The 392,743-nt window shown below is 69.8% G+C and carries 350 protein-coding genes, 9 pseudogenes and 2 riboswitches (1 of these 361 cut by a window edge); of the genes and pseudogenes, 171 read left to right on the top strand and 188 right to left on the bottom strand.

What is annotated here, in order from left to right; all coding sequences use genetic code 11:
- Nucleotides 1-53 precede the first annotated feature (53 nt).
- Together AB0M63_RS27635 and AB0M63_RS27630 are read right to left on the bottom strand one after the other, a co-directional pair.
- Nucleotides 54-545 (bottom strand): YbaB/EbfC family DNA-binding protein, encoded by a 492-nt coding sequence (locus AB0M63_RS27635; RefSeq protein WP_366021305.1) that lies wholly within the window; start codon nucleotides 543-545, stop codon nucleotides 54-56.
- A gap of 411 nt (nucleotides 546-956) precedes the next feature.
- Entirely contained in the window at nucleotides 957-2,096 is a 1,140-nt protein-coding gene (locus AB0M63_RS27630; protein ID WP_366021304.1) for a helix-turn-helix domain-containing protein, read from the bottom strand.
- An 87-nt stretch (nucleotides 2,097-2,183) separates the two neighbouring features.
- Between AB0M63_RS27630 and AB0M63_RS27625 the strand changes: the two genes are divergently transcribed.
- Nucleotides 2,184-3,239: a ferredoxin reductase gene (locus AB0M63_RS27625; RefSeq protein ID WP_366021303.1), complete on the top strand. Its 1,056-nt coding sequence runs from the start codon at nucleotides 2,184-2,186 to the stop codon at nucleotides 3,237-3,239.
- Nucleotides 3,240-3,246: 7 nt separating this feature from the next.
- Nucleotides 3,247-4,365 (top strand): acyl-CoA desaturase, encoded by a 1,119-nt coding sequence (locus AB0M63_RS27620; RefSeq protein WP_366021302.1) that lies wholly within the window; start codon nucleotides 3,247-3,249, stop codon nucleotides 4,363-4,365.
- A gap of 104 nt (nucleotides 4,366-4,469) precedes the next feature.
- Here AB0M63_RS27620 and AB0M63_RS27615 read toward each other — a convergent pair whose 3' ends face one another.
- Together AB0M63_RS27615 and AB0M63_RS27610 are read right to left on the bottom strand one after the other, a co-directional pair.
- Nucleotides 4,470-5,972 carry a hypothetical protein gene (locus AB0M63_RS27615; protein WP_366021301.1) on the bottom strand — a complete coding sequence of 501 codons (1,503 nt, stop codon included), beginning with the start codon at nucleotides 5,970-5,972 and terminating at the stop codon, nucleotides 4,470-4,472.
- A gap of 196 nt (nucleotides 5,973-6,168) precedes the next feature.
- A pseudogene (locus AB0M63_RS27610) lies at nucleotides 6,169-6,611 on the bottom strand (transposase family protein); the annotation flags it as partial.
- Nucleotides 6,612-6,768: 157 nt separating this feature from the next.
- Here AB0M63_RS27610 and AB0M63_RS27605 point away from each other — a divergent pair.
- Entirely contained in the window at nucleotides 6,769-7,287 is a 519-nt protein-coding gene (locus tag AB0M63_RS27605) for a proline dehydrogenase (RefSeq protein ID WP_366021300.1), read from the top strand.
- Here AB0M63_RS27605 and AB0M63_RS27600 read toward each other — a convergent pair.
- Both AB0M63_RS27600 and AB0M63_RS27595 read right to left on the bottom strand, forming a co-directional pair.
- Nucleotides 7,227-7,568 (bottom strand): serine hydrolase, encoded by a 342-nt coding sequence (locus AB0M63_RS27600; RefSeq protein ID WP_366021299.1) that lies wholly within the window; start codon nucleotides 7,566-7,568, stop codon nucleotides 7,227-7,229. The genes AB0M63_RS27605 and AB0M63_RS27600 overlap by 61 nt on opposite strands.
- Before the next feature lie 461 nt (nucleotides 7,569-8,029).
- The gene (locus tag AB0M63_RS27595) at nucleotides 8,030-9,478 is read right to left on the bottom strand and encodes an amidohydrolase family protein (RefSeq protein WP_366021298.1); all 1,449 of its coding nucleotides are present in this window, start codon (nucleotides 9,476-9,478) and stop codon (nucleotides 8,030-8,032) included.
- A gap of 272 nt (nucleotides 9,479-9,750) precedes the next feature.
- Between AB0M63_RS27595 and AB0M63_RS27590 the strand changes: the two genes are divergently transcribed.
- From AB0M63_RS27590 to AB0M63_RS27565, 6 genes are all read left to right on the top strand, one after another.
- On the top strand, nucleotides 9,751-10,572 hold the full coding sequence (locus AB0M63_RS27590; protein WP_355909181.1) for an IclR family transcriptional regulator C-terminal domain-containing protein: 822 nt from the start codon (nucleotides 9,751-9,753) through the stop codon (nucleotides 10,570-10,572).
- A gap of 72 nt (nucleotides 10,573-10,644) precedes the next feature.
- Nucleotides 10,645-11,835: a CoA transferase gene (locus AB0M63_RS27585; RefSeq protein WP_366021297.1), complete on the top strand. Its 1,191-nt coding sequence runs from the start codon at nucleotides 10,645-10,647 to the stop codon at nucleotides 11,833-11,835.
- Nucleotides 11,828-12,670 (top strand): citryl-CoA lyase, encoded by an 843-nt coding sequence (locus tag AB0M63_RS27580; RefSeq protein WP_366021296.1) that lies wholly within the window; start codon nucleotides 11,828-11,830, stop codon nucleotides 12,668-12,670. Before AB0M63_RS27585 ends, AB0M63_RS27580 begins: the two co-directional genes overlap by 8 nt.
- A 55-nt stretch (nucleotides 12,671-12,725) precedes the next feature.
- On the top strand, nucleotides 12,726-13,586 hold the full coding sequence (locus tag AB0M63_RS27575; protein ID WP_366021295.1) for a dioxygenase: 861 nt from the start codon (nucleotides 12,726-12,728) through the stop codon (nucleotides 13,584-13,586).
- A gap of 552 nt (nucleotides 13,587-14,138) precedes the next feature.
- Complete coding sequence (locus tag AB0M63_RS27570; protein WP_366021294.1) at nucleotides 14,139-14,738, top strand: thioredoxin domain-containing protein; 600 nt, start codon at nucleotides 14,139-14,141, stop codon at nucleotides 14,736-14,738.
- Between the two features lie 689 nt (nucleotides 14,739-15,427).
- On the top strand, nucleotides 15,428-16,345 hold the full coding sequence (locus AB0M63_RS27565; RefSeq protein ID WP_366021324.1) for an NADP-dependent oxidoreductase: 918 nt from the start codon (nucleotides 15,428-15,430) through the stop codon (nucleotides 16,343-16,345).
- Nucleotides 16,346-17,245: 900 nt separating this feature from the next.
- Here the strand turns inward: AB0M63_RS27565 and AB0M63_RS27560 are convergent.
- The 5 genes from AB0M63_RS27560 to AB0M63_RS27540 form a co-directional block, all read right to left on the bottom strand.
- On the bottom strand, nucleotides 17,246-18,001 hold the full coding sequence (locus AB0M63_RS27560) for a class I SAM-dependent methyltransferase (protein ID WP_366021323.1): 756 nt from the start codon (nucleotides 17,999-18,001) through the stop codon (nucleotides 17,246-17,248).
- A gap of 553 nt (nucleotides 18,002-18,554) precedes the next feature.
- On the bottom strand, nucleotides 18,555-19,328 hold the full coding sequence (locus tag AB0M63_RS27555; protein ID WP_366021293.1) for a maleylpyruvate isomerase family mycothiol-dependent enzyme: 774 nt from the start codon (nucleotides 19,326-19,328) through the stop codon (nucleotides 18,555-18,557).
- Between the two features lie 616 nt (nucleotides 19,329-19,944).
- The gene (locus AB0M63_RS27550; RefSeq protein ID WP_366021292.1) at nucleotides 19,945-20,598 is read right to left on the bottom strand and encodes a helix-turn-helix transcriptional regulator; all 654 of its coding nucleotides are present in this window, start codon (nucleotides 20,596-20,598) and stop codon (nucleotides 19,945-19,947) included.
- Between the two features lie 908 nt (nucleotides 20,599-21,506).
- Complete coding sequence (locus AB0M63_RS27545; protein WP_366021291.1) at nucleotides 21,507-22,298, bottom strand: hypothetical protein; 792 nt, start codon at nucleotides 22,296-22,298, stop codon at nucleotides 21,507-21,509.
- Between the two features lie 363 nt (nucleotides 22,299-22,661).
- Entirely contained in the window at nucleotides 22,662-23,855 is a 1,194-nt protein-coding gene (locus tag AB0M63_RS27540) for a PP2C family protein-serine/threonine phosphatase (protein ID WP_366021290.1), read from the bottom strand.
- A gap of 293 nt (nucleotides 23,856-24,148) precedes the next feature.
- Here AB0M63_RS27540 and AB0M63_RS27535 point away from each other — a divergent pair, with 293 nt between their 5' ends.
- Nucleotides 24,149-24,433, top strand: a complete 285-nt coding sequence (locus AB0M63_RS27535; RefSeq protein WP_366021289.1) for a DUF3618 domain-containing protein — start codon at nucleotides 24,149-24,151, stop codon at nucleotides 24,431-24,433.
- A gap of 57 nt (nucleotides 24,434-24,490) precedes the next feature.
- Here AB0M63_RS27535 and AB0M63_RS27530 read toward each other — a convergent pair whose 3' ends face one another.
- The 3 genes from AB0M63_RS27530 to AB0M63_RS27520 all read right to left on the bottom strand — a co-directional run bounded on the left by AB0M63_RS27530 (nucleotide 24,491) and on the right by AB0M63_RS27520 (nucleotide 26,978).
- Nucleotides 24,491-25,111 carry an NAD(P)H-binding protein gene (locus AB0M63_RS27530; protein ID WP_366021288.1) on the bottom strand — a complete coding sequence of 207 codons (621 nt, stop codon included), beginning with the start codon at nucleotides 25,109-25,111 and terminating at the stop codon, nucleotides 24,491-24,493.
- A 30-nt stretch (nucleotides 25,112-25,141) separates the two neighbouring features.
- The gene (locus AB0M63_RS27525) at nucleotides 25,142-25,960 is read right to left on the bottom strand and encodes an inositol monophosphatase family protein (protein ID WP_366021287.1); all 819 of its coding nucleotides are present in this window, start codon (nucleotides 25,958-25,960) and stop codon (nucleotides 25,142-25,144) included.
- A gap of 118 nt (nucleotides 25,961-26,078) precedes the next feature.
- On the bottom strand, nucleotides 26,079-26,978 hold the full coding sequence (locus AB0M63_RS27520; RefSeq protein ID WP_366021286.1) for a LysR family transcriptional regulator: 900 nt from the start codon (nucleotides 26,976-26,978) through the stop codon (nucleotides 26,079-26,081).
- 107 nt (nucleotides 26,979-27,085) lie between these two features.
- Between AB0M63_RS27520 and AB0M63_RS27515 the strand changes: the two genes are divergently transcribed.
- Entirely contained in the window at nucleotides 27,086-27,418 is a 333-nt protein-coding gene (locus AB0M63_RS27515; RefSeq protein ID WP_355909143.1) for a metalloregulator ArsR/SmtB family transcription factor, read from the top strand.
- Nucleotides 27,415-28,161 (top strand): DUF2071 domain-containing protein, encoded by a 747-nt coding sequence (locus tag AB0M63_RS27510; protein WP_366021285.1) that lies wholly within the window; start codon nucleotides 27,415-27,417, stop codon nucleotides 28,159-28,161. The genes AB0M63_RS27515 and AB0M63_RS27510 overlap by 4 nt, the downstream gene beginning before the upstream one ends.
- A gap of 41 nt (nucleotides 28,162-28,202) precedes the next feature.
- Here AB0M63_RS27510 and AB0M63_RS27505 read toward each other — a convergent pair whose 3' ends face one another.
- From AB0M63_RS27505 to AB0M63_RS27495, 3 genes are all read right to left on the bottom strand, one after another.
- Nucleotides 28,203-28,475 (bottom strand): hypothetical protein, encoded by a 273-nt coding sequence (locus AB0M63_RS27505; RefSeq protein WP_366021284.1) that lies wholly within the window; start codon nucleotides 28,473-28,475, stop codon nucleotides 28,203-28,205.
- 154 nt (nucleotides 28,476-28,629) lie between these two features.
- Nucleotides 28,630-28,809: a hypothetical protein gene (locus AB0M63_RS27500; RefSeq protein WP_366021283.1), complete on the bottom strand. Its 180-nt coding sequence runs from the start codon at nucleotides 28,807-28,809 to the stop codon at nucleotides 28,630-28,632.
- 388 nt (nucleotides 28,810-29,197) lie between these two features.
- A complete protein-coding gene (locus AB0M63_RS27495; protein ID WP_366021282.1) occupies nucleotides 29,198-29,320 on the bottom strand; it encodes a hypothetical protein in 123 nt (40 codons plus the stop codon).
- On the opposite strand from AB0M63_RS27495, the gene AB0M63_RS27490 reads away from it, so the two are divergent.
- Nucleotides 29,308-29,607: a hypothetical protein gene (locus AB0M63_RS27490; RefSeq protein ID WP_366021281.1), complete on the top strand. Its 300-nt coding sequence runs from the start codon at nucleotides 29,308-29,310 to the stop codon at nucleotides 29,605-29,607. The two genes, AB0M63_RS27495 and AB0M63_RS27490, sit on opposite strands and share 13 nt — an antisense overlap.
- A 69-nt stretch (nucleotides 29,608-29,676) precedes the next feature.
- On the opposite strand, the gene AB0M63_RS27485 is transcribed toward AB0M63_RS27490, so the two are convergent.
- The 12 genes from AB0M63_RS27485 to AB0M63_RS27430 form a co-directional block, all read right to left on the bottom strand.
- A complete protein-coding gene (locus tag AB0M63_RS27485) occupies nucleotides 29,677-30,303 on the bottom strand; it encodes a DUF1349 domain-containing protein (RefSeq protein WP_366021280.1) in 627 nt (208 codons plus the stop codon).
- 17 nt (nucleotides 30,304-30,320) lie between these two features.
- Nucleotides 30,321-30,776: a hypothetical protein gene (locus AB0M63_RS27480; protein ID WP_366021279.1), complete on the bottom strand. Its 456-nt coding sequence runs from the start codon at nucleotides 30,774-30,776 to the stop codon at nucleotides 30,321-30,323.
- A gap of 133 nt (nucleotides 30,777-30,909) precedes the next feature.
- Nucleotides 30,910-31,671, bottom strand: a complete 762-nt coding sequence (locus tag AB0M63_RS27475) for a class II aldolase/adducin family protein (protein WP_366021278.1) — start codon at nucleotides 31,669-31,671, stop codon at nucleotides 30,910-30,912.
- A 42-nt stretch (nucleotides 31,672-31,713) separates the two neighbouring features.
- Nucleotides 31,714-32,640: an alpha/beta hydrolase gene (locus AB0M63_RS27470; RefSeq protein WP_366021277.1), complete on the bottom strand. Its 927-nt coding sequence runs from the start codon at nucleotides 32,638-32,640 to the stop codon at nucleotides 31,714-31,716.
- Between the two features lie 2 nt (nucleotides 32,641-32,642).
- Nucleotides 32,643-33,458 (bottom strand): aldolase/citrate lyase family protein, encoded by an 816-nt coding sequence (locus AB0M63_RS27465; RefSeq protein ID WP_366021276.1) that lies wholly within the window; start codon nucleotides 33,456-33,458, stop codon nucleotides 32,643-32,645.
- A gap of 55 nt (nucleotides 33,459-33,513) precedes the next feature.
- Nucleotides 33,514-35,781: a hydantoinase B/oxoprolinase family protein gene (locus AB0M63_RS27460; RefSeq protein WP_366021275.1), complete on the bottom strand. Its 2,268-nt coding sequence runs from the start codon at nucleotides 35,779-35,781 to the stop codon at nucleotides 33,514-33,516.
- Nucleotides 35,782-35,798: 17 nt separating this feature from the next.
- Nucleotides 35,799-37,919: a hydantoinase/oxoprolinase family protein gene (locus AB0M63_RS27455; protein ID WP_366021274.1), complete on the bottom strand. Its 2,121-nt coding sequence runs from the start codon at nucleotides 37,917-37,919 to the stop codon at nucleotides 35,799-35,801.
- Nucleotides 37,920-38,014: 95 nt separating this feature from the next.
- Nucleotides 38,015-39,184 carry a DUF3500 domain-containing protein gene (locus AB0M63_RS27450; protein ID WP_366021273.1) on the bottom strand — a complete coding sequence of 390 codons (1,170 nt, stop codon included), beginning with the start codon at nucleotides 39,182-39,184 and terminating at the stop codon, nucleotides 38,015-38,017.
- Nucleotides 39,184-40,224, bottom strand: coding sequence for an amidohydrolase family protein (locus tag AB0M63_RS27445; RefSeq protein ID WP_366021272.1), 1,041 nt, complete (start codon nucleotides 40,222-40,224; stop codon nucleotides 39,184-39,186). The genes AB0M63_RS27450 and AB0M63_RS27445 overlap by 1 nt, the downstream gene beginning before the upstream one ends.
- Nucleotides 40,221-40,790: a 4-carboxy-4-hydroxy-2-oxoadipate aldolase/oxaloacetate decarboxylase gene (locus AB0M63_RS27440; RefSeq protein WP_366021271.1), complete on the bottom strand. Its 570-nt coding sequence runs from the start codon at nucleotides 40,788-40,790 to the stop codon at nucleotides 40,221-40,223. Before AB0M63_RS27440 ends, AB0M63_RS27445 begins: the two co-directional genes overlap by 4 nt.
- 80 nt (nucleotides 40,791-40,870) lie before the next feature.
- On the bottom strand, nucleotides 40,871-41,740 hold the full coding sequence (locus tag AB0M63_RS27435; RefSeq protein ID WP_366021270.1) for a hypothetical protein: 870 nt from the start codon (nucleotides 41,738-41,740) through the stop codon (nucleotides 40,871-40,873).
- Nucleotides 41,741-41,807: 67 nt separating this feature from the next.
- Complete coding sequence (locus AB0M63_RS27430) at nucleotides 41,808-42,947, bottom strand: 4,5-dihydroxyphthalate decarboxylase (RefSeq protein ID WP_366021269.1); 1,140 nt, start codon at nucleotides 42,945-42,947, stop codon at nucleotides 41,808-41,810.
- Nucleotides 42,948-43,638: 691 nt separating this feature from the next.
- On the opposite strand from AB0M63_RS27430, the gene AB0M63_RS27425 reads away from it, so the two are divergent.
- From AB0M63_RS27425 to AB0M63_RS27365, 13 genes are all read left to right on the top strand, one after another.
- Nucleotides 43,639-45,012 carry an ABC transporter substrate-binding protein gene (locus AB0M63_RS27425; RefSeq protein ID WP_366021268.1) on the top strand — a complete coding sequence of 458 codons (1,374 nt, stop codon included), beginning with the start codon at nucleotides 43,639-43,641 and terminating at the stop codon, nucleotides 45,010-45,012.
- 19 nt (nucleotides 45,013-45,031) lie between these two features.
- Nucleotides 45,032-45,973 carry an ABC transporter permease gene (locus AB0M63_RS27420; RefSeq protein WP_366021267.1) on the top strand — a complete coding sequence of 314 codons (942 nt, stop codon included), beginning with the start codon at nucleotides 45,032-45,034 and terminating at the stop codon, nucleotides 45,971-45,973.
- Nucleotides 45,970-47,919 carry a dipeptide/oligopeptide/nickel ABC transporter permease/ATP-binding protein gene (locus AB0M63_RS27415; RefSeq protein ID WP_366021266.1) on the top strand — a complete coding sequence of 650 codons (1,950 nt, stop codon included), beginning with the start codon at nucleotides 45,970-45,972 and terminating at the stop codon, nucleotides 47,917-47,919. Before AB0M63_RS27420 ends, AB0M63_RS27415 begins: the two co-directional genes overlap by 4 nt.
- The gene (locus AB0M63_RS27410; protein ID WP_366021265.1) at nucleotides 47,912-48,730 is read left to right on the top strand and encodes a dipeptide/oligopeptide/nickel ABC transporter ATP-binding protein; all 819 of its coding nucleotides are present in this window, start codon (nucleotides 47,912-47,914) and stop codon (nucleotides 48,728-48,730) included. Before AB0M63_RS27415 ends, AB0M63_RS27410 begins: the two co-directional genes overlap by 8 nt.
- Nucleotides 48,731-48,784: 54 nt before the next feature.
- Nucleotides 48,785-50,044, top strand: coding sequence for an alpha/beta hydrolase (locus tag AB0M63_RS27405; RefSeq protein ID WP_366021264.1), 1,260 nt, complete (start codon nucleotides 48,785-48,787; stop codon nucleotides 50,042-50,044).
- A gap of 26 nt (nucleotides 50,045-50,070) precedes the next feature.
- Nucleotides 50,071-50,871: an SDR family oxidoreductase gene (locus AB0M63_RS27400; protein WP_366021263.1), complete on the top strand. Its 801-nt coding sequence runs from the start codon at nucleotides 50,071-50,073 to the stop codon at nucleotides 50,869-50,871.
- Nucleotides 50,872-50,892: 21 nt separating this feature from the next.
- Nucleotides 50,893-51,282: a Rieske 2Fe-2S domain-containing protein gene (locus tag AB0M63_RS27395; RefSeq protein WP_366021262.1), complete on the top strand. Its 390-nt coding sequence runs from the start codon at nucleotides 50,893-50,895 to the stop codon at nucleotides 51,280-51,282.
- A gap of 139 nt (nucleotides 51,283-51,421) precedes the next feature.
- Entirely contained in the window at nucleotides 51,422-51,856 is a 435-nt protein-coding gene (locus tag AB0M63_RS27390) for a VOC family protein (RefSeq protein WP_355909072.1), read from the top strand.
- Between the two features lie 6 nt (nucleotides 51,857-51,862).
- On the top strand, nucleotides 51,863-52,654 hold the full coding sequence (locus AB0M63_RS27385) for an alpha/beta hydrolase (RefSeq protein ID WP_355909069.1): 792 nt from the start codon (nucleotides 51,863-51,865) through the stop codon (nucleotides 52,652-52,654).
- Nucleotides 52,655-52,722: 68 nt separating this feature from the next.
- Nucleotides 52,723-54,015: an MFS transporter gene (locus AB0M63_RS27380; RefSeq protein WP_366021261.1), complete on the top strand. Its 1,293-nt coding sequence runs from the start codon at nucleotides 52,723-52,725 to the stop codon at nucleotides 54,013-54,015.
- Between the two features lie 146 nt (nucleotides 54,016-54,161).
- Nucleotides 54,162-55,121, top strand: a complete 960-nt coding sequence (locus AB0M63_RS27375; RefSeq protein WP_366021260.1) for a LysR family transcriptional regulator — start codon at nucleotides 54,162-54,164, stop codon at nucleotides 55,119-55,121.
- Between the two features lie 312 nt (nucleotides 55,122-55,433).
- Entirely contained in the window at nucleotides 55,434-57,104 is a 1,671-nt protein-coding gene (locus AB0M63_RS27370) for a carboxylesterase family protein (protein WP_366021259.1), read from the top strand.
- Nucleotides 57,105-57,187: 83 nt separating this feature from the next.
- On the top strand, nucleotides 57,188-58,585 hold the full coding sequence (locus AB0M63_RS27365; protein WP_366021258.1) for an alpha/beta hydrolase-fold protein: 1,398 nt from the start codon (nucleotides 57,188-57,190) through the stop codon (nucleotides 58,583-58,585).
- Between the two features lie 71 nt (nucleotides 58,586-58,656).
- Here the strand turns inward: AB0M63_RS27365 and AB0M63_RS27360 are convergent, their stop codons facing one another.
- A complete protein-coding gene (locus tag AB0M63_RS27360; RefSeq protein WP_366021257.1) occupies nucleotides 58,657-59,397 on the bottom strand; it encodes a class I SAM-dependent methyltransferase in 741 nt (246 codons plus the stop codon).
- 402 nt (nucleotides 59,398-59,799) lie between these two features.
- Between AB0M63_RS27360 and AB0M63_RS27355 the strand changes: the two genes are divergently transcribed.
- Entirely contained in the window at nucleotides 59,800-61,506 is a 1,707-nt protein-coding gene (locus tag AB0M63_RS27355; RefSeq protein WP_355909048.1) for an MFS transporter, read from the top strand.
- A 741-nt stretch (nucleotides 61,507-62,247) separates the two neighbouring features.
- On the opposite strand, the gene AB0M63_RS27350 is transcribed toward AB0M63_RS27355, so the two are convergent.
- Entirely contained in the window at nucleotides 62,248-62,769 is a 522-nt protein-coding gene (locus tag AB0M63_RS27350) for a hypothetical protein (protein WP_355909045.1), read from the bottom strand.
- 85 nt (nucleotides 62,770-62,854) lie between these two features.
- Nucleotides 62,855-63,835 carry a helix-turn-helix domain-containing protein gene (locus tag AB0M63_RS27345; protein ID WP_366021256.1) on the bottom strand — a complete coding sequence of 327 codons (981 nt, stop codon included), beginning with the start codon at nucleotides 63,833-63,835 and terminating at the stop codon, nucleotides 62,855-62,857.
- A gap of 407 nt (nucleotides 63,836-64,242) precedes the next feature.
- On the opposite strand from AB0M63_RS27345, the gene AB0M63_RS27340 reads away from it, so the two are divergent.
- Nucleotides 64,243-65,472 (top strand): SpoIIE family protein phosphatase, encoded by a 1,230-nt coding sequence (locus tag AB0M63_RS27340; protein WP_366021255.1) that lies wholly within the window; start codon nucleotides 64,243-64,245, stop codon nucleotides 65,470-65,472.
- 174 nt (nucleotides 65,473-65,646) lie between these two features.
- Here the strand turns inward: AB0M63_RS27340 and AB0M63_RS27335 are convergent, their stop codons facing one another.
- Both AB0M63_RS27335 and AB0M63_RS27330 read right to left on the bottom strand, forming a co-directional pair.
- Nucleotides 65,647-66,225 carry a cysteine dioxygenase family protein gene (locus AB0M63_RS27335; protein ID WP_355909034.1) on the bottom strand — a complete coding sequence of 193 codons (579 nt, stop codon included), beginning with the start codon at nucleotides 66,223-66,225 and terminating at the stop codon, nucleotides 65,647-65,649.
- Entirely contained in the window at nucleotides 66,222-67,121 is a 900-nt protein-coding gene (locus tag AB0M63_RS27330) for an amidohydrolase (RefSeq protein ID WP_366021254.1), read from the bottom strand. Before AB0M63_RS27330 ends, AB0M63_RS27335 begins: the two co-directional genes overlap by 4 nt.
- A gap of 142 nt (nucleotides 67,122-67,263) precedes the next feature.
- Between AB0M63_RS27330 and AB0M63_RS27325 the strand changes: the two genes are divergently transcribed.
- From AB0M63_RS27325 to AB0M63_RS27305, 5 genes are all read left to right on the top strand, one after another.
- Entirely contained in the window at nucleotides 67,264-68,280 is a 1,017-nt protein-coding gene (locus tag AB0M63_RS27325; RefSeq protein WP_355909028.1) for a LacI family DNA-binding transcriptional regulator, read from the top strand.
- Nucleotides 68,281-68,374: 94 nt separating this feature from the next.
- Nucleotides 68,375-69,532, top strand: a complete 1,158-nt coding sequence (locus AB0M63_RS27320; RefSeq protein WP_366021253.1) for a sensor histidine kinase — start codon at nucleotides 68,375-68,377, stop codon at nucleotides 69,530-69,532.
- On the top strand, nucleotides 69,532-70,191 hold the full coding sequence (locus AB0M63_RS27315) for a response regulator transcription factor (protein ID WP_366021252.1): 660 nt from the start codon (nucleotides 69,532-69,534) through the stop codon (nucleotides 70,189-70,191). Before AB0M63_RS27320 ends, AB0M63_RS27315 begins: the two co-directional genes overlap by 1 nt.
- Nucleotides 70,192-70,307: 116 nt before the next feature.
- Nucleotides 70,308-70,937 carry a GPP34 family phosphoprotein gene (locus tag AB0M63_RS27310; RefSeq protein ID WP_366021251.1) on the top strand — a complete coding sequence of 210 codons (630 nt, stop codon included), beginning with the start codon at nucleotides 70,308-70,310 and terminating at the stop codon, nucleotides 70,935-70,937.
- A gap of 15 nt (nucleotides 70,938-70,952) precedes the next feature.
- On the top strand, nucleotides 70,953-72,515 hold the full coding sequence (locus AB0M63_RS27305; RefSeq protein WP_366021250.1) for a carboxylesterase family protein: 1,563 nt from the start codon (nucleotides 70,953-70,955) through the stop codon (nucleotides 72,513-72,515).
- A gap of 507 nt (nucleotides 72,516-73,022) precedes the next feature.
- On the opposite strand, the gene AB0M63_RS27300 is transcribed toward AB0M63_RS27305, so the two are convergent.
- Nucleotides 73,023-73,964 (bottom strand): EamA family transporter, encoded by a 942-nt coding sequence (locus AB0M63_RS27300; protein ID WP_366021249.1) that lies wholly within the window; start codon nucleotides 73,962-73,964, stop codon nucleotides 73,023-73,025.
- 359 nt (nucleotides 73,965-74,323) lie between these two features.
- Between AB0M63_RS27300 and AB0M63_RS27295 the strand changes: the two genes are divergently transcribed.
- The 3 genes from AB0M63_RS27295 to AB0M63_RS27285 all read left to right on the top strand — a co-directional run bounded on the left by AB0M63_RS27295 (nucleotide 74,324) and on the right by AB0M63_RS27285 (nucleotide 76,975).
- On the top strand, nucleotides 74,324-74,839 hold the full coding sequence (locus tag AB0M63_RS27295; protein ID WP_366021248.1) for a SigE family RNA polymerase sigma factor: 516 nt from the start codon (nucleotides 74,324-74,326) through the stop codon (nucleotides 74,837-74,839).
- 17 nt (nucleotides 74,840-74,856) lie between these two features.
- Nucleotides 74,857-75,225: a cellulase gene (locus tag AB0M63_RS27290; RefSeq protein ID WP_366021247.1), complete on the top strand. Its 369-nt coding sequence runs from the start codon at nucleotides 74,857-74,859 to the stop codon at nucleotides 75,223-75,225.
- An 82-nt stretch (nucleotides 75,226-75,307) separates the two neighbouring features.
- Complete coding sequence (locus AB0M63_RS27285; RefSeq protein WP_366021322.1) at nucleotides 75,308-76,975, top strand: phospholipid carrier-dependent glycosyltransferase; 1,668 nt, start codon at nucleotides 75,308-75,310, stop codon at nucleotides 76,973-76,975.
- A 77-nt stretch (nucleotides 76,976-77,052) separates the two neighbouring features.
- On the opposite strand, the gene AB0M63_RS27280 is transcribed toward AB0M63_RS27285, so the two are convergent.
- A complete protein-coding gene (locus AB0M63_RS27280) occupies nucleotides 77,053-78,324 on the bottom strand; it encodes an RNA-guided endonuclease TnpB family protein (RefSeq protein WP_366021246.1) in 1,272 nt (423 codons plus the stop codon).
- Nucleotides 78,325-78,482: 158 nt separating this feature from the next.
- On the opposite strand from AB0M63_RS27280, the gene AB0M63_RS27275 reads away from it, so the two are divergent.
- Both AB0M63_RS27275 and AB0M63_RS27270 read left to right on the top strand, forming a co-directional pair.
- Nucleotides 78,483-79,025 carry an NAD(P)H-binding protein gene (locus tag AB0M63_RS27275; RefSeq protein ID WP_366021245.1) on the top strand — a complete coding sequence of 181 codons (543 nt, stop codon included), beginning with the start codon at nucleotides 78,483-78,485 and terminating at the stop codon, nucleotides 79,023-79,025.
- Between the two features lie 408 nt (nucleotides 79,026-79,433).
- Complete coding sequence (locus AB0M63_RS27270; RefSeq protein ID WP_355908999.1) at nucleotides 79,434-79,985, top strand: hypothetical protein; 552 nt, start codon at nucleotides 79,434-79,436, stop codon at nucleotides 79,983-79,985.
- Here the strand turns inward: AB0M63_RS27270 and AB0M63_RS27265 are convergent.
- Both AB0M63_RS27265 and AB0M63_RS27260 read right to left on the bottom strand, forming a co-directional pair.
- The gene (locus tag AB0M63_RS27265) at nucleotides 79,975-80,334 is read right to left on the bottom strand and encodes a hypothetical protein (RefSeq protein WP_355908996.1); all 360 of its coding nucleotides are present in this window, start codon (nucleotides 80,332-80,334) and stop codon (nucleotides 79,975-79,977) included. The genes AB0M63_RS27270 and AB0M63_RS27265 overlap by 11 nt on opposite strands.
- A gap of 237 nt (nucleotides 80,335-80,571) precedes the next feature.
- Nucleotides 80,572-82,014, bottom strand: coding sequence for a hypothetical protein (locus tag AB0M63_RS27260; RefSeq protein ID WP_366021244.1), 1,443 nt, complete (start codon nucleotides 82,012-82,014; stop codon nucleotides 80,572-80,574).
- A 202-nt stretch (nucleotides 82,015-82,216) separates the two neighbouring features.
- Between AB0M63_RS27260 and AB0M63_RS27255 the strand changes: the two genes are divergently transcribed.
- Together AB0M63_RS27255 and AB0M63_RS27250 are read left to right on the top strand one after the other, a co-directional pair.
- A complete protein-coding gene (locus AB0M63_RS27255) occupies nucleotides 82,217-82,510 on the top strand; it encodes a WXG100 family type VII secretion target (protein ID WP_355908990.1) in 294 nt (97 codons plus the stop codon).
- Nucleotides 82,511-82,641: 131 nt separating this feature from the next.
- Nucleotides 82,642-87,012: an FtsK/SpoIIIE domain-containing protein gene (locus AB0M63_RS27250; RefSeq protein ID WP_366021243.1), complete on the top strand. Its 4,371-nt coding sequence runs from the start codon at nucleotides 82,642-82,644 to the stop codon at nucleotides 87,010-87,012.
- A gap of 87 nt (nucleotides 87,013-87,099) precedes the next feature.
- Here the strand turns inward: AB0M63_RS27250 and AB0M63_RS27245 are convergent, their stop codons facing one another.
- Both AB0M63_RS27245 and AB0M63_RS27240 read right to left on the bottom strand, forming a co-directional pair.
- Complete coding sequence (locus AB0M63_RS27245; RefSeq protein ID WP_366021242.1) at nucleotides 87,100-87,780, bottom strand: hypothetical protein; 681 nt, start codon at nucleotides 87,778-87,780, stop codon at nucleotides 87,100-87,102.
- A complete protein-coding gene (locus tag AB0M63_RS27240; protein WP_366021241.1) occupies nucleotides 87,777-88,070 on the bottom strand; it encodes a hypothetical protein in 294 nt (97 codons plus the stop codon). Before AB0M63_RS27240 ends, AB0M63_RS27245 begins: the two co-directional genes overlap by 4 nt.
- Nucleotides 88,071-88,323: 253 nt before the next feature.
- On the opposite strand from AB0M63_RS27240, the gene AB0M63_RS27235 reads away from it, so the two are divergent.
- The 6 genes from AB0M63_RS27235 (at nucleotide 88,324) to AB0M63_RS27210 (ending at nucleotide 93,881) form a co-directional block, all read left to right on the top strand.
- On the top strand, nucleotides 88,324-88,935 hold the full coding sequence (locus AB0M63_RS27235; protein ID WP_366021240.1) for a hypothetical protein: 612 nt from the start codon (nucleotides 88,324-88,326) through the stop codon (nucleotides 88,933-88,935).
- A 14-nt stretch (nucleotides 88,936-88,949) separates the two neighbouring features.
- Entirely contained in the window at nucleotides 88,950-89,696 is a 747-nt protein-coding gene (locus tag AB0M63_RS27230; RefSeq protein ID WP_366021239.1) for a winged helix-turn-helix domain-containing protein, read from the top strand.
- Entirely contained in the window at nucleotides 89,588-90,298 is a 711-nt protein-coding gene (locus AB0M63_RS27225) for an SDR family oxidoreductase (protein WP_366021321.1), read from the top strand. Before AB0M63_RS27230 ends, AB0M63_RS27225 begins: the two co-directional genes overlap by 109 nt.
- Nucleotides 90,299-91,162: 864 nt before the next feature.
- A complete protein-coding gene (locus tag AB0M63_RS27220; protein ID WP_358849621.1) occupies nucleotides 91,163-92,806 on the top strand; it encodes a putative T7SS-secreted protein in 1,644 nt (547 codons plus the stop codon).
- A 172-nt stretch (nucleotides 92,807-92,978) separates the two neighbouring features.
- Nucleotides 92,979-93,380: an alcohol dehydrogenase catalytic domain-containing protein gene (locus tag AB0M63_RS27215; protein WP_366021238.1), complete on the top strand. Its 402-nt coding sequence runs from the start codon at nucleotides 92,979-92,981 to the stop codon at nucleotides 93,378-93,380.
- Between the two features lie 6 nt (nucleotides 93,381-93,386).
- Entirely contained in the window at nucleotides 93,387-93,881 is a 495-nt protein-coding gene (locus AB0M63_RS27210) for a zinc-binding dehydrogenase (protein ID WP_366021237.1), read from the top strand.
- 105 nt (nucleotides 93,882-93,986) lie between these two features.
- On the opposite strand, the gene AB0M63_RS27205 is transcribed toward AB0M63_RS27210, so the two are convergent.
- On the bottom strand, nucleotides 93,987-95,051 hold the full coding sequence (locus AB0M63_RS27205; protein WP_366021236.1) for an aldehyde reductase: 1,065 nt from the start codon (nucleotides 95,049-95,051) through the stop codon (nucleotides 93,987-93,989).
- A 55-nt stretch (nucleotides 95,052-95,106) separates the two neighbouring features.
- The gene (locus AB0M63_RS27200; protein WP_366021235.1) at nucleotides 95,107-95,727 is read right to left on the bottom strand and encodes a TetR/AcrR family transcriptional regulator; all 621 of its coding nucleotides are present in this window, start codon (nucleotides 95,725-95,727) and stop codon (nucleotides 95,107-95,109) included.
- Between the two features lie 648 nt (nucleotides 95,728-96,375).
- Here AB0M63_RS27200 and AB0M63_RS27195 point away from each other — a divergent pair.
- The gene (locus AB0M63_RS27195; RefSeq protein WP_366021234.1) at nucleotides 96,376-96,906 is read left to right on the top strand and encodes a sigma-70 family RNA polymerase sigma factor; all 531 of its coding nucleotides are present in this window, start codon (nucleotides 96,376-96,378) and stop codon (nucleotides 96,904-96,906) included.
- Nucleotides 96,907-96,933: 27 nt separating this feature from the next.
- Here the strand turns inward: AB0M63_RS27195 and AB0M63_RS27190 are convergent, their stop codons facing one another.
- The 3 genes from AB0M63_RS27190 to AB0M63_RS27180 all read right to left on the bottom strand — a co-directional run bounded on the left by AB0M63_RS27190 (nucleotide 96,934) and on the right by AB0M63_RS27180 (nucleotide 99,916).
- On the bottom strand, nucleotides 96,934-98,181 hold the full coding sequence (locus tag AB0M63_RS27190; RefSeq protein WP_366021233.1) for a cytochrome P450: 1,248 nt from the start codon (nucleotides 98,179-98,181) through the stop codon (nucleotides 96,934-96,936).
- 115 nt (nucleotides 98,182-98,296) lie between these two features.
- Complete coding sequence (locus tag AB0M63_RS27185; protein ID WP_355908953.1) at nucleotides 98,297-99,235, bottom strand: SCO0930 family lipoprotein; 939 nt, start codon at nucleotides 99,233-99,235, stop codon at nucleotides 98,297-98,299.
- Nucleotides 99,236-99,382: 147 nt separating this feature from the next.
- Nucleotides 99,383-99,916, bottom strand: a complete 534-nt coding sequence (locus AB0M63_RS27180) for a helix-turn-helix domain-containing protein (protein ID WP_355908950.1) — start codon at nucleotides 99,914-99,916, stop codon at nucleotides 99,383-99,385.
- A 174-nt stretch (nucleotides 99,917-100,090) separates the two neighbouring features.
- On the opposite strand from AB0M63_RS27180, the gene AB0M63_RS27175 reads away from it, so the two are divergent.
- Together AB0M63_RS27175 and AB0M63_RS27170 are read left to right on the top strand one after the other, a co-directional pair.
- A complete protein-coding gene (locus tag AB0M63_RS27175; RefSeq protein ID WP_366021232.1) occupies nucleotides 100,091-100,450 on the top strand; it encodes a nuclear transport factor 2 family protein in 360 nt (119 codons plus the stop codon).
- Nucleotides 100,451-100,511: 61 nt separating this feature from the next.
- Nucleotides 100,512-101,354, top strand: a complete 843-nt coding sequence (locus AB0M63_RS27170; protein ID WP_355908944.1) for an SDR family NAD(P)-dependent oxidoreductase — start codon at nucleotides 100,512-100,514, stop codon at nucleotides 101,352-101,354.
- A gap of 20 nt (nucleotides 101,355-101,374) precedes the next feature.
- On the opposite strand, the gene AB0M63_RS27165 is transcribed toward AB0M63_RS27170, so the two are convergent.
- Together AB0M63_RS27165 and AB0M63_RS27160 are read right to left on the bottom strand one after the other, a co-directional pair.
- On the bottom strand, nucleotides 101,375-102,127 hold the full coding sequence (locus tag AB0M63_RS27165; protein WP_366021231.1) for a hypothetical protein: 753 nt from the start codon (nucleotides 102,125-102,127) through the stop codon (nucleotides 101,375-101,377).
- Nucleotides 102,128-102,660: 533 nt separating this feature from the next.
- Entirely contained in the window at nucleotides 102,661-103,560 is a 900-nt protein-coding gene (locus tag AB0M63_RS27160; RefSeq protein ID WP_355908938.1) for a LysR family transcriptional regulator, read from the bottom strand.
- 116 nt (nucleotides 103,561-103,676) lie between these two features.
- On the opposite strand from AB0M63_RS27160, the gene AB0M63_RS27155 reads away from it, so the two are divergent.
- The 3 genes from AB0M63_RS27155 to AB0M63_RS27145 all read left to right on the top strand — a co-directional run bounded on the left by AB0M63_RS27155 (nucleotide 103,677) and on the right by AB0M63_RS27145 (nucleotide 108,720).
- Complete coding sequence (locus AB0M63_RS27155) at nucleotides 103,677-104,381, top strand: SDR family NAD(P)-dependent oxidoreductase (RefSeq protein ID WP_366021230.1); 705 nt, start codon at nucleotides 103,677-103,679, stop codon at nucleotides 104,379-104,381.
- Nucleotides 104,378-105,319, top strand: coding sequence for an NAD(P)-dependent oxidoreductase (locus AB0M63_RS27150; RefSeq protein ID WP_366021229.1), 942 nt, complete (start codon nucleotides 104,378-104,380; stop codon nucleotides 105,317-105,319). The genes AB0M63_RS27155 and AB0M63_RS27150 overlap by 4 nt, the downstream gene beginning before the upstream one ends.
- Nucleotides 105,320-105,870: 551 nt before the next feature.
- Nucleotides 105,871-108,720, top strand: coding sequence for a BTAD domain-containing putative transcriptional regulator (locus tag AB0M63_RS27145; RefSeq protein WP_366021228.1), 2,850 nt, complete (start codon nucleotides 105,871-105,873; stop codon nucleotides 108,718-108,720).
- Between the two features lie 359 nt (nucleotides 108,721-109,079).
- Here AB0M63_RS27145 and AB0M63_RS27140 read toward each other — a convergent pair whose 3' ends face one another.
- From AB0M63_RS27140 to AB0M63_RS27125, 4 genes are all read right to left on the bottom strand, one after another.
- Nucleotides 109,080-110,885: a hypothetical protein gene (locus AB0M63_RS27140; RefSeq protein ID WP_366021227.1), complete on the bottom strand. Its 1,806-nt coding sequence runs from the start codon at nucleotides 110,883-110,885 to the stop codon at nucleotides 109,080-109,082.
- 546 nt (nucleotides 110,886-111,431) lie between these two features.
- The gene (locus AB0M63_RS27135; RefSeq protein WP_355908923.1) at nucleotides 111,432-111,782 is read right to left on the bottom strand and encodes a helix-turn-helix transcriptional regulator; all 351 of its coding nucleotides are present in this window, start codon (nucleotides 111,780-111,782) and stop codon (nucleotides 111,432-111,434) included.
- Between the two features lie 4 nt (nucleotides 111,783-111,786).
- On the bottom strand, nucleotides 111,787-112,059 hold the full coding sequence (locus tag AB0M63_RS27130) for a tyrosine-type recombinase/integrase (protein WP_355908920.1): 273 nt from the start codon (nucleotides 112,057-112,059) through the stop codon (nucleotides 111,787-111,789).
- A complete protein-coding gene (locus AB0M63_RS27125; RefSeq protein ID WP_355908917.1) occupies nucleotides 111,993-112,928 on the bottom strand; it encodes a hypothetical protein in 936 nt (311 codons plus the stop codon). The genes AB0M63_RS27130 and AB0M63_RS27125 overlap by 67 nt, the downstream gene beginning before the upstream one ends.
- Before the next feature lie 152 nt (nucleotides 112,929-113,080).
- Here AB0M63_RS27125 and AB0M63_RS27120 point away from each other — a divergent pair.
- A pseudogene (locus tag AB0M63_RS27120) lies at nucleotides 113,081-113,530 on the top strand (SDR family NAD(P)-dependent oxidoreductase); the annotation flags it as partial.
- A gap of 43 nt (nucleotides 113,531-113,573) precedes the next feature.
- On the opposite strand, the gene AB0M63_RS27115 reads toward AB0M63_RS27120, so the two are convergent.
- Nucleotides 113,574-114,116 (bottom strand): ATP-binding protein, encoded by a 543-nt coding sequence (locus AB0M63_RS27115; RefSeq protein ID WP_366021226.1) that lies wholly within the window; start codon nucleotides 114,114-114,116, stop codon nucleotides 113,574-113,576.
- Between the two features lie 201 nt (nucleotides 114,117-114,317).
- On the opposite strand from AB0M63_RS27115, the gene AB0M63_RS27110 reads away from it, so the two are divergent.
- A complete protein-coding gene (locus AB0M63_RS27110) occupies nucleotides 114,318-114,548 on the top strand; it encodes a DUF397 domain-containing protein (RefSeq protein ID WP_355908911.1) in 231 nt (76 codons plus the stop codon).
- A 98-nt stretch (nucleotides 114,549-114,646) separates the two neighbouring features.
- The gene (locus AB0M63_RS27105) at nucleotides 114,647-115,567 is read left to right on the top strand and encodes a helix-turn-helix transcriptional regulator (protein WP_355908908.1); all 921 of its coding nucleotides are present in this window, start codon (nucleotides 114,647-114,649) and stop codon (nucleotides 115,565-115,567) included.
- A 47-nt stretch (nucleotides 115,568-115,614) separates the two neighbouring features.
- Here AB0M63_RS27105 and AB0M63_RS27100 read toward each other — a convergent pair whose 3' ends face one another.
- The 4 genes from AB0M63_RS27100 to AB0M63_RS27085 form a co-directional block, all read right to left on the bottom strand.
- Nucleotides 115,615-116,433: an SAM-dependent methyltransferase gene (locus AB0M63_RS27100; protein WP_366021320.1), complete on the bottom strand. Its 819-nt coding sequence runs from the start codon at nucleotides 116,431-116,433 to the stop codon at nucleotides 115,615-115,617.
- Between the two features lie 160 nt (nucleotides 116,434-116,593).
- Nucleotides 116,594-120,760 carry a beta-galactosidase gene (locus AB0M63_RS27095; protein ID WP_366021225.1) on the bottom strand — a complete coding sequence of 1,389 codons (4,167 nt, stop codon included), beginning with the start codon at nucleotides 120,758-120,760 and terminating at the stop codon, nucleotides 116,594-116,596.
- Between the two features lie 176 nt (nucleotides 120,761-120,936).
- Entirely contained in the window at nucleotides 120,937-124,260 is a 3,324-nt protein-coding gene (locus tag AB0M63_RS27090; protein ID WP_366021224.1) for a lectin, read from the bottom strand.
- 917 nt (nucleotides 124,261-125,177) lie between these two features.
- Nucleotides 125,178-125,957, bottom strand: a complete 780-nt coding sequence (locus tag AB0M63_RS27085; RefSeq protein ID WP_366021223.1) for a class I SAM-dependent methyltransferase — start codon at nucleotides 125,955-125,957, stop codon at nucleotides 125,178-125,180.
- A 221-nt stretch (nucleotides 125,958-126,178) separates the two neighbouring features.
- Here AB0M63_RS27085 and AB0M63_RS27080 point away from each other — a divergent pair, with 221 nt between their 5' ends.
- The gene (locus tag AB0M63_RS27080) at nucleotides 126,179-127,885 is read left to right on the top strand and encodes a carbohydrate binding domain-containing protein (protein WP_366021222.1); all 1,707 of its coding nucleotides are present in this window, start codon (nucleotides 126,179-126,181) and stop codon (nucleotides 127,883-127,885) included.
- Nucleotides 127,886-127,903: 18 nt separating this feature from the next.
- On the opposite strand, the gene AB0M63_RS27075 is transcribed toward AB0M63_RS27080, so the two are convergent.
- Complete coding sequence (locus AB0M63_RS27075; RefSeq protein WP_355908893.1) at nucleotides 127,904-129,301, bottom strand: DEAD/DEAH box helicase; 1,398 nt, start codon at nucleotides 129,299-129,301, stop codon at nucleotides 127,904-127,906.
- Nucleotides 129,302-129,446: 145 nt separating this feature from the next.
- Here AB0M63_RS27075 and AB0M63_RS27070 point away from each other — a divergent pair, with 145 nt between their 5' ends.
- From AB0M63_RS27070 to AB0M63_RS27060, 3 genes are all read left to right on the top strand, one after another.
- On the top strand, nucleotides 129,447-130,220 hold the full coding sequence (locus tag AB0M63_RS27070; RefSeq protein WP_355908890.1) for a DUF2071 domain-containing protein: 774 nt from the start codon (nucleotides 129,447-129,449) through the stop codon (nucleotides 130,218-130,220).
- Nucleotides 130,221-130,433: 213 nt separating this feature from the next.
- Nucleotides 130,434-130,865 (top strand): DUF485 domain-containing protein, encoded by a 432-nt coding sequence (locus tag AB0M63_RS27065; RefSeq protein WP_355908887.1) that lies wholly within the window; start codon nucleotides 130,434-130,436, stop codon nucleotides 130,863-130,865.
- Nucleotides 130,862-132,469, top strand: coding sequence for a cation acetate symporter (locus AB0M63_RS27060; protein ID WP_355908884.1), 1,608 nt, complete (start codon nucleotides 130,862-130,864; stop codon nucleotides 132,467-132,469). Before AB0M63_RS27065 ends, AB0M63_RS27060 begins: the two co-directional genes overlap by 4 nt.
- Nucleotides 132,470-132,529: 60 nt before the next feature.
- Here the strand turns inward: AB0M63_RS27060 and AB0M63_RS27055 are convergent, their stop codons facing one another.
- From AB0M63_RS27055 to rutA, 3 genes are all read right to left on the bottom strand, one after another.
- Entirely contained in the window at nucleotides 132,530-133,393 is an 864-nt protein-coding gene (locus AB0M63_RS27055; RefSeq protein ID WP_366021319.1) for a lysozyme, read from the bottom strand.
- Nucleotides 133,394-133,489: 96 nt separating this feature from the next.
- Nucleotides 133,490-134,119: an isochorismatase family protein gene (locus AB0M63_RS27050; RefSeq protein WP_366021221.1), complete on the bottom strand. Its 630-nt coding sequence runs from the start codon at nucleotides 134,117-134,119 to the stop codon at nucleotides 133,490-133,492.
- Nucleotides 134,120-134,141: 22 nt separating this feature from the next.
- Nucleotides 134,142-135,215 carry a pyrimidine utilization protein A gene (rutA, locus tag AB0M63_RS27045; RefSeq protein WP_355908878.1) on the bottom strand — a complete coding sequence of 358 codons (1,074 nt, stop codon included), beginning with the start codon at nucleotides 135,213-135,215 and terminating at the stop codon, nucleotides 134,142-134,144.
- Nucleotides 135,216-135,574: 359 nt separating this feature from the next.
- Here rutA and AB0M63_RS27040 point away from each other — a divergent pair, with 359 nt between their 5' ends.
- The gene (locus AB0M63_RS27040) at nucleotides 135,575-138,499 is read left to right on the top strand and encodes a SpoIIE family protein phosphatase (protein WP_366021220.1); all 2,925 of its coding nucleotides are present in this window, start codon (nucleotides 135,575-135,577) and stop codon (nucleotides 138,497-138,499) included.
- A gap of 301 nt (nucleotides 138,500-138,800) precedes the next feature.
- On the opposite strand, the gene AB0M63_RS27035 is transcribed toward AB0M63_RS27040, so the two are convergent.
- A complete protein-coding gene (locus tag AB0M63_RS27035) occupies nucleotides 138,801-139,766 on the bottom strand; it encodes a zinc-binding alcohol dehydrogenase family protein (protein WP_366021219.1) in 966 nt (321 codons plus the stop codon).
- Between the two features lie 98 nt (nucleotides 139,767-139,864).
- On the opposite strand from AB0M63_RS27035, the gene AB0M63_RS27030 reads away from it, so the two are divergent.
- Nucleotides 139,865-140,350 (top strand): MarR family transcriptional regulator, encoded by a 486-nt coding sequence (locus AB0M63_RS27030; protein ID WP_355908869.1) that lies wholly within the window; start codon nucleotides 139,865-139,867, stop codon nucleotides 140,348-140,350.
- A gap of 127 nt (nucleotides 140,351-140,477) precedes the next feature.
- On the opposite strand, the gene AB0M63_RS27025 is transcribed toward AB0M63_RS27030, so the two are convergent.
- A complete protein-coding gene (locus tag AB0M63_RS27025) occupies nucleotides 140,478-141,479 on the bottom strand; it encodes an AsnC family transcriptional regulator (protein ID WP_366021218.1) in 1,002 nt (333 codons plus the stop codon).
- Nucleotides 141,480-141,566: 87 nt separating this feature from the next.
- Here AB0M63_RS27025 and AB0M63_RS27020 point away from each other — a divergent pair, with 87 nt between their 5' ends.
- Nucleotides 141,567-143,015: a carboxylesterase family protein gene (locus AB0M63_RS27020; RefSeq protein WP_366021217.1), complete on the top strand. Its 1,449-nt coding sequence runs from the start codon at nucleotides 141,567-141,569 to the stop codon at nucleotides 143,013-143,015.
- Nucleotides 143,016-143,025: 10 nt separating this feature from the next.
- Here the strand turns inward: AB0M63_RS27020 and AB0M63_RS27015 are convergent, their stop codons facing one another.
- Nucleotides 143,026-144,261 carry a hypothetical protein gene (locus AB0M63_RS27015; protein ID WP_366021216.1) on the bottom strand — a complete coding sequence of 412 codons (1,236 nt, stop codon included), beginning with the start codon at nucleotides 144,259-144,261 and terminating at the stop codon, nucleotides 143,026-143,028.
- Nucleotides 144,262-144,474: 213 nt separating this feature from the next.
- Here AB0M63_RS27015 and AB0M63_RS27010 point away from each other — a divergent pair, with 213 nt between their 5' ends.
- Complete coding sequence (locus AB0M63_RS27010; RefSeq protein ID WP_366021215.1) at nucleotides 144,475-144,897, top strand: response regulator; 423 nt, start codon at nucleotides 144,475-144,477, stop codon at nucleotides 144,895-144,897.
- A 14-nt stretch (nucleotides 144,898-144,911) separates the two neighbouring features.
- Here AB0M63_RS27010 and AB0M63_RS27005 read toward each other — a convergent pair whose 3' ends face one another.
- The 3 genes from AB0M63_RS27005 to AB0M63_RS26995 form a co-directional block, all read right to left on the bottom strand.
- On the bottom strand, nucleotides 144,912-145,634 hold the full coding sequence (locus AB0M63_RS27005) for a response regulator transcription factor (protein ID WP_366021214.1): 723 nt from the start codon (nucleotides 145,632-145,634) through the stop codon (nucleotides 144,912-144,914).
- Nucleotides 145,631-147,460 carry an ATP-binding protein gene (locus tag AB0M63_RS27000; RefSeq protein ID WP_366021213.1) on the bottom strand — a complete coding sequence of 610 codons (1,830 nt, stop codon included), beginning with the start codon at nucleotides 147,458-147,460 and terminating at the stop codon, nucleotides 145,631-145,633. The genes AB0M63_RS27005 and AB0M63_RS27000 overlap by 4 nt, the downstream gene beginning before the upstream one ends.
- 179 nt (nucleotides 147,461-147,639) lie before the next feature.
- Nucleotides 147,640-148,059 (bottom strand): RidA family protein, encoded by a 420-nt coding sequence (locus AB0M63_RS26995; RefSeq protein WP_355908851.1) that lies wholly within the window; start codon nucleotides 148,057-148,059, stop codon nucleotides 147,640-147,642.
- Nucleotides 148,060-148,190: 131 nt separating this feature from the next.
- Between AB0M63_RS26995 and AB0M63_RS26990 the strand changes: the two genes are divergently transcribed.
- From AB0M63_RS26990 to AB0M63_RS26960, 7 genes are all read left to right on the top strand, one after another.
- On the top strand, nucleotides 148,191-149,015 hold the full coding sequence (locus tag AB0M63_RS26990) for a fumarylacetoacetate hydrolase family protein (RefSeq protein WP_355908848.1): 825 nt from the start codon (nucleotides 148,191-148,193) through the stop codon (nucleotides 149,013-149,015).
- Between the two features lie 2 nt (nucleotides 149,016-149,017).
- Nucleotides 149,018-149,503, top strand: a complete 486-nt coding sequence (locus tag AB0M63_RS26985; protein WP_355908845.1) for a cupin domain-containing protein — start codon at nucleotides 149,018-149,020, stop codon at nucleotides 149,501-149,503.
- The gene (locus AB0M63_RS26980) at nucleotides 149,500-150,438 is read left to right on the top strand and encodes an acyl-CoA thioesterase domain-containing protein (RefSeq protein WP_366021212.1); all 939 of its coding nucleotides are present in this window, start codon (nucleotides 149,500-149,502) and stop codon (nucleotides 150,436-150,438) included. Before AB0M63_RS26985 ends, AB0M63_RS26980 begins: the two co-directional genes overlap by 4 nt.
- A gap of 70 nt (nucleotides 150,439-150,508) precedes the next feature.
- Complete coding sequence (locus AB0M63_RS26975; RefSeq protein ID WP_366021318.1) at nucleotides 150,509-152,149, top strand: AMP-binding protein; 1,641 nt, start codon at nucleotides 150,509-150,511, stop codon at nucleotides 152,147-152,149.
- Nucleotides 152,146-154,515, top strand: a complete 2,370-nt coding sequence (locus AB0M63_RS26970; protein ID WP_366021211.1) for a bifunctional salicylyl-CoA 5-hydroxylase/oxidoreductase — start codon at nucleotides 152,146-152,148, stop codon at nucleotides 154,513-154,515. The genes AB0M63_RS26975 and AB0M63_RS26970 overlap by 4 nt, the downstream gene beginning before the upstream one ends.
- Nucleotides 154,512-154,940, top strand: coding sequence for an acyl-CoA thioesterase (locus AB0M63_RS26965; protein ID WP_355908836.1), 429 nt, complete (start codon nucleotides 154,512-154,514; stop codon nucleotides 154,938-154,940). Before AB0M63_RS26970 ends, AB0M63_RS26965 begins: the two co-directional genes overlap by 4 nt.
- Before the next feature lie 12 nt (nucleotides 154,941-154,952).
- On the top strand, nucleotides 154,953-155,795 hold the full coding sequence (locus AB0M63_RS26960) for a PaaX family transcriptional regulator C-terminal domain-containing protein (protein WP_366021210.1): 843 nt from the start codon (nucleotides 154,953-154,955) through the stop codon (nucleotides 155,793-155,795).
- A 21-nt stretch (nucleotides 155,796-155,816) separates the two neighbouring features.
- Here AB0M63_RS26960 and AB0M63_RS26955 read toward each other — a convergent pair whose 3' ends face one another.
- Entirely contained in the window at nucleotides 155,817-156,437 is a 621-nt protein-coding gene (locus AB0M63_RS26955) for a hypothetical protein (protein WP_366021209.1), read from the bottom strand.
- Nucleotides 156,434-157,021 carry a sigma-70 family RNA polymerase sigma factor gene (locus AB0M63_RS26950; RefSeq protein WP_366021317.1) on the bottom strand — a complete coding sequence of 196 codons (588 nt, stop codon included), beginning with the start codon at nucleotides 157,019-157,021 and terminating at the stop codon, nucleotides 156,434-156,436. The genes AB0M63_RS26955 and AB0M63_RS26950 overlap by 4 nt, the downstream gene beginning before the upstream one ends.
- An 89-nt stretch (nucleotides 157,022-157,110) precedes the next feature.
- On the opposite strand from AB0M63_RS26950, the gene AB0M63_RS26945 reads away from it, so the two are divergent.
- Together AB0M63_RS26945 and AB0M63_RS26940 are read left to right on the top strand one after the other, a co-directional pair.
- Nucleotides 157,111-157,572 carry a MarR family transcriptional regulator gene (locus AB0M63_RS26945; RefSeq protein WP_355908825.1) on the top strand — a complete coding sequence of 154 codons (462 nt, stop codon included), beginning with the start codon at nucleotides 157,111-157,113 and terminating at the stop codon, nucleotides 157,570-157,572.
- Nucleotides 157,569-159,290 (top strand): MFS transporter, encoded by a 1,722-nt coding sequence (locus tag AB0M63_RS26940; protein WP_366021208.1) that lies wholly within the window; start codon nucleotides 157,569-157,571, stop codon nucleotides 159,288-159,290. Before AB0M63_RS26945 ends, AB0M63_RS26940 begins: the two co-directional genes overlap by 4 nt.
- 370 nt (nucleotides 159,291-159,660) lie before the next feature.
- Here the strand turns inward: AB0M63_RS26940 and AB0M63_RS26935 are convergent, their stop codons facing one another.
- Nucleotides 159,661-160,374, bottom strand: a complete 714-nt coding sequence (locus AB0M63_RS26935; protein WP_366021207.1) for a TetR/AcrR family transcriptional regulator — start codon at nucleotides 160,372-160,374, stop codon at nucleotides 159,661-159,663.
- Nucleotides 160,375-160,813: 439 nt separating this feature from the next.
- Here AB0M63_RS26935 and AB0M63_RS26930 point away from each other — a divergent pair, with 439 nt between their 5' ends.
- Entirely contained in the window at nucleotides 160,814-161,854 is a 1,041-nt protein-coding gene (locus AB0M63_RS26930) for an alpha/beta hydrolase (RefSeq protein ID WP_366021206.1), read from the top strand.
- 202 nt (nucleotides 161,855-162,056) lie between these two features.
- Here AB0M63_RS26930 and AB0M63_RS26925 read toward each other — a convergent pair.
- Nucleotides 162,057-162,176 (bottom strand): annotated as a pseudogene (locus AB0M63_RS26925) (TetR/AcrR family transcriptional regulator); the annotation flags it as partial.
- 194 nt (nucleotides 162,177-162,370) lie between these two features.
- Between AB0M63_RS26925 and AB0M63_RS26920 the strand changes: the two are divergent.
- Complete coding sequence (locus AB0M63_RS26920; RefSeq protein ID WP_355908813.1) at nucleotides 162,371-163,624, top strand: YncE family protein; 1,254 nt, start codon at nucleotides 162,371-162,373, stop codon at nucleotides 163,622-163,624.
- Between the two features lie 206 nt (nucleotides 163,625-163,830).
- Here AB0M63_RS26920 and AB0M63_RS26915 read toward each other — a convergent pair.
- A pseudogene (locus tag AB0M63_RS26915) lies at nucleotides 163,831-164,463 on the bottom strand (IS5 family transposase); the annotation flags it as partial.
- 303 nt (nucleotides 164,464-164,766) lie between these two features.
- Nucleotides 164,767-165,612: pseudogene (locus AB0M63_RS26910) on the bottom strand (hypothetical protein).
- Between the two features lie 282 nt (nucleotides 165,613-165,894).
- On the opposite strand from AB0M63_RS26910, the gene AB0M63_RS26905 reads away from it, so the two are divergent.
- Nucleotides 165,895-166,245, top strand: a complete 351-nt coding sequence (locus AB0M63_RS26905) for a PRC-barrel domain containing protein (RefSeq protein WP_355908810.1) — start codon at nucleotides 165,895-165,897, stop codon at nucleotides 166,243-166,245.
- Between the two features lie 89 nt (nucleotides 166,246-166,334).
- Here the strand turns inward: AB0M63_RS26905 and AB0M63_RS26900 are convergent, their stop codons facing one another.
- Nucleotides 166,335-166,913, bottom strand: a complete 579-nt coding sequence (locus tag AB0M63_RS26900; protein ID WP_366021205.1) for an ABATE domain-containing protein — start codon at nucleotides 166,911-166,913, stop codon at nucleotides 166,335-166,337.
- Nucleotides 166,914-167,047: 134 nt separating this feature from the next.
- Between AB0M63_RS26900 and AB0M63_RS26895 the strand changes: the two genes are divergently transcribed.
- On the top strand, nucleotides 167,048-168,343 hold the full coding sequence (locus AB0M63_RS26895) for an MFS transporter (RefSeq protein WP_366021204.1): 1,296 nt from the start codon (nucleotides 167,048-167,050) through the stop codon (nucleotides 168,341-168,343).
- A 181-nt stretch (nucleotides 168,344-168,524) separates the two neighbouring features.
- Here the strand turns inward: AB0M63_RS26895 and AB0M63_RS26890 are convergent, their stop codons facing one another.
- Nucleotides 168,525-169,415, bottom strand: coding sequence for a helix-turn-helix transcriptional regulator (locus AB0M63_RS26890; protein WP_355908802.1), 891 nt, complete (start codon nucleotides 169,413-169,415; stop codon nucleotides 168,525-168,527).
- A 186-nt stretch (nucleotides 169,416-169,601) separates the two neighbouring features.
- Between AB0M63_RS26890 and AB0M63_RS26885 the strand changes: the two genes are divergently transcribed.
- Complete coding sequence (locus AB0M63_RS26885; protein ID WP_355908800.1) at nucleotides 169,602-170,579, top strand: aldo/keto reductase; 978 nt, start codon at nucleotides 169,602-169,604, stop codon at nucleotides 170,577-170,579.
- Between the two features lie 46 nt (nucleotides 170,580-170,625).
- Nucleotides 170,626-171,654 carry an alcohol dehydrogenase catalytic domain-containing protein gene (locus tag AB0M63_RS26880; protein ID WP_366021203.1) on the top strand — a complete coding sequence of 343 codons (1,029 nt, stop codon included), beginning with the start codon at nucleotides 170,626-170,628 and terminating at the stop codon, nucleotides 171,652-171,654.
- Nucleotides 171,655-171,835: 181 nt separating this feature from the next.
- Here the strand turns inward: AB0M63_RS26880 and AB0M63_RS26875 are convergent, their stop codons facing one another.
- A complete protein-coding gene (locus AB0M63_RS26875) occupies nucleotides 171,836-173,104 on the bottom strand; it encodes an APC family permease (RefSeq protein ID WP_366021202.1) in 1,269 nt (422 codons plus the stop codon).
- Nucleotides 173,105-173,281: 177 nt separating this feature from the next.
- On the opposite strand from AB0M63_RS26875, the gene AB0M63_RS26870 reads away from it, so the two are divergent.
- The 3 genes from AB0M63_RS26870 to AB0M63_RS26860 are packed head-to-tail and all read left to right on the top strand — an operon-like array spanning nucleotide 173,282 to nucleotide 178,336.
- A complete protein-coding gene (locus tag AB0M63_RS26870) occupies nucleotides 173,282-174,223 on the top strand; it encodes an ABC transporter ATP-binding protein (protein ID WP_366021201.1) in 942 nt (313 codons plus the stop codon).
- The gene (locus AB0M63_RS26865) at nucleotides 174,220-175,569 is read left to right on the top strand and encodes an ABC transporter permease (RefSeq protein ID WP_366021200.1); all 1,350 of its coding nucleotides are present in this window, start codon (nucleotides 174,220-174,222) and stop codon (nucleotides 175,567-175,569) included. The genes AB0M63_RS26870 and AB0M63_RS26865 overlap by 4 nt, the downstream gene beginning before the upstream one ends.
- A gap of 13 nt (nucleotides 175,570-175,582) precedes the next feature.
- Nucleotides 175,583-178,336, top strand: a complete 2,754-nt coding sequence (locus tag AB0M63_RS26860; protein ID WP_366021199.1) for an alkaline phosphatase family protein — start codon at nucleotides 175,583-175,585, stop codon at nucleotides 178,334-178,336.
- Nucleotides 178,337-178,374: 38 nt separating this feature from the next.
- Here the strand turns inward: AB0M63_RS26860 and AB0M63_RS26855 are convergent, their stop codons facing one another.
- Nucleotides 178,375-179,529 (bottom strand): MFS transporter, encoded by a 1,155-nt coding sequence (locus AB0M63_RS26855; protein ID WP_366021316.1) that lies wholly within the window; start codon nucleotides 179,527-179,529, stop codon nucleotides 178,375-178,377.
- Nucleotides 179,530-179,681: 152 nt separating this feature from the next.
- Here AB0M63_RS26855 and AB0M63_RS26850 point away from each other — a divergent pair, with 152 nt between their 5' ends.
- A complete protein-coding gene (locus tag AB0M63_RS26850) occupies nucleotides 179,682-180,002 on the top strand; it encodes a hypothetical protein (RefSeq protein WP_355909217.1) in 321 nt (106 codons plus the stop codon).
- A 217-nt stretch (nucleotides 180,003-180,219) separates the two neighbouring features.
- On the top strand, nucleotides 180,220-181,371 hold the full coding sequence (locus AB0M63_RS26845; protein WP_366021198.1) for an acyltransferase: 1,152 nt from the start codon (nucleotides 180,220-180,222) through the stop codon (nucleotides 181,369-181,371).
- A gap of 13 nt (nucleotides 181,372-181,384) precedes the next feature.
- Here AB0M63_RS26845 and AB0M63_RS26840 read toward each other — a convergent pair whose 3' ends face one another.
- Together AB0M63_RS26840 and AB0M63_RS26835 are read right to left on the bottom strand one after the other, a co-directional pair.
- On the bottom strand, nucleotides 181,385-182,644 hold the full coding sequence (locus AB0M63_RS26840) for an MFS transporter (protein WP_366021197.1): 1,260 nt from the start codon (nucleotides 182,642-182,644) through the stop codon (nucleotides 181,385-181,387).
- Nucleotides 182,645-182,850: 206 nt separating this feature from the next.
- Nucleotides 182,851-185,487, bottom strand: a complete 2,637-nt coding sequence (locus AB0M63_RS26835; protein ID WP_366021196.1) for an alpha-L-rhamnosidase C-terminal domain-containing protein — start codon at nucleotides 185,485-185,487, stop codon at nucleotides 182,851-182,853.
- Nucleotides 185,488-185,674: 187 nt separating this feature from the next.
- Here AB0M63_RS26835 and AB0M63_RS26830 point away from each other — a divergent pair, with 187 nt between their 5' ends.
- The gene (locus AB0M63_RS26830; protein WP_366021195.1) at nucleotides 185,675-186,166 is read left to right on the top strand and encodes a GNAT family N-acetyltransferase; all 492 of its coding nucleotides are present in this window, start codon (nucleotides 185,675-185,677) and stop codon (nucleotides 186,164-186,166) included.
- Here AB0M63_RS26830 and AB0M63_RS26825 read toward each other — a convergent pair.
- From AB0M63_RS26825 to AB0M63_RS26805, 5 genes are all read right to left on the bottom strand, one after another.
- Complete coding sequence (locus AB0M63_RS26825; protein WP_366021194.1) at nucleotides 186,163-187,239, bottom strand: P1 family peptidase; 1,077 nt, start codon at nucleotides 187,237-187,239, stop codon at nucleotides 186,163-186,165. The two genes, AB0M63_RS26830 and AB0M63_RS26825, sit on opposite strands and share 4 nt — an antisense overlap.
- 57 nt (nucleotides 187,240-187,296) lie before the next feature.
- Nucleotides 187,297-188,295: a type I glyceraldehyde-3-phosphate dehydrogenase gene (gene gap / locus AB0M63_RS26820; RefSeq protein WP_355908767.1), complete on the bottom strand. Its 999-nt coding sequence runs from the start codon at nucleotides 188,293-188,295 to the stop codon at nucleotides 187,297-187,299.
- A 112-nt stretch (nucleotides 188,296-188,407) separates the two neighbouring features.
- Nucleotides 188,408-189,364 (bottom strand): helix-turn-helix domain-containing protein, encoded by a 957-nt coding sequence (locus tag AB0M63_RS26815; RefSeq protein ID WP_355908764.1) that lies wholly within the window; start codon nucleotides 189,362-189,364, stop codon nucleotides 188,408-188,410.
- A 57-nt stretch (nucleotides 189,365-189,421) separates the two neighbouring features.
- Nucleotides 189,422-189,799 carry a toxin Doc gene (locus AB0M63_RS26810; protein WP_366021193.1) on the bottom strand — a complete coding sequence of 126 codons (378 nt, stop codon included), beginning with the start codon at nucleotides 189,797-189,799 and terminating at the stop codon, nucleotides 189,422-189,424.
- Entirely contained in the window at nucleotides 189,799-190,035 is a 237-nt protein-coding gene (locus AB0M63_RS26805; RefSeq protein WP_043662961.1) for a hypothetical protein, read from the bottom strand. The genes AB0M63_RS26810 and AB0M63_RS26805 overlap by 1 nt, the downstream gene beginning before the upstream one ends.
- 70 nt (nucleotides 190,036-190,105) lie before the next feature.
- Between AB0M63_RS26805 and AB0M63_RS26800 the strand changes: the two genes are divergently transcribed.
- Nucleotides 190,106-190,885: an SDR family oxidoreductase gene (locus tag AB0M63_RS26800; protein ID WP_355908758.1), complete on the top strand. Its 780-nt coding sequence runs from the start codon at nucleotides 190,106-190,108 to the stop codon at nucleotides 190,883-190,885.
- Between the two features lie 28 nt (nucleotides 190,886-190,913).
- Here the strand turns inward: AB0M63_RS26800 and AB0M63_RS26795 are convergent, their stop codons facing one another.
- From AB0M63_RS26795 to AB0M63_RS26770, 6 genes are all read right to left on the bottom strand, one after another.
- Nucleotides 190,914-191,708: an ABC transporter ATP-binding protein gene (locus tag AB0M63_RS26795; protein ID WP_366021192.1), complete on the bottom strand. Its 795-nt coding sequence runs from the start codon at nucleotides 191,706-191,708 to the stop codon at nucleotides 190,914-190,916.
- Nucleotides 191,705-192,718: an iron chelate uptake ABC transporter family permease subunit gene (locus AB0M63_RS26790; protein ID WP_355908752.1), complete on the bottom strand. Its 1,014-nt coding sequence runs from the start codon at nucleotides 192,716-192,718 to the stop codon at nucleotides 191,705-191,707. The genes AB0M63_RS26795 and AB0M63_RS26790 overlap by 4 nt, the downstream gene beginning before the upstream one ends.
- A complete protein-coding gene (locus AB0M63_RS26785; protein WP_366021191.1) occupies nucleotides 192,715-193,776 on the bottom strand; it encodes an ABC transporter substrate-binding protein in 1,062 nt (353 codons plus the stop codon). Before AB0M63_RS26785 ends, AB0M63_RS26790 begins: the two co-directional genes overlap by 4 nt.
- Before the next feature lie 53 nt (nucleotides 193,777-193,829).
- Nucleotides 193,830-194,043: riboswitch (cobalamin riboswitch) on the bottom strand.
- 18 nt (nucleotides 194,044-194,061) lie between these two features.
- The gene (locus tag AB0M63_RS26780; protein ID WP_366021190.1) at nucleotides 194,062-194,922 is read right to left on the bottom strand and encodes a CbtA family protein; all 861 of its coding nucleotides are present in this window, start codon (nucleotides 194,920-194,922) and stop codon (nucleotides 194,062-194,064) included.
- Between the two features lie 36 nt (nucleotides 194,923-194,958).
- The gene (locus AB0M63_RS26775) at nucleotides 194,959-195,174 is read right to left on the bottom strand and encodes a CbtB domain-containing protein (protein WP_355908743.1); all 216 of its coding nucleotides are present in this window, start codon (nucleotides 195,172-195,174) and stop codon (nucleotides 194,959-194,961) included.
- 57 nt (nucleotides 195,175-195,231) lie between these two features.
- A riboswitch (cobalamin riboswitch) is annotated at nucleotides 195,232-195,305 on the bottom strand.
- A 47-nt stretch (nucleotides 195,306-195,352) separates the two neighbouring features.
- Nucleotides 195,353-195,712, bottom strand: a complete 360-nt coding sequence (locus AB0M63_RS26770) for a hypothetical protein (protein WP_355908740.1) — start codon at nucleotides 195,710-195,712, stop codon at nucleotides 195,353-195,355.
- 264 nt (nucleotides 195,713-195,976) lie between these two features.
- On the opposite strand from AB0M63_RS26770, the gene AB0M63_RS26765 reads away from it, so the two are divergent.
- A complete protein-coding gene (locus tag AB0M63_RS26765; protein WP_366021189.1) occupies nucleotides 195,977-197,074 on the top strand; it encodes a hypothetical protein in 1,098 nt (365 codons plus the stop codon).
- A gap of 7 nt (nucleotides 197,075-197,081) precedes the next feature.
- Here the strand turns inward: AB0M63_RS26765 and AB0M63_RS26760 are convergent, their stop codons facing one another.
- Nucleotides 197,082-197,891: a hypothetical protein gene (locus AB0M63_RS26760; RefSeq protein ID WP_366021188.1), complete on the bottom strand. Its 810-nt coding sequence runs from the start codon at nucleotides 197,889-197,891 to the stop codon at nucleotides 197,082-197,084.
- 95 nt (nucleotides 197,892-197,986) lie between these two features.
- The gene (locus AB0M63_RS26755; RefSeq protein WP_366021187.1) at nucleotides 197,987-198,811 is read right to left on the bottom strand and encodes a DUF427 domain-containing protein; all 825 of its coding nucleotides are present in this window, start codon (nucleotides 198,809-198,811) and stop codon (nucleotides 197,987-197,989) included.
- A 208-nt stretch (nucleotides 198,812-199,019) separates the two neighbouring features.
- On the opposite strand from AB0M63_RS26755, the gene AB0M63_RS26750 reads away from it, so the two are divergent.
- Both AB0M63_RS26750 and AB0M63_RS26745 read left to right on the top strand, forming a co-directional pair.
- Nucleotides 199,020-199,997 carry a winged helix-turn-helix domain-containing protein gene (locus AB0M63_RS26750; RefSeq protein ID WP_355908729.1) on the top strand — a complete coding sequence of 326 codons (978 nt, stop codon included), beginning with the start codon at nucleotides 199,020-199,022 and terminating at the stop codon, nucleotides 199,995-199,997.
- Between the two features lie 231 nt (nucleotides 199,998-200,228).
- Complete coding sequence (locus AB0M63_RS26745) at nucleotides 200,229-201,149, top strand: aldo/keto reductase (RefSeq protein WP_366021186.1); 921 nt, start codon at nucleotides 200,229-200,231, stop codon at nucleotides 201,147-201,149.
- On the opposite strand, the gene AB0M63_RS26740 is transcribed toward AB0M63_RS26745, so the two are convergent.
- Entirely contained in the window at nucleotides 201,130-201,573 is a 444-nt protein-coding gene (locus AB0M63_RS26740; RefSeq protein ID WP_366021185.1) for a MarR family transcriptional regulator, read from the bottom strand. The genes AB0M63_RS26745 and AB0M63_RS26740 overlap by 20 nt on opposite strands.
- Nucleotides 201,574-201,643: 70 nt before the next feature.
- On the opposite strand from AB0M63_RS26740, the gene AB0M63_RS26735 reads away from it, so the two are divergent.
- Together AB0M63_RS26735 and AB0M63_RS26730 are read left to right on the top strand one after the other, a co-directional pair.
- Nucleotides 201,644-202,291 carry a maleylpyruvate isomerase family mycothiol-dependent enzyme gene (locus AB0M63_RS26735; protein WP_355908720.1) on the top strand — a complete coding sequence of 216 codons (648 nt, stop codon included), beginning with the start codon at nucleotides 201,644-201,646 and terminating at the stop codon, nucleotides 202,289-202,291.
- The gene (locus AB0M63_RS26730) at nucleotides 202,291-202,656 is read left to right on the top strand and encodes a hypothetical protein (protein ID WP_366021184.1); all 366 of its coding nucleotides are present in this window, start codon (nucleotides 202,291-202,293) and stop codon (nucleotides 202,654-202,656) included. The genes AB0M63_RS26735 and AB0M63_RS26730 overlap by 1 nt, the downstream gene beginning before the upstream one ends.
- A 103-nt stretch (nucleotides 202,657-202,759) precedes the next feature.
- Here the strand turns inward: AB0M63_RS26730 and AB0M63_RS26725 are convergent, their stop codons facing one another.
- From AB0M63_RS26725 to AB0M63_RS26710, 4 genes are all read right to left on the bottom strand, one after another.
- Nucleotides 202,760-203,434 carry an HAD family hydrolase gene (locus tag AB0M63_RS26725; protein ID WP_366021183.1) on the bottom strand — a complete coding sequence of 225 codons (675 nt, stop codon included), beginning with the start codon at nucleotides 203,432-203,434 and terminating at the stop codon, nucleotides 202,760-202,762.
- Between the two features lie 19 nt (nucleotides 203,435-203,453).
- Complete coding sequence (locus tag AB0M63_RS26720; RefSeq protein ID WP_355909214.1) at nucleotides 203,454-204,419, bottom strand: LLM class F420-dependent oxidoreductase; 966 nt, start codon at nucleotides 204,417-204,419, stop codon at nucleotides 203,454-203,456.
- 44 nt (nucleotides 204,420-204,463) lie between these two features.
- A complete protein-coding gene (locus AB0M63_RS26715) occupies nucleotides 204,464-204,808 on the bottom strand; it encodes a hypothetical protein (protein WP_355908712.1) in 345 nt (114 codons plus the stop codon).
- Nucleotides 204,809-204,921: 113 nt separating this feature from the next.
- A complete protein-coding gene (locus AB0M63_RS26710; RefSeq protein WP_355908709.1) occupies nucleotides 204,922-206,076 on the bottom strand; it encodes an AI-2E family transporter in 1,155 nt (384 codons plus the stop codon).
- Nucleotides 206,077-206,169: 93 nt separating this feature from the next.
- Between AB0M63_RS26710 and AB0M63_RS26705 the strand changes: the two genes are divergently transcribed.
- Nucleotides 206,170-206,658 (top strand): flavin reductase family protein, encoded by a 489-nt coding sequence (locus tag AB0M63_RS26705; protein WP_366021182.1) that lies wholly within the window; start codon nucleotides 206,170-206,172, stop codon nucleotides 206,656-206,658.
- 8 nt (nucleotides 206,659-206,666) lie between these two features.
- Here AB0M63_RS26705 and AB0M63_RS26700 read toward each other — a convergent pair whose 3' ends face one another.
- The 7 genes from AB0M63_RS26700 to AB0M63_RS26670 form a co-directional block, all read right to left on the bottom strand.
- Nucleotides 206,667-207,680: an SDR family oxidoreductase gene (locus AB0M63_RS26700; protein ID WP_366021181.1), complete on the bottom strand. Its 1,014-nt coding sequence runs from the start codon at nucleotides 207,678-207,680 to the stop codon at nucleotides 206,667-206,669.
- The gene (locus tag AB0M63_RS26695; RefSeq protein WP_366021180.1) at nucleotides 207,677-209,491 is read right to left on the bottom strand and encodes a glycoside hydrolase family 15 protein; all 1,815 of its coding nucleotides are present in this window, start codon (nucleotides 209,489-209,491) and stop codon (nucleotides 207,677-207,679) included. The genes AB0M63_RS26700 and AB0M63_RS26695 overlap by 4 nt, the downstream gene beginning before the upstream one ends.
- A gap of 23 nt (nucleotides 209,492-209,514) precedes the next feature.
- Entirely contained in the window at nucleotides 209,515-210,642 is a 1,128-nt protein-coding gene (locus tag AB0M63_RS26690; RefSeq protein ID WP_366021179.1) for an enolase C-terminal domain-like protein, read from the bottom strand.
- Entirely contained in the window at nucleotides 210,639-212,471 is a 1,833-nt protein-coding gene (locus AB0M63_RS26685; RefSeq protein ID WP_366021178.1) for a thiamine pyrophosphate-requiring protein, read from the bottom strand. Before AB0M63_RS26685 ends, AB0M63_RS26690 begins: the two co-directional genes overlap by 4 nt.
- Before the next feature lie 11 nt (nucleotides 212,472-212,482).
- Nucleotides 212,483-215,557 carry an FAD-linked oxidase C-terminal domain-containing protein gene (locus AB0M63_RS26680; RefSeq protein WP_366021177.1) on the bottom strand — a complete coding sequence of 1,025 codons (3,075 nt, stop codon included), beginning with the start codon at nucleotides 215,555-215,557 and terminating at the stop codon, nucleotides 212,483-212,485.
- Nucleotides 215,558-215,677: 120 nt separating this feature from the next.
- On the bottom strand, nucleotides 215,678-216,229 hold the full coding sequence (locus tag AB0M63_RS26675; protein WP_355925290.1) for a type 1 glutamine amidotransferase domain-containing protein: 552 nt from the start codon (nucleotides 216,227-216,229) through the stop codon (nucleotides 215,678-215,680).
- Nucleotides 216,230-216,231: 2 nt separating this feature from the next.
- Nucleotides 216,232-216,891 (bottom strand): diguanylate cyclase, encoded by a 660-nt coding sequence (locus AB0M63_RS26670; RefSeq protein WP_366021176.1) that lies wholly within the window; start codon nucleotides 216,889-216,891, stop codon nucleotides 216,232-216,234.
- A gap of 166 nt (nucleotides 216,892-217,057) precedes the next feature.
- On the opposite strand from AB0M63_RS26670, the gene AB0M63_RS26665 reads away from it, so the two are divergent.
- The 9 genes from AB0M63_RS26665 (at nucleotide 217,058) to AB0M63_RS26625 (ending at nucleotide 222,329) form a co-directional block, all read left to right on the top strand.
- Complete coding sequence (locus AB0M63_RS26665) at nucleotides 217,058-217,213, top strand: hypothetical protein (protein WP_355925294.1); 156 nt, start codon at nucleotides 217,058-217,060, stop codon at nucleotides 217,211-217,213.
- Between the two features lie 170 nt (nucleotides 217,214-217,383).
- Nucleotides 217,384-217,566 carry a hypothetical protein gene (locus AB0M63_RS26660; protein ID WP_355925297.1) on the top strand — a complete coding sequence of 61 codons (183 nt, stop codon included), beginning with the start codon at nucleotides 217,384-217,386 and terminating at the stop codon, nucleotides 217,564-217,566.
- Nucleotides 217,563-218,015 carry an MrpF/PhaF family protein gene (locus tag AB0M63_RS26655; RefSeq protein ID WP_366021175.1) on the top strand — a complete coding sequence of 151 codons (453 nt, stop codon included), beginning with the start codon at nucleotides 217,563-217,565 and terminating at the stop codon, nucleotides 218,013-218,015. Before AB0M63_RS26660 ends, AB0M63_RS26655 begins: the two co-directional genes overlap by 4 nt.
- Nucleotides 218,008-218,268, top strand: a complete 261-nt coding sequence (locus AB0M63_RS26650) for a DUF4040 domain-containing protein (protein WP_355925302.1) — start codon at nucleotides 218,008-218,010, stop codon at nucleotides 218,266-218,268. Before AB0M63_RS26655 ends, AB0M63_RS26650 begins: the two co-directional genes overlap by 8 nt.
- Nucleotides 218,265-219,011, top strand: coding sequence for an MnhB domain-containing protein (locus AB0M63_RS26645; RefSeq protein WP_366021174.1), 747 nt, complete (start codon nucleotides 218,265-218,267; stop codon nucleotides 219,009-219,011). The genes AB0M63_RS26650 and AB0M63_RS26645 overlap by 4 nt, the downstream gene beginning before the upstream one ends.
- Complete coding sequence (locus AB0M63_RS26640; RefSeq protein ID WP_355925308.1) at nucleotides 219,011-219,358, top strand: sodium:proton antiporter; 348 nt, start codon at nucleotides 219,011-219,013, stop codon at nucleotides 219,356-219,358. The genes AB0M63_RS26645 and AB0M63_RS26640 overlap by 1 nt, the downstream gene beginning before the upstream one ends.
- A complete protein-coding gene (locus AB0M63_RS26635; protein WP_366021173.1) occupies nucleotides 219,358-221,106 on the top strand; it encodes a complex I subunit 5 family protein in 1,749 nt (582 codons plus the stop codon). Before AB0M63_RS26640 ends, AB0M63_RS26635 begins: the two co-directional genes overlap by 1 nt.
- 58 nt (nucleotides 221,107-221,164) lie before the next feature.
- Nucleotides 221,165-222,151, top strand: a complete 987-nt coding sequence (locus AB0M63_RS26630) for a YihY/virulence factor BrkB family protein (protein WP_366021172.1) — start codon at nucleotides 221,165-221,167, stop codon at nucleotides 222,149-222,151.
- Between the two features lie 58 nt (nucleotides 222,152-222,209).
- Complete coding sequence (locus AB0M63_RS26625; protein ID WP_328833325.1) at nucleotides 222,210-222,329, top strand: LPFR motif small protein; 120 nt, start codon at nucleotides 222,210-222,212, stop codon at nucleotides 222,327-222,329.
- A gap of 122 nt (nucleotides 222,330-222,451) precedes the next feature.
- On the opposite strand, the gene AB0M63_RS26620 is transcribed toward AB0M63_RS26625, so the two are convergent.
- Together AB0M63_RS26620 and AB0M63_RS26615 are read right to left on the bottom strand one after the other, a co-directional pair.
- Nucleotides 222,452-223,513 carry an enoyl-CoA hydratase/isomerase family protein gene (locus tag AB0M63_RS26620; protein WP_366021171.1) on the bottom strand — a complete coding sequence of 354 codons (1,062 nt, stop codon included), beginning with the start codon at nucleotides 223,511-223,513 and terminating at the stop codon, nucleotides 222,452-222,454.
- Between the two features lie 115 nt (nucleotides 223,514-223,628).
- A complete protein-coding gene (locus AB0M63_RS26615) occupies nucleotides 223,629-224,873 on the bottom strand; it encodes a 4-hydroxybenzoate 3-monooxygenase (RefSeq protein WP_366021170.1) in 1,245 nt (414 codons plus the stop codon).
- A 148-nt stretch (nucleotides 224,874-225,021) separates the two neighbouring features.
- On the opposite strand from AB0M63_RS26615, the gene AB0M63_RS26610 reads away from it, so the two are divergent.
- Nucleotides 225,022-225,255, top strand: a complete 234-nt coding sequence (locus AB0M63_RS26610) for a DUF5133 domain-containing protein (protein WP_366021169.1) — start codon at nucleotides 225,022-225,024, stop codon at nucleotides 225,253-225,255.
- Nucleotides 225,256-225,274: 19 nt separating this feature from the next.
- Here AB0M63_RS26610 and AB0M63_RS26605 read toward each other — a convergent pair whose 3' ends face one another.
- Both AB0M63_RS26605 and AB0M63_RS26600 read right to left on the bottom strand, forming a co-directional pair.
- Nucleotides 225,275-226,057 (bottom strand): maleylpyruvate isomerase family mycothiol-dependent enzyme, encoded by a 783-nt coding sequence (locus AB0M63_RS26605; protein ID WP_355925326.1) that lies wholly within the window; start codon nucleotides 226,055-226,057, stop codon nucleotides 225,275-225,277.
- 70 nt (nucleotides 226,058-226,127) lie between these two features.
- The gene (locus AB0M63_RS26600) at nucleotides 226,128-226,490 is read right to left on the bottom strand and encodes an STAS domain-containing protein (protein WP_366021168.1); all 363 of its coding nucleotides are present in this window, start codon (nucleotides 226,488-226,490) and stop codon (nucleotides 226,128-226,130) included.
- 171 nt (nucleotides 226,491-226,661) lie between these two features.
- On the opposite strand from AB0M63_RS26600, the gene AB0M63_RS26595 reads away from it, so the two are divergent.
- The 4 genes from AB0M63_RS26595 (at nucleotide 226,662) to AB0M63_RS26580 (ending at nucleotide 230,851) form a co-directional block, all read left to right on the top strand.
- Nucleotides 226,662-227,153 carry an ATP-binding protein gene (locus tag AB0M63_RS26595; RefSeq protein WP_355925332.1) on the top strand — a complete coding sequence of 164 codons (492 nt, stop codon included), beginning with the start codon at nucleotides 226,662-226,664 and terminating at the stop codon, nucleotides 227,151-227,153.
- A gap of 100 nt (nucleotides 227,154-227,253) precedes the next feature.
- On the top strand, nucleotides 227,254-228,102 hold the full coding sequence (locus AB0M63_RS26590; protein ID WP_366021167.1) for an EamA family transporter: 849 nt from the start codon (nucleotides 227,254-227,256) through the stop codon (nucleotides 228,100-228,102).
- A 300-nt stretch (nucleotides 228,103-228,402) separates the two neighbouring features.
- Nucleotides 228,403-230,181 carry a thiamine pyrophosphate-requiring protein gene (locus tag AB0M63_RS26585; RefSeq protein ID WP_366021166.1) on the top strand — a complete coding sequence of 593 codons (1,779 nt, stop codon included), beginning with the start codon at nucleotides 228,403-228,405 and terminating at the stop codon, nucleotides 230,179-230,181.
- Nucleotides 230,182-230,278: 97 nt separating this feature from the next.
- A complete protein-coding gene (locus AB0M63_RS26580) occupies nucleotides 230,279-230,851 on the top strand; it encodes a DNA starvation/stationary phase protection protein (protein WP_355915475.1) in 573 nt (190 codons plus the stop codon).
- 163 nt (nucleotides 230,852-231,014) lie between these two features.
- On the opposite strand, the gene AB0M63_RS26575 is transcribed toward AB0M63_RS26580, so the two are convergent.
- Nucleotides 231,015-231,500 (bottom strand): MarR family transcriptional regulator, encoded by a 486-nt coding sequence (locus AB0M63_RS26575; RefSeq protein WP_355915472.1) that lies wholly within the window; start codon nucleotides 231,498-231,500, stop codon nucleotides 231,015-231,017.
- Between the two features lie 115 nt (nucleotides 231,501-231,615).
- Here AB0M63_RS26575 and AB0M63_RS26570 point away from each other — a divergent pair, with 115 nt between their 5' ends.
- Together AB0M63_RS26570 and AB0M63_RS26565 are read left to right on the top strand one after the other, a co-directional pair.
- A complete protein-coding gene (locus tag AB0M63_RS26570) occupies nucleotides 231,616-232,767 on the top strand; it encodes a PP2C family protein-serine/threonine phosphatase (protein ID WP_355915495.1) in 1,152 nt (383 codons plus the stop codon).
- 66 nt (nucleotides 232,768-232,833) lie between these two features.
- On the top strand, nucleotides 232,834-234,024 hold the full coding sequence (locus tag AB0M63_RS26565; protein WP_366021165.1) for a PP2C family protein-serine/threonine phosphatase: 1,191 nt from the start codon (nucleotides 232,834-232,836) through the stop codon (nucleotides 234,022-234,024).
- Here the strand turns inward: AB0M63_RS26565 and AB0M63_RS26560 are convergent, their stop codons facing one another.
- The 5 genes from AB0M63_RS26560 to AB0M63_RS26540 form a co-directional block, all read right to left on the bottom strand.
- Nucleotides 234,025-234,480: a MarR family transcriptional regulator gene (locus AB0M63_RS26560; RefSeq protein WP_355915466.1), complete on the bottom strand. Its 456-nt coding sequence runs from the start codon at nucleotides 234,478-234,480 to the stop codon at nucleotides 234,025-234,027.
- A gap of 85 nt (nucleotides 234,481-234,565) precedes the next feature.
- Complete coding sequence (locus AB0M63_RS26555) at nucleotides 234,566-235,192, bottom strand: PAS and ANTAR domain-containing protein (RefSeq protein WP_366021164.1); 627 nt, start codon at nucleotides 235,190-235,192, stop codon at nucleotides 234,566-234,568.
- Between the two features lie 52 nt (nucleotides 235,193-235,244).
- The gene (locus tag AB0M63_RS26550; RefSeq protein ID WP_355915460.1) at nucleotides 235,245-235,697 is read right to left on the bottom strand and encodes a response regulator; all 453 of its coding nucleotides are present in this window, start codon (nucleotides 235,695-235,697) and stop codon (nucleotides 235,245-235,247) included.
- Nucleotides 235,694-237,355: an ATP-binding protein gene (locus tag AB0M63_RS26545; RefSeq protein WP_366021163.1), complete on the bottom strand. Its 1,662-nt coding sequence runs from the start codon at nucleotides 237,353-237,355 to the stop codon at nucleotides 235,694-235,696. Before AB0M63_RS26545 ends, AB0M63_RS26550 begins: the two co-directional genes overlap by 4 nt.
- Before the next feature lie 85 nt (nucleotides 237,356-237,440).
- Nucleotides 237,441-238,667, bottom strand: a complete 1,227-nt coding sequence (locus AB0M63_RS26540) for a fused response regulator/phosphatase (protein WP_355915454.1) — start codon at nucleotides 238,665-238,667, stop codon at nucleotides 237,441-237,443.
- A gap of 313 nt (nucleotides 238,668-238,980) precedes the next feature.
- Between AB0M63_RS26540 and AB0M63_RS26535 the strand changes: the two genes are divergently transcribed.
- Nucleotides 238,981-239,241, top strand: a complete 261-nt coding sequence (locus AB0M63_RS26535; RefSeq protein WP_366021162.1) for a hypothetical protein — start codon at nucleotides 238,981-238,983, stop codon at nucleotides 239,239-239,241.
- Nucleotides 239,242-239,418: 177 nt separating this feature from the next.
- Here the strand turns inward: AB0M63_RS26535 and AB0M63_RS26530 are convergent, their stop codons facing one another.
- Both AB0M63_RS26530 and AB0M63_RS26525 read right to left on the bottom strand, forming a co-directional pair.
- On the bottom strand, nucleotides 239,419-240,210 hold the full coding sequence (locus tag AB0M63_RS26530; protein WP_355915492.1) for a SigB/SigF/SigG family RNA polymerase sigma factor: 792 nt from the start codon (nucleotides 240,208-240,210) through the stop codon (nucleotides 239,419-239,421).
- Between the two features lie 338 nt (nucleotides 240,211-240,548).
- Complete coding sequence (locus tag AB0M63_RS26525; protein ID WP_355915449.1) at nucleotides 240,549-240,926, bottom strand: winged helix-turn-helix domain-containing protein; 378 nt, start codon at nucleotides 240,924-240,926, stop codon at nucleotides 240,549-240,551.
- 182 nt (nucleotides 240,927-241,108) lie between these two features.
- Between AB0M63_RS26525 and AB0M63_RS26520 the strand changes: the two genes are divergently transcribed.
- Nucleotides 241,109-241,816, top strand: a complete 708-nt coding sequence (locus tag AB0M63_RS26520) for an anti-sigma factor antagonist (RefSeq protein WP_355915446.1) — start codon at nucleotides 241,109-241,111, stop codon at nucleotides 241,814-241,816.
- A gap of 71 nt (nucleotides 241,817-241,887) precedes the next feature.
- The gene (locus AB0M63_RS26515; RefSeq protein ID WP_366021161.1) at nucleotides 241,888-242,844 is read left to right on the top strand and encodes an LLM class F420-dependent oxidoreductase; all 957 of its coding nucleotides are present in this window, start codon (nucleotides 241,888-241,890) and stop codon (nucleotides 242,842-242,844) included.
- On the opposite strand, the gene AB0M63_RS26510 is transcribed toward AB0M63_RS26515, so the two are convergent.
- Both AB0M63_RS26510 and ligD read right to left on the bottom strand, forming a co-directional pair.
- Entirely contained in the window at nucleotides 242,808-243,866 is a 1,059-nt protein-coding gene (locus AB0M63_RS26510) for a Ppx/GppA family phosphatase (protein WP_366021160.1), read from the bottom strand. The two genes, AB0M63_RS26515 and AB0M63_RS26510, sit on opposite strands and share 37 nt — an antisense overlap.
- A gap of 29 nt (nucleotides 243,867-243,895) precedes the next feature.
- Nucleotides 243,896-244,858, bottom strand: a complete 963-nt coding sequence (gene ligD, locus AB0M63_RS26505) for a non-homologous end-joining DNA ligase (protein ID WP_366021159.1) — start codon at nucleotides 244,856-244,858, stop codon at nucleotides 243,896-243,898.
- A 135-nt stretch (nucleotides 244,859-244,993) separates the two neighbouring features.
- Here ligD and AB0M63_RS26500 point away from each other — a divergent pair, with 135 nt between their 5' ends.
- The 3 genes from AB0M63_RS26500 to AB0M63_RS26490 all read left to right on the top strand — a co-directional run bounded on the left by AB0M63_RS26500 (nucleotide 244,994) and on the right by AB0M63_RS26490 (nucleotide 247,447).
- Nucleotides 244,994-245,560, top strand: a complete 567-nt coding sequence (locus AB0M63_RS26500) for a carboxymuconolactone decarboxylase family protein (protein WP_366021158.1) — start codon at nucleotides 244,994-244,996, stop codon at nucleotides 245,558-245,560.
- On the top strand, nucleotides 245,557-246,423 hold the full coding sequence (locus AB0M63_RS26495) for an RNA polymerase sigma-70 factor (protein WP_366021157.1): 867 nt from the start codon (nucleotides 245,557-245,559) through the stop codon (nucleotides 246,421-246,423). The genes AB0M63_RS26500 and AB0M63_RS26495 overlap by 4 nt, the downstream gene beginning before the upstream one ends.
- Nucleotides 246,424-246,784: 361 nt before the next feature.
- Nucleotides 246,785-247,447, top strand: coding sequence for a TMEM175 family protein (locus AB0M63_RS26490; RefSeq protein WP_366021156.1), 663 nt, complete (start codon nucleotides 246,785-246,787; stop codon nucleotides 247,445-247,447).
- Nucleotides 247,448-247,469: 22 nt separating this feature from the next.
- Here AB0M63_RS26490 and AB0M63_RS26485 read toward each other — a convergent pair whose 3' ends face one another.
- The gene (locus AB0M63_RS26485) at nucleotides 247,470-248,132 is read right to left on the bottom strand and encodes a ScbR family autoregulator-binding transcription factor (RefSeq protein WP_366021315.1); all 663 of its coding nucleotides are present in this window, start codon (nucleotides 248,130-248,132) and stop codon (nucleotides 247,470-247,472) included.
- A gap of 181 nt (nucleotides 248,133-248,313) precedes the next feature.
- Here AB0M63_RS26485 and AB0M63_RS26480 point away from each other — a divergent pair, with 181 nt between their 5' ends.
- Nucleotides 248,314-249,177, top strand: a complete 864-nt coding sequence (locus AB0M63_RS26480; protein ID WP_366021155.1) for a ScbA/BarX family gamma-butyrolactone biosynthesis protein — start codon at nucleotides 248,314-248,316, stop codon at nucleotides 249,175-249,177.
- 85 nt (nucleotides 249,178-249,262) lie between these two features.
- Here AB0M63_RS26480 and AB0M63_RS26475 read toward each other — a convergent pair whose 3' ends face one another.
- On the bottom strand, nucleotides 249,263-249,799 hold the full coding sequence (locus AB0M63_RS26475) for a TetR/AcrR family transcriptional regulator (protein ID WP_355915423.1): 537 nt from the start codon (nucleotides 249,797-249,799) through the stop codon (nucleotides 249,263-249,265).
- A gap of 75 nt (nucleotides 249,800-249,874) precedes the next feature.
- Here AB0M63_RS26475 and AB0M63_RS26470 point away from each other — a divergent pair, with 75 nt between their 5' ends.
- The 11 genes and pseudogenes from AB0M63_RS26470 (at nucleotide 249,875) to AB0M63_RS26420 (ending at nucleotide 258,659) form a co-directional block, all read left to right on the top strand.
- The gene (locus AB0M63_RS26470; protein WP_366021154.1) at nucleotides 249,875-250,924 is read left to right on the top strand and encodes an aldo/keto reductase; all 1,050 of its coding nucleotides are present in this window, start codon (nucleotides 249,875-249,877) and stop codon (nucleotides 250,922-250,924) included.
- On the top strand, nucleotides 250,921-251,640 hold the full coding sequence (locus tag AB0M63_RS26465) for a DUF998 domain-containing protein (RefSeq protein ID WP_366021153.1): 720 nt from the start codon (nucleotides 250,921-250,923) through the stop codon (nucleotides 251,638-251,640). The genes AB0M63_RS26470 and AB0M63_RS26465 overlap by 4 nt, the downstream gene beginning before the upstream one ends.
- A gap of 34 nt (nucleotides 251,641-251,674) precedes the next feature.
- On the top strand, nucleotides 251,675-252,697 hold the full coding sequence (locus AB0M63_RS26460; RefSeq protein ID WP_366021152.1) for an NAD-dependent epimerase/dehydratase family protein: 1,023 nt from the start codon (nucleotides 251,675-251,677) through the stop codon (nucleotides 252,695-252,697).
- 114 nt (nucleotides 252,698-252,811) lie between these two features.
- Nucleotides 252,812-253,330, top strand: a complete 519-nt coding sequence (locus AB0M63_RS26455) for a hypothetical protein (RefSeq protein ID WP_366021151.1) — start codon at nucleotides 252,812-252,814, stop codon at nucleotides 253,328-253,330.
- Nucleotides 253,331-253,527: 197 nt separating this feature from the next.
- Entirely contained in the window at nucleotides 253,528-254,928 is a 1,401-nt protein-coding gene (locus AB0M63_RS26450; protein WP_366021150.1) for a glutamate decarboxylase, read from the top strand.
- 413 nt (nucleotides 254,929-255,341) lie between these two features.
- Complete coding sequence (locus AB0M63_RS26445; RefSeq protein ID WP_366021149.1) at nucleotides 255,342-255,548, top strand: hypothetical protein; 207 nt, start codon at nucleotides 255,342-255,344, stop codon at nucleotides 255,546-255,548.
- A 239-nt stretch (nucleotides 255,549-255,787) separates the two neighbouring features.
- Nucleotides 255,788-257,029 (top strand): serine hydrolase domain-containing protein, encoded by a 1,242-nt coding sequence (locus AB0M63_RS26440; protein WP_366021148.1) that lies wholly within the window; start codon nucleotides 255,788-255,790, stop codon nucleotides 257,027-257,029.
- Nucleotides 257,030-257,114: 85 nt separating this feature from the next.
- Nucleotides 257,115-257,354 (top strand): annotated as a pseudogene (locus tag AB0M63_RS26435) (VanZ family protein); the annotation flags it as partial.
- Nucleotides 257,342-257,437 (top strand): annotated as a pseudogene (locus AB0M63_RS26430) (response regulator transcription factor); the annotation flags it as partial. The pseudogenes AB0M63_RS26435 and AB0M63_RS26430, both read left to right, overlap by 13 nt.
- Before the next feature lie 9 nt (nucleotides 257,438-257,446).
- Nucleotides 257,447-257,587 (top strand): annotated as a pseudogene (locus AB0M63_RS26425) (response regulator transcription factor); the annotation flags it as partial.
- Nucleotides 257,580-258,659: a HAMP domain-containing sensor histidine kinase gene (locus AB0M63_RS26420; protein ID WP_366021147.1), complete on the top strand. Its 1,080-nt coding sequence runs from the start codon at nucleotides 257,580-257,582 to the stop codon at nucleotides 258,657-258,659. The pseudogene AB0M63_RS26425 and the gene AB0M63_RS26420, both read left to right, overlap by 8 nt.
- A 234-nt stretch (nucleotides 258,660-258,893) precedes the next feature.
- On the opposite strand, the gene AB0M63_RS26415 is transcribed toward AB0M63_RS26420, so the two are convergent.
- Together AB0M63_RS26415 and AB0M63_RS26410 are read right to left on the bottom strand one after the other, a co-directional pair.
- On the bottom strand, nucleotides 258,894-259,466 hold the full coding sequence (locus AB0M63_RS26415; protein ID WP_366021146.1) for an XRE family transcriptional regulator: 573 nt from the start codon (nucleotides 259,464-259,466) through the stop codon (nucleotides 258,894-258,896).
- Nucleotides 259,466-259,978: a metal-dependent hydrolase gene (locus AB0M63_RS26410; protein ID WP_366021145.1), complete on the bottom strand. Its 513-nt coding sequence runs from the start codon at nucleotides 259,976-259,978 to the stop codon at nucleotides 259,466-259,468. Before AB0M63_RS26410 ends, AB0M63_RS26415 begins: the two co-directional genes overlap by 1 nt.
- 429 nt (nucleotides 259,979-260,407) lie before the next feature.
- Here AB0M63_RS26410 and AB0M63_RS26405 point away from each other — a divergent pair, with 429 nt between their 5' ends.
- The 5 genes from AB0M63_RS26405 (at nucleotide 260,408) to AB0M63_RS26385 (ending at nucleotide 263,428) form a co-directional block, all read left to right on the top strand.
- Nucleotides 260,408-260,911 carry a hypothetical protein gene (locus AB0M63_RS26405; protein ID WP_356053921.1) on the top strand — a complete coding sequence of 168 codons (504 nt, stop codon included), beginning with the start codon at nucleotides 260,408-260,410 and terminating at the stop codon, nucleotides 260,909-260,911.
- A 337-nt stretch (nucleotides 260,912-261,248) separates the two neighbouring features.
- Nucleotides 261,249-261,479, top strand: coding sequence for a glycerophosphodiester phosphodiesterase family protein (locus AB0M63_RS26400; RefSeq protein ID WP_366021144.1), 231 nt, complete (start codon nucleotides 261,249-261,251; stop codon nucleotides 261,477-261,479).
- Nucleotides 261,427-261,747: a hypothetical protein gene (locus AB0M63_RS26395; protein ID WP_366021325.1), complete on the top strand. Its 321-nt coding sequence runs from the start codon at nucleotides 261,427-261,429 to the stop codon at nucleotides 261,745-261,747. Before AB0M63_RS26400 ends, AB0M63_RS26395 begins: the two co-directional genes overlap by 53 nt.
- On the top strand, nucleotides 261,731-262,528 hold the full coding sequence (locus AB0M63_RS26390) for an inositol monophosphatase family protein (RefSeq protein WP_366021143.1): 798 nt from the start codon (nucleotides 261,731-261,733) through the stop codon (nucleotides 262,526-262,528). Before AB0M63_RS26395 ends, AB0M63_RS26390 begins: the two co-directional genes overlap by 17 nt.
- A 123-nt stretch (nucleotides 262,529-262,651) precedes the next feature.
- Nucleotides 262,652-263,428, top strand: coding sequence for an SDR family oxidoreductase (locus AB0M63_RS26385; protein ID WP_366021142.1), 777 nt, complete (start codon nucleotides 262,652-262,654; stop codon nucleotides 263,426-263,428).
- Between the two features lie 21 nt (nucleotides 263,429-263,449).
- Here the strand turns inward: AB0M63_RS26385 and AB0M63_RS26380 are convergent, their stop codons facing one another.
- The gene (locus AB0M63_RS26380) at nucleotides 263,450-263,746 is read right to left on the bottom strand and encodes an antibiotic biosynthesis monooxygenase (RefSeq protein ID WP_366021141.1); all 297 of its coding nucleotides are present in this window, start codon (nucleotides 263,744-263,746) and stop codon (nucleotides 263,450-263,452) included.
- A gap of 112 nt (nucleotides 263,747-263,858) precedes the next feature.
- Between AB0M63_RS26380 and AB0M63_RS26375 the strand changes: the two genes are divergently transcribed.
- Entirely contained in the window at nucleotides 263,859-264,821 is a 963-nt protein-coding gene (locus AB0M63_RS26375) for a helix-turn-helix domain-containing protein (protein WP_366021140.1), read from the top strand.
- A gap of 20 nt (nucleotides 264,822-264,841) precedes the next feature.
- Here the strand turns inward: AB0M63_RS26375 and AB0M63_RS26370 are convergent, their stop codons facing one another.
- Complete coding sequence (locus AB0M63_RS26370) at nucleotides 264,842-265,774, bottom strand: NADP-dependent oxidoreductase (RefSeq protein WP_366021139.1); 933 nt, start codon at nucleotides 265,772-265,774, stop codon at nucleotides 264,842-264,844.
- Nucleotides 265,771-266,226 carry a MarR family winged helix-turn-helix transcriptional regulator gene (locus AB0M63_RS26365; protein WP_366021138.1) on the bottom strand — a complete coding sequence of 152 codons (456 nt, stop codon included), beginning with the start codon at nucleotides 266,224-266,226 and terminating at the stop codon, nucleotides 265,771-265,773. Before AB0M63_RS26365 ends, AB0M63_RS26370 begins: the two co-directional genes overlap by 4 nt.
- Nucleotides 266,227-266,327: 101 nt before the next feature.
- On the opposite strand from AB0M63_RS26365, the gene AB0M63_RS26360 reads away from it, so the two are divergent.
- Nucleotides 266,328-266,984 carry a maleylpyruvate isomerase N-terminal domain-containing protein gene (locus AB0M63_RS26360; protein ID WP_366021137.1) on the top strand — a complete coding sequence of 219 codons (657 nt, stop codon included), beginning with the start codon at nucleotides 266,328-266,330 and terminating at the stop codon, nucleotides 266,982-266,984.
- 62 nt (nucleotides 266,985-267,046) lie between these two features.
- On the opposite strand, the gene AB0M63_RS26355 is transcribed toward AB0M63_RS26360, so the two are convergent.
- Together AB0M63_RS26355 and AB0M63_RS26350 are read right to left on the bottom strand one after the other, a co-directional pair.
- Nucleotides 267,047-268,828: an FAD-binding dehydrogenase gene (locus tag AB0M63_RS26355; protein WP_366021136.1), complete on the bottom strand. Its 1,782-nt coding sequence runs from the start codon at nucleotides 268,826-268,828 to the stop codon at nucleotides 267,047-267,049.
- 136 nt (nucleotides 268,829-268,964) lie between these two features.
- Complete coding sequence (locus AB0M63_RS26350; RefSeq protein WP_355915356.1) at nucleotides 268,965-269,663, bottom strand: SDR family NAD(P)-dependent oxidoreductase; 699 nt, start codon at nucleotides 269,661-269,663, stop codon at nucleotides 268,965-268,967.
- 87 nt (nucleotides 269,664-269,750) lie between these two features.
- Between AB0M63_RS26350 and AB0M63_RS26345 the strand changes: the two genes are divergently transcribed.
- A complete protein-coding gene (locus tag AB0M63_RS26345) occupies nucleotides 269,751-270,635 on the top strand; it encodes a helix-turn-helix transcriptional regulator (RefSeq protein WP_366021135.1) in 885 nt (294 codons plus the stop codon).
- Between the two features lie 5 nt (nucleotides 270,636-270,640).
- Here the strand turns inward: AB0M63_RS26345 and AB0M63_RS26340 are convergent, their stop codons facing one another.
- The 5 genes from AB0M63_RS26340 to AB0M63_RS26320 form a co-directional block, all read right to left on the bottom strand.
- Nucleotides 270,641-271,561, bottom strand: a complete 921-nt coding sequence (locus tag AB0M63_RS26340; RefSeq protein ID WP_366021134.1) for an expansin EXLX1 family cellulose-binding protein — start codon at nucleotides 271,559-271,561, stop codon at nucleotides 270,641-270,643.
- 166 nt (nucleotides 271,562-271,727) lie between these two features.
- Nucleotides 271,728-272,321 (bottom strand): hypothetical protein, encoded by a 594-nt coding sequence (locus tag AB0M63_RS26335; protein ID WP_366021133.1) that lies wholly within the window; start codon nucleotides 272,319-272,321, stop codon nucleotides 271,728-271,730.
- Nucleotides 272,322-272,364: 43 nt separating this feature from the next.
- Nucleotides 272,365-272,664 (bottom strand): hypothetical protein, encoded by a 300-nt coding sequence (locus tag AB0M63_RS26330; protein WP_366021132.1) that lies wholly within the window; start codon nucleotides 272,662-272,664, stop codon nucleotides 272,365-272,367.
- 79 nt (nucleotides 272,665-272,743) lie between these two features.
- On the bottom strand, nucleotides 272,744-274,180 hold the full coding sequence (locus AB0M63_RS26325) for a carboxylesterase family protein (RefSeq protein WP_366021131.1): 1,437 nt from the start codon (nucleotides 274,178-274,180) through the stop codon (nucleotides 272,744-272,746).
- Between the two features lie 86 nt (nucleotides 274,181-274,266).
- Nucleotides 274,267-275,553 (bottom strand): MFS transporter, encoded by a 1,287-nt coding sequence (locus AB0M63_RS26320; RefSeq protein WP_366021130.1) that lies wholly within the window; start codon nucleotides 275,551-275,553, stop codon nucleotides 274,267-274,269.
- 139 nt (nucleotides 275,554-275,692) lie between these two features.
- On the opposite strand from AB0M63_RS26320, the gene AB0M63_RS26315 reads away from it, so the two are divergent.
- From AB0M63_RS26315 to AB0M63_RS26285, 7 genes are all read left to right on the top strand, one after another.
- Entirely contained in the window at nucleotides 275,693-276,946 is a 1,254-nt protein-coding gene (locus tag AB0M63_RS26315) for an ROK family transcriptional regulator (protein ID WP_366021129.1), read from the top strand.
- 565 nt (nucleotides 276,947-277,511) lie between these two features.
- Nucleotides 277,512-278,519, top strand: a complete 1,008-nt coding sequence (locus tag AB0M63_RS26310; protein WP_366021128.1) for a LacI family DNA-binding transcriptional regulator — start codon at nucleotides 277,512-277,514, stop codon at nucleotides 278,517-278,519.
- A gap of 266 nt (nucleotides 278,520-278,785) precedes the next feature.
- Entirely contained in the window at nucleotides 278,786-280,120 is a 1,335-nt protein-coding gene (locus AB0M63_RS26305) for an ABC transporter substrate-binding protein (protein WP_355915329.1), read from the top strand.
- A 7-nt stretch (nucleotides 280,121-280,127) separates the two neighbouring features.
- Nucleotides 280,128-281,075: a sugar ABC transporter permease gene (locus AB0M63_RS26300; protein WP_366021127.1), complete on the top strand. Its 948-nt coding sequence runs from the start codon at nucleotides 280,128-280,130 to the stop codon at nucleotides 281,073-281,075.
- Nucleotides 281,072-281,929, top strand: a complete 858-nt coding sequence (locus AB0M63_RS26295; protein ID WP_356053963.1) for a carbohydrate ABC transporter permease — start codon at nucleotides 281,072-281,074, stop codon at nucleotides 281,927-281,929. Before AB0M63_RS26300 ends, AB0M63_RS26295 begins: the two co-directional genes overlap by 4 nt.
- A gap of 29 nt (nucleotides 281,930-281,958) precedes the next feature.
- On the top strand, nucleotides 281,959-284,682 hold the full coding sequence (locus tag AB0M63_RS26290) for an alpha-mannosidase (RefSeq protein WP_366021126.1): 2,724 nt from the start codon (nucleotides 281,959-281,961) through the stop codon (nucleotides 284,680-284,682).
- Nucleotides 284,683-284,688: 6 nt separating this feature from the next.
- On the top strand, nucleotides 284,689-287,733 hold the full coding sequence (locus AB0M63_RS26285; RefSeq protein WP_366021125.1) for a glycoside hydrolase family 2 TIM barrel-domain containing protein: 3,045 nt from the start codon (nucleotides 284,689-284,691) through the stop codon (nucleotides 287,731-287,733).
- A 60-nt stretch (nucleotides 287,734-287,793) separates the two neighbouring features.
- On the opposite strand, the gene AB0M63_RS26280 is transcribed toward AB0M63_RS26285, so the two are convergent.
- The 4 genes from AB0M63_RS26280 to AB0M63_RS26265 are packed head-to-tail and all read right to left on the bottom strand — an operon-like array spanning nucleotide 287,794 to nucleotide 292,086.
- Entirely contained in the window at nucleotides 287,794-288,852 is a 1,059-nt protein-coding gene (locus AB0M63_RS26280; protein WP_366021124.1) for an ABC transporter substrate-binding protein, read from the bottom strand.
- A gap of 41 nt (nucleotides 288,853-288,893) precedes the next feature.
- The gene (gene purU, locus AB0M63_RS26275; protein WP_366021123.1) at nucleotides 288,894-289,799 is read right to left on the bottom strand and encodes a formyltetrahydrofolate deformylase; all 906 of its coding nucleotides are present in this window, start codon (nucleotides 289,797-289,799) and stop codon (nucleotides 288,894-288,896) included.
- Nucleotides 289,796-290,668, bottom strand: a complete 873-nt coding sequence (locus AB0M63_RS26270) for a methylenetetrahydrofolate reductase (RefSeq protein WP_355915310.1) — start codon at nucleotides 290,666-290,668, stop codon at nucleotides 289,796-289,798. The genes purU and AB0M63_RS26270 overlap by 4 nt, the downstream gene beginning before the upstream one ends.
- Before the next feature lie 32 nt (nucleotides 290,669-290,700).
- Nucleotides 290,701-292,086, bottom strand: a complete 1,386-nt coding sequence (locus tag AB0M63_RS26265) for an aminomethyl transferase family protein (protein WP_366021122.1) — start codon at nucleotides 292,084-292,086, stop codon at nucleotides 290,701-290,703.
- A gap of 279 nt (nucleotides 292,087-292,365) precedes the next feature.
- On the opposite strand from AB0M63_RS26265, the gene AB0M63_RS26260 reads away from it, so the two are divergent.
- Complete coding sequence (locus AB0M63_RS26260) at nucleotides 292,366-293,640, top strand: helix-turn-helix domain-containing protein (protein WP_366021121.1); 1,275 nt, start codon at nucleotides 292,366-292,368, stop codon at nucleotides 293,638-293,640.
- Entirely contained in the window at nucleotides 293,637-294,527 is an 891-nt protein-coding gene (locus AB0M63_RS26255; protein ID WP_355915301.1) for a methylenetetrahydrofolate reductase, read from the top strand. The genes AB0M63_RS26260 and AB0M63_RS26255 overlap by 4 nt, the downstream gene beginning before the upstream one ends.
- Nucleotides 294,528-294,563: 36 nt before the next feature.
- Here AB0M63_RS26255 and AB0M63_RS26250 read toward each other — a convergent pair whose 3' ends face one another.
- The 11 genes from AB0M63_RS26250 to AB0M63_RS26200 all read right to left on the bottom strand — a co-directional run bounded on the left by AB0M63_RS26250 (nucleotide 294,564) and on the right by AB0M63_RS26200 (nucleotide 307,135).
- Nucleotides 294,564-295,544 carry a sugar kinase gene (locus AB0M63_RS26250; protein WP_366021120.1) on the bottom strand — a complete coding sequence of 327 codons (981 nt, stop codon included), beginning with the start codon at nucleotides 295,542-295,544 and terminating at the stop codon, nucleotides 294,564-294,566.
- Nucleotides 295,541-296,188: a bifunctional 4-hydroxy-2-oxoglutarate aldolase/2-dehydro-3-deoxy-phosphogluconate aldolase gene (locus tag AB0M63_RS26245; RefSeq protein WP_366021119.1), complete on the bottom strand. Its 648-nt coding sequence runs from the start codon at nucleotides 296,186-296,188 to the stop codon at nucleotides 295,541-295,543. Before AB0M63_RS26245 ends, AB0M63_RS26250 begins: the two co-directional genes overlap by 4 nt.
- Before the next feature lie 30 nt (nucleotides 296,189-296,218).
- Entirely contained in the window at nucleotides 296,219-297,037 is an 819-nt protein-coding gene (locus AB0M63_RS26240) for a hypothetical protein (RefSeq protein ID WP_366021118.1), read from the bottom strand.
- Nucleotides 297,034-298,179: a galactonate dehydratase gene (gene dgoD, locus AB0M63_RS26235; protein WP_366021117.1), complete on the bottom strand. Its 1,146-nt coding sequence runs from the start codon at nucleotides 298,177-298,179 to the stop codon at nucleotides 297,034-297,036. Before dgoD ends, AB0M63_RS26240 begins: the two co-directional genes overlap by 4 nt.
- Nucleotides 298,176-298,937: a FadR/GntR family transcriptional regulator gene (locus AB0M63_RS26230; protein ID WP_355915286.1), complete on the bottom strand. Its 762-nt coding sequence runs from the start codon at nucleotides 298,935-298,937 to the stop codon at nucleotides 298,176-298,178. The genes dgoD and AB0M63_RS26230 overlap by 4 nt, the downstream gene beginning before the upstream one ends.
- 34 nt (nucleotides 298,938-298,971) lie before the next feature.
- A complete protein-coding gene (locus AB0M63_RS26225) occupies nucleotides 298,972-299,745 on the bottom strand; it encodes an SDR family NAD(P)-dependent oxidoreductase (RefSeq protein ID WP_355915283.1) in 774 nt (257 codons plus the stop codon).
- A 51-nt stretch (nucleotides 299,746-299,796) separates the two neighbouring features.
- Nucleotides 299,797-301,860: an alpha-galactosidase gene (locus tag AB0M63_RS26220; RefSeq protein ID WP_366021116.1), complete on the bottom strand. Its 2,064-nt coding sequence runs from the start codon at nucleotides 301,858-301,860 to the stop codon at nucleotides 299,797-299,799.
- Nucleotides 301,857-302,705, bottom strand: a complete 849-nt coding sequence (locus AB0M63_RS26215; protein ID WP_355915278.1) for a carbohydrate ABC transporter permease — start codon at nucleotides 302,703-302,705, stop codon at nucleotides 301,857-301,859. The genes AB0M63_RS26220 and AB0M63_RS26215 overlap by 4 nt, the downstream gene beginning before the upstream one ends.
- A complete protein-coding gene (locus AB0M63_RS26210) occupies nucleotides 302,705-303,640 on the bottom strand; it encodes a sugar ABC transporter permease (protein WP_355915275.1) in 936 nt (311 codons plus the stop codon). The genes AB0M63_RS26215 and AB0M63_RS26210 overlap by 1 nt, the downstream gene beginning before the upstream one ends.
- Nucleotide 303,641: 1 nt before the next feature.
- Nucleotides 303,642-304,931, bottom strand: a complete 1,290-nt coding sequence (locus tag AB0M63_RS26205) for an extracellular solute-binding protein (protein WP_366021115.1) — start codon at nucleotides 304,929-304,931, stop codon at nucleotides 303,642-303,644.
- 74 nt (nucleotides 304,932-305,005) lie between these two features.
- A complete protein-coding gene (locus AB0M63_RS26200; RefSeq protein WP_366021114.1) occupies nucleotides 305,006-307,135 on the bottom strand; it encodes a glycoside hydrolase family 27 protein in 2,130 nt (709 codons plus the stop codon).
- A gap of 223 nt (nucleotides 307,136-307,358) precedes the next feature.
- Between AB0M63_RS26200 and AB0M63_RS26195 the strand changes: the two genes are divergently transcribed.
- Nucleotides 307,359-311,429, top strand: coding sequence for a discoidin domain-containing protein (locus AB0M63_RS26195; RefSeq protein ID WP_366021113.1), 4,071 nt, complete (start codon nucleotides 307,359-307,361; stop codon nucleotides 311,427-311,429).
- A gap of 30 nt (nucleotides 311,430-311,459) precedes the next feature.
- Here AB0M63_RS26195 and AB0M63_RS26190 read toward each other — a convergent pair whose 3' ends face one another.
- On the bottom strand, nucleotides 311,460-311,906 hold the full coding sequence (locus tag AB0M63_RS26190) for an SRPBCC family protein (protein WP_366021112.1): 447 nt from the start codon (nucleotides 311,904-311,906) through the stop codon (nucleotides 311,460-311,462).
- Nucleotides 311,907-312,109: 203 nt separating this feature from the next.
- Here AB0M63_RS26190 and AB0M63_RS26185 point away from each other — a divergent pair, with 203 nt between their 5' ends.
- Both AB0M63_RS26185 and AB0M63_RS26180 read left to right on the top strand, forming a co-directional pair.
- A complete protein-coding gene (locus tag AB0M63_RS26185; RefSeq protein WP_366021111.1) occupies nucleotides 312,110-313,078 on the top strand; it encodes an ATP-binding cassette domain-containing protein in 969 nt (322 codons plus the stop codon).
- Nucleotides 313,075-313,866: an ABC transporter permease gene (locus AB0M63_RS26180; RefSeq protein WP_355915257.1), complete on the top strand. Its 792-nt coding sequence runs from the start codon at nucleotides 313,075-313,077 to the stop codon at nucleotides 313,864-313,866. The genes AB0M63_RS26185 and AB0M63_RS26180 overlap by 4 nt, the downstream gene beginning before the upstream one ends.
- Here AB0M63_RS26180 and AB0M63_RS26175 read toward each other — a convergent pair.
- The 4 genes from AB0M63_RS26175 to AB0M63_RS26160 all read right to left on the bottom strand — a co-directional run bounded on the left by AB0M63_RS26175 (nucleotide 313,847) and on the right by AB0M63_RS26160 (nucleotide 320,443).
- Nucleotides 313,847-316,993, bottom strand: a complete 3,147-nt coding sequence (locus tag AB0M63_RS26175; RefSeq protein WP_366021110.1) for a BTAD domain-containing putative transcriptional regulator — start codon at nucleotides 316,991-316,993, stop codon at nucleotides 313,847-313,849. The two genes, AB0M63_RS26180 and AB0M63_RS26175, sit on opposite strands and share 20 nt — an antisense overlap.
- 9 nt (nucleotides 316,994-317,002) lie before the next feature.
- Nucleotides 317,003-318,277, bottom strand: coding sequence for an MFS transporter (locus tag AB0M63_RS26170; RefSeq protein WP_366021109.1), 1,275 nt, complete (start codon nucleotides 318,275-318,277; stop codon nucleotides 317,003-317,005).
- A 271-nt stretch (nucleotides 318,278-318,548) separates the two neighbouring features.
- Nucleotides 318,549-319,130, bottom strand: a complete 582-nt coding sequence (locus AB0M63_RS26165) for a response regulator transcription factor (RefSeq protein ID WP_366021314.1) — start codon at nucleotides 319,128-319,130, stop codon at nucleotides 318,549-318,551.
- A gap of 50 nt (nucleotides 319,131-319,180) precedes the next feature.
- The gene (locus AB0M63_RS26160) at nucleotides 319,181-320,443 is read right to left on the bottom strand and encodes a sensor histidine kinase (RefSeq protein ID WP_366021108.1); all 1,263 of its coding nucleotides are present in this window, start codon (nucleotides 320,441-320,443) and stop codon (nucleotides 319,181-319,183) included.
- Between the two features lie 133 nt (nucleotides 320,444-320,576).
- Here AB0M63_RS26160 and AB0M63_RS26155 point away from each other — a divergent pair, with 133 nt between their 5' ends.
- Genes AB0M63_RS26155 through AB0M63_RS26135 form a run of 5 tightly spaced genes read left to right on the top strand, consistent with a single transcriptional unit; the run spans nucleotide 320,577 to nucleotide 324,071 of the window.
- Nucleotides 320,577-320,981, top strand: coding sequence for a hypothetical protein (locus AB0M63_RS26155; protein WP_355915245.1), 405 nt, complete (start codon nucleotides 320,577-320,579; stop codon nucleotides 320,979-320,981).
- A 17-nt stretch (nucleotides 320,982-320,998) separates the two neighbouring features.
- The gene (locus AB0M63_RS26150; RefSeq protein WP_366021107.1) at nucleotides 320,999-321,439 is read left to right on the top strand and encodes a MarR family transcriptional regulator; all 441 of its coding nucleotides are present in this window, start codon (nucleotides 320,999-321,001) and stop codon (nucleotides 321,437-321,439) included.
- A gap of 28 nt (nucleotides 321,440-321,467) precedes the next feature.
- Nucleotides 321,468-323,225, top strand: coding sequence for an MFS transporter (locus AB0M63_RS26145; protein ID WP_366021106.1), 1,758 nt, complete (start codon nucleotides 321,468-321,470; stop codon nucleotides 323,223-323,225).
- 58 nt (nucleotides 323,226-323,283) lie between these two features.
- Entirely contained in the window at nucleotides 323,284-323,502 is a 219-nt protein-coding gene (locus AB0M63_RS26140; protein WP_366021105.1) for a hypothetical protein, read from the top strand.
- Nucleotides 323,499-324,071 (top strand): YbhB/YbcL family Raf kinase inhibitor-like protein, encoded by a 573-nt coding sequence (locus AB0M63_RS26135; RefSeq protein ID WP_366021104.1) that lies wholly within the window; start codon nucleotides 323,499-323,501, stop codon nucleotides 324,069-324,071. The genes AB0M63_RS26140 and AB0M63_RS26135 overlap by 4 nt, the downstream gene beginning before the upstream one ends.
- Nucleotides 324,072-324,324: 253 nt before the next feature.
- Here AB0M63_RS26135 and AB0M63_RS26130 read toward each other — a convergent pair whose 3' ends face one another.
- On the bottom strand, nucleotides 324,325-325,212 hold the full coding sequence (locus AB0M63_RS26130; protein WP_366021103.1) for a sugar phosphate isomerase/epimerase: 888 nt from the start codon (nucleotides 325,210-325,212) through the stop codon (nucleotides 324,325-324,327).
- Nucleotides 325,213-325,345: 133 nt separating this feature from the next.
- On the opposite strand from AB0M63_RS26130, the pseudogene AB0M63_RS26125 reads away from it, so the two are divergent.
- Nucleotides 325,346-325,796, top strand: a pseudogene (locus AB0M63_RS26125) (transferase).
- A 33-nt stretch (nucleotides 325,797-325,829) separates the two neighbouring features.
- Here the strand turns inward: AB0M63_RS26125 and AB0M63_RS26120 are convergent.
- The 3 genes from AB0M63_RS26120 to AB0M63_RS26110 form a co-directional block, all read right to left on the bottom strand.
- Entirely contained in the window at nucleotides 325,830-327,056 is a 1,227-nt protein-coding gene (locus tag AB0M63_RS26120) for a cysteine desulfurase-like protein (protein WP_366021102.1), read from the bottom strand.
- Between the two features lie 100 nt (nucleotides 327,057-327,156).
- A complete protein-coding gene (locus AB0M63_RS26115; RefSeq protein WP_366021101.1) occupies nucleotides 327,157-327,978 on the bottom strand; it encodes a LuxR C-terminal-related transcriptional regulator in 822 nt (273 codons plus the stop codon).
- 189 nt (nucleotides 327,979-328,167) lie between these two features.
- Nucleotides 328,168-328,662, bottom strand: coding sequence for a PaaI family thioesterase (locus tag AB0M63_RS26110; protein WP_355915221.1), 495 nt, complete (start codon nucleotides 328,660-328,662; stop codon nucleotides 328,168-328,170).
- Nucleotides 328,663-328,754: 92 nt separating this feature from the next.
- On the opposite strand from AB0M63_RS26110, the gene AB0M63_RS26105 reads away from it, so the two are divergent.
- The gene (locus AB0M63_RS26105) at nucleotides 328,755-329,237 is read left to right on the top strand and encodes a helix-turn-helix domain-containing protein (protein ID WP_366021100.1); all 483 of its coding nucleotides are present in this window, start codon (nucleotides 328,755-328,757) and stop codon (nucleotides 329,235-329,237) included.
- Here the strand turns inward: AB0M63_RS26105 and AB0M63_RS26100 are convergent.
- Nucleotides 329,226-331,283: a GH92 family glycosyl hydrolase gene (locus tag AB0M63_RS26100; RefSeq protein ID WP_366021099.1), complete on the bottom strand. Its 2,058-nt coding sequence runs from the start codon at nucleotides 331,281-331,283 to the stop codon at nucleotides 329,226-329,228. The genes AB0M63_RS26105 and AB0M63_RS26100 overlap by 12 nt on opposite strands.
- A gap of 329 nt (nucleotides 331,284-331,612) precedes the next feature.
- On the opposite strand from AB0M63_RS26100, the gene AB0M63_RS26095 reads away from it, so the two are divergent.
- A complete protein-coding gene (locus AB0M63_RS26095) occupies nucleotides 331,613-331,876 on the top strand; it encodes a DUF5133 domain-containing protein (RefSeq protein WP_366021098.1) in 264 nt (87 codons plus the stop codon).
- Between the two features lie 78 nt (nucleotides 331,877-331,954).
- Here the strand turns inward: AB0M63_RS26095 and AB0M63_RS26090 are convergent, their stop codons facing one another.
- Nucleotides 331,955-332,425 carry a DUF6479 family protein gene (locus AB0M63_RS26090; RefSeq protein WP_366021097.1) on the bottom strand — a complete coding sequence of 157 codons (471 nt, stop codon included), beginning with the start codon at nucleotides 332,423-332,425 and terminating at the stop codon, nucleotides 331,955-331,957.
- A gap of 145 nt (nucleotides 332,426-332,570) precedes the next feature.
- Here AB0M63_RS26090 and ctaD point away from each other — a divergent pair, with 145 nt between their 5' ends.
- Together ctaD and AB0M63_RS26080 are read left to right on the top strand one after the other, a co-directional pair.
- On the top strand, nucleotides 332,571-334,244 hold the full coding sequence (ctaD, locus tag AB0M63_RS26085) for a cytochrome c oxidase subunit I (protein WP_366021096.1): 1,674 nt from the start codon (nucleotides 332,571-332,573) through the stop codon (nucleotides 334,242-334,244).
- Nucleotides 334,241-334,642, top strand: a complete 402-nt coding sequence (locus AB0M63_RS26080) for a cytochrome c oxidase subunit 4 (RefSeq protein ID WP_355915203.1) — start codon at nucleotides 334,241-334,243, stop codon at nucleotides 334,640-334,642. Before ctaD ends, AB0M63_RS26080 begins: the two co-directional genes overlap by 4 nt.
- Here AB0M63_RS26080 and AB0M63_RS26075 read toward each other — a convergent pair.
- Together AB0M63_RS26075 and AB0M63_RS26070 are read right to left on the bottom strand one after the other, a co-directional pair.
- Nucleotides 334,560-336,026 carry a ubiquinol-cytochrome c reductase cytochrome b subunit gene (locus AB0M63_RS26075; RefSeq protein WP_366021313.1) on the bottom strand — a complete coding sequence of 489 codons (1,467 nt, stop codon included), beginning with the start codon at nucleotides 336,024-336,026 and terminating at the stop codon, nucleotides 334,560-334,562. The genes AB0M63_RS26080 and AB0M63_RS26075 overlap by 83 nt on opposite strands.
- A gap of 246 nt (nucleotides 336,027-336,272) precedes the next feature.
- Nucleotides 336,273-336,905 carry a type III effector protein gene (locus AB0M63_RS26070; protein WP_366021095.1) on the bottom strand — a complete coding sequence of 211 codons (633 nt, stop codon included), beginning with the start codon at nucleotides 336,903-336,905 and terminating at the stop codon, nucleotides 336,273-336,275.
- Between the two features lie 128 nt (nucleotides 336,906-337,033).
- On the opposite strand from AB0M63_RS26070, the gene AB0M63_RS26065 reads away from it, so the two are divergent.
- From AB0M63_RS26065 to AB0M63_RS26055, 3 genes are all read left to right on the top strand, one after another.
- Nucleotides 337,034-337,465 (top strand): Hsp20/alpha crystallin family protein, encoded by a 432-nt coding sequence (locus tag AB0M63_RS26065; RefSeq protein ID WP_355915197.1) that lies wholly within the window; start codon nucleotides 337,034-337,036, stop codon nucleotides 337,463-337,465.
- A gap of 96 nt (nucleotides 337,466-337,561) precedes the next feature.
- On the top strand, nucleotides 337,562-337,957 hold the full coding sequence (locus AB0M63_RS26060) for a DUF2267 domain-containing protein (RefSeq protein ID WP_355915194.1): 396 nt from the start codon (nucleotides 337,562-337,564) through the stop codon (nucleotides 337,955-337,957).
- Nucleotides 337,958-338,015: 58 nt separating this feature from the next.
- Complete coding sequence (locus tag AB0M63_RS26055) at nucleotides 338,016-338,453, top strand: DUF2267 domain-containing protein (protein ID WP_355915191.1); 438 nt, start codon at nucleotides 338,016-338,018, stop codon at nucleotides 338,451-338,453.
- A 25-nt stretch (nucleotides 338,454-338,478) separates the two neighbouring features.
- On the opposite strand, the gene AB0M63_RS26050 is transcribed toward AB0M63_RS26055, so the two are convergent.
- Nucleotides 338,479-339,129 carry a TetR/AcrR family transcriptional regulator gene (locus AB0M63_RS26050; RefSeq protein WP_355915188.1) on the bottom strand — a complete coding sequence of 217 codons (651 nt, stop codon included), beginning with the start codon at nucleotides 339,127-339,129 and terminating at the stop codon, nucleotides 338,479-338,481.
- Between the two features lie 151 nt (nucleotides 339,130-339,280).
- On the opposite strand from AB0M63_RS26050, the gene AB0M63_RS26045 reads away from it, so the two are divergent.
- A complete protein-coding gene (locus AB0M63_RS26045) occupies nucleotides 339,281-340,318 on the top strand; it encodes a medium chain dehydrogenase/reductase family protein (RefSeq protein ID WP_366021094.1) in 1,038 nt (345 codons plus the stop codon).
- A 6-nt stretch (nucleotides 340,319-340,324) separates the two neighbouring features.
- Here the strand turns inward: AB0M63_RS26045 and AB0M63_RS26040 are convergent, their stop codons facing one another.
- A complete protein-coding gene (locus AB0M63_RS26040; protein WP_366021093.1) occupies nucleotides 340,325-340,759 on the bottom strand; it encodes an NUDIX domain-containing protein in 435 nt (144 codons plus the stop codon).
- A 200-nt stretch (nucleotides 340,760-340,959) separates the two neighbouring features.
- Between AB0M63_RS26040 and AB0M63_RS26035 the strand changes: the two genes are divergently transcribed.
- A complete protein-coding gene (locus AB0M63_RS26035; RefSeq protein WP_355915180.1) occupies nucleotides 340,960-341,814 on the top strand; it encodes a chitosanase in 855 nt (284 codons plus the stop codon).
- Between the two features lie 751 nt (nucleotides 341,815-342,565).
- Here AB0M63_RS26035 and AB0M63_RS26030 read toward each other — a convergent pair.
- Together AB0M63_RS26030 and AB0M63_RS26025 are read right to left on the bottom strand one after the other, a co-directional pair.
- Complete coding sequence (locus AB0M63_RS26030) at nucleotides 342,566-343,933, bottom strand: carotenoid oxygenase family protein (RefSeq protein WP_355915177.1); 1,368 nt, start codon at nucleotides 343,931-343,933, stop codon at nucleotides 342,566-342,568.
- Nucleotides 343,934-343,956: 23 nt separating this feature from the next.
- Complete coding sequence (locus AB0M63_RS26025; protein ID WP_355915174.1) at nucleotides 343,957-344,532, bottom strand: hypothetical protein; 576 nt, start codon at nucleotides 344,530-344,532, stop codon at nucleotides 343,957-343,959.
- Between the two features lie 256 nt (nucleotides 344,533-344,788).
- On the opposite strand from AB0M63_RS26025, the gene AB0M63_RS26020 reads away from it, so the two are divergent.
- On the top strand, nucleotides 344,789-345,385 hold the full coding sequence (locus AB0M63_RS26020; protein WP_355915171.1) for a PadR family transcriptional regulator: 597 nt from the start codon (nucleotides 344,789-344,791) through the stop codon (nucleotides 345,383-345,385).
- Nucleotides 345,386-345,419: 34 nt separating this feature from the next.
- Here AB0M63_RS26020 and AB0M63_RS26015 read toward each other — a convergent pair whose 3' ends face one another.
- Entirely contained in the window at nucleotides 345,420-346,106 is a 687-nt protein-coding gene (locus AB0M63_RS26015; protein WP_366021092.1) for a helix-turn-helix domain-containing protein, read from the bottom strand.
- Between the two features lie 162 nt (nucleotides 346,107-346,268).
- Here AB0M63_RS26015 and AB0M63_RS26010 point away from each other — a divergent pair, with 162 nt between their 5' ends.
- On the top strand, nucleotides 346,269-347,294 hold the full coding sequence (locus tag AB0M63_RS26010) for a LacI family DNA-binding transcriptional regulator (RefSeq protein ID WP_366021091.1): 1,026 nt from the start codon (nucleotides 346,269-346,271) through the stop codon (nucleotides 347,292-347,294).
- On the opposite strand, the gene AB0M63_RS26005 is transcribed toward AB0M63_RS26010, so the two are convergent.
- Nucleotides 347,277-351,221 carry a glycosyl hydrolase gene (locus AB0M63_RS26005; protein ID WP_366021090.1) on the bottom strand — a complete coding sequence of 1,315 codons (3,945 nt, stop codon included), beginning with the start codon at nucleotides 351,219-351,221 and terminating at the stop codon, nucleotides 347,277-347,279. The genes AB0M63_RS26010 and AB0M63_RS26005 overlap by 18 nt on opposite strands.
- A 220-nt stretch (nucleotides 351,222-351,441) precedes the next feature.
- Between AB0M63_RS26005 and AB0M63_RS26000 the strand changes: the two genes are divergently transcribed.
- Nucleotides 351,442-352,731, top strand: coding sequence for an MFS transporter (locus AB0M63_RS26000; RefSeq protein WP_355915159.1), 1,290 nt, complete (start codon nucleotides 351,442-351,444; stop codon nucleotides 352,729-352,731).
- A 32-nt stretch (nucleotides 352,732-352,763) separates the two neighbouring features.
- Nucleotides 352,764-354,233, top strand: a complete 1,470-nt coding sequence (locus tag AB0M63_RS25995; RefSeq protein ID WP_366021089.1) for an L-fucose/L-arabinose isomerase family protein — start codon at nucleotides 352,764-352,766, stop codon at nucleotides 354,231-354,233.
- 14 nt (nucleotides 354,234-354,247) lie between these two features.
- Here AB0M63_RS25995 and AB0M63_RS25990 read toward each other — a convergent pair whose 3' ends face one another.
- From AB0M63_RS25990 to AB0M63_RS25955, 8 genes are all read right to left on the bottom strand, one after another.
- Nucleotides 354,248-357,901 carry a helix-turn-helix domain-containing protein gene (locus AB0M63_RS25990; RefSeq protein ID WP_366021088.1) on the bottom strand — a complete coding sequence of 1,218 codons (3,654 nt, stop codon included), beginning with the start codon at nucleotides 357,899-357,901 and terminating at the stop codon, nucleotides 354,248-354,250.
- 115 nt (nucleotides 357,902-358,016) lie between these two features.
- Nucleotides 358,017-358,442, bottom strand: coding sequence for a hypothetical protein (locus AB0M63_RS25985; protein ID WP_355915150.1), 426 nt, complete (start codon nucleotides 358,440-358,442; stop codon nucleotides 358,017-358,019).
- A gap of 1 nt (nucleotide 358,443) precedes the next feature.
- The gene (locus tag AB0M63_RS25980; protein WP_355915147.1) at nucleotides 358,444-358,683 is read right to left on the bottom strand and encodes a hypothetical protein; all 240 of its coding nucleotides are present in this window, start codon (nucleotides 358,681-358,683) and stop codon (nucleotides 358,444-358,446) included.
- A 345-nt stretch (nucleotides 358,684-359,028) separates the two neighbouring features.
- Complete coding sequence (locus tag AB0M63_RS25975; RefSeq protein ID WP_366021087.1) at nucleotides 359,029-359,415, bottom strand: hypothetical protein; 387 nt, start codon at nucleotides 359,413-359,415, stop codon at nucleotides 359,029-359,031.
- Between the two features lie 497 nt (nucleotides 359,416-359,912).
- The gene (locus tag AB0M63_RS25970; protein WP_355915141.1) at nucleotides 359,913-360,395 is read right to left on the bottom strand and encodes a hypothetical protein; all 483 of its coding nucleotides are present in this window, start codon (nucleotides 360,393-360,395) and stop codon (nucleotides 359,913-359,915) included.
- Nucleotides 360,396-360,400: 5 nt separating this feature from the next.
- Nucleotides 360,401-366,820 carry an RHS repeat-associated core domain-containing protein gene (locus tag AB0M63_RS25965; RefSeq protein WP_366021086.1) on the bottom strand — a complete coding sequence of 2,140 codons (6,420 nt, stop codon included), beginning with the start codon at nucleotides 366,818-366,820 and terminating at the stop codon, nucleotides 360,401-360,403.
- Nucleotides 366,821-366,914: 94 nt separating this feature from the next.
- Nucleotides 366,915-370,571, bottom strand: coding sequence for a LamG domain-containing protein (locus tag AB0M63_RS25960; protein WP_355915135.1), 3,657 nt, complete (start codon nucleotides 370,569-370,571; stop codon nucleotides 366,915-366,917).
- Nucleotides 370,572-370,982: 411 nt separating this feature from the next.
- Nucleotides 370,983-372,221, bottom strand: a complete 1,239-nt coding sequence (locus AB0M63_RS25955; protein WP_355915481.1) for an IS701 family transposase — start codon at nucleotides 372,219-372,221, stop codon at nucleotides 370,983-370,985.
- 210 nt (nucleotides 372,222-372,431) lie between these two features.
- Here AB0M63_RS25955 and AB0M63_RS25950 point away from each other — a divergent pair, with 210 nt between their 5' ends.
- Nucleotides 372,432-372,764: a type II toxin-antitoxin system PemK/MazF family toxin gene (locus AB0M63_RS25950; protein WP_139580846.1), complete on the top strand. Its 333-nt coding sequence runs from the start codon at nucleotides 372,432-372,434 to the stop codon at nucleotides 372,762-372,764.
- Between the two features lie 101 nt (nucleotides 372,765-372,865).
- On the opposite strand, the gene AB0M63_RS25945 is transcribed toward AB0M63_RS25950, so the two are convergent.
- Complete coding sequence (locus AB0M63_RS25945; RefSeq protein ID WP_366021085.1) at nucleotides 372,866-373,747, bottom strand: hypothetical protein; 882 nt, start codon at nucleotides 373,745-373,747, stop codon at nucleotides 372,866-372,868.
- 281 nt (nucleotides 373,748-374,028) lie between these two features.
- Here AB0M63_RS25945 and AB0M63_RS25940 point away from each other — a divergent pair, with 281 nt between their 5' ends.
- Nucleotides 374,029-374,418 carry a flavoprotein gene (locus tag AB0M63_RS25940; RefSeq protein ID WP_366021084.1) on the top strand — a complete coding sequence of 130 codons (390 nt, stop codon included), beginning with the start codon at nucleotides 374,029-374,031 and terminating at the stop codon, nucleotides 374,416-374,418.
- 116 nt (nucleotides 374,419-374,534) lie between these two features.
- Here AB0M63_RS25940 and AB0M63_RS25935 read toward each other — a convergent pair whose 3' ends face one another.
- The gene (locus AB0M63_RS25935; protein WP_366021083.1) at nucleotides 374,535-374,987 is read right to left on the bottom strand and encodes an ATP-binding protein; all 453 of its coding nucleotides are present in this window, start codon (nucleotides 374,985-374,987) and stop codon (nucleotides 374,535-374,537) included.
- A gap of 403 nt (nucleotides 374,988-375,390) precedes the next feature.
- On the opposite strand from AB0M63_RS25935, the gene AB0M63_RS25930 reads away from it, so the two are divergent.
- The 4 genes from AB0M63_RS25930 to AB0M63_RS25915 all read left to right on the top strand — a co-directional run bounded on the left by AB0M63_RS25930 (nucleotide 375,391) and on the right by AB0M63_RS25915 (nucleotide 378,201).
- Nucleotides 375,391-376,260: a helix-turn-helix transcriptional regulator gene (locus AB0M63_RS25930; protein WP_366021082.1), complete on the top strand. Its 870-nt coding sequence runs from the start codon at nucleotides 375,391-375,393 to the stop codon at nucleotides 376,258-376,260.
- A complete protein-coding gene (locus tag AB0M63_RS25925) occupies nucleotides 376,257-376,487 on the top strand; it encodes a DUF397 domain-containing protein (protein WP_355915119.1) in 231 nt (76 codons plus the stop codon). Before AB0M63_RS25930 ends, AB0M63_RS25925 begins: the two co-directional genes overlap by 4 nt.
- Before the next feature lie 80 nt (nucleotides 376,488-376,567).
- Nucleotides 376,568-377,371, top strand: coding sequence for an SAM-dependent methyltransferase (locus tag AB0M63_RS25920; RefSeq protein WP_366021081.1), 804 nt, complete (start codon nucleotides 376,568-376,570; stop codon nucleotides 377,369-377,371).
- 326 nt (nucleotides 377,372-377,697) lie between these two features.
- A complete protein-coding gene (locus AB0M63_RS25915) occupies nucleotides 377,698-378,201 on the top strand; it encodes a winged helix-turn-helix transcriptional regulator (protein ID WP_366021080.1) in 504 nt (167 codons plus the stop codon).
- A 189-nt stretch (nucleotides 378,202-378,390) separates the two neighbouring features.
- Here AB0M63_RS25915 and manB read toward each other — a convergent pair whose 3' ends face one another.
- Nucleotides 378,391-379,755, bottom strand: coding sequence for a phosphomannomutase/phosphoglucomutase (gene manB, locus AB0M63_RS25910; protein ID WP_366021079.1), 1,365 nt, complete (start codon nucleotides 379,753-379,755; stop codon nucleotides 378,391-378,393).
- A gap of 161 nt (nucleotides 379,756-379,916) precedes the next feature.
- On the opposite strand from manB, the gene AB0M63_RS25905 reads away from it, so the two are divergent.
- Entirely contained in the window at nucleotides 379,917-380,438 is a 522-nt protein-coding gene (locus tag AB0M63_RS25905) for an NUDIX hydrolase (protein WP_366021078.1), read from the top strand.
- Here AB0M63_RS25905 and AB0M63_RS25900 read toward each other — a convergent pair.
- The 12 genes from AB0M63_RS25900 to AB0M63_RS25845 form a co-directional block, all read right to left on the bottom strand.
- The gene (locus tag AB0M63_RS25900) at nucleotides 380,419-381,603 is read right to left on the bottom strand and encodes a UDP-N-acetylglucosamine--N-acetylmuramyl-(pentapeptide) pyrophosphoryl-undecaprenol N-acetylglucosamine transferase (RefSeq protein WP_366021077.1); all 1,185 of its coding nucleotides are present in this window, start codon (nucleotides 381,601-381,603) and stop codon (nucleotides 380,419-380,421) included. The two genes, AB0M63_RS25905 and AB0M63_RS25900, sit on opposite strands and share 20 nt — an antisense overlap.
- Nucleotides 381,604-381,672: 69 nt before the next feature.
- Nucleotides 381,673-382,395, bottom strand: coding sequence for an NTP transferase domain-containing protein (locus AB0M63_RS25895; RefSeq protein WP_366021076.1), 723 nt, complete (start codon nucleotides 382,393-382,395; stop codon nucleotides 381,673-381,675).
- The gene (locus AB0M63_RS25890; RefSeq protein WP_366021312.1) at nucleotides 382,392-383,465 is read right to left on the bottom strand and encodes a DegT/DnrJ/EryC1/StrS family aminotransferase; all 1,074 of its coding nucleotides are present in this window, start codon (nucleotides 383,463-383,465) and stop codon (nucleotides 382,392-382,394) included. Before AB0M63_RS25890 ends, AB0M63_RS25895 begins: the two co-directional genes overlap by 4 nt.
- A 47-nt stretch (nucleotides 383,466-383,512) precedes the next feature.
- Complete coding sequence (locus tag AB0M63_RS25885; protein ID WP_366021075.1) at nucleotides 383,513-384,223, bottom strand: WbqC family protein; 711 nt, start codon at nucleotides 384,221-384,223, stop codon at nucleotides 383,513-383,515.
- Between the two features lie 36 nt (nucleotides 384,224-384,259).
- A complete protein-coding gene (locus AB0M63_RS25880) occupies nucleotides 384,260-385,372 on the bottom strand; it encodes a UDP-galactopyranose mutase (protein WP_366021074.1) in 1,113 nt (370 codons plus the stop codon).
- Nucleotides 385,373-385,395: 23 nt separating this feature from the next.
- The gene (locus AB0M63_RS25875; protein ID WP_366021073.1) at nucleotides 385,396-386,580 is read right to left on the bottom strand and encodes a radical SAM protein; all 1,185 of its coding nucleotides are present in this window, start codon (nucleotides 386,578-386,580) and stop codon (nucleotides 385,396-385,398) included.
- Nucleotides 386,581-386,607: 27 nt separating this feature from the next.
- Nucleotides 386,608-387,783, bottom strand: a complete 1,176-nt coding sequence (locus AB0M63_RS25870) for a radical SAM protein (protein WP_366021072.1) — start codon at nucleotides 387,781-387,783, stop codon at nucleotides 386,608-386,610.
- A 187-nt stretch (nucleotides 387,784-387,970) separates the two neighbouring features.
- Nucleotides 387,971-389,098 carry a hypothetical protein gene (locus AB0M63_RS25865; RefSeq protein WP_366021071.1) on the bottom strand — a complete coding sequence of 376 codons (1,128 nt, stop codon included), beginning with the start codon at nucleotides 389,096-389,098 and terminating at the stop codon, nucleotides 387,971-387,973.
- Nucleotides 389,095-389,244: a hypothetical protein gene (locus AB0M63_RS25860; RefSeq protein ID WP_366021070.1), complete on the bottom strand. Its 150-nt coding sequence runs from the start codon at nucleotides 389,242-389,244 to the stop codon at nucleotides 389,095-389,097. Before AB0M63_RS25860 ends, AB0M63_RS25865 begins: the two co-directional genes overlap by 4 nt.
- A gap of 40 nt (nucleotides 389,245-389,284) precedes the next feature.
- On the bottom strand, nucleotides 389,285-390,100 hold the full coding sequence (locus tag AB0M63_RS25855; RefSeq protein WP_366021069.1) for a hypothetical protein: 816 nt from the start codon (nucleotides 390,098-390,100) through the stop codon (nucleotides 389,285-389,287).
- Nucleotides 390,101-390,409: 309 nt separating this feature from the next.
- Complete coding sequence (locus tag AB0M63_RS25850) at nucleotides 390,410-391,252, bottom strand: hypothetical protein (RefSeq protein WP_366021068.1); 843 nt, start codon at nucleotides 391,250-391,252, stop codon at nucleotides 390,410-390,412.
- A gap of 153 nt (nucleotides 391,253-391,405) precedes the next feature.
- A protein-coding gene (locus AB0M63_RS25845; protein ID WP_366021067.1) for a glutamine synthetase family protein crosses the window boundary here: on the bottom strand, nucleotides 391,406-392,743 show its 3' portion. It continues 63 nt past the right edge of the window; 1,338 of the gene's 1,401 nt are visible here — the last part of the coding sequence; its start codon lies off the right edge, out of view; its stop codon occupies nucleotides 391,406-391,408.

Below are 392,743 nucleotides of genomic sequence, written 5' to 3'. Positions count from 1 at the left end.
GACACGACTGCCGTTGACGATCTCCGCCGGGTCCGACGTGTAGGAAGGACCCGTCATACGGTGCCTCCATCTTCCTCGACATCACCGATCTCGTCATGCAGCCGGGTGCGTGCAGCGGACCTGGCGGAGCTGCTCCGGGCAGGGGCGGACGGGCCCACGAACCTGGCCCAGTCGATCTCGAGTCCGGCGAGTTCGGGCACCTGCGGGCCGGGGGTGTCGAGCGGCCGGAAGTGGCGGGCCGCCTCGCGCCGTGCCTGCGCGCGGCCTGCCGCGGTCGCCTCGACGATCGCCGCGCCCAGTTCCGCGCCCGACATCTCGCGGTACTTGCCACCCAGGAACCGCAGGTCGCTCAGTTCGCCCCGTGGTCCGACGGTGACCTCGACGGAGACGTCCCCGGAGACCGTGACCGAGGAGTAGTCACCCATGTCGGCCTCCGCGCGCGCCACGTCCTGCTCGGCTGCGGCCAGTTCGGCTCTGGCCCGAGCGAGGCGTCGCTCCAACTGCTCCGCGTAACCGTCCGGGCCTAACTCGGGCTCCTGAGGCATCCCGTCCCACCTTCCTCACACCCAACGGGCCCGTATCACTCGCCCTGCGGCAGGACGCGTACGGCTCGGGCCCACACATGTCCGATCATGGCCAGGCTGGTTGACGTCCACCCCAACGGCATATGACGCGCAAGGGATGAGGATCCGCATCCGCGTTAACTTCGCCCCCACCAGGGCGACTTGAAGTGGCGGCGCAGCTTCAGGCTCCGCAGGGGGTGGTGGTTCGTGACTCATCCGATCGGGGTTGCGTGCGGTGCGGGCAGCGGACGGGTGACCGACGCCGGGCTGCGTTGGTGCCCTTCCGAAGGCATGGGCTGTCATGGCGGCCTGGAGACACTCCTCGCTGGTCCACCGGGCGCCGACTACCCCGACCAATTCGGTGACGATGGTGCCAGCCGGGGCGAATACGCCTCAGCCGGCCCTAAGACCGACCGCCAGCGTCAGTTCAAGGACCCGGTGTGGCGATGCGAGATCCGGAAACAGCTCCCGCAGCTGCGACATCCGGTACCGGACCGTCTGGGGATGGACGAACAACGCCGCCGCCACCTCGTCCCGCCTGCCCTGGTGCAGCAGCCACTCCCGCAACGTCTCCTCCAGCCGCCGTGCGGTCGCGACAGGCAAGGTCCGCAACGGTGCGAGGGCTCGGGCACGCAGGTCTGCGAACGCGTCCACGTCGGCGCTCAGCACCAGCTCGGGCAGGTGGTCCTCGGTGTCGCGAATATCGGAGGAGAGGGAGCGCGCGCGTACGGCTCGTGCGTACGAGGCGGACGCACGAGTCCATGGCCGAGCCGGGCCGACCACAGCGGTGCGGTCGGTCAGCTGCCGCAAGAGACGTGATCGGTCGGCATCGGGGACGAGCAGCACCCCGGTGGCGTCCGGCAGATCGTCGAGGACGAGGGTGCTCGGGTCGAGCGTGCGGTAGGCAGGCCGGGCCTCGGCGGCGGGCAGCAGGACCGCGGTCAGCGAAACCGGAGGCTGCCACCCGGCTCGTTGAGCAGAGGCCAGCAGCACGTCCGGGTTCGCGCCGGCGAGGAGGTCGCGGGCCAGGTGTTCCAGGTGGCGCTCGTGGTCCCTGCCCCGGGCGGCCAGTTCGTCGGCGTGGCCCGCGGCGCTCGCGGCGGAGAGCTCGTCGATGTAGGCGAAGGTCAGCTCGGCGAACTTTGCGACCTCTGCGGCGGGCAGCCCTGCGGGTACGGCACCCGCTGCCAGGCATCGCCAGGCCACACGGGCGCCGACGCGGTAGGCGCTGAGGAGGGCGTCCATCGAGCGGCCGTCGCGCACCTCGCCGCGGCCCAGCTCGTAGGCCGCGTCACCGGCGTCACCGCCTGTGGCGTTCCCGCTGGCGAGCTCCAGGTAGTGTCCCAGGGCGGTGCGGACGGCTCGGCGGATGGTGGCGCCCATGTGGCCCGACAGCGCGTTGGCGTAGGGAGGGACCTCGTCGATGATCGCCTGGACGACCTCGTCGGCGGTGGTCTTCAGCGCGGCCCGAAGTGCAGTGACCGTTGTCTCATCCAGGACCGGTTCGCCGGCCCTTCGAATTGCATGACTCATGTTTTTGTTCCCTGCGAACAATTCAGCCGACCAGATTCACGTCCTGCGGTCAGGACTTTACGCCTTGAGGCACAGCAAGCTGGAGTCATGACGAGTACAGCCCTCCGCAGCAAGGCGTGGAAACTGCTGGAGATGGTCACGACGCCACTGCTGCCGTCGGACTACCTCGACCTGATCAGCCCCCTGCGCGCGGGCGCCGACCTGCGTGGGCGCATCGAGGCCGTGCACCCCGAGACGGGTGACGCCGCGACCATCGTGATCAGGCCGGGACGGGGCTGGCGCGGCCACACGGCCGGTCAGTACGTGCGGATCGGCGTCGACGTCGACGGGGTGCGCCTGTGGCGTGCCTACTCCATCACCTCGCCGACGAACCGCCAGGACGGCCACGTCACGATCACCGTGAAGGCGATCCCGGACGGCAAGGTCAGCAACCACCTGGTCCGCAGGGCCAGACCGGGCACGCTGATCCAGCTCGACCAGGCGACCGGTGACTTCGTGCTCCCGCAGGCCAGGCCCGCCAAGGTGCTCTACCTGACGGCCGGCAGCGGCATCACGCCCGTGATGGGCATGCTGCGCGACAGCGAGTTCGACGACGTCGTCATGGTCCACTGCGCGCCACAGCCGCAGGACGTGATCTTCCGCGACGAACTCCACGACCTGGTCGCGGACAAGAAGCTGCGGCTCACCGAGGTGCACACCGACACACACGGCATGCTCGACATCGCCCGTCTCGACGAACTCGTGCCCGACTGGGCCGAGCGCGAGACCTGGGCCTGCGGGCCCGCGGGCCTGCTCGACGCCGCCGAGGAGCACTGGAGCGAGCACGGCGTACAGGAGCGCCTGCACACCGAACGCTTCCGCCCCAGCATCGTCGCCGCCGGCGACGGCGGCGAGGTCACGTTCAGCGCCACCGGCAAGACAGCCGACGCGGACGGCGCCACGCCGTTGCTGGACATCGGCGAGGCGGTCGGCGTGCTCATGCCCTCCGGGTGCCGCATGGGCATCTGCTTCGGCTGTGTCACGCCGCTCAAGGCGGGCGCCGTCCGCGACCTGCGCACCGGCGAGATCACCGAGGCCGAGCCGGGCGTCCTGATCCAGACCTGCGTGTCCGCCGCGGCGGGCCCCTGCGACATCGAACGGTAGGAACACCTTGACCGCCATCGACCCCACCGCCCACCTGACCGCGGAGCAGATCGAGGAGCTCGGCCGCGAGCTGGACGCGATCCGCGACGACGTGATCGCCGGCCGCGGCGAGAAGGACGCCGCCTATATCCGCAAGGTCATATCGGTGCAGCGCAAGCTCGAACTGGTCAGCAGAGGGGTGCTGCTGTTCTCGCTCTTCCCGCCCGCGTGGGTGCTCGGCACCGCCGGTCTGTCCGTGGCGAAGATCATGGACAACATGGAGATCGGCCACAACATCCTGCACGGCCAGTGGGACTGGATGCGCGACCCGAAGATCCACTCCACCACCTGGGAGTGGGACCACGTCTCGCCGGCCGATCAGTGGAAGCACTCGCACAACGAGCTGCACCACACCTACACCAACGTGATCGGCAAGGACAACGACCTCGGCTACGGCATCATGCGCGTCGACGAGGACCAGAAGTGGCACCCGTTCCACCTCGGCCAGCCGCTGTGGAACTTCCTCAACGCCTGTTTCTTCGAGTACGGCATCGCGGCGTACGACCTGGAGCTCGGCAAGAACCTGCACAAGCGCCGCCGCAAGAACCCGGAGTTCCGCGCGCGGGCCCGGGCCGTGGGCCGCAAGATCCGCAAGCAGGTGCTCAAGGACTACGTGGTCCACCCGCTGCTGTCGGGCCCGTCGTTCCTCCCCACACTCGCCGCCACGTTCACCGCGAACCTGGTCCGCAACATCTGGACCCACTCGGTGATCATGTGCGGGCACTTCCCCGAGGGCGTGCAGGTCTTCGAGCGCCGGTCGATCAAGGGCGAGACGCGCGGCCAGTGGTACCTGCGCCAGATGATGGGCTCGGCGAACATCAGCGGCAGCAGGGCGATGCACTTCATGACCGGCAACCTCTCCCACCAGATCGAGCACCACCTGTTCCCGGACCTGCCGAGCAACCGGTACGCCGAGGTCGCGGTGAAGGTGCGCGCGCTGTTCGAGAAGTACGAGCTGGAGTACGTCACCGGGCCGCTGCCCAAGCAGGTGTTCTCCGCGTGGCACAAGGTCTTCCGGCTCTCGCTGCCGAACAAGAAGCCCAAGGTCAAGACGCCGGACCGCGAGCAGGAGCTCGTCGCGGCCTGATTCCCGGTATCGGTTCAGATCTTTCGGCCCTACCCGCAGCACCACCGGTTTCGGCGAGATACGCACCGGGTCCAGGTGCTCGTTGCTCCCCCTGTTCGGGCACTTCATTTCTCGCTCGGGTGCCGCTTTCGACGTCGGCGGAGCGCGGCGGCGGCCAGGAGCAGCAGGCCGAAAGCGATGGCCGCCGTGGCGTAGAACGATGCCGTGGCCCATCCGGGTCCTGGCCAGATCCGCACGGCGACACCAGCCGTGTCGTTCCCGTGCCGGTCGTCGTGGTTGGGGCGCTTCGCATCGGCTCCCCGTACGGTGACCTGGCCGCCGCGCTCCGCCATGTCCTGATCGATACGCAATGTGAAGGGGAAGAGGGTCAGTTGACCGGCTTTGCCGCCCGGAGCCGTGCACGCGTAGCGGCGGGCGGAGGGCTGTTTGTCGCTGGCCGACTCGGTCAGCGGGGCGCCGTCGGGGCCCAGGGCCCGGCAGTCCTGGTCGAGTACTTCCTCGTCCCGGTAGGGATCGTAGGGGGACTCTACGACAGTCGTGCCCGCCGGCACGGTGAAGCCGACCGTGACGGGTGCGTCACGCGGTGACCCCGGACCGTGTGTACGAAATCCGATCCGCAGTTTCTGCCGGCTGCCGACGGGACCTTTGACCGTGGCCCCCACGGCGGCCAGGTCCGCGTGACTGGAGACGGCGACGCGGAGGTCGGGGCCCGGCGGATCGGCTGCCCCGGCGACCGGGACCAGCCGGAGGTCGGGGCCCGACCCTGATCTGAAGCGCGCCAGAACCTGGGGCGGCGCGACATAGTCCCTCGCGAGGGCACTGGCGGAGTAACTGACACCGGGGTACATCGCGTCGGCCGATGCCCGCAGCCGCTCCGGAGCGTCGAGTGCATACGCCTCTCCGGGCGCGATGACGGCTTCGGACTCCGGCAGCGGGCACCAGGCAGAACCGCCGTCGTAACGGCAGTTGCGGTGGGTGCTGTCGAAGGAGAACCCGTCCCTCGCCTCCATCCGCAGGACCACACCCCGCGCGGGCACGTCGCCGGTGTTGCGTACGACTACCCGGACACCGACTGTCCCGCCCGGAGCCACGGTCGTCCGCTCCGGCTGCTGCGAGACCTTCAGTTCCGGGGTGCCGACGACGATGGTGGTCCGGCCTGTGACAGCCGGGACGCCCGGTGCGCGCACGGTGTAGCGCACGACGCCGGAGTCACCGGCCTTGCTGCCCTTGGCCGGCACGACGTGGAAAAGCTGCGACGCCGAGTTCAGCTGGTCCGTGCGCATGGTGCAGCCGAAGACCGGCCGACTGATATGCGCGATCCGGCACCGCTCCGCGCCCTTCTTGAGCTCGGCGACTCCGGCGAGGTCCCGGACATCGAACGTGACCGAGAGGTCGGCGGGTCCCTCGCCGGTCAGTTTCTGGCTGATGCTGAGATCGTTCTCGGAACTGTGGGCCCGGGCCGCGTCCATTGAGACGTAGACAACCGCCGGCGCGTCCAGCTTCAGCCGCGGTTCGTCGGACGCGGCATCACAGCCGCCGAGCAGCGCGACAAGGACCGCGGTCACCACAGCGACTGCCCAACTGCCCCTGGAACAGTTGACGTTCATCCGGCCACCCTGCCGCACACAGATCACGACCGAGCAACGGAGCGGCGGCGGGCCCCGGCGCCTGCCGCTCCGCACATCCCGAGCAGCGCGACCGTCCCTCCATGATCCGGGTGGCCCTGGACCGTGCCGTGAGACCCATGGCCTGTTGCAAGAGGCCGCGAATAGGCAGTCCGAGTCCGGCTGTTGGCGTGTTCGGTCATGCGGCGAGAGCGTGGTTGTGCGGGCGGGCGACGGCCTGTCCGGCGTGGTGGAGGCCGTCGCCATGTTGCCGGCAGTCGCCGAGGATCCTGTAGTTATTCATCCGGCCGATCACGTGCTCGACGCGGGCGCGGACCTTGCGGTGCGCGGCGTTGTCCTCCTCCAGGCCCTTCAGCAGTGGCCGTCCGGGGCGTTTCGGTGCGGCACGATCAGGCCGGTGTTGATGTAGGCGCCGTCGCCCGGCACGGTGACGCCCTGGCAGTGCTCGGCCAGGCCTGAGTCGCGCCGTGCCTTGGCATCCGCGGTCGTGCCAGGCACCGGGCGGGCGGCAGCCACCACCGGGCGCATGTCCGCGTCCACGATGCCCTGCGCATTCGCCGAGAACCGGTAGTTGCGTGAGGACGTGCCCACCGTGCGGTCGCGGACCGGAATGAGGGTTCCGCTTCTTCTGGTGCCGCGTCAGGCAACGTTCGCCCTGTCGATCGCACGACCCCGCACCCGTTCAGCCACGTGATCATTCCGGCCCTCCGGTTCCGGACTACGCCAGGCCGCAGACCTGGCTGCTGACGGAGCATCAGGGCAAGACAGAATGGGAATCATGGATGCCGGACTCGCCGCACTGCTCGGCGCCGCGGTAGGTTCCCTCGCCACCGTCGGCGCGGCGTTGGTGAGCGGGCGTACGACGGCACGCTCGCAGTTCGACCAGTGGCGCAGGCAGCACCGCAGAGACGCCTACGCGAACTACCTCGGTGCTCTTCACGACCGGGACATCGCCATGGACGCGGTGTTGGACGCACTCCAGCCGGAGACTCCTGACCTGCGGGATGTGGACGAGAAGGTCCGCCGTTTCGTCGCGCTGGCCCGGGAGGTCCACCGTGCCGCGGAGGTCGTCATCCTCGAAGGTCCGCTCTCCATCGTGGAGGCAGCCGACCGTGTGGCGCGCGCATCCGGTGAACTCTCCAGCGTGATGCGTCGGATGGTGCAGAACGCCCATGCAGGGGACTCCTCCCAGAAGGCAGCGGACACCGCTCTCGCGACCGGGCGAGAGCGCGCCCTCTACCGGGCCGTTACAGACTTCCGCGCGGCAGCCAGCGGCGTCCTCGGCAACCCGGACTGACAACCAGACGGTGCGTCACGTCGGGACGAACGTTGCCTGATACGGCACCAGGCACACGCGGAGAGGCATCTGACCAGGCATCCATCTGTCAGACCGAGCGGCTCGAAGACCCGCTCGGCCAGGAACTCCGGCAGCCCGCGCCCCGCCGCCCGTACCACCAGCACGCCTTGTACGTCGGAGCCGGCGTTGCGCAGGAACGCCTGCCCGGGCCGGCGCAGCAGCGGAACGCCGGCGAGAGCGGCGGACCCACTCGTCCGGAACCAGCGGCGACCGGGGACCACAGTTACACACGGCCACGTCCGCGAGGAGGGCCGGAGGACGCGCACGGCGAAGCCGGTCCCAAAGCCCCGACCCGAGCCCGAGGACAGGACGTCTTCGACCGTGAGGAACGGGCAGCCGGCGCGCGATCGGCGCGTCCAGGGTGAGCCCGGCGGCGGCGGTGATGGGCTCGGTGACCGAGGAGAGCCAGAGGAGGGCGTAGGCCTTCATCGGCGCCGTGCCTGCGGGCTCCGTCGTTCCCACGGCCGCGATCTCCACCTCGCCGGAGCGGTCCACGACGGCGACCGCTGCGGGGAAGGCTCCTCCGGCGACGTACTTCTCCATCAGTGCGGTGAGGTGGCTCATCGGACGCTGCCCTCATGTCGTCGCGGAGGGCGGATACGTTTCAGGACCGGCCGTCCGCCCGCACCTCATCGGCGCTCACCCGCACGCGCTCCCGCGGCCCGTGCCGGTCGCGGGCGGTTCAGCGGCCGTGGGTCGAGGTGCTGCGGTAGTCGGTGTACGTGTAGGGGTTGTCTAGGACCTTGGCCTCGGGGACGTCCGGGTTCATGCCCTTCGCCCAGGCGTCCTCGCCCATCGTCGACCGCAGATGGTCCACGGTCCGCTCCACGGTGCGCCGCACCGCGGCCAGGTCGGTGGCGAGCAGCCGGTGCTCGTACTTGACCACCCGGCCGTCGACGATCACGGTGTGGACGTCGCCCCGCTGGGCCTGGAAGGCCACGTGGCCGTACGGGTTGAGCATCGGGAACGAGACCGGTGACTGGTCGTTCTTGAGCAGGACGAGGTCGGCCTTCTTGCCCACCTCGATGCTGCCAAGGTCGTGTTCGCGGCCAAGTGCCCTGGCCCCGCCGCGAGTTGCCCACTCCACCACCTGGTCGGCGCGGAGCGCGCAGTGGGTGACGGTCTCGCCCTGGGCGTGGGCCTCCAGGTGCTCGCGGGCGCGGTCGGCGCCGAGTGTGGTGCGCATGGCGGAGAACAGGTCTCCGCTCCACCACACGCTCGTGTCCATCGACAGGGAGACGGGGATGTCGTGGGAGCGGACCGCCCAGGTCGTCGGATAGCCCTGGCCGGCGCTCTGCTCGCTCTCGGTGGAGACCGAGACCGAGCCGCCCGTGGCCGCGATGCGGTGGTAGGAGTCGGCGGACAGCGTGGAGGCGTGCACGTAGACCGTCTCGGGGGTCATGAATCCGTGCTCGTGCATGAGCCGGATGCCCTCGTCGTTGGTGGCGCCCCAGACTCCGGCGTGGGTGGTGACGGCGACGCCCAGGTCGCGCGCGACCTCGAAAGCGGGCTTCTCGGGGAAGGCCGGATCGCCGGTGACGTCGAAGGCGATCTGGAAGCCGAGCATGTCGTCGCCGGTGATACGACGGCGCACGAAGTCCCGGAACTGCGGTGCCGCGGTCCATTCCGCCGGAGCCTGCTGGATGTTGCCGTAGGCGAGGACGAACCGGCCGGGCACGGCGCGCAGCGCGTCCACCACCGCGTCCGCGTGGTCGACCGTCTGCAGTCCGTGCGACCAGTCGACGACCGTGGTCACCCCGGCGTCCAGCGCTTCGACGGCGGCCAGGAGGTTGCCGGCGTGCACGTCCTCGGGCCGGAAGGCGGTGCCGTGTTCGAGGTAGTACCAGACGAAGTACTGGGTCAGGGTCCAGTCGGCGCCGTAGCCGCGCATCGCTGTCTGCCACATGTGCCGGTGCGTGTCGATCATGCCGGGCATCACGATGCCGTCGGACGCGTCGATCTCCGCGGTCCCCTCCGGCACTGCGAGCCGTGAGCCGACCGCGGTGATCCGGTCGCCCGTCACGAGCACGTCGGTGTCGCTCAGCACCCGCCGGGTGCGGTCCATGGGCAGGACGGTGCCGCCGCGCAGGACGACGGGTCGTCCCGCCTGGAACGGGGTGGACTGGCTCATCACTGGATCTCCCACTCGAAATCGGACGACTGTCCGTATGGCGGCTCCCGGTTGATGACCGATCGTTGTCAGGGTGTTGTCCGGTGTCAATACTCCGTAGATTCCGACTTTCAGCAGGGAATGGCTGTAAGTGTCCGTCCTGCGGTCGCTGCATGGCTGTTGCGCCCGAGCCGTGGCTACGAAGGCTCGTTCTGCTGCGTAGAGTGCGCTCGACGGGGTGTCCGTAGGGCGGACACCCTGGAGCACAGCCGACCGCGACCGAAGGAGCCACCATGCCGCGCGAAGGAACCGGACCCGACTTCATCGAGGCGCTGGCGCGGGGCCTGGAGGTCATCACCGCCTTTCGGCCCCGGCAGCCGGTGATGTCGCTGTCCGACGTGGCGACCGCGACGGGGCTGGCCAGGCCGACCGCACGCCGGATCCTGCTCACCCTGTCCGAACTGGGCTATGTGCGCCAGCAGGCCGGCGGCTTCGTGCTGACGCCGCGCGTCCTGGACCTCGGCGTCGCCTATGTCCGCTCCATGGGGCTGTGGGACGTGGCCCGCCCGCACCTGGAGTGGCTGGTCGAGCGCACGAACGAGTCCTGCTCGATCGCTCAGCTCGACGGCTCGGACATCGTCTACGTCGCCCGGGTCTCGGTGCCGAGGATCGTGACCCTCGCCGTGCAGATCGGGACTCGCTTCCCCGCGCTGCCCACCTCGCTGGGCAAGGTCCTGCTGGCCGCGCTGCCGCCCGCCGACGCGGCCCGGGTCATCGCCGAACCCAGCCGCTCGGGCCTGGAGTCCGTGTGGCGTCCCGGCCGGACCGAATGGGAGGCGGAGCTGCGGGAGGTGCGCGCCCGGGGCTGGGCGATGACGGACGAGCAACTGGCCAGGGGCATCCGTTCGGTGGCGGCTCCGCTGCGCGACGGCTCCGGCCGCGTGATCGCGAGCGTCAACGTGAACGCGCACGCCGCCGAGACCTCGATGGAGGTGCTGCTCGACGACTATCTGCCGCTCCTCCTCCAGGCCGCCGGCGAGATCAGCGTGGACTTCGCCCGGCTGGAGTCCGCGCCGCACGCCGTCCGGCCGGCCGGTGCGATCGTGACGTCTTGACGCCTCCGCCGTCCGGGACGCAGAATCGCGATCCGGACGACTGTCCGTCGTACGGACAGAAAGGCAAGGTCGATGTCGCAGAGCGCCAAGCCCACTCCTCCGGGCACCGCGGGCCCGCTCTCCGGGGTGCTGGTCGCGGACTTCTCACGGATCCTTGCCGGGCCGTACGCCACGATGCTGCTCGCCGACCTGGGGGCCGACGTCGTCAAGGTCGAGGGACCGGGCGGCGACGACACCCGCGCCTGGACTCCCCCGACCCGCAACGAGGTCTCGACCTACTACCTCGGGATCAACCGGGGGAAGCGCTCGATCGTCCTGGACCTTCGTGACGAGAGCGACGTCGAGGTCGCCCGGAACCTCGCCCGCCGGGCGGACGTCCTGATCGAGAACCTCAAGCCCGGCGGCATGGCGAAGTACGGGCTGGACTACGACTCGGTCCGGCGAGACAACCCCGGTCTGGTCTACACGTCGATCACCGGCTTCGGCGCGGGACCCGGTCGGAACGTCCCCGGCTACGACCTCATGGTGCAGGCCGTCTCGGGGCTCATGAGCCTGACGGGCGATCCGGACGGGCCGCCGTACCGGGCCGGGATCTCCGTGTTCGACGTGATGGCCGGCAACCACGCCACGATCGGCATCCTCGCCGCACTGCGCCACCGGGACGCCACCGGGACGGGCCAGCTCGTCGAGGTGAACCTGCTGTCCTCGGCCCTGACCGGACTGGTCAACCACAGCTCGGCCTACGTCGCCGGCGGCACCGTGCCCTACCGGATGGGCAACGCCCACCCCAGCGTCTTCCCCTACGAGCCGCTGCCCACCGCCGACAACGACCTCATCGTGACGGCCGCCAACGACGGCCAGTTCCGCAAGCTGTGCGAGGTCCTCGGCATACCGGAGGTGGCCGACGACCCGCGGTTCGCGCGCAACGCCGACCGCACCGCCCACCGGCACCTGCTGCGTCCGCTGCTGGCCGAGCGGCTGAAGACGCGTGGCGCCACCGAATGGTTCGACGCGCTGGTGGAGGCCGGTGTACCGAGCGGACCGATCAACACCATCGACGGCGGCTTCGCCATGGCCGACCGCTTCGGACTCGACCCCGTCGTCACCGTCGGCGAGGGAGAGCGCGCGGTGCCCACCACACGGCACCCGATCCGCTTCTCCGCCACCCCCGCCTCCTACCGGTTGCCACCGCCCGAACTCGACGAGCACGGTGCCGAGTTGCGCGCCTGGCTGGCCGGACCCGAGGAGACGTCCCATGTCTGAGCCGACACCGCGCCCCGCCTACCCCACGGCCCTCGGCTCCTCCGACCTGAGGACCATCACCCTGCTCGGGCACGACCTGGCCGACGACATCATGGGCTCGGTCGGCTTCGGTGAACTCGCGTTCTGGCTCGCCACCCAGCGGCGGCCCACACCCGGCGAGACACGTGTCTTCGAGGCCGTGCTGGCGGCACTGGCCGACCACGGCTTCACCCCCACGGCCATCGTCACCCGCCTGACCTACCTCTCCGCTCCCGACTCCGTCCAGGGCGCACTCGCCGCCGGACTGCTCGGCGGCGGCTCCCGGTTCCTCGGCGTCACCGAGGACACCGGACGCTTCCTGCACGACGTACTGGAGTCCCTCGACGGAGACCTGCCCACCGACGAGGCCGGCTGGGACGCGGTCGCGCTGCGCACGGTCGAACGGCGGCGCGCGGCCGGGGAGTTCATCCCCGGGCTGGGGCACCACGTGCACAAGGAGGGCGACCCCCGTACGCCGAGACTGATCCGGATCGCCGAGGAGGAGGGCGTCCTCGGCCCGCACCTGAACCTGTTCGCAGCCATCGGCCGGACGCACCCGCGAGTGCTGCACCGGACGCTTCCCCTCAACGGAGCGGGGGTGTGCGGCGCCGCCCTGGCGGACCTCGGCCTCCCGCTCCAACTCCTGCGCGGCTTCGCCCTGTTGGCCCGTACGGCCGGACTGATCGGACAACTCGCCGAGGAACTGCGCCACCCCGTCGCACAGGACGTCTTCCTGTCCGTCGACCTCAACAACACCCCTGTCCGGCCCGAGCCCTTCACCCCGGACCCGCTCACGAAGGACCGGCGCGAGGACTGACCCCGCGACCGCCGTCCCACCGTCCACCCGCACCACAGACCAAGGAGCCGCAACCGTGTTCGTCGACGAGGACAACCTCACCGAGCTGGCCGTCGAGCGGTGGGCCACCGCGCACTCCCCGCGGCTGGGCGAGCTGATGACCGCGCTGGTCCGTCATCTGCACGCCTTCTCGCGCGAGGTGCGGCTCACCGAGGACGAGTGGATGGCCGCGATCGAGTGGCTGACCGCGGCCGGCCAGATCAGTGACGCCAAGCGCCAGGAACTGATCCTCACCTCCGACGTGCTCGGACTGAGCACGCTGGTCGTCCAGTTGAACAACACGTTCACACCGCGGGCGACCCCCGCCACGGTGCTCGGACCGTTCCACATCGACGGCTCACCGACCGCGCCCCACGGCTTCGACATGTCGGACGGCATCCCCGGCACACCGCTCTTCTTCACCGGCAGGGTCACCGACACCGAGGGCAAGCCCCTCCCGGGCGCCGTACTCGACGTCTGGCAGGCCGACACGGAAGGCGCCTACGAGGCCCAGCTCCCCGAGATCGACGAGGCACGCCTGCGGGCCAAGTACCGCACCCGTGAGGACGGCACCTACTGCATCCGCACCATCGCACCTCGCGGTTACGCCATCCCCATGGACGGCCCCGTCGGCGACCTGATGCGCAGGACGGACATCAGCCACTTCCGGCCGGCACACGTCCACTTCCTGATCGACGAACCGGGCTACCGGAAACTGATCACCCATCTGTTCCAGGCGGGCAGCGACTACCTCGACTCGGACGTCGTCTTCGGCACCAAGAACGTACTGATCATCCCGTTCACCGAACAACCGGCCGGTACCACCTCCCCGGACGGCGGCACGCTCGAAGTGCCCTACCTGCACGCCGAATACGACTTCGTCCTCCAGCCTCACTGACCCTCGGGCACAGGGCACGGCAGCGCGACCGCCGCACCATTACCGCGCAGCGCTTCGAGGTTCCCGTACGACTTCTCCGGACCCCGCACACGCATCGCCGGACCGGCAATCGATCGAGCCACCATGGTCACCTGCCTCCTTTGCGGAGCTGTTCATGCCGAACTGTCGCGCACAAAACCCGCCAATCCACCTGAACAGAGGCGCGCGCGATTGTCAGCGACACGTGAATCGCGGTCCTGGATCATTTCGGACTATGTCGCCGATTTGGGGTGTGTTGCCGAGTCTCCAGACACGATGTCGTACCCGCAACGGCCAGCAGACAGCGAGCTGTTGAACCCCCTGCCGCGGTTCTGCAGCGGATGGCCTACTCTCCCCACAAAGACTACGGGGGGCATGATGCGGTTGAATCGTGGGAGAAGACGGCTGACGGCAGCCGTGTTGACAGTCGTACTCGGTACGGCCCTGGTGAGCTGCGGGTCCCGGCACCAGGTTGCCGCGACCGGCGGCGGGCGGCAAAGCCAGGCCCAGACCGATTACCCCCGGCTGGCTGACGTGCCCGAGCAGGTGGAATCGGACGGCACGAGCATTCTGGTGGGCGATCCCCAGGCGCGGGTGACCGTGCACCTCTACGAAGACCCGCGATGCCCGTACTGCAGGGAGTTCGAGACCACGGGCGGTGGCCCGGTCCTCACCAAGTGGGTCCTGCGGCACAAGGTCAAGGTCGAGTACACGATGGCGTCGTTCCTGGACCCGCGGCTGGGAGGAAACGGGTCGAAGAAGGCCGTCAACGCGCTACGCGCGGCGGTGGAGAGCGGAAAGTTCGCCGAGTACCACTCCGTCCTCTACCGGAACCAACCTGCCGAAGAGGTGGACGGCTTCACCAACGCGCGCCTGCTGCAACTGGCGAGCAAGGTGGCGGGGCTGCGGAGCCCGTCCTTCGACACCGCGGTGACGTCCATGAAGTACCAGGACTTCGTGGATTCCGCCGAGAAGGTGTTCGCTGCCGCTGGGCATTACAACGGACACGCCGGGCCCGGCACGCCCACCGCCGAGGTGAACGGGTACCGGATCCCCGTCAAGTACAGCGGGCTTCTCTACAAAGCGGATCTTTTCGACCAGTACCTGGCAAAGGTGATCGATGCGGCGGCGTGAGGGGTGCTCTGCCGGGAGGTTCGGGCTCGGCCTCTCCTGAGGTGTGGGTGGTGGCCGGAGCGGCAGGTACGGCTGCTAGGTCGCGCTGTTGGCGCCGGCCGAAGTGCGGAGGTCTCGCTGCACGTCGAGGCGGACACCGGCTGGAATGGTCCCGGGTTCGGTAGGGGCGCAGGTAGCGGCGGACCGTGTTGACGCCGCCGCGGCAACCCCACTGCTGGATCCCCCCCGGGTGAGCGCGGCGACGTTGGCACAGTCCTCCATCCAGCGGTGATGCAGAGGAGAGCCGATAGTCGTCGATCACGCTCGGGCGACGGGGCGCCGCGACGTTCGATGCGTTCATGGATCTGCTCTGAGGCTCGTGGCTGGGGGCGACCGGCGGCCGAGGCCGTCTCTCCGGGTCCAGTTCGCCCAGGGCGGTGGGGTGGACACCCACCGGTTGGCAGGTGTCGTCCTGATCGACTTGGACGGCTGGGCGACATTGCCGGCCTCAGCGGACCGCTTCCCGCAGCGCCTGCGTGAGCCCTGTGCCCGGGCCTGGCCCGGTCGGCTCGGCATGCCGGCTGAACCCCGGAGTGGCCCGAGGAGTGGCCCCGGCCGCGTCCTGTCATCCGCGCCGAGAGGATGCGAACGGCCTTTCCAACCCTGCAAAATTTCCACCAAAGAGAGAAATGACGGAGGAAGGGGTTCCCATGAAAGCGATCGTGGTGACGGACCAGTCTGCGGGAACGGCCGGGATGACCCTGGTGGAGCGACCCGAGCCGGAACCAGCGATAAACGATGTCGTCGTTCAGATTCACGCGTCGGGATTCGTCCCGACCGAGATGGAGTGGCCATCGACCTGGACCGATCGCGCCGGCCGTGACAGGACACCGTCGATCCCCGGCCACGAGCTGGCAGGAGTGGTCACCGCCCTCGGCTACGGCACGACGGGGCTGTCGGTCGGACAGCGGGTGTTCGGCCTCGCCGACTGGCATCGTGACGGCACCCTCGCGGAGTACGTGGCGATCGAAGCACGCAACCTCGCACCGCTGCCCGGCGACGTCGACTTCACAACAGGCGCGTCCCTGCCCATCTCAGGCCTGACCGCGTGGCAGGGGCTGTTCCAGCACGGCCGTCTCCAGGCCGGCCAGACCGTCCTCGCCCACGGCGCGGCGGGAGCAGTCGGGACGATGGTGACCCAGCTCGCACGTGAGGCCGGCGCCTACGTCATCGGCACCGGACGCGCCACCGACCGTAAGAAGGCACTCGACTTCGGCGCTCATGAGTTCATCGACCTCAAGAACGACACGCTGGAAGACGTCGGCAGCGTCGATCTGGTCTTCGACGTCATCGGCGGCGACATCCAGAAACGGTCCGCCGCCCTGATCAAGACCGGAGGAACGCTGGTGTCCATCGTCGGACCGGTCGAGGCGCGACCCGCCGCCGGCCTGGCGGTGGACTTCGTCGTCGAGGCCGATCGCGCCGAACTGGGTGAGATCATGCACCGGGTGCGGGACGGACGACTGCGGACGAACATCGACATCGTCTCGCCCCTCGACGACGCCGTCACCGCTCTCAACCCGACCGAACGACGCAAGGGAAAGACGATCATCCGCGTTCATCCGTGAGGACAGGTTCTCTCCACTCACGTCGTCGGCGGGGCCTAGTCCCGCTCTGCCCTGCAATCGTCCAGGATCAGCCGCACCCGCTCGTCATGGGGATACTTGCGCTCTTCCTCGGCTCGTTCCTTCGGCGAGCAGGCAGCCCTCCCTGGCCAGACCAAGGTGCCGGTCTCGTCCGGGTGGTCGGCTCGGACCGCACCATCGGCTTCAACTCGGTTCGCTACTCGACGCCACCGGGATACACCGGTGCCCGGGTCTGGTGCCGGATGGTGGGCAGGGGCCTGTCCATCACGGCCCGCACCAACTCCGGTGATCCACCGGACATCCGGCACGGCGGCCGCAGCGTTCACCGGCCCCGCCCGCAGCCACACTCGACGGCCGAGATCGCGTTCTTGGGCTCGGCCCGGGAGCCGGACGTTGACTCAAGGAAGGCGGAACCTCCCAGATCCGCGCCACGCCGACGGCCCATCAACCGCGTGAACAACGCTGCGGGTCAACACACCTGACGCGCCGGCCGTGGACATCCCGCAGCACCAACCCCTCGTCGTACAGCCGGCCGAGGGTGGCATGCCCCGTGTTGTCGGCGTAGGCCGCCGCCCAGAGAGCGGCCAGGACCGCAGTCTGGTTCTGTCAGTTGTTGGTGACGTCAGTTGTTCGTGAGAGCTGACGGCACGCGATGGCATGTCGAACCGGGCCTTGCAGTGCAAGTACGGCGTCACCTGGAGCACGGTCAACAAGGTCCTGCCCTCGGCTTGGCCGCAGCCACGCACGACAACCGCTTCGGCGCGGCCGTCGTGCACTCCTCGTCCGAGGCGTTGCGTTGACCACTTGAACCCGCACCGATGAGAGAGCGCAAGCGTCCTGCGAGCAACCGCGCGGTCCGGCCAGGCACTGAGAGTCCGGTGTTTATACCTTGCTCGCGACCACCATGTAGTTCTCGGCCTCAAGATCGAACGTGCTCAGTTCCGTCTGGAGTCCGACCCGGTGCAGCTCGACTTCGAGTTCCTCGTACCGGTAGGGCCAGCAGGACAGCAGTTCCGAGCGGACAAGAACCAACCCGGTCGCATCAACTTGCGCGATCGCAATCTCGATGTGGTGCTCCTCCTCCCAATGCGGCGCAATCTCCCAGCGGTAGACCACGACGGCATCGCGACCGTTCCGGCGGACGAGTCGGTCACCGATCTCCAGCCGGGAACCTCTGGCCCTCACGAGTTCCCAAGTGCGGGATGTGAGTACCAAGCGCCCGCCGGGGCGCAGAAGCCGTGACATCGACTCCAGAGCAGCACCCCTGCCTTTCGCGCCCGTGGCATGGTGAAGCGAGTTGCCAACGCAGAACACCATGTCGAACGTGTTGTCCTGGAAATGGTCGGGCAGCTCTTCCCAGTTCGCCCGTACGGCCCGGACGGATGCCCCGAACTCCTCAGACAACTCTGCAGTCCGACGAACCATCGCCTCGCTGGCGTCAGTTGCGACAACCTGCAGGCCACGACCGGCGAGACCAACCGCCAACTGTCCGGTTCCGCACGAACAGTCGAGGACGTGAGCGTTCGACGGCAGAAGATTGAGGACGTCGTCGAACGACGCAGCGAACTCGGCTGGAGGCAACTTTGCATCCGAGATGAGCCATTCGTACACCTCGGCAAGCACGCCATAACCTGTCACAACCACTACCTCCGTCACGCGGCAGACTCACGGTAGGACGTCAGTCCATCAGCGGAGTAAGCCGGGCACCAATGGTTTTCGCATGGATGGCGCCGACGGTGTTTGTGGGTTGTCGGCGGACTGTTCAGAAGGCACTGAGTTCGGCGTGGCCGCAACCTCGGGAACCGTACGCGCCTCGCCGTTCCCAGCTGGACCCGTTCAAGCCGGTGATCGACCAGATGCTGCTGGCTGATCTGGATGCGCCGAGGAAGCAGCGTCACACGGTGGTCCGGATCTATCGCCGGTTGATCAACGAGCACGCAATGGAAGACGTGTCCTACCAGGTCGTGCGCGCCTACGTCGCCAAGCGGAGGCCGGAGCCACATCATCCGGTGCGACTCGCACCAGCCCTGACTTCGGGCCCGTTCGCTGGCCACCAGGGCCCAGCGCAGTCACCCCATCGACAAGCGCCTGCCGGACGCGGTCGATACGCAGGCCCCGCACCACGGCACATCTACGGCCACCAGGCCGAACACGCACAATCCACCGTCCTGCCGGCACCAGCCGCGCGCCCTCACGGCGCCGTGAACAGCCCCGGGAAACGCGGACCCAGCCACGGCCTGCGGCCCCAGACCGCGACCTTGCCACGGGCCATCACACCGGGGGCCGTCCAGCGGCCCAGAGCGAGCAGGAGGAATGCGACCGGGTCGATGGCGATCGTGCAGTCGGGGCGTCGGGGCGGGGTGTCGGTGACCGTGGGCACACCCGCCGCGAACGTGACCGCGAAGCGCTCGCAGCCCGTCCGCACCGAGTAACACGCGTCATGACCGGCCGCACCCGCGTTCACGACACGCGGCATCGCCAGCCGCAGGAACGGCAGCGTGAACGCGACCACCTCCCGGTCGACCATGTGCGGCCCGCGCAGCGCAACCGCGATGTCGTAGCCGTGCCCGAGCAGATGCGTCAACAGATACGAGCCCAGCGTGGCCACATCCATCGGCCCCATCGGCGTCACCACCGCCTCCCGCGGACCACGGCCGGCCGCGGCCGCGACGAACGCCCGCGCCTGGTCGGCGATCTCGACGCCGAGCACTGCCGGGTCCCGCTGCGGGAAGGCGGCCAGGGACACGCGGTTGGCGGCCGCGAGACCGCCCGGCGTCCCGTCACCGTAGGAACGGTCCTTGCCCGCCCCGATCTCCGCCATCAGCCGGCCCGCCAGCGCGAGATGCGCCGCCGCCTCCCCCACCGTCCACTCCGCACCCCGCAACGGCGTCCCTGGGTCGGCGCCCGCCCCCAGCAACGCCGCGATCCGGTCGGCGGTGACGACGATCGCATCCTCGGGTGTCATGAACGTGATCGTCCACGCACCGTGACGCCCTGTCCAGAGCCTTGTCGGACCGCCGTGCACAACGGCACTTCACTTCCGTACACCACCCACCCCCAGCGCCCCGGAGCCGGGACGATGAAAGGCACACCGAATGAAAACGACCCCCGATGGGACAGGGCGGCCGTTGTGAGGTGCGGCGTACAGCCCCTAAGCCAGCGTCCCAGCGCACTGACGGACGGGGCGAGCAATGACGCGACAGAGCGACGCCGTCTCCAACAGGCCGCCCCGGTTCGGGAGCTGTTCCCAAGGAACCACTCCCTGACAGGACCGACCGCCCAGTCAGCCGAAGATGGTGCACTGGTCACGCGCGTACCCGGCTGCCGGGTTGGGGGTGTCGCCGCAGGCTCGAAAATGCCAACCCTGGCGCAGCAGATGCGCGGGAGTGGTCCGGGAGGGGGGGCGGTGAGCGGACCGCACTGCGTCCAGGTCTTGCCGTCGTCGTCGGTCCAGTCCGTCCACAGGCGGTCGCCGAAGTGCGCCCCGGCGATCTCGGCCCATGCCATCCGGCGGCCGTTCACGGTGCCGTCCTCCAGGCGGACGGTGGGACTGTGGTCGGCGCCGTGGACCTCGACCGGCGCTACCTCGACCTGGCCATCGGCGCCGGAGGGTGGCCACGCCCATCCGTTGCAGAGCTGTCCTGCGTCGAAGTCAGGCCGGTGCGCACGTCCTGAGCGGGGGCGAGTTCGAGGCCCAGCCACACGCCGAGGCCGCCGAACACGAGGGCGGTGACCAGCATCAGCGTGCCGACGACCACCGCAGGGCGACGGCGATGCCCGGTCGCCCGGTCGATCCGCGCCCCCTGCGGCGTCGGGTTCGCAGCAGGGGGCGCGGACGGCGGTGGGAACTCCAGGACGGGCACGCACCGCCCCTTGCGATGGTCGTCCCGCTGTAGGTGATCCCACAGCGGGCGCAGTCCCGCAGGGTCCTCGTGCGCCGCTTCGCCGAGCCGCTGCACCACGTTCCACGGTGGCACTATGCGGCCGGACAGGTAGCGGGACAGCGACGAGTCGCTGGCATGCACCGAGCCCCGGAGTTCCTTGAGGCTTCTTCCGGTCCGCTCCCGCATGACCCGTAATCGCTCCGCCAGGAGATCGCACGCCCCTCGGCCTGATCCGATGTTCCGGAGAGGCAGAACCCCGTGGGCGCGACCCCGGCCGGCCGAAGTCCCTCCGAGCAGCAGTACGGTTGACGGCGGAGCTTTGATGACCGCGCCGCACAACACCGTGATCATGGACCTCGGAAGCTGGTTGCAGTGGTTCCCTCATGGACTGCCCTGGCCGGGGCGGCAATCTTTTCTCTGCTGGCCACGCGGGCCTGGCGCAGGGCCGTCCGCCCCTGGACCGGCTCGCTGCCGCCGACCTATCCCTCAGTCTTCGCACGGTTTCTGACGCCAGAGCAGCGTACGAGGATCGAAAGCGCCCCTGTCCCGGGGGCAGTCTGCCTCAGTGGTATCGCCGTCCTGCTCCTCAGTGGCGCATGGCTGCGGCCCGGAATCGGCGCGGGCCAAGCGAATCCCCTCCTCAAGACCGTGGCCATCGCAGGGCTAGCGGCCTTCCTCCTCGGACTTCTGACTGAGCTCTCGGTCGCCTTCACCGGGCGGCCCGGCCTGCTCATGCGCAACTCGCCTCCGACCCCCGCACCACCGGATTCCTGCCGCTCCGCGGAATCCGGTGGTGCCGAGGCCGGTCCGGCCGGTATCTCGGTGCTCCGGGACGACGAGGATTCGTACGCACGCCTGCGGCGGTACGACGTCTTCCTCGACGGATCACGGGTAGGGCGGTTGCGACGCGGGGAAAGGTGTCTGACACAGGTGTCGGGTGGACCCCATACCCTCCAGGTCAAGATCTCCTGGTGCTCAAGTCCCATGCTCTCGCTGCTCCTTGCCGACGGTGAGCGAAAGGCCTTTGTCTGCCGGGCCCGACCGGGAGCGGCATCGGATCCCGTCGGTGCCGTGATGGAGCGCCACGAATTCCTCGTCCTTCACGAGATCCAGCAGAGCGGGCCCGGCAGCCGAGGCAACCGACCCCGGGCACGCCAGACGGACGTACCCGCAGAACCACCCCGCACAACGCCCCAACACCGAGAGGACATCCGCGCGCGAGGGCCGAGACAGCCCTGACTTTCCAGAGGACCGGTCCATCACCTCACATCGACGAAGTCTCCCGCTGCTGTCGACGGGCCCGTCGTGGCCGTGCCCGTGAACACGAAGCGGAAATACCCGTCGCTCCCGGCCTTGGTGGTGGCCTTCAGCTTCCCCCCGGCGCCACTGGTGACGCTCCTCAGCGTGGTGTAGACGGAGCTGCCCTTCTTACGGAACTGCAACCGGACCGCCTGGCTTTGGTAGCCGGTATACGTTCCGGTGTCCCAATTGGCGCGCGTCAGCTTCCCGTTGACCGTGATGGTCCGGCCCTTTCTCACCGGCTCGGGCGAGGCGTTCACCGTCACCGTGGCATTCCGCTTGAACTGCGCCGTGCCGGTGACATCGGTCTCCGTCCAGTCGTCGTGGGTGTCCTGTGCCGCGCCGAGCACCTTCCAGGCACCGGCGAGACCGTTGTGGTCGAAGTCCCGCGCGGCGTCCACACCGAAGCTCACCTTGCACGCGGAGGTGGTCGGGTCGGCGGCCGACACAGTGCACGCACCCGCCGGCGGATACAGCGGCAGGATGCCGTCGGCGTCGTCGGTGTTCGGACCATGCCACAGGTAGGCCCAGGACGCCGCGACGCCGTCCGGGTCCCGGACCGTCCAGGTGATCGTGACGGTCTTTCTGGTGGTCAGACCGAGCACGATGTCCTTGCCGCCGTTCACCACGACGTTCGAGAACGTGGCATCGCTCGACGCGGCCCGTTCCGCGCCGTGGGCGGTTGCCGGAAGCACCGATGCGGACAGGGCGGTCGTCAGGGACGCGACGGCGAGGGCCGAGCGAATGCGCATGGAGTCCCCCTTCGGGACGACAGGTTCGCCGTCACTGGCCACGGCGATTCCTGATGGTGTGTCAACAGTGGCTAGACACACGAGAAACGCCCCCGGTTGCCCCGTTCTTCGAACGATCCTGAACCCTTGCGGAAGACTCGGCATGGTGGCGTCGCACCGCGCGCCCTCCGCCCGTGGAAGCACCTACACGGATCCTCGTCACTCCACGACGGACCTGTGATGCCGCCCTATAAGGCCTTCCGATGCCCCGTACCCCCAGTCGCCGGCGTGGTGATCCAGCTCATCACGCCGACGGCCGAGGGGCTTTGTCGCGGGTCACACTTCGTGGCGCAGCCGTTGAGGCGGAGGGTCCCACCCCGCAGTTCATTCGTGCGGAGCTCGCCCGGTCTCGGCCGGTCGGCAGCGATTGCTGTGCCAGTCCAGTATCAGGACCGTGGCGTCGTCCCTGAGATTGCCGTGACAGGCGGCGAGCACAGCGGCGGTCAGGCTCCGGACCGCTTCTCGCGGGTGCAGTGCGCGGGTGCCGTGGACAAGCGAGGCCAGGTCGACAGCCGCGGCGCCGCGCTCCTGCATTCCGTCGGTGAGCAGGACCAGGCGGTCTCCTGGACGCAAGCGCAGTACCTGCAAGCGGTACGGGCTGGGGGCCGCCACGCCGAAGGGCAGGTTGACGGCGAGTTCGACCTCCGCGACGGCTTCATCGCGCAGCAGCAGGGGCCTGGGATGGCCGGCGTTGACCAGGTCGACCCGGCCGGTGTCGAGGTCGACGCACAGCAACTGGCCCGTGGCCAGGCCGCGGCTGTGAGCAAGCATGGCCTGGTGGGCGTGCTGCGCCTGCTTGAGGGGATCACAGCCGCTGCGGCGCGCCCGGCGCAGTGCGCCGACCAACAGGGTGGCCAGCAGGGCTGAATTCGTGTCGTGCCCCATGGCGTCCGTGACGGACAGGTGCAGGGTGTCGCGGTCGAGGGTGTAGTCGTAGGTGTCGCCGCCGATGTCGTCTGCCGGAACCAGGCCCGCGGCGAGGGTGAACTGCTCCGCCTCGCAGCAGGGCGCCGAGGGAAGCAACTGATGCTGGATCTCCGCGGCCAGGCTGGTCTCGGTGGTGCGCCGGCCCAGGTGGTACAGATCGGTGAAACGGCGGTCCGTGACGATGATGTAGGCCAGCGCGTGCGCCGCGTCACGGACCTGCCGCAGCACTACGTCGTCGGCACACTGCAGAGTCACCTCCAGAACACCGATGCAGTCTCCGCGGTTGGTGACCGGCGTGATGACGCACTGCCCGCCCTGGCCGTCCTCCTCCACCTGCTGTCGCTGGCTCTTCAGAACTCCGTCGTACACGCTGCCCTGCAGATCCAGCGACTGGACAGTGTCGTCGGCCTCGCCGCCGGCCGCGGCCAGGCGTACGAGCCGCTGCCCGATGAGGTCGACGAACAGGAAGGACACACGCTCCGCGCCGAACCTCTTCTGCAAGTCGTGTGCCACGACGTCGACAGACTCACCGGGCGGGGCCGCTTCCGCAGCGGCCAGCAACTCGCCCAGTTCCAGATCTCCACCCTCCACGACAACCTCCTATCGGCTGTCGCACCTTCTTCCCCGACTCCGCGCAATATTGCCTGTTGTGCCCATCCTCACGGGTCAAGGCGGTCGGCCCGACCGATGCGAGCCGGTGTCGACGCGGATCAAGCATCTCGCCGACACGATCCGGGCCTACGGCCGTCTGCGGGGCCGCGTCGACACACGCCAGAGCCGCCGCCGGTCGGTGAGCTGGTTCAGCATGCCTCGCGACAGCTCACCGAGGTGGTACGGAGCGAAATGCGACTGGCGCAGGCCGAGACGAAGGAGAAGGCCAAGCGATGACCCAACCACCCGACGACGAGCCGACCGCCACAAGCACGGAAGAACTGCGCGAGCAGGTCGAACAGACCCGGCACGAACTGGGCGACACCGTCCAGGCCTTGGCCGACAAGGCCGACGTCAAGGCCCGCGCGCAGACGACTACCAGGGCCGCGGAACTGACCGGACAGGCCAACGAGAAGACCAAGGCGCCCGAGCCCATGCGGAACCACCGCACCGCGCTGACCAGTGCGGGCGCGGCATTCCTGGCTGTCTTCGTACTGCTGCGTCGCAAGAAGAAGTAGGGGTACGGCCACGGTCCCGGCGCACATCACAGTCAGAACCACCCACACCCGGCAGCCTCACTTCTCCAGCGGGACGACCGTCTGGCCGAAGTGCTTCGGGGCTTCGGCCTCGTCGAGCATGGCCGCGGCGACTGTGGCCCGGCTGATGCGGGCGGGGAACATCCGGTGGCGCACCTCGCCCAGGGTGAGAGTCCGTCGGCGGTCGCTCAACGCGCCGTTCGAGTAGGGACCCGCGTGAAACACGGTGCCGCCCGCGTCGAGGGCCGTGGTGTCCGCCCCGACCCGGTCGGGAATCTCCTCCCGCATGAACCGCCCGAGGAGTGTTCTCGTCAGTCCTCCCGCCACGGGTGCGGACTGCCCGGTGCCGAAGGCGCCCACCCACACGACGTGAACCGGTGTACCGGCCACCGCTGCCCGCGCCCCGGCCGTGAGGGCGCCCGGCTTCTCGCCCTCGGCGATGCCGAGCCCTGAGACGATCGTCGCCCCCGTTCCCACTGCGGCGGACATCGCGTGCGGGTCGTGGACGTCCGCGGCGACGCGGTACAGCCGGTCCGAGTCCGGGACGGTGATGCGCTCGGGGGTGCGGGCCACGGCAACGACGTCGTGCCCGCGTTCGAGCGCCTGCTGGGTGAGCTGAAGGCCCAACGCGCCGGAAGCCCCCAGGACAGTGATCTTCATGGTGTTCCTTCTCCTACGTGGGTGGGCGCGTCAGATGATCGGCGACAGGACCGCAAGTGCCGCCGCGTGCAAGCCGGGCGCGGAGATGAGCACGTCCCGGCTGCCCGGGGTCCAGGGCCGGCCCCGCAGGTCCGTGACGATCCCTCCCGCCTCGCTGACCAGCAGGGAACCGGCGCTGACGCCGGGCAGGTCCGGCTCGTACTGCCAGAAGACGTCGTACTGGCCGGAGGCGACCGCCAACAGCGGGAAGGTCGTCGGGATGGTGTTGCGCACCAGCAGCGCACACTGGGACAGGGCAGCCACGGCGCGACCGAACCGCTCGCTGACGTTCACGTCGCCGCCGGCCTGGCTCGCGGCCACGATCGCCGCTTCGAGCTCCGCCTTGCCGGACGCGCGGAGCGACCTTCCATTGAGCTTGGCCCCGCCGCCCTGGACGGCCGTGTAGGTGAGGTCTCCGACGGGCTGCCGTACGACGGCCAGTACGGGCGCGTTGTCGCGGATCAGTGTGATGGTGACACCCCACTCGGGCAGCCCGTGCACGTGGTTCACGCCGCCCTCCGCCCCGTCGACGACCCACCAGTCACCCTTGGGCAGCAGGCTGCCCTCCTGTTCCTCCTCGACCCAACCGGCGCCGGGCAGGGCGTCGTTGAGGACGGTTCGTGCGGCGGTCGCCGATTCGCTCTCTATCTGCATGCCGAGCTTGTACATGGCGGCGCGGTCCGTGGGACGGGAGTCGGGGGAGAACGCCTTCATCAGGCGGTCACCGGCTTGGGTGGCAGCGTGTATGACCTGCGGGAGCAGTTCCGCGAGGTCGGTGGTGGCGGCTTGTCCGGTGGACGCGGTGTTCATGGCGGACTCACTTTCCTTGGAGGGTGCCGGGAAGGTTCCGGCGAGGACTCCATGGAAGTGAGCCGCTCATACGTGCGTCAAATGCACGTTTTGGATGCCAGGGGTTACTCAGACGCAATCATTGGGGCGCTACGACAGTCCTCACCACCCTGCGCACTTGCTCGCGGAACCAGACGTGCGCGGGGTCGGTGTCGTAGAGCTGGGGCCAGGCCAGGATCAACGGAGCGGTCGGCGCCTCGAAGGGCAGGGGCCAGGACCGGAGTCCGTACCGGGCCACCGTCGAGGCGCTCGTTCGCTCGGGTACGGTCACGACACCCTTGGTGGCCACGGCCAGGGACAGAGCGGTCCCCAGCGTCGGGGCCGAGGCCACGACGTGGCGGGCGAGTCCCTCCGCCCGCAGCACGTCGTCGATCGGATCCCGGAGCCGGCCACGGCGCGAAACGATCACATGGCGGGCTTGTGCATATTGTTCGATCGTCAATCGCCTGTGGCGCCCGTCCGGTTGGCGTACGACCACCAACCGGTCCCGCCCGACGATCTCGCTGCGCACCTCCGGCGAGGCAGGCTCGCTCGCCCCCACCTCCAGGTCGACCCGTCCGTGCCGGAGATCGTCGGTGTCGGTGCCTGACTCGGCCAACAGCCTGAGCCTCACGCCGGGGGCCTCGACGAGCAGCATTTTCAGCAGGTCAGGGCCGATGGCCGCCGTGATGGCGTCGTGGAACTGGACCGTGAAGGTGCGGTCCAGCGTGGACAGGTCGAGTGTCCGCTGCGGCGACAGCAGCGCGCCAGCCGCCTGCACCAGCCGGTGGACATCGGCGCGGACGGCCACGGCGTACGGAGTCGGGGTCATCGACCGGCCGGTGCGCACGAGGATCTGATCGCCGGTCACCCGCCGGATGCGGCCGAGCGTACGGCTCATGGCGGGAGCGGACAGGTTCAACCGGTCGGCGGCTCCGACGACACTGCCCTCTTCGAGCAGCGCGTCCAGCGCGGTGAGCAGATTCAGGTCCAGTTGCATGGGAGTAACTCTAGGGCTGCATCCAGTGCATCATCGGTCATGTCCGAGAGAGGGTGGAGGCCACAGACTCCTTGTTAGGTATTTAGCTAATGTGCTAAATAAAGTGCATGACACGAGCTCAGGACGAAGCGAGCGCCTTCCGGGCCCTCGCCGATCCGACGAGGCGCCAGATCCTGGAGGAGCTGCGGGGCGGCGAGCTGGCTGCCGGACAGATCGCGGGCAGGTTCCCGATCAGTGCGCCGTCCGTCTCGCGCCATCTCGGTGTACTCAAGGAAGCCGGCCTGGTCACCGAGCGCCGGGAGGGCAACAGGATCCTCTACACACTGGCCGAGGACCGCCTGGCGACCAGCATCGGACGTTTTCTCAGCGCCGTCTGCCCCGAGCAGATCGTCTTGCGCCACACCACATGGCGCCCGGGGGCGCAGAGCGAGGGATCATGAGGCAGCCGTTGCTGTCCAGCGTCATCGAACGACGGCTTCTGGTGAACTACCGGGTGGCCCCGGACGTCGCGGCCCGGCAACTCCCCGAGCCGCTGCGCCCGCACCTGGTGCACGGCTACGCGGTCGCGGGCATCTGCCTCCTGCGCCTGGGAAGCGTGCGGCCGTCCTGGGTACCCGAGGCGCTCGGGCTGCGGAGCGAGAACGCGGCGCATCGGATCGCCGTCGAGTGGGACGGGCCGGACGGTGTCGAGACCGGTGTGTACATCCCGCGCCGCGACACCGGCTCGCGGCTCAATGTCTGGGCCGGGGGCCGTGTGTTCCCCGGCGAACACGACCGCGCGGATTTCGAGGTGCACGAGACGCCCGACCAGGTGCGTGTCGCGTTGGCGACCAGGGACGGCGGCACGCGAGTGGACGTCACCGTCGAGCTGGACGACGAGTTGCGGGGCAGCGAGCTGTTCGCCGATCTCGGGGAGGCTTCCCGTTTCTTCCGGGACGGGACGAAGGGCTTCTCGCCCATCGGATCGAGCCACCAGTTGGACGGCATGGAACTGCGCACCGACGCCTGGCACGTGGAAGCCGGCCGGGTCCGATCCGCCGCGTCGTCCTTCTTCGACGACCTGGACCGGTTTCCGCCCGGGAGCGCGACCCTGGACTGCGCTCTGGTCATGCGCAACGTCCCCGCCGACTGGCGACCGCTCTCGGCCATGACCACGAACCGGAACGGTCAACTCGCAGGCTGAAGCGCTCAGTCACAACAGCCGGCAAGGGCCGACCCGCTCACCTAAAGGGTGGTGATCAGGCCCCCGTCGACGACGAAGCCCGCCCCGGTCACGGTGGCCGTCCGATCGCCGGCCAACAGCAGGACGAGGTCGGCGAGCCCACGGTCACGATCGCGCCGGAGCCCCGCTCCGGCATGAGCCGGGTCGAGGCGCTGCAGGGCCCCGTGTGTGGTGCGGAGGTAGTGGTCGAGCATGCGGCGAACAGCGCTGTGGAGATCCGCTTCGTTCTCCTCCTCCAGGGAGAGTTCGCTCGCGTACGCACGCAGCAGCAGCACGGGGCTGCCGCACGGAAGCCGACATCGGGCCCCGGTGCAGGGACAACAGGTGGAACAGTCGGGCCGCTTCCCTGGTGAGAGCCCCGTAGGACCAGCCGAACGCCGAGCGCACGTCGGTCGTCGCGTCCGGGTTGGTGAACGCATCGAGCGGCAGTCAGCCGCACAGCGTGATGATCTCCTCGACCGCTTCCGGCTCGGCGGCCACCCGGTCCGCACCGAGCCGCCGCGCGAGCAATTCCCTGGCCTCGCTGTAGGACAGCAGGTCCAGGGTGAGGGGGTGTGCACCGTCGGACACGACCAGGCCGGCGAACTGGGCTCGGCTGGTGATCAGCACCAGCCAACCGGCCGCGGCGGGCAGCAGCGGGCGTATCTGCTTGGCGTCGCGGGAGCCATCGGCAGTACCGGCAGCCGCCGGCCGACCAACAGGCCACGGTAGAAGGCCACTTGAACATCGATACCACGTCCGGGATCTGCTGAGGACCGACACCGAGCGCCTCCAGGAAAGCCCGCACCGCCTCGGCTGGATCCATCGCGGAACCCCGGAGATCGAATCCGCGCAGACCGACATAGAGCTGACCGTCCGGGAACCGGGGAACCACCGTTCCCGGACGCGGAGCAGGACCGCGGACGCGCCGTCCGGCGGTCGGTCGAGGGTGCCGCAGGGGATGCCCGGCAGGCGCATGGCCAGCGAGTCACGGTCTTCCACAGCGTCAGCTCCGGCTTCATCGGGTGTCTCCCCCGGCCGGGGCCGTCAGGGCGGGGACGAGCGAGGTCTCGTCCCCGTGCAGTCCGGCGCCGTCGAACGGCAGCAGGTCCTGGTTGGCCACGGCGAGTGCGACCCGCACACGTACTGGCCGCCCTCGGCGAAGACCAGGCCGAGGGCGGCCAGCGCGCCGGCAGGTCGGTGGCGTGCTCCCCCGTCACCTCTTCGACCGACTCCCGGGCGACCGTCCTGCGCGGCAGTGCCGCCGGGCCGTGCGGTGTGTCGAGCAGCCGGAACACCGCCACTTCGAACGGGTCGGTAAGGCCGGGGAGCCGCCAGGAGCAGTCCGGCCGGGTGTCGACCAGGACGATGTACCCGCCGAGGTCGCTGTGGGTCAGGCGGCTGCGCGGGTACGCCCGCGTGCAGTGAGAGAGAGCCGCCTACGCCGCCCACTGGCTCTTGGTCCGAGCGTCGGGAATCGAGCCCGTTGGGACCGAGTCACGAGCCGTCGCGCAGTTCGTGGAGGCGCTCGCGGGTGAAGTGGATGTCGTCGAAGGTGACCACGCATCCGTCACCGGTCGGCGATTGCGCCTCGAAGCCGATGGCCGCAGACGTGGACGTGCCGTCGAGGGCGAAGAAGCGGATCATCCGCCAGGTCTTGCCGTCGAGGGATGCGTGGTACGCGAAGGCGTGATCGATTCGGGCGACGCGCAGCCACACGGTCCGGCCGTCGACAGCGAAGGCGTTGGCGTCGTCCGCGACGCCGCGGGCCACCACTGAGACGATCATGGGGTTCCGGTCGGGAGAGTACTCGAAGCAGAGCTTGCCCCAGTGGCGGTCGTCGATCCACAAGAGCAGCACGCCGGCATCGAAGGTGGACTTGAAGTCGACGGTGACGCGGGCGCTGAACTGGAAGTCACCGTCCGGGGGGACGCCGAGCAGGGTCGCGGCGTTGAGCATGGACTCGGCGTTGAGCTGAGAATCCGCTCCCGGGTCGATGAAGATGTCGCTATGAGGGGCCGCTGTGGCTGTCACCGTGTCGGTCGCCTCGTCGACGGTCCACGCCTCGCCGGGCGACGGTGAGAGGGTGAAGGGCAGTCCAGGCACGTTGCGGGTGATGGTCATGTCGCTACTCCTACGGTTCAAGGTGTGCGGACCTGTGCGTCGGGGATGAGGTCGTGGAGCGTGTGGCGCACGATGTCCTCGGTGAACTCCGGTGGCAGGAAGTACTGTTGCAGGCCGATGCCTTCCTGTACGACGTCGATCCCATGCCCGCTGACGCTGTGGATGTGGCGGGAAATGGTGCCCTTGGCGCGTGGCATCCCCTGCCGCATCAGCTCGGCGTAGCGTTCGTCGCGGATCGCCAGAACGTACGGCTCGGCCAGCAGCACCATGTCGCGCCCGCGGTCGCGGGAGTCCGCGACGGTCACCTGGACGAGCCGTACACGATCCTCGAAGGCGAGACCGAGTTCACCTTCCGCGGCGAGACACACCGTATGGGCCGGATCCACGATCAACACATCGGAGATGCCGTCGCGGGCAAGGACGCGCCGCCGCCACACCTCTCGCCGGACCAACTCGCCGAACGCCGCCGCCACGCCCCCGAGTTGGTCCCGACCTACCGAAGCGAGTTCCTGTAGCCCGCAGGGCCGGTGACCGCACCGATCTGCCGTTGGCCGAAGGCAGTCGAGCGGCATGTGCGTCCGTGTCGCCGCGCAGTGCCCCCGGTCCTCAGGGCGAGGCGCGACGGGCCTCGGACTGTGCAGCCCACCATGCCCAGTGGATCGACACCGGATCACCGCGGTCGACCTCGAAGCCGTTGAGGAACACGGGGTCCCCCAGCTTCAGCGCCTCGATCTCCGCCCGTGCGTTGACGCGGGTGTAGACGGCCCGGAAGACCGCGTCGTGGATGGTCGGCCCGACGACGGTCATGCCATGGCCGCGCATGAGCACCATGGACCGGTCCGCCAGGGTGCGTGCCAGGGCCGCACCCGCGACGGGGTTGTCGACCAGCATGGTGTTGTCCTGGCCCATCGCCTCACGGATGTCGAACACCGGAGCCGGATCGCTCCCGAGGAAGTAGGCCGTGTGGAGCACGGCCTTGAGCGGTGCCCCGGTGAGCCCGAACGGGAGCACGGCGTCGGTGTGGCTGTGCACCACCGCCATCACGTCGGGGCGCGCCCGGTAGATCCCGGCGTGGATGTAACGCTCGCTCGGACCCGTGCGGCCACCTGCCCGGTACGGCTCGCCGTTGTCGTCGTACTCGATGACGTCGTCGGCGGTGACGTCGTCCGGGACCACTCCGCCCCGTTGCATGAAGAAGTGCGCGGGGTCGGCCGCGGACCGGACGCTCAGGTGGCCGAAGCCGTCCAGGACGCCGTGGTCGTAGAGGATGTGGTGGGAGGTGACGAGCTCGGCGATCCGTTCCTGGTCGGTGTGTGGGATCGTCCCGTCGGCCCGTCGTGAGGTGTTCGGCGGGCTGTGCTGTTCCATCGGTTCACTCCCTGATGGGTGTTGTGTCGGCTCGGGACGAGGTCACATGAGGTGGTCCGCCAGGAAGGCCACCGCCCGCTCGATCAGCGGGCCTTGGTCCACGCCCTCGAACATGTGCCCCGCCCCGTCGACCAGTTGCAGGGTCACGGGCGCTCCCCCGGCCGCCATGGCCTCGGCGAGCACGACGCTCTGCCGGTAGGGCACGTACGGGTCCAGCGTGCCGTGCATCAGGAGGAGGGGCGCGGGGCCGGGCGATGCCGCGTAGTTGAGCGGGCTGGCGGCTCTGGCCGCGTCGGGGTTCTTCTGCAGCGGGCCGCCGATGAGGAGCGACTCGGGTGATCCGGGGTCGTCGTGGGGATGGATCGACCGGGCGCCCTCGGCCTGGGCGTCCATGGCCAGGAAGTCCGTCGGGGGGTACCAGGCGACGGCCGCGCGGACCTCGGAGGACGGGCCGGTCACGCCCACCTCGCCCTCCAGCGCCCGCTGGCGACCGTCGAGTGCCAGGAAGGCCGACAGGTAGCCGCCCGCGGACTCGCCCCACGCGCCGATCGCGTCGGGCAGCAGGCCCAGGTCCGGTCCATGCCGACGCAGCCAGCGCACGGCGGCCTTGACGTCGTGCACGCAGGCGGGGAACCGTTCCTCGAAGGCGAAGCGGTACTCCACCACCGCCACCGCGATCCGGCGGGCCAGCAGCGCGTCCCACGGGGGGCCCGCGAGGGCACTGCGACGGCGTGACCCCATCAGGAACCCGCCGCCGTGCAGCCACAGCACGACGGGAACGGGCCCGGCCCCCGCCGGCACCATCAGGTCCATGCGCAGCGGGCGGTAACCGATCTCGTTGGCGTAGACGATGTCGTGGTGGACGCGTGTCCCGTCGTCGCCGGCCGTCGGCGGGGGCAGGGTCGAGGGGGTGTCCGGCGGGGGTGCGCTCAGTTGCGGCACTGGCGGTTGTTCACCGGCGATACGCATGTTCACTCCGAGGCTCGGGCGCTGATGGAGGGCACTGTGGCGGGGGCGGCGCCCCGTGCGGTCTCCAGTGCGTGGCGTGCGGCGTTCTGGAGATGGTCGATGTCGTCGGAGACGGAGGCGAAGGTGAATCCGTCGGCGAGGGCCCGGGCTGCTGCGGCTCCGGTGTTCGTGTGCAGTCCGCATCCTCGTCCGGCGGCCCGGGCGGCAGCGCGTACCCGGTCCAGGGCGTCGGCGAACCGGGGTGCGGGCCGGTCGGCGACGGGCGGGAAGTCTCCGAGAGCCAGGGAGAGGTCCGAGGGCCCGACGTAGAGGGCGTCGACTCCGGGGACCCGGGCGATCTTGTCGACGTTGTCGAGGCCCTCCCGGGTCTCGATCATGACGACGCAGGCGACAGCCCGGTCCGTCTCCTGCGGTTCGGGGCCGATGCGCAGGGCGGAGCGGACCGGTCCGTAGCTGCGGGTTCCGGTGGGCGGGTAGCGGCAGGCCCGGACGGCTGCGGCGGCCTCCTCGGGAGTGTTGACCAGAGGGACGATGACGCCCGCGGCTCCCAGGTCCAGGGCGCGGCCGACGTGCTGGGGTGTGTTGGCGGCGACGCGGACCATCCCGACGGTGGTGCCGGTGGTGCCGGCGTCGATCGCGGTCAGGTTGCGCAGGCAGCCGGTGTCGTCAAGGAGTCCGTGCTGCGCGTCCAGGCACAGGTAGTCGTAGCCGAGCCGGGCGAGGCGCTCGGTCATCGGGGGGTTGTCGGTGCCGATCCAGAAGCCGACCAGACCGGCCCGGGTGCGGATCCGTTCGGCGAGGCCGGCCGACGCGGTCATGTCGTCTCCTTCGGTCGCGGGGTCCGGGGCGGCCGTGGCGGAGTCCGCCGCGTCGTCACGGGGTGCCGTCCGCCGGCTCAGGTGTGTGCGGGGCCCGGGTGGGGAAGAAGCGGCACTCCGCGCGGACCGGTTCGTCCCGGTGCGTGACGTCGGTGACCAGCAGGACACCGCAGCCGGGGCAGTAGAACTCCCGGGCCACGAACACGTCGGTGCGGCAGCGCTTGTTGAGCCCGGTCAGGGAGGTCAGCGGCCTGTCCCTGAAGACCAGGCTCTGCTTGTAGTCCTCCTCGTAGTCACCGAGGTCGCGGTGGCATTCCGTGCAGCGGATCCGCGCACCGGTCGCGGTGCGGACGGCTTCCACGGCGTCGGCCACCGGGTGCAGGACCTCCGCGTCCGCCACCACGGCGGGCCCGGTGGCGGTCGTGCCGTCGAGCGGCCTGGCGTCGGCCAGTCGCTCCTCGCGGACGGCGGCGCGCCGCCGCTCGGTCGCCGCCCCGTCGACGGCTCCGTCGGTCAGGACGACGCCGTAGTTCTCATGGGCCGACCACGCCGACACATGGCCCTCGCGGACGTCGCGGGCCACCGCCGCGGGATCGCGATGCAGCGGGTCGCCGTATCCGGAACCGGCGTTGGTGACGCCGGTGACGACGTCGGCGTGCCCGATGGTGGTGAGGTCCTTGGCCGCGAGGGCCTGCACGGTGCCGCCGGTGACCTCCTCCTCGGTGCGCGGCAGGTGTCCGTCCCCGAGCCGGGACCAGATGTCGCTGTCGCGGACGACGACGTTGGAGACCGCCGCGCCGGGCGCGCCGCCTGCCAGTCCCATCCCGCCGGGCATCTCGACTCCGGAGGACAGGGTGAGGACCGTGACGTCGCCGCGCTCCTTGTGGGGCACGCTGCCGAAGGCGACGCACACGCCGCCCCGGTAGCGGCCCGCGCCACCGGAGTCGCAGAGTTCGGTGCGGTACAGCTGGAGGAACGGCCGCCGGTCCTCGCAGGTCTCGGCGTTGGCCAGCCGGGAGCCCATCGAGTGGTAGATGCCGCCGCTGTCGATGCCGTCGGCGAAGGTACGGGCTCCGCCGCCGCCGGCGAAGGTGTCGGTGATGGCGCCGACTGCGTACTCGCCGTCGCGGCCGGTCGCGGCCATCGCCGCGCCGGGGTGGCCGGCCGCCCAGGTGGCCTGGGCCTCGGAGCGGAACCGCTCGGAACTCAGCAGCATCTTGGCGATCGCGCTCGCGGTGACGTCCTGGGTGCACAGGGTGCCCTGGATGGAGGACAGGCTCACTGCGGCGGTACTCGCGGCGTTGTTGATGCTGCCCTCCTCGGCGCGGATCTCCACGATCCGCCGCAGCGCCCCGACCGACCAGGGCAGGTCGTAGCAGAGGGCGAGCAGCAGGCAGCCGACGACGGCGCCCTCCATGGCGGGGCGGGCGCAGTTGACCGGGCCCTGGGCCTCGGGAGAGGTGCCCTCGAAGTCGATGACGAGGTGGTCGTCGCGCTTGGTGACCCGGCAACAGATGCGGTAGACCTCGTCGTTGGTGCCGTCGTGGTCCAGGTAGCCCTGGGCGAACCAGGTGCCGTCGGGGATCTCCCTCAGCCGGCCGCGCACCACCCGCTCGACATAGTCGATGATGCCGTCCTGGCCGGCCAGGAACGCGGGCAGGCCGTAGCGGTCGATGAGTTCCTTCATCCGCTCCTGCGTGGCGCGGAGCGCGGCGATCCGGGCGCGCATGTTGAGCGCGTTGACCTGCGGGGTGCGGCTGTTGCGCAGCCGGGCGCGCTCGATGTCCCGCTTGAGTTCCCAGTTCTCCACGATCCGCAGGGCCGGGAACAGCGGTGCCTCGCCGAACCGGTCGGTGGCGCCCAGTACGAAGCTGGACGGCACCGGGCCGCCGACGTCGTCGTCGTGCATGACGATCCCGGTCCAGGCGACCAGCTGCCCGTCGTAGAACAGCGGGGAGGCCATGATGCCGTCGTTGGCGTGCAGCGCGCCCCACCACGGGTCGTTGGTGTAGAACATGTCGCCCTCGTGGAGGTCGTCCGCTGGCCAGTCGGCCAGCAGCTTGCGCACGAAGTCGTCCAGGGCCGCACCGTGGTGCATGATGTACACCCCTGTGACCAGGCCGCGGCCGTCCGCGGTGACCAGTGCCGCGTTGAAGTCGAAGCCGTCGTACACCACCGGCGACGCCGACAGCCGGGCCGCCATCCGCGCCTGGTCGTCGTTGATCGCCCACAACCGGTGCCGGATGACTTCGAACGTCACCGGGTCCAGTGCCGCCTCCGTACCCGTCGGCGCCCCGGAGGGTATCTGTGCCGTAGTCGTCATCTCGTCTTCCCCGCTCTCTACTTGTCCACCGCGGCGCCGGCCGGGGCCGGTGGGGTCAGTCGAAGGCTGAGCTGGTCGTCGACGCGCGCGGTGAATCCGGGCGGTACGACGACGCTGTCGCCCATCCGCTGGATCACCGCGGGTCCCTCCAGCACGTTGCCGGGCCGCAGGGCGCTGCCGCGGTACACCGTCGTGTCCGTGCGGCCGAGGTCCTCGAAGTGGATCGGCCGCACCCCGCTGACCGCGTCGGCGGTGAGCGACGAGGGTGCGACCTCCGGTGCCGCGGCCGGGCGCGGGACGCGGCGTCGGCCCACGACCCGGTGCAGGTCGATCTCGATCCCGCCGCCGTCGAGCAGCGCCCCGCCGCCGTACAGGCGGCCGTAGCGCTCGGCGAACCGGTCGATCAGTCCCTGGCCGCCGGACGTCCGCAGCAGGTCGTCGTCGACGGGGACGACCAGTGTCTGCGGCTGCATCCGGAAGCGGACCCCGGCGTACCGGGAGATCTCCACGTCCTCGTCGGTGCCCGACTCCGCCGCGAACTGGGTCCGGACCCGCCGCTCCAGCGCCTGGAAGGTGCCCTCCATGGCCTGGATCTCCCGGTCGGCCAGTGGAGAACGCAGGCTGTGGCTGGCGTCCGCGGTGTGGGTGATGTCGCAGGCCAGCATGCCCTCGGCCGAGAACGCCGTGGAACGCGCCGGGACGATCAGCTCCTTGGCGCCGATGTCGCCGCCGAAGAAGGCCGCGTGAGTGGGGCCCGCACCGCCGTACGCGGCCAGGACGCAGTCCCTCGGGTCGTTGCCCTGTTCGATCGTCAGCTTCAGGATGAGGTCGGCCATCTGGGAGTTGATGATGCGGAAGATCCCCGTCGCCACCTCTTCCGGCTCCATGCCGAGCTGGTTGCCGAGCCGGCTCAGCGCCTTCAGCGCCAGGTCCCGGTCCAGCTTCATCCGGCCGCCGAGGAACGCGTCCGGGTCCAGATAGCCCAGGACCAGGTCGGCGTCGGTCACCGTGGCGTCGGTGCCGCCCAGCCCGTAGCAGGCCGGGCCCGGGCGGGAGCCGGCGCTGTGCGGGCCGACGCGCAGCAGACCGCCCTCGTCGATCCAGGCCATCGACCCGCCGCCGGAGCCGATCGACTCCACCAGGACCTTCGGCAGCCGCAGGCTGTAGCGCGCCACGACCGGGTCGGTCGCCAGCGGCACCTCGCCGCCGAGCACCAGCCCCACGTCGAAGGAGGTGCCGCCGACGTCGGTGCAGATGACGTTGGACTCGCCGTACAGCTCGCCCATCGCCCGGCTGCCGATGATGCCGCCGGTCGGGCCCGAGTCCAGCGTCACCACCGGGCGCGCGGCCGCGTCCCCCACCGACGTCAGTCCCCCGCTGGCCTGCATCACCAGCAGCGGTGAGCTGAAGCCGTTCGCCCGCAGCTTGGCCTCCAGCGCCTCCAGATAGACCGTCACCCGTGGCCCGACGTAGGCGTTGACCGCAGTCGTCGCCGTCCGCTCGTACTCGCCCAGCACGGGAGCGACCTCGGAGCTGACGGACACGAAGACGTGCGGCGCGCGCTCCTTGACGATCTCGGCCGCCCGCCGCTCGTGGGCGTCGTTGGCGAACGACCACAGCAGGGAGATCGCGATCGCCTCCGCACCGCCTTCGACCAGTTCGTCGACGGCTGCCGCCACCTCGTCGTCGTCGAGCGGGACCACCACGTCGCCGTCGCAGTCCATCCGCTCGTTCAACCCGATGACCAGCTCCTGGGGAACCAGCGCCGCCGGCTTGCGCAGCCGCGTCGAGTGCACCAGTTCGCGCTCGGCGAGCCCCGCGATCTTGGAGTACACCCGCCCGATCCGCAGCACGTCCTCGTGCCCGCGGGTCGCCAGCAGGCCGACCCGCACGCCCGAGTGCGTCACCAGCGCGTTGGTCGCCTGCGTCGTGCCGTGCACGAACGTCCCGGTCCGGGCCAGCAAGTCCCGCAATGACAGCCCGAGTTCGGCGGCGACGACCTCCACCGCCTCCAGAACACCGTCCTCCAGAGCGCCGTAGCGGGTCAGGGCCTTGGAAACGTGGCGGTGGTCCTGGTCGTCGACGACGACGCAGTCCGTGAATGTCCCGCCGATATCAACTGCTATCCGATACGACACTCTCGCTCCTCGGTGGGCTGTCCCGCTGTCCCGTGTTCCCGGGCTGTTCACCACGGACCGGTCACGGGGTGCTGCCGTGAATTCCTCAGGGCTTTTCATTTCCCGGCATGGAAACGCTCATGGTGCTGACGCAGACAGTCCTGGCCGTAGTCGTTGCCGTTGGGCGTCCGCACGATGGTGTGAATGTGGTTCCGCGCGTGGTGGTCGTTGTCGAACATGATCCCGTGCGAGTGCTCGAACTCGATGAGGATCACCGGGCTGTGCACGCGGTAATAGAAGACACCGTCAGGATTCGGATGTCCCACCCACGCGAAATGGGTTTCGCCGAGATGGTCGACGACCTCGGCCATTCTCACCTCGGCGCTCTCCTTGCGTTCACGCCCCACATACACGCCGATCAGGTCCACGGCCAGGGCGAGTTGGGACGGGGTGAAGGCCGAGAACGGGACGCCCTGGTAGTCGAGTTCGTAGTTGTCGCGGCCCGCGCCGGTGAACAGGTCGGGCGGCATCTCGGTGTGCAGCGTGGCCGCCGCCCGCTGCGCATCCGTCAGTGACGCGTACAGCGCGCTGCCGATGTCCTGCTCGGCCTGCAACGCCCAGATGCCGGCGAACTTCCCGCCGAAGGCCGCGACGGGCTCGGCGCCCAGGAAGGTCGGGGTGGTGACCAACCGACCGTCGACGACCGTGCAGTTGACGTTGACGTGGTGTCCGTCCAGCTGCCAGGCCCACGGGCTGCCCGGCGCCGGGTCGCCGTACAGGCTGAACCAGTACATCAGTTCGTTCAGGTCGGCGATCTCGTCGCGGATCTCGCCGATCGTGCGGTTCAGGCGCATGCAGTTCAGCACCGTCTGGAACCCGCTCTCGCTCAGGCTCTCCCGCACCAGGCCCAGCGCGCGGTCCCGCGCCGTCGTGTCCAGGTCCTCCAGCAGCAGACCGTGCCGCAGCAGGTTGACCGCCGGATTCGCCCATTGCCGCCGTGACGGATCGTCCAGCGGGAATCGCGTCGCCTCCCGCTGCCCGCCGCTCAGCGCTTCCAGGTAGGTCCGTGCCGCGCCGTCCACCGCCGACAGGTCCGCCGTCCCGCGCGTCCGGTCGTAGAGGCCGGTGACCGGTCCGGCCGATGTCGTGACACCCCGGAAGGGCTCACGGCTCGCCGCCTCCAACCGCTCGCGGTCGCGCACGATGTTCGGCTGGGCCACCGTCCGGACCCGGCTGCTCAGCCCGCTCCGGTCCCGCAGGCCCGAAGGCCAGTCCTCGTGCGGCATCAACGTCCGCTCCCCACTGGCTCGTCGGCCGTCCGCCTCGCCAGCCGGGGGTAGACGCGCAGCGCGTTTCCCGCGTAGATCGCGGCCCGGTCGTCCTCGTCCAGTCCCGGGGCGGCATCGACGTACCGCCTGGTGTCGTCGTAGGCGTGTCCGCTGACGGGGTCGGTTCCGCGGACGGCGCCGACCATCTCCGACCCGAACAGGATGTTCTCGACCGGTACGACCTCGGTCAGCAGGCGTACGCCCTGGTATCCGTACAGACACGTGTCGAACCAGAGGTTGTTCAGGACGCCTTCCTCCAGCGGCGGGAGGCCCAGGTCCTGCGCCAGGCCCCGGTAGCGGCCCCAGTGGTAGGGCACCGCCCCTCCTCCGTGGGGAAGGATCAGCCTCAGCGTCGGGAAGTCCTGGAACAGCCGTGAGGAGAGCAGGGTCATGAACACCGTCGTGTCCGCGGCCAGGTAATAGCCCCCGGTGGTGTGGAAGTTGGGGTTGCACGAGCCGCTGACGTGGATCATCGCCGGCACGTCCAGCTCGACCATCGCCTCGTACAGCGGGTACCACGACCGGTCCGTGATCGGAGCCCCGGTCCAATGTCCCCCGGACGGGTCGGGGTTGAGGTTGCACCCGACGAACCCCAACTCCTCGACGCAGCGCCGGAGTTCGGAGACGCACTCCCCCGGAGCCGCCTGCGGCGACTGCGGCAGCTGGCACACCGGCACGAACCGGTCCGGGTAGAGCCTCGACACCTGGTGGATCAGGTCGTTGCACGCACGCGTCCATGCGGCACTGACCTGCGGGTCACCGAGGTGGTGCGCCATCGCCGAGGCCTGCGGCGAGAACAACGTCATGTCGATCCCGCGCTCGCGCTGCAACCGCGACTGCTCCGGCTCGATCGCCTCCCTCACCTGCTCGTCCGACAGGCCCCGCGGGCCCGTCGCCGACAGAGCCGCGATGTCGGCGCCCGGCGCCAGCAGCGCCTCGTGGAACTCCGCCAGCCCCGGCGGAGCCGTCGTGAAGTGCCCGTGACAGTCGATGATCACCGCGCGTCCCTCTCCAGTCCGGCCGTCATCGGCCGCAGCCCGCCCAGTCCGACGCCCTGCTCGCCTGCGGCGAACCTCGGCCGGACGGCCTCCTCGTTCTCCGTCCGCGCCTTCGCGTTCGCCAAAACCCCTACGGTGTCGGCCCGTTCGACCACGCCGACCCCGCCGTCGTCGGCGACCACGACATCCCCGGGGTTCACCACGGCCCCGCCACAACTGATCGGGACGTTCAACCAGCCCGGCGACGCCTTGCCCGTCCCGCGCACGGCGGCCGCCCGCGCCCACACCGGGAACTCCATCTCCCGCAGGGACCGCACATCACGCACACCGGCGGCCAGGCCCACGCCCGCCAGGCCCAGCGCCCTGGCCGACGTCGCCGGCAAGTCGCCGAACATCCCGTACTCAGAGGGCGCGCTCAGCCCTGGGGTCACCGGGCGGATGCCGTGCATCGCCCCGGTCCGCGCGTTGGCCTCGTGGACGGTGGCCGCCCCGAACGCGCCGAGGGCCTTGGCGACCGTGCCGCCGGTACGGTCGATGCTGGTGGTGATCCGCGGCCGCAAGGGCATGTCGCTTCATCCTTCTCAAGTCGTCGTCAGATGCTTCTCAATGGCTTTCAGGCGTTTCCAGTGCCCCTCAAGAACGGAACTCAGAGCGCGAACAGGTCGTCGACATCACCGACAGGACGGCTGATCAGCCGTTGCCTCAGCGCGGCCCGGCAGGCCAGCTCCACGGCGGTGCGGACCGCGTCCCTGCCGTGGCGGACCGGCGAGGGCACCTGTCCCCCCGACCCGTCGGCGGGAGGCAGTTCGGCCTGGTCGATCCCCGCGGCCAGGCACTCGTAGACGGCGGCCACCGCCTCCGGTGCCCGCTCCAGCACCGACCCGGTCACGACGACCATGTGGTTGACCGGGACGGTCTCGTGGCGTGTGTACCAGCGCAGTGCCGCCGCGACCGGGTCGGCGACCACCGGCTCCAGGTCCGGGTTCTCCTGACCGTTCAGGACCGCGGCCCTCAGCCCGCCCGCCAGCAGCTCCCGCTTCAGGTCCCCGGTGGTGCGCACCACGTTGCCCGGCTCGGCGTACTCCGCGACGTGCGGGTCCTCGGTCGTCACCCAGGTGACGTCGCCCGCGCCGACGCCGTACTCCTCGTCCAGCACCGACCGGGCCCACATCCCCATCGTGGTGCTGTACGCCCGCACCCCGACGCGCTTGCCGACCAGGTCCTGCGGCTTCCACGCCGGACCGCCCGGTGCACGTCGGATGTTCCCGTGATGGAAACCCCCCACCATCACCACGGGCAGCAGCAACAACGGCTTCCCTGCCTCCCGCGCCTGAAGGTAGGTCGCCAGCGCCATCTCGCACACGTCGTACCGCTGCCGGCGCACCATGTCGTGGAACGCCGAGTGGACCGGGGAGATCGCCGGGAACGACACCCCCACCGACGCCAGTTCCGTCCTGGACCTGATGAGTTCGGTGTGCGGGTGGTTCCCCAACACGATCGAGATGGAAGGGGTCATAGGTCTGGCGTGTCACTTCCTGTGCTGGCCGGCTGCCGGCACAGGGCCGGGTCCGGGACCGGTCGGGCTATTCGACGAAGAGGTCCTCGACGGCGGGACGGGAACGCAGGATGTTCTGATCGACGGCGGCGTCAAGCAGGGCATCGATGCTGGGCAGGTTCGCCTCGATCCCGTACGGCAGCGGATCGTCGCCGACGATCGAACGCATCCGCTGGAAGTGCTCGAACTCCTTGCCCGCGCCCTTCGCTTCGGCTTCCGCTTCGGCTTCGGCTTCGCGCAGGCTCGCCAGGAACGGCTGCTTCGCCGCCTCCAGCGCTTCCCGCAACGTCCCGCAGAAATCCGGGTGTTGACGCACCACCGAGTTCTTCACCACGACGACCCCGTGCAGGGGATACACACCGGTGGTGCGGTAGTAGGCACGCGCCAGTTCGTCGGTGTTCTCGAACAACGGGTAAGCGACGCGCCCCACCGGGCCATCGGCACTCTCGTCCCAGCCCTCCCGCGGAGGTCCCGACCGGCCGATCCCCGCCGGACCCGTGAACGCCGCGTCGATCTCCCCGGCATCGAACAGATCCGCCAACGAGACGCCCGCGGGCGCCTGCCGCACGTTCCCCGGCAGCTCGAACGACTCCACATGTTCCTCGTCGTCCACGATCCACGTGATCAAGTTCGCGTCCATCCCGTACTCGGTCCGCAGCAACGACCGCGCCCACACCCCCGTCGAGACCGTGTACGCCCGCACCCCGACCCGCCGACCGCACAGGTCCGACGGCTTCTCGATCCCGCTTCCCGCACCGCACACGATGTTCGTGAAATGGAACTCGCGCCCCAGGAACACCGGCAGCGCGGTGATCTCCACCCCCGCCTCCCTGGCCACCATGTATGTCGTGGGCGCCAGTTCGCACACGTCGAACTCCAGCCGCCGCACCATCCTCCGGAACGCGGCGATGATCGGTGACACGTCGACGAATTCCAGGGCATATCCCGGCACCCCGACCTCGCAGGAGACAAGGCGCTTGGTGTGCTCATGGGAACCCACCGCCGCGGAAAGACACGGCGGTTTCTCAGTGGCGGACATCCAGACCCTTCCGAGTTCACGCAGACAAATAAACCGTCGGCTGCGGCGTTCCCCTTTCATCGAAGGTAACAGTCGGAATTCACCGTGAGTAGCCTCGCCGTCCGAATCCGAGTGATGCCCGATCTGCATCACCCCAGCCGCAGAAACTCGACGGGCCGGGACCTCGGAGGGTGAGGGCGTGGCACCGGCCCACGAGGTCTCCACCGTGGGCCGACGTCGTGGACCTGGCCGAAGAAGCACGCCCCGCGCGACTCCCCGGGGATCGGTCACGTGGGCCGGTCCGGTCGAAGAGGCGCCGGGGCGCCCATCCGCCTCCGACCAGGCCGGACGCAGCATTCGCGAACCACTCCGGAACCCTCGCCGGCCGACCGCCCGCAGCCTCGGACGGCCGGCCTCTGATGCAAATCCCACAACACTCGGATTCGACTGACGAGGGCTACTCAGGCCACATACCCGCTGTTACCTTCTACGCAGACGAGCGACATTGATTGGCCCTTTTCTCAGCAATGACTGAAGCCCGCACTTCGCACCGTGCACTGGATTATCCGGGCACTGGATGAGCGGTCCATCGGCTCGAATGTCACGGAATTCACCCAACACAGTGGGAGGTGTACAGATGTCGATAAATTTGCCCGCCTCAATGACGAGAGGGCAACGAGCCGGCGTTCCGGCTCTGGTGAAAGTGTCGGCGAAGATCGCGCTGGCGGTCGTTCTCGGTGCCGGCTTGATTTCCTGTGGCGGCGCCGCGAAGCAGTCGTCGAAAGGCGACGGCTCGACGCTCACGGTCTACGAAGGCAGCGCTCCCCCGACGCTCAACCCCATGCTGCAGTCGAGCAAGCAGGTGACGAACAACCTCGCCTACGACAGCCTGTTCGTCCAGACCGGATACACGACCTTCCAACCCGAACTCGCCAAGGCCTTCGAGTACGTCGGCACGGGCAATCGAGAGGTCCGGATCTCACTCCGCGAGGGCGTCCGGTTCTCGGACGGCAGCACCCTGACCGCGCAGGGCCTGGAAGCCTATATGAAGGCGGTGATCCAGGCCAACGCCATCTCCACGGACACCTTCCCCGTGTCCGGGTGGTCCACCCCGGACCCGACCACGCTCGACATCACATTCTCGCGGGCCTATCCCGACGCACAGCTGCAGTTCGACCAGAGCGGCGCTTTCGGCACCCCGGTGAGCGCGAAGAAGCTGACGTCCAAGGATCTGGGGGTCGCCACGTTCGGGGCGGGCCCCTACACGCTCGACGCCGGCTCGACCGTGGCGGGCACGACCTACACCTTCGTACGCAACCCCGACTACTTCAACCCGGCGCTCCAGCACTGGAAGCGGGTCGTGGTCAAGGTGATCGGGAACAACGCCTCAAGGCTGGAGTCGGTCCAGGCCGGCAGCCATTCAATGGAGCAGGGCACGCCCTCGGAGGACAAGACCGCCCGAGCGGCAGGGCTCAACACGGTCAGCAATCCCGCGACGAGCATCTACGGCGTCATCGTCCTGGACCGTCAGGGCAAGCTCGTACCGGCGTTGGGCAACCTGAAGGTGCGTCAGGCGCTGAACTACGCGATCAACCGGCCCGCGGACGCGAAGGCCGTCGCCGGGACGCCCACCGAGCAAGTGGCCGCCGCGGGGTACTCGGGGCACTACGACACGCACGTCTACTCGTACGACGTGGCGAAGGCCAAGGAGTTGCTGACCGAGGCCGGATACCCGCACGGTTTCACGCTGCCGATCATGTACGAATCGACCGACCCCCTGTCGTCGACCATCGCCCAGGTGCTCGCTCCGCAGCTGAAGGCCATCGGTGTGAGCGTGAAGTTCACGACGGCCCCGAGCATCCAGGCGTACGGCAGCGAGATGGGCAGCGGGAAGTATCCCGCGGTCATCCAGCAGATGCAGGGCATGGCGTTCACGGTCACCACGGCCCGCATCTTCACGCCGGGCGGTCTGTTCAACCCCATCGAGACAGCCCCGCCGTCGGCGAGCTATCAGAGCCAGTACCTTGCCGCGAGCGCGGCGAGCGGCGCGGCGGCGGCCACCGCGTGGGCGAAGCTCGGCCGCTACATCACCGAGAACGCCTGGCTGGTGGACGTCGTCGGCCTGCCGAGCACCTACTACGCGAGCAAGGACCTGAAGGTGCCCGCCGCCTGGGGCGTGTTCCCCGATCCGGTGTACATGACTCCGGCGAGCTGAGACAGGGGAGACAATGTTCTTGGTTCTCGCACGACGCGCCGCGATGGGGATCGTCGTCCTGCTGGTGGTGTCGGTTCTGACCTTCACCCTGGTGGCACTGACTCCGGGCAATGCGGCGCAGTCGATCCTCGGTTCGACCGCCACCCCCACGGCTGTCGCCCAGCTCACGAAGAAGCTGCACCTCGACGAACCGCTCCCCGTCCAGTACTGGTCGTGGCTCAAGGGCGCGCTGCACGGTGACTTCGGGACCTCGCTGACCACCGGTGAGCCGGTCACGCACATGATGGCGAGCCGCTGGCAGCCGACGTTGTCCCTGGTGTTCCTGTCGACCCTGGTGAGTGTGGTGATCGGCATCTTCCTCGGTGTCGTCTCGGCATTGCGCGGTGGCTGGGTCGCCAGGGTTGTCGACATCGGCGGGCTCGTCGCGTTCGCGGTTCCGGGATTCCTGATCGGGATCATCCTGATCTACGCGTTCGCGCTCAAGCTCGGGCTGCTTCCTCTCAACGGTTACGCCCCGCTCGACGAGGGGGTGAGCCCATGGCTCAGGACGCTGGTCCTGCCGGTCGTCGCGCTGTCGTTCGGCATGGTCGGCTTCATCGCGAAACAGGTCCGGCAGTCCATGACGGATGTGATGCACAGCGAGTTCATCTTCACCTATGTCACGAACGGGTTCTCGCGCCGGTCCGTCATCTACAAGCACGCGTTGCGCAACGCCATCGTGCCGGCGATGTCGTACATCGGCGTCCAGCTCGTCTCGGTCGTCGGAGCGACGGTGCTGATCGAAACCGTCTTCGCTTTTCCCGGCGTCGGCAGCCTCGCCGTATCCGCGGCGACTCAGCACGATCTGCCGGTGGCACTGGCGGCGGTGCTGTTCTTCACCGCGTACGTGATTCTCGTGAACATCCTCATGGACATTCTGTACGTGGTGCTCAATCCGAAAATCAGGATGGCGTCGTCATGACGAACGCGGTGAGCGAAACGCTGCCGACCGGGCGCCACAGGCCCGCTCGCAAGGCTCGTACGGTGACTTGCTGCGCGTACGCGTGGATCGCCGTCGTGGCATTGACCGCCGTTCTCGCTCCGGTCATCGCGCCGCGGGGAAGCGACGTGCAGAACCTCTCGGCACCGTTCCGGGGGCCTGGCGGAAGTCATCTCCTCGGTACCGACGAACTCGGCCGCGAGCTGCTGGTGCGGCTGCTGTACGGCGCCCGTCCGACGCTCGTGGCCACGGCGATCGTGGTGGTACTCACCGTCGTCCTGGGCGGCTCGGCGGGCCTGGCGGCGGGATATCTCCGGGGGCGGTTCGACGACGCGGTGTCCGCGGTCTTCGACGTCCTGCAGTCCGTGCCGCCGGTGCTGATCAGTCTCGTCGTGTTCGCCGTCTTCCCCTACGACCTCTACGTCGTGATGGCCGCCACAGCGGTCTTCCTGAGCCCGATCATCTACCGCGTCGTCCGCGGGGCAACCTTGACCTTGGGCGGCGAACTGTACGTCACATCGGCGCGCGCGACCGGCTTGTCGCACCGGGCGGTGGTGCGGCGGCATCTCGCGCCACGCCTCGCCGACCTGATCAGGGTGCAGGCTTCGATGATCGCGGCGGTGGCGCTGACGACCGAGGTCGGCCTCGGGTTCCTCAGCCTGGACGTCGCGCCGCCCGCGCCCAGTTGGGGCGGAATGCTGAGCGACGCGACGCAGTATCTGACCTCCGATCCGTGGATGATGCTTCCTCCCCTCCTGGCGATCGCGGTGACCATCGTCGCGTTGGGCGTGCTCGGCGAGGTCGTCCAGAGCCCAGCCGGTGCACGGCGCCGCTCGCGCCGGCTGCGGCGTGCGGTGCGCGGCGTGGTGCTGGTGCCTCGTCAGCGGGTGGGAGGTCGAGCTGACGGTCTCCCGGCGGGAGATGTCGTCGGGACGGACGAGGACGATGTGTTGCTCCGCGTGCGGGACCTGACGGTCTCGACGGTCGGTGCCCAGCCCGTGAAACTGGTCGACCACGTGAGCTTCGACGTCCGTCGTGGCGAGGTCCTGGGACTCGTCGGGGAGTCCGGAGCCGGGAAATCCGTCATGGTGCGCGCACTGGTACGCGTCTTCCGCAACACCGTGGTCGAAGGCACCGTGCTCCTCGGCGGCGTCGATCTGGTAACCGCAGGCGAAGACGTTCTGGCCGGGATCCGCGGCAAGCGCATCGCGTACGTCGGACAGGATCCGATGTCGGCGCTCGACCCGATGTTCCGGGTCGGCAACCAACTGGTCGAGGCCGTCCGCCGCCACCGCGGTCTGGGCAAGCGGCAGGCGCGTGACGAGGCGTTGCGGCTGCTTGAGGCGGTTCGTATCCAGTCCCCGGAAGAAGCGTTCCGGAAGTATCCGTTCGAGATCTCCGGCGGCCAGGCCCAAAGGGTCGCGATCGCCTTGGCGTTGGCGGGGGAACCGGACCTGCTGATCGCCGACGAGCCGACGACCGCGTTGGACGTGACGATCCAGAAGGAAGTCCTGGGGCTGTTGAAGGAACTTCGGCGACAGCGCGAACTGGCGATCGTTCTGGTGACCCACGACTGGGGTGTGGTCGCGGACATGTGCGATCGGGTCCTGACCGTGTACGCCGGCGAGATCGTCGAGATCGGCGAGACCCGCGACGTCCTCAAGCATCCGGCGCATCCCTACACGGCGGCCCTGCGTCGCGCTGACCCGCATCTGCAGCCGAAGGGGTCGAGGCTCCTGGTCATCACAGGAAGGATGCCGTCGGCTCACGAACGGCCACCCGGCTGCCGGTTCGCGGAGCGTTGCCCGATGGCCGCGGACGAGTGCGGAGCGCACCCGCCCCTGTCGTATCTGGACGTGGACGAGACCGGGCACGCGAGCCGGTGCGTGCACGGCACGGAACTGCGGCAGGGGGTGACGCATGTCTGAAGTCCCAGTCCCGGACGAGCAGTTGCTGTCGGTCCGCGATCTGGTGGTCGACTACGGCATGAGGCACCGCAGGCCGCCGTTCCGCGCGGTCGACGGAGTGACGTTCGAGATCGGGCGCGGTGAGACGCTCGGTCTGGTCGGTGAGTCCGGGTCGGGCAAGACGACGATCGCGCGGACGATCCAGGGACTGGTACGACCGACGAGCGGCACCATCCGGGTCAACGGCTCTCCCGTCACGACCCGCCACCTGGCCGACCGCAGGGAACTGGCGTCCGTCGTCCAGACCGTCTTCCAGGATCCCTTCGGATCCCTGAACCCGTCCCGGCGCATCGGCTCGATCGTCGAGGAGGGGTTGCTGGTTCACGAGCGGGGACTTACCCGGGTCGAGCGGCGGCGTCGCGTCGCCGAGGCGCTGGAGCGGGTGGGGCTGCCGCCGGAAGCGGCGCACCGCCGTCCCGCGGAACTCTCTGGCGGACAGCGGCAACGAGTCGCCATCGCGCGAGCGGTGATCACGCGACCCGCGATGGTGATCTGCGACGAGGCCGTCAGCGCGCTGGATCTCTCCATCCAGGCACAGGTGCTCAACCTCCTCGCGGATCTGCAGGCGGAGTTGGGGATCAGCTATCTCTTCATCACCCACGATCTAGCGGTCGTGCGGTACATCGCGCGACGTGTCGCCGTACTCGAACAGGGCCGGATCGTCGATCTGTTCACGAGCCAGGACGACGACCGCATGGCCTGGAGCCCCTACACGCAGCGGCTCTTCGACGCCGTTCTGATTCCGGACCCCGACGTGCGACGGGCCCGCTGAAACGCGGCCGCCTCGGCGCCGCACACACGATCAAGACGGGAGATTCACAAAGACATGGAGCACAACGCCACTTTGATCCGGCTGGCCCACGGAGTGCCCGGCGCCCTGTACCGACCACGTCCCGAGGTCAGGGCCGGGGTCGCCGTCCTCGTCATGCACTCCGATTCGGACTACCTGTCGTTCTCGGCCGGCGACGAACTGAGTGCACGGGGGTACCACGTCCTGTGCGCGAACGTCGCCGACAAGAATGCCGGCCTGGACCGCAAACTCGTCGATGTCAGCCATGCGATCCGCTTCCTGAGGAGCTTTCCAGGTATCGAGAAGATCATTCTGCTGGGCCACAGCGGCGGCGGAACGCTGCTGAGCGCGTATCAGAACCTCGCCGAGAACGGCGCCAAGGCCTTCGCGGGCCCGGAGAAGCTCGTGAAGTGCACGACCACGCTCGACGGCCTGCCGCCCGCCGATGGCCTCATGCTCCTGGACTCCAACTGGGGCAACGGGGCGATGCGGTTGTTGAGCCTGGATCCCGCGATCGTCTCGGAGGACGGAGGTGTACGGATCGACGCGAGCCTCGACCTGTTCAATCCCGCGAACGGCTTCTCCCCTGACGGTTCGACATATCCGGACGAGTTCATCCGCGCGTTCCAGCGCGAGCAGGGCGCACGGAACAACCGTCTGATCGACGAGGCGTTGCGGCGGTTGCGGCTGATCGAGAGCGGCGCCGGTCGTTATGCCGACGACGAGCCTTTCATCGTCCCGGGCGCGGCACACGGCTTCCGCAACAACAAGCTGTATCCGCAGGACACGCGGTTGATGTCGCGGTCCAGGGAGGCGCGCGATCTGCTCCGGGCGGACGGATCGCTGTCCCGGGAAGTGATCAGGTGCGTTCGGCCGCCCCAGAACGACCGGTCGTACACCGCCTCGTACCACTCCGGCGCACTGGCCACGACTGTGCGAACCTTCCTGGACTCGTACGCCGTGCGGACCACCGACGCCTACGGATACGACGAGTCGAGTCTCTACGGAGTCGACTGGTCGTCGAGCTACAACACGGCCGTCGGCAATGTCCGTGGCATCGCCGCACCGCTGCTCGTCATGGGAATGACCGCCGGCTGGGAATTCGCCGCGGCCGAGACCATCTTCGAGAGCACGACCAGCGAGGACAGGACACTGGCGTTCGTCGAGGGGGCCAACCATCAGTTCAAGCCGATGACGGCGCTGGAAGACCATCCCGGACAATTCGGCGACACCATGAGGACCACCTACGACTTCGTCGACCGGTGGATTCAAGGAAGGCCTGGGATTTCCGACTGATTCCGGACCGACAGGGAGTGGGACAGATGTTGACCGTCAAGGGCAAAACCATGATCATCTCGGGTGGCGTGGGCGCGAAAGGACTGGCCGTCGTACGGATGGCGCTCGAAGGCGGAATGCAGGTGGCGATCCTGAGCGGATTTCACCAGAAGGCCCTCGGTGCCATCGCCGAACTCGATCCGAAGTACGGGGACCAGGTCGTCGGCTTCGCACAGGATCCGCAGTTCAGGCTCGCCGACAATCTCGCCGACGCACCGGAGCTCTACACCGAAGAGAGCACACAGGAAGACGTGTTGAACTGGATCAGTGATCGATTCGGTGGCATAGACGTCGTCGTGAACGGCACGGGCTCGCACGAACGTCACAACCTCGAAGACACCGACAGGAAGATCTGGCGCCATTCCATGGACGTCATGGAGGACGCCTTCTTCAACACGAAAGCGGCACTGCCGCACCTCAAGAAGAGTGACTCGCCGCGCGTCATCAACCTGACCACGTGCGACGGCAGATGCGGGGGGTGGGACCTCAACCCGTCGTTCGCCGCCGCCCGAGGAGGACTGATCTCGCTGACCTACGAGATGGCCAGGGAACTGGGGCCTTTCGGCATCACGGTCAACGCGGTGGCCACCGGGCACATCGAGGAGGACGTGCCCGACCTGGACACCCTCCCTCCGCTGGTGCGTGCCGACCTGCTGGCGAGGACCCCGCTGGGACGCGTGTGCGCTCCCCCTGACGTCGCCGGCGCGATCATGTACCTGGCCAGCGACGAGGCCTCGTTCGTCACCGGGACGGTCATCGACGTGAACGGCGGGGTCGTCACCGGTTGACCCGAGAGAGGACCAGCGACAATGACCGACTGCGGCCGGGACCGCGCCGACACGGACGCGGCCGTCGAACAGCTCGTAGGCGTCGGCTCCGTCAGGGAGCTGCTCGACGGGGGCCGACGCGTCGTCACCACCGTCGGCGAGCACGAGATCCTGACGCTGGCCGTCCGTGGCCAGATCTACGCCGTCGCCAACATCTGCACCCACGGGACGATTTGGCTCGACATCGGCGACGTGCACCCGGACACCCTGGAGATCCAGTGCCCGTTCCATGCCGGGCGCTTCTCCCTGGCCACCGGAGAAGCGACCAAGCCGCCGTGCCGAATCCCGCTCCAGACCTACGACGTGGTCGTCCGCGGGGACGAGGTCCTCGTACGGGTACCGGCGGACACGGATCGGCCCACCCGCCTCTGATGCAGATCGCACATCACTCGGATTCCGATAGACGGGCTACTCAGTCGGGATTTCGACTGTTACCTTCGACAAAGAGGGACAACATTAGCCACTCCCTCACTTCGAAAAGCAGAAATTCTTCCGGATGCAAAGGACGGAAATGAGCGAAGAATCAGACGCGAAGAAGGTTGTGCTCGCGCACAGCATTCACCACACCAACGTCCCGGTGACCGACCTCAGGCGAACCGCGGAATGGTACGGGAATGTGTTCGGCCTGACGCCGATCAACGTCAGCAAGTGGGTACCGGACGCCACCACGCTGCTGATGAGCAACGGCAACTTCCACCTCCATTTCGAGCTCTACCCCTCGGTCGAGATCCCGGTCTCGACGGTGGACCACCGGCGCGGCGAGCACCTCTTCCACACCTGCGTCGAGGTCGAGGACTGGGACACCTTCGTCGCCAACCTGGACCGGCTCGGCATTCCGTACGAGGACTACAAGGAGCGCCCGCAGGACAAGTCCAGGTCGGCGATGATCATCGATCCAGACGGGCACGGCCTGGAGATCGCCTGGCACGGAAACCGGGACTGGTGACCGGACATGCCCTATGCGACGACGGACGAACTCGACGTCTACTACGAGTCCCACGGCGAGGGCCGCCCGCTCGTGCTCCTGCACGGCGGAGGCGGCAACCACCTGGCCTGGTGGCAGCAGGTTCCCCACTTCCAGGACCGCTACCGGGTCATCACGATCGACTTCCCGGGCTACGGCCTCTCCCGGTCCAAGACCGGCGAGTACGACAACGCCCAGTACGCCGACGCCATCCTCGCGGTGCTGGACCACGCCGGCGTCGACCGGGCGCTGCTGCTCAGCCAGTCGGCGGGCAGCTACGGCTCGCTGAAGCTGGCCGTCACCCACCCGGAGCGGGTCGCGGGCGCGGTGATGGCGAGCAACCTCAGCCCCGTCGGCGACGAGATCTCCGCCCTCGACGACATCGGCCGCGCCGCGGTGCGGGACCTTCCGGTGAAGGACTTCCTGCTCCTCAAGGAATTCCAGGAGAAGGAGCCCGAGAAGGTCTTCCTCTTCTTCCAGATGGGAAGCATCAACACGACCGGCCCCGGCCGCGCGACACCGAGCCGGAACTCCGTCAAGAACTCGATCCGGGTGCAGCAGATCCGCGACGCGATCAATGCCGGCGTGCACATCACCTTCATCCAGGGAACCGCCGACCTGATGATGTATCCGCCCGCCTACGACCGCCTCAGGGAACTGTTGCCCGAAGCGAACGTCGAAATGGTCGAGGGCGCACCGCACTCGGACTACTGGGAGAACCCGAAACGCTTCAATTCCGTGGTCGACAACATTCTGGAGCGGTTCTACCCCCAGGGATGAGAAGGAAAGCCGGCTGACGGCCAGTCGTCGGGGACGAAAGTATTCACGGCACCGGCGGGAGGCGGACAATGCCGAATGGTGTCACTTTCCGTCACACATTCGCCGCGCTGTCGGTGCCGAACTTCCGACGCTATCTCGGCGGTCAGTCGGTGTCGCTGGCGGGCGGCTGGATGCAGGGGACCGCGCAGGCGTGGCTGGTCCTGACGCTCACACACTCGGCCACTCTGGTGGGCGTGACGGCCGCCGTGCAGACGCTGCCGGTCCTGCTGCTCGCACCCTACGGCGGGGTGGTGGCCGACCGCGTCGACAAGCGCCGGCTGATAATGCGGCTGCAATATCTGCTGGCCTTTCAGTCCCTGGTCCTGGGGCTGATGGCGGTGCTGGGCACGATCCGCCTCTGGGAGCTGCTGATCTCCGGTCTGGTGCTGGGAGTGAGCAGCGCGTTCGAGAACCCGGCCCGTCAGTCGATGCTCCTGGAACTGGTGGGCGCCGAGCACGTGGGCAACGCCGTCTCCCTCTACGCGACTTCGGTCAACCTCGCGCGGGTGGTGGGGCCGGCGGTCGCCGGGGTGCTGATCGCGGCGTCCGGTGTCAGCGGCTGCTTCCTGGTCAACGCCGTCAGTTTCGTGCCGGTCATCCTGTCGCTGGCCCGGATGGACGTGACCGATCTGCGGGGCGGGTCGTCACACCGTGGGGCGCGGAGCGGCGGATTACGCGAAGGCCTGGCCTACGCCGCCCGGACTCCTGGGCTGGCGGTGCCGCTGGCGATGATGGGCCTGGTCGGCTGTCTGGCGTTCGAATGGCCGGTCTCACTGCCGTACATGGCGGACCGCGGGCTGCGGGTGGGCTCGGCGGGGTTCGGGTTCATGACCGCGGCGATGTCGCTCGGCTCGGTGACCGGCGGCCTGGTGGCGGCGGGCCGCCGGTGGACGGGGCCCAGGTATCTGGTCCTGTCCTCGGCCGGCATGGGCATCGCGCTGGTGCCCGCGGCGCTCGCCCCCGACCTGGCCGTGGAGTTGGTCGTGCTGACCCTGGTGGGTGCCGGCACCGTGATGTTCATGTCGGGCGGGAACGCCACACTGCAGTTGACGGCCGGTCCGGAGATGCGCGGTCGGGTCATGGCGTTGTGGACGGTGTGCTTCCAGGGGTCCACCCCGATCGGCGGCCCGCTCGTGGGCGCCGTGATGAGCGCGGCCGGGGCCCGCGCCGGACTCGGCCTCGCCGCGGCGGCGTGCCTGGTGGCAGCCGTCGGCGGAGCCCTGGCGCTCCGTACGTTCCGTCCGCCGGATGCCGCCTTCGACCGACCGGGAGGACATCGGGTGAGCGACCGCGCCCCGCTCCCCAGCACTGATCCGCCGTAGGACCGACCACCGGTGAAGCCAAGCCGAAGGGGCCTGCCAATAGTGCATTCAGAAGATGCGCCACCGGTAGGTCCCTCGTGTTGACCTGGAAATCGGGGAGATGGTCACATGACGAAAGATGTCCTCATGGGCGAGGAGGGAGTGGGATGGACCAGCTGACCATCATGCGCAGCTTCGTCGGCGTGACGAAGGCCCTCAGTTTCCGCCAGGCAGGCCGTGAGTTGGGAATCTCGGGTTCGCTTGTATCGCGTCATGTGGCCGAGCTGGAAAGGAAGTTGGGAGTACGGCTGGTCAACCGTACGACCAGGGCGATCAGTCTGACTCCCGCCGGCGTACGGTATGCGCAGTTCGCGAAGCGCATCATCGAAGAGATCGATCACGAACAGGCCGCACTGGGCGACATGCACGACAAGCTCGAAGGTCCCCTCGCGATAATGGGGCCCAAATGGGTGGGCAGCAAAGACGTGGTCGACGCCGTCATCGAGTTCTCCGCCCGATACCCGGAGATTCATATCCGGTTCGAGGTCAACGGACTGTCCGAGCGCGCCTACGACTTTCTTGAGCACGGCTTCGACGTGGCGTTCCACACCGGCGATGTGACGTTTCCGACCCGCCATGTGCGTAACCAAAATGTCGTCCTGCGGAAGATCGCCGACCTCGACTTCAGGCTGTGCGCGTCACCGGGCTACCTGCGGCGCAAGGGACAGCCCGCCGAGGTGACCGACCTGACCGACCACGACTGCCTCGTGAACACCAACTACCAGATCTGGCATCTGAGGCACGACGGGCACGACGTCCACCTGAAAATCAGTGACCCGGTCTACTCGGCCAACAGCTACCTCAGCCTCCGCAAGGCGGCCCTGGCCGACCGCGGGATCGCGCTGCTGCCGGTCGGCCAGATCAAGGACGATCTCGCCGACGGCTCCCTGGTGCGCGTGCTGCCGGGAACCGAGGTACCGGAACGGCTGTTGTACGCCCTGCGGCTGCCGGACGATCAGAGCCCGGCCCGGGTCCGGCTGTTCGTGGATTTCCTCGCCGAGCGCTTCCGCCGCAAGGACACCCCGCCGGCTCTGCCCGCGTCAAAGATCATGCAGGACATCTCCTGAGCGGACCAGGCGGACACGGTCCACGCGCTACGACGGCCCGCGCGGCCGGATCGGCCGCTCCCAGAGATTGCTGAAAATCTCGTCGCACATATTGCTCACAATCTTGCCCGGCGGTTAGGTTCTCGTAGACACACGGGCACACCCGGACAGCAGTTGGCGCTCGCGGCACACGTTCCGCACCGGGCTCACCAGTTGGCAGCCGCCCCGGTGCACAACGCCGATGCCATGACCGTCGAGGTCGCCTTTCGCTCAAGTCCCCTTCTCTCCGACGCAGTTCACCGTTCCCGATCGCAGAGTCAGGAGCTGGGAACCATGACCACTACGAGACCGTTCAACAAATCCGCCATCGCCTTCGCGGCCGTGGGTGTGCTCGGCCTGGGGCTGCTGTCCCCCGTCGCAGCGGACGCCCTGCGCACCGGAGCCGGTCCCGTCGCCGCCACACACCCCTCCTCGCTGGTGGTGCGGACAGATGCGGGCAAGGTCCGGGGCGACAGCCGGACCGGCTACGACGAGTGGCTCGGCATCTCGTACGCCGCCGATCCCTCCGGCGCCAACCGGTGGAAGTCCCCGCAGCCCGTGGCCAAGTGGTCCGGCGTGCGCAATGCCACCGCCTTCGCCAACCGGTGTGCACAGAACAGCGGTTGGGACCCGGGCTACGAGAAGACCATCACCAGCGAGGACTGTCTCGCCCTCAACGTGTACGCCCCGGACAAGGCCAAGGCGAACGCGCCCGTCGTGGTCTGGATCCACGGCGGCGGCAACACCGGCGGCGCCGGCCAGGACACCGACCCGCGCAAGTTCGTCGACCAGACCGGCGCCGTCGTCGTCACCATCAACTACCGCCTCGGCGCCCTTGGTTTCCTCAACCTGCCCCAGCTCCAGATCGAGAACAAGAACGGCCCCGGCAACTACGGCCTGCTCGACCAGCAGGCCGCCCTGCGCTGGGTCCACACCAACATCTCCCAGTTCGGCGGCAACCCGAAGAACGTGACCATCGCCGGGCAGTCCGCGGGCGCGAGCGCGGTCTGCGACGAACTGGCCTCACCCACCGCCAGGGGCCTGTTCGCGCACGCCGTCATCGTCAGCGGCGGCTGCAGTCTCCAGACGGCCGCCGCGGGGCAGACACAGAGCGCCGCGTTCGTGAAGACCGTCGGCTGCGACACCGCCTCCGACGTCCTCGCCTGTCTGCGCGCCAAGCCCTCCGCCGAACTGCTCGCCGCGCAGAAGACGGCGGGCATCTCACCGTCCGTCGGCGGCACGGCGTTCCCGCTCAACCCCCAAACCGCCGTCCAGACAGGGAACTTCAACCGCGTCCCGGTGATGCTCGGTCAGACCAACAGCGAACGCGGCCTGTTCACCTTCCAGAACTACGACTACCTCGGCACCCCGATGACGGCCACCGTGTACGAGCAACAGGTGCGCGCGACATACGGCGCCAACGCCGACAAGGTCCTCGCGGAGTATCCGCTCAGCGCCTACAAGACACCGGACGAGGCCTGGACCGCCGTCCAGAACGGCTCGACCTCCTACACACGGCAGCAGTTGTTCACCGCGCTGTCCCGGTATGTGCCCACCTACGCCTACGAGTTCGCCGAGAGCGACACCCCGCACTTCACCTCCATCTTCCGCCTCCAGCAGAAGAGCGCCACGGCGCGCGACTTCCCCTTCGGCGGCGCCATCCACGTCGACGACCTCGGCTACATCTGGGACTACCTCGGCCAGACCCTGCCGTACGACGACGACCAACTGGAACTGTCCCGGCAGATGATCACCTACTGGGGCGACTTCGCCGCTTCCGGCGACCCCAACGGAGCACGGACGCCCAACTGGCCGACGTACAAACCCGCTACGGGCGCGCTCATGTCCCTCAAGGCCTGCGACACCGACCCGGCGAGCAACAAGGCGCCGGCCGCTTGCTCCAAGGTCAGCGACGGTTTCGCCGCCGAGCACGACCTCGACTTCTGGGCGAGCCTGCCGAGTTGACGGTGGCCCACGTCCGGCCTCCCGCCCCTCCGATGGGGCGGGAGGCCGCCAACTCCCGCCCTGCCCCTGGAGGTTCCACCGCCATGCTCTCCTTCGTCACGGGCCGCGGAACAGCGGCGCTCCGCACCCTCGCGGTCCTGGCCGCCGCACTCGTCCTCACGGCGGGCGGCGGTCCGGCACACGCCGACAAGAGATCCGACACCGCGCACGGCCTCGCCCCGCAGGTCGTCCACACCGGTACCGGACCCACCGGCTACCAGGTCACGTTCCGCTACAAGGACCCCGACGCCAGCAGCGTCCAGATCAAGGGTGAGTGGTACTTCGCCAACCCGTACAAGCTCTCCGCCCTGGCCGGCGACAAGGACACCACCATCACCACACCCGGGCTGCTGCCCGCGCAGTGGGAACCGGGTGACATACCCATCGGCTCCCCCAACTCCTCCGCGGCCAACTGGCCGGTGGCCACGATGACCAAGAACTCCCGTACAGGCGTGTGGTCGTACACGGTCCCGCTGCCGTCCGGTGTCTTCAACTACGGCTTCTACGTGGACTGTTCCAGCTCGACGCAGACCGGCTGCACCCAGGTGCCGGATCCGGGCAACCCGCCGTGGAACACGAACAACGGCCGGACCACCGGCTCGGTCCAGGCCCTCAGCCAGGTCTACGTTCCCTCGGACCCCGGGTTCGGGACGGTCGACTACGGCTGGCAGGCTCCCGCCGAGGGACGACACGGCAAGCTGGCCGACTTCAGCTACCCAACCTCCAGCCCGATCATCCCCGCGGGCACGAACCGCCTGGCCGTCTACACCCCGCCCGGCTACGACGCGCACCGGTCGAAGCCGTACCCGACGCTCTATCTGTTCAGCGGGGGTGACAACGAGACGGACTGGAGCACCCAGGGCGATGTGTCCAACATCCTGGACACGCTCATCGACACCGGGCAGATCCAGCCGATGGTGGTCGTGATGCCCAACTCCCTCGGGGAGACGGACGACTCCAGCGGATATCCGGCCTTCGACGCCAACTTCACCGACACCATCGTTCCCTACGTCGAGTCGCACTACCGGGTCTCCACCTCCCCCGCCCAACGGGCCGTGGGCGGACAGGGCTTCGGTGGTTCGGTCGCGATGTCGCTGCTGTTCCAGCACACCGACCTGTTCGGCTTCTACGGGGTGTTGAGCCCCGGCGTCATCGCTCCCTTCACCGTCCCGGACGCGCCGGACATCAGTGACGCGCAGGTGGCGGCGATCAAGAAGGCGGGAGTCTTCGTCGGCGGCGGCTGGCAGGAACCGAGCGTCACGCCCAGCGGCGTGCACGGAGCGGGCCACTCCTACCACGCCCGCGTGGTGTCCACCCTGGCCGAGAAGGGCGTAGGGCTGAGCGCGGACTTCGTCAACGGCGGCCACGAGTGGTTCGTCTGGCGCCAGTTGATCAAGGACTTCCTCACTCGCACCGCCTTCTTCCCGCCCGTGACGGGGTGAGTCGGCGCCCGCCTCGTCGCCGGCAAGGACCGTCGGCGGGCACGGCTTACGGTGACGTCCCGTGCCCGGCCTCAGGTCGGCTTGCGCCATACGGAGATGTGCTGTGCGGAGTCCTGGGTGAACGGTGCTCCGTCCCAGTCCGCGACGCGCCGCTCCAGTTCGAGCCCGGCGATCCGTGCCATCAGGTCGAGTTCCGCCGGCCAGGCGTACCGGTGACGGGAGTTGTCGCGGCGGTAGCGGCCGTCGTCGGCGTCGCGGGTGAAGTGGTGCGAGACGAGAATCTGCTCGACCAGGTCGAAGGTGTCGAACCCGAGATGCCCCTCGGAAACGTCGAAAGGCACCGCGACCTGGCCGGGCGGCAGGAACCGCAACGGCGGCACGCCCAGCTCGATGACGAATCGACCGCCGGGCCGCAGATGACGCGCGGCATTGCGGAAGCACTCGACCTGCTCGTCCTGAGTGAGCAGGTTCGAGATGGTGTTGTAGACGAGATAGACCAGGGTGAACTCGCCGGGGACGACGGTGGTGGTCATGTCCCCGACGACGACCGGGAGCATGCTCTCGTCGATCTTGCGCCGCAGGACCGCTGCCATGTGCTCGGACAGTTCGATGCCCACCACCGGCACGCCGTGCTCCCTCAGCGGGACACCCACTCGTCCGGTCCCGATGGCGAACTCCAGTGCCGGGCCGTCTCCGGCGAGGTCGGCGAGGAAGTCGAGAGTCGGTCCGAGAACGGCGGCCGAGGTCATCTCGGTCTCCTCGGCGTCGTAGCGGTCGGCGGTCGCGCGGGTCCACAGTTCGCTGCTCGTCACGGGCGGCCACTCTGCCGGGTGCGGCGGAGCGCTGTCGACGCATTTACCTTGCCCCGGCCCTGGCTTCTCAGCGCGGCGTTCACCGCCCGCAGCCCGTCATCGGCTTCCCATCGCGCCGGCGCCCAGACCACAGACAGACGTCGGTGACCTGACCGGGTACTGCGTCGGCGAGCTGTCCTGAGCCGTCCCGCGCGGGCACGCGGACGCCGACGGCACATGGACGACGAGGGCACATGGACGATGAGGGCACATGGACGATGAGGGCCTTGTTCGACCAGGACATGCAAAGCGGTGTTGCACATCTAGCCATACCGACTAGTCGGTACTAGCCTCCGCTCGAACGGAAGGAACCCCCAGCCTCCCGCCGTCCGCTCCGTCCCCGCCCTTTCCACAAGGAGCCGTATGTCCTCCGCCTCCGCACCATTCGACACGAGAGGCGACGGTGCCGACGCGCCCGGCGCCGGCGCTCGTGGCTCGCTCGCCCGGCTGTACCGCCGTGAACTGACGGCATATCCGGCCACCGGGCGGCGCATGTCGTATCTGGCGATCGTGGTGGTCACGACCGTCGTGCTCTACTACATGCTCTATATCCAGTACGCGGTGGCGACGTCGATCATCACGCATTTCGACATGACCTACCGCTACTTCGTGTGGGTCTCGGTGATCGGCAACGCGGTCGGGGCCTTCGCCTCGCTCGTGGCCGGCCTCGCGGACCGCTGGGGGCGGGCGAACCTCGTGGTCTACGGACTGCTCATCGCCGCGCTCCTGGTCTTCTTCGGACTGCCGAACGCGGGCGGCAAGACGACGTACTTGGTGCTGTTCGCCGTCGTGAGCTTCATCGAGGGCATCGTCCTGGTCGCGACCCCGGCGCTGATCAGGGACTTCTCGCCGCAGCTCGGCCGCGCGACCGCGATGGGCTACTGGACGATGGGCCCGGTCATCGGCAGCCTGGTCGTCACATCGGTGACCAGCAACACGCTCTCCTCCGCCACCTGGCAGGACGAACTGCGCTACTCAGGAGCGGCCGGGCTGATCGTGTTCGTCGTCACCCTGTTCGCCCTGCGCGAGCTGTCGCCCGGGCTGCGCGACCAGATCATGGTGAGCCTGCGGGACCGGGCCCTGGTGGAGGCGCGGGCCAAGGGACTGGACACGGAGGCGCTACGGCGCGGCGAGTGGCGGCAGATGCTGCGCCTGGACATCCTCGGCTCCGCCTTCGCCATCGCGGTCTTCCTGCTCCTCTACTACTCCGCCGTCGGCAACTTCGTCGTCTACTTCTCGACCACCTTCGGCTACAGCGAGCAGCGCACCAACGGCCTGGCCAACTGGTACTGGGCCGCGAACGCCCTCGCGCTGATCGTGGCCGGCCTGCTCTCGGACCGGCTGCTGGTGCGCAAGCCCTTCATGATCGTCGGTGGGATCGGCGCCATCGCGGCGACCGCGGTCTTCGCCTCCCTGGCCACCCACGCGACGACCGGCTACTACACCTTCGCCTGGCTGTTCGTCGCGATCGGTGTGTTCAGCGGGGTCGCCTACGCCCCCTGGATGGCGAGCTTCACCGAGACCGTGGAGAAGCGGAACCCGGCCGCGACCGCCGCCGGCCTCGCGGTCTGGGGCTGGACCGTACGGATCGTGGTCGCCGTGTCGGCGGCCTTCATCCCCGTGCTCGTCACCTCGGTCACCCCGCTCGTCGAACACGGCGCGGAGGTGGCGACCGCGCAGAAGCAGGCCGCACCGGCCCTGGCCATCGTCGACGCCCACCCCCAACTCTTCGCCGAACTGGGCAAGTACACGCCCACCACCACTCCCCCCGCCCTCGCCGCCCGCGCGGTCAAGGAGGTCGGCCCCGCCGACCTGGCCGTCGTACAGAAGGCCCAGCCCCAGCTCAAAGTGCTCAACGAGTACGGGACGAAGGTGCAGAAGGCCGCGAAGGACGGCCCCGGTGAGTGGCGCACCTGGTGGTGGATCTGTGTGGGCGGCCAAGTCCTCTTCCTGCCCTTCGTGTTCGTGATGGCCGGCCGCTGGAGCCCGAAGAAGGCCCGCGAGGACGCCAAGACCCACCAGGAGGCCGTCGACCGCGAACTGGCCGCACTCGCCGCGAGCGACGCCTGACCTGACGGAAACACCGAGGTTCGCTGCGGCCTGGGCCCAACTGCCGGGCCGCAGCGTGTCGGTGATGCTCCGTCAGCGAAGCTGAGGCTGGGCCGCGTAGATGTGGTCTCGTACCTCGGCGCCGGGGGGGGCGATGCGTATGCGGCCTGCGGTCCGGCCGGTGTGTCCGCTACCTCCCTCGCCCACCCCGTCGTAGGAGTAGCCCCGGCTTCTCGCGCTGAGCGTCCTCTGGATGCCGCTCAAACTGTCCAGGCCGTCTCCCAAGTCGCCATCAGTTCGAAGCACGCACCCGCCCCGAGGTCCACGCGCGAGAGGCCGTCGCTCTCACATGCGCCGCTCGGGCAGTCCAGCAGTCCATACGTCAAGGACGCCGACGCCGTATGCGGGAGCCCAACGCCCATACGGGTCAAGGCCGTTGCCGAGCCGATCGCGTACGGTACTGGCGCCCCGCCACACCCCGCCCCGGCACGGTCTTGGCCCGCCCCCGTCGACCGCGACGACGAGCAGACGCAGCCGGGGCACTCTGTCTCTGCCCGTACGCCCACCGTACGACGGGCGATTTCTCCAGCGGATCCGGTCGAGGCGACGAGCCCCTGAACTGCGTCAAGAGACCAATCGGCTTGTCATGCAAGGACCAGGGTTCCTCGGCCGACCCGGTTGTTCGTGGCTTGCTGCAGGACCACGGTTACGCGCGCTGTGGGCCAGCACAGGCGCGGCCCTCGAACCACGTGAGAGAGGGGATCAGAAGCCGCACGGCCATAGATAGTCGTACGGATACGGATTGAACGAATACGGCACATTGTTGGCGGGGATGTACTCCCACGTAGTTCCGTCCGCGCTCGTGAAAAATGCGGATGCATCGCCGGTTTGGTTGTTGGTGACGCCGCCGGCGTCGATGAAGGCACCCAGCGTCCGCTCGGCGCAATAGTAGAGCTGGAAAACGGTGTGCAGGCCGTCGCCCTGTCCAACCGAGATGCACAGATACCCGCGCGGACAGTTGTTCAGATAGTAGCTCCGCTGGGCGTTGGTCTGATTGCGGTAGACGTGCTCTGCGGGAAGCGAGTTGGTGTACAGCGGGGACACGGTGGGCGTCCAGGCGGCGATCCCGACGTCGCTCGCAGGTGAAGGTAACTCTCCTGTCGCTGCGGCTGCAGTTGTTGACGACTGGGCCGTCAACGTCATCACCACGAGCAGGAGCGCCGCAGCCATGAGCGCCAGCACCCCCTTTCGCGCAGGGCGGTGTCTATCCATGAGAACTGTCATCTCTCTCGCTCCTCTGCTGACTCCGCGACGAGAACAGAGTGCAGGCCGCGGCCGGGGCTGTCGTTACGGCTGCGTGCACGGTTCTTTAGTCTGCGCGCACTGTCGCGCTCTGCTGGCGGAACTGGCGCGGGGAGAGGCCGTAGGCGCTGCGGAAGGCCTGACTGAAGTGCGCGGGGCTGGTGAAACCCCAGCGAGCGGCGATCGCGTGGATCGGGCGGGCGGCCAGCTGGGGGTCGGCGAGGTCGCGTCGGCATTGCTCCAGGCGGCGTTCGCGGATCCAGCCGGCGACGGTGTGCCCCTCCTGCTGGAACAGTTTGTGCAGGTAGCGCAGGGAGATGTGGTGGGCGGCGGCGATCACGTCCGGGCCCAGCCGATCATCGCCAAGATCGTTCCGGATGAAGGCGCGGATCTGGGCCATGAGCGCGCGCTGCCGGGCGTGGGGTGGCACCGTGCTCCGGGTGTCCAGTGCGTCGGCCAGTGCGGTGGTCAGCACGTCGAGGGCGAGGGTGGACAGCCTGGCGGTGTCGGGCGGGCTGAGTTCGTGCATGTGCCGGGCGAGGTTCAGCAGGAATTGTGAGGCCAGTGCTCCGATGCCCTGGGTGCCCGGGATGCGCGCGGCGCTCAGGCGCCGCAGGTCCCGGGCGGGCAACGGCAGCAGCGAGCGGGGGAAGCGCAGGAGCAACAGCTGGCTCACGGGCAAATCCGGTGCGAACTGGGCCTGATAAGGATGCGAGAGGTCGTACAGAGTCATATCTCCGACTCTGAATTCTGCGTGCTGGCCGTCTTTCGTCATGGCGCCGCCGCCGCGCACGATGCAGCCCACCTTGAAAATATCGGGGTCGGCCTGACGGATGAGTTTGGGCGTGCGGTGGATCGAGTGCGGCATCGTGGTGATCAGCGTCGTCTGCACAGGGCCGAACTCGCTGATCCCGACTTGAGCCTCAAATCCGCTCTCCACCTGCGAGCTGCAGCGTAAATCCAAGGGCGTCCATAGCTTGGAGTGCATGTCGCGCCAGAAGCCGAACCGCTCTCCCGCCGCCACCTCGGCGGTGCTGACCATGTCCATGAGCCCAGTGTTGGTGGTGAGGGGCGGACCAGCATCGACCGAACAAGCCGAATACGTGGACGCGCGAACAGCCACCGAAGCGATAGGGCCCTGGCCTTGTGCCGGATCCGCTCCGGCTGCCGGCGGCATGCGGCACACACGTCCGCACTGCGGGCGTGGTCTGGCTGCTGGTACTGATCACCCTGTGGCCGATGCTCTACCAACGACGGCCGACGAAGCCGTCGCAGCGGGCGGTGATGACCGGGGCCTGAGCGACGGGGCCCGCAAAGGCCAGCCACTCGGTCGGGTGACGGCCGGCGGCATCGTCGCTGCTCGTCGGACCGAAAAGAGCCGTTTCCGGGCCTCGTGGCCAGATCCCTCCTATCGTGGAAAGACACAGTGACCCTCGGCGTCGAAGCGGGCAGGCCATGCAGGATCCGGAGATCGACTATGCGGCGGTCTTCCACGCCCTGCCCGGGATGGTGGCGCTGCTCACCCCCGACCTCGTCTACGTCGATGCCAATGAGGACTTCGAGCGGCTGTCGGGCCGCAAGCGCGAGGAACTGGTCGGCCGCTACATCTTCGACGTCTTCCCCGAGAACCCCAAGGATCCGGCGGCGGCCGGCATGCGTGAGACCCGGGAGTCGATGCAGCGCGCGGCGAGGACCGGCGAGCGCGACACCATGGCCCTGCTCCGCTACGACATCGAGGATCCCGACGGAACCGGCCGCTGGGTGGAGCACTTCTGGAGCCCGGTCAACGCGCCCGTCCTTGGCCCGGACGGCGAAGTGACGCTGATCGTCCACCGGGTCGAGGAGGTCACCGAGTTCATCCGGGCCTTCGGAGGCAAGGCCGACGACAGACGCGCCCGGGTCCTGGAGGCCGAGCTGTACACCAGGGCCCGTGAGCTGCAGGAGGTCAACGAGCGGCTGCGCAAGGCGCACGCCCATGAGCGCGAGGTGGCCCTGACCCTGCAAGCCGCGATGCTGCCTCCGCCGCGGCCCGTCGGCCACCATCGGGCTGCCGTCCGCTACCAGCCCGCCGTGGGCGCCCTGAACGTGTGCGGCGACTGGTACGACCTGGTCGATCTGCCCGACGGTGGAATGGCGGTCGCGGTCGGTGACGTCGTCGGGCACGGTCTGGCGGCGGCCTGTGCCATGGGGCAACTGCGCAGCGCCCTGAGCGCGGCCTGCCGGGTCGCCGACGGACCGGGCTCCGCCCTGGAGGCCCTCGGTCTGTACGCGCGTTTCGTCGAGGGCGGCGAGTCGGCCACCGCGGTGACGACGTTCATCGACTGGGACGACCACACCATCACCTACAGTTGCGCGGGCCATCCTCCCCCGGCCCTGCTCGATCCCGACGGCACGGTGACCTTCCTCGACCAGGCCACCGACCCGCCCCTGGGTGCCAGGCCCGAGCATGTCGGCCGACCCGAGACGAGCGTCCCCTTCGCCGAGGGCGCCACGCTCGTGCTGTACACCGACGGCCTGGTCGAACGTCGTACGGAGGACATCGACCGCGGTCTGGCCCGCCTCGCCGGCTCTCTCGCCCGGCACCGGCACGCGGAACCCGAACCGCTGGCCGACGCGCTGCTCGCCGACCTGCTCCCCGCCGAGGGCAACACCGACGACACGGCCCTCATCGTCCTACGTCTTTGACGGCGGCCCCCGGCAGAAGGCTCCGGCACGTCCCGTCCACAGCTTCCCCGGCCGATTGTCAGTGATCGCCACCAGCGTGCCGCATGTCGTCGCACAGACGCCGGGACGGCCCGGCTGAACTGTGCTTTCTCAAGGCTGCCTTGATGCGGTAGGCACCGGACCAGCGCGCTCGCGTCAGATCATGTCGTCCAGCGGACGCAGCTCGTCGGCGTAGGAGACCGAGGTGCGGCGGAGAATCCCGTTGCGGGCGACCGTGTACTGGCCCATCCGCCACAGCGGCGGGGAGTAGGTGTGGATCGACACGCTGCCGGCATCGCGTCCGGTGAGCCGGTGGATGTGGTCCGGGCCGAAGCAGAAGACCTGTCCGGCCGGGACCTCGGTCGCCAGGCTCGGCACGCCGACGGCCAGGTTGTGTTCGACGAGTGCCCCCTCGGCGACCGCCACGGCGCCGGAGGAAATATCGTGATCGTGCCAGCCGGTGTCGTTCTGCGGGGTCCAGCACAGCACCCAGACGTCGACATGGGCGTCGCGGTACAGCGAGACGTAGTGCCGCTTGTCGTCGTCGAAGGCGACGTGCTCTCGCCACCTGCCGGGGTCAGCGGCCAGCGACGAGGCCAGCTCAAGCAGCTCCCGCTTGTCCAGGTCCCGGCCCGGGAGCGCGTCGAGCGTGACGGCCGCCCGCACCCGGTGCCACGGCTCGGCGTCGCGGGCGGCGGCGGTGTCGAGGTCGGGGGACGGAAGCGGTGCGGTCACGGTCGTACTCCTTCGAGCAGGTGGCATGGATTGCTGACGTGTACGGCGTGCTCCGCCGCCGCGCCGAGTTCGGGGGCGCCCGGGGCGGCACAGGGCCGATCGCTGCCCAGTACCAGGGCGTCGATGCCCAGGACGCGAGCCACCGCGTCCAGCGCCTGGCGGCCGTACGACGAGGTGTCGACGAAGACGCGCGGGTCGAGCCGGAGTCGGCCGCCGCCGTGCGTCGTGAAGCGCTCGTGGTGGACGGGTGCCAGGCCGGCCGCGGCGGCGAAACAGATCCGCAGCCGGGGCAGGAGCGCGCGTCCGGCCGTGTACCAAGACCACCACGCGGCGTGCATCTGACCGACGTGTCCGACGACCGCCGGCCACCACGGTGGCGTCGGTTCCTCCGACGGCTGCCGCCGACCGGGGTGTACGAGCACCGGCTTCCCGGCGGCCTCGGCGACGGCCAGCAATGGCGCGAGCTTCTCCAGGGCTGTCGGTGTGGCCAGCGCGGTCGCCGGGAGCTGGAGCCCGATCAGCCGATCGCGGAGCAGTGCGGTCAGGCCGTCGTGGTCGGGTTCGGCCAGGTGCGCGGAGGCCCACCCGACAAAGGGCTCGGGCAGTTCTCGGACGCCGTGGTGCCAGGCGTCCAGCAGCGGAGCGGCTTCGCCGGGTTGCAGGTGCTCGATGCCCAGGGAGCCGGAGAGCGAGACGGCGATGCGCCGCAGACCGGGATCCAGGCAGGCGCGGCGCAGCGGGTCGTGGTCCTCCGGCCGTACCGCGATGGGTGGTTCACCGGGCAGGTGCAGCGTCCAGCCGTCGAGTCGGGGCGGGCGCTTACGGGTCCGCAACCGCTCGACGAGGGCCTCTGGCCACAGGTGCTGGTGGATGTCGGTCGCACCGCGTTCGCACATACCACCTCTTGACTTAAGCGGTTCAGTGATGCGCTCCAGTGAAGCGCTTAAGCTGAGCCGGTGTCAATGCGTGCCCGGAGGCCGCTCCGCGCCCAAGCGACAGGAGCAGCAACCCAATTCATCGAGTCGTTACACTGACCAGGTGCCAAAACAGCCGCGGCGGATCACCCTGCGCGACATCGCGGAGGAGACCGGTCTCTCCGCCGCCGCGGTGTCGTACGCGCTGCGCGGTCTTCAGGTGCCGCCCGAGACCCAGCGACGCGTCCGCGAGGTGGCCGACCGGCTCGGTTACCAGGCCGACCCGATCGCCCGCGCCCTGGCCTCGGGCCGCACGGGGTACGTCGGGGTGCTCTGCGGATCGCTCGCCGACGTCTGGCAGCAGGACATCGCCGCCGCCCTGGGCCGCAGGTTCCTCGGCGTCGGCCGGCACGCCCTGATCGTCGACGCCTCGAACGACCCCGAGCTGGAGGCCACCCTCGCCTCCCAACTGGCCGACCAGCGGGTGGACGCCCTGATCGTGCTGCCGGTCGACCCGGCCGCCGGGCACTGGAAGGAAGTCGCCCGCCGGACGGTGCTGACGTCCATCGGCGACGGCTTGCCCGGCGCGGCCACCGCCGCGGAGGTCGTCTTCGACAACGAGGCCGGGGTCACCGACGCCCTCCACCGACTCGTCGACTGCGGCCACCGCAGGATCGCGGTCATGACCCCCAGCCGCCCCACCACCCCCGACCGCCCTGCCGAGGCGATCGCCCACAAGGTCGCGCAGAGCCTCGGTCTTGACGTCACCCTCCACCCCTCCCCGCACGACCTGGACGGCGCCACCGCGGTGGCGCGCACCGTGCTCAGCTCGGCGAATCCGCCGACCGCCTTCCTGTGCCTGGCCGACTCGATGGCCTACGGCGTCTACGCCGGAGCACGCGAACTGGGACTCGACGTACCCGACGACGTGTCGGTCATGGGTTACGACGACCACCCGCTGTCACGACTGCTGACGCCCCCGCTGTCCAGTTACCGCTGGCCTGCGGAACTGCTGGTGGACCTGGTGGTCAAGCGCACGGTCAAGGCGATCGACGAGGACAGGCTCAGCCGCCGCAAGGTACTGGCCCCGGCGGCGAAGCCACGCGGTTCGGTCGCGGCGCCGAGGACCGCGGGTCCGTAGAACCGCGCCCTCGCAGCGGCGGCCAGCACGTACTGGGCGCCGTGCGGAGCGCGGCCACCGCCGCCCAGGTGTTCCTCCTGGATAGGGTCGGAACGTGACCCGCAGCAGCAGACTGCCCGAGGACTCGGCGGCCAAGGACGAGTTGTCGCCCCGGGCAGCCCGCGCGCTGTGGTGGGGGACGGCAGGCGGGGTTCTCTGCGTCCTCGGCACCCCGGTGCTCGTCGCCGGTTCGGAGCACGGCTGGCGACTGCCCGTGGCCGTCGCTCTGGTCCTCACGCAGGTCTACGCCCTCAGGTGGCAGGTGCGCGCCCCGGTCGCCGTACTGGCCGCGAACACGGCGACGGGGCTGGCGGTATGGGCGCTGCTGCCCGCGGTGACGTTGACGGGTGCGCTGCTCGCGGCGCAGTTCACCTTGTGCGTGCTGTCGGCCACCAGGCCGCGGCGGGTCTCCGTACGGGCGCTGGTGGTGATGTGCCTGCCCGCGGCGTTGGCGCACTGGGTGGGTGGCGTCACGGGGTTGGCGGTCTATCTGTTGACGGTGGTCCTCGCGTGGACCGCGGGCCAGTGGCGCAGGGCGCAGCAGGCGCGGACGGCGGCGGAGACGCGCCGGGCCGTGGTGGAGGAGCGGGCGCGGATCGCGCGCGAGGTGCATGACGTCGTGGCGCACACCCTGTCGGTGATGGTGGTGCAGGCGAGTGCCGCCGACGACGTGTTCACCGAACGCCCCGAACAGGCACGTCAGGCGCTGCGGGCCATCGAGACCGGTGCCCGCTCCGCGCTCGGTGAACTGCGCCTGCTGCTGCGGGCGTTCCGGCCCGACACGGAAGAGGAGGGGGCCGGGGAACTGTGGGAGCCCGCGCCCTCGCTCACGCGCCTGGACGAGTTGGCCGACACCGTACGAGCGACGGGGATGACCGTGCACCTCCAACGCGTGGGAACCACCGAAGGACTGCCGGCCGCGGTGAACCTGGCCGCGTACCGGATCGTCCAGGAGGCCCTCACCAACACGCTGCGCCACGCGTCCGGTGCCACCGAGGTGCGGGTGTGCCTGACGGCCGGGGAGGAATGCGTGCAGGTCAGCGTGGTCGACAACGGGCGTACTCCGTCCGGGCGTTCGGCCTCGGCGGGCGCGGGACGCGGTCTGGTGGGGATGAGGGAGCGGGCCCGGCTCGTGGGCGGCAGCCTGCGCGCGGGTCCGCTGGCAGATGGCGGGTTCGAGGTGGCGGCGCGGCTGCCGGTAGGAGGCGCGTGATGACGCTGCGCGTGGTGGTGGCCGACGATCAGGCTCTGGTGCGTACCGGATTCCGCATGATCATCGACGCCCGGGACGACCTCGAAGTGGTCGGCGAGGCGTCGGACGGTCAGGAGGCGGTGCGGCTGACGCGGGAGCTGTCGCCCGATGTCGTGCTGATGGACGTCCGTATGCCCGTGGTGGACGGCATCGAGGCGACCCGGCAGATCGCGGAGTTCGGGAGTCCGGCCCGGGTGCTCGTGCTGACCACCTGGGACGTGGACACGCATGTGGTCGCCGCCCTGCGGGCCGGGGCGAGTGGCTTCCTGCTGAAGGACATCCGCCCCACCGAACTCGTCGACGCGATCCGCCTCACGGCACGCGGCGACGCGCTGCTGGCGCCGACCGTACTGAGCCGGGTCCTCGACCGGTTCCTGCGCACCACACCCGACCCGGCACCGCCACCACCCTTGCGGGACCTCTCCGGCCGCGAGCGGGAGGTGCTCACCCTGATCGGGCAGGCACTGTCGAACGCTGAGATCGCCCAGCGGCTCGGTCTGTCGGAATCCACCGTCAAGAACCATGTCACCGCGGTGCTGCGCAAGCTCGGCCTGCGAGATCGCGTCCAGGCCGTCGTCGCCGCCTACGACCACGGCCTCGTGCGACCGCGCCCCTCCTGAGGGAGCAGTGCCTCCTCCTCAAGGATGAGGCCGAGTCGCCATCCTCCCGCGTTCCCAGTGCCGGTCCACTCCTCCGGCCGATCCGGGGCCGGGCCACCCGGCCGTAGCGTCGAAGCGTGACCGACGACCTGGCCTGCCTCATGTATCTGCTCGCCCACGACGAAGCCGCCGAGGGCCCCTACGACCGTTCCCGGACGGAGTTCCTGGTCCGTGCCGCCGCACTCGTCGACCTCGCGTTGCGCGGCCGACTGCGGGAGGAGGGCGGCGCGGTCGCCGTGTCCGGGGCGGAACCGGTCCGCGACCCGGTCCTGGACAGCGTGCTGCGGGACGCCGCCGGGCACGGGTGGAAGGCTCTCGTACGCCGGCACCGCAGGCGGACTCTGACGCAGGTGGAGGACGGGCTCGCGACAGCGGGACTCCTCACCGTGCGGAGGCCCCGCTTCGGCAAACGGCGGCTGACCGTGACGGACCGGGCCGTGCCGGCCGCTCTCCGCGCCCGCGTGTCCACGGCGCTGCACGGGGACGGACCCGTGCGGGAGATCCCCGCAGCCGACGCCGCGCTGCTTGCGCTGGCCTCGGTCGGGGGCATCCGCTCGGTCGTGTCACGGCAGGACCAGAAGACCTACCGGGCTCGTATCGACGCCTGCACAGGGCGACTTGGCGCGCTGGCGCCCGGCCTGGAGAAAGCAGTACGGACCCTGCCGATGACCATGATCGCCGCTCGGGGCGGAATGGGCGGCAGTTGACCGAACGGGGAGAAGATGACCATGCACCGCCTCCTGACCACCGCCCTGGGCTGCGCCCTGGCCGCCGTCCTTACGACGGCCTGGTCCCCGGCACCACCGACCAAGCCCGACCCACCCGCGGCCACTGTATTCACGTACGACGGCCCGGTACGGGGCGCCGTGCACGACGGCTACCGCACCTTCGAGGGCATCCCCTACGCCGCTCCCCCGGTCGGCAGCCTGCGCTGGGCGCCGCCCCAGCCAGCAGCCCCCTGGTCCGGCGTACGGGACGCGACGCGGCCCGCGAGCGCCTGCCCGCAGCCGGCCGGCGAGGTGCCCGGGGGCAGCACCGACGAGGACTGTCTCCATCTCAACGTCACGACGCCCGACGGCGCGGAACCGTCTCGCCCCCGGCCGGTGATCGTGTGGCTGCACGGCGGCGGCTTCACCACCGGAGCCGGTGCCTCGTACGACGCCCACCGCATGGCCACGCGCGGCGATGTCGTGGTCGTCACCGTCGACTACCGCCTGGGAGCCCTCGGTTTCCTCGCGCACAGCGGGCTGCCCGGCTCCGGCACGTTCGGCCTGGCCGATCAGCAGGCCGCGCTGCGCTGGGTCCGCGCCCGGATCGGCGCCTTCGGGGGCGACGCGCACAATGTGACGCTGGCCGGTGAGTCGGCGGGCGGCTACAGCGTCTGCGCCCAACTCGCCTCGCCCGCCGCCGCAGGTCTCTTCGACCGGGCCATCATCGAGAGCGGCCCCTGCACCGGCCGCCCCGACCGGCCCTTCGCCCCGTCCTCCGTCCCCCTGTCCACGGCGCGTGCCACCGGCGCGGACCTCGCGGCCAAGGTCGGCTGCGGCTCCGACCGCGATGTCCTGGCCTGTCTACGGCGCGTGGACGTCTCCCGTCTCCTCGCGGACCAGGACACCGAGCAACAGCCCGCCTACGCAACCCCGTTGCTGCCCAGCGATCCCGGGGCGGCGATCGCCTCCGGCCGCTACCACCACGTCCCCGTCCTCATCGGCAACAACCACGACGAGGGCAACGGCTGGGCCGCCGGGATCATCCAGGCCGGCAACCCGGTCACCCCCGACACCTGGCCCGACGTCGTGGCCGCCTTCTTCCCCTCACCGGGGGAGGCGAAGGCGATCGTCCACGAATACCCGGTGCACCGCACGGACGGGGGTCCCGTGTTCGGCGCGGTCATCGGAGACGCCGACTTCGCCTGCCCGACGGCACGCACCGACGACCTCCTCGCCGACCAAGTCCCCGTATGGCGCTACGAGTTCGCCGACAAGAACGCCCCGCCGCTCACCTCGGGCACACCACCGTTCCCGCTCGGCGCTCCGCACGCGAGCGAACTGCCCTACCTGTTCGCCCTGGGCGGCCGCCCTCGCGAACTCACCGCCGCACAGCATCGCCTGGCCGACACCATGATCGACTACTGGACCCGCTTCGCCGACACCGCCGACCCGAACGACCCGTCGTCACCGCACTGGTCGCGGCAGACGGTCCAGTCCCTCGCGCCCGACCACATCGCCCCCACCGACACGGCGCAGACCCGCCACCACTGCGCGTTCTGGAACGCCCTCGGTTAACTTCCGCGCGGCAGAGGTGACTCAGGCGCTCCGGTCCGGCCCCGGAACATCCGGTACCGGACCGGAGCGCATCCCATCGGCAAACGTTCCCGATGCCCGGCGCCGACGGACGTGGTCAGCAGGTCCAGGCCCAGCGCAATCACCAACACCCCCGACCCGGAAGACCCCAGACCCGCCACCACTACGCACTCCGGAACACCCTCGGTCAACTCCCGTGCGACAGAGGCGATTCAGACACCCGGTCCGGCCCCGGGACATCCGCTACCGGACCAGGCGCATCCCATCGGCAAACGTTCCCGACACCCAGCCCCGACGGAGACGGTCAGCAAGTCCAGGCCCACCGCGATCACCAACACCCCCGACCCGAACGACCCCACGTCACGCACAGACCCCGCCACCACTACGCACTCCGGAACACCATCGATCAACTCCCGCGCAGCAGAGGCGATTCAGACACCCGGTCCGGCCCCGGAACATCCACTACCGGACCGGAACCCATCCCATCGACTACCGTTCCCGACGCCCAGCGCCGACGCGAACGGTCAGCAGGACCAGTCCCACCGCGAGGACACCCAGCTCGCACCACGAAGCGACGGGAAGACGTTCGCCGAGGAGACCGACCCCCAGAACCGCCGCGACCGCGGGCTCGACCAGGGTCAGCGCCGTGGCGGACGACGCGGGTGTACGGCGTAGGCCGTGTCCGAAGAGCCGGTAGGCCAAGTAGACGGTGAACAGGGCGAGATACCCGGCCACCGCGGCGCCGCGTGTGGTGGCGAGCCAGTGCATGTCGACGAACAGTACGAGTGGCACGACGAGCAGTCCGGCCGCGCCGAAGAGCACGCCCATCACGGCGTCGGAGGCGTGCCCGCGGGTGATGAGCCAGCTGCCGATGAGTGAGTAGGCGGCGTAGGACAGTCCGGCGCAGGCGGCCAGGGCGACGCCTGTCGGGTCGATCGGTGTGGCGTGTCGGGTTAGTTGGGGGCCCAGGACCAGCAGGGTGCAGCCCAGCACGGCGGCCGCTGTCGCGCCGGTCCAGCGTGCGGTGGGGCGGGCCTGTCCGGTGAACCAGGACAGCAGTCCGGCGAAGACCGGTGCGCTGCCCAGCGCGATCACGGTGGCCACCGCCACGCCGGTCCGTGCCACCGCCGGATAGAAGGTGATCGGATACCCGGCGACGGCCGGCGCGCCGAGGACGAGCAGCCACCGCTCGGCGCGGGTGCAGGCGACGGGCAACGAGCGGGCACCACGGGAGGTGAGGTACAGCAGGATGCCGCCGAGGGTGAGACCGGCCGAGCCGATGGCCGCGGCGGGCGCGTCGGCCGGTGCCAGGGAGCCGGTGGTCCCGGTCGTGCCCCACAGCACCGCCGCGGCGATGATCGGTGCGGGGCCGCTGAGGAGAGCGGTGCGAGAAGGGCGTGCGGGAGTCGGATGGGTGGTGCGGTTCGGCACAGTCGTGTTCTTCCGTCGTCGAATGCGTCAGGGACTCGATTCGAAACGGGCGCACGACCACTCCCCCAAACCACCTTGTCGCGGATCGGTCGGGGTCAGGAATCAAACCGTCGGTGTCTGCGCCCGGTCAGGCGCGGAGCGGCGGCAGAACGACGTGCCAGTAGGTGTTCACTCGGTGAGGCTACCGGGTGAGGATGTGGGCGCTGGATCCCGGCGGACGGCTGCCGCCCGCCGCCGTAGGGGATAGCGCATGTGACCCACACCACACGACACGGGTGCATAGCCAGGCCGATGCCAGTGCCTTTCTAAGAGGTGAAGGGGCGCGTGCGTGCTCGACAGGGAGGTAAGGGGGAACGCTGATGGGGCAGTTGCGGGCCGATGAGTTCGACCGGTTCGTGGCGGCTCGGTGGTCGGCGTTGCTTCATCTGGCGCGGCTGCTCACCGGCGGGGACCGGCACCGGGCGGAGGATCTGCTGCAGGAGGCGCTGGTCAAGCTGTGGTTCGCCTGGCCGAAGGTGGCCGAGCAGGCGCCGGAGGCGTATGTGCGCAGGATCCTGGCCCGTGCCGCGGCTCGGTCGGCACGGCGCCGCTGGTGGGGCGAACACCCGGTGGACCGACTGCCCGACCCGCCCGAGGCGGGCGACGAGACCGCCGCCGTGGACGAACGGACGCGCCTGGAGGCCATGTTGGCGTTGCTGCCGCCGCGCCAACGGGCAGCCGTGGTGCTGCGCTACTACCAGGATCTGCCCGAACAGCATGTCGCGGAGGTGCTGGGGTGTCCGGTGGGCACCGCCCGTTCGCTCACGGCGCGCGGCGTCGCCCGCTTGCGGCAGCTTCTGGCCGATGCGGTCGAGCCGGTCGAGGCCGTCGAGTGAGGAGCGAAGAAGGAGCCATGGATCACTTCGAGCAGGAACTGGCGCGCATGATGCGTGACAGTCAGGAGGACACGCCCTACGAGGACCGGCACCGACTCCGCCTGCGGGCCGGCGTTCGCTCACGCCGGCGGACCCGGACGGCCTGGACGGCGACCGGATCGGTGCTGACCGTCGCCGGGCTCGGGGTCGGGCTGGTGATCCTGGCGAACTCCTTCGCTCAGGGTGGGCCCACCGGTCCTCAGCCCCGCCCGGTCACCTCGGCCGAGTCCGTCCTCCCGAGGCCGGCGACCGCACGGCCCGCGTCCAGCGAGGCCGGGGTGCCGTCGCCGTACCGGGTCTCGGTTCCCGGACAGGGACCGATGCCGGGACCGACCTCCGCCAGGTAGCTCCACACGTCAGAAAGCTCCCCACGTGATCCCTCACCACGCGACCCCGTCTGTCGACGACCCACAGGAGGCGCCGAACAGCCTGCCGCCATCCTGGGAGCGGCGACTGCGCCACCTCGGGTACGTCGCGCGTCCGCGTACGTCCGTGCGCGACCGCCTGGTCGTGCCGTTCCCCGAACCCTCGACACGGCTGTGGCGTGTGCTCGGGCTGTCTCCGGACCTTGCCTGCCGGCTCGCGCGCCGGTCGGGATGGGGCGGGCCGCTGCTGGTCGCGTTTCTCGCCGGGCTGCCGCGCTTCTGGCGGCTCGACAACCCGCGGGCGATCGTGTTCGACGAGACGTACTACGCCAAGGACGCCTGGTCCTTGCTGCGGTTCGGATACGAGGGCACCTGGCCGAAGAGCAGCATCGCCGACCCGCAGGTCCTGGCCCATCCCCAGGTGATCCCGCTCTCCGACGCCGGGGCCTTCGTCGCGCACCCGCCGACGGGCAAGTGGGTGATCGCCCTCGGCGAGTCGGTGTTCGGCCTCACCCCCTTCGGCTGGCGCTGCATGACGGCGCTCCTCGGCACGCTGTCGGTGCTGATGCTGTGCCGAATAGGGCGCCGCCTGTTCCGTTCGACACCGCTGGGCTGTCTGGCCGGAGCGCTGATGGCGATGGACGGCCTCCACTTGGTGATGAGCCGCACCGCTCTGCTCGACCTCGTCGTCATGTTCTTCGCGCTGGCGGCGTTCGGATGTCTGCTCATCGACCGGGACAGGGCGCGGGCCCGGCTCGCGGCAGCCCTGCCGGCCGACGAGGACGGCCGGATACGTCCGGACCGACCAATCGGTGACCGTGCCGGTACGGGAGCACGTCCCTGGCGGCTCGCGGCCGGCGTCTTCCTGGGACTGGCCGCCTCGACCAAATGGAACGGCCTGTACTTCCTCGCCTTCTTCGTGGTCCTCACCCTGCTGTGGGATGTCGGCGCCCGCCGCGTGGCCGGGGCGTACCACCCCTACCGCGCGGTGCTGCGCAAGGATCTCGGCCCGTCGGTGCTCTCCCTCGTCCCGGTCGCCGTCATGACGTATCTGGCCACGTGGACCGGCTGGTTCCTGTCCGGCGACGGCTACGGACGCCACTGGGCGGACGGCCGCGGCGGCACCTGGTCGTGGATCCCGGCCCCGCTGCGCAGCCTGTGGCACTACGAGCACGCGGTGTACCAGTTCAACGTGGGGCTGCACACTCCCCACAAGTACCAGTCGAACCCCTGGAGTTGGCTGGTCCTCGGCCGCCCCGTGCTGTTCTCCTACGAGTCGCCGAAACCCGGGACGGACGGCTGCCACACCGCGACCGCCTGCTCCCAGACGATCCTCGCCCTGGGCACACCGCTCCTGTGGTGGTCGGCGTGCTGTGCGCTCGTGTACCTGCTCTACCGATGGGCGCTGCGCCGCGACTGGCGCTCGGGCGCCGTCCTGTGTGCCGTGGGTGCCGGTTACCTGCCGTGGTTCCTGTACCAGGACCGCACGATCTTCTCCTTCTACGCGGTCGTCTTCGTGCCGTACCTGTGCCTGGCGGTGACGATGATGCTGGGGGCCCTCATGGGTCCACCGGGAGCAACTGACAAGCGCCGCACACGAGGTGCGGTGACCGCGGGCGTAGTCGTCCTGCTCATCGCCTGGAACTTCATCTACCTCTTCCCGATCTACACCGACCAGACGATCCCGTACGCCGACTGGCACGCCAGGATGTGGCTCGACACCTGGATCTGAGCCCGAGCACACTTCAGCGCACCGTACCGACGCGCCCGGCGACTCCCGCCTGCTCGTCCTGGGGATCGGCGCCGGTTTCAATACCCCCGGCGTGATCCCACCGCACAGGAAGTGATGCCGACCTTGACTTCCTCCCCCGCCCTAAGGCGGGGGATTCCAGCGGTCGCCCGCTGGGGTTCCTGCTTCACCGACGACCGCCCCGTCCGGGAGGATTCCCGTTGAGGTCTTACACCGTCTCCACAGGCAGAGGCCGCCAGCCCGGCGGCGAGAATGTTGCGTGCCGCGTTCACATCGCGGTCATGCACCGCGCCGCAGTCGCACGTCCACTCGCGGACGTTGAGCGGCATCTTCGCTGCGACCGTGCCGCAGGCTCCGCACAGCTTGGAACTGGGGAACCACCGGTCGATCACGACGAGTTCACGCCCGTACCAGGCGCATTTGTACTCCAGCATCATGCGGAGGTCCGTCCATGCCGCATCGGAGATGGCGCGCGCGAGCTTGCCGTTCTTCAGCAGGTTGCGGACGGTGAGGTCCTCGATCACGACCGTTTGGTTCTCGCGGACGAGTCGAGTCGACAGCTTGTGCAGGAAGTCGCGGCGCCGGTCGGCGATCCGCGCGTGGACCTTGGCGACCCGGCGTCGGGCTTTCTCGCGGTTCGCCGAGCCTTTCGCCTTGCGGGACAACTCCCGCTGAGCACGGGAGAGGCGAGTACGGTCACGGCGCTCGTGCCGGGGATTGGCGATCTTCTCCCCGGTGGACAGGGTCACGAGAGAGGCGATTCCGGCGTCCAGACCAACCGCCGCAGACGTGGCGGGTGGAGAGGCGACGGTGTCCTCGCACAACAGGGACACGAACCAGCGGCCCGCCGGGTCGCGGGACACGGTCGCCGTGGTCGGCTCCGCCCCCTCGGGGAGCGGACGCGACCAGCGGATGTCCAGGGGCTCGGCCATCTTCGCGAGTGTCAGGCGCCCGTCGCACCATCGGAAGGCGCTGCGGGTGTACTCGGCCGACGCGCGGGACTTCTTCCGCGACTTGTAGCGCGGGTACTTGGCCCGCTTGGCGAAGAAGTTCCCGAACGCCGTCTGAAGGTGCCTCAGCACCTGCTGGAGCGGGACCGAGGACACCTCCGAGAGGAAGGCCAGTTCCTCGGCCTTCTTCCACTCTGTCAGCGCGGCCGACGACTGCACGTAGGAGATCCGGCGCCGCTCGCCGTACCAGGCCCGCGTGCGCTCCTCCAGCGCCTTGTTGTATACGAGGCGGACGCAGCCGAACGTGCGGGACAGCTCGGCTGCCTGCTCGTCCGTGGGGTAAAAGCGGTACTTGAACGCCCGCTTGACCTGCTCCCTCACGTCTCACACGCTATCAGCCCCCGTGTGAGGGGCGGGTATCGGCCGGTGGCCGCAGACGCCGAATCGCCCTGGAGGCGATTCACCTTTCCCTGCCCCACTCCGCAGGGGCTTCGTTTCCTCCCCGGCCCGAAGGCCGGGGTATCCACGAAGGAATCCCGATGACCGAACCGCAGGAGCCCTCCGTGCTGGTGACCGGGGCGACGGGCCGCCTCGGCGGACGCGTCGCCCGGCGTCTCGCCGAACAGGGCGTGGCGCAAAGGCTGTTGACCCGGAACCCCGAGCGGGCCCCCGAACTGCCCGGCGCCACACCGGTGCGCGGTGAGTACGGCGACTGCGAGGCTCTGCCACGCTGTCTCGCCGGTGCTCGGACCGTGTTCATGGTGTCCGCCCCCGAGAGCGCCCAACGGCTCGCGCAGCACCGGGAGTTCGTGGATGCCGCGGCGAAGGCGGGCGTAGCGCATCTGGTGTACGTGTCCTTCTTCGGCGCCGCCCCCGACGCGACGTTCACGCTGGCCCGCGACCACTTCCACACCGAGGAGCACATCCGCGCGAGCGGCATGGCGTACAGAAGCCGACAGGTTCGTGGATTCCTGAAGGCCCAAAACCGTGAACTGGCTGGCCATTTGGGGTCGGGACGGCGATTGTGCAGCCGGTTCGAGCAGCAGGTGCTCGTACGGCCGACGCTCGGGAGGGTGTGGTGAAGGAGGCGGTCTTCCTCCACGTGAGGCTCCGTCAAGGCGAAGGGCTCGCCGAGCTCATGGAGGTGATCGAGCGGTTCACCCCGCTCGCCCAGGCGTTGGCGCCGACGGCGGCTGTTGCCCAGGTGGGCGGCGCTCTGCAACTGTTCGGCGTCGGCCCGGTCGGTCTGGCGCAGCGACTGCGGCTTCAGGCGGCGGCTCTGTGCGGCCTGGGCACGGTCGTGGGGATCGGCCCGTCCTGGAACGTTGCGGCCATGGCGTCCTCGCGTACGGGGGGTGAGCGGCGTTCTTCACGTGACGGCGTCCGACACCGCGGATTTCCTCGGGCCGCTTCCGGTAGCCGAGTTGTATGGGATCCGGCGTGCGCAGGCCACGGCGCTTCGTTCTCTGTGAATCCAGACGATCGGCCAGTTGGCCGCGCTGCCCGGCGCGACGGTGCTGCGGATCCTGGGACGGCCGGGGCGCGCGCTGCAGGAACGCGCGCGGGAAGTGGATCATCGGAAGGTGGTGCCGGGCCGTGCGGCGGAGATGGTCAGCGTCCGGGAGGACTTTGCCGTCGATGTTCTCGACGGCTTCGAGGTCCGCTCCGCGGCTCTGCGGCTGGCCGCAGAGCTCGGGGCCCGGATGCGGGCGGGCGGTGGGGCGGCGCGTTCGGTCACGGTGGTGGTGTGGATGGCTGACCGGGCGCAGGTGTCGAAGACCTGCACGTTGGCTGCTCCTTCGGCGCATACGGACGATCTTCGCCGTGCTGTGTACGGCGTCCTGGACGGCTTCGGACTGCAACGCGCCCGCATACTGCGCCTCACGCTGGTCGCGGAGGCCGTGGACGGAGGGCTTGCCCACACGCAGTTGACACTGGACGGCGCCCGCGAGGCGCGGCTGCGGGTTGAGCCGGTCATCGACCGGCTCAATGACCGCTACGGACCGGGGACGGTGGGCCCCGCGCCAGCTCTCACCGGATGAGGTGGCTCTCTGCGCTGTCCGGTGTTTGCGTGCGCTGCGCGTCTGGGACTTCGGCGCAGCGGGCGCGGAGGGCACGAACCTGCTCGTGCCGGCGGCCACTGGCGTGGGCCGGAAACTGTGCGGCGGGTCCGCCGCACGACGGCCGTGATCCGGCCGGGGTTACCGCGACGACGGTGCCCCGTGGCCAGTTCTCGGGTTTGCAGTTGATGCGCACATGGCCGGTGGTGCCCTGGAACGCGCTGCCGGAGGAGGACGGCGACGGAGGCGGGCCGGACTGGCCGAGGGTGACCTTGGCGTACCGGTACCAGGTCGTGCCGTTCTCGTCGCCGCGGTGCTGCCGGCCGACCATGATCTCCCCCGGACCCGCCTTCGAGGCTGCGTCGCTCTGCCGCAGATGAGTTGGCCTTCAGCGTGCCGCGTGTCCATGGTCAGAACCGGTGACATCCAGGTGTCCCTCGGCGCAGGGCCCGCGCAGGACCGGGTGAGACGTGCGCACGCTCGTCGTCTGACCGACCTGCTTGGCGTGGGCACTGCCATCACGAGGCGGGCTCTCGACCCTGTTGCGGCGGACCGCCGCGCATCCACGTCAGGTGGGCACGGTCAGGCGGAGCGGCAGAACGGGGACTGTGACGCAGCCTTCGTCATCGGCGTGCCATTGCCAGTGGGCGCTGGTGGCGTCCCCGTACACGAATCCCGTCCATCCCGCGCCCCGTGGTCCGCAGAGAGCCTCCAGTTCGGCGGTCTCTCGCGGCCCGGGGGTGCCGGCGACCACGACCAGGCCGACTACGGGGTGCCGGTGCGCGGGGGAGCGTACAGCGCCCGGTGTCGCCGTGTCCATCCTTGCCGTGTCTGCCCTCGCGGTGGATGGTTCGACGCGGGTGAGGTGGTTGAGGCCTGGTGGTACGGCGGGCAGCGGTGAGCCGTCCGCCCCGGCCAGTACGGTCACGGGGGTCTGAGGCCGGTTGCGGGCGACCTCGGCCAGCAGGTTCTGCACGACGTCGCGGGCCACCGCGGCGTTTCCGGTGACGCTGAGGACGCCGTCGAGGCGGCTGAGGTCGACGAAGACCGGGCAGTCCTCCTGGTCGGTGCCGACCCGGACGAGGAGGGCTTCGCCCGGGTCGGCCGGTGTGGTGGTCTCGGGCCGGTTCAGCCAGTCGGTGGCGGAGGCGGGGCGCTGCCAGCGCGGGCCGTCAATGTGGGTCCAGGTGGGGTCGGGGGCCTGCGTCGTGTCGAGCCACGCCAGTACGCCGGTGTCGTCCACCCGCAGGGCGTGGACGGGTACGGCGTCCCGCAGGGGGGTGGCTGCGAAGTCGGCGAGGGTGTCGTAGGCGCGTCGTACGGAGTCGGCGTCGGTCGCGAAGCGGAGGCCGGTGGAGCGCCGGACGGCGAGTCGGCGTCGGCGGCGGGCCGGATCGCCGAGTCGGCGCACCGCGCGGCCGACGGCGGCGGCCCAGGATGTGATGCCGCGTCGGCTCGCGATGGCGGCTGTCACCAGGGCGAGGAGGAACGCGCCGGCTACCGCGATGGCGGAGGCCAGCGGGATGGCGAACACCGCGGTCTGCCCGGTGGGCGAGCCGCTGCCTGTCGGCGCGGCCGTGCCCTGGCCTTGGTCCCCGGAGCCGGTGGTCTGTCCGGCCGAGGTGTCTCTGGCGAGTTGTACGTCGGGGCCCGAGGCGTCTTGGGGCAGCCGCAGGATCCAGCCTGGATGCAGAGTCTCGTCGGGGCTGTTCAGGCTGTCGCCGTCCTTCTGTGCGAGGCCGCGGTTGAGGGTGAAGATGTCACCGGCCCGGGTCTCGTCTCCGAGGGTGGCTTGCGCGATCTCTGCGAGCGTGACCGGGGTGCCGCCGGTCTGCCCGGGGTCCTGCACGACGAACACCTTGACCAGGTCTCCGTCGGCGGCCACTGCGGCGGTGGTCATACCGAGGCCGGTGAGACACGCGATCAGCAGTGCGATGAGGGCGTGGTGCGGGCGGCGCACCGCGGCCGGTCGTGCGCCGCTCCCGGGCCTGGATCCGGGGCTGTTGCTCATGGGGTCCACCTAGGTTCTGCGGCGTTGGCGTGTGCCGACTACACGGGGCAGCCCGCCGGAAAGGTTCGACGAACCGGTGTGCTTTCTCACGTCGGCGGGTGAACCTTCCGGGCGGCCGGCCCCGTGTAGTCATCGATGCCTGTCGGAAACCCACGGATCGTGGCGCGGCGGCTCAATACCCACACGCACAAGGAGCACTGTCATGCCCAATTTCAACGTCAACTCCGATGAGACGGCCAGCACGTCGCAGGCCCTGCTGAACGACTTCTCGCAGCTCACGGACAAGCTCTCCGAGGTCAGGAACAAGATCCAGAGCCTGCTGTCCAACGGGTACAGCACGCCGGCGGCCCAGCAGAAGTTCTCGCCGTTCTTCGACGAGTTCGCCAAGGGCTTCCAGCAGGTCAACGACTCGCTCCAGGGCATCGGGAACTACGTGAAGTCGGTCGGTGACGCGTTCGACCAGACGGACAGCTCGCTCGGGAACAACCTGAACTGACCCCGGCCGCGGCCGTCACCCCCGGGCTCTTCGAAGCCCGAGGCGAACCGGTGCCCCACCGCCCCTCCACAGAGAGAAGACGACGAGCAGTGCGATTGACCGTCAGTGTTCGAGAACCGCAGGACGACGGGGTGTCGACCACCGTCGCAGTCGAGACCGGACCGTCCGTGCCGGTGGGCCGGTTTGCCGCGGAGCTGGCACGGTCGGTCGGCGCCGCGTCGACGTGGCCGGCGGAGGGGACGGTGGGCGCCGAACCGGCGCTCTATCTCGGCCCGGCCCTGGCGGATCCCGCCGCCACCATCCAGGAGGCGGGTATCCGCGACGGCATGGACCTCGGCCTGGGCGCTCCCGTGCCCGGCGGGCCGGCACCCGAGGGACGGACCGAGGTCCGTGTGGTGTCGGGACCGGGGGCGGGCACCGTGTTCCGCCTGGTGCCGGGCGACTACGACATCGGCGGTGCACCGGACTGCCCGATCCCGCTCACCGGCGACGCACCGCCCAGGGCGGCCCGGGTGAGGGTCCGGGTCGACGGGAGTGCGGAACTGACCGCGCGGGAGGGCGTGCTGCTGGACGGCAAGCCGGTGCCGGACTCCTCGCCGTGGCAGGCGGGCAGTCAGCTGGAGGTCGGGGCACACCTGTTGGAGCTGACCGTCCCGTCCACGCGGCGGGCGCCGCTGACCGTGGCGCCCGATGGCATGGGGCTGGAATTCAACCGGCCGCCGCGCTTCCTGCCGCCGGCGGCGGGCGCGAAGTTCCGGCTGCCCACACCGCCGAGCAAGCCGGAGAAGCGGCCGATCCCGCTGCTGCCGATCCTGCTGCTCCCGGCGGGCAGCGCCGCGGTGGCCATCCTGGTCACCCATCGGTGGTCGTTCGTCTTCATCGCGCTGCTCTCCCCGATCGCCGCGCTGGCCAGCCAGTTCAGCGGGCGCAAGCAGGCGATGGTCAAATACCTGGAGCAGATGAAGGAGTACGAGCAGACGCTGAGTCGGCTGAAGGCCGACATCAACGCGGCCGTCCTCGCCGAACAGCACAACCTCCGCCTCTCCCTGCCCGACCCGGCGGCACTCCTGCAGATGGCGGCCCAGCCCTCCGAGCGGCTGTGGGAACGGCGGTGGAAGGACCCCGACTTCCTGTCCGTCCGCGTCGGCACCACCGACCTGCCGTCCTCCCTGACCGTGGACGACCCGACCCAGGACGAGCACCGGCGCACCACCGTGCCACGGCTGAACCAGGTGCCGGTCTCCGTCTCGCTGCGCCGCTCCGGGGTCGCGGGCTTCGCCGGCCCGGACGCGACCTCGATGGCGAGCTGGGTGACGGCCCAGGCCGCCGCCCTGCACAGCCCGGGCGACCTGCGGATCGTCGTCCTGGCCGGTCCGGACGGCGAGCGGGACTGGTCCTGGACCCGCTGGCTGCCCCACGCCCAGGCACAGGGCGAGGACGCCTACGCCCTCGTCGGCAGCACCGCGGAGTCCCTGGCCCGCCGCGTCGGTGAACTCGGCCAGCTGGTCGCCTCCCGTATCGCGGCCGGTCCGGAGCTGACCCGCGGCGGGGTGACCGGCCATCCCGACATCCTCGTCGTCCTGGAACAGGCCCGCCGCGCCCGCTCCCTGCCCGGGGTCATCGCGCTGCTGCGGGACGGCCCGTCCGTCGGCGTGTACACGCTGTGCGTCGACCGCGAGGAGCAGCTGCTGCCGGAGGAGTGCGGCGCCGTCGTCGTCCTCACCCCCGGCACGCGGTCGCTTCGCCTACGGACCGACGGCGGCGGGCAGTTGGACGGCGTGCGCGCCGACTCACCCGATCCCTTCTGGTACGAGCACTTCGCGCGGGCGCTGGCCCCGCTGCGCGGCGTCGGCGACAACGACGAGAGCGCCTTGCCCGCCTCTGTACGGCTGCTGGACCTGCTGGGCATCGAACCCCCGACCCCGGACGCGATCGTGGCCGGCTGGTCACTCGGAGGCCGCAGCACCCGGGCCATACTCGGCACCGGCTACGACGGCGACTTCGCCGTCGACCTGGTCCAGGACGGCCCGCACGCGCTCATCGCCGGCACCACTGGCAGCGGCAAGTCGGAGCTGCTCCAGACCCTCGTCGCCACCCTCGCGGTGGTCAACAGACCGGACGAGATGACGTTCGTCCTCGTCGACTACAAGGGCGGCAGCGCGTTCGCGGAATGCGCCGAACTCCCGCACACCGTCGGCCTCGTCACGGACCTCGACACGGCGGAGGTGGAGCGCGCGCTCGTCTCGCTCGGGGCCGAACTCAGGCGCCGGGAGACCCAGTTGGCGCAGGCGGGCGCCAAGGACGTCGTCGACTACCTCGACAAGCGCTCGCGCGGCGGTGACGTACTGCCGCCGCTGCCCCGGCTCGTCCTGGTCGTCGACGAGTTCGCCTCGATGGTGCGCGAACTGCCCGACTTCATCACCGGGTTGGTCAACATCGCCCAGCGCGGACGCTCGCTCGGTATCCACATGGTGCTCGCCACCCAGCGCCCGGGCGGCGCGGTAACCCCGGACATCCGGGCCAACACCAACCTGCGCATCGCGCTGCGCACCACCGACACCTCCGAGAGCCGGGACATCATCGACGCCCCCGACTCTGGCGACATCTCACCGGCCAACCCCGGGCGCGCGTACGCCCGTCTGGGCCCCTCGGCCCTGCTGCCGTTCCAGTCGGGCCGGGTCGGCGGCCGGCGCCCCGGCGGACAGGTAGCGGCCGACACCCCCGTCGCGGTGAGCGCGGCACCGATCTCCTGGCACACCCTCGGCGGCCCCCTGCCCGCGACAACCAGGCCAGGCTCCGGGGCGAACCAGACCGAGGCCGTCACCGACCTCGCCGTCCTGGCCGCAGCCATCGCCCGCGCGGCCGAAGTCCACGGCACCCCACGCCAGCCCAGCCCCTGGCTCCCACCCCTGCCCGACACCCTGGCCTGGACCCCACCGCACCCGCCCGAGCCCATCGCCGACCGCGCCCCGGCGCTGCCCTCCGTCACGTACGGCCTGGTGGACCTCCCGGCCCAACAGGCCCGCACCGCCCTGACGTTCGACGTGGACAGGGCGGGCCATCTGCACATCGTGGGCTCACCCCGCAGCGGCCGCTCACAGACCCTGCGCACCCTGGCCGCCGCCCTGGCACAGGCCCACGGAGCCGACGACGTGCATCTGTACGGCATCGACTGTGGCAACGGCGCCCTCAACTCCCTGGCCGCGCTTCCGCATTGCGGGGTGGTGGTCGACCGGGGCCAGACCGAACGCCTCGGCCGCCTCCTGGACCGCCTCAACTCCGAACTCACCGCCCGCCAGAGCATTCTGGGCACCCGCGGCACCGCCGACCTGACAGAACTGCGCGCCGCCCAGGCACCCGGCGAACGGCTCGCGCACATCGTCCTGATGGTCGACCGGTTCGAGGTCTTCGAGCGGGAGTTCGGCACCTACGACAACGGCAGCTACATGGAACGCCTGCTGCGCCTCCTGCGCGACGGAGCGGGCGCCGGCATCCACGCCGTCCTCGCCGGCGACCGGGTCCTGGGCGGAAGCCGCTTCTCCAGCACCACCGAAGACAAGGTCGTCCTACGGCTCAACGACCGCCAGGACTACTCCAGCGTCGGCATCCCCACCAAGTCCGCCCCGACCGCGCCCGCCCCCGGGCGCGGCATCCGCGTCCAGGACCTCAGCTCCGTACAGATCGCCGTCCTGAACGAGGACCTGTCCGGCACCGCACAGGCACAGGCCCTCACCGACCTCGGCCACGAACTCACCGTCCGGGAGGAGCCGGTTCCCGGGCACCGGCGCCCCCTGCGCCTGGACCTCGTCCCCGACCGGATCTCCTACGACGACGCCATCACCCTGCACACACCGGGCGGGCCGATGCGGCCGCTGGTGGCCGTGGGCGGCGACACCCTCACCTCGCTCGGACCCGACCTGTCCGACGTACCGTCGTTCATCATCGGCGGGCCGCCGCGCACCGGCCGCAGCACCGCCCTGCTGACCGCGTCGCAGTCCCTGCTCGCCGCCGGCACCGGGCTCCTCGTGCTCGCGCCCCGCCGCTCGCCGCTGCGGGCGCTGAAGGGCTGGGCGGGGGTGGCGGACGTGATCACGGACGCCGAGGTGTCCTCGGACGACTTCCGGCGCACGCTCGGTCAGATCGGCGAGGAGCACGGAGTCGTCGTCATCGACGACGCGGAACTCTACATGGGCTCCGAGATCGACTCCGACCTCGCACTGCTCGCGCGCGGCGGCGCCGGCGCGGGATGGGGCGTGCTCGCGGCCGGCAACGCCGAGTCGCTGGCGTTGAGCCTCGCCGGCTGGATGGGCCAGATGAAACGCAACCGCTGCGGCATGCTCCTCTCCCCCCAAGGGCTGGCCGACGGCGAGCTCCTCGGGGTCAGGCTGACCCGGGGACTGGTCGGCGCGGCCCCTCAACCCGGGCGCGGGCTGCTGCACCTGGGCGACGGAACCCTGCGCGGAGTGCAGGTGCCCTTCGCCGAGACCGAGCCCGGCATGTAGCGGGCTGCTGAGGCTGAGTCCGGCTGCCTGATGTGAGTGGAGGCGCCCCCCCGGCCCGGGGGGCGCCTCCACTCACACCTGCACCCGTCAGACGGCGACGCTCTCCTCCGCGAAGCGGAAGGTGCCGGAGATGGCGTCGAACAGGTCGTAGACCTCGTTCTTCAACGGCAGGTTGGGACTCGCAAGAGTGACCACGAGGAACTCCTGTGCACTGCCCGGCACCGGCATCATCGTGTGCATGACCAGCAGCTTCACGTCGACGTCGGCCGTGATCCGGGCGGTCTCCGTCCCCGTGACCCGGGCGACGGTGCCCACGTGGGGTACCTGCGCCGTCGTGACGAGTCGGTCCGCGGGCACCGCCCCGTCCGTGGAGGTGCCGAGCTGGGCGGACAGCACGGGCAGCGTCAGCTCCTGCCCGACCGGCATGCTCACCGCGAACACCATGCCGTAGGCCAGGAAGAGCCAGTCGGCATACATGTCCGCCGTGCCCACGGCCAGCAGCGCGCCGTGACGGCGGGCCGACCGGGCCAGTTCCCTGCCCTGGCGGAACATGTCGTTGATACGGGCCTGCTCGCCCGGCGTGGCAGCGGCGGCCAGCGCACGCGCCCGCACCTCGGCCATGGCCGCGCCGGTGAGGTCGGCCTGCTGCCACCGGTCGGGGATGTCCAGCAGGAAGCCGCGCGCGGGTGCGGTCCGCGGCTCGGTGCGGCCGGCGTCGTCATGGTCGTGGCCGTCGTGGCCGTCCTGGAAACTGAGGGCAGGTGTCATCCGCCGCTCCCGTCATCGAGGTTCGCCACCGCGTCCTGGTCGGTCTTCGCGAACGAGTCCAGGACGTTCCCGATCGCGTCCTGGACATCCTTGACCTGCTTCTTCAGCTGGTTCTTCCCGTCCTCCCACTTGTTCTCGAAGTTCTGGGCGGAGCCCCGGGACAGCTCCCGCCCGAACATCGCGTCGAAGTCGAACGTGTGATGACCGATGTCGATGAAGTCGTGGACGAAACCCAGCGTTGAGCGGGCCTCCTCCAACTCATCGCCGGGGATGACTATGTGTGATGCCATGTACTTCCTCGTTGTTCATGGTCGGCGAGAACAGGTCCACATCCATCGGAAACACGGGGCCGTGGTCCCGGATCGTTCACCGCCGCGCTGCTTCCGGGAGCGGCGGGCGAAAGTCGGCGGATCGCTGAACTCCGGGCCGGGGCTGTCTCGTGTTTCAGGCATGACGTTCTCCACCGGCCCGATGCCCCCTCACACAACGCGCAGCAGAGTGCTCCGGCGCGCTGTCGTCGTTCCCGCGCTCGCGCTGTGCTGCGTGACCGCACTGTCGGGCTGCGGCAAGACCATCGAGATCGGCGACACATCACAGCCGGCGTCCTCCAGCCCGGCATCCTCCACGCCGACCGCGGCCACGACCGACGGCGCCGCATCGACCCCGGCCGCGACCGCCGGCAACGCGGCGTTGCAGGTCGTCGACTCCACGGCAGCGCAGGCCGGCCTGCACGGCAACGGCGGAACCGTCGTCGGTGTCGCCGTCCAGGAGGCCCCGCCCCGATGGGTCCAGCTCTCCGCCGTCACCAGCGACCAACTGCCCGCACAGCACCTGATCAACATCAACCAGGCCGCGCTGTACCGCTTCGACGACGACTCGGCATCCCCCTCGAAATCGGCCTGCACCGGCGCCTGCACCGGCAAGTGGCCGCCGGTCACCGTCGAGGAGGGCGGCAAGGTCTACATGGCCGGCGTGGATCCCAAGGAGGTCGGAGCGATCCGCCGCGAGGACGGCCAGATCCAGATCACGGTCGGCGGCTGGCCGATCTACCGCTACTCGGGCGACAGCAAGCCCGGCGACCTCAACGGCCAGGGCGTGGACGCGAAGTGGTTCGCCGTCGGCCCCAAGGGCGAGAAGGTCACCGGCAAGGGATGACGTTCACCACTTGAGTGGGCGCAGTGGCTTTGCGTTCCGTGTGGCAGTGGCAGGTGGAGCGGGGCACGTTGGCGCACGGCTGGGACCAGGAGCGCGGCTCGACGCTGGTGCGGATCCGGGCGCTGGTCATCCGCTTGTCCGGGGTGGAGTACACGGTGCAGGGGGTGCGGCGGCACGGCTGGGCTGCGCAGGTGCCGGCGAGGCGGGCACTGGAGCGGGACGACGCCGGTGCCGGGCGGTGGCGGAGTGAGGTGGGGAGAGACGGTAGAGCCACTGCGGCGGCCCGGGATGCCTTCATCTGCTTCGAGGACGAGGCGGAACAAAGGGCTGAGGCCGTCGAAGGGCACACGTGGGCGCCGCGTGGGCAGACGCCCGTGGTGCGCGGCTCGAACCGGGGACGGGTTTCCGTGGCGGACGTGGTCTGTCACAGGAGCGGCGAACGGTTCCGCCTGGTCTGCCGGTTGCACGGGAACCGGGGACGGAAAGACGAGGTGAAGACCGTCTTCACCTGGCGGGATTACCGCGACCTGATCGTCGTGGAGCACAACCAGCTCAAGACCTCCGTGGTCTGGGTCTGGGGCCAATCTGCACGGCCACCTGGTCGACGAGCTCGGAGGCAGCGGCGCTTTCTCTTCACGACAAGGTCGTCGCAATCACCGGAGCGAGCAGCGGCATCGGCGAAGCCACGGCCCGCCTGCTCGCACAACGCGATGCCGCAGTCGTCCTCGCAGCGCGCCGCGGTGAGCGGATCGACGCGATAGCGCAGGACATCCGAGACGAGGGAGGCCGCGCTGTTGCCTGCGTCGTCGACGTCACCAAGCCCGAGGACCTGCGCCGCCTGGTCTCCACCACCGTCGACCAGTACGGCCGGATCGATGTTCTGGTGACCAACGCCGGCATCGCCCCCCTCAGCCGCCTGGCCGACCTCGACACCGACGGCTGGTCGGCCATGATCGACGTCCACCTGCGCGGCATGCTGAACGGAGTCGCCGCCGCCCTGCCCGTCTTCCGCAAGCAAGGCTCGGGACATCTGGTCACCATCGCCTCCACCGCCGGCATGGTCGCAGCCCCCGCAATGGCCGTCTACGGAGCGACCAAGAACGCCATACGCGCAGTCCACGAAGGTCTCCGCAAAGAATCCACCGACGGCGTCGTGCGCACCACAGTCATCTCACCCGGATACGTCATCACCGACCTCGCCGACTCCATGACAGACCCCCACATGAAAAACGAGATCCGTACGCACATGAACGCCATCGGCATCCCCCCAGCCGCCATCGCGCGCGCCGTAGCCTTCGCCATCGAACAGCCTCACGACGTCGAGATCGGCGAGATCAACGTCCGCCCAACCGTCCAGGGATAACAACCACCCCACCCACCCCACCGAAATCCCCCGAGGATGCCACCGCCACAGTCCGCGTCAACACTCGCGACCATCCAACCGCCCGTCGGCATACAGACGTTGCACCCAAACGCAATCCGCGCACTCCCTCTCACTCAGACGCGCCCGTGAACCGGCGTCCCGCGCAGCTAAAATGGCACGGACATGCCAGGACCCCTGCCAGCAGAAAGCGTGCCGTTCGCGCACGTGGCGGTCGATTCCGATCACCAGTGCGCCGTACGCCGGCGTCGTTCGTCGCGCATGGCCTGGGGCGGCCGGGGGGGAGTCCACCCGCGTGCTGGTCTCCTGTTCTCGTCGCGCGGCATCCGTGCTCTTGTCCGCGACCTGCGCCGCGCTCAGTCCCGTGCCCTGCCGATGGACCGAAGCCCGCGCCACATCCTCCGCACTCCACATCACCCCCCCGCCCCTCCTTTCACACCGCCCAGTCGAGGCCGAGCCCGGCGAGCGCGGCGAGTGTGTCGACGGTGAGCTTTGCGCGGCGGCCCTGGGGCCACGCCCCGCTTCAAGGCCCCCCACAGGCGTAGTGGACGGCTGGGGTCGGTGAGTAGCCACACCTCGGTGCGTGGTTCGTCGCGTTCCTGCTCCCGCTCGCTGTCCTGAACGTCCTGCTCAACGCGCCGGATTGCCCTCCAGATGCTCGGGCTGATGGTGAACTCTGCGGTCGTTCCGTTTCGTGTAACGGGTGGTGCGGGGTGCCGAGGCGGCCTTGCTTGCCGTCCGGGCCCGGAACGGAGACGTCGTACGGGCAAGCGACTCAACGTCTCAGGGGAGGGGATCGGTATGGCGCGGCGGCATGCGAGTCAGCAGGACTTCGAGACGGTCGGGATGGACAGCGACCCCACGCCTGGTGATCCGGATCTGATGCAGGGTCTGATCACCCGGTATCGGGATGTGGGGGATGCGGCGGAGAAGGCGCTCAACGTCCTGAAGCGGGATGGTGACATCTCGCGTGGCCGTGGTGAAGCGATCGACGCGTTGAACAAGAAGATCGGGGATGATCTCCCGGACAAGCTGCGGAAGACCGCGACCTCGTACCACGATGCGGCGCAGGCGTACACGGACTACGCTCCGCGGCTCCGGGAGGCGCAGGAGACCTTCGACAGGGCGGTCGACCAGGCCAACAGCGCCGCACCGCAGGCGAACCAGACCCCCACGAAACTCTCCGACGCCCCGACGGACGACGAGCGCGCGGCGGCGACGCGTCAGCAGAACGAGATCGACGCGGGCAAGTCGGCGCTGGGTGCGGCGAAGAGTCTGGCGGAGCAGGCGCGGCAGATGCGGGAGAGCGCGCAGCGCCAGTGCGAGGACGTCCTCGACCGGGCCGCCCGCGAGGCGATCCCCGAACGGAACGTCTTCCAGAAGATCGCCGACTTCTTCAAGGACTTCCCCTTCGTCAAAATCCTCCTCGGTGTCCTGGCGGGGATCGTCGCCCTGATCTTCCCTGTCGTCGGAGCCCTCCTGGGCGGTGCCCTGTTCGCCATCGACCAGATCAGCGCGATCGCCTCGGGCCACTTCAGTCTCGGCGACTTCGCCGTGGGGCTGCTCAGTTTCATCCCGGGCGGATCGATCCTGAAGGGCATCGGCGGCGGCGCGGCCAAGTTCCTCCCGAACATCACGAAGAACGTCGACGGCTCGATCAAGAACATCAAGTCGACGATCGACTCGACGAAGACGGTGGGGGGTCCACTGGGCGGGTCCTTCGGCAGCGCGATCAAGCATGCCGGTGGGGACTTCGCGGAATCGGCGGCGGGGGAGGCGGCGAACCAGGCGATCAGCGGGGACGGCTTCGACGCGGGGGCCATTTTCGGGGCGGGCGCAGCCGGGGCAGCCGGCGGAGCCCTGACCGGAGGCGGCCGCGGCAAAGGGAAAGGCAATCCACCGCCCATCCCCATCAAGAACGGCTCTAGGGGCTTCGACGTCGACGCGGGCAAAGGCGGCAACGGCTCTGGCCTCGGGTCCGTCGGCGGCAAGGGCGGCGACATAGGCGTCGACAACTCCGACGGCAGCGGCGTGAGCCTCACCACGAGCACTGGCGATGTCAGCAAAGTCAACACGGGCCGCGGCGGCGACGGCACCAAGGGGGGCAAAGGCGGCAGAGGAGGCGACGTACAGCTCAGCGTCTCTGGTGACGGCACCACGAACGTCACCTTGGGCGACGGCGGCGACGGCACCAAGGAGGGCAAAGGCGGCAGAGGAGGCGGCCTAGTGCTCGGCGTCTCTGGTGACGGCACCACGAACGTCACCTTGGGCAAAGGCGGCAAGGGCATCGGCGGCGATGCCGGCAGCGCAGTCATCAAGATCCATGGCAACGGCCCCGTGAACGTCACCCAGGGCCCGGCCGGCCCGCCCTCCAGCGACGGGTCCAACGACGGCAAATCCAGCAGCGTCGTCATCGTCAAGCACTTGGGCAACAACCGCCCGAGCTCCACCACGGGCGACGGCGGCAAGGGCGACGGCAGCGACCTTTAGAGACTGTCACCGCGTAAGTGTCTTTGCTGAGAGGGCGGTTGGAGTGGGAGGAGCACGGCGCCCGCCGTCAGGGCCGGACTCGCTGCTGCCGCTGCCCACCAGCCGGAGGTCCGCCCTGCGGAGCACTCTCAACGATGTTGCACGACATCATGGACTTCCCGACGGAGGAAACATGCCAAAAGCGATCAAACTGACGGACTTCGGCAATCCTGACGTATTGCAGTGGGCTGACGTGCCCCTGCCTCAGCCGAGCGAGGGGCAGATCAGGGTGAAGGTGAAGGCCGCAGGTGTCCGGCCGACCGATCTAGCTCTGCGGTCGGGGAGGCTCAAGGCCTTTTCGCTGCAGCCCAACGCTGTCCTCGGCTTCGAAGTGGCCGGCACCGTCGACGCGGTGGGGCCCGGAGTGAACGGAGCGCAGGTCGGCGACGAAGTGGCAGCGCTGCTTTTCGACCTCGGTGGATACGCCGAATACGCGGTCGCCTCGATGTGGGTCGAGAAGCCTCCGTCCGTCCCGTGGGCGGCCGCGGCCTCTCTCCCCGCCTCGGCGGAGGCGGCGGCGGGGGTTGTGCGGTAGTTGGGGGTGAAGACGGGCGACACGCTGCTGGTGCTCGGTGGTGGCGGAGCCGTCGGCTTGATCGCCACGCAGTTGGCCGTCGCTCAGGGCATCAGAGTGATGAGTGCCGTAGCCGCGCGGGACGACGCACTGGTCACGTCCCTGGGTGCCACGCCCGTACGCTACGGCGCGGAACTGGTTGACGCGGTCCGGAGTGTCGGGGACGTCGACTTCGCGTTCGACGCGTCCGGCAAGGGAGTACTGGCGGACGCGATCGCGTTGACCGGCGCCGCCGACCGGGTCATGCCCCTGTCCGACCCCGCTGCGGCGGACTTCGGTGTCGCACTGTCACATCCGACTCCAGAGCGGGCTCCTCACGCGTTGGAGGACACCATGCCCCTGCTGGCGCAGGGGCGGCTCCGGCTGCGGGAGTACAGAACCATGCGCATGCAGGACGCCGCCGAGGCGCACCGTCTGCTGGAGAGCGGTCAGGTGCACGAGCGCGTCGTGCTGACTCTCTGATCGCGATTCCTGAACTGCTGCTCCCGATCATTCATGAGTCCCCGTCAGTTCACTGGCGGGGGCTCTGTGCGCAGAGGGCGTCCCGGATCGGTCTCCGGCTTGCGCCTACGCGGGATGCGCCACGGGCAGAAGTCCGAGCTCCAGGAGGCTCTCCGCAGTGGCCGCGACGGCGTCCTCGCTGCTGCGGGGGCTCCAGCCGAGGACCTTGCGGGCCTTCTCGTTGCTGACGTGGCGGACCTTGCCGAGGTTGGGCAGCATGCCCTTCAGCGCCGGGTTGGCCTCGGCGACCCTGCGTACCGTCTCGTCCGGGAGTTCGACGGCCGGGACGGCGCCGGCGGCGTCGCCGAGCCGGTCGCGGATGGCGAGTGCGATCTGGTGCAGGGAGACGGCGTCGCCGGCGGCGGCGATGAAGCGTTCGCCCGCGGCCCTGGGGTCGGTCATGGCCTTCAGGTGCAGGTCGGCGGCGTCACGGACGTCGACGACGGCGAAGTACAGGCGGGGCGTGCCCGGCATGGCGCCGCCGAACAGGCCGGTGATCATGTCGATCGAGGAGGAGTGGTCGCTGCCGACGACGGGGCCGAAGATGCCGACCGGGGCGACGGTGGTGAGCTGGAGGCCCTTGCCCTCGCGTTCGGCGAAGCCCCAGGCGGCCCGCTCGGCCAGCACCTTGGACCTGATGTAGGCGGGGACGTCGCTGTCCGGGTCGGTCCAGTCGTCCTCGGTGAAGGGCTGTTCGGTGGCGGGCCTGCCGTAGCCGACGGCGGCGAACGAGGAGGTGACCACCACGCGTTCGACGCCTGCGTCCCGGGCCGCGCGCAGGACGCGCAGCGTGCCTTCCCTGGCCGGAACGATCAGGTCGTCCTCGTGGTCGGGTTCACCGCCGGGGAAGGGTGAGGCGGTGTGCAGGACGTAGCGGCAGCCCGCCACCGCCTCGGCCCACCCCTCATCGGCGGTGAGGTCCGCCGCCACGAAAGTGAGCCGCTCACCCGCATCCACGCCCATGGTCGCCATGTCCTTGCGGACCTGGGTCTCGCGGCTGAGGGTCCGCACCGTGGTGCGGACCTGGTAGCCCTCACCGAGCGCCTGGGCGATCACACGGCCGCCCAGGAACCCGGAGCCTCCGGTGACCAGGACGGTATCGGTCGACGTGTCGGGCGAAGTGCTGTTCATGGCCGAGCTCCTTTGTCTTTGTCTTTCGGTACGCGTAATGGGGGTCCGCCTGACGTCAGCCAGAGGAGGAAGGGGGCGGCTGCGACTGACTGGTCAGCGCCGGCAGCAGCAGGGCGTCCATGACCGCGATGAGTCGGTCGGCGTCGGCCTCGGTGCCGGTGAAGAGCTTCTCCACGAAGACGCTGCCCATCAGGAACATCTCGACGTGCGCCAGGGCCGGGTTGTCGGCACGGATCGTTCCGCGCTCGACGTGCCGGGCCAGGATGGTGCGCAGCGCGTCGAGGTAGGGGGCGAACAGGACATCCCGCAGCGCTTGGGCGAGGGCCGGGTCGGACACGACCGCGTGCCAGATCCCCAGGGTGGGGGCACCCTGCGGGTGCGGCGCCGGCATCATGCGAGCCAACGCCACCAGGTCATCGCGCAGGCCGCCGGTGTCGATGCGCGGCAAGGGCGGGTACTTCCGTGCCGTCATCGCCGTGATCACGAGCCTGGGCTTGTTCTCCCACCGCCGGTACAGCGTGGCCGTGCTCGCCTGCGTCCGCCTGGCCACCTCGTCCACGGTCGCCTGCTCGTAGCCGACCTCGGCGACCAGGTCGAAGGTGACGTCGAGGATCTTCCGCTCGCGCTCCTCCGTCAGCCGCTTGCGCCGGTTGGAGGCCGGTGCCTGCTCGCTCATCAGTAACTCCCGCAGTCCAAGTCGCCGGTCCATGCCCGTCCGCCCGGACGAGCAGAATAGAAAACTCGTTTTCGACAATACGTTTTCGATAAGCGCTTGGCAAGTCGGACGGCAAGAGCGTCGGCCCGGTGGTCTCGGCGCCGCCCGGGAGGGCCTGGTGATCGGCGACCCGCCCACGCACCGCGTCGTCCAGCCGAGGAACCGACTGCTGACCGGGGCTGCCCTCTCTCGATGCCGCGGCCGCGCCCGGCAGTCATGTGTCGATGCGCCAGATGACCTGACGGCCAGCAGGGGCCAGGGCTGTAGATCGCCGTCGCCGACCTGCTCCTGGATCATCTTGAGTCCGCTCGCGCGACAGCTCGCTCCACAAGGTCCGCGGCATCGAGAACAGGCGTTGCCGCCCCGCGATGGCCATTTCTGCCTCGCCCTCCCCGACAAGCTGCCGCAGCGCTCGCGCACGACGAAACCCTGTTCGCCGACCCTCCGCTTGAGCTGATGTGCTCTCCGGTTCCTTCGGCACTCTTTCGGCACTGGTGGCTGTCTACTCTCGCCGCTCCCTCGACCGAGAGCCGGACGGATCCGGGGCCAGTGGGCCTCGCCCTCGCGGAACGGACCGCCGGTACCGCACAGAAGCAGGAAGTTCGCACGATGACGCCGCTTGTGGCCACCGACGAAACAGCGCCCTCTTCAGCATCACGCGCGTTGGACGACCTGATAAAAGAGCACAATTCCGCGCTCTTCGCCTACGCACGGACCATGCTGACGGACCATCACCTTGCCGAGGACGTCGTCCAGGAGGCGTTCATCAAGGCCTGGCACCACGCCGACCGCCTGCTCAACCAGGAGGGATCCGTCCGGGGGTGGCTGCTCAAGGTGACCAGGAACCTGATCATCGACCGGATGCGCAGTGCCTACGCCCGCCGGGAAGCCCTCACCCGCGACATTCCCGATACGGCACTGCGCGACGAGACCGACTCGCTCCTGCTCTCCCTCGACGTGGCCTCTCTCCTGCGCGACCTGTCCCCGGAACACCAGGAAGCGCTCGTCCTCATCTACATCTACGGGCGTACGGCGGACGAGGTGTCGCACCTCCTGGGCATTCCGGCGGGCACCGTGAAGTCACGCCATCACTACGCGCTGCGCGGTCTGCGCAAGATGCACGCGGGCTACCGGTCCTGACACGGCTCACGCCGGTGGCCCGGGCCGTCACCAGCGGACGGGCAACTCCTCCAGACCGCCGACCAGAATCCCCGACCGGCGCTTCAACTGCTCGGCCGGTACCGCGAGTTCGAGGGTCGGAAGTCTCGTGAGCAGGGTGGTGAGAACGGTCCTCAGTTCGTTGCGGGCGAATTCACGGCCCACGCAGATCTGAGGACCGTAGCCGAAGGTGAGATGGGGGTTGGGGGCGCGCCGCAGGTCCATCCGGTCCGGGTGCGGGAAGACGGTCGCGTCGCGGTTGGCCGCGGCGATCTCGGCCATGACGGTGCAGCCGCGGGTGAGCGTGGTGCCGCCGAACTCGATGTCGGCGGAGAGGTAGCGGGGCAGTGCGAAGCCGTGGTTGGCGTCGAAGCGCAGTGCTTCCTCCACCGCGGTGGGGACGAGCCCAGGGTCGGCCAGCAGTTCGCGCCAGCGGTCGCGATCGGCGAGCAGCATCGCGGTCATCTTGCCGATCATCTGGGAGGTGGTCTCGTGTCCGGCGACGAGCAACCCGATTCCCGCGCTCGCGAGTTCGGGTTCGTTGAAGCGTCCGTCGTCCGCGTCGACGATCGCGGTGAGTTCGCTGATGACGTCGTCGCCGGGGGTGGCGCGCCGGTTCTCGATGTGCGCGATCATGTACTCGTAGAAATCGCCTCCGGCCTGGTCCATCTCGCTCTGCGTGTGGCGGGTGAGGCTGAGCAGGATCGTCGACCAGCGCAGAATCCGGTCGTGGTCCTGGTGTGGGATCGCGAGGGCCTCGCAGATCACCCACAGGGGCAGTGGCCTCGCGAGGGCACTGATCAGATCGGCGGGTCCCGGGCGAGCGGTCATGGCGTCGATGAGCTCGTCGGCCTTCGCGGCGATGCGGGGGCGCAGTGCGTCGAGCCGCCGCCCGGTCAGGGCCCGGGTGAGGACGGCACGCCAGCGGGTGTGATCGGACCGGTCGTCGCGGTCGGCGTCCGATATCCCCTCTCCGCCGGAATCTGGGTTGTAGAACAGTCCGCCGTCCTCGGCATCGCCCAGTCGGGCGGTGTCCTCCGCGGCCAGGTTCCGGCGGAATCTGCGGTCGGCGAACAGCTTGCGGACGTCTTCGTAGCGGGTCAGCAGCGCGGTCTCGTCACCGCCGGGTGTGCGTACCCATGTCACGGGGCACTTCTCGCGTAACCCGGCCCACTGGGCGGGCGGTTCGAGGGCGCTGGCGCCCTCGAAGGGGTAGTCCTGCGGGTCTGCGTCAGCGTGGCCGGCGGCCGAGGTCATGTCGTGGTCCTGCCTTTCTGGGCGGCGACTTTCGTCACCGGTGGAATCGACTGGAATGAAATGCGGGCCCAGAAGACCGGGCTTCCGGGCCGTGTGGCTCTGCTGGTGCCGGAGGTCAGTACTGGCTCCGTCCGGCTGCGGGAACTGTCTTGCCCCGGTCGCTCTTGGGGATGTCGGCCTTGATCGCGAACCAGACTCCGTTGACGCCCTGGCCGTTCGTGTCGCCGGGCTCCTTGTCCCCGTTGAAGGTGTAGGCGGGCCAGCAGTTGAACGATTCCTGCGCGGTTCCGCCCGGTGTGGTGAACGTGAAGAGGATCTTCGGGCTGAGTCCGGCGGCCTTGGCATCGGCGGCGGTGACCGGGGCGCTCGGTGTCCACTTCTGGAGGCATTTGGCGTCGCAGGCCGTGGTCATCGGCCAGGGAGTGTCCTTGGTGAAGAGGTAGAGCGTGCGGCCGTTCCTGTCCTGGAGGACCTTGCCGAGCTTCGGGCTGTCGAGGACACCCAGAGCCGGTCTGCCGGCACCTGCCCTGGCGCCGTCCGGGGCCGCGGCGTACCACGCCTTCTGGTACCCCTGCCCCTTGGTGTCGCCCGGTTCGTCCTTCGCGTAGGTGTAGAGCGGCTTCCCCGCCAGCGTCAGCTGCTTCGATCCGTCCACCCGGGTGATCGACCCCAGAAGGTCCTCATCGACGCCTTTGCCCGAGGTGGCGGCGTCGGCGGGAACGGGCCGCATCGTCTTGGCGCATTCCGCGACGCAGTTCGACCTGCCCGGAGTCGCCTCGTCCTTGTCGAAGACGTAGACGGTCTTACCGCTCCCGTCGACCACCACGGACTTGAGTTCGTCGTCGACCCGCACGGACACACCCGTAGGAGTGGCTGCCTTGACGTTCCCTTGCGAAACGTTCAAGGAGGGATCGCCGGTCGGGCTGGTCGGGAGCAGGCTGACCTGCTGTGTCTTGCTCGGCTGGGTTCCCTCCGCAGAACCGCACGCGGACAGAAGGAAGGACAGTGCAACTGCCCCCGCCGCGATCCGCAACCCTTGTTCAAGCCTTGTCACGACAGTCCTCACGCTCGGTACTGCCACATCTGACGTGACAGCATCGCCATACACACGATGCAGACATGCCACCGCGTTCGACGTGCCAGGCGCTCCGCGGTGAGGAGGCCCGGCTCGGAGGCCGGCCCGGGGTGGGGGGCGGTGCGGTTACCTCGCGCCCGTCTCGGGCCCGGCGCTTCGTGATCGCCGCTGCCGGTCCAGTTCGTCGTAGCGGGCCCGCATCGCCTCGCCGGCGGCCGGTCCGGCGGTGAACACGTAGGCGTCGCTGTCGTCGAGGCGCTTTCCGGTACGGGCGTCGACCAGGACAGGTTCGGCCTCCTGGCCGGTCTCGGCGTCGACAAGGATCATGGAGCGGTCCGACGGGTCGAGGTGCCGGTTGCCCCAGGCGGCCAGAGCGACGATCACAGGGCGCAGGGAATGTCCCCGCTCGGTGAGGACGTACTCGTGGCGGACTGGGTTCGCCTGGTAGGGCCGGCGTTCCAGCAGGCCGTCGGCGACCAGGGTCTTCAGGCGTGCGGTGAGCATGCTGGTGGAAATGCCCAGGCTCTGCTGGAACTGGTCGAAGCGTGTATAGCCGTCGAAGGCGTCGTGGAGGATCAGCAGCGTCCACCACTCGCCGACGTGCTGCGCCGTGGTCGACAGCGGACACGCGCGGTCCTCCAGTCGGATCCTGCTCGGCATGGCACCCTCCGGAGTTCCTGCTAAAGTCGAAGCCACTTGCTTCTATTTTAGCAGTCACCCGCGGTGCCCATCGGGCCCCGGCCGGCGGGACCGCCCGTACACGGCCGTCCTGCGTCCACGCCGGGAGCGGGCCCCGCCCGGGCTGCCACCATCCAACGCACCTGCGAGGCAGACATGACCGATCACCACGACCTTGTCGACGTCGCCGACCTGCCGGAGGTCGTCCGACGCTATCTGCGGGCCCACGACGCGCGGGACAGCGCGGCCGCCAGGGCCGTCCTCGCGCCCGAGGCCACCGTCACGGACGACGGCCACACCTACCGAGGTCCGGCCGAAATCGGGCGCTGGCTGGAGCGGGCCGCCTCCGAGTACACCTACACCACCACGCCACTCGGGGCCGAGCGCCACGGTCGCGACGGGTACACCGTCGTCCAGCAGCCCGAAGGCGACTTCCCGGGCGGGAAGGTCGATCTGCGCTACCGCTTCGACCTCGACGCGCACGGACGGATCAGCCGGCTCGTCATCGCCCCCTGACGGCCGCCGGCCTGCCGCCCGACTCACCGATCCGTCTCCCTCCCTCAGATCGCGAGGACGCATGAAGACCTGGTTCGTCACCGGCGGGACCCCGGGCGGTTTCGGCCCGGCCTACGCCGACCTCGCCCTGGAGCGCGGTGACAACGTCGTCCTCACCGCCCGCCGCCCGCAGTTGCTCGACGACTGGGCAAGTCCCCACGGGGAGAGGGCACTTGTCCTGCCGCTGGATGTCACCGACACCCAGCAGATCCGTGCGGCCGTCCGTGCCGCCGAGGAACGGTTCGGTGGTATCGATGTCCTGGTCAACAACGCCGGCCGGGGCTGGTACGGCTCCGTCGAGGGCACGTCCGACGCCGATGTGAGGCGGTCCTTCGAGCTGAACTTCTTCTCCGTCACCGAGATGCTGCGTGCCGTCCTTCCCGGCATGCGGGCCCGCGGCAGCGGATGGATCGTCAACATGTCCTCCGTCGCCGGACTGCGGGGCGTGCCCGGCTTCGGCTACTACAGCGCCGCGAAGTCCGCTGTGGAGGGCCTCACCGAGGTACTGCGGCGCGAAGTGGCCCCGTTCGGCATCAGGGTGCTGGCCGTCGAGCCCGGCGCCTTCCGCACCCGCGCGTACTCCTCCTTCGCCGAGGAGCCCGTGTCCGAGATGGTCGACGCCTACCTGCCGCTCGTCCGGTCCGTCCGCGCCTCCATGATCGACCAGGACGGCCGGCAGCCGGGCGACCCCTGCCGGGGGGTGCGGGCCGTCCTGAACGCGATGGACCAGGACGAGCCTCCGCACCGCCTCGTCCTGGGCACGGCCGGCTACGACGCCGTCCGCGGCCAACTGACGGATATGGTCGAGGAGTTGCGCACCTACGAGGCTGCCTCGCGCAGCGCGGACTTCCCTGCCGCGCCATAGGCCGCACTCGGCGGTGCGGGTCAGCTACCTCTCCGGGGCTGTTCCCCGGTACCCGGTTCTCGATCGGGGAACGCCCGCAGTCTCAGCTGTGGAGCCCGGTAGTCGGCGAGCCACCGCATCCGGCGGTCGTCCGCCGCGATCCCGGCGCGTGCGGTCCGGGTCCACTCCTCCCGGTCGAGTATGTCCCCGTACGTCGCCCGGAGCGTTTCCTGCTGGGCCGCGGTGCACCCGACAGCTTCGGGAGATTCCGTGGCCAGGTGCTGAGTGAGCACCGCGAGCGTGAAGTAGCGCGCGATGGTCGGACGGAGCGAGCCCGCATGCCGGGCGTGAGCTTCCAGAACCGTCCCCGCATGAGGGTAGAGAGCAAGCGTGCGGCCCATCCCGCGGCAGCCGCTCATGACATGGAGGAGCCGGCCGATGTGATCGACCATCTCGTGGTCATGGTCGAGGGCTCCCAGTTCCTCGTGGAGTCTGGTGACCGTGGCGACCTTCCCGGCGAAGTATCCGTTGAGGAGGTCGCCGTCGCAGGCCCGGCGCAGCAGCCATGCCCGGACGACCGGGTCGTCGTCGAGCCAGCAGAGCGCGTCGACGACGTAGACGCGCCCCCAGCCCGTCACGCGCTCGGCGAGCCACAACAGGGCCTCAACGCCTCCCGGCCCCGTCTCGAAAGCGTGCACCGCCAGTGGCCCGAACTGATGGGAGAGCAGCCCGATCGTCTGGATCAGCGGGATGTCGGCGGCCGTACCCACCGCGGCCAGCAGGGCGAGCCCCACGGTGACCGCACATCGGTCGGTCCCGTGCCGGACGAGCCAACGCCCCGTTCGGCGAACACGTTCCCGGTCGGCCCGCTCGGCCGCCGCGGCGGTGTGCTCGTTGGGCGAGAGGGGACGTAGACGTCGTGGAACGCGTCGGCCAATTCGTTAGGAAGGGCGGCGAGTTGAGCGAAGTGCGTGTCCAGGACGAGCGCCGCGTCCTGGCCGGCCAGGGACCGGTCGACCGGTGACCTCGGGCCTCGCCGACCACGGTGGCATCCGTCGTCGGGATACGGTTCCCCGTTGCGCGCAAGCGGCTTGCCCGGAGTCAGCCGATGCAGCCGGAGCGCGTGCTCGAACAGGGTCGTCGGTGATCCGGGCAGCCCTGGCCCGGCCGTCTCGCTCATCGGCGGACGGAGCACTCGATTCTTCCGATCATGACCCGCAGCATGCCATCGCCGTCGACACCGGAACAAGCCCCTGTGCGCGTCAACTCCCGCGCACGCGGCGGCAGCCGAGACCGACGCGATCCACGCTCGCCGCACCGTCCGGGCTCAGAACGACCCGTCGTCGCGCGTGTAGTTGGGGCTGAGGTGCAGCAACGCCGCTACGGCGGGGCTCGGTTCGCGTCCCGCGCGGACCGCGAACGACAGGGTGAGCGAGGGGACAGGGCCGGACACCGGCTTGATGACCACCCCAGTCGTATCTGCCTGATCGTAGCGCGGGACGACCGCCGCACCGCCGATGGCCCGCACGTACGACGCGGCCGAGGCGATGTCCGTGATCTCGACGGACACCCGGCGCGTGATGCCGAGTTCACCGAAGGCACGGTCCATGGCGGCGCGTGAGCCGAAGCCGTTCGCACCGGAGACGAAGTTCTCGTGGGCGAGGTCCTTGAGCGCGACGCGTTCCCGCCGCGCCAGGGGGTGCTCGGACGGCAGGATCGCCACATACGGGATGGTCGCGAAGTGCCTCAGCTCCAGATCGTGCGCGTCGGCGGCGGCCAGGGCCACGACGCCGACGTCGAGACGGCCGCGTCGCACGTCCTCGGCGATCCCTCCCGCGCCGGACCCGGAGACCTGGATCTGTATGTCCACCAAAGGGTGGCGCTGGCGGAAAGCCCCCACCAGGCGCGGCAGATCGAGAGCCGTCATGCGGGTCATCGTGCCGATGCGCAGGCTGCCCCGCAGGGTGCGCGACGCCTCGCCGACCACCTCCCTCGCCCGCTCCGCCGCCACGACGACCGCCTTGGCCTCGGGCAGAAACGCCTCACCCGCCGCCGACAGGGCCACCGTCCTGGTCGACCGGTCGAAGAGCGACACCTGAAGCTCGTCCTCCAGGGCGCGGACAGCCGCCGACACGGTCGACTGAGCTGCGAAGAGGCGGGCCGCGGCGCGGGTGAAGCTGAGCTCCTCGGCCACGGTGATGAAATAACGCAACTGCCTTAATTCCACCGGCCAATTATCGATTTCCTCGATAACACATGTCAATGTTTTTCGTTGGACTCGATATGCCTTCTGCGCCAGGCTTTCAGCGGCAGCAACTCCCGCTGCCCGATGAAGGGATGGTCATGAGCAAGCAGGTTCTGATCGTTGGAGGCACCTCGGGCATCGGCCGCGAGCTGGCCGCGGCGTATGCCCGCCAGGGTGCCTCCGTGATCGTCGCCGGGCGCGACGGCGCCCGCGCGGAGAGGACAGCCGAGGAGATCAACTCCGAGACGGATGCCGGCCATGTGCGGGGGATCGCGGCCGATCTCGCCAAGCCCGAGAGCCTCGAACCGTCGCTGAGCGGCATCGAGCATGTCGACGCGATCGTGCTCGCGGGCATGCGGCGCGACAACAACACGATCGCGGGCTACGACATCGCCGGGGCAACGGAGTTGGCCATCGCGAAGGTCGTCGGCTACACCACGGTCGTCCACACCCTGCGCTCGCGTATCTCCCCCACCGGCTCCGTGCTGCTCTTCGGCGGGCTCGCCAAGGACGTGCCCTACCCCGGCTCCACCACCATCACCACGGTAAACGCCGGGGTGACGGGCCTGGTGGCGACGCTGGCGAAGGAGCTCGCGCCGGTCCGCGTCAACGCCATCCACCCCGGCATGGTCGGCGACAGCCCCTACTGGGCCGGCAACCAGCCCGCCGTCGAAGTGGCACGCGCGCGGATCCTGACCGGCGTCGTCCCCACGATGCGCGACATCGTCGAGGGCTCCCTGTTCCTGCTGGAGAACCCGGCCGCGAACGGCGTGAACCTCGATCTCAACGGCGGCCACGCATGATCCACGCCCTGCCCACACTGGCCGTCATCGGCATCGGCCGGATCAGCCGCCCCATGGTGGTGCGCCTGCGCAGGGCAGGGCACAGCGTCACCGTCACCAACCGCACCCCCGGACGCGCCCTCGACGTGGCGGGCGAGACGGGCGCGTGCGTGGTCGGTTCCCCGCGCGAGGCGGCCTCGTCCGCCGACATCGTCATCGTCTCCCTGACCGACGACACGGCGGTCGGCGAGGTCTACGACGGGCCCGACGGCGTCCTCGCCGGACTGCGCGAGGGAGCAACTGTCCTGGAGACCAGCACAGTTGCTCCGCAGACGACCCGGGACCTCGCACCCCGGGTCCGCGCACGCGGCGCCACGCTCCTCGACGCCCCGATGTCCGGCTCCGTCGAACTCGCCACCCGCGGCGAACTCACCTTCCTGACCGGCGGCCCCAAGGAAGCACTCGACCGGGTCCGTCCCGTCCTGGACGTCCTGGCCACCCGCATCCTCCACTTCGGAGAATCGGGCAACGGCAACATCATGAAACTGGCCATCAACTCCCTCCTCCTGTCGCTGGCGACAGCACTGGCCGAAGCACTCGTCCTCGCGGAACGCGCCGGCATCGACCGCGCCGACGCCTACGACGCCTTCACCCAGAGCCCCGCCGCGGCCCCCTTCGTCCTCTACAACCGCGACAACTTCGTACGACCACACGACGCGGCCATCCACATGACCCTGTCCCTCGTCGCCAAAGACCTCACACTCATCGACGCCCTGGCAGCATCCGTGGGCGTGCCCATGGCCCGGCTGGACGCAAGCCACGGGCTCATCGACCAGGCCATGGCCGCAGGACTGGGCGATCGTGACGGCGTCTCCGCCCTGGCCGAACTCCTGCGGCACAACGCCACAACCCGACCGGGACAGACCCCGGGGCAGATCCAACAGCCCACCACTCCGTGACCCGCTGAACACCGTCACCCGACCACGGGCTCGCTCCCTTTGCCGGTCCACCGGGCCGCGCGTCCGACCGGCCGGCGCACTCGGTCGAGTCGCGCCCGCCGCCCACGTGGCCGTGGCCGGCCGCCAATCCGGATGACGGGCGGGCGTACCTGCACACGTCTGAAACCGACCGGGGCCGCGGCCACTCCCCGCTGTCCCGGAGGAAATCCCCCCGTCAAGAGGTGTCGCCGACGCAATCTGTGTCGACACCCCTTGACGGCGCCCAACTGCCATACGTGGCAACGCCGTTGGACCCTTGCGATGTTTGCGCACTCAGCACACGGCCAGAGGCCCGCGCCGACGCGCAGGCCGCCCTGGCGGCGAACGCATGCGGCAACCCCGTCGTCGCCCTGACCGGCCGCAGGGCAAGTCCCGTGCATGCACATCAGCAGTCCGCGCCGGCCGCAGCGTCACATCGCGCCGCTGCGCCCGCCGCACGGAGATCCACACGAGTACCGCCATGATCCTCCGCCAACACCCCAACCCCTTCGCTCCACTCGGGAGGTGCGAAAATGAAGCCAGAATCGGCGCCCGCGACAGAGCACCCGCTGCGCTTCTCGATCCTCGGCCCGCTGCGAGCCTGGTACCGGGACACGGAGCTGCACCTCGGACCTCCCAAACAGCAAGGCGTGCTGGCGTTGCTGCTGGTGCAGGCGGGGCAGCCCGTGCCGCTGCATCACCTGGTCGACGCGTTGTGGGGCGACGACCCTCCCGGGCGGGCCGTCAACGTGGTGCACCGTCATGTGGGCGCCTTACGGAGGCTGTTCGAGCCCGGTCTCACACAGCGAGGCAGGGCGCAGGTGCTGGTACGGGCCGCCGGGGGCTACCGGCTCAACCTCGGATCCGATGCCTCGGATCTCCTGCAGTTTCGACAACTGCGCGACGCGGGCCAGGAAGCCGCCGACGACGGCCGACCGGAGGAGGCTGCGGACCTGCTCCTGAAGGCGCTTTCGCTGTGGCACGGCCCTACGGCGGCCGGCCTGCCACATGAGCTGCGCTCGCACCCCGTCTTCGCCGCGGTCGACTCGGAGTACTACCGCGCCGCCCGGGCCGCCGCCGAGGCATCCCTCGCGGCCGGACGCACCAAGGCCGCCCTCCCGCTCCTGCGGCAGGCCGCCCAGGGCGACCCCCTCAACGAACTCCTCCAGGCCGGCTTCATCCGTGTCCTGGCGGCCGAGGGACATACCGCACAAGCCCTGGAGCACTACCGAAGCGTCCGCGCACGGCTGGCCGGCGAACTGGGAGTCGACCCGGGCCCCGAACTCCGCGCCGCGCAAGCCGACGTCCTGCACGGAACAGACACAGCCCCGGACACGACTCCCAGCACCACGGCGTCCACAGCGTCTCCCGAACAGAGCTGGTCCTCGGTCCGGCCGGCCCAACTACCCGCGACCTTGCACGTGTTCACCGGACGACGTGAGGAACTGGAGCACCTGGACTCGCTGCTGCCGGCCGACGCCCACACAGCCGTCGCCATCGGGGGAGCTCCCGGCGTCGGGAAGACCACGCTCGCCCTGCACTGGGCCCACCGCAACTCCCACCGGTTCCCGGACGGCCAGCTCTACATCAACCTGCGGGGCTACGACCCCGCAGGAGATCCCCTGACCCCGTCCATGGCGATCTGCTACTTCCTGGAATCGCTCGGCATACCGAGCGAACGCATTCCCCCGAGCCTCGACAGCCGGATCGCGCTCTACCGCAGCATCCTGGCACGACGCCGCTGCCTGATCGTTCTCGACAACGCACGAGAAGCAAAGCAGGTACGCCCGCTCCTGCCCGGAAATCCAGACTGCTTCACGGTCATCACCAGCCGCGAGGAAATGACCGGCCTGACGGCCTCCGCAGCAGCGAGCCTCCTCAACGTGAGCACACTCACCGCGGCGGAGTCACTCGATTTTCTTTCCAGAAGACTCGGGAAGTCACGAGTGGAGCGAGAACGCGGCGCAGCAATCGAAATCGCCGCGCACTGCGGCGCACTTCCTCTCGCCCTCGCCATCGTCTGCGCACGCGCCAGCAGCCGGCCGGCCGTTCCGCTGTCAGACATCGCGGCCGAACTCGCGGCAAGCCGCGACAGCCTCCGCGCGTTCACACTGACCGGCGAGAGCGACCCCGCCACGGATACCCGCTCCGTCTTCTCCTGGTCATACCGTGCACTCACCGAACAGGCCGCCGGTGCATTCATACGCCTGTGCCTGAGCCCCGCGCACAGTGTGTCGATCCACGCCGCGGCAAGCCTGACCGGACTCACCGTGAAAAACACCCGACGCGTGATGTCGGAACTTCACCGGGCCAACCTGTGGACTGAATACAAGACCGAGCAATACATCACGCACGATCTCCTCAAAGTATTCAGTCAGGAAATCGCCCGCACCACGTCCGGAAACACCCTCACGGCCGCACGGCGTCGCCTCTACGACCACTACCTACACACGGCACATCACGCATCCAGCGCCATCAACACACACCGGGAACACCCCGCGCTCACGGCCGCCGCACCCGGAACGCACGTCGTCTCCTTCACCAGCACGGAGTACGCAGCCGAATGGCTGCACCAGGAGCTGCCCGCACTCCAGGCCATCGTCCTCGGCCACGACCACTACGGCGCAGGCGCACAGGTGTGGCGCCTGGCGGCTGTCCTTGAGCTGGTATTTGATCGCAGCGGCCGGCGCCAGGAGCAGATCGCCATTCAAAGCTCCGCGCTATCAGCCGCCCAACAGGCCGGCGACACCGAGGGGCAGGCACAGATGCACAGATCCCTCGGTTTCGCACTCGGCCGCACCGGCGACGATTCCGCTGCCGAAACCCACCTGCACGAAGCACTGACAATATTTTCCACCGCCGGCGACCTGCTGGGAGCGGCACTCACCCATCGCTACCTCGCCTTTCTCAGCAACGCCAGAAACCGGCATCACGAAGCCCTGTCACATTATGAAGCCGCCTCATCCCTGTATCGGAGCGCAATGTACGAGGTCGGGCTGGCCGCTGTAACCAACGAGGTCGGATGGACCTATATCCTTCTCGAAGATTTCGAAGGCGCGGCAGCATCCTGCCGTCACGCCGTTGGCATCGCCCGCGAGGTCGGAAACCGGAATATCGAAGCAGCATCATGGGACAGCCTCGGCGTCGCCTACCACCGCCTCGCACGGCACTCGGAAGCGCTTGAGGCACTCCACCGGGCGCTGGCCCTCTACCGCGAACTCAACGACGCATACCTGATCGCCGACACACTGATACACATCGGCGACGTGCACTCCCCCGACTCCCCGCACGAAGCCCATCAGGCATGGACCGACGCACTGAAAATACTCGATTCACTCGGCCACCCCGAAGGCGACCTGCTCCGGGACCGAATCAGCAAGTGAGACGACGACCGCGTCCCATGGCCCCGACCGGGCTCCGGGCGCGGGCGCGTACGAGGCGGCGGGGACGTGGCCGGGCTGCACGCAACCCGGCACGACTGAAAGAGCGGAGTTCACCACCGGTCGGCACTCCGGCTCGCTGAACAGGACGTTCAAGGAAGCCGGGAGTCGCGGGAACACGCCGAGCAGCGCGCCGGCGCCATCAACCGGCACACCGCACTGCGGCCGGAGCGTCGGGATGTCCGCGACGGACTGCGGACCGAGGACTGGCTGTCCGCTGGTCCCAGCCGCCGCAGGCACTGGCCTCGCGGTCGGGGTTCACAGACAGGCGGATCGGGGCGCCGTTGGTGAGGGCGGGTGGGTCATCCGGAGATGGGATCGGGGCGTGTGCCCGCGGGGTGGGCCGCCCGGAGGTATTTCATGGCCGTGATGGGGGACAGTCCGAAGAGCCGGATGAGGTGGAGCGGGTCCCGGGTGTGTTTCGCTTCGTCGAGGATGCGGTCCGCGCGCAGGCTGCTGATCTGCAGGTTGAGGCGGTGCAGGGTCTTGGTGATGGCCTGCGCGTTGACCGGGGGGTGGGTGTCGTCCGTGGCGGTCCGTGCGGTGACCAGCAGGTGGGGGTTGGTGGTGGCCGGCCATCTCCGGTGCCGTTCGGTCAGCCACCGGGTGAGGAGGTGGAAGGTGATGTCGTCCAGATAGACGGTGTGGTGGAGCCGTCCGGGGCGGCGGACGGTGAGGTGGCCCCGGCTGCGGTCCACATCGTCGAGCAGGAGTCCGCGCTGGTCGTGGGTGCTCAGGGCGTGGACGGCGGCCAGCACGAAGCTGAGCTGGTTGCGTGAGTCGGGAAGCTGGTCGAGGACACCGTGGAGGCGGTGGTCGGGCAGCGGGACGGGCAGCTTCCGGCTGGTGGACAGCACGATGGAGCGGGTGGGGTCCCGGAAGATCAGCTTCTCGCGTTTGAGCGCGCGGAAGAGCGAACGCAGCGGTGTGGCAAGGGCCTTGGCGTCCTCGCCCTTCAACGCCTTCAGTGTCTCCCGGACGTGCTCGCCCGTCACTGCGCGCAGATCGCCGATGCCGGTCTCGTGCCAGGCGCGAAGACACGGTGAGACGCGGCGTACGTAGGCGCAGACCGTCGTCGGGGCCAGCGGCACGCTGGGCCGGGTGGCCTGGCCGGAGAGGACATCGATCCACCGGTGGACCGCGGAGCGGAAGGGCTGCGGGGCCGTGTCGGCGAGGCGGCGGGCGCGGGCCGAGGCGGCATCGGAGCGGCGGTCGGGCAGGAGCCGGCCCGTCACTCGCAGGTAGTTGACGACCCGGGCGCCGTTGAAGTGGTGGCGGCGGGCGAGGAGGCGGATGTCCTCTTCCCGCAGGGGTGCGTCGGCGCCGAGGTGGGCGAGCAGGACCCGCAGGGTGCGGATGCTCGTGCCGAGGGCCTTCCGCGTCCAGCCGCGCTCGCGGATGTGGGCGACGAAGCCGTCCAGGACCTCCTGCGCCTTGGGAGTCAGCGCCGGAAGACGCCGGTCCTCGACGCGGGACCAGTCGCGTGCGAGGGGGAACAGGTCCAGCTGGCCGGGGAGTGCGAGATGCGGGGAGACGGGGCGGGCGGCGCGCGAGGTCTGGATGGCGGTGCGGCGTTTGGCCTGCAGCCGGCGCCGGCCGTAGAGGCCGTCCGGCTCGTCGGCCCGGTCGGGGTCGACCCGTAGGTGGGGGGGGGCGAACGGTCCGCCGAGCCAAAGTTGGTCGCCGCCGTCCAGGGCGATGCCGTCGAGGTCGTACTGGGTCTCGGAGAGGAAGAGGACGCACCGGCGGCAGTGGTCGTCGCGCAGGGGCAGGACACGCCCGCAGCGATGACACGGCCCGTCGACGCGGTCCGTGCCCCAGTTGAGGCAAGGTGCGCAGCGTTGTTCCCGCTCGTTCGTCCAGGCCAGGCACTCCCGGCAACTGCCGTGTCCCCGCGCCATCCAGGACGGTACGAGTCGTGGCCGCCGCCGCGTCAGCAAGCCGGCCCGGTCCAGGGCTTGCAGCAGTGTGGGGCGCATCTGCGGCAGGTCCGCCAGCGACTCGGGCCGTACCAGGTCTTCGTCCGGTGGCCGGGAGGCGAGCGCGAGACGGGCGCAGTCGCCGGTGTGGAACATCCAGGTCTCGCCCACCCCGCGTTCGGCGGCCATCTCCTCAAGGACTGCCAGGAGGCGCGGCAGACCCGCGATGCTCCGGCCGCGGAGCCGGCGCCCGTGCTCGCGGGTGAAGGACCGCGGCCACGGCGCGAACAGCCCCAGCTGCCCCGGAACTTCCTCGACACAGACCCGCGGATCGTCCAGAGGGGCCGGCGCCGGGGCGCGTACCCGCCGGGGTACACACTCACGGACTCGCCGCCCCGTACGAGTGTGGTGGAGCGGGAAGCTGGAGAGCCGTACGCCGTCGATGTGCAGGGCCAGCTGGAGCGGCCTCCCGGACGGGGAGCGCGCGCCCCTCCATCTCGGCGCGCATCCATGCGTCGTCCTCGCCCAGGCGCAGGGCGATGCGGCAGCCCCGGCAGGTGCCGTCCGCGCCCACGACCGCCGGCCAGCCGCACCGGCGACAGACGTCGTCGTGAAGCCGTCCCTGCGCGACCCGGTAGCGGCCGTCGCGGCAGCCGGGGCACAGGCCGCGGGCGGTGACCGGTCCCCAGCCGGCGCACAGGGCGCACGACGCCGGCAACTTCGTTGCCTGCAAGGTCAGTTGGGCGGCAGCGGGCGGCGCCGACCGACCGCGCCGCCCGTCTGCATCGGTACGGGACGGCCGCCGCTGCCCGCGTGCGGATGTTCACCCACGGCCTGGGGCCGCTCCCCTTGCCCGGTGTGCTCGGCCGCGAGCGGCTCCGCCGTCATCAGGTCCGCGACTGTGCAGTTGAGGGCGGCACAGATCATGTCGAGATCATCGAGCCGTACGGTCACCGGCTTGCTCGACCACAGCGCGCACACCTTGCTCAGCGAGGGCGTGAACCCGACCTGCTCGAACGCGGTCTTCAGATCACTGGGCCGCCAGATGTCCCGCTTCGCCGCCACCCAGCGCAGATTCCACTTCACGGCCTCACGCCTCCCCGCTCAGCCGGCGTACGGCGCGCCGGGACGACTCCAGACTCGCGCGCTCCGGATCCCCCTTCGCCGTCGCCAGGTACCCCACCGTGGTGGTCGGACACTCGTGCCCCAGAAGCACCTGAACATCCCAAAGCGGCATTCCGTCCTCGTAGTTGTGGGTCGCGCACGCGTGGCGCAGCAGATGCGGGAAGAGCACGGTCACCGTGCCCTTGAGGTGCGCGAGCGAGGCCCGGCGCAACGAGCGGCGGAAGGTGTCGGCACACATCGCCGGCGCGATCGGCAGGTCCGCGCCCAGCGCGGTCGGCAGCCGCTCGGACGGGAACAACGGGGCATACGGATCAAGGCAGTTGTCCGGGAACAGGCCCCGGACGTTTTCGACGTACCACCACAGCAGAGCGCGCCCCTCGGCGAACATGAACGCCTCCCGCTCGCGCCCTTGCCCCGGACCAGGAAACGGCCCCACTGGCCGCTGTCCCAGTGCAGGTCCCCGAGCCGGACCAGGCACAGTTCGGTGGCGCGCGCCCCGGAGAGGTAGGCCGTCTTCGCCATCACGTAGTTGCGGACGGCCACCGGATACTTGCGCGCCGTCTCCAGCTCCTGGCGCCAGGAGGCGAAGAACGCCTTCATCTCAGCCCGCGACGGAGGAATCCGCAGCCCGAAATCCCCCCGGTGGCGCGGCCGGTTGAAGGCGTCGACCGGCGACTCGACCGCCGTACCGAACCTGCGCAGGATCTCGCCGGCGTACCGCTGTTCCAGGAATGCGAAGTACTGGTCGATGCTCGTGATCTTCTTGCGGACCGTGGAATGGGCGCGCTTGCCGGGCCCGGCGAAATACTGGTCCAGCATCCGCGAGGACAGCTCCCACGGCAGGACGCCGTGGAAGGTGCAGATCTCGATCACGGGCTGCACCAGCTGGTTCAGCGTCGTCGCCGCGAGTCCGGCAACATCACGGGCCCAGCAGTACTCGGCGAGGGTGTCCTGGTAGAGCGCCTCCTCGGCCTCCCGGGACGAGGGGTGGAAACTGCGGCGCTGCAGGGTGAGGACGTCCGCCAGGCCCTCTTCCTGCCCAGCGGTCCCGCTCGGCTCGCCGCGTCCACCAATCAGCGTGAAGCGACGGGTATCGGAATCCACCACGGACATGCAAATTGCGGAACTAGATCCTGAAATCTACGAGTTACTCGCATATCTTCACCCATTCGAGTGGTCGACGAGCTGGCGCGGTCAGCCTGGGTGAACAGCTCGAACACCCGCAGGCCGTCCGCCGACGAACCCGTCGACACTCCACTTCGTTCCTGCGCGACAACTTCTACGCGGAACTCGTCCCCGAACTGGTCGGCGAGGACGGTGTGATCCGCGGTCCCGCCGGGAGCGGGCGGACCGCGTTCGTCGGTCAGGACGACATCGCCGACGCGGCCGCGGCGGTGCTGACCCGGCCGGCCGACCACGCCGGGGCGGTGTACGACCTGACCGGCCCCGAGTCCCTGACGCTCGGTGAGGCCGCCGCCGTCCTGTCCGAGGTCCTCGGCCATGCCGTCACATACCAGCCCGAGACCGTCGAGGAGGCCTACGCCTCACGCGCCTCCTACGGCGCCCCTCAGTGGCAGCTCGACGCCTGGGTGTCCACCTATACGGCCATCGCCGCCGGCCAACTCGACGGCGTCACCGATGCCGTACCACGCCTGACCGGCCGTCCCGCCACTCCGCTCGCGGAGATCGTCGCCGGGACCCGGGGCTGACCCCGGGCACCTTCCGCGAGGAGCAGCGCCGAGGTGCCCGGGGTCAGGTCCGAGGGCCGGTCGCCAGCATGGCCCATACGGTCTTGCCCGCGGGGCGGGTCCCGCCCGCTCGGTAGCGCTTGGTCCAGCCCCAGTGTTCGGACAGGGCGTCGACGATGCGCAGGCCGCGGCCGTCCTCGTCCAGGGGGTCACCCGTCCGCCGGTAGACGGGCGGGCTGTCGCTCGGGTCGATGACGGCGCAGACCAGGTGGTTGGCCCGCTGGGTGAGCTTGACCCACACCTCGGCGTCACCGTCCGGGGTGTGCGGCAGGGCGTGTACCACAGCGTTGGCGGCCAGTTCAGCGATGACGGCGAGGGCATCGGCGCGGCAGTGGTCCAAGTCCCAGTTGCCCAGGGTGAGTCGGGTGAAGTCGCGGGCCCGGGCGCATCCCTGCGCGGTGCCGGGCAGGCGCAGTGCGGCGGTCCGGGATGAACTGCGCGTCGGTTTCTGGTGCAGGCGCCTGGGGGCGTCGAGCGGTGCGGTGGGGTCCGGTGATGGCGCGGCCGTGCCGGAAACTCGGGGCACTTGGTGCGCGGGTGAGGACACAGCGTCTCCCTGATGGGGCGTCAGCTTGTGGGCGTCGACACGCCGGTTGACGCCACGGGCTATTCTCCACAACTGAAGGCGCTTCCGTGCAATTTCACGAGGAATTGCACGCACATGGCTTGAAGCGCGCGGCACGCGATGCGGTCCGAGCCGGTGGGTGGCGGGGTCGCGGGCGTGGCGAACGTGAGCGAGGAGACTGCGATGTCATCAGTTCCGAACGGAGTACGGGCGAGTTCACTGGCCGCCCGATGGATCAAGAGCCGGCGCAGCACCGCCGAAGGCAACTGCGTCGAGGTGGCCGTCCTTGACGAGGGCGGCATCGCGGTACGCAACTCCCGTGATCCCGAAGGCCCGGCGCTCGTCTACACACCGGCCGAGATGGCCGCTTTCGTGGCGGGCGCGAAGGACGGCGAGTTCGACCACCTGCTGTGAAGCGGAGCGGGTCGTTCTCACTTCTGTAGACGCCTGCAGCCGGGGTGGGCGGGGTGCGATACTGCGGTTTGTCGTCTGCCGGTTCACGGGGAGTCAGGATGTCCGCGGAGTCACCTCGTATCGCGCGCCTCGAACCGTATCTGAGTCGGACCGAGCCCGCTCCGACCCTGCTGAAGATGCTGGTCGGTGTCCAACTGGCGGGTATGCGCGAGGACTTCGGCCTCGCTCAGGACCAGGCGGCGCGGGCCGTGGGATTCAGCCCGCCGAAGCTGTCGCGCATCGAGTCGGGCAAGGGCCGCCGCCCTCCGGCCGACGCCGACGTCCGCGCGCTGCTGGAGCTGTACAAGGCCGACGAACACGAGGCGCGGGTCCTGCTCGAACTGCTGCGGCGCGCCGGTGAGCCGGGCTGGTGGCAGCGCTACGACAAGCGGCTGATGCCCGAGTGGTTCGACAGGCTGGTCGGCCTGCAGGAGGCGGCCACCGCGATCCGTACCTTCGAAATCCAGTATGTTCCGGGCCTGTTGCAGACCACGGCCTACACCCGGGCGGTCGTGGAACGCGGTCTGCCGACGGCACCGGCCCGCGAGGTGCAGCGCCGTCTCGAACTGCGCACGCGCCGCCGGGAGTTGCTGGACCGCTCGGAGGCCCCGCAACTGTGGGCGATCATCGACGAGTCCGTCCTGCTGCGTGTCCTGGGCGGTCCCGAGGTGATGCGCGAGCAGCTCTTGCACCTCGTCGAGATGGCTCAACGCCCGCGTGTGACCGTGCAGATCGTGCCCCTGGACGTGACGAACGCGTCCGCGCCGGCGATCCCGCTCACCTACCTCCGCTTCGGCGGCCTCGACCTGCCCGACATCGTGTACCTGGAGCACATAAAGAGCGCCGTGTTCCTGGAGGACCGCGACGAGACCGAGGAGTACCGGCTGGCCCTGGACCGGCTCGGTGACGAGGCGCTCAGCCCGCGCGAGTCCCTGGTGCGGCTGCGCGACACCCTGCGCGCGCGTTACGGCACCGGCTGATCCGATGCCGTAACGCGCGGGGAGCCGGCGTGCGGCCCTGGTCTGGTCTATCGGACGCGGCCGACGCCGCCGAACTCGATCCACTCCTGGGTGGCCTGACGGGGAGCCACCTCGCTGTCCGGCCGCCAGGTCGACACCTCCACCAGACCCGGATCGAGGATGTCGAGGCCCTCGAACCACTCCGCGACGTCCTTCTCCTGGCGTACGCGGCCCCAGTGCCCCTGCGTCGCCTTGTCCATGAAGTCGGTCACGAAGTCGCGGACCTCGGGGTCCTCGCTGACCAGTTGGCACATCACCATGCAGCTGCCGGGGACCAGTTGCTCGGAAACCCGGCGCACCACGGCCTGCGGACCGTCGGTGTCGCTGTCCGGGATGCAGTGGAAGACCGAGTTGAACAGCAGGGCGACCGGCTGCGAGAAGTCGATCAGGCGCTTGGTGTCGGGATGGGAGAGGATCCCGTCGGTGTCCCGCATGTCGGCCTGGATGACGGCGGTGCGCTCGTTCTGGTCCAGCAGGGCCCGGCCGTGCACCAGGACCATCGGGTCGCTGTCGACGTACACGACGCGGCTGGCCGGGTCGATCCGCTGCGCGACCTGGTGCACGTTGTCCTGGGTGGGCAGACCTGAGCCGTGGTCGAGGAACTGCCTGATGCCGTAGTCGGTGGCCAGCGTCGCGACCACCCGCTGCAGAAAGCGCCGGTTGTTCACCGCGAGGGCTCGCGTGCTGGGCACGACCTTGTCGAGTTCCTCGCAGGCCGCCCGGTCGGACGCGTAGTTGTCCTTGCCGCCCAGGTAGTGGTCATACATGCGTGCGGCCGTCGGAACGGCGGCATCGATCTTCGTGGACACCTGCTTGTCAGGCTGCATCATTCCCCCAGATCCAAGCCGCGCCGGGTGGACCGGCTCGCCAGGCCACACATCCTAGTGCGGAGACGGCCCACATTCGCCCCGTCAATTACGTTAAGTAGGCGCCGAGTTGCCGAAAGGATGGCTCCGTCGGGTGCTGTACGGCGGATCGTGCCGCTTTTCAACCGCACGTCAGCGTCGGCGTCCCCCAGTCGCCGTGGTCGTTTCCGTTGCCGTCGCCCGCGTCACCGACCTTGAGGTCGACCACCTGGGCGCCGCTGATGTCGACGTCGATCGGTACCGCCGCCTGTCTGCCGCTGATCGTCGGTGTGGTCACCAGGGTCCTGCCGTCGGCGATCACGGAGAACGTCACGGTGCCCGCACCACCTGTCTCGTCGTCGACGCCGACGTCCGCCGTCAACCGGGAGCAGTTTCCGGCGAGGTAGAGGCCGACGTCGCTGACCGAGTTGGTGCCCAGCCCCTTGGCGTAGCCGACGCCGGCGATGGTGATCGGACGGCCGTCACCGGCCGCCTGCTCGCCGACGCTGGTGTCCCGTTCCACCGGGCCCCACCCGTTGGTGGACGACAGGAACGGCAGGTCGCTCACCTCGCTCTCCCCGGCCGGTGGAGCCGGTGGGATGCCGCCGACGATGCGCTCGTCGTCGCCGGCGGCCGGCCGTCCGTTCTGCCGGTAGTGGACCGTGGCGATGAGTGCCGAGGCAGACGGCAGGGTTCCGGTCGGCGGCTGTACCTGCCAGGTGAAGGTGGCGGTGGCGCCAGGTTGCAGGCGCTTGACGGAAGTTGGGCTCGTGGCGCTCGCACTCCAGCCGTCGGGCGTGGCGAGCGACGCCGTCAGTTGGGATGCGGACGGGCGGTCCTCGGGTACCCGTACCGTCGCCCGGGCCGTGAAGGCCTGTCCCGGCTCGGCGGTGTCGGGCACGTTCAGGGCGACGTCGGCTCCCGGGCGCTTCGGCATCGCGTAGCTCCGGGGGTCGTAGCGCGGGCTGTCGTTCTGCGCGACGCGCAGGGAGGAGGCGTAGCTGCCGTAGTTGGTCAGGGAGACCTTGCCGAGGCCGCCCGTGCTGCCGTCGAGGTTCCAGACGGCGATGGCGATGCTGTTGTGGCCGTTGGGGTTCAGGATCCCGTCGGGGACGGGGAACGTGTGCTGCGGGCCGAGGTAGTTGACGTAGTTGCCGACCTGCCAGCCGTTCACGAAGATCGTGGCGCGGTACTTGCGTGACGGGTCGTCGGTGAACGTCAGCCCGAGCGAGGTGTCCTGGCCGTGCGGCAGGTTCAGGGCGGCGTCGGTGCGGTACCAGGAGACCCCGGGGGTGGTGTCGGTCGTCGGCAGGGACACCGGGTTCCAGGTGGCGTCCGGGTAGCCCGGGAGGGACCAGCCGGCCCGTTCGCCGTACAGGCCGCCCGTCGACAGCGGGCCGCGCACGGTGTCCTGGAGGTCCTCGCCGCCGCGCACGCCCTGGAGACGCCAGGTGACGGTCGTCAGCGGGGCGCCGACGAGGGAGGCGCTGGTCAGGCCGCGCGCGGTCTTGTTGCCGTTGGTGGAGTTGTAGTCCTCCTCGTGCCCCATGTTGACGGTGAGCACGGAGATCACGTTGTCGCCCGTGGACTTCACCGAGCCCGCCGGGAAGGCGAAGTCGGCGCTGCCCGTGGTGGAGCTGCCCAGGAATGTGCCGTTGAGCCAGGCGGAGAACGCCTGGGCACCTCCGCCGGAGTCCGAGACCAGGTGAATGCCGCTCTCCTTGCCGGTGGCGCGGAAGCGGCCGCGGTACCAGGTGTTGCCGGTGTGGAAGTCGTAGTCGTCCGCGTAGAGCACCGGCAGCGAGTTGACGCCGGAGACGCTGTTGGTGGTCGACTTGTCGGCGACCTGCCAGGTGGAGTCGTCGAAGCCCGCTGCCGCTTCGGGGGATTCCTCGGCGTGCTTCCAGTTGGTCAGCGTCGGGAGGTGGATCGGTGCGGCCACCGGGATCTTGCCGGTGAGGCTCCCCGTGCCGGTGGCGTTGGTGCCCAATGTCCTGCCGTTCCAAGTAACTTGGGCGGCGGAGGTGAACACCTCGATGTTCTTGTCGTCGGCGTTGTCACCGGTGAGGGCCAGGGTGTGACCGCCATGCGAACTGGTCGCCGTGCGCAGCAGGTGGGTGCCGCGTACGAGCACCGGACCGCTCGCGGTGTCCTGGCGCCAGAAGGTCTTGGCCGTGGCCTTGTCGCCGACGAGCAGGAGCAGCAGGCGCTGTCCGGCGCCGCTGATGGCGACGCGGATCAGACCCTTGTGCGTGTAGTTCAACCGCAGGTCGCCCGTGGCCGCGTCCCAACTGGTCGTGACCGTACCGCCGGTGGCGGTCACGGTGGGCTTGGCGGCGTAGCGCAGGACGGTCTCGCCGTCGCTGCCCTCGTCGCCGTAGAGCACGCCGACGTCCCGGTTGCCGATGGTCGCGCTGGTCATGATCTCGGAGGTCGAGTACTGCAACTGGGCTTCACCGACGCGGTAGTTGGCCACGATCACATGGGAGTCGCGGCCGTCGAGGGTGATCGCGGTACCCGGCTGCTGTGGCACGACCGGGTAGGTCGGTTCGGCGGTTGCGGCCGTGGGCACGTCGATGGCGTCGACGGCCACGTAGTCGTCCGTGGATCCCGAGCTGTGGTTCCCTGCTACGACGATCTTCAGCGTGTGCGCGCCGGGTGCCAGGCCGGTCTTCTGGAAGATCACCGCCTGGCTCTCGCTGCCGGAGTCGTCGACCGTGGCCACCTTGGTTCCGTCGAGGTAGACGTCGGCGTTGCCGTGGTTGTTGGTCTTCGAGCCGATCCAGCGGATCGCGGTGCCGTCGAAGGGGACGGTGAGCGAGTCGCCGGCCTTGTTGGAGAACGACTCGGTGTGCTGGTAATCACCGCCGGTGTAGCTCGTGTTGGCCACATGGGACCACGAACCGCCGTACTGCAGCGCGGAGTCGGGGTCGTCCCACGTGTAGGTGGTGTCGGCGGTCGGCTGGGCGTTGAAGTCCAGCGAGATATGGGTCTTGTCGACTGCGGTGGAGGTGGAGTCGCCGTGCCGCAGGACGTGGAACTGCGTCTTGGTGTCGGGGTTCATGCGGGCGGTGTCGACGATCGCCGAGTCGTCCGGCGGTGTGGCCCTGATCGCCTCGGTCTTGGTGAGCGGGGCCACCGACTGCGTGAAGTACCCGATGAGTTTGTCCTCGTCGTACTTCGGATCGAGCTGGCGGGTCTCGCGGATCGCGGCCCCGTAGTCGTACGACGTGTAGTTCTCCGGCATGCCCAGCCAGCCCCAGTTGGTGCCGCCGTAGGTCATGTAGAAGCTCTGTGCGGTCGCGCCGACGGCGATGTTCTGCTTGTAGAAGACGTTGGCGAACTGGTCGTTGATCAGTTGGGCGCACTTGTCGTAGCCGGGGCCGCCCCAGGGGTCGAAGGCGCCGCCCTGGAACTCCGGTGAGTACAGGGGTTTTCCGGCCGGGTGGTCGTAGCTGATGTCGGGAACGCCGTTCCACGTCGAGGGGTTGGAACAGTCGAAGCCCTGCGGGTAGGAGTCGGGGCCGTCGACGTCCAGCGCGCCGGTACCGGAGTTGAAGGTGCCGTTGTTGTTGCCGGTCAGCGGGACGGTGATGCCGTCGGCGCGGGCCTTGTCCTCCAGGTGCCGCATGTAGGAGCGGCCGGCGTCCGAGCCGTTGTAGTACTCGTTCTCGACCTGATAGGCGATCACCGACCCGGTGCCGTTGGTGAGTTGGTGGCGGGCGATGATGCGGTCGATCTGGGTCAGCCATTCGTCGGCGTACTTCAGGAACTTGGGGTCGTCGCTGCGGTTGTTGCCGGCCTTGGTGGTCAGCCAGCCGGGCAGGCCGCCGCTGTCGACCTCCGCGTTGATGTAGGGCGCCGGGCGGGCGATGACGTAGAGGCCGGCCTCCTGGGCCATGTCGAGGAGCTTATCGACGTCCCGGACGCCACTGAAGTCGTAGACACCCGGCTTCGGCGAGTGGTAGCCCCAATCGAAGTACAACGAGGTCGAGTTGAAGCCGGCGGCCTTCATCTTCTGGAAGATGTCGCGCCACAGGTCCGGGCTGGGGAGGCGGAAGTAGTGGAACTCGCCGGACCACAGATAGGTGCGCTTGCCGTCGACGAGGAAGGAGTAGCCGTCGAGACTCACGGTGTGCGCCTGCGGGCTGACGGCGGGCGTCTGTTCTCCGACGTCCTGTACCGCCGCTCTGGCCGGCGCGGTCATGCCCGCCGCCAGGGCGAAGGTCGCGGCCGTGGCGAGGATGGCCCGCCACCACCGACGGCGACCGGGTCTCGCACCTTCTGAACCGATCCGACTTCCCCGCACTGCGGCCTCCAGACCGACTGGGCGAACAGCATCAAACAGACTCAGGCAAAGCCGAACAGTAAGGGTGTGACAGGCACACCACAATGGGGCGGGAGAACTCGGTCGAGGGGCCGGTTCCCGGGCTCACGTCCGGGAACCGGCCCGGCGTCGTCAGGACCGCCGGCACATCGACTGCGTCATTGACCGAAGCCGTACGCGAACAGGTGGTCGGCGCCCGAGGAGCCCGTCACCGGCAGGGTGATCGAGGCGACCTGCTTGGACGCGTCCAGCGGGACCTTCGTGGCGAAGACATAGGCCTTGACGGTGTCCCGGCCCCCGCTCCCGGTGTTCCGGTAGGCCGTCGTGACAGCGGTCGTGTCCCCCGGGAGGGGCTTGGTGCCGCCGCCGTTGAGCGTCCAGTCCGAGAACCCGATCGTCGCCTGGGCGGTGGTGCCGTCGGTGTAGGTGACGGTCACCGTGCCCGAGACCCCGCTGCCGTCGGTCGGCGCGTTGGTCGCGGTGCCCAGCAGGCCCAGCGAGGCGCCCGATGTGCCGGCCGGCATCGTGATGGTCTGGCCGCCCATCTCCAGGTTGTCCAACTGCCCGGACGTCACCGTCGGCCAGGTGTAGGAGATGCCGTCGGCAGTGACGGTCGAGCCGCTCGTGACGCCCGCCGCCGACAGGGCGTTCTGGGAGAACGCCCAGCCTCCGTTGTCGAAGCCGCCCGAGAAGGTGGTGCCGTCCGGGTAGATGCCCTCGTTGGTGTCGTACGGCCACAGGGCGCCGGCCTTGGCGACGGCCACGCGGAGGGTCGCCCCGCTCAGCGCCGCCCCGGTGCTGTGATCGGTCAGCGCGAAGGTGACCGGGTAGGTTCCCTCGCTCGCGCCCGCCGTGACCTGGACCTTCGCCTCGGCGCTGCCCGTCGCGGGGACCGTCAGCGAGCCGGACGACGTGTCCACCGTGACGCCCGAGGGCGCCGTCGCCTTCCAGTCGACCGTGACTGCCTTGCTGCCGAGGTTGGTCAGGTCGAGCGTGCTGTCACCGGACGCGCCCGGCTGAAGGACCAGCCCGTTGCTGGGACCGGTCGCGGCCAGCACCCGGCCGCCGCCCGTGGTGTCCGACGGCGGTGCCGCCGAAGTGCCGGACGCCCAGGAGGTGTTGGGCCGGCTGCCGAGCGTGAAGTCGAGCGTGCCCGCGCCCTGGAACTGCTGATAGCTCAGCCAGGAGTTGTCCCACGCCTTGCCCTTGACGGCGAGAGCCTGCACGTACGGCGCGTCCGGCGCGGCCTGCGGAGCGTTGATCCCCACGGTCTTGCCGTTGCCGAGGGTCACTTTGGCCACCGGGAACGCCGGGCTGCCGAGCGCCAGGGTGTCCGTGCCCGGGGTCTCCGGGTACATGCCGAGTTCGGACCAGACGTACCAGGAGCTCATCGCGCCGAGGTCGTCGTTGCCGAACGAGCCGACCGGCGCGTTGAAGTACAGGTCCTGCTGGGCCGCGCGGACAGCAGCCTGGGTCTTCCACGGCTGGCCCGTGTAGTCGTACTCCCAGGGGATCTCCACACTGGGCTCGTTGCTCAGGTCGGCGTCGGTGTTGCCGGGATGCGTGATGTCGTCGAGCAGGCTGTCCAGGTAGGACGAGTACGCCTTGGCGCCGCCGCGGGCCTGGATGAGCTGCTGGAGGTTGAAGGGGACCATCGGCGTGTACTGGGCGGAGGTGCCCTCCACGAAGCCGTTGGAGGTGCCGGGGGTGAAACCGCTCGCGAACTGGCCGTCGCTGTTCTTGGCCTGCATGTAGCCGGTCTGCGGGTTGAAGACGTTCATCCAGTCCTGGGCGCGGGTGGCGAACTTCTCGTAGACGGCCGTCTTGCCCAGCGACTTCGCGAACGCGGCCACGGCGTAGTCGGCGGAGTCGTACTCCAGTTGCGTGGAGACCGGGCCGTAGAAGTTGCAGCAGCCGTAGTCGCCCTCGTCCAGCGGGAGATAGCCCTTCGCGTCCCGTACGGACTCGCCGGGGCGGTCGTTGTTCGGGACGGTGGCCTCGTGCTGGAGGGCGGCGAGCGCCTTGGCGGTGTCGAAGTTCGTCGCGCCGAAGGCGTACGCGTCGGCGATGATCCCGGCGGCCGGGTCACCGACCATCACATAGCTCTCGCCGTTGTTCGAGGCCCACTTGGGCAACAGGCCGGTCTGGTCGTATCCGTTGAGCATCGATGTGACGACGTCACCTGCGACCTTGGGCTCGACCATCGCCATCAACTGCGTCTGGGAGCGGTAGGTGTCCCAGCCGGAGTAGTTGGCGTACTGGGCCTTCTGCCCCTTGGCCAGCTTGTGGACCTGGTTGTCCATGCCCATGTACTGCCCGTCGTCGTCGGAGAAGACGTTCGGGTGCAGCAGTGCGTGATAGAGCGCGGTGTAGAACTGCGTCTGCTGGTCCGAGGAGCCGCCACCGACCTGAAGCTTCGTCAACACCCCGTTCCAGGCATCGTGGTTGGCCTTCTCGACGGCGGCGACATCCCACTTCTTGATCTCGGTGGAGAGGTTGTTCGCCGCTCCCACGTCACTCGTGTACGAGATGCCGACCTTCGCGTTCACCGTGGGGTTCGCGGCGGTGTCGAAGGTCAGATACATGCCGTTCGCGCCGGTCGTGGGGGGCTGCGCGGCCTTGGTCGCGGCGGAGGAGCGAGGTGCGGCGCTCGCGGAGGGGGACGGAGTACCGGACTTCTTGTTCCCGCTCGCGTGGATCGTCGGGGCCGGTTTCGCCGGGACGGTGAAGTGCTTCTCCTTCAACGGCGCCGACTTCGAGGTCTTCGGGGCCTGTTGGACCTTTCCTGCCTTGAGCGAGGTCGCGTCGGGGTTGATGGTGCCGCCGACCCAGGTGCCGCTCGCGGTGAACGGCTGGTCGAACTTGATGTCGAAGTGCAGGGTGTACCTGTTGGCGGCACCGCAGAAGTGGCCGCTGTCGATCGCGCCGCTGATCTCCTTGTCGTTCACCACCTGGACGCGGGTTCCGTCGACCTGCGTCGCACCGCCGCTGAGCTTGAACAGCAGGTTCGCCTGCTGCCCCGCGGGGAAGGTGAAACGCCCCAGACCGGCGCGGGTGGTGTCGGTCAACTCGGTCTGGACGCCGTTCGCGTCGGTGACCTTGTAGGAGCCGATCCCCGCCTGCTCGTCGTCGTGGCTGAAGCCCGCGGACGCGTCGCTGAGGTTGCCCGACAGTGCGCCGGTCACCGGCAGGATGGGCAGGTCGCCCGCGACGGGACAGCCGGGGCCCGACACATGGGTGAGGCTGAAGCCGGAGATCTTCTTGTCGTTGTACTCGTAGCCGCCGCCGTCGGGCCGGTCGGGCGTCGTGTCGGGACCCCACTGGACCATGCCGGCCGGCATGTCGGGCCCGGGGAAGGTGTCCACGGCACCGGAGGTGCCGATGAGGGGGTTGACCAGGGCCGCGGGGTCCGTCACCAGAGCCGGCGTCGCGGCACTCGCGGCGGCGGCGCTGCCGATCGCCGGAAGCGGAAGGGCTGCCATGCCCAGAACGCAGATCACGGCGAGGCGTTGGCGGAATCTTGCGCGGTCGGGTCGTGCGGCTGAACGTCGGGGTCTCACCATCGGTTGCCTCCGCAGCAGTTCGTGCTTCGCACATCAGATGCCGGCGCACCGAAAGACACCGGAGTGCCGGCGACAGGCAACGGTTCCGGTCACTCCCACGGCCGGCCTGACAACGTTGCCATGCACGAGTGTCGAGTGAAACGCGTGTGTTGATGGCATGTCAACGAGGTCAACGGGACTTTCTGAAAGCGAAGTTCGCGGGGAGGGGTGGGGGCGGGGCGGCACGGCTCCGGGTTGGAGGTTGAGCTCAACCATCAGCAAGCCTGCGGGAGTTGCGGCCTGCTCGCGGCCACTCCCGCCGCATTACCCAGGACACGCACCGCCACTCGCCGACAACGCACCGTTCACGGATTCCCGTCACACCCGCCCCGCTCACCCTCGGGCGCAAACCCCATCGCAAACGCGCCCCAGAGACGGGGTCCGGCCCGGGAGACGCACCTGTGCAAGACGTGCGGTAGCCATTCCGCCAAGACTTTCCCAGCACTAGGTCAACCCGACGCCGGGAGACGCACGTTACCCGGGTCGACAGCCTTCGACCCTCCGCCGAACCGGGCCTCGGCGGGCAGGGCTCGGGACCGATGGATCCACTCCGTGCGGTCGCGAAGTACGTAAGCGCCCGGAGTCACCCGGGACAGCTCGACGCCAGTCGGGTAGATGTCGGCTACCGGCACTGGAGGTCCAAGTCGACGTGCGCCCAGGTGAGTTACCGACTCGGAAGCCAGCACGCCAGGACCACGCCGTACGACAATCGCGCCGTCCGCTCCGAAGAATCCACCCTCGCTGCAGCCATCAACAGACCGCTGCGACAAACCAGTCCACGAAGTCCACCGGCCCCCTCACCACCCCTTCGCCGCACGCACCGAGTACACCTGCGGGACCCCCAACCCCTCAGGAAGCCGGAAGTGCCCATGGCCGTGCTCGTGCAGGAACTCCACTCGAAGGCCGGCGGCAGCCAGCGCGCTGACCACATCGCCGATGCCATGCCGCCACTCGACAGTCAGCGTCGCGGAGGTCAGGGCACCGGGGTCGGCGTACGTGCCGGGCTCGTCGACGACGATGGGGGCGCGCCGGAAGTAGTCGCCCTCGATGGAACGGCCGTCCTCGGCCAGGACATCTGCGAAGGGGTGGAACTCCGCCAGATAGAGAAAGCCTCCCGGCGCGACGAGCGCGGCCGCCGTCTGCGCCCACCGGGTTATGTCCGGAAGCCAGCACAGCGCGCCGAATCCGGTGTAGACGGTGTCGAAGGTCTGCCCGTCAAGCGCGGCTACGGCGTCGTACACGTCGGCGGTCACGAAGCGGGCATCGGCGGCAGCGCCGATCCGCGCGGCGAGGTCCCTGGCCACGTCGACGGCGGGCGCGGAGAAGTCGAGGCCGGTGACGACGGCTCCGCGCCGATACCAGGAGAGCGTGTCCAGGCCGATGTGGCACTGGAGGTGAAGCAGCGTCCTGCCGGCGACATCACCGACCTCGGCGAGTTCGAAGTCCCGGAGCGTGTCCCCGCCCGCGACGAAGCCGGGAAGGTCGTAGAACGGGCCGGCGACGTGAATCGGAACGCGTTCGTCCCAGTTGGCGCGGTTGGCCGCGCGCCAGTCGGCGGCGTCCGGGGTGATCGTCATGGCGGCCAACGTAGTCAGGCGGCTGGATCGCGATCAACGCGTTTTAGCGCTGCGGGAGTTGACCCGGGCCGATGCGAACGGAGCCCAGGGCGGGCCCAGTTGGTCTAGTCCTCTTGACGGAGGGTTCTGCGAGCTGTTTGGTATGTACCAATACCCTTCACGGCTCTCACCTCCACCCCCACCACTCCGCCCCGACGGGCATCCCGAGAGGTGTCACTGTCATGCACCTTGCAAGACTGGCGGCTTCCGTGTCCGCCCTCGCGCTCTCGCTCACCGGCGCCACCGTCGCCCTGGCCCCCGCGAGCAGCGCCGCAGCGAGCAGCGTCTACTCCGTGGCTCCCTACGTCGACATGTCGAACAGTCAGGAAGGTCTGCTCGACACCGCCATCACCGGACACCACCTGAAGGCGTACACAGCGGCCTTCGTACTCGGCGTCGGCTGCACGCAGATATGGGGCGACACGCTCCCCATCGGCAACGACTCCTACACCGACCCCGAGATCGCCAGGGCGAAGTCCGAGGGCGCCTCCGTCATCGTCTCCTCCGGCGGAGCCAGCGGTGAGCCGCTCGCCTGGACGTGCTCGAACCAGAGCAGCATCGACGCCGGATACCAGGCCATCATCAACGACTACGGCGTCACCCAGCTCGACTTCGACATCGAAGGCGCCGCGATCGCGGACACCGCGGCCGCGGCCCGCCAGATGCAGGCGATGAAGGACCTCAAGGCGTCCAACCCCAACCTGCAGTTCTCCATGACCCTGCCGGTGCTGACGAGCGGGCTCACGGGTGACGGCGTCAACATCCTCAAGGCCGCGAAGAACGCGGGCGTCAAGATCGACGTGGTCAACATCATGGCCATGGACTACTACGCGGGCACCGGCACCGAGATGGGCCAGGGCGCGGTCTCCGCGGCCAAGGCCACCCTGGCGCAGATGCAGTCCGTCGACTCCGGTTACACCTACGCCAACCTCGGCATCACTCCGATGATCGGCAAGAACGACGACGGTTCCACCTTCACCCTGGCGGATGCCCAGACGGTGGAGAGCTTCGCCGCGCAGAACGGTGTCGGGCGGCTCGCGTTCTGGGCGATCACCCGGGACCAGGCGTGCGGCGGAAGCGCCAACTCGCTGCCCACGTGCAGTGAGATCAGCCAGAACAGCCTCGCGTTCACCGACGCGTTCGTGCCCTACGAGGGCAGCTCGGGCGGCGGCGGAGGCACCACCACCGACTTCTCCCTGTCCCTGTCACCGGGCTCCGCCTCGGTCGCCCAGGGCGCTTCGGCGACCACGGCCGTGTCCACCGCCGTCACCTCCGGCAGCGCCGAGTCCGTCGGCCTCTCCGCCTCGGGCGCTCCCTCCGGCGTGAGTGTCTCCTTCAGCCCGGGATCCGTGACATCCGGCGGGAGTTCGACACTGACGGCGACGGTCGGCTCGTCCGTGGCCGCCGGTACCTATCCGATCACCGTCACCGGCACCGCCGCGAGCGGCAGCCACAGCGCGACCTACACGCTCACGGTCACCAGCAGTGGAAGCGGCGGGGGTGGAGGGGGCTCGCTGGCCAACGCCGGCTTCGAGACCGGCAGCCTCAGCCCCTGGACCTGCACGGGCGGCAGTGCGGTGGTCTCGACGCCGGTCCACAGCGGCAGCCACAGTCTCCAGGTCACCCCGAGCTCCAGCGGCACCGGCGAATGCGACCAGAGCGTCGCCCTGTCCCCCAACACGACCTACACGCTCACCGCCTGGGTGCAGGGCCCGTACGCCTACCTCGGTGTCACGGGCGGCGCCTCCGCGAGCACCTGGTCGAACAGCTCGACCTGGAACCAGCTCAAGGTCAGCTTCACCACCGGCAGCAGTGGCGCGGTCAGCGTCTACGTCCACGGCTGGTACGGCCAATCCAACGTCAACGCCGACGACTTCACCCTCGCCTGAGGGCACCGAGGACGAGATCTAACGGCTCCTGCGCACCCGGGCCGCCGCGCGGGCCTCCGCGGCCTTACGGGCCTCGGCGGCCTTGCGGGACTCCTTGGCGGGGCGGCCCGGACGGGTGCCGATGCCTCGGAAGGGGGCGTTGCCGCCGCTGGCCTTGGGCGCGGTCGGCGGGCGTTTGGCGCCGGTGATGGCGGTCAGCTTCTCCTCGCCCGAGCGCACCTGTGTGGCGGTCGGACGGATGCCGGCGTCGGACATCATCCGGTTCACCTCGCGCCGTTGGCCTTGGGTGACCAGGGTGACCACGCGCCCGGACTCCCCGGCGCGTGCCGTGCGGCCGGCCCGGTGCAGGTAGTCCTTGGCGTCGGCGGGCGGGTCGACATTGACGACGAGGTCGAGCGCGTCGATGTGGATGCCGCGGGCGGCGACGTTGGTGGCCACCAGTACGGTGACCTCGCCGTTCTTGAACTGGGCGAGCGTGTGCGTGCGTTGGGGCTGCGACTTGCCGCTGTGCAGGGCGGCGGCCCGTACCCCGCTGGCCCGCAGGTGGCGGGTGAACTGGTCCACACCGGCCTTGGTGTCCAGGAACATCAGCACCCGGCCGTCCCTCGCGGCGATCTCGGTCGCCGTCGCGTACTTGTCGGCGCCGTGGATGTTCAGCACGTGGTGTTCCATCGTCGTGACCGAGCCCGCGGCCTGGTCGACGGACGCCACGACCGGGTCGTGAAGGTAGTTCTGGACCAGTTGGTCGACATCGCGGTCGAGCGTGGCCGAGAACAGGAGCCGTTGCCCGTCGGGGCGGACCTGGTCCAGGATCTCCGAGACCTGTGGCAGGAACCCCAGGTCGCACATCTGGTCCGCCTCGTCCAGGACCGTGATCCGCACCTGGTTGAGGTGGCAGTCCCGGCGCGACACGAGATCGGCCAGCCGTCCCGGCGTCGCGACGACCACCTCGGCGCCGGTGCGCAGCAGCGCGGTCTGCCGGTTGATCGACAGGCCGCCTACCACCGTCGCCAGCCGCACACCCATCGTCTGCGCGTACGGCGCCAGCGCGTCGGCCACCTGCTGTGCGAGCTCCCGGGTCGGCACCAGGACCAGCGCGAGCGGTCGCTTCGACTCCGCCCGCAGGCCCGCGGTCCGCACAAGCAGCGCGAGCCCGAAAGCCAGCGTCTTGCCGGAGCCGGTGCGCGCCCGGCCCAGGACATCCCGGCCGGCCAGCGCGTCGGGCAGAGTCGCCGCCTGGATCGGGAAGGGCTCCGTCACCCCGAGGCCGGTCATCGTCCCGACCAGTTCGGGCGGCAGCCCGAGCGCGTCGAACGAAGCGGCGGGCGGCCGACCCGCCGGTGCCGTCCCCGGTGCTGCCGGAGACCCGTGCTCGTCGGCACGGGAGAATCCGGACGCCGGCGGCTTCGCGTTCATGGAGAACCTTCCTCGGTCTGATGGCCACAACGCGCCGGGGCCCGTACCCCTTGGTACGGGCCCCGGCTGCGTCGAAGCGTTGCCCCATTTTACCAGCGGACGCCCGGGGCACCGGCCGCTCAGGGGGCTTCGCCATACTGGCCCCATGCCGCAGCCGCAGCTCGCCGTGGAACCCGAACCGATAACGGCCGATCCCCCGCACACCGCGGACCGGCCCCTCCTCACCCAGTCCTGGCTCGATCTGGCCTTCCTCCACTGGGCCGCCGACCCGGCGGACGTCGCCCCGCTGCTGCCTGCCGGTACCCGGCCGGACACTCTGCACGGCACCACCTACGTCGGTCTCGTCGCCTTCCGGATGCACCGCGTCGGATGGTTCCGTCTTCCCGGTGTCCCCTACCTCGGCACCTTCCCGGAGACCAATGTCCGCCTCTACTCGGTGGACGCCCACGGCCGACGCGGCGTGGTCTTCCGCTCCCTGGACGCCTCCCGCCTGATCCCCGTCGCCGTCGGCCGGACCGCGTTCCGGTTGCCGTACGTCTGGTCGCGGATGGAGATCCGCCGCGAGGGCACCGCGGTCACCTACACCAGCAGGCGGCGCTGGCCCGGTCCCCGCAGTGCGCACAGCAGCCTCGCGATACGGATCGGCGAGCGGGTGCAGGATCCGACCGAACTCGAACACTTCCTCACCGCCCGCTGGGGCATGCACAGCGCCTTCTTCGGCCGCTCCCGCTATCTGCCGAACACACATCCCCGCTGGCCGCTGCACCGGGCCGACCTTCTGCACTGCGAGGAGAACCTCGTGACCACGGCCGGCCTGCCCGCCCCGGCCGGGCCACCGGTCAGCGTCCTCTACTCCCCCGGGGTCCCGGTCCGCTTCACCCGCCCACCCCGCGCTTCGGCCGGCATCGCCACGCCTTGAGGTCCGGGTCCCACGCGGCACTGCCGTGAGCTCGCATCACACCCTGCACATCCACAACATCCGAGGTCAGAGCGCCGTAGCGGCCCTCACCAGGAAGTTCTCCGGAACTCCTGCGCACGGTCCGGCACCCGCATAGCGTGCGGATGCCGGACCGCACACGCGTTCCCGCGGTCCACACCTTTTGGGGCCCACGACCCGCTAGGAGACCTTGGGATGTCCTCCGACAGTTCCGAGTTATACCCGCTTCAGCACCGGTCCGGACGGCACGCCTCCCCCACCCCTGCACCGCGGTCGCCGACCCCGGAGATCGAGCGTCGACCGGTGGTCCGCGCTCGTTCTTGGACGGGACCGCACCGCGATCTGCGGCTGCTGCGCCGGGCCTGCCGCTGGCAGCGGCGGGTGGCCGCGTTCGCCGCGCTCGGCTACTTCGCCGTCTTCCTCACCCTCACCGTCGAAGTCCCCTCCGTGATGACCCGTCCAGCCCCTGGCGGTCTGCCCGCCGGGCTGTTCCTGGCGCTGGTGCAGGTCCCTGTCACCTGGTTGGCCGTCATTTTCTACGAGACCACCGCGCGCCGGTTCGTCGATCCGCTCGCCCGCCGGGTGCGCCGACAGGCCGCCCAGGCTCGTGAAGGGGAGGCGTCGTGACGGACTTCAAGGGCGCCGCGCAGTCCTGGTCCCTCGTGGCGTTCTGCAGTGTCGTGACCCTCACGCTCCTGCTGTGTGTGATCACCGGTCCCGACCGGGAGGACCTCGACGAGTTCTACACCGGCTACCGCTTCCTGTCGCCGCTGCGCAACGGCCTGGCCATCGCCGGTGACTACATCTCCGCGGCCACCGTCCTCACGGTCGGCGGGATCATCGCGCTGTGCGGCTACGACGGTGTCGTACTGGCCCTGAGCACCCTGCTCTCGCTCCTACTCCTGATGTTCCTGCTGGCCGAACCGCTGCATCACACGGGCAGGTTCACGATGGGTGATGTGCTCGGGCGCCGTATGCCCGGCCGCGCGGTGCGTATCACCGCGTGCCTGGTCACCCTCGCGGCGCTGGTGCCCATGATGGTGGTGCAACTGGCCGGTGTGGGGCAGCTGTTGGCGTTCATCCTCGGCTTCGACGACAGTGCCATGCGCACCGGGTGCGTAGTGGGGGCCGGCGCGTTGATGATCACGTATGCCGCCATCGGGGGCATGCGAGGGACCGCGCTGATCCAGATCCTGAAGACGGTGATCCTCCTCGGGTCCGGGCTGGTCGTCGCCGCACTCATCCTGCACACCTTCGGCTGGAGCCCCCGGACCCTCTTCCAGAGCGCCGCGGAGAACAGCGGCGCCGGCCCCAACTACCTGCGCTACGGCCTCCAGTTCGCGGGCGGCGAGCATCCCGCCCTCGACATGGTGAGCACGCAGTGCGCGATCGTGCTGGGCGGCGCCTGTCTGCCGCACGTCACCATGCGGATGTACACCGCCGGCAGCACCCGTCAGGTGCGCCGGGCGATGTCCTGGGCGGTCTCGGCGGTCGCCCTGTTCATGGCGGTCATGACCGTCGTGGCCGTGGGCGCCACCGCCCTCATCGGCGGGAAGACCATCGCGGCGGCGGACCCGCGCGGCAACACCGCCTATCTCCTCGGGGCGCGGGCCGCGTTCGGTACTGATCTCTCCCGCGCGGAGGGCCTGTTGTTCACCACCGTCACCACGGCCATCTTCCTGACCCTGCTGGCGTCCGTGGCCAGCATGACGCTGGCGTGCGCCAACTCCCTTGCCCACGACGTCGTCGCCCGCACCGGCACGCCGCCGCTGCGTGAGATGGCGCTGGCACGGCTGGCCGCGCTCGCTGTCGGCGTCCCGGTGATCGGGCTGGCGGTGCTGGCCCAGCACCGCAGTCTGCAGCCGCTCGCCATCGTGTCCTTCTGCCTGGGCGCCTCGGCCATCGCCCCGGCTCTGGTCTACGGCCTCTTCTGGCGCCGCTACACGCGGACCGGCCTGCTGTGGACACTCATCGGCGGCAGCGTCAGCGTGCTCGTCCTGATGACCGGCACCAACCTTGTCTCCGGCTCACCTCAATCGGCTTTCCCCGAGGCCGACTTCAACTGGTTCCCGTTCACGACCACGGCTCTGGTGTCGGTCCCGGTCGGTTTCCTGTGCGGTCTGCTCGGAACGGTCCTGTCGGGCCGTAGGGCCACCGCGCGCGAACGCAACCGCTACGAAGCCATCGAGCCGGTCCTGCTGGCCGGGCCGTCGCATCCTCGGAGCGGATGACGGCGGTGACGCCGGGTCCGGGTCCCGGAGGCCGTTCCGGGAGCCCGGTGCCCGGCTCGGTCATCCGGTGGCGAACTCCCGCAGTGTGTCCGGGGATCCGTTGAACCTGTCGTGGTCGCCGACCGTTGCCCCGGAAGAGGTGTACTGCCACATCGTGTACGCCGACCAGCCCGCCGGGAGCGTCCCCGCCGAGGAGGCGTACCGGGCGACCCAGAGCGGGTTGGTGGAGCCGAAGCCGCGGTAGCCGCCCGTGCAACTCGTCCACCAACTGGTGGAGGTGTAGATGACGGCGTCGCGGCCGGTACGGGCCTTGTAGCGCTTCAGGAAGTCACCGATCCAGCTGACCATTCCGCTGGTGGACTTGCCGTAGCAGGAATCCCCGTAGGGGTTCCACTCGATGTCGAGAGCCCCGGGGAGGGTGCGGCCGTCGCCGGACCAGCCGCCGCCGTGGTCGACGAAGTAGTCGGCCTGCGCGGTGCCGCTGCTGGAGTCCGGCGTGGCGAAGTGGTACGCCCCGTGGACCATGCCGACGCCGTACGCGCCGCCGTACTGCCCGGCGAAGTACGGGTTCTGGTAGGAGGTGCCTTCGGTGGCCTTCGTGTAGGCCCATCTGGTGCCGCTGCTCCACAGGGTGGACCAGGCGACGTCGCGCTGGTGGCTGGAGACGTCGACGCCCTCGGTCTGCCCGGCCCGGGTGGCCGGGGGTATCGCGTCGGGCGTACCGGCTGTGCCTTCGTGGGCCATGACGCCCATGCCCATGTAGGCGCTGCCGCGTATCGGCGTGGGGGCGGTCGCCGCGGGCGCGGCGGGCACGGCGGCCCCGGTGAGGAGGAGTCCGGACAGGATCACGGTCAGGCGCAGGCGTGAGCGGCTGTACCGGGAACGGGATGACGTGTTTGATATGGATCTTCGCACGCCCTCCATCTGACCGTCGGGCGTGCGGTGTCGCACGTCATGTACCGCCAATGGCACCATTCCCGTCCCGGTGACGGCGACCGCTGTCCGGGCAACTGGTGGCTGTCAGCCGGGCGGTGCGAGGTACTCGCGGACCCGCCCGATGGACCAGACCTCGCCGATCTTGTGGCCGATGTCGAAGAGGTTCGCCGCGTGGACCGCCGGATCGCGGTCGCCGACGGCCTCCTCGACCACGACGGGCACGAACCCGTGCTGCATGGCGTCCAGGGCGGTGGCGCGGACGCAGCCGCTCGTCGACAGTCCCCCGATGACGAGGGTGTCGATCCCGATGGCCGTGAGACGGGCGGCCAGCCCGGTGCCGAAGAAGGCGCTCGGGCTCTGTTTCGTCACGGTCAGTTCGTCCGCCGCCGGGGCCAGCCCTTCGATGAAGTCACCGAAAGGGCTGCCCTCGACGAACGCCCGCAGGGCCGGCACCTTGCGGAGGAAGACGCCGCCGTCGCTGCCGTCCGCCCGCAGCCGCACCCGTGTGACGATCACCGGAATCCCGGCCCGGCGCGCGTCGGACAGCAGCACCTTCATCGCGTCGACGGCCGCTTCGACGCCGGCGTAGAGCGGGCACTCGGGATCGACGTAGGCACGGGCGGGATCCACCAGGAGGAGAGCGGGGGCGGAACCGGGGGTGAGCCGCCCGCCGAGCCCGGCGCGCTCGTAGTCCTCCTCCTGGGAACCGGCCATGATGACGCCTTTCGTGCGGTGCCTACCGGGGAAGCGAGCGGGACTTCATCAGGGGCTGGATGCGTGTGCCGAAGTTCTCCAGTCCTTCGAGGAAGTCGTCGAAGACGAGCATGATGCCCTTGGTGCCCGCGACCTCCGCGACTTCGTCGAGCATCTTCGCGACGGTCTCGTACGAGCCCACGAGCGTGCCCATGTTGAGGTTCACCGCGCCCTCGGGCAGCACGATGGTCCGGGCCGTGGACGTCTCGTCGGCGGTGGTGTCGGTGGCCGACTCCCCGGCCATGTACGCCAGCGCGGCGAGGTCCGCGTTGTCGTGGTAGTCCTGCCACTTCGCCCGGGCGGCGTCGTCGGTCTCGTCGGCGATGACCATGAAGAGGGAGAGCGCGCCGACGTCACGGCCGGTCTCCGCCGCCGCGTCCACGAGCGTGGCGGTGGTGTCCGACAGGGCGAGCGGGGTGTTGACGCCGCTGCCCAGGATGAAGTTGTACTCGGCGTGCTCGGCCGCGAACCGTATTCCGGTGGTGCTCTGTCCCGCCGCCACGATGTCGATGTGCCCGTCCGCCGGGCGCGGCGACAGCACACAGTCGTCCATCTCGTAGAACTCGCCCTTGAAGTTGCTGACGCCCTCGCTCCACAGCTCCTTCATCACGGTGACGTACTCGGCGGCGCGGGCGTAGCGGTTGCCGAAGTGCTGGTCGCCGGGCCACAGGCCCATCTGGGAGTACTCGCCGGGCGCCCAGCCGGTGACGATGTTGATGCCGAAGCGGCCGGGGGCGATCGAGTCGATGGTCACCGCCATGCGCGCGACGATGGCGGGCTCCAGCGCGAGGATCGGTGTGGAGGCGTACAGCTTGATGCGTTCCGTCACGGCGGCCAGGCCGGCCATCAGCGTGAACGATTCCAGGTTGTGGTCCCAGAACTCGGTCTCGCCGCCGAACCCCTTGAGCTTGATCATGGACAGCGCGAAGTCGAGCCCGTGCTCCTCGGCCTTCTGCACGATGGCCTTGTTCAGCTCGAAGCTCGGCCGGTACTGGGGCGAACTCTTCGATATCAGCCAGCCGTTGTTGCCGATCGGGATGAATACGCCGATGTCCATGCCGCTCCTCGTGGGCAGGGGAAAAACCTGACGGTGTGACAACGTGCGTGTGTGATCAAGGGGTTCCAGGATGCCTGCGGATGTGGTCGGGCGCCATGAGGCAGGTCTTCCGAACGGCACCGGCCACCACCTCCGCGACCGCCCGGACACCCGGCCCTCGCCGGACCCTGATTTCCGGGGTCCGGTTCCCCCGGATGCCGAGTATTGTCACCCGGACGTCCGAGGCGACACCGGCGGAACGCCGATGCAACTCGGCCTGGAATGCTGCCTGTTGGGAGCCCTGCCCGGCAGTCGGCGCAAAAGGTGTGAATCGTGCGCAGCACCGCGTTACATGAGGCGGGAACGGTAAAATTTACGGTATGAACGCACGTCTGGCCCTGCTCGGAGCTGTGGACCCCGGCGTCACCGAGAGCGAGGTCTTCCGGCTGGCACTGCAGCACGCGGTGGCCGAGCTGGGCGCCCTCGGTGGAGCGATCCACCTGCGTGGTCCGATGTCCGCGCTGCGGCTGGTCTCGTCGACGGGACTGCCGCCCGCCCTCACCGGCCCCTGGGAGATCATCGACCAGGAGGGCCCGACGGCCCCGGCGCGGGCGCTGCACCAGGGCAGTGGTGTGTGGGTGCAGGCGGTGGGCCGCGACCCTGTGTGGCCCGGCACCGGTCTGGCCGCCGTACCGCTGTCCAGCGGGGACCGGAGCATCGGCGCGCTCACGGTCCTGATGGGCGAGCAGGGCGAGCCCACTCCGCGTCAGTGGGACTTCCTGCGGGATCTGGTCGCCTGGGCCGAAGAACGGCTGAGCCAGGCTCCGCCGCCCGTAGGGCCCTCCCAGACGGAGTCGGCCGGCGACCGTGACCGCCTTCGGCAGGCTCTGAAGGAGGTCAGTGTCGGTTCGTGGGACTGGAACATCCAGACCGGCGACCTGCTGTGGGACGAGGCGGCCCTGGAGCTGTACGGCACCAGACCGGAGGACTACACCGGCAGGGTCGAGAACTGGATGAGGATCGTCCACCCCGACGATCTGGCGCCCACCCTGGACGCGGTCGGCAGGGCGATCCGCGACCACGGCGTGTTCGACGCCGAGTACCGGGTACGGCGCCTGGACGGCACGTATGGCTGGACCCGGGCCCGCGCCCGGGCGACCTACGACGAGCACGGCGAGGCCGAGCGGATGATCGGCGTCGGCTGGGAGAGCAACGAGTCCCGCTCCGCCCGGGATTCGCTCAGCCGCGCCCTGCGCCATATGAGCGACGGTTTTCTCGCGGTGGACGACGAGTGGCGGATCACCTTCGCCAACCTGGAGGCGGAACGCATCCTCGGCCTCTCCGAGGAGGAGCTGTTCGGACGCCTCCTGTGGGAGCTGCCCACGGCGCGGGAGGTCCCGGGTCTGGAGGACCGCTGCCGGAAGGCCGCCGCGGAGGAGAAGCCCGTCGGTTTCGACGCCCAGGTGGGGGACGCCGGCCGCCGCTACCACCTGCGGCTGGTCCCGGGGCCCGACGGCGTCACGCTCTATCTGACCGATGTCACCGAGAAGCGGCAGCACGAGGAGGAGCGCCGGGCGTCCGAGCTGGCGGCGGCCCGACGCGCCGTCCGGATGGGCGAGTTGACGGCGGCTCTCGCCAAGGCGACGACCTCGCGGGACGTGGTGGCCGCGGTCGCCCGCCGGGTGCTGCCGCCGTTCGCCGCCACCGGGCTCCTGGTCCAGGCCGTCGAGGGCGACCGGCTGCATACGGTGGGGGCGGACGGCTATCCGGACGACTTCCTGGCCACCGTCGACGGCCGCGCCCAGGGGCCCGGTGAGCCGTCCTGGGACGTGATCGCGTCCGGTCTGCCGATGTTCCTCTCCTCGGTCGAGGAGTACACGGCCCACTACCCCGAACTGGCCGGCCGACCGTCCCGGGCCGCCAAACAGGCGTGGGCGTTCCTGCCGCTGACGGCGTCCGGACACACCTTCGGCGTCTGCGTCGTGGCCTTCGACCGCGCCCGCCGCCTCACCGACGAGGAACGCACCCTGCTGACCACGATCAGCGCCCTCGTCGCCCAGGCTCTGGAACGGGCCCGGCTCTACGACGCCGAGCACACCCGGTCCCGCGAACTCCAGCGGAGCCTGCTCCCCCGGGCCCTGCCCGAGCTGCCGGCGTGCACCGCGGCGGCCCGTTACCTCCCGGCGGGCCAGGGCATGGACGTGGGCGGTGACTGGTACGACATCATCCCGCTCTCGGGCGGCCAAGTCGCCCTGGTGGTGGGCGACGTGATGGGCCACGGTCTGCCGGAGGCGGCGACCATGGGCCGGCTGCGCACCGCGCTGCACACCCTCGCCGACCTGGAGCTGCCGCCCGACGAGATCATGAGCCACCTCAACGAACTCGTCGCCGGTATGGGCGAGGAGTCGTACGTGACCTGTCTGTACGCGCTCTACGACTCGACGACCCAGATCTGTTCCATCGCCGGGGCGGGTCATCCGCCACCGGCCGTGGTCCACCCGGACGGCACGGTGCACTTCCCTCAGCTGTCGGCCGACCCGCCGCTCGGCGCCGCTGAACCCCCTTTCGAGACGGTCGAGTTGAAGGTGCCGGAGGGAAGTCTCCTGGTGCTCTACACCGACGGCCTGGTGGAGTCGTCGAAGCGCGAGATGGACGAGGGCATGGCCGACCTCGCGCGTCTGCTGAGCACGGCGCACACCACCGGCACCGGCGGACCGGCGGACCTGGAGCAGCTCTGCGACACGCTCACTGCGGGCCTGCTCCCCGCCGAACACCCGACGGCCGACGACGCCGCGCTCCTCGTCGCCCGTCTCCACGCCCTGACGGGCGACCGGGTGGCCTCCTGGCCGCTGCCCGAGGATCCACGAGCGGCGGGGCAGGCCCGCCGCCACGTCCGGGAGCAACTGCGCACGTGGGGTCTGGAGGACCTGACCTCGACCACGGAACTCCTGGCCAGCGAGCTGGTGGGCAACGTGGTCCGTCACGCCAAGGGCCCGGTCAGTCTGCGCCTGCTCCACGGCGCCGAGTTGATCTGCGAGGTCTTCGACGGCAGCCTGACGATGCCCCGTATCCGGCGGGCCACGGACACGGACGAGGGCGGCCGCGGCCTGCAACTGGTCACCGCGCTCTCCCAGCGCTGGGGCACGCGCTACACACCGACCGGCAAATGCATCTGGACGGAGCAGTCACTGCTCACCTCGGGCGTCCGGGAGGAACTGCCTTCCGACGCCCTGGAGTTGATGTTCCCGAAGGTCGAGGACTTCACCGGGGACCTCGACGCGCTGCCCTTCGGGGACGAGGGCTGAGAGACGCGCGACCGGGCCTGCTGGCCGGTGCCGTCCGTCCGGAGGGGCCGCCGGCCGGGAGATGCCCTCGACGGCGGGTTCGGCGAGGTGCGAGCGCGTGACGATGACGGCGGACCGCCGTGTCCGTGGACGGGTTCTCAGAGCGCGCTGGACGTGGCGGGAGGGCCGGTGCAACTCGCGCTGGCCGATGGGGAGTCGCCGCTGGGCGGCGCCGCGGACCCGGCGACGCTACGGCTCCACGGCATGACGCTCCCTCAGTTTGGTCGCTTCCGGCATGAGTTGGCTGGTGATCGCGCTGGGTTCAGGGCACCAGGACGGTGCGTATGCCCGGGACGTCGGGTGCGTTCCACGCCGTTTCGACGTCGGCGAGGGGGACCGGGTCGGCGGTGACCGCGAGGCCGCCGTTCTCGATCTCGTCGATGAGGGACGGCAGTTGCTCCAAGTACGTCCTGGGCGACACCGCGCCCTGACCGACGCCCTGGAGGCGGAAGTTCGCCGAACGCAGTGCCACTGAGGGCAGTTCGACGCTCGGGCCGGCCATGGCGCCGATGTGGATCCAGTCCAGGGCACGGCCGCGGTCGGCGCGGGCCTGCAGCAGCGCCATGATCGCGTCACCGGCGGGCTTGCCCCACAGGTAGTCGATGACCAGGTCGACCTCGGCGGCCTCCTCGGCCAGGGCGGCCGCGGTGGCGTCGGCGTCGTCGGTGAGCGCGACGGTCGCGTCGGCGCCGAGTCCGGCGAGGGTCGCCAGGCGGGCCCGGTCGCGGCCGGCGCCGACGACCCGGCCGGCGCCGAGCCGCTTGGCGACCTGGACGGCCATCTGCCCCGCGTTGCCGGTTGCGCCGAGGATCAGCACCGACCGCCCGGCAGCGATCGGGACCCGCCGGCGCAGCGCCACCCAGGACGACATGGCCGGGTTCATCGCCGCGGCGATCTTCACGACGTCCACGCCCTCGGGCAGTACGACGCTGCGGCGGCTGTCGATGACGGTCCTGGTGGCCATCGGGCCGACGAGTTCCTCGTCGGCGACGAAGTAGACCGTCCGGCCGTCCTCGCGCCTGCCGACCCCGTCGACGCCGGGCACCATGGGCAGCTTCCCGGTGCTGGTGTAGTGACTGCCCGATGCTCCGCTGCGCACCCGGGGGTGCAGGCCCACCGCGAGGACGTCGACGAGCACCTGGTCCTCGTCGCGGGGTTCGGGCAGGTCGAAGGGTTCGTAGCGGGGCGGGTTGTCGAACGAGCTGACGACGGCGGCGTGCACGTCCATGGGGTTCTCCTCGAAGTTGGTACGCGACCCAAAGGTTTTGGTACGTGGCACAAATTAAAATAGTAGGTGCCACGTACCTTTACAAGTAGAATCCGCACATGACGTCACCCAAGGAAGAGGATCTCGGGCTGGTCGACGCCCTTGCTCAACTGTCGTTCCTGGTACAGAACGGCCTGGCCGAGATCGCGGGACGGTACGACCTGTCGATCACCCAGACACGGCTCCTGGGGATTCTGCGGGACCGCGAACCGACGATGAACCAGCTCGGCCGCCACCTCGGCCTCGACAAGTCCTCGATCACCGGCCTCGTCGACCGCGCCCAACGCCGCGGGCTGGTCACCCGCACCGCCAGCACGGTCGACCGCCGCTCCTTTCAGGTGTCGATCACCGACGACGGCCGCCGCCTCGGCGAGGAGATCGGCGCGCGGTTCGCGGAGCTGATCGAGAGATCCGTCGCGCCGTTGTCGGAGGCCGACCGGAAGCGGCTGTCGCGGCTGGCGACGCGGATCGTGACCTCCGACGCCGACAACCACGGGATCGACCTGAGCACACTCCCCGATCGGGACGCGTCCTCGGGATCCTGATCCACGGCGGGCGAGTCACGGGACGCCACCGCCTTGAACCGGCTGGTGCGCGGTGGCGGTGTCCGCGCGTGCTCAAGGGCGCCGCCGAACCCGCCGATTCCGGTGGCACCTCGCCAGTTGGGCCAGGTCAGAGACTGCCAGGCCGCACCAGACCGGTTCTCTTGACGCCGCTCAGGATGGGGGTGACCTCGACGGTGGTGATGTGGGTGAGGGCGCCGAGGGTGTCGCTCAGGAAGTGGTAGAGCGCGTCGAGGTCGGCGGCGGCGACGGCCACGAGGAGATTGGCCGCGCCGGTGGTGGCGGAGGCGAAGCGGACCTGCGGGTGGCGGCTGAGTTGCCGGCCCGTCTCCTCCAGGCCGCCGGGTGCCACGGTGATCCACAGCAGTGCCTCGGCACGGATGCCCAGCCGGGCGAGGTCGACCTCGGTCGCGAGCCTGAGGACCTGGTCGCCGACCAGCGCCTCCAGTCGGCGCCGGGCGGTGAGGGGGGTGGTGTCGGCGCGTTGGGCGAGGTCGGTGTAGGAGGCTCGGCCGTCCTCGACGAGAGCGGTGATCAGCGCCTGGTCGAGCGGCTGGAGGGCCGAGCGGGCGGCAGGGGCGGAGGTGTCCGGTCTCAGGCTCGCCAGCTCGGCCTCCGTCAGCAGGCCGCCGCTCCAGTCGAAGGCCGCCGGGAAGACCCGTAGCAGGACGTGCGAGGTCCACGACTGGATCGCGGGGGTGGCCGGAAGATCGCGCAGCAGCAGCGAGTTGCGCGCGTCCGGCCCGTCCAGGAACAGGATGGTGCAGATCTCGTCGCCGCCGCCCAGGACGTCCACCCAGACGGTGTCGGCGCGGCGGGCGAGGGTGGCGGCGATGGCGCTGATCTGGTTGGGGCGGCACCGGATGCGCAGGGCCAGCGGAATCAGGTCGGGGAACCACACGGGGTTGCGTACGGCGGTGGCGCGCAGGGTCCTGTCGTGGAACAGCGGTGCCGCGCGCCGCACCACGGTGCGCTCCGAGATGCCCAGGACGCGTCCGAGGGTGCGCCACGAAGCCCGCGGGGAGGCCAGCAGCGCGGCGGCGATCCGGCTGTCCGTCTCGTTCAACGGATGGCTTGCTTTCGCCGTATTCCTGGGACTCTTGTCCTTCATTCTCGCTTTCAACTCCTCTTTCTGGCTCGGATCAATACTCAGGGATAGAAACGTGTCAGAGCAACCGGAACGAGAGAGGTGCGCATGATGGCGGCTGTCGCGGAGACGGATCGGGGCAAGGTCAGGGGCATCACGCAGGGCGAGGCGATCTCCTTCAGGGGAATCCCGTACGCGGCGTCGCCGGTCGGTGAGTTGCGCTTCGCGCCGCCGCGACCGCACGCGGGATGGACCGGGGTGCGGGATGCGGTGCAGGCCGGACCGGCCGTCCCGCAGGGCGCCTCCCGCCTGGAACAGGTGATGGGGCACCGGGTGCCGGACTGGGACGAGGACGGCAGCCTGACCGTCAACGTCCACACTCCTCCACGGGCGTTCGAGGACAACGCGTCCCTCCCGGTCCTGGTGTGGTGGCACGGGGGCGGCTTCACCAGCGGCTCCGGCGGTTGGGACTGGTACGACGGGGGCCGACTGGCCGCGCTGGGCGACATCGTGGTGGTCACCGCCAACTACCGTGTGGGTCCGCTGGGTTACCTCTACATGCCGGAGATCGGCGCGGCCAACCTCGGTCCCCAGGACCAGGCCGCCCTGCTGGCCTGGGTGCGGGACAACATCGCCTCCTTCGGCGGCGATCCGCGCAGGGTGACCGTCGGCGGGCAGTCGGCCGGAGCGTATTCGGCGCTGTCGCTGGCACTCGATCCGAAGACCTCGGGATGCGTGAACCGGGTGCTGCTGCAGAGCGGTCCCTTCGGTCTGGTGCCGCAGGACCCGCAGAGCGCGACCGAGAACGCCGAGGCCTATCTACGGCTGCTCGACGTGCCGGCCGGAGCGGATGCCGCCAAGGCACTGCGCGCCCTGCCCGCCGAACAGTTGCTGTCCGCCTACGGACGGCTCGCCGGCCAACTCGCGCGTCCGGGCAACGCCGCCCCGCCCATGTATCCGGTGCTCGGTGGCCCCGGCGTCCCCCAAGACCTGCTGCGGGCGCTCACGGACGGTGCGCTGGAGGGCAAGGGGCTGCTGATCGGTACCACCCGGGACGAGGCGACGGCCTTCACCACCTTCGACCCGCACATCCAGAACCTCACCCCCGCCGGTGCGTTGGACCTCCTGACCGGCCAGGTCGGCGACCGGGCCACCGAGATCTATCAGCGGTACGCCGCCCGCCTTGAGGCGCCCACCGCCGCGCAGGTCTTCACGGCGGTGCAGACCGACGAGCTGTTCCGCGACGGCTCGTTGCGGATCGCCGACCACCACGCGGCGGGCGGCAACGCGACCTACGTCTACCGGTTCGACTACCGTCCGACCGAGGACGAGCACGCCCTGGGCGCCACCCACTGCTCCGAACTGCCCTTCCTCTTCAACACCTTCGACGCCTACCCGGACAGCCCGATGCTGGGCCGCCCCACCGACGCCGTACGGGCGCTGGGCCGCACGTTCGCGACCGCGGTCACCCAGTTCGTCACGACCGGTTCGGTCGACGACTGGCTGCCTTACACACCCGAAACTCCCGCGCGCATCCGGCACTTCGGCCGAGTCCGGTGATCGTCGGTCCTCAGCCGGTCGGTGTGGCATCCGAAGGCGTCGGCGAAGGGCTGTCGGTCGCGGTCCCGGTGTCCGGGCAGTCGGGAAGTGACAGACCGTCGGGGCCGCCGGCGAGCGCAGTGGCCGTGACCCAGCCGGTGCCGCCGGCGCTGAGGAGCAACTCGGCCCACAGGTCGCTCGTGTAGCCGTGGGCCTGCACCGTCTCGCCGTGGGTGACGCACACCGCGTTGTACTCGCCTCCCGGTTCGATGTGGCTGGTCTGGTCCCCGGCGGTTCCAGGGGCAGTGCGGACGGGCGCGTACGCGGCGCCCTCCACCGGTGTGGTCCCCGGCACGGCAGTGTCGGAGGGCTGCTCCGAAGGCTGGTCGGAGGGTTCGTCGGTGTCGCTCGGCGAAGGCGAGGGCGCCGTCGCCGCGACATACACCGTGGCCGGCGATCGTCGGCTCACGGTCACGTGGTCCCCCGGCTTCGGGGCGCCCTCGTCGACCGGGGGCAGTCGCACCGGGTCGGCCGAGCCCTCGGTGGGGATCACGACCCGCGAGACGGTGCCCTCCGCCGTACCGTCGGCCTGCTCCGCCGCGTACTGCACCTGAAGGCAGTCGGCCGTCAACTGGGCCACGGTGTCGGTGACTTCGGCTCCCGCGGACACCTCGGGGAGCGTGATGCCGATGGCGTCGGTTCCCGCGCACGAGGACGCCGTACTGGTCGGCACGGGCGAGTCCTGTTCCTTCGGGGCGTCGGCTATCCGCAACTGGGTCACGCTGCCCGACCGTGTCCGCGTGGCGTCGACGACGATCGTGCCGCTCTGCGCCAGGGCGAGGGGCTGTCCGTTCAGCGCGGGCCGGACATTGCGGCCCTTCGCCTCGATCCTGTAGAGCGAGTAGACCGAACTTCCGCTCTCTTCGGCGTAGTTGGCGTATCCCGCGGACGCGACGTGGACCGGCCCCGTGGTCCGGTCCACGTACGCGCTCTGGTCGGCTGCCGTACCCCGCGTCAGATGCCGGATGGCCGCCACGAGGTACGGCTTGGGGTTGCCCAGCTCCTGCTGGAATCCCGACACCGACACCTCGCCCAGCGGTGTGACGATCGACGCGTCCGCGGTGACGCTGATGTTGCCCGACGAGTCGATCGTGAACGTCACCGGCAGGAAAGCGGGTTTGAAGGAACCCGTCACCTCCTGGGCCGGCTTCTTGCAACCGGTGGCCAGCAGCGCCGCGAGCAGTACCGGCACGGATAGCCTCACCATGGAACCCCGCATACGTTCCCCCCGAAAACGAATCCCGATCCGCGGGTCGTACGCCGGGCTGAGCACACCGGGTCGCGCCCGCGTTCGTGGGCTGTCCGACCAGTGTGATTTCGAAGCGGGGTCCGGGTCTTCGGGGCAGCCACCCGTCCCTGGACCGGTGTTCTCGGTGCTGGCCCTGATGCCCTCGCCCATGGAGTCCGCCAGCATGAGGTCATGGGCCGCAGCGTGCTTGTCGTGGACGACGATCCCGCCTACCGAGCCGCCGTGCGCGCCTTGTTGGAGGCCGACGGTGCGTACGCCGTGTCGGAGGCCGCTTCGGCGTCGGCCGCCGTCACGGAGATCACCCGGGGCAAACGGCCCGACCTCGTGCTCCTGGATCTGGGGCTGCCGGGCGAGGACGTGTTCGCCGCCGCCCACGAGCTGAAGGCGCTGGCGACGGACGTGGTGATCGTGCTGTGTTCCGTGCGCGAGGCCGACGAGTTCGGCGGGCGGATCGCCTGCTCTCCGGCGGCCGGTTTTCTGCCGAAGGCGCGGCTGTCGGCCGCCGCGCTGGCCCGCTTCGCCGCCCCGGACGGCGCCGGTCACGGGCAATCGCGCACGGGCGGCGAGACTCCTCACCTCGGCCCGGAGTTCTGAAGACGCGGTGGCGGTCAGACGGCTCGGTCGGACTGCAGATACGTCAGAACGGCGAGGACCCGCCGGTGGTACTCGCCCTCGCTCTCGTCGGGGAGTGCGAGTCGTCTGAAGACGCTGCCGACATGGGTCTCGACCGTCTTGACGGTGACCACGAGCTGACTCGCGATGGCCGGGTTGGTCAGCCCCTGCGCCATGAGCTTCAGCACCTCCAGTTCCCGGGTGCTGAGCCTGGCCAGACCGTCGTCCCGGTGGGGGCCGTTGAAGAGCAGGCGCAGGACCTCCTGGTCGAACTCGCACTCTCCCTGGGCGATACGGCGCACCGTGTCCAGGAAGTGTTCGTCGGCCACCCGTTCCTTGAGGAGATAGCCGACGCCCCTGACGCCGGAACCCGTCAGTTCGGTGAGATGGGTGACCTGGACGCTCTGGGAGAGCAGGAGGATCCCGACACCGGGATGGGACTGCCGGATGTCCACCGCGGCCCGCAGGCCTTCGAGCCGTTTCGTGGGCGGCATCCTGATGTCGATCACCGCGAGGTCGGGTTCGGTGCGGGCGACCGCCGTGCGCAGTGCGTCGGCGTCGCCGACCTGCGCGGTGACTTGGTGCCCTCTGCTCTCCAGCAGCGCGGCCAGCGCGGACCGGAACAGCCTTTCGTCGTCGGCGAGCACGATGTTCAAAGGGCGGGCCGCCGGCTCGTCTCCTGGCCGTCCCCCTTCCGGCGGCGTTCCCGAAGCCGTCATCCTCGTCCGTCCTCCCCCTCGGCCGAAGCCGCCCGCCCGGAGCGCGCGTCCTCGGAACCTGGCTGCCCGGAGCTTCCGGTCACCAACGTGGCCGACACGACCGTCCCTCGACCCGGCGCGCTGCTGACCGTCATCTCGCCGTCGAACACCGCGACCCGGTCCCGAAGACCGAGCAGTCCGGTGCCCCCGTCCGGGTCGGCACCGCCGACACCGTCGTCGGCGACCGTGAGCCGCAGCACGCCGTCCTCGTACCGGACGTCGATGCCGATGGCCGTCGCGTGGGCGTGCTTCAGGGCGTTGGTGACCGCTTCCGCCGCCACGAAGTATGCGGTGGCCGCGAGGGGCCGCGGCAGCTCGGGCACCGCTGCCGCGCTGACCTGGACCGGGCACGGAGACCGGGCGGCGATCATCTCCAGGGCGGCCACGAGTCCCGTCTCGCTGAGGACAGCCGGGTGGATTCCGTGCGCGAGGTCGCGTAGCTGGTCCATGCCCTCGCCCATCAACTCAGCGATACGGTCGAGCAGTTCGGCCAGGTCCTGGTCACGCGTGGGCTGGTTCGCCACCTGTCGGCGGGCCAGCCGGAGCGTGACCAGCGCGGTGACGAACCGCGACTGCGCGCCGTCGTGCAGATCGTGCTCGATCCGTCGGCGTTGCTCGTCGCCCGCTTCGACGATGCGGGCGCGGGAGGCACGTACCTCGGCCAACTGCGCGCGCACCTCGGCGGCGAGCCGCTGGTTGTCCAGTTCCAGGGCCACCGCCGACACGACCGCCTCCAGCACATACCGGTCCTCGCGCAGCGCCGGGTCATGGAGGAGGACGCCGACCCGCCGGCCGTTGCGTTCCAGCGGGCTGACCTGCTGTCCGGGCTCGGCGGTGAGCGTACGGCCCCGGCTGTCGACGTATCCGGTCTCGTCCGGGGCAGGGAAACCCACCTCTACGGAGCTGTCGCCGAGCGCTTTCGCGAGCGCGTCCCGCAGGTCTTCCTCCGACGCGAGCGGCATCCGGCGGAGCAGGTCGGCCACGGCGGTCCGGCCCATCCGGACCCGCCACACCCCGGCCAGGAACGCCAGCGGCAGCAGGAGCACGGACACATGGGCGATGTTGATGAGAGGGGTGTGCGTCCAGGAAGGCCCGGTCCCGAGCATCCCGTCCAGCGCGGAGGCGAGACCGCCCACCAGGCCGACGGCGAAGAGCGGGGCGAGCACCCGCCGGGCCGGGCGGGTGGCGGTCGCCCAGCGGACCAGCAGGACAGCGACCACCGCTCCGCTCATGACGAACTGCACCACGTCCGTCGCCTGCCGCAACCAGTCCACGGGGTGCACCAGCAGCAGGTTCCGTACGACCGAGGTGGAGAACAGCACGCTCACCGGCATCAGCCCGAAAGCCGTCAGATATCCGGCGCCGGCCAGTACCCGGTCGATCCGGGACCGCAGCAGGCCGTCCGGGAACATCAGCAGCAGCGGGACGAGGAACCCGCTGGACGCCGAACGGACGAGCAGTCCCACGGTGTGCACGACCGGATCCGGGCTGATCTGCAGGTCCTCCGCGAACCAGCCGATCCCCACGAGCAGCATCATCAGCCCGACCCGGTTGCCGGGCCGCCGCAGCCGCGCCAGCAGCCCCGCGCCCAGGTACAGGCCGCCGACGGCTCCCGAGAACAGGATCGTGGTCGTGGTGGTGTACCGGCCCGGCGCCGTCACGATCAGTACGTACGTCCCGAACACCGCGCCGGACACGGCCAGGACAACGGCCTCACGGCGGGCCGGCAGTCGTCGTATCCGAAGCCACGAAGGCGAGACCCGCCGCCCTCCCCTGGGCGTCGTCACGACGGGCACCGCGCCCGGGGACGGCACGTCCGCGGCACCAGACAAGTAAGCCGCCCCCTCCCCCAACGACGCGACTACTCACCGTAGCGCCGAAGTGACGGCTCTCGTGGCGGAATCCTCGCATTCCGGTAACTCCGTCCACAGACGGGCGAGTTGCGGCGGCCCCGTACCGCCAGGCGCTATAGCTCAGGACTGAGCCGCTCCTCCGGGATCACCGCGACGCCGAGGATCTCGATCATCGCCTCCGGCTGCCAGAGCGCGGTGGTGCCGATACCCGCCATCGCCGGGTAGACCGGGCCCGCGAGCTCGCGCCAGACCTTGCCGATCTCCTTGCCGTGCGCCTGGTAGTCGGGGATGTCGGTGAGGTAGATCGTCAGGCTCACCAGGTCCTCGGGGATACCGCCGGCCGCCCGCAGTGTGGTGAGCACGTTGCCGAACGCCTGCCGGAACTGCTCGACGATGCCGCCGGGGACGATCCGCATGTCCGCGTCCAGGGCCGTCTGTCCGCCCAGGTAGAGCGTGTTGCCGCTGAGCGTGCCGTGCGAGTAGCCGCTCGGCGCGGGGAGCGAGGGCGGGTTCACCGGGATCGGAGTCGTCATTGCGGGTTCCTCCTCGGACGGGCTGGTGCGGTCAGCCTAACCCATCTATTGACTGTTTTCGACGGTCGTGAAAATCTCGCTATATCGCAGCCCGGCCGCTCCGGCCGCCGCCAGCCCGAGGGAGATCACCCATGAAGCTCGCCACCGTGGCCCACGAAGGCCGCACTACGGCCGCCGTCCTCGACGGCGACCGCTGGCGGGCGCTGCCGGCCGATGACCTCTCCGCGCTGCTGGCGACCACCGCACCGGAACGTGTCTCGGGCCTCGCGGGGCCCGAACTGCCCGGCGCCATCCCGGTGTTGCCGCTGCCGTCGCCGCGGAAGGTCGTGTGCTGCGGGCTCAATTACGCGGACCACATCACGGAGATGGGCCGCGAGCTGCCCGCCCACCCCACGCTCTTCGCCAAGTACGCCGACACCCTGACCGGCCCCGAGGACGACCTCGTCCTGCCGCACGGCCTGGACGTGGACTGGGAGGCGGAGCTGGCGGTCGTCGTCGGGGCCGAGCTGAGCGGGGCGGACCGGGACACGGCCGGGCGGGCGATCGCCGGGTACACAGTCGCGAACGACATCAGCGTGCGGGACTGGCAGAAGCGCACGCTCCAGTGGTTCCAGGGCAAGGCCTGGGACCGCACCACCCCGCTCGGGCCGGTGGTCGTCACCCCCGACGAACTGGACCCGGTCGCGGGCGTCGAGGTGATCTGCCGGGTCAACGGCGTCGAGCGGCAGCGCGGCAACACGCGCACGCTGGTGTTCGACGCGGCCGATCTGCTCGCCTATGTCTCCACCTTCACGGTGCTGCGTCCCGGCGACCTCGTGCTCACCGGCACCCCCGGCGGTGTGGGGTCGGGCATGATCCCGCCGGTCCATCTGGCCGACGGCGATCTCGTCGAGACCGAGATCCCCGGCATCGGCACCCTCCGCAACCGTCTCCGTCTCACCGACTCCAGGAGCTGATCATGGAACCCGATTTCTCCAAGTACGTCCTAGAGGGCGACAACTCGGTCTACGCCAACGAGTCCGGCCTTGTCGTACCGGTCGTGACCCGCGCCGGTCTGGAGGTCGGTGCCACCGGCCAGTCCGCCGGCGCGAGCCGGATCTCCGGGGTCTCCGTCCAGCACACGCCGGCCACGAAGCTGTGGTTCGGGAAGGTGAGCAACGAGTCGGGGTACCGATCCGTCCCCCACCACCACGGCGAGGCCGAGACCGGTGGCTATGTCCTCTCGGGCCGGGCCCGGATCTACTTCGGCGAGCGGTTCGAGGACTACCTCGACCTGTCGGAGGGCGACTGGGTGTTCGTCCCGCCGTTCATGCCGCACGTCGAGTGCAATCTCGACCGGAACAACCCGCTGACCTGGATGACGACCCGCACCCCGGAGAACATCGTGGTCAACCTGGAACAGGTGGCCGACGCCGACCTGCGCGACTGGCTGGACCGGCCGTGACCGACTCCCGATCCACCAGCACCGGCGCCGACGTCCGCTCCGACCCGACCTCGGCGACCTTCACCGACGCGATCGCGCTGACCCCCGTCGAGCCCGAGCACTTCGACCTCGCCTTCACCGCGACCACCCAGCCCTGCCCATGGCCGAAGGCGTACGGCGGCGACATGGTGGCCCAGGCCACGGCCGCCGCGATGCGCTCGGTCGAGGGCAAGACCCTGCACTCGATGCACTCCTACTTCCTGCGGCCGGTCGACATCGGCGCTGAGGTCCGCTACGAGGTGGAGCTGCTCCGTGACGGCCGGGGCTACGCCACCCGGCAGGTCCGCGGCTTCCAGAACAGCAAGCCCGTCTACACCTGCCTCGCCAACTTCGCCGCGGGCGAGCCGGGAGCGACCTTCGCCGCCGAACCCCCCGTCGGCGTACCTGAACCCACCGAACTGCCCAGCTCGGCCTCGTACTTGCGCGACACCGCAGCGCCCCGGGGCACGATGACCGATACCTCCGAGGAGTACTGGAGCGGCGGCCGCAGCTTCGACATGCGGCACGTGCCCGGGCCCGTCTACCTCACGGTCGAGGGTGAGCGCGTGCCCCAACAGGCCGTGTGGGTAAGACCGTTCGACACGCTGCGCCCCGTCGAGGGCCTGACCGACGAGCAGCGCGACCTCGCCGCGCTCGCCTACGTCTGCGACTACACGATCCTCGAACCGGTCCTACGCGTGCTGGACCTGCCGTGGGCGCTGCCGGGACTGGTCACCGCCAGCCTCGACCACGCGATGTGGTTCCACCGGCCCGGCCCCATGGACGAGTGGCTCCTCTACGCCCAGGAGGCCGTCGCCGCCGACGCCGGTCGCGGCCTCGCCGTCGGCCGTTTCTTCACCACGACCGGTACGCACGTGGCCACCGTCGTTCAGGAAGGCCTGATCCGCAGCTCCTGATTCCCGCACGGCCCACCCTCAACCTGCGGAAAGGAACCTCCCGATGGACCACAAGGATCACCCGGACCCGATGGGCCTCGCGCCCTCCGCCTATCCGGACACGTTCGCCCGCGACCACCTTCCACCCCGCGACCTGTGGCCGGTACTGGAGTTCACCACCGACGAACTCCAGTACCCGGAGCGCCTGAACGCCGGCACCGAACTGATCGACGTCCCCACCGCCGCCTTCGGCCCCGACCGTCCGGCCCTGCGCACGCCGGACGGCGAGGTGTGGACCTACGGCGAACTGCTGTGCCGCGCCAACCAGATCGCCCACGTCCTCACCGAGGACCTCGGCCTGGTCCCCGGCAACCGGGTCCTTCTCCGCGCCCCCAACAACCCGTGGATCGTGGCGTGTTGGCTCGGCGTCCTCAAGGCCGGCGGCATCGTCGTCACCACCATGGCGGCGCTGCGGGCCCGCGAGCTGACCCCCGTGGTGGAGAAGACCCGCCCGGCCGTCGCCCTGGTCGACCACCGGTTCATCGCGGACGTCGAGGCCGTACGCGACGCCGTACTGCCGGACCTCAGGATCGTGGCGTACGGCGGCGACACGCCCGACGACCTGACGCGCCAAGTGGCCGCGAAACCGGCGGAGTTCAGCGCGGTCGACACCGCCGCCGACGACGTCGCCCTCTTCGGACCCACTTCGGGCAGCACCGGCGTACCGAAGATCACCACGCACTTCCACCGGGACATCCTGTCGATCGACAACACCTTCGGCCGGCACACACTCCGGCTGCGGCCCGACGATCTCGTGTCGTGCACGGCGCCGCTCGCGTTCACGTTCGGGCTCGGCATCCTCGTCGTCTGCGCGCTGCGGGCCGGGGCGTGCGCGCTGCTGACGGAGGCCGTCGCGCCGGAGCCGCTGGCCGAGCTGGTCGCCGAGGCGGGGGTCACCGTACTGGCGACCGCGCCGACGGCGTACCGGCAGATCCTCAAGGCCGGGAAGGCGGACAGGCTGCACGGTCTGCGCGGTGCGGTGAGCGCCGGGGAGCACATACCGGAAGAGGTGTGGCAGCAGCTCCACGAGGAGACCGGCATCAAGGTCATCGACGGCATCGGCGCCACCGAGATGATCCACATCTTCATCTCCGCCGCCGGTGACGACATCCGGCCCGGCTCGACCGGCAGGCCGGTCCCCGGATACCGGGCCACCATCCTCGACCTGGACGGCGAGGAGGTCGGCCCCGGTGTCGAGGGGCGGCTGGCCGTGATCGGCCCGGTCGGCTGCCGCTATCTCGACGACCGGCGGCAGGAGAACTACGTGGTGCGCGGCTGGAACGTCACGGGCGACACCTTCGTCCGCGACGAGGACGGCTACTTCTACTACCGCACCCGCACCGACAACATGATCGTGTCCTCCGGCTACAACATCGGCGGTCCCGAGGTCGAGTCCGCGGTCAACACCCACCCGGACGTCGTCGAGTCCGCGGTGGTCGCCAAGCCGGACCCCGAGCGCGGCTCGGTCGTGTGCGCCTTCGTCGTGCTCCGCGAGGGGGTCGTCGGCGACGACGCCAAGGTCAAGGACATCCAGGATCACGTCAAGGCTCAGCTGGCGCCCTACAAGTACCCGCGTGCGGTGCGGTTCTGCGACGAGCTGCCCCGCAACACCAGCGGAAAGCTCCAGCACTTCCTGCTGCGCCGGATCGTCGAGAAGGAGAACCAGGCATGAGGATCGCGATCGTGGGCGGCGGGCCGGGCGGTCTGTATCTCGCCGCGCTGATGAAGCAGTTGGACCCCGGTCACGAGATCACCGTGTGGGAGCGCAACGCCCCCGACGACACCTTCGGCTTCGGCGTGGTCTTCTCCGACGAGACCCTCGGGGGCATCGAGAACGCGGACACCGTCGTCCACGACGCCATGGAGAGCCGGTTCGCCCGGTGGACCGACATCGACATCGAGTTCAACGGCCACCCCTTCACGGTCGGCGGCCAGGGCTTCGCGGCGATGGCCCGCAAGGACCTGCTGCACATCCTCCAGGACCGGGCCGCCGAACTGGGCGTCACCGTGCACTACCGGACCCTCGCCCCGGACGTCGACGAACTCCGCAGGTCCTACGACCTGGTGGTCGCGGCGGACGGCATCAACTCGGCCGTACGCACCAAGTACGCCGACGCCTTCGTCCCCTCCCTCGACCAACGCACGAACAAATACATGTGGCTGGGCACCGACCGGGTCTTCGAGGCCTTCCAATTCCTCGTCAAGCAGACCGAGTTCGGGACCATGCAGATCCACGGCTACCCCTACTCCGACGCCGGCTCGACCTTCATCGTCGAGATGGCCGAGGATGTGTGGCGCAAGGCAGGCCTCGACGCGACGGAGGGCACCCAGTTCCCGCCCGGCGTCAGCGACGAGGAGTCGATCGCCCGCATCCGCGAGATCTTCGCCGGGGAACTCGCCGGCCACAAACTCCTGACCAACAACTCCCGTTGGCTCAATTTCACGACGGTCCGCAACGAGCGCTGGCACCACCACAACGTGGTCCTGCTCGGCGACGCCGCCCACACCGCCCACTTCTCGATCGGCTCCGGCACCAAACTGGCCATGGAGGACGCCCTCGCCCTCGCCGCCTGCCTGCACGAACACCCCACCGTGGACGAGGCGTTGACGGCGTACGAGACCGAGCGCCGCCCGGTGGTGGAGTCCACCCAGCGTGCCGCCCAGGCCTCGCTGGAGTGGTTCGAGAACATCGGCCGCTACGCCGGGCAGGATCCCGCGCAGTTCTGCTTCAACCTGCTCACCCGCTCCCGCCGGATCACCTTCGACAACCTCAAGGACCGCGACCCGGGCTTCGCCGACCTGATCAAACGCGGCTTCGCCGAGTCCCAGGGCCTGGCCGAGTCCGCCCCGGCGATGTTCCAGCCGTTCACCATCGGCGGCCTGGAGCTGAAGAACCGGATCATCGTCTCCCCCATGGACATGTACTCCGCCGCCGACGGCGTGCCGGACGACTTCCATGTCGTCCACCTCGGCTCCAAGGCGCTCGGCGGCGCCGGTCTGGTCATGACGGAGATGGTCTGCGTCTCCCCCGAGGGGCGCATCACCCCGGGCTGCACGGGCCTGTGGAACGACACACAGCGCGACGCGTGGGCGCGGGTCACCTCGTTCGTCCACGACCGCAGCACCGCGAAGGTCGGCCTCCAACTCGGCCACTCGGGCCGCAAGGGCTCGACCCGCCTCATGTGGGAGGGCATGGACCAGCCGCTCGAAGAGGACAACTGGGAGGTCGTAGGCCCGTCCGCCCTGCCGTACGGCACCGGCTGCCATGTGCCGCGCGAGATGACCCGGGCCGACATGGACGCGGTCGTCGCCGACTTCGTCTCCGCCGCCCGGCGCGGCGCCGACGCGGGCTTCGACCTGCTGGAGGTGCACGCGGCCCACGGCTACCTCCTCTCCTCCTTCCTCTCCCCCATCGCCAACCACCGCACCGACGAGTACGGCGGCGACCTGCCGAACCGGCTGCGCTTCCCGCTGGAGGTCTTCGACGCCGTACGGTCCGCCTTCCCCGCCGACCGCCCGGTGACCGTCCGGATCTCCGCCACCGACTGGGCCCCCGACGGGAACACCGAGCACGACGCGGTCGAGATCGCACGGGCCTTCGTCGCCCATGGCGCGGCGGCCGTCGACGTGTCGTCCGGTCAGGTCACCAAGGACGAGAAGCCTGCCTACGGCCGCTCGTACCAGACCCCGTTCGCCGACCGGATCCGGCACGAGGTCGCCGCTCCGGCGGGCGCGGCCGTGATCGCCGTAGGAGCGATCTCGTCGTACGACGACGTCAACTCGATCCTGCTGGCCGGCCGCGCCGACCTGTGCGCGCTCGGCCGCACCCACCTCTACAACCCGCAGTGGACCCTTCAGGCCGCCGCCGAGCAGGAGTACCGGGGCCCGGGTGCCGACTGGCCGACGCAGTTCGCGGCCGGCCGCCGCAAGCCGCCCACATCGCGGACGGACGCGGTCCGCCCGCGTCTCGCGCTGCTTCGGGACACTCCGCGGGACGCCGTGCACCTGCGGTGGACTCCCGGCCGGGCGCCGGAATGAGCGGCCCCTACGGCGTCCACCGGGCCCGGGTGGAGTGGATCGACACGGACGCGGCCGGGATCTACCACAACACCACGGTCGTCCGGTTCGCCGAGGCGGCGGAGGCCGAGCTGATGCGCGCGTACGACATCCCGGGCTACTTCCCGGTGGCCCCCCGGGTGCGCTACGAGGTGGAGTTCGAGGCGTCCATCCGCTTCGGCGAGGAGGTCGAGACGCGGGTCGAACTGATCCGTCTCGGCCGGTCCTCGATGACCTTCGGCTTCGAGGTGTGGCGCGACACCTCCGGCGAGAGGCCGCGCCTGCGTGCCGCCCGGGGCAGCTATGTCACCGTGCACGTCCCCGACAAGGAGACCGGCGGCAGCGCGCCCTGGCCGGCCGCGTGGCGCGCGGCGCTGGGTGCGGCCGATGTCTCCGAAGCGCACTGAAATACTACGATCGTGACGGCAAGCGACCTCGTTGACGACAGCCCGGGCCAGCCCGCACCGCCGCGATCCCTGATCGTGACGGTGTACGGCCTCTACGCGCGCGAGGTCGGCGGCTGGATCAGTGTCAGCACCCTGATCCGGCTGCTCGCCGAACTCGACGTCGACGCCCCGGCCGTCCGCTCGTCGATCTCCCGGCTCAAGCGCCGCGAGATCCTGGTGGCCGAGCGCCGGGACGGCCGCGCGGGCTACGCGCTCTCGCCGTACGCCCGTGCGGTCCTGGAGACCGGTGACCGGCGCATCTTCGAACGCAACGACGCCACCGACGAGGGCTGGGTCGTCGCCGTGTTCTCCGTGCCGGAGAGCGAACGGCAGCACCGCCACCAACTCCGTTCACGACTGGCCTGGTTGGGCTTCGGCACGGTCTCGTCCGGGGTCTGGATCGCCCCGGCCCACGCACTCGACGACACCCGCGACCACCTGCTCCGGCACGGCCTGGACCAGTACGTCGACCTGTTCCGCGCCGACTACGTGGCCTTCGGTGACCCCGCCGAACAGGTGGGCCGCTGGTGGGACTTGGACGCGCTCCAGAAGCTCTACGACGATTTCGTCGCCGAGTTCACGCCGATGGCGGCGCGCTGGACCGAAACCGGGAAGCAGCAGGACGCGTTCGTCGACTACGTCCACGTCCTGACCGCCTGGCGCCGACTGCCCTACCTCGACCCGGGCCTGCCCGGCACCCTCCTCCCCGCCACCTGGTCCGGCACCACCGCGGCGGACCTCTTCTCCACCCTGCGCCAGGCCCTGGCGGCACCGGCGCACGAGTTCGCCCGACGCCTGCTGGACGAATCCCCTTGATCCGGCGGTGAGTTCACGCGCTCACTTGCCGAACGCCTGCCGGAACTCGTTGACGGTCCCGGCGGACGCCGCGTTCGCGCCGCACATCGGGACGACGCCGTCCTTGGCAGCCACGATGTAGCGCTCACCGTTCAGGAACGTCAGCCTCTCCGGCTGGTCCGTGCCGCTGTCGAGCACGACCGTCTCCGTGCCACCGCCCTTGAGCCAGTACTCGACATGGAAGGTGACCATCTGCCCCTTGATGGAGGTGACCGTTCCCGCGAAGAGGGTCGGGTACGGGCGCAGTGTGTCGGGGCTGGGCTCCGCGCACTTCGCGTTGGCGGAGCCGCTCGCGGTGGTGAGAGTCAGGGGGCCGGCCGAGGTCGAGTGACCGTTGTCGTCGTTCGCCATGATTCCTCCGGCGATACCGCCGCCGAGCATCAACAGGGCGGCAGCCGCCGCGAGTCCGAGGAGACGGCGGCGTCCCTGTCCCGCCACCGTCTTCGCGGGGCGGGTCGGGCTGTCGGCGGCGGTCGCCGACGGGAGTGCGGTAGCGGTGTTCAAGGTGGCCTCCACAAGACGGTCGACGTCGGGCAGCGGAGCGTTCGGGGTCAGTGCGGGGTCCGCGGACTTCAGCAGCGCCAGCAGCTCGTCGTCGTTCACTGACTGCTCCTTCCTTCATCACTCTTGTGTCCGGCGTGTTCGGCATCCTTTCGCCCCAACTGTGCGGCGAGTTTCCTCTTCGCCCGGTGGAGCCGGATGCTCACCGCGTTGGGCGTCATCCCGGTCGCCTCCGCGATCTGACGCGGCGCCAGCCCCTCCCACGCCCACAGGCGCACCACCTCACGGTCCTGCTCCGCGAGGGCGTCGAGCGCGGCATGCAGTTCGCCGTGATCGGCGGCATCGGCGGGAGCCCGCTCCTGCGCCCGGCCCAGCCGCTCCACCAACCGGAGCCTGCGTCCGTCGGCACGGCGGGCGTTCGCCAGACAGCCACGCGCCACCCCGTAGCACCACGGCAACACGTCATCGGGATCAGGACCGGGCCCCGAACCGGACATGGAGCCTGTTCCGAGCCCGGGGACATCGTCGATACGACGCCACAGCACCAGCATCGTCTCCGACAGGACGTCCTCGACCAGGTCGACGCCCGTCCGTCGCAGCAGGTACCGGTGCAGCGGCTCCACCACCACGTGCGCCAGGCTTTCGAAGCGCGCGCGCCGCATCCGGCTCGCTTCCTGTTCCGTCATGGATTCCACAACCCGTACTGTCCGGCACCGGCCGGTTCCTTTCCGCACCACATCTTGTTTCACGCTACACGTAAGTGCATAATGCCGTTATGCATAAGCGGGTTATGGATCCGACGTCCTCCGAGACCTCGTCGGAGGACCTGATCATCGCCGTAGAACGGATGGTCCGCTACGTCCGCCAGAGCGCCGTCACCGGCGGCTTGAGCATGGCCGCCTCCGCCGTCCTCGGACGCCTGGGCCGTGAGGGCCCGTGCCGCCTCACCGATCTGGCCCGGGCCGAGGGCGTCTCCCAGCCGAACATGACCCAGCTCGTCACGCGGCTGGAGCGCGCGGACCTGGTGCGGCGCACCGCGGACCGGAGCGACGGCCGGGGCGTCCTGGTGGAGGTGACCGACACGGGTCTTGAGGTCTCCCGGCAGCGGCGCGCGGAACGCGCCCACGCCCTGCACCTGCTCATCGAGGAGTTGACCGGTCCGGAACAGCGGGCGGTGCGGGTAGCCCTCCCGGCCCTGGCCAGAGCGATCGACACCCAGGAGGACAAGCACACATGAGCGCACCACACGGAACTGCCGCCAGCCCGTTCCGGCAGCCCAAGGCCGTCTGGGCCGTCGCGTTCGCCTGCGTCATCTCCTTCATGGGGATCGGGCTCGTCGACCCGATCCTGCCCGCCCTCGCCGACAGCCTGCACGCCACGCCGAGCCAGGTCTCCCTGCTGTTCAGCAGCTATCTGATCGTGACGGCGGTGGCGATGCTGTTCGTGGGCTGGTTCTCCAGCCGCTTCGGCGCCAAGCGCACCCTCGTCATAGGCCTCGCGGTCATCGTGGTCTTCGCCGCGCTGGCCGGCACGTCCGGCTCCATCAACGGCATCGTCGGCTTCCGCGCGGGCTGGGGCCTGGGCAACGCTCTGTTCATCGCCACGTCGTTGGCCGTCATCGTGGCCTCGGCCAGCGGCGGATTCGGTGGCGCGATCATCCTGTACGAGACCGCGCTGGGTCTCGGCATCGCCGTAGGACCGCTGCTCGGCGGCGAGTTGGGCGGCATCAGCTGGCGCGGCCCGTTCTTCGGCGTCGCGGTCCTCATGACCGTCGCGCTCGTCGCCACCGCCCTGTTCGTGCCGAGCCTTCCCAAGCCGGAACGTGTCACCTCGCCCCTCGCACCCCTGAAGGCGCTGCGCCATCGCGGACTGCTGACGATGGGCATCATGGCCCTGCTCTACAACTGGGGCTTCTTCACCATGCTGGGCTACGCGCCCTATCCCATGGAACTGAGCGCCCATCAACTCGGCCTCGTCTTCACCGGCTGGGGCCTGCTCGTCGCCGCCTTCAGCGTCTTCTTCGCCCCACGCCTACAGGCCCGTTACGGCACCGCGCCCGTCCTCTACGCCAACCTGGCGGGCCTCTCCGTCGTGATGGCCGTGATCGCCGCGGGCGTCGCCACGCCGACCGTGGTCATCGTGGCGGTCATCGTCTCCGGAGCCTTCATCGGCATCAACAACACCCTGACCACCCAGGCCGTCATGCTCGTCTCGCCGGTGGAACGGCCCGTGGCTTCCTCCGCGTACGGCTTCCTGCGCTTCATCGGCGGCGGCCTGGCCCCGTACGTGGCCGGCAAACTCGCCGACGCGACCGACCTGAGCGTCCCCTTCTACCTCGGCGCCGTCACCTTCCTGCTCGCCATCCCGGTCCTCGCCAGCGGCCACCGCCTGCTCCGCGAGGCCGAACAGGGCGTCGGCGAGGGCGAGTCCGTCACCCCCGCCCTCATCCCCGTCGGCAAGGTCCCGAGCGGGAGCACCTCACCGGTCATCGTCGCCGTCGCCGCCCATGACCGGGCCCCCGCCATCGTCGACGCGGCGGCCCGGCTCGCCCGCGACACGCAGAGCCCGCTGGAGGTCGTGCACGTCCAACTGACCGCCGTGGTCGAAGAACAGGCCGCCGACACCGAAACACCCGACCAGGCCCGCGCCGCCGTGACCGCCCACCTCGACCGCCTCGCCCGGCAGGGCATCGCGGCGACCGGTCAGATCCTCACCACGGTCGGCGACCACGCCGCAGCCGGCCGCGTACTGGCCCGCCACGCCACCGACACGGACGCCCGCGTCGTCGCCGTCGGCCGCTCACCGCACGGCCCCCTCACCCAGTTCGCGGAAGGCAGCCTCACCACCGCCCTCACCCACGCGGCCACCTGCACGGTCGTCCTCGTCGACCCCGACAGGACACCTCGTCCCCTCACGTCCGCGACACTGCCGGCGCTGCGCGACGGCGGGGCCTGAGCGTCCCTCGCCGTAGGGCGAAGTCTGTGTTTTCCGGCATGTGCGAGACGGACATCATCCGTACGATCCGGGCGGCAGGTACATCAACGTGGCGCAGGGCGCTGAAGCGGACCTTCGTGAATTGATCAGGGCCCGCAGGGCCGAACTGGATGTGCAGGCAGAGAAGTTGAGCCAGCAGGTGCCGCAGAAACCGCGACGTGCTGGAGGAACTTGCTGTCGCCGACGGGTTCGCGCGTCGGCCGGTCGAGCAGGCGCGCGCCGAGGCCGCTCGGCCGGCGGCTTGCCGCGGGCCGAGCGGGTCGCCGCGCCGTGCGGTACTGGCGGTACCGCAACGCGAGCGGGACGTGGACGAGACGGTTCTGCCCGTGGACTACAAGTCGCGCGGTGGGCCCTGGACATCCGCGCTCGGTGGCGGCGGCCCGATCCAGTTCGATCCCTGCGTATCCAGCCGCTTGCCGTAGTCCTCGCCGGGCAGCGGTTCCGTGCGCTCGGGGCCTGCCCGCAACCCGTCCAACAGCAACCTCAGATAGCGCCGCCACAGCTCCGGCTGTCCACTTCGCTCGGTCACCGCGGCCAGCATCTGCTGGACCACGACCAGGTCCCAGGGCTCCGCGTCCGCGCGTAGAACGCCCTGCTCCTTGGCTCGCTCGACCACGAGATCGACGTTCCGCCTGATCTGTTCCCGGTGTCGCAGCCCGGCCGGCACCGCACGGTCGCTGTGGAGCACGACCTCGCGCAGGCCACGGTCGAGCGCCTGCAGTTCGGCCACGCGCTCCAGACTGACCGTCAACCCGCGCCAGGCGTCACCGTCCTCCGCGCCCTCCCGGGTGGCTTCCTCGACGCGGGCGAACATGTCGTCGACCAACTCGTCGATCAGAGCCTGCTTGTTCGGGAAGTGGCGATAGGCCGTCCCCACGCCGAGCCCGGCATGGCGGGCGACATCGTCCAGGGTCGCCTTCAGGCCGTGATCACGGAACACCTCTCGGGCGGCGGCGAGGAGCTTGCCGCGGTTCGCCTCGCGGTCGCGCCGCGGCCTGGGTGCACGCGCCTCGCCGGTCGCGCCGGATGCGGAGGGAGTCGCCACGCAGGGATCTCACTTTCATCAGAGGCGGTGATCGTTCCGGCCATCGTATGACCGCACCCCCCACCCCAACCGGAGATTGAATCTCCGCTTTGTGTTACGGTGCCGCTCAGCGAAACGGAGATGCAATCTCCGGATTCACCTTCACACGGACACGGCAGCGGCAGGAGAAGACTCGATGCATGGACACGACGCGATTACGGGCCACGACCAGGGGAAGCATGGGCGACGGCCTCGACACCCGAGGCGGATCGCCGCCCTGGCCGCGGTCACCCTGGTGGCCGGTCTCGGCCTGACCGGCTGCGGGTCGGACGACAATGCGGCCGGATCGTCCGCCACGTCGGCATCGGCATCGGCGTCGGCCTCCGCCTGTCCGACATCCACCCCGGGAGGCACCGGAGGGACAGCATCGAGTGGCGCCTCCACCGGCACGCCCGGCGGCATGCCGTCCAGCGGCTCGGACGGCGGGGGCCTGAAAATCGTCGAGGCCAAGACGATCAAGAAGACCGACAACAGCACGAGCACGGTGATCGACCCCGACGGTCCGGCGATCACCTGTGACACGTCGGCGGTCACGACGACCGACGACATCACGTACTCCTCACCGACCACCCACGGCAAGAAGACCGACCTGAAGCTCGACATCCAGATACCCAAGTCCTCGGGCAAGAAGCCGCTGGTGGTCTACCTGACCGGCGGCGAATGGGTCCTGGCGGAACGGACCGGCAACCTCGACCAGCGCACATACATCGCCGACCAGGGTTACGCGGTCGCCAGTGTGCAGTACCGCACCACGGCCAGCGGTGCCACCTACAAGGACGCCCTCGCGGACGTCAAGTCCGCCATCCGATACCTGCGCGCCAACGCCGACACCTACGGGATCGACACGGACCACGTTTACGTTTGGGGCCAGTCGGCGGGCGGATACCTGGCGGCCATGACCGGTGTCACCAACGGCGACAAGGCGTACGACGTCGGCGACCACCTCGACCAGAGCAGCAAGGTCCAGGGCGTGGTGGACGAGTTCGGTCCCGCCAACCTGTCGGAGATCGCCTCCGACTACGACCAGGTCGCCAAGGACAGCAACTACGCCGCGGGCAACTCGGCCGCGCAATGGGTCTACGGCCCCGGGACGACGAAGTCCATCAAGACGTACACCAGCCAGGTGGCCGCCGCCGACCCGGCCACCCGCATCTCCTCCTCGACGCCGCCCTTCCTTCTCCTGCACGGCAGCGCCGACCCTCTGGTCTCACCCAGCCAGACGCTGAACCTGTTCACGGCCCTCAAGGACAAGGGCGTCGACGCCAAGCGCGTCGTACTCACCGGCGCAGGCCACGGTGACCTGAGCATCCCGACCAACTCCGGCGCCTCACCGAGCACTTCCTCCGGCGCCGAGGCTTCGTCCGACGGCGCCGCGAAGCCCTGGTCCACCAAGAAGACGATGGGCTACATCACGAACTTCCTCGCAGGGCACACCGGTTAAACGCGGGCCGGCGCAGGAGCAGGCCTGCGGGCCGCCACAGGGCGAAGGCCAGGCCGAGACCGAGCGGGATCTGCGGGAACCGCTGGATCACCGGCGGCCCCGGCTTGCCCCCGCCTGAGCGGGGCAGCGCCCTGTGGATCGACGGTGACCGTGTATGACGTCATCCCATTTGGATCAGTAGCTTGCCGGTCGTGGTTTCCGCGGTCCCGCGGTAGCCGGGCCCGCCGCCGAACAGCCGCAGCGCCGCGTCCAGGAATCTTCCCCGGCACTCGGCCTGCCGCTATTCGGCCGACTTGCCGCCGTAACCGCCGGTCGGCGCTCTGGGGCCTGCCCGTCACTGGCCCTGCCTCGTCGGCCCGTGCCCCCCGCCGCCAATTTTGTCGTGCACGGAGTCTTGTGGCGTAGGGCGCCTCGAACTTACTTTCCAGTAAGTCAATCTGAACGCAACGGTGTTCAGTCTCGGGCGGCCCTTCCGCCCTGCCCCCACGCCTTCAGCCACCCAGAGGAGAGAGCAGCATGCCTGCCTTCAGATCGAGGCACCTTTGCTCCGTAGCCGCCGCCCTCATCCTGATCGTCGCCGCCCCGGCGACCGCCGCCACCGCCGCCGACGCCTCGACCGCCGCCGCCCTGCGCGAGGTCCTCTTCGTCGGCAACAACTGGGACGGCACCGCCGACGTCGTCAAGTCCAGCGGTGACTTCGCCAAGGTCGGCCGGATCAACGTGATCCCCGACAAGGCCGCCCGGATGGCGGAGATCAACGCTGACCCGATCAAGTGGATCTACTTCATGGCCATCCGCAACGGGGTCGGCGAGGGCCACGACCAGTTCGCGGACGACATGTACACCACGCCGGACGGCGCGTCGGTGGTCGTCTCGCGGCCGAGCTTCGCCGACGTCGTCTCCATCGACCTGGCCACCGGGAACATCAACTGGCGTTTCCCGGTGTCCGGTTACCGTTCGGACCACATGGCCGTCTCACCCGACGGGAAGCGGGTCGCGGTCTCGGCGTCGACCTCGAACACCGTACACGTCCTGGACATCGTCACCGGTAAGCAGCTCGGGTCGTTCGCGACCGGCGACAAGCCGCACGAGAACATCTTCACCAAAGACGGCAAGTACATCTACAACATGGCGATCGGCGACGTGAACACCTCGCAGGACGCCCCGTGGCAGGACTTCACCAAGGGCGACCGGCACATCACCGTCGTCGACGCGACCACCTACAAGCAAGTCAAGATCATCGACATGCGACAGCGGCTGGACGCCATCGGACTCACGGACTACTCGGACGCCGTGCGCCCGGCGGTGTTCTCGCCGGACGAGTCCAAGCTGTACTTCCAGGTCTCGTTCTTCAACGGCTTCTTCGAGTACGACCTCGCCTCGGACCGGATCACCCGGACGAAGACCCTGCCGAAGAACCCGGCGACCAGCGACGACCGCACCACGTTCGTCAACGACTCGCGCCACCACGGCCTCTCGATGAGCCCGGACGGGGCGAAGCTGTGCGTGGCCGGCACGATGGACGACTACGCGACGGTGGTCGACCGGGCCACGCTCCAGGAGGGCCCCCTGGTCAGCGCCTCCAAGCCCTACTGGGCCACGGTCAGCGGCGACGGCAAGGACTGCGTCATCTCCGAGAGCGGCGCCGACCAGATCACCGCGATCGATTTCGCCACCGGACAGAAGGTCCTCTCCGTGCCGGTGGGCGACCATCCGCAGCGGATCCGGCTCGGCCATGTAGCGGCGGACTGGACCGGCACCGGCAGCTGACGACCGCCCGGCACGACAGGACACGCCAGGGCACGGCGGGGGGCGGGCGACGGTGACCGCCGCCCGCCTCCGCGCCGTCTCCTTCGCGGTCATCCCGCCTTCCGCGCCACCCACGCCGACAGTTCGGTACGGGCGATCGCCAGCAGAGTCGCGGACGGCGCGGTCGCCCCGTTGGTCACCAAGGCATCGTAGGGGTCATCTCTTTTGGTGAGCGTGCGGTAGCGGATCAGGGGGCAGGCGATGCTGATGAAGGCCAGGAAGTGGTCGGCTTTGCGTTCGTAGCGGCGGTGCAGGCGTCGGCACGGCGAGCCAGAACCATGGTGCGTTCGATCGTCGAACGGTGGCGGCCGAGCCGTTGCGAGCGATACCTGCGGGCGATGCGGTGCCGGATCCCCCGGCTGGATATCCACCGCCGCAGGTGGTTGTAGTCATAGCCCTTGTCGGCGTGGAGTTTGTGGGGCCTGCGCCGCCGGGGCCCGCGGCGGGAGCGGATCGGAGGAATGCCCTTCACCAGCGGGATCAGCGCCTGGCTGACGTGTGTGTTGGCAACCAAGAGACCAACGTACAGGGGTAGCCTGGCCCGCTCCGTGATCAAATGGATCTTTGACCCGTACTTGCCCGGTCTACAGGATTCGGACTTATCAGCTCCCCCTTTTCAGGGCTCGCATGTGGACCGAGTCGATCGCGCACCGGGACCAGTCCAGCTCTCCACGGGATCGAAGTTCGTCGAGCACGAGGCGGTGGAGCTTGGCCCACCCCTGGCCCTTCGTTCACTTGGTGAACCGTCGCGTCGACGGCCCGGACGACGCGGTCGGCAACTGCCACCACGTGCAGCCCGAGGCGTCACGGACGCGCCACGGGCCTGACCGTCGGCGGACTCGTCGCCTACGTCGGCCACCGCTGACGCGCGACACCGAGCCGGCATGCTCGTCCATTGGCTCCAACAGATTCTCAACTCACCGGGGCGGCCTGAAAAGCTCTTCCGGGGGCACTCGGTTCTTCGCGGCGCCGATGGGTGCCGTTGCCCGAACGAAAGGGAAAACCGTGTACATAGGTCTGGGTACCATCGTCGTCATCATTGTCATCGTCGCCATCGTCATGATGTTGCGCCGCGGCTGACATTTACTCCTCGTACCGCATGGTCAGATCGGGAAGTGGTCGGAGTCGGCGGCCTTCCAGTCGGAGGGCGGCTCAAGGAGCAGTTGTCCGGGGTCGGTGACTCCCATGGAGGCCATGATCTGGAGTGCGCTGTCGACGGTGGCCTTCTGGAGGCGCCGCACCCACGCGGCAGCGCTGGGCCTGGATACAGCGGACCGCGAATATCATGGCGCGGGCCGCGTTGCCGTAGTCGGCGCCCTGGATCAGGCGCGGTGTACCGACGCGCTCGGCGAATTCGAGCAGTGCCGCACCGGTGCCGCCCTCCGCGCCGTCGACGATGAAGTCGGGTGCGGTGCCCAGGGCGATCTCCGCGTTCACCTTGGCCCCGGGCCGCACACCTCCGACACCGGGTTTAGCGCCCTGAGACAGCTTGAGCGACACACACCTGACGCTGTCGCCCGACGCCTTCTCGGCGAATTCCCCGTCCCGGGTCCGGCAGCCGAAGTAGCCGGCGTCGTGTGCGAAATCGCCTGCCGCGGCCCCCTGGTTGAGGGCCAGTACGGCGTTGGCCGACAGCGAGCCGAAGGGTGGGGCGCCATCGAGGACACCAGGCACTCGTAGCCCGTCCGGTACACGTCGCGTTCGGTCTCGAACGGCTCCTCGGCGGCGGTGCCCTGGCCCGCTCGTAGACGATTGGACGATGCTGCGCACGTCCGGGTCGAAGGGTCGTCCGTCGAAGTTCCGCTCGACGAAGTACTGCTGCAGTTCGGGCGGATGCGTTCCAGCAGGTAGCGGGCGTGCCCGGGCACCGGGTAGTTGCGCAGCACCGAGTGCCGCCGCTGGGTCAGGTCCCCAGACACGGCAGCAACGACCAGTGCGGGGGGCGGCACCCACGACCACCGCGATCATTCCGGTCCGGTTCTCAGCACTCCCCCCTCGAGTAACCCGGATGACCCGTCGCATGCGCGAGGCCAGAAATCATCCGTATGTCATACGGCAGTGCGGGTATGACGGCCTTTCGGAAAGGTGAATCGCGATATTGGATCGCGCTGAAGTCGAAATTTCAAATTGTGTGGGACCGAAAACGGTGGGAACTCGCTTCACCGAGGAACGTCCACCGGAATACCGGACGGGCTTCCTCGGTGTTCATTCACTACAAGGGGAGGTTTCGCATGACGGACAACATGTGGGGTTATCAGGCCGAGGCGGGCCACCAGACAGGAATGGACCTGACCGGGTTCAAGGTCGAGGCGAGCGACGGCTCGATCGGCAAGGTCGACAAGCACTCCGAGGACGTCGGAGCCGCGTACATCGTCGTCGACACCGGTGTGTGGATTTTCGGCAAGCAGGTTCTGCTTCCTGCCGGTGTCATCTCGTCCATCGACGTCGCCGAGCGGACGGTCCACGTCGGCCGCACCAAGGAGGAGATCAAGAACTCCCCCGAGTTCGACAAGGACAAGCACATCGGTGACCCCGGCTACCACGAGCAGGTCGGCGGCTACTACGGAGAGCACCGAGCCTGACCGTCACCCCGCAGGGGCGGGCACCGGCGTTCTGCCGGTGCCCGCCCTTCGCCGTACGGACCGACCGCCGACGCCGTGAACGGGTCCGGCTACTCGTCCGGCCCTGCGACCAGGCCACCCAACGACCCGTGCTGCGAACGGCGTTGGCGGTAGGCCGCCGCGTTGGCCCGCCCGCCGCAGGTCGACTTGTCGCACCAACGGCGGCTCCCGGACCGGGAATGGTCGACGAACAGCCGGGTGCACCGCGCGTCCGCGCACGCCCTGATGCGCCGGTGATCGGGGCCGCCCAGCAGGACGCACGCCTGGTGGGCGACGGTGGCCAGGGCCTGGTCGACATTGCCGCGCCACACCGCGTGGCCCAACTCCCCCAGCACCGGGGTGACTTGCTTGCCGCCCGCCGTCCTGCTGATGAGCCGCAGGTCTCCGGCGCGGGGTTGCCGCTCCAGCGGATTCGCGGACGCCGTGCGGTAGATGGCCTCGCGCAGCTCCCGCGTCCGCTCGACATCGGCATCGCCGACCCGCCCGGCCACGTCCACCAGCCCTGCCTGCACGATCCACGCGGACAAGTCCCGTGGACCGGCGAGCAGTTCGATCGGGTACGTGCTGCGCCACGTCAGCGTGGCGGCCAGGTCCAGGGCCAGATGGCCGCTGACGAAAGTGAACTCCACCGAAGCAGTGTCGCTCACCCCGGCATACATCGGCAAGATCGTGGAATCAGACCCTTGACCGATGACGCTTCAGACCTCTGACCGATGACGCTCAGGGAATCCGGGGCCTGCTCCCTACCCTCGCCGGCCCCCTGATGACGGGCAGGTTTCCGATGGCCACCGCCTCCGTCGCCGCGCCCACGGCCTGCTATCTCGGCGTCGCCGTACCGGCGCGTCTGGCCGACGAGGGAGCGCGCGTCGCACTCGTTCTGCTGGCCTTGGCACGCGAACACAGTGCGAGCCTCGGCGGCCTCCCGGTCGCCGGGCTGATGGTGCCCCACGTGGTCGCGGCTCCGGTGGCCGGTGCCCTCGCCGACCGGGTCCGTCACCGCAGGCTGTTCCACGGTCTGGGTCTGGCCGCCTACGGCACCGGCCTGGCCGCGACCGCATGGGCGCTGGGCCGTCTGCCCACGGCCCTCGTCCTGCTCCTGGTCCTCGCGGCCGGCTGCTGCGCCCCCTTGGTCACCGGAGGACTCACCAGCCTGCTCGCCGAGCTCATCCCCCAGCGGGCCCTCACGCGGGCCTTCAGCGTCGACTCCACCACCTACAACCTGGCGGGCGTCCTCGGCCCCGCGCTGGCGGCGATGCTGGCCGCCACGATCGGGCCGGGCGCGGCGCTCTTCACCCTCGGCGCGGCCGCGCTCACCGGTGCCTCCGCCGTTGCCCTGCTGCGACTGCCCGTTCGCTCTGCCGCCCAGCACCACAGCGGTGCGCTGCGACCCGCCGTGCTCGTGGCCGGTGCCCGGGAGATCGTGCACAACTCACCGCTGAGGTCCGTGACTTGGGCCAGCGGCATCGGCCAGATCGGCATCGGGGCGCTGCCCGTCATCGCGGCCCTGCTGGCCGGTGAACGCCACGCCGACTGGGCGGCAGGGGGCCTGATGACCGCCTTCGCCGCAGGCGCGATGGCGGGCTCCCTCACCTACGCCGTCAGACCGTGGACCCGTACCCGGCCCGAACGGGTCGTACTGCTGTGCCTGCCCCTCACCGCGCTCCCCCTGGCCCTGGCCGCCTGCGTGTCCGGGATGGCAGTGACCACGGCGCTGTTCGCCGTCGCGGGCTGGACGACCGGTCCGCTGTTCAGTGCCCTGCTCACCGCGCGCGAACGGTACGCGCCACCGGAGCTGCGCACACAGGTCTTCACCCTCGGTGCCGGTCTGAAGAGCACGGCGGCCGCGGCCGGAGCGGCCGGGATCGGCGCCCTGGGTGGATGGGGTGCCGCTCCCCTGCTGGGCATGGCGGCCGGCGCGCAGATCGTGGCGGCAGGCTTCGGAGCCGTCCTGCTGACGTTCTCGCCGAGACGTTCCCGGCGAAGGGGCCAAAACCCCGGCCATGGCCTCCGGGACGGCGCGTCAGCGGAACACTCCGCCCCAAGGACGCCACCGAACTGACGGTGCCCCTGCTGACGTACTCGCCGAGGCCTGCCCGGCGAAGGGGCGGAAAGCCTGGCGGTGCCGTCCGGGACGCCGTGTCAGGAGAACACTCCGCCCAGGGGGCGCCACGGGACTGACGGTGCCCACTGCCCGGCCGACCGCCCGTCAGCCATGCCAATAGCCCTGCGCATCAACACGTCTAGGTCGGTTGCGTGGGGCGTCGCACCGGTCGCGGTGCGGTCATGTCGAGCAGGAGCAGGGCGTCGTGCTCGGGGCTGCCGGGTTCGGCGGTGTAGACACCGATACGCTGGCCTGGGCTGCCTTCGACGTGCAGGGACTGGGAGGTGAGGGTGAGCGTGCCGACCTGGGGGTGGTGAAAGGTCTTGTCGACGGGTTTGCGTCCGGTCACCTCGTAGCGCTCCCAGAGACCGGCGAACTCCGGGCTTTTGAGGAGGAGTTCACCGACGAGGTTGGTCAGATCGGGGGCGTCGGGGGCGGTACCGGCGACGGCGCGCAGGCGGGCTACGCAGCCGGTGATCTGCCGGTCCCAGTTGTCCGCGAAGAGCTCGCGGGCCGCGGGGTGCAGGAAGAAGTAGCGGGCCAGGTTGCGGTGCTTGACCGGCCAGTCGTCGAGACCGGCGTAGAGGGCGAGGCCGCCGGGGTTCCAGGCGAGCAGGTCCATGCTGCGGCTGATGATGTACGCCGGGTTGGGGCGGAGGGATTCCAGCAGCAGCTTGAGATGGGGGCGCACTGCGCGGCTGGGCGCGGGCGGCGGTTCGGCGACGTAACGGGCGGCGCGGGCGGCGAGTTCGCGCAGGTGCTGGTGCTGCTGGTCGTCCATGTGCAGGGCGCGGGCGAGTGCGTCGAGGACGGCGGGGCTGGGGCGGGTCTCCTTGCCGCGCTCCAGGCGCACGTAGTAGTCGATGCTGATGCCGGCGAGGGTGGCCAGCTCCTCGCGGCGCAGACCGGGCGTGCGGCGGATGCCGGTACCGATGGTGAGGCCGACGTGGTCGGGGCTGGTCTGGGTGCGGCGGGCGCGCAGGTAGCGGCCCAGCTCGGCGCCCTCGCTGTGCGCGCTCTCGGATGGCATGACTCCAGTCTCGCCCGACCGGTAGCTGCCGCGCGGCCACGAGGGAGGCCCTGTCATTACCCCCGAAGAGCCCGCCCTGCCGCAGCGATGCCCAGCCGGGCGAGAGTGAAGGGGCAGGACGCCGGCCCCTCCCCCACACCACCGGAGTGAGGGTGCTGGGCGTCACCACGTATCGGAGAGGGCGGAATGCGTTACATCAAGCTGCGTGACCTGGAGGTCTCCCGGATCGGCCTCGGGGCGATGGGCATGTCCCACGCCTACACCGGCTCCGGCACCGATGAGGCCGAGTCGATCAGGACCGTGCACCGGGCGCTGGAGCTGGGCGTCACGCTCATCGACACCGCGGAGATCTACGGCCCCTACACCAACGAGGAGTTGTTGGGCCGGGCGTTGAAGGGGCGCCGGGACAAGGTGGTGCTGGCCACGAAGTTCGGCCTGGTCTCCCACGCCGGCGACGGGGCCTGGAAGCTGGACTCCGGCCCGGCGAACATCCGGACCGCCGTCGAGGGCTCACTGAAGCGGCTCGGCACCGACCACATTGACCTCTACTACCAGCACCGGGTGGATCCGAACACGCCGATCGAGGAGACCGCCGGCGCGGTCGGAGAGCTGATCTCCGAGGGCAAGGTGCGCGCCTTCGGTCTCTCGGAGGCCGGCCCGGACACTATCCGGCGCGCGCACGCCGTCCAGCCGGTCACCGCGGTGCAGTCCGAGTACTCGCTGTGGACCCGTGGGATCGAGGACCGTGTCCTGCCCGTCCTGCGGGAACTGAACATCGGCCTGGTCCCCTTCTCACCGCTCGGCCGAGGTTTCCTGACGGGCACCGTGCGCTCCACCGACCAGTTCGACGCCTCCGACTTCCGGCGCGACAACCCGCGCTTCACCGGCGAGAACTTCCGGCGCAACCTCGCGATCGCCGACGAGGTGCAGGCCCTGGCCACCGGGGTCGGTGCCACACCCGCCCAGGTCGCGCTGGCCTGGCTGCTCGCCCGGGGCGACGACATCGCCCCGATCCCCGGCACCAAGCGGGTCGGCCGCGTCGAGGAGAACACCGCCGCCGACGCGATCACGCTGACCTCGGACCAGCTCGACAGGCTCAGCAGCCTGCCTCCCGCCGCGGGCGACACCCACACCGAGGCCCAGGCACGGATGCTCGAACGCTGACCATCCGCAGCTCTCGGCACAACCCCCGTTTGGAGTAGTTCCTCTCATGCGTGCAGCAGTGATGTACGGAGCCGGCGACGTCCGCGTCGAGGACCGGCCCGACCCGAAGATCGTCAAGCCGACCGACGCTGTGGTGCGCACGGTGGCCGCGTGCGTGTGCGGCAGCGACCTGTGGCCGTACCGTTCGATGCCCGCCACCGGCACCGGCCGCCCGATGGGGCACGAGTTCCTCGGCGTCGTGGAGGAGACCGGCACGGACGTGACCGGGCTGAAGGCGGGCGATCTGGTCGTCGCCCCGTTCACCTACAGCGACAACACCTGCGACTACTGCGCCGAGGGCCTGCACATCTCCTGTCGCAACGGCGGCCGGTACGGCTTCGACGGCGTCGACGGCGGGCAGGGCGAAGCCGTCCGCGTCCCGTACGCGGACGGCACCCTGGTCCGACTGCCGGTGGCCGCCGACTCCGCGCTGCTGCCGTCCCTGTTGGCCCTCTCGGACGTGATGACGACCGGCCACCACGGCGCGGTCACCGCCGGCGTCGGCCGCGGCGACACGGTGCTGGTCGTCGGGGACGGCGCGGTCGGCCTGTGCTCGGTGATCGCCGCCGGACGACTCGGCGCCGAGCGCATCGTGCTCGCCGGCCGCCACGAGGCGCGCACCGACCTGGGCCGCGCGTTCGGGGCGACCGACGTCGTCGCCGAGCGGGGCGAGGAGGGCATCGCCAGGATCCGCGAACTGACCGGCGGCGTGGGCAAGGTGATCGAGGCCGTCGGCACCCTCCAGGCCCTCGAAACCGCCCTCGGCGCGGTCCGGGACGGCGGCATCATCAGCCGCCTGGGCGCCCCGCAGTACGAGCAGGGGCCGATCGGCCGGCCGCCCTTCATGCGCAACATCACCCTGACCGGCGGCGCCAGCCCCGCCCGTGCCTACATCGAGCACCTGCTGCCCGACGTCCTGGACGGCACCATCACCCCCGGCCGCGTCTTCGACCGGCCCTTCACCCTCGACCAGGCACCGGACGCCTACCGGGCCATGGCCGACCGCAAGGTCCTGAAGGCCCTCGTCACGCCGTGACGGCCCCGGCCGCCAAAGCAGCTCCGGTTCATCGACGGGCTGCCGCGCGAACGTCCGATACGTGGTAGCCCCTGGCGGAACCGGTCCGTGAACCGCTTCCCGCCGACGACCACTCCCGCCCCCGGCCTGTCGCGGGAGTGGACGACGGGACCTCGCGAACACGAGCCGGCCGGACACCCCGTCAGGCGCGGCCGGCCGCATACCGGCGCACGCCATAGACGCCCGCCCCCGCCGCGATCACAGCGGCTCCGGCGAGAACGGAGTCGAGGGGCAGGGCGAAAGCCAGGACCAGACAGCCGACCAGGCCGATGACCGGCACGATCCGGGCCGGGCGGCCCTCGGCCGGGGACAGGGTCCAGGCGGAGGCGTTGGCGATCGCGTAGTACGCCAGCACCCCGAAGGAGGAGAAGCCGATCGCGCCGCGCACGTCCGCCGTGGCGGCCAGGACCACGACGACGGCGCCGACGGCGAGTTCGGCGCGGTGCGGCACCTGGAACCGGGGGTGGACGGCGGCCAGCGCATGCGGCAGGTGCCGGTCGCGGGCCATCGCCAGGGTGGTGCGCGAGACACCGAGGATCAGTGCGAGCAGCGAGCCGAGCGCCGCGACAGCCGCGCCGATCCGCACGACCGGGACCAGTCCCGGCACGCCCGCCGCACGTACGGCCTCGGCGAGCGGGGCGGCGCTGTGGGCCAGCCGCCCGGGGCCCAGGACCAGCAGGACGCAGACGGCGATCGCCGCGTACACGACCAGGGTGATGCCGAGCGCGAGCGGGATGGCGCGGGGGATGGTCCGCTCGGGCTCGCGCACCTCCTCGCCCAGGGTCGCGATGCGCGCGTACCCGGCGAAGGCGAAGAACAGCAGACCCGCCGCCTGGAGCACGCCGCCGATGGAAGCGTCCGTACCGATGTCGAGGCGGGCCGTCTCGGTGGCGTTCGAGGTGAGGCAGGCGACGAGCACGGCGGCCAGCACGGCGAGGACGACCGCGACGATCGCGCGGGTCAACAGCGCGGACTTCCGCACCCCGCCGTAGTTCACCGCGGTCAGCGCCACCACCGCCGCGACGGCCACGGCGTGGGAATGGCCGGGCCACACATAGGAGCCGACGGTCAGGGCCATGGCCGCGCACGAGGCGGTCTTGCCGACCACGAAGCCCCACCCGGCCAGATAGCCCCAGAACTCGCCGAGCCGCTCCCTGCCGTAGACATAGGTCCCGCCGGACCGCGGGTACCGGGCGGCCAGCCGCGCGGAGGAGGTCGCGTTGCAGTAGGCGACCACCGCCGCGAAAGCCAGGCCGAGGAGGAGCCCGGATCCGGCCGCCGAGGCGGCGGGGGCGAGAGCGGCGAAGATCCCGGCCCCGATCATCGAGCCGAGCCCGATCACCACGGCGTCGAAGACCCCCAGGCGCCGCTCAAGCTCCCTGGTACCCCCCGCCGCCGATGCCCCGCCCATGGCCCGCTCTCCCGTGCGTATCACACCCGAGTGCCCAAGTCTGGCCGAATACTGGCCATTTGTGCACATGGACTTGCCGACGCCTTGACGATCCGTTCCCTACCCGTTCAACCAGTCATCTGTGCCTGTGTTGTGTGCCGCCCCTAAGGTCCCTGAGGGTTTCGAAGGAAGGCACTCATGGACGCACTCTTCGCGGTCCGGGCTCGCGGGATCACCAAATGCTTCGGCGACATCGTCGCACTCGACGGCGTCGACCTGGATGTGACGCAAGGTCAGATCCACGGTCTGGTCGGACCGAACGGTGCCGGCAAGACGACACTGCTCGGCCTGCTGCTGGGGCTGGCGGTCACCGACGGCGGACGGCTGGAGATCCTGGGCGCACCGGTCGAGCGGGCGCTCGCCGCTCCCGACGGTGTCGCCGGCTTTGTGGACGCGCCCGGCCTCTACCCCTCGCTCACCGCCCGGCAGAATCTCGCCGCGCTGGCCGCGCTCCGTGGCCTCGACGCGGGAACGGCGGGCATCGACGACGTGCTCGGCGAGGTCGGGCTCACCGATGTCGCCGACGACAAGACCCGCGGCTTCTCCCTCGGCATGCGCCAGCGACTCGGTCTCGCCTCCGCCCTGCTCACCCGCCCCCGGCTGCTCGTGCTCGACGAGCCGTCCAACGGCCTCGACCCGGCGGGCAAGAGACATGTGCACGGTGTCCTCACCCGGCTGGCCGCGGAAGGAACCGGCGTGGTGCTCTCCAGCCACCGTATGGACGACCTGGAGGCACTGTGCTCCGAGGTCACCATCCTCGCCACCGGACGTGTCGTTTTCTCCGGCCCGCTGAGCAAGCTGGCCGCCGAGAACCGTGAACTCGACTACCGGCTGCGCACCTCCGACCCGGAGACCGCGCGCCGGGTCGCCGCCGACACGCCGGGCATCCGGATCGTCGACGACAGCGGCATACGGCAGGACGCCGACGTGCTCGTCGTACGCGCGCTGACACCCGCCCTCGACGAACTCGTCGCCAAGGTCGTGCGGTCGGACGTCGCGGTGCGCGAACTCGCCCCCGTCGTATCGCCGTTGGAAGCCGCGTTCCTCGCCCTCACCGAGCAGCAGGAGGCCGGCCGATGACGGCGACCGCAGCCGAAGCCCGCGTCGCCCCCGCCCGTCTCGTCCCGGTCTCGCGCGGCTACCGCTTCGAACTGGTCAAGCTGGTCTCGCAGTGGCGGATCCGGCTGCTGGTGCTCGCCTGCTGGATCGCGCCAGCGCTCTTCGTCGCCGGGGTCGGCCAGCAGAGCACGCTGCCCTCCGACACCCTCTTCGGCCGCTGGATGCACGCCACCGGGTGGGCCGGACCGCTGGTGATGCTCGGTTTCGCGGGCACCTGGGCGCTGCCGCTGCTGACGTCGGTGGTCGCGGGTGACGTGTTCGCCGCCGAGGACCGGCTCGGCACCTGGCGGCATCTGCTGGTGGCGGTCCGCTCACCCACGCGGATCTTCGTGGCGAAGGTACTGGCCAGCCTCACCGTCATCCTGCTGCTGGTGGCCGGTCTCGCCGTCTCCAGCGCGGTCGGCGGGCTGCTGGCGGTCGGCAACCAGCCCCTGGTGGGACTGGACGGGCACCAACTGGCGCCCGGAGACGCGGCGTTCCGCGTCCTGCTCGCCTGGGTCGCGGCCCTCGCCCCGACCCTCGCCCTCGCCGCGATCGGACTCCTCGGCTCGGTCGCGCTCGGCCGCTCCCCGATGGGGCTGCTGCTGCCTCCGATCGTCGCGCTCGCGATGTCGGTCGCCCAGATGCTGCCACTGCCCGTTTCCGTGCGCCTCGCCCTGCCCACCTACGCCTTCATCTCCTGGAACGGCCTGTTCACCAGCCCGTCCCAGCTCGCCCCGCTCCTGATCGCCGTCGCGGTCAGCCTGGCGTGGGCCGTGCTCGCGACCGCCCTGGCCCATGTGCTGCTCGTACGGAGGGACTTCACCAACCCGGCCTACGACGGTTCCGGCCGCCGCGCGATCATGCTCGGCGTGCTGCCGCTGGCCGCGCTGACCGCCGTCACCGTCGGCGCGGTCGCCGTGGCCACCCCGTCGACGGGCTCCGGGATCCAGCAGGCCAAGGTTCAGAAGTCCCTGGCCACCGCGTTCGGGCACCTCTACCGCCTCCAGACGCGGGAACTCCACCGCCCTGCCGTGACGGAGGCGCAGTTGCGGGCCACGGCAGCGTGCACCAAGAGCGACGGCCAGGCCGCCCAGGAGGGGGCGGGCAACGACTGGCGTTGCGTCGTGAGCTGGCATCTCCCCGGCGTCCCGGTCACCGGCACGGCCATCTACCAGCTCGACATCACCTCGGACGGGCGGTTCGTGGCGGACGGCGACGGTCCCAAGGAAGTGAACGGCTACTTCCTCGTACGGACGTCGACCGGAGACGCCCCGAATCCGCTGTGGCAGTTCGACGGCAACGTCGACCTGCTCGACATCCACTGAAGGGAACAGCTCCGTGCAGGTAACACGCCAGCGTCGGATCAACGAGAAGAATGACGTCAACCTCTTCGGCAGACGCGTGGGCCGCCGCGCCCTGCTGGTGACCGCGGGCATCACCGTCGCCCTCGGCGTCACGGGCACCGCGGTCGCCTCGACCTACCAGTTCGGCACCCAACAGGTGGGCCAGACCACCGCCAACGGCCAGGTCGTCTCCGCCGACCAGTACATCAAGCCGTACGGCAGCCGCACGGTCATCAACGACGGCAAGATCATGTCGTCGACGGTGAGCCCGGACGGCACCCACCTCGCGGCCTCGGTCACCGACGGCGACGCGTCCCTGGTCGTCATGGACCTCGCGACCGGTCAGGTCAAGCAGAAGGTCGGCACCAACGCGGCGGACGACCTGCGCATCAGCACCGCCGCGGTCGGCCAGGAGGGCCCGACCTACTCGCCCGACGGCAAGCAGCTGTGGCTGGGCCAGGCCAACGGCTACACCAAGTTCACTGTCAACGCCGACGGCACCCTCGCCAACCCGACGGCCGTCAACATCGCGGCCGACGGCACAAAGCAGGCGCTGGTGGGCGCGGCCGTGTTCTCGGCCGACGGCTCGACCGTGTACTCGGCGGTCAACGGCCAGAACAAGGTGGTCGCCATCGACGCGGCCACCGGAACCATCAAGCAGACGTGGGCCGTCGGCAACGCACCGCGCGGACTCGCCCTGGTCGGCGGCAAGTTGTACGTCAGTAACGAGGGCGGGCGCCCGGCCAGGGCCGGCGACACCACCATCAACTCCTACGGCACCGACGTCGTCGCGAACCCCAAGACGGGCGCCGCCACCACCGGCACGGTCAGCGTGATCGACACCGCGAGCCCGTCCGCCGCCGTGGGCACCATCGCCGTGGGCCTGCACCCGACCGCCGTGTACGCGAGCAAGGGCGCGGTGTTCGTCACCAACACCGCCGACAACAACGTGTCGGTCATCGACAGCCGCAAGGACAAGGTCGTCCAGACCATCTCCACCCAGCCGTGGCCGGAGGCCTCGGTCGGCTACGAGCCCAACGCGGTGACGCTCACCGACGACGGACACCTGCTGGTCACGCTCGGCCGCGCCAATGCCGTGGCCGTCTACCGCTACAGCTCCCCGCAGATGCCGGCCCGCTACGTCGGCCTGCTGCCCACCGACTACTTCCCGTCGGGGATCACCGCCCTCGGCAAGAAGGTCGTCGTCGCCAACACCCGTGGTGTGGACGCCCTGCGCCCCGACGCGGCCGGCCACAACACCCACGACACCACGTCGAGCCTGACGCAGTTCACGCTGCCGAGCGACCTGGTCATCAGGTCGCAGACGGCCAAGGTGTTCAAGCAGAACGGCTGGACCGCCGGCTCGGTCCAGACGGCGAAGAGCAAGAGCAACACGAAGGCGGTCCCGGTCCCCACGCGCATCGGCGACCCTTCGACGATCAAGCACGTCTTCCTGCTGGTCAAGGAGAACCGCACCTACGACCAGCAGTTCGGCGACATCGCGCAGGGCAACGGCGACTCCTCGCTCACCCAGTTCGGCGAGAACGTGACGCCCAACCAGCACGCGCTGGCCGAGCAGTTCGGGCTGTACGACAACTTCTACGACATCGGCACCAACTCCGCCGAGGGCCACAACTGGCTGATGCAGTCGGACAACCCGGAGTACACCGAGTCGTCGGCCGGTGAGTACACCCGCAGCTACGACACCGAGAACGACGTCCTCGGCCACCAGAAGTCCGGCTTCATCTGGACCGGCGCGCAGGCGGCCGGCAAGTCGGTCAAGGACTTCGGCGAGTTCCAGTCGCTGGAGACCAAGCCGGCCGGCGCGAACTGGCAGAACCTGTACTGCGACAGCAAGACCATGGCCTCGACGGGGGCGCAGACGCAGTACCCCATCAAGACGGGCTCGGCGATCCCCTCGCTCAACGACGTGTCGGTGCAGGGCTTCCCGCTGTTCGACCTCGACGTCCCGGACATCTACAAAGAGCAGATCTGGCAGCAGGACTTCGAGAAGAACGGTCCTGCCAACCTGAACATGTTCTGGTACTCCAACGACCACACCGGCGGCCCCGCGAACGCCGCCGCCGAGGTCGCCGACAACGACCTCGCGGTCGGCCGGACGGTCGACGAGATCACCCACAGCAAGTACTGGAAGGACTCGGCGATCTTCGTCGTCGAGGACGACTCCCAGGCCGGCCTCGACCACGTCGACGGCCACCGCGCCCCGGTCCAGGTCATCAGCCCCTACGCCAAGCACGGCACCGTCGACAGCCACTACTACTCGCAGATCACCATGGTCCGCACCATCGAGCAGATCCTCGGCATCCACCCGATGAACCAGCTCGACAGCGCGGCCACCCCGATGTACGGCGCCTTCACCTCGAAGGCGGACACCACGCCGTTCACGGCGGTGCCCAACCGGACCTCGCTGACCCTGGGTGTGAGCCCGCAGCCGTCCTGCGGCTCGGACACCCCGGCGGCCCAGGCCGCCGACGCGGCACCCGCGCCGACGTCCACGGCGGTGCCGGCGGCCGAGAAGGCGCTCGCGGCGCAGTGGCAGACGTGGGCCTCGCACCAGCGCCTGACCGGCCCGAACGCCGTACCGGACTACGCCAACCCCACCCAGATGAACCGCTACACGTGGTACCAGACCCACAACTGGACCAAGCCGTACCCCGGTGACAAGAAGGTCTACGCACCGAACGACGTACCCGGCGCCTACCTCCCGTCCTCGGAGAACGACGGCTGACGCAGGCTGATCGACTGGTCAGGGGCCCCTGGTCGGCGTCACCGCCGGCGAGGGGCCCCTGCCGTTGCCACGCGACGGCGTACGAACGCGAGGACCGCCCCCGCCCCGATCAGAACCGCGAGCGCCCCGTAGCCGTAGGTGAGCGTGGTGAGTGAGGCGACTACGGCGACCAGCAACGGGCCGCCCGCGTCGCCGAGTTCACGGCCGAGTTCCGCCGCACCCATGGTCTGTCCCAGGCGTTCCGGCGGGGTCGAGGAAGCGAGCGCGGCGAACCCGAGGGGCGTGATCAGCCCGGTCCCAATGCCAATGAGGGCGGCGCCGAGGAGGATTCCGGTCAGGCCCGGCAGCATGGCGCAGGCCAGTCCCGCGGCGGTGGCCGACAGGCCCGCGGCCAGGCCCGTACGTGTGCTGAGGCGACCGTCGTCCCGTGCCCGCCCGGCCCGCGGCTGGACGACGGCCGCGCAGGCGGCGAGCACCGACACCGCGGCGCCGGTGGCGACCGCGCCCAGCCCGGCTGTGCGCCCGGAGACCGGCAGGAAACCGACGCCGACGGAGAGCGCCGCGGTCGCCGCCGCGAGGGCGGCGGTCGGAGCGAGGAAGACGGGGTCGGCGAGCCGCCGGGCCAGGTCGAGCACCGTCTGCCGGACCTTGGGCAGCGGCGGTACCACGGGGACGGCGACCATCGACCACACCGCGACCACCGCGCCCAGCACCGCCAGGACGATGAAGAGGAGCCGCAGGCCCCCGGCCCAGACCAGGACACCGCCGAGCAGCGGGCCGAGGGTGTAGCCGATGGATTTGTAGAAGCCGTAACTGCCGAACGCACGGCCGTGCTTGGCGGCCGGGTTGAGCCGGGCGACCAGGGCGGATGCCGAGGGGGAGAACGCGGAGGCCGCCGCTCCCTGCCCGAGCCGCGCGGCCCACAGCCAGCCCGGGCTGTCCGCGACGGCGTACACCGCGGACGCGGCGGCGAAGGCGAAGAGTCCGCCGAGCAGTACCGGGCGGGCGCCGATACGGTCGGCGAGGGTGCCGAAGACCGGCTTGAGCAGGACCTCGGCACCGTCGTAGAGGGCGAGCAGTCCGCCCAGCACCAGCAGTGAGGTGACCGCGTCGTCGGTGTCGGCGCCGAGGCTGGCGGCGATGCCGTGCGCGCCGAAGGCGGTGGTGAACCCGGCCGCGTACAGCGGCCGCATCTGCCGGACCGGAGCGGACATGAGGTGAATGTAGCCCAGCGGGTCACCAGGGCACGAGGAGCCCGGATATCCCGTTGTGAGGGCCGGGATCACGACCGTAGGGTCCCGGCATGTCCCTACGTGTTCGGATGCGTCAAGCCCTCCCCGAAGCGATGCGCGCCCGCGACAAGGTCGCGGTCAGTGCCCTGCGCGCGACGCTCGCCGCACTGGACAACGCGGAGGCGGTGCCCGTGGACGAGGGCGGGACCCGGAGCCCGGCCCTCGAACTGTCACCGGTCGGTGTCGGTGCCACCGAGGCGGCGCGCCGTGAGCTGAGCGAGAGCGGTGTGGTGGACATCGTGCGGGCCGAGGCCGGCGAACGGCTGGAGGCGGCGGCGCAGTTGACCGCGCCCGCGCACGCCGACCGGGTCGCGCGGCTCCGCGCCGAGGCCGCCGTGCTGCATCGCTTCCTCGACGGGCACGACACCCCGTAGCGGACGGCTCTCCCGTCGGCCGGATCGCGACGCCCGTCTGAGCGGAGCATGAGAATTTGTGTGATCCGGGTTCGCCTGGGCAGACGCCGCCGTTATGAGCACCCTCCATCGGAACGCGGTAGACGAGGCCCCGGAGCAGCGCCCTCATGTGCGAGCGACGGCGCCACCCGTCACCCCCTCACGGGGCTTTTCCTCGGCGCCGCGCGGCGGTGGGCGGGTGGCGGGGCTGGACGGTCTACGCACGGTCGCAGTGGTGCTGGTGATCGTCTACCACGTGCAGCCGGACCTGGTGCCCGGTGGTTCGGTGGGCGTGGACGTGTTCTTCACGATCAGTGGTTTCGTCATCACCCGCGTGCTGGTCGGCGAGTACGCCCGTACGGGTGGCATCGGGCTGTGGTCGTTCTATCGGCGGCGGTGGACGCGGCTGATGCCCGCCCTGCTGGTGATGTGCGCGGTCACCGCCCTGTTGTCCGTGACGCTCCCACTGCCGCTGTTCCGCGGGGCGTGGGTGGCGGCGGTGCTGGCCGCGGGATCGGTGGTCAATCTCGTGCGGGCCGGGAACCCGGGGACGTACGCGGATCTCACCGCGCCGCTCAGCCACACCTGGTCGCTGGGGGTGGAGGAACAGTTCTATCTGGCCTGGCCGCTCCTGCTGCTCGTACTGCTGCGGCGCGCGTCGGCGCGGGCGGTGCTCATCTGGGTCGCCGTGCTGTGCGTGCTGCCGGTGCTCTGGCGGTGGGCGCTCTGGGATCCTTCGGCGGCGCACCGTATCTACAACGGGCCCGACACCCGCGCCGACCAACTCCTCGTCGGCGCCCTGCTGGCCCTCGTCCTGGCCCGGCTGCGCGCCGACGACCCCCGGCTGGCGCTGCTGCGTCGCTGGGCGGGACGGCTCTGCTGGCCCGCGCTCGGGCTGCTGGCGCTGATCGCCTGGCAGATCCCGATCACCGAGACCAGCGGGTGGAACCCGGTCTGGTACACGGTCGGGTTCCTGGCCGCCGCCCTGCTGACGGCCTGTGTGGTGGCCGCACTGGACCTGTGCCCCCGGTGGTGGCCCACCCGCCTGCTGTCGCTGTCCGCTCCGGCCTGGGTCGGACGCAACCTCAGCTACGGGATGTACCTGTGGCACTACCCCGTCATCCGGCTGCTGCACGACCTCGGTGTCCCCGCCGACCACCTGCTCTCCGCCGGTCTCGCGGCGACGTTCGCCGCGGCCCTGGCCTCGTACGCCTTCGTCGAACGGCCCCTGCTGCGAGGCGGCCGGTTCCGCGTGCGCCGGCCGAGGCCGGTGGAGTCGGTGGTGCCGGTGAAGCCGCTGGATTCGGCTGTCGGCGAGGACCGAACGCTCCTGAGCCGGGTGAACGTGTGACGCGCCCCGCGTTCTAGGTGTCGGCCGCCGCCGTGCTCGGCGCCTGCGCCCCCGTGCTGCCGAACCGTATGCCCTTGGCCTCCTTGCCGATCGCGCTCAGCACGATCACCAGGGCCAGGGCCGGTGTCACCGTCCATGCCATCGCCGCCGGATAGCCGTGGCGCTCGGCCAGGGCTTCCTGGAGCGGCAGGTTGAGGGCGGCGATCAGATTGCCGAGCTGGTAGGTGACGCCCGGGTAGAAGCCGCGGATCGTGTCCGGGCTCATCTCGGTCAGGTGCGCGGGGATGACGCCCCAGGCTCCCTGTACGCACAGTTGCATCAGGAAGGCGGAGAGCATCAGCCAGCCCACGGCGGTGGACAGGACGAAGAAGGGCACCACGACCAGGCCTCCGGCCGCCGCGATCATGATGGTGCGACGGCGGCCCAGGCGCTCGGAGTAGGCGCCCAGCACCATGCCGCCGATGATGGCGCCGATGTTGTAGACCACGGCGATGGCGATCGAGGTGTCCGGGGAGAGGCCCAGGCCCTTCTTGACGAAGGTGGGGTAGATGTCCTGGGTGCCGTGCGACATCCAGTTGAAGGCGGTCATCAGCGCCACGAGGTACACGAAGCGCCGTAGGACGGCAGGGTTCTTGAACACCTGGTAGGCGGGGGTGCGGTTGAGCCGGACGCTCTTCTCCCACACCTCGCTCTCCTCCACCCGGGTGCGCACCCAGAGCGCGACCAGTGCGGGCACCAGGCTGAAGGCGAACAACCCCCGCCAGCCGAAGGAGGGTTCGATGCCGAAGAACGCCACCGCGGCGAGCAGATAGCCCAGCGAGTAGCCGCTCTGCAGGAGGCCCGACCAGAAGCCGCGCCGGTCGGCGGGGATCTTCTCCATGGCGAGTGCGGCGCCGAGGCCCCACTCGCCGCCCATGCCGATGCCGTAGAGCAGGCGCAGGACGAGGAGCACGGTGTAGTTCGGGGCGAAGGCGCAGGCGAATCCGACGACCGAGTAGAAGGCCACGTCGACCATGAGCGGGGTGCGGCGGCCCTTGCGGTCCGCCCACAGGCCGAAGAGGAGGGCGCCGACCGGCCGCATGACGAGGGTGGCCGTGGTGAGGAAGGCCATGTCGGTGAGGGAGACGTGGAAGTCGTCGGCGATCTCGCTGTAGACGAGGACGACGAGGAAGTAGTCGAAGGCGTCCATCGCCCAGCCCAAGTAGGCGGCGACGAACGCGTTGCGCTGATCCTTGGTGAGTCCCGCTGCCTGTTCCCGGACGGTCTTCAGCATGCCGACCCTCCCTTCGTCCGCCGGTCAGGTTAGGTCGGAGCGGTGGAGCGGACAACGCATGCACCGGCAAAACACCCGCAACAATTGGCCAAAGCCGACGCACAGTTCGCCCAGTTCACAGGCTGTCCTCCGACAGATGGACTAGTTCCCGGCTGCCACGGAGTAAACCGCTCCGGGCCCGACGAAGTCCCGGAGCGGTATCGAGGTCACTGGCCCAACTGCTCGCACACGAACCCGTGATCGCCCCCTCCGAGGCCGGAGACGGTGACCGTCCCGTCGGTCACCGTCACGTCGCGGGTCGATGCCCGGCGCCCGTCCCAGACCGTCCGCCGGCCGACGGACACACGCTGATGGCGAGCGTCGCCGGGAAGCGTGACCGAGCCCCGGGTGTGCCCTGGTGCGTGGACGGTGAGGCGGAAGACCTGTGCGCTGTTCTCCCACTCGACACCCAACGGGCCGTGCGGTGTGGGGAGTCGGCCTGTTGCCCAGGCGACGCCGCCGGGCTGCGGGCGTACCTCCCAGGTGGCGTATCCGGGTGCGGTCGGCCGGGCGCCGAGAAGGTGGTGGGTGAGGGCGGGCAGGACACCGGTGGACCAGCCGTGGGCCATGCTGGTGTAACCGTCCTCGTACAGGGACCCGTCGGGGCCGATGCCCTCCCAGTGGGTGATGCCGGGGTCGTTCCTGTCCATCCAGCCGTAGGTGCGGCGGATCTGGTCGAGCGCGGACTCGGCCCGACCGCTCAGGAAGCGGGCCTCGATCTCCGGATAGGAGGTGAACGCGTAGACGCGCTGGGAGGCTTGGGCGAAGAGGGTGTCGTTGTCCATGAACGCGTTTCCGTACGGCCGCCTCGTCGTCGCGTCGAGGTGGGCGAGCGCCGAGCCGGCGCGGTCCGCGTCGGCGATGCCGGTGACGACGGCCAGGGAGTTGCCGTCCTGGGCGTGCCGCACCGCGCCCGTCGAGGAGTCCAGATAGGCGCCCGCATCGCCGTCCCACAGCAGGGAGTTGACGGCCTGCGCGACCTGGTCGGCCCGCGCGCTCCAGCCTGTGGCGTCGGCCTTCTGCCCCAGCAGCCCGGCCAACCGGGCCGCGTCCTGGAGGGCTTGGACATAGAGCGCGTTGTAGTAGGTGACGCGGCCCGTGCGGCCCAGGAAGGCGTAATCGCCGTATGTGCCCGTGCCGTTGAGGCCCTTGCTGAGCAGGCCGGCGTCGTCGGTGACGCTCGGGTACCAGGTGTCCAGGACCTTCAGCAGTGTGGGGTAGTAGCGGCTCGCGTACTCGCGGTCCCCGGTGTAGAGGACGTAGTCCCAACTGCAGGTGACCCAGTACAGCGGATAGTCGAAGAGGGGCAGCGTGTAGTCGCCGATGGAGGCGGGCGGGATCCAGCCGTCGGCGCGCTGGTGGTCGGCGAGGTCGGCCAGGACGTTGCGGGCCGCCGCCGAGGCGTCGTCGTGGGTCAGATAGAGGGTGCGCGCTGAGACCGCGAGGTCGCCGACGTAGGGGTCGCGGTCGCGTTTGGCACCGTCCTGGAGGACCAACTTCCCTTCCAGTGTGGCGCTCCAGGCGTTGCGCGGGTCGACGTCGTCCTGGCGGAAGGTGTCGGTGACCAGTTCGTTGGTGTATGCGGCCCCGTACCAGAAACGATTCAACTCGTCGTCGGAGCACAGGAACCAGCCGCGGTAGGTGCTCGGTGTGCCGAGATACGCCGTGAACTGGAGCGCCACGGAGTCGATTTCGACCGTCCCCCAGGGCTGGGCGGCGGGACTGTCGGCGGCAAGCGCGTCGAGGCTGATCCTGAGGTAGCGGAACCCGTGCAGTCCGTCGGCGAACACCTTGTCGCCGGCCTGGAAGCCTTTGTGGTCGGTCCAGTTGGCGCCGCCCTCGGGGACCGCGAACTGGTCGGTGCCCTGTCCGGCGCCGCCCGCCTGGTCGGAACGGGTGAAGTCCGAGCGGTCCGTGAGGAATTGGCGGGTCTCGGAGAACGCCACGCGTACGCCCGGGGAGTTGGCGGAGGCGGAGGTGAACCGGATCTGCGGATATCCGACCACGACCTTGCCGAAGTCCACGGTGACGCTCGGTACGGGGATCGGCTCGACCGGTGCGGGCCAGACCTCGTTGATCCGGGTGAAGTAGCCGTGCGAGGTGTCCTGCGCGTCGGTCACCGTGATGCGTACGCGATCGGTGCCGACCTCCTCCGTGAACGGAACGGCCCGCTGGACCGCGTCGTTGCCCGTCACCGTCGCCGCCGTGTGCCAGTCGCCGTCGCGCCACACGTCGACGGTCCAGTCGGTCGGCACGCCGTCGCTGTCGGAGATCACCGTGATGCCCCGCAGGGTGGTGACCTGCGGTGCGGTGATGGTCAGGACGTCGGGGAACACGCCCAGGGTGTCGTCGTTCCAGAAGGTGTCCGGGTTTCCGTCGATCGCGTTGGCCGCGTCGTACGTACGCGGCTGCCCGTCGTTGCCGTTGTTGCCCGCGTGCGCCGACGAGGCCTCCGCCGTGGTGCCGTCGGGCCAGCGCGGCGCCGCCTCGGGCTGCGGACGCCGCAGGACGGTTCTCGCTCCGCCGGGCTTGAGCAGCGCGTCGGGGTCCCGCACGTCTCCGCTCGCGGAGACGATCCGGGGCGGCCGGACCGTGCGCGAGGACGGCCCCTGGACGTATCGGTGCCATCCGCCGGCCCGCCGCGACGGACCGCCGGCGCCCGAAGCGGAGACCCCCTCGGCGGGCAGCGCCTGCGCCGAGGGCAGCCCGGTGGAGTGGGACACCGCGGCGAGTCCGGACGTGCCGGCCGCGGCCAGAGCCGTACGACGGGAAATGCCTTTGTCCGGTGTGCTGTTCGACGCCATGCCGTCCCCTTGCGCGCGAGCGGATTGAATCGTTTCACTCCTCAGGTGCGTGGTGACAGTATCTCGAACACGGGGCGCCCGTACAGCGTTGGGACAGAAGTGAGTTGAGGCAGAAGCAGCCGGCTCGTCCGTCATGGGCCCTGAATCGGGAAGGCACTCCCCCGGCCGTCCTGGATACAGTCTGGCCATGCCCGAGTTGCAGCGGCTGCGTGCCGACCATGCCCCGGCGGTCCTGGCCTTCGAACTGGCGAACCGTGCCTACTTCGCCCTCTCGATCTCCGACCGGGGCGACGACTACTTCGACAAGTTCACCGAAGGCTACGACGCGCTGCTGGCCGAGCAGGAGGCCGGTATCTGTGCCTTCTATGTGCTCGTCGACGAGGACGGCTCGGTCCTCGGCAGGTTCAACCTGTTCGACATGGTCGAGGGAGGCGCCGCGGACCTCGGCTACCGGGTGGCCCAGGATGTCGCCGGGCACGGCGTGGCGACCGCGACCGTCGAGGAACTGTGCCGGCTGGCTGCCGAACGGCACGGTCTGCGCACGCTCAGAGCGGCCACCTCGCACACCAACATCGCGTCCCAAAAGGTGCTGACCAAGGCCGGGTTCAGCCCGGTCGGCCCCGCCGGCCCGGCCGACCTCGGCGGCAAGCACGGCACTTGGTACGAGCGCGATCTCTAGCTTCCCGGACCGCCGCCCAGCAGGGCGAGGAGCGGTGCCGCGGGCAGCGGATACCGCGTGTGCCCCTGCGGGCCGGTGACCCGGGTCGCGGTCAGCAGCGAGTTGAGGACCGCTTCCTCCACGGCGTCCAACACGGCCAGGAAGAGCGGGTCGAGCACGACGTCGGGGACCACTGCCGGACCAGCGGCCGTACTCAACTGCCGGGTGCCCAGGGCGAGTCCGTAGTCGCCGCTGCCGTGGCCGTAGCCGGCGCCGACCCGGGCCAGTGCGTAGACGGAGCGACGGGCGAGCCGGGTGAGCTGGCGGGCGTCGAGGGGTGCGTCGGTGGCGGTCACGATCATGCAGGAGCCGGTCTCGGGGCCGGGATCTCCGGCAGGGACACCTACGTCGGCGGGGCTGATCGTACGGCCCGAAATGCGCAGCGTCCCCGCGAAGTTGGCCTGCACCAGCACGCCGAGCAGCGCCTCCCCGCCCGCGAGCGGCACCCGTCGCGACGAGGTGCCGATGCCGGCCTTGAAGCCGAGCGCGGTCATCCCGGTGCCCGCTCCGACCGACCCCTCGGCGACCGGCCCGGCGGACGCGGTCTCAAGTGCCGCGCGCACATGGGCTTCCCGGATCGGCCGGGACCGGATGTCGGAGAGGAGCCCGTCGTTGCACTCCCCCACCACCGGATTGAGGCTCCGAACATCGGCCCCCTCGGGCCGTTCCAGGATCCAGCCGACCAGGGCGTCCGCGACCCGGAAGGCGGACAGGGTGGAGGTGAGCAGCACAGGTGTCTCGATCGCGCCGAGTTCGGCGAGCTGTGTGGTGCCGAGGAGTTTGCCGTAGCCGTTGCCCGCGAACACCCCTGCGGGGAGTGGGGTGTTGGGGCCGACGCCGTCGGGCACGATCGCGGTGACGCCGCTGTGCACGCGTGGCGGGTGGATCAGTGTGGTGTGTCCGACGCGGATGCCGGGGACGTCGGTGATCGCATTGTGCGGTCCGGTGAGCAAGTCCCCTACCCCGAGCCCGAGTTCACGTGCTCGGCGGGGCGTGGTGGGCCCCGGCGGATCGGGGCTGGGCGACACGGGCATGGCCAGACACTACGGCACCACCGGTCGCCCGCCCCTTGACACTCACAACCGCCTCGGTCAGCCGGCGGCGAGGAGTTCGAGTGTGTCGATCACCCGGTTGGAGAAGCCCCACTCGTTGTCGTACCAGGCGACGACCTTCACATGACGGCCGTCGACCCGGGTGAGCGCGGAGTCGAAGATCGACGAGGCGGGGTTGCCGGTGATGTCGGAGGAGACGAGCGCGTCGTCGGAGTATTCGAGGACGCCGGCGAGGGGTCCCTCTGCCGCGGTGCGGTAGGCCGCGAGGACGTCCTCGCGGGTCACGTCGCGGGCGACGGTGGTGTTGAGTTCGACGATCGAGCCGACCGGCACGGGCACCCGGATCGAGTCGCCCGACAGCTTGCCGTCGAGGTTCGGCAGGACGTGGCCGATCGCCTTGGCGGCGCCGGTCGTGGTCGGCACGATGTTGACCGCGGCGGCCCGGGCGCGGCGGGCGTCCCGGTGCGGGCCGTCCTGGAGGTTCTGCTCCTGCGTGTAGGCGTGCACCGTGGTCATGAAGCCGTGCTCGATGCCGGCGAGTTCGTCGAGCACCGCGGCGAGCGGTGCCAGCGCGTTGGTCGTGCAGGAGGCGTTCGACACGATGGTGTGGGTGGCCGGGTCGTAGGCGTCGTTGTTGACCCCGTAAGCGAGGGTGACGTCGGCACCGTCCGACGGCGCGCTGACGAGTACCTTCCGCGCGCCCGCGTCGAGGTGGGCGCGGGCGGCCTTGGCGGAGGTGAAACGGCCCGTGGCCTCAAGGACGAGGTCGACTTCCAGCTCGGCCCAGGGCAGGTCCGCCGGTTCGCGCTCGGCGAGCACCTTGATGCGTCGGCCGTCGACGACGAGGGTGTCCCCGTCGACGGTCACGGGGCGGCCGAGCCGGCCGGACGTCGTGTCGAAGGCGAGCAGTCGCGCCAGGGTGGCGGGCTCCGTCAGGTCGTTGACGGCGACGACTTCGAGGTCGCTGTCGCGTTCGAGCAGGGCGCGCAGCACATTGCGTCCGATGCGGCCGAATCCGTTGATGGCAATGCGAGTCATGAGTGATGTCCCTTCGGTTCGACACCAGGCTCGCGCGCGGCGACCGTCGGTGACAGTGGCGTGATCGCCACGGTTCAAAAGGATGTCGCCAAGCCGCTCGGCGGGGCCGCGGCTACTCGCCCTGGGCGAAGGTGCGCCGGTATTCGCTCGGTGTGGTGCCGAGGAGGCGGTGGAAGTGCAGCCGGAGATTCGCGCCGGTGCCGAGACCGACGTCGGCGGCGATCTGCTCGACGCTGCGCTCGGAGCGTTCGAGCAGTTCGCGGGCCATGTCGATGCGGGCGCGCATGACCCACTGCATCGGCGTGTAGCCGGTCTCGTCGACGAAGCGGCGGGAGAACGTGCGCGGTGAGACCGCCGCCTGCCGGGCCAGCGTTTCGAGGGTGAGGGGCTCGCCGAGCCGGTGCAGTGCCCACTCGCGGGTGGCGGCGAACCGTTCACCGAGCGGCTCGGGCACACTGCGCGGCACGTACTGCGCCTGCCCACCGCTGCGGTAGGGGGCCGCGACCAGCCGCCGGGCCGCGTGGTTGGACGCGGCCACGCCGAGGTCGCCGCGCAGGATGTGCAGACACAGGTCGATGCCGGAGGCGGCGCCCGCCGAGGTCAGCACGTCGCCCTCGTCGACGAACAGCACGTTCTCGTCGACCTTGACCAGCGGGTACTTCGCCGCGAGCGCCCGCGTGTAGTGCCAGTGCGTCGTGGCCCGCTTGCCGTCGAGCAGGCCCGTGGCGGCGAGCGCGAAGGCACCGGTCGAGATCGCGGCCAGCCGCGCACCCCGGTCGTGCGCGGCGATCAGCGCGTCGACGACGGCCCGCGGCGGGTCCTCGCGGTCCGGGAACCGATAGCCCGGCAGGAAGACGATCTCGGCCCACTCCAGCGCGTCCAGCCCGTCCGCCACGTGGTACGACAGCCCGTCGCCCCCGGTCACCAGCCCGGGCGCCGCACCGCACAGCCGCACCTCGTACGGCATGCTCGCTCGCGTCGTGAACACCTGCGCGGGGATACCGACGTCGAGCGGCTTGGCGCCTTCGAGCACGAGGACGGCGACACGGCGGAGGCGGGCGGCTGACACGTCAACAGCCTACGCAGCGCTACGGCCACCCGACCGCCGGGACCCGGAAGGACCAGGTCAGACCCTCCAGGACCGCAGTTGGTCGGCGACGGCGAGGACACCGACGCCGGTGTCGCGGATCTTGCGGACGAGGTCGGACAGGGCGCCGTAGGGCGGGTCGATGCCCTCGCCGGACTGGCCCATGTACTGCGCGGCGACGAACGCGGCGTACAGGCTGTTGCGGTGCGGCAGCGGCTCCAGGCGCACGATGGTGTGCATGAGCGCGGCGGCCCGCCAGGCGGCGTCCGGGTCGGCCGCGGCGAGCGTCGGCAGCTTGGTCTTGTGACGCGCTACGGCGGCCACGAGCGCGGAGTAGTCCGAGACCGACATGTCCTCGTCGGAGAGGGCGGCCTCCTGGACGTCGAGCAGCCAGGAGACGTCGATGTACAGGTGCATCAGGCGGCCGCGGCCCCGTCGCGCTCGGAGGGCGGCACCTCGTCGGGGAAGGCGTCGTCGAACTCGCCGCGCAGCCGCTCGGCCCACGCGGACGCACCCGCGACGAACTGGCCGCGCTGCATCTCCCGCACACCGAGGTCGTGCAGGTACTGCTTGAGGCTCTTGCCCTCGGCCGCGGCGGCGGCGCGGACTCCGTCGAGTTCCTCTTCCGTGAAGGACACATTCAGCGATGGCATACATCGATGGTACCTAGTTGGTGCCATAAGTGGGAGGTGTCCTCCTGGACCCGGCGTCTAGGCTGCGGGAATGATCTCTCGCGACTACCTCTTCGACATGTTCTCGCTGGACGGCCGGGTCGCCGTGGTCACGGGCGGCAGTTCCGGCATCGGCCGGGCCGCCGCCGGGGCGCTCGCGCGGGCCGGGGCCTCCGTGGTCGTCGTGGCCCGCAAGGAGGCGGAACTGGCCGCCACGGTCGACGAGTTGACGGCGGAGGGATGCCGGGCGGCCTGGGTGAGCGGCGATTTGGGAACCCGTGCCGGGGTGCGGTCGGCGGCGGAGGCCGCAGCCGGGGTATTCGGTGAGCCGGACATTCTCGTGAACAGCGCCGGCATCAACCTGCGCCCGCCGATGGGCGAGTTGAGCGAGGAGGTGTGGGACACCACGATGGCCCTGAACCTGGAGGCGCCCCACCTCCTGGGCCAGCGCTTCGGCCCGGGCATGGCCGAGCGGGGCTTCGGCCGCATCATCCACATCACCTCCCAGCAGGCGCACCGGGCGTTCGTCCAGAGCGGCGCCTACGGGGTGTCCAAAGGCGCCTTGGAGTCACTGGCCCGCTCCCAGGCCGAGGCATGGTCGCCGCACGGCGTCACCTGCAACACACTGGTCCCGGGTTTCGTGATGACACCGCTCAACAGGCGCCTGTCCTCCGACCCGGAGAAGGTGGCGGCACTGGCCGCACGCACACTGGTCGGGCGCAACGGTCTCGCCGAGGACTTCGCGGGCGCGGTGGTGTTCCTGGCCGGCCGGGCCTCGGCCTATGTCACCGGGCAGTCGGTCTTCGTGGACGGCGGGTTCTCCGTGCACTGAGGCCGGTCGAGAGAGCAGTGGTCGTCGTCTACGGCAACCCGCTCCCCCGGCGCAGGAACCGGATCACGGGGTGCCCGGGGTCGTGCGTGACCTCGGCCTGGACACCGTAGACGTCCTTGATGAGGGCCGGGGTCAGGACGTCGGTCGGGGTGCCCTCGGCGATGGTGCGGCCGGTGTTCAGGATGAGCAGGCGGTCGCAGTACATGGCGGCGAGGTTGAGGTCGTGCAGGGCGATCACGGTGGTGACCGGGAGGTCGGCGATCAGGTCGAGCAGGTCCAACTGGTGCTGGATGTCGAGGTGGTTGGTCGGTTCGTCCAGCAGGAGTTCGCGGGGTTCCTGGGCCAACGCGCGGGCGATCTGGGCGCGTTGACGCTCGCCGCCGGACAGGGTGTGCCAGGACTGGGCGGCGCGGTCGGTGAGGCCGGTGCGTGCCAGGGCCTCGCTGACGGCGCGGGAGTCGGCGGCCTGCGCCGGTGACCAGGCGCAGCGGTGCGGGATGCGGCCGAGGGCCACGACCTCGCGGACGGTCAACTCGGTCTGGGTGTGGGTGTGTTGTTCCACCGAGGCGATACGGCGGGCGGTGGCGCGGCGGCCGACCGCCGGCAACGGGCGACCGTCCAGCGTCACGACACCGGTCGAGGCAGGCAGGACACCGGCGAGCAGGCGCAACAGGGTTGATTTTCCTGACCCGTTGGGGCCGAGCAGGCCGACGGTCTCGCCTGGGCGCAGGACGAGGGTGACTCCGTCGACGATGAGCCGGCCGTCGGTGCGGCGGGCGACACGGTCGGCGCGGAGGCCGCCGTCAGGATCGAGGGCGGTCATGTCCTCCTCCGGCCCCGGTGCAGCACGACCACGAACGCGGGTACGCCAATCAGGGATGTCACCACGCCCACCGGCACCTCCTGCGGATCGACGACCGTACGGGCGAGGGTGTCCACCCACACCAGGAACACGGCCCCTGTCAGTGCGGTGACCGGCAACAGACGTACATGCCCGGAACCGGTGAGTGCCCGCGTGACATGCGGCAGGACCAGCCCCACGAAGCCGATCGCGCCGGCGCAGCTCACCAGGACCGCCGTGAGGAGCGCGGTGGCGCACAGCAGGATCAGCCGGGCCCGGACGACGTTCACACCGAGCCCGGCGGCCGCCTCCTCGCCGAAGACGAACGCGTCCAGGGTGGTGGCGTGGCCGAGGCACACGACGAGGACCGCGGCCAACGCGACCGCGCACAGCAGTACTTGGCCCCAGTCGGCGCCGGAGAGCGACCCGAGCAGCCAGAACAGGACGCCCTTGGTGGTCTCCGCGTCCGCTGAGGTCAGCACGGTGAACGAGGTGAGCGCGGAGAAGAGTTGCATGGCGGCCACGCCGGACAGGACGACCCGGTCCATGCTCGCGCCGAGGCTGTGGCTGAGCAGCATCACCAGACCGAACGACACGAGTGCGCCGACGAAGGCCCCGGCCGACAGCGACACGGCCCCGCCGCCCACGCCGAGCACCACGACGGCCACCGCCCCCGTGGACGCCCCGGAGGAGACGCCGAGCACGAACGGATCCGCCAGCGGATTGCGCAGCAGTGACTGCATGACCGCGCCGCACAGCGCGAGCCCGGCCCCGCAGACGGCGGCCAGCAGGGTGCGGGGCATCCGCAGGTCCCAGACGATGCCGTCCCGCAGCGGGGCGAGCGTGCTGTCGCCGCCGCCGAGGTGTGACGCGACGGACGCCCATACGTCGGCGGTGGAGATGTCGGCGGGTCCGATGGTCACGGCGAAGGCCACGGAGACGGCCAGCGCCGCGAGTCCGCCGCCCGTCAACAGCAGGGTGCGGACGGTCACTTGGCGAGTCCGAAGCCGCGCAGGCCGGCGGCGACCTGCTCGATCCCTTCGACGGTACGGATGGAGGGGTTCATCGCCTGGCCGCTGAGCAGGATGTACCGCTTCTTCCTGACGGCGGTGAGGTTGCGGGTGGCGGCGTTGGTCTCCAGGAAGTGGATCTTCGCCTTGGCGGTCTCGGCGGTCTGGGACTTGCGAGTGAGATCACCGAGGACGATGACGTCGGGGTCGCGGTCGGCGACCGTCTCCCAGTTGATCTGGGGCCATTCGTCGTGGGTGTCGGCGAAGGCGTTCTTGGCGCCGACTGCGCGGGTGATGGCTCCGGGGGCGCCGCAGCAGCCGGCCAGGTAGGGCGACTGGGAGTTGGCGAACCAGTACATGAGGGAGGTGCCGGAGGCGTCCAGGCCGGTGGTGGCTTTCCGTACCCGTTCCCTGAGTTGGCCGATGAGCTTGTCGCTGCGTTCCTTCACACCCAGCGCACGGGACAGGTCGCGTATCTCGCCGTAGACGGTGTCGAGGGTGAGCGGTGTGCTGCGCGAGCCGTCGCCGCCGCCGTCGTTGTCCTTGCCCGCGCAGTCGGCCGGAGAGACGTACGTCGGCACGCCCAGCTTCCCGAACTGTTCGCGGGTGGCGACACCGCCCCTGCCGAGGGTCGACACGAACGAGGCGGTGACGAAGTCGGGTTCGGCGTCCAGGACCTTCTCGAAGGAGGGGGCGTTGTCGGCGAGGCGCGGCACGGTCGCGTTCGCCTTCTCCAGACCCTTGAGCACCGGGTCGGTCCAGGTGGCGGTGCCGGCCATGCGGTCGGCGAGACCTAGGGAGAGCAGGATCTCGGTGGTGCCCTGGTTGAGCGAGACGACCCGCTCGGGGGCCGACTTCAGCGTGACCTTGTGTCCGCAGTTGTCGAGGGTGAGCGGGAAGCCCGCGGCGGACCTCTCCGCCCTGCCGTCGGTACTGTCCTCGGCGGAGCCGCCGCACGCGGTCAGCAGCAGGGCGGGCGCGAGGAGAAGGGTCGCGGTACGGCGGCGCGGTGGAACGGGGGCGGTACGGATCACGGGCATGCCTTGCCTGTCGGGGCTCGAACGCGGAGCCTGGCCTACGAACTCCCCCTCGCCGAGGGCGAGAAGGCGCCAGCAGGTCTTCGGACTCGGGTTCGTCCGGGCGGGGCGCCTTCCCGGCGCGTCACGCACCGGCTCCTTCGGCCGGCCCGCGTCGCCCCAGTGGCGTCGAGTGCCCCGCCCGTCCCCCTCACCGCTGCGCGTCAGTTCCGGATTTCCACCGGATTCCCTGGCCTCGGTTGTGGCACGACTGGCCCGCACAACGTATCAAGATCGACCATCGGGTGGTCAGGCCGGGACCGGGTCCTGCGAGGGGGCGGTGACGTCCGGACGTACGGGATTCAGCAGTCGTTCCGCCAGGGGACCGAAGACCAGGCCGATGACCGCCCACAGGATGAACTGCGCGGCGACGGAGTAGAAGCGGAAGTCGAAGAGCACGTCGGCCGGGAAGCCCGGGTAGACGATGGTGCCCTTGGAGTCGGTCAGCGGCAGCGGTGTCTCGGTGGCGTGGTCGCCGAAGTTGGCCTGGTTGTACGAGAGATGGCCGAGCTGCGGCAGGAGCAGCATGACGATCCCGATCGCGACGACGAAGGCCCCGGAGGCGAGCAGCGTGGCGTTCCAGTTGCCGAACCGCGCCTGGAGGTGCTTGCCGAGGTAGACGGCTCCGGCGAGGAAGGCGACGGAGCACACGACCATGATCAGGTACAGGGCGCTGCGCTGCTGGATGGTCTCCTCGTGGCCGATCGCGGGCGGGTTGGCCGGGTACTTGAGGAACGGCACCAGGTACATGCCGAGGAAGCCGCCGCCCGCGACGAGGAGCGCCAGGTTGCGGGCCCGCAGACCGCCGGTGCGGCCCAGGCAGACGGTGTAGGCGACGGCGAACAGGGCGCCCATCGCCATCCCGAAGAAGATCATGCCGACGCCGACGCCGACGTTGGCCTGGATGGTCCGGCTGAACAGGTCGGGGTCGGCGGCCTCGACGGGCACGCCCGCCGCCTTGTCCAGGGCGTTCTGGGCGGCGTCACGGCCGCTCTCGTAGTCGATGGCCTTCGCGATCTGTGGCTCGGCGAATATCCGCGCGAACACGAACGCGAGCAGCCCCGCGACTGCGCCGGCGAGTATGCCGCGCAGTATGAGCTTCTTTTCCATGTCGAGTTGTCCGTACGTCCGGGTGCCGGCGGAGGGTCAGTGGCAGGGGAAGCCGAGGAAGTGGCGGGCGTCGTGGACGAACTCGTGGATGTGCATGTCGTTTCCGAACACCGACACGGCACCCTGGTCGACACCGATGAAGTAGTAGACGGCCAGCGCGATCAGCGCGGTGCCGACCAGCCAGACGATCGACTTCGAGACCGGCAGGACAACCGGCGTGGACACCGGGCGGGTTGTGGAAATGCTGCTCAAGGTGAGCCCTCCTTCGGGATCGTGCGTCCCTTGCGTGTACGGGCGAGTGAGGGTTCAGTGTCTGACTCGCCTGCCACCTTCCGGCGGCGGGCTCACAGTGGCGCGACCGTGCTGGAATCTCACCAGCTTCCTTATGCCATCACTACACGGGGAGCGTACGGCGCGGCTCTCCAGGCCGTCAATCAGGCCTGTTGTCACGCTTGCTGGTGAGGCGTAGGTCGACCTCCTGTTCCTGGTCGCCGGATGCCGTGCCCCGCTCTTCCACGGCGAACGCGACGTTCAGGGCCTCGCGGAGCTGGTCCACGGCGACGTAACCGCCCTGGAGTGTGGCGGAGACCGAGCCCTCCAGGGGGACGGGATCGGTGGGGATCCATTCCTGTGTCGGCTCGAACTCCGCTGTCCACACGGCGGATTGGCCGCCCGGCTGTTCCTGCGGCACGTCGTCGACGACCCGGTCGGTGGGGAACGCCGTCCGCAGCACGTCGAACACGATGGCGGCGTCCTCCTTGGACGCTCCGGTGAGGGACACGGTGGCCATGGGGTCACTCTCCTTGGACAGGGCGGGGCATGGGGGCCGGGCCGTGGCCGACGCCCCACACGTTTTCGGACGATTTCCCAGGTACCCGCCGTCCGCTGCTCCTCACCCGGCCCGTAGAACGCGTTGCCCCGGCGGCGGGGCGGAGTCACACGGGTGGCGCATTCACGTGGCGTGGTGGCGGGCGGCCGCCTAGTAATGGACTGGATCAGCTTGTTCATCGCGCTTCGAGGGCGATAGCAGCATCAGTCTCTTCAGGAGCCGAGCATGACCACCAGCTCTTTCTCGCCCAGCCCGGACCGACCCGACATATCTCGCGACAGCGCGGCCGACCCGCTCGTGCCCGCCGAGGGCGCGTACATCGATCCGATGCACAGCCTGGTGCATGCCGCCGTAGCCGACCGGCCGCTCGACGAGGTGCTCCAGCTCATCACGCTGCTGGAGCAGTCGCCGAAGTACGCGCAGGCCACCGTAGACGCCCTGCGGGCGGTCGGTGTGAACCGGTCCGTGGAGGACGTGACGCGCCTCGTGACCCTCCTGACCCGGCCGCCGCGCGATCCCGACTGCGCCGACGAAACGATCCGCGCGGCCGCTGAGAACCGGCCCGTGGAGGACGTCACCCGGCTCATGGCCCTGCTGCACCGGGCACCGCTGGAGCCGCACTGCGGCGAGGAGGCGGTTCGGGCCGCGGCCGCCAGGCCTGTCGAGGAACTCGTCCAGTTGATCGGCCGCCTGGCCGAGGAACAGAGCGCGCCCGCCCGCGCCCTGGGAGTGGCCCCGGTTCAGTCCACCGCCCCGGACGCGCCACCGCCCGAGCCACCCAGGCACGCCCCGGCGGACCCGTACGGTCCGGAGGGCACCGACGACCGTACGGCCCGTCAGCGCCGTCCGCGACGACGCCCGAGTACGACGCCCCGGCGCGGCGCTCCTCCGGTGTGGCCGCGGCTGATCGCGGCGGTGGCGCTCGTCCTGTGCGGACTGTCGTACTTCCCGCTGCACCGCGACGGTGCCTCCGCCGACGCCTACGGGTTCGCGCTCGGTGTCTCGATCCTGTGCGTTCTGCTCGCTCCGGCGCTGATCCTCCACGGCAGCCTGGCCGTGCTCGGCCTGTCCATGGTGGTGCCGGCCGCGCTGGCCGCGATCCAGTTGTTCAACGGGCGGTTCCATTCCACGCGGCTGTCCGAGGCGCTGCGGATCACGGCCGCGCCGCCCTGGTTCGCGGGGCTGATGGCCGTCCTCGCCGCACTGGCGGCGCTCACGGCGCTGCTCGCGCTGCTCGCCTCGCGGAGGTTCGGCAGGCAGCTCGGCCTTCCCGATCCTCCCGACCACCGGCCGCTGGCCGGGGCTGGCCGGACACCTCAGTAGCTCACGATCAACGAGCGGTGGTGTCGGAGCTGCTCACGGCACCGCCGCTCGCGGACGGCACACTGGATGCCGAGGATTCGGGGCTGGAGCCGGTGCTGGTGCTCGGGCTCGTACCGGTGCCGGTACTGGTCTCCGGTGTCTCGCTCGGCGACGTTGAGGTGGCGCCGCCCGACTGCGACTGCGCGCTGCCGGACGTGAGGGGCGTGGGTGTCGGGCTGGGTGCGGGAGTGTGCGTGCCGGCCGAGCCGCCGCCCATCGAAGTGCCGTTGCCCGATTCGTTCTTGACCACGGCGGCGATCGGCTTGCCCATGATCAGCTCCCCCGCGGTGACCGTGACCATCGCCAGCGCGAAGATCAGGCCTGTCGCCAGCGCGTACTTCTTCCAGCGGACGGACTTCCATAAGGACGTCCATGAGGAGCCGCTCCGATAGACGGTCACCGACTCCTCCTCGGAGGCGGCGCCCGGCGGTCCCGCGTCATCGGTCGTGGCGTCGGCCGGTAACGCGAACGCCGCCCGGGCGTCCGCGCGTTGGGCCGCCCGTTCCTCGCTCGGGGTCAGTGCCATCGCCACCGACGGCACCCGCTTGCGGATCCCCTCGCCCGTCCGGTGGAAGGCGTGCTGGAAGACCGCCGCGCCGGTGGTCGCACTGGCGCTGACCACGGCGGCGCCGATGATCGTCCCCGCCACTCCCAGCAGGGACGCCAGTACGGCTCCCACCACGGTGGCCAGCGCACTCGCCACCACCTGCACAGCGGTCAGATCGAGCACCTTGCGTTTCGGCGCCTGCTTCTTCACTTCCTTTGTGTGAGTCTCCATCAAGGTCCTTCGACGTCCTTCGACAGTTCCGGAACACGACAGCCGTCGTGACGGCATGTGCAAAGGGACGACTGCCCTGCCGGGGCTGTTTCACCTCAACTCGGCCTGAGCGTCTCGGTGAACGGGGTCACGGGGCGCTCCTGGAGTTCGCCGTCCACGGTGATGTCGACCGCCTCGTTGTAGAAGGCCAGGAGATCCTTGACCACGCCCACGGCGGGCAGCGGCTCCGGATAGCTCCAGACGATGTTCGGCGGAACACCGGGAACGCCGGGGGCCGCGGGCTCGGCCCGCCACGACCAGTAGGTGGCGGTCCCCTTGTAGGGGCAGCCGGTGCTGTGGTCGGTCGGTTCGAACAGGTCCAGGCGGACGTCCTCGCGAGGGATGTAGTACCGGGTCGGCAGGCCGGTCTCGAAGAGGAGGACCGGGCGGTGGGTGTCGGCGACGACCGTGCCGTCGATCTCCACGCGGACATGCCGGCTGCCGGCGACGGCGTCGACCCGTTTGTGCGGGTCGCGGGGGTGGATGAAGATCTCTTCCTCCTCCTCGTACCAGTGGTCCAGTCCCCGGCCGACACGGCGGAACCACTCGAAGGCGATGTACCCGGCCAGGTCGTCCGCGGGGAACGTCCAGGCCGCGTTCTCCACCAGCCCGCCGTCCGCTTCGAGGTCGTAGAAGATCCGTGATCCGGTGTGCGTGCCGGTCGCGGGGTTCTTCGCCGGGTGGAGCAGGTCCTGGCGGACCTCGTCGCGCGGGAAGGCGTACAGCGGTACGGGGACTCCGGGCTCCCACACGAGGACGGGATGCCTGCTGTCGACGACGGTGACCTCGCCCTTGCGGCCGCGTACCCACCGTTGACTCGGCTCCCACAGGAGTCCTTCGGGGGTGGTCCTGACGTCTCGCGCGGTGGGGAACGTGCTCATGTCCGGCTCTCCTTCGAGTTGGTCCGAGGCGGCCGTTCCATGGAAGCGCACCGACCCACCGCGGCCTCGCTGCGACGCGATCCAGCCCTCTGTCCCCCCTTCGACAACCATGCGCGGCCCTCACTCGTCACCATGGGTGGCGCGCATGTTTCGCGCGGCCGCACCCCCACCGACACTGCGCACCGGCACCGCGCAGGAATGAGGCCGTATGCTCCGCGTTCACTTCACCTCGCAGGATCTGCAGAACATCCGAGTCGCTCGCCAGCCGCATGCTCTCTGGGAACTCGTGTGCGGAGTCTGCCGGTTGGACGCGCGGCAAGGAGCACTCGAATTCGGACACTGGCGCCGTTCGGTGCGCGACGGGCTGGCCAGGGATCCGGTGGCCAGACGCGCCCTGTTGCCCCTGCAGACCCTGATTCCTCCTGTCGGCTACATTCCCGACTTCCTCACGCCCTCGGTCACGAGCGGCGGTCTGGCGGGCGGCCTCGACGAGGTACGGGCCACTCCGCGCGGTCGGCTGACCCGCGAGCTGACCCGGCTCGCCGAGTCCCGGCCACTCCCCTCGTGGGTGTCCACCCTCAACAGGCCGGGTACCAAGGCCCTGGGGGCGTTGACGCGAGCCCTGGAACTGTCCTGCAAGACACTGCTCGAACCGTACTGGCCCCGCGTCCAGACGGCCGTCGCCAACGATGTCGAACTGCGTTCCCGCACACTCCTCGACGGCGGCACCTCCGCCCTGCTCAACACGCTGCGCCCGCACGCCCGTTGGCACGCTCCCGTGCTTGAGGTGGAGTATCCCGTCGACCGCGAACTCCATCTGGAGGGACGCGGTCTGCTGCTCATCCCCTCCTACTTCTGCTGGCGCAGGCCCACGGCCCTCGCGGACCCCGCGCTCGGTCCGGTGCTGGTCTTCCCGGTCACCAAACAGCCCTTGGAGATCGTCCGCGCCGGCAAGGACGGGCTGGAACGGCTTCTCGGGCGCACCCGGACGGTCGTCCTGGCGCATCTGGCCACCCACGGGGCGCGTACGACGTCCGAGGTGGCGTCGGCGGCCAACATCGCGCTGCCGAGCGCCAGTTACCAGCTCGGGGTGTTGCGCGACGGGGGCCTGATCGCCAGCCATCGGGACGGCCAGTACGTCCGGCACTCGGCGACGCCTCTGGGGTTACGGCTGCTGGACCGATAGGCCGGGGAAAAGGGACGGGCGCCGCGCACATCTCGGCCACTTCGCGAACATCCTTGCTGCCCTGCTAGATTGCCGACCACCACATGAGCCTTCTCGGCGCGGACTCCGATCCGCCGAGGAGGCTTTCTTCATGCCCTGGGGCCGCTTGCCCCGGCACTGGTCGACCCACCGTGAGGCGCTCGCCCCACCCGTCGGGTCCCCGTTCCCCACCCGCCAGAGGAGATCCATGTCATGAGCCCACGAACGAACACCGCGGCAGCAGCGGGTACTTGGCGACTCGGTGACCTGACCGTCAACCGCGTCGGGTTCGGCGCGATGCGCCTGACGGGGACCGCGCCCTTCGACCGCGGGGTGCCGCGGGACCGCGATCGGCCGATCGGCGTGCTCCGGCGGGCGGTCGAACTCGGCGTGAACCACATCGACACCGCCGCGTTCTACTTCTCGGCGACGCGTTCCGCCAACGAGCTGATCAACCGCGCGCTGGCGCCGTACCCGGAGGACCTGGTCATCGCCACCAAGGTCTGGCCGGGCCGCGATCCCTCGGGCGCGTGGTGGTGGGCCGAGCCTGCGCAGTTGCGCGGCCAGGTCGAGGAGAACCTGCGCCAACTCGGCCGCGATCACCTGGACGTGGTGAACCTGCGTGTGCCACCGAGCCGGCGGACCAGCCCGATCGGCGAGCACTTCGGTGTGTTGGCGGAACTCCGCGATGCCGGGCTGATCCGCCACCTGGGCATCTCCAACGTCACGCCTGAGCAACTGGCCGAGGCCCAGGCCATCGCCCCGGTCGTGTGCGTGCAGAACCCTTACGGGATCGGTGCGCCGAGCGAGGACCAGGCGCTCCTGCGGCTCTGTGGTGAACTCGGCCTTGCCTTCGTCCCGTTCTTCGCGATCGCCGGTCCCGGACGCGAGGCCGGTCCGGCCGCGAATGACAGCGAGGAGGTGTCCGCCGTCGCCCGTGCGCACGGTGTGTCCGTCGCGCAGGTGCGGCTGGCCTGGACTCTGCAGCAGGGACCGCATGTGCTGGCGATCCCGGGGACCGGTGATCCGGACCACCTCGCGCAGAACACGGCGGCCGGCGCGCTGCGGCTCTCGGAGGAGGAGATGGCACGCCTCGCCACACCGTGGCCGGCGGTCAGCGGTGTGGATCGGTGATCTCCCGCAGTGCTTCCAGCGCCTGTCTCAGCTGACGGGTGCGCGCGGGGCCCAGGTGGGCCGTCCACTTCGCCTGGATGTCGCGGACGACGGGCAGGCTCAGTTCGACGAGTTCGTGGCCCTGGGCGGTGAGTGTGACCAGCCGGGCTCGTGCGTCGCGCGGGTCGGGTACGCGCCGGACGTAGCCGGCCCGTTCGAGCTGGTCGACGATCGACCCGATGGTCTGCTTGCTGACCTGTGACGCCTCGGCCAGCTCGGCCAGTCGTGAGCCCTCCGGGCCGATCCGCTGGAAGACCCGTGCCTGGGTGAGCGAGATGTCGTGCCCGGCGGACTTCAGGGCGGCCATCACGGCCGACTCCATGAAGCGGTACGGGATGAACATCAGGAGTCCCAGGTTGAGCTCGTCGGTGTCGTCGTCGGTCATGCCGCCATCATTGCAGAAGGTCCGAACCTCGTACTAATATGGTCCGAGGTTCGGACTTTTGGAGGCTGTTATGGGCGACTCTGACCCCTACTGGTCCGCTGTCCGCGCGACCCGTCTGCGGATCGCCGACCTGCTGGAGGAACTCGGCCCGGCCGAATGGGAGCAGGAGTCGCTGTGCCGGGGCTGGCGGGTGCGGGACGTCGCCGGACACCTCGCGCTGGTGCCCACCATCACCACCTGGGACATGCTCGCGGTCGCACCGCGCGCACGGTTCAGCCCCGACCGGATCAACACCGTGCTGGCCCGCCGGCACGGCTCCCGCGATCCCGCGGACCTGGTCGCCGCCATCCGCGGCCACGCCGGCACCCGGCGCACGGCGAAGGTGCTGGACACCCGCAACGCGTTGTTCGACGCGATCGTCCACAGCCAGGACATCGCCCTCCCGCTCGCTCGACAGCTTCCCGTCCCGGCCGAACACAGCCGGGAAGCGCTGCGGCGGGTATGGGCGATGGGCTGGCCGTTCCACGCCGAGCGCCGCCTGGCCGGCTTCACCCTCCGGGCCACCGACACCGACTGGACGGCGGGCGACGGGCCGGAGATCGCCGGGCCCGCCCTGGCCCTGCTGCTGCTCTCGACCGGACGCACCGCCTGTCTGCACACCCTGCGGGGCGACGGCGCCGACCGGCTCAAGTCCTCGCACGAGAAACGGAGCACCTGATGCGTCGCACCATAGGAATGACCCTCTGCGCAGTTCTTGCCGTAGTCGACCTGGTCGGCATCATCGGCCTCTGGCAGCATGCGGGGCCGCCGCCCGGCGTCGCCATCACCGGCGCGGTGCTGGGTGCCGTCACCCTGGCGGCCTACCGGCCCGCAGACCGGGGCGACATCCGCGCCCTGCGGGTCGTCGTCGGCTCGCGGGTGGTCTCGGCCCTCCTCGGCATCCCGGTGTTCTTCACCTCGGACGCGCCCAACTGGGCCCGGACCGTCGTGGCGGTCCTCATCGCCGGCACCGCCGTAGCCGTCGCGATGCTGGCGCCCGTGCTGTCACCCGCCGCCCGCCCGGCCAAGGCCGAGCATGCCTGACGCCACACCGGCCACATCACCTCGCGGGCGCGGTGGCCACCGTACACAGGGGGACGGTGGCCACCGCGGCCTCGGGTCGGCCCGCCCGCAGGGACCCGGTACCTCACTCCATCTCGGCGAAGACGCTGGAGTCCAGGTGCCCCAGCAGGTCGGCGGGGTCCCGGTACACCGCGTGGGCGCCGGCCTCTTCCAGGTCGGCGCGTGGGATCCCGCCGGACAGGACCGCCACCGGGACCACCCCGTCCCGTACGCCTGCCTGCATGTCCCAGACGGTGTCGCCGACGAACACGGCTCGTTCGCTCGGTACGCCGGCGAGTTCTCTGGCCTGATGGACCGGATCGGGGGCGGGTTTGCCGTGGGTGACGTCGTCCGCGCTGGCCGCCTGGCGGATGACGTCGTCCGCGTCGATGGCTCGCCGTAGCGCGGAGAGTTCCGCCCCGCTCGCCGAGGTCGCCAGGACGATCTCCCAGCCCCGCCCGGCCAGGGCGCGCAGCAGGTCGCCGGCCGCGTCCAGCGACGGGAGCCGCTCGAAGTACGTGGCGTAGAGGGCGTGGTGGGCCGCGGCGAGTTGCTCGTCCTCGTCGGGATCCCGGTCGACGTCGCCCAGCAGGTGGTCCAGCAGGTCGTCGCCGCTGAGGCCCACCGCGCGGTGGATGTCCCGCATGGGGACGTGGTGGCCCGCCTGCCGGAACGCCTCCCACCAGGTGACGACGTGCAGGTGGTTGGTGTCGACGAGTGTTCCGTCGACGTCGAAGATCGCGGCGCGTTTCGTGGTCATGACGGATGCCCTCGCCCTCTCACAGTTCCCGGAGGGCGGGGAGCAGCTTCTGTTCGGCCCATTCCAGGTACGGCTCCTGCTGGTCGCCGCCGATCTGGACGAGGGCCACCTCGGTGAACCCCGCGTCGACGTAGGGGCGTACGGCCTCGACGACCGCCTCGACGTCGTCGCCGCAGGGGATGGACTCGGCCACGTCCTCGGGTCGTACGAACCGGGTGGCGGCCTCGAACGCGGCGGGCCCCGGGAGTTCGGAGTTGACCGGCCAGCCGCCGCCGAACCAGCGGAACTGGTCGTGCGCGCGGGCGATGGCCGCGTCGCGGTCGGTGTCGTAACTGATCGGCAGTTGGCCGACCTTGGGCTTGCCCGTGCCGCCGTGGTCGTCGAAGGCGGAGACCAGTTCCGGCTTGGGCTCGGTGGCGATCATCAAGTCGGCGGCGTGACCGGCGAGTTCGCAGGAGCTGTCACCCGAGACGGCGACACCGATCGGCGTGGCCTCGGCGGGCAGATCCCACAACTTGGCGTTCTCCACGTCGAAGTGGGCGCCGTGATGGTTGACGTTCTCCCCCGCGAAGAGGGACCGGATGATCTCCACGGCCTCCTCCAGCATCTCAAGGCGGACGTGTGCGGCGGGCCAACCCCCGCCCACCACATGCTCGTTGAGGTTCTCCCCCGAGCCGAGTCCGAGACGAAAGCGGCCTTGGGAGAGCAGCTGGAGGGTGGCGGCCTTCTGGGCGACGACCGCCGGGTGGTAGCGGGTCGTCGGGCAGGTCACGTAGGTCATGAGGGGGATGCGTTCGGTGGCCTGCGCCGCCGCGCCGAGCACGCTCCACGCGTAGGAGGCGTGGCCCTGGGACTCCAGCCAGGGGAAGTAGTGGTCGGACGTGACCGAGAAGTCGAAGCCGGCCCGCTCGGCGCCGACCACGTGGTCGACGAGTTCCCGGGGACCGGTCTGCTCGGTCATCATCGTGTACCCGATCTTCGCCATGTCGCTCATCTCCTCGTCGTGGGTCGCGGGTGGACGGTCTTCCGTCACCGCCTGGTGGTGAGCCGCAGGTCGACCTCCTTCTCCTGGTCTCCCGACGCCGCGCCCCAGTGGTCCACGGCGAAGGTGGCGCTCAGGGCTTCGAACAGTTGGTCCACGGCGAGGTAGCCGCCCTGGAGTGTGGCGGAGACGGAGCCGGTGAGGGGCCTCGGGTCGGTCGGGACGCGCTCGCGTGTGGGCTCGAACTCCGCGGTCCACACAGGGAATTGGTCGCCCGGCTGCTCGTGCGGCACGTCGTCGTGGGGTCGGTCGCCGGGGAACGCCGTCCGCAGCACGCCGAAGACGGTGGCGGCGTCCTCCCTGGACGCTCCGGTCAGGGACACAGTGGCCATCAGGGGCTCTCTCCTGGGTGGGGGCAAGGTTCGTGTGAACCCGTACGAAGTCGATCTGAGGCGCGAGTACCCAGGACGGCGATGTTGACGCGGACGGACGTGTGCCGTGGCCCTCAGGTGCGTTCCTTCTTGGGGAAGACGTACTCGTCGAGGACCAGGCCGATGGCGACGGCGGCCGGGATCGCGACGAGGGCGCCGATGATGCCCAGCAGCGCTCCGCCGACCAGCACCGCGACGATGGTGACCAGCGGGTGGACGTCGACGGCGAACTTCATGGTCCTCGGCACGATGAGGTAGTCCTCCGCCACCCGGAAGACGATGTAGAAGACGGCGGTCGCGATCGCGATGGGCAAGGACACGGAGAGGGCGACGAGGCTGACGACGATTCCGGCGAGGGTGGAGCCGACGATCGGGATCAGGTCCATCAGAGCGGTGAAGATGCCCAGCGCGGCGGCATAGGGGACGCCCGTCGCCAGACACCAGCCGAAGGTGGCGGCTCCGGCGATCCCCGAGGTGATGAGGTTCCCGAGCATGTACTTGCCTATCCGGCTCATGACCTCTTCGGCCACGCCCTCGACGCGCTCACGGCGGCTGACGGCCACGAAGCGGTAGCAGAACTGTTTCATGGCCGGCAGCGCTGCCATGCAGTACAGGGTCACCGTGATCACGATCGCCGTGGACGTGAGGGTGCTGAGGACCATCTGGCCGGCGCCCAGGACGCCCCCTGCGAGGCCGCTCGCGCTGCCTCCTGAAGCGATCTCCTGCTTGGCCCTCTCGACCACGTGGTAGCGGTCCTCCAGGCGGCCGATCGTCGACTGGTGGTTGTGGAGCTGCTCCAGCCAGCCGGGCACCGCGTCGACCAGTGAGCTGATCTCCTTGGTCACCGGCGGAATGACCAGGGCCAGGAAGCCGCCGAGTACCACGATGAACCCGGTGAGGACGATCGTGACGGCCCAGCCACGCCGTAGACCCCGGCGTGTGAACCACACGACGAGCGGTTCCAGGCTGATGGCGATGAACACGGCCAGCAGGATCAGGGTCAGCATCGAGCTGACCCGCAGCACGGTCTGCACGGCGAGCCACGCCAGGCTCGCGCCCAGACCCAGGGCGAAGCCCACCCGCGTCCAGGACCGCCGGCGTCCGCCGCGTGCTTCTCGCCGCGTGGGCTCCAGGATGTTCCCGGAGCCGGGCGCGGAGCCGTTCACACCGGCCTGCTCCGGCGCGCCGTGCTCCTCCCGAGCGGACTCGGGCTCGGACTGGGCAGACATCGCGACGCCTCTCACGGGTAGGTGGCACCGTTCCCGGGTACCCACGCACTTCGCTCGTATCGCATCGATCTCTTCCGGCGGGAGTCACTCAGCGTGATCGATCTGGATCCCTTCACCGACCTGCTCGACTACCCGATGTACGTGGTGACCGCCGAGGCCGACGGGGAGAGATCCGGCTGTCTGGTCGGATTCGCCTCGCAGTGCTCGATCCGGCCCGCCCGGTTCATGGTGTGGCTGTCCAGGGCCAACCGGACATACAGGGTGGCGGAGCGTGCCGAGCGGCTCGCGGTCCATCTGCTCCGCCGTGACCAGGACCGGCTGGCCCGGCTCTTCGGCGGGGAGACCGGCGACCGCACCGACAAGTTCGCGGCGGTCGCCTGGCATCCGGGGCCCGGCGGGCCGCCGGTCCTCGACGAGGCTCCCGCCTGGTTCGTCGGTCGTGTGCAGAACCGGGTCGACGGCGGCGACCACGTCGGCTTCCTGCTCGCGCCGGAGGCGGCGGAGAACCTCGTGGGAGGCGACACGCCTCTGCTGACCTTGGCCGACGCTCTCGACATCGCCCCGGGTCATCCGGCGGACTGAGCCGCCGGCTACCGCGCGCGCCGGTGCCGTAGCACCGCCCCGAACGCGACCGCCGCCGCGCCCGTCGCGGCGCCCAGCACGAGGCCGGGGTGGCGCGCGAGTGCCGCCTCCGCCGAGCGGGGGTGGGCCGTCGCGTCGAAGGAACCGTGGGCTCCGTAGTCGTGTTCCGGGGCTTCGTCCGCCGGGTGCCATAGGTTGGCCGGCCGGGCGGCCGAGGCGCCGTCGTCGGTCTGCTGCGAGGCGTAGCCCGTGCGCGCGAGGTAGCGGTCCAGCAGGCCGGGGGCGACCTTGTTGGCGAGGACGGTCGCGGCGGTGGACGCGCCCACGTAGTACTGCTTGCGGTGCGGATGGTCCGCCGCGTTGACCACGGCCCGGGCGGCCACCTCCGGCTGGTAGATGGGTGGTACGGGCTGCGGGTTCTTCGGGAGCCGGGACAACACCCAGGAGAACTGCGGGGTGTTGACCGCCGGCATCTGCACCACGGTGATGTTGACGTGGCTGTGCTGGTGCATGAGTTCGGTGCGCACGCTCGATGTGAAGCCGTTGACCGCGTGCTTGGCGCCGCAGTAGGCCGACTGGAGCGGGATGGACCGGTCGCCCAGCGCCGAGCCGACCTGCACGATCACGCCGGTGTCCCGGGGGATCATGCGCTGGAGCGCGGCCCGGGTGCCGTTCACGAAACCCAAGTAGCTGACTGCGGTGACCCGTTCGTACTCGGCGGGCTCGATCTCCATGAACGGCGCGAACACCGACGTGAACGCGTTGTTGACCCACACGTCGATCGGCCCGAAGGCCTCCTCGGCGGCGACGGCCGCGGCCTCGACCTGTGTCCGGTCGGCCACGTCGGTGGGTACGGCGAGGGCGTGGCCGCCCCCGTCCTCGACCTCGGCGACCGTGGCGTCGAGGCCCGCCTTGCCGCGTGCGAGGAGGACGACGTTCGCGCCCCGCTCGGCGAAGAGTCGTGCGGTCGCCCGGCCGATTCCGGCGCTGGCGCCGGTGATGACAACGGTCTGCTGGTTCATGCTCGTCCTGTTCGTCGCGGAAGTGAAGAGGGCTCGGCGAGGGTGGCGGCGGTTTCGAGCAGGAGGGCGTGGACGAAGGCCTGCGGGAGGTTGCCGCGCAACTGCCGTTGGGCGATGTCGTACTCCTCGGAGTACAGTCCCGCCGCTCCGCACGCCTGCCGGTTGCGCTCGAACCAGCGGAAGGCCTCGACCTCCCGTCCCTGGTGGTGTTCGGCCAGTGCCGTCACGAACCCGCAGAGCAGGAAGGCTCCTTCGGCCTCCTCCAGTGGGCGTTCGTCGTGCCGGAAGCGGTAGGCGCAGTAGTCCTGCGTGAGGTTCTCGGTGTAGGCGCGGAGGGTGGCGCGGGTGCGCCGGTCGTCGGCCGGGAGCAGTCCCCGTACCGGGGGCAGCAGCAGGGCCGCGTCCAACCCGGTGTCGTCCGGGGCTCGTTGCCAGTGTCCGTCGGGGTGCGTCGCGTGGGCCGCGGTGTGCGTGAGGATCATGTCGGCCAGCTCGGTCCACTCGCGCCTGCGGGCCGCGTCGGGCGCCACGTCGGCGATCCTGCGCAGTCCCGCGGCGCAGATCAGCCGGCTGTGGGTCCAGGCCCGTTCGTCCAACTCCCAGATGCCCGCGTCCGGTTCGCTCCAGCGGGCTCCGATGGCGGCCACGGCGATCTCGGCGGCCCGGCGCCCGGCGCGGTCGAGCCGGCCTTGTCGCGCGGCGGCCGAGAACAGCAGCAACGCCTCACCGAACACGTCGAGTTGGAACTGGCGGTTGGCCTGGTTGCCGATCCGGTCGAAGCCGCCCGGATAGCCCGGAAGTCGGAGCGTGCGCTGATCGGGCACGGGGCCGCCGTCGACCGTGTACGCCGGTCTCAGTTTCGGACCGTCCTCGTGCAGCCGTGCGCCCACGAAGCGAACCGCCTCGTCCAGCAAGGGGTGTTGGCCGGCCGCGGCCGCGGCTTGGCCCGCGTAGCACTGGTCGCGGATCCACGCGTAGCGGTAGTCGTAGTTGCGTCCTTCCTCGGCGCGCTCGGGGAGACTGGTCGTCGCCGCGGCGACCATGCCTCCGTCCGCGCTGGTCATGCCCCGCAGTACGGCGTAGGCCTGCCGGGCGTCGCGGACGGCGACGGTGCGGTCGAGTGCGGGCACGGCGTCCGACCAGGCTCGTTCGGTCCGGGACCACGCCATGGACGCGACGGGAAGGGGGACGTCGGACAGCGGGGACCCGCCGAGTTCGAGCACCAGGTCGTGCTGCTCTCCGGCGTCCAGGGCCAGGTCGAGGGTGAACTGCCCGCCCGTGGAGGGGGTTTCGGTGAGCGTTGCGTCGCTGCCGCCGGTCCAGCGCAGGTACTGGTCGCCGATTCGCGCGGTCCACACGCCGTCGTCGTCGCGGTGCGTCTCGTGCAGGGGCTGGGCGCCGTACTCGGCGAGGGGGTGCAGCACCACCCGGACCCGGGCCGGTCCCTCGGTCGCCGACACGCGCCGCAGCAGGACGAGCCGGTCCCGTTCGCCTGGATACGCCAGTGCTTCCCGGCACTCCACGATCCCGTCCTCGGTGACCCAGCGGCCGCGCCAGATGAGGGAGCCCTCCTCGTAGTGTCCGCCGGGTACGAAACGGCCCCTCGGTGTGACGGCGTAGAGACCGGCTCCGCCGATGAGGGCGGAGAAGACCGCCCCACTGTGCCAGCGGGGCGCGCACAGCCAGCCGATCTCGCCGCGCGGGCCGACCAGCGCCCCGCGTTCGCCGTCGGCGAGGAAGGCGTAGTCGTGCAACGCCTGGGGCGGGTAGGCGTCGTGCTCGTCGATCTCCCGCGTGTGCGGCGTGTTCATCCCAACTCCCTTCCTGTCCCGGCCTATCCGGTGCGGTACTTCTCCGCACGGTCGGTGCGGAGCGTCAGGCCGTGACCGGGGGCGCCGTCGGCGCCCGGGCGGACGCTGCCGCCCTGGGGGTCGAGGGTGCCGTCGAAGAAGAGGTCCTCGATGCGGGTGTGGTCGTGGAACCACTCCAGATGGCGGAGGTTGGGGATCGCGGCCGCCGCGTGGGCGTGGACGTGCGGGGCGCAGTGCCCGGAGAGTTCCAGTCCGGCGGCCTCCGCGAGGGCTGCCGCGCGGAGCCAGACGGTGATGCCGCCGCAGCGGGTGACGTCCGCCTGGAGGCAGTCCACGGCTCCGGCGCCGAGCATCTGACCGAAGTAGGCGAGGGTGTAGCCGTACTCCCCCGCCGTCACCTCCGGGGCGACGGCGGCCCGGATCTGTGCCAGCCCGGCCGGGTCGTCCGAGGAGACCGGCTCCTCGAACCACGTCACCCCGTGCTCGTCGAGGTGGCAGGCGATCCGGATCGCCTGTTTGCGCCCGTAGCCGCCGTTCGCGTCGACGTACAGCTCCGGCGCGTCGCCGATGGTGTGGCGGGCCCGGGCGATCCGCTCGCGGTCCCGCCGCTCGGCCCGGCCCCAGGACTCCCCGATCTTGATCTTCACCCGGGGGATGCCCTGTTCCTCGGTCCAGTGGCGCAGTTGACGATCCAGTTGGTGCCGGTCGTAGGTCGTGAAGCCGCCGCTGCCGTACACGGGCACGTCGGTGCGGCTCGCTCCGAGCAGCCGGGTCAGGGGCAGGTCGAGGAGGCGGGCCTTCAGGTCCCACAGGGCGATGTCGACGGCCGAGACGGCGCCGGCGACGAGACCGGGCCGGCCCGCGTTGCGGACCGTCCTGGTCATCGCCTCATTGGCGGCGGGGATGTCCCAAGCGCTCAACCCGGTGACAGCGTCGGCGAGTTGCTCGGCGACGACCTGGGCGGTCGCCGCCGCGCCGTACGTGTAGCCGAGGCCGGTGACACCGCCCGCCCGGACCTGGACCACCACCATGGTGGTCGAGTCCCAGGCCAGCGTGCCGTCGCCCTCGGGTGCGTCGGTGGGGACCGTGTACACGGCGGTCTCGACGCCGTCGACGAGCGGCTCACTCCCCCGGGCGGTGCGCGGGTTCATCGGTCCTCCCGGCCCTCCCCCGCGTCGGGCTTGTCCTCACGGTGCTTCCCGCCGGGCAGCATCTCCTGCACCTTGGCCTTCAGCCCCTGCCGGATCATGCCGGCCCGATCGCTGTCGCCCTTGAGGACGGAGGAGGCGGCGGCCTCGATCTGGTCGAGGCTGGCGTGCGGCGGGATCGGCGGTACGGCCGGGTCGGTCCGGAAGTCGATGACGAACGGCCGGTCGGCGCCAAGGGCCCGCTGCCAGGCGTCGGCCACCTCCCCGGGCTTCTCCACCCGCACCCCGCCGAGGCCGATCGAGCGGGCGAAGTCGGCGTAGGGCACGTCCGGGATCGACTGGGAGGGCAGGAACTGCGGGGCGCCGGACATGGCGCGCATCTCCCAGGTCACCTGGTTGAGGTCCTGGTTGTTGAGGACGGCGATGATCAGCCGCGGGTCCTCCCAGTCGGGCCAGTACTTCGCGGCGGTGATGAGTTCGGCCATGCCGTTCATCTGCATGGCGCCGTCGCCCACGATGGCGAGCGCGGGTCGGTCGGGGTGGGCGAGCTTGGCGCCGATGACGTAGGGCACGCCGGGCCCCATGGTCGCAAGGGTGCCGGACAGGGAGCCGCGCATGTTCCCGCGCATCCGCAGGTGCCGGGCGTACCAGTTGGCGGCGGAGCCGGAGTCGGCGGCCAGGATCACGTCGTCCGGCAGCAGGGCGTCGAGGGCGTGCACGACGTACTCGGGGTTGATCGGGTCCGCGTCCACGGCCGCGCGCCGCTCCATGACCTCCCACCAGCGCGCCGTGTCCTTCTCGATCTTCTTGCGCCACTTGCCGTGCTCCTTCCGCTTGAGCTGCGGCAGCAAGGCCTTGAGCGTCTCCTTCGCGTCGCCGACGAGGTTGACCTCGAAGGGGTAGCGCAGCCCGATCATGAAGGGATCGATGTCGATCTGCACGGCCCGTGCCTGGCCGAACTCCGGCAGGAACTGGGTGTACGGGAAGCTGGAACCGATGACGAGCAGGGTGTCGCAGTCCTGCATCAGCTCGTACGACGGCCGGGTGCCGAGCAGGCCGATCGAACCGGTCACGTACGGCAGGTCGTCCGGCAGCGCGTCCTTGCCCAGCAGAGCCTTGGCCACCCCGGCACCGAGCACGTCGGCGATCTCCTCGACCTCGGCCCGGGCACCGCGCGCGCCCTGTCCGATCAGGATCGCGACCTTCTCCCCCGCGTCCAACACCTCGACGGCACGGGCGAGATCGGACGCGGCCGGGACCGGAGCGGAATGCGTCAGACCGAGACTGGACGGCACCATCTTGAAGGCGTGGGTGGGTGCCGAGTAGTCCAGCTCCTGCACGTCGGCCGGGATGATGACCGCGGTCACCGTGCGCTTGGCGTACGCGGTGCGCAGTGCCCGGTCGAGGACGTTGGGCAACTGCTCGGGGACGGTCACCATCTCGCAGTACTCGGAAGCGACGTCCTTGTACAGGCTCAGCAGGTCGACTTCCTGCTGGTAACTGCCGCCCATGGCACTGCGGTTGGTCTGTCCGACGATGGCGACGACGGGGACGTGGTCGAGCTTGGCGTCGTAGAGGCCGTTGAGGAGGTGGATGGCGCCGGGGCCGGAGGTGGCGGCGCAGACGCCGACCTTGCCGGAGAACTTGGCGTAGCCGACGGCTTCGAACGCGGACATCTCCTCGTGCCGGGACTGGACGAACGTCGGCTTGTTCTCGGATCGTCCCCAGGCGGCGAGCAGACCGTTGATGCCGTCGCCCGCGTAGGCGAAGACATGGTCCACGTCCCACTCGCGCAACCGCTGGAGAACGTAGTCGGACACCTTGGTGGACACGGGAGTTCCTTTCATCGCGTTGATCGCCGGTTGCGGATCCAGTGGGTTCCGGCCGCCGCCGCCCCGAGGACGGTGGCCGCGGCGCCCGCCGTCAGCAGACGGCCGTCACGGGCGGAGCGCTCGGGGCGGGCGGCGAGCTTCTCGGGGTGGTCGGCGGGCAGGTGCTGACCGTCGAGGCCGAGCGCCAGGGCCTCGGCGAGGTGCAGGGCGCGGCGGCCGGTGTCGCCCTGTTCGATCTGCGTACGGCAACTGAAGCCGTCGGCGAGGACCAGCGCGCCGGGGGCGGTCTCCCGCACCGCGGGCAGCACCCCCTGCTCCGCCACGGTCATGGACAGGTCGTAATGCCCTTGTTCGAAGCCGAAGTTGCCGGCCAGGCCGCAGCAGCCGGCGTCCAGGACGTCGGCGTCGATCCCGGCGCGGCGCATCAGTTCACGGTCGGCGTCGTCCTTCGTCACCGCGTGCTGGTGGCAGTGGGTCTGCACGGTCGCGGTCCTGGTGAGCGACGGGGGTCGCCAGCCTTCGGGGGCGTGGTTGAGGAGTTGCTCGGCGAAGGTCCTGAACTGCCCCGCCAGGCGCCGGACATCCTGGTCGTCCGGCAGCAACTCGGGGGCGTCGGCGCGGAAGACGGCCGTACAGGACGGTTCGAGCCCGACGACGGGTGTACCGGCTTCCAGCCAGGGCCGCAGCACATCGAGCGTACGGCGCAACACCCGTTCGGCGGTGGTGAGTTGGCCCGTCGAGATCCAGGTGAGGCCGCAGCACACCGGGCTGGTGGGGACGGCGACGTTGAACCCGGCGTCCTCCAGGACCCGGACCGCGGACTTCGCGACATCCGGGTGGAAGTAGGTGCTGAACGTGTCCGGCCAGAGCAGGACGGTGCGCGGGTCGCCCGGATCGGGTTCCGTGCTCCCCCGCGCCCGCCACCACTCGACGAAGGACTCCTCGGCGAAGACCGGTGCGTCGCGCTCCACGGCCACGCCCGCCAGGCGTTTGCCGAGGTCCGCGATGCCGGGTGCGGCGAGCGCGGCGTTGACCAGGCGCGGTGCCAGTCGGGACAGCCGCGCCCACACCGGCAGCCAGCCCATGGAGTAGTGGGCCGCGGGCCGCAGCCGTCCCTCGTAGTGATGGGACAGGAACTCGGCCTTGTAGGTCGCCATGTCGACGCCGACCGGGCAGTCGGACTTGCAGCCCTTGCAGGCGAGGCAGAGGTCGAGGGCGTCGCGGACCTCGGTCGAGCGCCAGCCGTCGGTGATCGCGGAGTCGGCGTGGCCGTCGAGCATCTCGAACAGCAGCCGGGCCCGGCCACGCGTAGAGTGCTCCTCCTCGCCGGTCGCCCGGTAGGACGGGCACATCACACCGCCCTCGTGCGTACGGCAGTTGCCGATGCCGACGCACCGCAGCACCGCCCGGTCGAAGGAGTGGTCGTCGTCCGGGTAGCTGAAGTGTGTGGAGTGGCTGTCAGGCCGCCACAGGGGTCCAAGGCGCAGGTTCTCGTCCACACGGTACGGGTCGACGACCTTGCCGGGGTTCATCCGGTTGTCGGGGTCGAACAGGGCCTTCATCTGCCCGAAAGCGGTGACCAGTTCCTTCCCGAACATGCGCGGCAGCAGCTCGCCGCGGGCCTGCCCGTCACCGTGCTCGCCGGAGAGCGAACCGCCGTAGGAGGCCACCAGATCGGCGGCCCGCAGGAGGAACTCCCGGAAGTGCGCGACGCCTTGGGCGGTGGTCAGCTCGAAGGGGATGCGGGTGTGGACGCAGCCCTGCCCGAAGTGCCCGTACAGGGATGGGTGGTCGTAGCCGAACTCGGTGAAGAGCTTCTTCAGGTCGCGCAGATAGTCGCCGAGCACCTCGGGTGCCACGGCCGAGTCCTCCCAGCCCTCCCAGGTCTCCCGGCCGTCGGGCGGCCGGGCGGTGACCCCGAGGCCGGCCTCGCGTGCCTTGAGCATCTTGTGTTCGCGCGCGGGGTCGTCGGAGAAGGCCACCGTGGGATCGTCCGCCTCGCGTCCGAGGGCCCGGATCAACTGGTGGGCCTGCTCGTCGACTTCGTCCTGACTGTCCCCGGTGAACTGCATGAGCAGCCAGCTCTCGCCCTCCGGAAGCTCGTGCAGCGAGTCGAGATAGGCGCCCTCCTCGCGCATCAACTGGGCCATCCGCCCGTCCAGCGCCTCCAGTTGGGTCGGCTTGCTGTGCTTCAGCAGCCGGGGCACGTCGTCGGCCGCCGCGCAGATGTCGTCGTATCCGAGGACGAGCAGGGCCTCGCACGGTGGCAGCGGGACCAGGTCGAGTTCGGCGCGCAGGACGGTGGCGAGGGTGCCTTCGCTGCCGACGAGTGCCCGGGCCACGTCGAATCCGTTCTCGGGCAGCAGCGAGTCCAGGTTGTATCCGGAGACGCGGCGCGGGATGCGGGGGAAGCCGCGCCGTACGTCCGCCAGGTTGCGGTCGATGATCTCGCGCAGTCCCTGATGGATCTCGGCGCGCCGGCCGCCCGCGGCGATGATCTCCGCGTACTCCTCGTCGGAGGTGGGGCCGACCCAGCAGCGGGTGCCGTCGTAGGTGAGGATCTCCAGACGGCGGACGTTGTCCACGGTCTTGCCGTAGGCCTGGGCGGATCCGCCGCACGAGTTGTTGCCGATCATGCCGCCGAGCGAGCAGTGGCTGTGGGTGGACGGCTTGGGGCCGAACTGGAGCTTGTGGTCGGCGAGTTGGCGGTTGAGTTCGTCGAGTACGATCCCCGGCTCGACCACACAGGTGCGTTGCTCGGCGTCGATCGACAGGACCTGGTGGCAGTACTTCGTCCAGTCGATGACGACGGCGGTGTTGGTGCACTGGCCGCCCAGGCTCGTCCCGCCGCCCCGGGAGAGCACCGGGGCGCCGAAGTCGGCGCACACCGCGACCGCGGCGGCTCCGGCGTCGACGGTGCGCGGGACGACGACCCCGATCGGTACCTGTCGGTAGTTGGATCCGTCCGTCGCGTAGGCGCCCCGGCTGCCGTTGTCGAACCGCACCTCGCCGTCGACCCGCTCGCGGAGCGCCTGCTCCAGGGCACGTACGTCCAGCGCCGTCTCGACTCCACCTGCCTGGACCACCACTGAATCCCCTCTGCGAGGGCCCCGAGCGAAGGGGCCGTACGGATGCACCAGGACGGGTTCCCGGTGATCTAGATGGCTAACGTCCCTATCCGGGTGCCCGTACTCGGTGACTGTCGGTCACCGGAAGTCCTTCCGGGCCTTGGCGAACTCGGTGAGGAGGGTCTCGCGGAACGCCTTCAGGTCATCGGGCTTACGGCTGGTGACCAGCGTGTTCGGCCCGTGGTCGCAGACGCGGACCTGTTCGTCGACCCAGGTGCCGCCCGCGTTACTGATGTCCGTGCGCAGACTCGGCCACGAGGTCAGCGTGCGGCCCTCCACCACGCCCGCCTCGACCAGCGTCCACGGTGCGTGACAGATCGCGGCGACCGGACGGCCCAGGTCGAAGAAGGCACGCACGAACGACACGGCGTCCTCGTCGGTGCGCAGCAGGTCGGGGTTGGCGACCCCGCCCGGGAGGACGAGGCCGTCGAAGGTCTCGGCCGACGCCTCGCGCACCGTCGCCTGCACCGGGAACACGTCCGCCTTGTCGAGATGGTTGAACGCCTGGATCTGACCCGGTTCCGTCGAGACGAGGACCGGTTCGTGGCCCTGGTCGGTGACCGCCTGCCACGGGTCGGTCAGCTCGATCTGCTCGACGCCCTCGGGCGCCATCAGGAATGCGATACGCATGGTCATCGATCTCCTTGCTCGGCCTGCCAGGTGGTCTCGTCCGGGGACGGTTTGCGCCGCGCCCGGGCCGCTCGGCGGCAGCGCAGCAGCTCCTCCCCGTACGGCAGCAGCACGCACGCTCCGATGCCGGCGGCGATGCCCGCGAGATAGCCGCGCGACAGCGGTCGCCGGCGTGGCACGAGCCGCCACGCGTCCGGGTCCGAACGGCCGCCGTTCACCAAGGACTTGACCTGGTCGCTGTGCAGGCACATCAGGGAGGTGAGCGCGGCGAAGGGCAGGGATTCGAGGAAGCTGTGGATGTGCTGCTCGATCGGATTGACCTCCCGCTCGCTGCGCACCGCGGTCCGTACGTCCCACAGCGCGGTCGCCTCGTGGACCGCCGCCCCGCCGAGCTGCACCGCGAGGAGCAGCGGGTTGACCTCGTAGCGCAGCGTCAGCGCGATGGGGATGCCGACCTCGGTCATCATCAGCGCGTGGATCAGGGATTCCTTCGTGCCGGAGGTGTCCTCGATCCTGGTGCGCCGGTGCATCACCCAGTCCGCCAGGCCCGGCGCGAACCAGCCGGGCAGGAGCCCGTACAGGAGGTAGCGGGTCGTCGCGTCGCCGACGTCGGTTCGCTGCTGCCGGACGGCCGGTCGGGTGAAGGGGCGGAAGGCGGTCACACGGTTCTCCTCGCCGTTGGGGGGTTCGGGGCGGGCGGTGCCGCACCCGGATCTTCGGGCGTGGCCACCGCGTACCCGGAGACCGGGGACCGACACGGAGGTTTGTCCGGTCGCTCCGGGGAGACCCGCATATCGCCCCGCGCACCTTTCTGACGAAGGACACGCCATGGCACTGCTCGCGGTGCTCATCCCGCCCCTGATGCTCGGCCTGGTGCTCGCGTTGGGCAGATACGAGGAACTGCTGCTGCCCCGGCAGGACACCGACCTCCCCACCCCGGCCGTGACACCGCAGCCCCTCGACGCCGGCCTGCCGCGCGGCTGACCCTGTATGCCCGGCAGGTTCGTCGGCCGGTTTCCTTTCGCCCTACCAGGGCACTTCGGTTGCCAGGTCGTCGCGCGTCGCCCCTTGGCGGTGGAGTGGCGATGCTTTGATGACGTATCGGAAATAGCCAGTCAAACAGGGCGAGTTGCTCTCCTTCACGGAGGTGTCATGTGAACCGGCGTACAGCGCTCCTCGGCGTGGGCGAGGTCCTGGCGTGGTGGGCCGCGCTCGCCCTGCTGTGGCTGGTGTTCATCAGCGCGGTGGACACGCTGGAACTCGTCGTCGGCGCGTCCGCCGCGTTGCTCGGGGCGTTCGCCGCCTGGGGTGCGCGCCGGGCGGTGAGCGGGTGGTGAACGGCTGGACCGTCGCCGCGACGGCCTCGCTCGCCGCGGCGGTCGGGGCCACGGTCTGGGGCGTCGCCACGGGCCCGCTGCGGCGCCGGGTCGTGGCGCAGAACCTGTGCACCTCGCTGGCCTGTCCCGCGCTGCTGCTCCTGTCCGAGGGCTACGACCGGCCGGCCTATGTCGATGTCGCTCTGCTGCTGGCCCTGTTGGGTCCGGTCGGCACCCTGGTCTTCGCCCGGCTGCTCGCGGAGGAACTGGCGGACGATCCACCGCGGGCTTGGGGCCTCACCTACGCGGTCGCGGCCTTCGGGGCCGCGGTCGTGGTCGCCGTGGGCGTGGCCACGGGTCCGGGCCGCGCGCTGGTCAAACTCCTGGTGATCGGCGCCCTGTTGATCGGCGGGAACCTCACCGCGTCCCGTGCCCTGTCCGGTGGCTTCGCGGGGAGCCGGCGTGGATGATCCGCTGATCGTCGTGGCGTTGCTGCTGGTCGCCGCGTCCGCGACCGCCGCCGTGGCCACCCGTGATCCCTCGCGGCAGGCGCTCGTCCTGGCCGTCCTCGGGACGGTCCTGGCCGTCCTGTTCACCGTGTTCCAGGCCCCTGACGTGGCGCTGTCCCAGCTCGCCGTGGGCTCCGCCCTCACTCCCCTGCTGCTGATGCTGTCCGTGCGCAAGGTCCGGCGGCCGAGACGGCGCAAGGAGACGGACCGATGACCCGGCGGGCGCGGCTGCTCGTCATGGCCGTCGGCGGTACGGGGCTCGCCGTACTGCTGGTCGCCGCCTGCTTCGACCTGCCGGGCTTCGGCGGCCGCCAACACCCGTACGGGGACCGGGTGGTGCGCGCCTCCCTCGCCCGGCACACCGCGAACACGATCGCCTCCGTCAACTTCGACCTGCGTGCCTTCGACACCCTCGGCGAGATGAGCATCCTCTTCGCGTCCGTCCTCGGGACCGTCGTCCTGCTGCGCGAGACCCGCGACGAACACCGTGACGCGCCCGAGCCCGAGCGGGTCGCGCTCCCCGTCCGCCGATACGCGCTCCTGGTCCTCCCCGTCGCCGTCGTCACCGGCCTGTATGTGATCGCGCACGGCCAACTCAGCCCGGGCGGCGGCTTCCAGGGCGGTGTCGTCGTGGCGACCGCCCTGCACCTGCTCTACCTGGGCGCCGACTACCGCGCCCTGGAACGCGTCCGCCCGGTCTCCACCTACGAGATCGGCGACGCCCTCGCCGCCTCCGCCTATCTCGTCCTCGGCCTCGCCGGACTCCTCGCCGGCACCGCCTACCTCGCCAACTTTCTTCCCTACGGCACCTTCAACACCCTGTCCTCGGGCGGCACCGTCCCCCTGCTGAACGCGGCCATCGGCATGGAGGTCGCCTGCGCGGTCGTGCTCCTGCTCGCGCACTTCCTGGACCAGGCCGTGGAGATCGAGAAGACCGGGAAAGGGGGCGGGAAGTGATGTCGGTGCTGCCCTACCTCGTCGCCGCCTGGGTGTTCCTCGTCGGCTGCTACGGCCTGGTGACCAGCCGGAACCTCATCCACGCCGTGGGCTGTCTGGCGGTCTGCCAGTCCTCCACCTACGTCCTGCTGCTGGCCGTCGGTTACCGCGACGGCGGGACCGCGCCCGTCTTCTCGGACATCAAGCCCGGCTCCCGGCCCGTGGTCGACCCGGTGGTCCAGGCCCTCGCTCTCACCGACGTGGTCGTGGGGGCCACGGTGACGGCGGTGCTGCTCGCCCTCGTGCTGCAGATCTCCAAACTCCACGGCACGGTCGATCCCGACGAACTCTCGGAGCTGCGCGGCTGATGCACCACCTGCTTCCGGTACTCGTCGCCGTCCCGCTGCTCGGAGCCGCCCTGCTCGTCGCCAGTGGACGCCACCTCTCCCGCGCCGCCGCCGAGTCGGTGGGCTGTGTCTTCGCCGCCGGTACGGCGGGACTCGCGATCGTGCTCCTCCTCAACTCCTCGCCGCCCATGACCGACTGGGTCGGCGGGTGGACCCCCCAGGGAGGCGAGAGCGTCGGGATCGTCCTCGTGGGGGACGGTCCCGGCCTCGGTATGGCGGCGCTCGCCTCGCTGCTGACGGTGGCGGCGCTGGCCTACTCCTGGCGCTACTTCGACGAGCCGCCCCGTCGCCACGCGGGCGCCTTCCCGGCCCTGATGCTGCTCTTCCAGGGCGGTATGTGCGGCTTCGCCGTCGCGGGAGACCTGTTCGACGCCTTCGTGTTCTTCGAGTTGATGAGCGTCGTGGCGTACGCGCTGACCGGCCATCGCGTCGAGGAACCGAAGGCCGTCCAGGGCGCGTTGTCCTTCGGCGTCCTCAACTCCCTGGGCGCGTATGCCATGTTGATGGGCATCGGGCTGTTGTACGCGCGCACCGGCGAGCTCGCCATGACGAAGATCGGCCAGGGCCTCGACCGGCACGGCGGCCCCGACGCCCTCACTCTCGCGGCGTTCGCGCTGGTTCTGACGGGCCTGTTGGTGAAGGCCGCGGCCGTGCCGTTCCACTTCTGGCTGCCGGACGCGCACGCGGTGGCCCCCACCCCCGTGTGCATGCTGCTGTCCGGGGTCATGGTCGAGCTGGGCGCCTACGGCGTCTGGCGGATCTACCGCACGGTCTTCTCCGGCCCGGGCGGCATCCCGGCGTCCGACCTGGAGCGCGCCCTCGTCGTCCTCGGTGTGCTGACCTGTCTGGTCGGCGCGGTCATGTGCTGGTACCAGCGGCACATCAAACGGCTGCTGGCGTACTCCACGGTCGCCCACATGGGGCTCTTCCTCATCGGCATCGGTCTGCTGCGCCCCGAGGCCACCGACGGGGTCGCGCTGTACATCCTGGGCCACGCGGGGGTGAAGGCCGCCCTGTTCGCCTGCACCGGCGTCCTCCTCGACCGGTACGGCTCGGTGGACGAACACGCCCTCCACGGACGCGCCCGCGAGCTGCGTGGGGTCGCCGTGCTGTACGTAGTCGGCGCGCTGAGCCTCGCCGGTCTGCCGCCCTTCGGCATCGGGCTCGGGAAGGCGGTGCTGGAGGAGTCGGCCGGCGGCCCGCTGACCGTGCTGTTCGTCGCCGTGTCAGCGGTGACCGCGGGCGCGGTGCTCCGGGTGGCAGCGCGGGTCTTCTTCGGCCTCGGCCCCGAGCCCGGCGACGAGTCGTCGTACGAGACGACGGGCGTCGACGAGGAACCGGAGACCCGGCACCGGCTGAGCCGGGTACCGGACACCATGACCTCGGTGCCGGCCGTGCTGCTCCTCGCCGCCCTCGCCGTGGGCGCGGTCCCCGGCTTCGCCACCGTGCTCGGCCACGCCGTGTCCGGCGAGGAGACCCCCTCCCCGCACTGGACGCTCGCCGGACTGCTCCTCGGTCTCACCTCGACCCTGCTGGCCCTCGGCCTGGCCGCGCTCGCCGTGACCCGCCCGAAGCCGCTCGGCGACCCGTCCTGGACGACGGGGCTACGACGCCTGCAGTCCGGCCACATCGGCGACTACGTGGCGTGGCTGCTGCTGGGCACGACCCTGCTCGCGGCGCTGGCCCTGCCCACGCTCCTGGACGGCTGAGCGCACCCGGCCGACGCCGACGACGCATGGTCCGGCCGGGCGGGGATACCCCTGTGTTATGCCACGGACACCGGGACCCCGACAGCACACGGAGCGCAGCACGCCGGACAGGCCCAGCAAACTTCCGAAGCGGTCCTGGTGGGCGGTGCTCAGGGGCACGGTCAGGGAGTTCCAGAACGACGAACTCGCCGACCGGGCCGCCGCGTTGACGTACTACGGGGTACTGTCCCTCTTCCCCGCGCTGCTGGTCCTGGTCTCCCTGCTCGGCATCGCGGGCAGGTCGGCGACCCAGCAGGTCCTGGACAACATCGAGAAACTGACGCCGGGTTCGGCCCGGGACATCATCAGCGAGGCGGTACGGCAACTCCAGGCGACCGGTGGCCTCGGCTCGATCGTGGCCGTCGTAGGCATCGTGGTGGCGGTGTGGTCGGCCTCCGGCTACATCGCGGCGTTCATCCGCAGCGCCAACGTGGTCTACGACATTCCCGAGGGCCGCCCCGTGTGGAAGGTGCTGCCGATCCGGGTCGGTGTCACGGTGGTGCTGCTGGTCCTGGCCATGGTCAGCGCGCTGATCGTGGTGTTCACCGGCGGCCTGGCCCACGCGATCGGTTCCGCGTTCGGGATCGGGGACGCCACGCTGAGGGTGTGGTCCATCGCGAAGTGGCCGGGGCTGGTCGTCCTGGTCACGATCATGATCGCGATCCTGTACTGGGCGGCACCGAACGTGAAGGGCCGGGGCTTCCGCTGGGTCACTCCGGGCAGCGTGCTGGCCCTGCTGGTCTGGATGACGGCCTCGGCGGGGTTCGCGTTCTACGTGGCCCACTTCTCCTCGTACAACAAGACGTACGGCACGCTCGCCGGCGTGATCGTCTTCCTGATGTGGCTGTGGATCAGCAATATCGCGATCCTGCTCGGACTCGAGTTCGACGCGGAGCTCGCCCGCCAGCGAGCCGTCGTCGGTGGACACCCCAAGGACGCGGAGCCGTACCTCCCGCCCCGTGACACCCGCGCGTGGAGCGAGCAGGACCATCGCCGTATGGAGTGACGCCTCACGGGGTACCCGGTGTCGACACCCATCCACGACACATCCCCTGGAGGCCTTCATGTTCCGTGCCATCGCAGACGTGCTCCGCAGCATCGGCAGCGCGATCGCCACCGTCGTGACACTGCCGTTCAGGGCGCTCGCCCGGCTGTTCGGCGGGGCGTCGCGCTCCGCGCACTGACGTCATGACCACGGGGGGCGACTCCTCCGGCACACGGTCCGGACCGGAAGAGCCTGACCATCACATTCCCCCGGGGGACAAGGCGACGGCTGAGGGACGAGTGCCCACATATCCACGGCCTATCAGTCGTCGTTCGTCATTCGTCCATCACTTTCTCGCTTGCCCGGCGGAGCGAAGAAGCGTTCGACGTCCGCGTCCGTGACCTCGGTGAGCGTGCGCGGCGACCAGTGCGGGGTGCGGTCCTTGTCGATGATCTGGGCGCGGATGCCCTCCACCAGGTCGGGCGAGGTCAGGGCGTGGCAGGAGACCCGGTACTCCTGGTCAAGGACGTTCTCCAGTGAGCCCAGCCGCCGGGCCCGGCGGAGTGCGGCGAGGGTGACCTTGAGGGAAGTCGGTGACCTGGTCAGCAGGGTTTCGGCGGTCTCCTTCGCCTCGCCTGCGCCGTGGTCGAGGAGGCCTCCGAGGATCTCCTCCACGGTGTCGGCGGAGTAGCAGGCGTCGATCCAGCCCCGCGCCGAGGCGAGTTCACCGGGCGGGGCCGGTCGCGCGTACCGGTCCAGGACCTCGGGCACCGGTGCGTGGGCGAGGTCGTCGAGCAGCGACGGCAAGGACCCGGAGAGCGTGTAGTGATCGGCGAGGCCGCACAACAGGGCGTCGGCCGCGCCTACTTGAGCGCCGGTCAGCGCGAGGTGTGTGCCGAGTTCGCCGGGTGCGCGGGCGAGGAGATAGGTGCCGCCGACGTCCGGTACGAAGCCGATGCCGGTCTCGGGCATGGCGACACGCGAGCGTTCGGTGACGATCCGCACGCTGCCGTGCGCGGAGAGGCCCACGCCGCCGCCCATGACGATGCCGTCCATGACGGCGACGTACGGCTTCGGGTAGCGGGCGATCCGCGCGTTGAGCCGGTACTCGTCGCGCCAGAAGGCGACCGCCGCCGACCCGTCCCCGTCGCGCGCGTCGTCGTGGATGGCGCGGATGTCGCCGCCCGCGCATAGCCCCCGCTCCCCCGCGCCGCTGATGACGACGGTCTCGACGGCCGGGTCGTGCTCCCAGTCCGTCAGCGCCTCGTCGATCCGGCGGACCATGGCGTGGGTCAGGGCGTTGAGCGCCTTGGGACGGTTGAGGGTGAGGTACGCGGCGCGTCCCTCGGTACGCAGGAGTACGGGGTCGTCGGCGCCGCGCATGATCTCGTGGGTTCCTTCCAGGATCCGGTGGACCCCTGTGGTCCCGGACGATCTTCCTCCTACCGTATGCGCTCGGAGGGCGGGGAAAAGAGTTGGATGCCTGGGAGAGCGGGCTTCAACGGGGCGTCGGCGACGGCGCTCCCGCGTCGCCCGTGAGATCCATCCCCGTCATCAGTTCGGCGAAGGCGCGGGCGGCAGTGGGGGACGTGAAGAGCCGGTCGAGCCGGGCGCGGGCCAGGCCGCGCTGGAAAGGGCCGCAGTGGGTGGCGTCACCGGCGTCGTGGAGCATGCGGGTCATCCAGTGGGAGAGCTCCTGGTCGTTCCAGACGCGGCGCAGGCACCGTTCCGAGTAGGTGCGCAGAGCGGTGTCGTCGCGGTCGTGGACGGAGTCCCGGACGGCTCGGGCGAAGAGGTCGGCGTCGTAGAGGGCGAGGTTCATCCCCTTGCCGCCCATCGGCGAGACGATGTGGGCCGCGTCGCCGACGAGGAAGAGGCGGCCGTATCGCATCGGGTCGTGCACCAGGCTGCGGAGCCGGAAGATCTCGCGGTCGGTGATCGGGCCGCAGACGAGGGCCGGGTCGCCGAGCCGGGTGCGCAGGGCGTCCCAGACGCGCGCGTCGGACCAGGCGTCGGGGTGGTCGTCGGGCGGGCACTGGAGGTAGTAGCGGCTGGTGTACGGGCCCCGTGGGAAGTGGGCGGCGAAACCCTGCGGGCTGACGGCCAGGAGCGGGTGGGCCGGCGGCGGGGCGTCGGCCAGGACCGTCAGCCAGCCGATGCCGTGATCGAAGGCGTACGGGGTGAGGGCGCCCTCGGGGACGGCGGTACGGCTGATGCCGTGATCGCCGTCGCAGCCCGCGACGAAGGCGCAGGTGATCGCGCGGAGGCTGCCGTCCGGGGCGCGGTAGCGGACGGTGGGGCGCTCGCCGGTCAGGTCGTGCAGGGAGACGTCCGCGGCCTCGAAGCGCAGGTCGCCGCCGTCCGCGAGATACGTGGCGGTGAGCTTCTGGACCAGCATCTGCTGGGGGCAGAGGCGGGCCGTAGGGCCGTGTGAGCCGTCGTTGTCGGAGACCAGGTGGGGCTCGCCGTCGACCCGGATCTCCAGGATGCCCTCGTGCGGGACACCGCCCAGGACGCTGTCGGCCAGGCCCCAGGAGTCGAACATGCGCACGGCGCGGGTCTCGACGATGCCGGCGCGCTGGCGCTGTGCCACGTACTCGCGGGTCTGCCGTTCCAGCACGACGCAGTCGACGCCGCTGCGTCGCAGCAGGTTCGCGACGGTCAGACCGGCCGGGCCCGCACCGATCACCACCACGGTCGTGGATTCCGGTGACGTGCTCAACTCCCGTGCGCTGTCGACCACTTGCCCACCTCCGCAAGCACCCTAGCCGAGCCGGTCGGGTACCCGGATCTGTTTCGGATCGCGAGGACGGGGCACAAGCGAGCGCAGTCCGGTGCTTCGGTCAGTAGGCACGCGTTCTTCCCGTTCTTGTCATGCGAGGAGTGTCATCGTGCCCCGTCCTTCCATCGTGCCCAATCCGGAAGTGCTGCGACAGGCAGTCGACCGCTATCTGGCCCTCGCGGCCGACGGAGACATCGCCGCCGTCCCTCTCCAGAACGCCGCCTACACCCTGTGCGTGCTGACCGGCACCCGCACGGTGGAGGAGGCCATGGCCGCCGTGGAGCTGCTGTGTTCCGGGGTCCCTTCGGGCGGGAACGCGCCCGGGGAACGGGAGTTGGTGTAGCGGCGCACCCGGTCGCTTCCTACGCGTCCGGGTCCCAGGCCTGGAGCTGGTCGAAGAGGCGTCGGTCGCCGTCGACGTGCAGGGAGTCCATCGGGATCCGGTCGTACAGGGCGAGGACCAGTTCACCTGCCGTGCCGCGGGCCGAGGCATCGGCCGCGGGTGTCGTCACGGGCCCGGGGAGCGGGGTGGACCGCGCGCCGTCGGCGGAGAGTGTGACGCGCCAGGCGCGGCCCTCGGTGGCGTGGTACTCGACGACGGCGGGCTCGTGCGGCCAGGGGCTCGTCGTGGTCGCGCAGCAGGTGGACAGGAACTCGTCGACTCCGTCGAGTGCGGCCTCCGCCGGCAGCGGCTGCGGGGTGCCCGCGGTGATCTGGGCGTCGTAGGTGTGCACCGCGGCCTCCTGGACCTGGTGCCGGGCCACGGCGCCGCTGGTGTGCGGCGACTGCGATCCGTCCCACCATGTCCAGCAGCCGCGATCCGGGCCCGACTCCCGCAGAGCACCCAGCAGTTGCTCCGTGGACTCGGCCGACCAGGCCAGCAACGCCTCGGGTTCGTTCGGCGCGGTCGAGGCGAAGTCCGAGGTGTTCCCCGCCGGAGGAGCCTCGGCGGGCCCCGTGGCGATGATCGCGGCCCAGCGGCGGTGGACCCCGCCCAGATGCAGCACCAGATCCCGCAGCGTCCACTCGGGACAGGTCGGGACCTTCGCCTCAAGGCCGGGCGCCGAGGCGACCGCGGCCCGGAACGCGACCGACCGCTCGTCGATCAGCCGGAGCAGGGCAGGGAACTCCAGAGTCTGTGTCACGTCGACTGTCTATCACCGTGCGCGGGCGGACTCACAACGGTTTTCACCGCCGCCGCATCCAGCCCAACGGTCAGCCGTCGAGGGCCTTTTGGACCGTCGGGTAGCAGTCGATGATCCCGTCGATGCCGACGAGCTGGATGATGCGCAGCACGGGTGGGGTGGCTCCGGCCAGTCGCAGCCAGCCGTCCGCCTCGGTGAGGGCGCGGTGGACCGCTATGAGGACGTTGATGCCGCTGGAATCCATGAAGGTGACGTCACTGAGGTCGAGGACGACATGCGGTGCGATGCCGCCCGGCGGCTCCAGTGCGTCCCGCAGTGAGCCGCAGCTCTCTTGGTCGATCTCGCCGGCCGCGGCCACGACCAAGGTGTCGTCGACGGTGTCGGAGCTGACCGCCAACCGGCCCGGCTGTCCCGCTTGTTCGGTGTCCGCCATCTGTCCTCATACACAGGTCGGTGAGCGCTACGGATCAGGATTTTCATCCGGAGTGCTGCCCCGCATCGTACGGTTGATGCCTTCGTCCGGTGGAGTCGGCGGAAATTGACGGAGTGGTTGTTACCTCACGGGGTATGCGCGGGGCACGCAGAAGGCGGTGAAGAGATCCGGATGGAACCAGATTCGTCGGAGGACGCCGACATAGCGCCGCGGGCCCGTGCCCAGGCCATACGCTCCACCGTGGCGCTGGACGGGGACGGCTCGTGCATCGCCGAGGCCCGCCGGCTGGCCGCGTCGTTCCTCGCTCGGGTCCGGGCCGAGTACGGGCTGCCGGTGTCCGCCCGTGCGATGGATCTCACGCAGTTGGTGGTCAGCGAGCTGGTGACCAACGCCCGTAAGTACGCGCCGGGTCCGGTGCTGATGGACCTGCGGATCGTCGGCGCGCTGGTCCAGGTGGAGGTCTGGGACTCCGACCCGGTTCTACCGGTCGCCCGTGCCGCGGATGCCCAACGCGTGGGCCAGCACGGTCTGGAGATCGTGCGGGCCGTCGCGCGCGGCTTCGAGGCACGGCGAGAACCGGTGGGCAAGCGCATCATGGCCCGCATCGCCCTCACGGACAGCCCGGACGGGAGCGTCGGCAGCGAGGGTCCGCTGCGCGCGTGAACAGTGTCAGTGCGACAGGAGTCGGGCCGTCACCGTCCCGTCCCGGTACATGGCTGATCGAATGTGGGGCAGCCGCACTCCATGTTCTCGGTGATGCGGCATGGGTGAGTCCCTCGCCCTGGTGTCCGCCCTGTGTTTCGGGGTGACCCACTTCGTCAACGGGCTGCTGTCCCGCCGGGTCGACGGCATGACCGTCGCCCTGCACGCGCAGGTGGGCGGGACCGCGCTGGCCCTGGTCCTCGCGTCGAGTCTGCCGGGTGGTTCCACCTCGCCGGCGGACTACAGGTGGGGAGCGTTGTCAGGCGTCGGAACAGGGGTGGGCGTCGCGTTTCTGTACCGGGCGATGTCGCAGGGCGCGATGAGCGTCGTCGTCCCGGTGAGCGATGTCGGAGCCGTGGCGCTGCCGGTGCTGGTGGGTGTGCTTCTCCTCGGGGAACGCCCGACGGCGCCCGTGTGGGTGGGTATGGCCGCCGTGCTGCCCGCGCTGTGGCTGGTCTCGCAGAACACTCCGGGCGCGGGTGACGCGAACGGCGGCGCCGCCTCCGACGGGGTGCCCAGCGCGTTGGTGGCCAGTGCGGGGATCGGGCTGCAGTTCCTGGCCATGGCCCAAGTGGACAGCGGAAGCGGCCTCTGGCCGGTCGTGCTGAGCCGGGTGGTGTCCGTCGTGGTCATCGCCTGCGTGCTGGTGCCCTACGGCGGCCGGTGGAGGATGCCGGTCCGGCTGTGGGCGGTGGCCGTCGCGGCGGGCATGGTGGGGACGGCCGCCATCGTGCTGTATCTGGAGGCGACCGCCCGGCAGCTCATGGCCGTGGCGACAGTGCTCTCGTCCCTGTATCCCGCCGTCCCCGTCGTGCTCGCCCTTCTGTTCCTGGGCGAACGTCTGAGCCGTCGGCAGACCGTCGGCCTGGTGTGCGCGGCACTCGCCGTCGCGCTGATCGCTCTGCGCTGACTTTGGGCGCCACGCCGTTTGAACCCGGCGCCGGAGGTAACCCGGACGACTAGCTCCAGGAACCACACATTTCCACCACACACAGAGAGAGAAGTTGAAGCGCTGTGACCGCGCGCACCGACAAGAGGAAAGCCGTGCAACTGAGGACACCAGCATGACGCCCCCGCCGTGCACGCTCCCCGAGGGCAACATCGTCAGAGGAGACGACTGACGCGACGGAGAACGGGCCGGAGGCCGAAAGCCTCCGGCCCGTCGCATGTCCTCGCTCGGGCGGACCGCCGTTCAGTAAGGAAGCCGACCATGTCCACCAAGGTGTCCGACTACGTTCTCCAGCGGTTGCGCGAGTGGGACGTGGACCATGTCTTCGCCTACGCGGGCGACGGCATCAACGGTCTGCTCGCCGCCTGGGGACGATCCGAGAACAAGCCGACGTTCGTCCAGTCCCGGCACGAGGAGATGTCCGCGTTCGAAGCCGTCGGCTACGCCAAGTTCTCCGGCAAGGTCGGCGTCTGCGCCGCCACCTCCGGCCCCGGCGCCATCCACCTCCTCAACGGCCTCTACGACGCCAAACTCGACCACGTCCCCGTCATCGCCATCGTCGGCCAGACCAACCGCAGCGCCATGGGCGGCAGCTACCAGCAGGAAGTCGACCTCCTGAGCCTCTACAAGGACGTCGCCTCCGCATACTGCGAGATGGTCACCGTCCCCGAACAACTGCCCAACGTCCTCGACCGCGCCCTGCGCACCGCCTACGCCAAACGCACCGTCACCGCCGTCATCATCCCCGCCGACGTACAGGAACTCGACTACTCAGCCCCCACCCACGCCTTCAAGATGGTGCCCTCCAGCCTCGGCCTGCCGCAGTACACGGCGGTGCCCAGGGACGACGATCTGCGGCGGGCCGCCGAGGTGCTCAACTCCGGTGGCAAGGCGGCCATTCTGATCGGGCAGGGGGCGCGCGGTGCCCGTACGGAGGTGATGGCGGTCGCCGACCGGCTCGGTGCCGGGGTCGCCAAGGCGCTGCTCGGCAAGGACGTCCTGGACGACGATCTGCCCTATGTCACCGGCGCGACAGGGCTGTTGGGGACCCGGCCGTCGTACGAGATGATGCGTGAGTGCGACGTCCTGCTGGTGATCGGTTCGTCGTTCCCCTACACCCAGTTCCTGCCGAAGTTCGGGAAGGCGCGGGCCGTGCAGATCGACATCGATCCGCACATGATCGGGCTGCGCTACCCGTTCGAGGTCAATCTCGTCGGCGACGCCGCCGGGACTCTGCGTCGGCTGCTGCCGCTGCTGGAGCAGATGGAGGACCCGGCGTGGCGCGAGAAGATCCAGGCCAACGTGGCCCGTTGGTGGGAGGTCATGGAGCGGCGGGCCACCGTGGACGCCGATCCGGTCAACCCGGAGCATGTCGTGCACGCGCTGAGCGCGCTGCTGCCGGACGACGTGATCCTGTCCGCCGACTCCGGCTCGGCCGCCAACTGGTATGCCCGGCACCTCAAGTTGAGCGGTGCGATGCGCGGCTCGCTGTCGGGCACGCTCGCCAGCATGGGGCCCGGTGTGCCGTACGCCATCGGTGCCAAGTTCGCGCACGGTGACCGGCCGGCGATCGCGCTGGTGGGCGACGGGGCGATGCAGATGAACGGCATGGCCGAGTTGATCACCGTGGCCAAGTACTGGCAGGAGTGGCGGGATCCGCGGCTCGTCGTCGCCGTCCTCAACAACCGGGACCTCAACCAGGTGACCTGGGAGATGCGCGCCATGTCCGGCGCCCCGCAGTTCCTGCCCTCCCAGTCGATCCCGGACGTGCCCTACGCCGACTTCGCCCGCTCGATCGGCCTGAACGGTGTCCGCGTGGAGAGGCCGGACGAGGTGACCGGCGCCTGGGAGAGCGCGCTCGCCGCCGACCGGCCGTGCGTGCTGGACTTCGTGACCGACCCCGCCGTACCGCCGATCCCGCCGCACGCCGGTCTGGACCAGATCGAGGCCGCCGCGTCCGCCGTCCTCAAGGGCGACAGCGACAGCGCGGCCATGGTGCGGCAGGGCTTCAAGGCCAAGGTCCAGGACTTCCTGCAGTGACGCATCACGCAGAAACGGGATGTCTGACCATGCCGGACACGGGCACCCGTGACCAGGTAAGGAACCGCACGCCCTACCGAACGACCAGAGGTGAACCATGACCGAGGAGATCAAGAACCTGACCCCGAAGTACACCGTTCCCGGCATCCGGCGCGAGGACGCGGGCCGGCTGATCGGCGTGCTGCGGCTGCGGCTCCACTCGCTGAACGACCTTCACCTGACGTTGAAGCACGTGCACTGGAACGTCGTCGGGCCGCACTTCATCGCCGTGCACGAGATGATCGACCCGCAGGTCGACCGGGTGCGGGAGATGGCCGACGACGTGGCCGAGCGCATCGCCGCGCTGGGCGGGGTGGCGCCGGGCACACCGGGCACGCTGGTGGCCGAGCGCACGTGGGACGACTACTCCATCGGCCGGGCCGACGCCATCGCTCACCTCGGCGCGCTCAACATCGTCTACACGGGGTTGATCGAGGACGTCCGCGCCGCGATCAAGGAGGCGGGTGAGATCGACCCCGCCACCGAGGACCTGCTCATCGAGCAACTGCGCGACCTGGAGCAGTTCCAGTGGTTCGTGCGGGCGCACCTGGAGAGCGCGGGCGGCACGCTCGCCACCGGTGACGCGCACTCCGAGCAGGAGGCCGCCGCCAAGGGCGCCGAACTCGGCTGAGTACCTGACGACAAGGACATCCCAGGTCCTGAGGCATCCCCGAAACTTGCCGTTTGACAACTATGGCCATGAGGCAAGAAAGTAGCGGGTGTCATCGCACCAGTGGGGAAGGATCTGGGATGTCCCGGTCGGCGGAGGCCACTCCGTGCACCGGGCGGCTCGGTCAGGCGGTCCGGCTGCCGGAGGACTCGTCAAGGTCGTGTATCTGCGCCGACGCCACCGCACAGAACGACTCAAGGCCGGTGAGCAGCGCGTTGCGCCCGGCGGTCGGCATCTGCGCCAGGACCGCCCCCAGCGCCTCCTCGCGACGGGCCCGCAGGTCCGAGAGAAAGGCCCTGCCCAGGCCGCTGAGGTACAGGCGGACCTCGCGCCGGTCCGTGGGGCTCACCTCGCGGTCGACGAATCCGGCGGCCTGCAGACGGTCGCACAGCCGGCTGGTCGACGGCGGTGTCGAGGCGAGGTGGTCGGCGAGCGTGCGCAGGTTGATTCCCTCGTGGTGCTCCAGGATGAACAGGACGCGTAGCTGCGAGGCGGACGCGGGCGCTGTCGAGGCGCGCCCCCACAGGACTTCCAGCAGCTCCGCGGCAGTGGACGTGACGCGCGCGACCTCGTCGGGTTCGGGGCGGGGGTGGAAGGACGTCACGGTCACACTCTCGCAGGCGCAGGGACGGCCCACAGCCTACTAGCACGCGCAACGGACCCGGATGGACAAGACCCACACGCGGCACACCAGAGAATGGCATACCTACTTCGTGAACAGATTCATGGCTGTCGAGCGGGCGCTGCGCACGGCGGCGCCCCATGAGCTGCCCGACGTCGTCGGCCGGGAGCTGGGCCGGCACTACGCGGCGGACTCCGTGGACCTGCTCATGGCCGACTACGGCCTGACCGTGCTGCAGCCCGTGACCGACCTGCCGCACGTCCTGCCTCCGGTCTCCGTGCACAACACCCCGGCGGGGCGGGCCTTCGGCGCTCAGGAGCCGTTCGTGGAGGGGAACCTCGGCGACGGACACGTACGCGTCCATCTGCCGATCAGCGTGCGCGGGGATCGGCTGGGCGTGCTCTCGGTGACGCTGCCCGGCGGTGACCACGCGCGCGACCGCCTGCCCGAACTGACGGAACTGGCCGAGGTGTTGGGCCACGAGGTGCTGGTGGCCGAGCGCGACACCGACCTGTATCTCCGGGCCCGGCGCAAGGACCGGCTGACGCTGGCGGCGGAGATGCAGTGGCAGTTGCTCCCCGGCCGCGCGTGCTCCCGCCCCGAGTTCGACCTCGGCGCGCAGTTGGAGCCCGCCTACGCGATCCACGGTGACAACTTCGACTGGTCCGCCACGGCCGACCACCTGACGCTCTATGTCTCGAACGGCATGGGCGAGGGCATAGAGGCATCGCTCCTGACGAACCTCGCGATCAACGCCCTGCGCAACGCGCGCCGGGCCGGCATCCCCCTCGCCGACCAGGCGGCCCTCGCGGACCAGGCGGTCTACGCCCACTACCAGGGCGGCCGCTACATGTCCGTGTTGATGTTCGACTTCGACCTCACCACCGGGCGTGCCCGGGTGGTGGACGCCGGATCACCGCAGACGCTGCGGCTGCGCGACGGGGTGGTGGAGCGGATCGCCTTCGACGCGCAGTTGCCCCTGGGCATGTTCGAGGAGACCGACTACGTCGAGCAGGACTTCCGGATCGAGCCCGGGGACCGGGTCGTCTTCGTCAGTGACGGGGTGTACGCCGTCGCCTCGCCCAAGGGTGAGGCCTACGGGGACGCGGCGCTTGCACGGGCGATCCAGCACACGAGGCTGCTGCCCGCCGCCGAGGTGCCGAGGGCGGTGCTGCGGGAGCTGACCGGCCACCGCGGCACCCCGACCCCCGACGACGACGCCTTGGTGGTGTGCCTGGACTGGCGGGGTCGGTGAGGTGCGTCCCCGGCGTCCCCCGCCCTCACGGGCGTGGCGCTAGTGTGAAGGCACTGAGCCGGAAGGGTGAACGCCGTGAGCACCTCTGAGCCGCTCCCGTCCGTGGAGAGCGAGTTGCGGTCGGCCCCGCCCAACGCTCTGGTGGAGACGGCCCGGCGCCTGCTCGGCGACCGCGCCGGAGCCCAGGACGTCACCCTCCTCCTCGTCGACTACGGCCTGCGCGTGCTGCGTCCGGTCGCCCCGGGCACCGGCGAACCCCTGTCCGCCTACGACGGCCCGGCGGGACGGACGTTCACCGCCCAGACGCCCGTCGTCGAACCGTCGGGAGACGACGGGACGGCGACCGTGCATGTGCCCGTCACCGTGCGCGGCGACCGGCTCGGCGTCCTGACCGCCCGACTGCCCGCCGTCGGCGCCGATCCGGCCGGGGTGCGCCAACTCGCCGAGTTCGCCACCGCGTTGGGGCACGAGGTCGCCACGGCGGAGCGCGACACCGACCTGTACCTCCTGGCCCGCCGCACCCGGCGTCTCACGCTCGCCGCCGAGATGCAGTGGCAGCTCCTTCCGGGGCGCGGCTGCGAAGGCCCGGAGTTCGTGATCGGCGCCCATCTGGAGCCCGCCTACATGGTCGGCGGGGACAACTTCGACTGGAACACCGACGGCACCCACCTCACCGTGACGGTCACCGACGGCATGGGCCGCGGCATCGACGCCTCCCTGCTCACCGGCGTCACGGTGAGCGCCCTGCGCAACGCCCGCCGCGCCGGCCTCGGCCTCGCCGACCAGGCCCGGCTTGCCGACCAGGCCGTGTACGCCCAGTTCGGCGGCAAGGTGTACGCCTCGACCCTGCTGCTCCGCTTCGACCTCGCGACCGGCAACGTGCAGGCCGTCGACGCGGGCTCGCCCCGGCTCTACCGCCGACGCGGCGACACGGTGCGACAGATCGAGCTGGAGGCACAGCTCCCGCTCGGCATGTTCGAGGAGACGGCCTACGAGGAGCAGATCTTCGCCGTACGGCCAGGGGACCGGCTCGTGGCGGTGAGCACCGGCGTGCACGGGACCCGTTCGCCGGAGGGCACCCTGTTCGGCGAGGAAGCGCTGCGCCGGGCCCTCGACGCGGCGCCGACGCGGGCTCCGCAGGAGGGGGCACGCTCGGTGGTGGCAAGTCTGATCGAGCACTTCGGCAGCAGCGAACTGGCGGCCGACGCCGCCGTGGTCTGCCTGGACTGGAACGGGCGCGGTTCCGTGGCACCGTGATCATCCGCTCTCGGCGGGCGGCCCGTACTTCTGCGCCGAGGCGAACGCCCGCAGGCCGCGCTCCAGCGCCGCGCGCTCGTCCGGTGCCATGGCGTGTACGACCTCGGTCAGCGCCCGGGCCCTGAGTTCGGCGACCTCCGCGAGCACGTCCCGTCCGTGCGCGGTGAGACTCAGTTGGATCTCCCGGCGGGTGTGCGGAGCCGCGTCCCTGAGCAGCAGCCCGGCCGCCTCCAGCCGGTCGCAGAGCCGGCTCACGGTGGGCAGGCCGGCGTCGAGCCGGTCGGCCAGCATGGTCAGGTTCGCGCCCGGTGCGGCCTCCAGGGCGTGCAGGGCGCGCAGTTGATGCGGTGACAGGCGCACCGACGCCTCGGCCGCCGCCAGGGTCCACAGGTCGGTCAGGCCGTCCACGGCATCGGCGATCCGGCCCGCGACAGGGTCCGTGCCGTGCGTTGCCACGAGTTCGACACCTCAAGGAAGTCGGCAGTGTGGTGATTCGCCGCTCATGGGGTTGCTCTACCCGAGATTCCCGCGCCCACGCAACTCAGTCGCGGTCGGGGTACAGCACGGCGGAGACCCGCTGGTGCAGGTCGTGCTGGGGGCGGCCGGGTGCGGTGGGCGCGGCCTCGCGCACGGACTGGGCCAGCGCGCGGAGCTTGACGTTGGCGTACTGGGAGTGGCGGCGCAGGACGCGCATCGCGATGTCCGCGTTGATGCCGTAGAGGGCCATGAGCACACCGCGTGCCAGGTCGATGTCCTCCTGCGAGGCGCGGGCCCGGTCGATGTCGGAGTCGGCGGCACGCCGTGCCTCCTGCCGTACGGGCTCCGTCACGTCGACGGCGAACCCGCGCACCACCACCACCTCACCGTCGTCACCGGTCCGTCCGTCGCCGACCAGCACCACGTTGCGTTCCGTGTCTGCGTTGCCCACCACGCGGAGATAGCAGCTGAAGGGGGATCCGGTGGCCCTGCCGTGCTCCAGCGCGCTGTCGAGCCGGGTCTGGTCCTCGGGGTGGATGTGTCCGCGCAGCAGCTTGCCGGTGGGCGTGACGGAGTCGGGTTCGTGGCCGAGCAGCCGGAACATCTCGTCCGACCACCACCAGGTGTCCTCCGGCAGCCGGTGCAGGAACACTCCGGTCACGTCGTCGGCACGGTCGTCCTGCGACACCATGGTCCTCACCAACCCGCCCGGTCCGTTCCCCCGTAAGCCTGACCCTAGCCCCTCAGCCGGAGCGGTGGGGCAGCCGGACGACCTGCACGAAGAAGTCGTCGATCTGCCGGACGGCGGCGATGAACTGGTCGAGGTCGACCGGCTTGGTGACATAGGCGTTGGCGTGCAGTTTGTAGCTGCGCAGGATGTCCTCCTCGGCCGAGGAGGTGGTCAGGACGACGACGGGGATGTGCACCAGCTCCGGGTCGGACTTGATCTTCTCCAGGACCTGGCGGCCGTCGTACTTCGGGAGGTTGAGGTCGAGCAGGATGAGGTCGGGCTGCGGGGCGTCGGTGTGCTCACCCCGCTTGTAGAGGAAGTCGAGCGCCTCCTCGCCGTCCCGGACGACGTGGAGGGTGTTACCGATCTTGTTGTCCTCGAAGGCTTCCCGGGTCATCAGTTCGTCGCCCGGGTCGTCCTCGACGAGGAGGACGTCGATCGGGGTCGCGTCAGGGAGGGTCGTCATGTCAGGGCCTTCTCGTCCGTGGGGGTGGTGTCGGTGCCGTCCGCGGCTTCAGCGACGTCGGTCGTTTCGGTGGGCTCGGCGGGCTCGGTCGCTTCCTCACCGGACGGGAGCGTGAAGCAGAAGCGGGTGCCCTCGCCGACCGTGGAGTCGATCCAGATCCGGCCGCCGTGGTGTTCGACGATCTTCTTGCACAGGGCGAGTCCGATGCCGGTGCCGCCGTAGGCGTCGCGGCTGTGCAGCCGCTGGAAGATGACGAAGACCTTGTCCGTGAACTCCTCGGGGATGCCGATCCCGTTGTCGGCGACGCTCACCCGCCACATGCCGGGGTTGTCGGGGTCGGCGTCGCAGGTGACGGACACGTGCGGGACACGGTCCGGGTGGCGGAACTTCAGGGCGTTGCCCACGAGGTTCTGCCAGAGCATGGTCAGCAGGGTCGGGTCGCCGACGATCTCGGGCAGGGTCTCGGGCCGGTCGATCCGGGCTCCCGACTCCTCGACGGCCACCGAGAGGTTCCGCAGCGCCTTGTCCAGCGCCTCGCCGAGGTCGACCGGCTCCCGGGTGTCGTCCAGACGCCCGACGCGGGAGAAGGTGAGCAGGTCGTTGATGAGGACCTGCATACGTTTGGCGCCGTCGACGGCGAAGTCGATGTACTGCTGGCCGCGCTCGTCCAACTGGTCGCCGTACCGCTTCTCCAGGAGCTGGCAGAACGAGGCGACCTTGCGCAGCGGCTCCTGCAGATCGTGCGAGGCGACATAGGCGAACTGCTCCAACTCGGCGTTGGACCGGCGCAGTTCCACCGCCTGGGCATCCAGCTCCGCGGCCTGCCGGCCGAGCGCCTCCTCCTGTTCGCGGGAGGCCTCCAGTTCGCTCACGATCCGTTTGCGCATGCCCTCGACGGCTCCGGCCACCGCGATGAGGTCGGCCGGGCCGTCCCCGACGATGCGGTGCGCGAAGTCGCCCGCCGCGACCTGTTCCGACGCCGTGCTCAGCGCCTCCAGGGGACGCGTCACCAGCCGTCGTACCAGTACGGCGAGGGCGAGGCCGGTGAGCAGGAAGGCGGCGATCATGCCGCTGAGGACGGTGTCGCGCACCGTGCGCTGGTGGGCGAGGTGGGCCCGGCCGTCCTTCACGGCCTGCGCGAGGTCGGTGTTCTGCTTCGCCCAGAGGGTGCGCAGTCGGTCGAACTCGTGCTTGCCGCCGTCCAGGGTGGCCTGGTCGACGGTGTCCGGCCGGCCAGGGGTGACGGCGGCGGCCAGCGGCTCGGCGTAGGCCCGCCGCCAGCCGGACGCCCCGCGCTCCACCGCCCGGAGATCGGCGAGCAGGTCGGGCCGGTCACTGAGGAGTTCGCGCAGCCGTGCGGCGGAGCGGGCCTCGTCCTGCTTGCCGCTGGTGTACGGGGTGAGGAACTGCCGGTCGGCGGCGATCGCATAGCCGCGGACACCGCTCTGCTGGTTGACCAGGGCGGTCTGCAGTCGGTACGCCTCGATCTGGGAGGGCTGGATCCGCAGCAGCAGATCGTCGCTGACCCGGGCGGTCTGGTTGAGCAGGTTCGCGCCGATCGCGGTGCCGATCACCACCAGCAGGACCATGAGCGACAGTGCCAGGAAGAACCATCCCTGCACCGTCAGCCGGCGCCCGATCCGTGTTCCGCCCGTCATGTACCTCACCGTTCGTCCCGTCCCGTCGGCCTCTCGTCCCGTCTGCTCGGTTCCGGCGCAGTGAATCACGTCCGGGGCAGTCGTCTCACGTCCAGTGCAGGTGCATCACGGCCACGTCGTCCGCCAGGCCGCCCTGGGTCTCGGCCAGGTTCTCGGCGGAGGCGATGAGTTCGTCGACGAACTGCTCCGGGTCCAGTGCGGCCCGCTCCCGGGCGAGCCGGAGCAGCCCGTCCTCCCCCAGCCGCTCCGCGCCCCGTCCGACATGCCCCTCGAACAGTCCGTCGGTGAACAGCACCACGGCGGCGTCCTTCGGTACGGCCAGTTCCGTGACCGGCCAGTCCGCGACGCCGGGCACCACGCCCAGCGCCGGACCACCGGGCACCTCCACCCACTCCACGGCGCCGCCGTGCCGCATCAGCAGTCCGTGGTGCCCGGCCCGCACCACGCGGGCCGTGCCTTCGCCGGGTACGGCGGTGAGGCAGACGAGGGTGGCGAAGACCTCGCTCCGGGCGCGCTCGGCGACCAGGAGTTCCTCCAGCCGGGCCACCTGTTCGGCGCCGGTGACGCCGCTGAGCACCAGCGTGCGCCAGGCGATCCGCAGGGCGACACCGAGGGCGGCCTCGTCGGGCCCGTGCCCGGACACGTCACCGACCACCGCGTGGACCGTGCCGTCGCCGCTCTGCACGATGTCGTAGAAGTCGCCGCCGAGCAGCGTCTGCGCGCGCCCGGGGCGGTAGCGGGCCACCGCTTCCACGCCCTCGCCGCGCAGCAGGGGTCTGGGCAGCAGTCCCCGCTCCAGGCGGGCGTTCTCCTGGGCCTGCATCCGGCTGGCCTGGAGCGCGACCGCCGCCCGCTCGGCCTGCTTGCGCTGGATCGCGTAGCGCACCGCGCGTCCGAACAGCTCCGGCTCGACCCGGCCCTTGACCAGGTAGTCCTGTGCGCCGGCGGCGACGGCGGCCAGTCCGGTCTCCTCCTCGGCGAGGCCGGTGAGGACCACGACGGCCGCCCGCTCGGCGCCCGCCCGTACCCGGGAGAGCGCCTCAAGTCCTTGGGCGTCCGGCAGGTGCAGATCGAGCAGGACGCAGTCCGGCACGTCGTCCGCGAGGACCTCGGCGGCCTCGGCCATCGACCGCACCCACCGCAGACGTATCTTCAGCGCGCTGTCGGCGACCAGTTCCTCCACGAGCAGCGCGTCGCCGGCGTCGTCCTCGACCAGCAGGACGGCGGGCTGCCAGGTCAGCCACGCGTCCGGCCCGGTCCCTTCGTTCCCCACCGGCAGCAGGTCATCAGCCCGCGCCTGTGGCACCACCATGGCCCTGTCCTCCCCACCGCACGGTTTCCCCCGACCATAGTTGCCGTCAGACAACAGTCGAGAGCATACCGGTCCGCAGGGACGTCCCGTACGCACTCCGCACGACCGTCGGCCGATTCGCCCAACGCACCCTGCGTTCAGCGCTGTTGAGGGTACGACGGACCGCTTTGAGTCGGCGACGAGGCGACCGGATCACGTCGGACTCCCGTGGGCCTCTCTGTCGTAGTAGTGCACCGTTCGCGTTTCATGTCCCCCTCCCCCCGGTACCCGCAGGAGCACCACCGGCCGACCGAACAGAGAAGGGAAGAGTGGCGTGAACGACTACCGTGCGGAGAATCCCGGGGACGAGGAAGAGCGGACGGCCAAGCCCGTGCCCAGGGACATGCCCGATCAGCAGGCGGGCGCCGACGAAGATCCCTGGGAGGCCGGCGACGACTCACCGCGCCGGGCCGAGGACGAACGGCCGGACCCCGGGGTCCCCGACACGGACGAGGCCGGCACGGGACGCCTCGGCTCACCCCACTCGGGAAACCCCAGGCCGGAGCATCCCGTGCCCGATGAATCGTCCGCGTGAGGCCGCATGCGAAGGCTCCGCTCCGTGGGGCGGTTGTTGTTTGAAGCGGGCCCAGCCCGGTAGTCCGAAAGAGAGGCGGCCGGCTGTCCAACCGCTCCCGGGAGGGTTCGGCAGTGAGCCCGCCACCGGCCGCCCGGGGACTTCTCCCAGGGCGGCCGGGTCCACCTCCCCCATCCGCTAGGCCGCGTCGGTCAGCACCCTTTCCCGCACGGAGGCACAGGAGTTGGTGATGAGCCGGGAGACGTGCATCTGGGAGACGCCGAGTTGCTCCGCGATGCGGCTCTGGGTCATGCCCCGGAAGAAGCGCAGGTAGAGGATGGTGCGTTCACGCTCGGGCAGTTGCTGCAGGGCGGGCTTGACCGCCTCGCGGTCGACGACCAGGTCGAACCCGGAGTCGCACTCCCCCAGCAGGCCGGCCAGTGTCATGCCGGAGTCCTCACCGGGCGACTCGGCGTCCAGCGAGAGCGCGGTGAAGCTGTCCAGCGCCTCAAGACCGGCGCGGACGTCCTCCTCGCTCAACTGCGTGTGCTCGGCGATCTCGGCGATGCTCGGGCGCCGGTCCGCCCCTGCGGCGGACAGCTCACGCAGGGCGATGCGCACCCTGTTGCGGAGTTCCTGGACGCGCCGCGGGACGTGCAGGGCCCACATGTGGTCGCGGAAGTGCCGCTTGATCTCGCCGGTGACGGTCGGGACGGCGTAGCTCTCGAAGGCGTAGCCGCGTTCGGGGTCGTAGCCGTCGACGGCCTTGACCAGGCCGAGGGCCGCGACCTGGCGCAGATCCTCGAAGGGTTCGCCCTTGCCCCGGTAGCGGCCGGCGATGCGCTCCGCCATGGGAAGCCAGGCGCGGACGAGTTCGTCCCGCAGGACGTCCCGTTCGGGTCCGTCGGGCAGGTGCGAAAGGCGGTCGAAAGCCGCGGCGGTACGGGGGGCATCGTCGTGCGGATGGCGCTTCCTGGTGGCCGTGTCCATGGTGCTCACAACTCCCTCATGGGGTTGTCCGACGGACGGTCCCATGGGAGTGAGCACACGCTGACCAGGTGAAACACACCCGCGATCCGGTGTACACCAGCTCCCACGGACGTGCCTCCTGTCCGAAGCACTCATTCCAGCGCCTTCCCCCGCGAAGAGCCACGAAACAAATACGCGGCCACCATCACACCCGGCGGCCAGAACGTTACCAAACGTGACAAATCGACCAGCGCGGGAGTCGACGGAAGCCGTGACGGACGGGTCCGGCGGACCGCCGTCCAACACCTGGGTGAGACACAGGGGTTGACGATCCGGTACCGGTTCGTCAACCCCCGCCGTCACTCGGCGGGTTCGTGGTCGCGCTCGCCGGACGTGACCGACCGCGCATGCTGGTGCACGCCGTCGCGCTTCGCGTCGTGCTGCGCGAGAGCGGAGAGCAGCATCTCGACGGTCATTCCGACCTCGGCCTCGGCGGGATGCCGCAGGATGGCCCCCGACTCGATCCGATACGCGTTGCTCCGGCCCTCCCGCGTGTGGGTGAGGTAGCCGTCCTGCTCCAGATCGGAAATGATCTTCTGGACCGCTCTTTCGGTGAGCCTGCACCGCACGGCGATGTCGCGGATGCGGGTGCGGCGGTCCTCGGCGATCGCGGCCAGCACCCGGGCATGGCTGGTGAGGAACGTCCATCCCGTGTGCGTCTCGGGTACTCCATCCATACCTCCAGCATAGGGCCCACCTTTCACGTATCCCAAGACACGAAATAGATTTCATGTATATCTTGACGTGCTAGATACGGGGGGTGAGACTTGGACAGGCAGAAAACAGGGTGGACGGCTCGGGAGCGACTGCCATGTCAGAACACGAGCGTTGCGCCACTCCCACGAGTGGAGTCCGGAGTGTGTGTGCGGTATCACCCGTCGTCGCGGTGGACCCCTCGTCGGCCTCGCTGATGATCGTGTCGCACCGGGCGGGAGACCGGACGGTCGTGACCGTCTCCGGCGAGATCGACATCGATACGGAACAGACGATGCAGCGCGCCCTTCGGCTCGCCCTCGCCCGGTCGCCCGCGGGCGTGGACCTCGACCTGACCGGGGTCGGTTTCTGCGACTGCTCCGGCCTCAACGTCCTGCTCCGGGTCCGCCGGCACGCCCTGGCGGACGGCAAGACCCTCGGCATCCTGACCGCCGCTCCGGGGGTCGGGAGACTGCTCGAACTCACCGACACCACGTCGCTGTTCACCCACGCGCGTGCGCCCGCGAACGGGGTCGTCCACGCCTGGCACGAGCATTCCACGACAACGCACGACCTCATGGAGGAGAACGGGGTGTCCGACGACGCCGAAGAGCTGCGCACCGAGGTGGTCCAGCTCAAGCGCGCCATGCTGACCCGGCCGGTCATCGACCTGGCCCGCGGAGTCCTGATGGCCTCCTTCAGCCTCACCCCCGAGGACGCCTGGAACGTACTGGTCGACGTCTCCCAGCACACGAACACCAAGCTCCACCAACTGGCCGAGGATCTTGTCGATTCGGTGAAGGGTGCGCCGCTGCCCGACCATGTGCAGCGGCGGATCTCCATCGCCGTCACCGAGATCGCCCGCCCGGCATAGAAACGGACGTTTCCCGGTGCGCTCCACGGCCACCCGGAGGGCGGACGATCCACTGCCCCGAGGAGAGCGCCATGACGGAGTTCGGTTACTTCCTGTCCTGTGAGGAGCACGATCCCGCCGAGCTGGTGGAGCAGGCCAGGATGGCGGAACAGGCCGGGTTCACGTCCTTGTGGATCTCGGACCACTACCACCCCTGGAACGACGAGCAGGGACAGAGCCCGTTCGTCTGGTCGGTGATCGGCGCGCTCTCACAGGCCGTCTCGCTTCCCGTGCAGACCGCCGTCACCTGCCCCCTCATCCGCATGCACCCCGCCGTCGTCGCCCAGGCGGCGGCCACCAGCGCCGTACAACTGGACGGCCGGTTCCGGCTCGGCATCGGCAGCGGCGAGGCGCTCAACGAGCACATCCTCGGCGACGCCTGGCCCGAGGCCGATGTGCGCCTGGACATGCTGGAGGAAGCGGTGCATGTGATGCGCCAACTGTTCACCGGCGACCAGGTCAGCCATCGCGGCAAGCACTACACGGTGGAGAACGCCCGCCTGTACACGGTGCCCGAGGAACCGGTACCCATCGACGTCTCGGCGTTCGGCCCGCACGCCGCCGAGGTCGCCGGCCGCATCGGGGACGGGTTCATCACGATGGCGCCGGACACCCCCGCCATCGAGAGGTTCCGGCGCAGCGGCGGCGGCACCAAACCCGTCTCCGCGGGCCTCAAGGTGTGCTGGGGAACCGACAAGGACGAAGCCGTCCGTACGGCGCACCGACTCTGGGCCAATGAACAGCTCCCCGGCGAACTCGCCCAACTCCTGCCCACCCCACGCCACTTCGAGCAGGCCTCGGAGCTCGTCGGCCCCGATCGAGTCGAGGCCGACGTCACCTGTGGCGACGACCCGGACGCCCACGTGGAGGCCGTCGAACAGTACGTCGAGGCAGGGTTCGACACCGTCTACGTCAACCAGATCGGGCCGGACCAGCAGGGCTTCTTCGACTTCTACCGCTCCAAAGTGCTGCCCCGCCTGGGAGACTGACGGCTCGTCAGAGCCTGCCGCGGCACCGGTGCGATCCGCAGATCGGCCCTCGCGGTGGGCTCCGCCTCGTCACTGCGCCGGGTCAGCTCCGTCCACCACGACCCGCCGTCCTCGATGTACCGCAGCAGTACGCCTTCGCGGATGCCCCAGGGGCAGACGGTGACGGTCTTGATGCCGGTGAGCTTCATGGCCGTGTGCCCGACGACGGCTCCGGCCAGGCTCTGCGCGGACCGGGGTGCCGAGACACCGGGTAGCAGGGCCCGTTCGGACGCCGTCAGGGCGGCCAGCCGGTCGACGCCCACGCGAAGCTGCGAGCGCGCCAACTGCCGCTCCACGAAGGGCCCTTGGCGCCCGGGAGCCGCTCCGCAGAGCCGGGCCAGTTGCTGGAAGGTGCGGGATGTCACGACGGTGGTCCGCGGCCCCTCCCAGCGGATCCGCGCGGCCACGTCCCGCAGTTGGTGACGGACCTCGCGGCGCAACGCCCTGACCGCCTGCTCGGGCGGCGGGTCCTGGCCGTGGAAGAAGTCCCGGGTCAGCCGGCCCGCGCCGAGCGGCAGCGAGGCGACGAAGTCGGGCAGCCGGCCGCGCCCGAAGGCGACCTCGAAGGAACCGCCGCCGATGTCGAACAGGGCGAGCGGCCCGGCCCGCCAGCCCATCCATCTCCGGGCACCGAGGAACGTCAACTCGCCCTCCACCTCCCCCGGTAGCGTGCACAGCCGTACGCCGGTCGCGGCCCGCACCGAGCGCAGCACGTCGAGCCGGTTCGGCGCGCCGCGGACGACCGCCGTCGCGAAGGCCAGTGGCCCCGCGGAACCCCACCGCCGGGCGGTCTCGGCAGCGGCGGACACCGCCTGCACGAGTTGGCAGACGGCTTCCTCGGGGATCTCCCCGCACGGTCCGACGCGTTCGGAGAGCCGTAGCTTCCACTTGGCCGTGTGCACGGGCAACGGCACACCGTCCCCCACGTCCGCCACCACTAGCCGCACCGTATTCGACCCCACGTCCACCACGCTCATTCGCATGAGCCGGTGAGTACCCAGAGGGGAACCGGTCAGTCGTCCTGGTCGATCTTCGGATGCGTGGGTCGACGGGTACGCAGGCCGTCCAGTCGCCGTGCGGCCGGGCCGAGGGCGCGCCCCCGGCCCATCAGTCCCGCCCACGGGTCGGTGCGAGCCTGTTCCACGGCGTCGGCGATGGTCCAGCGGCGTGCGTCGAGGTCAGGATCGTCGAGTTGGTCCCAACTGATGGGGACGGCGACCGGAGCCCCGGGTTTCGCTCGGACGGCGAAGGGCGCCACGGCGGTCTGCGCGTAGCCGTTGCGCTGCACATCGAGATAGAGGCGCTCCCCGCGGTCCTTCTTGCGCGCGGCCGTGGTGAGCCGGTCGGGGTGTGCTTCGGCGAGGTGGTCGGCGACGTCCTTGGCGAAGCCGCGTACCTCGTCGAAGTCCTGATGCCCGTCGAGGGGCACGACCAGATGCAGACCGCGCGAGCCGGTGGTCATCGGCGCGGACCGCAGCCGCAGTTCGTCGAGCAACTCGCCCAGCAGCAGGGCGGCTTCGCGTACGGCGGCGAAGTCGTCCCCGGCCGACGGGTCGAGGTCGAAGACCAGCCGGTCGGGCCGGTGCGGCTGCCCGGACCGGGACAGCCAGCGGTGCGGGGTGATACAGGCCTGGTCGGCGAGGAGGACGAGGGTGGCGACGTCGTCGCAGACGAGGTGCGTGACGGTGCCGCCCTCCTTGGACACCTCGACGCGTTTGATCCAGTCCGGATAATGCTCCGGGACGTTCTTCTGCATGAACCGGGGGCCGTCGATCCCGTCCGGGTGCCGCTCCAGCATCAGCGGGCGCCCGCGCAGGTGCGGCAGCATGAAGGGGGCGACGGCCCGGTAGTACGCGACGAGGTCGCCCTTCCTGTACCCGCCGCCGTCTCCCTCGCTCGGGAACAGCACCTTGTCGGGCCGATGGATGTCGAGACTGCGGCGGCCCGCACGGACGGTCAGTGTCCCGGTCGTCATTGCGGTCGAGTACCCGTGCGCGAAGTGCCCAATCCGAGTCCACGACCGAAGGAACCGGTATCCGTGTCACATCGGCGCGCCCGCCGGTGTCTTCATGTCCGACCGCCCAACAGGGACACGAACTAGGAGAACACCGTGACGCTACGTATCCCGAAGGCCGAGCTGCCCGTCGACCTCCGCGAGACCATGATCAAGCAGTTGGGGTCCGTGCCCGAGCCCGTCGAAGTGCTGTGGCACCATCCCGAACTCGCCGCCGCCAACCAGGAGTTCACTGCGAGGGTGGGCACCTGGGACGCGGTCGACGCGAGCCTCAAGACCTTCGCGCACATGGCCGTCGCCGCACAGGTCGGGTGCAGTTGGTGCCTCGACATCAACTATTTCCTCGCGCTGAACCAGGACATGGACCCGACGAAGGCCAGCCAGGTGCCGCGCTGGCGGGAGTCGGAGGTGTTCTCGCCGCTGGAGCGGGACGTGCTGGAGTTCGCGGAGGCCATGACGAACACGCCGACCACCGTCACCGACGAGTTGTCGAAGAGTCTGCTGGACCGGCTCGGCCCCGCCGCGCTGGTCGAACTCACCGTGTACATCGGCTTCGCCAACCTGGCGGCCAGGTGCAACACCGCGCACGGGATCACCTCGCAGGGCTACTCCGCCGCCTGCGAGATCCCGCTGGCCGCACGGGCGGGGAAGACGACGGCATGACCGAGGACCCCTTCGTCGCCCACCGCGGCCTGCTGTTCACCGTCGCCTACGAGATGCTCGGGTCGGCCGCCGACGCGGAGGACGTGCTGCAGGAGTCCTGGCTGCGATGGGCGGACGTCGACCGGTCACAGGTGCGGGACCCGCGGTCGTATCTGATCCGGATCGTCACCCGGCAGGCGCTCAACCGGCTGCGCGCCTTGTCGCGCCGGCGCGAGGAGTACGTGGGCGAGTGGCTGCCGGAGCCCCTGCTCACCAGCCCCGATGTCGCCGAGGACGTCGAGCTCGCGGAGAGCGTGTCGATCGCGATGCTGACCGTGCTGGAAACGCTCGGGCCCACCGAGCGGGCGGTGTTCGTGCTCCGCGAGGTCTTCGAGCTGCCGTACGGCGAGATCGCCGAGGTCATCGGGAAGTCCGCGGCGACGGTACGGCAGGTGGCGCGGCGGGCCCGGGAGCACGTGGCCGCCCGGCGGCCACGGGTGCGGGTGAGCCGCTCGGAGCAGCAGGCCGTGGTGGAACGGTTCCTGCTCGCCCTGCGGACCGGGCAGTTGCAGGAGTTGATGGCGGTGATGGCACCGGACGTGGTGCTGGTGACCGACGGCGGAGGGGTGGTCGCCGCCGCGCTCACGCCGATCCTCGGGGCCGAGACGGTGGCGCCGATCCTCGCCCGCGCGCACCAGTTGGTGGCCGCGTTCGACACCGTGCCCGTGTGGCTCAACGGCGAGCCCGCGGGCCGGATCGAGATCGACGGCGAGCCGTCCGCGATCAGTGTCGTGGTCGAGGACGGCCGGGTCACCCGGATCTACGTGGTGCGCAACCCACGGAAGCTGACGCAGTTGGACAAGCCCACCGAACTCGTCAGGTGAATCGGCCGACGCCCCGAACGTCGCGTTGTAGAGGGGGAGTTGAGGCATTCGAGCACTACGACCGACACGGCCGTCAGCGGGGCGTACGAGGGGATGGCCAAGCCGATCCGTTTCCGGCCAGGCCCCGATCGGTTCCCGCCCGCGTGCGCCGATCTGCCGGAAACATACCGGCGACGAGATTGCGCTCGTCCCATGCTCGGGCTGTGCGAGGTAGGCCACGGCCATGTGGCTGTCCGTTCTGCGCGATCGCCGTCATTCGATGATCCTCTTGACGGCACGCCGACGACCAGCCGTGCGGCTAGGACCCGCAGTACCACTCCCCCGGCCGGGCCCCGCGTCGCTTGTGGCATCCTCTGCTGCCATGGATGTCTCGACTGATCAAGAACTGCCGTCCGGGGAACAGGACATGGAGATCCGGGCGGTCTCCGCCGACCGCCTCACGTTCTTCGGGGACGCGGTGGTCGCCATCGCGCTGACGTTGCTCGCTCTGGAGCTGCCGGTACCGGAGGGGAAGACCAACTCCGAGTTGTGGCACTCGGCCACGTCACACCGCGAGAGCTATCTGGCGTTCATGATCAGCTTCGTGGTGATCGCCGCGCACTGGCGCTCGCACCACCGGGTGTTCCGCTACGTCACGGCGACGAACACCCGGCTGTCGTCCCTGACCATGTACTGGCTCCTCATGCTGGTGATCACCCCGTTCGCGACGGACGTGATCGGTGGCGAGGGAGCGTTCCAGGTCCGGTTCGTCTTCTACGCCGTCGTGCAGTTCGCGGCCTGCCTCCTGTTCATACTGATGGTCCGCGAGGTAGCGCGTGACGACCTGTACCGCGTGGGCACTCCGACCGAGGTGTTCTCCCGGACGATCCGCCGGATCGGCATGGTGGCGCTGGGCTTCGTGGTCTCGATCCCGGTCTCGCTCCTGACCGGCTGGGCGTACCTGTGCTGGATCGTGGTACCGGTCGTCGACTCGATCGTCGACGCACGCCGAAGCCGCTCCGGGCAAGAGCCGTCGGAGGACTGAGCGGCCGGCGGTTCGTATCACGTCACGTCACACTCGGCGTCGCCCACCCCAGAGACTCCGCCAGCAGTCCCCTGGCCCCCGCCAGACACTTCACCGGGTCCGTGGGCGAAGCCTGTAGGCCCGGCAGCAGCAGCATCCACAGATCGCTCACCGCCTCCTCGATGTTGCGGCGGTCGTTCAGCGCGTCGGAGACGGTGTGGGTGCCGAAGAAGCTGGAGACGAGGACGCGCGCGGTGCGCTCGACATCCGTGGCGGGGGCCAGTTCTCCCGCTGCGTCGGCGGCGGTCAGGATGCGTGCGGTGGCGTCGATCCACCCCACGAAGGGCCGGGGCAGGGAGACCGGGATCGTCCCGCGCTCGCTCCAGAGCCGGTTGCCGGCACGGACGATCACGTTGTCGCGAAATTCCCGGGCCACGGCGAGGCTGAGACCCACCAACCGGTGGAGAACGGGCGCGTCCCGAGATTCCCAGTGCTCCACGAATCGCGGCCATTCGGCGAAATGGGCTTCCAGAACGCTCCGGGCCAGCCCCTCTTTACTGCCGAAATGGAAATAGATCGCACCGCTGGTGTAACCGCTCGTACGCGCCACGTCGCTGATGCTCGTACCGACGTACCCGTGCTGCTCGAACAGCACCGCGGCCGTCGCCAGAACAGCTCGCCGGGTGACTTCCGCACGTTCCTGCATTTTCTCGGTCGCCCCTGTCCTCCGTGTCGGATCGTCTTTTCCGGTGAATCTAGCCGACATGCGGTCGTTTCCCGGACGCATGCCAAAAAGCCATAGCTTCTATTATTTAATGACCGAATCACATCTTCCCGCACCTCCCGAAGCCGGTCCGGAACGGCTGACACTGAGCTGGGACAGGTGCGTGTCCCGGACTCTCGTGCACCGGAAAGCGGTCGCCGAAGTACTGCTCACCGACGCCCTGGCGCTGGCCGACGGCCGTTTTCTCCTCGCCGCCCAGTGGCCACGCTCATACGCCACGCCCGGTACCGGATCCGACGAGCGGCACGATCCGATGCTGGCCGCCGAGACCATCCGGCAGGTCGGCCTGTACCTCTGCCAGCGTTTCCTGGGCGCCCCCGGCACCAGCAGGCCCGTCATCAGGAGCGTCGGTTTCCGGCTCGACAGCAGCGCGGAGCCGGTGGTCGGTTACGGGGCCACCGATGTGGTGTGCCACGCGGAGGTGTACGACGTCCGCCGCGTGGTCGCCGTGCCGTGGCCGGTCGCGCTGAGCGTGCGGATGCAATTCTCCGCCGCCGGGCGGGAGTTCGGCTCGGCCTTCGGACGGGTCCGCGTCCTCTCCGAGGAGGAGTACGACACCTTCCGCGGACCGTACGCCGCCGCCGGCCCCGTACCGGACCACGTACACCGGCGGCCGTCGCACACCGAGGTGTCAGCCCCGTCCCCCGGTGGCGTGATGCTGGTCCAGGACCCGTCCGGGACCCTGCTGGTGGCGCCCGCCGATCTTCGTCACCCGCGGTTCTTCGACCACCCGAGTGACCACGTCCCCGGCATGGTGCTGCTGGAGGCCGCCCGACAGGCGGCGTGCCTGGCGGGCGCCTCCGCCGGGCGGCTGAGCGGCTGCTACATGCGGGCCCTGCGCTTCACCGAATGGGACTCGCCCGCGCACATCGAGTGCGGACGGGCCGAGGACGGCTGGGCCTTCCAGGTCACCCAGGACGGCGATACGACGGCCGCCGGCACACTGTCGTTCGCGACGGAGGCGTAAGTCCTCGGCAGCAGCACCGAACGACATGAACCGGCCGTCGGTGCCTGCTCCCGAACCCCGGCGCGGAGCGAGGCCCGCGCGCCGTTCACCGGTGCGCGCGGAGTCCGTCGAGGATGAGCGCGAGCATGTGGGGCGCCCGGTCCTCGGGGCTGGACGCGGCGCGCCACAACGCGCCGGTGAGTTGGAGGAAGTCGCCGGGGTCGGCGTCCACGCGGATGCTTCCGTCCTTCTTGCCGGCATCGAGGAGCTCTGTGATCGCGGCGATGACCGGCCCGTAGCTCTGCTCACTGATCGTCTGGTGCGCGCCCGGGCCGAGGGCGTCCCCGAGGCCGTGCTTTCTGCGCATGGCCTCGACGAGGTCGAGCGTCCAGTCGCGGAGCGCTTCCAGTGCAGGCAGCCGGGCCAGTAGGCCGGGCACGGTGCCGACGATGCGGGCCACCTCGTCCTGGTAGACGGCCAGGACCAGCGACTCGCGGGTGGGGAAGTTGCGGTACAGGGTGCCGGCGCCGACTCCCGCGCGCTGGGAGATCTGGTTCATCGACGTACTGCCGTCCGCCGCGAGCGCTTCGCGTGCGGCGGCGAGGATGCGCGCCCTGTTCTCACGGGCGTCTGAGCGGACCACAGGACCTCACCTTGCTAAGTGGAGAGTTCTCCACTACGTTATGCGGAGAGCTCTCCACATACTCTAAGGAGCGTCATGCGATACATCAAGCTCGGCATGACCGGTCTCGACGTGTCCCCGATCGCGATCGGCGCGATGACCTACGGCGAACCCGACCGCGGGCACCCCGTCTGGTCGAAGGGCGAACAGGAGGCGCGCCCGCTCATCAGGCACGCGCTGGAGGCGGGGATCAACTTCTTCGACACCGCGAACATGTACTCCAACGGCTCCAGCGAGGAGATCCTCGGCCGCGCGCTCAAGGACTTCGCCGACCGCGATGCCGTGGTGATCGCCACGAAGCTGCGCCATCCGATGCGGCTGGGACCCAACGGACGCGGCCTGTCGCGCAAGGCGATCATGACCGAGGTCGACCACTCCCTGCGCCGCCTCGGCACCGACTACATCGACCTCTACCAGATCCACCGCAACGACCGCTCCACCCCATGGGAGGAGACCCTGGAGGCGCTCAATGACCTCGTGAGGGTCGGCAAGGTCCGCTATCTCGGTGCCTCGTCCATGCACGCGTGGGAGTTCGCGAAGGCGCTGCGCCTGCAGAAGGAGAACGGCTGGGCTCGGTTCGTGTCGATGCAGGACCACTACAACCTGCTCGCGCGTGAGGAGGAGCGGGAGATGATCCCGCTGTGCCTGGACGAGGGCGTGGGCACGATCATCTGGTCGCCGTTGGCCCGCGGCCGCCTCGCCCGCGCGTGGGACGATGCCCGCTCGACGGCGCGCTCCGAGACGGACGGCGACTACGCGGACCTTCTGTACTCGCCCGAGCAGGAGGCGTCCAACCACGCGATCCTCGACGCCGTCGGGCAGGTCGCGGACGCCCACCGCGTCAGCCGCGCACAGATCGCGCTGGCCTGGCTGCGACGCCAACCGGTCGTCACCGCGCCGCTGGTCGGCGCCGGTTCGGTCCGGCAGATCGACGAGGCCGTCGCTTCCCTCGACATCGAGCTCACCGACGACGAAGTGCGCGCCCTGGAGGCCCCCTACACCCCCCGCTACGACTGGCAGGGCATCTCGGACGAAGCCGAGATGGAGGCCATCCGCCGACGCGTCCCGGGCATGGCCCTGGCGTGAACCCCATCGTCCGCTCGGGTGCCGCTGCCCGCGCCGGAGCCCTCCTCATCCTTCTCGGCCCGCTCGTGTCCTGGGTCGCCGAGTTCATCACCGCCGCGGCATGGCAGGACCCGCCGTACTCGCCCCTGTACAACTGGGTCAGCCACCTCGGCCTCACCGGTCCGCCGCAGACCGCGTTCGGACAGGTCGCCAACTCCCCCCTCGGCGCCGTCATGGACACCGGCTGGGTGATCTACGGCAGCCTCCTGATCACCGGCGCGTTCCTCTTGTTCGATCCGCGCAAGGGCACCCGCGCGATCAGCATCGTGATCCTCTCCGTCCTCGCCGGCGTCGGGGTCTCACTCGTCGGCATCTTTCAGGGCTCCAACGCCAACGTCGACAACGGCCTGATCGCCTTCCACACCTTCGGCGCGCAGGGCGTCATGCTGGCGGGCAACATCATGGCGATCGTCGTCGGAGCGAGCGGAACGCGCATCGGTCTCACCAAGGGCCGGTCGATCGCGAGCATCACCTTCGGCACCGTAGGACTGGTCGCGTTCCCCCTCTTCATGACCGACGTGTTCACCGGCTGGATGTGGAACGTCGGCCTCTTCGAACGCGCCGTGATCTACCCGATCATGATCGGCCACGCCCTCCTCGGAAGCAGTGTGGCCGCTGCCCAGCGGCATTGTGCGACGCACCCGCCGACCCCTCTTACCGCACTGGTCGAGAGCTGAGGAGACACACATGACACAAGTAGAGGAGACACGCATGACACGCGTACTGGTCACCGGAGGAACCGGATTCATCGGGAGCTGGTGCGTTCAGGCCCTGCTCGACGCCGGGTACACCGTCCGCACCACGGTCCGCGACCTGCGGCGCGAGCCGGACTTGCGCTCCTGGCTGCACTCGGCCGCGCCGTTCGACGACGACCGGCTCACGGTCGTACGCGCCGACCTCGAACGCCCCGACGGCTGGGACGCCGCCGTCGCCGACTGCGACTTCGTCCTCCACGTCGCCTCGCCGACCCTGCGCCATACACCGACGAACGACGACGACCTGGTGGGACCGGCCCGCGAGGGCGTCCTGCGGGTGCTGCGCGCCGCCCGCGACGCCCGAGTGCGCCGAACCGTCCTGACCAGCGCCTTCGGCGCCATCGGGATCGGACACCCTCCGCGCTCGACCCCGTTCACCGAGGAGGACTGGACCGACGTCGACAGCGACATACCGCCCTACCAACGGTCCAAGACACTCGCCGAACGCGCGGCCTGGCAGTTCGTCCAGGACGAAGGCGGCGGTCTGGAACTGGCGGCGGTTCATCCCGTAGGGGTCCTGGGACCGCTCCTCGGCCCGGACGACCCGCCGTCCCTCCGACTGGTTCGCAGAATGCTTGAGGGACGGGTTCCCGCGTGCCCTCCTTTCGGGATGGGCTTCGTCGACGTGCGCGACGTCGCGGATCTGCACCTGCGCGCGATGACCGATCCGGCGGCCGCCGGCGAACGCTTCCTCGCCATCGCCGGACACAGCCTGCGCGTCATCGACATCGCACGCGTTCTGCACGACCGCCTGGGTGAGCGGGCCGCGAAGGCCCCGACCCGTGAACTGCCCGTATGGGTCGCCCGCACCCTGGGCATCGTGAATCCGGAACTGCGCCTGCTCAAGCACCAGCTCGGCCAGGATCTCGACGCCACGAGCAGCAAAGCGGAGAAGCTCCTCGGGTGGCGAGCGCGTCCCATCGAGGACACCATCGCGGAGACCGCCGAGAGCCTCCTCGCCCACGGCATCGGGACCTGACCGGCCCGCAACCGACAGCTGCGACAACATGCCCTCGGCCAGACGGAACAGCGAGTCCCAGGCACTCAGTCTGGGCCCACAACACGTCGCGCAGGACAGTCCTCCTCTCGCAGGATGACAGCCACGCAGCATGTCGAGTTCCTGAACTACCCCGACAATGAGCGGCCGTTGGACCTCCAGTGGGGTGTCCGTATCGACGGCAGGGATCTGCGCGCGCACGCCGCCGACGCCACTCGCGGCCTCTGGCGTCAGGAGATCGAGGACGAGGGCCCGGCCGAGGAGGAACGCTTCCTGCTCGCCCAGCACGGCGGTCTCAGCGTCTCCGAGATCGACGACCCCGTACGCCACTTCCTCGGCGCCCCGGCACCGAGCTTCGCCGATCCCGCCGCCGGTACGACCCCGGTGCTGGGCTGCTCCTGCGGTATCTGGGGCTGCTGGCCCCTCCTGACGGTCATCAACGGCACTCCCGACGCCGTCACCTGGTCCACGTTCCGGCAGCCCTTCCGCAAGGAGTGGGGCGAACTCGCCATCGGCCCCTTCACTTTCGACCGCCGTGCCTACGAGGCCACGCTAACCGAGCCGACCCTCCTCACCTCGGATCCGTTGCGCACGCTCGACGAGACCATGCCGTGAAGGTCGGCGTGCGCGTCTCGCCGCCCACCCGAAATCACCGGAAAAAGTAATGGCCAGTATGTACCAGGGAAAATCCAGTTCATCAGTCCGCAAATCGATCACTGGATCGGTGTAATCGGCACCTACGCCGTACCGCCTGGCGATCTAGCGTCGGAGTGCACGGGGGCCGCACGGACCAGAAAGGCATCCAGACACTCATGCCCATCCCGCATACCGACGTCATGCCCGAAGCCGAGTTCGACGCCCCGGCCGTTTCGCGCGGCATCGGGCAGCCGCCCGCCGTCGACCTGCTGCTGCCGGTCGACGAACTGCCCGAGTCGTCGTCGGCGCCCGACCTGGTCTGCCGCCGCGTACGCGACGAGCTGATGCTCGACGGCAACGCGCGTCTCAACCTCGCCACGTTCGTGACGACCTGGATGGAGCCGCAGGCAAGGGAGTTGATGGCCGAGACCGCCGAGAAGAACCTCGCCGACCGCGCCGAGTACCCGCAGATCACGGCGATGGAGGAGCGCTGTGTACGGATGCTCTCGCGGCTCTGGCACGCGCCGCACCCGGAGCAGGTCCGCGGCTGCTCGACCACCGGTTCGAGCGAGGCCGCCATGCTCGGCGGACTCGCGCTCAAGCGCCGCTGGCAGGAGCGCCGGCGCGCCCAGGGCAAGGACACCGCGCGCCCGAACCTCGTCATGGGCGCGAACGTCCAGGTGTGCTGGAAGAAGTTCGCCAACTACTTCGAGGTGGAACCGCGTTACGTCCCGATGGAGCCGGGCCGCTACCACCTCACCGCCGACACGCTCACCGCGTACTGCGACGACAACACCATCGGCGTCGTGACCATCCTCGGTTCGACGTTCGACGGTTCCTACGAGCCGGTCGCCGACATCTGCATGGCGTTGGACGGATACCAGGCGGCCACCGGCACCGACATCCCCGTGCATGTCGACGGCGCGTCCGGCGCCATGGTGGCCCCGTTCCTCGATCCGGAACTCATGTGGGACTTCCAGCTCGAACGCGTCGCGTCCATCAACACCTCGGGACACAAGTACGGGCACGTCTTCCCCGGCCTGGGCTGGGCGTTGTGGCGCGACGCCGAAGCCCTCCCCGACGACCTGGTGTTCGAGGTCGACTACCTCGGCGGCAGCTCGCCCAGCTTCACCCTCAACTTCTCCCGCCCGGGCGCGCATGTCGTCGCGCAGTACTACAGCTTCCTTCGCTACGGCTTCGAAGGGCTGCGGAATCTGGCGTCCCAGAGCCGGACCACGGCCCGCGCACTCGCCGCTCGCATCCGCGCGATCGCCCCCTTCGAACTGATCACGGACGGCTCCGAACTCCCGGCCTTCGCCTTCCGGTTGGCCCCCGGCACCCAGGAATTCACGGTGTTCGACATCTCCCACGCCATGCGCGCACGCGGCTGGCATCTGCCCGCCTACAGCTTCCCCGCACCCTGCCAGGACGTCTCCGTCCTACGCCTGGTGGTACGCACCGGGTTCACCGCCGAACTCGCCGGCATGTTCATCGCCGACCTGACCGAAGTCACCAGGGGCCTCCACACCGCCCGACCGACACCGACGGCTCCGCGCCAGTCCCTCGTCATCGCCTGACAACGACGGTCGGCACCAACTTGCCCTGACGCAACGGGAGTTCGCCGGTCACGCCCGTACCGCAGCGCACGGTATCCCGCCCCGTGGCTGTGGTATGGGTGCGCCCAGGCCGTGGCTCACTGACAGACAGCACGGGCCGGGGTGGTTGTGCCGGATGCCCGAACAACGCGCCGCGGAAACCGCGACCGTGCCGCCGACGATGCAGAGGGCGGCGGACGGGCGGGCGTGGGGTGCTGCTGGTCCCGCGCCGTGGGGCCTGCGTGGACCGGGACGCGCTGCCGTCGGAGTACCAGCGCATCCTGGCCATCGTGCGCAACGCGGGCGGGACGGGCGGTCACGGTCAGGCAGGTCGGCGAGGTCCTGGGGCTGGAGGCGGCGGTGAGGGGCAAGCACGGCCGCTTCACCGTGCGCCTGTGACCAGCACTGCGCGTTCCCACCTGAAGGCGATCGACTCCCCGTTACGGTCGCTGCCGCCGGGGCGGATCGCGGTGCTCGTGCCGGCGATGCTGCGGCACGACCAGCGCCTGCTCGCCGCGAGGGCCTCACGGCTGGGCCGCGCACTGCGCAAGATGGCCAGGCGGGGCGGGGAGGTTGTGCTCATCAAGGGCGCCCTGACTTGAAGGCGGTCGGTCTCGCCCCTGTCGAACACAGCCTCGCGCATCTGAAGAACTGGCGGATCCTCGACAGGACCTCCGAGACAGCCGCCCACGACCAGCACATTCGAGGATGGCCCAGGCTCCCTATATCGCGGGCGTATCGAAAATCGCATACGCCGGCGCAACAGCCGTACGCCTTCAGTGGAAGCATGAACCAGAGCGCATCACTGTCAGCGCCAGATCCGTCCGACCGGGAAAGGACCGTGTTCTTAGACACGGATTCGGTGCAGGGCGTCGACCGGCGGCGGCTGTTCGGATGGGGCGGGCTGGCTGCCGCCGGCGTAGTGGCGGCAGGCGTGCCACTGGTGGGCGCCGGCATCGGCCACGCCGACTCGGCCGGGGACGACCGGGTCCCGCCGGACACCCTGCCCGGCGGAGCCTACGACCGATACGTGGCGCAACTGGCCGACGAGGGCAAGTTCTCCGGCGTGGTGCTGCTGTCACACCGGGGCCGCACGGTCCTGTCTCGCAGCTACGGCATGGCCGACGAGGAGAAGGGGATCCCCAACCGCGAGGGCATCGCGTTCAGCCTCAGTTCGGCGGGCAAGCCGTTCCACGCCGTGGCCGTCCTGCAGCTGGCGCAGCAGGGCAAGCTGCGGCTGTCGGACACGGTGGGCGCCCACCTGACCGGCTTCGCCGAGGACATCGCCGAGCAGGTGACCATCCACCACCTGCTGTCCGGTACATCAGGGCTGGATTCCCCGGATGAGGACGTGCAACGCGTCTTCCAGAGCCGGGACGAGGTTCGCGAGTACTACGAGCAGCGGGCCCGGCAGGCGAAACTGGTAGGCGTCCCGGGCACTCCCGACTCCGCCCACGCGGAGGCGGAGGTCACCATTTCCGCGCTGATCGTGGAGGCCGTGGCCGGCACGACGTACTGGGACTACGTCCGGGAGAACATCTTCAAGCGCTGCGGCATGACCAGCTCGGCGTTCTGCACCAGGCCGCAGTGGCTCACCGACCCGCACATCGCGCACCCGTACATGGAACTGGCCGACGGCAGCGTGGTGGACGCGCTCCGCAACCTGGACCAGGGCAGCCCCTACCCGGACGTACTCGGCAAGAACCCGGGTCGCACCTTCATCGACGCCCCCGGGGACGGCGGCTTCGCCACCGCGCCGGATCTGGCCCGGTTCGCGCGGGCGCTGACCGACGGCACGGTGCTCGACCGGCCCTGGGCCGACGTGCTCTTCGGGGCCAAAATCCCCCACGGGCCGACATCGTTCGGCGCGTACGGGCTCGCGATCGACATCGTCAACGGCCAGTGGGAGTACCAGCGTGCCGGTGGAAACCCTGGTGTCGGCGCCAACTGGAGCATCTACCCGTACACCGGCTGGGTCGCCGTCACCCTCATCAACCGCGACTCCGACAGCCTGGCCGACATCATCCAGCGGCAGACGCAGGCCATCACCGGCGCCGCGCCCTCCGGTGGGGCGGGCGGCTGAGGTGGAGAACATGAACCACAGCCCCTCCCCGTCAGCACTGCCCAGCCGGACCATGTTCGCCGGCCGGGTGGGTCTGTTGCCGCTGCGGATCCTGGTACTCGGGGCGAGCTGCTCGGTCCTGGTCGAGACCGCACAGTACGTCCTGCGGCTGGACAGGGTGTCGTCCGTGGATGACGTACTGGTCAACGCCGCCGGCGCCGTGCTGTCGGGGCTGGCGTCGCGCCGCCGGTGGCGCACTACGGCGGAGATGCCGTCGGACCAGCCTCTGCGCACCCGTCGGCGCCGATTTCGTGATGACAATAGGCTTCACGCATGCACGTACTGATCGTGGAGGACAAGCCCTACCTGGCCGAGGCGGTCCGTGACGGTCTGCGGCTGGAGGCGGTTGCCGCCGACATCTCCGGCGACGAATACCACTTCGCCAACGCCGTGCACATCACCGTCTCCGCACTGCGTGAACGGCTCGGCGAACCATGGATCATCGCCACGGTGCCCGGCGTCGGCAACCGGATCGACACCGGTATGCACACCGTCGCCCCCGGCAGTACGTATGCATAGACGCCCAGGGCTCAGCGCTCGACTGAAACTCGCCCTCAGCTACGCCGGATTCGTTCTGCTCGCCGGCGTTCTCCTGCTTGCCGTGGTGTGGGTGTTCCTGCTGCGCTACGTACCGGACAGCGATGTTGGTCTTCTCAGGATCGCACCCAACCGCTACGTCCTCCTGCAAGTCTTCGTCCCCGCCGCAGCCGCGGCGATGGTCTTCCTGCTCGTCTTCGGACTCCTCGGAGGATGGATCCTCGCCGGCCGGATGCTCTCACCGCTCACACAGATCACGGATGCGGCCCGGACGACCGAGAAGGGATCGCTGTCCCACCGGATCCGCATGAAGGGCCGCCAGGACGAATTCCGTGAACTGTCCGACGCGTTCGACTCGATGCTCGAACAACTGGAGTCCCACCTCGCCGAGCAGCAGCGATTCGCCGCGAACGCCTCCCACGAACTGCGCACCCCGCTGGCGATCTCGCGGACGCTCCTCGACGTCGCCCGCAAGGACCCCACGCGGGAAGGGGATGAACTCATCGAACGCCTGCATACGGTCAACCAGCGGGCGACCGACCTCACCGAGGCCCTCCTGCTGCTCAGTCGCGGCGACCGCGGAATCCTCACCCGCGAGAGCGTCGACCTCTCCCTCATCGCCGAAGAAGCCGCCGAAACGCTGCTTCCCCTCGCAGAACAGCGCCGGATCACGCTGGACGTCACCGGCGGACCGGCTCAGACCAGCGGCTCCGCGGAGCTCCTGACGCGGATAGTGACCAACCTCGTCCAGAACGCCATCGTCCACAACCTCCCCGCCGATGGCGCCGTAACGGTCCACACCGAGGCGCACGGCGACACGAGCGTGCTGCGCGTCGAGAACACGGGTCGCCGGCTCCCACCGGAACTGGTACCGACCCTCATCGAACCCTTCCAACGCGGAACAGAACGGGTACGCACCGACGAATACGCCGGCGTCGGCCTCGGCCTGGCCATCGTGCACAGCATCGTCCGCGCCCACGACGGGACCCTCGACCTCGTCCCCAGCCCCGCCGGCGGCCTCCTCGTCACGGTCAGGCTTCCCGGCACGCCGTAGGCGTCGTTCCCCGAGCGGGCCCGCTCGGGCCGGCGCCGTTCCTGGCAATCAGGCCGAGCGCCGACGTCGACCTCCGGAGCGAACACCTGGAGCCGAAGCACTGTCGGCGGCCTCGTGCCCGCCAACGCTGCGGCCGGCCGGCCCGGTCGTCAATCATGCGGTGCCGTACGGCAGGACCTGCCCGGCGGCCGCATCGGCGACGGCCTGCGCCATCTGCACGGGAGTTCATCGGTCTCAGGTGCTGATGGGGGAAGCGATCACCACGGTGATATCGACTTCCTCGGCATCGGTCCGGTAGAAGTGCGGCGCATCTCCGGCAAAGGCGAGCATGTCGCCCGGACCAAGGTCCTGCGGCGCTTCGACCGGCCCCGCCGTGACGTTCCCGGTGGCGACCAGCAAATGCTCGACAGTGCCGGTGGCATGCGGTACCCCCGCCAACTCCGTCTCCGGCGGAATACCCAACCGCCAGATCTCCAGACTGTTGCCACTGCTGATCCGACGTAGCAACTCCCTGGAGAGCTCGCCCGGTTCGATGTCCGTGCCGCGGCGGAAGACCGGCCCGGTGTCCGCGTCACGCGCCAGCAGGTCGGCGATCGGGATCCGCAGGGCGATGGCGATGGCGTCGAGGGTGTCGATCGTCGGATTGCCGTTGCCGGCCTCCAACTGCGACAGCGTCGCCTTGCTCAGCCCGGCGCGCCGCGCCATCTCCGCGGCGCTCATCCCGCGCTGCTGACGGCGCAGCCGGATCTTCGCGCCGACGGCGGCCGCGGTGCTGCTCACCGGTTGGCGGCCGGACGGAGGCGTCATCAACGGCTCCGGTGGGTCGCGGTGTAGGACACGCGGATACGGCCCTTCTTGACCTTCAGCGTCGGCAGCCCTACGTCGGCCAAGTCCCCGAGGCTGCGGACATGCGTGCCCCCGCAGGGCGCGGAGTGCAGCGCGCCGAGACGCACCACGCGCCGCCCGTCGGAGAAGTGCCCAGCGGCGACCGGCAGATCATCGGCGACCGCGTCCGCCACCGCGGAGCGCAGGACGGCGGTCACCTCCTCCCGTCCCTCCGGGTCGGCCAGCCGCGCGTCCGTGTCGGGCGCCTGGAACTCGATCCGGGCCTGGCCGGGAAAGTGGATGCTCCCGGCCATCTCCCACCCCTGCGCCCGCCCGACCGCCTCGACGAGATGCCCGGCGGTGTGCAGCGCGGCGTGCAGCATCCGGGTCCTCAGGTCGATGCGGGCCCGCGCCCGCTCCCCCACGGCGAGGGACGGCAGGCCGCCGTCCCCGGCCGCCGTCACCACGACCAGTCCGGACTCGCGGTCCCGCACCGGAACGATCTCCGTGTCCTCCAGCCACCCCCGGTCCGCGGGCTGGCCCCCGCCCTGCGGATGGAACGGACAGTGTTCGACGGCAGCCCATGGCGTTCCGTCCCTCTCGCCGACCGCGATCACCCGCGTATCGACCTGCTCCAGGTAGCGTCGAACGCATCGTTCGTTTTAATCAACGCATCCGATCGCCCGCTATCGCGCCAATAGTGGCGCCGACTCCGCCACAGCCCGAGGACACGCCTCCGCCCCCGCGAGCCCCGCATGCCCTCCCTGTGCCGTGCATCTATCCGACCCTGCGCTCACTTCACACACTCCCCGCACCCCTGTCACACGAGAAACACATCAAGCCGATCCCGAACGGGGCGCCGGCCATGGGGCAGACGGGGTGCGCGCCAACGCCTAGCCTCCCGGGCCATGCGATCACCACGTATGAGACGCCTCGGTCTCGCCACCGTCCTCGGTCTCCTCCTCGCCGTCTTCGGCCTGGCCCCGAGTGCGAGCGCGGCGGACGCCGACCTGACCTTCGCCACCGACTCCGCCACCACGACGCCCGGCGGCGCGGTGCAACTCTCGATGACGCTGACCAACAACAAGACCTACGACATCCTGTTCGTCTACCAGACGCTGGAACCCACCTGGCTGACCACCCAGCGGCCCGACCTCAAGTACAGCTTCACGAGCTGCGCCCTGACGACGGACACCGGCAGCACCCCCTGCTCCGGCGTCGGACCCACCGACATCGGCCCGGACTACGGCGCCACCATCCCGCCCGGGCAGAGCCGGACCGTGACCCTGACGCTCCAGATCGCCGCCGACTCGGCCTGCAACGGCGACATCGGCTTCTACTCGTACTACTACTCCGAGTTCAGCGACTCGACGAACGTGAGCGGCGGCCCGGTCTACACGCCGGAGACACGCGTCCTCTGCGCCTGAGGCACCCGTTTCGCCCCGCCGATCGCCCGACCGGTGGGGCGAAGTGCCTTGTCCGGCAGGCGTGTTCGCGAAATAGGACCGGACCGACATCCGCACCGCGCCCGCCGAAGTGTCGTCCGGAAAAAAGTCCCTGTTCATTCGGTTGTTCCCGAACCCCACCGGCACCCCTGCCTATCGTGCGCCGGAACAGATCGTTCCGCCCCCGATCCAGAGTGCCCGGAGCAACCACCATGTCCTTCCGGACGTTTGGCCGTTCCCACCGTCCCGCCCTCCTCGCCACCTCCACCCTGTCCTCCCGGTCCGCGCGGAGCGCCGCCGTCATAGCAGCGGAGACGTCATGAGCACGCGGCCCACACTGGCCGTGGCACACCGGGGCGACCCGTGGGCCGCGGTGGAGAACACCCTGGACGCCGTACGACGAGCGGCGGGCGCGGGTGCCGCCGCGATCGAGGTGGACCTGCGACGCACGGCGGACGGCGTCGTCGTACCGCGACTACCGGGACCCGGAGGTCGCGGTGGCCATGTTCTGCGGGGCGGCGGAGGCGATGGCCGCGGTCCGCGAGCGTGACGAACGGATCTCCCTGTTCCTCTCCTGGTACGGCGAACAGCCGCCGTCCGAGGGCGTGTTGGGGACCGTACGCCCGCAGTACTTCAATCCCGAGCACCGGTTCCTGAGCAAGGAGTCGGTGGCGTACTGGCCTGCGCGCGACGTGCTGGTGAGCTGCTGGACGGTGGACGACGCGGACCGGCGTGCCGAACTGCTCGCCTGGGGCGCGGACGCGATCATAAGCAACGACGTGAACGGAGTGGTGAAGAGCTGTGGCGAACGGACATGACCTGGACGGGGCTCTGCGGGTGGCCGTGGAGTTGGCGGAGTGGGCCTCGGCGGCGATCCGGGACGGGAACGCGGGAGGCGCGGGTCCGGTCCGGCAGAAGGCGAGCCCGGCCGATATCGTCACGGACACGGACGAGGCGGTGGAGCGGCACGTGCGGGCGGTGCTGCGGCGGGAGTTCCCCGGCTGGGGCATCGACGGCGAGGAGTACGGCGCCGAGGACGGCGCGTCGGACGAGGCCCCGCACTGGGTGATCGACCCCGTGGACGGAACGACCAACTACGCCCACGGACTTGGCTGGTGCTCGTTCTCGCTGGGCCTGGCGGAGCCGGACGGCACACCCTTGCTGGGGCTGGTGGCGGACCCGTGGCGGCGCGAGGTCTTCACCGCGGTGCGCGGCAAGGGCGCGCACCTGAACGGAATCCCGATCCACGCGGCGGACCACACCACACTCACCGGCCATGTGTTCCTGACGGAATGGGCGGCCCACGCGCACTGGCCGGGCCTGGACGCCCTGCTCACCCAACTCGCCGCCCGGCACTGCACGGCCCGCGTCATGGGCTCGACCGCCCTCTCCCTGGTCCAGGTCGCGGCGGGCCGGGCGACGGCCGCCGCGATCGGCGAGTTCCACCCCGTGGACGGCCTGCCGGCCCTGCTGATCGCGACCGAGGCGGGCGCGGTGGCCATGCCCCGACTTCCGGCGTACGACGAACCGTTGCTGCTCGCTGCACCACACGCGGCGGCGGAGGCACAGGAGTTGTGGCGCACGACGGTCGGACGGTAGCGGGTTGGTGAACACCGCGACCGTCACGTGCCTCAGGAGCGGCACCCCGACGCCGGTCGCGCCTCTCCTCGCCGTTCGAAAGGCAGTTGCCGATCCGGTGCCGGTCATGAACGATCTCGGATCATGACGACGAGCACTGGCCGCCCACCTGCCCGCCCCCTCGCGCTGATCACCGGAGTAGGGCGGACCGTCGGCATCGGTGCGGGTATCGCCGATCGGCTGGCAGCCTCCGGCTGGGACATCGCCTTCACCTACTGGTCTCCCTACGACGAACGCATGGACTGGGGCGTCGAGCCCGGCGCCACCGGCGCGATCGCCGATGCCCTCGCCGAACACGGTGCCGCCACCACGGCCGTCGAGGCGGATCTCGCCGATCCGGACACTCCGGCCCAGGTCTTCGACGAGGTCGAACGGCGACTCGGCAAGGTCACCGCCCTGGTGATGTGCCACTGCGAGTCGGTCGACTCCGGTCTGCTGGACACCACCGTCGAGAGCTTCGACCGGCACTTCGCGGTCAACGCGCGCGCCACCTGGCTGCTGATCCGCGAATACGGCCGGCGGTTCGCCGCCACGCCGGGAAGCGGGCGGATCATCGCCCTCACCAGCGACCACACCGTGAACAACCTTCCGTACGGCGCGAGCAAGGGTGCCCTGGACCGCATCACCCTCGCCGCGGCCCATGAATTCGCCCACCTCGGTGTCACCGCCAACGTCATCAACCCGGGCCCGGTGGACACGGGTTGGATGACGGACGAGGGGCGTGCGCACATGGTTCGCCAGACGCCGCTGAACCGTCTCGGCACCCCGCGGGACACCGCTCACCTCGTCGACTTCCTCTGCTCACCGGAAGGCCAGTGGGTCAACGGCCAACTCCTCATGAGCAATGGCGGTTTCGCGTAGCGGCACCCCCGCGTACCGGCTTCAGGAGACCTTGACCCCCAGCAGGTCGACCGGGGCGATCACCGGCGGCGCGCTCAGCTTGGTCTGCGCGGCCTCCCCCAGTGCCGCGGCGATCCGACCCATCAGGTGTGCCTGGCGTCCCTGCTCGTCCTCGAAGGTGTCGAAGACCCCGAAGGTGGTGGCGTTCTCACGGAACGCGAACCACGTCACCGTGCCCTCCTCCCGCTCGGCCAGCTCCTGCGCGCCGCGCAGCATGGCCTCCACCTCGTCGGCGAATTCGGGCTTGGCCTCGATGCGTACCAACAGACCGACCTTCACTGTGACCACTCCTTGCCTACGAACCGCCGGGCTCCCGGCGCACGACGAACCTATGGCGGCGACCGGTGATCACATCAGCGGCAGAAACGACACGGTTGATACCGTTCCCGCCATGGATGTAGCGGTCGTCGTCTACGACGGAGTGTTCGACTCGGGGCTCTCGGCCATCCTCGATGTGCTGAACTACGCCAACGCGCTGGGCGGGCGGATCCACGAGTCGTCGCCGATCTGGAACGTGACACTGGTCGGCCCCGCCCCGCAGGTGCGGACCGGTTCCGGATTCCTCGTGGCGCCCGAGCCGCTGGAGGTAGCCGAGACGGCGGATCTGCTCGTCGTTCCGGCGCTCGGGCAGAGCGACGCCGCCGCGCTGCTCGACCAGGTCGGCGGTGAGGAGTCCCGTCCGGTGCGGGACCTCGTGGTGCGAACCCGCGCCCGGGGTGCGCCCGTTGCCTCGGCGTGCGCGGGTACCTTCCTCCTGGCCGAGGCGGGAGTCCTGGACGGGCTGCGCGCCACGACGACCTGGTGGTTGTCGCCGGCGTTCCGGAGCCGCTATCCCAAGGTGCGCCTCGATCACAGCCGGATGGTCATCGCCTGCGACGGCATCACCACCGCCGGCGCGGCGTTCGGCCATGTCGATCTCGCGCTGGCGATCGTCCGGACCGGAAGCCCCGCGCTCGCCGACCTGGTCGCCCGCCATCTCGTGGTCGACGAACGCCCCTCGCAGGCCGCGTACACCATTCCCAGCGCACTGGCCCAGAGCGATCCCACCGTCGCGGCCTTCGAACTCTGGACTCGGGAGCACCTGGCCGAGCCCATCACCATCCCCGAGGCGGCCGGCGCCATCGGTGTCAGCGAGCGGACGCTGCAGCGTGCCGTGCAGCGCACCATGGGCACATCACCCATCCGCTTCGTCCAGGACCTGCGGATCGAGCGCGCCTCCCATCTGCTGCGCACCACCGGTCTGTCCCTGGAGACCATCTCCAGGAAGGTCGGTTACGAACACCCCAATACCCTGCGGGTGTTGCTCCGCGAGCGCACCGGGAAGACCACGTCGGCCCTCCGCGGCAGCAGGTGATGTCAGGTCGTCGGGTCGGTTCAGGGGATGAGCACGATCTTCCCGCGCGTGTGGCGCTGTTCGAGTTCTGCGAACGCGTCGCGGACGCGGTCAAGCGGGTAGGCGGCGGCGATGGGGATCTCGATACGGCCGGAGGCGACGAGGTCGGCCATTTCGGTGAGGACCTCGCGGGTCGAGGCGTCGACGCTGCCCGCGCTCCTGGTGCCGAGTTCCTGTGCCTTCTGGAACGAGATGATCGTCTCGATCCGGTCCACGGGGATGCCCAGATCGGCGGCGAGTTGGACGTACTGGGGACCGAAGAGGTCGATGAAGGCGTCGATCCCGTCGGGTGCGGCGGCGGTGAGGGTCTCGGCGAGCCGGTCGCCGTACGGGACCGGGGTCGCGCCATGGGCGGTCAGCCAGTCGGCGTTGGCGGGTGAGGCGATGCCGAGGACGTGTGCGCCCCGTACGGCGAGGAGTTGGACGACGACGGTGCCCACACCACCGGCGGCGGCCGAGACGGCGACGGTCTCACCGGGCTTGGGGGCCGCCGCGTCGACGGCGGCCCAAGCGGTGCAGCCGACGACGTAGAGGCAACCGGCCACCTCCCAACTGAGGGCGGCCGGCTTGGGGATGAGCTGCGACGCCGGTACGACAGCGTGGGTGGCGTGGCTGGAGCGGCCCCAGGAGAAGCCGAGGACCTCGTCTCCGAGGCCGAAGTCGGTTACGTCCGCGCCGAGTTCGGTGACGACACCGGCGAGGTCGCTGCCCTGGCCGGACGGGAACGTCGCGGGGAGCCGCTCATGCATCGCGCCCGAACGGATCGCCGCCTCGCCGGGGTTGATGCCGGCCGCCCGGACCTCGACGAGGACCTCTCCGGCGGCGGGGTGGGGCATCGGCACCTCGTCGACGTGGAGGACGTCACGGTCGCCGTACTGGTCGAAGCGCACGGCTCGTGCTGCTGCGGGGCTCATCGGGTCTCCTTCGTCAGGGGTGTTGGCGCCGGCGGGGTGGCGGTGCGGAGCACGGCGAGTGCATCGGCGAGGTGACCGAGTGCCGCGTCCGGGAGTGGAGCGGCCAGCCGGGTCCTCAGTTCGCGGTCGAATACCGGACCGGCCTCAGTCACCAACTCCTCTCCAGCCGCCGTCAGTTCGACGATCGAGGAGCGGCGGTCGGTGTCGTGGGGCCGACGGGTGCAGTGGCCCAGTCTCTCCAGCCGGTCGACGGCCTGGCTGGCGCCGCCGACGGTGATCGAGAGGGCGGCAGCTATGTCGTTCACCCGGCAGGAGCCCGCGCGTTCGACGACGAGCAGCACGTTCAGACCGCCCAGAGTCACACCGCACTCGTCCCGGAGCCGGGCATCGATCCCGTTCCACAGGTCCGTCTCGAAACGCACCAGGTCGTCGAAGACTTGCCGCAGGTCCACGGGCGGGGCCCCTTTCCGCTAGATGCATTAGCTCTAATCATCTTAGCTCTAATGCACTGGCCCCCTTGCGGGCCGCCGTGACGTCGCCCTAGCGTTCCGGGATGGATCTCTTCTCACGCTCCTGGACCGCGCTGCTCACGGCGGTCGCCGGCCTTGAGGACGAGGACTTCACCCGCCCGTCGGGCTGCGCCGGCTGGCTGGTGCGGGATCTGGTCTGTCATCTGGTCCTCGACGCCCAGGACGTGTTGATCACCCTCGTGACTCCGGCCGACACGGAACCGACCCGCGACGCGGTGACGTACTGGACGGTCACGCAGACGCCCCCCACCGGCGAGGACCCGCTCGACGCACTGATCGTCCGGCTGGCCGCCGCGTACGAGGAGCCCTGGCTGCTCAAGTTCCATCTGGACGACGTCGGTTCGGCCGCCGGCCGGGCCGCCCGGCTCGCCGATCCGGGCCTGCGGGTCGGCACCCAGGGCGAGGTGCTCACCGCGGGCGACTATCTCTCCGCGTACGTCTTGGAGTGGGCCCTGCACCATCTCGACCTGGTCGCACACCTCCCGCACAGGCCGGGGCCGCCCGCGGAAACGCTCGCCGGGGCACGCGAGTTGCTGGAGAGGATCGCCGGGGCCGCGTTCCCCGCTTCGTTCTCCGACCGGGACGCGTTGCTCGTCGGTACCGGTCGGCGCGCTCCGACGGATGCGGAGAGGGCCCACCTGGGCGCTCTAGGCGTCAAGTTGCCACTCGTCCTCGGGTGACTTGTCGGCAACTCGGGGTGGATGCAGCCGAGTTGCCGACGTGTCGAGAGCGGCCGTGTCACTCAGATCGCGGCGGCCGCCGCGCGTCCCGCCTGGCGGCCGGAGAACAGGCAGCCACCGAGGAAGGTGCCCTCCATCGAGCGGTAGCCGTGCACTCCCCCGCCGCCGAACCCGGACACCTCACCGGCCGCGTACAGACCGGGAATCGGTGTGCCGGAGGCGTCCAGGACGCGGCCGGAGAGGTCGGTCTGGAGCCCGCCGAGGGTCTTGCGGGTGAGGATGTTGAGGCGGACGGCGATCAGCGGTCCGGCGCTCGGGTCCAGGATCTTGTGGATCGCGGCCGTGCGGCTGAGTGAATCCCCCGGGTAGGAAAGGGCGTTGCGGATGCCCATCACCTGGGCGTCCTTCGAGTACGGGTTGTCGATCTCCCGGTCCCGTGCCTCGATCTGCCGCTGGAGGTCGGCCAGTTGGATCAGGCCGTCGCCGGTGAGCTTGTTCATCCCGAGGACCAGTTCGGAGAGACTGGAGGCGGTGACGAAGTCGACCCCGTTCTTCCTGAACTTCTCGATCGGCTCCGGCGTCTGCCAGATGCGCGAGAGCAGCATCAGGATGTCCTTGTTGGTGAGGTCCGGGTTCTGCTCGGAGCCGGAGAGGGCGAACTCCTTCGCGATGATCTTGCTCGTGGTAACGAACCAGGAGTAGTCGTAACCGCTCGCGGTGATCGAACCCAGAGTGTGGAGCGTGTCGTAGCCCGGCATGTCGGGGGCGGAGAACCGCTTGCCCTTGGCGTCGAACCACATCGACGACGGTCCCGGCAGGATGCGGATGCCGTGGTTGGGCCAGATCGGGTCGTAGTTCCTGAGGCCCTCGGTGTAGTGCCACATCCGGTCGGGGTTGACGATACGGCCGCCCGCCGACGCGGTGATCCCGAGCATCCGGCCGTCCACGTAGGCGGGTACGCCGGTGATCATGGTCTTGGGCGCGTTGCCGAGCCGGGCCGGCCAGTTCTGCCGTACGAGATCGTGGTTGGCGCCTATGCCGCCCGAGGTGACGATGACGACCGGGGCGCTGAGTTCGAAGTCGCCCACCACCGTGCGGGAGGTGGCCTTGCCGCGCTGGGCCGTGCTGGGTTCGAGGATCGCGCCGCGTACGCCGGTGACGGCGCCGCCGGTGCGGACGATCTCGTCGACGCGGTGCCGGAACTTGAAGGTCACCTTCCCGCTGGCGACCCCGGCCCGCACCTGCTTCTCGAACGGCTCGACCACGGCCGGGCCGGTGCCCCAGGTGACGTGGAAGCGGGGCACGGAGTTGCCGTGCCCGTCCGCGAGGCCGCCGCCGCGCTCGGCCCAGCCGACTATCGGGAACCAGCGGATGCCGAGGCCGTAGAGCCAGGACCGCTTCTCGTTGGCCGCGAAGTCCACATACGCCTCGGCCCACTTGTGGGCCCAGTAGTCCTGGCCGGTCGGGTCGTCGATGCCGCGGTCGAAGCCCGCCGTGCCCAACCAGTCCTGCCAGGCCAGCTCTTGGGAGTCCTTGATGCCCATGAGCCGCTGCTCGTCGGAGTCGATCAGGAACAGGCCGCCGAAGGACCAGAACGCCTGGCCGCCCAGGTTGGACTCGGGTTCCTGGTCCAGGAGCAGCACCTTCTTGCCGGCGGCGACCAGTTCGGCCGTCGCGACCAGTCCGGCGAGGCCGTGGCCGACCACGATGGCGTCGGCGTCCGAGGTGTCGGCCGCGAACGCCGGTACCGCGTGCGCCGCGAGGGCGGCGCCGGCGGCGACACCGCCGGCCACCGTCAGGGCTCTTCGTCTGCTGATCACCGTGGGGGACGGCGCACTTTCCATGGGGTGCCTTCCGAAGAGGTACGGGAGGTGCGGGAGGTGCGGCGGACACGTGGAGCGTGGCCGCGACACCTCTGTTGTTACCGCCGGTAGCACCCAGGGAAACCAAGCCGTGTCGGGAGTGTTGCGGAAGTGGGGTTCAGGCCAGGTCGAGCGGGCCGTCGCGATCGACAAAACGGCCCGAACCGGCACCGGGTCCCTCGGTCGCGAGACGCACGATCGCATCCGTCCCCTCGGTGACGGTCTGGGGACCGCTGTGCCCGTTGAGATCGGTCGCCGTGTAGCCGGGATCGACGGCGTTGACGCGAACGTCCTTGAATGCCTTGGCATATTGGGTGGTCAGCATCGTGAGGGCCGCCTTGGACGCGGTGTACAGGGGCGCTACGACGGAGGACTCGATCCGCGACGGGTCGTGGGTGAGGGCGAGCGACCCCATGCCGCTGCTGACGTTGATGACGACCGGGTCCGAGGACCGGCGCAGCAGCGGGAGGAAGGCGGTGGTCGTGCGGACCACGCCGAAGACGTTGACATCGAAGACGCCGAGCGCGTCCGCGCCGGTCAGGTCGGTGGGGTCGCCGTGCGGCCCGTGCACACCGGCGTTGTTGATCAGGACGTCCAGGACGCCTTCGTGTGCCGCGACATCGGCCGCGGCGGCGGTGACGGAGACGTCGTCGGTGACGTCGATCCGGACGAACCGCGCGCCCAGCGCGGCGGCGGCCGCCGCGCCCCGCTCCTCGTCGCGGGCTCCGACGATCACGGTGTGGCCGAGGGCGAGGAGGCGGCGGGCGGTCTCGTGGCCGAGACCCTTGTTGGCTCCGGTGATGAACGTGGTGGTCATGCGTCGATCGTCCCCACGGGGCCGGTGCCGTGCCAGGGACGCCACGACCGTAGGAACGGCATTACCAGGATCGGGAGTTGGGGCAGGATGGAGGACATGGCGACGAACGAGGGGCTCGGTCTGGGTGCGACGATCCGGGCCTGGCGGGAGCGGCTGGCACCGTCGGCCGTCGGGCTGCCGTCCGGCCGGTCCCGCCGCGCGGCCGGCCTGCGCCGCGAGGAACTCGCCGAGCGCGCCGGTCTGTCGGTCGACTACGTCGTACGACTTGAGCAGGGGCGGTCCACGGCGCCCTCGGCCCAGGTCGTCGCCTCGCTGGCGCGCGCCCTGCGGCTGACCGCCGTAGAGCGGGACCACCTCTATCGCATGGCCGGGCTGGTCCCGCCGAACGACGAGCCGATCCCCGACCGCATCCCGCCGGGCGTGCGGCGCGTCCTGAGCCGGCTCGCAGACGTGGCGGTCGCCGTGTTCGCCGCCGACTGGCAGTTGATCTGGTGGAACCACGGATGGGCGGCGCTGCTCGGCGACCCCTCCACCAAGCCGCCCGAACTCCGCAACTTCGCCCGCGAGCGATTCCCGATCGGATCCGGCGACGACGTACGCATCGCCTCGTGGCCGGTGCTGGTGCGCGACGGCGACAGCTCGGACCTGGCCGTCGTCTCCGACCTGCGCCGCGCCACCGGTCGCTTCCCCCACGATGCCCGACTGGCCGAGCTGATCCGTCAACTGACCGCGGGCAACGCGACGTTCGCCCGGTTGTGGGCGAGCGGCACAGTGGCCGCACACCGTGAGGACCGCAAGACGGTCGATCATCCCGGGGTCGGGCCCGTGGACGTGGACTGCGATGTCCTGACGGACGGCGACTCCGACCTGAAGATCGTCATCCTGACGGCGGCGCCGGGCAGTTCGGACGAGGCAAGGCTACGGCGGGCCATGGCCGACGCGAGCGACAGCACTCCCGCGCCTGTCCTCTGACCGGGTCAGTGGCGGGCGAACTGGACCCGTGTGGACTGTGTGACGTTCGGTCGCACCGCGAGGGCGCCGACGGTGAGTTGTTCGCCGTAGATGTCGGTGAGCCTGATCTCGCCGCCGCAGCCGGTGCCGTCCTCGGAGAGGAAGTAGTTGTAGTCCGCGCGCGCCAGTTGACGCCAGCCACCACCCGAGCGGACCTCGAGGCGGGCCAGCGGATTGCGGTGACCGATCGCCTGGATGCCGCACCAGTAGCGGGTGGAACCGGTCTTGTAGCGGATCGAGATCGTGTCGGACGTACTGGGGCTCACCAGGTTCCAGGTGATCGGGATCCGCCCGGCGGACGGGCTGGCGAGCTTGGCGAAGGCCTGGGCGCTGAGGTCGATCTGGCCGGGCGCGCAGTCTCCCGGGCACTCGTTGGTGATGCGGACCGTCACGGTGGCGCCGTTTGCCGCGTGCACGAGTACGTACGCCCCGCACGCCTTGGACGACTCGTAGTCGGCGGTGTTCATCGCGCCGGTCAGGACGTCGCTGCTCGGGTCGTACAGACAGGCGCCGCTGCCGTCCGCGTCGTAGAAGGTGGCGACTCCTCGGTAGGTGACACCGGGCCGGATGCGTCCCGCCAACGAGGCGGTGCTGGAGACCTGTTGGCGGGCCTTGGTGGGCGACGGTGCGGCCGAGGTGGCGGTCGCGTGGCTGGTCGGCGTCGTCGACGGCTTCTTCGACGCGTCGGTCGGTCGCGCGGAGGCGGTCGAAGTGCCGCTCGCGGACGGCGAGTTGGTCGCTGAGCCGGTGACGGTGGGTTCGGACACCGCTCGTCCGGCCGCGGCTGTGACCTCCTCGCCGCTCTTGTCGCCGGGCAGAAGCACCAACGCAAGTGAGACGACGATGAGTACTGCGGCCGCCGACAAAAACAGCCACCGCTTCGACACCGGACCTCCTTGACGGCCGCCACCCGCTGCTCGGAGTGAGGGAGGCAGCGATCGTGTCAGGCCCGGGGACACAGCGGCAAGCCCTTTCCATGAAGGCGCAGTTGGGGGCGGGTGTTGCCTCCTCGGGCCGCTGGGTCTCATGGGGCGCGCTTGCGGTGAGGGTCGGTCAGTGAGAATCGAAGCCGTTGGCCCGGCTCCACCGCAGAGTTGTGTTCCTGCCGAAGACGACCCGTTGACCGTCCGCGGAGACGGAGACCCGTTCCCAGCCGTCGAAGTTCTTCGTGACGTCGACGCTCCACTCGGTCAGGCCGCCGGTGGCGACCGCGGCGATGGACTCGGTCGGAGGCTCACCGTCGTAGCAGTACGGGCCGAAGTCCGCGATCGCCGCGACGGTGCCGTGATTGGCGCGCAGTTCGATGCCCTGGCATGCGTCGGTGCCGGTGCGGTAGATGACGGACGGTTCGGTCCAGGCCCTCTCCCGGGGACTGTAGTGCTGCTCGACGAGTCCCTTGCCCCGCCGGTAGTGCAGGGCCACACGGCGGCCGTCGTCGAGTTTCACCTCCGCGTTGTACGGGCTCGGACTGCCGCTCCAAGGGAGGTCGCTCTTCTCCAACTCGGAGGCGTACACAGAGGAGTTCGGGGTGGGGCTCGCCGTAGGGGCTTGCGTCGCCGACTCCGGGTGACCGCATGCCGGCGCGATCAGCATCACCAGCGCCGCAGCCGTTGTTCTGGCCAGCGCCTGGATGCGGGGCTTGGGCATACGGGCCTCCTGTCGCCTCGTCGCAGGCAGCATAAGCGTCGGTCTAACTGCCGCCGTGGGCTGCCCGTTGCTCAGCAGGTCCCTCGCGGCTTGGAGGGTGTCGTGTTCGGAGGCTACCGGCGGTGATCTGCTCGGCCGGCCAGTGGGCGAGGGCCCATTTGGCGGCCGTGGGGTCGGCCGGTGGCTCGAAGAACAGGCCCAGCTCGTCGACTACTTGGTCGAAGAGCTCAGGTGCGTCGGGCTCCTCCCGTCGTGCAAGACCGGCCAGGAGGGGGACGGACGGACTGTCGACGTCCGCGAGGAGTGCGTCCAGCCCCGCCTGGATCAACTGGTCGGATCCCACGTGCCGACCGAAGGCACGGGTTTCCCCGGCGCCCCGCAGATCAAGTCGTCGGCGGGGCAGCCAGTGCCGCACTACCGCTTCACGGTGTGGCCGCTCGTGCCGTCCAGATGCGGCGTTCCGCGCTCAGTGGGTCGTCGAGGGTGTGCGGGGTGGTGTCCCAAGTCATCGTCGTGCGGCGCTTGTTGGTGTAGCGGGGCCAGTCGGGGCCGGGGTCGAGATCGCGGATGAAGGCGACCCAGGCGGCGTGCATCGCCTCGGCGAGGGGCTGGGGCGGGTGTGGGCCCGTCACGGCCGTGACGCGTTCGGCGTTCAGGAGGTCGAAGGCGAAGGGGATCTCGATGCAGTGGGCGGCGCTGCCCCAGGTGAAGTGGTAGAGCCAGGTGGGGAGTTCGTGGTGGGCGCGGGCCTCGGCGAGGGCGAGTGAGGGGCCGCGGAAGATGGCGTCGGTGAGGGCCTGGCCCATGCTCTGCGCCGGGTCCTCGTCGGCGCGGAGGGCGAGGTACTCGCCCACTGCGGTGGGGTCGAGGCCGTGATTGCCCAGCATGGCTTGTACGGCTTCGGGCGGTGCGGGAGGCGGGGTGGTGCCGGCCGGGGGGTTGAACTCGTGGCGAGTGAAGCCGAGGAGGAGGGGGACGGGGGCAGTGGTGCCGGCCGCGAAGGCGTCGGGGACGGGGAGTGGTATCAACTCCCCGTCTGCGAAGGGGGCGAGGGCCAGTCCTGCGTCGGGGGTGGCGAGGGCGTCCTGGAGTGCGAGCAGTTCGTCGTCGGTGAGGTCGCGGAGCGCTGAGGCGAGGGCGGGGACGCCGGTGCGTTCGGTGAGGCGGGCCGAGTCGGCGAGGGCGTCGCGCGGGAGCTGGGGGGACCTGACCGCGCCGGACTGGGAGATCGCGGCGCGGAAGAGTCCGTGTGCGGAGGGGGTGGCCATCAGGGTCTGCGCGGCGCCGCCGCCGGCCGACTGACCGGCGACGGTGACTTTCCCGGGGTCGCCGCCGAAGGCCTCGATGTTGTCGCGGACCCAGGTCAGCGCGGCGATCCAGTCGAGCACACCGCGGTTGTCGGGGGCGTCGTCGAGGTGGAGGAAGCCCTCGATGCCGAGCCGGTAGCCGATCGACACGAGGACGACTCCGTCCCGGGCGAAGGCCGCGCCGTCGTACCAGGGGCTGGCGGCGGATCCGGCGACGTAGCCGCCGCCGTGGATCCAGACGAGAACCGGCAGGTCGGCTCCCGGGCGCGGGGCCGGGGTGAAGACGTTGAGGTTCAGGACTCCGTCGCCCGGGATCGTGGGTTCGGGGATGGTGGTGGGGCCGTCGAGGACGAAGGGGCGGCGTTGTGCGGTGGGCCCGTACCGGGTGGCGTCGAGTGGTTCGGTCCACGGCCTGACCGGAACGGGTGCGGCGAAGCGGAGTGCGCCGACCGGGGGTTGGGCGTAGGGGATGCCGAGGAAACGGGCGGTGGTGTGCTGCCACGTCCCGAGGACGGGTCCCTGGGACGTGGCGGCGATCACGGACTGAGGCACGGAGCGACTTCCTTGTGGAGGTGGGGGAACGGGTGGTCGTGGAGGTCTCTCGGTGACCTCTGTCCGCGGTCCTACTTCCTACGTCATTACTTCACTCCCTTGATCGGCCTGATGGCGAGCGCGCTGATCAGCACGACGGCCATGGCGAAGGCGAACAGGACGCGGTAGCCGGGGAGTTTGTCGGGTCCGGCGGCGAAGGAGGTGATGAGTACGGAGGCGATGATCGGTCCGAGCGCCTGCGGCACGTTGGTGGCGATGTTGAGGATGCCGAGGTCCTTGCCGGCCGCCGAGCCCTTGGGCAGGACCTCGGTCATCAGGGCCATGTCCAGCGACATGTACGTACCGAATCCCATGCCGCTGATGAGCGCGTAGGCGTACATCGCGGGCAGCGTGGGACTGAGCAGCGGAATGGCCATGGACAGGGCGAGCAGGACCGACGCGCCGATCACGAAGATCTTGCGGCGGCCGGTGCGGTCGGAGATCTTCGCCGCGGGGACGGCGCCGGCGAGGGTGCCGACGAGGGCGAGCACGGACATCGACTGCTGGGCGCTGTCCACCGCGTCGGCGTCCAGGCCGACGTAGTCCTGGAGGGCGTACCGCTGGTAGGTGGCGACGCCCCAGTAGCCGAGGATGAAGGTCATACGGGCCACGAACGCCCAGGCGAAGTCGGGGTGTTGGCGCGGCGAGACCCAGAAGCCGGTCAGGAACTGGCGCCAGGAGAAGGGCTCCGGGGCCTCGGGGCGGGTCCGGTCGCGGTTGAGGAGGACGAAGGCGAGCACGGTCGCGAGGACGATCGCGGCGATGACGCCGTAGCCGAGGCCGAGCCGTCCGGCGTAGCGGGCGGCGACGATCACGCCCAGGGTGGCGCCGAGGTTGGAGCCGAGGCCGACGAAGGCGGAGACCATGCCGAAGCGGCGAGGGGCGACGCGATCGGCCATGACGGCGGTGAGCGGGGCCTGGATCACGTTGAGCAGTACCTGGACGGCGACCCACAGCAGCGTGAGCCAGAGCAGGGTGGTGGCGTGGGAGATGGCCAGCAGGGTGAGGACCGCGCCGACGGCGCCGAACAGCATCCAGGGGGTGCGGCGGCCGAGGCGGCCTCGGGTGCGGTCGGAGATCGCGCCGATGATCGGCTGGGCGAAGAGCGTGACGATAGACGAGGTCATCGTCACCAGTGCGAGGTTCGATTCCTTGGCGGCGGCGTCGAGGTTCTGGATCTGGGTGGGGAGCAGGACCACGACGAGACCGGCGTAGGCGGTGTAGAGAGCGGCGAATCCCGCGCCCATCGACCACATCAGGACGTTCACCTGGGGGCGGCCCAGGGTCTCGTCCGTTCGGGCGGTGGCGGGGGCGGAAGAGGTCGAAGCGGACAAGGACGCCTCCACGGGGACGGACCGGCGTCGTTGCCGGTGCCGGGAGTATGGCCACGCGGATTTATTTATTTCAAGGCTCGAAAAATAATGTCCTGGCCACCTTGACCGGATCCCGTCCGGCCGGGGCACAATCGTCTGCGTGAACGCACCCGCCGACTCGGCCGACGTACGACGTCGCAATCTGGCCCTGGTGCTGCGGTACCTCGACGCCCATGGCCCGTGCGCCCGGACCGAGGTCGCCGTCGGCACCGGGCTGGTGCACGCCACCGTCACCGCGCTGGTCGCGGAACTCATCGACCGCGGCCTGGTGCGCGAGGAGGGCTCCGTGCCGTCCGGCGGCCGGGGCCGACCGCGGCGACTGCTGGGGCTCGTCCCCGAACGGGTGGTCGTCCTCGCCGCCCAGGTCAGCCTGGAGTCCGTGCATGTCATGGCGGCCGACTTCCAGGGCCGGGTCCTGCACCGCGAGTCGGCGCCCCACCACGCGCCGTACGGCGATCCGCGCGCGCTGGCCGCGGTCATCGGCTGCGTGGTGCGGACGGCCGAGGCGGCGGTACGGGACGCGACACCGCACGCCCACCTCGCCCAACTCGCCGTCGCCATGGCCGGACCGGTCGTCGGCCCCTCCCAACTGGTCGCCGCCGCCATCGACTTCGGCTGGCGCAGCACCGATCTGCGCGCCCTGGTCGCCGCCGAACTCCCCTTGCTGGACTGCCCTGTCGAGGTGGTCAACGACGCCAACATGGCGGCGCTGGCCGAGTACCACGCCCTCGCGGCCGAGGGCGTGCAACATCCCGACACCGTCGCCTACATCAAGGCGGACACCGGCGTGGGCGGCGGGCTGCTCGTCAACGGCCGTGTGCACAGCGGGAGTCACGGCATGGCGGGCGAGATCGGGCACCTGCCGATCGCGCTCGACGGTCCCGAGTGCCGCTGCGGGGCGCGGGGTTGCCTGGCAACCTACATCGGTCCCGAACCCCTTCTCCACGCCGCCGGGTTGGACCGCGTCGCCGAGACACAGGGCGGCGAACCGGCACTCGCCGAACTGGACCGTCGCCTGCGCGCGGGCGATCCCGACGCGATCACCGCACTCGGCGCCGCCGGGGACGCGCTGGGGGCAGCGATCCTCGGCGTGTCCGGTGTCACCGACGCCGGCGAGATCATCCTCGGCGGATACCTCGCCACCTGGGCTCCCTGGCTCAGGGCGAGCCTGGACGCACGCCTCGCCGGACGCCACACCCTGGCCCCCGACATGCAGCCACTCGTCACCTTCGGCGTCCTTGGCGGCGAGGCTACTCTGCGCGGTGCCTTCCAGACCTGTCGCGATGCTCTGCTCGACGATCCGACCAGCGTTCCGGCAATGCCCCGGGCCACGGTCGCCTCGCCGACGCCGTAGAACCTTCCCAGTCGAGCATGCTGCGGGCGCGAGGCCGGAAGCTACATCGGCCACGCGCCGACACGCCGACGTGCGGCCACTCATTGGCGGCGAGGCGGCCGGGCGAGGCGCGTTCAGGACCTGCCGCGACACGCCGCTGGACGACCCGACAAGCGCTCCGGCGATCCCCCGAACACCGGTCGCCCCGCCGACGCCGTAGAACCCCCTCCGAGGATCGCACCGTTGACGCGAGGCTCAGCGCGCACAAGCGTGACGGCCGGACACCACGCCCTGGCACAACCCGCAGCCACCCATCACCCCCAGCACCCACCGCCGTGAAGCCACCTTGCGCAGCGCCTTCCACACCCGCCGCGACACCCCCACCACCGTTCCTGGCATCCCCCGAACACCTCACCCCCCACCCCCGGTCCACCCCAAGACCCCACCACCGAAGCCCAACCGAACCCACCCCCAGCACCCGTACCCCCGCCAAAGCCGGAGGCCACCGCTTCATCCCCCCGCCCCCCTGCATGCATACTCGGGCTCTGCGCGCGCACCGGCGTTCGCGAGAAGCGGGAGGTGGGCGATGGTGGTGCCGTCGGCGGCGGGGACCGAGCCGCGGAAGGTCACGATCAACGATGTCGCGGCGTCGGCGGGGGTGTCACGGCAGACCGTGTCACGGGCGCTGAACGACAAGGACGAGATCGACAGCGAGACGAAACAGCGCGTGCTGGACGCGGCGCGGGCGCTGGGCTACCGGCCGAGCCGGTTCGCGCGCGGGTTGGTGCGGCAGGACACGATGACGATCGGGCTGGTCATCCCGGATCTGCTCAACCCGTTCTTCACGGAGGTCGCGGCCGCCGCGCTGGAGGCGGCCCGGACCCGTGGCTGGCAGGTGGTCGTGTACGACACCGGGGACCGGGCGGAGGAGGAACTCGGCACGCTGCAGGTGATCAGTTCGCAGGTGGACGCGGTGATCGGCTACTTCAGTTGCCCCGAGGGCGAGTTGGAGAAGTTCACCCGCGGCATGCCGGTGGTGCTCATCGGGCGTGAGCAGCGGACGCGGTTCAGCGCGATCCGGATCGACGGCGCGGAGGGGGTGCACGCGGCGGTCGCGCACCTGGTCGCGACGGGGCACACGCGGATCGGCATGCTCGACCACCACACCCGCGCCGAACCGAGCATCCGGCACGAGTGGTTCACCACGGCGGCGAGGGAGCACGGGATCGACGCCGACATGGTGGTCGGCGCGGACCAGACGGCGGACGGGGGCGGGGCGGCGCTCAGGTCCCTGCTCGGCGAGCACCCCGACATCACCGCGGTGTTCACGTTCAACGACATCATCGCGATCGGCGCCCTGCGCGAAGCACGCCGGCTCGGCCGGAGCGTGCCGCGGGAGCTGGCGGTGATCGGCTTCGACGGTCTACAGCTGGGCGCACTCGTCGAGCCCCCGCTCAGCAGCGTCGCCCTCGACACCCGGCAGCTCGGCGTGCTCGCCATCGAGCAGGTCGCCCGTCTGCTGTCGGGAGGCGAAGCGCTTGCGGCCGACGACCTGGTCGTGCGGGCCGAACTGCGGCTGAGCGGCTCCGCCTGACCGCCGCGCACGCGTCCGGTCCGAATGTCTTGACACCCGCCCACGCCGAAGCGCAAACTTCCGAGCATTCACAGCCCATTCAAGAGGTCTATCTGCAAGCAGTCCCGTGAGCGCTCACGGGAGCGCTCACGGGACGCTCTTAGACCCCACGACAACCCCGCAACAAATGGTGTGCCCACGTCCCTTCCACCCAGAAGGCATCCCGCCCGAGGGATCAGCATCGAACCGCCTAGCACCGCCGCTAGTCGTTGTCTGGAACGGAAACCATGAGCAGCACAGTCAAGCGCATCCGCCTCGCCTCCGTCGCCGTGGCCGCCAGTGTCGCCGTACTCGCCGGATGTTCGTCGTCCACGCCGTCGGCCAAGACCTCCACGGCCTCCTGCGCACCGGCGAAGGGCAAGGTCACCCTCCAGTACTGGAACACCGTTCCGGGCATGGACAAGGTCGCCGCCCTGTGGAACAAGAAGAACCCGAACATCCAGGTCGAGACGAAGAACATCTCCAACGACCAGTACGGCACCCTCGGCAACGCCCTCAAGGCGGGCAAGGCGCCGGACCTGGCGCAGGTCGGCTACGACGAACTCCCCAACCTCCGCAGCCAGAGCGCCTTCGTCGACGCCTCCGCCTGCTCGGCCGCCACCGCCGCCAAGTCGAAGTTCGTGCCGTGGACCTGGTCGCAGACCAGCTTCGGCGGCACCGGCGTGTTCGCCATGCCGCAGGACACCGGGCCGATGGCCCTCTACGTCCGCAGCGACATCTTCAAGAAGTACAACATCGCGATCCCCACGACCTGGGACGAGTACGCGGCCGCCGCGCAGAAGCTGCACAAGGCGGACCCCAAGCTCGACATCACGTTCTTCGACCCGAACAACGCCGAGTGGTTCAACGGGCTCCTCTGGCAGAACAACGCCCAGATGTACAGCTACTCCGGCAACAAGTGGCAGGTCACCGTCGCCTCGGACCAGAGCAGGCAGGTCGCCGACTACTGGCAGAAGCTGATCTCCGGCAAGCTCGTGCGCACCGACCTCGCGAACGGTTCGACGCAGATGTACGCCGCGTACCAGAAGGACCAGATCGCCAGCTACGTCGGCGCGGCCTGGGGCTACAGCATGTTCCGCGACAACCTGCCCAAGCAGGCCGGCAAGTGGACCATCGTCCCGATGCCGACGTGGGGTACGAACGGCGCCTCCGGTGACTGGGGCGGCTCGACCGTCGCGTTCATGAAGGGCGGCAAGCACCTCTACGAGTCGGTCAAGTTCAACACCTGGCTCAATACCGACCCGGAGGCCCTCGCGCTGGAGAACCAGTTGGGCGGTCTCTACCCGGCGGCGAACGCGGGGCTCCAACTGCCCGCGCTCTCCAAGGGAGTTCCGTACTACAACAACGAGAAGATCTTCGACGTCTTCGCCGACTCGTCCAAGAAGATCAACACCAGCTTCGCCTGGGGGCCCACCCAGAAGACGGTGAACCTCGCGCTCCAGGACGCGATGGCCAAGGCGGCGGCCGGTGACGGCACGCTCTCCGACGCGCTGTCGGCGGCCCAGGCGTCCGCGCTGAAGTCGATGAAGGACCAGGCGATCCCGGCCGCGGCGGGCAAGTGACCGCACGATGACCGACATCGCAACCCGCGCGACCCGCGTGGTGGCGTCTCCCGGCGGCCGCCGTCGACTCAACGGCGGCGGCCCCCGGGCGGGCACCATCTTCGCGTTCGTGATCCCGTTCTTCCTCCCCTTCGTGCTGTTCTACCTGGTGCCGGTCGGCTACGCGCTCTGGCAGAGCGCTCGCGTCGTGCGCCGCACCGGCGGGCAGTACGGCACCTCGTACACGACCTTCGGTGGCTTCGAGCAGTACGGGAAGGTCTTCCAGAACACCGAGTTCTGGTCCAGCGTCGGGCGCATCGGGCTCTTCGGCATCGTGCAGGTGCCGGTCATGCTGTTCGTCGCCCTTGTCATCGCGCTGCTCCTCGACACTCCCCTGCTGCGGCTCAAGTCGGTCTTCCGCATCACCGCGTTCATGCCGTACGCCGTGCCCGGTGTCATCGCCGCGATCATGTGGTCGTACCTCTACTCGCCCCAACTCAGCCCCGTCGTGGACCTGTTGAACAACGTCGGTCTCAAACCCGACTTCCTCGGGCCGGGCGCCGTGCTGTGGTCGGCGGCGAACATCTCCACGTGGCTGTGGACCGGCTACAACATGCTGATCATGTTCTCGGCGCTGCAGTCGATCCCGCAGGAGCTGTACGAGGCCGCCAAGCTCGACGGCGCCAACAACTGGACCATCGCCTGGCAGATCAAGGTCCCGATCATCGCCCCGTCCATCGTGCTCACCACGGTGTTCTCGATCATCGGCACGCTCCAGCTCTACGCCGAGCCGGCCGTGCTCCGGCAGATCTCCTCGAACATCTCCAGCACGTTCACGCCGAACATGCTCGCGTACGCGGTGGCCTCCGGGAACAACTACCAGCAGGCCGCGGCGATCTCCGTGGTCATCGCCGTCATCACCTTCGTCCTGAGCTTCGGGTTCATGCGACTGACGTCGAAGAGGGCCGGACTGTGAGCAACCCTTCCGTCAATCGTGAAAGCCAGGTCAGCCGTACGGCCGCCATGGCCCTGATGCTTCTCCTGGCGGTCTACTTCCTGCTGCCGATCTACTTCCTGATCGTCGCGGCCACCAAGCCGCAGGGCGACCTCGCCGCCACCAACGGCTTGACGTTCTCGCACTTCAACCTGTTCGAGAACCTGCGTGTCCTGTTCACCCGCAGCGACGGCATCTTCGGCCGGTGGGCCCTCAACACCGTGATCTACGCGGTGCTGGGCGCGGCCGTGGGAACACTGATCTCGGCGCTGTGCGGCTACGCGCTCGCCAAGTTCCGCTTCCGGGGCCGGGAGTTCCTGTTCTCCGTCATCCTCGGCGGGGTCCTCGTCCCCACTACCGCGCTGGCGCTCCCGCTGTTCCTGCTGTTCTCGGCGACGGGCATCGTCAACACGTACTTCGCGGTGTTCCTGCCCAGCATCGTCAGCCCGTTCGGTGTCTATCTCGCGCGGATCTTCGCCAACGCGGCTGTTCCGCAGGAGCTGTTGGAGTCGGCGCGGCTGGACGGGGCGGGTGAGTTCCGTACGTTCTTCTCGGTGGCGTTCAAGCTGATGACGCCGTCGCTGGTGACGATCTTCCTGTTCCAGTTCGTCGCCATCTGGAACAACTTCTTCCTGCCGATGGTGATGCTGCAGAAGGAGTCCCTCTTCCCGATCACGCTCGGCCTCTACGAGTGGAACGGCCAGACGGCCCGCGCCCCGCTCCTCCAGGAGTCCGTGATCACCGGTTCGCTGGTGTCGATCGTGCCCGTGATCATCGTGTTCATCCTGCTCCAGCGGTTCTGGCGCACCGGACTCGCCGCCGGTTCCCTCAAGTGACCGCCCCCGCACGGAAGGTGCCGCCCGCCATGACCGACTCCGCCGTCTTCGTGCCCCATTTCCACTGGGACCGGGAGTGGTACGAGCCCTTCCAGGTCTTCCGGCACCGACTCGTCGCCGCCCTCGACACCGTGCTGGAGACGGCCGAGACGGACCCGGACTTCCGGTTCACCGTCGACGGCCAAATGGCCGCGATCGAGGACTACTTGGAGATGCGGCCGGAGAGCCGCGCCCGAGTCGCGGCCCTGGTCGGGGAGGGCCGGCTCGCCGTCGGGCCGTGGCTGATCCTGCTCGACGAGTTCCTCTGCTCCGGCGAGACCATCGTGCGCAATCTGCGGATGGGCTGGGCCGCCGCGGAGGAGCTCGGCGGCGCCATGCCCATCGGCTATCTGCCGGACATGTTCGGCCATGTCGCGCAGATGCCGCAGATCCTGGCGCGGGCGGGGATCGAGCACGCGGCGCTGTGGCGCGGGGTGCCCGGCTCCGTCGGCGGTCATGCCTTCAAGTGGCGTGCGCCGGACGGCTCCGAGGTCCGTACCGAGTTCCTCTTCGACGGCTACGACAACGGCCTCGACGTCCTGCTGGTGCCCGACCGGATCGGCCGTGCCCTCGGTGACTACGCGGAGATGACGGTCGAGCGGTGGGGCGGCGATCCGGTGCTGGCGATGGCGGGAACCGACCACAATGCGCCCGACCCACAGCTCGCGTCCTGGCTGCGGCGGGCCTCCGGGGAGGGGCGGGCCATCACCGTCGCCACCCTGGACGAGTACATCCGCAAGCACGTCCGCGACGAGGTGTCCACCGTCGTCACGGGTGAGCTGCGCAGTCACGCACGCGGCAACATCCTGCCGGGTGTGCTCTCCGTGCGGCTCGGGCTCAAGCAGCGGATGGCCGTCGCCGAGCGCACGATCGACCACGCCGAGCGCATGAACGCGCTGTGGTCCCGGCGCGACGACTCTCCGTTCCTCGATCTCGCCTGGCACAAGATCATCGAGTCGACCGCGCACGACTCGGTCGTCGGCTCCGGCACCGACGAGACCTGCGACCAGGTGGCCGCCCGGCTCGCCGAGGCCGCGCAGACGGCCCGTGCCGTACGGGACGCGGCGCTCGCCGAGCCCGCCTCCCGGGTGTCGAGCGACGCCTACCTGGTCGCCAACCCGCTGCCGTCGGCACGTACCGCACTGGTCGAGGTGGATGTCGTAGCCCCGCCGGAGGGGACCGCGCTGGTCGCGACCGCCGCCGACGGCTCGACGGCTCCGGTGCAGTTGGTCTTCCAGGCCCCGACCGTTCTCAGCGACGAGCGCATGGACGCCTCGCGGTTGGAGCGCGTGCTGCGCCGTATCCACCGTCGCGAACTGTTCGGACGGCTGATCGACCACTATGAACTCGCCCCCGGTGAACTCGTCTTCCACCTCGCCGAAGTACCGGCGGCCGGGCCCTTCGACCTGCTGATCCTGCGCCGCGAGGTCGCCGCCGCGGCCGCCGCGCATCCCGGCGAGTGGCGCGTGCTGACGGTGGAGGAGCCCCGGGCCACCGCGCTCGTCCCTGTGAACGTGCCCGCCTCGGGGCTGGCCGCCTTCCGGGTCGAGCCGAGCGAAGCCACGGCGTCGGCCTCGTACGCCCCCGCCACGGCGACCGACCGTACCCTCTCCAACGGCCTGGTCGAGGTCGCGGTCGCCGCCGACGGCACCCTGGACATCACCGGTGCGGACGGCACCGTGCTGTACGGCGTCGGCCGGCTCGTCGACGGCGGGGACCGGGGTGACAGCTACAACTACGCTCCCCCGGCGCAGGACGTGCTCGTGTCGGAGCCGACGGAGATCGCCGTCGAACTCCTCGAAACCGGCCCGCTGCGTGCACGGCTGCGGGTGACGCGTGTCTACGCGTGGCCGGCCGCGCTCTCCGCCGACCGCGATGTGCGCGGTGAGCGGACCGTGCCGACGCCGGTGGAGACGCTGGTGGAGGTGCGCGTGGGCGAACCCTTCGTACGGGTCTCCACGTCCTTCCTGAACCAGTCCGCCGATCACCGGCTGCGCTTCCATGTGCCGCTGCCCGAGCCGGTGTTGACGTCGGCATCGGCCGGGCAGTTCGCCGTGACCGAGCGCGGGCTCACCGCCGAGGGCGGCTGGGGCGAGTACCCGCTGCCGACCTTCCCGGCCGGTTCGTTCGTGTCGGCCGGTGCCGCCAACGTCCTGCTCGACCACTCCGGCGAGTACGAACTCGTCGCCGACGGCTCCGAACTCGCCATCACACTGCTGCGCGCGATCGGCTCGATCAGTGTCAACATCCATCCCCTGCGCGACGAACCGGCGGCGAGCGAGATCCCCGTACCCGGTGCGCAGGATCTCGGGATGCGGATCGAGAACCGGTTCGCCGTCGTGCCCTCGGCGGACGGCTGGCGCGGTGCGCACGCGGTGGCGCTCGCGGAGGAGTTCCGGGGCGACGTCCTGGTGACTCGTGGCACCGCGCCCGCCGGGCGTCAACTGCCGCCCGATACTGCCGGGTTGCTGGTCGACGGGACGGACGTCCTCGTCTCGGCCGTCCGTCGGGTCACCGACGACGAGTACGGGTCCGGCATAGAGGTGCGGCTGACCGCGATGCGCGACACCGCGTCGACGGTCCGCGTGACGGGGTCCTTCACCGAGGTCGCCACCGTCGACCTGCTGGGCCGGCCGATCTCGCACACCCAGGTCCGGGACGAGCTCGAACTCGCCCTCGGTCCATGGGAGATCCGCACCGTCGTGCTCCGGTAGACGTCCATGATCGAATGCAGTACGCCCGTTCTGTTCTCACGAAAGCGTTGTGACCTCTTGCTCCCCGAGTCGCTCCCCGAGTCCTCCCCCCATGTTTCCGACATCGCACCCGGGCACGGCGCGCTGCGCCCGGCCCGCTCGTGGCTGCACTCCGACGCGCCGTCCCGCTCGCTGAACGGGTCGTGGCGTTTCCGCCTCTCCCCCACGGCGTCGGCGGCGGAGGACTTCGCGGCCGAGGGCTTCGACGATCACGAGTGGGACAGCATCCCCGTGCCCTCCCACTGGGTGCTGGAGGGCGACGGAGCGTACGGCCGCCCGATCTACACGAACATCCAGTACCCGTTCCCCATCGATCCCCCGTACGTCCCGGACGAGAACCCGACCGGCGACTACCGCCGCGCCTTCGACGTGCCCGCCGACTGGTCGGACGCCGAGCGGGTCGTGCTGCGCTTCGACGGTGTCGAGTCGCTGTTCAGGGTGTGGGTCAACGGGGTGGAGGTCGGCGGCGCGAGCGGCAGCCGGCTGGCCCACGAGTTCGACGTGACGTCCGTGGTGCGCGCCGGCGAGAACGTCGTCGCCGTACGGGTGCACCAGTGGTCGGCGGGCAGTTATGTGGAGGACCAGGACCAGTGGTGGCTGCCGGGCATCTTCCGTGATGTCACCCTGGTCGCCCGGCCGGCCGGGGGCATCGAGGACGTCTGGCTGCGGACCGGTTTCGACCAGGGGCGCGGCCGGGTCGACGCGGAGATCACCGCCGACGCCACGGCGTTCCCGGTCACCCTGCGCATTCCCGAACTCGGCGTCGAGCGGGTCTGGGCCACGCCCGCCGACGTGGCTCCCGTCGATATCGCGGACGTGGAACCCTGGTCCGCCGAGCTGCCCCGCCTCTACGACGCCACGGTGTCGACGGCCTCGGAGACCGTCACCCTGCGCGTGGGTTTCCGTACGGTCGAGATCCGCGGGGACCAGTTCCTGGTCAACGGTCGCCGGGTCGTGTTCCACGGGGTGAACCGGCACGAGACCCACCCGGAGCGCGGCCGGGTCTTCGACGAGGCGCACGCCCGCGAGGACCTGGCCCTCATGAAGCGGTTCAACGTGAACGCGATCCGCACCAGCCACTACCCGCCGCATCCCCGGCTGCTCGACCTCGCCGACGAGCTCGGGTTCTGGGTGATCCTCGAATGCGACCTGGAGACCCACGGCTTCGGCAAGGTCGACTGGGTCGGCAACCCCAGTGACGACCCGGCCTGGCGCGAGGCGTACCTCGACCGGATCCAGCGGACCGTCGAACGGGACAAGAACCACCCCAGCATCGTGATGTGGTCCCTCGGCAACGAGTCGGACACCGGCAGCAACCTCGCCGCCATGTCCGCGTGGGTGCACGCCCGCGACGCCGGACGCCCCGTCCACTACGAGGGCGACTACACCGGCGAGTACACCGACGTCTACTCCCGGATGTACGCGTCCGTGCTGGAGACCGAGCAGATCGGCACCGACGGCTCACGTGCCCCGCTGCTCAACTGCACGCCCGCGCAAGGCGCCCGGCAACGCACCAAGCCTTTCCTGCTCTGCGAATACGCCCACGCGATGGGCAACGGACCCGGCGCGTTCGACCAGTACGAGGCACTGGTCCACGAGTATCCGCGCCTGCACGGCGGCTTCGTCTGGGAGTGGCGCGATCACGGCATCCTGACCACGGCCCCGGACGGGACGCCGTACTACGCGTACGGCGGCGACTTCGGGGAGGTCCTCCACGACGGCAACTTCGTGATGGACGGCATGGTGTTGAGCGACGGCAGCCCGACGCCCAGCCTCCACGAGTTCAAGGCCGTCGTGGCGCCGGTCGACTTCGCGTTCGACGGCGACAAGGTCGCGATCACCAACCTGCGGCATACGGCCGACACGTCCGACCTGCGCTTCCGCTGGCGAGTCGAGCATGACGGAACGCCAGTGGATTCAGGGGAGTTGGAGGTTCCCCGGGTCGCGGCGGGCGATTCGGGCTGGGTGTCGCTGCCGCGGATCGCGGTGTCGCCCGACTCCGAGACATGGCTGACGATCGAGGCCGAGTTGGCGACGGAGACCTCTTGGGCGCCCGAGGGCCATGTGCTCGCAACTGCCCAGATCGACCGCTCACTTCGCCGTCCTGTTCCCGGTGTCCGGCCCCGCTCCGGCTGGCGGTCCGGCGACGGAACACTGACACTCGGCATCGCCAGGTTCACCGGCGGGTCCCTGGTGCGCCTCGGCGAACGCGCCGTCGCGGGACCGAGGTTGGAGCTGTTCCGCGCACCGACCGACAACGACGAAGGCGCGTGGGGCGAGGTCGCAGAGAGCGACGCGAGTGTCTCCGGGGTCTCCAACGCAGAGCTGTGGCGCCGTGACGGACTCGACCGGCTGACCTCGCGACGGGTGTCCGTGGAGCAGACCACGGACGCACTGCGCACGGTCGACAAGATCGCGGCCGCCGACTCGGGTCTGTCGGTGATGGTGGAGTCCGTCTGGTCGCTGGAGGACGACGGCGAACTCCAACTCCGGGTGGAGGTCCAGCCCTCGCGCGGCTGGCGGACGGTGTGGCCGCGGATCGGGATCCGTTTCGACCTGCCCGACGGCACCGCTCCCGTCGACGGCGCAGGCTGGTTCGGCCTCGGCCCGCTGGAGTCCTACCCCGACAGTGTGCGCGCCGCCGTCACCGGCCGTTTCTCCGCCACCGTCCACGACCTCTCCGTCGACTACGCCCGTCCCCAGGAGACCGGGCACCGCTCCGCACTGCGCCAACTGACCCTGACCAGCGGTGACATGGAAGTGCTGCACATCGTGGCCCTGCCCGACACCCACGGACGCCGCCCCGGCTTCACCCTCAGCCGCCACACCCCACAGGAGATCGCCCGGTCCGGACACCCGTTCCAGCTACCGCGGTCGACGACGAGCCACCTGTTCATCGACGCCGCCCAGCACGGGCTCGGCTCCAGGGCCTGCGGCCCGGACGTGTGGCCCGAGTTCGCGCTGCGGCCCGAAGCCCGGACGATCAAGCTCCGGATCACGGCACCGCAGTAGGCCGGTATGCCCGAGGGTGCGGTCCCGCACGGCGCGGACCGCATCCTCGGCTGCCCTCGTCTACGGCAGGTACTTGTTCGTCCAGTTGTCGGAAGTCACCTTGGCCGTGGCGGGCAGTGTGTCCAACGAGTTGATGAACGCCAGCGTCGTGTTCCAGCCCGACGTTCTCATCGCGCCGTCGGCCGGCCAGTCGACCAGCGGCAGGCTCGACCTGATCACGTTCGCCGGCACTCCCGGAAGCGCCTTCTGTGCCACGCTCTGCACTTCCGCGGAGTCGAGGTGGGCGTGCATGTACGCGGTCGCCTGCTGCACCGCGGTGACGAACTTCTCTGCGGTGTCGGCGTGTTGGGCCAGAAAGCTGTTGCGGGCCACCACCAGGATCGTGTACCCCGTCTTCGCGTCGGACCAGGCCGGGACCTTCGTCGCATCCGCGACCACCACCCCGTCCCCGGAGTCCTGGATCTCCAGCGGGGTCGGCTCGGAGGTGGTGAACCAGTCGATCTCGTTGCTCTTCAGCGCGGCCTTGTCCGCGCTCGCGCTCAGCAGGGAGATCCACTTCACCTTGTCCGGGTCGACGCCGTACTCCTTGAGGAAAAGGCCTGCCTCCGCCTTGGTGTTGGCCGAGCTGGAACCGCCGGTGGAACCGGCCAGCGCCTTGGCGACCTCCGCGGCAGGTGTGTCGGCGGTCAGGTGGTGTTCCTCGGCGAACTTGGTGCTGACGATCAGTCCCAGCGGGTTGCCGGCGCCGTCGGTGGAGATCGCGGTCTCCGGGAGATGCTTGCCGATGGCGGACAGGAAGTCGGTGGGGCTGTCGTTGAGGAACTGCACCGAGCCCGACTGGAGCGCCGAGGTGTCGGTCGCGGCGGTCAGGGTCACGAACTTGACCTTCAGGCCCTGCTTGGCGAAGTAGCCGTTGGCTTCGGCCAGGCGGATCGGCAGGTCGAAGATGTTGCCGCCGACGCCCACGGTGACCGTGCCGTCCGTAGCGGAGTCGGTGCCGCCACAGGCGCCCAGCAGCGCGGCACCGAGCGCAACGTTGGACGCCACCGCCAGGACACGGTTGCCACGGGACAGGTGGAACATGCGCGGAGCGCGGGCTTGCGGGGTGGGATGCGTCATCGGATCTCCAGTCGCCGTGCCTCGTCCAGGGGGTGTCGTCCTCAGGTGAAGACGATGGTGTGCTTTCCGTCGCGGATGACGCGGTCCTCCGCGTGCCACAGCACCGCACGGGAGAGCACCGCGCGCTCGACGTCCGCGCCCCGGCGGGCAAGATCGGCGGCGGTGTCGGCGTGGGTGACCCGCACGACGTCCTGCTCGATGATCGGGCCCTCGTCGAGGTCCTCGGTGACGTAGTGCGCGGTGGCTCCCACCAGCTTCACTCCACGTTCCTTCGCCTTGGCGTAGGGGCCGGCGCCGATGAAGGCGGGCAGGAAGGAGTGGTGGATGTTGATGATCGGGACGCCGACGTTCTCGATGAAGTCTCCCGACAGGATCTGCATATAGCGGGCCAGGACGACGAAGTCGACGTTGCCCTTGAGCAGCCGCAGGTGTTCCGCCTCGGCCGCCGACTTGTCCGCCCCCATGGAGGGGACGTGAAAGAAGGGGATACCGAAGCCGCGTACCTCCTCCGCGGTGTCGGGATGGTTGGAGATCACCATGGCGATACCGACCGGGAGTTGGCCCCGACGGTGACGCCACAACAGGTCGAGCAGACAGTGGTCGGACTTGGACGCGAAGATCGCCACCCGCTTCGGCACCGACAGATCGCGCAGCGTGTACGTCAGGGCGTATTTCTGGGCCAGTTCGTCCAGGGAGGCCCTGATGCCGGGGAGGGCGGCGCGGAGGCCGTCCATGCCGAAAACCGCACGTTGGAAGAAGGCGCCGCCCTGCGGGTCGTCCGAGTACTGGTCCAGGGACACGATGTTGGCGCCGCGCTCGCTGAGCCGGGAGGTGATGGCGGCGACGATGCCGGTGGCGTCGGCCCCCTGCACGATCAGTGAGGCCTGGTGTCCGGCTCCCCCGCTCTTCTTGGCGGTAGCGGTGGGCGCGGCCTGCGTGACAGTCATACGACGGACTCCTTCCTGAACCCGGCGATCCACTCGGCGGTCGTCCGGAGCCCACCGAACGTGTAGAAGTGCACCTTCACCTCGCCGTGGCGGCCCGGCTCGTAGCCGTCGGCGAGGGCGCGCAGGAACCGGTCGGGTCCGGCCGTGCCCAGCAGACCGGTGAGCGACAGGCCGTACTTCTTGGCGATGGAGGCGCCGGCACCGACTCCGAACCGGGCGGCGTAGGACATCAGACGCCGTACCCCGGCAGGGCCGGGGACACCGATACGGACGGGGAGGGTGACATCGCGCTCCCGCAGGTCCTCGATCCAGGCGAGGACAGGGTCGACGTCGAAGGCGAACTGAGTGATGACGCTGCCGCTCAGGCCCTGTCCGGTGAGTTCGGTGGCCTTGAGGTTCAGGGCGGACCACAGCACGCCGGCGGGGATGGCGGGATGGCCTTCCGGGTAGCCGCTCATGCCGACGTGGTGGACGCCGTACCGCTGGAGCAGTCCGGTCCTGATGAGCGACAGGGAGTCGTCGTAGGGGCCTTCGGGTGTGTTCGGGTCGCCGCCGACGACGAACACGTTGTCGCAGGTGCCGTCTGCCTGGAGACCGGCGAGGAAGTCCTCGAACTGCCGTTGCGAGCCGAGCCGTCGGGCCGATATGTGCGGCACGGGCACGAACCCGAGGCGCTTGACCGCGCGGGCGGCCGCCAGTCGCATGGTGAGGTTCTCGTTGCCCAGGAAAGTGACGTTGATCCGGGTCCCCTGCGGGATCGTGGTGGCGGCCTCCTCCAGTCCGGCCACGTCCTTGCCGGTCATCTCCAGGGAGAAGTCGTCCAGCAGTGAGGTGCTCACCGCTGCGGGTGCTGTGCTGCCGAAACTCATCGTGCTCCTCGTGTACGACGCTCCGGGGACGGTCAACTCTGCGGAGCGGAGCGGTACTTGGTCCGCGCGAACGGGTCGAGCGGCGCTGACTCGACCGTGGCGCGGATCTCGGTCTGCTCATGCGGTTCGACTCCGGGCTTCACCGAGCGCGGGCTCTCCCCCCACACCACGCGGACCTCGGTTCCCGGGCGCGCGACCGCCTCGTCGACGACGGCCAGCGAGACCACGGCCTGGTCTCGCACGACGTAGCCGCAGTCCATCGAGATCCCCACCTGGCGGTCCTCGGACAGCACCGTGTCCATCTGGAACTGTCCGTAGCGCGCCTTGGGGATGTTGAAGTACTTGTACGTCGGTCCGGGTGTCCAGAGCGAGGCGAGGACCTTGGCGATGTCGTCGGGGTGCCACACGAGGGTGACCTTGTGCCGGTGCGGTTCGTCGGCGCGGGCGCGCAGGGCTTCGCGGCCCACGAAGTCGTGGTCGAACTTGACGAGCCGTTCGTAGCCGAGGTCGTAGGGCGTCACGTAGTAGTCGGTGATGTCCCGCGAGTACAGGCTTCCGCCCAGCGAGCCCGCACTGGTGGCCGGCAGCCAGTCGCGGTAGGCCGCGAGGTCGGCGCCGGTGAAGATCGCGGGCATCGGGCCGGGGATCCAGCCGGACTCCAGGTTGGCGGTGGAGTAGGCCACGGCGCCGACCTGCTTGATGCCGAACTCCTCGCCGGACGTCCGGATCGCCTCGTAGATCTCGGCTCCCTCCTCCCATGGGCCGAACAGTTCGAAGCCGACCTGTCCTGCCATTCCGTGGCGAAGGGCCCGGACCTCCCGGCCGGCGATCGTCAGGGTGGCCATGCCGAAGAACTTCACGTCCGGTATCGGCTGTCCGGTGAGCTTCTCCACCAGCGGGCCGGCCGAGGGTCCCTGGATCTCGAACCGGTAGAGCCTCGGCGGCCGACCACCCCGCTGGACCGACTGCGGGTCTCGGTCGACGGTCACGTCCCAGTCGCCGCTGCGCGCGTTGAACTCGACCCAGTCGATCACGGTGCGCCGGCCCACGAGGTCGGCGGAGTCGTCGTCGAGGCCGAACAGCACCGAGTCACCGATGTAGAAGCCGTCGTGGTTCACGGCCACGAACTGCTTCGCCCTGTCCTTGCCGAATCCGGTGAAGCTGTTGACTCCCAGATGCTCCAGCATCCGGACCGTGTCCGGGCCCTCGATGAACAGGTCGGTCATGTGGTGGGACTGGTCCAGCAGCGCGCACGAGTTGTGCCAAGCCAGCGCTTCCTCGCGCCAGTTGGTGAACTCGGCGGGGACGAAGCCCAGGCCGTGCGAGAACGCCCTGGTCGACTGGTTGCGTATGACGTCGACGGCGTTCCCGGCCCGGTCGATCGCTGTCTGGAGACTCTCGGTTGTCGCCCTGTCCACGTTGTTGTGCCTTCCGTACGACGAACGGGGGGTGCGGTCGGGACCGGAACCCGGCGGGGCTCACGATCTCGGCGCTCGCAAAACGGTCGCAGAGCGCGGGCGGGCCTCGCGCGGTCGCCGACCCCAAAGCGACGGGGCCGATACTTGTGGTGCACCACAGGGCTGCCGCTGCCGGGTTGGCAGCGGGCGACCCCGGGCAGCAGGATGAACAGGATGTGACTCCCGCGACGGAACAGCCGTCGAGGGCGGCCTTGTTCAGGAAGTGGGCCCTCGAAGCCGATGACGACCTCGCGCGACGAGTTCGCCGACCTCCGTCAGGTGGTGGCCCTGTGCGGTGAACTCTCCAGCCTGGCGACGACCGACTGCGACCTCGAACAGATCGTCACGGTCGTCGCCGAACGCGCCGGTGTGTGGGCGGCGGTGGTCGACGATTCACTCTCGGTGCTGGCACTGTGCGCGGGCGCGTCCGGTCGTGCGGGTGAGGAACGGCTCGCGAGTGTGCTGACCAGCGACCCCGAGGCGGTCTCCCAACTCGTCGCCGCGGCGGCCCATATGCGCCGCGCCCTGTCGCTGCCCGCTTCGGGCGCCTCGGCGGTGTCGCTGGTCGTGGCCCCCATCCTCGTCGGCGATGACTCGGTGGCCCATCTGGTGACCGCCGGTCATGACATCGACGAGACCGGCGAGGATGCCCGGATCATGGTGACGGAGCACGCGGCCATGGTCTGCGCGGTGGTCCTCGGCCGCCGTCGGGTCGTCGCGATCGCCGCCGGCCGCGCGCGTCGCGAGCTGTTCGACGGGCTGGTGTTCGTCGGCGACCGCACCGAAGCCGACGTCAAGGCGTGGGCCCGCCACCTCGGTATCGAACCGGACGAACGCCATCGGGTGCTGGTGGCGGCGCCGTTCTCGCCCACGGGCGCACCCGCGCCCGCCGCCACCGACGTGGTCGAGCACATGATCACCACGCGCTGCCCGGCCGCGACGGTCGTGAACCGCGACGCCGAGGTGGTCGCGCTCGTCCCCGGTGACAACGACGCCGGCCTCAACCGCCAGCTCATCGCCCTTGCCCGGCTGTGCCGCGAGGTCGTGACGGCACGCTTCCCCGACGTACGGCTCTACGCCGGGCTGGGTGACGCGCACACGGGAGCGGTGCAGATCAGCACCTCGTACGCGGAGGCACGGCGTGCCGTGGACGTCGGCCGGCTGATGACCGGGCTGTCCGATGTGACCGTGTTCGCCGAACTCGGTGTTCACCGACTGCTGGCCCAGGTGCGCGACCCCGCCGAACTTGCCCGCTACGCCCGCGACCTGCTGGGGGATCTGATCGACCACGACCGCACCAACGGCACCGACTTCTGCGCGACGCTGACCGCCTACTTCCGTCAGAATGGCAGCCTGCAACGCGCGGCCACCTTGCTGCACACACACCCGAACACGGTGGCCTACCGGGTTCACCGGGCCGAGAAGATCACCGGGCTCGACCTCGGTTCCTACTCCGACCGGCTGGCGGTTCAGGTGGCACTGGAGATCGTCAACGGACTGGGAGGCAACGCGTGAGGGATGTGCTGGCCGCGCGAGGTGCTCCGCTCCTTGGCGCCTACGTCGTTCCGCAGGCGGGCGATCGGGAGTCCGCCGCCGATGCCGGTGCCGCCGTGCGCGCCGCCGGCGCGGATCTCGTCGTCACCGCGACCTCCGGTCCCGAACGACCGCGGTACACCAGCACCAACCAGTCGATCGACCTGGCGGCGGCCTGCCAGAACCGCGCCGGGGTACCGGCCCTCGCCACGGTGACCACCTGGAGCCGGACCGTCATGGCGCTGCAGGCGCATCTGCTCGGTGGTCACGCCCGTGGCGTCACCCGGCTGATCTGCGGGAACGGCAGCCCGCCACCCGCCGGGGACCGATCGAAGATCGACGGCCGGTGGGCGGTCGACGCCGTCGGGCTCATCGAACTCCTCCGTGGACTGAACGAGGGCGTGGACCGCTACGGCCTGCGACTGGAGGGGGCCACGAACTTCGACATCGGGGTCCGGATCAGAGCGGCGCCCGTGCTCTCGACCGCGGCCCGCGCCCGAACCCGCCGCAAGATCGCGGCCGGAGCGCATTTCATCGTCACGAGCCCGGTCTACTCGCAACACTCCCTGGACACACTGCTCAAGGTCATCGACGGCGATGTGCCGGTACTCGCCACCGTGCATCCGTTGCGCTCCCTCGCCGAGGCGGAACTCCTGCGGCGCGAGCTTCCGGACGGGTGTGTTCCCGCGGCGCTGATCGAGCGCCTCGACCGTGCCGGGGAGGGGGCAGCCGACGAAGGGGAGCGGATCGCGGTGGAACTCGCCGCGCAGTTCGCCAACTGCACTCAGGGCATCATCCTGTCCCGCGTCGACCGCCCGGAACTCGTCTCCCGCGCGCGAGCAGCACTGGCCCGCCCAGTCGTCGGTTGAGGCGGTGAGTACGGGCCGTCGTCGCGACGCGCCCTCTCAGAGAAGGCCGACCGCCCACTCGTCAGCCGAAAGCCCGAGGAGCTGTTCGATCCGGGCATCGTCCGGCAAGGGGCCGTGGTCGGCCGTCACCTTGAGTGCCGACGCGGCCGTGATGTGCCCCAGTCGCAGCGCACGCTCCACACCGTCGCCGCGCAGCAGTCCGGCGAGAACGCCGGCGGCGAACGCGTCGCCCGCCCCGACCGGCTCCACCACGTCCGTGCGCAGGGCGGGCACGGTCCACGTGCCTTCGTCGCTGAACGCGGTCGCCGCACGGCCCCCGTCCTTGACGACGAGGAGGCGCGGTCGCGCCAACAGCTTCCGTACGTCGGCCGGTTGAAGGTTCGCGTCCCACAACTCCTGCGCCTCGTCGAGCCCGACGAAGGTGATGTCGGCGAGGTCGGCGAGATCGCGCAGCACGGTCGAGGCCGTGCCGGGCGGCCACAGCGCGGGGCGGTGGTTGACGTCGAAGCTGATGGCATAGGGCCGTTCGCCGGCCGGGACGGTCAACGCCGTTGCCACCAGGCTCCGGCAGGACGGGGACAGCGCCGGAGTCACTCCCGTGAGGTGGAGGACGGAGGCCGACCCCACCCTGTCGTCGTCGAGTACGTCGGGGCCCATCGCCGAGGCCGCCGAGTCGCCGCGGTAGTAGTGCACGCGGGTCCCGGCACCGTTCGGCTCCTTCACTAGCAGGCCCGTGGGTCGCTCCGGGTCCCGGCGCACCCCGCTGACGTCGACACCGGCCGCGCCGACCTCCGCCCGCACCCGCCGCCCCAACGCGTCGTCTCCCACTGCCGAGAGCCAGGAGACGGGGACCCCCAGATCCGCGAGATACATGGCCACGTTGGACTCGGCGCCGGCCACCGATACCGTCAACTCGGCGGCGCTCTCCAGCGAGGCGTTCGGAGCGGGAGCCAGGGCCGCCATGGTCTCGCCGATACAGACCACGGACCCGTCCGCCGGCCGCCACCCGTTCGTCATGACGCCTCGCCCACGGACGGGGTTTCGGCTACGACGGCGAGGAAGTCACGGGCCCTGGCGCGCAGTTCGGTCAGGCTGCCGCCGTCGGCCGCGTCGCCGACCAGGGGCGAGCCGACGCCGACGGCGGTCGCTCCGGCGGCCAAGTACGCCCGGGCCGCCGCCTCGTCGACACCGCCCACCGGCACGAACAGCTCGTGCGGGAACGGTCCGCGCAACGCCTTCAGGTAGGAAGGCCCACCTGCCTCGCGCGCCGGGAAGATCTTGAGCGCGGCGACACCGAGGGAGCGTGCGGCCAGGATCTCGGTGGGGGTCATCACCCCGGCGAGCACCGGCAGTCCGAGTTGGCGAGCCGCGCCAACGCCCTCCCCCAGTGCGGGAGTCACGGCGAAGTTCGCGCCGGCCCGGTGCGCGCCGCGGGCGTCGTCGGCGGTCAGGACCGTACCGGCGCCGAGGGGCCGGTCGGGGCCGAACTCCTTGCGGGCCCGGGCTATGACGGACAGGGCGTCCGCACCGCTGAGGGACACCTCGATCAACTCGACGCCCTCCTCGGCCAGGGCCAGTACGGTACGCACCGAGGCTTCGGGATCGGTGCCGCGGACGATCGCGACGAGGCGGTGGGCGGCCAGGGCCGCTCGCAGATCCATGTGACGAATTCCCTTTCCGTACAGGTCGGTTCAGGCGCAACGGCAGTGCGTGGCGAGCGTCAGTCGCCACCGCACCTCGCCGGAGGCAGGTACCCGGGCGGCGTCACCGGGACCGGCCTGGGCGAGGTCGAAGACGCGGCCGAGCATCGGTTCGACGCCGGTGCTGCGGTAGGGATGCGGGGTGGGAAAGCCGCCCAGGTTGCGCCACAGGGCGATGGACATGGGCTGTCCGTCGGCTTCGAGGGCCAGTGACAGCCGGTCCACATCGTCGTGCACGCAGCAGTGGGGAGAGTCCACGACCGCTCCTACAGCGGTGCCGTCGTACGGCCCGAACCGGTCCAGGCGCAGCCCGCCCGGTGCGGGCCAGTCGCCCTCCACCCATGGGGCACCGTCCGGCCACGCCCGGTCCAACAAGGGCGCTGCTTCGGGGAAGAGGCGGGTGGGCGCTCCCTCACGGAGGCGCAGAAGTGCCCGGTCGGAGAGGTCGAGCAGGGCATGGGCGGCCCATACGAAGCGGAAGCCCGCGTCGGCCGTCAGGACGTAGTCGGCCTCGGCCCCGTCGGCGGTGGCGCGCAGCGTGCGTGCCAGGGTGAAGCGGTCGCAGTGCAGGACGTCCGCTGCTCCCTCCCGTGTCCACGGCCGCGACCAGGCGTCCCCGTGGTCGGGGGTGCCCCGGACCGTGGGGACGCACTCCTCCAGTCCGCCCGCGTCCACGAAGGCGTCACCCGGGGAGACGCTGTCCCGCTCGAGTGCCGTACGCCGCCACAGCCATTCGCGTCCGGCGCCGCGCAGTGAGGTCCAACGGCCGCCGTGGGCAAGGTCGGTGACGATGTCGAGCGGCACGCTCACCACTCCGCGAAGGAGCCGTCGGGGTGCCGCCACACGGGGTTGCGCCAGGCGTGGCCGGTGCGGTCGGCGGCGCGTACGGCGGATTCGTCGATGGTGATGCCGAGGCCGGGGGCGTCGCCGCGCAGGGCGTGGCCGTCGACGAAGCGGAACGGTGCGGGGTCGACGAGGTAGGACAGCAGGTCGGCGTCCTTGTTGTAGTGGATGCCCCGACTCTGTTCCTGGATCAGGAAGTTGGGGGTGGCGAACGCGATCTGGAGGCTGGCCGCCAGGGCGATCGGGCCGAGCGGGCAGTGCGGGGCGAGCTGGGCGCCGTAGGCCTCCGCGAGTGAGGCGATGCGGTGGACCTCCGAGATGCCGCCGGCGTGGGACAGGTCGGGCTGGACGACGGCGACGCCCGCGGTGAGCGGGGGCAGGAACTCGGCGCGTCCGTAGAGACGTTCACCGGTGGCGAGCGGTACCGGGCTCGACGCGACCAGGCCGGCGAGCAGATGGCCGTGCTCGGGCAGGACGGGTTCTTCGACGAACAGCGGGTGCAGCGGGGCGAGTTCGGCCAGGACGCGGCGGGCGGCGGCCGCGGTGAAGCGGCCGTGGAAGTCGACGGCGACGTCGCGGTGCGGGCCGAGTGCCTCGCGGGCGGCGGCCACGCGGGCGACGATCGCGGCGGTCTCGGCGGGGGTGGGGATCGGTGAGGTGGCTCCGGCGCCGTTCATCTTCACCGCGGTGAAACCCGCCTCGACCTGGGCGGCTATCTGCTCGCCGAGTTGGGCGGGCTCGTCGCCGCCGACCCAGGCGTAGACCCGGACGCGGTCGCGCACCGGGCCGCCGAGCAGGGCGTGCACAGGGGCGCCGTAGGTCTTCCCGGCGATGTCCCACAGGGCCTGGTCGAGGCCGGCGACGGCGCTGGAGAGGATGGGGCCGCCCCGGTAGAAGCCGCCCTTGGACATGACCTGCCAGTGGTCCTGGACGCGCAACGGGTCCTGGCCGACGAGGTGTTCGGCCAGGACGTCGACAGCGGCGCGGACGACCTCGGCGCGCCCCTCGACGACCGGTTCGCCCCAGCCGATGACGCCCTCGTCGGTCTCGACGCGGCAGAACAGCCAGCGGGGTGGGACCAGGAAGGTCTCGACACGGGTGATCTTCACTGGGAGCGGGAGCCTTCCGTGTCTGCGGAGTTCTCTTCGGACGTGTCCTCGGAGTCGCCGAGGCGGTCCAGATCGCGGCCGGCCTGGTCGAGCAGGGCGCGCATCGCGGCCTCGGCGGCCAGCGGGTCCTGGTCGCGTACGGCGTCCAGGACGGCGCGGTGGGCCGGGACCGGGTCCTCGCTGTGCGGGGAGCTGTGCACGATGCGGTCGCGGTGGGCCAGGCCCGACTCGATGACCATCTCCATGCGTTCGAGGAGTTCGTTGTGGGTGGCGGCGAGCAGCGCGCGGTGGAAGGCGAGGTCGGCCTCGACGGCGTGGGCGGCGTCGGAGCCCTGCTCCCCCATCGCCTCGATGGCGTCGTCCAGGGCTGCCAGGTCGGAGTCCGTGCGGCGCTGGGCGGCGAGGCGGACGGCTGCGGGTTCGATGATGGCGCGGACCTCGGCGAGGTTGTGCAGCAGTGCCCGGTCGGACTCGGTGGTGGAGGCGCCCTCGAACTGCCAGCGCAGTACGTCGGCGTCGAGCAGGTTCCACTCGGCGCGGGGGCGCACGAAGGTGCCGCGTCGCTGCCGGGCGTCGACCATCCCCTTGGCGGCGAGCACCTTCAGCGACTCGCGCAGTGCGGTCAGGCTCACGTCCAACTCGCTCTGCAGCGCGACCAGATCGAGTGTGGCCCCTTCGGGGATCTCGCCGCCCAGGATGCGACGGGCGAGGAGTTCCACGGTCTGGCCGTGCACGCCGCGACGGGCATAGGGCGTCATGTCGTACAGCCTTTCTGCTGGTTGGGGAGCGTGGTCATGCGGAGGCCTTGACGACGCTCCAGCCGCCGTCCACGACGAGACTCGTACCGGTGATGAAGGCGGCTTCCTCGGCGCTGAGGAACGCGATGGCGGCGGCGACCTCCTCGGGCGTGCCGAAGCGCCGCGCCGCCGTCTCGGCGATGCTGCGTTCCCGGTCCTCGGGCGGGACCCGGTCCCAGGCGGCGGTCAGTACCGGTCCGGGCAGGACGGCGTTGACGCGCACCTCGGGCCCGTACTCGACGGCGAGCTGTCCGCACAGGGAGAGCAGGGCGCCCTTGGCGGCGGCGTAGGCCGGGTGCCCGGGAATGCCCTTGTGCGCGTGCACGGACGAGGTCAGCACCACCGCGCCGCGCCGGTTCGTCAGATCGGGCAGGACCGCCCGGAAGCCGAGGAAGCTGCCGGTCAGGTTGACGTCGAGCTGCCGTTGCCAGGACGTCAGGGACATCTCGTGGGCGGGCGTAACGTCCACGGTGAAGGCGTTGCTGACGAGGACGTCGACGGGCCCGAAGGTGTGCGCCTCGATGACGATCCGCGTCCAGTCGTCCTCGGAGGAGACGTCGGCGGACACGAAGCGGGCCCGTCCGCCGTCCTTGCCGATGCGCGCCGCCACCGCCTCGCCCCGCTCCTCGGCGATGTCGACGAGCACGACGGCCGCTCCCTCCTCGGCGAGTCGTACGGCCGTGGCGGCTCCGATGCCGGAGGCCGCTCCGGTGACCACGGCGGTGCGGCCGGTGAAGCGGGCGCCGTGCCGTCGTACGGGCTGGTCCATCGTGGGGTTCGACTCCTTCGCGAGTAAGGGCTTGCTGAGAACATAAGGGGCTCACTCCCGCACCAGCACGACCAGGTCGGCATCGTGATCGGCACTCCACGCGAACGGCAGCCCGTAGTGCAGCAGATGGGCTCCGGAGTACGACGTCCCGGTCGCCGTGTCCCGATAGCGCGCCGCCGGTCGAAGTCCCCGCAGCCGGAGCCGGTCCGGGCGCCCCGGCAGGAGCGGGGCACCGTCGAGCCGCCCGGTGCTCAGCGCGGCGACGACCGTGCGGTCCCCGGCGTCGTACTGCACCCCGCAGCTCGGATCCCGCGGTGTGCCGAGGAGCCGTGCCTCGCCGTGGTGGATGACGTCCCGCACCTCCTTGTACCGGGCGATCCACCGGGCGGCCTCGGCCCGCTGGTCCGGTGTCCAGGTTCGCAGGTCGGCGCCGATGCCGAGCACTCCGCACATGGCGTTGACGAAGCGGAAGGCGAGGCTGCGCGGGCGCGGGTCGAAGACGCCGGGCGCGTCGGTGACCCAGGAGCTCATGACGTGCGGGGCGTGCGCGTGCAGGAAGCCGTACTGGATGGCGAGCCGGTCCAGCGGGGCGGTGTTGTCGCTGGGCCAGACCACGTCGGTGCGCGCGAGGGTGGTGTGCTCGATCCGTCCGCCGCCGCCCGCACAGCCCTCGACGGTGACGTCGGGGTAAGCGGCACGGAGGTGGTCCAGGACGCGCAGGTATCCGGTGACGTGCTCGGCGTCCAGGTCGACGCGTCCGGCGCCGGGGCGTCCGCGTTCGGTGGGCGGGCGGTTCATGTCCCACTTGAGATAGCTGATGTCGTACCCGCCGAGGAGCCTGTCCAGCGTCCCGATCACGAAGTCCTGGACGTCGGTGCGGCCCAGGTCCAGGAGGAGCTGGTTGCGGACGAGCCGGCCGGGGCGGCCCTCGACGCGGTAGACCCACTCGGGGTGTTCCGCGTACAGGCGGCTGTCCGGGCTGACGGACTCGGGTTCGATCCACAGTCCGAAGTCCAGGCCCAACGCCCGTACGTCCGCGATGAATTGGTCGAAGCCCTGCGGGAAGGCGGCCGGGTCCGGCCACCAGTCGCCGAGTCCTCCGGTGTCGTCGGCGCGTCCGGTGAACCAGCCGTCGTCCACGACGAACAGTTCGGCGCCGATGTCGGCGGCCGTCTTCGCCAGCTCCAGTTGGCCGGCCGCCTCGACGTCGAAGCCGGTGGCCTCCCAGGAGTTGTAGAGGACCTTGCGGGGGCGGTGCAGGCGCTCGCCGGTGAGCCGGCGCTCATAGCGGTGCCAGACGCGGGAGAGCCCGTCGAGGCCGTCCGGGCTGAAGGCGCAGGCGAGTTGGGGGGTGGTGAGGGTTTCGCCGGGGGTGAGGAGCACGGCTCCCTCGTGGGGTACCCGGCCCGCCCGCACGCGCAGCAGGCCGCCGGGTTCGGCCTCCGCCGTGATGTGCCAGTTGCCCGGCCAGGCGAGGGCGATGCCGTACGCGGCCGGGTTCTCACCGTCCTGCACCGCGAGCCAGGGCGCGTACGCGTGGCCCGGTGCGCCTTGGAGGCTGCCGATGGTGAACGTGCCTCTGGGCAGATCGAGTCGGGTGTGCTGGAACTCCTGCGACCACTGGCCCGTGAGGTAGGTCAGGCGGGCGGTGCCGCTGACAGGGATGTTCACGGCGGCCGAGTCGAGCCGCTCCAGGCGGAGTTCGTCCTTGGCTGTGAACTCTGTCCAGCGAAGGATCACGTCCGTGCCGGGGACGGTCTCGTAGTGGAGGACGGTGCGCAGGCCCAGCAACTCGTCGCGGAAGGCGAGCCGCAGCGTGCCCTCGTCGCCGGACTCCGCGCCGTCGAAGTCCCACCACACGCCCCGGTCCTCACCCGGACGGGACGCCACCAGCTCGGATCCGGTGAACGGCCGTAGCCCGTACGGCAGATACTCGGCGGGGGCCGCGTCGGCGGGTGTGATGAAGTGCGTGCGCCGCGACCAGTCCAGGGCGGAGGGACCGTTCTCGACGCCGTGCGGTCCCCAGGCGTCCAGTTCGGCCCAGGGGCCGTCCGGGGACAGACGCACGGTGTAGCTGGTGTTCTCCGTGCGCAACGTCCAGCGCTGGTGGGTCACTTCACCGCCCCGAGGTTGAGGCCGGCCACGAAGTGCCGCTGGAAGCGCAGGAACACGGCGACGGTGGGTGCGGCGGCGATGATGGAACCGGCCGCGATCACGTTCCACATCGACACGAACTGTCCCTGAAGTCCGATGAGGGCGGCGGTGATCGGCATGTTGGTGTCGCTGCGCAGCACGGTGATCGCCCAGAGCAGGTCGTTGAAGATCCAGGTGAAGGACAGGGCGCTGAGCGCGGCCAGGGCGGGGCGGGTCAGCGGGAGGATGATCCGCCAGAAGATCTGCCAGGGGCCGGCGCCGTCGACGACCGCCGCCTGCTGGATCTCCGCCGGGATCGACCGCATGAACCCGTGCAGGACGAAGACGTAGAAGCCGACGCCGAAGCCGATCTGCACGCCGATGAGGGCGGGCAGGGTGTCGTAGACGCCCATCACTTCGCTGAGCTTGGACACCGGGATCAGGAGGATCTGCGGTGGGAGCAGGTTGCCGCCGAGCATGAGGAGCAACAGGGCACGGCGGAAGGGGAGTTCGTAGCGGCTGAGGGCGAAGGCGGCCATCGCGGCGAGGGCCAGCGTGATCAGGACGCAGGGAATCGTGACGATCAGGCTGTTGATGAGGGCGCGCTGCTGGCCGCCGTCGACCCAGGCCTGGCGGAAGTTGCCGAACGTGAAGGAGTGCGGCCAACTGCCCAGGCCGTTCGCGGCGATGTCGTCGAAGGAGCGCAGGCTGGTGACCACGACGAGGACGATGGGCAGCAGCCACAGGATCGCCAACGCGCCCGCGCCCAGGTGGAATCCGGCGGTCGCGGCCCGCTTGCGGCGCAGGGCCGTGGAGTTGGCGGACATCAGTCGGCCTCCCGGAACGCGCGGACGAGGTAGGAGCAGATGACGCCGAAGGCCAGCACGAAGATCACGACGGCCAGTGCGGAGCCGTAGCCGAGTCGTAGGGACTGGAAGGCGGTTGAGTACATGTAGGTGCTCAGCAGCTCTGACGAGTGGTAGGGGCCGCCGCGGGTGAGGGACCACACGACGTCGAAGGAGCGCAGCGAGTCGATGATGATGACGGACAGAACGACCGCGTTGACACTGCGCAGTTGGGGCAGGGTGACGTGCCGGAAGCGCTGCCAGGCGCTCGCGCCGTCGACCTTGGCGGCCTCGTACAGGGCGGGGTCGATGCCCTTGAGGCCGGCCAGGTAGAGCACCATGACGTAGCCGATCTGGCGCCACAGCGCGGGCACGATCACCGCGTAGAGGGCGGTGTCCTGGTCGGCGAGCCAGGCGTGGCGGAGGCTGCCGAGGCCGACGGACTGGAGGAGTTGGTTGAGGACGCCGTCGGGCTGGTAGATGGCCTGCCAGACGAGGGCGGTGGCGACCAGGGAGAAGACGACGGGCAGGAAGAGGGCCGCGCGGTAGAAGCCGACGCCCCGGCGCTCCTGTTGGAGGAGCAGTGCGGCGGCGAGGCCGAGCAGGGCGGAGAGGCCGCCGAAGAGGACGAGCCAGAGGACGGTGTGGCCGGCCGCGCTGCGGAAGACGTCGTCGTGGGCCATCTCCCGGAAGTTGTCCAGGCCGATGAACTGCGGTGGGGAGACGCCGTCCCAGCGGGTGAGGGCGAGGTAGAAGCCCTGGACGGCGGGCCAGAACACCCACACCGACTCGGCGAGCAGCGGGATGAGGACGAAGGCGAGCACCAGCGGGGGTGTGCGCCGGGGGCCCCGGGCCCGCTTGCCCTTGACGGGCGTGCGGGCCGGGGACTTCCGGTCGGGCGCGGTCAGAACAGCCATGTCAGGCGTTCCAGATCTTCTCGGCGTCGCGCTGCCAGTCGGTGAGGATGGAGTCGATCGACTTGGGCTTGGCCAGGAACTTGATCAGCGCGTTGTCGGCGGTGGGCTGGAGGGCGTCGCTGGAGTCCCGGTTGAAGAACTGGGTGATCTCGGCGGCCGACTCGACGTGTGCGCGGCCCTTCTTGACCAGCGCGGTCCCGGAGTCCTTCGCGGCGGGGTTGCAGGGCAGGACGGTGCCGGAGGAGCCCTTGATGTAGGTCTCCTGGGCCTCGGCGGTGGCGAGGTACTTCATCAGGTCGACGACCTGCTCCTTGCGGCCGGTGCGGGCGCTGGCGAAGTAGCCGTCCGTGGGCGCCTCTTCGGCGATCGGGACCTTCTGGTCGATGATCGGGAAGCGGAAGAAGTCGACGTCGTCGAGGGCGTTCTTGGGGGCCGCGTCGGCGAAGAAGGTGCCGATGAGCATCATGCCGCTGCGGCCGTTGAGCAGGGAGGTGGAGGCGTCCTGGAAGGCGACGGCGGCGCCGTCCGGGTCGAAGTACGGCAGCACCTCCTGCCAGCGGTCGAAGACCTTGCGCACCTGGGGGTCGTCGAACCGGTGCTTCCCGGCGAGGAGTTCACGGTGGTACGGGGCGCCGTTGATCCGAATGTTCAGGTAGTCGAACCACGCGGAGGCCACCCAGGCGGTGCCGCCGCCCGCGCCGAGTCCGATCGGGGTGACACCCTTGCTCTTGATCTTGTCGCAGAGGTCGAGGAACTCGTCCCAGCTCTTGGGCTCGCTCACTCCCCACTTGGCGAAGTTGGACTTCCGGTAGAACATGCCCCACCAGTAGTAGGTGGTGGGCACGAAGACCTTCTTGCCGGAGGACGCCGTGCACAGCGTGTTCAGTGCCTTGGAGTACCGCTTGAGGTCGGGCGAGGAGGACCACGCCTCGTCGAGGTCGAGCAGCAGGTTCTTCTTGGCGTAGGCGTCCGCGACGGAGCCGGGGTACCAGGTGTAGACGTCCGGCGGGTTGGCCGAGGTGAGGTAGGTCGGCAGTTGGGTGCGGAAGGTCTCCGCCGCGACCGTGTTGAGGCTCGCGCGCTCGGAGCCCTTCTTGGCGTAGGCGGCGACGAGGTCCTCCATCGCGGCCTTGGCCTGCGGGGCGGAGAGGTTGGACTGGAGGGTCACCGCACCCTTGGAGGAGGTCTTGCCGGAGGAGGTGGAGGTGACACAGCCACTGAGCAGCGTCGCCGCTCCGGCGGCGCCGAGTCCGGCGAGGAACCGGCGTCGGTCCGGCTGATGGTTCGTCATGGATGGCTCCCTGTGGATCCCGTGCGGATCCAGATTCACGTGGCGTCCCCACCACGTCAAGAATAATTACTAATTTAGTTGAACTGGGTCAGGTGAACGCGTCCGTCGACGCCTCGGTACACCGCGTCGACCGTTCCCCCCGGCCCGGCCACCGCGCCGAGCGCGCCGTCGAAGGCCGCGCTCGGGAACTCGTCCCGCTTGGTCCACCCTTGCCAGGCACCGTTCTCGTACCGCTGCTGCCAGAGCGTGTAGTCGGCGGCCCGCGCGTACAGCACCACGGCGTCCCCGACGGCGACCAGCGTCGGACTCCCGCTGACGGTCCCGCCGAGCGAGGTCCACGGCGACCACTCCCCCGACGCGTCCCGGTCCCGGGTCCACACGTCGTCGGCCGCGCTGCGGACGGCCACATGCACCCGGCCCTGGGTGTCCACGACCGCGGACGGCCGCCCGTACACCGCCCGGCCGCCCGGCGCCCCGAGCGAGGACCAGCCGGTCGACGGTCCGCGCTGCACGACCTGCCCGTCCGAACCCGTGGCGAACAGCGTCCAGTGCGCGGGGTCGGTGAACGCCACCGACGGCGCGTCGGTCACCCGGCCGCCCAGGCTCTGCCACGCGCCCCAGCGGCCGTAGGTGAAGGACCGCCGGTAGACCCGGGAGTCGGTGCCGCGCACGAAGACGTCGATCCGGCCGCCGGCCGAGGCGTACGCGGCGGGCTGGCCGAGGATGCGGCCCTTCGTGGGACCACCGAGGTCCCGCGCCTTGCCGCCGGCCTGCTGGACGAGCGAGCCGTGCGGGCCGCGCAGGAAGGTGGTCGGTGTGTCGCCGTCGCGCACGACGGCCGGGCTCGCCGTGGTCTGCGTGCCCAGACTCGTGCCGGGCAGGGCGTCCGCTCCGGTCAGCTTGAGGAACGCGGTGCCGTGCGCGGGGACCTCGACGGTGTACGACCCCGTGTGCGTACCCCGGGAGGCCCGTGCCCGCAGATCCCGGACCTGGACCGCTCCACCGAGTCCGGTGTCCGCGAACTGCACGGTGCGCAGGGCGGGTTGGTCGGACCGGTTGAGCAGGACGACCGCGCGCCGCCCGTGTCCCTCCAGCACCTTGCTGTACACGTCGCCGACCGAGTCGGAGGCCACGCGCACGCCCTGGATGGCGAGCGGGTCCTGGTCGACGGCGATGATCTCCGGGTTGCGCAGGGTGGCGAGCATCGAGTCCGACAGGGTGCGCGGGTCTGAGCCGAGGACGAGCGGCGAGCCCATCTCGGCCCACATCACGAACTGGCTGGTGGACTCCTCCTGGTTCAGTTCGTACGACCCGTCGGTCATCTTCCGCATCGGGATCAGGTAGTCCGGGTCGTTGTAGTGCCCGGGTCCCTGCGCCTCGGGGTGCCAGGCGTTGGCGTCCATGTTGCGCAGGACGGTGGGCCATTCGCCGGCGGTCGGCGTGCCCCAGGCGATGTCGGTGCCGGTGCGCCAGGAGTCGGCCGTGGTGGGGCCGTAGACGTAGGTGTTGTGCGCGTCCTGTTCGGGGGTGTGCGGCAGGCCCCAGTCGTCGGTGAGCGGGTTGCACAGGTTCAGCAGCATCTTGCGGCCGGACTTGGCCACCGCGTCGCTGAACTCCTTGAAGGCCGGGCCCGGATCGAGCTTGGCGCCGATCCCGCACAGGAAGTCGACCTTGACCGCGTCGAACTTCCAGTTCGCGAACTGCCGGGCGTCCTGGTCGTAGTAACCCCTGCTGCCGAGCCCGCAGCTCTTGCCTCCGTCGTAGGTCCCGGCGTCGGTGTAGATGCCGGCCCTCAGGCCGCGCTTGTGCAGGTAGCTGACCAACGCGGGGATACCGGAGGGGAAGCGGTCCGGGTTGGCGACCAACCGGCCTTTCGCGTCACGGGGGTTGTCGGCCTGCCAGCCGCCGTCGAGCCACACGATGTCGTAACCGGCGTCCCGCAGACCGCTGCTGACCAGCTTGTCGGCGACGGACCGCACCTGCTGTTCGGTCGGTGCGCCCAGTCCGTAGTAGGTGTTCCAGCCCATGTAGGGCGTCGGCGAGAGGCCGCTGTCGTAGTAGTCGGGGGCGCCCTGGTCGACGCCCGTCTGCGCCACGGCCACCGGGGCGGCGGTCGCCGCCAGCACGGTCGCGATGGCGACCGCGGTGGCTCGGCGCGTCAGTCTGGACGCCGCGGGTGTGCGGACCTGCGGGGGTGAAGTCACTTGCCTCTCCCGAGGGTTGGGAAGCAGGAGGACGTGACGCGGGCCGCGCTGCGAGAGGGGGCTACCGGCGTCACGGCGACGACTGTGGCGTGCGACCGAAACCCTGTCAATATTAATTCCTAATTTATTAGAACGGTGCGCCAGGGGTTGACATGACCCCGCATGCGTCACAGCCTTTGGCAACGTTGTCAGCGCCACTGGTTCTTGATGGGACATCACGCTCATGACAGATCAGCCGAGCTCGCCACACCTGTCGCGACGCTCCCTCGTCACCACGGGCTCAACTCTGCTGGCGGGGTTCGGCCTTGGTTCCCTGCTGCCCGCGTCGACCGCATCCGCCGCCGGGGCCGCCGCGCCCGCCACCCCTGGTGAACTCGCGCTCTACCGCCCGGTGTCCGTCTCCTCGACCGCCTACGCGCCCACTCCGGGTGAGTTCGTGGTGGACCGGCTCACCTCGCCGGGTGTGCGGGGCAGCGGCTGGCGGGCCGTCGCGGGCGACCCGCAGTGGATCTCGATCGACCTCCAGGCCGCCTGCGAGGTCACCTCGATCCGCCTCACCTTCGCGGCCGACGCGAGCGACCCGGTGTTCACTCCCCCGACCTCGGGCAATCCGGCCGACGGCACCACGGGCAAGGAGATCCAGTCGAGTTACTCGGTCGAGTTCGTCGTCGAGACGTCCACCGACCACTCGTCCTGGACCAGCGTGTACCGCACCACGTCGGGCACCGGCGGCGTGGTGACCGTCCAGCCGCCCCACCCGGTCACCGCGCGCTGGGTCCGGATGACCTCGCAGCGGCGCTCCAACCCCAACCCCCTGGGACTCAACGGCTTCGAGGTCTACGGCACCGCCAAGGGACACCGGCCGTCGGCCACGGGCTGGACGGACTGGGGCACGCACTCCGGACCGGCACCGAAGCTGGCGGTGGCCGAGGACGGCACGGTGCCGGTGGAGTCCGGCTGGCGGCTGACCCTCGACGACTGGGCCGGCGCCGACGGCGCGGGGCTGTCGAAGCCGTCCGTCGACACCAGCGGTTGGCTGCCGGCCACCGTGCCCGGCACGGTACTCGGCTCACTCGTGGACCAGGGCAAGCTGCCCGACCCGGTAGCCGGCCTCAACAACCTCCACGTCCCCGAGGCGCTTTCCCGTCATTCCTGGTGGTACAAGCGGGACTTCGAGCTGCCGCGCGGTCTGCGCACCGGGGCCGGGCGCCGGGTCTGGCTGGAGTTCGACGGCATCAACCACACCGCCGACATCTGGCTCAACGGCCACCACGTGGGCGGTCTGACCTACCCCTTCGCCCGCTCGGCCCACGACGTGACCGAGGTGCTCGCGACGGGCGGCGCGAACGCGCTCGCGGTGAAGATCACGCCCATGCCGGTGCCCGGCAGCCCCGGCGACAAGGGCCCCGCCGGTGAGTCCTGGGTGGACGCGGGCGCCAATCAGATGAACCTCAACTCCCCCACCTACCTGGCCTCTTCGGGCTGGGACTGGATGCCGGCGGTACGCGACCGGGCCGCCGGCATCTGGAACCATGTCCGGCTGAGATCGACCGGCCATGTCGTGATCGGCGATCCGCGCGTCGACACCGTCCTGCCGAACCTCCCGGACGTGTCGGTCGCCGAGCTGACCGTCGTCGTCCCGGTCCGCAACGCCGACACGGCCGACCACCGGACGACGGTCTCCGCGTCCTTCGACAAGGTTCGCGTCAGCAAGGTCGTCACCGTGCCCGCGGGGCAGAGCGTCGACGTCACCTTCACCCCGGACGCCTTCACTCAACTCCGCCTGCACAAGCCGGAGTTGTGGTGGCCCAACGGGCTGGGCGACCCGACCCTGCACCAGCTCACCCTGGTCGCGTCGGTGGACGGTTCCGAGAGCGACCGCCGCACCACGCGGTTCGGGATCCGTCAGTTCGGTTACGAGTACGAGGTGCCGCTGCCGTTCGCCAACTCCGGTGACTCCTATACCCAGTCCGTCACCTTCGACCGGCAACAGGCCCGGTACGTACGTATCAAGTGCCTGACCCGGGCCTCCGGTTGGGGCTACTCCCTGTGGACCCTCGCCGTACGCGACAGCGCCCGGCCCGCCACCGACCTCGCCCTGCACGCGACGGCCGACGCTTCGAGCACGGACTCCGGCGACCACGGCCCGGCCAACGTGACCGACGGCGATCCCGGCACCCGCTGGTCCTCGGCCTACGAGGACGACCAGTGGATCCGGGTCGACCTGGGGTCCGCCCAGTCCTTCGACGGCGTCGACCTGGTCTGGGAACAGGCGTACGCGAAGACCTTCGTGGTGCAGGTCTCCACCGACAACACGACCTGGACCGATGCGACCTCGGTGGACAACAGCGCGGTCCCGCTGCCCTTCAACAACGGCAGCGCGAGCCTCCAGGTGGAGGACTTCGCCGCTCGCACCGCGCGCTATGTCCGGATCGCCTGCGGGCTGCGCAACACCAGTTGGGGCAACTCCCTGTGGTCCCTCGGTGTCATCGACAGCGCCGCCCCCGGCACCGACCTCGCCCTCCGTCGTACGACAACCGCCTCCACCGAGGATCCCGACCACCCGGCCGCACAGGCCACGGACGGCGATCCGGGCACCCGCTGGTCCTCGGCCTACGAGGACAACCAGTGGATCCAGGTCGACCTCGGGTCCTCGAAGCGGTTCGACCGGGTCGCCCTCCTGTGGGAGTCGGCCTACCCGAAGACGTACGTCATCCAGGTGTCGGACGACGCGGACACCTGGACCGACGTGAAGTCCGTGTCCAACACCCCCGACCCGTTGAAGATCAGCGTGAACGGGGTGCGGGTTCTCGCGCGCGGCGGCAACTGGGGCTGGGACGAACTGCTGCGCCGGATGCCGCCGGAGCGGATGGACGCGGCCGTGCGGATGCACCGCGACATGAACTTCACCATGATCCGCAACTGGGTCGGCACCTCCGACCGCGAGGAGTTCTTCGCCGCCTGCGACGAGCACGGAATCCTGGTGTGGAACGACTTCCCCAACGCCTGGGGCATGGACCCGCCGGACCACGACGCCTTCAACTCGATCGCCCGGGACACCGTCCTGCGCTACCGCATCCACCCCAGCGTGGTCATCTGGTGCGGCGCCAACGAGGGCAACCCACCGGCCGCGATCGACCTCGGCATGCGCCAGGCCGTGGAGGACCAGGCCCCCGGCGTCCTCTACCAGAACAACTCGGCCGGCGGCATCATCACCGGCGGCGGGCCCTACGGCTGGGTCGAGCCGGAGAAGTACTTCGACCCGTCCACCTACGGCAGCAAGGACTTCGGCTTCCACACCGAGATCGGCATGCCCGTCGTCTCCACCGCCGCCAGCATGCGGAACATGACCGGTGACGAGCCCGAGTGGCCGATACGCAGCGCCTGGTACTACCACGACTGGAGCGAGCACGGAAACCAGGCACCGCAGACGTACAAGGCAGCCGTGGAGGCGCGGTTGGGGACCGTCACCGACCTCGACGACTTCGCCCGCAAGGCCCAGTTCGTCAACTACGAGAACACACGGGCCATGTTCGAGGCCTGGAACGCGAACCTCTGGGACAACGCCAGCGGTCTCATGCTCTGGATGTCCCACCCGGCCTGGCACAGCACGGTCTGGCAGACCTACGACTACGACTTCGACGTCAACGGCACCTACTACGGCGCCCGTTCGGCCTGCGAGCCGCTGCATGTCCAGGCCGACCCCGAGGGGCAGGTCCTGGCGGTCAATCACACCCGCGACCGGCGCCAAAAGGCCGTCGTATCCGCCCAGTTGCTCGACCTGTCGGGCCGTCGGCTGGGGCAGAGCAGGAGCACGCGCGTGGACGTGGCACCGGCCACGACGACCAAGGCGTTCACCGTCCCCTGGACCGACGGCCTGCCCGATCTGCACCTCCTGCGCCTGACGCTGGAGGGTGGTGACGGCCGGGTCCTGTCGCGCAACACCTACTGGCGCTATCGCACACCGGCCGCGATGCGGGCCTTGAGCACGGCGCCGCGCACGAAGGTGTCCGCGACGCCCGGGCGCCTGTCCCGGTCCGGCAGCCGGACCGTGCTGACCGGCACCGTCCACAACGACGGTCCGGCCGTCGCCGCGATGGTCCGGCTCTCCCTGACGAACGGCGCGACCGGGCAGCGTGTGCTGCCGACGCTGTACAGCCACAACTACCTGTGGCTGCTGCCCGGCGAGTCACAGGACGTCACGTTGTCGTGGCCGAGCCGGGCCCTGTCCTCGGGCCATCCGGTCCTGGCCGTGGAGGCGTACAACAGCCGCCCCTCGACGGCCCGTTACTAGGCGGACCGGTCGTCCGGAGAGACCGGCAGTTCAGGAGGCCTCCACCGCCGTCTTGATCCGTTGCCCGAATCCGGGCGCGTCCTTGCGTGCCGCACTCAGCGCGAAGCCCACGAGCAGCTTTCCGATGCCGTGGCCTTCGAGAACGTTGAAGATCCTCACCTTGGTCGTGCCCGGACCGACGATTTCGAGGTCGTAGCCGCCTTCGTCCGCCGTGACGGCGTTCTTGGAGATCTCCGACCAGCGGATCCGGTGAGGTGCCTCCACTTCGGTGATCTTGAACTTCCGGCCCGTCTTCATACCGGCGTCCTTGACCGTGCTCGTGAAGACCGTACCCACGGCCGTCGGCCCCTCCGGGGTCTTGGTGATCTCCTGGACCCTCGGGCTGAACTTCGGGTCGTTCGTGCCGGCGGCGAGGAAGGCGAAGACCTCCTCGATGGGGCGGTTGATCTCGGCTGTCGCCTCGAACTGACCGGCCACGATGCCTCCTGTGCTGCGGTCGCTGGGTTTCCGGCTGGGGTGCGCCGATGTGCGGGACGCGCTGCTGTACCGAGCGCTCTCAGCCTATCGGCGCGGCTCCCCGCGTGCTCCTTGTGGACATGAGCCCGCCGAAGACCCCGGTTCCAGGGCGCTGAAACCAGCGTGAAACCGCGCTGAATGCGCCGGGCCGCAAGCTCTGCGGCATGACGACAACGACCGACGAACTCGCGATCTCAGCCACCGGGCTGCGCAAGGCCTACGGGGACAAGACGGTTCTCGACGGTATCGACCTGGCCGTGCCGGCCGGGACCGTCTTCTCCCTGCTCGGTCCGAACGGGGCCGGCAAGACCACAGCCGTCAAGATCCTCTCCACCCTCGTCAGCGCCGACGCCGGCGAGCTGCGGGTCGGCGGCCACGACCTTGCCCGCGACCCGCAGGCCGTACGCGCGGCGATCGGCGTCACCGGACAGTTCTCCGCCGTCGACGGCCTGATCACCGGCGAGGAGAACATGCTCCTCATGGCCGACCTGCACCACCTCTCCAAGCAGGAGGGCCGCCGGACCGCCGCCGAACTGCTGGAGCGCTTCGACCTCACCGAGGCCGCGAAGAAGCCCGCCTCCACCTACTCCGGCGGTATGAAGCGCCGCCTCGACCTCGCGATGACCCTGGTCGGCGACCCCCGCATCATCTTCCTCGACGAACCCACCACCGGCCTCGACCCCCGCTCCCGCCACACCATGTGGGGCATCATCCGCGACCTGGTCGCCGCCGGCGCCACCGTCTTCCTCACCACCCAGTACCTGGACGAGGCCGACGAACTCGCCGACCGCATCGCGGTGTTGCACGACGGCGAGATCGCCGCCGAAGGCAGCGCCGACGAACTCAAGCGGCTCGTCCCCGGCGGACACGTACGGCTCCGCTTCACCGACCCGGCCGCCTACCAGTCCGCCGCCACCGCCCTGCGCGAGGCCACCCGCCACGACGAGACCCTCGCGCTCCAGATCCCCAGCGGCGGCAGCCAGCGCGAGCTGCGCTCCATCCTCGACTGGCTGGACTCGACCGGCATCGAGGCGGACGAACTCACCGTGCACACCCCCGACCTCGACGACGTGTTCTTCGCCCTGACCGGCGGCGCCAAGGTCCCCCACCAGTCCAAGGAGAACGCCCGATGAGCACCCTCGCCCTCGCGGTCCGCGACTCGTCCACGATGCTCCGCCGCAACCTGCTGCACGCGCGCCGCTACCCGTCCCTCACCCTGAATCTGCTGCTCACGCCGATCATGCTGTTGCTGCTCTTCGTCTACATCTTCGGCAACGTGATGAGCACGGGCATCGGCGGCGGCGGCGCGGACCGCTCCGACTACATCGCCTATATCGTCCCGGGCCTCCTGGTGATGACCATCGGCAGCACGGTGATCGGGTCCGCGGTGTCCGTCTCCATGGATATGACCGAAGGTCTCATGGCCCGCTTCCGTACCATGGCGGTCTACCGGGGCTCCGTGCTCATCGGACACGTCGTCGGCAGTGTGCTGCAGGTACTCGCCAGCCTGGTCCTCGTCGGTGCCGTCGCCGTGGCCATCGGTTTCCGGTCCACCGACGCCACGCCCCTGGAGTGGCTGGCGGCCTTCGGGCTGCTGGCACTGTTCTCCCTGGCGCTCACCTGGATCGCCGTCGGGATGGGCATGGCTAGCCCGAACCCCGAGGCCGCCAGCAACATGGCGACGCCGCTGATCCTCCTGCCGCTCATCTCAAGCGCTTTCACCCCGGCCGACACGATGCCGGGCTGGTTCCAGCCGATCGCCGAGTACCAGCCGTTCACCCCGGCCATCGAGACTCTGCGCGGCCTGCTGCTCGGCACCGAGATCGGCAACAACTGGTGGATCGCGATCGCCTGGTGCGTCGGTCTGACCGTGCTCGGCTACCGCTGGTCGACGGCGCTGTTCAACCGCGACCCGAAGTAGCCGGGACGACCGTGCGTGCCGCGTCCCGCAACTCGTCCCGCTCCAGGGCGGCGTACTCCGACACCGCGTCGGCGTACGCCGCCCTGGCAGCGTTCCCGGCGTCCGCGACCGCCTTCCGGGCGCGGTCCGCCGACATCGTCGGCTGGAACTCGCGCAGCACCCGCAGCCGTTCGGCCAGGGCGATCATCCGTACGGCGGAGGCGTCACCCGATGCGAGCCCCGCCATGCCGAGGGCGTGCAGCGCCGTCCCGAACAGAGGGAGCTCCATCGGCGAGCCGGACGGGCCGGAGAGCAGGGCCCGCAGCCGCTGCCGCAGCCGATCGACCACCTCCGCGACGAGCCCGAGCCGGCCGGCGTGCGCGTGCGCCGTCACCGCCACCGACTGGATCTGCAGCACCCACCGGTCGAAGAAGGGGTCTCCGCTGCGCATCGGGCCGGCCTCGGGCATCCGCTCCACGTTGTCCACGTTGCGGCGCCACAGGCCGAGCCCGACCTCCGTCAGTCCGCGGGCGAGCGCGATCTCGGCGCGGACGCCGAAGTCGGCGTTGTAGACGTCGTCCTTGTGCGGGGTGTTGACGTTCTCCGCCTGCCGCAGCCAGTACTCGGCCTCGTCGGGGTCGCCGCGCTGCAGGCAGGCGAGGACGAGGCCCCCGCGGACGCCGATGGAGTCGTGCTCGTCACCGAGCCGCGGCAGCACCTTGAGCGCGGCCTTGAGGTGCCCGTACGCGGTCTCACCCTGCTCCATCTGCAAGCACAGCTCACTCAGCCTGGCGTGTCCCATGACCTGTAGGAACGGGTTGTCCACGGGCGCCAGCGCGGTGATGCTCCGGCGAGCAGAGGCGAGCGCGCGGTCGATGTCGTGCTCCTGCTCCCATACGTAGGTGGCGACGCACTCGGCGACGCCGGCGAGCAGCGGCTGCTCGCTGTCGCAGAGCCCTCTCAGCACGTCGTAGTCGGGAGGCAGCATCTCAGGGACCGCGCTCAGCACTACCGCGATGGCGCGCAGCAGCGTGTCCGGCGGGGCCGGGGGCAGCCGCCGGAGGGTGACGAGGTGGCGTACGACGTGCGGGCCGTAGCCCATGAACAGGATCGCCGTGCACATCACCGCGGCGGCGCGGGCGACTTCGACGTCTTCGGGTTCGGGGTGGTAGTGCGACAGCGGCGGCCCGGTGTCTGCGGCGAGGGCGGCGAGTCGTGGGTAGTTGGAGCCCGTGGACCACAGGGCGGAGAGGACGGCGGTGAGGGCGGCGATGGTGGGACCGTCCGTACGGGCCAGGGCGTGGCGCAGGGCCAGTACGAGGTTGTCCTGCTCGACCCTGATCCGCTCCCAGGCGGCCCGCGGTTCCGGGCCGAAGAACCAGTCGTGGTGCGCGACCCCGAAGTCCCGCGCCCAGGCGAGGAATTGGTCCACTGCCTCCTCGTCCCCGCCGGCCGCCGTGCGCCGGGCCGCGCTGAACTCCCGTACGGTCTCCAGCATGCGGAACCGCACGCCGGCCGGGGTGTCGGCGACGGTGAGCAGCGACTGGTCGGCCAACTGCTCCAGCAGGAACAGCGCGTCGTCACCGAGCACCTGTTCCGACGCCTCGCCGGAGAAGCCGCCGGGGAAGACGGACAGCGTGCGCAGCGCGGCCCTGGCGTCCTCGGCGAGGAGGTTCCAGCTCCACTCCACGACGGCGTGCAGGGTGCGATGGCGCTCCGGCGCGTCCCGGGCCGCGCCGCGCAGCAGCGCGAACCGGTCGCCGAGACGGCGGGCGATGTCCGGCACCGACAGGACGCGCACCCGGGCCGCCGCCAGCTCCACGGCGAGCGGCAGCCCGTCGAGGTGGCGGCACAGCTCGGCCACCGCGTCCGACGGCAACTCGACGCTGCTTCTGGCGGCCCGGGCCCGCTGGGTGAACAACTCGACCGAGACGTCGAGACCCAGCTCCGGCAGCGCGTACACCGCTTCCGAGCTGAGGCCCAGCGGGGACCGGCTGGTGGCGAGCACCCGCAGATCTCCGGCGGACGACACGAGGGCCTGTACGAGGTCGGCGGCGCCCCGGACGACCTGCTCGCAGTTGTCCAGGACCAGCAGCGCGGGTCCGGTGCCGAGCACGCCGAGGATGCCGGACACCGGGTCGTGGCCGCTCAGCGCGCCCGGCCGCCCCTCGCCCGCGCCGAGCGCGGAAGCCACCTCGGTGGCCACGTCCTGGTCCGCGGTGACACCGGCGAGGGGCACGAAGTACACCAGGCGCTGCTCGGCCCGGCGGCTGACGGCGTGCGCGAGCCGGGTCTTGCCGAGACCCCCGGGGCCTACGACGGTGACGGCGCGCGAGACGCGCAGCAGCCGCTCCACGGCGTCGATGTCCTCGTCCCGGCCGAGCAGCGGATTCGGCTCGTGCGGCACCCCGTGCCGTGCCACGGGCGCCTCACCGCCCAGCAGTTCCTGTTGTACGGCCTTGAGCGCGGCGCCGGGGTCCGTGCCGAGTTCGTCGCGCAGCTCACGGCGGTAGCTCTCGTACCGGGTCAGCGCGGCGGACGGGCCGGCCGTCTTCGCCTCGCCGCGCAGCAGTTCGGCGAGCACCTCCTCGTCGCGCGGGTGCTCCGCGGCGGCCAGGGCCAGCGGTCCGGCGGCCTCCGCGTGCCGCCCGAGGCGGGCGAGCGCGAGGGCCTGCGCGCGGACGAGCGCGTCGCGGACGGGGGCGCGTTCGGCGCGCAGCGCGGCGACGGGGTCGTCGGTGTCGCCGCTCTCGTCGGGGGTGCCTTCCCACAGGGCGAGTCCGGCCTCGGCCGCGGCCAGTGATCCCGCGTGGTCCCCGGCCCGCGCCCGGTCAGCGCAGGCGGCGGCATGCAGCAACAGGGCGGAGCTGTCGACCTGTTCCTCGCTGAGGGCGAGCCGGTACCCGATCGGCGTGCTGACGATGAGGTCCGCGCCCAACTGCGCCCGCGCCCTGGACACGAGGACCTGGAGCGCCTTGCCCGGCCGCTCCGGCAACTCGTCCGGCCACAGCCCCGCCACCAGCCGCTCGGTGCCGCAGCCCGTGCGCAGGTCGCCCGCGAGCAACGCCAGGAGTCCGCGCAGCCGGGGCGCGGTGACCTCCTGTCTTTTGTGGGCGACACGCGGCAGCAGGGTCAGGTCGATGGTCACCGGTGCAGGTTAGCCAAGGTTCCGGCCCAGGCGTACAAGGGGAGACAACGCCATCAGCGCCGGGGACAGCATCATGCCCGCGGCGGTCGCCAGGAGGCTGGTACGCAGCCCCAACTCCTGGGCGAGGAAACCGCCGAGGAGCGAGCCCAGCGGAGTCAGCCCCATCCCCACGAACGTGATCGTCGCGGCCGCCCGCCCCTGCATCCCGTCCCGGGTCACGGCCTGCCGGACCGCCATGACGGTGACGCTCACGAGCTGTCCGCCGGTCCCGAACACGAAGTTGACCGCGACGAGGACGGAAACCGTCATCGCGGACGGCCCGTGCAGCGCGGGCACGCCCAGGTACGCGCCGTCGCCGAGAACCGCCGCGACCACGAGCACCCTGCCGTATCCGAACCGCCCCGGCAGCCGGGCGGCCAGGATCGAGCCGACGAGCGCGCCCGGCCCCGTCGCCGCGAGCACCAGACCTACGGCGGTGCCCGACAGGTGCAGTTCCCGGGGGAGGAAGACCAGATAGACGGTCATCGTGGCAGCGAGCGAGAACTGGAAGGCGGCCGAGGCCAAACACACGGTACGCAGCGAGGGATCGCCGGCGACGAAACGCAGGCCCTCATGAATCCGCCGCCATACCCGGGTCGGACGCTCCGAGCACACCGGGATCGCTTCGGTGCGGCGGATCCGTCGCACCGACAGGAAGGAGAGCGTGAAGAACAACGCGCCGGAGGCGACGGCGACCGGAGCCGACAGCAGGGACACCAGCGCGCCGCCGAGGGCGGGGCCACCGATCTGGGCCGCGGACCGGCTGCCCTCCAACGCACTGTTGCCCCGCACCAACTGATCGCGTGTCACCAGCCGGACCAGAGAGGCCTGATAGGCCACATCGAAGAACACGGACAGACTCCCGGCAGCGAAAGCGACCACGAACAACACGGGCAGACCGAGCCAGTTGAGGAGTCCGGCCGCCGCGGCGGCGCCCAGCAGCAGGGTCCGGCCGACGTCCGCACGCACCATCACCGTGCGGGTCCGCCATCTGTCCACCCACGCGCCCACGAAGAGCGAGAGCAGCAGGATCGGCGCCTGCCCCACCGCGCGCAGGACGCCCAACTGTCCGGCACCGATGCCGAGTGTCAGGACGGCGAAGAGGGGCAGCACCACCAGGCTTGTGTGTTCGCCGAGTTGGGAGGCGGTCTGGCCCACCCAGAGCCGGCGGAAGTCCGCGTCCCGCCACAGGCTCGACGGAACGGCCGGACCGGAAGCGGATGCGGCGGAGGAAGAAGACGGCACGGGAACCCTTTGAGTCGCCGACAACGAGATCCGCGAACCGGCGCGCGGAAGGCGCGCCCACGGTTCGAGCGGGGGAAGGCTCGCTGTGCCGCAGCTTCGAGGGCGGCACGCGATGACGGGCCGGTCAGGCCTACGACGTCAACGCGCGCCCGGACGACCGGGCATCTCCCTGCTCCAACTCCTCGTCGGCGACTGGCTGTTCGGACACTAGCCCGCAGGTGCCCCGGCGGCAAAGCCGATTACCGTCGCCCACGGATCGCGGCGGCCCCGGTCACCCGGCGCTCAGGAACCGCAGTACGGCCAGCACCCGGCGATGGTCGCTGTCGACCGACGGCAGGTCGAGCTTGGTGAAGATGCTGTTGATGTGTTTGGCCACCGCGCTGTCGCTGACGACCAGTTGGTGGGCGATGCCGGAGTTGGAGCGCCCCTCGGCCATCAGAGCCAGTACCTCGCGCTCACGCGGGGTCAGTCGGTCCAGGGGGTCGCTGGCGCGGCGCAGCAGGAGTTGGGCCACGACCTCGGGGTCCAGGACGGTGCCGCCCGCGGCGACCCGGCGCAGGGCGTCGACGAAGTCCTCGACGTCGGCGACGCGTTGCTTGAGCAGATAGCCGACGCCACCGGTGTTCGTCGTCAACAGGTCGGCGGCGTACCGCTCTTCGACGTACTGGGACAGCAGCAGCACCGCGGTCGTCGGCCACTCGCGGCGGATCACCAGGGCCGCCCGCACTCCCTCGTCGGACTGGGCGGGCGGCATGCGGACGTCCACGACGGCTATGGCGGGGCGGTGTTCGGCGACGGCGGCGAGCAGGGTGTCGGCGTCACCGGTCTCGGCGGCGACCTCGTAACCGGCCATCTCCACCACCTTGACCAGGCCGACCCTGAGCAGCACCGAGTCCTCGGCGATCACGGCGAGACGGCGCACGGCAACTCCACGGTGATGACGGTCGGGCCTCCGGCGGGGCTGCTGATCGCGAAGGCGCCGTCCACCGAGGCCGCCCTGCGGGCGAGTCCGGCCAGGCCGGAGCCGTGGGCGGGGTCGGCGCCGCCGGGACCGTCGTCCGCGACGGTCACCCGGAGCCTACCGTCGCGGATCTCGGCGCTGACGTCCGCCCGGGAGGCGCCGGGGGCGTGCTTGGCGACGTTGGCCAGCGCCTCGGAGACGGTGAAGTAGGCGACGGCCTCGACGGTCGGGGCGAGCCGCCCGGGTAGGTCGACGCGCAGTCGCACCGGGAGCGGGCCGCGGGCGGCGATGCCGGAGAGGGCCGCGTCCAGGCCCCGGTCGTCCAGGACGGCCGGATGCAGTCCCCGTACCAGGGTGTTCAGCTCGTCTATCGCCTCCTTGGCGTCCCGATGGGCCTGGTCGATCACTGCTCTCACCTCGTCCGGCAGGTCGGTGAGCGTCGCCCTGGCGATACCGAGGTTCACGGCAAGGGAGACCAGGCGTTGCTGTGCCCCGTCGTGCAGGTCCCGTTCGATCCGCCTGCGTTCGGCGTCGGCCGCGTCCACCGCCCCCGCCCGGCTCTCGGCGAGGTCCTCGACCCGGCGCGCCAGCCGTTCGCTGCGGCTGGGGCCGAGCAGTAGCCGGGCGGCGCGGGTGTCGAGGCGGACGAGGACGAAGGTGAGCCACAGGGCGAGCAACAGGGCGGCGATTCCCGACGCGTTGACGGGCAGGGCCTCCGTCGTGGTCCGGAGGAACTTCGGCCGCTGCTCAGGGGGCACGACCCACATCCAGGCCAGGGCGGTCCCGGCCGACGCACCCCAGCCCCACAGCACGACGGTGGCGATCGTCCCGCAGGACACCAGCGGCGCCACCAGCAGGTGATAGGCGCCCTGCCGCCAAGTCGCCCCGGCACGCAGCCACTTCACCGCCCCACGACGCGTGGGCCTGCGCTGCGCGACGGGAAGCCGCGGTATGTCGACACCCGCGAGCGCGGCGAACCTGCGGCGCTGGGCGGCGGTCAGTGCGCCGACGGCGTAGAGCACGACCAACAGCGGTACGCAGACGGCCAGTTGGATCTCCGGCACGGCACTCGTGTCGGGGAAGAACAGCCACGGTTCCGCGAGCAGCAGCAGGGGGATCAACTGCAGCGGCAGGCCGACGAAGTTGAAGAGCATCGCACGGCCCACGCGTGCGAAGACGCCGCGCAGCGCGGTGAGAAGGGGCATGCGCACACCGTAGGCCGCGGGCGGACCGACGGACCATGCGGCTGGCTCCAGCTTCGGGCTGTACCCAGCACCACCCTCAAGTCGGAAATCCTCGTTACCGACCCCAACACCCCTCCCGACCAGGCTTGTTCGCATGACGACGACAACGTGCTGGACGTGGCCCTCCCGTGTGCTCACCGCCGCCGGGGTTGCGCTGATCCCCTGGATCCTCGTGCTGTCGCGGGTGGCCGGCGCATACCCCGTGGCCTGGATCGGCCTGGACACGATGGAGGCCATCGGCCTCGTCGGCACCGGCCTGTTACTGGCCCGCCACGACCCACTGCGGGTCGCCGTGGCCCCGGCCACCGCCGTCCTGCTGACGGTCGACGCCTGGTTCGACGTACTGACCGCCGGCCCCGGAGTCCTCATGGCACTGCTGATGGCCGCGTGCCTCGAACTGCCGCTCGCCGCACTGTGCGCGGCGGTGGCGTGGAACGCGCTGCGCGAGCTGCCCCCAGCGGACCAGAACCACCGAAGCGGATTCCCTAAGGCAGGTTGATAAAGTAGCCTTAGCATATGAACGACGATCTGGACCCTGAGGCGGTCGCCTCAGCCCTGCTGTCGAGCATCGGCCTGCTGGTGCGACGAGCACGCCAAGTGCCGCTCGTGGGCGGGCTCACGATGCCCGAGCGGTCCGCGCTGGCGCAGCTCGACCGCACGGGCCCCACCACCTCCTCGGCGCTGGCCCGGGACGCGCAGATCACCGCGCAGGCCATGGGGGCGACGCTGGGCTCGCTGCGGACGCGCGGCCTGGTCGAGCGTCGTCCGGATCCGGACGACGGCAGACGTGTGGTGCTGTCGGTGACCAACGCGGGGCGCCAGGCGCTGCGGAACAAGCGGAACGAACGGGCCGAACTCCTTGCCCGGGCCCTGACCAGCGGCGCGTTCACACCGACGGAGCTGGAGCAACTCGCGGCGGCGGCACCGCTGTTGGAGCGACTGGCCCAGACCATCTGACGCCGACGGATCCGGAGGAAACAGGCGGATGACGAACGCTCCCAGGACACGTACCCCGCGCCGTCCGGTCGGTGACGACCGGTACAAGTGGACCGCCCTGACGAACACGACCGCCGCGGTCTTCATGTCCGCGCTGGACGGCTCCATCGTGCTGATCGCCCTGCCGGCGATCTTCCGTGGCGTGCACCTGGACCCGCTCGCACCGGGCAACATCGCCTACCTGCTGTGGATGATCATGGGGTACCGGCTGGTCCAGGCCGTCCTGGTGGTCACGGTCGGCCGCCTGGGCGACATGTACGGCCGGGTCCGGATCTACAACTCGGGGTTCGCGGTCTTCACGTTCGCCTCGATCCTGCTGTCCTTCGACCCCTTCGACGGCGGCCACGGAGCGATGTGGCTGATCGCCTGGCGAGTGGTGCAGGCCGTAGGCGGCTCGATGCTGACCGCGAACTCGGCCGCGATCCTCACCGACGCCTTCCCCGAGGAGCAGCGCGGCTTCGCCCTGGGCATCAACCAGGTCGCCGCCCTGGGCGGGATGTTCATCGGCCTGGTGGCCGGCGGTCTGCTGTCGGCCTGGGACTGGCGGGCGGTGTTCTGGGTGAACGTGCCCGTCGGCGTGTTCTTCACGCTGTGGGCCTACCGCACCCTGCGCGAGACCGTCCGGCGCGACGGCGGCCGGATCGACTGGTGGGGCAACATCACGTTCGCGGTGGGCCTCAGTGCCACCCTGATCGCGATCACGGCCGGCCTCCAGCCCTACGACGGGCACACCATGGGCTGGACCAACCCCCTGGTCGACGTACTGATCGCCGGCGGGCTGCTCCTCCTCGCGGCGTTCGTCGTCATCGAGAACCGCGTCTCCGCGCCGATGATCCAACTGAGTCTCTTCCGCCAACGGGCCTTCACCTTCGGCAACTTGGCGGGCCTGGCCATTTCGATAGGCCGGGGCGGGATGCAGTTCGTGCTGATCATCTGGTTGCAGGGCATCTGGCTTCCGCTGCACGGCTACCACTACAGCGACACACCGCTGTGGGCCGGCATCTTCATGCTGCCGCTGACCGCCGGGTTCCTCGCGGCCGGGCCCGTCTCCGGCTATCTCTCGGACCGGCTCGGCTCCCGGGGCCTGGCCACCGGCGGCGCGCTGCTGTTCGGCGCCAGTTTCCTGGGTCTGATGTCCCTGCCGATCGACTTCGGTTACCCGGTGTTCGCGGTGCTGATCGCACTCAACGGGATCGCCAGCGGCATGTTCGCCTCCCCCAACTCCTCCTCGATCATGGGCAGTGTGCCCGCCCGGTCGCGCGGTGTCGCCTCCGGTATGCGCGCCACCTTCCAGAACTCCGGCACCGCCGTCTCCATCGGTGTGTTCTTCTCCCTCATGATCGCCGGACTGGCCAGGAGCCTCCCGCACACCCTCACCGCCGGCCTGCAACAGCAGGGCGTCCCGGCCCACGTCGCAGCGCAGGTAGCGGGCCTGCCCCCGGTCTCGTCGCTGTTCGCCGCCCAGTTGGGCGTCAACCCGATCCAACACCTGCTCCAGCCCACCGGCGCCCTGACCCATCTGACCGCGACACAGCAACAGACCCTCACCGGAAGCGAGTTCTTCCCGACCCTGATATCGGGGCCCTTCCACTCCGGCCTGGTCATCGTGTTCGCCTTCGGCGCCACGCTCGCCCTCCTCGCCGCGATCGCCTCCCTGCTGCGCGGCACCGGCACCCGCCCCACGGCCAGGACCCCGGCACCGCGCGAGGCCGCCACCGGCGACGCCCTCGCGCGACCGGAGAAGTAGGCGACGGCTGAGACCACGGCACCCCGAGCCCGGCAACCCCAGGAGGAGCGACCCCCCCATGTCACCGACAACGATCGACCCGCGGAAGGGCACCGACGATCCGGTGAACCTCTCCGGACGCGTGCCGGGACGTACCGACACCCGACGAGAGCTGAACACCGTTGCCCAGCCGACTGGCTGGGACGACCTCATCGACGAACGCGACGGCGTCTCCCTCAAGCTCGGCGATACCGCCACCGCCACCGAGGTCGTCGCCACGGTGAAGGCGACGCGATGACCTTGCTCGGCCGACTCCTGGCCAACCGCAGAGCGGGTGAGTCCCACACCGCGTGGAACCTTCCCAACCTACGCGGCCCCGAGCAACTGACCCTCACCAGCGAGGACTTCGGCGACGGCGATGCCATTCCGCTGAAACACTGCGCGAAGAGCGTCGGCGGCGCCGACCTGTCGCCCCACCTGGCCTGGTCGCAGCTCCCCTCCGGCACGGCACAACTCCTGCTGGTCGTCGAGGACATCGACGTCCCGATCGCCAAACCGGCCGTGCACTGCCTCGCGTTGATCGACCCGACGGCCGGACACCTGGAACCCGGCGCCCTGTCCGCCCGACAACCGGCCCCCGGCGTACGGGTGTTGCGCTCCACCATCGGCCGCGGCTACCACGGCCCCGCACCCATCAAGGGCCACGGCCCCCACCACTACGTCTTCCAACTGTTCGCCCTCCCGGCCGCCGTGGACAACACCCCCGGCCCCACACCGATCGACCGGGCCCGGCCCCGCGCCCTCCTGCCCACGATCACCGCACCCGTCCTCGACCGCGCCCGCCTGACCGGCGTATACGAACGCTGACCCCAACACGGTTCAGCGCGCCCCCACTTCAGCCGACGACCGGCGCGGTCGGTGCTCCCGGCCGGTGGTGTCCAGGCCGTCGCTGTCGGTGACATCCATAGTGGTTTCGCCCCGCCACCCCTGTGGCTCCTACTTCACCAGCGCCGCCGCACTCCGGGCAGCGGCTCGACCCCGAGCCGGGCGCCCACCCGTCGGGGCCGATCTTGAAAGTGACCGTCGGCCCACCAGTCGGTCAGCAGCTCCAGCTCGTAAGCTACGCGACGCCGCGCAGCACCGAGCGCAGGTGCTCGGCGCTGGCCCACACGTCCTCGACCGGCCCCTTGGCCTTGGGCTCCTCGGTGAGGATGGTGTCCTGTTCGAGGACGTACCAGCCGTCGTAGCCGCGGGCGCTGAGGTGCGTGACGATGGCCTGGACGTCGACGTCTCCCGCGCCCAGCGGGCGGTACATGCCCTTGCGGACGGCGTCGGTGTAGCTGAGCTGTCCGGACTGGACCTTGGCGGCGATGGAGGCGTCCACGTCCTTCATGTGGGTGTGGGCGATGCGCTCGGGCGCCTGCCGGGTGAGTTCGGCGGGGTCGGTGCCGCCGATGAGCAGGTGGCCGGTGTCCAGGCAGAGGGAGATCGCCGAGTCCTCCAGGACGCGCCGGACCTCCTCGCCGTTCTCGATCATCGTGCCGACGTGCGGGTGCAGGACGGCGCGGACGCCGCGTTCGGCGGCGAGCGAGGCGAGCCGGTCGAGGTTGGACAGCAGCAGCTTCCAGCCGTCGGCGTCGAGATCGGGCCGGGAGTCGTAGCCGTCCTGGCCGGTGACGGCGGACAGGACCAGCACCTCGGCCTTCGAGGCGTCGTAGCCCTCCAGCAGCTGTTCGGCCTCGGGCAGCGGGTCGTGGCCGGGCACGTGCAGCAGCAGCGGGGTGAAGCCGCCGACCGCGTGCAGGTCGTGGTCGGCGAGGGTCCGGGCCATGGCGTCCGGCGCGGCGGGCAGGAAGCCCTCGGGGCCGAACTCGGTGGCGGCCAGACCGACCTCGCGCATCTCCTTGAGCACCTGCTCGGGCGTCAACTGGTAGCCCCAGCCGGGCACTTCGCACACACCCCAGGAGATGGGCGCGCCGGCGATCCGGTTCAGGGAGGAGGTGGTCATGCTGCGGCCTTTCTGAGGTTCGGGTGAGCGGTGAGAACCACCCTGATCAGATGACGGCCAGGGTTTACACGGACGCAACGGTAGGGGCGACGCGGGGCATTACTGAAGGGGGAAATCCATCATTTTCCCTTCATTGGATACGTCTTTTTTCCTTCATCAGCGCCGGCAGTACGCACACCCATCCGAGGTGGGCTTCAAGTGGAGCTGCATTCCCGAGGTAGGCAGGCTGCTCAAGCTGGCCGCCGCCTCGAAACCGCACGGAGTCGTCGCGGAGAGCGGCACCGGCATGGGCGTGGGTACCGCCTGGCTGCACAGTGGGCTCGGCGGCGGCGCCCGGCTGATCACCGTGGAACATGACGAGGAGCTGGCCCGTCGCACAGCCGATGCCTTCGCGGACGACGACCGGGTCACCGTCCTCACCGGGGACTGGCGGCTGGTTGACCACCACGCCCCGTTCGACGTGTTCTTCTGGGGAGGAAGTCGACGACCTGCGCGTCCGCTACCTCACGCACCCGGCCCTCGACGCCACCGAAGTACTCACAACACCGGCCAGTTCAGCGATTGTTGCCGCTCGTCGAGTCTAGAGGTCCACAGATCATCGACTTCAAGCAATTTCGTCAGTGAGCCCCCCGCTTCAGGAACAACTCCAGCCCGGCCAGCAGCCGTTCGACGTCCTCGGCGCTGGTGTAGGGCGCGAGGCCGATGCGCAGGCCGCCCGAGTCGCCCAGGCCGAGTCGGCGGGAGGCTTCGAGGGCGTAGAAGGAGCCGGACGGTGCGTGGACGTCGCGTTCCGCCAGGAAGCGGGAGGCGTCCTGCGTGCCGTGTTCACCGAAGGACGCGTCGAGGGTGAGCAGCACGGTGGGTGTGCGGTCGGCCGCCTTCGAGTGGACGGTGATCTGGTCGAGCGCGGCGAGGCCCTCGTCGATGCGGGTGCGCAGGGTCTCCTCGTGCCGGTGGAGTGCGGCCAGGCTTGCGGTAAGGCGCTCACGGCGGGTGCCGGTGGCGTCGCTGTCGAGGCCGGCCAGGACATCGACGGCGGCGCTCGTGGCCGCGAGCAACTCGTAGGGCAGGGTGCCGAGTTCGAAGCGTTCGGGTACCGCGTCGGAGGACGGCAGGAGCTTGTCGGGACGCAGGGTGTCGAGCAGTTCGGGCCGGGCGGCGAGGACGCCGTGGTGCGGGCCGAGGAACTTGTACGGCGAGCACACGAAGAAGTCCGCGCCGAGCTGCCCGATGTCGACCAGGGCGTGCGCGGTGTAGTGGACGCCGTCGACATGGAGCAGGGCGCCCGCCTCATGGGCCAGGCGGGATATCTCGGGGATCGCGGGCCGGGTACCGATCAGGTTGGAGGCGGCGGTGACGGCGACCAGCCGGGTGCGGTCGGACAGCGCGGCGCGGAGGTGGTCGAGGGTCAGTTCGCCGGTCGCGGGGTCGAAGTCCGCCCACCGGACGGTGGCGCCGACCCGCTCGGCGGCCTGGATCCAGGGGCGGATGTTGGCGTCGTGGTCGAGGCGCGTGACCAGGACCTCGTCCCCGGGCGACCAGGTCGTGGCGAGGGTGCGGGCGAAGTCGTAGGTGAGCTGGGTGGCGCTGCGGCCGAAGACGATGCCGGAAGGCCGCGCGCCGAGGAGGTCGGCCATGGCAGCGCGGGCCCGGGTGACGATGGTGTCGGCGTTGCGCTCGCCCGAGGTCACCTGGCCGCGGTTCGACAGGGGATTCGCCAGCGCCTGGGTGATGGCCTCGATGACCGGGCGGGGGGTCTGGGTGCCGCCGGGGCCGTCGAAGTGGGCGGTCCCCGCGTCCAGGGCGGGGAACAGGGCGCGCAGGGCGGTGATGTCGTACGTCACGGAAGTGAGCTCCTGTCGGTGCCGGGTGCGGGTCCTGGTGATCCGGGGGTCCAGAGCGATCATCGGGCATCGACGGGGTTCGGGGCAGTGGCCCTGCGGCTCAGCGTCCCGTTCGCCGTGGCAGCAGCCCGATCTCCTGCGCCCGCAGCACCGTGCTCACGCGGTCGCGGGTGCCCAATCTCCGGTACAGGCTCTCGACGTGCTTGTGCACCGTGCGGACGGAGATGCCCAGGCGATGGGCGATGGCCGAGGCGGTGAGCGCGTCGGCGAGCAGGAGGAGGACGGTGACCTGGCGGGGAGTGAGCCCGGAGTCCGCCGTCACCTCCGCCGCCTCGGGCGGTGTCGTGGTCGCGCGCCAGCGTTCGAGGAGTTGCCGTTGCTGTTCCACGCCGGCCAGCAGGGGCTGCATCTGTTCGGCGATCCGGACGTGGTCCTCGGTGAAGTCGCCGCCCGCGCGGTAGACCATGCAGCCGGTGACCGGGGTGGCCGTGCCCGGCAGCGGGAGCGCGAGCACATGGTCGGCGTCCATCAGCCTGCTGATGGTGCACGCGGTGCGGCTGTCCGCCCAGCCCTTGCCGGCCATCCGTCGGGCGGTGCCGGGTCGACGGGCGGCGCCGGCCGTGACGTAGTGGTCGGCGAAGGGGTAGCCCCGGCGCAGCACCGCCATCGCCTCGTCCCCGACGGCCCCGATGCCGTCGATGTCGTCGAGCCGTCCGAAGTGTGCCGCGGCGGCGGGCGAGAGCCCCATCGCGCCGGTCCGGTCGGTCCATTCGCCGAGCTTGTAGATCAGCGCCTCTCCGCCGATCAGGCCCGGCAGGGCCTCGGCGACCATCGGCCACAGCCGCTCGGGGTCCCGTTCGTGCAGAGCGGCCACCGCCACCGCCAGCATGCGTTCGTACGCCCCGGCCGGCCCGCCCGTCATACGCCTCACGATCCCGCGTGCCTCATTTCCACGTGCGCACGCACGTACGCACTTCTCCCCATATCACCACGGCCACGGCGCCAGGCAGAATTCACAGCGTTCCGGCAGCGCCTTCGACCTTGTGGATCAAGGGAGTTGACGGTACGGATCCGCCTGCGCGGGGGACAGGCGGATTTTCGCCGTTCCGGGTCACGCACCCGGGACGGGAAACAGCAGACAACTGCTGGTGGCGTGCGCGAGCAGCCGGTCCTTCTCGTCGAACAACTCGGCCTGGGCGAGCGCGGTGCGGCGTCCGCCGTTGAGGACGGTACCTACGGCGCGGACCCGCCCGGTGTCAGCGGTGATCGGGCGCAGGAACTTCACGGTCAGGTCGAGCGAGGTGTAACCCATGCCCTGCGGCAGGGTGGACTGCACCGCGCAGCCGGCGGCGGAGTCGAGCAGGGTGGCGTAGACCCCGCCGTGCACGCTGCCGATGGGGTTGTAGTGCTCCTCCCCCGGTATCAGGGAGAACACCGCGTGTCCGTGCTCCACCTCGTCGAGGGTGAAGTTCAGGGTGGCTCCGATGGGCGGCGCGGGCAGCCGTCCGCCGATCAGCTCCCGCAGGAACTCCAGACCCGTGGCCTGTCCTACGGCGGCTGCCGAGACCCCCGGGTCCTCCCACTCGTATGTGCGTGACCGTCCCATGCGGCGCTACCTCCCAGCTGGCTTCTCCCATGAAAGCTAGATCCCGTGACGGCTGGCTGTCAATGACAGAGTCAGGTGGCTATGGTGGCGGCATGGAATGGCTCGATGTGAGCACGGAGAACTGTCCAGTCCAGAGCACGCTCGATCTCGTCGGCGAGAAGTGGACCCTGCTGATCCTGCGGGACGCCTTCATCCGGGTCCGCCGTTTCGACGACTTCCGGCGCCATATCGGGCTCTCGGACGCGGTGCTCTCCGACCGGCTCCGCAAGCTGGTCGCGGCCGGCATCCTGACGACCGTGCCCTACCAACAGGCGGGCAGCCGGACCCGGCACGAGTACCGGCTGACGGCCAAGGGCCGTGATCTGTGGCCGGTCCTCATGGCCCTGCGGCAGTGGGGCGAGACATATGCCGCCGATCCAGCGGGCCCGGTCCTGGACGTCCGGCACACCGGGTGCGAGGCCCCGGTGCGGGTGGTGGTGGAGTGCGACGGGCCGCACGGCGCACTCGCACCGACCGAGGTGACGGCCGCGCCCGGTCCCGCGGCCCGTCCCGTACGAACTTCCCTACCGGAGTGAGTGCCTGGGCGACGCGGCACCGACCGTCAGCGAGGTGCCGTCGCCCCGGTGGACGGTGGCGGTGGGGAACAGCGGTGCGCTGCGGGTGAGTTGGGCACTGCCGGGCACCTCGGGGTACAGGCCGAGGCTCGCCCAGACCGCCCAGGACGACATGGCACCGAGGTCGTCGTTGCCGACGAGTCCGCCGGGGGTGTCGCTGAACAGGGTGGACAGGGCGCGCTGGACGACGGCCCCGGCACGGTCGGCGTGGCCGACGTGGGTGTAGGCCCAAGGGGTGCCGAACGAGGGCTCGTTGCCGAGGTAGGCGTAGGGCTCGCCGGCGCCGGCGTTGAGGCTGGTGAAGAAGGTGTCGAGGCGGGCGGTGACGGCCGCGTCGCCGCCCATCGCGGCGAACAGGCCGGGCAGGTCCTGCGGAACCATCCAGGTGTACTGGGCGGCGTTGCCCTCCACGTACTCCGTCTTCTGGGCCGGGGTGAAGGCCGGCCAGGTCCCGTCGGCGGCGCGGGGCTGGAGGTAACCGGTGGCGGGGTTGAAGAGGTTGCGCCAGTTCCCGGAGGCGCGCAGCAGGGTGTTGTACGTCGTCAAGTCGCCGAGTCGGTGGGCGAGTTGGGCGAGCGCGTAGTCGGCGACGGCGTATTCGAGGGTGGTGGAGACCGAGCCCCAGACGCCCTTGGTGCCGGCGGGGACGTAGCCGAGCGTGTCGTACTGCAGATGTCCGGGGCGCTGGCGGTCGTCCTGTCGGTCGGCGACGGCCGTGCGCAGCAGTTCGGCCGCGTCGAAGTCGGTGGCGCCGAAGGCGTGCACGGCGGAGGCGATGGCGGGCAGCGGGTCGCCGACCATGACGCCGCTGCCGCCGTTGGCGAGGGTCCAGCGGTCGTAATAGCCCGCTTGGAGGCCCTGGTTGAGGACGGACTGCGCGATGTCGGAGGCCTCGCGCGGGGCGAGCAGGGCCAGGAGCTCGACCTGGCAGCGGTAGACGTCCCAGCCGGAGAAGTTCGCGTACTGCACATGCCCGGCCCGGGTTTGGTGGACGGTGCCGTCCATGCCGGTGTAGCGGCCGTCGGTGTCGCTGAAGACGCTGGGGTGCAGGAGGGCGTGGTAGAGGGCGGTGTAGAAGACGCGGCGCTGGGCGTCCGTGCCGCCGTCGACGGTGATGCGGTTCAGCCACTGGTTCCAGTCCGCGCGCACGGCCTGCTGGACGGTGTCGTAGGGCTGCGCCTTCTGCTCCGCCAGTGCGTTGCGCCGCGCGCCCTCGACGTCGACGAAGGAGACGCCGACCCGGGCGGTCACCGTGCGCACGTCGGGGGCGAAGGTCACCATGGCCGCACCGGCTTTGCCGTCGGGGTGGGTGGCCTGGGCGAAGGGCTGGTCGAAGGTGGCGTGGAAGTAGAGCCGGTAACGGTTCTTGGACTTGCAGAAGGCGCCGCTGTCGCTGTAGCCGGACAGGGTGTTGGTGCCGATGTCGACCGTTCCGGTGGCCGCGGTGAACGCCTTGGCCGCGTCGATGCTCACGGCGGCGGGGCGGGTGTCGGTCGCCGGGTAGGTGAAGCGGGCGATGCCCGAGCGCTGGGTGGTGGTCAGGTCGGTGCCGATGCCGTTGTCGAAGGTGACGTGGTAACTGCCGGGCGCCGCCTGCTCGTTGGCGTGCGAGAAGGTGGCGTACGCCGGCGGTGCGGCCTCCTGGGTGGGCATGAAGGGCACGTTGCCGTAGGCGGCGCAGCCCGCTCCGGAGATGTGCGCGAGGCTGAAGCCGCGGATGCGGTTGTCGCCGTAGGAGTAGCCGCCGTGCTGGTACGTCACCGTGTCGGGGCTCCACTGCACCCCGCCGAGCGGCGCCGAGGCCCCCGGGAACGTGTTGCCGGCGCCGCCGCCGTGCCCGAAGTCGGTACCGCCGGGGGCGGTACCGACGAACGGGTTGACGTATCGCGCGAGGTCGTCGACGGCCCGGGGCCGGGGCGTGCCGTCGGCCCGGACCGGGGCGGCGGCCGCTCCGGACGCCACGAGCACCGAGGCCGCCAGGGCAGCCCGAAGCAGGGGAAGTCGCACCACGTTTCTCCAGCCAGAGGGGGAACCCGCCGCCCGCGCGGCGCCGGACCGCGAGTGTCCCCAACGCGACCTCCGCTCCCGTGCCGCCACACCGGCCGGGCGCGAGGACCAGCCGGTCGGGTTATCGCTCCCGCAGGCCTCGGATGTACGGGCGGCGATGGCGGTCGGCGAAGCTCCCCGCCGCGGAGGCGTCCGGGAAATGCGGCGGCGCCGCCCACCAGCTCGTGTGCGGCGCCGGCACGGACGGCAACCGCCACACGGTCAGGCATAAGACGTGCTTGGCGGGACACCCGGGGAACGAGTCACTTCAGAACGAGGAGCCCCTTCGCATGGTCACTCCCCCTCCCCAGATCCTGCGCGTGCTGCTGGCCCGCTACGCCGAAGCGTGCGTACGGATGCTCGAACACGACACAGCGGCAAGGCGGAACACCCTCAAGGACATCGCGAACACGCTGTGCGTCGTCACCGGGACGGGCGAGATCAAGGACGCCCTCACCACGGCGGACCGTCTGCTCGCCGAGGAGCAGGCGCGCGCGGCGGCCCGCCGACATGGAGCGGGCCCGCTTCGGAACGGCCGGTCCCTGGCGGCCTGAACCGTCAACGCCAACTACGGGCGGCCGCCGCCAGGGACCGGCCGGGTGGCCTTCTCGAAGAGGGACAGCCCCACCCGGCTACTTCCTGCCAGACCCCCCGCTCCCGAAGGAACCGCTGGAACCCGGCTCCCACTTGGGAACATCCTGATTTCGACCGCGTCGGCTCCCTGAAGCGTGGAGGTTGCTCGGCCTGAGCCGCTCGCTCTCGTCGGCGGCACGGGGGACCTCGTCCGGCTCCCGCACCTCACGCACTTCCCGTACGGGTCCGGACTCCGGCAGCGTGGGGTGTTCGTCCGCCCGGGGCGGCCGCGGCTCCCGCCGCCGCACCTTCATACCCAGCCAGACCGCCCACGTCAGCAGACCCACGACAACGAGGCCGCCGACGAACGCGCCGATCGCCCCCCTCGCCGCGTCGGACGCGGCGAGGTACTGCAGTGCGTTCTGTAGTCCGTTCTGTGTAGTCATGGTCGCCGGGTACCCGGTCGGCGGGGTGATAAAAAGCCTCCTCCGGTCGCGTTCGTTGCTCCGAACGTCGCTGTCGTCGCCCACGCCCTCGTGGCACGGGCGGATCTCGCCGGTCCCGGCGGTACCGTCGCCGCCCGGAGCCCCCTTCGGCCGTCGTGGCATCGCCCGTTTCCCAAGGGGCCGCCGGGGCACTCGCCCGGGGCGCTTTCGCCGGAGCCGGAGGAGGAGCATGACCGAACTGTCGGAACGCAGCGACGACACACGGCAGCACGAGACGGGCACACCCTCTCTGGGACGTGCGCTGCTGCGCTGGGCCTCGACGACCGATCACAAGGTGATCGGCAAGCTCTACATGGTCACGGCCTTCTGCTTCTTCCTGTTCGCCGGACTGCTGGCGCTGGGGATGCGGGCCGAACTCGCCCGTCCCGGGCTGCAGTTCATGGGTGAGCACACCTACAACCAGCTCTTCACGGTGCACGGCACCATCATGATGCTGCTGTTCGCCACCCCCATGTTCGCGGGGTTCGCGAACGCCGTGATGCCCTTGCAGATCGGCGCTCCCGACGTCGCCTTCCCGCGCCTCAACGCCCTGTCCTACTGGATGTACCTGTTCGGCGGCCTGATGGTCGTGTCGGGATTCCTGGTGCCCGGTGGCGCCGCGGCCTTCGGCTGGTTCGCCTACGCGCCGCTGAACAGCGCCTACCACTCTCCCGGCGCGGGCGGTGACCTGTGGGTGATGGGGCTGGTGGTGACGGGTGTCTCGACGACCCTCGGCGCGGTCAACTTCATCACCACCATCCTGTGTCTGCGCGCGCCCGGAATGACGATGTTCCGGATGCCGATCTTCACCTGGAACATCCTGTTCACCTCGATCCTGGTGCTCCCCGCCTTTCCCGTCCTCACGGCGGCCCTGCTCGCCCTGGAGGCGGACCGGAAGTTCGGGGCGCATGTCTTCGACGCGGCGAACGGTGGCGCCCTGCTGTGGCAGCACCTGTTCTGGTTCTTCGGACATCCGGAGGTCTACATCGTGGCGCTGCCGTTCTTCGGGATCATCTCGGAGATCCTGCCGGTGTTCTCCCGCAAACCGCTCTTCGGGTATCTCCCGCTGATCGGCGCGACGATCGCCATCACCATGCTGTCGTCGGTCGTGTGGGCGCACCACATGTTCGCCACCGGGGCGGTGCTGCTGCCGTTCTTCTCCCTCATGTCGTTCCTGATCGCGGTCCCCACCGGCATCAAGTTCTTCGCGTGGATCGGCACGATGCGCAAGGGATCCCTGTCGTTCGAGACCCCGATGCTGTGGTCAGCGGGATTCCTGGTGTCGTTCCTGCTGGGGGGCCTCAGCGGCGTCCTGATCGCGTCCCCGCCGCTCGACCTCCATCTCACGGACTCCTACTTCATCGTGGCGCATCTGCACTACGTCCTGTTCGGCACCGTCGTCTTCGCGATGTTCGGCGGCTTCTACTTCTGGTGGCCCAAGTTCACCGGGAAGATGCTGGACGAGCGGCTCGGCAAGCTGCACTTCTGGCTGCTGTTCCCGGCCTTCCACCTGACGTTCCTGGTGCAGCACTGGCTCGGCGAGACGGGGATGCCGCGCCGGTACGCGGACTATCTGCCCGCCGACGGATTCACGGCCCTCAACACCCTTTCGTCCATCGGGGCGTTCCTGCTCGGGATCTCCACCCTGCCCTTCCTGTACAACGTCTGGCACACCGCGAAACACGGGCGTCGCGTGGAGGAGGACGACCCGTGGGGCTACGGGCGCGCGCTGGAATGGGCGACGTCCTGTCCGCCGCCCCGCCACAACTTCGTGGCCCTCCCCCGGGTGCGTTCCGAATCACCGGCCTTCGACCTGCACCACCCCGAGATCGTCGAGCTGACCGAGGCGGAGGGACCGCGATGAAGGTGGAGGCACTGCTCTTCGGCGGTGTGGCGGCGTTCTTCGCCGGCGCCGCGGCCCTGTACGGCTGGTGGGCCGCCGACCCGGCCGGAACAGCGGCGCTGGCGGTCGCCTTCCTGATGGCCGCGCTGGTCTCGTTCTTCTGCGCGGTCCAGTACCGCCGCAAGGGGCGGCGTCCTCAGGACCGCCCCGACGCCGAAGTGGCCGACGGTTCGGGCCCGTTGGAGTTCTTCCCGGCGCAGAGCCCCTGGCCGCTGATCACGGCCCTGGGCTTCGCGGTGGTGTGCACGGGCGTGGTCTACGGGCTGTGGCTGCTCCTCATCGGCTTCGGTGTTCTGGCCCGGGGTGTTCTCGGGATGGTGTTCCAGTACGCGAACCGGGGCGTGGACCAGGAGGACTGAGGGCTGCGGGTGTCCTGGGCGCGCCCGGCCGGAACTTCTCGACGGGCAGATGGCCGCTCTCGTATCCGCCGTCCACGGACTGCCGTACCTCGCCCGATTCGTCACCCGTCGCCAGGCGCTCCCGTTCCGTCTCCAGGAGGGCACGGCACAGGGTCCGGGTGAGGACGAACGCGATCACCGGCGCGACCACCACGGCGACCCGCAGCACCCAGGTCAGCGCGTTCAGGGAGATCCGGAACGTCTGCGCCACGACGTCGTTGCCGCCGGCCAGCAGCAGCACGCCGTAGAAGACGATCCCGGCGACGCCAAGGCCGGTGCGGACAGGGCGTTCGCGCGGGCGGTCGCACAGGTGGTGTTCCTGGTCCCGCTCTCCCGTCAGCCGCTGTTCGACGAACGGGTAGGCGTACAGGGCGAGGAAGAACAGGCCAGGCAGGACGACGGCCGGGAGCAGGACGTTCCACATGACGGTGTGTCCGGCGATGTTCGTCTCCCAGGGCGGCACCAGCCGCAGTGCGCCTTCCAGGAAACCCACGTACCAGTCGGGCTGGGAGCCCGTCGACACCTGGTCGGGGCGGTAGGGGCCGTACGTCCACACCGGGTTGATCTGGGCGACAGCGGAGAGCACGGCCAGCACGCCGAAGACCATGAGCGACAGGCCGCCGGAGGCCGCTGTGAACTGGGGGTAGAGGGGTTTGCCGACGACGTTGCCGTTCGTCCTTCCCGGCCCGCGCCACTGGGTGTGCTTCAGATAGAACACGAGGATCAGGTGCACGGTGACGAGCCCGATCAGGAGACCGGGCAGCAGCAGGATGTGCATGCCGTACAGCCTGGGGACGATGTCGTGGCCGGGAAACTGGCCGCCGAAGACGAACATGCTCACGTAGGTGCCGACGACGGGGATGGACGCCATGATGCCCTGGGCGATCCGCAGTCCCGTCCCGGAGAGCAGGTCGTCGGGGAGCGAGTAGCCGGCGAAGCCCTCGGCCAGGGCGAGCACGAACAGCGTGACGCCGATGACCCAGTTGGCCTCGCGCGGCCGGCGGAAGGCGCCGGTGAAGAAGATCCGGAGCAGATGCAGTCCGATCGCGCCGATGAAGACGAGCGCCGCCCAGTGGTGCAGTTGCCGGATCAGCAGTCCGCCGCGGACGTCGAAGCTGATCCGGAGGGTGGAGTCGAACGCCTCCGACACACGGACGCCGCGCAACGGCCCGTAGCTCCCGGCGTACACCACTTCATGCATGTCGGGCGTGAAGAACAGGGTCAGCCACACGCCGGTGAGCACCAGGACGATCAGGCTGTACAGGGCCAGCTCCCCCAGGAGGAAGGACCAGTGGTCGGGGAACGCCTTGCGGAGAAGTCTCCCCGCGCCGTCGTACGACGGCAGCCGCGCGTCGACGGCGTCCGCGAGACGTTCTCCGGGCGGACGCCCGGGACGGTCTTCGACGGGCTCCCTGCCAGCTCTCCGGCCCACGGACCGCCTCCTTCTGTACCGACTGCACCGCCCGGCTCAGCCCATGCCTTGCCTCCGATTCCGCCCGCGAGTACCCGGATCCCGCGAAACACTCGCCCGGCCCGGGGACGGCACTCCTTCGGGTGCACGGGCACGGTCGACGACCGGGCGTGACGGTGTTCAGGGTGGTGTGAGCTTGTCGAGCTGCGCCGCGAGGCCGGGGTGGGTGGCGGTCAGGTGGGGACGTGCGGCGTTGAGGGGGCGAACGAGCTCGGCGGGGTCGTCGTGGGCAAGGGCCGCATGAAGTTCGCCGAGCGGGACGCGGGCCGCGATGGGCAGGTCGGTGAGGGCGGTGATCTGGCCGGCGAGACGGCGTAGATCGGCTGCGTTGGCGCGAGCCCAGGAGGCGGTGGTGCGCTGGGCGGCGCGGCGTTCGCGGGTTGCCTGGACACGTTCTTCGCCGGTGGTTCCGGCCGGTCCGGGACGGCCGCGCAGGTAGCGGCGTTCGGCGGCCTGGCGGCTGGCGACGCCCAGGGGGTCGGCGAGATCCGCCCAGCTGGCACCCGCGTCGCGGGCGGTCTCGATCAGGCCGGTCTCCCATCCGGCGAGCTGCTCGCGCACCTGCCGCAGCAGCATCAGGGAGGCCAGCACCTGCTCCGGCCCGGGACCGAGACCGTTGGACGCGTCCGGGGACCCTCGCCGGGCGTCGCGCAGGGCGTCGTCAATGGCATGGAGCGCCGCCGCGGCTGCGAGAAACGACGCCGGGCTGTGGGCGTTCGCGCTGGTCGCGGACGGCTGGTCACCTGCGGTCACGGGCATCTCCCTCTGATTGTCATCACGTAGACGACTTCATGTTTGTCATCCATTGGATGACATGTTACAACGGTGTCAGCGAGGCGCATTGGCAGCAACTGCCTGAACCTGCTGGAGGTGTTTTCACGATGTTGATGCGCACTGACCCCTTCCGTGAGCTGGACCGGCTGGCACAGCAGCTCATGGGCCCGGGCACCTGGTCACGGCCGTCGGCGATGCCGATGGACGCCTACCGAGAGGGCGACGAGTACGTGGTGGCCTTCGACCTCCCCGGCGTCACCTCGGACGCGATCGATATCGACGTCGAGCGGAACATGCTGACCGTCCGGGCGGAGCGACGGCCGGTGACGAAGGCCGACGACGTGCAGATGGAACTGTCGGAGCGGCCTCTGGGGGCCTTCTCCCGCCAGATCGTGCTCGCCGACACCCTCGACACCGAGCACATCCAGGCCGACTACAGCGCGGGCGTGCTCACCCTGCGCATCCCGATCGCCGAGCGCGCCAAGCCGCGCAAGATCTCCATCGGCGTCGGATCCGGCCGCAAGGAGCTGTCCGACTGACACCAGCCGGACCGATGCGGAGGGCGGGCACCTGATCTCCCCCTCATTCCGCCCTCCGCATCCCCTGTGCGGTCCGAAGAAGGAGAGGCGGCCGAGATGACTCTGCGACGCGAAGCGTTCCTCGACCACGTGGCCGAACGCGGCGAGTACGACTCTCCGGAGGAAGCCGAGCGCGCGGCCCGTGTGGTGCTCGCCCTGCTCGGCGCGCACCTGGTCGGCGACGTCCGCGCCAAGTTGGCGGCGCGCCTGCCGGAGGGCTTCGCCCTGATCCTGCTCAACCCGCTGCACAGCGCCGAGCCGCTGTCCGCGGAGCGGTTCGTCCGCGCGACCGCCGCATGGATCGAGGGCGCCAGCGAGCAGACCGCCGCCTGGGACGTGAGCGCCGTGCTGTCCACCGTCGCCGACGCCGTCGGCGAGGATCTGCTGGGTCAGATCCTGCTCCAACTCCCCGCCGGCTACGACCTGCTCTTCGGCCGCCCCCAGCCCACCTGACCATCCCGCACCCCGGTGCCCGGGCACCGGTGCCACAGCAAGAAAGGCAACCACCCCAGTGATCTCCGACCGGCATGTAGCGCCCCACCAGCCGTACGGGACGGCCTACGAGCAGATGCTGGAGAAGGTCCGCTACGACGGCGCCTATCCCACCCGCGAGAAGGCAGAGGAAGCCGTCCGCCTGGTCCTCGCCGGACTGGGACGTCAGGTGACCGGTGACGAACGCGTCGAGCTGGCGCGCTGTCTGCCCGTGGAAGCCGCGCGGGTGCTGACCGCGCAGATCCCCGACGCGCGGCCGCTGACCGGCTGGGCCTTCGTCAAGGACCTCGCCGCCCGCACCGGCGCCTCTCTGGCCACCACCCGTTGGGACACCGGCTCCGTCTTCTCCGCCGTCGCCGCCTACGCCGGCCCGGACCTGATCACCCGTATCCTCCACCAACTCCCCTCCGGCTACGCCCTGTTGTTCGGCCGCGCCGAACTCACCCCGGCCGCGTAGACGGCTACTGCCGCTGCCCCGACCGCTACAACCGGGCCGTCAGGGCCGTCAGTTCGGACTCGAAGAGCAGGGCCGGGTCGAAGCCCATGCCGGTGAAGTGTCCAGCGAGTTCCAGCGACAGGACGCCGTGCAGTCGGGTCCAGCAAAGCAGCGCGCGGTGGAGGGCCGCGGGCGGGGCGGAGTGGTCGCCCGCCCACTGCCGGCGGGCTTCGAGGTGTGCCTCGAACGATGTCGTCGGGCCCTCCGCCGGCAGCGCGGCGCAGGCGTCCAGCAGGGCCGCCATGATCTCGGACGCGATCCCGGTGACGTCGTCCGGCGCGTGATAGCCGGGAACGGGCGTGCCGTAGATGAGGAAGTACCGCTGAGGGTCGTCGAGGGCCCAGCCGCGCAGGGTGTGGGCCAGGCCGCGCAGGTCGGTGCCGGAGTCGGCGGCCGTGCGGAAGGCGTCGGCGAGGCTGCGGTAGGCGTCCCTGATCAGTTCGGTGATCAGGTCGTCGCGGCTGGCGAAGTAGCGGTAGAGCGCGGGCCCGCTCATGCCCATCCGCTTGGCGATGGCGTTGAGGGAGAGCGCGGAGGCGCCCGCCGTCGCGATCTGCTCCCGCGCGTGTTCCTTGATCTCCGTGCGCACCTGGTCGCGGTAGCGCTCGCGTGGGGTCTTCGTGCCCGTTTCCGCCATGACCGGCCGCCTTCCGCACCAACGGGGATACATACTCAAGCTTGAGTTAGAAGCTATCACGATCGCTATTGACGACCCCTTCTCGCATGAGTTAGAACTCATAACGAACACGAAAGCTCGTAGCTCACCGCGGATCACAGTGGAGGTCGCCATGAACAACACCGCCGACGCACTCGTCGAGGTCGTCCTGCCGGGCAAGGTGGAGCCGGAGGGCCTGGAGGTCCGGCACGGAGCCGTCCCCGTCGCGGGCCCCGGTCAGGTGGTGGTCCGGATGGAGGCGACCGGGGTCTCCTTCGCCGAGCAGCAGATGCGGCGCGGCAGGTACTACGACCAGCCCCCGTTCCCCTTCGTTCCCGGCTACGACCTGGTCGGCACCGTGCTGAGCACCGGCGCCGGCGTCGAGCCCGGCCTGGTCGGCACCCGGGTGGCCGCACTGGTGAAGATCGGTGGCTGGGCCAGCCATGTGCTCGTCGACGCGGCCGACGTGGTGCCGGTGCCCGCCGGGATCGGCGCGGCCGAGGCGGAGACCGTCGTGGTCAACGGCATCACCGCCTGGCAGATGCTGCACCGCAAGGCCCGTATCCGCAGTGGTCAGACGATCCTGGTGCACGGCGCCAACGGCGGCGTCGGCACGGTCCTGGTCCAACTCGCCCGGGCCGCGGGCGTGCACGTGATCGGCACGGCGTCCCCGCGCCACCACGACACGCTGCGCGACCAGGGCGTCGAGCCCGTCGACTACCGCACCCCGGACCTCGGCGCACGGGTCCGCGAACTCGCCCCGCGCGGAGTGGACGCCGTCTTCGACCACGTCGGCGGCCCCGGCATCGTCCAGTCCTGGCGCCTCCTGGCACCGGGCGGCACGCTCGTCTCCTACGGCAGCGCCTCCACCCGCGACGACGAGGGCTCCAAGCAGGCGCCCGTGCTCAAGCTGCTGCGCCAGGTCTGGACGTGGAACGCGCTGCCCAACGGCCGCCACGCCTACTTCTTCAACATCTGGGCCGGGCGGGCCCTGAGCAAGAACCGGTTCCGGGACCAACTGCGCGCCGACCTCACCCAGGTCTTCGCCGCCCTTCAGCGCGGAGAGGTCAACGCCCGGATCGCCGCCCAACTGCCGCTCACCCGCGCCGCCGACGCCCTGCGGCTGGCCGAGTCCGGCACGGTCGCCGGCAAGGTGGTCCTGACGCCGTAGCGCCGGTCAGGTGCGCCATGCCTCGACATGCCCGAGCACATAGTCGGCCAGCTCGGCCGGCTGGAGGTTCAGGGCGGCCACGGCCGGACGGCTCGCCTCGACGCGGACCGGTTCGAAGTCGCCCGTGTCGGGGTCGTCGAGTTCGGGACCGTGGCGGCGGGCGAGGTCCATCTCCAGCAGGTCGGCGAGGAAGTAGTGCTGGACGACGGTGGTCGTCCCGCGCGATTCGGTGAGGGTCAGGAACTCGGCGACGGGCCCGATGGTGGCACCGATCTCCTCCAACGCCTCGCGCCGCAGCGCCGCTTCGAGGTCCGCGTCGTCGGGCTCGACGCTCCCGCCGACGGTCGTGCAGTAGGCATCACCGCCCGGCCAGCCCCGCCTGAGGAACACCAGGTGACCGTGGTCGAGCAGAACGACCCGCGCCTTGTGACGAACCTTCATGGCCGGAGCCTAGGGGACGAGGCCCGCCAAGAGCGGGCAAACCGTCAAGCATCGCCCTCGCACAGGCATACAACTCTCGTTCATATCTACGAACTTGACTCCCGGTGGGTGCCCTACGCGTCGAACCTCTGATAGTTAACTTTCCTATCAGTTCGACGGTACGACCAACTCCTCACCCCCCACCACCATTTGGAGTCCCCGTGGTCCACCCGTTCCACAACCCCGCGACCCCCGAGTCGGCGAGCCCCTCTCGGCGTACGCTCCTGGCGCTCATCGGCGTGTCGGTCGCGGCAGCGCCCCTGCTGCGCACTCCGCGGGCCTCGGCAGCCACCACGGCCGCCGCGGCGATCGGCCTCGACGACCCGGCGAAGAAGGAGATCGCCATGAAGCTGGTGTCGAGCGCGGAGAACTCCTCGCTCGACTGGAAGGCCCAGTACAAGTACATCGAGGACATAGGCGACGGCCGCGGCTACACCGCCGGCATCATCGGCTTCTGCTCCGGCACGGGCGACATGCTCGACCTCGTCCAGCTCTACGCGACCCGCAAGCCCGGCAACGTCCTCGCCAAGTACCTCCCCGCGCTCCGCTCGGTGAACGGCACCGACTCGCACTCCGGACTCGACCCGAACTTCCCCAAGGACTGGCGCACGGCGGCCCAGGACACGGTGTTCCAGCAGGCGCAGAACGACGAACGCGACCGCGTGTACTTCAACCCCGCCGTCAGCCAGGGCAGGACGGACGGGCTGCGCGTCCTGGGGCAGTTCACGTACTACGACGCCATCGTCATGCACGGCGACGGCGACGACCCCACCAGCTTCCGCAACATCCGTGCCCGCGCCCTGCGTTCGGCCAAGCCGCCGGCCCAGGGCGGCAACGAGACGACGTACCTCAACGCCTTCCTCGACGCGCGCGTGTGGGCCATGCAGCAGGAGGAGGCCCACAGTGACACCAGCCGCGTCGACACCGAGCAGCGCGTGTTCCTCCGGAACGGGAACCTCGACCTCGACACGCCACTGTCCTGGAAGGTCTACGGGGACAGCTACAAGATCAACTGACCTGTCCCGTCGGCGCGTTGGGCGGCGCACCGGCGAGCCGGGGCCGTCGTAGCGAGCTGATGGATCGCAGGGACGGACAGCGCGGCGCCAGGGCCCGAGCGTACGGGTCCTGGCGCCGTGGTCGTCCGCGAGCTCCTCGAAGCAGGGCGTTAGGTCCTCGGCCTCGGCTGCCGACGCGTTGGGGCGATCCGGCGCCGACGCGCAGCGCGGTGACATCGCCGACTGCGACAGCCTCCGGGCCGGAGCCGCGGTGGTCGACGGCGCGATCTACGCCGCGAAGCAGCACATCTCCGAGGCCACCGACCCGTCCGCACGCGCGAAGGTCGGACTGAACGCGGTAGACGCCATCGGCGCCGAGTTGGCGGGCACGGGCACGCCCTTCGTGGTCGCCTCCGGGGTCCTCGGCCGTACACCGGGACACCTGCTCACCGAAGAGGCGCCCACTGTCCACGGCCGAGGGGACGCTCGCGGGTTCGTCTCGGCTCTCGTCGGGGTCGCTCGTAAGACGGGTGTCTCCGCCTATGTCGGCGACGGATCGAACCGGTGGCCTTCGGTGCACCGGCGCGACGCCGGGACCTCGTACCGACTGGCGTTCCAGGACATCGCGCAGGCCATCGTTCGCCAACTACGGGTCCCCGCCGTCAGTTTGAGTGGGCCACTGCTTCGGGGAGTTCGGCACAGGAGCCTGAGACGGACCGGGGCGCGGCAGCCGTCCTCCGAGCCACTCGGGCCCGGAGGACGGCTCACCCCCTCAGGCGTCCGCCAGCCAACTGCCGTGGAATCCGGCGGGTACCCGGCGCGGCAGGTGGATGGTGGCCACCGGTTCGCGGGTGAGGTTGTCGGCGTCGAGGATGACCAGGTCGCTGCGGTCGGTCGAGGCGTCGTAGACGTAGGTCATGAGCCAGCCGGGACCGCCGGGCCGATCGTCGGCGGGGGCGAAGGCCGCCTCACCCGGGAAGCGTCCGGGGGCGAAGTAGTGGCTGGCGACGCTCGACTTGCGCAGGTCGTACCGGTGGATCGCGGCACGTGACTCGTTCGGGTCGTACTGCGGGAGTTCCGGAACGGGTGCCGCGGTGGCATGGCCGAAGTCGGCGGGCAGGCCCGCGAGTCGGTCGTCGATACGAGGGAACTCCCCCGGGTGGTCGTCCAGTTGCTCCTCGCTGATCGCGCCGGTGGTGAGGTCGATCGTCCACCGCCACAGATGCGCCGCCGTCGCCACGGTGACGCCGTCCCGCAGGGACGGGTAGCGCATGCCGAGCAGGACGAGGCGCTGACCGTCGTTCTCCTCATGGGAGTTGAGGGTGTGGAAGACATAGCAGGGGTCGATGTCGAACCAGCGGATGGCCCCGTGCGGGTCGTCCCTGCGCAGCACGCCGAGCCTTGCTCCGTAGGTGTCGGACCAGACGTACGGCATGCCTCCGTCCGGATCCATGGCCCGCTCAATGCTGAACACGGCGGGCAGGTCCATGAAGACGACATGGTTCCTGGTCAGGTAGAAGTCGTGCATCATCGTGTGCGCCGGTACGTCGATCGGCCGGCTGACCGTCAACTCGCCCTTGGCGTCGGCTCGGTGATAGGTGAGGTAGGGCGCCGAGAGCCCGCCGTAGCCGTAGAAGTGCAGTTCGCCGGTGACCGGGCAGGTCTTGGGGTGGGCGGTCATCGGGGTGCGCAGGCGGCCGTCGAAGTCGTAGGGCCCCACGGTGTCGAGTTCACGCCCGGCCTCGCAGCTCAACTCCTGCGGGAAGGAGGTCTCGACGAGGGCGAGGGTGCGGCCCGCGTGCCGGACGACGTGGGTGTTGGCGACGCCGGCGGCGAGGTTCATCGTGCCGTCCGGGCCGTAGACCTGGGCGCCCGTGGCGAGGGTGGAGGTGCGGACCCAGCGATTGCGGTAAGAGGTGGCCCTGCCGCCGTCGAGGCGGACTCCGTGCACCATGCCGTCGCCGGTGAACCAGTGGGCCGAGGTGGCCTCGTGGGGGTTGGGCCCGTTGCGCAGGTACCAGCCGGTGAGTTCCGGCGGTACGGCCCCGGTCACCGCCAGTTCGGTGACCGTGATCTCGTCGGGGACCGGGGCGAAGTTCCCGGCGAGGTGGGGAGGCGGAGTGGTCTTGTCCGTGCTCATGGGGAAAGTCCTTGGGATAGCCGTCAGGCGCTTGCTGCTTGCAGGGCTTCGAGACGGGCCTGGACCCGGCGGGGATAGATCGCGGTGAAGACCATGGGGGCGACCAGGCCGATCACGTGGGCGGCGATACCGACCCAGACCGGGGCGTCGGTCGCGTCACTGATCGCCAACACGACGGAGATGAAGGTGAATCCGGACGCCCAGGCCGCCGTGATGTGGTTGTTGACGGTGATGAAGCCCGGGGTGTTCCAGTACTCCTCGGGCGTCTGCCGTCGGGCGATGCCCAGGGTGAAGGGGCTCCGGATGGCCATGCTGCCCCAGGCCGTTCCGGCGAGCCAGACGAAGGAGAGGACGTCACTGTGGTCCTGGACCGACGAGTCGGGTGAGCTGAAGGCGATCGCCCCGATGATGAGGAAGTAGATGATGGTGCTGATCTCCAGGATCATCGCGTCCATCGCCACTCCCCTGCGCCGGTCCTGCAGAAGCAGCAGCAAGCCGACGAGCACGCCCGCCACGGCGCCCCAGCGCCAGTCGACGGCGGAGACGAAACCAGCCGCGATCCATGGGGCGAAACCCCGCAAATAGCCAATGATGCCCACGATGCAGTTCCTTACGGATCGACATTCCAACTTTGACAGGTGGAAGCTAGACGCTCCCAAATCAACATGTCAAGGTAGGAATATTGAACGAAAGTCCACCGGCCTACGACCCCCGGCCGGCCCGCACGTGCCCCACCTGCGCGAATTCCACGACCGGCGCCCGACCTCCACACGACCTCCTTGCCGGGCGCACAGAATCCGCAGGGGTAGTTTCCGACCTGTCAACATTGGAGTGACCCGGGTTAGGGTTGTCGACATGAGCCTCCGCAACGCCCTCCTGGGTCTCCTCGTCTTCCGCCCCGGCAGCGGCTACGACCTGCTGAAGATCTTCAACACCTCGCTCGGGTACGTCTGGCCCGCCAAGCAGAGCCAGATCTACGGCGAGCTGACCAAGCTGGACGCGACAGGCCTGATCAAGGTCACGGACGAGGGGCCCCGAGGGCGCAAGCAGTACTCGCTCACCCCCGAAGGGCACGCGGAGACGGTGCGCTGGCTGACCGAGACCCGGGAGAGCCGTCCGCTGCGCAACCCGATGCTCCTGCAGACCTTCTTCCTCGGACTCCTGCCGCGCGAGGAAGCGGTACAGCGACTCCTCGACCACGCGGAGAGCTCGGCCAAGGAGCAGGACGCCCTCGTCGCCCTCCGTGACACGGAGGAGTGGGACAAGGACATGCTGAGCGCCTGCGGCAGGCTCGTCCTTGAACACGGCATCCGGCAACGGGTGTTGGAGCAGGAGTGGGCCCATTGGGCCGCGGAGCAGTTGCGTGACGGACGGGGTGCGGGTCCCGCCGGGGGGACGGCGACGCCGGACGCGGACGGGTCGAGCGGTGACTCCGGACAGGTGTCCCACTGACCATCACGTCAGGCCTGTACGTATGGCAGAGCCGCTACTCCTGTGGCAGGGCGGGCCTGGCCAGCCCCATCACCTGCTCCACCGCCTCGTTGCTCAGACTCGGTGTCGTGAGGGGAGGGTCGTCGGGACGTTGCCTGATGCCGTTGAGGAGGATCTCGAAGTAGCGGCGCCAGATGTCGGGGCGCCTGCCCTGGGTGAACTGGCTGGCGGCGCTGAGCATTTGCACGATGACGGGGATGTCCGAGGGAGTGACCTCCGTACGCAGATCCCCGCTCTCCTGGGCCCGCCGGATCAGGGCCTCCAGGAAGGGGAGCATGCCGCCCCGCACCGTCTCCATCGGCTCGGAACTATGGCTCCCCAGCATGATCACCTCATTGAGGCCACGATTCTCGGCGAGGTCGGCCGCCATCTCCATGAGGAAGTCCACGAAGCCCTGCCAGGGGTCAGGATGGGCGAGAGCCCGGTCCGCCGACTCCTGCCGCAGTCCGAGATCCTGCTCGAACAGGGCCCGCACGAGAGTCTCTTTGTCAGGGAAACGCCGGTACACGGTCCCGACCCCGACCCCCGCGTGCCGGGCCACGTCGTCGAGCGTGACCCCCAGCCCGTGCTGGCCGAAAACCTCGCGTGCCGCACGCAGAATCTTCTCGCGGTTGAGGGCGGCATCGCGCCTCAGCGGGCGATCGCCCTCCATCGGAGCATCAGCCCCGGAACCCTCAGCCATGGCGCCATGCTAACCCTGCTGATCACGGGCCAGTTCGAGCCGCACACGCTCTCCTCGCCCAGACTCAACCAGCGGAAAACGTTGCAACCACCGTCGGGGTACACTGGCGCCGCCCATGGAGAACCGCGTCGTGCCTGGTCGCACGGCCTTCGCAGCGAGGGGGTGGACGCCGTTCAGGTTCGCCCCGCCCGTATTCAGGATGTCGCTGCCGCCGCAGGTGTCTCGGTGTCCACGGTGTCGAACGTCCTCAACCGGCCCGAGCGGGTCAACGCCCGCACCGCCGAGCGGGTCCGTGACGCGGTCGCCGCGCTCGACTACGTACCGCATCCGGGAGCCGCGGGACTGCGGACCGGCCACTCGTCCTCGATCGGGCTGGTGCTGCCCGACGTGGCCAATTCGTTCTACTCACGGATCGCACGGGGTGCCGCCGACGCGGCCTACGACCACGGCTACTCCCTCGTGCTCTGCGACAGCGGGGACGCGCCCGAGCGGGAGCAGGGCTACTTCACGATGCTGATCGAGCAGCGGGCGGTCGGCGCGGTGGTGGTGCCGCTCGGCGCCGACCCCACCCGGCTCACCCGGCTCCGCGAGCGCGGCATCCCCCTGGTGCTCGCGGACCGTGCGCTGTCGGCCCAGGACGGCTGTTCCGTCTCCGTCGACGACATCGCCGGCGGCCGGGTCGCCGTCGAGCACCTTCTGGACTGCGGGGCCCGCGACATCCTCGTCGTGAACGGCGAGCGCGGGATCGTCCAGTGCGCCGACCGCTACCAGGGCGCCCGCCAGGCCGTGCGCACCCGGCGCGAGGCACGACTGCGCCAGATCGTCGCCGACGAGATGACGGTGGCGTACGGCCTGGAGATCGCCCGCGCTCTCGACGAACTCCCCGACGCGGTCTTCTGCACCAACGACTTCCTCGCCGCGGGCCTGTGCCGCGGACTCGGCGAACGGGGGGTGCGCATACCCGAGGAGGTCCAGGTCGTCGGCTACGGCGACCTCGACATCGCGAGCTTCGTGGGAACGACCCTGACGACGGTCCGCCAACCCGTCGAGGAACTCGGCCGGGCGGCCGTCGGAATGCTGCTCGACGAGGTGGAGGCCCGCGCCGAACACGCCCATGAGACAAGGGTGTTCGCGCCCGACCTCGTCCTCCGGGACTCCACCCGCCCCCCGTCAGACGGGAATCCGTAGCGTCACGGGCCCCATCAGCCCCGAAGCGAGCTGGGACGGGAAGGCCCACGCGGTCGGGGTGGCCTCGGCGAGATAGGGCGCCAGGGTGTTGTGGACGGTTACCTCCAGGCGGACCAACCGCCCTGCGGCGCCCGCGAGTTGGAACCGGTACGGAGGACAGAACGCCTCTCCGACGCCCTCCCCGTCGATGACGACCGACACACTGCCGCGCACCCGCCCGAGATCCAGTACCGGGTCCGGACCTGCGGGGACCTGCACCTCCCGCGCGTAGGTGACACCGCCGCTCCAACTGCCCAGCCCCAGCGTCTTCCAGTCCCCCAGCGGAAGTTGCGCCGGTACCGTACGCACGCGGACCGGCCCCCGCCAGGCCGACCCGCCCCGCAGTACTGCGGTAGGCGCGGTCACGACCTCGAACTCCGTGCTCTCCGCGACCGGTTGATCCAGCGTCAGGTCCTGACCGTCGAGCTGCTTCTCGATGCCGTCGCCGACCCGTACCCTCGCGGGCAACTCCAGTGGCAGGTCCAGCGATACGGTGCCCGGCGGCACGGTGAAGCGGAAGCGCTGGGCGCGTTCGTGGACCGTGTCCGTGGACCGCAGCGGCAGGACGGCGGTGCCGAGCATCGGTGCACCGGTGAGCCACTCGGTGTCCGGCAACGGGTGCGGTCGTACGGCCGCATAGCAGTGCTGCAACTCGCCCCACCGGCCCACGTGTTCGACGGTACGACCGTGCCAGCCTCCCGTCTCCGCCTCCCAACCCGCTCCGCCGACCAGCGCGTCGGCGGAGGATGTCACGCAGTCGACGAACACGGCCTCGCGCGGGTGGACTGCGTCGGCCACCACCTCCAGCACGTGTTCGCCTTCGCCCACGGTGAGTTGGTGCCGGAAGAACATCGGTACCGCGCCCCAGTCGGACTCGTAGTACTCCACCTTCTCCTGGCGCGCGACGACCACCCCGTCGAGCAGCACGGTGACGCCCACCGCGGCACCCACGACGAGTACCGCCTCGCCGGTGGCGGCGAGACGCCCGCGACAGGTGACACCGCCGTAGGGTCGTACGTCCTCCGGCAGGCACATGAACTGCGGGCGGGCCGCGAAGCCGTCCGGGCGGGTCAGGCAGAAGTAGCTGCCCAAGGGTGTGTCGGGCGCGCCGGAGATCAGCAGCGGCCGGTCCTGGGCGTCCCCCAGTTCGTACTCAAGGACGTTGCGGGATCGGGCGATCCGCACGCGGGTGGTGGCGAGGTAACCGGTGCCGGTGTCCAGTCGCTCGCCGTTCCACCACACCCGTTTGGTGGCGGCGGCGCCGATGTGGAGGTCGGCGGGGCCGCGGTGGTCCGTCTCCACGATCGAACGGACCCGGGCGACCGTTCCGGGTCCGGGCACAGGGACGCGTACGAACTCCTCTGATACCAGGCCCTTGTTGCCGAGCAGGCCGTCCGGGTCCGGGATGCCGCGGCTCGACGAGTACAGGGAGACGCTCCAGGCCGCTTCGTCGGTGGGGGTGAGCGGCCGTTCTCCGGCGAGGATCTGTTCGACGGCCGGTGCGTCGAGCGGGTCGGGGGCCTGGGCGGACGGTACTGGCGAGAGGACGCGGACTCGGTTGCCGTACGTCGCGCGCGTCTGCTCCCAGCGTGGGTCGGGGTCGTCCGACTCGGTCGATTCCATGGTCCAGATCTGCGGTTCGGCGACGGAGGCGCCCGCGGGCAGGGCCAGGTCGCCCCAGGTGTTGTCCATGGTGGGGACCAGGCGGCCCTCCCAACCGCTCGAAAGGTCGAACTCCCGCTCCTGCCCGGGGTGTTGTGGTACCGACGGGAGTGTCGGTCGGGTGCCTTCTCGCCATACGACGAGGGCGGCGGGGGCGCCTGCCAGTGGCACCTCGATCGTCGAGGCGCCGTCAGCGACGGTCACGTGGGCCGGTCGGCGGGTGCCGGTCGCCGGGTTCCAGATCTCGGCCTCGGTCACGACCGCGTGCACGGTGACGGTCGAGTGGCGGGCGTAGCGGGCGGGGTCCGCCTCATGGTCGGCGTCGCCGGGCCTCGTGCGGGCGTCGGGGAATGCCCCGGTCACCAGGGCCACCGCCTCAACTCCCTTTCTCCTGACGAGCACTGGCAGCTCGCCCGTCGCGTGTCCGGCGGCGTCGGCCACCGTCGCCGCGCCGGTCTCGGCATCGCTCGCCCGCTCAAGGCGTGGATGCTTCAGCAGCGCCGCCACGACGTTGTCGTCGCCGAACTGTCCTGCGGCCGTCGTGGGCGGTCGGCCCACGACCACCACCCGGCCGCCGCTGTCGAGGAGTTGGGTGAGTCGGCGTGCAGTCTCCTCCTCCAGGACGCTCGTCGAGGGCAGCAGTACGGCGCGGTAGGCGAGGTCTCCGACGCGCAGGGCTCCGTCGGTGGCGGCGGCGCGTTGCACGGAGGCGTCGTCGATGACGTCGAAGGAGATGCGGTGCCGGTCCAGTGAACCGACGTGCGGGCTCAGCCAGTTGTTCGTGCCGCAGAGGTCGAGATAGTGGCGCTGCGTCTCGTCGACGTCGGCGTGCTCGTCGCCGAGGCGGCCGTCGCCGAAGTGCTGGACGGGTGCGTCCAGCGGGATGAGGGCCTGCATGGTTGCGGTGGGGTGCAGGACCGCGACATCGGCGCTGTAGGTGCCCCAGGACATGATCGAGCAGATCCGGGCGACGGCCCGGGAGAACGCCGGGTACTGGCGCCAGTAGGGCTGGCGCCAGTCGGTGGACGGCGGCGCCCACTCGAACCAGCCGCCCGCGGTGCCGAAGTAACTGGCGTGCGGGTTGTACAGGTTGGCGCCGCTGCGCAGGAACGGCAGGAGCCAGTCGTAGGTGTCGGCGAGGGTGCCGCCCCAGCCGGAGGAGTGGAACGCCTCGATCCAGACGCGCTCATGGCCGTAGAGGTGGGCCATGGACGAGTGGACCTTGGAGTCGCCGTGGTGGTCGCTGCCGGCGGCGCCGTACCAGCGATGGGTGCGGAAGTAGTCGGTGTAGATCTGCGTCGACTGGGCCGGGAAGCCCGCTCTCGCGGGGTGGCTCTGGTCGGCTCCGACGAGCATGCCGCGTTCCTCGTGCCAGGCCGCGAGGGGCTTGAAGAGGGCCTCTTCGGTGAGTTCGGCGCGGACGGCGTAGTAGTCGGCGCGGATCTTCGCCGCGCGGGCGGTCGCCGGGCCGAACAGGGCCGGCAGGTGGTCGAGGAGGTCGTAGCCTCGGCGGGCGCGGAACTCGTCGGGGAGGCGGTGGCTCCAGGAGTTGGTGCCGGGCAGTTCGTCCTGGAAGCTGCCCGCGATGACGTTGCCCAGGTATTCGGGGACACGGCGGTCGTACTCGTGGTGGACGGCCTCCAGCAGCAGTCCCACGGCGTGCGGGGAAAGGTAGTCGAAGGCGGTGGGGACGGCGGTGACGAGCCGTACTTCCGTCCCCTCGGCGGCCGCGATCCGGAAGGGGCCCGAGCCGGGATCCACGGGCAGCCGACGGCCCGTCAGGTCATAGGCGGCGACCAGGGTTTCGCCGCCGCACGGCGCGACCGTGCCGCCGACGACGGTGGCCGTGCGGGAGCGCAGTGCCCGGCCGGTGGCGTCCAAGTGCCGTCGGGTGACGGCGCCTTGGACGTTGGCTCCGGAGAACCCGATCTGGTCGTAGAACCACAGGCGGGTGCCGATGTCCCGGGCGATGCGGCAGGCGTCGGTGAAGCGGTCCCACCACTCCTCGCCGAACCACGGCGGGTCGTCGGTCCGGGCGCCGAAACTCGGCCCGGCCGGTGCCAGGTTGATCACCACGAGGTTGTGGACACCGCCGTCCGCGAACCTGCGGAGCTGCCATTCGAGGCGCTCACGGGTGACCTTGGCGCCCGACCACCACCACAGCGGGGTGGGGCCGAAGTTACGCGGCGGAGTGTCGAAGAGCTGCTGGAGCGCGGGAGAGATCATGATGGCGGCGGTCCTTCCGAGTGCGGCTCGGGCACCTCGCGGATCAAAAACGTTTTAGATCGGCTCGATCGTCTGCCACCTGCAATGTTGGCACCGGTCGCGGAGGGCGGGAAGGAGGCCCGCGCTTCTTCCCCTCGAATTACGCAAGGGGGGTTGTTGGAACGTTTTCTGAACCCTATATTCACTGCGACCCCGGCCCAGAGCCGTGAGGAGCCGCATCATGATCCGATTCTCACCTGCCCCGGAACGCCCTGAACAGCCCATTCCGAAGCACTTGTGGAAGGTCGCGGCCCTCTCGGGCATGGCCTCCTACCTGGACGCCGCGCTCATCGTCAGCATCGCCGTCAACCTGGCGATCTACCGCGACAGTTACGACATGGGCGTATGGATGGCCGGGGCGATCAGCGCGATCGTCACCGGCTGCATCGCCGTCGGCTCCCTCGTCGGTGGCCGGCTCGCCGACATGTTCGGACGCCGTCGGGTCTACAACCTGGACATCCTCTGCTACGCGGTGGGCGCGATCGTCATCACGCTGGCGCCCAACGACATCGTGCTCTTCGTCGGGGTGCTCGTCGCGGGGCTGGCGGCCGGCGCCGATCTGCCGACCTCGCTGGCCGTGGTCTCGGACGCGGCGCCCGCCGAGGGCCGGGCGCGGCTGGTGTCCTTCACCCAGGTCATGTGGGTGGCGGGCATCGTCGTCGTCATCTTCCTCGGCTACCTGCTGTCGGACACGGGGCTGACCGGGGCCCGGTTCATCACCGGCCATCTGATCGTCGCCGCGCTGGTCACCTGGCAGCTCCGCTCCCGGCTCAAGCTGGCCGACGAGCCGTCGGAGCCGACCGTGGCGGAGAAGGAGGTGCCGCGCGGTATCGAGCTGAAGAACGTGTGGAACCGCGCCGCGCTGCTGCCGATGGCGGCGACCTTCGTCTACTACGTCACCTGGGGCATCGGCGCCAACACCTTCGGCCAGTTCGGCACTTACCTGCTGGTCACGGTCAGCGGTGCCTCCCAGAGCCTGGCCACCGGGATCAACCTGGCCTTCCTGCCGATCGCGTTGGTGCTGACCTTCGTCTTCGTGCGGATCGCCGACACCCCCTGGCGCGACCGGATGTTCTACGTGTTCACGGTCGTGCAGGTCGTGGCCTTCTGCATCGCCTCCCTCACAGCCGGCGCGCTCGTCGGCATGCTGGTCTTCTTCGTGCTGTACCAGATCTCCAACCCCTTTGCCGGGGAGGCCAGTTACAAGGTGTGGTCGCAGCTCACGCTGCCCCCGGACACCCGGGGCACCACCCAGGGCCTGACCTACGCCCTCTCGCGCGGGGTCTTCGCGGGCGTCGCGTTCGTCACGCCCGCCCTGATGGACTACAGCGCCTCACTCCTGCTCTGGCTGATCACCCTCTGCATGGCGGCGTCGGGGGTCGCGGGTGTGTACGTCATCCATGTCCTGATCCGGCGTTCCCCCGCCACCGCCGCCGCCCCGGCGCCGGGCCTGGGCGTGGCCCGCACCTGAAGCCGCACCGGCACCCGGAAGGAACACCGCCCATGGCAACGACCGACCCCACGACCGTGACCGCGGAACGCGCCGCCACCCTGCGCGAGTTGCTCCCTCCGGTGACCCGCCGCCGTACCCGGATCGGACTCGTCGCGGGCGGGCTCGGCGCCTACTGGCCGCAATTCCCGGACCTGCTACCGCAGTTGAGGGAGTCGTCCGCTTACGTCGCCGAGCGGTTCCAGCGGATGGACGCGGAGGTGACCGACGTCGGATTCATCTCCGACGCCACGGAAGGGGCCCAGGCCGCCGAGCAACTCCGGCGGGCGGACTGCGACTTGATCGTGCTGTTCCTGACGACGTACCTGACCTCGTCGATGGTGCTGCCGATCGCCCAGCGCTCGCACACGCCCGTTCTGGTCATCGACCTCCAGCCGACCGAACGGATGGACCACGCCTCCTTCGACACGGGCGCCTGGCTCGCCTACTGCGGGCAGTGCCCGGTGCCGGAGGTCGGCAACGTCTTCCGCCGGGCCGGGATCCCCTTCCGGTCGGTGTCGGGCTGGCTGCGCCAGGAGTCGGCCTGGCGGCGCATCGAGCAGTGGATCCGGGCGGCGCGGGTGCGGGCCGCGCTCCGGCACGCCCGGCACGGGCTGATGGGGCATCTGTATCCGGGGATGCTCGACGTGTCGACCGATCTGACGCTGCTTCCGGCGACGTTCGGCTCGCATGTCGAGGTGCTGGAGTTCGACGATCTGCGGCACCGGGTGGAGCGGGTCAGCGAGGCCGAGACCCGTGAGCGTACGGAGCTTGCCCGGCGGATCTTCGCCGTGGACGACAGCGTGGTGGACGAGGACTTCGCGTGGGGGGCGACGGTGTCGGTCGCCCTCGACCGGCTCGTCGAGGACTTCGGGCTCGACACCCTCGCGTACTACCACCGGGGCCTCGACGGCGAGCTGCACGAACGGCTCGGCGCCGGCATGATCCTGGGTGCCTCCCTGCTCACCGCCCGGGGCGTGCCGGCGGCCGGCGAGTACGAACTGCGCACCAGCCTCGCCCAGTTGGCGACCCAGAGCGTCGGTGCCGGGGGCTCCTTCACCGAGATCCAGGCCCTCGACTTCGAGGCCGGCGTGGTCGAGATGGGCCACGACGGACCCGCCCACCTCGCCGTCAGCTCCCGCGATCCGCTGCTGCGCGGCCTGGGTGTCTACCACGGCAAGCGCGGCTGGGGCGTCAGCGTGGAGTTCGACGTCCAGCACGGCCCGGTCACCCTCCTCGGCCTCGGCCAGGACGCCGACGGCACCCTGTCGTTCGTCACTTCCGAGGGCACCGTCGTCCCCGGACCGCACCTCACGATCGGCAACACCACCAGCCGCGTCGACTTCGGCCGCGATCCCGGCGAGTGGGTCGACGCCTGGAGCGCGACCGGCGTCGGCCACCACTGGTCCCTGGCGCTCGGCCACCACACCGCCGACTTCCGCGCCGCCGCGAGTCTGCTGGGCATCGAGCATCGGGAGGTCTGAACACCGCTCGGCGATCAGGACCGGCAGGCCGCGTCCCGGTGGCCGCCGAGGTACGCGGTCCGTTCCAACGCCGTGAAGTCGCGGTGTACGGCGGCGCAGATCCTGTCGGCGGCCTGCCGGGGGCCGAGCAGCGTCACGTTCCACAGGCGCGCGGTGCCGTCGCCGCTGCCGGTCGCGAGCGTGTGGCCGTCGGGACCGAAGGCCACGGACCGCACGGGCCCGGTGTGGCCGGTGAGCGTGGCCCGCAGCCGTCGGGTCGCCACGTCCCACAGGCGAACCGTGCCGTCGTCGCTGCCGCTGGCCACGGTACGGCCGTCGGCGCTGAAGGCCACCGCCCACACCTGGTCACCGTGACCCGTCAGGACGGCCAGCTGCTTTCCGGTGGCGGTGTCCCACAGCCGTACGGTGCGGTCCTCGCTGCCGCTGACAAGGGTCCGCCCGTCGGGGCTGAAGGCCAGTGCCTTGACGGTGCTGGTGTGGCCGGTGAGCGTGGCCAGGGTGGTGCCGGTGGTGAGGTCCTGGAGCCGGATCGTCTTGTCGTACGCGCCGGTTGCGAGGGTGTGGCCGTCGGGGCTGACGGCGACGGACCACACGGGCTTGGTGTGCCGGGTGGTGAGGGCGCGCCCCTTGCCGGTGGTCGTGTTCCACTCCCGCAGCTCGCCGTCGTCGTAACGACTGATCAGGCCGCGGCCGTCCGGGGTGAAGGAGACCGACCACACGCTGGACCTGTAGCGCAGGACCAGGCGGGATGTCGCCGTGCGCACGTCCCACAGCCGCACGGTCCCGTCGACGCCGCCCGTCGCCAGGGTGCGGCCGTCGGGACTGAACGCGACGAACCGTACGGCCGAGGCGAGGGTGGCCCGGAGTGTTCCGTCGCCCGTGTTCCACAGGCGGGCCTTCCCGTCGTCGCCGGCGGTGGCCAGGGTACGGCCGTCGGGGCTGAGCGCGACCGAACGGACAGGTCCTGTACGGGAGTTGAGGGTGGCACGGGTCTGCCCCTGGTCGGACTGCCACAGCCGGGCCGTGCTGTCCTCGCTGCCCGTGGCCAGGAGACGGCCGTTCGGGCTGAACGCCACCGACATCACGAATGCCGTGTCCCCGGTGGCGATGACCCGGCTCTCGCCGGTGGCCGGCGTCGTCAGCCGCAGGGTCTTGTCGGCCCCGGTGCTGGCCAGGGTGCGGCCGTCCGGGCTGAAGGCCACCGACATCACCTGGCCGGTGTGGCCGGTGCGCAGGATGTGTCCGGCGCCGCCGCGCGTGTCGAACAACCGGACGGTCTTGTCGCTCCCGCCGGTGGCGAGGGTCCGTCCGTCGGGACTGAAGGCCACGGACCGCACAGGCCCGGCGTGGCCCGTCAAGGTGGTCCGCAGGCGTCCGGTGGGCGGGTCCCACAGGCGCGCCGTGCGGTCCTCGCCGCCGGTGGCGAGGAGACGCCCGTCGGGGCTGAACGCCACCGCCCACACCTGGGCGCTGTGGCCCTTGAGCGTGGCACGGACCTTGCCCGAGGCCACGTCCCAGAGGACCACCGTCTTGTCCTCGGCGGCCGCGATCGTGCGGCCGTCGGGGCTGAACGCCACCGCCACCACCTGGCTGTGGCCCGGGCGTTGGAGCCTGGAGCGGATCTTGCCCGTGGTCACATTCCAGAGCTGAACGCCGTTCTCCCCACCTGCGGCCAGCGTCCGGCCGTCGGGTGCGAACGCGACCGCGTCCTGCGCTCCACCGCCACCGGCGAGCGTGGCCCGGCTCCTGCCCGTGGCCGTGTCCCACAGCCGGACGGTCTCGTCGTCGCTCGCGGTGGCCAGGGTGCGCCCGTCCGGGCTGAACGCCACCGACCACACCTGGGCGCTGTGCCCGCCGAGACGGTGACTCAGCGGCAGGGCGGCAGCCGTGTAGAGGCTGGTGACGGCCTCGGTGGTGGGGCTCGTCCGGTACGACTGGACCGCGAGCAGCGATGCCAGGTCGGGGTCGGTGTCCAGCAACGCCTCGGACTGGGCGGCGAGTTGACGGGACAGTGCCGCGTGCTGGGCGTTCACCGCGTTCTGCCGCTGGGTGAACGCCAGCCCGGCGGCGATGACCGCCAGCACGAGCAGGACCGCCAACGCCCCGCTCAGGGAGCGCAGTCGGCGGGTCGTACGCGCCGTCCCGCGCTGTTCGGCGTCGCGTGTGCGGAGGCTCGTGGTGAGGAACACGCTTTCCAGCGGGGTGAGTTGGGCAGAGCTGTCGGCGGTGGTGAAGGCTTCCTCGGCCGCGGTCAGCCGGGCGCCGCGGTACAGCGCGCCCGGGTCGCGGTCCAACTGGTCCCAGGTGTCGGCGGCTTCGGTGAGTGATCGGCGTCGGCGCAGCAACTCGCGGTCGCGGTCGATCCATTCACGCAGTCGGGGCCATGCGGTGATCAGCGCCTCGTGGGCGAGGTCGACGGTGTCGTCGTCGAGGGTGATCAGCCGGGCCCGGGCCAGCCGGTCGAGGACGACGGTCGGGTCGCCGGTGCCGGCCGCGTCGAGTTCGGCCCGGCGGGCGGGGCGGCTGGTGTCGTCGGCGCCCTCGCCCGGGGCGATCAGCCGCAGCATCACCTGACGGGCGAGCTGGGCCTCCTGCGGGGACAGGCTGCCGTAGAGGTCCTCGGCGGTCTGGGTGATCGCGCCCCGGACGCCGCCCGCGGCCTCGTACCCCTTGAGGCTCAGCGTGCGGCCGCGGCGGCGGCGCCAGGTTTCGAGGAGGGCGTGGGACATCAGCGGAAGGCCGCCGGGCCGGGCGGTGACGTCCGCGACGATCCGGTCGGCCAGGGCCCGTTCGACCGTCAGGCCCTGGGCCGCGGCGGGTTTGACGATGGCCTCGCGCAGTTCCTCCGAGCTCATCGGGGCGACGAGCAGGCTCGCACCCCGCAGGGCGGCCGCGAGGCCCCGGTGCTCGCCGAGCCGGCCGTAGAGGTCCGCACGCATCGCGATCACCACTCGCAGGCGGCCGTCGGGCCGGGAGGCGGCCAGCAGCCGGTCGAGGAAGCGGGTACGTTCGGCGGGGTCCTGGCAGAGCGTGAAGACCTCCTCGAACTGGTCCACGAGGACCCAGGTCTCCCCCTCCTCTCCCGAGGTCTCGGCGGGGGCGAGCGCCCGGGTGTGGGTGCGAGCCGGATGCTCGCCGGGGGTGAGGATGCGGACGGCCGCCGGGCGGGCGCCCGGCCAGGCGTCGTCGCGCAGCGCCGGGACCAGCCCGGCCCGCAGCAGGGACGACTTTCCGCTGCCCGAGGTGCCGACGACGGCCACGAACCGGTTGTCCAGGGCCAACTCCGCGAGATCGGCGACCAGTTGGTCCCGGCCGAAGAAGCGGCCACTGTCGGCCGGTTCGAACCGCGCCAGCCCCCGGTACGGTGGCGTGGCCCCCTCCTCGTCCTCGGGCTGCCGCCCGGCCTCCTCCTCGGCCGCCCGCCGCCAACGCCGCTCCCACTCACCGGGGTCCGCGCCGCAGGCCTCCGCGTACGCGAGGACGACAGCCAGGGACGGGAGCCGTTCGCCGGCCGCCGACTCCGACAGCGTGGCCGCCGAGAAGTCGACCCGGTCGGCCATCGCCCGATAGGTGATCCCCCCTGCCTCCCGCCGGAGTCGACGCAACTCGTACGCGAACCGCTGCACCGGCCCGGCCTCAGGATCCAGCGGACCCTCCGGACGCCCCATGTCACTCCCCCTTCACTACGCGAGGACACCGCCCGTCCCCGTTGAACGACCCGGCGGTACGTCCCGCGCCCCTCCCCCCAGGGGACGCGGGACGGCCTCCCCCGCTGCTTCGAGTTCACCGGGCCGGGAGTTGATTGGCAGCCCTTTCAGGGCACCAATCAATACCGAACGGCCTGCGGGAGAACGGAGTTCGCGCCCTTCCGGGGGCGCCACGCAGACGGATGGCGGCGTTTTCTTCTCCGTAGCCATCCCACTCTCCTTGCTCGTCCGGGGCGACGTCCCGTTGGACGCTGTCGTCGGTGTCCACCCAGACCTGTGGGACGGCGAAGACAAAGCGGGAGGTGTGGTTCTCCAGCGCTTTCTCAGCCGCGCGTTGCTCGAACGCCGCAGCAGTGTGTACGTCGCGCAGGTAGTCGTAGTCGGACAGCACGAGAGTACGGTCGCCCTGCAAGGCGACCATCGCCGGGTAGGCCCGCTCCCGGATGGCACGTTCCAGTCGGCCGGCCACGTCAGCCAACAGGCTCTCGGTGTCCTGGTTCACGTCAGTGGTCGCTTCCCTGCGGTGGGTCGTCCCGGAGCTTGAAGTCGTGGTACACGCCCATGATCTCCACGGAGACACGATCACCGAGGTGAGCCATGTACAGCAGGCTCCGGCTGGTGTGACTGTTCTGGCGACGTGACATGCGACTCGGGGTCTCCAGCACGTCCATCCCGTCCAGGGCCTCCAGCGCCGCGGCCAACTCCTGCACGGTCGCTCGGGCTTGAGTGAGATCGATCTTCAATGTCCCCACCTCCAGGTCCCCCGGAAGTCTCCCGCATACGTGATGCTCGCGGAGCCCTGTGCGGCAGGTTGTCGTTCCGTTCGCCGAGTTCCCAACGACCGAGAGTGCGGCTCTTGCCTGGGCCAGGATCAACGCCCACAACCGTTCTCGATGAGCCGAAAGGGCCCGCCAGTAAGCTGACGGGCCCCCATATGAGGTGGAAGCTAGGTCAAGCGAACCAAACAGGCAGTGAAACCGGTAGGTCCATCAGTTGCTTGGGCGGTCTAGCGGAGCGGGCGGTTGTGAGCACAGATCGGACACCCGCCTTCCCAGAGGCGAACTCTGGCATTGTCAGCCCCTTTACCATCACTGCAGTTCGCACCACTCGCCCAGCTCTTCAAACGCCCTTGCCTCAGCGAAACTCCGCACGGCGTCCCACGCGTGATCGATGCTCAGTACGAAATCACCCGCAAATTCTGTCAGATCGTTCAAGATTGGCACCGTGACTGACCTATCGGTTAAAAGAGTTCCATCCCCGACGAGCAGAGACGTCGTCTCTTCATCAGTGAAGAGGTGAATTACAGCGCGATCACCTTTGAAACTAAGGGTCAGCTGGGGGAACTCGTTGTCCGGAAATCGAACTTCCAGATACCCCTGACCAGGTGAATGCAGTTGGTTGAAGTCCCTCACCAGATCGCGCAGTTCCGAGTGCTTCTCCACTGGGCTGAACTGCCCTGATTCCAGTGACGTCATCGACCACACGACACTCATCTTTCGCCTCCGCAATCCTAGGCATCGCTTGGGCCACGCCTTAGGGGCTCGGTCGTTCCCAACAACTGTCTTGCTGGGAGTCCCGACTTCCCGAGCGCGCCGTTGCCGCTGACCACGGCCTGGTGCGAACGCCCGCGAAAGAACGTCCCCATGCTCAGCCCACCTCGCCGATGGATCTCCACGCTCCATTGAGAAGGGATGGCGTCAGAGACCTACTCAAAGAACTTTCCGCTGCACAGGCCAGCAATGTCACCTGGCGAGTGCTCGCTTCGTAGCGAGGAAGAACCGTCACTCCGTACACGTAGTTCGACCACTACGTATTCTCTACCCGGAATGAAGTGATATCTCCCGTCGACGGTTGGGAGGAGATTCTCGGGCGCCCACTACCTGAAAGGCAGAACAGGTCCGTCGGCACGCCAACGGACCCTTGCACGATCGGGCTGACGATTCAACCGCTTGCTCGCCCAACTCTTCGCTTGTTACTCTGCGAAAACAGGATTTAGCCGGACCGAAACCAGATCACCACTGTCGATACCCAAGACAGTTCCGCTGGCGATCTGGACGAACTTGGCATCGGCGGAACCGTCTAGTTCAATGGTAATCCATCCGGAAGATGGATCGTATGACACACGCCACCCGTCTCCAGGAACTTCGTAAGAAACCCCGGGTTCGAGCGGGTCATCCGACGAGAGGAATACCCGCCCGGGGGTGATCTGAGGAGAATTCGACTCAGACATCACACCCCGAACGTTCGGGAAATACCCCCACGCGAACAGGACTTCCCGGGACTCAATATCCACCTCAAGCTGGAGGGTATCGATCACCACACTCGTAACTCCCTGTGTCCCGAGCCTCTCGCTCAGCGAATCCCCGCTCCGCGCACTGAAGGAGAATCCGTGCTCGGCCTCGCTGTAGGCAAGAACTCCCTCAAGAAGGGCTCCATCTTGGGTGGAGAATTTCATTTTAACTAACCCTTTGTTCCCTTAAAGAGGAAGTGGACGATCTTGTTGGAATTTGTGTCGATGTTGAGCTCCCATATTCCATTGCTTCCGTTCATGGATCCGGGCGATCTCCATTCTACGACCCCTGCAGCTCCACGAGAATCCATCCTGGGTGCAGTTGCTTCCATGATTTCCTGGAGGAGCAGTCCATTGTTGCCGTTCATGTACGGACGTGCAGCCCTACCGAAGTTGGGGGCATCGACAGCCCGTGTACCAGCGATGTCCCAGGTGTGATTTTCGACCGTTCTGGTCATCCCAATGTTCCGAACATCGGTCTTGGCTCCGGCCGCAGGAAGAAGTGCTGGATTTTCTTCGGGGAACTTTCCACCGAAAGCCAGCATGGGGGCCAGTGCACCATTGTTCCATGCGGCCATGTATTTGCTGGAGTTGGTATCCGCTCCAGCAGCTTTCGCCCAATCGTCGTAGGTCTCTTTCGTTTCTTCAGTGGCGCTGCAGGAAGCTGAATCGAACCAGCAGAACGGATTGGCGAGGTCACTCACCGCGTCAAGGCCGTAGCCTATGCCGGCCAGATGGCCCAGCACGTTCGTCTTGCCGTCGCTGCCCTTCTTCGTCGGGGCCGGGTCTGGCCCCTTCTTGAAGGCAACGCTCGTTGAGTAGTGCCCTCCGTCGGTGCGGACGGTGACGGTCATGGTGCCGCTCCCCTGACCGCCTCCTGCCTTCTGGTACACGAAACCGTGGCTGTAGGTCTGAGTGGAGTGGTAGGTCCAGGTCCCGTTGCTGTTCGGCGACAAGTGGTCCCGGTAGGTGCCACCCTTGCCGTCGCTGCACCCGTACTCACAAGCCGTTATGGGGCGGAGACCGGTGGGGTCAGACATGGTGACGGGAGTGTTGTTGGCGTAAGCGTAGCCATTCAGCGACTCGTGGTCCCCGGGGGCAAGGACGGGGTCGGCGGAGAGGAAACGTCCGGTGGCTGGATCGTACTCGCGGGCGCCGATGTGAGTGAGGCCGGTGTCGACGTCGACGGGTTTACCCAGGAAGCCCTTGTCATCCGGCCAGGTTGAGGATGTGCCGCGTGACTCGCCAAAGGGCTTGGTGTAGCGGCGGGTGATCGCCTGGGTGGTTGCGTCCACTGTCATGGAGGCGGTGCCGTGGTGGTCATCGACCAGCCAAGACAGAGCGGTCTCGGTGCGGACGGCAGTGGTGTCACCGGCGGAATAGTAGCGCTGGGCCGAGAACTTCTTGGCGGCCGTGTCGTAATGCAGTTCTTGACCGGCCAGGTAGAGCACAGTCTTATCGGGGCCGCGCCGGATCAGGAGTTCGCCGTTTGCGTCATACAGGTAGTCGGTGGTCTTGGTGCCTTCGGTAAGGCTCCTCAGTTCTCCTTCGATATCCCAGACGAGACTCTGCGCGGTGCCGGTGGTGCCGTAGCGCTTGGTGGTGTTGCCCTGCTCGTCGTACTTGAAGTCCTTGGCCGTTCCGCCATCGACCGTGACCGAGGTCAGGCTGTGGGGCTGGCCGGCGCCGTTGGCGCTGACGGCCGGGTAGCCGTACACGGTAGTGGTGTTGTTGGTGGCCTTGTGCTCGATCTGGGTGTCGCGCAGACCGCCGGTCTTGTAGGTCCAGCTGGTCCAGTACGAGGCTGGGCCGCCGAGGGCGCTCGCCGAGCGGGCCGCGGCGCAGTCGTTGGAGGACGGGGTCCAGGCCTCAGTCAGGCGTCGGTAGCCGTCATAGGCGAAGCACTGGGTGTCCTTGCCGTTCGCCTTGTCAGTGACCGACTTGACGTTGCCCGTGGCGTCGTAGACGTAGTCGATGTCGCTGGTGTAGCCCGTGTTGGTCTGGTCGACGGTGTGTGTGTTCGCGAGGCGACGGGTGCCGTCCTCGTACAGGTTGAGGATCTGGAGTTGCTTGGCGCCGGTGGAGGTGCCGAGGCGGGTCTCCTCGATTTCGCCGTACGGGGAGTAGCCGATGTTCTGAACGTAGTCCGTCATGCCGTCGGTGCCGGTCAGCAGGCCGAGGCCGTTGTATCTGTTGGTGACGGTCTCGGCGGCAAGGCCGGCCACCGCAGGCATTGAGGTGGACTGGACTGTGCCATCGATGTTGTAAGTGGTGGTCGTAGTGAAGGATTGCGGCGCGTCGGCGTCGGCCACCAGCGGGTCGCTCGCGGCAATGACTGTCTTGGTGCCCTTGGAACGGCCTAGCGTGTCGTAGCCGGTGATGGCTTGGGAGTAGATCTTGCCGGTGGTGCCGCCGACATACCGGATCGCAGCTGTCAGCCGCCCCTTCCCCAGCGGCAGCGAGTCGTAAGTGAATTTGGTCAGGCGATGAGCATCGTCCTTCGTCCCGTCCCATGTGCCGGTTTTGCGGCCGAGCTCGTCATACTCGGTGATCAGCGTCCGGGGGGCGCCGTTGAGGGTCGATGTCACGGTCAGCGGCTGGTCCGCATCGTTGTAGGTGATGTCTATGCGGCCCTTGTCAGGGTCTGTTGAGCTGGACTTGCGGCCACGTAGGTCGTAGTCGTACGTCCACACCGCCCCGTCGGGGCCGGTCAGTTTCTTAAGCTGACCACCGTCCGTGTACTCGTACAGGCTGCGGGTGTAGTCGGTGCCGCTCGGCACGGGACCACCGTATTCGCGGCGTTCGGTGACTCGGCCGCGAGCATCCGTGATGGTCAGAGTGCCGGTGCCGCCCGCGGCGGCAGTGACGGCGGTCCGGTCGCCCTGCTGGTCGGTTTGGGTGCGCCACTTCTCCTGGCCATAGACTCGGAAAACGGACTCGGTGGCACGGCCGGCCGCGTCGAAGACCGTCTCGGTAGAGGCGGGGACGGAGCCAGTGAAGGTGTTGGCCAAGGTGCCCGACGGGGCGTTGTTGTCGTGGACCTGAGCATTCGACATGTATGCCAGGCCGCGATCGTCATAGAGGGTTTCGGAGATCACCCGACCGCCGTTGGGAGCGGGGACCTGCTTCTGACGGGACCGCAGCAAGCCGTCGAAGATCTCGTAAGAGCTGTTGTACGTCTTGCCGTCCGACTTCAGGGCATCGGTGCGGACCCAGGTCTCCTTGTCGTTGTTGACGCTGTACGCGTACACAATGCTGGCCGCGTCACCAAGCGTGCGGGAGCGGTCCGGCTTCCAGACCGACAGCAGACGCCCGAGCGCGTCGAAGGACCACTCGGTGACGCTGCCGTTGGCGTCGGTGGTCTTGGTGGCCGTGCCCCACGCGGGATCCACCTCAGTGGTTGAGGTGTAGGTCTTGGAGTCGGTGCTGGTCTTGGACGTCAACGGCCCGTAGCCGGTGTCGTCGGGGAGGTAAGTGGTCTTGGCGGTCTGGTTGAGCGCGTTCGTCGTGGTGAGCGGGCGGCCCAGCTTGTCGTAGGTGGTGCCGGAGACCTGCTGGTAGACGGGCTTCTTGTCAACCGGGCGGTAGGTCGCGACTCGATAGGTGGCGGTGGTCTCGCCCTTGGTGGGGGCCACACCGACGGCCTGGCCGTCGTAGGCGGTGGTGGTGTCGGAGACGACGTCGTCGGGGATCGTGGGAGTGATCGCGCACGCAACTGCGTAGGTCTCGGTGCGTGAAACCGTGTTCACCACCCAGGCCGAGGTGTTGCGGGCGTAGCTGGTCTTCACGCACGATTCGTCGCCGGTCTTGGCGGCGTCGCCGCTGTCCTCGACGGTCATCGGCATGCCGTACGTGGGGTCGTACGTGGTCTTCTGGGTGACCGTGCGGGTGCCGGTGGAGGTCTTGGTGCGGGTGGCTGTCTGACCGGCCTGGACGATCCAGGAGTCGGTGGAGCCCCAGGTGTAGGTGTGGCTGCCGGTCTTGTAGGACCAGGGGGTGTTGATGGTGCCGCTGAGTTCGTCGGTGCCGTTGTAGACGATGGTCTCGCGGACGAAGCCGGCGTACTGGCGGGAGTCGTCGATGGCGGTGCCGGTGGAGTCGGTGACCTTCTCGACGCGGGCGGTGCCGTCGAGTTCCTTCTCGCCGTTCAGGCCGCGCATGTAGAGGGTGGATTTCTTGGAGCGCGGGCCCTCGGAGTCACCTGAGGTCTCAACGACCTTGCCGTAACCGCGCCACTGGGACCAGGTGCGCTTGGAGGCCTTGGTGATGCCCTCGTCGTCGGCGTAGCCCCAGCCGGCTCCGCCCTGGTAGTCGTAGTAATTCTCGTTGGTGTCGCCGTGGCCGTAGGGGTCGTCCTGGAAGACGGATGTGACGACGTACTTGTGGAACCAGTCGGTGACCGGAGTCGCCCCGGACTGGGACCACTTGACCGGGTAGCAGCGGCGGGTGTTCTTGTCGATGTCCGCCGGCATGCTGGAGCCCCAGATGCAGTCCGGGTCGGAGTAGTTGACGGTGATGGTCGAGCCGGTCTCGGACTTGATGGTGCGCACCCGCCACTTGATGTAGCGCAGGGTGTCCGGGCCGCTGCCTTCGACGTGGTTGGACAGTTGGATGCCCCCGAAGACAATCGGGGGCATGGCGGCGGCGATGGTGTTGGCCTTGCCGGTGTTCTGAATGGACTTCAGCCACAGGCTCGGTGAGGAGGCGTCACCGGTGTCGGGGAAGCTCTGGTCCAGGTGCCAGGTGTCCACCTCGCGCCGGGTGGTGCCGGTGCCGGTCCACACGGAAGTGGTGATGTCGGTAAGGCGCTTGCGGGTGAAGAAGGCCGGGCCGATCTGGGTGGTGCACTTGGTGCCCGAGGCGCAGATCATGTCGTAGGGCACGTCGGGCCAGTTGGCCTTGGTGTCCGCCGTCAGGCTGGAGCACGAGGTCAGGCAGCGCTCGGCGTAGTTGAGGCCGACCTGCTGGGCGGCGGGCTTGCTGTAGATCAGGTCGCTGCGCAGGCCGTAGTCGATGCGGTTGAGGTAGCCGCCGCGCGTGTAGGCGGTGCCGTTGACGGTGGTGTCGGCGTTCTTGGAGTAGTAGTTCGTCTCCTTGGTGTACCAGTACGAGGAAGCGTTGCCGTGGGGGTCGACGACGTAGTCCAGGTTCCAGCGCCAGGCCTGGTTGCAGGACGAGTCGGCGAAGCCGGTGGACTTGTAGCAGGGTTCGCCGGAGTCGTCGCCGAACACCGGGACCGTCCATACGGAGTTGGTGACCGCGTCGTCGTCAGCGGTGTCGGTAGTGCCCTTGTCGCTCCAGCCGGGCAGCCGCTGCTTGCCGAAGAAGTACTGGATGCCGGAGGCGTCGGTCACCTTCCAGTACTCGGTGTTGTCGTCGCCGTTGCCGGTGGCCCCGGTCAGGTGCTCGACGCGGGTGCCGTCCTCGTTCTTCAGCTTCCAGCTACCGCCGGACGCCTGGGACATGGCGGCCGTGTCGCAGGCGGCCTTGTCCGCGCAGGCGTTGACCAGCTCCACCGCTTTGCCGTTGAGGACCAAAGTGGCGTTGGAGTACTTCCAGCAAAGGTCGCCCTTGCCGCTCTGGCCGTCATCCTTGCAGGAGTCGTACTTGCGCTCGATGTAGGACTCGGTGAACGAGAAGCCCTCGCCGACCACCGAGGTCTGGTTGTTCTCCCCGGCCGTACGACCGTCCACCGAGGCGGAGCTGTAGGAGAGCGACAGGCTCGGGGCCGGGCCGGCCGTGGCCGGGGGAACCCGCAGCGGATAGTTCCAGGTGAAGTCACCCGTGCTGCCGCCGGCCTCCCAAGTCGCGGTCGGGGACAGCGAGGTGGCGCTGTAGTCGCTCCCGCCGCCCGAACTGTCGGCCGCCGCCGCCATCACCATCCGGGTCCCGGCGGACACCGTGCCCGACACCGTCTGCGTCTGCGTGTCGTTGTCCGCGCCGGCCACCGGGCGCTGGATACGGCAGGACTTCTTCTGCGGCGTCGTCAGCGCACACGCCGGGAGCGTGACCAAGCGCAGACGGGGTCCGAAGTTGCCGCCGTAGACGTCATTGAAAGAGGAGTAGTCGACGGAGACGCGGAGTGCGCCGGACGCGTTCTTCGTGGGGGCGACGGTCAGCAGGACGCCGTTGACGCCCGCCTTCTCCGCAGTCGACCGGGGATGGACGCTGAGTGCCACCTTCTCGGTCGCCCCGGTCTTCGTGCCGGACTTCCGGGCGAGCTTCACGCCCAGCCCGCCGACGGTGACCGAAGTCCCCTTGCTCACCGGGACACTGGCTGTGGCCTTCCCAGCCTCCGGCCACGTGGCCTTCTTCAGCCGGTCCCGGGTCTTTCGGGCGGCCGGGGCGGCCTTGTCCCCCGGCGCCTTGGACGTGCCGGGCCTGAGCACGCCCACCTTGTCGGTCTTCGCGTCGGGCCGGTTCTCCAGCGGCTTGCGGGAAGCTGCGGGCTGGGCCTGCGCCGCGAAGTCGTAGCCCGAGGGGATCACGACTTGCGGCAGGACGGAAAGGGAGACGACCAACGCACCACGGCCGAGCCAGCGGCGTATGACCGCCCCTGGCACACGGGTGCGGAAGGGTGTTGAGGACACGGTGATTCCCAAATTCTCGGAGTGGGGGATGCGTGACGAGAGGCACGGAGCAGGGCGGGACGCGTGATGGTGCCCGCCCCGCCTCAAGGCCTCGCTACTGCTGCTGCTCGGTGTTGCGCCGGTTGGCGATCGTGTCGGTGGAGGTGACTCCGGCCCAGACACGGACGCTGTCGATCGTTCCGGGGAAGTAGCGGGCTGCGGCGCCGTTGATCTTCGCCCGGCCGATCTCGAACGCCCCACCGCCCTGCCAGGGGGCGGTGTACGGCACGCCATCCTCGTCGCCCATCAGGGCACTGTCGACGTAGAGCTTGAGTCCGCCGAGCTTGGAGGTGTCGTCGGGGTCGGCCGCCGCCTGGGCGTCGTAGACGACCGACAGCATGACCGGGACGCCCAGTTGGGCCGTGGTGAAAGCGGTGGACTCGCTCTTGGTCCACACCGCTCCGGTGCCGTCCTTGTCGGGGCGGCCGAAGGTCCACCGTCCCTGGGTGCTGCCGGCCGGCTGCTCGTACCAGACACCCCAGGCGGACTGACTGGTCCCTGACTGGCCGAAGACCTGCACGGAGTACGACTTGCTGGTGTCGGCGAGCTTCGCCGGGTCGAGCGTCACCCAGGCGGTCGCGGTGAAGGAGCCGGAGTCGTCGACGACCGGGCCCGTAGCGGTCGCGTAGGCGCTGGCGCCGTTGAGGCTCATCGTCTGCGTGGTCGTGACCTCTTCGCCGATGTCCGGGTCGCCGTGACTGACCTGGGTGAGCGCGGCGCCGTTGAGGGTGAGGGTGCGGCCGAAGCCGCTGGTGTCCTTCACCGTGGTGCCGGTCGCGTTCGCGATGTCGGTGGCGTCCCACTTGGCGACGAGCGCCGGGACCGGGTCGCCGGAGGTGCCATCGCTGAGGTCCTCGTCCTCCAGCCAGGCCTCGTGAGCGACCTCGGTGTCCGCGAGCGCGCGGGACCAGACCTTCACCTCGTCGATGGTGCCGCCGAAGTTCTCCTTGCCGGCCCCTGAAGCCAACAGGCGACCGATCTGGAGAGCGCCGGATGCCTTCCACGGGGTGACCGGGAACGGTGTCGGAGTGCTTTGCGGAACGCCGTTGACATAGAGCTGGATGGTGTTCGCCGCCGCGTCGTAGACGCCCGCCAGATGGGTCCAGGCGTTCAGGACCGGGGGCTTGGTACCGATCGAACGAGTGATCGCGGGCTCGGTGACATCCGTCTGATGACGGTTGAAGACCCAGGCGTTGTAGGCCGTGGAGTAGTAGAGCTGGAACCCGGAGGCGTTCGTGCCCGCCTGCGACAGAACCGTGTAATTGACGTCCTTCTTCGTCAGCCGTGCCCAGGCCGACACGGTGAAGGACTTGGTGGTGTCCAGCACTGCACCGGAGGTGGAGAGGTACGCGGTCGTGCCGTTGAGCTTGGCCGCGCCGGAACCGCTGCGAGACAGAGTGTCCCAGACGGTCCCCGAGGACGTCAGCGGGTGCTGGGTCGCGGTGGTGGCATCGGTGAAGCCGTTGTCCAAGTGCCAGATCCCCGAGGGCTGTTCGGCCCCCTTCACCAGGAAGCTGTAGGAGCCGGTGTTCGAGCTGTGGCTCGCCGCGTCGAAGCCCCAGACCTGGATGGTGTTCTCACCGGCCTGGTTCGGCGTGATCGTCTGGGTGGTGGCCGCGCCCTTGGCGACGGAGATCGGAGCAGAGACCGCGCCGCTGTTCAGCTTCCACTTGTAGCTGACCACGTCCGACTGGATGCCGGCCGTTGTGGGGTTGGTGTCCGCGGGAGTGAAAGTGAACTTGCCCGGTGTACCCACCCCGCCTGCGGCCGGATCGGTCTCCGCCGGCTGATAGACGCCATCCGCGCTGGTCACCGCCGGAGGCGGCGGGGAATCGGTGTCGACCCGGAAGTAGCACCACGACGACCAGGCAGAGTCCAGGACCCCCGTGACGCCCCGGTCCGTCTTGTAGTACGCCTGCGTCTTCACCCGCATCCGGTAGTCCGTCTGCGCCGGCAGCGCACTGGAAGACGCGTCGCGAACGGCGTTGTCCGCCACCCAGGCACCGTCCGGCGAGGCCGCGTACCAGGCACGGCTGGAGCCGTCGGCCTTCCACACCTCGAACAGGGCCCGCAGTTGGGCGTTGGAGCCGTCGGCCGACTGCACGGTCGCCAGCATCTTCGGCGTGGTGTCGCTGGTGGCGAAGGGCAGCGAGGAGGCGTTGCAGGCACGCCCGGTGGTGCCCTGCTGGACGCCGTAGGAGGTCGGCTTGCCCGGGTAGGACACGTAAGTCACCGACAGCTTGGCGTCGTTGCGGAACCGCGCCCACGCGCCGGCGTCCGACTCGTCGTGCGCGGTCAGCGAGAAGGTGATCTGCGGATCCTTGTTGGTGGCGGCGGAGGCCAGCGTGGTCGTCAGGTTCTCGTTGGGTTCATCGGCCACGTTGTCGCTGAAGCGCACCCAGTTCGCCGGCTGCGACGGACTGCACAGGCTGCCCCGTCCATAGGCCACGTTGCGGTCGCCCATCAGGTCGTCCGCGGTGGGGCGGCTCGACCATGTGGTGCTGGAGGAGATGCCCTTGGTGACATGGCTCAGGTCGTACCAGTGCGGGTCACAACTGAACGTCCAGAGCTGGTAGACCTCCATCGTCGCGTCGAGGACCTTCTTGCCGTGGATCGACGAGAGCGGGTACTCGAAGTACATGCGCTGGGTGTACGGGGTGTTGGAACAGAGATAGCCCGCGTAGTTGGAGCAGCGCCCTACGCCCTTGTCCCCGTCGAACTCCCAGTACTTGGTGCCGTTGGAGGCCAACGCCGTCCAGTCTCCCAGCGCGATGCCCTTGGTCGGCGGGTCGATATAGAGCGGGAAGACGGTGTCCTCGCCATGGAGCAGAGCAGGGTCAGGCGTGATCTCCAGGGTGGACCCAGCAACCTTGAGCGGGAGTTCGGCCGCCGCGTCACCGCTGCCGGGGCCCTCCGTGGGAGCGAGTTCCCCCTTGGCGGCGGGCAACGGGGTCGTGTCCTCCGCTTCGGAGGCCTCGGCAGCCTGGGAGGTGGTGCGCATGAGCTGGGTGCTGACACCGGACGAGGTCGCAGGTGCGTCCCCGGCCGAGTCCCACATCCGCCCCACCGGGCTCTCGAAGACCGGCGTGCCCTCGTCGTCGCGGGCGACGAAACCGCCGTCAGCGGTCGGAGTGATGTCCAGGCCGCTGCCGGAGGTGGTCATCCTGATCGTCGCGAGCGCCGGATTCCGGGCGGCCTCGGCGGTCTTGACCACGAGCACCGAGGTGTAACCGGTACTCAGTGCGGTCAGCCGCAGATCGACATCGGGGAGAACTGAGGGATAGGTGGCCGTGGCACCGTCGAGCCGGGGCTCAGGGAGCGCGGTGGGCCAGCCCAGCTTCAGTTCGTGCCCCTCGTCCTCCAACGTGACCAGCCCGTCGCCGCTGCCGCCGCCCGAGAAGGTGAGGTCGGCGGTCGTGTTCTTCGCCCGTACCGAGCCGTCGGCCTCGTGGGTCAGGGTGGTGTCGATGGGGGCCCAGGTGCCGTCGTCCTGTCGGGCACGGACCGGGGCGGCGTTCATCTCCTGAGTGAACGTTCCGTCAGGGTTGGCGAAGACCTGGGTCGACTCTGTCGTCACGTCGTCCACCGGCACACGCTCACCGGTCTTCGCCGCGAGCGCGCTCGCCTCCGACTCTGGAGTGCGGTCCGCCGCCGTACTGGCACCGTCCACGGCGAGTGCCTGCGCCGCCGCGACCCCGGCCGCCGGAACCATACCCCCCAGAAGTGCGACTACGGTCGCCCCGCTGCCCACTACCCGGCGCCAGTCATATCGCCGTTGTCGCGTGAACACGCCCCCACCCCGTTCTTAAGATTTCCTTACCAAAAGCTGTGAGGATCATGTGCAAGATCGGTGCAGAGGTCAATGGTGTCGCGTGTCACATCAAGCCTCTCCTGTACAGATCGCCGCGCATGCATGTCAATCCGGGTACGCACCCGGATCGGGACATCTCTTCCGTGGTCATGTCGACGCTCCGACCAACTCCGCTTGCTCGGGCTGAAGTTGACCGAGCGCGCCAGAGCACGCCCATCAATCCGGGGGACCCATACCGGGACAAGGGCAAGACTCTGGGGGCGGTTGGAGATCCGATCCAGCGGCTAGTACTCCAGCTGTAGATCGTGATCTTCATGTCCGATTCGCGGCTTGTCGGCGGTAATGGCTGGCCTGGGCTCGGGCCTGGTGGCGGCGGCGCCAGGCGGACCAGCGGAGCCGGTGGGCTGCATCGTGCACGGGCCGGACGATCAGCGTCGTGAACAGTCGCTGGATCTCGTTGCAGGTGAGCGGGATCAGTTCGTCCGGGGCGGGATGGCGGGCATGTTCGTCGGCGCGGACGACGGCGAGGAAGGCGTGAGCGAGCATGGCGAGGGTGACCCAGCGGGACCAGGAGGTATAGCGGCGAACCTGGTGCTCGTCGAGTGCGGCCAGGCCCTTTCCGGATTGGAAGAACTCCTCCACCCGCCATCTTGATCCAGCGACTCTGACCAGTACGGCCAACGGCACGGACGCGGGCGAGTAGCAGCGGTAGTAGGCGAGTTCACCGGTGCTGCGGTTACGGCGGATCAGCAGCTGACGACTCCCGGGGCGGGGGTCGGCGAGGTCGATGACTGCCCAGTTGTAGAAGCGGTGCCCCTTGGGCCCGGCCCCTGCCGATAGCTTCTGCCAGGCCCGCTTGGGCACCTTCTTGGACAAGATGTCCGCACGGAACTTCCCCGCACCGGTGGTGACTTCGTGCGAGCAGGCCACCGCGAGGACGTAGCCGGTGCCGCGTTCCTCCAGTGCGGTTCGCAGCTTCGGGTTGCCGCCGTAGACCTCGTCCCCCGCCACCCAGGCAGCCTGATGGCCGGCGTCCAGGAACCGGGCGACCATACGAGTGGCCAGCTCCGGCTTGGTCGCGAAGACGGTGTCCTCGTCCAGGCCCGCAGCCCGGCAGCGGTCGGGGTCCAAGGTCCAGGAGCGCGGAACGTAGAGTTCCCGGTCCACGGCGGCGTGGCCGCGCTGACCTGCGTAGACCAGATAGACAGCGACTTGGGAGTTCTCAATCCTGCCGGCGGTGCCGGTGTACTGGCGCTGCACCCCGACCGTGCTGGTGCCCTTCTTCACGTCCCCGGTCTCGTCGACCACCAGTACCGCCCGGTCGTCGTGCAGATGCCCCGCCACGTACTCCCGTACGTCGTCGCGTACCGCATCGGCATCCCACTTGGCCCGGCCCAACAGGTGCTGCATACCGTCCGGAGTGGTCTCGCCGGCCCACTCCGCGATTGTCCAGCAGTTCTTGCGTGGCAGGTCGGCCAATAGACCGAGCACCAACCGCGCCGCCCTGCGCCGGGGTTCGACCCGGGCGAAGCGCCCCGCGATCCGGGCCATCAGGCCCTCGAACGCGTCCCGCCAACGGGCGGGTTCTATGCTGTGACCTGCGGCCACCGTCTCTTCGTCAGTCCACACAACTCACGATGATTAACGGTGGCCGCAGCCGTCTTATCGTCGGCCCTGACCAGCCAACATTACGATCTGTGCCTGGAGTAGGCGGCGGTCGAAGGGGCGACGCAGGCGCGCCGTCCCGTATCAGGAGGACATATGCGACGTGGCGAAGTCTGGTGGGCAGATTTCAACGAGCAGCGGGCAGTCGTACTGCTGTCGGGAGAAGAGGCGTCCGGTTTCTTGGCGATGCAGATCGTCGCTCCCGCGGGCACCGATCTCAGCGGCGTGGCCGTTGAGGTGGCAGTAGGTGCCCCCGAAGGACTGCCTCTCGAAGGCGTCCTGAGAGTCGCACTTCCACGTCCCGACCTCATCCCTTGCACGTGGCTGGTCACCCTGGCCAGGGAAGACCTGATCGGGCAGGCGGGCGTCCTTCCGTCCGCGAAGCTCAGCGAGATCGAGGATGCCCTTCGTCTCGGTGGACTCAAGTAGGCAGAGAGGGATGGACGCCGCCGATGGCGCGGCCGGTCTCGTCGAGATGGTCAATGGTGGCCGCGCCATATCAGCGGCGCCCCCACTCGCAAGATCACGATCTACGGCTGGAGTACTAGATGATTCCCGATATCCGTCGAGATTTTCTCGGCTGCTTCCCAGTGGCGCCATGCGTCACCGGTGCGGCGGTCGCCTGCCGCGCCCATCGCGGCGAAGAGCAGAAGCGCTCCTTGTACCGAGGCCTCGCTGCAGGAGGACGGCCGCGCGACGTGCTGGAGTGCGGCCAGAGCCGTCTCCTCCGCTTCGCGGGGCTGGTGCGCCGTGAGAGAGGTCATGGCGGAACCCCATCCGGCCAGCGCGATGAGACGGCCGTCGTCGGACATGTCCGCGGCCAGGAGCGCGCGGTCGGTGAACTGGGCCGCCAGGTCCATCGCCCGCACCCCGTAGGCGAACCGTTGTCCCAGGAGATAGACGTGTGTCGCGATCGAGTACACCCTGCGCCGCTGCGGGCCGGCGGTGGAACGTGTGAGCGCCGCGGTGCCGCTCAGCAGATTGGGGAGGAGAAGGCCGAGTTGGGTGTTCTGTGTCCGGGAAACGTGCCAGGCGTCCCAGGCATGCCGAACTCGGCGTTCCTGCTGCTCCGGTGTGCAGGGTGGCGCCTCTGGTACAGGCTCAAGGTGTGACTGCGTCAGCACCCGGCGGACCAGAGGAACAACCGGATGCTCGGGCACGTCCAGTGCCGTGGCCGTGAAACGGCGCCCCACGAGAGAACTCAGGTCATCGATCCGCAGCGCGCGAGACAGGACGATGAGATTGTCCAGCCGTAGGGCTCCCCGGCCCGTCTGCTCCAACAGGTTCAACCAACGTTCGGTGCGGCCGACCAACTGAGCCAGCTCCCGCCGGGAGAGGCCGCGCCTGCGGCGTTGCCCAGCGACTCTTGTTCCGATCAGCCTGGCAAGGTCGTCATCGACCGGCTCGGGCATCGTTGTCACCCCCGTGCCAGAATCGGGTCTGACGCTGCTCGCGCCTGTAGTGGAGGCCGTGAGGCAGGTGATGGGGGGCGAGCGCCGTATCGAGCGAACCAGGGGAACCGAGGTGTCTGCCGCGGAGGTAAAGGGACCGGTGCTGTACGTCGTGGCGTGCGGCGGATATCCGGCTGAGAGCTTGCCGTCCCTGGTGGAGTGGGCCACCGCAGCCAGTTGGGATGTCTGCGTAATCGCCACGCCCAAGGGTCTGGAGTTTCTCGACGTACCGCAGCTCGGCGTTGACCGGGCATCCCGTCCGCTACGACTACAAGCAGCCCGATGCTCCCGACATACTGCCGCCGGCCGACGCCTTCCTGATCGCGCCCGCAACCTTCAACACCATCAACAAGCTGGCGAACGGGATTTCCGACACCCTGGCCCTGGGTTTGCTCAACGAAGCCGTTGGTTTTCAGATGCCGGTGGTCGCCGCGCCCTGGCCAAACAACGCGCTGGCCCGGCGAATTCCGTTCCGGAAGAGCGTTGAAAGTCTCCGGGAGGAAGGAGTTACCTTCGTCTTGGATGAGGATGCCTTGCCGGCGCCGAGATCCGGGCGGCCTGGTGCCGAGACCTTTCCCTGGCATCAGATCCGTCGGGAAGTTTGCAACATCCGTAGGAGTCTGGCGAGTTGACGCAGGCAGTCCGCCCGGGTTCTGGCTGCCACGCGCGCAGCTTCTCCGCAGTAGCACCTGGCTGCCGAGCAGACAGAAGTCAACAGCGTGCGCGCCTGTCCCGAACCGTAACGGGCTCATACCTGAGTTGAGTGCAGGAGCGCCCACACGACGCGGCCGTCTCCGTTTCCGGTCCGGCTCACACCCCAGCGCTTCGCCACGGCTTTGACGATCATGAGTCCGCGGCCTCCTTCGTCGTGGAGACCGACGTTTTGCGGCCTCGGAGTTGACTGGCCGCTTCCGTCATCCGCAACGGTGATCAGCAACCAGTCGCGTGAGGCTCCCAGGCTGCAGGTGATCACGTCGCTGGCTGTATGGACCACTGCGTTGGTGAACAGCTCGCTGATGACGAGTGCCGCCGTGTCACGTTCCTCGGGTGCGGTGCCCCAGGTTTCCAGGTGTTCCAGTACGAGATGACGTGCCTCACGAACGGCTTCTCCACCAGCCGATAAGGCGAAGACGGTGTGGCGTTCGCCGTCTTCGAGGACGGGAGCCGGATCTCCGAATGTGGCGGCGTCGGTCAGGGCCACGGCAGATTCCTAACGTGGGGCGAATGCCGGACACGACCGCGCGGCACAGGAACCGGCGACGATGTCGCGGTCCCTGTTGGATCAGTGAGCCTGAGCCGCCGTATAAGAACTCGCCCCAGAAGCACGGGGCTTGACGTAGGCGGGCAGGGCAACGCAGCACATTCGAGGGGCACGGTGCACGGCATCCAGGGCGGGTCACCCGACGGCCTGGCGGTGCACCCATACGGGGCAGGCACCGCCCGTTGAACACGGGTGAGCTTGGTCACTCCGTCACTATGCGCGCCGCACAGGCCACTTGACAACCCCTCACTATGCACTGTGCATAGTTTTGATACGCACTCTGTCGGTCTTGCGAGGGTCATGGCAGACTGATGGGCGATCAGGTGATCGAGGAGGCAAGCGAGTGAGCGCACCGCGATCCGCCCCGACCGTTCTGCAGATGGTGCTCGGCAAGCGGCTGCAAGAACTGCGGCGAGCCAAGGGCCTTTCGACGCAGGACGTCGGCAACAAGCTGCACCAGGCCCACACCACGGTGGTCAGGATGGAGCAGGCCAAGGTCACCCTGAAGTGGGCGACGGTCAAGGCGATGCTGGAGATCTACGGCGTCGAGCAGGCCGAGGCGGAAGAGTTCCTCAACCTGACGGTCCAGGCCAAAGAGGCCGGCTGGTGGCACAGTCACCGCGACGCCCTGCCGAGCTGGTTTGCGGTGCACGTCAGTCTGGAGAACTCGGCCACCCATATCCGCGGCTACGAGCCCCACGTAGTCCCCGGGCTCCTACAGACCGAGGACTACGCACGCGATGTCCTGCGACTGAACCGCCCTCGCCCCACGCCGGACGAGCTTGAGCGGCGAGTGACCCTGCGCATGGAGCGCCAAGCGCTGTTGACCCGTCAGGATCCACCGGCACCACAACTGTGGATCGTCATGGACGAGACGGTTCTGCGCCGCCTCGCCGGTGAGCCACCGGTGATGCGAGCCCAGATCGATCGCCTCATCGAGGCGATGGAACTTCCGAACGTGAGCCTCCAGGTGTTGCCCTTCGCAACTGGACTGCACCCAGGCGCGTTCGGGCCCTTCACCCTCTTCCGTTTTCCGATGCCAGACTTCCCGGACATCGTCGGCATCGACAACCTCAGCAGCGCCACGTACCGAGAGGACGAGGAGGAAGTTGCGCTGCACCGTGAGGTGTTGGACCGGATGAGTGCCCAAGCAATGTCTAAGAGACGTACGAAAGAATTCCTGCTGGACGTCCGCAAGGAGCTAGACCGATGAAGCACGCCATGAACGCCGCCAAAGAACTGGGCACTGAAGGCTGGCACAAGCCCTGGAGCGGGAGCAACAACGGCAACTGCGTCGAGGTAAAAGAACTCGACGGCGGACACACGGCGCTGCGGCAGTCCACCGACCCTCAGGGCCCTGCCCTCATCTGCACCCCGTCCGCAATTTCCGAATTCATCAACGGAGTCAAGGCCGGAGTCGCAGATTACCTGGTCAGCTGAGACCCCCGCCTCACGGAGATGTCTCTTAACCAGAACCGGTCGAAGTTCAGGACTGCACGCATACAGAAGGGGACACCGAAGTGACAGACGACGGTTTCAGCGCGGACGATATCGATACCAGCAAGCCCCACTCGGCCCGCATGTATGACTACTTCCTCGGCGGAAAGGACAACTATCCCTCCGATTGGACAGCGGCCGAACAAGTGATGTCACACTTCCCCGCCGCCAAAGAAGGGGCACGAGTCAACCGAGACTTCATGCAGCGAGCGGCGCGGCTGCTGGCCGATCGAGGCATCAAACAATTCCTTGACATCGGGACGGGGATACCTACCGAACCAAATCTCCACCAGGTCGTACAAGCCATCACGCCCAGCGCGCGCGTAGTGTATGCGGACAATGATCCAATCGTCTTGAGGCATGCTCAGGCACTTCTCTACAGCACGCCAGAAGGAAGGACTGCCTACGTCCAAGCGGACGTACGGGAACCCGCCAAGATCACCGCCGAGGCCAGAGAGACGCTCGACTACGAGCAGCCAATCGCCCTGTCGCTGGTGGCTCTTTTACACTTCGTAGAAGGTGATGACACCCCCTACCGGATCATCGAAGAGCTCCTCGAGCCGCTGGCATCCGGTAGCTACTTGGTGCTTTCGCATGTCACAGGGGATTTTGACCCGGATGCGTGGGCAGGCGTCGTCGACGTCTACCGCAAGGCCGGCACACCCTATCAAGTGCGGTCGCACAGCGAATTTCGTCAATTCTTCGCGGGACTTGATCTTGTCGACCCGGGTGTAGCACTCGCGGAGCATTGGCACCCAAACCTTGGCGAACAGCACAGACACGACGAACCGACCCCACTGTATGTAGCGGTTGCCCAAAAAATATGAAGCATGATTCGGCGTCCGAGGGTCGTCCTGCTGGCTAAAACCATGCGTGTGCCACGCCAGCTCATGCACTGACCTTGAAGTGACATCGGCACCATCGTGTATGCCAGAGGCACTGTTGTTGTCGTTGTTGTCTCCAGGCTCTCCCTGCCTGTGCCGCGGGCGCTCGCAGGCAAAGCAGTACTTGATCCAGTCACAATCAGGTGCGGAGGCCCTCTCCCTGAGGAGGAGTTCGTCATGCCAAGTCCCGACGCCAATTCGACGATGCTGCCTGATCATTAACCTCGATGAAGCTAGATCGTGTGGCGACTATCCAAAGGGAGCAGTTCGTGCCCGATCACAAGAGCCAGTGGCAGCGCGGCCTGGGTGATGACCATGAATGCTCAGCTGGCGAAATCAGAGAACACCTTCAACGTCACTCAAATAACGTCCTAGAACCGGACGACGACAGATTCGTGCGCGGCCTTCATGACGTCCGTCACCTTGTCAGCGGCGAATGGTCTTGGGATGTCCTCGTGACTCTCTACGCAGGCCCACTTCACTACACGAACCTGCTCAATACAATTCGCGGAAAGGACATCGACCTGGGTTGGCCAGGAAGGAAGCACCGCCGCCTCCAGGACAGCCCGTTGAACCGTACACTTCGGCGTCTGGAAAAGGGAGAGCTCGTCAGACATAATCGAGAGTCGGACTTCCCTTATCGCGCCATGTACGAGCTATTGCCAGCGGCGAAGGAACTACTCGCCGTAGCAGCTCCATTGGCCATGTGGGCGCAGACTCATGCGGACTTGCTGGACCGTGCCCGACGGCGGCGCCATGCCGACGAAGCGTGACGGTCACTGGAAGTTCGTAACACGAACTTGATGAAGCCAGCTGGGCCGGACGTGACCAGTAAGCGTGCTGCGACGGGCGGCCGTGACGGGGGTCGGAGAGAAACGACACGGGTGAGTGGGAGAACACCCGCTAACCGGATCCGGCGAAGTTGGTTGTTGGGAAGACGCGCCGGTCCTACGGCTGCCTACTCATTTCGCCTCAACGATGAGTTCAAGGACTTCGTCACGGAGTTCACGCATCGTCTGATCGGTGGGCGCTTCGGCAGTCAGACGGACGACGGGGTCGACGTTGGAGGGTCGGATGTTGAACCAGCAGCCGCTACCAAGGGAGACCGACAAGCCATCGAGATGATCGATGAACCCTCGTCCCTCGAAGGCCTTCTCGACTGTTTTTAGTGCCGCGGGGGCGTCTCTCACCCGCCGGTTGACCTCTCCTGAGGACGCGTAGCGCCGGTAGGGGGCGGTTGCCTGCGACACGGTCTGGTCGCCGTGACCGAGGATGTCCAGAACGTGCAGGGCTGCCAGGGATCCGGAGTCGGCGTGCCAGAAGTCGCCGAAGTAGTAGTGCCCGGACGCTTCCCCGCCGAGGGCTGCGCCGTGGGCCTCCATCGCGAGCTTGACGAAGGCGTGCCCCACCCGAGACCGGACCGGGGTGCCGCCCGCTTCCGTGATGGCTTCGATGGTGCCGGCGGAGGTGAGCAGGTCGTGGACGACCGTGAAGCCTGGTTTGCTGGCGAGGAAGCGTGTAGCGAGCCAGGCGAGCAGTGCGCACGGTGGTACGGGAGCGCCGTGTTCGTCGAGGATGAAGCAGCGGTCTGCGTCGCCGTCGAAGGCAATCCCGAGGTCGGCTCCGTTGCTGATGACGGCGGCCTGTAGGTCGGTGAGGTTGGCAGGGGTCATGGGGTCGGCGTCATGGTGGGGGAAGGTGCCGTCCAGATCGAAGTACAGGGGGACGATGCCGAGGGGCAGGCCCTCCAGGAGGTCGGGGAGGACGTGGCCCGCCATGCCGTTGCCCGCGTCGATGACGACCTTCAGCGGGCGGATGCCGCTGAGGTCGACCAGGCCGCGCACGTAGTGGGTGTACGCATCGTGGAGGTCTGCGGCGTGTACACGCCCTGTGGAGGCGGGCGACGGGCGAGAACCTGACTGGCGTGGGAGCCGACCGGTATGGAGGTAGGTGTGTATGTCCTCCAGTCCGGTGTCCCGGGCGATCGGGCTGGCCCCTGGGCCCACGAGTTTGATGCCGTTGTCCGAGGCGGGGTTGTGGCTCGCGGTGACCATCGCCGCGGGCAGGTCCAGGGTCCCGGAGGCGAAGTAGAGCTGGTCGGTGCTGGCCAGACCGAGGGTGATGACGTCCGTGCCGGTGGCTATGGCGCCGGCGGCGAAGGCGTCGGCCAGGGCGGGTGAGGTAGGGCGCATGTCGTGGGCTACGACGATCGTCGTCGCCTCGGTGAGGTGAGCGAACGCCTCGCCGACGGTGCGGGCAAGTTCCGGCGTGACGTCGTCAACAGGGCCGCGGATGTCGTACGCCTTGATCGGGTGGCAGAGGTGCATGATCCTCTTCTTCGGTTCTGTCCCGGTGGGACGGCTTCCCTGTGCGGGGTGGCGGGCTGGGGCGTTGGCAAAAACACGGCGGGTGCTCTGCGTGGGGGCGGTGAGCCCCGGCATGATTGCTGTTTCTGCCGTCTTCTTGGGATGCACGAGGGACAAGCCGTATGACGACGAACACCGCTGAGGTGTCCACGGGATACACGCGCGACACCTGGCCGATGGCCTCGGGCGTACTGATCATGGACTGTGACGAAAAGGTCCTCCTGGTGCACCCGACCTACCACAAGGACCGGTGGCTCTTCCCGGGCGGCGGGATGGAGGTCGCGCAGCAGGACACCCCGCAGCGGGCTGCCGCCCGCGAGGTTGCCGAGGAGCTGGGGGTCGCGCTGCCGGTCGGGCGGATGCTGGTCTCGGACTGGGTGATGAAGGACGGTCGCTTCTTCGAGGAGCTGGTGTTCGTTTTCGACGGCGGCGTGGTCGACGAGGAGACCAAGGAGCGGTTCCGGACGCCGGACGACGAGCTGCGCGGGTGGGCGTTCCTGGACCCGGGTGAGGCGGTGGCCCGGCTGGCGCCCCCGGATGGCCGTCGGCTTCAGGAGGCGCTGGCGGCGAAGAAGTCCGGTGTCCCGGTCTACCTGGAGCACGGGCGTCCCGCCCCGGAGCAGGTCACCGGGCTCGTCCCCTAGTTCCGCCCTTCCGGCGGGGCCGGGCGTGCGCGAGAACCAGGTCCGCGAGCGCGTCGGCGGCGTCGGGGTGCCCGAGCGTACGGGCCTTGGCCGCCATGTCTGCGCGCTGACGGGAGTCTCCGATGAGGCGTTGCAGGCTCTCGCTCAGTCGCTGTGCGGTGACGTCGGGCCTGGTGATCGCGATGGCGGCGCCGTGTTCGGCGAGGTACTCGGCGTTGCGGCGCTGTTCGTCGGCGGCCGTGGGCTCCAGGGGGATTAGCACGGAGGGCTTGCCGATGGCGGTCAGTTCGGCGAGGGTGCCGGCCCCGGCCCGGGAGACGACCAGGTCGGCCGCAGCGAAGACGTCGGCGAGTTCGCCGTCGATGTAGGGCACCGGCCGGTAGCGGTGGGCCAGATGCAGGTCGAGGCCAGCGGCTTTGTCGAGCATCCGCTGATGGTGGTCGGGGCCGCACTGGTGCAGGACCTGGCAAGCCGGGAGCAGCGTGGGGAGGATGTCGGTGATCAGGGCGTTGATCTGGGCGCTGCCCTGGGCGCCGCCGGTCACGTAGATCAGGGGCAGGGCGGAGTCGAGGCCGTAGGCGGCTCGGGCTTTGCCCGCGTCGCCGTGCAGCAGTGCGTACCGCACCGGGTTTCCGATGGTCTGGGCTCGCTCGCGGGCGCGTCGCGGCAGGGCGTCGCGGGAGGAGTCGTGGCTGAGGGCGACGGCGGTCGCGACTCGGGCCAGGACGCGGTTGGCCAGGCCCACGGCGGTGATCTGTTCGTGCATGACCAGGGGGCGACGTGTGAGGGCGGCGCCGAGTCCGACGGGGACGGCGACGTATCCGCCGGTGGACAGGACCACGTCGGGGCGGTGGCGGGCGAGCGATCCAGCGGCTTGGAGGATGCCGTAGGGGACGCGGGCCATGTCGGTGAGGGTGCGCAGGACCGCTGCTGGTTTGAAGGAGCGGCGGACCTTGCCCGTCGCGATCGGGCGGAACGTGATGCCGTGAGTCTGGCAGATGCGGGCTTCGAGGCCATGAGCGTCGCCGTACCAGGTGACGTTCAGCGTGGTGCCCTGCTGGGCGAGGCGTTCGCGCAGGGTCGTGATGGTGGTGAGGGCGGGATAGGTGTGGCCGCCGGTGCCGCCGCCGGTGACGGCCAGGTTGAGGGTGCGGTGTGAGGTCATGGTTGGGGGCTCTCGGGGTCGTGGCGGTGCTGGCCTTGAGGGCCTGGCACCGTCGTGAGCGATCGGGGGTCAGGCTGCTGCGGTGGGGTCGTGGGGGTGGAAGCGTTCGTGGGCGCGGGTGAGGCTGGGCTCGTCCTTGACCGCCTCCCAGTCGCTGACGGTGTGCGCCCTGCCGCGGCTGCCGTGGGCGAGCGCCTGGTTGATGGCCTCCTCATAGTCCCCGAGCTGCCGTGTCGCCTGGGCGAGTTGGGTGATGAAGGCACCTCCGGCGAGGTGGTGTATCCAGATGTTGACGAGGCGGCCGGGCGGGCAGCCGCCGGGCGGGCGTTCGACGATGCGCAGCAGGTCGAGGGTGCCCGGGTGGAAGTCGAGCATCCCGCCGACGAAGGTGTGCTCCAGCACGAACGCGGCGATGGTCACCCCCGGGGTGACGGCGGTGTCGGCTATCGCGGCGTAGGTGTCGTCGGGGACGAGGTCGGTGATGCCGCAGACGAACGCCGCCTCGCGGTCCGCGAGGCGCTCAAGTCCGGTGGCAGCGGCGGCGTGAGCGTCCGGGCCCTCCTGGAGTACGACTTCGATCTGCTCCGGGTCGGGTACCGCGGCGGCGATCTCGCGGACGCGGTCTTCGTTGTGCCGTCCGGCGACGACGACGATCTCGGTGACGCCGGCGCGGCGGGCCTGGCGGATGTGCCGGGCGAGCAGCGTCTCGCCGTCGAACGGGAGGCTGGGTTTGTCGCGGCCGAGGCGGGTGCCGCGGCCGGCGGCCAGGAATACGGCGGTCTGTGTGCTCATCGGGGTCCTCCCTGGGTGAGAGCGCCGGTGACGAACTCGGCGACACGGTGGACGTCGGGGATCGACAGCGTGGGGTGGTACGGGATGCAGACCGTGCGCTGGAGGAGCGGGAGCAGGGCGTTGTCGAACAAGTGGGCGCCGGTCAGGGCGGGGTAGCCGCTCCACGGCAGGTCGAACATCACGGTGGTGGCGATGCCGTTCTTCGCCATGCGGTCGCGGGCCTGGCGAGCGATGTCGGGCGTGGCCAGGTCGACGGTGAAGCGGCCCCAGGTGTCCTGGGGTGTGCGTCCGGCTGGCAGCGCCGGGCGGCCTGCGGCGGTGAAGAAGCTGGTGTAGTTGGTGGTGAGGCAGTTCAGCGCGTTGCGGGTGTCGGCCCGGTGGTGCCACTGCCAGTAGGCAACGGCCGCGGCGAACTCGGTGATGGCCCGTCCCCGGTGGAAGCGGTCACTGCCGAGCCATCGGTCTTCCTGGCCGCTGTGGGAGCGGCGAGCGCCCACCTGCTCGGCGTCCGCTGGGTCGCGCAGCAGTGCGACGGCTCCGCCGTTGCCGCTGAGCGGCTTGGTCGGCGCGTACGAGAACAGGGCCATGTCGCCCCAGGTGCCGGGTCCGTCGGCGGGCTGGTCTGCGGGAAGGAGGTAGGCACAGTCCTCGATGACGGTGTGGCCTGCGTTCCGCAGCGTGGTGATCGTGCGGCGCGCGTGCGGGGCGACCATGCCGGCGTGGTGGACCCATACGACGATGGGCCGTAGCGCGTCGGCGGCGCGTTCGGGGACGTCCTCGGCCATCGCCAGGTGCACCGGGTCGACGGGCACGGGCCGGGGGCGGGCGCCGAGTTGGTCGGCGAGGGCCGGGATGGAGGGGAAGCAGTTCGCCGGGATCAGCACGTCGCGGCCCCGAGTCTCGGCTGTTTCGAGGAGGAGTTCGAGTGCGTCCATGCCGGAGGCGACGGCAACCGCGTGGCGGTCGAACGCGGACCCGACGGCCTGCTCCAGGCGTCTGGTCAGCGGCCCGTCGACCATGCGGCCCGACTTGAGCATGTCGGCGACCTCAAGGTGCGTCTGCCGCCTCACTGCGCTGGGCAGGTACGTGCGCCAGATCGGAACCTCGTGCGGAGCGGTCACTGGGCAGCCCTGGCGAGGAGACGCGGACCGCGCAGTGTGAAAAGGGCGTCTGGTCCGGTATTGAGCAGCAAGTCGAGGGCGGAGAGGTGACTTTGGAAGCCGTGCCGGTCGTGGAGCTGGTGCCAGCGCGGATGGGTGAAGCCCTGCCACAGCACCTCGATCCCGGCCTTGTCGAAGGGCTGCTCGTCGAGGTAGACGCGGCAGCCGTCCCCCGCCAGATAGGCGTCCGCCCCGACCGCCCGGCACAAGTCGGCCAGCCGCCGGCTGCTGCTTCCGGGCACGCTCAGACTGCTGGCCAGCACGGTCGGGGTCTCGATGCGGAACTGCCGCCCGAAGCTGAGCGTGCACCCGATGGCCAGTTCGCTGAGCGCCGACCATGTCCGGCAGTAGACCTCCTCGATGTGGGTGGACAGCAAATGCCGGTGGGGCGCCCGCGCGTACGCCTGCTGAAGGGTGCGGATGTGCGCGCGGTCCCAGCGCCGGGTGTAGTCGAGCGGGGTGGCGCGCAGGGGGCGCAATCCGTCGTGCCGTACGGGCGCGGTCAGCAGGTGGCGACCCTGCGCGGTCTTGATGAAGTTGCGGTTCTGCCAGCCGCCCCGGGTGAACTGGGCGTCGTCGAGCAGGATGAGCAGGTCCGCTTGGTCCCACTTGTCGAGGTAGCCGCAGTACGGCAGATAGTGCGGTTGGTGGATCGCCACGGTGTACACGGCGCACCCTTCTTGGCGGTGGTGGCGGGTCGGGAGTCAGGTCAGGCCTGGGACGAGGCGGTCGGCCAGGGCGAGGGCCTGGCCGATGGTTGTGCCCATGTCGTCGTAGAACGTCGTGCCGCGACCGGCGAGGAGCACATCCGGGGCGGAAGCCAACTGCCGGTATTTGCGGGCGAGTTCGTCGTTGTGCGGGCTGCGCAACACGAAGTCGATCTGGTTCGGTCCGGGGCCGGCGGCTTCGAACCCGACGAGCAGGTCGTCGGACGGGGCATGCGCGCCGTTCCACGGCAGCAGGGCCGGAACATGCGAGCGGTAGTGGGGGCTCGCTCCGTCCGGGTAGGTGACCACCGGTACGTCCTGCGTGTCCCCGGCGTCGAGCACCCGCCAGTCCAGGTGGAGGCTGCGGCGTTGCAGGGGGCCGAGCTGGCGGTGGAAGTGGGCGTCGATCGGCGTGGTGACGACCATGAGCCGCCGGAAGCGGGGACTGGGCGGGTGCCGGTAGTCGCGGCCGAGATGGACTTCGATGCGCGGGTGGTCGGCCAGCGGTTCGACCAGCGTGCCGTAGCCGCCGCATGGCAGGCCCTGCCACCGGGCCTCGGGATGGTAGCCGCGGCTGGGACGGAAGGAGATGCCGAACCGCTCGGCGAACACCTCCGGCGCGAGATCTGCCGGATCGGCACCCCACTGCGCCGTGACGTACCCGCGGACGAACATCTCGTACAGCCGCGGTCCGACCTGCGCCAGAGCCAGAGCCCGCACGCTGTCCGCCGGAGCGTGACGGAACGGAGCGGCGTCCCCTTCGACGGTGTCCCTGGCCTCCTCGGGCGACATCGCGTGTCCGTAGGCGGCCTCGATGGCCTCCAGCCCGAGCGGCAGCGGTATGAGGCGGCCGGCCACTAACGCGTGCACGGTGTGCGTGTAGGCGACCATCCGCACCCGGCTGGTGATCCACTCCCATACGCGAGGGTCGGAGGTGGCCACGATGTGGGTGCCGTACGGGGAGTACTCCACGCCGGTCTGGGCATCGCGCCGAGACCAGCACAGGCCGCCCAGGTGGTGTTCGCGTTCGACGACCATCACGCTCGCCGGGCAGCGGGTGACGAGTTGCTCGGCCAGCACCAGCCCGAACAGGCCCCCGCCCACGATCACGACATCGTGTGTCCGGGCCCGGGTCACAGGAACCACGCGTGCCGCTGCCCGAACTCCTCCTGCGGCGGCACCCCGGCCTGCCCGGCCGTCCACTGGTCCACGGCCATGGACTGCTTGATGTGGCGGCAGCCCAGCGCGTAGCAGCGGGACAGCCTCATGTTCGCGATCAGCCGGCGGGCGACCTGCTGATGCTGCTCGCCGCCCCAGATGTCCTCCAGATCGCCGTGGCGGAGGTCCCCGATGAGGTACTGCGAGCTGCCCCACTGGGGGCCGCAGACGTAGACCTCGCCGTTGGCCAGCACCCAGCAGTTCACGCCGGTGGCCACCGTCCAGCAGTGGGAGTGGGCGCCAGTGACACCCTTGTTGTCGTCACCGAGGATCAGACCGATCTTGTCCGCCCACTCCGTCAGGCCCCGCTCGGCGGCGAACGCCTCCAGATCGGCCCGGAACTCGGCGCGCTGGACCTGGTCGAGGACGAAGTCGCCACCGCGGTGCTCGTAGTCGTCGGCGAGCCGCAGGTGGATCGCGTCGAACCCGGTCGCCTCGGCCCAGGCGTAGATCTCGCGCAGCCAGCGGTAGTTGGTGGAGTTGATGATGACCTTCGCGTTCACGGCCGGGGTCTCAAGCCCCGCTTCCCGGCGGGTCGCGAGCACGGTCTGCACTGCCTTCTCCATCCGGCTCTGCCCGTGTTTGACCTTCGCGACCGCCTCGTAGGTGGCGTCGTCGTAGGCAAAGACCGCGACCTCGACGAACACCATCTTGTCCAGGACCTCGGGGCGGGCCAGCGCCTTCCCCATGGTCATGTTGGACGCCATCCCGGCCCGAGTAGTCTCGCGCGGCAGGGCGGCTATGAAGTCGGCGATCTGTCCGCCGCGCCACAGCAGCGGTTCACCGCCGCCGCAGTACTGGACGCCGCGCACGCCCATGGCCGCGATCGAGACGTGGAGCCGCTCCATCATCTCCAGCGGCATGCTGCCCTGCCCGTACGCGTGGTTGCGCTCGTCGGCGTTGCAGTGCGTACAGGCGACGTTGCAGTCCATCGTGCCGTAGACCTCCAGCGTCCACGGCGCGGGCCGGATCTGGATCTCCCCGTGGACCGGTAGGGCCGTGGTGTCGGCGGCGGCGTACAGGGCCTTGTGCGCGGACCAGTACGGGCGGGGCTGTGCGGTGGCGGTGATCAGGTCGGTCTCGGTGCTGGGACGAGCCATCAGATGCCTCCGGCAAGGGGGTCGGGGTCAGAAGAACTTGCCGTGCGGGGCGTCGAATCCGGTCAGGAATTCGATCGTGCGGTTCTGCTGGTGGTGCACGCAGAACGGGCAGGACTTCAGCACCAGTTGGTCCAGGACCTGCCGACGCTGCTCGCCCCGCCAGACCTCGGCGAACGTGGAGTCGTTGATGTTGCCGATCACCCCAGCGATGCCGTCGCCGGCGTCGGTACGGGTGCGTTTCTGGGCGCACAGGAACACGTTGCCGTCGGCCCCGATGGCGGGCTTGAACTGCTGCCAGTGGCAGCGGCTGTACCCGCGGACCTGATGGGTGTTGTTGTCGAAGATCCGGTCCACGATCTGCACGTCGAACCGCTCGTCGTCCAGGTTCAGCGCCTGGTCCAGCCCCGCCAGCATCCGCGCGTGCAGGTCGGGCCCGACGGCGACGCCGGAGTACGACTTGTACTGGATGTAGTCGGCCCCGCAGTCCTTGACCAACTCGCCGCAGGCCACGAGGTCGTGCACGTTGTCGTCGTTGATGAAGAACCCGGTGCCCACCGTGCACGGCCCCTCGACCGCTGCCAGCGCCCGCAGGTTCGCGATGATCCGGTGATGGTCGTTGTTGCCGTGCAGCCTCGCGTGCAGCTCGGGGTCTGCCGCGTCCAGGCTGAACCGTACGTAGGTGGCCGCCTTCTTCAGCCGGGCGCCCAGCTCGGGGAAGACCCGGGAGCCGTTGGTGACCAGCCCCACCGACATGCCGTGACCGGCCGCCAGCTCGATCGCGTCGACCGTGTTGGGATGAGTCATCGGCTCGCCTCCGCCAACGAACAGCAGCGACGTCACCCCGAGTTGGGCCAGCTCCTCGACCAGTGTCAGCAGCCGCTCGGGGGCCATCCGCTCGCTGCGCTCCTTGGAGTGCAGGCTGCTGTAGATACAGAACGTGCAGTGGTGGTTGCAGGAGTTCGCCGGATCGATCTCGACGCTCGTTGGGAACGGGTCCTCTCCGGCCGCGTACGCCCGGATCGTGTCCTGCTGCTCCAGCAGCCGCAGCGGATCGAACAGGAACCGGAACCGGTGGTCGCGCTCGATCTCCGCGTACCGGTAGCCGAGGGCCTCGGCCGCAGTCCGGGCACCGGACGTCAGCTCGGCGACATCCTCGTTGACGACCTTCGTGGGAGTTGCGAGGAGGGGCAGTTCACGTTGCATGTGGTGCCTCCTTCAATCGGTTCGGGTGATACCTCGTGTGTGAGCACGCGCTGTTTCTCGTCGAAACGCCCGGCGTGGAGGGTTGCCTTGCCATCCGAGGGGAGTCGGAGGCCGCTTGCCCCTCCACGCCGGGAGGGGACCGCCCCGGCGCCGACTGTCCCTGTCGCAGTGGGCACCGAGGCGGGAGTCACCGGCTGCTCACCGGGGCCGGATGGTCCGCCGTCTGGGGAGTGTCGCCGTCAGGGGCGGCGGGTGGGGGCTGTTCCTCCGGGCGAGCCGACTTCGCCGCCTTCTCCAGCCGGTTCCCGGTCCACGAGACCACCAGGCTGAAGAGGAGACCCAGGGCGGGCCGGTACCAGAAGGGGAGCCCGTGCAGGAGCATGAGGCCGCCGCCGACGAGGTCGAAGGTGAAGTGGGCGGCCATGAAGGGGAGGAGACGTCCGTACTGCCGGTACAGCCAGACGCGGCCTGCGGCGAACACGAGCATGCCGATGGCGGGGAGCCCGAGGTAGGCGTGCAGGAGGAGTTCGGGTATGCAGACCAGGGTGTAGATCTGCCACGCGGGCCGGCGTATCGCGGTCAGCAGGGCGGTCGTGGCGGCGACGATCACCACGTCCTCCAGCACCACCGTCGGCACCAGTCCGATGGCAAGGGTCCCGAAGTTGTCGACGCCCAGGGTGGACATCTGGCCGCCCTTCATGACCGGCACGACGGCCCCACTCCAGCGGATGAGGTGGATCAGGAGGAAGGAGAGGACGCCGCCAGCAACGGATACGGTCAGGACCAGGTTCGCGATCTGCCAGTCACGCAGTCGCTCAACTGCCGTACGAGGAAGGGCCGTTCGCAAGGAGACGCGATGGGCCCGGCACAATTCGAGAGCCAGCCACCCAAGGACGCACGCGAACACGGCCTGACCGACGACCTGCGCGAGCGCGTTGGGGAACGGTGCGGTCGCATACATGCCCGCCGCTCCGGCCAGCACAGCGGCTGCGCGCTGGAGGAGGCGCTGTCGCGGGGTGACCCGGCTGAGCGGGGTCCGGGCGAAGACCAGCCAGCACAGCCACCAGAACACGATGGTCGCAGCACTGAACTGGGTGTAGATCACCGCGTATCTGGTCCGTGTCGACAACGACAACGACAGGCCGTACAGGTGGCCGGATGTCAACGCCGTGACGATCAGGGGGAAGTAGCAGGCGAGGAGCAGCAGCCCGATCACGTGCCGCGCCACACGGCGGGCGGGCGCGTCGGTCCGCTCAGAGGGCTCAGGGTCCGGGCGGTCCGGCAGGTCAAGCAGTGTGACGTGAGGTGTCCTCATGCCGGCCCTCCGGTGGTGAAGGACGCGAAGTCGTCGGTGTCGTAGGCAGCGGGTGATGCCCACGGCTGCGGGCAGGAGCCGAAGCGGGCGGCTTGCTGGGCCAGGTCGAACAGCAGGTCCAGGACGACGGCGGTGATGCGCTCCATGCGGCCTGAGTCGTGGAGGCTGGTGGGACGGAGCAGGAGATCAGGCACGGGGCAGCCCCCGCTCGATGCGGTAGATCCAGGACGCGGGATCGGCGATCTCCGCGTCGGTGGGGAGATACGTCCCGTCCTTCAGGATCTGATTGACCAGGCCGGTGCCGCCTTCGGTGACGGCCTGCGCGATGAGGCGGCAGCCCTGCTCGTACGCAGCGCGGCTGGGGCCGAGGCGGCGGATACCGGGGAGCGCGTTGTGCAGGCGGTAGCGCAGCGACTTCGGCGCTTGCCGGTGATCGGCCGGTGCGCCAAGAAGGCGGGTGGTGACCTGCTGATCGGCCCAGGCCGCGTGTCCTTCAAGCACGGTCGGGACACCCGGTGTTGCGATCCCCCGTTTCTGAGGGAAGAAGGTCGCCCACACGGCGCCGCCGCGGGCACCGGTTTGCATCTGGTGGACGAGTTCGTGAATGAGGAGCTGGTGGAGAGCGGCTTCATCGGCCAATAGGCCGCCGTGGTGCAGGGCTCTGGGCGCGATGATTGTCTCGTCGTGCCCGTCCTCGGTCTCCTGGGTACTGGCGAGCACCAGAGGCCAGACCAGCACCGGGACAAACCCCATGGCCTTCAGCCGGCGCCGGATGCCGCCGATCTCCTGTGGGGTCAGCTCCAGATCGGCGATGTCGCGGGCCAGGATGCGGTGCTGGCTCTGGCGGGCCTCGTCCCGCCACGCCTTCGGTGTCACCAGGCGGAAGCGGACCTCCGGCGGTAGCGGGAGGCCGGTTATCTCGTTCACCGCCGGTGCCACCTGGCGAAGGATCAGGGAGATCTGCTTGGCCAGGTGGGGATGGCGCTGGGTGTCGTCCAGCACGGTGAAGCGGGTGTGGGTCACAGATGATCCTGTCGAGAAGTGATCGGTCTGGTCGGTTTCGCCTGGCCCTTCGTCCCCCGGGCCGCCGTCTGGTCCCGGGGAACGAAGGGGGTCAATGAGCCCCGCGCCGGTGGCGCCTGGGCAGGCTCGGCGGCGTCACCGAGGGGCGGCAGGGCCAGTAGCAGGTGAGCAGCAGCAACAGGCCGGCCGCGTGCACGGCAACACGGTGCGCCGGCGACGTGGCTGACGGGATGGGTGAGGGGGCGTCGGCACGTTCTTCCCGGAGATTCCGCGGTATCTCGCGCACTGTCATGCGCTCGCTCCCCGTCCGGCGAATCGTGCCTGCCAGGCGGGGAGGTCGCCCACCGCCTCCTCGGCGCTGGGAACGAGATCCGGGCTCTTCCAGACCCGGTTGAAGCCGTCGAGACCCGCGGTTTCGACGATCTGAGCCACGCTGTCCACCGCCGAGGCGAACAGCTCAGCGTCCGCTTGCCGCTGCGCAGGTGTGAAGAGTTTCCGAAAGCGCGCGGAGGTACGCGGGCTGTCCGTCCCTGTCCGCACCGGCTCGCCGAGGATCTTGGCGGTGATCTGCTGATCCGCCCAGTACGCGTGTCCCTCAAGCAGGAGACCGTAGGCCCTGTCCGCCACCCCGCGCAGGGCGGGATAAAGGGTGTCCTGCGCCGCCCAGACACGGCCCTCGCTTGCCGCGTACTGCGCCAGGTGCGTGGGCTCGTGTGCCAGCGTCTTGTACAAGAAGGGGGTGTCGTCGAGTCGGCCACCATGGCGGAGGGCTTCGGGCAGGATGACCAGTTCGGGCTGCCCGGGTTCGAACAACACAGCCTGGGCGCCGATCGCTGGCCATTGCCTGCGCAGGACCTTGAGTCTGAGCTTGCGCGTGACGAGAGCTGCGCGCAGGTCATGGGTGGAGGGGGCGAGCTCTTCGGTTTCCGCGAGGAGTAGACGCTTCGTGCTGCGACGGTGCGCCTTCCTCCAGGCGCGGGCTGTCATGGTGCGGATGACGACGGGATCGGGCAGCGGGAGTGCTGTGACTGCCTCGACCAAGGGCAGAGTCTCAGCGGCCACGGCCTCGATCCGCTCCGCGAGCGGATCGAACTGTTTTCCAGCTTCGTGACGTACGACAACGGCGGGCATCGTGCTGCTTTCAGTCGGAACGATCAGATCAGTTTTGATGGGTCCCCTGCTGTCGAGCCGGCGATGAGGGCCAACGGGCCCGGCGGCAGGGGGCAAGCCCGCGCGCGGCAGTTGGCGACAACAGGGCTGCCGCACGCGGGAGTTCAGGTGTCGTCAGACGATGACGAGTCCGCGGCGCAGATCGAGGTCGGTCACGGTCGTGCGGTGGAGGTCGAGTTCGTGGCGGGCGGCGTTCGTGTAGTGCACGGCTATGTCCGCGGTGAGCAGGTCCGCTGCCGGGAGCGGGCAGTCCGGGAGGGCGGCGAGGGCCTCCTCCAACGAGCCGGGTACCGGCGGTGCTTGAGCGTCGTCGAAGGCGTTGCCGATGTAGGGCGGGGGCGGTTCGGATTTGTGATCGAGTCCGGCCACCGCGGCGGCGAGCGTGGTGGCGATCGCGAGGTAGGGGTTGGTGTCGGCGCCGGGGAGGCGGTTTTCCAGGTGGAGGTCCTCGCCGCGGCCGACGACGCGGATGGCGCAGGTGCGGTTGTCGCGGCCCCAGGTGAGGTTCGTCGGGGCGAACGTGCCGGGGACGTAGCGTTTGTAGGAGTTCACGGTGGGGGCGTGCAGCAGGGCCAGGTGCGGCAGGACGTCGAGGAGCCCGCCGATGGCGTGGCGGGCCGCATCCGGCGTCCGCCCGTCGGTTTCGGCGAACAGCGGGACGCCGTCCGGGCCCAGGAGGGAGAAGTGGATGTGGCAGCCGCTGCCGACTCCGGTGGCGGGCGCGGCCATGAAGTTCGCCACCAGGCCGGATTCCTCGGCGAGGGTGCGTGCCGCGTGCTTGAACAGCAGGTGGATGTCGGCCGCCCGGAGCGGATCGCCGTAGGGGAAGGTGACCTCCACCTGTCCGGGGCCGCTCTCGCTCTTGATCGCTTCGATGGGCCAGCCCATACCGGCGAGGCACTCCTGGAGATCATCGAAGAAGCGGGTCAGCACGGGCGGGTGGTCGAGGGCGTAGTCGAGATTGCGGGTCGTCACCGGCTGTGTCCCGCGCCGGCCGGGGCCGGCGGTGTTGGCATGGCTCAGGACGAACTCGGTCTCCAGTCCGACCTGGGCGGTGATACCCCGGGCGGCGAGCCGGTGGAGCTGGTGGTGCAGGATCTGGCGGGGCGCCACGTTGAGAGGCTGCCCGTCGTGGCCGAGGGCGTGAGCGAAGACCAGGGCGGTGTGCCTCCTCCAGCCCAGCTGGTAGACGGCGCCCGGGTCGGCCAGCAGGCCCATGTCGCCCCAGCCGGTGTCGGCGGAGGTCAGCGGGAAGCCGTCGAGCGGGCGCTTGCCGACGTCAGTGGCCAGGACGTAGGCGCACATGTCGCTGCCACCGGACACGACGTGGTCGATGAAGTGGCCTGCGGCGAACCGCTTTCCCATCAGCCGGCCCTGCATGTCGGGCACGGCCAGCATCACCGTCTTCACGATGTCCTGCTGCACCAGGTGGCGCAGCACCTCGAAGTCGCA

The organism is Streptomyces sp. NPDC051576, from assembly GCF_040681835.1.
GTDB lineage: Bacteria > Actinomycetota > Actinomycetes > Streptomycetales > Streptomycetaceae > Streptomyces.
The sequence above is the reverse complement of the archived record's forward strand: the minus strand, read 5'-3'. Positions and strand labels throughout refer to the sequence as shown.

What these genes read in the sequence shown, in the direction of transcription:
- AB0M63_RS27530 (WP_366021288.1), bottom strand. Translation starts at nt 25,111, where the DNA reads ATGAAGATCACTGTCCTGGGGGCTTCCGGCGCGTTGGGCCTTCAGCTC.
- AB0M63_RS26765 (WP_366021189.1), top strand. Translation starts at nt 195,977, where the DNA reads ATGACCACCAGCTCTTTCTCGCCCAGCCCGGACCGACCCGACATATCT.
- AB0M63_RS26260 (WP_366021121.1), top strand. Translation starts at nt 292,366, where the DNA reads ATGACGACCTCGCGCGACGAGTTCGCCGACCTCCGTCAGGTGGTGGCC.
- AB0M63_RS26005 (WP_366021090.1), bottom strand. Translation starts at nt 351,221, where the DNA reads ATGATCTCTCCCGCGCTCCAGCAGCTCTTCGACACTCCGCCGCGTAAC.
- AB0M63_RS26385 (WP_366021142.1), top strand. Translation starts at nt 262,652, where the DNA reads ATGACGACGAGCACTGGCCGCCCACCTGCCCGCCCCCTCGCGCTGATC.
- AB0M63_RS27305 (WP_366021250.1), top strand. Translation starts at nt 70,953, where the DNA reads ATGACCATGCACCGCCTCCTGACCACCGCCCTGGGCTGCGCCCTGGCC.
- AB0M63_RS25970 (WP_355915141.1), bottom strand. Translation starts at nt 360,395, where the DNA reads ATGAAATTCTCCACCCAAGATGGAGCCCTTCTTGAGGGAGTTCTTGCC.
- AB0M63_RS26585 (WP_366021166.1), top strand. Translation starts at nt 228,403, where the DNA reads ATGTCCACCAAGGTGTCCGACTACGTTCTCCAGCGGTTGCGCGAGTGG.
- AB0M63_RS27220 (WP_358849621.1), top strand. Translation starts at nt 91,163, where the DNA reads ATGGACAGCGACCCCACGCCTGGTGATCCGGATCTGATGCAGGGTCTG.
- AB0M63_RS26160 (WP_366021108.1), bottom strand. Translation starts at nt 320,443, where the DNA reads ATGCCCCTTCTCACCGCGCTGCGCGGCGTCTTCGCACGCGTGGGCCGT.
- AB0M63_RS26760 (WP_366021188.1), bottom strand. Translation starts at nt 197,891, where the DNA reads ATGGAGACTCACACAAAGGAAGTGAAGAAGCAGGCGCCGAAACGCAAG.
- AB0M63_RS25905 (WP_366021078.1), top strand. Translation starts at nt 379,917, where the DNA reads ATGACGACGAACACCGCTGAGGTGTCCACGGGATACACGCGCGACACC.
- AB0M63_RS26460 (WP_366021152.1), top strand. Translation starts at nt 251,675, where the DNA reads ATGACACGCGTACTGGTCACCGGAGGAACCGGATTCATCGGGAGCTGG.
- AB0M63_RS26830 (WP_366021195.1), top strand. Translation starts at nt 185,675, where the DNA reads ATGCCCGAGTTGCAGCGGCTGCGTGCCGACCATGCCCCGGCGGTCCTG.
- AB0M63_RS26625 (WP_328833325.1), top strand. Translation starts at nt 222,210, where the DNA reads ATGTTCCGTGCCATCGCAGACGTGCTCCGCAGCATCGGCAGCGCGATC.
- AB0M63_RS26905 (WP_355908810.1), top strand. Translation starts at nt 165,895, where the DNA reads ATGACGGACAACATGTGGGGTTATCAGGCCGAGGCGGGCCACCAGACA.
- AB0M63_RS26835 (WP_366021196.1), bottom strand. Translation starts at nt 185,487, where the DNA reads ATGGCGTCGAACAGCACACCGGACAAAGGCATTTCCCGTCGTACGGCT.
- AB0M63_RS27055 (WP_366021319.1), bottom strand. Translation starts at nt 133,393, where the DNA reads ATGGAGGGCGTGCGAAGATCCATATCAAACACGTCATCCCGTTCCCGG.
- AB0M63_RS26595 (WP_355925332.1), top strand. Translation starts at nt 226,662, where the DNA reads ATGGAACCAGATTCGTCGGAGGACGCCGACATAGCGCCGCGGGCCCGT.
- ligD (WP_366021159.1), bottom strand. Translation starts at nt 244,858, where the DNA reads ATGACGACCGGGACACTGACCGTCCGTGCGGGCCGCCGCAGTCTCGAC.
- AB0M63_RS26050 (WP_355915188.1), bottom strand. Translation starts at nt 339,129, where the DNA reads ATGGCGGAAACGGGCACGAAGACCCCACGCGAGCGCTACCGCGACCAG.
- AB0M63_RS26375 (WP_366021140.1), top strand. Translation starts at nt 263,859, where the DNA reads ATGGATGTAGCGGTCGTCGTCTACGACGGAGTGTTCGACTCGGGGCTC.
- AB0M63_RS26030 (WP_355915177.1), bottom strand. Translation starts at nt 343,933, where the DNA reads ATGAGCACGGACAAGACCACTCCGCCTCCCCACCTCGCCGGGAACTTC.
- AB0M63_RS27595 (WP_366021298.1), bottom strand. Translation starts at nt 9,478, where the DNA reads ATGAGCCAGTCCACCCCGTTCCAGGCGGGACGACCCGTCGTCCTGCGC.
- AB0M63_RS26115 (WP_366021101.1), bottom strand. Translation starts at nt 327,978, where the DNA reads ATGACGGGCGGGCCGGCCGGGGCGTACGAACGCATGCTGGCGGTGGCG.
- AB0M63_RS27085 (WP_366021223.1), bottom strand. Translation starts at nt 125,957, where the DNA reads ATGACGATCACCCCGGACGCCGCCGACTGGCGCGCGGCCAACCGCGCC.
- AB0M63_RS26725 (WP_366021183.1), bottom strand. Translation starts at nt 203,434, where the DNA reads ATGACCACGAAACGCGCCGCGATCTTCGACGTCGACGGAACACTCGTC.
- AB0M63_RS27370 (WP_366021259.1), top strand. Translation starts at nt 55,434, where the DNA reads ATGACCACTACGAGACCGTTCAACAAATCCGCCATCGCCTTCGCGGCC.
- AB0M63_RS26710 (WP_355908709.1), bottom strand. Translation starts at nt 206,076, where the DNA reads ATGTCTGCCCAGTCCGAGCCCGAGTCCGCTCGGGAGGAGCACGGCGCG.
- AB0M63_RS26040 (WP_366021093.1), bottom strand. Translation starts at nt 340,759, where the DNA reads ATGAAGGTTCGTCACAAGGCGCGGGTCGTTCTGCTCGACCACGGTCAC.
- AB0M63_RS25900 (WP_366021077.1), bottom strand. Translation starts at nt 381,603, where the DNA reads ATGACCTCACACCGCACCCTCAACCTGGCCGTCACCGGCGGCGGCACC.
- AB0M63_RS26280 (WP_366021124.1), bottom strand. Translation starts at nt 288,852, where the DNA reads ATGACGCATCCCACCCCGCAAGCCCGCGCTCCGCGCATGTTCCACCTG.
- AB0M63_RS26470 (WP_366021154.1), top strand. Translation starts at nt 249,875, where the DNA reads ATGCGATACATCAAGCTCGGCATGACCGGTCTCGACGTGTCCCCGATC.
- AB0M63_RS27140 (WP_366021227.1), bottom strand. Translation starts at nt 110,885, where the DNA reads ATGGCCGCCGAACGCGGGGTGGGCGAGACCTGGATGTTCCACACCGGC.
- AB0M63_RS26645 (WP_366021174.1), top strand. Translation starts at nt 218,265, where the DNA reads ATGACCCGGCGGGCGCGGCTGCTCGTCATGGCCGTCGGCGGTACGGGG.
- AB0M63_RS27190 (WP_366021233.1), bottom strand. Translation starts at nt 98,181, where the DNA reads ATGACCTCGGCCGCCGGCCACGCTGACGCAGACCCGCAGGACTACCCC.
- AB0M63_RS27255 (WP_355908990.1), top strand. Translation starts at nt 82,217, where the DNA reads ATGCCCAATTTCAACGTCAACTCCGATGAGACGGCCAGCACGTCGCAG.
- AB0M63_RS27105 (WP_355908908.1), top strand. Translation starts at nt 114,647, where the DNA reads ATGTCCGCGGAGTCACCTCGTATCGCGCGCCTCGAACCGTATCTGAGT.
- AB0M63_RS27030 (WP_355908869.1), top strand. Translation starts at nt 139,865, where the DNA reads ATGACGTCACCCAAGGAAGAGGATCTCGGGCTGGTCGACGCCCTTGCT.
- AB0M63_RS26145 (WP_366021106.1), top strand. Translation starts at nt 321,468, where the DNA reads ATGACGAACGCTCCCAGGACACGTACCCCGCGCCGTCCGGTCGGTGAC.
- AB0M63_RS27260 (WP_366021244.1), bottom strand. Translation starts at nt 82,014, where the DNA reads ATGAGCAACAGCCCCGGATCCAGGCCCGGGAGCGGCGCACGACCGGCC.
- AB0M63_RS27075 (WP_355908893.1), bottom strand. Translation starts at nt 129,301, where the DNA reads ATGAACGCGAAGCCGCCGGCGTCCGGATTCTCCCGTGCCGACGAGCAC.
- AB0M63_RS26545 (WP_366021163.1), bottom strand. Translation starts at nt 237,355, where the DNA reads ATGACGGGCGGAACACGGATCGGGCGCCGGCTGACGGTGCAGGGATGG.
- AB0M63_RS27200 (WP_366021235.1), bottom strand. Translation starts at nt 95,727, where the DNA reads ATGAGCGAGCAGGCACCGGCCTCCAACCGGCGCAAGCGGCTGACGGAG.
- AB0M63_RS27175 (WP_366021232.1), top strand. Translation starts at nt 100,091, where the DNA reads ATGACCGATCACCACGACCTTGTCGACGTCGCCGACCTGCCGGAGGTC.
- AB0M63_RS26945 (WP_355908825.1), top strand. Translation starts at nt 157,111, where the DNA reads ATGCATAAGCGGGTTATGGATCCGACGTCCTCCGAGACCTCGTCGGAG.
- AB0M63_RS26780 (WP_366021190.1), bottom strand. Translation starts at nt 194,922, where the DNA reads ATGGAAAAGAAGCTCATACTGCGCGGCATACTCGCCGGCGCAGTCGCG.
- AB0M63_RS27340 (WP_366021255.1), top strand. Translation starts at nt 64,243, where the DNA reads ATGCAGGATCCGGAGATCGACTATGCGGCGGTCTTCCACGCCCTGCCC.
- AB0M63_RS26180 (WP_355915257.1), top strand. Translation starts at nt 313,075, where the DNA reads ATGAGCACCCTCGCCCTCGCGGTCCGCGACTCGTCCACGATGCTCCGC.
- AB0M63_RS27605 (WP_366021300.1), top strand. Translation starts at nt 6,769, where the DNA reads ATGGATGCCGGACTCGCCGCACTGCTCGGCGCCGCGGTAGGTTCCCTC.
- AB0M63_RS26045 (WP_366021094.1), top strand. Translation starts at nt 339,281, where the DNA reads ATGAACAACACCGCCGACGCACTCGTCGAGGTCGTCCTGCCGGGCAAG.
- AB0M63_RS27415 (WP_366021266.1), top strand. Translation starts at nt 45,970, where the DNA reads ATGACGAACGCGGTGAGCGAAACGCTGCCGACCGGGCGCCACAGGCCC.
- AB0M63_RS26740 (WP_366021185.1), bottom strand. Translation starts at nt 201,573, where the DNA reads ATGACCGACGACGACACCGACGAGCTCAACCTGGGACTCCTGATGTTC.
- AB0M63_RS26885 (WP_355908800.1), top strand. Translation starts at nt 169,602, where the DNA reads ATGCGTTACATCAAGCTGCGTGACCTGGAGGTCTCCCGGATCGGCCTC.
- AB0M63_RS26810 (WP_366021193.1), bottom strand. Translation starts at nt 189,799, where the DNA reads ATGCACCTGTACATCGACGTCTCCTGGCTGCTCGACGTCCAGGAGGCC.
- AB0M63_RS26970 (WP_366021211.1), top strand. Translation starts at nt 152,146, where the DNA reads ATGAGGATCGCGATCGTGGGCGGCGGGCCGGGCGGTCTGTATCTCGCC.
- AB0M63_RS26230 (WP_355915286.1), bottom strand. Translation starts at nt 298,937, where the DNA reads ATGACGCCCTATGCCCGTCGCGGCGTGCACGGCCAGACCGTGGAACTC.
- AB0M63_RS27475 (WP_366021278.1), bottom strand. Translation starts at nt 31,671, where the DNA reads ATGGAACAGCACAGCCCGCCGAACACCTCACGACGGGCCGACGGGACG.
- AB0M63_RS27450 (WP_366021273.1), bottom strand. Translation starts at nt 39,184, where the DNA reads ATGCCGCACGAGGACTGGCCTTCGGGCCTGCGGGACCGGAGCGGGCTG.
- AB0M63_RS27375 (WP_366021260.1), top strand. Translation starts at nt 54,162, where the DNA reads ATGGACCAGCTGACCATCATGCGCAGCTTCGTCGGCGTGACGAAGGCC.
- AB0M63_RS26550 (WP_355915460.1), bottom strand. Translation starts at nt 235,697, where the DNA reads ATGACGACCCTCCCTGACGCGACCCCGATCGACGTCCTCCTCGTCGAG.
- AB0M63_RS27465 (WP_366021276.1), bottom strand. Translation starts at nt 33,458, where the DNA reads ATGACCGCGTCGGCCGGCCTCGCCGAACGGATCCGCACCCGGGCCGGT.
- AB0M63_RS27195 (WP_366021234.1), top strand. Translation starts at nt 96,376, where the DNA reads ATGACGCCGCTTGTGGCCACCGACGAAACAGCGCCCTCTTCAGCATCA.
- AB0M63_RS27535 (WP_366021289.1), top strand. Translation starts at nt 24,149, where the DNA reads ATGACCCAACCACCCGACGACGAGCCGACCGCCACAAGCACGGAAGAA.
- AB0M63_RS26195 (WP_366021113.1), top strand. Translation starts at nt 307,359, where the DNA reads ATGACAGATCAGCCGAGCTCGCCACACCTGTCGCGACGCTCCCTCGTC.
- AB0M63_RS27410 (WP_366021265.1), top strand. Translation starts at nt 47,912, where the DNA reads ATGTCTGAAGTCCCAGTCCCGGACGAGCAGTTGCTGTCGGTCCGCGAT.
- AB0M63_RS26165 (WP_366021314.1), bottom strand. Translation starts at nt 319,130, where the DNA reads ATGGCCGGTTACGAGGTCGCCGCCGAGACCGGTGACGCCGACACCCTG.
- AB0M63_RS27380 (WP_366021261.1), top strand. Translation starts at nt 52,723, where the DNA reads ATGCCGAATGGTGTCACTTTCCGTCACACATTCGCCGCGCTGTCGGTG.
- AB0M63_RS27130 (WP_355908920.1), bottom strand. Translation starts at nt 112,059, where the DNA reads ATGTGTGCCGACACCTTCCGCCGCTCGTTGCGCCGGGCCTCGCTCGCG.
- AB0M63_RS26360 (WP_366021137.1), top strand. Translation starts at nt 266,328, where the DNA reads ATGGATCTCTTCTCACGCTCCTGGACCGCGCTGCTCACGGCGGTCGCC.
- AB0M63_RS26920 (WP_355908813.1), top strand. Translation starts at nt 162,371, where the DNA reads ATGCCTGCCTTCAGATCGAGGCACCTTTGCTCCGTAGCCGCCGCCCTC.
- AB0M63_RS27615 (WP_366021301.1), bottom strand. Translation starts at nt 5,972, where the DNA reads ATGAACGTCAACTGTTCCAGGGGCAGTTGGGCAGTCGCTGTGGTGACC.
- AB0M63_RS26720 (WP_355909214.1), bottom strand. Translation starts at nt 204,419, where the DNA reads ATGGCGAAGATCGGGTACACGATGATGACCGAGCAGACCGGTCCCCGG.
- AB0M63_RS26665 (WP_355925294.1), top strand. Translation starts at nt 217,058, where the DNA reads ATGGCACTGCTCGCGGTGCTCATCCCGCCCCTGATGCTCGGCCTGGTG.
- AB0M63_RS27635 (WP_366021305.1), bottom strand. Translation starts at nt 545, where the DNA reads ATGCCTCAGGAGCCCGAGTTAGGCCCGGACGGTTACGCGGAGCAGTTG.
- AB0M63_RS26675 (WP_355925290.1), bottom strand. Translation starts at nt 216,229, where the DNA reads ATGCGTATCGCATTCCTGATGGCGCCCGAGGGCGTCGAGCAGATCGAG.
- AB0M63_RS26130 (WP_366021103.1), bottom strand. Translation starts at nt 325,212, where the DNA reads ATGACCACCTCCTCCCTGAACCGGATCGCCGGCGCGCCCATCTCCTGG.
- AB0M63_RS26305 (WP_355915329.1), top strand. Translation starts at nt 278,786, where the DNA reads ATGAGCAGCACAGTCAAGCGCATCCGCCTCGCCTCCGTCGCCGTGGCC.
- AB0M63_RS26805 (WP_043662961.1), bottom strand. Translation starts at nt 190,035, where the DNA reads ATGCCATCGCTGAATGTGTCCTTCACGGAAGAGGAACTCGACGGAGTC.
- AB0M63_RS27555 (WP_366021293.1), bottom strand. Translation starts at nt 19,328, where the DNA reads ATGACACCCGAGGATGCGATCGTCGTCACCGCCGACCGGATCGCGGCG.
- AB0M63_RS27205 (WP_366021236.1), bottom strand. Translation starts at nt 95,051, where the DNA reads ATGAACAGCACTTCGCCCGACACGTCGACCGATACCGTCCTGGTCACC.
- AB0M63_RS26695 (WP_366021180.1), bottom strand. Translation starts at nt 209,491, where the DNA reads ATGAACACGCCGCACACGCGGGAGATCGACGAGCACGACGCCTACCCG.
- AB0M63_RS25850 (WP_366021068.1), bottom strand. Translation starts at nt 391,252, where the DNA reads ATGCCCGCCGTTGTCGTACGTCACGAAGCTGGAAAACAGTTCGATCCG.
- AB0M63_RS27625 (WP_366021303.1), top strand. Translation starts at nt 2,184, where the DNA reads ATGACGAGTACAGCCCTCCGCAGCAAGGCGTGGAAACTGCTGGAGATG.
- AB0M63_RS27265 (WP_355908996.1), bottom strand. Translation starts at nt 80,334, where the DNA reads ATGGTCGGCCGGCAGCACCGCGGCGACGAGAACGGCACGACCTGGTAC.
- AB0M63_RS26735 (WP_355908720.1), top strand. Translation starts at nt 201,644, where the DNA reads ATGGGCGACTCTGACCCCTACTGGTCCGCTGTCCGCGCGACCCGTCTG.
- AB0M63_RS27155 (WP_366021230.1), top strand. Translation starts at nt 103,677, where the DNA reads ATGAGCAAGCAGGTTCTGATCGTTGGAGGCACCTCGGGCATCGGCCGC.
- AB0M63_RS26590 (WP_366021167.1), top strand. Translation starts at nt 227,254, where the DNA reads ATGGGTGAGTCCCTCGCCCTGGTGTCCGCCCTGTGTTTCGGGGTGACC.
- AB0M63_RS25990 (WP_366021088.1), bottom strand. Translation starts at nt 357,901, where the DNA reads ATGGGGCGTCCGGAGGGTCCGCTGGATCCTGAGGCCGGGCCGGTGCAG.
- AB0M63_RS26895 (WP_366021204.1), top strand. Translation starts at nt 167,048, where the DNA reads ATGACGGGCAGGTTTCCGATGGCCACCGCCTCCGTCGCCGCGCCCACG.
- AB0M63_RS27035 (WP_366021219.1), bottom strand. Translation starts at nt 139,766, where the DNA reads ATGGACGTGCACGCCGCCGTCGTCAGCTCGTTCGACAACCCGCCCCGC.
- AB0M63_RS26080 (WP_355915203.1), top strand. Translation starts at nt 334,241, where the DNA reads ATGAAGGTGGAGGCACTGCTCTTCGGCGGTGTGGCGGCGTTCTTCGCC.
- AB0M63_RS26455 (WP_366021151.1), top strand. Translation starts at nt 252,812, where the DNA reads ATGACAGCCACGCAGCATGTCGAGTTCCTGAACTACCCCGACAATGAG.
- AB0M63_RS26135 (WP_366021104.1), top strand. Translation starts at nt 323,499, where the DNA reads ATGACCTTGCTCGGCCGACTCCTGGCCAACCGCAGAGCGGGTGAGTCC.
- AB0M63_RS27295 (WP_366021248.1), top strand. Translation starts at nt 74,324, where the DNA reads ATGGGGCAGTTGCGGGCCGATGAGTTCGACCGGTTCGTGGCGGCTCGG.
- AB0M63_RS26990 (WP_355908848.1), top strand. Translation starts at nt 148,191, where the DNA reads ATGAAGCTCGCCACCGTGGCCCACGAAGGCCGCACTACGGCCGCCGTC.
- AB0M63_RS25975 (WP_366021087.1), bottom strand. Translation starts at nt 359,415, where the DNA reads ATGACGTCACTGGAATCAGGGCAGTTCAGCCCAGTGGAGAAGCACTCG.
- AB0M63_RS26730 (WP_366021184.1), top strand. Translation starts at nt 202,291, where the DNA reads ATGCGTCGCACCATAGGAATGACCCTCTGCGCAGTTCTTGCCGTAGTC.
- AB0M63_RS25865 (WP_366021071.1), bottom strand. Translation starts at nt 389,098, where the DNA reads ATGAGGACACCTCACGTCACACTGCTTGACCTGCCGGACCGCCCGGAC.
- AB0M63_RS25875 (WP_366021073.1), bottom strand. Translation starts at nt 386,580, where the DNA reads ATGGCTCGTCCCAGCACCGAGACCGACCTGATCACCGCCACCGCACAG.
- AB0M63_RS26640 (WP_355925308.1), top strand. Translation starts at nt 219,011, where the DNA reads ATGTCGGTGCTGCCCTACCTCGTCGCCGCCTGGGTGTTCCTCGTCGGC.
- AB0M63_RS27215 (WP_366021238.1), top strand. Translation starts at nt 92,979, where the DNA reads ATGCCAAAAGCGATCAAACTGACGGACTTCGGCAATCCTGACGTATTG.
- AB0M63_RS27345 (WP_366021256.1), bottom strand. Translation starts at nt 63,835, where the DNA reads ATGGACATGGTCAGCACCGCCGAGGTGGCGGCGGGAGAGCGGTTCGGC.
- AB0M63_RS26875 (WP_366021202.1), bottom strand. Translation starts at nt 173,104, where the DNA reads ATGGGCGGGGCATCGGCGGCGGGGGGTACCAGGGAGCTTGAGCGGCGC.
- AB0M63_RS27435 (WP_366021270.1), bottom strand. Translation starts at nt 41,740, where the DNA reads ATGACCCCTTCCATCTCGATCGTGTTGGGGAACCACCCGCACACCGAA.
- AB0M63_RS26600 (WP_366021168.1), bottom strand. Translation starts at nt 226,490, where the DNA reads ATGGCGGACACCGAACAAGCGGGACAGCCGGGCCGGTTGGCGGTCAGC.
- AB0M63_RS26355 (WP_366021136.1), bottom strand. Translation starts at nt 268,828, where the DNA reads ATGGAAAGTGCGCCGTCCCCCACGGTGATCAGCAGACGAAGAGCCCTG.
- AB0M63_RS25895 (WP_366021076.1), bottom strand. Translation starts at nt 382,395, where the DNA reads ATGAGCACACAGACCGCCGTATTCCTGGCCGCCGGCCGCGGCACCCGC.
- AB0M63_RS26715 (WP_355908712.1), bottom strand. Translation starts at nt 204,808, where the DNA reads ATGGCCACTGTGTCCCTGACCGGAGCGTCCAGGGAGGACGCCGCCACC.
- AB0M63_RS27290 (WP_366021247.1), top strand. Translation starts at nt 74,857, where the DNA reads ATGGATCACTTCGAGCAGGAACTGGCGCGCATGATGCGTGACAGTCAG.
- AB0M63_RS26700 (WP_366021181.1), bottom strand. Translation starts at nt 207,680, where the DNA reads ATGAACCAGCAGACCGTTGTCATCACCGGCGCCAGCGCCGGAATCGGC.
- AB0M63_RS26420 (WP_366021147.1), top strand. Translation starts at nt 257,580, where the DNA reads ATGCATAGACGCCCAGGGCTCAGCGCTCGACTGAAACTCGCCCTCAGC.
- AB0M63_RS27580 (WP_366021296.1), top strand. Translation starts at nt 11,828, where the DNA reads ATGTCTGAGCCGACACCGCGCCCCGCCTACCCCACGGCCCTCGGCTCC.
- AB0M63_RS27275 (WP_366021245.1), top strand. Translation starts at nt 78,483, where the DNA reads ATGACCGAACCGCAGGAGCCCTCCGTGCTGGTGACCGGGGCGACGGGC.
- AB0M63_RS27090 (WP_366021224.1), bottom strand. Translation starts at nt 124,260, where the DNA reads ATGGCAGCCCTTCCGCTTCCGGCGATCGGCAGCGCCGCCGCCGCGAGT.
- AB0M63_RS26185 (WP_366021111.1), top strand. Translation starts at nt 312,110, where the DNA reads ATGACGACAACGACCGACGAACTCGCGATCTCAGCCACCGGGCTGCGC.
- AB0M63_RS26850 (WP_355909217.1), top strand. Translation starts at nt 179,682, where the DNA reads ATGCGCGCCCGCGACAAGGTCGCGGTCAGTGCCCTGCGCGCGACGCTC.
- AB0M63_RS26495 (WP_366021157.1), top strand. Translation starts at nt 245,557, where the DNA reads ATGACCGAGGACCCCTTCGTCGCCCACCGCGGCCTGCTGTTCACCGTC.
- AB0M63_RS27355 (WP_355909048.1), top strand. Translation starts at nt 59,800, where the DNA reads ATGTCCTCCGCCTCCGCACCATTCGACACGAGAGGCGACGGTGCCGAC.
- AB0M63_RS26000 (WP_355915159.1), top strand. Translation starts at nt 351,442, where the DNA reads ATGATCCGATTCTCACCTGCCCCGGAACGCCCTGAACAGCCCATTCCG.
- AB0M63_RS26110 (WP_355915221.1), bottom strand. Translation starts at nt 328,662, where the DNA reads ATGGGACGGTCACGCACATACGAGTGGGAGGACCCGGGGGTCTCGGCA.
- AB0M63_RS26155 (WP_355915245.1), top strand. Translation starts at nt 320,577, where the DNA reads ATGACGACGACAACGTGCTGGACGTGGCCCTCCCGTGTGCTCACCGCC.
- AB0M63_RS26140 (WP_366021105.1), top strand. Translation starts at nt 323,284, where the DNA reads ATGTCACCGACAACGATCGACCCGCGGAAGGGCACCGACGATCCGGTG.
- AB0M63_RS26880 (WP_366021203.1), top strand. Translation starts at nt 170,626, where the DNA reads ATGCGTGCAGCAGTGATGTACGGAGCCGGCGACGTCCGCGTCGAGGAC.
- AB0M63_RS27145 (WP_366021228.1), top strand. Translation starts at nt 105,871, where the DNA reads ATGAAGCCAGAATCGGCGCCCGCGACAGAGCACCCGCTGCGCTTCTCG.
- AB0M63_RS26285 (WP_366021125.1), top strand. Translation starts at nt 284,689, where the DNA reads ATGATCGAATGCAGTACGCCCGTTCTGTTCTCACGAAAGCGTTGTGAC.
- AB0M63_RS27025 (WP_366021218.1), bottom strand. Translation starts at nt 141,479, where the DNA reads ATGAAGGACAAGAGTCCCAGGAATACGGCGAAAGCAAGCCATCCGTTG.
- AB0M63_RS27585 (WP_366021297.1), top strand. Translation starts at nt 10,645, where the DNA reads ATGTCGCAGAGCGCCAAGCCCACTCCTCCGGGCACCGCGGGCCCGCTC.
- AB0M63_RS27630 (WP_366021304.1), bottom strand. Translation starts at nt 2,096, where the DNA reads ATGAGTCATGCAATTCGAAGGGCCGGCGAACCGGTCCTGGATGAGACA.
- AB0M63_RS27180 (WP_355908950.1), bottom strand. Translation starts at nt 99,916, where the DNA reads ATGCCGAGCAGGATCCGACTGGAGGACCGCGCGTGTCCGCTGTCGACC.
- AB0M63_RS26400 (WP_366021144.1), top strand. Translation starts at nt 261,249, where the DNA reads ATGAGCACGCGGCCCACACTGGCCGTGGCACACCGGGGCGACCCGTGG.
- AB0M63_RS27330 (WP_366021254.1), bottom strand. Translation starts at nt 67,121, where the DNA reads ATGTGCGAACGCGGTGCGACCGACATCCACCAGCACCTGTGGCCAGAG.
- AB0M63_RS27020 (WP_366021217.1), top strand. Translation starts at nt 141,567, where the DNA reads ATGGCGGCTGTCGCGGAGACGGATCGGGGCAAGGTCAGGGGCATCACG.
- AB0M63_RS27590 (WP_355909181.1), top strand. Translation starts at nt 9,751, where the DNA reads ATGCCGCGCGAAGGAACCGGACCCGACTTCATCGAGGCGCTGGCGCGG.
- AB0M63_RS27525 (WP_366021287.1), bottom strand. Translation starts at nt 25,960, where the DNA reads ATGAACACCGCGTCCACCGGACAAGCCGCCACCACCGACCTCGCGGAA.
- AB0M63_RS27065 (WP_355908887.1), top strand. Translation starts at nt 130,434, where the DNA reads ATGTCCTCCGACAGTTCCGAGTTATACCCGCTTCAGCACCGGTCCGGA.
- AB0M63_RS26095 (WP_366021098.1), top strand. Translation starts at nt 331,613, where the DNA reads ATGGTCACTCCCCCTCCCCAGATCCTGCGCGTGCTGCTGGCCCGCTAC.
- AB0M63_RS26510 (WP_366021160.1), bottom strand. Translation starts at nt 243,866, where the DNA reads ATGCGAATGAGCGTGGTGGACGTGGGGTCGAATACGGTGCGGCTAGTG.
- AB0M63_RS26405 (WP_356053921.1), top strand. Translation starts at nt 260,408, where the DNA reads ATGAGACGCCTCGGTCTCGCCACCGTCCTCGGTCTCCTCCTCGCCGTC.
- AB0M63_RS25955 (WP_355915481.1), bottom strand. Translation starts at nt 372,221, where the DNA reads ATGGCCCGGATCGCGGGGCGCTTCGCCCGGGTCGAACCCCGGCGCAGG.
- AB0M63_RS26940 (WP_366021208.1), top strand. Translation starts at nt 157,569, where the DNA reads ATGAGCGCACCACACGGAACTGCCGCCAGCCCGTTCCGGCAGCCCAAG.
- AB0M63_RS27005 (WP_366021214.1), bottom strand. Translation starts at nt 145,634, where the DNA reads ATGACGGCTTCGGGAACGCCGCCGGAAGGGGGACGGCCAGGAGACGAG.
- AB0M63_RS26270 (WP_355915310.1), bottom strand. Translation starts at nt 290,668, where the DNA reads ATGAGTTTCGGCAGCACAGCACCCGCAGCGGTGAGCACCTCACTGCTG.
- AB0M63_RS26620 (WP_366021171.1), bottom strand. Translation starts at nt 223,513, where the DNA reads ATGCGCGGCGCCGACGACCCCGTACTCCTGCGTACCGAGGGACGCGCC.
- AB0M63_RS26825 (WP_366021194.1), bottom strand. Translation starts at nt 187,239, where the DNA reads ATGCCCGTGTCGCCCAGCCCCGATCCGCCGGGGCCCACCACGCCCCGC.
- AB0M63_RS26450 (WP_366021150.1), top strand. Translation starts at nt 253,528, where the DNA reads ATGCCCATCCCGCATACCGACGTCATGCCCGAAGCCGAGTTCGACGCC.
- AB0M63_RS26015 (WP_366021092.1), bottom strand. Translation starts at nt 346,106, where the DNA reads ATGGCTGAGGGTTCCGGGGCTGATGCTCCGATGGAGGGCGATCGCCCG.
- AB0M63_RS26950 (WP_366021317.1), bottom strand. Translation starts at nt 157,021, where the DNA reads ATGACGGAACAGGAAGCGAGCCGGATGCGGCGCGCGCGCTTCGAAAGC.
- AB0M63_RS27070 (WP_355908890.1), top strand. Translation starts at nt 129,447, where the DNA reads ATGCCGCAGCCGCAGCTCGCCGTGGAACCCGAACCGATAACGGCCGAT.
- AB0M63_RS26105 (WP_366021100.1), top strand. Translation starts at nt 328,755, where the DNA reads ATGGAATGGCTCGATGTGAGCACGGAGAACTGTCCAGTCCAGAGCACG.
- AB0M63_RS26770 (WP_355908740.1), bottom strand. Translation starts at nt 195,712, where the DNA reads ATGGCCACCGTGTCCCTCACCGGAGCGTCCAAGGAGGACGCCGCCATC.
- AB0M63_RS27485 (WP_366021280.1), bottom strand. Translation starts at nt 30,303, where the DNA reads ATGACCATCACCCGCAACGTGCCTGGACTGCCCTTCACCCTCTCACCG.
- AB0M63_RS26540 (WP_355915454.1), bottom strand. Translation starts at nt 238,667, where the DNA reads ATGGTGGTGCCACAGGCGCGGGCTGATGACCTGCTGCCGGTGGGGAAC.
- AB0M63_RS26530 (WP_355915492.1), bottom strand. Translation starts at nt 240,210, where the DNA reads ATGGACACGGCCACCAGGAAGCGCCATCCGCACGACGATGCCCCCCGT.
- AB0M63_RS27170 (WP_355908944.1), top strand. Translation starts at nt 100,512, where the DNA reads ATGAAGACCTGGTTCGTCACCGGCGGGACCCCGGGCGGTTTCGGCCCG.
- AB0M63_RS27390 (WP_355909072.1), top strand. Translation starts at nt 51,422, where the DNA reads ATGAGCGAAGAATCAGACGCGAAGAAGGTTGTGCTCGCGCACAGCATT.
- AB0M63_RS25925 (WP_355915119.1), top strand. Translation starts at nt 376,257, where the DNA reads ATGAAGCACGCCATGAACGCCGCCAAAGAACTGGGCACTGAAGGCTGG.
- AB0M63_RS26525 (WP_355915449.1), bottom strand. Translation starts at nt 240,926, where the DNA reads ATGGATGGAGTACCCGAGACGCACACGGGATGGACGTTCCTCACCAGC.
- AB0M63_RS26745 (WP_366021186.1), top strand. Translation starts at nt 200,229, where the DNA reads ATGAGCCCACGAACGAACACCGCGGCAGCAGCGGGTACTTGGCGACTC.
- AB0M63_RS26350 (WP_355915356.1), bottom strand. Translation starts at nt 269,663, where the DNA reads ATGACCACCACGTTCATCACCGGAGCCAACAAGGGTCTCGGCCACGAG.
- AB0M63_RS25870 (WP_366021072.1), bottom strand. Translation starts at nt 387,783, where the DNA reads ATGCAACGTGAACTGCCCCTCCTCGCAACTCCCACGAAGGTCGTCAAC.
- AB0M63_RS26630 (WP_366021172.1), top strand. Translation starts at nt 221,165, where the DNA reads ATGCCACGGACACCGGGACCCCGACAGCACACGGAGCGCAGCACGCCG.
- rutA (WP_355908878.1), bottom strand. Translation starts at nt 135,215, where the DNA reads ATGGACATCGGCGTATTCATCCCGATCGGCAACAACGGCTGGCTGATA.
- AB0M63_RS26785 (WP_366021191.1), bottom strand. Translation starts at nt 193,776, where the DNA reads ATGCCCGTGATCCGTACCGCCCCCGTTCCACCGCGCCGCCGTACCGCG.
- AB0M63_RS26800 (WP_355908758.1), top strand. Translation starts at nt 190,106, where the DNA reads ATGATCTCTCGCGACTACCTCTTCGACATGTTCTCGCTGGACGGCCGG.
- AB0M63_RS26370 (WP_366021139.1), bottom strand. Translation starts at nt 265,774, where the DNA reads ATGAGCCCCGCAGCAGCACGAGCCGTGCGCTTCGACCAGTACGGCGAC.
- AB0M63_RS26215 (WP_355915278.1), bottom strand. Translation starts at nt 302,705, where the DNA reads ATGTCCGCCAACTCCACGGCCCTGCGCCGCAAGCGGGCCGCGACCGCC.
- AB0M63_RS25945 (WP_366021085.1), bottom strand. Translation starts at nt 373,747, where the DNA reads ATGCCCGAGCCGGTCGATGACGACCTTGCCAGGCTGATCGGAACAAGA.
- AB0M63_RS26795 (WP_366021192.1), bottom strand. Translation starts at nt 191,708, where the DNA reads ATGACCGCCCTCGATCCTGACGGCGGCCTCCGCGCCGACCGTGTCGCC.
- manB (WP_366021079.1), bottom strand. Translation starts at nt 379,755, where the DNA reads ATGCACCTCTGCCACCCGATCAAGGCGTACGACATCCGCGGCCCTGTT.
- AB0M63_RS26310 (WP_366021128.1), top strand. Translation starts at nt 277,512, where the DNA reads ATGGTGGTGCCGTCGGCGGCGGGGACCGAGCCGCGGAAGGTCACGATC.
- AB0M63_RS26570 (WP_355915495.1), top strand. Translation starts at nt 231,616, where the DNA reads ATGGCTGTCGAGCGGGCGCTGCGCACGGCGGCGCCCCATGAGCTGCCC.
- AB0M63_RS26515 (WP_366021161.1), top strand. Translation starts at nt 241,888, where the DNA reads ATGACGGAGTTCGGTTACTTCCTGTCCTGTGAGGAGCACGATCCCGCC.
- AB0M63_RS26855 (WP_366021316.1), bottom strand. Translation starts at nt 179,529, where the DNA reads ATGCGGCCGCTGTACGCGGCCGGGTTCACCACCGCCTTCGGCGCGCAC.
- AB0M63_RS25995 (WP_366021089.1), top strand. Translation starts at nt 352,764, where the DNA reads ATGGCAACGACCGACCCCACGACCGTGACCGCGGAACGCGCCGCCACC.
- AB0M63_RS27545 (WP_366021291.1), bottom strand. Translation starts at nt 22,298, where the DNA reads ATGCGCATTCGCTCGGCCCTCGCCGTCGCGTCCCTGACGACCGCCCTG.
- AB0M63_RS26865 (WP_366021200.1), top strand. Translation starts at nt 174,220, where the DNA reads ATGACGGCGACCGCAGCCGAAGCCCGCGTCGCCCCCGCCCGTCTCGTC.
- AB0M63_RS26225 (WP_355915283.1), bottom strand. Translation starts at nt 299,745, where the DNA reads ATGGACCAGCCCGTACGACGGCACGGCGCCCGCTTCACCGGCCGCACC.
- AB0M63_RS26985 (WP_355908845.1), top strand. Translation starts at nt 149,018, where the DNA reads ATGGAACCCGATTTCTCCAAGTACGTCCTAGAGGGCGACAACTCGGTC.
- AB0M63_RS27100 (WP_366021320.1), bottom strand. Translation starts at nt 116,433, where the DNA reads ATGCAGCCTGACAAGCAGGTGTCCACGAAGATCGATGCCGCCGTTCCG.
- AB0M63_RS27050 (WP_366021221.1), bottom strand. Translation starts at nt 134,119, where the DNA reads ATGGCCGGTTCCCAGGAGGAGGACTACGAGCGCGCCGGGCTCGGCGGG.
- AB0M63_RS27240 (WP_366021241.1), bottom strand. Translation starts at nt 88,070, where the DNA reads ATGGCATCACACATAGTCATCCCCGGCGATGAGTTGGAGGAGGCCCGC.
- AB0M63_RS27400 (WP_366021263.1), top strand. Translation starts at nt 50,071, where the DNA reads ATGTTGACCGTCAAGGGCAAAACCATGATCATCTCGGGTGGCGTGGGC.
- AB0M63_RS27015 (WP_366021216.1), bottom strand. Translation starts at nt 144,261, where the DNA reads ATGGTGAGGCTATCCGTGCCGGTACTGCTCGCGGCGCTGCTGGCCACC.
- AB0M63_RS27315 (WP_366021252.1), top strand. Translation starts at nt 69,532, where the DNA reads ATGACGCTGCGCGTGGTGGTGGCCGACGATCAGGCTCTGGTGCGTACC.
- AB0M63_RS27150 (WP_366021229.1), top strand. Translation starts at nt 104,378, where the DNA reads ATGATCCACGCCCTGCCCACACTGGCCGTCATCGGCATCGGCCGGATC.
- gap (WP_355908767.1), bottom strand. Translation starts at nt 188,295, where the DNA reads ATGACTCGCATTGCCATCAACGGATTCGGCCGCATCGGACGCAATGTG.
- AB0M63_RS27550 (WP_366021292.1), bottom strand. Translation starts at nt 20,598, where the DNA reads ATGATCACGGTGTTGTGCGGCGCGGTCATCAAAGCTCCGCCGTCAACC.
- AB0M63_RS26485 (WP_366021315.1), bottom strand. Translation starts at nt 248,132, where the DNA reads ATGCAGGAACGTGCGGAAGTCACCCGGCGAGCTGTTCTGGCGACGGCC.
- AB0M63_RS26840 (WP_366021197.1), bottom strand. Translation starts at nt 182,644, where the DNA reads ATGCTGAAGACCGTCCGGGAACAGGCAGCGGGACTCACCAAGGATCAG.
- AB0M63_RS26335 (WP_366021133.1), bottom strand. Translation starts at nt 272,321, where the DNA reads ATGCCCAAGCCCCGCATCCAGGCGCTGGCCAGAACAACGGCTGCGGCG.
- AB0M63_RS26555 (WP_366021164.1), bottom strand. Translation starts at nt 235,192, where the DNA reads ATGGTGTCGCAGGACGACCGTGCCGACGACGTGACCGGAGTGTTCCTG.
- AB0M63_RS26345 (WP_366021135.1), top strand. Translation starts at nt 269,751, where the DNA reads ATGGAGGACATGGCGACGAACGAGGGGCTCGGTCTGGGTGCGACGATC.
- AB0M63_RS26020 (WP_355915171.1), top strand. Translation starts at nt 344,789, where the DNA reads ATGAGCCTCCGCAACGCCCTCCTGGGTCTCCTCGTCTTCCGCCCCGGC.
- AB0M63_RS26690 (WP_366021179.1), bottom strand. Translation starts at nt 210,642, where the DNA reads ATGAACCCGCGCACCGCCCGGGGGAGTGAGCCGCTCGTCGACGGCGTC.
- purU (WP_366021123.1), bottom strand. Translation starts at nt 289,799, where the DNA reads ATGACTGTCACGCAGGCCGCGCCCACCGCTACCGCCAAGAAGAGCGGG.
- AB0M63_RS27350 (WP_355909045.1), bottom strand. Translation starts at nt 62,769, where the DNA reads ATGACAGTTCTCATGGATAGACACCGCCCTGCGCGAAAGGGGGTGCTG.
- AB0M63_RS25960 (WP_355915135.1), bottom strand. Translation starts at nt 370,571, where the DNA reads ATGGTTCCGGCGGCCGGGGTCGCGGCGGCGCAGGCACTCGCCGTGGAC.
- AB0M63_RS25950 (WP_139580846.1), top strand. Translation starts at nt 372,432, where the DNA reads ATGCGACGTGGCGAAGTCTGGTGGGCAGATTTCAACGAGCAGCGGGCA.
- AB0M63_RS27040 (WP_366021220.1), top strand. Translation starts at nt 135,575, where the DNA reads ATGAACGCACGTCTGGCCCTGCTCGGAGCTGTGGACCCCGGCGTCACC.
- AB0M63_RS27395 (WP_366021262.1), top strand. Translation starts at nt 50,893, where the DNA reads ATGACCGACTGCGGCCGGGACCGCGCCGACACGGACGCGGCCGTCGAA.
- AB0M63_RS27440 (WP_366021271.1), bottom strand. Translation starts at nt 40,790, where the DNA reads ATGCCCTTGCGGCCGCGGATCACCACCAGCATCGACCGTACCGGCGGC.
- AB0M63_RS26870 (WP_366021201.1), top strand. Translation starts at nt 173,282, where the DNA reads ATGGACGCACTCTTCGCGGTCCGGGCTCGCGGGATCACCAAATGCTTC.
- AB0M63_RS26060 (WP_355915194.1), top strand. Translation starts at nt 337,562, where the DNA reads ATGACTCTGCGACGCGAAGCGTTCCTCGACCACGTGGCCGAACGCGGC.
- AB0M63_RS26975 (WP_366021318.1), top strand. Translation starts at nt 150,509, where the DNA reads ATGGGCCTCGCGCCCTCCGCCTATCCGGACACGTTCGCCCGCGACCAC.
- AB0M63_RS26750 (WP_355908729.1), top strand. Translation starts at nt 199,020, where the DNA reads ATGCTCCGCGTTCACTTCACCTCGCAGGATCTGCAGAACATCCGAGTC.
- AB0M63_RS26205 (WP_366021115.1), bottom strand. Translation starts at nt 304,931, where the DNA reads ATGACGAACCATCAGCCGGACCGACGCCGGTTCCTCGCCGGACTCGGC.
- AB0M63_RS27510 (WP_366021285.1), top strand. Translation starts at nt 27,415, where the DNA reads ATGAGGCAGCCGTTGCTGTCCAGCGTCATCGAACGACGGCTTCTGGTG.
- AB0M63_RS26490 (WP_366021156.1), top strand. Translation starts at nt 246,785, where the DNA reads ATGGATGTCTCGACTGATCAAGAACTGCCGTCCGGGGAACAGGACATG.
- AB0M63_RS26995 (WP_355908851.1), bottom strand. Translation starts at nt 148,059, where the DNA reads ATGACGACTCCGATCCCGGTGAACCCGCCCTCGCTCCCCGCGCCGAGC.
- AB0M63_RS26290 (WP_366021126.1), top strand. Translation starts at nt 281,959, where the DNA reads ATGACCGACTCCGCCGTCTTCGTGCCCCATTTCCACTGGGACCGGGAG.
- AB0M63_RS27470 (WP_366021277.1), bottom strand. Translation starts at nt 32,640, where the DNA reads ATGCGTATCGCCGGTGAACAACCGCCAGTGCCGCAACTGAGCGCACCC.
- AB0M63_RS27080 (WP_366021222.1), top strand. Translation starts at nt 126,179, where the DNA reads ATGCACCTTGCAAGACTGGCGGCTTCCGTGTCCGCCCTCGCGCTCTCG.
- AB0M63_RS27425 (WP_366021268.1), top strand. Translation starts at nt 43,639, where the DNA reads ATGCTGCAGTCGAGCAAGCAGGTGACGAACAACCTCGCCTACGACAGC.
- AB0M63_RS27405 (WP_366021264.1), top strand. Translation starts at nt 48,785, where the DNA reads ATGGAGCACAACGCCACTTTGATCCGGCTGGCCCACGGAGTGCCCGGC.
- AB0M63_RS27520 (WP_366021286.1), bottom strand. Translation starts at nt 26,978, where the DNA reads ATGCAACTGGACCTGAATCTGCTCACCGCGCTGGACGCGCTGCTCGAA.
- AB0M63_RS26250 (WP_366021120.1), bottom strand. Translation starts at nt 295,544, where the DNA reads ATGACGAACGGGTGGCGGCCGGCGGACGGGTCCGTGGTCTGTATCGGC.
- AB0M63_RS26245 (WP_366021119.1), bottom strand. Translation starts at nt 296,188, where the DNA reads ATGGATCTGCGAGCGGCCCTGGCCGCCCACCGCCTCGTCGCGATCGTC.
- AB0M63_RS26580 (WP_355915475.1), top strand. Translation starts at nt 230,279, where the DNA reads ATGACCGAGGAGATCAAGAACCTGACCCCGAAGTACACCGTTCCCGGC.
- AB0M63_RS26755 (WP_366021187.1), bottom strand. Translation starts at nt 198,811, where the DNA reads ATGAGCACGTTCCCCACCGCGCGAGACGTCAGGACCACCCCCGAAGGA.
- AB0M63_RS26300 (WP_366021127.1), top strand. Translation starts at nt 280,128, where the DNA reads ATGACCGACATCGCAACCCGCGCGACCCGCGTGGTGGCGTCTCCCGGC.
- AB0M63_RS26065 (WP_355915197.1), top strand. Translation starts at nt 337,034, where the DNA reads ATGTTGATGCGCACTGACCCCTTCCGTGAGCTGGACCGGCTGGCACAG.
- AB0M63_RS27460 (WP_366021275.1), bottom strand. Translation starts at nt 35,781, where the DNA reads ATGACGACTACGGCACAGATACCCTCCGGGGCGCCGACGGGTACGGAG.
- ctaD (WP_366021096.1), top strand. Translation starts at nt 332,571, where the DNA reads ATGACCGAACTGTCGGAACGCAGCGACGACACACGGCAGCACGAGACG.
- AB0M63_RS27565 (WP_366021324.1), top strand. Translation starts at nt 15,428, where the DNA reads ATGAAAGCGATCGTGGTGACGGACCAGTCTGCGGGAACGGCCGGGATG.
- AB0M63_RS26890 (WP_355908802.1), bottom strand. Translation starts at nt 169,415, where the DNA reads ATGCCATCCGAGAGCGCGCACAGCGAGGGCGCCGAGCTGGGCCGCTAC.
- AB0M63_RS26210 (WP_355915275.1), bottom strand. Translation starts at nt 303,640, where the DNA reads ATGGCTGTTCTGACCGCGCCCGACCGGAAGTCCCCGGCCCGCACGCCC.
- AB0M63_RS26415 (WP_366021146.1), bottom strand. Translation starts at nt 259,466, where the DNA reads ATGACGCCTCCGTCCGGCCGCCAACCGGTGAGCAGCACCGCGGCCGCC.
- AB0M63_RS25860 (WP_366021070.1), bottom strand. Translation starts at nt 389,244, where the DNA reads ATGGAGCGCATCACCGCCGTCGTCCTGGACCTGCTGTTCGACCTGGCC.
- AB0M63_RS27010 (WP_366021215.1), top strand. Translation starts at nt 144,475, where the DNA reads ATGGGCCGCAGCGTGCTTGTCGTGGACGACGATCCCGCCTACCGAGCC.
- AB0M63_RS27365 (WP_366021258.1), top strand. Translation starts at nt 57,188, where the DNA reads ATGCTCTCCTTCGTCACGGGCCGCGGAACAGCGGCGCTCCGCACCCTC.
- AB0M63_RS26965 (WP_355908836.1), top strand. Translation starts at nt 154,512, where the DNA reads ATGAGCGGCCCCTACGGCGTCCACCGGGCCCGGGTGGAGTGGATCGAC.
- AB0M63_RS26150 (WP_366021107.1), top strand. Translation starts at nt 320,999, where the DNA reads ATGAACGACGATCTGGACCCTGAGGCGGTCGCCTCAGCCCTGCTGTCG.
- AB0M63_RS26635 (WP_366021173.1), top strand. Translation starts at nt 219,358, where the DNA reads ATGCACCACCTGCTTCCGGTACTCGTCGCCGTCCCGCTGCTCGGAGCC.
- AB0M63_RS27385 (WP_355909069.1), top strand. Translation starts at nt 51,863, where the DNA reads ATGCCCTATGCGACGACGGACGAACTCGACGTCTACTACGAGTCCCAC.
- AB0M63_RS27110 (WP_355908911.1), top strand. Translation starts at nt 114,318, where the DNA reads ATGTCATCAGTTCCGAACGGAGTACGGGCGAGTTCACTGGCCGCCCGA.
- AB0M63_RS27430 (WP_366021269.1), bottom strand. Translation starts at nt 42,947, where the DNA reads ATGCAGATCGGGCATCACTCGGATTCGGACGGCGAGGCTACTCACGGT.
- AB0M63_RS27245 (WP_366021242.1), bottom strand. Translation starts at nt 87,780, where the DNA reads ATGACACCTGCCCTCAGTTTCCAGGACGGCCACGACGGCCACGACCAT.
- AB0M63_RS27515 (WP_355909143.1), top strand. Translation starts at nt 27,086, where the DNA reads ATGACACGAGCTCAGGACGAAGCGAGCGCCTTCCGGGCCCTCGCCGAT.
- AB0M63_RS26930 (WP_366021206.1), top strand. Translation starts at nt 160,814, where the DNA reads ATGCCGTCCAGCGGCTCGGACGGCGGGGGCCTGAAAATCGTCGAGGCC.